349 protein-coding genes, 15 tRNA genes and 1 pseudogene (2 of these 365 cut by a window edge) are annotated in these 461,373 nt (G+C 41.9%); 213 read left to right on the plus strand and 152 right to left on the minus strand.

The window, feature by feature from the left end; genetic code table 11:
• The 4 genes from fusA to FRX45_RS04425 all read left to right on the plus strand — a co-directional run.
• Positions 1–262, plus strand: the 3' portion of a protein-coding gene (gene fusA, locus FRX45_RS04410; RefSeq protein ID WP_152267190.1) for an elongation factor G. Its footprint begins 1,883 nt before the window's first position; only the last 262 of its 2,145 coding nucleotides appear in the window; its start codon lies beyond the left edge, outside the window; it ends in the stop codon at positions 260–262.
• A gap of 132 nt (positions 263–394) precedes the next feature.
• Positions 395–835, plus strand: a complete 441-nt coding sequence (locus tag FRX45_RS04415; RefSeq protein WP_152267191.1) for a hypothetical protein — start codon at positions 395–397, stop codon at positions 833–835.
• Positions 836–894: 59 nt separating this feature from the next.
• Positions 895–1,986, plus strand: coding sequence for an amidohydrolase family protein (locus tag FRX45_RS04420; RefSeq protein ID WP_152267192.1), 1,092 nt, complete (start codon positions 895–897; stop codon positions 1,984–1,986).
• A gap of 11 nt (positions 1,987–1,997) precedes the next feature.
• Positions 1,998–4,115 (plus strand): outer membrane protein assembly factor BamB family protein, encoded by a 2,118-nt coding sequence (locus FRX45_RS04425; protein ID WP_152267193.1) that lies wholly within the window; start codon positions 1,998–2,000, stop codon positions 4,113–4,115.
• Positions 4,116–4,482: 367 nt separating this feature from the next.
• On the opposite strand, the gene FRX45_RS04430 is transcribed toward FRX45_RS04425, so the two are convergent.
• Positions 4,483–10,668 carry an alpha-2-macroglobulin family protein gene (locus tag FRX45_RS04430; RefSeq protein ID WP_152267194.1) on the minus strand — a complete coding sequence of 2,062 codons (6,186 nt, stop codon included), beginning with the start codon at positions 10,666–10,668 and terminating at the stop codon, positions 4,483–4,485.
• A gap of 355 nt (positions 10,669–11,023) precedes the next feature.
• Positions 11,024–12,196: a class I SAM-dependent rRNA methyltransferase gene (locus FRX45_RS04435; RefSeq protein ID WP_152267195.1), complete on the minus strand. Its 1,173-nt coding sequence runs from the start codon at positions 12,194–12,196 to the stop codon at positions 11,024–11,026.
• Between the two features lie 157 nt (positions 12,197–12,353).
• On the opposite strand from FRX45_RS04435, the gene FRX45_RS04440 reads away from it, so the two are divergent.
• Entirely contained in the window at positions 12,354–12,923 is a 570-nt protein-coding gene (locus FRX45_RS04440; RefSeq protein ID WP_152267196.1) for a nucleotide exchange factor GrpE, read from the plus strand.
• A 17-nt stretch (positions 12,924–12,940) separates the two neighbouring features.
• The gene (gene dnaJ, locus FRX45_RS04445; protein ID WP_152267197.1) at positions 12,941–14,089 is read left to right on the plus strand and encodes a molecular chaperone DnaJ; all 1,149 of its coding nucleotides are present in this window, start codon (positions 12,941–12,943) and stop codon (positions 14,087–14,089) included.
• 127 nt (positions 14,090–14,216) lie between these two features.
• On the opposite strand, the gene FRX45_RS04450 is transcribed toward dnaJ, so the two are convergent.
• Positions 14,217–15,374: a sensor histidine kinase gene (locus FRX45_RS04450; protein WP_152267198.1), complete on the minus strand. Its 1,158-nt coding sequence runs from the start codon at positions 15,372–15,374 to the stop codon at positions 14,217–14,219.
• A 62-nt stretch (positions 15,375–15,436) separates the two neighbouring features.
• Between FRX45_RS04450 and FRX45_RS04455 the strand changes: the two genes are divergently transcribed.
• The 6 genes from FRX45_RS04455 to FRX45_RS04480 all read left to right on the plus strand — a co-directional run bounded on the left by FRX45_RS04455 (position 15,437) and on the right by FRX45_RS04480 (position 20,372).
• Complete coding sequence (locus FRX45_RS04455) at positions 15,437–16,459, plus strand: glycosyltransferase family 2 protein (RefSeq protein ID WP_152267199.1); 1,023 nt, start codon at positions 15,437–15,439, stop codon at positions 16,457–16,459.
• Positions 16,460–16,512: 53 nt separating this feature from the next.
• On the plus strand, positions 16,513–16,716 hold the full coding sequence (locus FRX45_RS04460) for a hypothetical protein (protein WP_152267200.1): 204 nt from the start codon (positions 16,513–16,515) through the stop codon (positions 16,714–16,716).
• Positions 16,717–16,790: 74 nt separating this feature from the next.
• Positions 16,791–16,863 (plus strand) — tRNA-Gly (locus tag FRX45_RS04465).
• 157 nt (positions 16,864–17,020) lie between these two features.
• Positions 17,021–17,106, plus strand: a tRNA-Leu gene (locus tag FRX45_RS04470).
• Between the two features lie 213 nt (positions 17,107–17,319).
• A complete protein-coding gene (locus tag FRX45_RS04475; RefSeq protein WP_152267201.1) occupies positions 17,320–19,338 on the plus strand; it encodes a Piwi domain-containing protein in 2,019 nt (672 codons plus the stop codon).
• Positions 19,326–20,372, plus strand: coding sequence for a PD-(D/E)XK nuclease domain-containing protein (locus FRX45_RS04480; RefSeq protein WP_152267202.1), 1,047 nt, complete (start codon positions 19,326–19,328; stop codon positions 20,370–20,372). The genes FRX45_RS04475 and FRX45_RS04480 overlap by 13 nt, the downstream gene beginning before the upstream one ends.
• Before the next feature lie 674 nt (positions 20,373–21,046).
• Here the strand turns inward: FRX45_RS04480 and FRX45_RS04485 are convergent.
• From FRX45_RS04485 to FRX45_RS04505, 5 genes are all read right to left on the minus strand, one after another.
• Entirely contained in the window at positions 21,047–21,268 is a 222-nt protein-coding gene (locus tag FRX45_RS04485; RefSeq protein WP_152267203.1) for a hypothetical protein, read from the minus strand.
• Positions 21,269–21,314: 46 nt separating this feature from the next.
• Positions 21,315–22,364 (minus strand): Fic family protein, encoded by a 1,050-nt coding sequence (locus FRX45_RS04490; protein WP_152267204.1) that lies wholly within the window; start codon positions 22,362–22,364, stop codon positions 21,315–21,317.
• Positions 22,365–22,624: 260 nt separating this feature from the next.
• Positions 22,625–25,855, minus strand: a complete 3,231-nt coding sequence (locus tag FRX45_RS04495; protein WP_226804952.1) for an error-prone DNA polymerase — start codon at positions 25,853–25,855, stop codon at positions 22,625–22,627.
• The gene (locus tag FRX45_RS04500; protein WP_152267206.1) at positions 25,852–27,354 is read right to left on the minus strand and encodes a Y-family DNA polymerase; all 1,503 of its coding nucleotides are present in this window, start codon (positions 27,352–27,354) and stop codon (positions 25,852–25,854) included. Before FRX45_RS04500 ends, FRX45_RS04495 begins: the two co-directional genes overlap by 4 nt.
• Before the next feature lies 1 nt (position 27,355).
• Positions 27,356–28,087 carry an ImuA family protein gene (locus tag FRX45_RS04505; RefSeq protein WP_152267207.1) on the minus strand — a complete coding sequence of 244 codons (732 nt, stop codon included), beginning with the start codon at positions 28,085–28,087 and terminating at the stop codon, positions 27,356–27,358.
• A 982-nt stretch (positions 28,088–29,069) separates the two neighbouring features.
• On the opposite strand from FRX45_RS04505, the gene FRX45_RS04510 reads away from it, so the two are divergent.
• The 16 genes from FRX45_RS04510 (at position 29,070) to FRX45_RS04580 (ending at position 52,278) form a co-directional block, all read left to right on the plus strand.
• Positions 29,070–31,790 (plus strand): DUF6797 domain-containing protein, encoded by a 2,721-nt coding sequence (locus tag FRX45_RS04510; RefSeq protein WP_152267208.1) that lies wholly within the window; start codon positions 29,070–29,072, stop codon positions 31,788–31,790.
• A gap of 507 nt (positions 31,791–32,297) precedes the next feature.
• Positions 32,298–33,179 carry an AraC family transcriptional regulator gene (locus FRX45_RS04515; protein WP_152267209.1) on the plus strand — a complete coding sequence of 294 codons (882 nt, stop codon included), beginning with the start codon at positions 32,298–32,300 and terminating at the stop codon, positions 33,177–33,179.
• Between the two features lie 110 nt (positions 33,180–33,289).
• Positions 33,290–33,475 carry a hypothetical protein gene (locus FRX45_RS23180; protein WP_193311580.1) on the plus strand — a complete coding sequence of 62 codons (186 nt, stop codon included), beginning with the start codon at positions 33,290–33,292 and terminating at the stop codon, positions 33,473–33,475.
• Between the two features lie 158 nt (positions 33,476–33,633).
• Positions 33,634–33,789, plus strand: coding sequence for a sodium:solute symporter family transporter (locus FRX45_RS23185; protein WP_193311581.1), 156 nt, complete (start codon positions 33,634–33,636; stop codon positions 33,787–33,789).
• Positions 33,782–33,982: a hypothetical protein gene (locus FRX45_RS04525; protein ID WP_152267211.1), complete on the plus strand. Its 201-nt coding sequence runs from the start codon at positions 33,782–33,784 to the stop codon at positions 33,980–33,982. The genes FRX45_RS23185 and FRX45_RS04525 overlap by 8 nt, the downstream gene beginning before the upstream one ends.
• A 636-nt stretch (positions 33,983–34,618) precedes the next feature.
• A complete protein-coding gene (locus tag FRX45_RS04530) occupies positions 34,619–37,789 on the plus strand; it encodes a SusC/RagA family TonB-linked outer membrane protein (protein ID WP_152267212.1) in 3,171 nt (1,056 codons plus the stop codon).
• 36 nt (positions 37,790–37,825) lie between these two features.
• Positions 37,826–39,301 (plus strand): SusD/RagB family nutrient-binding outer membrane lipoprotein, encoded by a 1,476-nt coding sequence (locus FRX45_RS04535; RefSeq protein WP_152267213.1) that lies wholly within the window; start codon positions 37,826–37,828, stop codon positions 39,299–39,301.
• A 136-nt stretch (positions 39,302–39,437) separates the two neighbouring features.
• A complete protein-coding gene (locus FRX45_RS04540; RefSeq protein WP_152267214.1) occupies positions 39,438–41,897 on the plus strand; it encodes a glycoside hydrolase family 95 protein in 2,460 nt (819 codons plus the stop codon).
• Positions 41,898–41,903: 6 nt separating this feature from the next.
• The gene (locus FRX45_RS04545) at positions 41,904–43,547 is read left to right on the plus strand and encodes a hypothetical protein (protein ID WP_152267215.1); all 1,644 of its coding nucleotides are present in this window, start codon (positions 41,904–41,906) and stop codon (positions 43,545–43,547) included.
• Positions 43,548–43,598: 51 nt separating this feature from the next.
• Entirely contained in the window at positions 43,599–45,836 is a 2,238-nt protein-coding gene (locus FRX45_RS04550) for a S9 family peptidase (RefSeq protein WP_152267216.1), read from the plus strand.
• Positions 45,837–45,859: 23 nt separating this feature from the next.
• A complete protein-coding gene (locus FRX45_RS04555; RefSeq protein ID WP_152267217.1) occupies positions 45,860–47,449 on the plus strand; it encodes an L-serine ammonia-lyase, iron-sulfur-dependent, subunit alpha in 1,590 nt (529 codons plus the stop codon).
• Positions 47,450–47,455: 6 nt separating this feature from the next.
• Positions 47,456–48,844 carry an aminopeptidase P family protein gene (locus tag FRX45_RS04560; RefSeq protein WP_152267218.1) on the plus strand — a complete coding sequence of 463 codons (1,389 nt, stop codon included), beginning with the start codon at positions 47,456–47,458 and terminating at the stop codon, positions 48,842–48,844.
• Between the two features lie 83 nt (positions 48,845–48,927).
• Positions 48,928–49,191 (plus strand): alcohol dehydrogenase catalytic domain-containing protein, encoded by a 264-nt coding sequence (locus FRX45_RS23775; protein WP_317163087.1) that lies wholly within the window; start codon positions 48,928–48,930, stop codon positions 49,189–49,191.
• 14 nt (positions 49,192–49,205) lie between these two features.
• Entirely contained in the window at positions 49,206–50,156 is a 951-nt protein-coding gene (locus FRX45_RS04570; RefSeq protein WP_152267219.1) for an aldo/keto reductase, read from the plus strand.
• 83 nt (positions 50,157–50,239) lie between these two features.
• Positions 50,240–51,220: a sialate O-acetylesterase gene (locus tag FRX45_RS04575; protein WP_152267220.1), complete on the plus strand. Its 981-nt coding sequence runs from the start codon at positions 50,240–50,242 to the stop codon at positions 51,218–51,220.
• Between the two features lie 152 nt (positions 51,221–51,372).
• Entirely contained in the window at positions 51,373–52,278 is a 906-nt protein-coding gene (locus FRX45_RS04580; protein WP_152267221.1) for a dihydrodipicolinate synthase family protein, read from the plus strand.
• A 54-nt stretch (positions 52,279–52,332) separates the two neighbouring features.
• Here the strand turns inward: FRX45_RS04580 and FRX45_RS23190 are convergent, their stop codons facing one another.
• Positions 52,333–52,503, minus strand: a complete 171-nt coding sequence (locus FRX45_RS23190) for a hypothetical protein (RefSeq protein WP_193311582.1) — start codon at positions 52,501–52,503, stop codon at positions 52,333–52,335.
• Between the two features lie 168 nt (positions 52,504–52,671).
• Positions 52,672–53,547 carry an AraC family transcriptional regulator gene (locus tag FRX45_RS04585; RefSeq protein WP_152267222.1) on the minus strand — a complete coding sequence of 292 codons (876 nt, stop codon included), beginning with the start codon at positions 53,545–53,547 and terminating at the stop codon, positions 52,672–52,674.
• A gap of 212 nt (positions 53,548–53,759) precedes the next feature.
• Between FRX45_RS04585 and FRX45_RS04590 the strand changes: the two genes are divergently transcribed.
• From FRX45_RS04590 to FRX45_RS04645, 12 genes are all read left to right on the plus strand, one after another.
• Positions 53,760–55,145: a sugar porter family MFS transporter gene (locus FRX45_RS04590; protein ID WP_226805032.1), complete on the plus strand. Its 1,386-nt coding sequence runs from the start codon at positions 53,760–53,762 to the stop codon at positions 55,143–55,145.
• A gap of 42 nt (positions 55,146–55,187) precedes the next feature.
• Positions 55,188–56,531, plus strand: coding sequence for a hypothetical protein (locus FRX45_RS04595; RefSeq protein ID WP_152267224.1), 1,344 nt, complete (start codon positions 55,188–55,190; stop codon positions 56,529–56,531).
• A 9-nt stretch (positions 56,532–56,540) separates the two neighbouring features.
• Positions 56,541–57,713 carry a carbohydrate kinase family protein gene (locus FRX45_RS04600; RefSeq protein WP_152267225.1) on the plus strand — a complete coding sequence of 391 codons (1,173 nt, stop codon included), beginning with the start codon at positions 56,541–56,543 and terminating at the stop codon, positions 57,711–57,713.
• 32 nt (positions 57,714–57,745) lie between these two features.
• Positions 57,746–59,134, plus strand: a complete 1,389-nt coding sequence (locus FRX45_RS04605) for an aspartate aminotransferase family protein (RefSeq protein WP_152267226.1) — start codon at positions 57,746–57,748, stop codon at positions 59,132–59,134.
• 49 nt (positions 59,135–59,183) lie between these two features.
• On the plus strand, positions 59,184–60,629 hold the full coding sequence (locus tag FRX45_RS04610) for an F-BAR domain-containing protein (protein WP_152267227.1): 1,446 nt from the start codon (positions 59,184–59,186) through the stop codon (positions 60,627–60,629).
• A 59-nt stretch (positions 60,630–60,688) separates the two neighbouring features.
• Positions 60,689–61,519, plus strand: a complete 831-nt coding sequence (locus FRX45_RS04615) for a class I fructose-bisphosphate aldolase (protein ID WP_152267228.1) — start codon at positions 60,689–60,691, stop codon at positions 61,517–61,519.
• 36 nt (positions 61,520–61,555) lie between these two features.
• The gene (locus tag FRX45_RS04620) at positions 61,556–63,316 is read left to right on the plus strand and encodes a beta-N-acetylhexosaminidase family protein (RefSeq protein WP_152267229.1); all 1,761 of its coding nucleotides are present in this window, start codon (positions 61,556–61,558) and stop codon (positions 63,314–63,316) included.
• A 268-nt stretch (positions 63,317–63,584) separates the two neighbouring features.
• Complete coding sequence (locus FRX45_RS04625; protein ID WP_152267230.1) at positions 63,585–66,626, plus strand: SusC/RagA family TonB-linked outer membrane protein; 3,042 nt, start codon at positions 63,585–63,587, stop codon at positions 66,624–66,626.
• 33 nt (positions 66,627–66,659) lie between these two features.
• Positions 66,660–68,258: a RagB/SusD family nutrient uptake outer membrane protein gene (locus FRX45_RS04630; RefSeq protein WP_152267231.1), complete on the plus strand. Its 1,599-nt coding sequence runs from the start codon at positions 66,660–66,662 to the stop codon at positions 68,256–68,258.
• A gap of 20 nt (positions 68,259–68,278) precedes the next feature.
• Positions 68,279–69,109, plus strand: a complete 831-nt coding sequence (locus FRX45_RS04635; protein ID WP_152267232.1) for a phytanoyl-CoA dioxygenase family protein — start codon at positions 68,279–68,281, stop codon at positions 69,107–69,109.
• A gap of 71 nt (positions 69,110–69,180) precedes the next feature.
• Complete coding sequence (locus FRX45_RS04640) at positions 69,181–71,520, plus strand: hypothetical protein (protein WP_152267233.1); 2,340 nt, start codon at positions 69,181–69,183, stop codon at positions 71,518–71,520.
• Between the two features lie 598 nt (positions 71,521–72,118).
• Positions 72,119–73,789 (plus strand): hypothetical protein, encoded by a 1,671-nt coding sequence (locus tag FRX45_RS04645; protein WP_152267234.1) that lies wholly within the window; start codon positions 72,119–72,121, stop codon positions 73,787–73,789.
• Positions 73,790–74,175: 386 nt separating this feature from the next.
• On the opposite strand, the gene FRX45_RS04650 is transcribed toward FRX45_RS04645, so the two are convergent.
• Positions 74,176–75,999: a PAS domain-containing sensor histidine kinase gene (locus FRX45_RS04650; RefSeq protein WP_152267235.1), complete on the minus strand. Its 1,824-nt coding sequence runs from the start codon at positions 75,997–75,999 to the stop codon at positions 74,176–74,178.
• Between the two features lie 193 nt (positions 76,000–76,192).
• Positions 76,193–76,957 (minus strand): SDR family NAD(P)-dependent oxidoreductase, encoded by a 765-nt coding sequence (locus FRX45_RS04655; protein ID WP_152267236.1) that lies wholly within the window; start codon positions 76,955–76,957, stop codon positions 76,193–76,195.
• Between the two features lie 62 nt (positions 76,958–77,019).
• Here FRX45_RS04655 and FRX45_RS04660 point away from each other — a divergent pair, with 62 nt between their 5' ends.
• From FRX45_RS04660 to FRX45_RS04725, 14 genes are all read left to right on the plus strand, one after another.
• A complete protein-coding gene (locus FRX45_RS04660; RefSeq protein WP_226804954.1) occupies positions 77,020–77,982 on the plus strand; it encodes an AraC family transcriptional regulator in 963 nt (320 codons plus the stop codon).
• Between the two features lie 153 nt (positions 77,983–78,135).
• Positions 78,136–78,768 carry a LutC/YkgG family protein gene (locus tag FRX45_RS04665; RefSeq protein WP_152267237.1) on the plus strand — a complete coding sequence of 211 codons (633 nt, stop codon included), beginning with the start codon at positions 78,136–78,138 and terminating at the stop codon, positions 78,766–78,768.
• Between the two features lie 624 nt (positions 78,769–79,392).
• Entirely contained in the window at positions 79,393–82,608 is a 3,216-nt protein-coding gene (locus FRX45_RS04670; protein ID WP_152267238.1) for a SusC/RagA family TonB-linked outer membrane protein, read from the plus strand.
• A 20-nt stretch (positions 82,609–82,628) separates the two neighbouring features.
• On the plus strand, positions 82,629–84,134 hold the full coding sequence (locus FRX45_RS04675; RefSeq protein WP_152267239.1) for a RagB/SusD family nutrient uptake outer membrane protein: 1,506 nt from the start codon (positions 82,629–82,631) through the stop codon (positions 84,132–84,134).
• Between the two features lie 39 nt (positions 84,135–84,173).
• Positions 84,174–86,189 carry an alpha-L-rhamnosidase-related protein gene (locus FRX45_RS04680; RefSeq protein WP_152267240.1) on the plus strand — a complete coding sequence of 672 codons (2,016 nt, stop codon included), beginning with the start codon at positions 84,174–84,176 and terminating at the stop codon, positions 86,187–86,189.
• 31 nt (positions 86,190–86,220) lie between these two features.
• Entirely contained in the window at positions 86,221–87,174 is a 954-nt protein-coding gene (locus tag FRX45_RS04685; RefSeq protein WP_152267241.1) for a glycoside hydrolase family protein, read from the plus strand.
• Between the two features lie 23 nt (positions 87,175–87,197).
• On the plus strand, positions 87,198–89,891 hold the full coding sequence (locus tag FRX45_RS04690; RefSeq protein ID WP_152267242.1) for a glycosyl hydrolase family 95 catalytic domain-containing protein: 2,694 nt from the start codon (positions 87,198–87,200) through the stop codon (positions 89,889–89,891).
• Positions 89,892–89,897: 6 nt separating this feature from the next.
• Positions 89,898–92,000 carry a hypothetical protein gene (locus tag FRX45_RS04695; RefSeq protein WP_152267243.1) on the plus strand — a complete coding sequence of 701 codons (2,103 nt, stop codon included), beginning with the start codon at positions 89,898–89,900 and terminating at the stop codon, positions 91,998–92,000.
• A gap of 150 nt (positions 92,001–92,150) precedes the next feature.
• On the plus strand, positions 92,151–94,505 hold the full coding sequence (locus FRX45_RS04700; RefSeq protein ID WP_152267244.1) for an alpha-L-fucosidase: 2,355 nt from the start codon (positions 92,151–92,153) through the stop codon (positions 94,503–94,505).
• Between the two features lie 63 nt (positions 94,506–94,568).
• The gene (locus FRX45_RS04705; RefSeq protein WP_152267245.1) at positions 94,569–96,221 is read left to right on the plus strand and encodes a sodium:solute symporter; all 1,653 of its coding nucleotides are present in this window, start codon (positions 94,569–94,571) and stop codon (positions 96,219–96,221) included.
• 43 nt (positions 96,222–96,264) lie between these two features.
• The gene (locus FRX45_RS04710) at positions 96,265–96,720 is read left to right on the plus strand and encodes an L-rhamnose mutarotase (protein ID WP_152267246.1); all 456 of its coding nucleotides are present in this window, start codon (positions 96,265–96,267) and stop codon (positions 96,718–96,720) included.
• A 29-nt stretch (positions 96,721–96,749) separates the two neighbouring features.
• Positions 96,750–98,759: an alpha-L-fucosidase gene (locus tag FRX45_RS04715; RefSeq protein ID WP_152267247.1), complete on the plus strand. Its 2,010-nt coding sequence runs from the start codon at positions 96,750–96,752 to the stop codon at positions 98,757–98,759.
• 12 nt (positions 98,760–98,771) lie between these two features.
• On the plus strand, positions 98,772–100,148 hold the full coding sequence (locus tag FRX45_RS04720) for a LutB/LldF family L-lactate oxidation iron-sulfur protein (protein ID WP_152267248.1): 1,377 nt from the start codon (positions 98,772–98,774) through the stop codon (positions 100,146–100,148).
• 64 nt (positions 100,149–100,212) lie between these two features.
• Positions 100,213–100,929 (plus strand): (Fe-S)-binding protein, encoded by a 717-nt coding sequence (locus FRX45_RS04725; RefSeq protein WP_152267249.1) that lies wholly within the window; start codon positions 100,213–100,215, stop codon positions 100,927–100,929.
• A gap of 1,002 nt (positions 100,930–101,931) precedes the next feature.
• Here the strand turns inward: FRX45_RS04725 and FRX45_RS04730 are convergent.
• From FRX45_RS04730 to FRX45_RS04745, 4 genes are all read right to left on the minus strand, one after another.
• Positions 101,932–102,348, minus strand: coding sequence for a VOC family protein (locus FRX45_RS04730; protein WP_226804956.1), 417 nt, complete (start codon positions 102,346–102,348; stop codon positions 101,932–101,934).
• Between the two features lie 110 nt (positions 102,349–102,458).
• Positions 102,459–102,683, minus strand: coding sequence for a hypothetical protein (locus FRX45_RS04735; protein WP_152267251.1), 225 nt, complete (start codon positions 102,681–102,683; stop codon positions 102,459–102,461).
• A gap of 615 nt (positions 102,684–103,298) precedes the next feature.
• Positions 103,299–103,754 (minus strand): hypothetical protein, encoded by a 456-nt coding sequence (locus FRX45_RS04740; protein ID WP_152267252.1) that lies wholly within the window; start codon positions 103,752–103,754, stop codon positions 103,299–103,301.
• Between the two features lie 152 nt (positions 103,755–103,906).
• Complete coding sequence (locus tag FRX45_RS04745; RefSeq protein ID WP_152267253.1) at positions 103,907–104,773, minus strand: AraC family transcriptional regulator; 867 nt, start codon at positions 104,771–104,773, stop codon at positions 103,907–103,909.
• 259 nt (positions 104,774–105,032) lie between these two features.
• Here FRX45_RS04745 and FRX45_RS04750 point away from each other — a divergent pair, with 259 nt between their 5' ends.
• The 14 genes from FRX45_RS04750 (at position 105,033) to FRX45_RS04815 (ending at position 126,236) form a co-directional block, all read left to right on the plus strand.
• Positions 105,033–108,164, plus strand: coding sequence for a SusC/RagA family TonB-linked outer membrane protein (locus FRX45_RS04750; protein WP_152267254.1), 3,132 nt, complete (start codon positions 105,033–105,035; stop codon positions 108,162–108,164).
• Positions 108,165–108,182: 18 nt separating this feature from the next.
• Positions 108,183–109,712 (plus strand): RagB/SusD family nutrient uptake outer membrane protein, encoded by a 1,530-nt coding sequence (locus tag FRX45_RS04755; RefSeq protein ID WP_152267255.1) that lies wholly within the window; start codon positions 108,183–108,185, stop codon positions 109,710–109,712.
• Between the two features lie 144 nt (positions 109,713–109,856).
• Positions 109,857–112,340 carry a glycosyl hydrolase family 95 catalytic domain-containing protein gene (locus tag FRX45_RS04760; RefSeq protein ID WP_152267256.1) on the plus strand — a complete coding sequence of 828 codons (2,484 nt, stop codon included), beginning with the start codon at positions 109,857–109,859 and terminating at the stop codon, positions 112,338–112,340.
• Positions 112,341–112,391: 51 nt separating this feature from the next.
• Positions 112,392–113,537: a CaiB/BaiF CoA transferase family protein gene (locus tag FRX45_RS04765; protein ID WP_152267257.1), complete on the plus strand. Its 1,146-nt coding sequence runs from the start codon at positions 112,392–112,394 to the stop codon at positions 113,535–113,537.
• Positions 113,530–114,675 (plus strand): CaiB/BaiF CoA transferase family protein, encoded by a 1,146-nt coding sequence (locus tag FRX45_RS04770; RefSeq protein ID WP_152267258.1) that lies wholly within the window; start codon positions 113,530–113,532, stop codon positions 114,673–114,675. Before FRX45_RS04765 ends, FRX45_RS04770 begins: the two co-directional genes overlap by 8 nt.
• A gap of 48 nt (positions 114,676–114,723) precedes the next feature.
• Positions 114,724–116,958: a DUF5703 domain-containing protein gene (locus FRX45_RS04775; protein WP_152267259.1), complete on the plus strand. Its 2,235-nt coding sequence runs from the start codon at positions 114,724–114,726 to the stop codon at positions 116,956–116,958.
• Between the two features lie 18 nt (positions 116,959–116,976).
• A complete protein-coding gene (locus FRX45_RS04780; protein ID WP_152267260.1) occupies positions 116,977–117,483 on the plus strand; it encodes a MaoC family dehydratase in 507 nt (168 codons plus the stop codon).
• A gap of 9 nt (positions 117,484–117,492) precedes the next feature.
• Entirely contained in the window at positions 117,493–119,178 is a 1,686-nt protein-coding gene (locus FRX45_RS04785; RefSeq protein ID WP_152267261.1) for an alpha-L-fucosidase, read from the plus strand.
• A gap of 109 nt (positions 119,179–119,287) precedes the next feature.
• Positions 119,288–119,725 (plus strand): MaoC family dehydratase, encoded by a 438-nt coding sequence (locus FRX45_RS04790; protein ID WP_152267262.1) that lies wholly within the window; start codon positions 119,288–119,290, stop codon positions 119,723–119,725.
• A 3-nt stretch (positions 119,726–119,728) separates the two neighbouring features.
• The gene (locus FRX45_RS04795) at positions 119,729–120,907 is read left to right on the plus strand and encodes an extracellular solute-binding protein (RefSeq protein ID WP_152267263.1); all 1,179 of its coding nucleotides are present in this window, start codon (positions 119,729–119,731) and stop codon (positions 120,905–120,907) included.
• Between the two features lie 66 nt (positions 120,908–120,973).
• Positions 120,974–121,819 (plus strand): amidohydrolase family protein, encoded by an 846-nt coding sequence (locus FRX45_RS04800; protein ID WP_152267264.1) that lies wholly within the window; start codon positions 120,974–120,976, stop codon positions 121,817–121,819.
• A 48-nt stretch (positions 121,820–121,867) separates the two neighbouring features.
• On the plus strand, positions 121,868–122,920 hold the full coding sequence (locus tag FRX45_RS04805; protein ID WP_152267265.1) for an L-rhamnose/proton symporter RhaT: 1,053 nt from the start codon (positions 121,868–121,870) through the stop codon (positions 122,918–122,920).
• 15 nt (positions 122,921–122,935) lie between these two features.
• On the plus strand, positions 122,936–123,994 hold the full coding sequence (locus FRX45_RS04810) for a Gfo/Idh/MocA family protein (protein WP_152267266.1): 1,059 nt from the start codon (positions 122,936–122,938) through the stop codon (positions 123,992–123,994).
• Between the two features lie 70 nt (positions 123,995–124,064).
• Positions 124,065–126,236 carry an outer membrane protein assembly factor BamB family protein gene (locus FRX45_RS04815; RefSeq protein WP_152267267.1) on the plus strand — a complete coding sequence of 724 codons (2,172 nt, stop codon included), beginning with the start codon at positions 124,065–124,067 and terminating at the stop codon, positions 126,234–126,236.
• Between the two features lie 11 nt (positions 126,237–126,247).
• On the opposite strand, the gene FRX45_RS04820 is transcribed toward FRX45_RS04815, so the two are convergent.
• The 8 genes from FRX45_RS04820 to FRX45_RS04855 all read right to left on the minus strand — a co-directional run bounded on the left by FRX45_RS04820 (position 126,248) and on the right by FRX45_RS04855 (position 138,180).
• Positions 126,248–126,679: a VOC family protein gene (locus tag FRX45_RS04820; protein WP_152267268.1), complete on the minus strand. Its 432-nt coding sequence runs from the start codon at positions 126,677–126,679 to the stop codon at positions 126,248–126,250.
• A 76-nt stretch (positions 126,680–126,755) separates the two neighbouring features.
• Positions 126,756–127,523: a helix-turn-helix domain-containing protein gene (locus tag FRX45_RS04825; RefSeq protein WP_152267269.1), complete on the minus strand. Its 768-nt coding sequence runs from the start codon at positions 127,521–127,523 to the stop codon at positions 126,756–126,758.
• Positions 127,524–127,997: 474 nt separating this feature from the next.
• Complete coding sequence (locus FRX45_RS04830; RefSeq protein WP_152267270.1) at positions 127,998–129,335, minus strand: sugar MFS transporter; 1,338 nt, start codon at positions 129,333–129,335, stop codon at positions 127,998–128,000.
• 57 nt (positions 129,336–129,392) lie between these two features.
• Positions 129,393–130,421, minus strand: coding sequence for a Gfo/Idh/MocA family protein (locus tag FRX45_RS04835; protein WP_226804958.1), 1,029 nt, complete (start codon positions 130,419–130,421; stop codon positions 129,393–129,395).
• A 32-nt stretch (positions 130,422–130,453) separates the two neighbouring features.
• Positions 130,454–131,806: a Gfo/Idh/MocA family protein gene (locus FRX45_RS04840; RefSeq protein ID WP_152267271.1), complete on the minus strand. Its 1,353-nt coding sequence runs from the start codon at positions 131,804–131,806 to the stop codon at positions 130,454–130,456.
• 70 nt (positions 131,807–131,876) lie between these two features.
• On the minus strand, positions 131,877–133,202 hold the full coding sequence (locus FRX45_RS04845) for a DUF6807 family protein (protein WP_152267272.1): 1,326 nt from the start codon (positions 133,200–133,202) through the stop codon (positions 131,877–131,879).
• Between the two features lie 64 nt (positions 133,203–133,266).
• Positions 133,267–135,015, minus strand: a complete 1,749-nt coding sequence (locus tag FRX45_RS04850; RefSeq protein WP_152267273.1) for a RagB/SusD family nutrient uptake outer membrane protein — start codon at positions 135,013–135,015, stop codon at positions 133,267–133,269.
• A gap of 12 nt (positions 135,016–135,027) precedes the next feature.
• Positions 135,028–138,180, minus strand: coding sequence for a SusC/RagA family TonB-linked outer membrane protein (locus FRX45_RS04855; protein ID WP_394350019.1), 3,153 nt, complete (start codon positions 138,178–138,180; stop codon positions 135,028–135,030).
• A 323-nt stretch (positions 138,181–138,503) separates the two neighbouring features.
• On the opposite strand from FRX45_RS04855, the gene FRX45_RS04860 reads away from it, so the two are divergent.
• Positions 138,504–139,391 (plus strand): AraC family transcriptional regulator, encoded by an 888-nt coding sequence (locus FRX45_RS04860; RefSeq protein ID WP_152267275.1) that lies wholly within the window; start codon positions 138,504–138,506, stop codon positions 139,389–139,391.
• 52 nt (positions 139,392–139,443) lie between these two features.
• On the opposite strand, the gene FRX45_RS04865 is transcribed toward FRX45_RS04860, so the two are convergent.
• From FRX45_RS04865 to FRX45_RS04895, 7 genes are all read right to left on the minus strand, one after another.
• A complete protein-coding gene (locus tag FRX45_RS04865) occupies positions 139,444–140,208 on the minus strand; it encodes a creatininase family protein (protein ID WP_152267276.1) in 765 nt (254 codons plus the stop codon).
• 20 nt (positions 140,209–140,228) lie between these two features.
• On the minus strand, positions 140,229–141,110 hold the full coding sequence (locus FRX45_RS04870) for a RidA family protein (protein WP_152267277.1): 882 nt from the start codon (positions 141,108–141,110) through the stop codon (positions 140,229–140,231).
• Complete coding sequence (locus FRX45_RS04875) at positions 141,107–142,240, minus strand: mandelate racemase/muconate lactonizing enzyme family protein (RefSeq protein ID WP_152267278.1); 1,134 nt, start codon at positions 142,238–142,240, stop codon at positions 141,107–141,109. Before FRX45_RS04875 ends, FRX45_RS04870 begins: the two co-directional genes overlap by 4 nt.
• A 58-nt stretch (positions 142,241–142,298) precedes the next feature.
• Complete coding sequence (locus FRX45_RS04880; protein ID WP_152267279.1) at positions 142,299–143,072, minus strand: SDR family NAD(P)-dependent oxidoreductase; 774 nt, start codon at positions 143,070–143,072, stop codon at positions 142,299–142,301.
• Between the two features lie 18 nt (positions 143,073–143,090).
• Positions 143,091–143,771: an RraA family protein gene (locus FRX45_RS04885; RefSeq protein ID WP_152267280.1), complete on the minus strand. Its 681-nt coding sequence runs from the start codon at positions 143,769–143,771 to the stop codon at positions 143,091–143,093.
• Between the two features lie 565 nt (positions 143,772–144,336).
• Positions 144,337–147,042 carry a carboxypeptidase-like regulatory domain-containing protein gene (locus tag FRX45_RS04890; RefSeq protein ID WP_152267281.1) on the minus strand — a complete coding sequence of 902 codons (2,706 nt, stop codon included), beginning with the start codon at positions 147,040–147,042 and terminating at the stop codon, positions 144,337–144,339.
• A gap of 63 nt (positions 147,043–147,105) precedes the next feature.
• The gene (locus FRX45_RS04895; protein WP_152267282.1) at positions 147,106–149,757 is read right to left on the minus strand and encodes a DUF7133 domain-containing protein; all 2,652 of its coding nucleotides are present in this window, start codon (positions 149,755–149,757) and stop codon (positions 147,106–147,108) included.
• Between the two features lie 368 nt (positions 149,758–150,125).
• Between FRX45_RS04895 and FRX45_RS04900 the strand changes: the two genes are divergently transcribed.
• Positions 150,126–151,610 (plus strand): serine hydrolase, encoded by a 1,485-nt coding sequence (locus FRX45_RS04900; protein WP_226804964.1) that lies wholly within the window; start codon positions 150,126–150,128, stop codon positions 151,608–151,610.
• Positions 151,611–151,631: 21 nt separating this feature from the next.
• Here the strand turns inward: FRX45_RS04900 and FRX45_RS04905 are convergent, their stop codons facing one another.
• Entirely contained in the window at positions 151,632–151,892 is a 261-nt protein-coding gene (locus tag FRX45_RS04905) for a hypothetical protein (protein ID WP_152267283.1), read from the minus strand.
• Positions 151,893–152,198: 306 nt separating this feature from the next.
• Between FRX45_RS04905 and FRX45_RS04910 the strand changes: the two genes are divergently transcribed.
• Both FRX45_RS04910 and FRX45_RS04915 read left to right on the plus strand, forming a co-directional pair.
• A complete protein-coding gene (locus FRX45_RS04910; protein ID WP_152267284.1) occupies positions 152,199–152,576 on the plus strand; it encodes an SRPBCC domain-containing protein in 378 nt (125 codons plus the stop codon).
• An 8-nt stretch (positions 152,577–152,584) separates the two neighbouring features.
• Positions 152,585–153,076: a hypothetical protein gene (locus FRX45_RS04915; RefSeq protein ID WP_226804972.1), complete on the plus strand. Its 492-nt coding sequence runs from the start codon at positions 152,585–152,587 to the stop codon at positions 153,074–153,076.
• An 85-nt stretch (positions 153,077–153,161) separates the two neighbouring features.
• Here FRX45_RS04915 and FRX45_RS04920 read toward each other — a convergent pair.
• A tRNA-Gln gene (locus FRX45_RS04920) sits at positions 153,162–153,232 on the minus strand.
• 160 nt (positions 153,233–153,392) lie between these two features.
• On the opposite strand from FRX45_RS04920, the gene rbsK reads away from it, so the two are divergent.
• The 3 genes from rbsK to rimO all read left to right on the plus strand — a co-directional run bounded on the left by rbsK (position 153,393) and on the right by rimO (position 157,049).
• Complete coding sequence (gene rbsK, locus FRX45_RS04925) at positions 153,393–154,325, plus strand: ribokinase (protein ID WP_152267285.1); 933 nt, start codon at positions 153,393–153,395, stop codon at positions 154,323–154,325.
• Positions 154,326–154,505: 180 nt separating this feature from the next.
• Positions 154,506–155,330, plus strand: a complete 825-nt coding sequence (locus FRX45_RS04930; protein ID WP_152267286.1) for a formylglycine-generating enzyme family protein — start codon at positions 154,506–154,508, stop codon at positions 155,328–155,330.
• A gap of 405 nt (positions 155,331–155,735) precedes the next feature.
• Positions 155,736–157,049 (plus strand): 30S ribosomal protein S12 methylthiotransferase RimO, encoded by a 1,314-nt coding sequence (gene rimO / locus FRX45_RS04935; protein ID WP_152267287.1) that lies wholly within the window; start codon positions 155,736–155,738, stop codon positions 157,047–157,049.
• A 385-nt stretch (positions 157,050–157,434) separates the two neighbouring features.
• Here the strand turns inward: rimO and FRX45_RS04940 are convergent, their stop codons facing one another.
• The 13 genes from FRX45_RS04940 to FRX45_RS05000 all read right to left on the minus strand — a co-directional run bounded on the left by FRX45_RS04940 (position 157,435) and on the right by FRX45_RS05000 (position 171,451).
• Positions 157,435–157,887: a carboxymuconolactone decarboxylase family protein gene (locus FRX45_RS04940; RefSeq protein WP_152267288.1), complete on the minus strand. Its 453-nt coding sequence runs from the start codon at positions 157,885–157,887 to the stop codon at positions 157,435–157,437.
• A gap of 60 nt (positions 157,888–157,947) precedes the next feature.
• Positions 157,948–159,288 carry an NAD(P)/FAD-dependent oxidoreductase gene (locus tag FRX45_RS04945; RefSeq protein WP_152267289.1) on the minus strand — a complete coding sequence of 447 codons (1,341 nt, stop codon included), beginning with the start codon at positions 159,286–159,288 and terminating at the stop codon, positions 157,948–157,950.
• Between the two features lie 63 nt (positions 159,289–159,351).
• Entirely contained in the window at positions 159,352–159,891 is a 540-nt protein-coding gene (locus FRX45_RS04950; RefSeq protein ID WP_152267290.1) for a DsbA family protein, read from the minus strand.
• Between the two features lie 8 nt (positions 159,892–159,899).
• A complete protein-coding gene (locus tag FRX45_RS04955; protein WP_152267291.1) occupies positions 159,900–160,364 on the minus strand; it encodes a redoxin domain-containing protein in 465 nt (154 codons plus the stop codon).
• A 143-nt stretch (positions 160,365–160,507) separates the two neighbouring features.
• Positions 160,508–160,720 carry a hypothetical protein gene (locus FRX45_RS23465; RefSeq protein ID WP_226804974.1) on the minus strand — a complete coding sequence of 71 codons (213 nt, stop codon included), beginning with the start codon at positions 160,718–160,720 and terminating at the stop codon, positions 160,508–160,510.
• Between the two features lie 107 nt (positions 160,721–160,827).
• Complete coding sequence (locus tag FRX45_RS04965) at positions 160,828–161,604, minus strand: alpha/beta fold hydrolase (protein WP_152267292.1); 777 nt, start codon at positions 161,602–161,604, stop codon at positions 160,828–160,830.
• A 58-nt stretch (positions 161,605–161,662) separates the two neighbouring features.
• Entirely contained in the window at positions 161,663–161,848 is a 186-nt protein-coding gene (locus tag FRX45_RS04970; RefSeq protein WP_152267293.1) for a hypothetical protein, read from the minus strand.
• Positions 161,849–162,060: 212 nt separating this feature from the next.
• Complete coding sequence (locus FRX45_RS04975; protein WP_152267294.1) at positions 162,061–162,822, minus strand: SDR family oxidoreductase; 762 nt, start codon at positions 162,820–162,822, stop codon at positions 162,061–162,063.
• A 96-nt stretch (positions 162,823–162,918) separates the two neighbouring features.
• Positions 162,919–163,905, minus strand: a complete 987-nt coding sequence (locus FRX45_RS04980) for an alpha/beta hydrolase (RefSeq protein WP_152267295.1) — start codon at positions 163,903–163,905, stop codon at positions 162,919–162,921.
• 17 nt (positions 163,906–163,922) lie between these two features.
• Entirely contained in the window at positions 163,923–164,807 is an 885-nt protein-coding gene (locus tag FRX45_RS04985) for an alpha/beta fold hydrolase (protein WP_152267296.1), read from the minus strand.
• A gap of 394 nt (positions 164,808–165,201) precedes the next feature.
• Entirely contained in the window at positions 165,202–168,429 is a 3,228-nt protein-coding gene (locus tag FRX45_RS04990) for a sigma 54-interacting transcriptional regulator (protein WP_193311584.1), read from the minus strand.
• 207 nt (positions 168,430–168,636) lie between these two features.
• Complete coding sequence (locus FRX45_RS04995) at positions 168,637–169,710, minus strand: LacI family DNA-binding transcriptional regulator (RefSeq protein ID WP_152267298.1); 1,074 nt, start codon at positions 169,708–169,710, stop codon at positions 168,637–168,639.
• A gap of 154 nt (positions 169,711–169,864) precedes the next feature.
• Positions 169,865–171,451, minus strand: a complete 1,587-nt coding sequence (locus FRX45_RS05000; RefSeq protein ID WP_152267299.1) for an alpha-L-fucosidase — start codon at positions 171,449–171,451, stop codon at positions 169,865–169,867.
• Positions 171,452–171,784: 333 nt separating this feature from the next.
• On the opposite strand from FRX45_RS05000, the gene dgoD reads away from it, so the two are divergent.
• From dgoD to FRX45_RS05040, 8 genes are all read left to right on the plus strand, one after another.
• Complete coding sequence (gene dgoD / locus FRX45_RS05005; protein ID WP_152267300.1) at positions 171,785–172,939, plus strand: galactonate dehydratase; 1,155 nt, start codon at positions 171,785–171,787, stop codon at positions 172,937–172,939.
• Between the two features lie 106 nt (positions 172,940–173,045).
• Positions 173,046–174,026, plus strand: coding sequence for a Gfo/Idh/MocA family protein (locus FRX45_RS05010; protein WP_152267301.1), 981 nt, complete (start codon positions 173,046–173,048; stop codon positions 174,024–174,026).
• A gap of 572 nt (positions 174,027–174,598) precedes the next feature.
• Positions 174,599–175,372: a helix-turn-helix domain-containing protein gene (locus FRX45_RS05015; protein WP_193311585.1), complete on the plus strand. Its 774-nt coding sequence runs from the start codon at positions 174,599–174,601 to the stop codon at positions 175,370–175,372.
• Positions 175,373–175,565: 193 nt separating this feature from the next.
• Complete coding sequence (locus FRX45_RS05020; RefSeq protein WP_193311586.1) at positions 175,566–177,179, plus strand: isochorismatase family protein; 1,614 nt, start codon at positions 175,566–175,568, stop codon at positions 177,177–177,179.
• Positions 177,180–177,250: 71 nt separating this feature from the next.
• Positions 177,251–179,560, plus strand: coding sequence for an alpha/beta hydrolase family protein (locus FRX45_RS05025; protein ID WP_152267304.1), 2,310 nt, complete (start codon positions 177,251–177,253; stop codon positions 179,558–179,560).
• Positions 179,561–179,578: 18 nt separating this feature from the next.
• Positions 179,579–180,943, plus strand: a complete 1,365-nt coding sequence (locus FRX45_RS05030; protein WP_152267305.1) for a Gfo/Idh/MocA family protein — start codon at positions 179,579–179,581, stop codon at positions 180,941–180,943.
• A gap of 36 nt (positions 180,944–180,979) precedes the next feature.
• Positions 180,980–181,840, plus strand: a complete 861-nt coding sequence (locus tag FRX45_RS05035) for an SDR family NAD(P)-dependent oxidoreductase (protein WP_226804976.1) — start codon at positions 180,980–180,982, stop codon at positions 181,838–181,840.
• A 42-nt stretch (positions 181,841–181,882) separates the two neighbouring features.
• Positions 181,883–183,187, plus strand: a complete 1,305-nt coding sequence (locus FRX45_RS05040; protein WP_152267306.1) for an MFS transporter — start codon at positions 181,883–181,885, stop codon at positions 183,185–183,187.
• Positions 183,188–183,344: 157 nt separating this feature from the next.
• On the opposite strand, the gene FRX45_RS05045 is transcribed toward FRX45_RS05040, so the two are convergent.
• Positions 183,345–183,418, minus strand: a tRNA-Pro gene (locus FRX45_RS05045).
• Positions 183,419–183,472: 54 nt separating this feature from the next.
• Positions 183,473–186,544, minus strand: coding sequence for an AsmA-like C-terminal region-containing protein (locus FRX45_RS05050; RefSeq protein ID WP_152267307.1), 3,072 nt, complete (start codon positions 186,542–186,544; stop codon positions 183,473–183,475).
• Positions 186,545–186,615: 71 nt separating this feature from the next.
• Between FRX45_RS05050 and FRX45_RS05055 the strand changes: the two genes are divergently transcribed.
• Positions 186,616–187,206: a TrmH family RNA methyltransferase gene (locus FRX45_RS05055; RefSeq protein WP_152267308.1), complete on the plus strand. Its 591-nt coding sequence runs from the start codon at positions 186,616–186,618 to the stop codon at positions 187,204–187,206.
• A gap of 857 nt (positions 187,207–188,063) precedes the next feature.
• Here FRX45_RS05055 and FRX45_RS05060 read toward each other — a convergent pair.
• From FRX45_RS05060 to FRX45_RS05070, 3 genes are all read right to left on the minus strand, one after another.
• The gene (locus FRX45_RS05060) at positions 188,064–188,933 is read right to left on the minus strand and encodes a DUF4412 domain-containing protein (protein ID WP_152267309.1); all 870 of its coding nucleotides are present in this window, start codon (positions 188,931–188,933) and stop codon (positions 188,064–188,066) included.
• An 80-nt stretch (positions 188,934–189,013) separates the two neighbouring features.
• Positions 189,014–190,207, minus strand: coding sequence for a hypothetical protein (locus tag FRX45_RS05065; RefSeq protein ID WP_152267310.1), 1,194 nt, complete (start codon positions 190,205–190,207; stop codon positions 189,014–189,016).
• A 36-nt stretch (positions 190,208–190,243) separates the two neighbouring features.
• Positions 190,244–191,092, minus strand: a complete 849-nt coding sequence (locus FRX45_RS05070) for a type 1 glutamine amidotransferase (protein WP_226804978.1) — start codon at positions 191,090–191,092, stop codon at positions 190,244–190,246.
• A 245-nt stretch (positions 191,093–191,337) separates the two neighbouring features.
• Here FRX45_RS05070 and FRX45_RS05075 point away from each other — a divergent pair, with 245 nt between their 5' ends.
• The 5 genes from FRX45_RS05075 to FRX45_RS05095 all read left to right on the plus strand — a co-directional run bounded on the left by FRX45_RS05075 (position 191,338) and on the right by FRX45_RS05095 (position 198,824).
• A complete protein-coding gene (locus FRX45_RS05075; protein ID WP_152267311.1) occupies positions 191,338–194,343 on the plus strand; it encodes an RHS repeat domain-containing protein in 3,006 nt (1,001 codons plus the stop codon).
• A 12-nt stretch (positions 194,344–194,355) separates the two neighbouring features.
• The gene (locus FRX45_RS05080; RefSeq protein ID WP_152267312.1) at positions 194,356–195,552 is read left to right on the plus strand and encodes a hypothetical protein; all 1,197 of its coding nucleotides are present in this window, start codon (positions 194,356–194,358) and stop codon (positions 195,550–195,552) included.
• A 339-nt stretch (positions 195,553–195,891) separates the two neighbouring features.
• Positions 195,892–196,470 (plus strand): tail fiber domain-containing protein, encoded by a 579-nt coding sequence (locus FRX45_RS05085; protein ID WP_152267313.1) that lies wholly within the window; start codon positions 195,892–195,894, stop codon positions 196,468–196,470.
• Positions 196,471–196,487: 17 nt separating this feature from the next.
• Positions 196,488–197,051 carry a hypothetical protein gene (locus FRX45_RS05090; RefSeq protein ID WP_152267314.1) on the plus strand — a complete coding sequence of 188 codons (564 nt, stop codon included), beginning with the start codon at positions 196,488–196,490 and terminating at the stop codon, positions 197,049–197,051.
• A 309-nt stretch (positions 197,052–197,360) separates the two neighbouring features.
• Positions 197,361–198,824 carry a Fic family protein gene (locus FRX45_RS05095; protein ID WP_152267315.1) on the plus strand — a complete coding sequence of 488 codons (1,464 nt, stop codon included), beginning with the start codon at positions 197,361–197,363 and terminating at the stop codon, positions 198,822–198,824.
• A gap of 298 nt (positions 198,825–199,122) precedes the next feature.
• Here FRX45_RS05095 and FRX45_RS05100 read toward each other — a convergent pair whose 3' ends face one another.
• Positions 199,123–200,142, minus strand: a complete 1,020-nt coding sequence (locus tag FRX45_RS05100; RefSeq protein WP_152267316.1) for a beta propeller repeat protein — start codon at positions 200,140–200,142, stop codon at positions 199,123–199,125.
• Between the two features lie 107 nt (positions 200,143–200,249).
• On the opposite strand from FRX45_RS05100, the gene FRX45_RS05105 reads away from it, so the two are divergent.
• Complete coding sequence (locus FRX45_RS05105; protein ID WP_152267317.1) at positions 200,250–200,918, plus strand: protein-L-isoaspartate(D-aspartate) O-methyltransferase; 669 nt, start codon at positions 200,250–200,252, stop codon at positions 200,916–200,918.
• A gap of 70 nt (positions 200,919–200,988) precedes the next feature.
• On the opposite strand, the gene FRX45_RS05110 is transcribed toward FRX45_RS05105, so the two are convergent.
• A complete protein-coding gene (locus FRX45_RS05110; protein ID WP_152267318.1) occupies positions 200,989–203,571 on the minus strand; it encodes an outer membrane beta-barrel family protein in 2,583 nt (860 codons plus the stop codon).
• A gap of 343 nt (positions 203,572–203,914) precedes the next feature.
• Here FRX45_RS05110 and FRX45_RS05115 point away from each other — a divergent pair.
• Positions 203,915–203,992 (plus strand) — tRNA-His (locus FRX45_RS05115).
• Here FRX45_RS05115 and FRX45_RS23690 read toward each other — a convergent pair.
• Positions 203,981–204,112, minus strand: a complete 132-nt coding sequence (locus tag FRX45_RS23690) for a hypothetical protein (protein ID WP_262884196.1) — start codon at positions 204,110–204,112, stop codon at positions 203,981–203,983. The genes FRX45_RS05115 and FRX45_RS23690 overlap by 12 nt on opposite strands.
• A gap of 97 nt (positions 204,113–204,209) precedes the next feature.
• Between FRX45_RS23690 and FRX45_RS05120 the strand changes: the two genes are divergently transcribed.
• Positions 204,210–206,345: a carboxy terminal-processing peptidase gene (locus FRX45_RS05120; protein WP_152267319.1), complete on the plus strand. Its 2,136-nt coding sequence runs from the start codon at positions 204,210–204,212 to the stop codon at positions 206,343–206,345.
• A 103-nt stretch (positions 206,346–206,448) separates the two neighbouring features.
• Here the strand turns inward: FRX45_RS05120 and phnY are convergent, their stop codons facing one another.
• From phnY to FRX45_RS05135, 3 genes are all read right to left on the minus strand, one after another.
• Positions 206,449–207,861, minus strand: coding sequence for a phosphonoacetaldehyde dehydrogenase (gene phnY, locus FRX45_RS05125; protein WP_152267320.1), 1,413 nt, complete (start codon positions 207,859–207,861; stop codon positions 206,449–206,451).
• Between the two features lie 22 nt (positions 207,862–207,883).
• Positions 207,884–209,125 carry a phosphonoacetate hydrolase gene (gene phnA, locus FRX45_RS05130; RefSeq protein ID WP_152267321.1) on the minus strand — a complete coding sequence of 414 codons (1,242 nt, stop codon included), beginning with the start codon at positions 209,123–209,125 and terminating at the stop codon, positions 207,884–207,886.
• 125 nt (positions 209,126–209,250) lie between these two features.
• The gene (locus tag FRX45_RS05135) at positions 209,251–209,841 is read right to left on the minus strand and encodes a helix-turn-helix domain-containing protein (RefSeq protein ID WP_152267322.1); all 591 of its coding nucleotides are present in this window, start codon (positions 209,839–209,841) and stop codon (positions 209,251–209,253) included.
• Positions 209,842–210,185: 344 nt separating this feature from the next.
• Between FRX45_RS05135 and FRX45_RS05140 the strand changes: the two genes are divergently transcribed.
• On the plus strand, positions 210,186–210,791 hold the full coding sequence (locus FRX45_RS05140; RefSeq protein ID WP_152267323.1) for a 2,3-bisphosphoglycerate-dependent phosphoglycerate mutase: 606 nt from the start codon (positions 210,186–210,188) through the stop codon (positions 210,789–210,791).
• A gap of 109 nt (positions 210,792–210,900) precedes the next feature.
• On the opposite strand, the gene FRX45_RS05145 is transcribed toward FRX45_RS05140, so the two are convergent.
• The 6 genes from FRX45_RS05145 to FRX45_RS05170 form a co-directional block, all read right to left on the minus strand.
• Positions 210,901–211,533 (minus strand): response regulator transcription factor, encoded by a 633-nt coding sequence (locus tag FRX45_RS05145; protein ID WP_152267324.1) that lies wholly within the window; start codon positions 211,531–211,533, stop codon positions 210,901–210,903.
• A 67-nt stretch (positions 211,534–211,600) separates the two neighbouring features.
• Positions 211,601–212,371: a sensor histidine kinase gene (locus tag FRX45_RS05150; protein WP_152267325.1), complete on the minus strand. Its 771-nt coding sequence runs from the start codon at positions 212,369–212,371 to the stop codon at positions 211,601–211,603.
• Positions 212,372–212,462: 91 nt separating this feature from the next.
• Positions 212,463–214,319 carry a PAS domain-containing sensor histidine kinase gene (locus FRX45_RS05155; protein WP_152267326.1) on the minus strand — a complete coding sequence of 619 codons (1,857 nt, stop codon included), beginning with the start codon at positions 214,317–214,319 and terminating at the stop codon, positions 212,463–212,465.
• 60 nt (positions 214,320–214,379) lie between these two features.
• Complete coding sequence (locus FRX45_RS05160) at positions 214,380–214,739, minus strand: cupin domain-containing protein (protein WP_226804980.1); 360 nt, start codon at positions 214,737–214,739, stop codon at positions 214,380–214,382.
• A gap of 508 nt (positions 214,740–215,247) precedes the next feature.
• Positions 215,248–215,808 carry a helix-turn-helix domain-containing protein gene (locus tag FRX45_RS05165; protein WP_152267327.1) on the minus strand — a complete coding sequence of 187 codons (561 nt, stop codon included), beginning with the start codon at positions 215,806–215,808 and terminating at the stop codon, positions 215,248–215,250.
• 223 nt (positions 215,809–216,031) lie between these two features.
• Positions 216,032–217,696, minus strand: coding sequence for a glutamine--tRNA ligase/YqeY domain fusion protein (locus FRX45_RS05170; protein WP_152267328.1), 1,665 nt, complete (start codon positions 217,694–217,696; stop codon positions 216,032–216,034).
• 356 nt (positions 217,697–218,052) lie between these two features.
• Here FRX45_RS05170 and rpmB point away from each other — a divergent pair, with 356 nt between their 5' ends.
• From rpmB to FRX45_RS05200, 6 genes are all read left to right on the plus strand, one after another.
• Positions 218,053–218,289: a 50S ribosomal protein L28 gene (gene rpmB / locus FRX45_RS05175; protein WP_152267329.1), complete on the plus strand. Its 237-nt coding sequence runs from the start codon at positions 218,053–218,055 to the stop codon at positions 218,287–218,289.
• A gap of 23 nt (positions 218,290–218,312) precedes the next feature.
• Entirely contained in the window at positions 218,313–218,495 is a 183-nt protein-coding gene (rpmG, locus tag FRX45_RS05180) for a 50S ribosomal protein L33 (protein WP_152267330.1), read from the plus strand.
• Positions 218,496–218,570: 75 nt separating this feature from the next.
• Positions 218,571–218,744 (plus strand): DUF4295 domain-containing protein, encoded by a 174-nt coding sequence (locus FRX45_RS05185; RefSeq protein WP_152267331.1) that lies wholly within the window; start codon positions 218,571–218,573, stop codon positions 218,742–218,744.
• Positions 218,745–218,818: 74 nt separating this feature from the next.
• Positions 218,819–219,349 (plus strand): GNAT family N-acetyltransferase, encoded by a 531-nt coding sequence (locus tag FRX45_RS05190; protein ID WP_193311588.1) that lies wholly within the window; start codon positions 218,819–218,821, stop codon positions 219,347–219,349.
• Between the two features lie 297 nt (positions 219,350–219,646).
• On the plus strand, positions 219,647–220,621 hold the full coding sequence (ftsY, locus tag FRX45_RS05195) for a signal recognition particle-docking protein FtsY (RefSeq protein WP_152267333.1): 975 nt from the start codon (positions 219,647–219,649) through the stop codon (positions 220,619–220,621).
• 8 nt (positions 220,622–220,629) lie between these two features.
• Positions 220,630–221,931, plus strand: coding sequence for a radical SAM protein (locus tag FRX45_RS05200; protein WP_152267334.1), 1,302 nt, complete (start codon positions 220,630–220,632; stop codon positions 221,929–221,931).
• 10 nt (positions 221,932–221,941) lie between these two features.
• On the opposite strand, the gene FRX45_RS05205 is transcribed toward FRX45_RS05200, so the two are convergent.
• Positions 221,942–223,243: an O-antigen ligase family protein gene (locus FRX45_RS05205; protein ID WP_152267335.1), complete on the minus strand. Its 1,302-nt coding sequence runs from the start codon at positions 223,241–223,243 to the stop codon at positions 221,942–221,944.
• A gap of 200 nt (positions 223,244–223,443) precedes the next feature.
• On the opposite strand from FRX45_RS05205, the gene FRX45_RS05210 reads away from it, so the two are divergent.
• Complete coding sequence (locus FRX45_RS05210) at positions 223,444–224,244, plus strand: glycosyltransferase family 2 protein (RefSeq protein ID WP_152267336.1); 801 nt, start codon at positions 223,444–223,446, stop codon at positions 224,242–224,244.
• A gap of 20 nt (positions 224,245–224,264) precedes the next feature.
• Here FRX45_RS05210 and FRX45_RS05215 read toward each other — a convergent pair whose 3' ends face one another.
• From FRX45_RS05215 to FRX45_RS05225, 3 genes are read right to left on the minus strand one after another with little or no spacing between them, the layout of a single operon-like run.
• On the minus strand, positions 224,265–225,365 hold the full coding sequence (locus FRX45_RS05215) for a DUF1972 domain-containing protein (protein WP_152267337.1): 1,101 nt from the start codon (positions 225,363–225,365) through the stop codon (positions 224,265–224,267).
• A 1-nt stretch (position 225,366) separates the two neighbouring features.
• Positions 225,367–226,452, minus strand: coding sequence for a glycosyltransferase family 4 protein (locus tag FRX45_RS05220; RefSeq protein ID WP_152267338.1), 1,086 nt, complete (start codon positions 226,450–226,452; stop codon positions 225,367–225,369).
• A gap of 10 nt (positions 226,453–226,462) precedes the next feature.
• Positions 226,463–227,344, minus strand: coding sequence for a hypothetical protein (locus FRX45_RS05225; RefSeq protein ID WP_152267339.1), 882 nt, complete (start codon positions 227,342–227,344; stop codon positions 226,463–226,465).
• Between the two features lie 214 nt (positions 227,345–227,558).
• Here FRX45_RS05225 and FRX45_RS23195 point away from each other — a divergent pair, with 214 nt between their 5' ends.
• Positions 227,559–227,723 carry a hypothetical protein gene (locus tag FRX45_RS23195; protein WP_193311589.1) on the plus strand — a complete coding sequence of 55 codons (165 nt, stop codon included), beginning with the start codon at positions 227,559–227,561 and terminating at the stop codon, positions 227,721–227,723.
• Here FRX45_RS23195 and FRX45_RS05230 read toward each other — a convergent pair.
• The 9 genes from FRX45_RS05230 to FRX45_RS05270 all read right to left on the minus strand — a co-directional run bounded on the left by FRX45_RS05230 (position 227,716) and on the right by FRX45_RS05270 (position 235,828).
• Positions 227,716–228,309: an acyltransferase gene (locus FRX45_RS05230; RefSeq protein WP_226804982.1), complete on the minus strand. Its 594-nt coding sequence runs from the start codon at positions 228,307–228,309 to the stop codon at positions 227,716–227,718. The genes FRX45_RS23195 and FRX45_RS05230 overlap by 8 nt on opposite strands.
• Before the next feature lie 115 nt (positions 228,310–228,424).
• Positions 228,425–229,513: a DegT/DnrJ/EryC1/StrS family aminotransferase gene (locus FRX45_RS05235; RefSeq protein WP_226804984.1), complete on the minus strand. Its 1,089-nt coding sequence runs from the start codon at positions 229,511–229,513 to the stop codon at positions 228,425–228,427.
• The gene (locus FRX45_RS05240; RefSeq protein WP_152267341.1) at positions 229,510–229,878 is read right to left on the minus strand and encodes a sugar 3,4-ketoisomerase; all 369 of its coding nucleotides are present in this window, start codon (positions 229,876–229,878) and stop codon (positions 229,510–229,512) included. Before FRX45_RS05240 ends, FRX45_RS05235 begins: the two co-directional genes overlap by 4 nt.
• A 3-nt stretch (positions 229,879–229,881) precedes the next feature.
• On the minus strand, positions 229,882–230,928 hold the full coding sequence (locus FRX45_RS05245) for a glycosyl transferase (RefSeq protein WP_152267342.1): 1,047 nt from the start codon (positions 230,926–230,928) through the stop codon (positions 229,882–229,884).
• Complete coding sequence (locus tag FRX45_RS05250; RefSeq protein WP_152267343.1) at positions 230,921–231,865, minus strand: hypothetical protein; 945 nt, start codon at positions 231,863–231,865, stop codon at positions 230,921–230,923. The genes FRX45_RS05245 and FRX45_RS05250 overlap by 8 nt, the downstream gene beginning before the upstream one ends.
• Positions 231,866–231,908: 43 nt before the next feature.
• A complete protein-coding gene (locus tag FRX45_RS05255; RefSeq protein WP_152267344.1) occupies positions 231,909–232,835 on the minus strand; it encodes a glycosyltransferase family protein in 927 nt (308 codons plus the stop codon).
• Positions 232,832–233,557, minus strand: coding sequence for a hypothetical protein (locus tag FRX45_RS05260; protein WP_152267345.1), 726 nt, complete (start codon positions 233,555–233,557; stop codon positions 232,832–232,834). The genes FRX45_RS05255 and FRX45_RS05260 overlap by 4 nt, the downstream gene beginning before the upstream one ends.
• Positions 233,554–234,888, minus strand: coding sequence for a lipopolysaccharide biosynthesis protein (locus tag FRX45_RS05265; RefSeq protein ID WP_152267346.1), 1,335 nt, complete (start codon positions 234,886–234,888; stop codon positions 233,554–233,556). Before FRX45_RS05265 ends, FRX45_RS05260 begins: the two co-directional genes overlap by 4 nt.
• A 46-nt stretch (positions 234,889–234,934) precedes the next feature.
• A complete protein-coding gene (locus FRX45_RS05270; RefSeq protein WP_152267347.1) occupies positions 234,935–235,828 on the minus strand; it encodes a YveK family protein in 894 nt (297 codons plus the stop codon).
• Positions 235,829–236,266: 438 nt separating this feature from the next.
• On the opposite strand from FRX45_RS05270, the gene FRX45_RS05275 reads away from it, so the two are divergent.
• Positions 236,267–237,049 (plus strand): sugar transferase, encoded by a 783-nt coding sequence (locus FRX45_RS05275; RefSeq protein WP_152267348.1) that lies wholly within the window; start codon positions 236,267–236,269, stop codon positions 237,047–237,049.
• Between the two features lies 1 nt (position 237,050).
• Here FRX45_RS05275 and FRX45_RS05280 read toward each other — a convergent pair whose 3' ends face one another.
• From FRX45_RS05280 to FRX45_RS05290, 3 genes are all read right to left on the minus strand, one after another.
• The gene (locus FRX45_RS05280) at positions 237,051–238,592 is read right to left on the minus strand and encodes a YifB family Mg chelatase-like AAA ATPase (RefSeq protein ID WP_152267349.1); all 1,542 of its coding nucleotides are present in this window, start codon (positions 238,590–238,592) and stop codon (positions 237,051–237,053) included.
• A 151-nt stretch (positions 238,593–238,743) separates the two neighbouring features.
• Positions 238,744–240,633, minus strand: coding sequence for an Nramp family divalent metal transporter (locus tag FRX45_RS05285; protein ID WP_152267350.1), 1,890 nt, complete (start codon positions 240,631–240,633; stop codon positions 238,744–238,746).
• Positions 240,587–241,285, minus strand: coding sequence for a metal-dependent transcriptional regulator (locus FRX45_RS05290; protein WP_152267351.1), 699 nt, complete (start codon positions 241,283–241,285; stop codon positions 240,587–240,589). Before FRX45_RS05290 ends, FRX45_RS05285 begins: the two co-directional genes overlap by 47 nt.
• Before the next feature lie 217 nt (positions 241,286–241,502).
• Here FRX45_RS05290 and FRX45_RS05295 point away from each other — a divergent pair, with 217 nt between their 5' ends.
• From FRX45_RS05295 to FRX45_RS05315, 5 genes are all read left to right on the plus strand, one after another.
• A complete protein-coding gene (locus tag FRX45_RS05295; RefSeq protein WP_152267352.1) occupies positions 241,503–242,468 on the plus strand; it encodes a hypothetical protein in 966 nt (321 codons plus the stop codon).
• Positions 242,469–242,571: 103 nt separating this feature from the next.
• Positions 242,572–243,624 carry a hypothetical protein gene (locus tag FRX45_RS05300; RefSeq protein WP_152267353.1) on the plus strand — a complete coding sequence of 351 codons (1,053 nt, stop codon included), beginning with the start codon at positions 242,572–242,574 and terminating at the stop codon, positions 243,622–243,624.
• 44 nt (positions 243,625–243,668) lie between these two features.
• The gene (locus FRX45_RS05305; RefSeq protein WP_193311590.1) at positions 243,669–244,406 is read left to right on the plus strand and encodes an MlaE family ABC transporter permease; all 738 of its coding nucleotides are present in this window, start codon (positions 243,669–243,671) and stop codon (positions 244,404–244,406) included.
• 15 nt (positions 244,407–244,421) lie between these two features.
• Complete coding sequence (locus FRX45_RS05310; protein ID WP_152267354.1) at positions 244,422–245,222, plus strand: ABC transporter ATP-binding protein; 801 nt, start codon at positions 244,422–244,424, stop codon at positions 245,220–245,222.
• A 171-nt stretch (positions 245,223–245,393) separates the two neighbouring features.
• Positions 245,394–246,329 carry a sugar-transfer associated ATP-grasp domain-containing protein gene (locus FRX45_RS05315; protein WP_193311591.1) on the plus strand — a complete coding sequence of 312 codons (936 nt, stop codon included), beginning with the start codon at positions 245,394–245,396 and terminating at the stop codon, positions 246,327–246,329.
• A gap of 26 nt (positions 246,330–246,355) precedes the next feature.
• Here FRX45_RS05315 and sucD read toward each other — a convergent pair whose 3' ends face one another.
• The 6 genes from sucD to xth all read right to left on the minus strand — a co-directional run bounded on the left by sucD (position 246,356) and on the right by xth (position 253,963).
• On the minus strand, positions 246,356–247,255 hold the full coding sequence (gene sucD, locus FRX45_RS05320) for a succinate--CoA ligase subunit alpha (RefSeq protein WP_152267356.1): 900 nt from the start codon (positions 247,253–247,255) through the stop codon (positions 246,356–246,358).
• Between the two features lie 132 nt (positions 247,256–247,387).
• Entirely contained in the window at positions 247,388–248,896 is a 1,509-nt protein-coding gene (locus FRX45_RS05325) for an alpha-L-fucosidase (protein ID WP_152267357.1), read from the minus strand.
• Positions 248,897–248,951: 55 nt separating this feature from the next.
• Positions 248,952–250,475 carry a sulfatase family protein gene (locus FRX45_RS05330; protein ID WP_152267358.1) on the minus strand — a complete coding sequence of 508 codons (1,524 nt, stop codon included), beginning with the start codon at positions 250,473–250,475 and terminating at the stop codon, positions 248,952–248,954.
• Positions 250,476–250,486: 11 nt separating this feature from the next.
• Positions 250,487–251,887 (minus strand): arylsulfatase, encoded by a 1,401-nt coding sequence (locus FRX45_RS05335; RefSeq protein ID WP_152267359.1) that lies wholly within the window; start codon positions 251,885–251,887, stop codon positions 250,487–250,489.
• 273 nt (positions 251,888–252,160) lie between these two features.
• Positions 252,161–253,066, minus strand: coding sequence for a DUF6528 family protein (locus FRX45_RS05340; protein ID WP_152267360.1), 906 nt, complete (start codon positions 253,064–253,066; stop codon positions 252,161–252,163).
• Positions 253,067–253,186: 120 nt separating this feature from the next.
• On the minus strand, positions 253,187–253,963 hold the full coding sequence (gene xth / locus FRX45_RS05345; RefSeq protein ID WP_152267361.1) for an exodeoxyribonuclease III: 777 nt from the start codon (positions 253,961–253,963) through the stop codon (positions 253,187–253,189).
• Between the two features lie 362 nt (positions 253,964–254,325).
• Between xth and FRX45_RS05350 the strand changes: the two genes are divergently transcribed.
• The 14 genes from FRX45_RS05350 to FRX45_RS05410 all read left to right on the plus strand — a co-directional run bounded on the left by FRX45_RS05350 (position 254,326) and on the right by FRX45_RS05410 (position 279,903).
• Positions 254,326–257,313: a SusC/RagA family TonB-linked outer membrane protein gene (locus FRX45_RS05350; protein ID WP_152267362.1), complete on the plus strand. Its 2,988-nt coding sequence runs from the start codon at positions 254,326–254,328 to the stop codon at positions 257,311–257,313.
• Between the two features lie 21 nt (positions 257,314–257,334).
• On the plus strand, positions 257,335–259,209 hold the full coding sequence (locus tag FRX45_RS05355) for a RagB/SusD family nutrient uptake outer membrane protein (protein WP_152267363.1): 1,875 nt from the start codon (positions 257,335–257,337) through the stop codon (positions 259,207–259,209).
• 84 nt (positions 259,210–259,293) lie between these two features.
• The gene (locus FRX45_RS05360; RefSeq protein WP_226804986.1) at positions 259,294–261,681 is read left to right on the plus strand and encodes a GH92 family glycosyl hydrolase; all 2,388 of its coding nucleotides are present in this window, start codon (positions 259,294–259,296) and stop codon (positions 261,679–261,681) included.
• 19 nt (positions 261,682–261,700) lie between these two features.
• A complete protein-coding gene (locus FRX45_RS23200) occupies positions 261,701–263,083 on the plus strand; it encodes a TolB-like translocation protein (protein ID WP_193311592.1) in 1,383 nt (460 codons plus the stop codon).
• A gap of 1 nt (position 263,084) precedes the next feature.
• Complete coding sequence (locus FRX45_RS05365) at positions 263,085–264,143, plus strand: LacI family DNA-binding transcriptional regulator (RefSeq protein WP_193311593.1); 1,059 nt, start codon at positions 263,085–263,087, stop codon at positions 264,141–264,143.
• 65 nt (positions 264,144–264,208) lie between these two features.
• Positions 264,209–265,726: an alkaline phosphatase D family protein gene (locus FRX45_RS05370; RefSeq protein WP_193311594.1), complete on the plus strand. Its 1,518-nt coding sequence runs from the start codon at positions 264,209–264,211 to the stop codon at positions 265,724–265,726.
• 151 nt (positions 265,727–265,877) lie between these two features.
• A complete protein-coding gene (locus FRX45_RS05375; protein WP_152267366.1) occupies positions 265,878–268,379 on the plus strand; it encodes a DUF4962 domain-containing protein in 2,502 nt (833 codons plus the stop codon).
• A 34-nt stretch (positions 268,380–268,413) separates the two neighbouring features.
• On the plus strand, positions 268,414–270,009 hold the full coding sequence (locus FRX45_RS05380; RefSeq protein ID WP_193311595.1) for a sulfatase family protein: 1,596 nt from the start codon (positions 268,414–268,416) through the stop codon (positions 270,007–270,009).
• Between the two features lie 35 nt (positions 270,010–270,044).
• On the plus strand, positions 270,045–271,448 hold the full coding sequence (locus tag FRX45_RS05385; protein WP_152267368.1) for a sulfatase: 1,404 nt from the start codon (positions 270,045–270,047) through the stop codon (positions 271,446–271,448).
• 11 nt (positions 271,449–271,459) lie between these two features.
• Positions 271,460–272,992 (plus strand): sulfatase family protein, encoded by a 1,533-nt coding sequence (locus tag FRX45_RS05390; protein ID WP_152267369.1) that lies wholly within the window; start codon positions 271,460–271,462, stop codon positions 272,990–272,992.
• Positions 272,989–274,554 carry a sulfatase family protein gene (locus FRX45_RS05395; RefSeq protein WP_152267370.1) on the plus strand — a complete coding sequence of 522 codons (1,566 nt, stop codon included), beginning with the start codon at positions 272,989–272,991 and terminating at the stop codon, positions 274,552–274,554. Before FRX45_RS05390 ends, FRX45_RS05395 begins: the two co-directional genes overlap by 4 nt.
• A gap of 43 nt (positions 274,555–274,597) precedes the next feature.
• Positions 274,598–276,220: an arylsulfatase gene (locus tag FRX45_RS05400; RefSeq protein ID WP_152267371.1), complete on the plus strand. Its 1,623-nt coding sequence runs from the start codon at positions 274,598–274,600 to the stop codon at positions 276,218–276,220.
• 59 nt (positions 276,221–276,279) lie between these two features.
• Entirely contained in the window at positions 276,280–277,875 is a 1,596-nt protein-coding gene (locus FRX45_RS05405; RefSeq protein WP_152267372.1) for a glycoside hydrolase family 28 protein, read from the plus strand.
• A 15-nt stretch (positions 277,876–277,890) separates the two neighbouring features.
• Positions 277,891–279,903 (plus strand): NPCBM/NEW2 domain-containing protein, encoded by a 2,013-nt coding sequence (locus FRX45_RS05410; protein ID WP_152267373.1) that lies wholly within the window; start codon positions 277,891–277,893, stop codon positions 279,901–279,903.
• A 37-nt stretch (positions 279,904–279,940) separates the two neighbouring features.
• On the opposite strand, the gene FRX45_RS05415 is transcribed toward FRX45_RS05410, so the two are convergent.
• The 9 genes from FRX45_RS05415 to FRX45_RS05450 all read right to left on the minus strand — a co-directional run bounded on the left by FRX45_RS05415 (position 279,941) and on the right by FRX45_RS05450 (position 291,200).
• Positions 279,941–280,942 (minus strand): LacI family DNA-binding transcriptional regulator, encoded by a 1,002-nt coding sequence (locus tag FRX45_RS05415; RefSeq protein WP_152267374.1) that lies wholly within the window; start codon positions 280,940–280,942, stop codon positions 279,941–279,943.
• Positions 280,943–281,236: 294 nt separating this feature from the next.
• Entirely contained in the window at positions 281,237–282,295 is a 1,059-nt protein-coding gene (locus FRX45_RS05420; RefSeq protein WP_152267375.1) for an NAD(P)-dependent alcohol dehydrogenase, read from the minus strand.
• A gap of 512 nt (positions 282,296–282,807) precedes the next feature.
• Positions 282,808–282,960: a hypothetical protein gene (locus FRX45_RS23205; protein WP_193311596.1), complete on the minus strand. Its 153-nt coding sequence runs from the start codon at positions 282,958–282,960 to the stop codon at positions 282,808–282,810.
• Positions 282,961–283,091: 131 nt separating this feature from the next.
• Positions 283,092–283,667: a four helix bundle suffix domain-containing protein gene (locus tag FRX45_RS05425; RefSeq protein ID WP_152267376.1), complete on the minus strand. Its 576-nt coding sequence runs from the start codon at positions 283,665–283,667 to the stop codon at positions 283,092–283,094.
• Between the two features lie 638 nt (positions 283,668–284,305).
• Positions 284,306–285,073 (minus strand): 3'(2'),5'-bisphosphate nucleotidase CysQ, encoded by a 768-nt coding sequence (gene cysQ, locus FRX45_RS05430; RefSeq protein ID WP_152267377.1) that lies wholly within the window; start codon positions 285,071–285,073, stop codon positions 284,306–284,308.
• 4 nt (positions 285,074–285,077) lie between these two features.
• Entirely contained in the window at positions 285,078–286,082 is a 1,005-nt protein-coding gene (locus FRX45_RS05435) for a sulfotransferase family protein (RefSeq protein ID WP_152267378.1), read from the minus strand.
• Between the two features lie 6 nt (positions 286,083–286,088).
• Positions 286,089–287,324, minus strand: a complete 1,236-nt coding sequence (chrA, locus tag FRX45_RS05440; RefSeq protein ID WP_193311597.1) for a chromate efflux transporter — start codon at positions 287,322–287,324, stop codon at positions 286,089–286,091.
• A 197-nt stretch (positions 287,325–287,521) separates the two neighbouring features.
• A complete protein-coding gene (gene cysC, locus FRX45_RS05445) occupies positions 287,522–288,154 on the minus strand; it encodes an adenylyl-sulfate kinase (RefSeq protein ID WP_226804989.1) in 633 nt (210 codons plus the stop codon).
• A gap of 55 nt (positions 288,155–288,209) precedes the next feature.
• Positions 288,210–291,200 (minus strand): glycoside hydrolase domain-containing protein, encoded by a 2,991-nt coding sequence (locus FRX45_RS05450; RefSeq protein WP_152267380.1) that lies wholly within the window; start codon positions 291,198–291,200, stop codon positions 288,210–288,212.
• Positions 291,201–291,388: 188 nt separating this feature from the next.
• Here FRX45_RS05450 and FRX45_RS05455 point away from each other — a divergent pair, with 188 nt between their 5' ends.
• The 5 genes from FRX45_RS05455 to FRX45_RS05475 all read left to right on the plus strand — a co-directional run bounded on the left by FRX45_RS05455 (position 291,389) and on the right by FRX45_RS05475 (position 299,767).
• Positions 291,389–292,006, plus strand: coding sequence for an RNA polymerase sigma factor (locus FRX45_RS05455; protein WP_152267381.1), 618 nt, complete (start codon positions 291,389–291,391; stop codon positions 292,004–292,006).
• A 52-nt stretch (positions 292,007–292,058) separates the two neighbouring features.
• Positions 292,059–293,135 carry a FecR family protein gene (locus FRX45_RS05460; RefSeq protein WP_193311598.1) on the plus strand — a complete coding sequence of 359 codons (1,077 nt, stop codon included), beginning with the start codon at positions 292,059–292,061 and terminating at the stop codon, positions 293,133–293,135.
• A 100-nt stretch (positions 293,136–293,235) separates the two neighbouring features.
• Entirely contained in the window at positions 293,236–296,640 is a 3,405-nt protein-coding gene (locus tag FRX45_RS05465; RefSeq protein ID WP_226804991.1) for a TonB-dependent receptor, read from the plus strand.
• A gap of 36 nt (positions 296,641–296,676) precedes the next feature.
• Positions 296,677–298,206, plus strand: coding sequence for a RagB/SusD family nutrient uptake outer membrane protein (locus FRX45_RS05470; RefSeq protein WP_152267383.1), 1,530 nt, complete (start codon positions 296,677–296,679; stop codon positions 298,204–298,206).
• Positions 298,207–298,285: 79 nt separating this feature from the next.
• Positions 298,286–299,767: an arylsulfotransferase family protein gene (locus tag FRX45_RS05475; RefSeq protein WP_152267384.1), complete on the plus strand. Its 1,482-nt coding sequence runs from the start codon at positions 298,286–298,288 to the stop codon at positions 299,765–299,767.
• A 246-nt stretch (positions 299,768–300,013) separates the two neighbouring features.
• On the opposite strand, the gene FRX45_RS05480 is transcribed toward FRX45_RS05475, so the two are convergent.
• From FRX45_RS05480 to FRX45_RS05505, 6 genes are all read right to left on the minus strand, one after another.
• Positions 300,014–300,421, minus strand: coding sequence for a hypothetical protein (locus tag FRX45_RS05480; RefSeq protein WP_152267385.1), 408 nt, complete (start codon positions 300,419–300,421; stop codon positions 300,014–300,016).
• 557 nt (positions 300,422–300,978) lie between these two features.
• A complete protein-coding gene (locus tag FRX45_RS05485) occupies positions 300,979–301,548 on the minus strand; it encodes a four helix bundle suffix domain-containing protein (RefSeq protein WP_152267386.1) in 570 nt (189 codons plus the stop codon).
• 344 nt (positions 301,549–301,892) lie between these two features.
• The gene (locus FRX45_RS05490) at positions 301,893–302,201 is read right to left on the minus strand and encodes a hypothetical protein (RefSeq protein WP_152267387.1); all 309 of its coding nucleotides are present in this window, start codon (positions 302,199–302,201) and stop codon (positions 301,893–301,895) included.
• Positions 302,202–302,529: 328 nt separating this feature from the next.
• Positions 302,530–306,312, minus strand: a complete 3,783-nt coding sequence (locus FRX45_RS05495) for a hypothetical protein (RefSeq protein ID WP_152267388.1) — start codon at positions 306,310–306,312, stop codon at positions 302,530–302,532.
• Positions 306,313–306,350: 38 nt separating this feature from the next.
• Positions 306,351–307,925, minus strand: a complete 1,575-nt coding sequence (locus FRX45_RS05500) for an NPCBM/NEW2 domain-containing protein (protein WP_152267389.1) — start codon at positions 307,923–307,925, stop codon at positions 306,351–306,353.
• Between the two features lie 491 nt (positions 307,926–308,416).
• A tRNA-Ser gene (locus FRX45_RS05505) sits at positions 308,417–308,503 on the minus strand.
• 168 nt (positions 308,504–308,671) lie between these two features.
• On the opposite strand from FRX45_RS05505, the gene proB reads away from it, so the two are divergent.
• The 4 genes from proB to FRX45_RS05525 all read left to right on the plus strand — a co-directional run bounded on the left by proB (position 308,672) and on the right by FRX45_RS05525 (position 313,415).
• Entirely contained in the window at positions 308,672–309,706 is a 1,035-nt protein-coding gene (proB, locus tag FRX45_RS05510) for a glutamate 5-kinase (protein WP_152267390.1), read from the plus strand.
• A 9-nt stretch (positions 309,707–309,715) separates the two neighbouring features.
• Positions 309,716–310,957 carry a glutamate-5-semialdehyde dehydrogenase gene (locus FRX45_RS05515; RefSeq protein ID WP_152267391.1) on the plus strand — a complete coding sequence of 414 codons (1,242 nt, stop codon included), beginning with the start codon at positions 309,716–309,718 and terminating at the stop codon, positions 310,955–310,957.
• A gap of 183 nt (positions 310,958–311,140) precedes the next feature.
• The gene (locus tag FRX45_RS05520) at positions 311,141–312,643 is read left to right on the plus strand and encodes a tagaturonate reductase (protein ID WP_152267392.1); all 1,503 of its coding nucleotides are present in this window, start codon (positions 311,141–311,143) and stop codon (positions 312,641–312,643) included.
• A complete protein-coding gene (locus FRX45_RS05525; RefSeq protein WP_152267393.1) occupies positions 312,621–313,415 on the plus strand; it encodes an SDR family NAD(P)-dependent oxidoreductase in 795 nt (264 codons plus the stop codon). The genes FRX45_RS05520 and FRX45_RS05525 overlap by 23 nt, the downstream gene beginning before the upstream one ends.
• Positions 313,416–313,419: 4 nt before the next feature.
• On the opposite strand, the gene FRX45_RS05530 is transcribed toward FRX45_RS05525, so the two are convergent.
• Positions 313,420–314,427 (minus strand): Smr/MutS family protein, encoded by a 1,008-nt coding sequence (locus tag FRX45_RS05530; RefSeq protein ID WP_152267394.1) that lies wholly within the window; start codon positions 314,425–314,427, stop codon positions 313,420–313,422.
• 399 nt (positions 314,428–314,826) lie between these two features.
• On the opposite strand from FRX45_RS05530, the gene FRX45_RS23210 reads away from it, so the two are divergent.
• On the plus strand, positions 314,827–314,994 hold the full coding sequence (locus tag FRX45_RS23210) for a DUF6728 family protein (protein ID WP_193311599.1): 168 nt from the start codon (positions 314,827–314,829) through the stop codon (positions 314,992–314,994).
• Here the strand turns inward: FRX45_RS23210 and lpxB are convergent.
• The 3 genes from lpxB to surE are packed head-to-tail and all read right to left on the minus strand — an operon-like array spanning position 314,969 to position 317,198.
• Positions 314,969–316,072: a lipid-A-disaccharide synthase gene (gene lpxB / locus FRX45_RS05535; protein WP_152267395.1), complete on the minus strand. Its 1,104-nt coding sequence runs from the start codon at positions 316,070–316,072 to the stop codon at positions 314,969–314,971. The two genes, FRX45_RS23210 and lpxB, sit on opposite strands and share 26 nt — an antisense overlap.
• Before the next feature lie 41 nt (positions 316,073–316,113).
• Positions 316,114–316,413 carry a hypothetical protein gene (locus tag FRX45_RS05540; protein WP_152267396.1) on the minus strand — a complete coding sequence of 100 codons (300 nt, stop codon included), beginning with the start codon at positions 316,411–316,413 and terminating at the stop codon, positions 316,114–316,116.
• Positions 316,410–317,198 carry a 5'/3'-nucleotidase SurE gene (gene surE, locus FRX45_RS05545; RefSeq protein WP_152267397.1) on the minus strand — a complete coding sequence of 263 codons (789 nt, stop codon included), beginning with the start codon at positions 317,196–317,198 and terminating at the stop codon, positions 316,410–316,412. The genes FRX45_RS05540 and surE overlap by 4 nt, the downstream gene beginning before the upstream one ends.
• 364 nt (positions 317,199–317,562) lie before the next feature.
• Between surE and FRX45_RS05550 the strand changes: the two genes are divergently transcribed.
• Positions 317,563–318,318 carry an XRE family transcriptional regulator gene (locus tag FRX45_RS05550; protein WP_152267398.1) on the plus strand — a complete coding sequence of 252 codons (756 nt, stop codon included), beginning with the start codon at positions 317,563–317,565 and terminating at the stop codon, positions 318,316–318,318.
• Positions 318,319–318,556: 238 nt separating this feature from the next.
• Here FRX45_RS05550 and FRX45_RS05555 read toward each other — a convergent pair whose 3' ends face one another.
• From FRX45_RS05555 to FRX45_RS05565, 3 genes are all read right to left on the minus strand, one after another.
• Positions 318,557–319,282 (minus strand): DUF6088 family protein, encoded by a 726-nt coding sequence (locus FRX45_RS05555; protein WP_152267399.1) that lies wholly within the window; start codon positions 319,280–319,282, stop codon positions 318,557–318,559.
• Positions 319,283–319,384: 102 nt separating this feature from the next.
• On the minus strand, positions 319,385–319,747 hold the full coding sequence (locus FRX45_RS05560; protein ID WP_152267400.1) for an iron chaperone: 363 nt from the start codon (positions 319,745–319,747) through the stop codon (positions 319,385–319,387).
• 192 nt (positions 319,748–319,939) lie between these two features.
• The gene (locus FRX45_RS05565; protein WP_193311600.1) at positions 319,940–321,652 is read right to left on the minus strand and encodes a chloride channel protein; all 1,713 of its coding nucleotides are present in this window, start codon (positions 321,650–321,652) and stop codon (positions 319,940–319,942) included.
• 213 nt (positions 321,653–321,865) lie between these two features.
• Between FRX45_RS05565 and FRX45_RS05570 the strand changes: the two genes are divergently transcribed.
• Positions 321,866–324,211, plus strand: a complete 2,346-nt coding sequence (locus tag FRX45_RS05570; RefSeq protein ID WP_152267402.1) for an NADP-dependent malic enzyme — start codon at positions 321,866–321,868, stop codon at positions 324,209–324,211.
• 346 nt (positions 324,212–324,557) lie between these two features.
• Here FRX45_RS05570 and FRX45_RS05575 read toward each other — a convergent pair whose 3' ends face one another.
• Positions 324,558–327,053, minus strand: a complete 2,496-nt coding sequence (locus tag FRX45_RS05575; RefSeq protein ID WP_152267403.1) for a M1 family aminopeptidase — start codon at positions 327,051–327,053, stop codon at positions 324,558–324,560.
• Between the two features lie 302 nt (positions 327,054–327,355).
• On the opposite strand from FRX45_RS05575, the gene FRX45_RS05580 reads away from it, so the two are divergent.
• A complete protein-coding gene (locus tag FRX45_RS05580; protein ID WP_152267404.1) occupies positions 327,356–328,753 on the plus strand; it encodes a hypothetical protein in 1,398 nt (465 codons plus the stop codon).
• Positions 328,754–328,785: 32 nt separating this feature from the next.
• On the opposite strand, the gene FRX45_RS05585 is transcribed toward FRX45_RS05580, so the two are convergent.
• Positions 328,786–330,054, minus strand: a complete 1,269-nt coding sequence (locus tag FRX45_RS05585; protein ID WP_152267405.1) for a T9SS type A sorting domain-containing protein — start codon at positions 330,052–330,054, stop codon at positions 328,786–328,788.
• 310 nt (positions 330,055–330,364) lie between these two features.
• Here FRX45_RS05585 and FRX45_RS05590 point away from each other — a divergent pair, with 310 nt between their 5' ends.
• Positions 330,365–331,189, plus strand: a complete 825-nt coding sequence (locus FRX45_RS05590; RefSeq protein WP_152267406.1) for a glutaminyl-peptide cyclotransferase — start codon at positions 330,365–330,367, stop codon at positions 331,187–331,189.
• Between the two features lie 104 nt (positions 331,190–331,293).
• Here the strand turns inward: FRX45_RS05590 and FRX45_RS05595 are convergent, their stop codons facing one another.
• Together FRX45_RS05595 and FRX45_RS05600 are read right to left on the minus strand one after the other, a co-directional pair.
• Positions 331,294–332,595 carry a hypothetical protein gene (locus FRX45_RS05595; protein ID WP_226804993.1) on the minus strand — a complete coding sequence of 434 codons (1,302 nt, stop codon included), beginning with the start codon at positions 332,593–332,595 and terminating at the stop codon, positions 331,294–331,296.
• 214 nt (positions 332,596–332,809) lie between these two features.
• Entirely contained in the window at positions 332,810–333,250 is a 441-nt protein-coding gene (locus FRX45_RS05600; protein WP_152267407.1) for an Hsp20/alpha crystallin family protein, read from the minus strand.
• 234 nt (positions 333,251–333,484) lie between these two features.
• On the opposite strand from FRX45_RS05600, the gene FRX45_RS05605 reads away from it, so the two are divergent.
• The 4 genes from FRX45_RS05605 to FRX45_RS05620 all read left to right on the plus strand — a co-directional run bounded on the left by FRX45_RS05605 (position 333,485) and on the right by FRX45_RS05620 (position 340,039).
• A complete protein-coding gene (locus FRX45_RS05605; protein ID WP_152267408.1) occupies positions 333,485–333,901 on the plus strand; it encodes a BrxA/BrxB family bacilliredoxin in 417 nt (138 codons plus the stop codon).
• A gap of 116 nt (positions 333,902–334,017) precedes the next feature.
• A complete protein-coding gene (locus FRX45_RS05610) occupies positions 334,018–335,304 on the plus strand; it encodes a prolipoprotein diacylglyceryl transferase (protein ID WP_152267409.1) in 1,287 nt (428 codons plus the stop codon).
• A 176-nt stretch (positions 335,305–335,480) separates the two neighbouring features.
• On the plus strand, positions 335,481–337,952 hold the full coding sequence (locus FRX45_RS05615; RefSeq protein WP_152267410.1) for an outer membrane beta-barrel family protein: 2,472 nt from the start codon (positions 335,481–335,483) through the stop codon (positions 337,950–337,952).
• A 158-nt stretch (positions 337,953–338,110) separates the two neighbouring features.
• Positions 338,111–340,039 (plus strand): menaquinone biosynthesis decarboxylase, encoded by a 1,929-nt coding sequence (locus tag FRX45_RS05620; protein WP_152267411.1) that lies wholly within the window; start codon positions 338,111–338,113, stop codon positions 340,037–340,039.
• 198 nt (positions 340,040–340,237) lie between these two features.
• On the opposite strand, the gene FRX45_RS05625 is transcribed toward FRX45_RS05620, so the two are convergent.
• Positions 340,238–340,654, minus strand: coding sequence for a nucleoside-diphosphate kinase (locus FRX45_RS05625; RefSeq protein ID WP_152267412.1), 417 nt, complete (start codon positions 340,652–340,654; stop codon positions 340,238–340,240).
• 88 nt (positions 340,655–340,742) lie between these two features.
• Between FRX45_RS05625 and FRX45_RS05630 the strand changes: the two genes are divergently transcribed.
• The 3 genes from FRX45_RS05630 (at position 340,743) to FRX45_RS05640 (ending at position 343,195) form a co-directional block, all read left to right on the plus strand.
• Positions 340,743–341,750 (plus strand): DHH family phosphoesterase, encoded by a 1,008-nt coding sequence (locus FRX45_RS05630; RefSeq protein WP_152267413.1) that lies wholly within the window; start codon positions 340,743–340,745, stop codon positions 341,748–341,750.
• Between the two features lie 8 nt (positions 341,751–341,758).
• Positions 341,759–342,718, plus strand: a complete 960-nt coding sequence (locus FRX45_RS05635; RefSeq protein ID WP_193311601.1) for an FKBP-type peptidyl-prolyl cis-trans isomerase — start codon at positions 341,759–341,761, stop codon at positions 342,716–342,718.
• Between the two features lie 291 nt (positions 342,719–343,009).
• Positions 343,010–343,195 (plus strand): hypothetical protein, encoded by a 186-nt coding sequence (locus FRX45_RS05640; RefSeq protein WP_152267415.1) that lies wholly within the window; start codon positions 343,010–343,012, stop codon positions 343,193–343,195.
• A 433-nt stretch (positions 343,196–343,628) separates the two neighbouring features.
• Here the strand turns inward: FRX45_RS05640 and folP are convergent, their stop codons facing one another.
• Positions 343,629–344,459, minus strand: coding sequence for a dihydropteroate synthase (folP, locus tag FRX45_RS05655; RefSeq protein ID WP_152267417.1), 831 nt, complete (start codon positions 344,457–344,459; stop codon positions 343,629–343,631).
• Positions 344,460–344,523: 64 nt separating this feature from the next.
• Between folP and FRX45_RS05660 the strand changes: the two genes are divergently transcribed.
• Positions 344,524–345,081, plus strand: coding sequence for a DUF1599 domain-containing protein (locus FRX45_RS05660; RefSeq protein WP_226805001.1), 558 nt, complete (start codon positions 344,524–344,526; stop codon positions 345,079–345,081).
• Between the two features lie 100 nt (positions 345,082–345,181).
• Positions 345,182–346,168: a YpdA family putative bacillithiol disulfide reductase gene (locus FRX45_RS05665; protein WP_152267418.1), complete on the plus strand. Its 987-nt coding sequence runs from the start codon at positions 345,182–345,184 to the stop codon at positions 346,166–346,168.
• A 117-nt stretch (positions 346,169–346,285) separates the two neighbouring features.
• On the opposite strand, the gene FRX45_RS05670 is transcribed toward FRX45_RS05665, so the two are convergent.
• Both FRX45_RS05670 and FRX45_RS05675 read right to left on the minus strand, forming a co-directional pair.
• On the minus strand, positions 346,286–346,939 hold the full coding sequence (locus tag FRX45_RS05670) for a 7-carboxy-7-deazaguanine synthase QueE (RefSeq protein ID WP_226805003.1): 654 nt from the start codon (positions 346,937–346,939) through the stop codon (positions 346,286–346,288).
• Between the two features lie 88 nt (positions 346,940–347,027).
• A complete protein-coding gene (locus FRX45_RS05675; protein WP_152267419.1) occupies positions 347,028–347,897 on the minus strand; it encodes a bifunctional 5,10-methylenetetrahydrofolate dehydrogenase/5,10-methenyltetrahydrofolate cyclohydrolase in 870 nt (289 codons plus the stop codon).
• 133 nt (positions 347,898–348,030) lie between these two features.
• Here FRX45_RS05675 and FRX45_RS05680 point away from each other — a divergent pair, with 133 nt between their 5' ends.
• A complete protein-coding gene (locus FRX45_RS05680; RefSeq protein WP_152267420.1) occupies positions 348,031–349,224 on the plus strand; it encodes a pyridoxal phosphate-dependent aminotransferase in 1,194 nt (397 codons plus the stop codon).
• Between the two features lie 109 nt (positions 349,225–349,333).
• Here FRX45_RS05680 and FRX45_RS05685 read toward each other — a convergent pair whose 3' ends face one another.
• Entirely contained in the window at positions 349,334–349,642 is a 309-nt protein-coding gene (locus tag FRX45_RS05685) for a DUF3467 domain-containing protein (protein ID WP_152267421.1), read from the minus strand.
• 150 nt (positions 349,643–349,792) lie between these two features.
• Here FRX45_RS05685 and FRX45_RS05690 point away from each other — a divergent pair, with 150 nt between their 5' ends.
• Positions 349,793–351,451: a dipeptidyl-peptidase 3 family protein gene (locus FRX45_RS05690; protein WP_152267422.1), complete on the plus strand. Its 1,659-nt coding sequence runs from the start codon at positions 349,793–349,795 to the stop codon at positions 351,449–351,451.
• A 112-nt stretch (positions 351,452–351,563) separates the two neighbouring features.
• Here the strand turns inward: FRX45_RS05690 and FRX45_RS05695 are convergent, their stop codons facing one another.
• Both FRX45_RS05695 and FRX45_RS05700 read right to left on the minus strand, forming a co-directional pair.
• A complete protein-coding gene (locus FRX45_RS05695; RefSeq protein ID WP_152267423.1) occupies positions 351,564–352,319 on the minus strand; it encodes a zinc ribbon domain-containing protein in 756 nt (251 codons plus the stop codon).
• A 21-nt stretch (positions 352,320–352,340) separates the two neighbouring features.
• A complete protein-coding gene (locus FRX45_RS05700; protein ID WP_152267424.1) occupies positions 352,341–353,438 on the minus strand; it encodes a Nif3-like dinuclear metal center hexameric protein in 1,098 nt (365 codons plus the stop codon).
• 74 nt (positions 353,439–353,512) lie between these two features.
• Here FRX45_RS05700 and FRX45_RS05705 point away from each other — a divergent pair, with 74 nt between their 5' ends.
• From FRX45_RS05705 to FRX45_RS05735, 7 genes are all read left to right on the plus strand, one after another.
• Positions 353,513–354,328, plus strand: a complete 816-nt coding sequence (locus FRX45_RS05705; RefSeq protein WP_152267425.1) for a DUF695 domain-containing protein — start codon at positions 353,513–353,515, stop codon at positions 354,326–354,328.
• Between the two features lie 337 nt (positions 354,329–354,665).
• Entirely contained in the window at positions 354,666–356,165 is a 1,500-nt protein-coding gene (locus FRX45_RS05710) for a carboxypeptidase M32 (protein ID WP_152267426.1), read from the plus strand.
• An 11-nt stretch (positions 356,166–356,176) separates the two neighbouring features.
• A complete protein-coding gene (locus tag FRX45_RS05715; RefSeq protein WP_152267427.1) occupies positions 356,177–356,611 on the plus strand; it encodes a hypothetical protein in 435 nt (144 codons plus the stop codon).
• A gap of 202 nt (positions 356,612–356,813) precedes the next feature.
• Entirely contained in the window at positions 356,814–361,133 is a 4,320-nt protein-coding gene (locus tag FRX45_RS05720; protein ID WP_152267428.1) for a PKD domain-containing protein, read from the plus strand.
• Positions 361,134–361,137: 4 nt separating this feature from the next.
• On the plus strand, positions 361,138–362,193 hold the full coding sequence (locus FRX45_RS05725; RefSeq protein WP_152267429.1) for a PorP/SprF family type IX secretion system membrane protein: 1,056 nt from the start codon (positions 361,138–361,140) through the stop codon (positions 362,191–362,193).
• 195 nt (positions 362,194–362,388) lie between these two features.
• Positions 362,389–362,733, plus strand: coding sequence for a T9SS type A sorting domain-containing protein (locus FRX45_RS05730; protein WP_152267430.1), 345 nt, complete (start codon positions 362,389–362,391; stop codon positions 362,731–362,733).
• A 455-nt stretch (positions 362,734–363,188) separates the two neighbouring features.
• The gene (locus FRX45_RS05735; protein WP_152267431.1) at positions 363,189–364,016 is read left to right on the plus strand and encodes a hypothetical protein; all 828 of its coding nucleotides are present in this window, start codon (positions 363,189–363,191) and stop codon (positions 364,014–364,016) included.
• A 190-nt stretch (positions 364,017–364,206) separates the two neighbouring features.
• Here the strand turns inward: FRX45_RS05735 and FRX45_RS05740 are convergent.
• Positions 364,207–364,277, minus strand: a tRNA-Gln gene (locus tag FRX45_RS05740).
• Positions 364,278–364,354: 77 nt separating this feature from the next.
• Positions 364,355–365,632: a tyrosine--tRNA ligase gene (tyrS, locus tag FRX45_RS05745; protein WP_152267432.1), complete on the minus strand. Its 1,278-nt coding sequence runs from the start codon at positions 365,630–365,632 to the stop codon at positions 364,355–364,357.
• A 196-nt stretch (positions 365,633–365,828) separates the two neighbouring features.
• On the opposite strand from tyrS, the gene FRX45_RS05750 reads away from it, so the two are divergent.
• Positions 365,829–366,953 (plus strand): putative type IX sorting system protein PorV2, encoded by a 1,125-nt coding sequence (locus tag FRX45_RS05750; RefSeq protein WP_152267433.1) that lies wholly within the window; start codon positions 365,829–365,831, stop codon positions 366,951–366,953.
• 7 nt (positions 366,954–366,960) lie between these two features.
• Positions 366,961–372,006 carry a putative type IX secretion system sortase PorU2 gene (gene porU2, locus FRX45_RS05755; RefSeq protein WP_152267434.1) on the plus strand — a complete coding sequence of 1,682 codons (5,046 nt, stop codon included), beginning with the start codon at positions 366,961–366,963 and terminating at the stop codon, positions 372,004–372,006.
• A gap of 22 nt (positions 372,007–372,028) precedes the next feature.
• On the opposite strand, the gene FRX45_RS05760 is transcribed toward porU2, so the two are convergent.
• Genes FRX45_RS05760 through FRX45_RS05785 form a run of 6 tightly spaced genes read right to left on the minus strand, consistent with a single transcriptional unit; the run spans position 372,029 to position 379,368 of the window.
• Positions 372,029–373,723 carry an LIC_10190 family membrane protein gene (locus tag FRX45_RS05760; RefSeq protein ID WP_152267435.1) on the minus strand — a complete coding sequence of 565 codons (1,695 nt, stop codon included), beginning with the start codon at positions 373,721–373,723 and terminating at the stop codon, positions 372,029–372,031.
• A gap of 7 nt (positions 373,724–373,730) precedes the next feature.
• The gene (locus FRX45_RS05765; protein ID WP_152267436.1) at positions 373,731–374,468 is read right to left on the minus strand and encodes a class I SAM-dependent methyltransferase; all 738 of its coding nucleotides are present in this window, start codon (positions 374,466–374,468) and stop codon (positions 373,731–373,733) included.
• A complete protein-coding gene (locus FRX45_RS05770) occupies positions 374,465–375,178 on the minus strand; it encodes a glycosyltransferase family 2 protein (RefSeq protein WP_226805006.1) in 714 nt (237 codons plus the stop codon). Before FRX45_RS05770 ends, FRX45_RS05765 begins: the two co-directional genes overlap by 4 nt.
• 25 nt (positions 375,179–375,203) lie before the next feature.
• The gene (locus tag FRX45_RS05775) at positions 375,204–376,904 is read right to left on the minus strand and encodes an LIC_10190 family membrane protein (protein WP_152267438.1); all 1,701 of its coding nucleotides are present in this window, start codon (positions 376,902–376,904) and stop codon (positions 375,204–375,206) included.
• A gap of 6 nt (positions 376,905–376,910) precedes the next feature.
• On the minus strand, positions 376,911–378,011 hold the full coding sequence (locus tag FRX45_RS23815) for an acyltransferase family protein (RefSeq protein ID WP_152267439.1): 1,101 nt from the start codon (positions 378,009–378,011) through the stop codon (positions 376,911–376,913).
• A 52-nt stretch (positions 378,012–378,063) separates the two neighbouring features.
• A complete protein-coding gene (locus FRX45_RS05785) occupies positions 378,064–379,368 on the minus strand; it encodes a hypothetical protein (RefSeq protein WP_152267440.1) in 1,305 nt (434 codons plus the stop codon).
• A 220-nt stretch (positions 379,369–379,588) separates the two neighbouring features.
• Between FRX45_RS05785 and FRX45_RS05790 the strand changes: the two genes are divergently transcribed.
• Positions 379,589–381,046, plus strand: coding sequence for a hypothetical protein (locus FRX45_RS05790; protein ID WP_152267441.1), 1,458 nt, complete (start codon positions 379,589–379,591; stop codon positions 381,044–381,046).
• A 52-nt stretch (positions 381,047–381,098) separates the two neighbouring features.
• Here FRX45_RS05790 and FRX45_RS05795 read toward each other — a convergent pair whose 3' ends face one another.
• On the minus strand, positions 381,099–381,698 hold the full coding sequence (locus tag FRX45_RS05795) for a riboflavin synthase (protein WP_152267442.1): 600 nt from the start codon (positions 381,696–381,698) through the stop codon (positions 381,099–381,101).
• A gap of 107 nt (positions 381,699–381,805) precedes the next feature.
• Between FRX45_RS05795 and rpsU the strand changes: the two genes are divergently transcribed.
• The 19 genes and pseudogenes from rpsU (at position 381,806) to FRX45_RS05885 (ending at position 392,001) form a co-directional block, all read left to right on the plus strand.
• On the plus strand, positions 381,806–382,006 hold the full coding sequence (rpsU, locus tag FRX45_RS05800) for a 30S ribosomal protein S21 (RefSeq protein ID WP_152267443.1): 201 nt from the start codon (positions 381,806–381,808) through the stop codon (positions 382,004–382,006).
• Positions 382,007–382,073: 67 nt separating this feature from the next.
• Positions 382,074–382,334: pseudogene (locus tag FRX45_RS23470) on the plus strand (site-specific integrase); the annotation flags it as partial.
• A 39-nt stretch (positions 382,335–382,373) separates the two neighbouring features.
• Complete coding sequence (locus FRX45_RS05805) at positions 382,374–382,979, plus strand: tyrosine-type recombinase/integrase (RefSeq protein ID WP_226805034.1); 606 nt, start codon at positions 382,374–382,376, stop codon at positions 382,977–382,979.
• Positions 382,980–383,147: 168 nt separating this feature from the next.
• Entirely contained in the window at positions 383,148–383,453 is a 306-nt protein-coding gene (hpf, locus tag FRX45_RS05810) for a ribosome hibernation-promoting factor, HPF/YfiA family (protein ID WP_152267445.1), read from the plus strand.
• A 216-nt stretch (positions 383,454–383,669) separates the two neighbouring features.
• Positions 383,670–383,743: transfer RNA gene (locus FRX45_RS05815), tRNA-Thr, on the plus strand.
• 89 nt (positions 383,744–383,832) lie between these two features.
• A tRNA-Tyr gene (locus tag FRX45_RS05820) sits at positions 383,833–383,915 on the plus strand.
• Between the two features lie 47 nt (positions 383,916–383,962).
• Positions 383,963–384,035, plus strand: a tRNA-Gly gene (locus FRX45_RS05825).
• Positions 384,036–384,088: 53 nt separating this feature from the next.
• Positions 384,089–384,160 (plus strand) — tRNA-Thr (locus FRX45_RS05830).
• 22 nt (positions 384,161–384,182) lie between these two features.
• Positions 384,183–384,256 (plus strand) — tRNA-Asn (locus FRX45_RS05835).
• A 22-nt stretch (positions 384,257–384,278) separates the two neighbouring features.
• A tRNA-Asn gene (locus tag FRX45_RS05840) sits at positions 384,279–384,352 on the plus strand.
• Between the two features lie 22 nt (positions 384,353–384,374).
• Positions 384,375–384,460: transfer RNA gene (locus tag FRX45_RS05845), tRNA-Asn, on the plus strand.
• Between the two features lie 130 nt (positions 384,461–384,590).
• Complete coding sequence (gene tuf / locus FRX45_RS05850) at positions 384,591–385,778, plus strand: elongation factor Tu (protein WP_152267446.1); 1,188 nt, start codon at positions 384,591–384,593, stop codon at positions 385,776–385,778.
• A gap of 114 nt (positions 385,779–385,892) precedes the next feature.
• A tRNA-Trp gene (locus tag FRX45_RS05855) sits at positions 385,893–385,963 on the plus strand.
• A 123-nt stretch (positions 385,964–386,086) separates the two neighbouring features.
• Entirely contained in the window at positions 386,087–386,284 is a 198-nt protein-coding gene (gene secE, locus FRX45_RS05860; RefSeq protein ID WP_152267447.1) for a preprotein translocase subunit SecE, read from the plus strand.
• The gene (gene nusG, locus FRX45_RS05865; RefSeq protein WP_152267448.1) at positions 386,284–386,847 is read left to right on the plus strand and encodes a transcription termination/antitermination protein NusG; all 564 of its coding nucleotides are present in this window, start codon (positions 386,284–386,286) and stop codon (positions 386,845–386,847) included. The genes secE and nusG overlap by 1 nt, the downstream gene beginning before the upstream one ends.
• A gap of 166 nt (positions 386,848–387,013) precedes the next feature.
• Positions 387,014–387,376 (plus strand): hypothetical protein, encoded by a 363-nt coding sequence (locus FRX45_RS05870; RefSeq protein WP_152267449.1) that lies wholly within the window; start codon positions 387,014–387,016, stop codon positions 387,374–387,376.
• Between the two features lie 241 nt (positions 387,377–387,617).
• Positions 387,618–389,264, plus strand: a complete 1,647-nt coding sequence (locus tag FRX45_RS05875; RefSeq protein ID WP_152267450.1) for a CTP synthase — start codon at positions 387,618–387,620, stop codon at positions 389,262–389,264.
• Between the two features lie 95 nt (positions 389,265–389,359).
• On the plus strand, positions 389,360–391,204 hold the full coding sequence (gene yidC / locus FRX45_RS05880) for a membrane protein insertase YidC (RefSeq protein ID WP_152267451.1): 1,845 nt from the start codon (positions 389,360–389,362) through the stop codon (positions 391,202–391,204).
• 137 nt (positions 391,205–391,341) lie between these two features.
• Complete coding sequence (locus FRX45_RS05885) at positions 391,342–392,001, plus strand: hypothetical protein (RefSeq protein WP_152267452.1); 660 nt, start codon at positions 391,342–391,344, stop codon at positions 391,999–392,001.
• A gap of 63 nt (positions 392,002–392,064) precedes the next feature.
• Here the strand turns inward: FRX45_RS05885 and FRX45_RS05890 are convergent, their stop codons facing one another.
• On the minus strand, positions 392,065–392,481 hold the full coding sequence (locus FRX45_RS05890) for a DUF4293 domain-containing protein (RefSeq protein ID WP_152267453.1): 417 nt from the start codon (positions 392,479–392,481) through the stop codon (positions 392,065–392,067).
• A 40-nt stretch (positions 392,482–392,521) separates the two neighbouring features.
• On the minus strand, positions 392,522–393,802 hold the full coding sequence (locus FRX45_RS05895; RefSeq protein ID WP_152267454.1) for a serine hydroxymethyltransferase: 1,281 nt from the start codon (positions 393,800–393,802) through the stop codon (positions 392,522–392,524).
• A gap of 71 nt (positions 393,803–393,873) precedes the next feature.
• On the opposite strand from FRX45_RS05895, the gene FRX45_RS05900 reads away from it, so the two are divergent.
• From FRX45_RS05900 to FRX45_RS05910, 3 genes are all read left to right on the plus strand, one after another.
• Complete coding sequence (locus tag FRX45_RS05900) at positions 393,874–394,866, plus strand: sugar phosphate nucleotidyltransferase (RefSeq protein WP_152267455.1); 993 nt, start codon at positions 393,874–393,876, stop codon at positions 394,864–394,866.
• Between the two features lie 303 nt (positions 394,867–395,169).
• Positions 395,170–396,123, plus strand: a complete 954-nt coding sequence (locus tag FRX45_RS05905; RefSeq protein ID WP_152267456.1) for an NAD(P)H-dependent flavin oxidoreductase — start codon at positions 395,170–395,172, stop codon at positions 396,121–396,123.
• A 9-nt stretch (positions 396,124–396,132) separates the two neighbouring features.
• Positions 396,133–396,534 (plus strand): carboxypeptidase-like regulatory domain-containing protein, encoded by a 402-nt coding sequence (locus FRX45_RS05910; RefSeq protein WP_152267457.1) that lies wholly within the window; start codon positions 396,133–396,135, stop codon positions 396,532–396,534.
• A gap of 57 nt (positions 396,535–396,591) precedes the next feature.
• Here FRX45_RS05910 and FRX45_RS05915 read toward each other — a convergent pair whose 3' ends face one another.
• Positions 396,592–397,557, minus strand: a complete 966-nt coding sequence (locus FRX45_RS05915; RefSeq protein ID WP_193311602.1) for an ROK family protein — start codon at positions 397,555–397,557, stop codon at positions 396,592–396,594.
• A gap of 51 nt (positions 397,558–397,608) precedes the next feature.
• A complete protein-coding gene (locus FRX45_RS05920; RefSeq protein ID WP_152267459.1) occupies positions 397,609–399,264 on the minus strand; it encodes an MFS transporter in 1,656 nt (551 codons plus the stop codon).
• A 134-nt stretch (positions 399,265–399,398) separates the two neighbouring features.
• On the opposite strand from FRX45_RS05920, the gene FRX45_RS05925 reads away from it, so the two are divergent.
• From FRX45_RS05925 to FRX45_RS05940, 4 genes are all read left to right on the plus strand, one after another.
• Positions 399,399–400,763: a sugar MFS transporter gene (locus FRX45_RS05925; protein WP_152267460.1), complete on the plus strand. Its 1,365-nt coding sequence runs from the start codon at positions 399,399–399,401 to the stop codon at positions 400,761–400,763.
• Positions 400,764–400,965: 202 nt separating this feature from the next.
• Positions 400,966–402,426, plus strand: coding sequence for a glycogen synthase (locus FRX45_RS05930; protein ID WP_152267461.1), 1,461 nt, complete (start codon positions 400,966–400,968; stop codon positions 402,424–402,426).
• A gap of 37 nt (positions 402,427–402,463) precedes the next feature.
• Positions 402,464–403,738, plus strand: coding sequence for a glucose-1-phosphate adenylyltransferase (locus tag FRX45_RS05935; protein WP_152267462.1), 1,275 nt, complete (start codon positions 402,464–402,466; stop codon positions 403,736–403,738).
• A gap of 236 nt (positions 403,739–403,974) precedes the next feature.
• On the plus strand, positions 403,975–405,357 hold the full coding sequence (locus FRX45_RS05940; protein WP_226805008.1) for an MFS transporter: 1,383 nt from the start codon (positions 403,975–403,977) through the stop codon (positions 405,355–405,357).
• Positions 405,358–405,596: 239 nt separating this feature from the next.
• Here FRX45_RS05940 and proS read toward each other — a convergent pair whose 3' ends face one another.
• Positions 405,597–407,075 (minus strand): proline--tRNA ligase, encoded by a 1,479-nt coding sequence (gene proS / locus FRX45_RS05945; RefSeq protein ID WP_152267463.1) that lies wholly within the window; start codon positions 407,073–407,075, stop codon positions 405,597–405,599.
• Between the two features lie 144 nt (positions 407,076–407,219).
• Here proS and FRX45_RS05950 point away from each other — a divergent pair, with 144 nt between their 5' ends.
• The 3 genes from FRX45_RS05950 to FRX45_RS05960 all read left to right on the plus strand — a co-directional run bounded on the left by FRX45_RS05950 (position 407,220) and on the right by FRX45_RS05960 (position 411,340).
• Complete coding sequence (locus tag FRX45_RS05950) at positions 407,220–408,104, plus strand: hypothetical protein (RefSeq protein ID WP_152267464.1); 885 nt, start codon at positions 407,220–407,222, stop codon at positions 408,102–408,104.
• 105 nt (positions 408,105–408,209) lie between these two features.
• A complete protein-coding gene (locus tag FRX45_RS05955) occupies positions 408,210–409,772 on the plus strand; it encodes an OmpP1/FadL family transporter (RefSeq protein WP_152267465.1) in 1,563 nt (520 codons plus the stop codon).
• A gap of 50 nt (positions 409,773–409,822) precedes the next feature.
• The gene (locus FRX45_RS05960; protein ID WP_152267466.1) at positions 409,823–411,340 is read left to right on the plus strand and encodes a hypothetical protein; all 1,518 of its coding nucleotides are present in this window, start codon (positions 409,823–409,825) and stop codon (positions 411,338–411,340) included.
• A gap of 65 nt (positions 411,341–411,405) precedes the next feature.
• Here the strand turns inward: FRX45_RS05960 and FRX45_RS05965 are convergent, their stop codons facing one another.
• The 11 genes from FRX45_RS05965 to FRX45_RS06020 form a co-directional block, all read right to left on the minus strand.
• On the minus strand, positions 411,406–411,993 hold the full coding sequence (locus FRX45_RS05965; protein WP_226805010.1) for a hypothetical protein: 588 nt from the start codon (positions 411,991–411,993) through the stop codon (positions 411,406–411,408).
• A 151-nt stretch (positions 411,994–412,144) separates the two neighbouring features.
• A complete protein-coding gene (locus tag FRX45_RS05970; RefSeq protein WP_152267467.1) occupies positions 412,145–413,182 on the minus strand; it encodes a beta-ketoacyl synthase chain length factor in 1,038 nt (345 codons plus the stop codon).
• Between the two features lie 130 nt (positions 413,183–413,312).
• On the minus strand, positions 413,313–414,500 hold the full coding sequence (locus tag FRX45_RS05975) for a beta-ketoacyl-[acyl-carrier-protein] synthase family protein (RefSeq protein WP_152267468.1): 1,188 nt from the start codon (positions 414,498–414,500) through the stop codon (positions 413,313–413,315).
• 10 nt (positions 414,501–414,510) lie between these two features.
• The gene (locus FRX45_RS05980; RefSeq protein ID WP_152267469.1) at positions 414,511–414,774 is read right to left on the minus strand and encodes a phosphopantetheine-binding protein; all 264 of its coding nucleotides are present in this window, start codon (positions 414,772–414,774) and stop codon (positions 414,511–414,513) included.
• Between the two features lie 11 nt (positions 414,775–414,785).
• On the minus strand, positions 414,786–416,066 hold the full coding sequence (locus FRX45_RS05985) for an ABC transporter permease (RefSeq protein ID WP_152267470.1): 1,281 nt from the start codon (positions 416,064–416,066) through the stop codon (positions 414,786–414,788).
• Positions 416,067–416,323: 257 nt separating this feature from the next.
• Positions 416,324–417,070, minus strand: coding sequence for an ABC transporter ATP-binding protein (locus FRX45_RS05990; protein WP_152267471.1), 747 nt, complete (start codon positions 417,068–417,070; stop codon positions 416,324–416,326).
• A 228-nt stretch (positions 417,071–417,298) separates the two neighbouring features.
• A complete protein-coding gene (locus FRX45_RS06000; protein WP_152267472.1) occupies positions 417,299–418,318 on the minus strand; it encodes a BtrH N-terminal domain-containing protein in 1,020 nt (339 codons plus the stop codon).
• The gene (locus tag FRX45_RS06005) at positions 418,302–418,715 is read right to left on the minus strand and encodes a hypothetical protein (protein ID WP_152267473.1); all 414 of its coding nucleotides are present in this window, start codon (positions 418,713–418,715) and stop codon (positions 418,302–418,304) included. Before FRX45_RS06005 ends, FRX45_RS06000 begins: the two co-directional genes overlap by 17 nt.
• Positions 418,715–419,872, minus strand: coding sequence for a beta-ketoacyl-ACP synthase III (locus tag FRX45_RS06010; RefSeq protein ID WP_226805012.1), 1,158 nt, complete (start codon positions 419,870–419,872; stop codon positions 418,715–418,717). Before FRX45_RS06010 ends, FRX45_RS06005 begins: the two co-directional genes overlap by 1 nt.
• A 60-nt stretch (positions 419,873–419,932) precedes the next feature.
• Positions 419,933–420,841, minus strand: coding sequence for a hypothetical protein (locus tag FRX45_RS06015; protein WP_152267474.1), 909 nt, complete (start codon positions 420,839–420,841; stop codon positions 419,933–419,935).
• Positions 420,842–420,855: 14 nt separating this feature from the next.
• Positions 420,856–421,365, minus strand: a complete 510-nt coding sequence (locus FRX45_RS06020; RefSeq protein WP_152267475.1) for a hypothetical protein — start codon at positions 421,363–421,365, stop codon at positions 420,856–420,858.
• 186 nt (positions 421,366–421,551) lie between these two features.
• Here FRX45_RS06020 and FRX45_RS06025 point away from each other — a divergent pair, with 186 nt between their 5' ends.
• Positions 421,552–422,091: a hypothetical protein gene (locus FRX45_RS06025; RefSeq protein ID WP_226805014.1), complete on the plus strand. Its 540-nt coding sequence runs from the start codon at positions 421,552–421,554 to the stop codon at positions 422,089–422,091.
• A 221-nt stretch (positions 422,092–422,312) separates the two neighbouring features.
• Here the strand turns inward: FRX45_RS06025 and FRX45_RS06030 are convergent, their stop codons facing one another.
• On the minus strand, positions 422,313–423,065 hold the full coding sequence (locus tag FRX45_RS06030; RefSeq protein WP_152267476.1) for a glycerophosphodiester phosphodiesterase family protein: 753 nt from the start codon (positions 423,063–423,065) through the stop codon (positions 422,313–422,315).
• Positions 423,066–423,288: 223 nt separating this feature from the next.
• On the opposite strand from FRX45_RS06030, the gene FRX45_RS06035 reads away from it, so the two are divergent.
• The 11 genes from FRX45_RS06035 (at position 423,289) to FRX45_RS06085 (ending at position 434,201) form a co-directional block, all read left to right on the plus strand.
• Positions 423,289–424,110, plus strand: coding sequence for a thymidylate synthase (locus tag FRX45_RS06035; protein WP_152267477.1), 822 nt, complete (start codon positions 423,289–423,291; stop codon positions 424,108–424,110).
• Positions 424,111–424,265: 155 nt separating this feature from the next.
• Positions 424,266–424,769 carry a dihydrofolate reductase gene (locus tag FRX45_RS06040; protein WP_152267478.1) on the plus strand — a complete coding sequence of 168 codons (504 nt, stop codon included), beginning with the start codon at positions 424,266–424,268 and terminating at the stop codon, positions 424,767–424,769.
• Positions 424,770–424,841: 72 nt separating this feature from the next.
• On the plus strand, positions 424,842–425,606 hold the full coding sequence (locus tag FRX45_RS06045; RefSeq protein ID WP_226805016.1) for an O-methyltransferase: 765 nt from the start codon (positions 424,842–424,844) through the stop codon (positions 425,604–425,606).
• Positions 425,607–425,648: 42 nt separating this feature from the next.
• On the plus strand, positions 425,649–426,770 hold the full coding sequence (locus FRX45_RS06050; RefSeq protein WP_152267480.1) for a Re/Si-specific NAD(P)(+) transhydrogenase subunit alpha: 1,122 nt from the start codon (positions 425,649–425,651) through the stop codon (positions 426,768–426,770).
• A 4-nt stretch (positions 426,771–426,774) separates the two neighbouring features.
• Complete coding sequence (locus FRX45_RS06055) at positions 426,775–427,116, plus strand: NAD(P) transhydrogenase subunit alpha (RefSeq protein ID WP_152267481.1); 342 nt, start codon at positions 426,775–426,777, stop codon at positions 427,114–427,116.
• Between the two features lie 39 nt (positions 427,117–427,155).
• Complete coding sequence (locus tag FRX45_RS06060; RefSeq protein ID WP_193311603.1) at positions 427,156–427,500, plus strand: four helix bundle protein; 345 nt, start codon at positions 427,156–427,158, stop codon at positions 427,498–427,500.
• Between the two features lie 66 nt (positions 427,501–427,566).
• Positions 427,567–429,012 carry an NAD(P)(+) transhydrogenase (Re/Si-specific) subunit beta gene (locus FRX45_RS06065; RefSeq protein WP_152267483.1) on the plus strand — a complete coding sequence of 482 codons (1,446 nt, stop codon included), beginning with the start codon at positions 427,567–427,569 and terminating at the stop codon, positions 429,010–429,012.
• Between the two features lie 51 nt (positions 429,013–429,063).
• Positions 429,064–430,467, plus strand: a complete 1,404-nt coding sequence (locus FRX45_RS06070) for a methyltransferase RsmF C-terminal domain-like protein (RefSeq protein ID WP_226805018.1) — start codon at positions 429,064–429,066, stop codon at positions 430,465–430,467.
• Positions 430,468–430,537: 70 nt separating this feature from the next.
• Positions 430,538–431,521, plus strand: a complete 984-nt coding sequence (locus FRX45_RS06075) for a LysM peptidoglycan-binding domain-containing protein (protein ID WP_152267484.1) — start codon at positions 430,538–430,540, stop codon at positions 431,519–431,521.
• Positions 431,522–432,034: 513 nt separating this feature from the next.
• A complete protein-coding gene (locus FRX45_RS06080; RefSeq protein ID WP_152267485.1) occupies positions 432,035–433,480 on the plus strand; it encodes a Gfo/Idh/MocA family protein in 1,446 nt (481 codons plus the stop codon).
• Positions 433,481–433,544: 64 nt separating this feature from the next.
• Positions 433,545–434,201, plus strand: coding sequence for a family 16 glycoside hydrolase (locus FRX45_RS06085; protein WP_226805020.1), 657 nt, complete (start codon positions 433,545–433,547; stop codon positions 434,199–434,201).
• A 62-nt stretch (positions 434,202–434,263) separates the two neighbouring features.
• Here the strand turns inward: FRX45_RS06085 and FRX45_RS06090 are convergent, their stop codons facing one another.
• Positions 434,264–435,262 carry a Gfo/Idh/MocA family protein gene (locus FRX45_RS06090; protein WP_152267486.1) on the minus strand — a complete coding sequence of 333 codons (999 nt, stop codon included), beginning with the start codon at positions 435,260–435,262 and terminating at the stop codon, positions 434,264–434,266.
• 36 nt (positions 435,263–435,298) lie between these two features.
• Complete coding sequence (locus FRX45_RS06095) at positions 435,299–435,970, minus strand: NAD(P)H-binding protein (RefSeq protein WP_152267487.1); 672 nt, start codon at positions 435,968–435,970, stop codon at positions 435,299–435,301.
• A gap of 33 nt (positions 435,971–436,003) precedes the next feature.
• Here FRX45_RS06095 and murB point away from each other — a divergent pair, with 33 nt between their 5' ends.
• Positions 436,004–437,041, plus strand: a complete 1,038-nt coding sequence (gene murB / locus FRX45_RS06100; RefSeq protein ID WP_152267488.1) for a UDP-N-acetylmuramate dehydrogenase — start codon at positions 436,004–436,006, stop codon at positions 437,039–437,041.
• Between the two features lie 233 nt (positions 437,042–437,274).
• Here the strand turns inward: murB and FRX45_RS06105 are convergent, their stop codons facing one another.
• Positions 437,275–438,807 carry a sigma 54-interacting transcriptional regulator gene (locus FRX45_RS06105; protein ID WP_152267489.1) on the minus strand — a complete coding sequence of 511 codons (1,533 nt, stop codon included), beginning with the start codon at positions 438,805–438,807 and terminating at the stop codon, positions 437,275–437,277.
• Positions 438,808–438,873: 66 nt separating this feature from the next.
• On the minus strand, positions 438,874–439,971 hold the full coding sequence (locus tag FRX45_RS06110) for a vWA domain-containing protein (RefSeq protein WP_152267490.1): 1,098 nt from the start codon (positions 439,969–439,971) through the stop codon (positions 438,874–438,876).
• A 421-nt stretch (positions 439,972–440,392) separates the two neighbouring features.
• Here FRX45_RS06110 and FRX45_RS06115 point away from each other — a divergent pair, with 421 nt between their 5' ends.
• Positions 440,393–440,749, plus strand: coding sequence for a YciI family protein (locus FRX45_RS06115; protein WP_152267491.1), 357 nt, complete (start codon positions 440,393–440,395; stop codon positions 440,747–440,749).
• Positions 440,750–440,920: 171 nt separating this feature from the next.
• A complete protein-coding gene (locus tag FRX45_RS06120; RefSeq protein WP_152267492.1) occupies positions 440,921–442,147 on the plus strand; it encodes an RNA polymerase sigma factor in 1,227 nt (408 codons plus the stop codon).
• Between the two features lie 240 nt (positions 442,148–442,387).
• Here the strand turns inward: FRX45_RS06120 and FRX45_RS06125 are convergent, their stop codons facing one another.
• Positions 442,388–442,894 (minus strand): hemerythrin domain-containing protein, encoded by a 507-nt coding sequence (locus tag FRX45_RS06125; protein ID WP_152267493.1) that lies wholly within the window; start codon positions 442,892–442,894, stop codon positions 442,388–442,390.
• A gap of 165 nt (positions 442,895–443,059) precedes the next feature.
• On the opposite strand from FRX45_RS06125, the gene FRX45_RS06130 reads away from it, so the two are divergent.
• Both FRX45_RS06130 and FRX45_RS06135 read left to right on the plus strand, forming a co-directional pair.
• On the plus strand, positions 443,060–443,521 hold the full coding sequence (locus FRX45_RS06130; RefSeq protein WP_152267494.1) for a hypothetical protein: 462 nt from the start codon (positions 443,060–443,062) through the stop codon (positions 443,519–443,521).
• Positions 443,522–443,592: 71 nt separating this feature from the next.
• Positions 443,593–444,060 carry a hypothetical protein gene (locus FRX45_RS06135; protein ID WP_152267495.1) on the plus strand — a complete coding sequence of 156 codons (468 nt, stop codon included), beginning with the start codon at positions 443,593–443,595 and terminating at the stop codon, positions 444,058–444,060.
• A gap of 184 nt (positions 444,061–444,244) precedes the next feature.
• Here the strand turns inward: FRX45_RS06135 and FRX45_RS06140 are convergent, their stop codons facing one another.
• Together FRX45_RS06140 and FRX45_RS06145 are read right to left on the minus strand one after the other, a co-directional pair.
• On the minus strand, positions 444,245–447,028 hold the full coding sequence (locus FRX45_RS06140; RefSeq protein WP_152267496.1) for a family 78 glycoside hydrolase catalytic domain: 2,784 nt from the start codon (positions 447,026–447,028) through the stop codon (positions 444,245–444,247).
• A 266-nt stretch (positions 447,029–447,294) separates the two neighbouring features.
• Positions 447,295–447,867, minus strand: coding sequence for a fasciclin domain-containing protein (locus FRX45_RS06145; protein WP_152267497.1), 573 nt, complete (start codon positions 447,865–447,867; stop codon positions 447,295–447,297).
• A 195-nt stretch (positions 447,868–448,062) separates the two neighbouring features.
• Here FRX45_RS06145 and FRX45_RS06150 point away from each other — a divergent pair, with 195 nt between their 5' ends.
• Positions 448,063–449,238, plus strand: a complete 1,176-nt coding sequence (locus FRX45_RS06150) for a DUF1624 domain-containing protein (RefSeq protein ID WP_152267498.1) — start codon at positions 448,063–448,065, stop codon at positions 449,236–449,238.
• A 57-nt stretch (positions 449,239–449,295) separates the two neighbouring features.
• Here the strand turns inward: FRX45_RS06150 and FRX45_RS06155 are convergent, their stop codons facing one another.
• Positions 449,296–450,063, minus strand: a complete 768-nt coding sequence (locus tag FRX45_RS06155) for a DeoR/GlpR family DNA-binding transcription regulator (protein WP_152267499.1) — start codon at positions 450,061–450,063, stop codon at positions 449,296–449,298.
• Positions 450,064–450,310: 247 nt separating this feature from the next.
• Here FRX45_RS06155 and FRX45_RS06160 point away from each other — a divergent pair, with 247 nt between their 5' ends.
• The 10 genes from FRX45_RS06160 to FRX45_RS06205 form a co-directional block, all read left to right on the plus strand.
• Positions 450,311–451,600, plus strand: coding sequence for an MFS transporter (locus tag FRX45_RS06160; protein ID WP_152267500.1), 1,290 nt, complete (start codon positions 450,311–450,313; stop codon positions 451,598–451,600).
• Positions 451,601–451,625: 25 nt separating this feature from the next.
• Positions 451,626–452,636 carry a 2-hydroxyacid dehydrogenase gene (locus tag FRX45_RS06165; protein WP_152267501.1) on the plus strand — a complete coding sequence of 337 codons (1,011 nt, stop codon included), beginning with the start codon at positions 451,626–451,628 and terminating at the stop codon, positions 452,634–452,636.
• A 10-nt stretch (positions 452,637–452,646) separates the two neighbouring features.
• Positions 452,647–454,101, plus strand: coding sequence for an FGGY-family carbohydrate kinase (locus tag FRX45_RS06170; protein ID WP_152267502.1), 1,455 nt, complete (start codon positions 452,647–452,649; stop codon positions 454,099–454,101).
• A 5-nt stretch (positions 454,102–454,106) separates the two neighbouring features.
• Positions 454,107–455,567 carry an FGGY-family carbohydrate kinase gene (locus tag FRX45_RS06175; protein ID WP_226805022.1) on the plus strand — a complete coding sequence of 487 codons (1,461 nt, stop codon included), beginning with the start codon at positions 454,107–454,109 and terminating at the stop codon, positions 455,565–455,567.
• On the plus strand, positions 455,560–456,156 hold the full coding sequence (locus tag FRX45_RS06180; protein WP_152267503.1) for a histidine phosphatase family protein: 597 nt from the start codon (positions 455,560–455,562) through the stop codon (positions 456,154–456,156). Before FRX45_RS06175 ends, FRX45_RS06180 begins: the two co-directional genes overlap by 8 nt.
• A gap of 10 nt (positions 456,157–456,166) precedes the next feature.
• Entirely contained in the window at positions 456,167–457,108 is a 942-nt protein-coding gene (locus FRX45_RS06185; RefSeq protein WP_152267504.1) for a glycerophosphodiester phosphodiesterase family protein, read from the plus strand.
• Between the two features lie 223 nt (positions 457,109–457,331).
• Positions 457,332–459,605, plus strand: coding sequence for a cation:proton antiporter (locus FRX45_RS06190; RefSeq protein WP_152267505.1), 2,274 nt, complete (start codon positions 457,332–457,334; stop codon positions 459,603–459,605).
• Between the two features lie 96 nt (positions 459,606–459,701).
• Entirely contained in the window at positions 459,702–460,280 is a 579-nt protein-coding gene (locus FRX45_RS06195; protein ID WP_152267506.1) for a Crp/Fnr family transcriptional regulator, read from the plus strand.
• Between the two features lie 114 nt (positions 460,281–460,394).
• Entirely contained in the window at positions 460,395–461,057 is a 663-nt protein-coding gene (locus tag FRX45_RS06200) for an NADPH-dependent F420 reductase (RefSeq protein ID WP_152267507.1), read from the plus strand.
• Between the two features lie 15 nt (positions 461,058–461,072).
• A protein-coding gene (locus FRX45_RS06205; protein WP_152267508.1) for an NAD(P)-dependent oxidoreductase crosses the window boundary here: on the plus strand, positions 461,073–461,373 show its 5' end (the start). It continues 353 nt past the right edge of the window; 301 of the gene's 654 nt are visible here — the first part of the coding sequence; the start codon lies at positions 461,073–461,075; the stop codon falls past the right edge of the window.

The following is a 461,373-nucleotide window of genomic DNA, read 5'->3' on the forward strand; positions in this document are numbered from 1 at the left end:
AACACCAGATCAATATATGGGTGATGTAACAGGCGATATTAACCGCCGCCGTGGTATACTGGAAGGCATGGATACCCGTAATAACCTGCAGGTAATTAAAGCCAAAGTACCATTGAGCGAAATGTTTGGTTATGTAACCCAACTGCGTTCATTAACTTCCGGTCGTGCTACATCCACCATGGAATTCAGTCATTATAATCCTACACCTAATAATATTGCCGAAGAAGTAATTGCAAAGGTGAAAGGAAAGGTGACGGCGTAGTGAGTAGTCAGCCGTGAGTGGTTAGTGATAAGTAAAAAAGTGCATTTTAATAGATAACCCGTTCTGCGAAAGTAGAGCGGGTTTTTGTTTTATTGATGGTTTCCTGTTTCTTCGTATTATGAAAACTAAAAAATGAACCTGCTTTCAAAGCCATATCATATGCTTGCCCTGGCAGCCGTTTTGCTGATCATGTTGTCTTTTATCCCCGCCAATCGTCCAATGGATCTGCCGGTACAGGGGGCTTCTTATGTATTAAATTATTCCGACACGCTCAGGGCGATCGCTATGCTTTTATTGCTTTTCTGGATATTATATATGATTACCGTCCGGTTTTTATTTTCGGTCATTTTAATATGGGTGCATATTGTAATTACATTGTTGCTGCTTGTGCTTATTGTATTCCTCTTTTTTCGCTATGCCGGTCAAAATGCCTCCAATGAAATTATGGAGCTATCCTTTCAAACAGGGCTCAACCCTCAAATGATCGTTCCTGTTCTGATCATGCTGCTGTTATTAACGCAATTGAGTTATATTATTAACCTGATTCTGGGAGTTGTAAGAAGAATGAATTAATACCCTGGAACAAAGCGTTATATTTATGTAAACCTTGCTCAAAACCAACAGCTATACATATGTCTTTTTACACAAAATTATGCCTGCTACTTATTGGTTTGTCTGCCGCTATTGGCCATGTTTCCGTAGCCCAGCGCGCCGATAGCATTTTATTAAAGAGCTACCGGCCCAAATCCATCTATAAAATTCCTGTCACAAAAATTGAAAAAGCAAAGTTCCCGGTAATTGATATGCATTCGCACAGCTATGCGGAATCGGCAGCCGATATTGAAAGCTGGATAGCATTGATGGATAAATATGGAATTGAAAAAACGCTTATCCTCTCTTATACCACGGGTAAAAAGTTTGATTCTGTTTACCAGGTTTACTCCAAATACAAAGGCCGCTTTGATGTATGGTGCGGATTTGATTATTCGGCGATTAACGAGCCCGGTGGAGTGGAAAAAGCGGTAAAAGAATTGGAAAGATGTTTTCGAATGGGCGCCAAAGGTGTGGGTGAACTGGGCGACAAGGGTTTTGGGGAATATTATTCTTACCCGGCGCCTTCGGGTATGCATGTAGATGACCCGCGGCTGAAACCTTTGTTTCAAAAATGTGGCGAACTGAAAATGCCTGTTAATATTCATGTAGCGGAACCTATGTGGATGTATGAACCGATGGATTCTACCAACGACGGGTTGATGAATGCCTATGAGTGGAGAATAGAGCAATATAAATCAAAGAAAAATCTCATTGGGCATTCGGCTTTGGTACAAACACTTGAAAACGTTGTACGGGAAAATCCCAATACCACATTCATTGCCTGCCATTATGCCAATTGCGGTTATGACCTCAGCATTTTGGGCAATCTATTGGATAAATATCCCAATCTCTATGCTGATATTTCTGCGCGCTATGCCGAAACATCACCCATACCACGGTATATGTTCAACTTTTTTGAAAAATACCAGGACAAATTATTATACGGAACCGATATGGGGTTTTACAGCGAAATGTATGAAATGACATTTCGCATCCTTCAAACCAGTGATGAGCATTTTTATTATCATAATGTAACCGGCTATCACTGGCCGCTGCATGGATTTGGTTTGAGCGATGCCGTTTTAAAAAAGGTATACAAAACAAACGCGCTTAAAATATTGAAACGATAATCACTGCCTGCATGAAAATTATTTGTTGTACGGTTTGTATTGTCTTGCTTTTAATGGGTTGTCAGCAGCAACGGCAACAACCCTTTACCACTTGGGAAATTTACAGGGGCGATAAAGGCAGCACGGGTTATTCCGCACTGGATCAGATCAATAGCACCAACCTTCATCTTTTGGAAGTAGCATGGATATACCATACCGGTGATGCACGTGAAGGAAACCGCTCCACTATACAATGCAACCCGATTATCGTAAATGGTATGATGTACGTTACATCACCCCAATTAAAATTAATTGCATTAGATCCGCTAAAAGGAAAAGAGATCTGGCAGTTTAACCCGTTTGTTAATGAAGAAGCAACAGGTGTAAACCGCGGTGTAACGTATTGGGCGGAAGATAATGACAGAAGAATATTTTTTTCCGCGGGACATTATCTCTATGCTTTGAATGCAGATGATGGTTCCCTGCTTTTAAATTTTGGCGACAGCGGCAAAGTGGATTTGCGTGTGGGTTTGGGACGCGACCCGGCCAAGCTTGCCGTATGGGCTACTTCTCCCGGCATTATTTATAAGGATCTTTTAATACAGGGCACCGCATTGGGTGAGGGATATGATGCTGCTCCGGGTTTTGTAAGAGCCTATAATGTTCGAACCGGTAAAATAGCCTGGACTTTTAATACCATACCCCAGCCAGGTGAATTTGGTTATGATACATGGGATAAAGATTCGTACAAAGAAGCTGGCGGAACAAATGCCTGGGCGGGAATGAGTGTGGATGAAGAAAAAGGAATGGTGTTTGTTCCCCTCGGTTCCCCCGCATTTGATTTTTACGGCGGAAACCGTAAAGGAACAAATCTTTTTGGCAACTGCATTGTGGCGCTCGATGCCCAAACAGGTGAACGCAGGTGGCATTACCAGTTGGTGCATCACGACTTATGGGATTATGATTTGCCGGCGCCGCCCACATTGGTTACAGTAAACAACGGGCAAACAAAAACCGATGCTGTTGCCCAGGTAACTAAAATGGGTATGGTTTTTTTATTTAATCGCTTAACGGGCGAACCCATATTTTCAATAGAAGAGCGGGCAGTTCCCCGGTCGTTTTTACCGGGCGAAGCCACCTGGCCAACGCAGCCTTTTCCTGTAAAACCGGCTCCCTTTGCACGCCAGCATTTTTCTTACCATGATATCACCGATATTTCTGATTCGGCTCATGCTTTTGTTGAGCAAAAAGTAAAAAATGTAAGGATGGGTTCCATCTTTACACCACCCGATACCAATGGCGTTGTACAGTTTCCGGGAACAAGAGGGGGAGCGGAATGGGGAGGTGCATCCTTTGATCCGGAAACAGGTGTATTGTATGTAAATGCAAATGAAATTCCATTGCTGATTAAAATGAAAGCTGTATCGCTTTCGGATGATGCAGGCGCTTCACGCGGAGAAAAAATATATACGCTCAATAACTGTACAATGTGTCATGGTGCAAACCGGGCCGGCACTGCCGTGTTTCCTTCTCTTCAGCAACTCTCCAAAAAATTTTCAAAAGAGCAGGTAGCCGCCCTGTTAAAAACGGGGAAAGGACAAATGCCTGCCTATCCGAATATTAAGGAAGAAGATAAAAAAGCGCTGATAGATTTTTTGTTTGATGAGAAGCAAAAGGCAACGCATACACAAACAACCGCAACAAACCCCGTGCAACAGTACCGCTACGTGCATAACGGATGGACGGTACTAACCGATAAGGAAGGATATCCCGGTGTAAAGCCGCCCTGGGGAACACTTAATGCCATTGATTTGAATAAGGGTAAACTGCTTTGGAAAGTGCCATTGGGTGAATATCCCGAGTTAGCCAAAAGAGGAATTCCGGCTACAGGAACACAGAACCTGGGCGGGGCGGTAGTTACAGCCGGCGGGCTTGTTATTATTGCAGCCACCTTCGATGAAAAGATCAGGATATTTGATAAACACACCGGCAAATTGTTATGGGAGTATAAACTACCGGCGGGTGGTTATGCAACGCCGGCTACTTATATGCTTAATGGTAAGCAATATATAGTAATAGCGGCAGGAGGTGGCGGCAAAGTAGGATCACCGTCGGGAGATGCTTATGTTGCCTTAAGGTTAAAAGACTGAAAGAAGGTGAACAACCTATAAAACAAAAAAACCAGCCTTTACGGGCTGATTCTTTTATTCCAATAACGTTGTGGGTTAGTGAGTAAATATTTTTACTCCGTTCTGGCGGGTGGTGTATGCAACCTCTTTTTACTTTTTCTGTTCATGATCATCTATCCTAATGATTCGATAGTGTAAAGATGCTGCGGATTTGTGCGATATGGAACTATATTCGGCAAAGCGGTTTGTTCCGTCGTTTTTCGGCTGTTTTTGCCCGATAAGTATTTTTACTTAGCAGGAACTATATACAATTGTTTTGTTCATACATGAATTTTCCGTGATATTAGCCTGTAACAGTTGATATATGTTAAAGACATACAGATCCGTCCTATTTCACAGTAATCCTTATGCCTTCTGAATGAGACAGAAACTCGGGTGCATACATACACTGAATGGTAGCCACACCTGCCGAGAAATTGCCCTTATGCGTAACAAACAGCGGGTATTCAAATACGTAAGTACCTTTGCCCAACCAACTAAAAAAGAAATTGGTGGAAGCATCTTTCGTGCTTTCATAATAACCCAATCCTCCCTGCCATTTGTATTGGCTCAATACATTTACAGGCTCTGTTCCGGCGGCCAGTAAATCTTTCATATGTACATATTCCATATCCCTGTCGGCACGCAATTCAATTCTCACTTTTATTTTATCGCCCACTTTCAATACCGTGCTGGAGTCCACCGGTTGAAGTACCGGCCCTTTATCGCTGTTTTTTTCTATGAACAATTGCTTCTTTAGCTGCAGGGGCATTTTATTTTCTCCAGATGCTGTTATTTTATCCAGGTCTTCAAAATATTGCCAGTACACGGCGCCCCAGCTTCCTGCATTTTGCCGTGATGCGGCTGAGGAAGGAGTTACCGTTACCTGTATATTACCCATTGCCGGCTTTATTTCTTCTGCAGTAACCCTGTATTTGAAATAACCTGTACCTGCTTCATCATTTCCCGAAGAAGAGAAGTTTTTTGTACCCAGTTTGAGGTTTACCTGTGGCTGGTTGCTCAGCCAGTCTGTTCCCTGCAGCAATAATGCATAGCAGGCTTCGGCTGTTGATTTGGTATTGCCCCAGTGTTGTGTTTGTTTTTGTTTCAACAGCCACAGCTTCATATCATTCACCGCTTTTGTATCATGCGTTATTTCATTAAAGGCTTCAATAAGCAACGATTGTATTTCTACAGGCGCTTCATGCCAGTAGTATCCGCCACGGTTGTCTTTCCAGTACATGCCCAGTTCTTCGTGCGCAATAGCATTTTCTTTAAGCGAAGCGACAATGGCTTTGGGTGTGGCTTTGTCATTATCACGGTGCAGGCTCAGCGCAATCATGCCCTGGAAATATTTGCTTTCTTTTATCCAGAATTGTTTGGCCTGCTGCTTATAATAATTATATGCTTTCAGTGCTGCTTCATTTACTTTTTTCTCTTCAAAAAAACTGCGCATATACAGGTATTGTACCACTATACCGGTTAAATTATTTTTTTTGAGATCGGCTTTCTGTTTAACCAGATTGTCGTAATCTTCCTTTATCCTTGCATCAGCATATCGCAATGCAGCATCAGTCAGCTCATTCCATTCAGCATAACTTTTTTCCGGAAGGGCATTTAATTTTTGCAAATGTGCCACACTGGTTATAATATACTGGGTGATATATCGGTCGTCGCGGCCACCTTTAAACCATACAAAACCGCCATTGGAGGTCTGCATGTCTTTCAGTTTATTAAAATTTGTTTTTGCCTCACTGCTCATGCGCATCATATCAAACAATAAAGCGATGTGCTGTTTTTGCTCAGTTTCATTTTGTGCCTGCAATACCCAGGGGGTTTCCTGCAGCAAAATGCTTTTCAGCTCTTCGTTTTTTTCAAGACTGGAAACAAGGCTTTTGTTGCCGGAGGAATCGGTACGCCATTTTTCATATACCGCTTTTATACGCGGCGCACTGCTGGCAATAAGCGTGGCCAATGTATTGGCATAGTACCGGTTAAAAGTTTGCTCCGAACATTCATACGGGTATGCTGCAAGGTAAGGCAAGGCCTGAACGGCGTACCAGGCAGGGTTTGCGGTATATTCAACTGTTAACGCGTAATTTTTTTGTGATGATGCCTGTGTAGTATCTGACTTTAGCAATCTTTCAAACTTGAACTGTTTGGTGCCACTGCTACGCATATTCAGGGGCAGGGTTTCAGTAACCAGCATGCGGTTACTCAATACAGGCAATACATTTTCTTCACCATCCGACAATGTTTTTCCGTTAGCCTGCGGCGATGATCTTGCGGTAATGCGGTATAATAAAGGGGTATTAAAATTTTCAGGGATAGTAAGCTGAAACAGCAATACTTCACTTTGCCCGGGTGCAATGGAAAAGCTTTTTACCGGAACGGCATTATGAAACAGATCATCCACCGGTTTATTAGTGGTCGCATCAACCAGCTCTAACTTAGCAAATCCATTGATCAGGCTGTCGCCCATGTTTACTATTTTGGCATTGAAGGCCATCCTGTCTTTTTCCCTTACAAAGCGGGGCGCATTGGGTTGCACCATCAGTTCGTTTTGCGTAACGGCTAACTGTTGGGCATACCCTAAAGCCAGTGCCGGTGTATGGGCAAAGGTCATTAGTTTCCATTGGGTCAATGCTTCGGGCATGGTAAAACCGAACGATACATTGCCCGCACTGTCGGTTTTCAGGTCAGGAAAAAAGAAGGCGGTTTCGTTGAAGTTTTTGCGCGTGCCGGTATTATTATTCCCTGTTGTTACTTCCAATTCCTCTTCTTCATCCTTTGCCTGAACTGTGTCGGCAAGTTCGGAAGCATGCAGGTCACTTTCGTTCATTGCCATTTTGGACTCTGCCGCAGTTGCAATCCCTGCTGCTACTCCCCTGATGCGTTTTTGGGCCCCATAGCCAACCACAACAACATCATTCATCCATGAAAGCCTTACATCAATCAGCCGGTCGTAATTTTTGATGAATACTTCATGCTCTTTCCCGGATACATTTCCCAGGTCATTCCTTTGCCGGGATTGCACATCTATAAAATTCTGTCTTCCATTCCAATAACTGCCCAAATGATATTCCGGCCATATAGCGGGTATAGACCAACTGTGTTGTTTAAACTGATCCAATGATGCATCGTACATGGTAGCCAGCATTTCGGCCGCTACTTTTTCACCCTTTGTGCCGCTTATCTTTACTTCCCATTTTTCTTTGCTGCCAGGTTCCATCTTATCCCTGAAAGTAGTAAAACTGATATTGAGCTGTTTGTTGGTCCAGGGAACAGCAATAATATGGCTGTTCGTATAGAAGCGGTTGTCCTTCACAAAGAACTGCAGTATACCAAAACCGCCACGATCCTCCTCTGTGGCTGTAAAGCGGAAGTCTTTCTTTTCATTAGTCAATGTAAAGAACTGGTAAGTTCCTTCCATGTTGTTTTGTGCAGTAGTGCTCAGCGGTCGAACATCACCCTCAATTTCCCTGTCTGTTTGCTGAATCATAAACACATCCTTGGCCGAAGTGCCGGTGAGGATGGTAGCGGTTTCGGCTGGCTGTACAGGATCCGGTGTACCTGTACTCCAGGCATAAGCCGGCGTTGGCAATGCTTTGGATTTGCTGTCGTACAATTGCACATACTCCATCGCCTTTACTTCAGCCCCATATTTGTCTGTGGCTGTCACTTCAATGGTATACCAACCTTGAGAAGATTTGAAATTTGAGATTTGAAATTTAAAATTGGGCTGAGTAGTGAGCGAATCGGAATATGCTACCGCTCCTTTTTCCCAGTTGCGGTAATCCGATTCATCTTTATATTCATCGTGCGGAAAGAGATTAATGAATTCATCTTCTTTATAGATAAACTGGTCGGGGTTTTCCCAGTAACGGTTGCGAATAAGGCGGCCGGGAGATTGTAAGGGATATATTTTTACATTCGCCTGAACAGGTTCAAACACACCATTCATGTTTTTACTGCTGATGTTAAAAGTTTTAAAACTATCCAAAGCAAGCGGACCATTTTTCGGCAATGCAATATCCAGTTGAATGGCTTTATAGCCTACCTGCACAATTTCCGTACTGCTGCGGGTTTCACCGTTGATATCCGTTACATCCGCTTCAACGGTATAGTCAAAAACGGGTTCAAGCGTTTGGCTGATCGTAAGATCAGGAATCGCTTTAAAACGGATACTGAAATTTCCGGCAGTATCGGTGGTTGTAAGGCCATTAGCGATTTCCATCGGGGTTGTATTGGGCATCCCCTTCCGGTAGTATAGCCAGGGATAAATAAACCTTGCCCGGCGCGATACCCGGTATTTTACGTTAGCTCCGTCAATATTATTTCCGGCATAGGCCTTAGCCGTTCCGGTTATGGTAACGGTATCGTTCACCCTGTAACTGCTCTGAGGCTTGTTGATTTCTACTAAGAACTTAGGGCGTTTATATTCTTCTACCGAAAAATCTGCACTGCTTTGGTTGTATTCTTTTACCAGTATATTAAAATTACCGGTAAGCCCATTTTGCTGTAACTGAAATTGTCCATGTATGGAGCCATATTCATTGAGGGTTAAAGAAAGTGAATCCAGTACCTGCCTGTTCACATCCTGCAGGTATACTTTTACCGTTTTGCCGGTAATTGGTGTGGACTTGCGGGTAGCAGCATTTTTTGTAACGCCTATGCCTTTAAAATATACAGTTTGCCCGGGGCGGTAAATGCTCCTGTCGGTGAAAAAATATATCCTTGCATTTTTTTGTTCAAACTCATCTGTTGTTGTGTTTGCCTCATCTGCATTATAGCGTGTATACAGGTATTCATAATCATCCATGAAAAGATAGTCCTTTTCCCACCTGATCTCCAGCCGTGCATTCCGGTTCTCTTTGCCCGTTGTATTTAATGCAAAGAATCCGTTTTTATCTGCCATTAACGCTTCTGCTTTCTGTAATTTGTTTTTCCGGTCGGTATAATCATATTTGGAAGCCCATACCTGTACCGAGGCGCCGGCAAGGGGTTTGCCGGTGTTGCGGTGCAAAGCGAAGTATGAATTGTTGTTGCTGATATAACTGATATTGGACACATGAAAATATTGCGCCGCCAGCAGGTTTTTAGCGGTGCTGAAGTCATTGTTTACGCTTCCCAGCAAAATATATTCTCCTGCCGGCAGGGCGTCAACTTTTATTTCCACCGAATGATCACGGTAATCATCTGTTGCAGGAAGCTCCTGCTGCCATGTGCGTGCAGCAGGCAAAGCGATGAGTTTATTCCAGTACGCTAACTCGTAGCGGTTTTGCCATTGTTCTTTAAGTGCCTTATCAATTTTTATTATCCTGAAATGGCAGGTAAAGAAATTTTTATAGTTCACCAATGTTCTGAATGCTTCTCCCGGAATATTTACCTTTTCGGTTTGGAGCGTTAAAGATCTACCGAGAATATTATTGAGCAGGTGGCTACAATTGATTGCACCTTCTGTTCCGGGAAAATCTTTTATCGTTTGCTCACAAATTTCTTTTACGGTTTTGAATGCATATTTCAGCTCTTCATTGCCCTTTGTCTCATCATAGCTGCTGCCCTGCTGAAAATGATATTGCGCCAGTAACCACCATGCCTGTGCGGTTACGGATTGTTTTCCATATTGCGCTGTAAGATGTATCAACGCTATCCTGTACAATTCATCCTTACCGGGCATTACGGCATGGCGGTAAACAAATTGCAGCCTCCGCAAATCGGCATCCATCAACGCATCGGGCGCAGTATCATTGCTGTGAAAGGATAGTAGCTGCCTGAAAATGAGCAGTGCTTTATGATGCAGGGAAGAAGAATCATTTGTTTGAAAAGTATGATGAATAAAATCCGCTACCGGGTCAAATGCGGCATTTTCACTAAGGGTGAAAGCATAAGCGGGTTTTGTAATATCTCTTTCATCATTTTCAAAATAATCCAATGCCCTGTGGGCTAACAGATCGTACAGGGTAGGACGAAGTTTCCGGGTATTGCCCTTAATGATAATGGGCTCGTACGTTTCGAGACGGGTTTGCTGCAATAGTTTTTCATCTTCTATTGAAGCCAGGTATAGCGCACTTATTTTTTGATGCAGATCATCCAATGTCCAGGTAGCGATGTCTTCCTTATTTACATTAGCCGTATTGGTTCTGTTATAAAATTTCCAGCGGTTATTTTGAAGGTATTGCCAGTACATTTCGGCTGCTGCGGATTGCAGGATATAACGAACAGGCGGTTGCGCCGTTTGTATCTCCGCTTCCATTTTACGGATATTTTCTTCTGCTCCATTTTCTGTTAAGGGAACGTTGAGATTGATTTGATAGATGAGGGCTTTGGTTAATTGTGCATTGTTCTTTTCTTTCTTAGCCCGCTCATATATTTTTTTTACTTCTGCAATCGCCGATTTGGGCAGGCCTTTTTCATCAATCAGCAAGTCAACTTTTTTCCAGGCATCATCGTAGCTCATTTTGGTTTGACTTTTGGCTTGTATGAATAATAAGGAGGATAATGTACATAACAGCAGGTGTTTCAAAAATTTCATATTGTTATATTTGGATGATGCACGGATGAACCGGGCGATATGTAATGATTAATAATTACAGATGCTGAAGCAATGTGAATTACATAAAAATAAACAAATCAATCTGCAAATGCTAAAAGTATACCTGGGCAAACATTAAAGTAACATACCCAGTCAGGAAAGTTTTAATCTCTCATAACCAATTCTGCATTATCCCTGATCTTTGCGTTGTCCACTTTTACGCACTTAAATTTCAAATAAAACCGGAATGATTTTATGTTGGTTTAAATTCATTCTGATATTATTTCTGCAAGCTCAGCAATGGCGGAATTAGATGTTAAATCATGAGAGTGACGCTACTATTAAAACTCTATCCTCAGCTCACCTCCACAATCAAAAATTTGAGGTAATTGGTATTTTCCATGCCCGGAACGATGGGGTGGTCGGCCGACTGCGCCTGGAATGTTACCCTGCGTAATTTTTTACGGGCGTCTTTGGCTGCCATCGCAATAATATCAAGGAACAATTCCGGCTGTACTAAGTTGGTGCAACTGGAAGTAACAAGAAATCCGCCGGGTTTTATGAGCTTCATCCCCCGTAAATTAATTTCTTTATAACCCGCAACAGCTTTCTCAATATTTGCCCGGCTTTTGGTAAAAGACGGGGGATCGAGCATCACCACATCATATTGTTTTCCTTCCTTCGACCATTTTTTCAATACATCAAAAGCATTTACACAATCAAAGCGGCAAATGTTTTTGTATCCGTTCAATGCTGCATTCTTCCGGGCCTGTTCGCAGGCGTTCTCCGAAATGTCTAAACCTGTAACAGACACGGCACCATAATGCGCTGCATGAATTTCAAAAGTGCCGGTATAACAAAAAGCCCCCAGAACATCGGCCCCTTTTACTAAATGTTGTAAGGCACGGCGATTGTCCTGCTGGTCTAAAAAATAACCTGTTTTTTGTCCATTGGCGATATCAACATAAAATTGTAATCCATTTTCCTTAATAATGATATTGGTATCGAATGGGGCAGATAAAAATCCTTTTTGCTGTGGTAATCCTTCCAGTTCCCGCACAGCTACGTCATTGCGTTCGTAAATGCCTTTAGGATTAAAAATTTTTTGCAGTGCATTTACAATGACGGGCTTCCAAACATCAATGCCCAAAGCAAGTGTTTGTATAACAAAATAATTATTAAACTTATCAATAATAAGTTGGGGTAAATCATCCGCCTCTCCAAAAACCAGCCTGCAATTTTCTGTATATCCTAATCGTTGGCGGTATTGCCATGCTTTTAATAATTTGGCATAAAAAAAATCATCATTTATTTCCTGATTCCTGTTCCTGGTCAATAAACGTATAATGATCTGCGATTTGGGATTTATATAGCCTTTACCTATAAATTTATTATCGTGCGTAAATATTTCTGCTATTTCCCCGGCGGAATAGATTTGTTTGATTTCTTTAATCTCATTGGCAAATATCCAGGGATGACCGTTTTGAATTCTGTTTCCGGTTGTTTGCTTTAATTGTACTTTTATCATGGTTGCAAAGGTAGAGGGGATTTAAAATCTGAAGCTTAAAACTTGCCTGCCGGCAGTCAGGTTTGAAACATCCGGTATTTTCCGCCAATTTGACCTGTAACAAGGGTTGGCAAACTTGTTGCCTGATTTAAAAGCATTTATACAATACATAAGGACTATGGAAGATTTAAAGAATAAGAACGCTGAAAATCACGAAAATGCGTCATCCAATGAAACCGAAAGCTTTAATGAAAGCGCAAATATGACAGATCCAGCAGAATTACCTGAGGAACTGACAGACGAAGCACAAAAGATCCAGGCAGAATTGGCAGAGCAGAAGGAAAAATATTTGCGGTTATATGCCGAATTTGATAATTACAAGAGAAGAAATGCCCGGGAAAGAGTAGAATTGATGCAAACTGCCGGCAGGGAAGTAGTTGTTTCCTTATTAGATGTGTTAGACGACTGCGAAAGAGCCGAAAAGCAATTGCTGGAAAGCGGGCAAAAGGATGCGGTGCAGGAAGGCGTGCTATTGGTGTTTAATAAATTAAAATCTGTTTTATCTTCCAAAGGCGTTAAGCCCATGGATTGTAAGGGCAAAGAATTTAATCCTGATGAACACGAAGCCGTTAGCCAGGTACCTGTTGCTGATGAAAATTTGAAAGGGAAAATAATAGAAGAAATTGTAAAAGGATATTATCTCAATGATAAAATCATACGTTTTGCCAAAGTGGTAGTGGGATTATAATTAGCATATTCAGATATATGAAAAGAGATTATTACGAAATATTGGGTATTTCTAAATCTGCATCAACCGATGAGATTAAGAAAGCCTACCGGAAAGTGGCTATGCAGTATCATCCCGACCGGAATGCCGGAGACAAGACTGCTGAAGAAAAATTTAAAGAAGCCGCAGAAGCTTATGAAGTATTAAGTGATACTGAAAAAAAATCGCAGTACGACAGGTTTGGCCATGCGGGGTTAAAAAATAATGGCAGAGGCGGTTTTGGGAATATGAATACCGAAGATATCTTCAGCCAGTTTGGAGATATTTTTGGAGATGATATTTTCGGTAGTTTTTTTGGTGGAGGAAGCAGGGGTGGCGGACGAAGAAATCATGGGGTGAGAGGAAGTAACCTGAGGGTTAAAATAAAATTGAATTTTGAAGAGATCGCTAACGGTGCCACCAAAACGATTAAGGTAAAAAAATATGTTTCCTGCAATACTTGTAATGGCACAGGTGCAAAGGATAAAGGTGGTGTGCAAACCTGCACTACCTGTGGTGGGAGCGGGCAGGTTAGAAAAGTAACCAATACTTTTTTGGGACAGATGCAAACCGTTACTACCTGCCCGGCATGTAATGGCGAAGGAACCACGATCACCAACAAATGTACCAGTTGCCGTGGAGAAGGAAGAGTATATGGAGAAGAAACGGTAAATATTGATATCCCCGCGGGTGTGCAGGAAGGAATGCAGTTGAGCATGAGCGGCAAAGGCAATGCGGGGGAAAGAGGCGGCCCTTCGGGCGATTTAATAATACTGATTGAGGAAGAAAATCATCAATACCTGCAGAGAGACGGCTTGAATGTTGTGTTTGATCTTCATATTTCCTTTACCGATGTTGTTTTTGGTACACAGGTAGAAGTGCCTACTATAGATGGCAAGGCAAAAATAAAGATACCTGCGGGTACGCAAAGCGGCAAAATCTTCCGGTTAAAAGGCAAGGGTTTTCCTGCAATTAATTCGTATGAAAGAGGCGATCAGCTTATTCATGTAAATGTGTGGACTCCTCAAAATATCAATGCGGAAGAAAAAGCAGCGCTGGAAAAATTACAGGATGCTCCCAATTTTAAACCGCAGCCTGTAAAGGGCGAAAAGAGTTTTTTTGAGCGGGTGAAGGAAATGTTTGGATAGGGAGGTTTCGGGTTTCAGGTCACAGGTTTCAGAGGGGAATGCAACTTGAGCCTTATAACCCTGCCCTTTCTCACTTTTCACCTCTCATCCCATAACCTGCAACTTGCAACTTGTACCCTGCAACTTCTTAGATTGCGGACTTCTGTAAAATAATCCTGAAAGTAGTTCCTTTACCCAGTTCCGAATTTTTTACAAATAGTTGTCCTTTGTGGTATTGCTGAATAATGCGCCGGGAAAGCGTAAGCCCCAATCCCCATCCACGTCTTTTAGTAGTAAAACCCGGCTTAAATACTTTATTTATATTAGTGGAGGCTATTCCTTTGCCTGTATCGGTTATATCTATTTGCACCTGCTGATCTGTTTTGGTAATATCAATGGTAATTACTCCTTTTCCTCCCATTGCATCCAATGCGTTTTTTAAAAGATTTTCAATTACCCAGTCAAACAGCGATGCTGAAATTTTTACAGGAATGGTTTGTGCATTACCCGCATTTATAATAAACTGCACTTTTTCAGGAGATCTGCGACGGATATAATCTACCATATTGCCGATCTGTATCAGGAGGTCTTTTTCTTCTAATTTTGGCGTGCTTCCTATTTTGCTGAACCGGTCAGATACCAGTTGCAGCCTGTCAACATCTTTGGCTAATTCTTCGGCCATCTTTTCATTGTAAGGATCTTCTTTCAGCATCGCCACCCAGCCCTGCAGGGAGGTAACAGGTGTGCCCAACTGGTGGGCGGTTTCCTTTGCCATGCCTGCCCATAGCTGGTTTTGAACAGAACGGTTACGGGTAGCAATAGCATAAAAAGCAAAAATGATAAATAATGCTACGATCAGCAATTGCACCAGTGGATAATACCTCACTTCGCGCAGCAATGCAGAACTGCCGTAATAGTAAAGATCTTTCTTTCCATTAAGGGGATCTGTATATACAATAGGTTCATGCTGACTTTTGAATTGCCTTATTTTTTTTGGCAGGTAGCCGGTATCGTTATTTATTTTTGTGGAATCGAGATTGATGTATTCTACTACCCTGCCTTGTTCATTGACTCTTATAATTGGAATGTCATTGTTGTTGGTAAGAATGGCGGAAACCAGTTTGGTATCCACATCCGGCGGCGAACTGATCAGGAATTTGCCGGCTTCCACCCAGGTTTCTACTTTCTGCCTTTCGTCTGCCGCTATTTTATTGGCCAGGTATTGCGAATAGAAGATCGTGCCTGTTACAATAGCAATGGCAATTACAGACAAAGCCGTTCGCCAGTTAAAGAAACGCTGAAACATATTTAAAAATAGCGAAACGGTAACAATGCTTCCTTTATTTTTGAAAAAATAATTCTTTTACATTGACCCATTATCCATCGGTAGCAGTAGTTATTTTGAACTGGAACGGCAGGAAATACTTAGAGCAGTTCCTTCCTTCCCTTATGCTTACTACATACCCGGGGATACAATTTGTTGTGGCCGACAATGGTTCAACCGATGATTCGCTTGATTTTCTTACCCGGTATTATCCACAGGTTAAACAACTGCGCAGTGCTGTAAACGAAGGCTTTGCCAAAGGATACAACACGGCTTTACAGCAGGTGCAGGCTTCCTATTATGTATTGTTAAATTCCGATGTGGAAGTAACACCCGGATGGCTTGAACCTGTAATTGAATTAATGGAAAGCAATGCCAGCATCGCCGCCTGTCAGCCCAAAGTATTGTCGTGGCACGATAAAACGATGTTTGAATATGCCGGCGGCGCGGGGGGATGGATAGATGCTTATGGTTATGCTTTTTGCAGGGGCAGGGTATTTGACACATGTGAAAAGGATATAGGGCAATATGATGATGTGGCGCCTGTGTTCTGGGCTTCGGGTTGCGCTTTGTTTGTGCGGTCGCAGGTATATCACAGTTTAAACGGTTTCGATGAATTGTTTTTTGCCCACCAGGAAGAAATTGATCTGTGCTGGCGGATGCAACTGTCGGGCTGGCTTGTTTATGTGTGTCCGTATTCGGTAGTATATCATGTTGGCGGAGGCAGTTTACCCAAAGGCAATCCCCGTAAAGTATATTTAAATTACCGCAATAGCCTCATCATGCTTTACAAAAATTATTCATTTTCAGAAAAATTATGGAAAATTCCATTCCGTCTTGTGCTGGATGGAATAAGTGCCGTTCAGCAATTATTCGGGGGTGATAAAGCTTATGCCGGCATCGTATTAAGAGCACATTTCGCATTTTATAAATGGCTTTTATCGGCTAAAAATAAAAAATATTTTCCGGTGAAAAGGGTGGCTCATCCGAACGGGATATATAAAGGCAGTGTGGTATGGCAGTATTTTGTACAAAAGAAGCGCAGTTTTACAGAAATTATTGGGTGAAAAGGGCGAATGTTAGCCGTTAACCGCTATTTTTGCAAAGCAAATTGATAGATATGGAACATGAAATTACAGTAAACAGCAAAAAAGATTTCGCCTGGAGTTGGGTAAAATCATCCAGGTTTTTGTTTTACATGCAGTTGGTAGCCATTATTGCTTTTTTAATTGGCGGGAGCTATGGATTATACAAACACCGGTATAAAGGCAAACCGAAAGTAACAGTACCGGAAAATACCTTATACACGCCCAAGTATAAATAGCAGAACAGTACAGAAATATTTTGCTGTTTAAAAGCAATCCTTAATTTTGCACTCCCCAATCAGTTCTTTAATAAGCGAAAGTAGCTCATTTGGTAGAGCACGACCTTGCCAAGGTCGGGGTGGCCGGTTCGAGCCCGGTCTTTCGCTCAGAATGATTCCATTCGTACTATGCGGGTGGAATTTTTTGTTTATTGTAAAAGCCCTGGTGGTGGTCCCGAAGTATGGGGAGGTACACACGCCCCGATCTGAATCGGGGTGGCGAGCAATGTGGGATCAGCTTTTAAACAGTTCATTATAAAATATTGCCCTGGTGGTGGAATTGGTAGACACGCAGGACTTAAAATCCTGTGGCCAGCAATGGCCGTAACGGTTCAAGTCCGTTCCGGGGCACTCTTTCAGCCGATCAGAAATGATCGGCTTTTTTATTTCGACAACATTTCGACAACACTGCTATCTCTGCAGTTTATCCTTGTTGATTGCATCTTCTGAAATGCGCTCAATTATATTGTTTGGTATACAAGACTTCAAGAGTATTAGATATATACAAACATCAAATTAATGTGTTATATTAGGGGCTTATAGAAACCCATTCCTGGAAGTTAGATGGCTGGAACATTATTAAACTTTATTGAGATTTCTTTGTCCTCCAAGGAAATGACTATTTTTTGCCTTAGCGCTCAAGGTAAAGACATTCGCGAACTCCGAAAAGATTATGGGAATATATTTCATTTTTACTCCCGAGATGGAAATATATATTATTGGAATAAAACTAATACAGCTTCAGTAGATTTAGGTGGTATCTCACATGCAATCACAAAAAAAGATAGTCCACAGATTTTTTCAAAAGTAATTGAATGTGCAATTGTTGATTTTTTTGAATCCATTAAGGACAAGGAGCACAACAACTCTTACAAGGTATTCCGAAAAAATGTCCAACATACTTGGAACTTTATTTCTTCTCGGAATGAATTACAAGGTATCGTCAATGGCATTGCCGCTCACCGAAAGATATCTTATCATTCATTCTTTCTAAAGCCGAAAAATGACACGATTGTTCTAGGATTCACGATGGCTTGTTCGTTAGATATGCGCTTTGTTTGGAAGAAAGAAGAATTAATAACACAAAGAATCAACACGGATAGTATGCAATTTGATGAATTCAATAGTCCAATTCCTAACCTTCAAAATATATATCATTTTCTAGAAGCAACAGGTTCAAAAAACGCATATGATGTTGCCATTGAAAAACTTGAAAATAATGAAACAACCTGCACACTTCTAAAGAAAATTATTGTATGGCTAAATGCCAATAAAGATAAGTTAGTCCTACCCGCAGGTCTGCATATTGAGAAGTTTGCTCTCAATTACTTACCGACTAACGGTCTTGAGTTAGGGGAGATTTATTCACCAAAACGATATTTCTTTAATAATGCAACGAATACCCAACGTTTACAGTATTACAATGATCAGGTAAAAGCATATAAACCATTTTCCTTTGGATTATTTGAAGATAAAAACGTGAGAATTGCTGTGGTATTTCCAGCCCAATACGAGGGAAGTACCGAGATTTTTCTGAATACATTGAAAAAATCTTTGAACAATGACCTACATCTAAGTAAGGTTGAATTCGTTCCAATTAAAGTGGCAGACCTTTCTGTTGCGTCATATAAAAAAGGGTTATACGAAAACAATGAGGGGCTGAAAACATGCAGTTTGGCAATCATCATTGTTAATGAAGCTCATGAGGCTCTAAGCGCGAATGATTCACCTTATTTCGTTTGCAAGGCAAAACTAATTGGACAGGGGTTGCCAACCCAAGACATACAAATTGAAACAATACAAAATAGAGTTCATCCCCTCGCGCTTAGCAATATTTCATTGAATATCTATGCTAAACTTGGCGGCACGGCTTGGACAATCGAGAAAGAAGAGAAATTAAAGGATGAACTGGTAATCGGAGTTGGTTCTACAAAGTCTGCGAATGGTAATAATATCCTTGGCATCGCGCAAATATTTCACCCGGACGGAAGATATATTGTTGGCAACTGTTCGCCTTTGTCTACTTTCGAAAACTATTCAAAAAATCTCGAAGAATATCTTTATGAGACTTTGAGCCAAATTATCGAAGCGCATATCAACACGTCAAAAAGTTTTCGTTTAATATTCCACTTATACAAGTCTGCGAGCCAGCAGTATGAGATAACTGCGATTGAAAATGTAATAAAAAGGTTTGATAATTACACATTTGATTATGCTCTTCTTCATCTAGGCTATGGTCATAATTTCCGCATGTATTTCGATGATGGCAGAGGTAAGCTAAAGAAGGGCAGCTATGTTCAAATAACTCCTTACATGGCACTTCTTCATTTTGTGCCAATTAGTGTGTTGCCTCTTAAAATTGAAATTGATCCAAGGTCAAAAGGCTTTACCGATCTATTTTATTTATCAAAACAAGTATATTGGTTTTCGAATTTATCGCATCGTAGTTACAACCCATCGAAAAAGACCGTAACTATTATGTATCCATCATTAATGGCGGCATTAACTGAAAAATTAAGCCTTGTAGACGGATGGAACTATGACATGTTGGGTTATGTTAGAGACAAACAATGGTTTATCTAGAACAATATATAAAAAATATCAAGGATGCCATACAGCCAGACAATCTTGGCTCCATGGCTTATTATTATCACGCCGATAAAACCTCATTAAAGAACCTCGATTTATCAAGTTATCAAGGACAAGACTTAATAGCAGCCAAGGGCTATTGCGGAATCGATCTAGCCGAGGAAGAAAAGCAGAAGATACTTAGACCTGGATTTAAAGGTATTGATATTTCAAGTACAATATTCAAGTTGGTCGGCGCATATTTTGCTCATTCAACAGCAGTGTCGCCCAAATTTGCGGAAAAATTTCAAGATACATCTCTTAGGAATAAGTATTTTATTTCGGTTTTAGTTTCTGATTACAGAAGCAAATTGGTTGCTGAATTAACGCACTCTCAGACATCGGAAAATTGGCTATACAGATTTTTACTTGGACTAACTACATATGAAAATGATAATTTGGAAGAACTTCAAAAGTTCCTAATAACAACAAATGACGTTATTGATTTGATAATACTTGAAGAACTTCGTAGAAAATTTTTAAGCCAAGAATTTTCAGTTACAAGTTTTATCAACTTGTCAGCCAAGGAAATTATACTACAAGTTCTTGCCAACTTTCAGAACGCTACAAATAAGATTACACAAGTTAGAAGGGCAGGTCGTAGCTCTTTTGAGATTAAGGACGAATATGATGTTCAAGATCTTCTTTACTCTATTCTAAAAGGGATTTTCCCCCTTATGAAAGAGGAAGATCCTGTGCCAAGACAAGGAGCTAAATCATCGAGGATTGATCTGATTGTTAGAGAAGAGGGAATTTTGATTGAGGTCAAAATGATAAAGGAAGCAGATTCAAATGAAAAAGAATTTGTCGAGCAGCTTAAAACTGATATTCAATCATATCACAAAAGTGAATGGTTAAAGTATTTAATTTGTTTTGTTTATGATCCGCATCGTAAAACGAAAGACAAACAAAGTTTCTTTGATCTAAATGGAACGCAATCTGTGAACGGGAAACAGTTTACAATTGATATCATTTTGAATCCAATGTAAACAGTTAGCATAAAAATCTTTTTTGCAGATGTTGGTGTTCGATGCAGCAATGCCGTTGTTGGGTGTTTTCACCAACAACTGAAGCCAAGCATAGAGCCGCATAGTGTTATTGCAGCATTACCGATATAGTAGAAATGTGGCAAATATATTCATGAATATTGCTCCGTTGTCGGTGTTCGTGGATAGGCATAGTGAGTAGGCAGCAACGAATCGTAGCGATAGACAATCAATCTTGCTGCCATTGTTGGTGTTTGTGGAAGGGTAGTGAAGAAGGCATCACCAACAAGAAGCGTGCGGGCATTTACCCAGCCGGACCTGATTCAAAAAGGACAACTTGAAAAAGGGTCATCGGGACACCCGAACGCACTTTTTTCACCTCCGTATTATTGAGTACTAATAAAACTCAAATCAACGAAATGAAAAAAATGAAATAAAAAATGAATTGAATGAAACGCGTAAAATAAGACCAGCGTCAGGTCCTGCTAATAGAGTATTTGTATAAATTATTTGAGAACACACTTTTGCTGTCGAGCTTCTGTTTGCTGAAAACGGAGAACGTGTCGATATAGAATTGCAGGTAGGCATGGGTGATAATGTCATTAGTCCGGCTTTTTCATACTTCTCCCAGGCTAAAAGCAAGATTTTTTATATTTCCTTTTTTTACAAAGATGGGTTTATCGGGCTTTATATAAAGATTTATAATTGGCGCATTGGTAACAATAGGTTTCTCCTTCATGTATTCCCCAGATATCGCGTCCTTTATCTTTACCCGTTTGCCCTCTCCATTCTAAGGAGGACCAATTTTTTAATCTCGCCATATAGGCAAATACCAGCCTTTCAAACCCAAATCCGCCGAAATCTTCGAAGTGAATTTTTGAAACTGGTTTCTGTAGCATGCTATCTCGTTAAATGAAAATAAAACTAGGGATAAATAATCTCATTTTAGCTTTTCCCGGAGTACCAGGTGCCTTTTCCGGTTCCGTTTTGTTGCAGATAGTTATTGCTAACAAGATTTTCTAAATGCTTCTTAACTGTATTTCTATTTGCATTTGTTAGCGTCACGACATTGCTGATCGTAATTCTTCCGCGTGCTTTGAGCAGTTCAAGAATTTGCAATGACAGTTCAGGTAAAGCTGCCATTAAAAGTTTCTCTTTTTCCAGTTTAACTTCTAACCTTTTCTTTTGGTGTTGGAGCGCTTTTAAAAAGAAGACAATCCAGGGTTGCCAATCGGGTACGTCAGTTTGCAACGTGCCTTGTGTTTTTCTCAGGGCTGAATAATAGCCCTCTTTGCTTTGTTCTATAACAGCTTCCAGCGAACTATATGGGACGTATGTGTAACCGTGTTTTAATAAAAGACATGTCGTTAATACACGAGATAATCGTCCGTTCCCATCTTGAAAAGGATGAATTGCAAGAAACTCCACTATAAAAACAGCAATGATGAGAAGAGGGTGTAGTTTCTTTTCGGCAAATGCCTGATTAGACCATTCCACAAGTCTTTCCATCCGTAGAGGCGTTTCAAATGGAGTAGCCGTTTCGAAAACGATACCAAGGCTTTTTCCTTCGGGTGAAAATGCCTCGACAAGGTTAGGTGATTTTTTATACCTTCCATTATGCCAGGTATCCTTTTCACTATATTCCAGTAGTTCCTTGTGAAGTTGTTGGATATAGTTTTCGGTTAACGGGATATGCTCATAGTTCTCGAAGATAAGGTTCATGACATCCGAATAACCTGCAACCTCTTGCTCGTCCCTGGAAGAGAATTTATTTATCAATAGGTTGCCGAGCAGGATTTCAACCTCTTTGTTCGTCAGTTTGCTCCCTTCTATTCGCGTAGAAGAGCCGATACTCTCGATTGTAGCAACACGTTTCAACGAGCTAAGTTGTTCTGGCGCTAGTTGCCCCAAAGCCCGCCATGCGCCTTTGAACTCATCAATTTCCGCAATGAGACTTAAGATCTGTGGTGTTATGTGGAGGCTTTCTATTTTCATACCCATATTATTACCCAAAAATACCCAAAAAGCAACAAATACCCGTATTGTTAACCATAAATACCCATATTTTTGAAAAAAATGAATGGACAATTCAACGTGGAAGAAAAACTTATTAACCCGTCTTGAGATGTCTTTTCATACCTTTTAGCTTACCAATGCATTTATAGAAAGAATGCGGTTTTATGAATTTTTGAAATGCAAGCCAGTAAAGGTTTTTAATATATAAAAAGTCTCCATATGTAAAATGGTTCACAGTGCTACCTGAAATTTCGTCCGTCGGGGATCACTTTTTCCTGCGCCCTTTCACGCGGCTGTGATCTTTTATCAAGACCCGGCGGCAATGATTTTTCGTCAGGGTAGGCAAGGGTCAATACCGGCAGATTTTCATTGTTAGAGGGCGTGAGTTTTCGGAGCAACCGGGAGAAATTGTAACAGCTCCTTACGATCACGTGGATCACTTCACCTTCGATCTGCAATACACCCTCTACCATGATCAGGCGCGACTGCAAAATTTCCTTGCGGAACTTTTCAAAAAGATTTTGAAAAACAACTAAGTTAGCAACACCCGTCTCATCTTCAATGGTCATAAAACAAATTCCGCTGGCCGTTCCAGGTCGCTGTCGCACGAGCACCAACCCCGCAACCTTTACTGCATCTCCATCCTTCCCGTTTGCAAGCGCAGCAGTAGACAGGATATGCAACTGGTCCAGTTGTTCTCTCACAAAACGCACCGGGTGCGCTTTAAGTGAAAGCGATGTGCTCGCATAGTCATGGATCACATGTTCGGATATACTCATTTGTGGAAGCGCCACTTGTTCGGCCTGGGGCTCGGACGGCTGACCGGCAAAAAGCGCTACCGGCCGGTCTTTGGTGGAGACCTCCCACAATGCCTGCCGCCGATCCAGTCCAATGGACCGGAAAGCATCTGCATCGGCTAATTTTTCTATTGCTGCTTCCGGCAAACCGGTATTCCTGATCTCATTGATATGGCTATATCCATTTCCTCTTTTGGCTATTAATATAATAATATCATTCTCCCTCAATCCTTTTACCTGCCGCAATCCCAGCCGTAGCGCACAATACTTACCCGATTTTTCTTCCAGCAGGTTATCCCAGGTGGAGTAATTAACATCAACAGGTCTTACTTCAACCCCATGTTTCCTTGCATCAATGACGATTTGGGCAGGCTGGTAAAATCCCATGGGCATACTGTTGAGCAATGCACAGGCAAATACATCCGGGTAATACCATTTGAGCCAGGACGATACATATACCAGGAGTGCAAAGCTTGCCGCATGGCTTTCAGGGAACCCGTAACTGCCAAAGCCTTCCAGTTGTTTGAATACCCGTTGTGCATATTCAAGGGAATAGCCGTTTTTGGTCATACCTTCTGTGAGCTTTTTTTCAAAATGCGTCACCATGCCTTTGGCCTTGAATGTGGCCATACTGCGCCGCAACTCGTCTGCTTCCGCCGGTGTAAAGCCGGCAGCCACAATGGCGATCTTCATCGCCTGTTCCTGGAACAGGGGAACACCTAAGGTGCGGCCTAAAATCTCTTCCAGTTCCTTTGAAGGGTATTCCACCGGTTCTTCTCCATTGCGCCGCCGCAGGTAGGGATGCACCATGTCGCCCTGTATCGGCCCCGGACGCACAATCGCTACTTCTATCACCAAATCATAAAACGTGCGCGGCTTTAGTCTGGGCAGCATAGACATCTGTGCCCGGCTTTCGATCTGGAAAACGCCAATGGTATCTGCGTGACAGATCATCTCGTATACGGCAGGATCATCCTGTGGTATATTGGCAAGGGTAAGGTTTAACCCGTAATGCAGCTTTGCTTTATCAAATGCTTTGCGGATACAGGTCAGCATACCGAGGGCCAGCACATCAATTTTTAAAAACCCGAGCGCGTCAATATCATCCTTGTTCCATTCAATGCAGGTTCGGTCTTTCATCCTGGCATTGAGGATCGGGCAAAGGTCAGACAGTTTTCCATCTGTTATCACAAAGCCTCCGGTATGCTGTCCCAACTGGCGCGGGAATCCCATGAATTCCCGGGTAAATTGCAAAACCTTGCGCAGGTGTTTGTCCTGGGGATTCAAACCCTGCTCCTCAATCCGTTTGCCCTCGAACCATTCATCGGTAAATTCCCAGATGGAACCGGATATCCGGTTGATGGTATCTACCGATAACCCCATCGCCTTTCCTACGTCACGGATAGCGCCTTTCTGGTGCTGTTGGGTTACCGTAGCCACAATGGCTGCCCGGTCGCGCCCGTACTTTTGATAAATGTATTGCATCACCTCTTCGCGCCGTTCATGTTCAAAATCCACATCAATGTCCGGCGGTTCATTGCGGGCCGAAGAAATAAAACGTTCAAACAGCAGATCAAATTTAGTAGGATCCACCGAAGTAATACCCAGGCAATAACATACCGTGGAATTGGCGGCAGACCCGCGGCCCTGGCAAAGGATATTTTGTTCACGCGCAAAACGCAAAATGTCATAAACCGTCAAAAAATATTCGGCGTACTGCATCTCTTCCATAAATGTCAGTTCATAGTGAACAGCATTCGATATTTTCTCGGGGATACCTTCAGGATACATCTGCCTGGCGCCCTGCCAGGCTAACCAGGTGAGCTCCTCCTGTGGTGAGCGTCCTGCTGTCGTGATCTCTTTGGGATAGCGGTATTTTAATTCCGAGAGAGAGAACTGGCAGGCGGCTTCAATGTGTTTTGTTTGTTGGATAGCATCGGGGTACTGCCGGAACAACCGTTGCATCTCGCTGGTTGTTTTCAGGTACCGTTCTGCGTTAGGATGCAATCTAAAGCCCGCATTGTAAATGGTACATTTTTCCCGCACGCAGGTAACAATATCCTGCAGTTCCCGGCGCAAAGGATGATGATAGTGCACGTCATTGGTCGCCACCATCGGCACTTTATAACTAACGGAGAGTTGATATAAACGATAAAGCTGTTTGGCATCATCACCCCGGTAAGAGCGTGTGGCAGCGATGGACAAATCACCTTTAAATACTTCACTGCACGCTTGCAATTCTTGTTTGAATTTGGAATCAAAATCAAAGCGTTCGTTTAATTCAGTAGGAGGGAGCAGAATAAATTGTATACCACCGGCCACTTCGAAAACATCGTGCTTGTACAGATGACATTCACCTTTCTCGGCCCGGATATTTCCCCTGGTGAGTAAATTAGACAGCTTCGAATAGGCGGCATTGTTAGTAGGATATGCCAGCAGGCTCGGACCGTCTAAAAGGTCCAGTCTGCAGGCGGGGATCAATCTGATGTTTTTCTTTTTAGCGGCAGCATGTGCCCGGACGATCCCTGCAAAGCTATTGCGATCGGTAATTGCAATGGCGCTATACCCGTATGCGGCTGCCTGCTCCACCAGTTCTTCGGGATGGGAAGCACCACGCAGAAAACTAAAGTTCGATGTTACCTGTAATTCTGTATAGCTCATAACTTTCTTCACGCAAAAAATCCATGTATAAACCACTGGTATGTTTTTTCGCTGTCGTAATGCCCGAGGCGAAACAGCCAGTACCTTTTTCCTTCCTGATCCTCTGCGTAATAATAATCCCGGTGCTGTCCCTGCTCGAACCACCATTCCTGTTCGATACGCTCGGGGCCATCTGCCCTTTTAATAGTATGCAGCTTCCCTTTATACCTGAATAACATGGGCGGGTAATCCGGGATCGGCGCTGTAACTTCAATGCGTTCAGGCCTGGGCAGCAAGTGAATGGGCCGCGGGCGTTTCAGTTCCCATGAACTAGCGGGCGTTTCCTGTAAAGATGTTGCCGGTTTAATGGATCGCTCCGGCCAGTAATGCTCATCCGGTACATACCTGCGAATGGCATTCATGCCGATCCTGCCAGCCAGCCGGTCTATTAGTTCCGATAACCGCAGGTCTTCCAGCCCGCCTGCGCCCTCCCATAATTTTTCCTGGATGGCATAATGATCTTCCACTTTGGGTGCCTGGAGTATAAAAAGCTCAATGCCCAGGTCGGGTTCGATAGTAGAAAGCTTATCTTCAAATAGTTTGAGCAGGTGTCTGGCATTACACGAAGGCCTGTTGGTGCCAATATCAACCTGCTGGGTTTTCCCGTCAACGCGGTAGCCTTTGAAAACAGCCACCCGAAGTCCTTTTTGTTCACGCTGCAATCTGCTGCACAAAGTTTCGAGCAGGCGCTGCAGCGCCATTTCAATCCCTGTCGCTGTCACGATCGGTTCTATGCAGGGCAGCCGTTCGCTGTAGGGAACAATGGGCTGTACCGGTTGAATGATCTCTTCTTCCTGACCCAATGCCTGGTGCAGCCGTGTCATAAAATGCGCTCCGAACCTCCGTTTGAGGGTAGGGTAGGGCATGGTGATAAACTGGCTGATTTCCCGGAGTCCCAGTTTAGTTAATCTTTCAACAGTTTCTGTTTCCAGGCGAAGCGCAGCCGGTGGTAAGGCAAGCAACGCTTCTGTATGCATCCCGCTTTTGACAATGCACGAACCCCGTTCGTAACGGGCGATTGCCCAGGCGGCGCCAATGGTATCGGCGATGGCTAAGCGAACCGAGTAGCCGCGGTCATGAAGTCTTTTTTGTATTTCAGCAAGATAGCGTTCGTCGCCACCCCACAGATGAGCGCACCCGCTAACATCAAGGATAATACCATCAGGAGGATCAATGGCTGCTATCGGTGTAAAGCGGATGCACCACCCGGCAATTTTATAAAGCAACCTTTCAGCAAGTCCTGGCTGGTCATCACGAACCTTCAGACCGGGAAAGATGGCCCTTGCATCGGCAAGCGCCATACCTGCATCAATTCCTTTGGCTTCAGCTACTGCGTTTGCAGCAGTAATGATCATTCTGCCCTGAGATGATGCACTGAGTACAAAGGGCATTTCTTTTAGCCCAGGCTCCCGGAGGGTGAACCAGTCCGTTGTTAAATAGCGGAACCAGATGGAAATAAAACGTCTGCCCATATCACCCGGTTTTTTGTTGCAGTTCGCAAATAATAGATAGGGGCTTTTGCGTGTGGTGAAACTTTCCTTCTGCCCACATCATTTCCCAGGCTCCGGGTTTGCCATTGCGCACTTTAAGGAGTTCTACTTTCCAGCGTGGAAATCCCACACCCGGCAACCCTTCTTCGGGTTCACTGGTCAGAGAACTGATTTGCCAGCGGCAGACAGCGGCGGTGGTAGTGAGATGACGGGGATTGCTTCGAAGGATAAAACCCGTGACCCGGCTTTGTTCAACAGCCAGTTGCAACCGGCGGGAGTTGGTAAAGCTGATTTCGGGGATTTCCGCCACTACTGCGGAGAGCGCACTGCATTTGAGTGCTTCTTCCATCACCCAAAGTTTGTCTTTTTCTTTCGGAACGTCAATAAAAACAACCCGGTCCGCCGTGATACCAAAGCTTTTCAGTGCCGGTGGAAAAATGAAACGCCGGGGACTGATCCACAGCGCAGCACCGCTGTTGCGCATGAGCGACGATAACAGTCCTGCGATAAACCCGCTGGAAGCAGCGGCGTTTTCCGGTCCCCCGGTAAGAAACTCATGGATGGCTCCCAAAGGAAAGCAATTGTTGGGAAATGCATCGTTGATTGTCCCTAATCCCATGTTCGGACTCAATCCATCAGCGGCGGACCTCAGGCCTTGTAGCGGAAGGATATCCTTTTGCAGGCGGGCGATGATATCAGCTTTTGCATCTGTCATGAAAAAAGTCCGGTTGAGAATATTTAATTCTATTTAAACGCATAATTACTAAATTATTTAGTAATGTATTGCATATCTTTTTAGTTATTATACTATAGATTGATCACCAATTCTTTGTCCGTTATTTTGAAAAGTTGTGCGGTCTTGTTTTTTTGTTTTCCAGGCAGCATTTGTAGTACTTCACAGGACAAAATATAAATAGGCTGCACTATCCTGAGCATTGTTTGCAACAGCTATCTTCACACCGGTTTTTCATAGGATATTGGATTTAAAACGGGGAGCATTTCTATGCACCCTTTTTTATTTACGATCACTACTTTCATAAAAAGTGCCCCAATCATAGTACTTTAATTCCCTACGATTAATTCCATTTTTTTTAGCATTTTGGAAAAGTTAATGCCTTTAGCAATGACCGGTTTAAAAATATCACCTTCCCTTTTGATTCGCTCCGGCGCATTATTGATCGTAAAAATCTTTCATTTGTAATCCTTTTTTCCAGAATCCTTCAACAGGGATAGCGCTATGTGGACTCCCTTAAACTTCTGGAATTTAGAGGGATTGTGTCAACGAAAGACGCCACAATAAATATGGGCGCAAGCGCAATCAAATCGGCTCATTGGACTGTCGTTCAAAAAAGAAGAAAACAATCAGGACACAGATGGAGTAATACCGGGACTTAAAGTATGCTCAACCTTCGGATACTGCAATGGACGGTGAGCAAAGGTTGTTATGATCATAAAAAAGCAGCGGCAATTTTAGCTGCACTTAATCGGAAATCGGATGACCGATTAAATTTGCTTAAGTATTTTTGTTAATGTTGTCTATTTTTAGTTGTAAGACAGATCTCCATTTAAAGTGACCCCTTTACAGGGAGCCTATTTTTAAAGCTCTTGAGAATACCCGTTTGTTATTGGGTGAGAGCCGGAAACAACATCAACGTAAGAACAGGATCGGTAAAACACAAAATAAGGTCAACTCCAATATGCAAAAAACAGCATTCAATTTATTAATACTATCAACAGCATTTGCTATCAGTTCGTGTTCTTCTTCTGAAAGATACAAACAGCCCAATGTTAAGTTTACACTCCAGGAATCGCAACTTCCCACGTATGAAAAAAACATTGATCATAGACAACTGATCAGTGATATAGAAAAAGAAGAAGGTTCTATGCATCGGGGTGAACAGATATATGGAACTATCTGCTTTAACTGCCATGGAGATCCCGGTCAAAACGGATCCATTCCCACAGCATTCAAATTCTGGAAAGACACTTTCAAAGTTGGTAATGACCCCTATTCCATTTACCAAACTCTTACCAAAGGATATGGGTCGATGCCTCCTCAACCTATGCTCACCCCTCGCGAAAAATATGATGTCATCCATTTTATCAGGAACAAATTTGTTGCTGAACACAACAAAGGGCAATATTTCAAGATAGACAGTGCTTACCTCGACGGCCTTCCAAAAGGAGATTCAACAGGTCCTAAACCAAAGAAATACGAGCCATGGGCAGAAATGGATTATGGTAATTTCCTTATCAATACATATGAACTGGTTGGTTTGAACCCTCCGCCCCGTGAGCGGTCAGGTGGCGAGGCTCCGCTACCTGATGAGCATCTGGAAGGTAAAAATTTTGCCTATAAAGGCATTGCGATCAGACTGGACAAAGGTAATGGCGGAGTGGCCGCGGGAAAGGAATGGGTAATATTTGACCATGATGTGATGCGGGTTGCGGGCGCCTGGACCGGGAATGAGTTTATCGACTGGGAAGCCATTCTTTTTAATGGTTCGCATAATATTTCTCCGCGAACTGTTGGCGACCTTCAGTTCGAAAATCCTGTGGGACCAGGCTGGGCGGACCCCGAAACAGGTTCTTTTAAAGACGATCGCTTCCTGGCAAGGGACGGCAGGAGGTTCGGCCCCTTATCCCGCAAATGGACGCACTATACGGGACTTTACCAACACAACGACAGGGTGGTCATTTCTTATTCGGTCGGAAACGCAAATGTTCTTGAAACTTTTGGTTCGGAAAAACTGAATAGCCAGTTCGTATTGGTGCGGACACTCAATATTACTCCTTCATCCCGTAAATTAAAAATGAGAATCGCTCCTGACAGCACATCGGTTGCCCTTGTTGGAACAGGTGCAAAACTAAAAATATCCGAAGGATTCAATATTCTTGAAATACCACCATTAACCGCCGTGAAGATCAAATTATTGATATCAAGGGTTACCAAAGAAGAATTAAAAGCGTATGCCCGGAGATCCGCCCACCCTGAATCTCTCGATACTCTTACCAAAGGCGGAAAGGCACGATACCCCGAAAAATTAACTACAATAATCACAAGGGGCGATCAACCAGGCCCGTTCAAAGTTGATATTTTAACGCCTCCGTTCAACAGCGTCTGGAAGAACCAGTTGCGGTTAAGTGGAATTGATTTTACCGCCGATAGAAACAAAGGCGTGGTTTGTTCCACCGATGGAGATGTATGGCTCGTTTCCGGCCTAGCAAAAGATTCAGGAACCTTGTCGTGGCAACGTATCGCTTCCGGCCTGTTTCAACCGCTCGGCATTAAAGTGATCAACGAAGAAATTTTTGTAACCTGTCGCGATCAAATCGTAAAGCTCAGGGATTTTAATGGCGATGGCGAAACGGATTTTTACGAAAGCTTCAACAGCGATCATCAGGTAACGGATCATTTTCATGAGTTTGCAATGGGTTTGCAGGCCGATAAGGAAGGCAATTTATATTATGCCAAAAGTGCACGTCATGCCAGGGAAGCTCTGGTTCCCCAACACGGAACCCTGATCAAAGTAAGCAAAGATGGATTGAAAACAGATATCATAGCTACAGGATTTCGGGCCGCAAACGGAGTTTGTATTAATCCCGATGGGAGTTTTATTGTTACCGATCAGGAAGGTCATTGGAATCCGATGAACCGAATCAACTGGGTTCAGAAAGGCCGTTTCTATGGCAATATGTTTGGTTACAAACCGCCGGCAGATAGTTCCAACGAAGCAATGGAACAGCCGTTGGTGTGGGTTGAAAGGCATCTCGATCAATCACCTTCCGAACTGCTATGGGTTGATAGTAAAAGATGGGGAGCTCTTAACGGCAGTCTCCTGAATTTTTCTTATGGTTATGGCAAAGTGTTTATAGTTCCCCATGAAAAAGTGGGCAATCAAATGCAGGGTGGAATTTTTGAATTGCCTATACCTGCCTTTTCCACCGGTGTTATGCGGGGCCGGTTCAATCCGTATGACGGCCAATTGTATGCTTGCGGTTTGTCGGCCTGGGGATCTACACAAACCCTTCAGTTAGGAGGATTGTTCCGGATCAGATATAATGGAGTACCGGTAATGGTGCCGATTAGCCTGAAAGCTAAAAGGGATGGAATGCAAATAACTTTTGCCAAAAAACTTGATCCTGTAAGCGTAAAGGATATTGCCAATTACAGAATACAAACATGGGATCTGCTACGTTCGAGAAAATATGGTTCCGATCATTATAATGCTAAAGAACTGAAAGTTTCGAAGGCCGAGTTGAGCAAAGACAGAAAGACCCTAAATCTTTATATTTCCGAAATAAAACCTACATGGGTAATGGAGATCGGCTACCAGTTGAAGGACATTGACGGGGAGAAAGTTGAAGGGCTTATCCAGAATACAATATATGATTTAGGGCCCGACCCAATAAAATAAGCAGAAGCAAAAGTAAGAGATCGTTGTGGCGGGACAGGGGCGTAAAGTGATATAATATTCAATGCCTTCGAAAGTTCTGACAGTCGTACGATTTGTTTATAATTAATCAGGCAACTTGGAGATAGCGTGTTTCAAATCCCAGCTAACTAAAAGTTCCTTAGCTTCCGGAGTCCACCGTACTATCTGAATATTACATATAAAATGCAAATCATTCGAAAGGGTAGCTTCCTGCTAATGATTGGAATTGTTTTATTGCCTGAATTTTGAAACGTAAACTTAGCTGTTTAGCAGTTTGGAAGAACCGTATTTTTTATTCCCCATCCATTATTTCAGCCGCACAATATTGGTTTTAAATTATATTTACATTAACATTTTATCGTCCGATAAAAGGATGTTTTTGAATTACATTTAATTAGAAATAAGTAGGATTCGATTAAATAAATGTTTTTTTCATACACCAGACAAACACCGGAAAGCATTTTAGTCAACCCAATATAAAATACATAAATGAAGGTAATTGTATTTACAATCCCTGTAGGTGTTGGTAACTCCTTTCATCTGCAGGAGGATCGTTTACCCTACTTTTATCCTCATTTGCATCGCCACAATGAAATCCAGATCACGTGGGTCATAAACGGAGAAGGGACGTTGATCATTGGAAATACCATGACGCCTTTTACATCCGGGGATCTCTTTGTTATCGGCGCCAATCAGCCCCACTGGTTCAAAAATGATCCCAACTATTTTATCCCAACCAGCCCGCGAAAAATCCACTCGGTAAATATATTTTTTAATCCAACAGGATTCATATCGCATTTGCTTTCATTACCCGAAATGCTCGGTATTAAAAAATTTGTGAGCCAAACCGAACTTGGCCTGCAGGCATCAAAAAGAGATTCGGAAAAGTTGGCTGAACATTTCTTAAAAATCAGGAATAGTTCTGCAGGTTTTCGACTGGCGTATTTTATTGAATTACTGCAGGTAATGGCAAACTTAAAAAAGTGGAAATATCTGTCTGCCGAATCTTTTGAACATGCAATTACAGATAGTGAAGGATTGAGAATGAATGATATTTATCGTTATACGATGGACCACTTTACTGAAATGATTACCCTGGAGCAAATTGCATCTGTAGCGCATTTAACACCACAGTCATTTTGCCGCTATTTTAAGAAACATACTACTAAAACATATATCAATTTTTTAAATGAGGTAAGGATTAATGAGGCCTGCAAAAGATTTATTGAAATGAATTTCGATAATATAGGCAATATTGCTTACCAATGCGGATTTAATAATGTAGTGTCTTTCAATCGCGTCTTTAAAAGTATAATGGGTAAAACACCTAAAGAGTTTATTAAAATTTATCACAAAGAGAGTTCACTTTGAATTGCCCGTAATATCAAAAGCAGAAGAACTTAGTAAAGAATGTGAAATTACTACCGCCAAAAGCATATCACCAGGAGATCAAACTTAGCTAGTTTAGAAAAATTAATTACATGAAAGATTCCGGTATCGGTTCAATAGATTTAATTATAATACTGGCTTACATTATTGGCATTCTGGCAATTGGCCTGCTCAGCGTAAGGAAGAAGAAAATGACCAGCATCAACTATTTTTTGGCCGGACGAAGTTCCAAATGGCCAATTGTAGGCGCTGCTGGGTCTTGCAGCTTCTGGTTATAGCGAAGGATGGGCGTGGGGTAATTTTGAATGGATGGTGTTTTTACATTATTCTGCTGACACTTATATTCGCGCCGTTTTATTTCAAAACCCAAATTGCTACGCTTCCTCAATTCCTGGAAAAACGATATGGACCCGCATCAAGAACATTTGTTGCTTTTATGGGAACCGTTATAGGTGGACTAAAATCGGTTATGTTAACAGAAACGGTACAAACGATTATTCTTATTTCAGGCGCTGTATTACTTACCATTTTTCCCATTCTTGAATTGCCGCGACATGGAATAATCTCTTTTGCATTATTTAAGGATGCTTAAACGCTTCAGACCTAAAACTACCGGTAAAGCGCAGGTGTTTTTGGGTCGTATTGCGGCTGTTATTATAATGATTGCAGCCATGCTTTGGTCGATACAGGGTGGAAATTTTTCCGGCATTTTTGAAGCGATCAATAAAATTGCCGCGGCAATGGCCCCACCTATTACCAACGGTTTTTTTATTGGGGGTTTTTAGTAAACGGGGAACCAAAGAAGCTTCCATAGTAACACTTTGCCTCGGATTTGTGCTTGGCATAATTTCATTTTGTTTTGACTATGTGCCCATCAGTGGCAAAATGTATATAACCAATGATTGGGGTATTCCATTTATGATGCAGGCCTGGTGGCTGTTTTGTTTCAACTGCATTATTTATTACGTTGTTAGTTATTTAACGCCCAGGCCAGATCCCAAAGCAATTGCTGAGTGCACGTGAAAGAGTCCATTTTCTGTACTTACCCAGGGAAAGTTTAAAGGAGTAAAAGACATACGCTTTTTAGCCGGGTTGCTTTTGTTGTTCCTCGCTGTCATGTACAGCATTTTCAGATAATAATTATAAGGACAGGGTTCCGTATTTGATCTGCGTCTGCAAATATTGGCATTTGCAAAGATATATCTGTAGTTCAAATAAAAAGAATATGGATATGAAGTGCAGATAGAAAGGCGTTTTAAAAGATGGGAAATTTTGTTGCAGACTGGATAAAATTCGTATGCATGGTAGTGTTGGATCAATATATCTTTATTACCTGATTTAATTACAGGTTGAGTGATTAGCAAGTCAGCTAACGCGGCAATTCTTACACAGCATTTAATTTAAAGACCAAAATTCTGATTATGAAGAAAATCCTGACTGTTTTTGGAATATTCCTGTTGTTTACAGGAATAAGCGCTACGGTTTGTGCACAGCGGCGGCAAATAACCGGCACTGTGCTAAACAGCGAAGGGGTTCCCATTAAATTTGCCACCATAAAAGTAACGGGGACCAGCGTGGGCACCAGCGCAGATGAACAAGGTGTATTTAAAATTAATATTGACGGTCATGACGAGTTGGAGGTTACTGCTATTGGTTTCGAACCGAGTACTATTAAGTTGGGCAAAAACAATTCAATCGTTGTTACACTGATTTCAGCCAAAAATAATTTGGGTGAGGTAGTGGTTACAGCCCTTGGACTTTCGCGGGCTAAAAAAACACTTGGTTATTCGGTACAGGAACTTAACAACAGTGCGCTTACCGATGCTGCCGATAATAACATTATAAATACTGTTTCCGGAAAGATTGCCGGCGCCCAGGTAACAAGTGGTGGCAGCACAATCGGTTCTTCCTCAAGAATTGTGATCAGGGGTAATGCATCTTTTTCCGGCAATCAGCCTTTATTTGTTGTAGATGGAACGCCGATTGATAATACTACTACCAATCTTGATGGCGGTGGCGGAATAGATTGGGGTAATACCGCTTCGGATCTTGATCCCAATGATATAGAGTCTATGACCGTTCTTAAGGGTGCTAATGCAGCAGCATTGTATGGAAGCCGCGCTACCAATGGTGTTATACTTATTACCACAAAAAAAGGTTCTAAAAATAAGGGACTGGGCGTGGATATTAATTCATCGGTCGTGTTTAATGTACCGGGTTATTGGCCAAAATTTCAAAATGAATATGGTGGCGGTTGGGATGGAGAAGAATTTATCTATAAGAAATTCCTTGAGGATAATCCCGGTTCGACACTTACCTATAACGAGTATGCCAACCAGTATTCTTACAAATATGTAGATGGAAATGGAGGAGGCATCAACGATGCCTGGCCGATTAACTGGGGGCCGCGTCTTGATGCAGGCCTTAAACTTGATCAGTGGTCAACAGGGCCTGCCAGTCCATGGGTTTCTAGAAAAAATAACTATAAGGATTTTTATAACACGGAAATTACAACAGTAAACAGTGTTGCCGTTAGTGCAGGGGGAGAAAGGGCTTCCGGTCGCTTCGCATTCACCAACCAGAACACGCCAACCGGGATATTACCCAATACCGATCAAAAACAAAATACGATCAACACAAGCTTTACCTTAACTCCTACAGACCGGCTCTCTGTGATTGGCAATATTTCCTACCTGGTAAAAAGCAGTGACAACATTCCTGTTAACGGTTATACAGGGGTGGGGGTTGATTTTGCATGGACAGAACGGGATTTTGATACCAAATATTTACGCGAACAATTCGAAAAAAATGGTAATGTCAGTATGTTTCCCGGAGTCGATAATTATTACTACTACTATGAGAACCTCAATAGTCTTAACAGGGAAAGGGGCTTTGGAAACGTCACTGCCACCTATAAGATGACGAACTGGTTATCTGCCATGGCTCGCGGCGGTACAGATTTTTATACGGAGAAGAGGAAATCGATAACGCAGTCTGGTACTGCAAACAATGTCCGCAGAGGCCAGGGCGGGCAATTTAATCAAACCAATATTTTCACAAGGGAAACAAACCTCGATTTCATTTTAAATTTTGATAAAACTTTTGGCAATATCCGGGTTGACGGTCTTGCGGGTGCGAATTACCGTGATAATGTATACAACAGTACATACCTGGCTGCAAGCAACCTTACTGTTCCTGATCTGTACACCATTTCAAATGTTAAGGGAGCACCTACCACTTCCATGTTTGACAGTAAAAAAAGAACCAATAGCGTTTTCGGGTCAGTTAACGTTTCGTATAAAGACTTCCTGTTTGTTGGTGTAACGGGACGTAACGACTGGAGCTCTACTCTTCCACCAGACAACAGGTCATACTTTTATCCCTCAGCCAGTCTGGGTTTTGTGGTAACGGATGCATTTAATATTAAATCGGATGTTTTATCCTTTGCAAAAATAAGAGCCAGCGTGGCAAAGGTTGGTGGAGATACCGACCCCTATCAACTGAGCAGAACTTACTCAGCCAGTTCCTTTAATTCCATCTCCATGTTTGCGCCAACCGGTACTTTACCGCCAGCTAATTTAAAACCACAGGAAACAAACTCTTATGAAATTGGAGCTAACCTGCGGTTTATTAAAAACAGGTTATCACTTGATGTAACTTATTACGACCAGATAACGGTAAACCAAATCATAAGCGTTGCCACTTCCACTACTACCGGGTATACCGGTATGCGCTTGAATGCCGGTGAGATTGAGAACAAAGGCGTAGAAGTAATGCTCAACGCACGCATTCTCGAAAGTACTTCGGGCTTTAACTGGAACATTGCGGTTAACTGGGCAAAAAATACAAATGTGGTGAACGAATTATATGGAGGCTTACAATCGTACCAGATATCTGCCGGCTTCGGTGGCGCTTTAACGTTAGGAATTCCCGGACAGAAATGGGGAAGTATCTGGGGACTGCCATTTGTCAGAGATGACAAGTCGGGCAAAATGGTTGTGGGAGATGACGGTATTCCCTTAACAACAAATGTTGCCAAAAATTTTGGAACGGTTACTCCTGATTGGATCGGCGGTATCAACAATAGCTTCCGGTATAAAAATATCAGCCTGAGCTTTCTTATTGATATGAGGAAAGGCGGCAAATTCTTCAGCACTACCGCATGGCATGCTTATCCAACCGGAAGCTACGAGGTAACTACAGCGGATAATGTAAGAGAAACAGGATTGATACTGGATGCGGTGAAAGAAGATGGCACACCAAATGATGTGCGTGTATCTGCCCAGCAGTATTATGGAGGCGCCTGGGTATGGAATAATCATGAATATTCGATTCTTGACGGATCCTATATAAAGCTGAGAGAAGTGATCCTTGGATACAATTTCAATGTAAAAAATATTCAATGGCTGAAGAAACTGAACCTGTCTGTTTTCGGAAGAAATCTTGCCATACTGCAGAGGGATGAAAGCACTGCTAAGTATGGACTGGATCCTGAAGTAGGAATGGGCGGCGGTAATGCAGGTGTTGGCTTTGAAAATTTCCAGATACCTACTACCCGCAACTTCGGGTTCAAACTCTCTGTAACCTTCTGATTTTTTAATGAAGACTGAAACGTAAAGACATTCGACATGAAAAAAATATTAACGACGCAATTGTTTCTTATTACCGGCACATTGTTAATACTTGCAGGTAGTTGCACCAAAGATTTTGATTCCATCAACGAAAATCCAAACGCGGCTACTGTTGTTCCGGGCACCAACGTGCTGGGCCGCGGTATTATTTCCTCAACCAATACTTTGTTTGGAGAACGGTTAGCGATTTATTATACGGGATCCTATGCAGGGCATACTGCCGCCATAGGACTGGGAGATTACGAGTACCGTGTAGATATTAACAACAGTATGTGGCGTGGAATGTACATTGCCATGACCTACCTGCTGGACGCAGCAAAAATTGCGAAGGAAGAGGGAAACAACAATCTGTATGCGGCTGCAATGACGCTGAAAGCATACGATGCTCAAAAAACTACAGATATGTGGGGCGATGTTCCCTATACGGAAGCCTTTCGGTTAGATTCAAGCATACTATACCCGAAGTACGATGACCAGCAGACGGTATATCATGCCATTTTAAGTGAACTAAAAGAAGCTGCAGAAATTTTTAAATCTGGTGGTACAGATAATATTGGTGTGGGCGACTTTATTTTTAAAGGGGATGTTGCAAAATGGAGAAAATTCTGTAATTCGCTTCGGTTGAGAGTGGCCATCCGCATATCGCAGGTGGATGCTGCAACAGCAACCGCTGTTATATCAGAAATACTGGGCGATCCTGCTTCTTACCCCGTTATGACGGAGAATGAGGATAACGCGTATCTATGGTTTCCCGGTGTTTCTCCTGATACCGAACCCTGGTATAACCGGTTGGGCACAAACGGTGCATATACCGATCAATACCGCATGAATGATGTATTGGTAAGTGCGCTTAAAGATAACAGTGATCCTCGGTTATCCGTATATGCACGGCTCAATAATAATGGGGGTTACAACGGGTACAAATTTGGTCCCACACAGTTAAGCGATCCGGTAAACAATGGTAATAACGTATCGGGTATAGGCGAACGGTTTGCCAATAATCCGTCCGGCTTTTCTCCTTTTATGAATTGTTCAGAAGTAAGTTTCATCAAAGCTGAAGCATATGAAAGAAACCTGGTAACAGGAGACGCTGAGGCAGCATACGAAGAAGCGATTACATTATCCTGTACAGAAAATGGTATTGCCGGTGGTGATATTGCAACCTTCCTGGGCCAGCCGGAAGTAGCATGGGACGGTGGCAGCACCTCTAATTTGCACAAAATTTATTTGCAGAAATGGATCAGCCTTTTCAAACAATCAGAAGAAGCCTGGTCAGAAGCCAGGAGAACTGATATACCCCTGATGACAAATATTGCCAAGGATTATTCAGCTACCCATAACAGGCCACCATTCAGGCTGGCATATGCAGATGAAGAAAAAACATTAAATACAAGTTTTCCTACCGATGTTACAGAAGATGATATTTTCTGGGGTACACAGGTATGGTGGGATACAAGAACGGGTGTTCATTAACAGCATTTGGATTTTATTTAATGAAAACTAAATAAAGAAAACCTCTTAACAGGGATATTTCTTTTCCCGTGCGAATCTTAGCGGGCAATTTTTCACAGGGGTCAATAAACGGTTCCCGGTTTTATTAATTTTTGGTATGAAAAAAAATGTTTTTGCCTTCTTTTTATTGTTGTATTGTTCGCTACAATCAATATATGGCCAAAATACCGGTATCAGCATTGATAATAAAAGTTTTGATCCTTCAACATTACTATGGTACCGCTCTCCGGCTTCTGTTTGGGAAGAGGCATTGCCGGTAGGAAACGGCCGGTTGGGTGCAATGGTATTTGGAAAATATGGTGAAGAAAGAATACAGCTCAATGAAGATACTTACTGGTCTGGTGGCCCATATTCAACTGTAGTTAAAGGAGGACATGAAAAGCTGGCTGAAATTCAGAAGGATATTTTTGAAGGGAAACCGCTGGAGGCCCATAAATTATTTGGAAGACATTTGATGGGATACCCGGTAGAACAGCAAAAGTATCAATCGCTGGCGAATATTGTGCTCACCTTCAAAAACGAAAAAGAAGTAACTGGTTACAAACGGTGGCTCGACCTTGCAACAGGAACAACTGCTGTTGAGTACAAAGCACATGGCGTTACCTATACCAGGGAAGTGTTTTCATCGGTGCCCGATCAAACCATCGCTATCAGAATTACTGCTGATAAGCCAGGAAGCATTTCTTTTACAGCTGAGTTAAGGGGTGAGAGAAACAGCGCCCATTCAAACTATGCTACGGATTATTTCAGGATGGATGGTAAAGGAAATGATGAACTGGTGCTCACGGGCAAATCAGCCGATTATATGGGCATTGAAGGAAAACTTCGCTATGAGGTAAGATTAAAAGCAGTAGCAGATGGCGGTACTATGAAAGTGGATGATATTGACCTGGTAGTTGAAAATGCAAATGCAGTAACGTTGTATTTTGTAGCTGCTACTAATTTTATAAATTATAAAGATGTAAGCGGCGACCATCATGCAAAAGTTGAAAATTACCTGAAAAATATAGAAGGAAAATCTTATGACGGCATTAAAACGGCTGCCATAAAAGATTACCAGTCTTTATTCAACCGGGTGAGCTTAACACTTCCTTCAACAAAAAATTCATTTCTGCCAACCGATGAACGTATAAAAGCAGTTGCTACAGCATTAGATCCACAACTTGCTTCATTGGCTTACCAGTTTGGCAGGTATGTGCTGATCTCATCTTCGCGCCCGGGCACAGAACCGGCGAACCTGCAAGGAATATGGAATAATAATATGAACCCGTCGTGGGATTCAAAGTATACAACCAATATCAATGCTGAGATGAATTATTGGCCTGTTGAATCCAGCAATCTTTCGGAACTGGCGGAGCCTTTAATTCAATTGGTAAAAGATGTTACTGATCAGGGTAGCCAGGTGGCCAAGGAACATTATGGTGCAGGTGGTTGGGTATTACATCAAAATACAGATATATGGCGTGTTGCCGCGCCGATGGACGGACCAACCTGGGGCACATTTACTGTTGGAGGTGCCTGGTTAACAAATCAATTGTGGGAGCATTACCTCTTTACATTAGATAAAAATTATCTGAAAGATATTTATCCGGTGATGAAAGGTGCTGTGCAGTTTTTTATGGATTTCCTTGTACCCTATCCCAATAATGATAAGAACTGGTTGATTACATGTCCTTCCACTTCCCCGGAAAATCCACCTAAGGGTCCGGGTTACCGTTATTTTTTTGATGAATTAACCGCCATGTATTATTTCACTACTATTTGTGCAGGTGCTTCTATTGACATGCAGATCATCTCTGATCTTTTTGGTGGCTATATTGATGCATCCAAAGTACTGGGAGTAGACGAAGATTTGTCAACTGCCGTTACAAAGGCCAGGGCCCGGTTAGTACCACCACAGGTTGGATCAAACGGTATGTTGCAGGAATGGGCGGAAGATTTTGAACAAATGGAAGACAAGCACCGTCATATTTCGCTGTTATACGGGTTGTATCCCGGCAACGTGATCTCGGCAAAAAGAACGCCATCTTTAATTGAGCCAGTGAAAAAAGTACTTGAAGAACGGGGCGATGAAGGCACCGGCTTTTCAAGAGCCTGGAAAATGAGTTTATGGGCAAGACTGTATGATGGGGACAGGGCGTTGAAAATATTTAAAGGCTATCTTAAACAACAAAGTTATCCGCAACTGTTTGCAAAGTGTTATACGCCACTGCAGGTAGATGGCACATTGGGAGTTACTGCCGGTATTACAGAAATGCTGCTGCAATCCCACGAAGGCGTGATTGATCTGTTACCTGCGCTACCCACAGAATGGGCAGAAGGAAAACTGACCGGCGCCTGCGCACGTGGCGCTTTTGAAGTAAGTTTTGAATGGGAAAAAAGCAAAATCACCAAAGCGGTTATCCTTTCGAAGCAGGGAGGAGAATGCAGTGTAAATGCAAAGATCCCCGTGGTGATAAAATCAAACGGAAAAAAAATTACTTTCAAAAATGCAGGCAATGGCGTAATAAAATTTCTCACGAAAAAAGGAGAACAATATTATATCACCCCAAAATAAATTCAGGTGGGAACAAAGAATTTCATCAGCCTGTGCAGGGCTTGTATTTTCTTCCTGCTCATTTTTTTATCGCAGGTAACGGTTGCGCAGGTAAAGAAATTACAACAACCGTCGGGCGGACTGAAAGGTTATATTACGATGCGGATACAACCTCCACCTGATGGCTTTGGTTATGGCATCAGCTTTTATTCAGGGGTATGGCCTTTGCTTGATAAATCACTTTCTGATTTTCAGATAGGATTGCCTTCTACATGGATCATTCCTGATAACCGCGGATTTAATGAACCACTTTGTCCTCCGGGAACCATTGCCAGGGATAACTGGGATGAAAGGGGTCCTTCCTACAGGGATGTTTTTCAAACAATTGAGGGAGGACTGGGCTTTTGGGCAAGCACACAATTTAGTTCAACTACACCCAAGTTCCGCATCAATGGTACGCCTAACTGTTACAACAGCGAAATCTCCTCACCTGGCTGGGGATTTGGTAATCCCGATCCGCTTGACGCTAACGGAATGGGACTGGCGCAGCTCAGTAATCGCCTGGTTATACCGCCAGACGGACTCACTTTTGAACAAGGCGATGCAGGAGATCTGTTCGGCAATGCATGGATGGTGCTTCCCCTAATGGAAGCCAAAGCAAAAAAAGCTGCCGATGATGTGCCTACCGGTAACCAAAGCTGGACAGTATTTATTAATGCAGCTAATTTTAAAGGCCCCCTGGCTTTTTATGTACCCGCTGTTTGGAGTCGCATTGCAAAAGGCTATCCAACAGCAGAGGGTCGTAGTTTAGATGCCAAACCAGGAATTGCCGGAGGCGGCGCTATGGAAGTAAATACCGTTCCTTACTTTGAAAGTACAGATGCAAAAGGAACACGCTATTCAAAAGTGCCCCGGTTGCAATTTCCCGTAAATAAAGAAGGCAATACTGTATTGATGCAGGATGTAACCATGTATTCTGCGGATGCATTGTATCGTCAAATGGAATTAATGATCACTTCAGGAAACATTGTAAACGGGCAGTTCAATAACGCCGGGGCCTATACGGCAAAATGTAAAACCTTACCCATCGTATTGAAACAGGGTGATGAAAATATAAAACTAACGGACTTATCTCCGGCCGTTGAAACTACTATGTTCGGCGAATCCTCTTTCGGTCTTAACTGGAAGAGTGCTAAAAAAACAGGATATTTCCCAGAATATTTTAAAAAGCAGGGCGATAGTATGATTGCTATTACTGCAGCGCAGGTTCCTGCTGAAACGCATTTAAGAGAGCAAACATTTACTCCCGGCAAAACCGGGAAGGCTTACACTTCACCCAAAGAAAAAGGAACAGTCTGGACAACACCCGGTCCAAAAGCTGGCCCTTATACTGCCTCCTTAAAAGATGGTTCAGTTATTACTTATTATTGGTATCGTTTTACTGATCAGCCTTCCATCCAATCACTTGCATTAAGCACAGCAGAAAAGGAGCGGCTTCAAAAAATGGTTGAATTCATTCATACCCACTGGACAACAGATAAACAATATATGTCAGCTCCGTCGAGAGGGAAATTGGCCAGCTTAGATAAGGCAATTCTTGTTAATCCACCTAAAGGGTTGGAAATTGGATACGTACCTGTAGTTGTTCGTCAGTCAGGGAAAGATCAGTAATGCAGGCAAGGTATATTAAGAATATTCAGGAAAATCATAACCATCGAAGAGATGAACAGAACATTTAAATTAATCAGCAAACTATTGGTTTTTACAGTTGTTTTTTGGCACAACGTCTTACAGGCACAATCAACAAAAACTTCATTAAACCTCGAAGATATTTTCAGCAACGGCGTTTATCATCAAAAAGGATTTGGACCTGTTCGCTGGATGAAGGATAATAATGGTTATTCCACATTGGAGGCAAATAAAACCTATGGCGGAAATGATATTATCCGGTATGATGTACGTACCGGTGAAAGAATTGTGTTGGTTTCTGCACAAAAATTAATTCCCCAGGGAGAAACCAAACCGTTAGTGATCGCCAATTATAGCTGGTCTGATGATGATAGTAAATTATTAATTTTCACCAATACCAGGAGAGTGTGGCGTTACCATACCCGGGGCGATTACTGGGTGTTGAATGTAAAAACAGGACAGTTGCAACAACTCGGTAAGTCGGTGGAAAGAACAACGATGATGTTTGCGAAATTTTCTCCTGATGCTACCCGGGTTGCTTATGTAAGCAAATACAATATTTATGTAGAAGACATTACTACCGGTGGCATCACCCAGATTACATATGATGGCGGTGGCGGTATCATCAACGGCACTTTTGATTGGGTATACGAAGAAGAGCTCGATGGCAGGGATGGCTTCCGGTGGAGCCCGGATGGTAAGAATATTGCCTACTGGCAGTCTGACACCAAAGGTATCGGCACTTTTTTCCTGATAGATAATATTGATTCTATTTATTCAAAGCCCATTCCACTGCCTTATCCCAAAGTGGGCACTACTCTATCAGATGTAAAAATTGGCGTGGTTGCAGCAGAAGGTGGTTCAACAAAATGGTTTGATATTCCCGGCGATCCACGCAACAATTATCTTGCCCGCATGGATTTTGTGCCAAAGTCAAATGAGGTGATGATCCAGCAACTGAACCGGAAACAGGATACTAACTTTGTATGGATAGGAGATATCAGTTCCATGAAGCTGCAAAACATTATAACGGAAACGGATAAGGCTTTTTTGGATATCCATGACGATACCCGGTGGCTTGATTATGAACAATCTTTTACCTGGTCGAGTGAACGCGATGGTTGGTTACATTTATATAAAGTATCGCGTGATGGTAAAAAAATAAGCCTGATCACCAAAGGAGACTTTGATGTGGTGTCTATTTCCTGTATTGATCCTGCAGGAGGTTTTGTATATTATATTGCTTCTCCTGATAACTTTACACAACGTTACCTATACAGAAGTAAAATAGATGGTACGGGAAAAGCAGAAAGGATTACACCCGCTGAAATGGCAGGACAAAGCAATTACCAGGTGTCTGCCAATGCAGAATGGGCCATACAAACATTTCAGAATGCTATTACGCCGCCTGTTATATCACTCGTAAAACTGAAAGGGCATAAAACAGTAAAATTGCTTGAAGATAACAGTGAGTTAAAAGCGAAATTTGATAACCTGGGATTACAGCCGAAAGAATTTTTCAAGATAGATATTGGCGATGCGGTATTGGATGCGTGGATGATAAAACCCTCCGGTTTTGATGCTGCCAAACGATACCCGCTGCTTTTTTACGTGTATGGCGAACCGGCAGGGTCTACTGTACAGGACAACTGGGAGGGAGGTGATCTGTGGCATCAGTACCTGGCGCAACAGGGCAATATTGTTATCAGTGTTGATAACAGGGGCACCAGAACACCGCGGGGAAGAGACTGGAGAAAATCTATTTACCGTCAGATAGGGATATTGGCATCTGAAGACCAGAGTAAAGCAGCCCTTAAAATTTTTGAACGGTATCCTTTCATAGATCGTTCGCGGGTTGGTATCTGGGGATGGAGCGGCGGCGGACAAATGACGCTCAACTGTCTGTTCAGGTATCCAAATATCTACAAGTCAGGACTGGCTGTTTCGTTTGTTTCAGATCAACGATTGTACGATGCTACATACCAGGAACGGTACATGGGATTGCTGGATGATAATGCCAGAGGGTATCATGATGGATCCCCGATAAACTTTGCAAAAAATTTGCAGGGCAAACTGATGATCATTCATGGCACGGCAGATGATAATGTTCACTACCAGAGTTTTGAGATGCTGGTGAATGAACTCATCCGGTATAACAAGCTTTTTAACATGATGTCTTATCCAATGCGTTCCCACGGTATATATGAAAGAGAAAATACTTCTCTTCACCTGCGGCGAACCATGGAGAAATTCTGGAAGGACAATCTTTAATTGATCACCATAAATGAGGAATAATGGAAAACTTTCCGAGTATTTTTAATGATGTGATCGGACCAGTAATGCGGGGACCATCAAGCTCTCACTGTGCAGCCTCTTTAAGAATCGGAAGATTATGCAGGGATCTGATGGGAGGGCAGTTGAATCATATCCTGATTGAATTTGACCCCAACGGATCGCTTGCAACTACGCATAAAAGCCAGGGTTCGGATATGGGATTGTTTGGAGGATTTCTCGGTTGGGAGGCGTATGACGAAAGGCTGCCGCAATCTGAACATTTCCTTGAAATAGAAGGCATAAAAGTAGAAATTGAGATCCTTGACATCGGAGCTGATCACCCCAATACCTATAAACTTGCCCTGAGCAACAAGGTAGAGAGCCATACTTTAACGGCTATCTCAACCGGTGGCGGAATGATTGAAGTAATTGAAATTGACAGGAACAAGGTGTCGATGGCAGGAGACTTTTATGAAACACTTATTTATTGTAGCGCAGCAGATAAGGTTATTCCATTTATGCAACAGTCATTCAGTCACGATGAAATGATTTGGCATGAGGGAGCGGAAGCGGGTACTTCCTTTATTGAAATCAAAGCACAGCAATTCCCCGATGAGCATTTGTGCAGGGAACTGTTAGCCATAGACGAAGTTCAGTCTGTTAAAAGGCTTTCACCCGTTCTTCCTGTTTTATCAAGAAAAAATCTTCGTGTTCCGTTTATCACCTGTAACGACATGCTTTCGTATAACGAAAATAAAAATCTTTCGCTCTGGGAGTTGGCAATCGCATACGAAAGTGAAAGGGGAAATATTTCGAAAGAAGAAGTATTTGAGAAGATGCGGGCTATTGTCCGCATCATGCGCAATGCAATAGAAACAGGTTTGAAAGGAACTCATTATGAAGACAGGATTTTAGGAAGCCAGTCCGTTCAGTTAAAAACACAATTAGACAATAACCGTTTAATGGGAGGTGATGCGAACAATAAAATAATTATGTACGTGTCGGCTATGATGGAAGTGAAAAGTTCCATGGGAGTTATTGTTGCTGCTCCAACAGCAGGATCATGTGGTGCTTTGCCAGGCGCTGTTATCGGTATGGCAAGCTCCTTAAACCTGCCGGAAGATGAAGTGGTGAAAGCGATGTTGAGTGCCGGTCTCATCGGCGTTTTTGTGGCAGCGCATGCAACCTTTGCTGCAGAAGTGGGTGGCTGTATGGCCGAGTGCGGTTCAGGTTCAGGAATGGCAGCCGCCGCGTTGGTGGAAATGGCAAAAGGTTCTTTACCGCAGTCATTGGCTGCCGCGTCATTAGCGCTGCAGAATTCCCTGGGTTTGATTTGCGATCCTATAGGCAACAGGGTAGAAGCGCCTTGTCTCGGCAGAAATGTGATGGCAGCAACCAATGCGGTTTCCTGTGCTAATATGGCATTGTCTAATTACAATCACCTGATACCGCTGGACGAAGTAATTGAAACAATGAAGCAGGTGGGAGACCGGATCCATCACACCTTGCGTTGCACAAATTTGGGTGGACTCTCCATTACAAACACCGCTAAACAAATAGAAGAAAAGCTAGGTAACAACCAACCCCAATCTTTTTACAAAATCTGTTAAACGCCAATGTTCAGCAAACATATTTATTCGCAACGCAGGCAACAATTAAAAAAAACTGTAGACAAGGGAATAATACTGCTGTTAGGAAATGAAGAGAGCAGCATGAATTATAAAGACAATCTTTATCCATTCCGGCAAGACAGCACTTTCCTGTATTTTTTTGGAATAGACCGGCCTTCTCTAATGGCGATAATTGATATAGAAAACAATAGTGAAATACTTTTCGGAGACAATTTAACGACCGAGCAAATGGTGTGGACAGGATTCCAGGAGCCGCTCGAATTGCTGGCTGAAAAAACAGGTGTTGCGCAGGTAAAAAGACTGCATGAAATTGAAGGAGTAATAAAAAACGCACAGTCCCAAAACAGGCGCATTCATTTTTTGCCTCCTTACCGTCCGGAGCAAATCGACACATTGCATTCGCTGCTGGGTATTATGCCAGGCGCATTGCAAAACAGGATTTCTGTCAGTCTTATTAAGGCAATCGTAGCGCAGAGAGCAGTTAAAGCGCCGGAAGAAATTGAAGAAATCACCAAGGCCGTAAATACAACGGTTCGTATGCAGCTTGCCGCCATTACAATGGCAGAGAAAGGAATGACGGAAGCGCTAATTGCAGGAAGCATTCACAATATTGCCATTGCCGAAGGAGGTAATCTTTCTTTTCCTTCCATTCTTACTATTAACGGGCAAATTTTACATATTGGTTACAGCCAGGCAACGTTGCAAAATGGCCACCTTGTTTTGTGTGACTGCGGAGCAGAAACTGCAATGCATTATGCGGGTGACCTTACCCGTACTTTTCCCGTGAGTGGCAGATTCACCTCTATGCAAAAAGATATTTATGATATTGTTTTAGCAGCGCACCAATCTGCCGCAGACATGCTTAAGCCGGGCATATTGTATCGCGACGTTCATCTCTTTGCCTGTGAAAAACTAACGGAAGGCCTGAAGCAACTCGGATTGATGAAGGGAGATGTGAAGGAAGCTGTTGCACAAGGTGCGCATGCGTTGTTTTTTCCTTGTGGGTTGGGGCACATGTTGGGACTGGACACACATGATATGGAAAACCTTGGAGAAAAATATGTGGGATATAACGATGATATCATTCAAAGCACGCAATTCGGGTTAAAATCGTTGCGCCTGGGAAGAGCGCTGGAAGAAGGCTTTGTTATTACGGTAGAGCCAGGTCTTTATTTCAACCCGCAGTTGATAGATGAATGGGCAGCAGAAAAAAGATGCAATATTTTTATTCAATACGACAAATTAAATTCTTATAAGAACGCAGGAGGTATACGGATTGAAGAAGATTTCCTGATCACAAAAAACGGATCTCTATTATTAGGGGATCCATTGCCAAAAACGGCAAAAGAAATTGAAATAGTAAGAGCATCATAAAAGGATGGCGAAGCTGCTGGCAAACAGATGATACACTATTTAGCTTTTTAACGCCTAAGGGTAAACTCAAAATATGAAAACGATTGTTTTTGAATGAGCCGGGTCACCTGGCAGAAAAAGACGCGCCATTTCCTCCCGGACTGGGAGAAAATGAAGTGTTATTAAAAGTGAGATGTCCGGGCATCTGCGGAACAGACCTGCATGCTTATAAAGGGCGCCAACCGTTCTTCACTTATCCGCGCATCCTGGGGCATGAGATCGCTGTACAAAAATATTTTGACAGCTTTTCAAGGGAAGAGCAGGATAATTTTTTTAGACTGAATGCACAACGATTTTATCGCTTGTAAATAATGATATCAGCATGAAACTGACACCAACATATAAAGCGGCTGTTCATACCAGTGATTTTCCTGGTTATGGAAGCAGGCTGGTTTGTGGCACATCAGGCCTGGGAGGTGTTTGGGGTAAGGTGGATGAGCAGGAAAGTATTGATTGCATGCTGTATGCGCTTGAAAACGACATATCCTGTTTTGACACTTCACCGTCTTACGGAAATGCAGAAGCGTATCTTGGGAAAGCGCTGGCAAAATGGAAAAATGAAAAACCATATATAAGCACAAAAGTTGGTCGACTGAAGGCGGATACCGCCTTTGATGTAAAACTGGATTATTCTCCTGTGGCAATGCGTGACAGCCTGATGACGAGTCTTGATCTGTTAGGTCTTGAGCGGGTCGACCTCTTATTTTTACACGAACCTCAGTGGGTGCCACTGGACAAAATACACGAAATTCTTGATACGCTTCTTTTCTTCAAAGAAGAAGGGTATACAGCCATGTTAGGCATTGGTGGTAATCCCACCATCTCATTTCAACCTTATATAAATAGTAAATATTTCCAGGTTATTTCAAGCTTTACCAAGATGGACGCCTGTAATCTTTCCGCTTTTACAGAAATATTGCCTGTTACAACGCAGCAGCATATTGCTTTTTATGCAGCGTCATCATTGCATTTTGGGCTTTTGGGAAACCGGTTTGAACAATTTGTAGCTAACGGCAACAAAGGTTATGAAGACAATATATCGTTACAAGATATTGAAAATGCGGTGCTCGTTAATACGTATGCAGAAAAATCCGGAATGCCGTTGGCAGAAATGGCCCAACGATATCTTTTTTCCATTGCCGAAGCAAGCCGGGTAGTAATGGGAGCCGGGAAATGGGATCAGATGACCGATACAATAGCATACTGGAAAGCTGGAGCGCTTTCTGAAAAAATGTTTGATGAAATAACGGAGATCATTGTGAAGGATACATAAATTTTTTTTCGGCAGATCATAAGCGCGAACATATTGGGCAGTGAGCATGATATTAACAGACGATACTATAATAGTTATTATACATGAACAGGAAATCAGCTTATCATTATTGCCACATTGCTGAAGTGACCTGTGCAATCTTTTTCTCCACCGGTTTGTTTGCCCAACAACCCGTAAAAGTATTTATTCTCGCCGGTCAATCCAATATGGAGGGACATGGAGAAATATATGCGGGCGCGAACCAACGTCCTGTCGGTACATTGGCATATGAAGTAAAACATGATTCAACAGGAATATATAAAAACATCGTTGACAGTAAAGGAAACTGGAAAGTTCATAAAGATGTATGGGTGAGGTACAAGAGGGAGGAGAACAAACTGAAGAAAGGTGAACTGACTGTTGGATATGGAAGTTCTGATACGGAAATCGGTCCTGAATTTCAATTTGGAAATATCGTTCGCGATTATTTTTCCAATCAGGTGTTGCTTATTAAAACAGCGTGGGGAGGCAAGAGTTTGGGTGTGGATTTTCGCCCTCCCGGCTCAGGCGGAACAACAGGTTTTTTTTATAAAAAAATGATTGAAGAAATACAGACGGCATTAAATAACCTGCCGGCTGAATTCAGTTCTTATAAAGGCCGGGGGTATGAGATCGCAGGTTTTGTGTGGAACCAGGGCTGGAATGACGCCGGGGATTCTGCTTTGTATAAGCAATATAAGATCAATATGGTGCATTTTATAAAAGATGTTCGCCATGATCTTCATGTACCTTACCTGCCATTTGTTATCATCAACAGCGGTCAGGGTGGGTTGCAACCGGCAAAGGATAAATGGATGCGAAATGTTCAAACACATATCGCAGAAGCCCAGCGTGAGGCAGCCGGCAGCCCTGAGTTTTCCGGCAATGTACTGTTAGTCAATAGCCAGCCTTTCTGGAAAGACAGTTCCGAATCGCCGGCAACTGAAATACATCATTACAACCGCAATGCAGGAACTTATTTCAGGATGGGAAATGCTGCAGGACTTGCTATGATACAATTATTGAAGAGTAAGCTTAATGAATAAACGTCTGTTTAAGAAAACTTAATAAAAATAGCCATTAGCAGTTGACAATGGTATATGAAAAAAATAGGTTAATAATTGTAAAAAGGCGGGTATTTGCGGATTATCTTATTAGACAGTTGTAATTATTTTTGAACATAAATAAATTTTGGGTTATGAATACTGTAAAGTGGGAGGGTATTTATTCGGCATTGCTTACGCCATTTGATAACGCTGACGGGGTTGACTTTGAACTTTTTGAAAAAAACATGCATGCACAGGTGGAAGCAGGTATTGATGGACTGGTGTTAGGAGGATCCCTTGGTGAGGCAAGTACGCTGAGCTTTGAAGAAAAAAACGAGTTGGTGATCTGTGCCAAAAAGTTTGCAAAAAATAAACTGCCGGTTATTCTGAATATTGCAGAACAGTCAACTCGTGAAGCTATAAAAGCAGCACAAAATGCGGAGCGAAATGGTGCAGATGGTTTAATGGTGCTGCCTCCGATGCGCTATAAAGCAGATGAAGCGGAAACTCTTGAATACTTCAAAACCATTGCTACGAATACGTCCTTACCGATAATGCTTTATAATAATCCGCACGATTATAAAATTGAAATTACTCTGAACATGTTCGAACAACTGGGAAAAATTCCCACGGTTCAGGCAGTAAAAGAATCAACCCGGGATGTAAGCAATGTAACCAGGTTGAAGAATAGCTTTAACGACAGGTTTAAAATTCTTTGTGGTGTAGATACGCTTGCACTAGAGGAATTGGTACTTGGCGCTGATGGATGGGTTGGCGGGCTGGTAGATGCTTTTCCAGCAGAAACGGTAGCGATCTACAGATTATTAAAAGCTGGTAAATACCAGGAGGCATTGAAGATTTACCGGTGGTTCTTACCACTTCTTGAACTGGATATACATCCAAAATTCGCCCAGTATATAAAACTGGCAGCCTTGCAAACCGGCTTAGGCAGTGAATGTGTGAGAGCGCCACGCCTGAAGTTGGAAGGGGCTGAAAGAGAAAAAATTCTTGCTGTAATAAACGGTGCTATTGCAGCAAGACCGAAAATAACCTGGTAATATACGCTCTAATTCAGAATGGGCTAACCTGATCGGATTGTAGCAACAATAAACCTACTGCATAGTCATTAACGATGAAGTCTTGGCAGCGATGGCGTTGGCTGCTTCTGATACTTTTTTTAAATACTTTTCGGCTGCTATAGTATAAACTTTGCTTCCTCTTCCTCTTATCATCTTCCCGTAAGGCTGAGCAAAGGGTCTTACGGTTATTTCGGGTGCCATCATAGATTAGATTTAGTGATTTTAACTTTATTAAACATTTCAAATGAAACAATACCACTACGCTGGCCTGGTAGAATATAATAGAGTATGTTTTATTATAAGCATTATAAACCCGTTGAGCGATTGGTTATCTTTAATTAAGGAACCTTTCAATCTTCCCTTATTTCGGCGCTAATAGAGGTTTTTAATATACTTTTTAGCATATTCTTTTGCAGTTAAGCCTGTTATTAATTTGAATTGCCGGTTGAAATGAGATATATTGTTATAACCCGTTTCATAACATATTTCAGTAATGGTCATTTCATTTTTGACCAATAATTTGCATGCATTAAGGACTCTGACTTCGTTTAATAATTGAGAGAATGTTTTATTGGTTCTTGATTTAAAATAGCGACAGAAAGAAGATACGGTAAGATTGGAAAGACTGGCTATTTCTTCCACTTTAATATCATTGGCATAGTGCTGCATAATGTAATTCATGACCACATTAATTCGCTCTGTATCCGATGTATTAACGGAACTAATATAGCCACTGCTGGAAAGAAGCTCAACGTCTTCCGTTTGTGCTATGGCATCTAATGTTCTTAAAAACAGTATCAGGCGCTCAATCCCGGATGCCGCTACAACATCTTTTACCAGTCCTGAAATTTTACGATGGTCTTTTCCTTTTATTAAAACGCCCTGTTGCCCTTTGGTAAACAATTTTTTGATATGTGCGCATTCCGGCAGATCAAAAAAGCCATTGGCCAGAACGTCTTCCTTAAAATGAATCACATACACATCTACAAACAGATCCTTATTATCCTGGTAAAAGTCGCGGTCGTTTTTCCATACATGTGGTAAGTTGGATCCTATAAACATCAGGTCGCCGTTAGTGAAATTACCAATATGATTTCCCATAAAACGGATGCCATAGCTCTTCTCCACAAATATGATTTCATATTCCGGGTGATAATGCCACGGATAGTCCATGTAGGGCGTAATTTCCCGCTTCGCCGCTATGGAAGATGCGTAGTGCGCGGGGATTTTCTCCAGCTTGGGCTGCATATAATGCGTTTGTATTGTTAATAAAATTGCATAATAGTAATTTTTTATGATAAAATAGTGTTATAAACGGAAATGACTACATAGTGTTATAACTGGATAAGAGAGTAGTATGCCAGTCCAGGTAATGATAATAATTTCGGTCTGAAAAATGAACAGTTGGTGTCCTCTTATTTTAATAATGCGTATATAGAAAACGCGAAGGCAATTTGAAAATGGAATTACAGAACAGTTCTAAAAAAAGAAACCGGTATATATTCGGCGTTACCCTTGTAGCTTCTGTTGGCGGGTTCCTGTTTGGTTTTGACCTGGTAATTATTGCAGGCGCATTGCCCTTTCTGGAAACGGACTTTCAGCTTACCCCCGCTTTAAAGGGTTTTGCTGTAAGCAGCGCTATACTGGGCGCAATTGCCGGTCCTTTGTTTGGATTATGGTTTACCGACCGGATTGGCAGAAAGAAAACCATGCTGGTAGCTGCTATCTTCTTCATGATCTCCACTGTAGGCTGTGCATTTGCAGCGGGCATCTGGGATTTTGGATTGTGGCGCTTTATGGGCGGTGTGGGTATAGGGCTCGCTATGATGTCATCACCCATTTATATAGCAGAGCTATCGCCACCGCATAAGCGCGGTGTGCTGGTAAATGTTAACCAGCTTTCTAACGTAATTGGTATTAACCTGGCGGTTATTGCCAGCTATTTTTTTTCCTTTGATGGCTGGGGCTGGCGGTGGATGTTTGCTTCGCAGGCGGTACCCGTAATATTTTTAATGATTGGTTTATTGCTGATACCGGAAAGTCCCAGGTGGCTTGCTGCTAATAACCGGATGGCAGAAGCGCTCAAAATACTTACTAAAATCAATAGTCCTGAAACGGCAAAAACAGAGCTGGAAACGATACAACACTCGCTGGGCACTGAAACCGGGCAGTTTGGAGAACTGTTGAAACCGGGTATACGACGGGCGCTTCTTATTGGAATTATTATCATGATATTCTCACAGATCAATGGTGTGAATATGATGTTGCTGTATGCGCCCAGCATATTAGCGGAAGCCGGCGTTACAGTGGGTTCTCACGCCATACTGAGTTCCATACCCGTGTATGTATTTATTTTTGTTTGCACCATCGCGGCATTTGGCTTAATAAAGCGCTACAGCAGGCGGGCACTTTTAATTAGCAGTGTATGTTTGATGTCAGTTGCCCATTTGGTAATGGCGCTAAACCTGTTTCAGCAATGGCCACCGATATTTACCTTAATACCCATGCTTATGGGGACGGGTGCTTTTACATTAGGACTGGCTCCTTTAAGCTGGATTATTGTGGCGGAAATATTTCCCAATCGCGTCAGGGGTAAAGCCCTGGCAGTGGTATGTTTCTTCCTGTATGCATCATCATTCGTAACTGCACAGTTTTTCCCTGTATTAACGCACTGGTTCACCGGGCAGTTTAATAATGCTGCCGGGGTATATATCATTTTTGCAATAATCTGCGCTGCCTGTGCCATTTTTTCGTGGAAGGCAGTACCGGAAACCAAAGGAATTGGTTTGGAAAGCATAACAGCTTTCTGGAAAAGAAAGGAGAAGGATCATGGCATCAATCAGTAAGATTGAACAGGATTTATTTTTATATACTTAAACAGAATTGGAATGAAAGCAGGTTTTGTAGGATTTGGAGAGATTAATTCTCCACCTGAATTAATTAAAGAGAAATGCAGAATAGCCGCCGAGGAAATAGAATCGCTTGGCATTGAATTGGTAACCACGGCCCCCGTTACAGATGACGAAGCCGGCAAGGATGTAGCCCGCGCGCTGGAAGATTTGGACCGTGATAATTTTGATGTGCTCATTATTTGCCTGGCAGGATGGATTCCCTCTCATGCTGTAATTGCAATAACAAGCCGGTATAAACATAAACCTATGATATTATGGGGGCTTGCAGGCGATATCGAAAACGGGCGCATCGTTACTACCGCGGCGCAGGCAGGTACTACAGCGCTGAGAAAAGTATTGGCAGACCTGGGTTACAGGTTCAGGTATGTATATAATATCATTGGCAGGCCATCGCCGCTTTCTAAGATATTAAGCTTTGTATCTGCTGCTTCGGCCGAAAGATCAGTAGCGCATACCAAAGTAGGCATGATGGGATTCAGGGATATGAAACTTTATAATACCATTTACGAAGGAATATCGCTTAAAAGAGACTTTGGGATTGAGGTAGAATTTTTTGAGATGCTCGAAATGCTGCAGGAAAGTGAAAGAATTGAAGACGCGGCTATTGAACCCCTTCTCACGAAAATAAAAGCCGCATGGGATTTTGAAAAACCTGCTGACGATAGCTTTCTGCGCAAGGGCATACAATATTACCTGGCCATTTTAAAAATAGCGAAAAGTAATCGTTTTGATGCTGTTTCACTAAAGGATGTGGACGGCATGAAGAAAATATTACACTTTCCTCCCGCGCTTATATTTATGCTTTTATCTGATGAAGGAGGCTTGTGTACCATACCCGAAAATGATGTGATGGGAGCGGTTACCCAAATCATCGTTAAACATTTAACCGGCCAATGCGGAGCCTATTTTGAGTTTTATGAATTTTTCGAAAACAGCGTTTTAATGGGTGTGCCGGACTATGTGCCTGCGGAGGTGGTAGAAGGAAGCGTGAAGGTAACGCAGTCTGCTTTCGGGGGCATTAGCGGCGGTTTGCTGAATGTTTCTGAGGTAAAGGCAGGACGGGTTACCCTTGCAAGGTTGTCAAATACGGGAGATCGGTATAGCCTGCACATGGTTACCGGAACAGCTAAGCCCAGGGCATGGGAAGAAGCGGGCTGGGAGCAGCCGGCGCCACAACTACCCAGTTTTGAAATAACGCTGGATACGCCGGTAGAAGGATTTGCAGAAAATATTTCAGGGCAGCACTATATAATAGCCTATGGCGACCACCTACAGTTATTAAAAGATTTCTGCTATTTGAAAAATATAAATGTGATATAAAACACTGCTATGAAAAAATACGATGCAGTAATAGCGGGATATGTTTGTGTTGACCTTATTCCGGCGTTTAAAAAAAATATTTCAGTAACGGATGTATACGATGTATTGAAACCCGGCAAGCTGGTGGAAATAGACGGACTCGAATCAACGCTGGGCGGTGTGGTAGCCAATACAGGCATGGCTATGAAAAAATTCTCAAAAAAGGTTTTTTTGAATGGTCTCATCGGTACAGATTTTATCGGAAAAATTGCCAGGGAGTCGCTCGACAAGTATAAGCTTTCTGAAGGGATCCGTACCATAACGGAGAAAGGAACGGCTTTTGGATTGGTGATAGCCCCGCCGGGCGTAGACCGCATATTCCTGGAATCACCGGGATGCAGCGAACTTTTTGATGTGCAGCATATCAATTATGATGCCATCGCGGATAGCAGGCTGTTTCATTTCGGGTATCCGCCACTGTTACAAAAATTTTACCGGCAAAAAGGGAAGCAGTTAACCGAGTTGTTTCGCAAAGTAGATGCGATGAATGTGGTAACCTCTCTTGATTTTAGCCTGCCGGATGCGGAGAGCGAATCGGGAAACGTAAACTGGGCGGAAGTGCTCAGGCAAACCCTGCCTTACACAGACATATTTGTTCCCAGCCTGGAAGAGGCATTGAAAATGGTTTTTCCATATGAATATGCCCGGTTGGAAGCTTCAGATGATGCGGGTGATATGATTGATAAAGTTCCCCTGGATTTGATAAAAGAGCTGGGTGAAACCCTGGTAGCATACGGGGCAAATATCGTTTTAATAAAAGCGGCTCACCGCGGATTGTATTTATGGACGCGTGAAGTAAACTCTGTAAATAATAAAAAAACAGTGCACCTGCAGGAGCAGCAATGGAATCACCGCCAGCTTTGGTGCAACGCTTATCATGTGGAGGAAGAAAAAGTGAAAAATGCTTCCGGTGCAGGCGATACTTCTGCAGGCGCTTTCCTGGCGGCAATATTGGATGGCGAGTCCCCTGATACTGCCATGAAATTTGCGGCAATAGCAGGCAGAAACAATTTGTATTGCAATGACATTTATGCGGAGCTGAACGATTGGGAAACCATGATGGCGGAAATGAACGATGAACCGAATGCGGTATTGAACGTTTGCGATCTGGTTACCAGTTCTGAAACAGAGGATAACAGTTGAATATTGTTTTACTTAAAATAATGTAAGCGCACATGAATAATTTACAAGCTACAGGTAAAGATTGGTGGCGGGCGGCAGCGGCAGGCATTCCGCATTTGATTACAGAAACCCCGGGGCCGCGTTCAAAACAGATGCATGCCAATACCGCAAAATACATGAAGGGACTCAGCTCACAGGTGAAGCTGTTCCCGGTATGTTTTGAAGAAGGTTCGGGTATAACATTAACAGATGTGGATGGCAACAAGTATCTTGACTTTTCCTCAGGTATTTATGTTACTTCATTGGGTCATTGTCATCCCAAAATATCTGAAGCCATTGCTTACTGGGCAGGGAAATTAATGAACGCCCATGATTTTACTACGCCTGTAAAAGAAAAGCTGATGGAAAAAATGGCATCCATTTTACCGGGCAAATTAAACGCGGTTCAATTGTATTCAGACGGTACAACAGCAGTTGAGGCGGCTATTCGCGCAGCCAGGGCTATCAGCAATAAGCACGAATTTATTTCTGCCTATAGAGATTTTCATGGCAAAAGCATGAGCGCAGTAAGCTGTGCGCAGATGTACCGGAGCGAAACATTTAGTTACGGTCCTTCAAGAGCCCCCGGATTTTATATGGTGCCCCGTCCTGACCCCTATCGTCCGTTGTGGGAAAAGGCAGACGGCACTATTGATACCGATGCCTATATACGCTTTTATGAAAATTTTATTAAGGAAGGTACGGTGGGGAATGTGGCGGCATTTGTGCTGGAACCGGCACAGGGTTGGGCTGGCAGTATTTTTCCACCGGATGATTTTTTCCCTAAACTGAAAACTTTATGCGAAAAACACGATATACTCCTGTATGATGACGAAGTATTGGCGGGGATGGGACGTACAGGGGAATGGCTCACTTTAAATCATTGGGGGGTTATTCCGGATATTGTCACTTTCGGAAAATCATTTGGCAATGGTTTCCCTGTTACGGCTATGGTGGTGAGCGAAGAGAACGGGGAAGCGCTTGAAAAAATTTCTGCCTCTTCCAGCTATGGCGGAAATCCAATGGCCTGCGCAGCGGCTCTGGCGTCCATAGAAGTAATAGAAGAAGAAAACCTGCTGGAGCATGTTAAAACAGTGGGCGCCTTTTTTATGAAAAGAATGGAGCAAATGAAATCGGATCATCCCATTATTGGGGATGTGAAAGGAAAAGGATTTTTATTGGGAATAGAACTGGTAAAAGATAAAAAAACAAAGGAACCTTTTCCGGAAGCAGGAGTAGCTGTTTACCAGAAAGCATTCAGGAAAGGATTGGCATGGATACCTGCGGGACATATTCTGCGGATGTCTCCGCCATTAATAATGGATGAAAAATATGCAGCAATGGGAATGAACATTATTGAAGATGCCATTACTGAAACAGAAAAAGAATTTGGATACAGGTAAGAGAAAAAAAATTTCCATATTTCCCCGGATAAGTAATTAAACATTTTGTATGAACACACAAAATAACGTGGCGGATGCGAAATTACGCATAGGTTGGGCAACGGAAGATATAACCCCTTCCGGCCCGGTATCTCTGTACGGTCAGTATTATGAAAGAATATCGTTGCATGTGCAAAGCGCATTAACGGTTACGGCCTGCGCTATTGAAAAAAAAGATACAGCAGGCAATGCGGAGCAGGCTATTACGGTATCCATGGACGTTATTTACGCCTTAAAGGAAGTGCAGGATGCCGTAAGGGAACGTATTAAAGACGAACTTCCGGATTTTGATGTACGCAAACTTTTTTTAAATGCCACGCATACCCATTCTGCACCTTATCCTGAAGTGGCAGGCACATTTGGCCAATTGTTGCTGGATGGTATTTGCAAAGCAGCGATAACTGCCTGGCTGAATAAAAAGCCTGCTGCCGTTAGTACAGCATTCGGCTATGCTGTAATTGGCCATAATCGCCGTGTAATGTATACTGATGGCACTGCAGAGATGTATGGACGAACAGACCGGGAAGATTTTTTAGGGATAGAAGGGCCAACCGATCCCGGAATTGATTTGTTGTTTACCTGGGATATGGATAAACAATTAACCGGTGTTTTCATCAATGTTTCGTGTCCGGCGCAGGTTACGGAATCAAAGTACTATGTGTCTTCAGATTTTTGGAGCGAGGTGCGAAAGCAGGTGGCAGCAAGATTTGGAAAAAATGTCTTCATCTTACCGCAATGTGGTGCGGCAGGTGATATTGCTCCGCGCGATTTAACTACACGCTACAGGGCCGGCGAACCGGATATGTGGGATGTGCCTGGTATTATAGAAATAGGAAAAAGAATTGACCAGGTAATAGGCAACGCGTATGCTGCTGCGCTGGATAATAGCACTACGGATATTGTATTCCGGCATGAAGTGAAAAATATTCAGATTCCTACACGCATGATCAGTGAGGAGGAATATGCCCGGTCACTTAAGATCGTAAACACCATTAAAGCCAAAGAGCCTGCTGATCCCGCATCTACGCATACGGCATGGAACCGTTTTTTACAGGAGATGAAAGAAAATGAGCAAACACAGCCTTACGGACCATGGGATAGCAAGACCTCCGATTACGGCTGGTTGCGGCCCATGGAGATAGTAGTGCAGCAGTACGAAGACGGGAACAGACCTGCAACCTATGCCTATGAATTGCATGTGTTGCGCATACATGATGTAGTAATGGCAACCAACCCCTTTGAACTTTTTGTGGATTATGGATTTGCCATTACCGCAAGAAGTAAGGCAAAGCAAACATTTATTGTACAGTTTTCCGGCGATTCTGGTGGATACCTGCCCACGCAAAGGGCGCTGGATGGGGGAGGATATAGTGCCATGGCTAATAATGTGGGACCTGCCGGAGGCAAAGTACTGGTTGAAGAAACCATTGCCCTGATAAATTCAATGTGGCAATAAATCCATCTAATAAATAGTTTGACAGCATCTTAAAATAAATCATTACAATATCAGGAATAATGAAATCATTCAGGCTTAACAGGTTATTCAACCCGGTATCAAAAAAATGTTTTGATGTGGCGGTGGATCATGGTTTTTTTAATGAATACCAGTTCCTGGAAGGAATTGAAAATATCCGTTCGGCCATTGAAATGGTAGTGCAGGCATCGCCGGATGCCATACAACTCACCGCGGGACAGGCAAAGTATCTGCAGCAAATTCCGGGAAAACAAAAACCCGCGTTGGTACTAAGAACCGATGTGGCCAATGTATACGGCGCTTCCCTTACTACGGGTTCATTTAGTAAAATGATAGAACAGGCTGCCCTGCAGGCTGTTCGGCTGGATGCCGCATGTATGTGCATCAATCTCTTTTCTATTCCCGGTGCGCCGGAAGTAACCGGCCAGTGTATTGATAATATCATTCGCCTTAAGCTGGAATCAGAACATTACCAGGTGCCGCTCATGATTGAGCCGCTTGTGTTCAGACCCAATAGTGATAAAGGCGGGTATATGGTTGATGGAGACATTAAAAAAATTATTTCGCTGGTACGGCAGGCGGTAGAGCTGGGCGCTGATATTATTAAAGCTGATCCCTGCACTAATGTGGAAGCGTATCACCAGGTGATAGAAGTGGCGGGAGACATTCCTGTGCTGGTAAGGGGTGGTGGCAAAACCGCCGATGAAGAAATTATAAAAAGAACAGCCATGTTAATGCAGCAGGGCGCTTCAGGTATTGTATATGGCAGAAATATTATCCAGCATAAGCATCCTGCACATATTACGCGTTTGCTCATGGATATTGTACATGGTGAAGCCACGCTGGAAGACACCCTTGCTAAAATTCAATAAGAGCAGGGATTATTTGTAATGCAAAAAATGACAGACATGACATCTTTTTACAAAAACCAGTGGTTGATATGCTGTTTTTTGATTAGCATGCTAACAGCACTGTCTTGTACTAACACAAAAAACCGTACGCTCAATAAGCCCGTAAAGCATATATATGTGCAGTCGGTTGAATTTTCTTCACCGGCAGTGAATAAAATTGAGCAGGTATTTGTGGAAAGATTAGAAGATAGAGGAATTAAGCGGGTACCCAAAAGTAATGCGTCTGAAATTACAGTGGTTTTAGCCATAAATAATGATATCGGTAAAGAAGGTTTTACTATTGAGGATGGAAAAAATGGAAGTATAATAATTACAGGAAATGATGAAAGAGGCTTATTGTATGGTATAGGCAAATTTTTAAGAACTGCCGGTTATACCGATGAAGGTTTCACCGTAGGTACGTGGCGGGGAAAGAGCGTTCCTGATAAAGAGCTGAGAGGAATTTACTGGGCTACTCATTTTTACAATTACTATCAAACCGCGCCCGTTGCAGAACTTCAAAAATATGTAGAGGATCTGGGTTTGTGGGGATATAATAACATTAAGATTTGGTATGATATGCACCACTTCAAATCTTATGATGATCCTGTGGCTGTACGTTTCAGGGAAAGAATAGCCCATATTTTACAGGCAGCCAAAAATATAGGTATGGATGTTTCTTTTACCCTGGTTGCTAATGAGGCTTACGCGGAAAGCCCGAAACATTTAAGAGCTTTACCTGGGAGAGAAAGAGGAGCAGTTTACCCGGAAGACATTTGCCCCCATAAGCCCGGTGGGCTGGAATATATTTTAAAAGTTAGAGAAGCATTTTTTGATTGGTGCAAACCCTTCAATCCTTCATACATCACCATATGGCCATACGACCCGGGTGGTTGTGCTACTTCCGATTGTCAGCCCTGGGGCAGCAATGGTTTTATGAAAGCTTCAGAAGCAGTTGCCCAACTGGCTTCAACAATAATACCCCAAACTAAGGTAATATTATCTACCTGGATGATGGACAGCACAGAATGGAAAAATGTAATGCAGCAAATGCCTGCAGCAGGTAGCTGGGTAAACACCATAATGGCCGAAAAAATAAATGATACTTATAAGGGTTTTTTTACAAAAGTTCCCGGAAACATTCCGGCTATAGGATTTCCTGAAATAAGCATGGATGGTATGTTTCCATGGGGCGGTTTTGGTGCCAATCCAACGCCTGAGAAATTAGCGGAGCAGTGGAGCAAAGTGAGTAATTTTTCAGCAGGCGGATTTCCCTATTCCGAAGGTATTTTTGAAGATATTAACAAGGCAGTATATGCGCAGTTGTATTGGAATGATAAGGTGGGTGTTGATGATATATTAAAAGAATATACACGGTACGAGTTGGGGATAGCGCATACGGGCAGCATATTAAAAGTAATACATACATTGGAGCAAAACCATCATATGCGCTGGTGGCCGGGGAAGCTGGAAGGTGTAAAACTGCAATTAGACTGGTTTCCTTCAAAAAATGTAAAGCCCCAGCCTGATCCGGGAGCTGAAGATGCTTATGAAATAGTGAAAAAATCAAATGAAACCATGTCTGTTTGGGCAAAATCTTCATGGCGGTGGCGTATCCTTTTTATCAGAACAATGCTTGATGCTGAACTTAAAGCCAATGGAGGGTCTCCTAATGAAAAATGTTATGAAGGATTTTATGAGCTGTTGAAGTTATATCATTGCACGGAGCAAACAGACCCTGTAGTTAAACCTCCGCTTCCGGCAGCAGGAAATAAATAATCCATAATGTATTGATGATATTATTCCGGTTAAATGCAAATAATTTAACCGGTGATCTTCCTTTGTTATTTATAAACAACCACTATAAAAAATATAACCACAGATCATGCAAATTGAGTGTCGTTATTTGAAAATGCAGTTGTTTCTTTCCAATGTGGTATTAACTAATTTTAATTCGTAAACAACATCGAAAAATGTTAGTTAAAAAATAGATCCCCGATAAGTTTATCAACTCTGTTAATTTTTTAATCAGCTTAAATCAAATTAAATGCTAAACGATTATTTGCCATCCGGGTTTTTTCGCAAGCCTTTGCTGGTGCTTGGAGTTATTTTGAGTTTCTGTATAACAGCATTTGCTCAGCAACAACTTACTGTGAGCGGAAAAGTAACGAATAACAAAGGCGAAGCACTCCCCGGTGCCAGTGTAAACATCAAAGGGAGTAGTAGCACTGTTTTAACCAATAATAATGGCGAATTTGCTATTTCCTGTTACAGCAATAGCATTTTAATTTTCTCCTATAGTGGGTTTGAACCACAGGAAATTTCGGTGAACAATGCCACAAGTTTAGATGTGCAATTGCTCGAGGCACAGGGGGTATTAAGCGAGGTAGTCGTTACAGCGCTGGGAGTGGAGCGAAAGTCGAGCCAGGTAACCTATGCTACACAAAAAGTAACCGGATCAGAACTTACAAAGGTTGCGGAAACGAATTTTATCAATACAATCTCCGGAAAAGTATCGGGGGTAAGCATCTATCGGAATGCATCAGGAGTAGGAGGTTCTGCTAAAGTATTGATCCGGGGTAATAAATCTGCCCAGGGAAACAATCAGCCATTGTACGTAATCAATGGTGTACCTATGAGCAACTTTGCCAGCGAGAGCATCAACCAGTCTTTTTCGAGTTTTGATGGTGGCGATGGTATATCGAACTTAAACCCTAATGATATTGAAAGTATTAATGTGCTGAAAGGTGCATCGGCTGCAGCATTATATGGAAGCAGGGCTGCCAACGGTGTTATATTAATAACAACAAAAAAGGGCAAGAGTGGTATTTCCACTATTGATTTTTCTTCAAGTTTCAGTATGGACAGGGCTGCCTACCTACCGGAGTTTCAAAGCTCATTCGGTCAAACTGCCCCGGGATCGGAAGAAAGCTGGGGTGAAGCGATAACAAATGCGCCCGATAATATTTCCGGATTTTTTAAGACGGGTAAAACATGGATAAATTCCATTGCGCTTTCCTCCGGGAATGAAAATATGCGTACCTATCTTTCTTATTCACATACAAAGGGCAATGGTATCCTGGAAGATAATAAGCTTACCAGGCACAATCTCTCCATAAGAGAAACGGCAAAATTCTTAAAAGATAAATTAAGCATTGATGCCAATTTAAATATTATAAGCCAGCACATGCACAATCCACCCATGAGCGGATTTCAGGCAACGCAATTGTATGGACTATATAGCTTTCCCAGGGGATTAAATATGGAGCCCTATAAGAATTTTGAAATATTTGATTCTGTTAGAAATGTAGGCACTCAAAATTGGCCGTTTATTACGGCGTCAAACCAAAACCCCTACTGGGTGGCGAACAGGAACCTGTTCGATAATAAGCGCAACAGGACAATGGTAAACCTGGTGGCAAAATATGATATTACGGACTGGCTGAATCTGCAGCTCCGCGGAAATATGGACAAGACCAACGATGTAAACACCCGGAAGTATTACGTGGGAACGGCTGTAGCTTACGGTGGGCCGAATGGCGGGTATAACCTTTTAAACAGAACGCTTACTGAATATTATGGAGATGCAATTTTAAATGCGTCAAAATCTTTTGATAAAATAAGTTTAAATGTGCTGGTAGGTTCCAGTATCACAGATACCCGTACCAATGGAGAGTCTGCCGGATCTACCCTGCTTTATATACCGAATGTTTTTACCATTCAAAATATGAATCCGTTAAATGGCGGCTATGCAAGTTCTCTTTCTGATGGACGGCAACAATTGCAGGCAGTTTTCGGAAGCGCCAATATTACCTACAACAATTGGTTGTCGCTTGATGTGACAGGAAGGAATGACTGGTCATCCAATTTAAGTTTTACCCCGAACGGATCGTACTTCTATCCATCGGCAGGCTTAAGCGTTCTGTTGCAGGAAGCGTTGAAGCTACCTGAAGTAATTTCTTACGCGAAATTGAGAGGCTCTTATGCGATGGTGGGAAATACTGTTCCATTATACGTTACTAACCCACAGAATTACCTCGATGGCAGGGGTAATGTAAGTTTCAATAACAAAGCACCATTTACTGATTTAAAACCAGAGAAAACAAAGTCGTTGGAAGTAGGGGCGGAGATACAGTTGTTCCGGAATCAGTTTAGCGTTGATTTTACGTATTACAAAACAAACACTATTAACCAGTTCTTTTCCATTGCTGTTCCTCCGGGTACAGGGTATAGCCTGCGTTACATTAATGGCGGCGATATTCAAAACTCAGGTGTTGAGGTTACCCTTGGCTATACATCGTTGCCGGGAACATTGCTGAGGTGGAACAGCGCGGTAAATTTTTCAACCAATAAGAATGTTATAAAGCGTTTAGCCACGGAAGTAGAGCAGTTTGTACTTACCAGCGACATCAACAATTATTATTCTATTCTTAAAGTGGGTGGTTCTTATGGCGACCTGTTTGGACAGGTAGTTAAGAGAGATGAAAAAGGAAGAGTTGTTGTTGATGCAGACGGCAAACCCGTAATACAATCCGGAAGCCCGGCATTTGTGGGCAATTCTAATCCGAAATTTAAAATAGGCTTTAACAACAATTTCAGGTACAAAAATTTCCTTTTAAGCTTTTTGGTAGATGGAAGCTTTGGTGGAAAAGTGATGTCTCTTTCGGAACAGGTATTTGACGGATTGGGAATATCTAAAGCAAGTGGCGAAGCCCGGTTGAACGGAGGTGTAAAAGTGAATGGTGTTACCGAGGGTACGGAAACTTCCGTAACTACTGTAGATGCCCGGAAGTGGTATCAAACTGTAGGCGGCATTCAGCATGCAACAGGAGAATACATGTATGATGCTACCAATGCAAGGATGCGTGAAATTTCATTAGGATACGCTATTCCTGCTACAGTACTGAAAAGCGGTTTTTTCAAAAGCGTGAAATTTTCATTAGTAGGAAGGAACCTGGTATACCTGTATAAAAAAGCGCCATTTGATCCTGATATTATTTTTTCAAACGGGAACGGGTATTCAGGTGTAGAAATATTAAGCCTTCCCGCCACGCGCAGCTTTGGCTTCAACCTGAATGTTATATTTTAACTGTTTAACCAACTCATACTTAAATTAAGCATAATGAAAAATTATAAATATACTTTCATTAATATTAAAGCTTGTACCCTGGTGGCTTTATTGTTGATGATGAATGCATGTACAAAAGATTTTGAATCATTCAATACCGACACTAATAGTATTTCGGATGAACAGCTAAAAGTTGATTTTAATAACATAGGGGCATTTTTTCCTAGCATACAGAATGCCTTTACTACCAATAACATGATCCCCATGGATATAGGGGAGTTTTTAACGGGTGGCGCTTTCGCTGGTTACTTCATGTTTCCCAATCCCGGGGCTAATAATACGAATTATTCAATGCTGGAAGGATGGGCCGGGTACGGAATGTTCGGTGTTGGCTATAATGCAATCATGTCACCCGTGAATGAAATAAAGCGGCGGGGTGCGGAAGCTTCTGCTCCTGATTTCTGGGCGGTAGCGCTTATTCTTAAAGTATACGGGATGCATAAAGTAACAGATATTTATGGACCTGTGCCTTATACTAAATTTGGTCAGGGCGGTACTACGGTTCCTTATGATAGTCAGCAGGAGATTTACAATACCTTCTTTAGTGAGCTTGATGTAGCGTCAAAGGCATTACAAGACTATATAGTGAAATTTCCGGGTGCAAAGCCATTCAGTAAATTTGATAATATTTATGCGGGCGATTATTCGCAGTGGCTACGATTTGCAAATTCCTTAAGGCTGCGGTTGGCAATGCAGATCGTAAAAGTAGCGCCGGATATTGCAAAGGCGCAGGCTGAAAAGGCGGTTGATCCGTTAAATGGAGGCGTATTCACGGCTAACGAGCACAATGCTTTCGTAAAAGGCGGAAGCAATGCGCTATATATTGCCTCCCAGATCTGGGGAGATATAAGAGGAAATGCCGCGCTCATTTCCTGTATGAATGGTTATAGCGATCCCCGGTTGAGTAAGTACTATGATCCTTCAACAATAGTACCAGGTGAATATGTTGGAATACGAACCGGAAGTAACATACAGGCAAGAGGCGATATGCTCAAATTTTCAAACGTTGCAGCAGCCAGTTTTGTTCAGGCAACGCCTACGGAATTGATGACAGCGGCAGAAGTATATTTCCTCCGTGCTGAAGGTGCATTACGTGGCTGGAATATGGGAGGAACTTCAGTAAAAGAATTATATGAAGAAGGTATTAGTACTTCCTTAACACAATGGGGTGTAGGTGGGGATGCGCCTGGTTATATTAATAACGATATTCGCAAACCGGCAAATTACACTGATCCTTTGCTCCCTGCTCAAAATGCGCCTGCCGTATCTGATCTTTCTGTAAAATGGGATGAAGCGGCTACAAATGAGCAAAAACTCGAACGCATTATTATTCAAAAATGGATATCTGATTTTCCGGATGGAACCTGCGCCTGGTCAACTTTCCGGAGAACAGGATATCCCAGGCTTTTCCCGGTTGCTGTAAACAACAGTGGAGGAGAGATTTCCACTGCTATTCAGATTCGCAGGATGAATTATCCGGGGTCAGAATATGTAACCAATGCCGCCGAAGTAGCCAAAGGGGTAACGTTGCTGGGCGGCCCCGATAACGGAGGCACCAGGCTTTGGTGGGATATTGCAGGACCGAACTTTTGATAAACGATAAACCGTATATTATGAGTTACTTTAAATTAAGTGAGCAACAAATCAATGCATTTAATAAAGACGGGTATCTTATTGTTAGAGGGGGTCTTACAGGCGAAGAAACCATAAAGCTGTCTGGTATTGCACTGAATGATGATATTATCAAAAAAAATGCGCTTGATCTTAATGACAGTTCCGGAAGAAAAACACGCCTTACATCGTGGTATACACCTGGCAATGACGCCTATGGATTACTCACCAAAAGCAGGAGAATAATAGAATCAGTTGACAAGCTGCTGGACGGAGAAGCGCCCGTTTGTCACTTTCATAGTAAGCTGATGCAGAAAGAGCCAAAAGTGGGTGGAGCCTGGGAATGGCACCAGGACTACGGATATTGGTATAAGAACGAATTTTTATTTCCGGATCAGATGATATCGGTGATGATTGCCATTACTGACGCCAATAAACAAAACGGATGCCTGCAGGTAATAAAAGGATCGCATAAAATGGGACGTGTGGAGCACGGCTTTTCAGGTGAGCAGGTAGGCGCTGCTCAACATTATGTTGACCTGGCATTGAAAACAATGGAATTGGTGTATGTAGAATTAAAGGCAGGCGATGCGCTTTTTTTTCATAGCAATATCCTTCATCGCTCAGCGGCGAATTTGTCGGATACCGCCAGGTGGTCTTTGATTTCATGTTATAACCGCGCCTCTAACAGAGCCTATAACGAAGCCTCGTTATCTCACATCACTCCAATAGAAATGGTGCCGGATGAAGCGCTCCTGGAGTGGGATGGAGAGACAATTGGTAGCAATGTTGATTTTGTAGGAAAGGAGCATGTACATAAAGCAGAGATCTGAGAGGCGGGGAATGGGAGGAATTAAGTATAATGTATTAAACCGAAGATTGGATCCGTATAATAATTTAAGAAATGGATAATAAACAAAAAAACAACAGGATCGTTCGTATGAACATCTCCGTTGTGGTAATAGTAACGTTACTTACCATATTGGTAGGATGCCAAAATAGCAATCATGCTGCTGATCCAAATGCAATAGTAAGATCAACGCGGATAGAATTGCCGAACCAGGACAGCAATATTATCAAAACTTCATGGCCTTCTATTGGATGCTGGTTTTGGTTTCAGGAAGAATTTGAAGGGGAGGGGTATAAAAGATTTATAGACCTGCATGAAAAATATTCTCCTTTTGAATTGCTCTCCACCAGTTTGCGCTACCCCGGAGATTTAACAGATCCGAAAGTGCATGACCAGATAAAAGCCGCGTCATTGTATGCGCGCAGCAAAGGAATAGGGTTGGTGATGGATTTAGATATCCGTCTGGCCCGGGATAGCTTTAAGGAAAAATATCCCGACGAACTGCAGCAAATCATCCTGTTAAGAGAATTTCCCCTGAATAAAGCCAATACGGCTGCTCTTGGCGTTAAAGCGCAGGGATTTGATGACCATTACACGTATGGCAGAAACCCCTATGAGCCTGTGACTACAAAAGTACTGCGGGTATACAGTTATAGCAAAGAAGGCGGTTTGATTAAATCCGGAACGGTAAAAGATATAACGGCAGCCGCTACTTCTAATGCAACAAAAGACAGTGTAAATATTACTGTTGATTTTGATGAGGCGGACAGAGGTAAGACTGCTTGTGCGCTGGTTGCGGTTACTTTATATACACCGGATGTATTTGCCCCTCATATATTATCCTATCAGCGTGAGATACTACAGCAATATGCCGATGCTTCGCTGGCAGGCGCCTGTAAGGATGAATGGGGCTTCCCGGGCAGGTTTACCCCGCAAACCAATGATCTGTGGTACTCCTCTTTTATGGCGAAGGCGTATGAACAACAGCGGAGTGGGAGAGATTTATTGAGAGATATGTTGCTGATGACTTATGGTGAAACTGCTGCGAAAGCAGATAGGATAGCCGCTGTAAATCATTATATGGAAATGTACTGGAAGAGAAATGGTGAAATAGAAACGGATTATTATCATGCTATAAAAGAAATATTCGGTAAGGACGCTATGTCGGGCACACATCCTACGTGGTTCCCGTTCCCTGATAACAGGGAAATTTTTAAAAATGGTTTAAGCTGGTGGGTTTCGAAAAGAGATGTTGCTCAAACGGATGAAGCTACCCCCTTTAGTGTGAGAACGGCGCTTGCCAAAAAAATGTGGAGCCCGTTATGGTTCAATATGTATTACGACAAGGATGTGAATGTATATCATAAAGATATCTGGAGGGCTGCTTTGGCCGGTGGTCGGTTGAACTATCATCCGTTGTGGCCGCATCCGATTGATAAGCTTACTACCTCTTTGCTGGAAGACAGTGTGATGATGGCAGAAAGCAGGGTGAAATTGCTAAATTATATTTCTGCGGCGTCGCCTGATTGTCCTGTAGCAGTAGTATTCGGCCATCCGGCAGCGCTTAACTGGAACGATGACGCATCTTTTGCAGATGTAGGACTTAATATTGCCAACGCTTTGTGGAAAGAAGGATATTATACGGATTTAATTCCCAGCAGCGAAATCGTAAACGGTTCACTGAGAATAAATGCCGGTGGTAAAATTCAATACGGTCCGCAACAATATGAAGCCGTAATTTATTATCATCCCGAATATGGTCAGGAAACAGTTGCAGCATTTTTTAATAAGGCGGCTGCTGCAGGTAAAACCAGTTTATACAGGGTTGGTGAATGGACGGTCAATTATGACGGACAACCATTTGATGGTATAGCGGCAATGGGTAATGCCGTTAAAAAGACGGATACACTTTCCGCGGTTACATCTGTAATAGCAGCCTTGCAGGCTAAAAATATTCTTCCTCAAACCAAAGGCGATGTACACACAGTGGCCGGCTTCCCATCATCGGTAATGCCAAAGGCAAGCGGGCAGCTCCGGTTAATTGATGGAACACTCATTGTTGTTTCTGGTGAGCATAACCTGATGGGAGATTCAATCAATCAGTCGGTTCAGGCAGATGGTCATGCCATTTATTTTGACGCGATAGGCGTTGCAGCGGTAAGGTTAAACAAAAAAGGAGAAGTAGAGGCGCTGGCAGGAGGGGGGTTAAAATCGTTCAAATCAGAAAGTCTCAGTTTCGACCTGCCGGAACGTACTGATGTTGTGCTTTATAAAGAAAACGAAAAATGGCGGGGTATTGTTCAGGGCTATGAAGGACCCTTGCCGCAGGAACTGACCGAAATCACAAAAAACTGGGTAAAGTTAAAATGGCCGGAACAATATAAACCTCAGTAACACAGAAAAGTTCTCATAAGCAGTTAGTTTTGATAGAACCCCTATTTCTATAGGGGCTATTTTTTTACGAAAAGATGAATGTTGCTATAAAAGATTTGATAGCTGTTGTTCGTTATAGTATGTCAATTGAGGATAGCGTGAAGGTATTAATTGCATAGCAGGAAATTTATTCAACCTTCTATTTCATAAAATATCTCAACATTTCGGTAAATACACGGCAAGAATTTTGTAGTTTTTATGAATCGGGTTTATGAATGTGAAATAAAGAAATGATGCAAATGAAGTGTCATAAGTTAGAATTACAAAGATTTTTTAATTGTTTTATTTATAACAATTTTACTGCTCAAAAAATCATCAGGGTATTAATGGTTCAAACATTTATTTCTCATTTGCTCTTTGTTTTCATTTTCCCACAGGAACGGTTGTTGCAGAAGATAATGCTTCGTTAGCGGATGTATCGGTAAGTGTAGATGGCGGATCTGCCGGGACGATTACCGCTGCAGGAAATCACCTTAAATCCTTACCTCTCTCAAAATCCGGGTTGGAACTAACGTAGTTTATTGGACTTGTATTAATATGAATATTTTAAAGTAACGATATGAACGGACTTTCTTTAAAAATCCTGCATTCCTTTTTTTTACTTTTCATATCATTGTATGGACTGAGTCAGGTGCAAACAGTCAGGATTATAGTGCCTAAAGGAGCGGGCACGGTAATGGAGAACACAAAAAGAATCCTGGAATTGCAGATTACCAGCAGGGCTGATGTTACAATAGTAAAAGACATCAGTGCGCAACTTACAATAGAGCTCATTAAAGAGGCAGGGTACCATCCCGAATCCTACAGCATTTCAGATAAAGGAAAAAGTCACATTCAGATAGCGGGAGCCGATGGAGCAGCCTTATTGTATGGTGCAGGCAAATTGCTAAGAACCTCCTGCTATGACAGTAACGGTTTTACCCCCGGAACCTGGCGCGGCACTTCCACACCAAAAGGTAAAATAAGAGGTATATATTTCGCTACGCATTTTAATAATTTTTACGAGGCGGCACCTATTGAAGATGTACAGAAATACGTGGAGGAACTGGCGTTGTGGGGCGTCAATCATCTTGTGATTCATTTTGCGAACTGGCAGTACACTGCTTTCTACGATGCAGCGGCGCAAAAAACGCTCACCCGCTTCAGACAGATAATGGGCATGGCAAGAGCGTGTGGAATGAAAGTGGGATTACTACAGGTACCGAATCAGGGGTTTAAGTTTACAAAAAGTGAATTTTTGAATACGCCTGTGCCTGATCAGTTGGGCCGGAGAGGTCATTTTGGAATTAACCTGAACCCATCAAATGCGCAGGCAGACAAATTACTAAAGGAAAACTGGGCCTATTTATTAGATCAGTTTAAAGATATTGGTTTAGACCTTATGGTTTTCTGGCCTTATGATGAAGGAGGATGCGGTTGTGATCAATGCTGGCCATGGGGTGGGCGTGGCTATCCAAAATTATGCAAAGCACTTGCTGGTATTACCAAACAAAAATTTCCTGACATCAACGTGGTGTTGTCTACATGGATGTATGATACACCACCTGCAGGAGAGTGGGAAGGGTTGACAAGGTTTTTGAGCAAAGGAAATAACTGGCTCCACTATGTTATGGCCGATTCTCATGAAGACTTTCCAGGGTATCCGCTGCAGAAGGGTGTTCCGGGAAACCTTCCCCTGTTAAATTTTCCGGAAATCAGCATGTGGGGCCAGGGACCCTGGGGTGGTTACGGATCTAACCCGCTTGTCAACCGCTTACAGCGGTTATGGAATCAAACGGAGGGTAAAGTATCCGGTGGTTTTCCTTATTCAGAAGGAATTTACGAAGACCTGAATAAAATAATTTGTGCCCAGCTCTATTGGGATGGTGAACGTCAGACATCAGATATTGTGAAAGAGTACATTGCCTATGAATTCTCGCCGGATGTAGTGAATGATGTCAGCCGGGCAATTGAAATTCTTGAAGCCAATCATAACCGCAAACAAATTAAGGCCAATGCTGTTGAAGCTTTTAACCTTTTGCAACAGGCAGAGCGCAAATTAACCGCACAAACGCTGAAGTCATGGCGTTGGCGCATATTGTATCTGAGAGCTTTGATTGATCGTGAAATGTATGAACGTGGTGGAAAACTGGAAGGTGAACTGTTGAAGGCCGCTTTTAATGAACTAACAGAAATCTACCATGCGCAAAATGCACATTCAATGCCAATAAGGCCGCCGGTAATTAAATAACCGGAACGATACAATCCGAAGTGATGAGTGGTTTAAGAGGTTTCTATATGGCGAACTGAAGTAAAACCGTAACCTCGTTGTTAGCGTTTTAATAAACTATTAACAATAAAGTATGGTACCATTTTGCTTCCAATGCGTCTACTAATAAAGACAATATAGCATATAGTCAATTTTCTCATAAGCAGTTAGTTTTGGTTGCGGCCCCTGTTTTTACAGGGGCCAATTTTTTTCACGTAACGAAGAACGCTGTGATAATTGTAGCGATACGCATCTTAAAAAATCAATAGAAGATAGCTTTAGAAAATATAACCCGCGCAGCCGTAGATCATTCACAACCTGTGTATCAGGAATTTCACATACCAGGTTTATTATTGTTCAATATTCTTTTATAAGATGGCGTGTTGGCAACGTGGTGGAAGCGATATGTCAATACAGCACCCCTTTCCCGGAGAAGTAGTTATATTCAATGACCCACTAAGAGCTTCAACCCGGTTTCGAATATTGATAAGGCCAATTCCACTTTTAGCGGTTTCCTGGTCAAATCCTTTTCCATTATCTTTTATTGAAAGATGAAAGGAATTGTTTTTTATGCTTAAGGCAATAATTATTTCGCTCGCCTCTGCGTATTTAATAATATTGTTGGTTTGCTCCTGAACGATGCGAAATGCCATCAACTTTTGGTCGTGAGATAAAAATTTTTCCACCTCCGCGTCAAAATCGAATTGCACATTGAAATGAAGGCTCAATCTCAGGTTCGAAACAATTTCTTCTACAGGTCCTAGTAACTCCTCTTTAATCCGGGAGCTGTTCAATGATTTGGAGATCTCCCGGATTTCGTTTATTGCAAGTAATATGTATTCTTTGCTTTTTTTGATGTAACCTTCCTTGTCCTGGCAATCCAGTGGCTGGGCACAGTCGATCATAAGATGTGCAACAGAAAGTATTTGATTTACGTTGTCATGCAATTCTTTGGCTAGCTCGTTAGATACATGGTCCTGTGTCCTAATCACCGCCTGGGTGATTTCCTTCTCCTTTTGAATTTTCTCCCGCAGGACCTTCGCCTCCATTTTTTTTTGTTCCGTTACATCTTGCACAACACCGATAGCACGGATAGGTTTGCCCTCTTTGTAAATGATATATCCTTTGTCGGCAAAATTTCGGTACCTGCCGTCAGCACATTGAAAACGGTATTCGGCATCGCAATAGGTATGCCCCAGGTTAATAAAGTTTTTGAACTTATACATGGATATCTCCCGGTCTTCGGGATGTGTCTTATCCTCCCACCAATCCAGTGTACCCTCTATTTCCTCACGGGTATATCCTGTCAAAGTCATTAACGCTTCACTTCGGTAGACTTTACCGGTTTCCATGTCCCAGTCCCAAATACAATCGGAAACGACTTTAGCAACGTACGAAAAGCGTTCACTGCTTTTACGCATGGCTTCTTCAGCTTGTTTTTCAGCTGTGATATCAATAGCCTGACCTGCGATAAGCCGCTTGTTGCCATTAAGAGGTAATAAAAATTTATGCAACATAAAATAGCCGGGAGAGCCATCGTCACGGATGGATTCAATTACAAAGGCAAGAGACTGGTTGGTTCTTAAAACCGTTTTATCACTGGCAATAAATTCATCGGCTATGTGTTTTGGGAAGAGTTCATATACATTTTTAAGTCTGTAATTTTTATGAATTCTCCAAATCCGCCTTGCCTGCCTATTCATGAATAGTGTATAACCTTCCTCATCTGTTACCCAGGCAGGAGCCAGGCTGTTTTCGAGATAAGAAAAATAAATGGACTCGCAGTCGTTGGTATTGGAAAGGGTTCGCTTAATCTGTTTTTGCAGGCACTGGATGATAACAACAATGGCAGAAGGCCTGTTTGTGTCAGGAAGTTTATGAACGTAGCAGGCAAGTTGTAGCATTTTACCACTCGGGTGACTAAGAAGTATTTCTTCTTCCAAAACCCCGGTTTCTATTATATGGTGTATTTTTCTGTTAATGCCGCAATCGGCACAGCACAAATTGTGGAGCAGGTCAATCATATTTTTACCGGCAATTGTGTCTGTGTATTGCGGTAACAATTCCTCTAAAGCCGGATTCCACTTTACTATATGTAGTTCAGGATCTGCAATCATGATGGCATCAGACGTGTTGTCTACAATACTTTGCAGCCAGGATAGCAAAGCCAAACTGGGATTCTGACTATTCACAGGGTAAGTGGATTTTATTAAAAAGGCTAATAGTTATCAACTAAATTTCCGGAAATATCTTTGTAACAATAGGTTTGTTCAATTAACGATTTCCCGTCTGGTTTAGTATGTGGGATTTAAGTATCTGGTTTCATTGTTGTGCGGATAAAATCCGGGGATAAAAAAAATCTCCCGGGTGGCCTGTTTAATTCAATTACCTTCTGTAACCCAATTCCGCTCCACCGCTCACAGGAAGGGTGCAACCGGTTATGAACCGGGCTCTTTCTGATAATAAAAATACGCAGGCATCGGCTATAACATCCCCCTGGGGGCAATATCCCAAAGGATGAATGGTTTTAATGTATTCGCTTGTCTTTTCCTGGTCAGGTTGCTGACTTATCCAATCCTCAACGGCCGGTGTCCAAACCCATGCCGGGCATACTGCGTTTACCCGTATCTGATATTTAGCATAATCCAGGGCCATAGATTTGGTTAATGTGCTGATGCCTCCTTTGGTTGCTGAATATGCAGCATGGTTTTCCTGTCCAATATCTCCAACCAGACTACTGGTATTCAGTATGGATCCCTTACTGCTCTGCAAAGCTCCGATTCCATATTTTGTGGTCAGGTATATGCTCTTAAGATTGACATCCATCAGTTTGTTCCATTGTTCTGTTGTTGTTTCGTGAAGCATAACAGATGGTGTTACAATGCCGGCATTATTATGAATAGCATCAAGCTTGCCATAGTGTTTAAGCGTTCTGTCAATTGCGTCTTTTACTTCTTCTTCTACCGATACATCACAGGTAAGAATTATATGAACATGATTGCCTATCTCTGCTAATATTTTTTTGAGGTCAGGTTCATGATTACTGGCAATAGCGATACAGGCGCCTTCTTTTGCATATGCTTTTGCACATTCATAGCCAATACCACTGGACCCACCGGTGAGAAATAAAACCTTATCTTTTAACAGCATCTATTTAATTTAAATTATCTTCAACGATAGGGCAAAATACCAGTTTTGCCTGCTGAAAAAAAATGGAGTATATCAGTACTTTGATAGATAATCCTATTATAATTATGAAAGGTGAAAAAAACAGATACAAGGGATTAACCACAAGAAGGCGTGATGGCTTCATGGGTGAAAAACAAATTATATTACCGGGGAAACTTTTGAAGGAACGTATTGAAGACGATCCCCTGCTTAATAGCCTTTACATAACACTTATAGGTTATTTCCCGAAAGCATCTTTTCATTACCGGGAAAGGAGATGGGGATGCAGGGACAATATTCTGTTTTATTGTGTGGATGGAAAAGGCTGGTACGAGAATAAATCAGGTTATTGCGAAATTAAGGCAAATGAGTTTGTGATCCTGCCTGCTACCGATAAGTATCTTCGTTATGGGGCACATGCTGAAGACCCCTGGTCGCTGTACTGGGTTCATTTTTGCGGAACCAAAATTCCACATTTCAATCAAATCTATAATCTTGACCAGTTCCTGACACCAACTGTTCTCCGTCCGGACGAAAGAAGAATTGGTTTATGGGAAGAAATGTACAATACACTTGAAATGGGATATAGTCTGGATAACCTGAGCTACTCAAATTTTTGTTTGTATCATTTTGTGGCTTCTTTCATATTCAGGAACCACAACTTCTCCAGCTTTCAGAAAAAAGACGATAATATTATTACCCAGGCTATTCTGTTTATGCGCGAAAACCTGGCTAAAAAGCTTTGGATAGATGAAATAGCCGGTAAGTTTTCTTATTCAGCATCCCATTTTTCAAATCTTTTCCGCAAACAAACGGGGTTTGCCCCTTTGGATTATTTTATTCATCTTAAAATGCAGAAAGCCTGCCAGCTACTGGATCTTACCGAGATGAAGATAAAAGATGTTGCGGCATTTATTGGATATGAAGATCCCTATTTCTTTAACCGGATATTCAATAAAATCATTGGTATGTCGCCATCTGAATACCGGCGAACCAATAAGAGCTGATTGGTGATGTTAATAAATCAGGGATGAGATTTGGATGAAAGCGTTTATGACTTGGAATAATAATTGAATTATCCAGCATTTCGGGTGAATGTTCTATTTTTTAAGTCTGAAAAAATGAAGACTTTTAAAAGCCAATAAATATGCTATACTGTTATGGAGGATTCAACAGCACGAAAGAATATTCTGAATAAAATTAGCCAGGCTTTATCAAATTCCACTATGATGCCTTATCCTTCTGCTGATATTCCTGAATCCTTTTTTAAATCGGAACAGGAATCGTTGATAGCTTTATTTGGGAGGAAGTTTACAGGCTTGCTGGGAAAGTTTTTTTTATTCAGCAATGCGGCAGAGTTGAGAGCAAAATTAGATCAACTTATAATAGAGAATAAGTGGATGCATATTTGTTGTGATGAAAATTCCTTAAATCAGCTCCTGGGAGATACAACCGGTCCATTTATCCCCACTGGTAATTTATATAATACCGATGCAGCTATCACGGGTTGCATACACCTGGTAGCCCAAACAGGAACAATCGTGTTGAGTTCCGGTCAGTCTTCAGGCAGGTCCCTGCCGGTATATACGCCTGTGCATATTGTAATTGCATTTGCACACCAATTGGTATTTGATTTAAAAGAAAGTATTGAAAAGGTTATGTTAAGCGGGGCTCAGGATTTTCCTTCGTCACTGGTATTTGCTTCCGGGCCGAGCCGTACCGGAGATATTGAAAAAACGTTGGTAGTGGGTGTACATGGTCCGGGGGAAGTTTATGTGTTGATGTTATCATAGCCTTTCGAATCTATTGCTATAGGTTCTTCAATAAATAATTAAAGTTTTACTCCCGCCCCAATGCTGTACTCAGAAATCCAATCAGTAATGTAAGATAAATGGATGGTTTAGCCAGTTCTTAGATGCTGTCGGACGAGGTGCCTTTTTCATTAATGCATTCCCCTCCTTTATTTAATAAGACATTTAACGCTTTGCATCTGCCGTTCAGATGATGTAATTTTTAATGCTGTTTTTAGGATGATGGTTGAGGCTTTATCAGGTAATGCAGAGACTTTTTATTATATATGCAGTGAGTACTTTCTTTCCTTTGTAAATAATTGAATAATCCAGTAATATAAGCATATATTCTATTGATTGTGAATGGTAAGTTTAGCAACTTTACTTCTGTTAATACCGCGGTAGTTTACAATAGCAGGTACCCCTTTAAACGATTTGCACTCTTCAGGCCATATGAAGGAGCGCTATAGAAATCGGTTCAATGCTAAATGCTTTGATCCTTAGGGGAACTGTAATGCGCCATGAATTATCTTCCAAAAACTAAATCATTGTTGATCGTAATGGAATATCAGCAGATATTCTTAGTGTGTAACCATTTTATAAACTATAAAGAAAACCTAACTGCGTATGGAAAAGCTATCTATTTCCCCGCCCGTTAACAACTATGCCGGTCCGTTAGATGCAGGAGGCAGGAACAGTATTGCTCTTGCATATAGACGGAAATCAAAAATAGTGATTGCTTTTGTTTTAATTTCCCTGGCATCGTTATTATCATTACCAGTTCATGCTGAATGGTATAGTGATGATGATAACAATATATTGGCGTATTTCAGCGAAACGACAACTCTTCAGAGCAGGATTGTGAGGGGTACCGTTACTAATGATGCAGGTGAAGTCCTGGGCGGCGTTACTGTACAATTGAAAGGCAGTAATACTATTGTCACTACCACTCAAGACGGTTCTTTTTCCATTGATGTACCTGATGGTGCGGTTACGCTGATGTTTTCCTATATCGGAATGCAATCCCAGGAAGTAAACGTAAGGGATAACCGCCCCATTAGAATTGCATTGAAGGTTGAGAATAATACGCTTTCCGATGTGGTGGTAGTGGGATACGGTACACAAAAGAAGGTTAACCTTACCGGTTCTGTTGCTACCGTTTCTTCCAAAACATTATTGGAGCGTCCTGCCACTAATGCTGCCAATCTTTTGCAGGGACGCATTACAGGATTACAGGTTATTCAACCAACGGCTTCTCCGGGGCGTGATGATCCGCAGTTTCAGATAAGGGGACTGGGTTCTTTCGGAGCCTCATCCAATCCTTTGATACTGGTGGATGGTATTTTGGGTTCCATTACCAATCTTAATCCCAACGATATCGAAAGTGTATCGGTATTGAAAGATGCAGCATCGGCCGCCATATACGGATCAAGAGCGGCGAATGGTGTGATACTGGTAACTACCAAGCGTGGCAGGAAAGGAGAACCGCTGCTGGAATACAGGATAGATGTTGGCTCACATACTGCAACAAGACTTCCGGATTTTATTTACAATTCCGTAGAATATATGACCATGTACAATGCGGCAAAAGAAAGAGTTGGATTGCCTGCATTATATACACAGGAGCAGATTGATGCTTATAAAAATCCTACAGACAAAGCGCAGTATCCGGATTTCAATTGGTCTGATCATTATTTCAATCCAGCTACTGTTATCAATCATAACCTTCGTTTTTCCGGCGGTAATGAAAAAACCAATTACAGTATTTCACTTGGATATCTCGACCAGGATGGAGTTTTACCATCATTCAATTACAAAAGATACAATGCCATCATTAACCTGAATACGCAGGTAAACAAAAGGATCCGTGTGGGAACGATCATTAATATGGTAAAGAAGAATATAACTGAACCTCGGTTTACCAATAGTGATATTGTGTTGCTGGTATACCAGGGCGCACCCAACTATACACCTTTCTTACCAGACGGGAGCGGGCGAGTAGCAAGATACGCGTACGCCGGTGAAGGGCACAACCGCAGTCCTGAAACAGATCTTCATCCCGGTAATTACCAGTATTCCAATTCACATGCAATTAATGCACAGGGCTATATTGATGTAAATATTATAAAAGGTCTTGTATGGCAGGTAAAGGGTGGACTGAATTACAACGGCGATACGTATAAAAGTCATCAGCAGGTTGTTCAGCAGTATGCCTTCATCAAACCTGCCGGTGCGGATGATTTTCCCTATGTGGATGATGGAGGAAAAAGCGGAGGCGTAACTGACAGGTACTCCCAGAATTTGTTGCCATCACTTTATTCAACCCTTACTTACGATAAAACCTTTGGTAAATATCATACCCTTAAAGTATTGGGTGGCTATGAGCAGCAGTCATTCAAAACACAGTTCCTGCAAGGTGCCAGGCTTAATTTTCCAACACCCGGATTGGCGGAAATCAATGCAGGATCTCCTGTAGGCCAAAGTCTTTCAGGTACATCAACAGAATGGGCACTGCGTTCTTATTTTGGCCGTGTGAATTATGATTATATGGGCAAATACCTGCTGGAGGCCAATATCCGTTATGATGGAAGTTCACGTATAGCCGACGATAACCGATGGGGCGCTTTTCCTTCCCTATCTGCGGGATGGAGAATATCAAAAGAAAATTTTATTCAGAACAATGTAAGCTGGATAGATGATCTGAAGTTGAGGGCTTCATTAGGAACACTGGGTAACCAGGAAATAGGTTTGTATCCTTACCAGGATATCCTGAACCTTTCTGAATATCCTTATGGGTCTACATTACAGGCTTCTACCATACTTACCCGTTTAACAGACAAGAATATTAAATGGGAATCAACAAGGGTATTGAACTTTGGTGTTGATCTTGATATTTATAAAGGACTGTTCGGGGTTACATTCGACTGGTTTAAAAAGAATACATACGATATTCTTACTACACAACCTGTGCCTGGAAGCCTTGGATTAAGTGGCCCGGTTACCAACGATGGAAAATTGCAGAATATTGGATGGGAAGCGCAGCTCCGGCATGCCAATCAGGTTGGAGACTTTAGCTACAGTGCATATTTCCTCTTTTCCACCTTTAAAAATAAACTACTTAAAATACGCACACCTACCAAAGGGGTAAATGAGGTAGGATTGCCATATGGATCCTATTATATGTATGAATGGATAGGTATTTTTCAAAGCCAGGATGATATTGATAAATCTCCTGATCAGCCCTTTTTTCCCCCAAGACCAGGCGATCTTAAAATTAAGGACCAGAATGGCGATGCTGTTGTGAATGCAGAAGACAGGAAAACGGTAAAAGGTATTTTTCCGGACTTCACCTATTCCTTCGGTTTCACCGCTGCATGGAAAGGTTTTGCACTCTCTGCTTTTTTCCAGGGCACACAAGGTAACAAAATGCCATTGAACGGATGGGGTATTGATCCTTTTATCCAGGGTACTCCGCCAACAGCAAAATTCCGGGATGCCTGGAGCCCAACCAATCCGAGCAATACGGTTCCCGCGATCTATGAATCCTGGACTTATGGCGGTGTTTCTGCATATCCATCCACCTATTATTTACAGGATGCATCTTACCTGCGGCTGAAAAATGTAAACCTTTCTTATGCGCTTCCAAAAAGGATTGCAGATAAGATATGGTCAAAGGGATTGACTGTTTATGTTTCCGGGGATAACCTGCTCACCTTTACAAAATTTGAAGGTGCAGATCCGGAAACGCTTTCCAGAACGGGCAGTACAATTGGTGGATGGGGAAGATATGCGCAGTTTCCACAGGTGCGTATAATCAACTTCGGTATTGATGTTAAATTTTAAATTATTAAACATACTGGATTATGAAAACATTGTATGCAGTAAGGTCCGTAATAGTGATAGCGGTTATCCTATTTACGAGCGCCTGCGAGGAAAAATTGCTTGATAAAAATCCATTGGACCAGATATCAAGCCAAACTTTCTGGAAAACAGAGGATGATGTGAAAATGGCTTTGGGCGGATGTTACAGGCAGTTGCAATCAGACTTCATGGGGTACAGAAGGGTATGGTTGGATTGTCTTACCGACAATGCTTTTGCTGAATGGAATTATTTCAATATAGCGCCCATGACAATTGGCGTTACCAGCGCAAACTCAGGTGGTGCTGTAAATATGGCTTATTATGCTCCATACCGGGGTATAGCCAACTGCAATTATTTTTTGGCGAATATCGAGAATGTGCCGATTGACGACCAGAAGAAAACCGTATACATTGGGGAAGTGAAATTTTTGCGTGCGTTAATGTATTTTGACCTGGTTAATTTTTTTGGTGATGTTATTTTATATAAAGAATCGCCTGCAAGTGCAGATGCGGCTAAGGTTGCAAAAAGCCCCAAAGCCGATGTGCTGGCATTTATTCATGAAGACCTGGATGCTGCCATTGCCAGCCTGCCGGAAGCTGAATATAAGGGACATGCGGTAAAAGGAAGTGCAACTGCAATTAAAGCAAGGGTATTGTTATATGAAAAAAAGTGGGCTGAAGCGGCATCTTTCGCGCAGCAAACCATGCAATCAGGAAAGTTTTCTATTTACAATAATTATCTTGGCTTATTCCTTACTGCTACACAGGGAGGTAATCCGGAGATTATATTCTCCACGCAATATCTCAGTCCCACCAACCCCACCAATTTTGTGGAAAGTATGGATGTTGAAATAGGCTGGTATGGTTGTATTGATCCCTACCAGGACCTGGTGGATGAGTATGAATGCACAGATGGTAAAATGATTTCGGAATCTGCGCTGTATAATCCCGCTACACCTTTTGCCAATCGTGATCCCCGACTTGTGTTGACGATGCGCAGGGTAGCGGAAGAAAGCTGGGTTGAACCGCAGCATCCGGGGCAAACCGGTTATGTGATGAGAAAGTATGCTGATTTTTCTCATACACCATTTAGTTATGCCAACACCAATTCTGACCAGGACATGGTGTGGATCAGGTATGCAGATGTCTTACTGATGTATGCTGAAGCAAAAAATGAAGCAGACGGACCTGATGCAAGTGTATATGATGCGCTTGACGAAATAAGAAGCAGGACAGGTGTAAACATGCCGCCTGTTGACAGGATCAAATACAGTTCAAAAGATCTGCTAAGGGATTACATTCGTCATGAAAGGCGTGTGGAACTTGCGCTGGAAGGGCACCGTTATTTTGATATTAAACGTTGGGAAATTGCGGCTACCAAACTTCCAACACTTAAAAATCCGGGGGGTGTACCATTGGTCTTTGAACAAAAGCACTATCTGTTTCCTTTTCCGCAGGGTGAATTGGACAACAATCCTGAGCTGGAGCAAAATGATGGGTACCAGTAGTTGAATATATGGAAACAATAATTAAATTCAACTCCCTTTATGAAAAAGTTTATCCTGGTAATATGTACTGTAGTAACAGCCATGAATAGTGGCTTTTGCTCCGGTAGCATTGATCCATATACTGTTCCGGATCTTTGTTCACCCTCAGATACGGTGAGAACCGTAACGCTGAAGGGCGGTTCAGGAGACTGGCATTTTTTGATGGAAGCGGAGGAACAAAAGGCCGCTATAAAAAAACTGGGATGGGATACCGAAGGCACGGGGCGTGAAAAGATCAACCTCCTGAAAGCGCCGGTGTTTATACGCCTGGGCAAGGCAAAGGAATCGTTCACGCCTGTTGCCCGCTTTAGTAAACCCGATGGGTTCTCTGTGAGATATGATTTTGATCTGCCGCAGCAGCAATCGCTCAGTTGGGAAATAAACACACATGATGGAAAAATAAACATGCGTATAACAACCAGTGCAAAGATTGCTGCAGTGCTTGATACCATAAACATTGTTTTTCCTTTTGAGCCTGCTACTGCGGTTACCAGTATCATTAGTGGACATTGGAAAAAAGGAAAATTTTTTACGCCTGCTATTTTAAGCGCTCCCGATCTTGGGCAGGTGCTGGTTTCCTGTAAGGAGCTGCCCTCCCTGCAGGGAAGGATGGAGGGCAGCCGTAGTGAGAAATGGATCAACACGGTATTTGAATTAATACCAAAGCAGGGAACTACTGTATATAATATTGAATTTACGCCGGTAATATTGCCGATGCCAAAAGGGTTTACAAATCAGCAGCGGTGGAAGGCTGCAAGACGCGGATGGTTCAATCTTATTCAGCAAAGCTGCGGCGCGTCCGGTGGTAATACCAATGTGTCCGGCGTATGGGCAAATAACGCACTCAGTGATCCTGTCAGCAGCCTGGTATACTTGCTTGGCGATGCTACATTGCTGGTGCCGGAGCTGGCTCCGGGTATTGTAATGAAAGATATATTGAGACATACCCTTGATTACTGGATAACTGAAAAAACCAATGATGAGGGATTGGTTACCTATACGGCGAGAGGCACACCGGGGAGAGAACTGCAACCGGATCAGGCAACACTGGAAAAAATAAATCCTGGTAATAATCAGAATGTGATGGATGCTAATCCTTCGGTGTTGATTGGTGCGTGGTGCTATATGGCTGTGGCTAAAGATGCCGCATGGCTTCAGCAACACATCAGTGAACTGGAGTTTATTGCGCAGTATATGATCAGGCGGGATACAGATGACGATGGTATCATGGAGTCCAAACAAAGTGGCAACAGCGGATCAAGATTAAAATACAGAAACCCCGATTGCGCATTTGATTGTTATTCCAGCGGGCATAAAAATGCTTATGTGAATATACTGGCTTACCGTGCATGGAATGCAATGGCGGCTTTGGAAAAGCAATTGGGTCGTTATGAAAAAATGCGGCTATACCTTGGGAGGGCGGAGAAACTTAAAAAAGTATTTGTAAAAACTTTTTATAATCCTGCATCTGGCTGGTTGGGTTGGTGGAAAAGTGAGGATGCTGTATTGCATGATATCAATACGGATGTAGCAACCAGTATGGCAATTGTATATGGGTTGCTGGATAAAAATGCAGGCAAAAAGATGTTGCAACGATACTGGACCGCACTGGAAGCCACAGGATTTAAGCGCTTCGACCTGGGTGTTCCTTTAAATATAAAACCTGTTCCCAGGGAAGACATGGAACACTATTCGGCGTTTCAGCAATTTTTAAATGGCGGCTGTACGGTATTTAATACTGCCGTGTTGATTGATGCATTGTATATGGTTGATATGCCCCGCCGGGCTGATATGATTCTTGACAGTATGCTGCATCGGCAGCAATCGGGTGTATTTGCCAATGGCGGTGGATTTCAGAACGGCTTTGTTGATAAGATGGGTTATGGCGCTGAAGTATTTGACTGGAGCGGTAACCCCGCGGGTTATGAAGGACATCTGATATATAACTGGAGTTTTCTTCATTCTGTATTGTACAGGGAGCCTTCCTTCCGCAGGCTGAGAAACCTTTCCAGATAAGCATAGCATATAACTTTAACGATTAAACGATATGAAGATTTTTCCGTTTGTACTTGCCTGCCTGATGTTGAATTTTTTGACCGCCGATGCACAACGGCAGGCAAAGCCGGAGTTGATCAAACTTCCTTTTGCTTTTCCGCAGCAGAACAGAACGCCCATGGAAAATACACCTATTTGGTTTGATTCCAGTTTGCTGCTGGTATCTAATTATAGGCCAGGTGGTGCTTTTGCAAAAGGAAAAAATGCTTATTTATATATTGAAGACATGCAGAGTGGCAATGAGGTGAGCAGGTTTGGCACCGGACATTCTTTTGTAAGTGCGTTTGTGGATGATGAGCAACTGAATGTATTTGCACTGGAGTTTTCTGATTTTGGTAAAGTGATGAATTCAAAAGGAATCAACCGGTTTGTATCAGGCGACCTCAAAAACTGGAAGCAATCTTTAGCTATTTCGCCCGAAGGCAATGAACATCTTTTTAATTCTTCTGTCTGTAAGGATGATAAAGGTTACCTGATGGCCTATGAGTCAGATAAACCGGTTCAATTCTGTTTTAAGTTTGCGAGATCAACGGATTTAAACAACTGGAAAAAGTTAGACGGAATAGCCTATACGGGAGAGCACGCGGAATATTCAGCATGCCCGGTGATCCGCTATTTTGCGCCCTGGTATTATGTTATTTACCTGCATGCGCCACAGCCTGGCCATAAAGGATGGATTTCTTATATGTCGCGTTCAAAAGATCTGCTTAGCTGGGAGCTGAGTCCATTTAATCCTATTCTCGAAGCCAGTAAAGGTGAAGGGAAAAATAATTCGGATGTTGACTTATTGGAGCATGATGGTAAAACCTATATTTATTATGCTACCGGCGACCAGGAAACATGGGGCACTGTGAGAGTGGCAATGTATAACGGCATCATGAAAAATTTCTTTGAAGCCCATTTTCCCAGCGGCGCTTCGTTTAAAAAAGTTTCAGCCAAAAAATAATACCATTATTCAATATTTCCGGTATGAAAACCTCCCGAAGAGATACATTGAAATTACTTGGAATGGCTATGGCCGCGCATACTATACCGGAACCATTATTTTCGGCTGTTAATCATGTAAGCAATCAACTGCCCGCACGAGGCATCATCAGTTCCGCTTTTAACCCTGCTGATGCTACATGGAATATTGCATGGCCGGGCAAGGTAGCTCAATACGATCTCGTATACCAGAGCCCGCCCATAGATCCTTTCCAGGGTATGCCTTTAGGTAATGGAGACATAGGTGTGCTTATCTGGTGTGAAGAATCAAAAATGATTATTGCCGTAAACAAGTGCGATTTATGGGAGGATGCCCGTTTTGATAGATTTGGCAACTGGAGCAAGGAACAGGAAGACATCAGCACCACGTTAAGGCATGCCTGCAGGATGGTGATAGATTTTAAATTCCCGGTTTTCAGTACACTATATCTTTCCGGGTTTAAAGGACGACTGAATATTGCCGAAGCGGCTGTGTATATGGAAGCCGAAAGCCCGTTTGGAAAATTATCTTTTGAAGGATTTGTTGATTACGCATCCGGTACTTTTTTCTATGAGCTGAAAACTGCATTTGCAGAAGATGCGCCTGTTGATATAGCGGTGGAACGTTTTGGTTCCAGAACCTATTCGCATTGGTATTCACAAATTAACGGGGATGCTGCTATCGGAACAGGGGGCACAGATGCACAGGCAGGTACAAATAATATCTCTGTCACACAACAGCTTAATGATACCGTATTTACGGTGGCAGCAAGTATCATACATCAAAATGATATTGATGTGCATTATGAAAGAGAACATACAAGAAGGGCATTGATCTCAGTACAAAAAAATAGAAATAAAGAAGTTCAGGGCGTATTGGTGGTTACATCTCCGCAACCAAACAACGCTATTGTCACAGCCGAAAATATTTTAACAGGATTAAACAGCGAAAGCTTTGCTTCGCATCGCCAAACCCATAACGCGGCATGGAAAGCAGCCTGGAGTAAATCATTTATGGATTACGGGGATGTTTACATTAACCAGCTCTGGCATCTCACTATTTATTACGCGATTGCATCACAGGGGGGTAAATATCCCGGAAGATTTACCAATGGCTTATGGGGCTGGAACCGGGATGTACAGAACTGGAATTTTTATTTTCACTGGAACCAGCAGCAGTTGTATTGGCCGCTGAATGCGGCAGGCCACCACGAACTGGTGGCGCCTTATCTTGATTACAGGTTTAACGCACTTCCATATGCCAGGGAAGATGCGCAGCAGTTATTCCATACCAAAGGCGCATTTATAGCAGATGTAACAGAGCGCCGCGGATATAATTCTCTGAATGAATCCCACAATCATACGCCTGTTGCAGAGATTGCGCTCGATTTCTGGAGACAATACCTGTATACCTGTGACAAAAAATTTCTTATAGAAAAAGCCCTTCCCTTTATAACAGATGCTGCGCTTTTTTTTCAATCGCTTTTTGTAAAAGAGGCAGATGGATTGTATCATGCAAAAGAAGGCACCGGTTATGAAGGATGGATCAAACTCAAAGACGGACTCACCGAAATCGTTTATGCCAGGGTATTATTTACTACCGCATTAAAGGCACAAAAAGAAGCAGGTGCGCAACTGGCTGAAGCAGAAATCTGGAGGAATATACTTGAAAACCTGGCGCCCTTGCCGGTTGTTCAATTGCAGAAAGAGGCAATACAGCAGCAGGGTGCGTCCTATAAGCTTGAGAGGGGCTATTTTAAAGGATGGGAAGTGGAAACGGACTGGATTGCTGCCGCAGGATGGGGCATTAAAGAACAAAAAATGCTTACCGTATACTCAGCATCAACCGAAGAAAAATATTTCGGGAATGTTTTGCTTGACGGCATCTTTCCTTCCGTTCCTTCCTCTCCGGTATTTCCCTCGGGGATGGTATCTGTTGCTTCTAAAAATCAACAGGAGCGTCTTTTTAACATCATGAAAGCTACCACGCTTTTATATGGTCCCGGCATTACCGGCTGGGATCCTGTGCCAATAGTAATGGCAAGATTGGGTTTGAAGGATGCCCTGAAAAAAGTGCTGGATCATTTCCCTGAACGATGGCAGATTTACAGCAATGGCTGGGCGCATTGGGGCCCGGAAGGAGAGATCAACAAAGATGCGGAATGTTTTTTTCGTACAAACAAAGTACGCGATACCCGCTCACCGTCCGATAAGGAAAAATTTCCGCTGCCTATGTGGCCCTTCCGGCATATGTCAATGGAGTCCATGTCGGTTTTTACAACTGCCATGAACGAATCCCTATTACAGAGTGACGGGGATGCAATTATTATAGCGCCTGCTTTTCACGCCGAAAGAAACGGGCGGTTCACCTTACATGCCGCCGGTGGTTTTGAAGTATCATCGGAAATTGCTGCAGGAAAAGTACAATGGGTAGCTATTAAAAATCTGCACGGCAATCGCTGCAGGCTGCAACTGCCGTGGGTAGGTGCAGTTGCCTGGTCGGGGAATAAAAAAATAAAGCTGAGGGTAAAAGATGGCATCGCCGAAATATCATCACGTATTGCTGAAATAATAATGATTGTGCCTGCTGATATAAAAATACATCCCTGGAATATGGTGAGTGAACAGCCTGCCGTAAATAATGTGGTACGCTATCATAGTTCCGGCAAAGTTCAATTAGGTATTCCAAAACAATTCTGATCTCCTATGCGATTAATCAATCCAATATTATATAAATGCGCATACGCACTATTACTGACCTATTGTATACTTCTGCAAGCCTCTACACAGTTACATGCGCAAAAAATATTTAAGGAACCTGAAAAAGCTTCTGTAAGTTTTCGTATCAGCCCGGCGCTATGGCTTTCTGAAAGCCGGTTTAATGAACTGCTTGATTTGTTTGACAGGTATAAAGATGTTACAGATGAACTCACGTTTTTTACTTCTGCCACACATCCGCCGCTTCCGCTGGATGTGTTTCGTGAGCGGATGACTGTACTCAAACGACGGATGCAGGCGGCGCGTAAAAGAGGGTATGCAGCCGGCGTGAATATACTCAGTACGATAGGACATCACGAAGAAAACCTGGAAAATTCCCTGCAGGGTGCATATACCCATGTTACGGATGTTGAAGGGCGTATATCCAAAGGATCTTATTGTCCTAATGATACAAACTTTCAGCAATATATTAGTGAAGTATACCGGCTGATGGTGCGGGCAGAACCTGATTATATCTGGATAGATGATGACGTACGGTTAGCAGGGCATATGCCGGTTTCTCTTACCTGCTTCTGTAATAATTGTATGGATATTTTTGAAAAAGAAACCGGTAAAAAATATACAAGAACGGATCTCGCACTTTTATCATCACAGGGACTTGTATTGCAGAAACTCAGTGTACGGCTTGCCTGGTTACAGCATAACCGTAATACCATCCATCGTCTTTTCAGTATGATTGAGAAGGAAGTACATCAGTTAAAACCTTCTATGCCACTGGGTTTCATGACGGGAGACCGGTTTTTTGAAGGGTATGATTTCGATGAATGGGCAGAAACACTTTCAGGAAATGGTCACGCGGAAGTTCGCTGGCGACCGGGTGGTGGTTACTATGTAGATAACAATACTGCAGAGCTGGCAGGAAAATCGCATGATATCGGAAGACAGGTATCTGTTCTTCCCAAAGACGTTGTTTCCATTCAATCTGAAATAGAGAACTTTCCCTACCAGCGGTTAAAAAAAGCCGCCAATATTGTAGCGCTGGAAGCTGCTTCGCATATTGCCGCGGGCTGCACGGGTGCGGCATTTAATGTATTGTCTTTTTATGATGAGCCGCTGGATGAATATGAGCCGCTGGTGGCTAAACTGTATCAGTCCCGGGCTTTCTTTGACCGCATGGTTAAAAGTATGGGAAGAAAAGAATTATCCGGTGCATCTGTGTTGTGGGATAAAAACAGTTATGCTACCGTAAATATTAACGAAGGTAAATGGCTGAGCGGCGGCAATCCTGTTATCAGACCTGAAGTATATGAAGCAGGTATGCCTGCCAGTTATAATTATAAAGATGCTTCGGTAATTATGCTGGATAAAAACAGCGTGTACACATTATCGGATGTTGAAATAAAAAACCTATTGTCTAAAGGTGTGTATATGAGCGCTGAGGCTTTGCAACAGCTCAATGAAATGGGTTATGGAGCACTAACAGGTTTTAAAGTAGTTGATACCTCATCTGCAGACCGCATTGAACAATTTACCGGGCATACACTCAATGGTTTGTTTGCAGACCGGGAAAGAGATAACCGCCAATCCTTTTACAGGGAACCTGTATACAGTTTACAAAAAACAGATAATGCTACGGAGACATTGTCAAAGCTTATAGATTATTCCCGGCAGGACAAAGGAAATATAACCATGGGTGTATTTGAAAACAGGTTGGGCGGCCGTATCTGTGTAGCAGGTTATTATCCCTGGAGCTATATGGGCAACCTGTCAAAATCATCACAAATTAAAAATGTATTCCGTTGGCTCAGCAGGGAAACCTTGCCGGGTTATATTGCATCATTTCATAAAATAAATCTTTGGATAAGAACGCCTGAAAATGATGGCCTTGCACTGGCTTTCAGCAACTCTTCGTTTGACCCTTACCGTGATATAGTATTGATGTTAAGAACCTCCTTTAAATCTATAAAAATAGTTAACATGAATTGTAAAGAAACGAAGATCAGTTCTTCAGGAGAAGACGGACCTTACCAGAAGTTTGTTATTCCCTTTACGGCTCCCTGGGAAATGCAACTGGTAATTGCAGCGCCATAAGGGCCTTTCCGGGAGATAGACCAGGAATAGAATATAATGAGCGAAGATTAAATCGAATAATCCAGCCAAAAAGACCGATATTCTATTTACGAACGCTTCATTAAAGTTGATATTTACTTTTTATTAATCAGACAGCATAATATTAGAAAAATGATAAACGGAATCTTTACAAAACGGGCTTCTCTGTTGGGTATTTTGTTGTGGAGTATAGGTTGTGTATCGGCTCAATCAACATGGACAAATCCCATCGTTAAACAAGGACGCCTGGGATCACCGCTTGTGGAATCATCACCCTTTGTGTTTAATAATAAATTGTATCTCCTGGAAAATAATCAAAAATTTTGGGACGTAAAGGGCGCCAAACCGGGCGATTTCTTTCATGAGGACGAGGTGCGGATCAAAGATATTGCTACCGGAAAGACTGTATCCGTTGCTTTAACAAATCATGGATTTGGGACCGTACTAACGCACAACGGCAGGGTATATATTTTTGCAGGTAGTTATGGCAAAGGAAAACCATGGCGCCAGATGACTGAAATTACGATGACAAGTTCCGCTGATCTAAAAAAATGGACAAAGCCTGTTACTGTATTTAAAGCCAATCCCAGGGAGTTCTTTTACAATACTGCCGTAACCCGGGGGAAAGATAAATTCATTTTATTGTACGAAACCAATGATCCCACCTGGAAGCCCTTTACATTCAGGTATCTTGAATCAGACGACCTGGTGAACTGGAAAGAAATTCCCGGTGCTGTTTATGGAAAAGATAAATATGTTGGCGGGCCTGCCTTATACTATGAAGGTGGATGGTATTATACCTTATATCTTGAAAATATTAAAATGGGTTACGAAACCAGGATTACCCGGTCAAAGGACTTGGTGAATTGGGAAGACGCACCTGCCAGCCGGCCATTTATAACCTTCGATCCGTCTATTCGGAATATTCCATTGATTGATCCGGGAATACCCGAAAGCAATGCCTCTGATGTTGAATTGTGTTATTACAATGGTAAAACCATATTATATTTTACAGGAAGTGATCAAACAACTGCAGGCGATTTGCAATGGGCTACCTACGATGGAACCCCCGCACAGTTATTTGAGTATTTTTTTGAGGATACGCAAAAGCAAACCTTTGTATCCCCCGATCATAAAGGCGACTGGGCGCCGGTTCTGATAGCACCTTCGGGTGGGGCGCAACATCAAAATGTTCAAAACGAAATAAAAACCAAACCGTCTCCGCAACAATTAACGTATCAGCAGGAACAGCTCGGAGCCTTCATTCACTTTGGACCAGCTACCTATATCAAATCCGATATGCTTGCCGTTCCGGTGGCTGATTTATTTAATCCATCTAAGCTGGATGCAGATCAATGGGTAAAAACAGCTCAATCTTTTGGCGCCAAACATATCGTTTTAACAGCCAAACATCATAATGGATATTGCTTATGGCCTACTGAAACAACCGGTTATTCCGTTAAGCAATCGCCATGGAAAAACGGAAAGGGGGATGTAGTAGGTGAATTTGTGAAGGCCTGCAGGAAATATGGCGTTCGAGTGGGGCTTTATGTATCCGGGGGCGATAAGCATTTTGGCTGCACCAGCACACCGGATCCGCAGGGAGAAAGAAAGTTAGTTGGTGACATCAATAGGTATTTTCCGGTGTTTCTGGAACAGTTGAGAGAGTTGCTGACCAACTATGGTGAAATTTCATATCTCTGGTTTGATGGCGCCTATGATCCTTTTGGCTGGGATGTAATGGATCCTGAAACGATGAAACCATTGGGTACCGCATTTGGTGATGCCATCCACGCTATGGTAAAGCATTTACAACCCGGCGCTGTAATTATGGGTGGCACCCGGCCGGATATACGCTGGTCGGGAAGCGAGCAGGGATGGGCCGCATATCCATTATGGAATGTAGTAAAACCGGGAGAGGGATTTTCTCATTGGGTGGGCCCGCAGAATGCGGGATGGTTACCTGCAGAGGCCTGCCTTCATACGCGTGACACCTGGTTTTGGGTGCCGGATTCTGACAAAACATTACGAAATATGGACTTTATGACTAAAACTTATTTTGAGTCCATCGGTCGTGGCGCTAACCTTCTTATTAATATGACGCCTGATACCAGCGGAATAATTCCACCGAATGAAGTAAAAAGCCTCTATGAATTTGGGAAAAAAATAAGCAGCATGTTCTCTCATCCCTTGGCACAATCAAATCAAAACCTGGAGGGAGATACCATTAATTTACACATGTCTGAAAAAAACAGGGTAGGATTGATTGAAATAGAAGAAGACATCCACAACGGACAAAATATACAACAATATAAAACAGAAGCATATATTGCCGGTCAATGGAAAACGATAACTTCAGGACTAAGCATTGGAAGGAGGCGCCTGGAGGTTATTGAGCCCGTAGAAACGAATCAGGTGAGGCTGATAATAACAAAGCGCAGTGCGGAAAAGAAAATCAGGAAGTTTGCTGTATACGCAAAACGCTGATGAAATATTTCCCCTAATTTAATTACGAGTTGTAACGTTTAACGAACATTTGAATCTTGCCAGATGATTAAAACCCCTGATCTGATCATTAGTATTTTGTATATACTCATTATTGTTTGCGTAGGCCTGTGGGCTGGTTTACAAAAAAGAAAGAAGAGCAGAAGCAGTGCCTCTGATGAGTATTTTCTGGCTGGAAAAACGTTAAGATGGCCGGTAATTGGATTGGCTTTATTTGCTACGAATATATCCTGTATTCACCTTGTGAGCCTTGCTCAATCAGGGTTTGATACGGGGCTGCTGAATGGCAACTTTGAATGGATGGCTGCATTTACCCTTATTTTACTGGCATTGTTTTTTGTTCCTTTCTATATCAGGTCTAAAGTGCCCACCTTACCTGTTTTTTTGGAAAAAAGGTATAACACGGCCTGCCGCGACTGGCTTACTATTATTTCAATTGTATCGGCGGTTATTATCCATATTGCCTTTTCATTGCTTGCAGGGGGAATTGTGTTAGAGACGCTTTTCGGAATTAATATGTACGTAAGTGTTACGGTAATCTCCGTATTGGTTGCTGTGTATACCATAATTGGAGGCTTAAGGGCTGTTGTAATAACAGAATCTATTCAAACCATAGTATTGGTTGCAGGGGCTATCGTTATTACCGCTGCGTCGTGGTTAAAACTGGGCGGCTGGACCTCATTGGTTCAGGTACTGGAAGAGCACCAGGCTATGGAAAAGATTTCAATGCTCAGACCTCATGGCGATAGCAGTCAGATGCCCTGGTATGCTGTTTTTCTTGGATATCCGGTATTGGGGATATGGTACTGGTGTGCTGATCAAACCATTGTTCAAAGGGTTTTGGGAGCTAAAGATGAGAACCACGCGCGGGTCGGCTCCCTCTTTTGCGGATTTATTAAAATACTACCTGTGTTTATTTTTGTGGTGCCGGGTTTAATGGCCTATGGATTGGCGCAAAAAGGTTTGATAGATCTTAGCTCCATCACCACAGTTACTGCGTCTGGTGAAGCGGTAGTTAACAGTAAAGGAATATATACGCTCATGATCACCCAATTATTACCAACTGGTTTAATTGGAATAGTAGTGGCTGCATTGCTTTCCGGTTTAATGAGCCAGGTATCAGGAGCGCTGAACTCCATTTCAACACTTGTAAGTTATGACCTCGTTAAAAGGTTTAGACCTGGTGTAAAAGATAAGCAGTTGGTAAAGCTGGGGCGTATAGCAGTGGTGGTTGCTCTTATATTTTCTGTTGCATTGTTGCCTTTGCTGAATAGTTATGAGAGCTTGTTTAACGGGTTAAATGATATCATTGCACATATTGCACCTCCAATTACCTGTGTTTTCTTATTGGGAATATTCTGGAAAAAGGCATCGGCCAAATCAGCTCAATATACTTTATGGATGGGCTCTTTGCTGGGTGTAGTTGTATTTACTATTAATAAGCTGCTTCCATTAAGCATCATAGGTCAGATACCATTTATGATGATGGCTTTTTACCTGTTTTGCGCATGCCTGGTAATGCAGGTACTGTTGTCGTTTGCTTATCCTGTGCAACATACGGAAGACAGTAAAACTTTATTCTGGCGGTCTCCATGGGAGCCCTTACAAAGCAAAGGATGGAAAGGATTGGGAAATTATAAATTGCTATCGGTATTATTGGTTGCCTGTGTGGTTGTGCTGTATATGTTTTTTGGATAGTAGCGGAATAACGGCGTTTTTTAAACCTTTAAAATGAATTCAAATGCGATGCTATACATCTTGCATCCTGTTGTTTGCGGCGTTATCTTTTTACAGTTGCCGTGAAACGGGCCCTGCTGCAACAGATCGGGACAAACAAACTGAAGCAACAAAAAAAGAACCGCTTCGGATAGGAATGGTTACTGGTCTTAAACCAGAGAAGATAGCTTATTATAAAGAACTCCATGCCAATACATGGGAGGGCGTACTAAAAAAGATTAAGGAATGTAATATCCGTAACTATTCAATCTATTTAAAAAAAATAGAGGATAAATACTATTTGTTCAGCTATTATGAATACATAGGAGACAATTATGAACTGGACATGAAAAAAATTGCGTCAGATACTGTAACACAACGTTGGTGGAGAGAAACTGACCCCTGTCAGCAGCCATTGCCGGATGCTGCTGCGGCAGGAGAAATATGGGCACCGATGGATGAAGTATTTCATGCACAATAAGGTTTAATCACACAATTGAACCATTCCACATGTTTAAAATAAAATTATTACTTTTTTGCTGCAGCTCAATTATTATTCCGTTTTCGTCAAATTCGCAACAGCGTCTTAAACGTGCGGAAAGTTTTCTGGGCTTTCATTTTGATTTTCATGCCACGGCTGCAGACAAATCTTTAGGTAGTCGCTTTGATACAGCATTATTGGCTGAGTTTCTGAAGCGTACCCGACCCGATTATATACAGATTGACAGCAAAGGGCATCCCGGTTATTCAAGCTATCCTACATCTGTTGGGTATTCTGCTAACAGTTTTGTAAAGGACCCGATGCGGATTTGGAGAGATGTTACCAATAAATTTAATGTGCCACTTTATGTTCACTATTCCGGTTTGTGGGACGATAAAGGCATTCATGAGAATCCTCATTGGGGAAGGCGTAATGCAAAAGGAATAATTGATTCCACCAAGGCGGCCTATCTCGGTGGATATGCGGAAAAATTAATGATTCCGCAATTGAAGGAAATGATTGACACCTATAATATTGATGGGGCCTGGATAGATGGTGATTGCTGGTCAACCGCACCAGATTATTCTCCGGAAGTTGTAAAGGGTTTTCTTGATGAAACAGGACTTAAAAAAGTTCCTGCTGGTGCTGCAGACATTAATTATAAAAAGTGGATTGAGTACAATCGTGTCGTTTACCGCAGGTACTTAAAAAATTATGTTGACAAATTACATTCCTATAAACCAGACTTTCAAATAGCAAGCAATTGGGCCTATTCTTCCATGATGCCAGAAAAGGTAGACGTTAATGTAGACTTCCTTTCCGGCGATGTATCGGGACAAAATGGTTTGTATAGTGCTGCCTTCCAGGCAAGATGCCTGGCATTGCAGGGCAAACCCTGGGATTTGATGGCATGGGGTTTTGTACCGATTGATTTTATGGGTGGAATTCAAAGCCCTAAATCATTGGTTCAGTTAAAGCAGGAGGCCGCCGAAGTTATGGCGATGGGAGGCGGATTCCAGGTTTATTTCCAGCAAAACCGGGATGCTTCATTTAGAATGATTGATACAGATGCAATGGAAAAGTTGGCGGAATTCTGCAGGGAGCGGCAACCTTTTTGCCAGGGCAGTGAAGTTATTCCACAAATTGCTATGTGGTATTCCGTGGAAGGCTGGAAAATGGAAAATCCTGGAGTATATGGCTGGACATCACATATGGAAGGCATCAGCAATTTGCTTCTGGATAACCAATTTCCCATTGAGATTTTGATGGATCATCACCTGGCAGAACGCATGGATCAATACCCTCTTATTATCATACCTGAATGGAGTCATTTTAATTTGGAGCTTAAAAGACAGTTGCTGGCATATGTTGCTGCAGGAGGTAATGTTCTGATCATTGGTTCAAAAGCTTCCAAGGCATTTGAAGAACAATTAAATGTTTCATTCATCGGGAAAGACAGTACACTTCAATTCAATATGGGTGGAAAAACTACAGGAGGGATCGCCGGAATTAAAACCAACTGGCAAAAAGTGCTGCCCCAAAACGGCGTGCAGGTAGAAGGGCTGGTGTACACGCAATGCGATTATCGTTATCCCACAAATTATCCGGTTGCAACGATCAATAATTTCGGAAAAGGAAAGATAGCAGCATTTTTCATGGATATGTCGGTTGCATATAATCAATACAGAAACCCGGTATTCAATAATCTTATCCGTAATGTAATTTCCGCTCTTATTCCTGATCCACAGGTAAAAGTTACCGGTTCGGATAATGTTCACGTTGTGCTGGGTAAAAAAAACGGGAGAACCTACATTCATCTTATTAATTCATCCGGAGACCATTTTAATAAAAATGTAATGGCTTATAATGAATTGCTTTCCACCGGCAGCTTAAAAATAAGTTATAAAGCTGGCACAAAGCCGCTGTCAGTTAAGCTACAGCCCACCGGAGAGAAAATTAATTTCACCTATGCCGGTAATCGCATTGAATTTGTAGTTCCACCGGTAAGCGTACATTCCATTGTAGAAATAGCGCTATAAATATTGTTGAGTATGCATGAACAGGAAAAACTTTTTCAGGAGGAAAGCAGGGTAAAAGCAACGGATCTGGAACACAGGCGGAAAATTAACTATAGCCTGATGCAATCGGATCTTGCTTTTCAGAAGGGAAAAAATGCATTCCCGGATCTTGAATCAGCGCGCAAAAGAGCCAAAAATATAAAATGGGAGACAATTGAGCACTTAAATAAATACCTGCTGGAATTTGAAAAAAAATTTACAGAAAGGGGAGGCAAAGTAATATGGGCAGAAAACCCGCAGCAAGTGCTGGACGCGGTTTTGCAAATATGCAAACAGAAACAGGCTAAAAGTGTTGTCAAGAGTAAGTCCATGGTTACAGAAGAAATTCATTTGAATCCTTTTTTATCGCGGCATGGTATTGAAGTAGTGGAAACCGATCTTGGTGAGTATATACAGCAATTGTCCGGAGAGGCACCCTATCATATGGTAGCGCCTTCGATGCATAAAAGCAGGGAGGAAGTGGCCAGGTTATTTCATGATAAATTAAATGCACCACCCGGTTTGGCTCCTGAGGAGCTTACATTATTTACCAGGCAAATACTCCGGCAAAAGTACGTGGATGCAGATATAGGAATTACCGGGGTAAATTTTTTACTGGCTGATATCGGCGCTGTGGCTGTAACAGAAAATGAAGGGAATGCAAGATTATGTACCAGTTTTCCTAAAACGCATATTGCCATTACCGGTATTGAAAAGATATTGCCATCTGTAAATGACCTTGCCTTGTTCTGGCCTTTATTGGCAACGCATGGTTCAGGACAGCAGGTAACCGTTTACAATACCATTTTTTCCGGTGCAAGGAAAGAAAATGAAACAGATGGTCCCGAAGATATGTATGTGATATTGCTGGATAACGGAAGGACCAATATACTTGCCGATGTTACAGCAAGGGAAAGCCTGTTTTGTATCCGGTGCGGTGCTTGTTTAAATGTGTGCCCGGTATTCAAAAATATTGGTGGACATACGTATAATGCTACCTATGGCGGGCCCATTGGTTCGGTTATAACCCCTTATCTGAGTGGGCTGAAATCCTATAAACACCTCAGTTATGCTTCATCGCTTTGCGGGGTTTGTACCCAGGTGTGCCCGGTTCATATTAACCTTCATGAGCTTTTGTTGTATAACCGCAATAAGTCGGTAAAAGCCCATTGCGGTTCCCGTAGTGAAAAAATAGGATGGTTGCTATGGAAGAAGGCCTGCCTGAACCGTGCAATGATGAACATGACAAATGGAAGGATTAAAAATTTTATGATTAAACTCCTTTTTCGGAAAAGCTGGGGTGATAACAGGAGCCTTCCGGACTTTGCCCCAAAAACTTTTAATGAGCTGTGGAAAGCAACCGGGCAATAATTATTTCAAAAGTTACAGGGGATGATGATTTGTTTACATCCACCCTTTACTAATACTATTGTGTATGCATGTTAATCTTTTTATTCCCTGCTTTGTAGATCAGTTGTATCCACAAACTGCTTTTAATATGATAAAAGTATTGAAAAAGGCAGGCTGTACGGTGCATTACAATACGGAACAAACCTGCTGCGGGCAACCTGCATACAATGCCGGATACTGGGATGAATGCAGGAGCGTTGCAGAGAAATTTGTGCATGACTTTGAGGGAAATCAGTACATAGTCGCGCCAAGCGGATCCTGCATTGGATTTGTAAGAAATTATTATGGTAAGATACTCGAAAATGACGGGCATGAAAAAGAAATGCGTCATCAGCAATTGCCTGTATATGAATTCACGGAATTTTTGATTACTGTTTTGAATGTAGAAGATATTGGAGCTGCATTTAAAGCTTCGGCTGTATATCATGATGCCTGTGGCGCCCTGAGGGAGTGTGGCATAAAGGAGGCTCCAAGGAAACTGCTCCGCCATGTGAAAGGACTGCAATTGATTGAGGCGCCGGATTGTGAAGTGTGTTGTGGCTTTGGTGGCACTTTTGCGGTAAAGTTTGAACCCATCTCTATTGGAATGGGAGAACAAAAAGTATTAAACGCAATTGAAATGGGCGCTGAATATATTATTTCTACAGATTTATCCTGCCTCCTGCATTTGGATGGGTACATCCGAAAACATAAACTGGCTTTGAAAACAATTCATATAGCGGATGTGTTGTCAGCCACTTAGGCATGACGAGCAGCGGAACTTTGTCCGGCTATATCACGAAAGCTGAACCCTGTTACTACACCCTGTTATTCCTATGAAGCTTGCCTAAAGGGCAGGCAGGGAGGAATCCGTCTTCGCTTTAATCATTGCAGGTGCTTCGATCAGCATGATTGCGTGTTTCGTGCGGACACGAACCACGGCGAAAATCATCTGCCATTCGGCTTCTGTTGTTTCATGTAATAAGCGAAACCGTGGTCCTCACCAGGTTGAGCAATGGACGGAGGAAGCGTTCATCATTGGACATGATAAATACTTTGGCTCTCTCAAGTTTGTATTTTTTTGCGCATTGAGAACCTATTATGAATTCACAAATCAGCTCAGGTTACGGCATGTGTCAATGCTAACATTTTTTGGACGCTGAGGTATCTGATATATAGATCGTGATTTTTAAAATATTTATGAACGGAATGAAGGACAGGTTTCGTTTTTATCTTCTCTTCAAATTACGTATGCATAGCCCTGCAGGCCCATATTTCAGATCAGTTTGCTCCTCAGCATGTATTGTTTAGGAAAGCGCTTTTCCGACGGAAATCTTATATCGGGTTTACTGCCGGTCATACACGTACCTGAACAACACACTATAATATCCGTAGTATCGGGTATACTTTACCGGGATGTTATAAAAGCATAGAATTTGGATATATTATAGGGGGTTTTATCATCAGACGGATACTATTTTTACAAAACATAAGGCATTCGTATTAATCAAATTTGCATAGACATGCTCCCCGTTTTAAATCCAATATCCTATGAAAAAACCAATGCAAAGGTAACTGCTTGAAGTAGCGCCGCAATAGTTTTGCTTACTTATATTTTGTGCTATCCGGTGCTACAAGGTGCTATGAGCAAAACTGCATTTCTGCGGCACTTTTGCTTTTTTGTCGGACATTTTTAATACGGCTGCTTTTCCAATCGAAACTTGCTTGTATTCAATCAACATCGGATGCATCCACAGTAGGCATGTCAGAAACTTAAAGTGCCAAAATTTAGCTGCCACGAAAGTCCGTATTTGTCAGCAAGCCAGGCAAATTTCTTACTAAATCCATAATCGCCAATAGGCATCATTGCTTTTCCCCCGTCTAATAGCTCCGAATAAAGGTTATTAATCTCATCTTCATTATCGCAATGCACATAGATGGAGACTGAGGGTGTAAAGGTAAAGTCGTGTCCCAGGCTATCAATTGCCATATATTCCTGTTTGTCAATTGTGAAAGTAGCGTGTTTCACAGCTCCTTCTTTACCACCTGGTTCTCCTTCTTTGAAATAGTCAATCTTTTTTATTTCCGAGTTAGGAAAAAGTGAGGTGTAAAATTGTATTGCTTCTTCCGCTTTACCGAAGTTGTCTCCCACAAACATTAGAAAAGTAGTCGTCTTTTGCATATGATGCTTTATTTGTGTTGTTTTTGTATCGTCTTTTTATAATACCGCTACCGCATAAACTTCAATGCCTGCTGCATCTGCGGCTTGTCCCAAAAGTATAACAGGTAGCTTCAGAAACGAAGCGGAGTAAAAATCATTATCCTCAGATAGTCCCCTTTACGATGGTGTACCACCGTTTTCTTTGCAATATTACCGTATTCAAAGCAAAATATATATGCTTTCTGATCGCCCTGGTTTATCCGGTTATGGGTATGATAACGAAATACAAAACCGTTGTCCGGTAAGGCTTGTTCTTTCACACTTTTCACTTCTTTTCCTTCCAGTAACGCTTCCACCGTACAGCGATTGTTCTTTAAAATCGTAATGATCTTGCCGGTTTGTCCCGTCTCTTTCTTTCGCCTGGCATTGTGATAAGATTCTTATGGCCAGGCGAACCGCATCGCTTGTTCTCATTTCCGCTGATTGGGATGCCACACCACAGGCACTTTATCTTTTTTAATCAAATTTCGATGACATCGCCGAATGCTTAGATTAGCGGATAGTCTCCTAATTCATTGGTCAAAAATTAAGGATATTCTGAACAAACCATAATGCCTTACAACAATTATTTTTAGTATTTATTCTTATTGCCGGGATCAGTATACAGTCATAAATTTGGTTAGTTATAATCGAGGTTTTGGTCACAACTCACGGGCTCCATTTTTATGGAGCTTTTTTGTTGAGCAAAGAAGCAATCAATTGAATGGTTCTTGGCATTATAAACGCATTTAATTGCTGCCTCATTTGCTAACTCCACATAGATAAAAAATAACGAACCGAATATGGTAAAGAGGCTAAATGCTGGAATCTTATCTTAAAAAATAATTGAATCCAGCAAATGAAATTGCATTTGCTAAGAAAGGCTGCCCTTTTAAGACAGCCCTATTTTCATTTCCAGATTTACAGAATCATCATTTAACACGAAGAAATGCAAGCGTCTCACCTTTGGGAAGCTCCCGTGCGGTATATTGAAGACTGAGCTCATGATCAGCGTTATTCTTTTCCAATTGCAGCAGCTCTTTTACCGGGATTACCATACTTAAATCGGAGCCGCTGGCATTGGTAAACGCCCATTTCTTCAATGTATTTCCCTTTTCATCTTTTAATACAATGGTCCTGCCGGTACCGGCACCCTCTAAAGTGCAATGTTTGTAATTGATGCGCAGTTGATCGTTGTCATTTGCCTTGCCCAGTTGCAGTATTCTTAAACTCAAAGGCTGGTTCACCGACTGCTTCAGGATGAGCTTGTTGTTGAGATATATCTCGTAACTGTCTAATCCAAGCTTTGTTGTGAAACTGAATACAGTGAAGGATAGTGTAATCAGCGCGAACATCTTGATTATCGCTTCTTTGATTATAGGTTTCATAATATAAATTTTTAAATGAAAAATACCTGACTAATCTCTGGTAGCAATATTAAGAGAATAGGAAATGAAGCAGAAAAATAGTAGACCAGCACACAAAATAATAGACGAATGTCCGGAATGAGTGGCAGCATTAAAAAAAAATTATCAATATTTTATTTCATATTTTGCCGGAAGGCTTTGGGCGTTTGCCCGGTGATCTGCTTAAAAAAGGAGAAAAAATTTACGGGATTATTATAACCACACTCGTAACAAATATCTTTTATAGAATAATTTTCATTCTGCAATAATTTCCGGGCATGGCCGATTCTTATTTCATTTAAAAAGCGGGTAAACGTTTTTTGTGTTTTTTGTTTAAAATACCGGCAAAAAGCATTGGGAGTCATATTGCATATACGGGCAACTTCCTCCAGCATGATATCCCTGCTGAAATTCCTGAGCAAAAACTGGTAAACATCATTAAATCGTTCCATATCGTTTTCATTTGTTGAACTCTTGTAGCCAATGCTGGCTAATGCAATAGATTCTTTTGATTTGGATAACATATCAATGATCTGAAGAAACGTGCCCAGTTGAACCAACCCGCCGCATTGTGCTACTTCTTTTACCTTTTCAATTATTTTCAGCCTTGTTTGTCCATGAAATCTTAAACCTCTTTCTGCCCTGTGCATTAAATCATTGTATAAACTGACACTTGCTGTATCATCGGTAACCCTGTTTATAAATTCAAGTGGAAAATAAAGCCCGATTGCTTTTGTATACATTTTTTTTTTCTTTTTATAATATACCGGGTCGCATTGCCATATGTGTGGCAGTTCCGGGCTGGCAAGGATCAGTTCTCCTTCTGCAAAGTTCCCTACAAAATCGCCGATGATCAGTTTGCCATGCCCGTTTTCAATCCAGGTAAGCTCACATAATTTATGAAAATGAAAGGGGTGATCGAAATGAGGTTTATAAATTTTTTTCACCCAAATTTTTTTCTCACCAATAATAGGAGCATCTACAATGAGTTCAGGCTTCATAACAATCGTTGATGTTAAGTTATTGAATCTTATTTGTAAATAACGGCTATGTGGGTTTTATAAGAATAGCCTGCTTTTAAAGGGATACGAATGGGATGATTACATAAAGCAATATAAATATCCTTTTGATGGTTAATTTTAAAGGTATGGTAAAATACTTTACTAACTCAATAAGAATCGCAACTAAAAAAGAAGGTTTTATAGTTAGGTTTGATTGGTCATTTATAATTTCCGATTTTAAATCAAACAATCTAACTGTATGCTTGTAACCAGAACTACATGTACACATGGACATGCCATGCATTCCATCTTCACAAGAGCGGGTATGTATTCAGGAGCGCTCTTTTTAATACTTCTTTTTAATAGTTCCGTGCAGGGAACTGTTTTTCGCGGTGAAATGGCTCCGGAAGGAATCAGGCAAAGCAAAATCAGCGGTACAGTAAAGGACCAGGACGGGGTGCCTCTTGCAGGAGCCACTGTAAAGATTAAAGGTAAACCTGGCGGGGTGCAAACCGATCTTTCAGGCAAATTTGCTATTGAGGCGGGAGCCAATGATGTACTTGTAATCAGCGCGATAGGGTATGCGGAAAAAGAAATAACAGTAGGTGCCGGGCTGAATTACAATGTATCCCTGGATAAGGAATATTCGGAGCTGGACCAGGTGGTAGTAGTGGGCTATGGTACGCAGAAAAAAGTTAATTTAACAGGCGCCATCTCTACGGTAGGATCCGTGGAACTCAATAAACGGCCAGTATCGAACGTCTCGAACCTGTTACAGGGAAAAGTTGCCGGACTTCAGGTTTCCCAGGCCGAAGGAAAGCCGGGAATGGAGAATAACACTTTAAGAATTCGTGGTACCGGCACATTTAGTAGTGCTGGAAGCAGTCCGTTGGTGTTAATTGATGGAATTACGGGAGACATTAATAATTTAGATCCCAATGATGTAGAATCCGTTTCAGTATTGAAAGATGCAGCCTCCAGCTCCATTTATGGCGCCCGTGCAGCAAACGGCGTAATCCTGATTACCACAAAGAAAGGGAAGTCAGGACTCATTTCCGTTGAATATAGTGGTAATGTTCAGGCTCAAAAGGCGACCCGGTTGCCCAAATTATTGTCTAATTCTGCTGATTACATGATGTATTGGAATGAAGGCAGGATCAGGGCTGGATTCCTTCCCTATTTTACTGAGGCGGAAATTGAAGCATACAGGAGCCATCCAAATGATCCGGTTCATTACCCGAATTATAACTGGATTGACGAAAGTTTCCGCACTGCAACTGTTCAAAATCATTATTTAAGTGTTAGAGGAGGAAATGAAAAGACAACGTTTAATCTGTCTCTTGGATATTTGGATCAGGGTGGGATTATCAGCATCTATGATTATCAAAAATATAATTTACTCGTGTCGGTTGAAACCAAAGTGAAAGACTGGCTCACTTTGGGCGGTCAAATTCAGTTTGTGAAAAAGAACATAAGGACTTCCACCTGGGATAACACAGTAGGCTATTCAATTCTTGATATTTATGGATCTGCGCCAAACTATACCCCTACTATGACACTACCCGACGGCACAACCGGGTATGTGGCAAGATATAGTTCAGCTATAGGAGAATGGACAGTTAGAAATCCAGAGGCACAAGACGTAAGCGGAAGCTTTAAACAAAACCACTACAATGTTGTTCCGCAAATTTATACAAATATAAAACTGGCTAAGAATTTAACATGGTATACTAAAGGGGCAATTGCTTTTGATGATGACTTTAGTAAAAACCATGAAATTGCAGTAAATAACTACTATTTCAACGATGGTAGTTTTGCCCATAACAATTCTCCACAGCGGCTTGGGGTACAAGACAGCTACTACCAAAACATGTTGGCAACCTATTATTCAACATTAAATTATCATAATGTTTTTAGTGATATTCATAATGTGAATGTATTGGTAGGCTACAATCAGGAATACAATTTCTACAGGCAATTGGGAGGAACTAAAGTTACTTTTCCCACTGATGGTCTGGAAGAACTTAACGCAGGCTCATCCTTGGGACAAACTACTTCGGGCACAGCCAATGAGTGGGGTATTCAATCTTTTTTCGGTCGGGTTACCTATGATTTCAAAAGTAAGTATCTGTTTGAAGCAAATGCCAGGTACGATGGAACATCCAGGATTGCCTCTGCAAACCGATGGGGATTCTTCCCCTCTTTATCTGCCGGTTGGAGAGTTTCAGAGGAGTCATTTATGAAAAATGTCAGTTGGATTCAAAACCTAAAACTTAGAGGTTCATGGGGACAATTAGGTAATCAGAATGTGGGAAATTACCCGTATCAGGCAGTTTTAAATACAACCTCCTATCCATTTTCCAGTGCTTACCCGGGAGTAATTAATAGCCGAATGGTGGATCCATCCTTGAAATGGGAGACAACTACTATGACCGATTTTGGTATAGACCTCAGCGTAAAGGGAGGATTGTTTACTGCCACATTCGACTGGTTTAACAAAGTTACCGATGACATACTTTACCAGGTGCCTGTACCTGCCAGCATAGGATTATCTCCTCCAACAGTTAATTATGGCAAAATGAAAAATACAGGGTATGAGATTGAAGTGGGACATGGCAAACAAATAGGCGACTTTGGATATAATGTCTCTTTGAATTTTTCTTCGGTTAAGAATGAGGTACTTAGAATTTTAGCTCCCTCTTACGGGAATACTACAATTCAGGAGGGATTGCCCTTTAATTCTTTATATATGATTGAATGGATTGGAATATTTCAGAATCAGGATGAAATTGACAAATCACCAAAGCAACAATTTAATCCCAAACCGGGTGACTTGAAATACAAAGATCAGAATGGTGATAATATTATTGACTCCAAAGATCGTGTTGTTATTCCTGGTGCTTATCCTAAATTCATTTATGGAGGCAGCATCAACCTCACCTGGAAAAACTTCGATTTAAGCGCATTCTTTCAGGGTGTTCAGGGGCAAAAGATTTCTGCCCAGGGATTAACATGGGGGGCAGTGCCATTTATACAGGGTAGTCCTCCAACAACTGATTTTATTGAGAATATGTGGACAGGGGAAGGTTCAACCAATAAGAATCCGGCCATGTATATTTCCGGATATGGGCCGGTAACAGGTACTACCAACACTTATTGGTTGTACGATGCATCCTATCTGCGGTTAAAAAATCTATCCATTGGATATGATATTCCAAAAAGATATACTCAAAAAATCGGATTACAGGATCTCCGTGTTTATGTATCTGGTGACAACCTTTTAACTTTCACGAAGTATCCGGGAGCTGATCCCGAAAAGGCCAATAATGGTTGGTTTACCTCTTATCCGCAAATAACGATTTACACTTTTGGAATTAAGGTTAAACTTTAAATAATAAACTATAACTCCATGAATAGGTATATAAAAAATATTATAATTAACAGTTCCATCATTGGAATTCTGATATTGTGTTTTGGGTCGTGTAAAAAATTCCTGGATAAGAATCCCCTTGACCAGATTTCCAGCCCTACCTTTTGGAAGACACAGAACGATGCTGATCTGGCTTTAGCCGGATGCTATTCCCGCCTTAATGTTTCAAGTTTTATATTTGAAGGCAAGATAGCATTAGACATTTTAGCCGGAGATGCAAATGAAGGAAGCCAAAGTTTAGGTACCAGTTCCACAGGCGTACTTGCGCAGGGAACAATAGAATCAACTTCAGGCGGCTTGGTAAACAATATTTATAATCAGTCATATCAGGGTATTGCTTCATGTAATCTTTTCCTCGCAAATATTGACAATGTTCCTATAACTGATGCGATTAAGGCACAATACAAAGGGGAGGTTCTTTTTTTAAGGGCATTATTCTATTTTGAGCTTTCAGATTTTTATGGTGGAGTGCCACTTTATACCAATCCTGTTACTACAGAGGAAGCAAAAGTTAAGCAAAGTACAAAGGCAGAGGTTGTTGCGCAGGTACTCTCTGATTTGGATGGCGCCATTGCAAATCTGCCTAATACTGAATATAGCAGTAAAGGGCATGCCGTAAAAGGCTCCGCGTTAGCGCTTAAATCCAGAGTGTTGCTATACCAGGGGGATTGGGCCGGAGCGGCAGATGCCGCTAATCAGGTTATAGCTGATGGTAAGTTCAGTCTCTATAACGACTTCCAGAACTTGTTTCTGGCAGCAGGTCAAACAAACAATCCGGAAATCATGTTCTCGGTCAAGTTTCTAAATCCTGATAATTATTCTCAGCAGGATATTAGGTTAGAGTGGCATGGAATCCTAAATCCGCGTCAGGAATTAGTAGATGCATTTGAGTGTACAGACGGTTTGCCAATTACTACATCACCTTTATATCACCCTGATAATTTCAAATTGAATCGTGACCCCAGAATGTTATTAACAGTGAAATTGTTTTCCGATCCTGCAGTTCAGGCTTCCGGTAAAGTTGTACCATATGCTTATAATGGTGCTTCATCAACTGGTTATGAACCTTCTAAGCTATGTAATGTTGAAGCACTGCCAGTTGATTATTCAACCAAAAGCGAACAGGATTGGGTCTTATTAAGATATGCTGAAGTTTTATTGAATTATGCTGAAGCTAAAAATGAATTGAGTGGTCCTGATGCCTCTGTATATGATGCTATAAATGCTGTTCGCGCAAGACCAGGTATTGACATGCCGCCTATCCCTTCAGGATTAACTAAGGAACAAATGAGAACGCGCATTTGGAATGAGAGAAGAGTTGAATTTGGATTGGAAGGATTAAGATACGGAGATATCAAACGGTGGAAATTAGCTGAAACCTATATTCCTTCCCTGGTTGATCCGGGGGGTGTTCATCGTGCATTCAATCCTGCTAAACATTATGTGTTTCCCTTCCCACAAAGTGAAATAGATGTTAATGAAAACCTGGAGCAGAATCCCAATTATTAAGTTTTAAAATTCAATGTTATTATATTGATCGTGTGATTTATTTGATGTGGCAGTGGTTTTTACTATCTAATAAAAATATTAGTGACCAATAGTAAAAGCCACTGTACACTTTTCCTCAATGCCTCCTGTACCTAAATAATGATAATGAAAAAGCCTTTTTTACTTTTACCTGTACTGTGTTTTTTAGGATTTTTCTGCAACAATGACAAACCGCCAATCAACGACCTTTCTTCATTTAACCTTGCAAAAAAACATACGCTGCATTATGACAAGCCCGCAGTTGATTTTTTTGAGGGTGCTTTACTGGGCAACGGGGGAATGGGTGTGGTTGTAACTACAAGGCCTGATGGGGTTATGCTTTATTTTGGACATAATAATGTTTGGGATATACGCATTGCCGAAAAAAACAAAAAAGAGATAGGCACTTTTGATTATGTATTCGGCAAAGTGAGCAAAATATCCGACACCTTAAAAGTGCTTACAGACGACCCCTGGTATAAAAAGTACAGCGCCATGGCCCAGGAAAACTACCGGCAACCCTATCCACGACCTTTTCCCTGTGGTTCTGTATTGCTGGGATTTGACAGAAGAGACGCAGAATTGTTAGGTCATTCCCTCAATATTTCAAATGGTCTGTGCGAAGTATACTTGCTGGATGCCGACAAAAAGAAAATAAAGCTACAGTTGTTCACCGATATGCAGGAAGATAAATTGTGGATGCAACTGGTGGATGATGAAGGGAAAAAGGTTCCCAATATTTTTAAACGAATGAAGGTAATGCCGGACCCTTCCACCCCTTCGGAGTTTCCGAAATATGCCAGTGATGAATCGCTGAATGATGGTACGCTTTCCTTCAGGCAGGTGTTGCCCTATCAGGAACCGGACGTATACGATGTTCAAAAAGGGCATCCGAAAGATAAGGCATTCCGGCTAACGGCAACGAGTAATCTCCCTTTAACAAAAACAAGCAGGATAAACTGGGATGGTAATAATGAAGAAATGCAGAACCTGGAGGCCGCCCTGGAAGAAGGAAATGAGTTTATGGCAAGCGTATCTTTAACAGAAGGATTAAATACTGAGGTACCCGTTGAACTGCATTCGCAAAAACCGGATGCGGCATCATACAGTAAATCCAGGATAGCAGCCGATGAATCATGGAAAACGTACTGGGCAAAGTCTGGTGTAAGTTTGAGTGATGATTTCCTCGAAGAAATATGGTACCGGAATCTATATTTTTTTAACTGTGCGGCAAAAGATGGTGTAACAACGCCCGGGCTGTTTGCCAACTGGAGCTACAATAAAATTGGTACTGCATGGCATGGTGATTATCACATGAACTACAATACACAGCAGCCATTCTGGATGACTTTTTCAAGCAATCATCTCGAAAAAAATATTCCCTATGTAAATCTCATCGAATCATTAATGGATGTAAGCCGGATATGGGCCCGGGACTATTACAAACTTCCCGGCGCCTATTTCCCGCATTCTGCCTACCCGGTAGATATGACAATGAATCCCTATCCTGTTCCGCATTGGGGCTGGGAGATTTGTGAAACACCCTGGTCGGTTCAGGGACTCTGGTGGCATTATCTGTATTCTGCCGACACTGTTTTTTTAAAGACAAGAGCCTATACACCTATAAAAGAAGCGGTTGAATTTTTAGTAGCATATATGAAAAGACCTGAGGCACGGTGCGGCGCCCGCTGGAAGGACAACAAGTACCATATCTTTCCTACCATACCACCAGAATTATATGCCTTGCGGCCCGGCTTCAAATACAATTACGATTGTACAGTAGATTTAACCCTGACAAAATTTGTATTCAAAGCTTTTGAAGAAATGGTAGCTGTGCTTAAAACAGAAGCTACAGACCAGGCAATTTTAAATGATGTAAAAGATATACTCGCTAACTTCCCGGATTATCCTACCGCCATTTCAAAAAAATATGGTGAAGTGCTGGTATCTGTTCCCGAAGAGCACGACCAGGTTGTATACAATGTTCCATCGCCGCTGATGACGGTATTTCCCGGAGAGGATCACGGCCTGCATTCAGACGACACTACCAAGCAATTATTGAAAAATACATTTTATAATCAGCAAAATGAAGGGGGAAACGATTTGGTATTTATCAATTTGCAGGCTGCCCGTATTGGCTTGCTGGATGTAGAAAGGTTTAAAAGACAGGTAAAGTATTCTTTATTGCCCAATGGCACGGCAACAGATAAAGTAATGCAGGTACATGGCCGATATAAAGACCATACAAAATATGATTATATGGGGGCTATGGGAATATGGTTCGAAAACTTTGCGTTACCTGTAGTAATTAATGAATGTCTGATGCAGAGTTATAATGGAACGATCAGGCTTTTCCCAAACTGGGATAAAGCAAAAGACGCACAGTTCCAAAACTTACGCGCAGTAGGTGCTTTTCTCGTAAGCGCAACACTTAAAGGAGGAGAAATAAGACAGGTAAGCATTCACAGTGAAAAAGGCGGCACATTAAAGATCGTATCTCCATGGGGTAAAAAAGGAACGCTTAGCAATGAGGATGGCAGTAAGAAAATTGAGTCAGAAATAATTGAGATCAAAACATCACCGGGAGAAAACATTATACTGGAACCGTGAGAACGTTTCGCTCTGCGATGATTGATACGTATAATCTATTAAAACACAATTATGCATTTACCGTTAAAGGGCATTGTTGTATTGGAATTCAGTCAATATTTATCCGGACCCTGCGCAGGACTTCGCCTGGCGGACCTTGGAGCGCATGTAATTAAAATTGAACGTCCGCAAAAGGGAGAAGCTGGTAGAAAACTGGCGATCAAAAATTTATGGGCCGATGAAAGTTCACTGTTGTTTCATACCATTAACCGCAATAAAGAAAGTTTTACAGCCGATCTCGGTGATCCGCAGGATATGCAATGGATAAAACGGCTGATCGGCCAGGCAGATGTGATCACGCATAATTTCAGGCCCGGCGTTATGGAAAAAAAAGGATTGCATTACGAATCGGTAAAGGAAATAAATCCGGGTATTGTTTACACAGAAATTTCCGGTTATGGAAACCACGGCCCATGGAAAAATAAACCAGGGCAGGATCTGCTCATTCAATCATTGTCCGGCCTTACGCATTCCACCGGAAATTATCATGATAACCCGCTTCCATTCGGACTGGGGATTGGTGATTATTTGTGCGGTAACCAGGCCGTTCAGTTTATACTAGGTGCGCTCATTCGCAAAAAGAAAACAGGACAGGGGGCGTTGCTGCAGTTGAGCCTCATGGAAACGTTGATTGATTTTCAGTTTGAATTTTTTACTACCTATTTTCAGAGTAAGCGTCAGCACAAACGTTCTGCCATCAGTAATGGTCATTCATTGCTGAGTGCGCCTTATGGTATTTATAAAACACAGGACGGCTACATTGCAATAGCCATGATGCCGCTTCAAAAACTAAATGCCGCAATTGATTGTGAAGCATTGACTCAGTTTGAAGAAGAGGACACCTTTAAGAAAAGAGATGAGATAAAAGCCGTCATCAGCACTCATCTGCTTACAGGTACAACAACATCCTGGCTAAAAAAAACGCAACCGCTTGACTTGTGGGTGATGCCCGTTTTAAACTGGCAGGAATTAAAAGAAAAGCAGGGATATAAGATATTGGAGATGGAACAGCAGATACATTTAGACGATATAGAAATCACAACTACCCGCTGTCCCGTTCGTATAAATGGCCAGATATTTCTTTCTGGTAAACCGGCGCCGCAGGTTGGACAGCATACAGAACACATCAAAGCCGCATTGTCGTTAAAATATGAGTAAACTCTTAGAAGATATACTGGTATTGGATTTCAGCCAATTTTTATCCGGACCTTATGCAAGCTTACGCCTCTCCGATATGGGAGCGAGGGTAATTAAAATAGAACGACCTGTTATTGGAGATATCTGCCGCACCTTATATGTGTCGGATGTAAAGATAGATGGAGCTGAGTCTACGATATTTCATGCTATCAATCGCAATAAAGAAAGCTTTGTCGCGGATATCAAAGATGAAGATGAATTGGAAAAAATAAAGAAATTGATTAAGAAAGCAGATATTCTTATTCACAATTTTCGTCCCGGTGTTATGCAAAGAGTGGGATTGGGATACGAAGCAGTTAAGGAAATAAACCCGACCCTTATCTATGCAGAGATCAGCGGATATGGCGAAAAAGGAGAATGGAAAGGATTCCCCGGGCAGGATCTTTTATTGCAGTCGGTTTCGGGCATTGCCTATTTAAGCGGTAACGAGGCCGACCAGCCCACACCTATGGGCGTGGCTGCCGGCGATATACTGGCAGGCACACACCTGGTTCAGGGCATCCTTGCCGCGTTGTTTAGCCGCTTTAATTCAGGGGAAGGATCATTGGTGCAGGTAAGCATGCTGGAAAGTTTATTGGATTTTCAGTTTGAAGTGCTGACCTGCTTCCTGAATGATGGTTATGCATTGCCCGAACGCAGCGCCGTTAATAACGGTCACGCATACATTGCAGCACCCTATGGAATATATCAAACAGCAGATGGATATATTGCATTGGCAATGGGTTCTATTACTTTGTTGGGCCAGCTTTTGCAATGTGATTTGCTATACAAATACAATGAGCCCACTGAATGGTTTGATAAAAGAGATGAAATAAAATTGATATTGAAAGAGCATTTGCTTACAAAGAAAACAAAAGAATGGTTGCATATTCTTGAGCCTGCAGATATATGGTGTTCGGATGTTTTTGATTATGATACGTTATTAAAAAGCGATGGCTACAACGTGCTGGATATGGAACAAATGGTGTATTCAGGAAACAAAAATATAAAAACTACGAGGTGCCCTGTTCGTGTGGATGGAGAAGCTTTAAAATCGGACAAGGGAGCGCCTGCACTGGGACAGGATACATTGATGATCGGGAAAGAATTTGGTTTATGAAAAGATAGCCTGGCTTAAATAAAAAAATAATTCATTTATAAATTGGGAATGATGATAAGAAATATATGTTTAGTAGTTTTTTTAATGCATAGCGCATTTTGCGTTTCAGCACAACAGGTAAACGATTTTAATCTCCGGTTTTCTGAACGGGGAGAAGATTCCTGGAGCTCCATGCCCCTGGGAAATGGTGAAATATCTTCACAGGTATGGACTGATAAAGAAGGGAAGATACAGTTTTACCTGGGTACCACAGATAGCAGGGATGCAATGGATAACCTGATAAAGGTTGGAAAATTAACCATTCAGTTCGAGCCTGATATTATAGTAAACGGAAAGAACTACGCTGAAGAGTTGCTATTGAATGAAGGTGTTTTCCGTATTAAAAACAGTTTGGCCGACATACAGTTCCGTGTGGATGCCAACCGCCCGGAAATAGTAGTTTCAGGTTCATCAGCAGTTCCTGTTAAGATAAAAGTGACGAACAATATATGGCGCACCGAAACACGCGACTGGAATAAAGATGAATACCTGGCCGAATACGGCGACAATGAAATGCCCTTCAAACCTTTTATGGAAGCAGACGATGCCTTAAAAAGTTCCGGCGGGGGTATTATCTGGTTTCACAGAAATAAAAATGAAGTATTCTGGAACGAATTAATGAAAGCGAATGGTCTTTTAGATGAAGGAATAGTCAATCCGTTAAAAAACAGGACTTTTGGCGCACTTGTGAAAGGAGCTGGATTACAAGCTTTAAACGATACTGTTTTATATACTGCAAAACCACTGAAAAAATTTATTATCAAAACAACTGTACTGGTACAACAAACAGACACCAGGGAAGCATATATTAATACGCTTCAAAATCTTGCTGCAGACCTTGACAAGACCGGAGAGACTGTTGCGCTGGCTGCTCATAAAAAATGGTGGTCCGGTTTCTGGAACAGGAGTTATATTTATTTTAATGCGGCAGATAAAAAGCTGAACGACACACTTTTCCTTTTAAACAGGGGATATGTATTGCAGCGTTATGTAAATGCTATAGGAGGAAGAGGCAGCCTGCCCATAAAGTTCAATGGATCTACATTGGTGCTGGATACCTATAACCAGGCGATTGGCAGGGTATCGGGGAAGTCTGCGGACGCGAGATTATGGGGCGGCGCTTTCTGGTGGCAGAATACAAGGTTAATGTATTATCCTATGCTGGCCTCCGGCGACTTTGACCAGATACAACCGTTCATTAATTTTTATTTGAACCTGTTGCCGGTCGCTAAAAAAATGACTAAAAAATTCCATAAAAATGATGGCGCCCGTTTTTTGGAAACTACACATTTCTGGGGAGCATGGAGAGGCGGCGATATAGGATGGGACAGGACGAATTTGCAGCCGGGAATTTCAACCAATCCGTATATAAAAGACCTGATCATAACAGGACTTGAAATGTCGAACTATTTATTAGATTATTACAGGTACACAGGAGATGAGAAAATGCTGCATGCGCAAACGATTCCTTTTATCAAAGAAGTATTATTGTTCTATGATCAGCATTATCATCGCGATGCATCTGGAAAACTCTTAATTACTCCGGCGCAATCGCTCGAAACGTATATCAATGCTGTAAATCCTACACCGGATATTGCGGGACTTATTGTTGTAACCGCAAGAGTGATGGAACTTACAAAAGATGAGTCAACACTGTCATTATGCGGCAAGTTGCAAAAAGAACTTCCTGCCATACCAACCGCTGTGAAGGATGGTAAGAAAATCATCTTACCTGTACAATCCTATAAAAACAAAATAAATGTTGAGTACCCTGAACTGTATCCGGTATTTCCATTCCGGATATATGGCGCCGGGAAAAAAGATACAGAAGTTGCCATCAATACCTTCAAAGAAAAACAAAGAGCTTATTCAGGGTGGCAGCAAACGGCTATCCAGGCTGCCATGCTTGGCTTAACAGATAGCGCCGCTAAAATTATGAAGATTAACGGACTGGCCTACGACAAGCGGTTTCGTTTTCCTGGATTCTGGGGACCCAATTATGATTATACGCCGGATCAATGCCATGCAGGAAATTATATGAACACCATACAAACTATGCTGGTACAAGCTGAGAGCAACGATATATACCTGGTTCCTGCCTGGCCTGCGGAATGGAATGTTAAATTCAAACTTCATGTACCGGGTGATAAGCAGGTGGAAGGAGAGTGGAAGAACGGGAAAATGGTAAGTGTAAAAAAACACCCCGAATCAAGTAACACGAATATAATTATTGGTTTTCGTTAATGAAATATTACTGTTTGTATGAACCCGAATAAAGATGCGTCTAAACACAAAGACATCCCGGTATGGAACGCGGAAAACTGGTTTTACGAAGATATAGTTGCCGGAAAAAGTATTCGTTCTATTCGGAGAACCATAAGCGAAGGGGAAAGCATGCAGTTTAATGCTTTGATGCTTGACATGCATCCTTATGTGGCAGATGAAATTTTTGCTAAGGAAGAGGGTATATTTGGCCGGCGGCTGGTGGCAGGTGCATTTGTATTTAGTGCCGGGCTGGGTTTGGTGGCTACCAATTGTGTAAATGCATTTAGTTATGGGTACGATAAGCTAAGGTTTATAAAACCTGTATTTATAGGCGATACGATCTATACCATCAAAACCGATCTGGATAAGCAGCCGAAATATAAAGATATGGGGTTGTACAGGGCCTGCTATGAAATATTTAAAAACGAAGGTGAGTTAGTATTGTATTGCGAGCATTTGCAAACGGTAAAATATCGTAACCCGGAAGCCTTCTCCGAAAAATAGAACAACGGTATGCACATTATTTATTTTTTTGTTCTTTTCATGGTATTGCAGGGATTATCGTGTGTTTCGCCCGGGGAGAAGGCTCAATTGGCCAAGCCTTCATCACAGCAATACAGTTGGCACGAGCAGGAACGGATTATGTTTATTCATTTTGGTATGGCTACCTGGCAGGGCAGGGAGTATGATAATTTTAGCACTGATCTTAAAAAAGTGAATCCTTCAAAAATAAATACGGATGAATGGTGCAGGATCGCGCAATCGTGGGGGGCCAAGCAAATTGTTTTTGTGGCCAAACATGTGGGTGGCTTTTGCTGGTGGCCAACAGCAACCACGGATTATAATGTAAAAAATATAGCATGGAAAGGTGGCAACGGCGACCTTGTAGCTGAAATAGCCGCATCCTGCAAAAAATTTGGATTAAATCTTGGGTTATACCTGTATCCCGGCGATGATAAATGGGGCGCGGGGTTAGGAAGCGGCGGACGTACGAAAGACACAACAAAGCAGGAGGCTTACAATAAAATTTACCGGCAGCAACTAACGGAACTGCTTACCCGCTATGGTGAAATTAAAGAGGTATGGTTTGACGGCACCTGTGTTATAGATGTGGAAGATATCCTGGCCGAAAATGCCAGGGAAGCAGTTATTTTTCAAAGCCCCCAGGCAACCATTCGCTGGGTGGGTAACGAAGCTGGCTTTGCTCCCTATCCCGCATGGAATTCCTTATACAGTACAGATTTGAAATCCGGAGTGGCAACGGCGGTACAGGGTACACCTGATGGAGATGCCTGGGCGCCGTTAGAATGCGATGTGCCGCTATACAATCATAACTGGTTCTGGTCGAAGGCAAATGAAAATAAGCGTCGCAATGTAGATGACCTGATGGAGATATATTATAAGTCTGCCGGAAGAGGCGCATTGCTACTGTTAAATGCAACGCCAGATACAGCCGGAGTGATACCGGAGGGAGATGTAAAACAATACGCGGCCTTCGGCAAAGAAATAGCGCGCAGGTTTGGGCAGCCCTTAAAAATGGTGAGCGACAAACAAGGAAAGGAAGTAACGATAGGCTTTGACGAGCCTACGGTAATCAATCATGTGGTCATCATGGAAGATTACAGGGAAGGCGAACGTATAAGGGCTTATGATGTGGAAGGATATGCCGGGGATGAATGGAAAAGGCTATCCTCGGGATCATCTGTTGGAAGAAAAAAGATAGATTATTTTGAGGACATAGCTGTTACGAAAGTGAGGCTTACTATTACGCAGTCTGTAGCAGAACCCTTGATCCGTTCTTTCTCTTTGTATAAAATTGATAATACGCCTGAGTTGAAGTATAAAGAGGAAGCTGTTTCAAAAGACTGGCAATATCTTAATTCATGGATGCCGGAAATGTTTAGCAATGGAAAAGCAAGCATTAACCTCAATCTTACCTCATATATTCCCGTACCCGGACAATACGAGGTTTTATTTAAGGAAACAGGAGGGAAGAGAGTGACTGTGATAGATAAAGCTGAGCTATTTTACGATGGAGAAAAAACGCTCCCCGAATTTATAACCATAAAAGACAATAACATTTTTATTAACCGGACAGCTCAGGTTACCAACGAAACAAGCATTTTGCTGAAAGTAACATTCAGCGCAACAGGTGAAAATGATAGTAAAGGAAGTATAAGTTTCAGGGCTGTCCACTAACATCATTTTACGGAGCATGGATGCTGTGCCCTGGAACCTGGTATATAAGGAGTCCGTTTTGGCAATACGAGGTATTTTGCTTCAAACCATATAAACATAATTGAAGGGCATGTTCACCAAAATATATTTTGAAGACTATACAGAAGAAATGGTACGAGAAACCATCGGCCGTACCATTACGGAAACGGATATTGTATTACACGCCGGGCAAACCGGCGACTTTTTTCCTCACCACATGGATGCGGAGTGGTGCAAAACACAGCCATTCAAACAACGTATAGCCCATGGTACGCTCATATTCAGTATAGCGGTTGGAATGACGGCTTCGCAAATCAATGAAGTGGCGTTTACCTACGGGTACGAAAGACTCCGGTTTATAAAGCCTGTGCATATTGGCGATACCATAAAAGTAAAAGTTACTGTGAAAGGGAAAAAAGAATATAAAAATCCCGCTCAGGGTTTAATTACGGAACTGGTGGAAGTATATAATCAGCGCAATGAAATGGTAATGGTTTGCGAACATATATTGCTCGCTCAAAAAAAATAACTGATGCCTGAAAAGATTGAACTAAAAGGAATAACATGGGGGCATAGCAGGGGATATACGCCATTGGTTGCCGCCTCGCAGAGGTTTAATGAGCTTTATCCGGAAATTGATATTACCTGGAAAAAACGAACGCTCCAGGAGTTCGCCGATTTCCCTATAGAAAAACTGGTAGAATCGTATGATCTGCTGATCATAGATCATCCCTGGGTTGGATGTGCTGCTGCAACACAATGTGTGCTTCCGTTAGACCAATACCTATCCGGAACTTATTTACAGGATCAATTGAAATATTCAACAGGCTATTCGCATCAAAGTTATCAGTACGGAGGACATCAGTGGGCTTTGGCCATTGATGCTGCAACACCTGTTGCCAGTTACAGGAAAGATTTGTTGTTACGGCACGGCACACCAGTGCCTGATACCTGGGAGGAAGTAATTGCAATGGCAGATATGGGAAGGGTAGCGGTGCCGGCTATTCCTATTGATCTGCTGATGAATTTTTATATGTTATGCATTGCTTTTGGGCATGAACCTTTTTTAAATGAAGAAGAAGTAACAGATAAGCAAACAGGGCTAAAAGTATTGGATGCCATGCGATCACTATGGAGCCGGGTAAACCCCGAAATGTTTGATTGTAATCCTATAGCGGTGGCGGAACGGATGTCTTCAACGGATGATTACTGGTATTGTCCTTTTGCGTATGGGTATTCCAATTATTCAAGAAAAGGGTATGCAAAATATCTCCTTCATTATACAGATATCGTTAGATTTGAAACTGCAGGTAGTCGTTTACGTAGTACTTTGGGGGGGACGGGTTTGTCTGTGTCGGCATTTTGTAAGCATAAAGCCCAGGCATTGCAGTTTGCAGAATGGATCGTATCGGAAAATATTCAGACAACATTATATGTGGAACACGGCGGGCAGCCGGGATACGGTAAAGCTTGGGAAGATGAAAATGTAAACCGTAATACCAATAATTATTTTATGGAAACTTTACCCGCATTGGAACGGGCTTATGTAAGACCCCGGTATAACGGTTATTTGCACTTTCAGGACAATGCAGGTATCCCTCTGTGGGATTATCTGAAACATGGCGGAAACGCCGGACAGGTGCTGGATAAAATAAACCGCATGTACAGGCAAGCAAAGCCCGTAACTCCACAGGAGCAGGCAGGGGGTTGAGTGCTTTATGGTAATTATAAATGATGCGGTAAACTGCTCACGGGCTAAACAGTAAATACATAAACAATGATTATTGACACGCATATCCATATCTGGGATCTGAAAAGAGCAGCATACGATTGGTTGAAAGAGGATACCAGTATATTAAACCGCACTTATCAACTGGAGGAACTACTGCCTTCTTTTTCGCCCGCGAAGGTTACGCAGGGCGTGTTGGTGCAGGCAGCTAATAATATGGAGGATACCGGATTTATGCTGGAAACGGCGCGAAACCATGATCAGGTTGCAGGCGTGGTGGGCTGGCTGCCTTTGATGGATCCTGTTAAAACATTCGGTATACTGAATGAAAAGCTTTTGAAAGAAAAACATTTTAAAGGGGTAAGGCATTTAATTCATAATGAGCCGGATCCTGCATGGTTGTTGCAGCCTGAAGTGCTGGAAAGCCTGCAGATACTGGCAATACATAATATACCTTATGATGTGGTAGGCATAAACGATGATCATCTCCAAACCGCTATAAAGGTTTCAGAGAAAATACCTGATCTTAAAATCGTGCTTGATCATTTGAATCAACCACCCATTGCGGAAAAGAAAAGATTTGGAAGATGGGGGGATTTGATGAAGGCTATTGCTGGTAACAGTAACGTATATGCTAAGATTTCCGGACTGGGGACTGCATCCGGGAACCTTACTGGCTGGACAGCGGATGATGTTAGGCCATATATGGCATATACGCTGGAACTATTTGGCGCTAAGCGTTGTTTTTGCGGAGGCGACTGGCCGGTTAGCCTGCTTGCGGGCTCATATGAAAATCACTGGACGATTTACCGGAACATCCTGTCGGGCCTTTTACAGGAAGCTGATGCAGACCTGGTTTTACATAAAAACGCAAAACAGTTTTATAATCTCTGATCATCGCGATACACGCATACTTCATCATAATCCAATTCCCGTAATTACATGAATTTACTTTTTGGCATTCTTTTGCATGGCATAGGCGCTTTTTCCGCATCGGTTTGTTATACACCGCAAAAAAAAACCGTATCGTGGTCCTGGCAAACCTACTGGCTGATGCAGGCTGCGGTTTGCTGGCTGCTGTTACCCGTTATAGTGGCATGGATCACTATTCCTCATTTGGTTCAGGTATTAGCAGAAGCTCCCGGTAATGCGATGTGGAGGTCATTTATATTAGGAGCGCTGTATGGTATCGGAGGAACTGCTTTTGGCCTGGCTATCCGCTACGTTGGATTTTCGCTTACCTATGCTATCTCCGTTGGTATTTCCTGTGTGCTCGGAACATTACTGCCACCCCTTTACCGTGGAGAATTGGGCGCTATATTAAGTGACACAGGTGGCGGATGGATATTGAGTGGTATTACTATAGGTGCAGCGGGCATTGCATTATGCGGATTGGCAGGACATTCAAAAGAAAAAGATATTGCAAAGCGCAGCAATTCCCAAACTGTTTTTTCTTTATCAATAGGGTTACCGCTTTGCATTTTGGCCGGCGTGCTTTCAGCAGTATACGGATTTTCTTTAGACCAGGGACAGCCCATTGCTGATGTGGCAGCCCAATACGGGGCAGGCCATTTCCAGGGAAATGTAATTTATATATTTTCCAATACCGGAGCTTTTCTCAGTACCATGATATATTGTCTTTACCTTCATCTGAAACAAAAAACATTCAAAGAATACATTTCACTGCCTCCTGGTCCAAAAACAGGAAAAAGAGTATTATCCTTAAACTACATCTTAGCTGTTATAACAGGTGTATTATGGTATACGCAATTTTTCTTTTACGGGTTAGGGCATATGCGCATGGGCGCCTATAAATTTACGAGTTGGGCCATCCACATGATCATGCTTGTATTGATAAGCGCCTTAATTGGAATATTGCTAAAGGAATGGATGAACAGCAGTAAATCAACGCGGTTTTATTTGATTGCTGCGATTTTCACACTTATCGTGTCTGTATTGATTTTAACGTACGGAAATTATCTTGGACAATCTTAAATCATCATCACTGCGATGAATACATTCAGCGATATAGCCTATCATATTCCCGAACTTCCGGTAACATCGCCCATCGTTATCATCGGGGCTGGTGGTATTGTGCGAACGGCACATCTTCCTGCGTACCGGCTGGCAAAATTTGCAGTGGCTGGCATTTTTGATCCTGATCATGAAAAAGCAGTACAAGTTGCACATGACTTTCAAATACCGGTGGTTTACAACAGCATGGATGAGCTTGTTTCAAAAAAAGGAACCGGAGTTATATATGATGTGGCAGTGCCGGGTAGTGCCATGATTAGTGTACTCGGGCAATTGCCGGACAATGCTTTTGTATTATTGCAGAAGCCGATGGGAGAGAACGAACAGCAGGCTCAGCGCATACTTGAGCTATGTGCGCAAAAGAAAATAATGGCAGGTGTAAATTTCCAACTCCGGTATGCACCCTATATAATTATGGCTAAAAAGATGATCGCCGGGGGATGGCTTGGTGATATTTGTGATGTGGAAGTTTACGTAAATGTGTATACGCCATGGCAATTGTGGGATTTTCTTTTTGACGCCCCGAGGGTCGAAATTTTATACCACAGCATTCACTACATTGATCTCGTCAGGAACCTTCTTGGTAATCCTTCGGGCGTATATGCCAAAACAACAGGGCATCCCAAAATGAATGCATTGCATTCTGTTCGTTCCAATATCATCATGGATTATGGGGATATGATAAGGACGAATATTCTAACCAATCATACACACGGGTTTGGATTACAAAAACAGGACGCCTATATTAAAATTGAGGGAACAAAGGGGGCGATTAAAATAAAGCTGGGTTTACTGATGAATTATCCTGAAGGCGTTCCGGATCAGTTTGAATATGTTTTATCAGACGAAAGCCATTTTCCTCAATGGGAGGCTTTGCCTGTCAATGGCTCGTGGTTCCCCCATGCGTTTATAGGTTCCATGGCGGAGATCATGAAAGCAAAAGCGGATCACACCTATACGCCCGACAATTCAGTAGAAGATTGTATATTCACCATGCGTTGTGTGGAAGCGGCGTATACTTCTGGCAAGCTCTGAAAAAAAAGAAGCTGTACCTTTTAAGCAGTGCAATAGCATTTGATATTTCAATTTTAAACCTGATTTTTTTATGAATGCGCTCAAAAACAGCCTGCTGTTTTATACAATAATTTTAGTTTTTTTTTCAGCTTGCCATCAACCTAAAAAAAAATACACCGACTGGCACGTATACGGCGGCAGCAATGCCAATATCAAATACTCAGATCTGGATCAAATAGATACAACAAATGTATCTAAGCTGGAAACAGCATGGGTTTATCATTCAGAACACAACGATAAAACCATGTTTGGCCCAATGGAGTCCAATGCCATTATTATTGAGCATACTTTATATGCTGTATCCCCCAAAATGAAATTGTTTGCGGTAGATGCGGCGACAGGGAAAGAAAAATGGGTATTTAATCCTGCCGATTCTGTTGATAGCAAAACATGGCGCAGGCACAGTGTAAATATGAATCGTGGTGTAAGTTATTGGGAGGAGGGAGATGATAAACGCATTATTTATACCGTGGGTCCCATTGTTTTTGAAGTAAATGCTGTTACCGGTAAACTCGTTCCTTCGTTCGGGAAAGATGGAGGTATTGATTTGAGTATTGGTTTGGGCAGAGATGAAAAAACGGTTTCAGTTTCCCCTACTTCGCCTGTAGCGGTATATAAAAACCTGTTTATTGTAAGCGGGTTGGTTGGCGATGAAACGCCGGGACATATCCGTGCATTTGATGTAAAAACCGGTGAGCAAAAATGGATATTTCATACTATACCATGGCCGGGAGAGCCTGGATATGAAACATGGGAAGATACTACCGCTTATAAGCATATGGGTTCAACCAACAGTTGGTCTGGGTTTAGTATTGATGAAGAAAGAGGTATTGTGTTTGCCGGTACCGGCAATCCGACCCACGATTTTTATGGTGGGAACAGGTTAGGTGATGGATTGTATGCGAACTGCATTCTGGCCATAAACGCGCTTACCGGCAAATTGATATGGCATTTTCAAACTGTAAAACACGATGTGTGGGATATGGATATATCAAGCCCTCCCGTATGTGTAACGGTAGAGCGTGAGGGTAAAAAAATTGATGCGGTAGCGCAAACCACTAAAACAGGTTTTGTATTTTTGTTTGAAAGAGAAACCGGCAAACCGCTGTTTCCTATAGAGCATAAGCCCGTACTAACGAACACGCCTATCCGGGGAGAGAAGCTCTCCCCAACTCAACCGTTTCCGGTAATCCCGGAACCATTCGCAAGGCAGAAACTTACAGTTAATGATCTGAATACGATGGTAAGTGATTCTGCTGAAATCAGGGAACGCTTTTTACTGTACCGGTCAGAAGGCATATTTACACCTCCAACTAAAGACGGAACTATTATTTTACCTGGGTATGACGGCGGCGGCGAGTGGGGAGGCCCGGCGGTTGATCCCAACACCAATATTCTTTATGTAAACGCTAATGAAATGGCGTGGATACTTAACCTGGCAGAATTAAAACCAGAAAGCCTGCCATTTAATACCAACCTGGAGGCGGGAAAAAGTTTATATAGTATTCATTGTATGGGATGCCACGGGCCTGAGCGTTTAGGTTCGGGTGATTATCCATCTATAGTGGGCGTTGAAAAAAAATATACATTGGCAAAGTTTAATGAATTATTGTCTACCGGAAGGAGAATGATGCCTGGCTTTAATAATTTAACAAGGGATGAAAAAAATGCCATCGCTTCGTTTATTCTTGATCTGGATACAGAACAATCCAAAAAGTATACAGGAAGAATTACTGAGTTCCCTGGTAATGCAAAACCCGGTTATGGGTTTAAAGGATATGTTAAGTTTCTTTCTAAAGACGGGTATCCTGCCATCAGCCCACCCTGGGGAACCTTAAATGCTATTGATCTTAATACCGGTGAATATGTTTGGAAAATCCCTTTGGGGGAATATGAGGAATTGAAACAAAAAGGTATTCCTGCTACAGGACGTGAAAATTATGGCGGACCTGTAGTAACAGCCGGAGGTTTGTTATTCATTGCTGCTACTGCTGATGGAAAATTCAGGGCAATTAACAAAAAAAATGGAAAAATTTTATTCGAAACAGAACTACCTGCATCCGGAGTGGCTACTCCTTCAGTATATATGGTAAATGGCAAACAGTATGTAGTGATTGCATGCGGAGGCTCTAAATGGGGCGGCCCGCACAGCGATGCATATGTAGCTTTTGCTCTTCCTGATAAAGAATCAAAAACAAATTAATCAATATCTTTTTATGAAGCGTATATTTTTTTCAGAGTTTCAATATCAAATTTTGACATTTTCATAAATGCGTCAATTACTCCCGGCGCTTTAACAGGGTCAGCCATTAATTCATGCAAAATGGATGGTACAATTTGCCAGGACACCCCAAACTTGTCATCGAGCCATCCGCATTGGTCATATCTTCCGCCCTTTCCCAATTCTTCCCAATAATAATCAATGTCATTTTGTGTATCACATTCAATTACAAATGAGGTGGCAGGCGAAAACTTGTATTTCGGTCCGCCATTTAGCGCCATAAATTTGTTGCCCTTTAATTCAAATTGAACAACGATTGGGTTTTCAGAAAGGATTTTTGATTCTTTAAAAATGGAACAATAATACGATGCTGCCGCTTTAGCCTGTCCATCGAACCATAAGCAGGGATAGATTTGTTTTGTCATTTTGTTTTAATTTAATGATCACACAAAATTAGTTTTGTCCAGTTATTAAAATAGAACAATTCCGACAATCTTTGGCCTATGAGCCGTAATTGATAAATTCTTTGGGTGTAATATTTGTAAACTCTTTAAAGGTTCTGATATAATGACTTTGGTCGGCATATCCATTTTGGAAAGCTAAGTCTGATAATTTATAGTAATCCCCTTTGAGTAATTGCTGAAATGCGGAATTGAACTGACAGATTCGTCTGTATTGATTGGGAGCTACTCCAATTTTCGTTTCAAAATTTCGTTGAAAGGTTCTTTCAGACATGCCCAAATCTTTTTGTACTGAAAGTAGAATCTCTTTGGAGGGATTGGCTGCGATTTTAGTTGTAGCGTACTTTATTATTGTGGAATCCAATTTTGCATTTGTGATTAAGCGTAAAATAAAATTGTCCAATAAATCAATCATCTCCTGAATAGACCCCGAATGGAGTAATTGTTCCTGGAGTTCTATCGTTTTAGCTGATGACACCAGGTTTAAATCAATAGGGTTATCGGTTAGCTCTTGTGCCTTTACAGCGAAAAGTGGTAATAGTGAAAAAGGCTTTAAAAAATATGCAATGAGGGTAAAGTTTTCAGTTAAGGTTAAAGTTTCAGGAACAACCGTCTGCCCGAAAAGTGTAAGATAATTTGCGCCTTTGCCATTTATTTTCCCTTTTTGAGAAATAAATAGCAGGGTTGGAACGCCATTAGCATATAGCGGCAAATTGAAATCAGTAATAATCCGGTTGTGTTCAATAACCAATATACGCTCTGCGTAATCAGCAATTTTGGCACTTGGGATAAGATTCCTGACCTTCATTTCTAATCAGATGATGTTGAGGCGTCAATGACAGTTAACGTTTGGCATTGGCTTTTGTGGCGGAATTTAAAAAACGTCGGCAGGCAGCCAATGCCTGTTTAAAAGTACAAATGTTCATTGTTATAGCTAAACTAAATATCTAACGTCTCTCATGGTTACCCGCACAGCTTTTTACGAAGACCCCGGCGCGACTGAAGTTTGAATATGTTTTATCCGATGATAGCCTCTCTCCGAATGGGAAACCTTGCCTGTCAATGGCTCACGGTTCCCTCATACGTTTATAAATTCTATGGCGGTGATCATGAAAGAAAAAACGGATCACAGCTATACGCCCGACAATTCGCCAGAGGATTGCATATATACACCATGCGTTGTGTGGAAGCGGCGTATTTCAGCGGAAATTATGCATTTATACAAGGTATAATAATTATATCCCGGGGAAAACCTTTAATTGTTCTAAAATTCGCTGAATCGTTATGGAGTTTTATAAAGCGTTGCCCTTTTCAATAATGAATTTTTGTCGGTTTTGCTACTGATCATTTTACCTATCTTATGTCCTTTCATGGCAAAAAACAGAATAAATGCATAGCATGGTATCATCACCCAGTAGGCTTGCTGCGGATCTATTTTATCACTAATATAGCCATATAACAATGGTGTAACCGCTCCCCCAATTATACCCATTATCATTAGTGCTGACCCCTTCTCCGTGAATTTTCCCAGTCCGTTAATTGACAATGGCCATATTGAGGGCCAAAGTAATGCATTGGATAAACCCAACAAACAAATTAACCACACAGATGCTTTGCCAGAAATCAGAATAGCCAGCAAACAAAATAGAAAGCCGGTAATCGCAGACCATTGCAGCACACGTTTTTGTTCGATGAATTTAGGTATAGCTACTATACCAATTAAATAGCTGATGACCATGATCAATAAGGTATAAGAAGCAAAGAATTTTGCTTCCCTGAAACTAAACCCCATATATTGGCCATAATTTATGATGGAATCAACAACAAGCACTTCCACACTTGTTGAACAAAAGATAGTGATAGCCCCCAGTACCAGGTACGGGAACTGGAAAACAGTTGTTTTATTATTGTTAAACTTGTTACCGGAAAACTCATCCTCATCCGGCTTAACATCAGGCAGGCGGGTCATTCTTATCATTAATCCCAGGCCAACCAGCACCAATGCTATAATAATGTAGGGCACGATCAACCGGGAAGACAATTCATTGAGTATAACGGTTTGTTCCTGCAGCGACAGACCGGGTAGCTGCATTTGTAACTGGTCAATTTCATCCGGGTTTTTTGTAAGGCTGTGGATCAGTACAAGGGGGGCAATAGCACCGGCAATTTTGTTACAGATACCCATGATACTGATTCGCTTAGCCGCGCTTTCAATAGGCCCCATAATCGTAATGTAGGGATTAGATGCCGTTTGTAAAATGGTTAGTCCTGTGGCTTGTACAAACAAGCCCAAAAGGAACAACTCGTAAGTACGGGTTATCGCTGCCGGAATAAATAGCAATGCTCCCGCAGCAATTATCATTAAGCCGAGCACCATCCCGTTTTTGAAACCCGTTTTCTTAAGAAAGAAAGATGCAGGGATAGCCATGATGAAATAGGAAATATAAAAGGCAAAAGCCACCAGCATAGCCTGCTTTGTATTCAGATCGCAGGCCAGTTTAAAATAGGGGATCAGAACAGAATTGATCCAGGTTACAAAGCCGAAAATGAAAAATAAAATGCCGATGATAAAGATGGCCTTGTTCCGGGTTTTAACCGGAATTATTGTTTCTGTTTTCATGATACCAGGATTAATACAACTGCCGCTTATACAATTGCTACTATTTTATTATTGAAGTTATCTTTTACTTTTTGCTTTTTGTACAACTGAAGCAATGTCCACCGAAATACCTCCTTTTAACTTACTTTCCTCTGCTGCCTGCATGAAAGCAAATATCTCCAGTGTTTCTTCTATGCTAACAGGAACAATACCCGTGCTGAAAAATGTTGTAATTTTTTCGAGAAGCGGTATGTATCCCTGGTATTTGTCGAGAACCGTTATTCCCTTTTCTCCAAAAACAGTTGCGCCATAATTTCCCTGTCCTTCCCTTATGCCGCGAAAACTGCCAATTCTTTCGTTCTCCCAGAGGCCTACAACCATATCCGTACCTTTTGTAAAAGTTCTTTTTACGCTTTTACAACCCGTACCCATGATCGTAAAAAGAATTTCTACACCGTGCACGCCATACCAAAATAAATCCGGATGATGTGGCTCAAGATGGGCCGGACTATAAGCTTCCGCTCCCGTAACTTTCCCGATTTTCCCCTCCGCAATTTCCTTTGCTCCGTCAATATACCTTAAGGAAGATGCTGAAAACATGGGTGTATTATAACGCCGTGCCGCCTCTGCTATGGCGTAAGCATCCGATAATGAACCTGCGAAAGGCTTGTCAATAAACAGCCTTTTACCGGCTTTCAGTACCGGCAATGCCTGTTCAAGATGTTTGTTTCCATCTATGCAGGTTAGAATAACTACATCAACCTTTTTTAATAGCTGTTCAATAGAACCTACAATCTCAACCCCATGACTTTTTACTTCTTTGGTGAATTCAGGAATTCTATTTTTCCACTCTTCAATCTTATCTGTACCATTCGGATATGCGGCCACTACTTTAAACCCTCCAAACTTATTACCAGCCAATGGGTCATTAAGCGCTTGCGTAAATGCAAGGCAATGCCCTGTATCTAATCCGATCATTCCTATTTTTTTACCATTATCACCTGCCTCCGTTCTGTAAAGGCCGGAAGTGGTATTTATAAAACCTAAGCCCAGACCAGCTATTGCTGTTGTTTTAATAAAGCTTCTTCGATCTGTATTACGCATCATTATTAAAATTTATTGATCACACGTTTGCTCGATTATAAATATTTTGCAGGGAATTTCCATGGTGCGCGGTATTCGGGTATAGCCAGCCGGGCTGCTTCCGCGTCACCCACTATTTTTTCTGTTGCAGGGTCAAACTTTATTGATCTGCCGAGTTTCATGGATAATACACTTAACGCAATAGGAACATCAACTTTTATATGGTATTCAGGGTTACAGGAAGGCTGTTTCCGTGTTTTAATGCAGTCCAGCCATTCCAGTTCGTGTCCCGGCGACGAAGCAATAGATGGTGCAGGTGCTTGCATCCCTTTCATCCTGTCGCCTTCAGGCAGTACCTGGTGGGTATCGTAGTCGGTAAACAAGGTTCCTTTTGAGCCGTGAAAATATATACCCAGCCGCCGCCTGCTTTCCTGTCCCCGTAAAAAATCAAAACCGTAACTGTTGCTCGATGATTGCATCCAGGTCATGTTAAGATTCGGATAACGCCAGATCACTTCATGATTATCATATGCGTCTCCGTCATCCTTAATAATGAATCTTCCACCTGATGCGCTGATCTCCGTTGGATAATCCAGCTTAAGCGCCCATATTGGCAGGTCGGTGATGTGAGGGGCCATACCTGGCGTCCATCCACCGCTGTAATCCATCCAGGAACAATGATAAAACGCATCTTTTACCAAATTCGGATTAAAAGGCTTCATTGCTGCAGGACCCACCCACATATCCCAGTCCATTCCCTTAGGTATGTTCTTTGTATTGTTTCCCAGTCCAATACCGTTTGGCGCTTCATTCATTACAAAAAATGTACGAACAGTGCCTATATCTCCGAGGTTTCCGGATCGTACCAGCTCAACCATGCGGCGGTAATGATCACTGGAATGAATCTGTGTTCCTACCTGGCAGATGGTTTTGTGTTTTCTTATGGCATTGCGAACGGCCAAACTTTCACCCAGGTGCATTGTCATTGGCTTCTGCAGATATATAGCCAATCCTGCTTCTGCGGCTTCAATGGCCTGAATGGCATGCCAATGCGCTGGCGTGGCAATAATAACGGCATCCAGCCCCTTATGACGGAGCAGTGCTCTGTAATCAGTATATCCTGTGCATGTTTTTTTAAACCTTTCCACTACAGGATCTAATCTTTCATTCCACACATCGCAGGCCGCGGTAACCACTACATCAGGATGCGCCACACATGCGTTAAGATTTGCTTTACCCAATCCGCCACATCCAATGATTCCAAGATTTATTTTATCACTGGGCGCGGATACGCCTTTTGCTCTGAGCCCGGAGAAATTCATTGTGAGTGGCGCTGCAATTGCCGCAACAGACAAGCTTTTCACAAATTGCCGGCGTGTAAACGGAGATTTTTTTTTATTGCTTTTCATAACAAATCAATAGTTTATTAAATAATTATATCAGGATAGAACAATGATAACGGATATTCTTTCAGGTTTCCTATTTCGTTGTGCTGTTGAACAGATAAAGGGGTGTTAATGTATTATTATACGCATCCCAGATCATTTTCGAAAAGCTTTCAGCAGGCTTCCCCCCGGCGTGTACAATAAGCCTGTAATGCAACACCAGCGGTTTACCCCTGAGCAAGGGGAACCTGGTACCCCGGGTTGGAAATGTGGGCTGCACCCACGCTAAATTTGGATATTCAACCCAGGCTCCAGGATATTCCGGATTTTCATTGTGCTGCACTACCATTAAGCCGGAAGGTGACTGGTTGCCTTCAAATGTTCCGTTAAAATCGGACCATGCGCGTAAAGGCGCGGTGCCGGGCTGGTCGGTGAAATAAGATATCAACTGATTTTGCGGGGTCATCATCCGTAAATTTAGCCCGCCATAACTATTCGTATCGCGGGTGGCAATAGTGATGCTATCAGCCAAAGCATTCAATTTAATTGACAGGTCAATAATGCGGATACCTGACTTTGCAGGGTATACCCGGATAACCACATCTTCCCGTACAATGGAATCCCGGTCTTCCCACAGCCATAGATTTTCCGCGGCAACTTGTGCAAAAACAGTCCCGCTTGTTAATTCAATTTTACCGGTAGGCCGGGCAAAAATTTTCTGAAGGGCGTATATATCACCTTTTCGCGATGTTCCGATTTCCACCTCCGGCCAGGCCCAAAAGATTCCGCGATGATGTGGGTGTCCTCCATTGGGCCAATCCCGGGTTAGCATTTCACCTTCCAGTCCGTACAACGGGTGTATATAATTGCTCCGCGGAACGGCATATATGCTGGCTGTTTGAAAAGTGTCCTTTCCCGTTCTGGTATGAACTTCTACGGGTTCACTGGGGAGACGGATAACATCTTTATCATAAATGGTCTGGTAATTATATTGTAATACTTTTTTGCCGTCTTCTTCAAACAGCATCTGTCCGGTGTTTGGGTCCCGGCTTACCTTCATTATTGTTTTAAAGGGAACTTCGCTTTCCATCAGTACATATTTCTGATGATCCGATGAATCGCCCGGCGCCATTACCACAATTTTTGTATTAGTTCCCGCTTCGGTCTTTTCCAACTGAACGGGAATCAGGTTATTGTTTTCATTATGGACCGAAGGGTCCAAAAGCCCCAAACGACCCTGCTCTGCGGCAACTAAAAGATCATTACCCAAAGTCGTTTCAATGGACATAGGAGATCCTGTTTGAATGAACGCTTTCATATCCTGCTCCACGGTCAGTTCCTTTTTATTATCAGAACATGATACTATTGCCGACAGGAATAAACAAACGGTAATGCCTGGTATTAAAAATGTTCTTTTCATCTTATCTTTTTTAGACCGGAATCAAATTCCCAAATGAGTTTGTGTTTTTATTTTTTATTCCACCTTATTCCCAGCCCGGATTCTGGTTCAGGCCTGAATTTAGAGTTAATTCCTGTATTGAAATGGCATTAAGATAATCTCTGCCTATCTTAAATCCATAGCCATTAGGCATCCGGCTTTTCAACGGATCAAAATAGCCATTCGTTAAACTAAAGTCTCCGGCAGACAGATCGGGGTAATCAAGCGAATTAAATTTAGCGCCCAAAGGCCTTTTGCCTGCTATGAGTTCATCGGCAGCGGCCCACCTTGCTAAGTCATTCCATCTGAAACCTTCGCCGATGAATTCGATGCGTCTTTCCCGCCTTATCTCATTTATAACAGGCGATAAATCCGGGAACTGCCAGTTAGGATCTGTTTTTATATTAGCAATAACAAGGTTGGGCATACCAATACGATCCCTAAGCAATTTTATGGAAATATCAATGTCGGATTGTGTTAGCGTGCCTAACTCAGCCTTTGCTTCGGCATAGTTCAATAGAACTTCCGCAAACCTGAATAAAATCCATCCGGTAAAGCCATCAGCATGCGTATCCAGGCTTTTATGATGAACGGGGTCAAAGTTTAAAGTTTTATTGATCTGGTACCCTGTAGGATTGACGGTGTGTGCCGGCTGGTCTACAGATGGCCTCACGAAATAAGTGGTGTCGCCGCCAATAACCTGGAGTGGGAACCCTGGTGTAAAAATGGTTTGCTTTATTCTCAGGTCCCTGTTTTTGGTGGTGCTGATTAAGTCGCCATCACCCTGGTATAGCGCGTTAAAAGAACCATCACTGTTATAGATCGGATTACCATCGCTGCAGAGATAAGATTCAACAAATGATTTGGTTAAACCCATACCACCCGACTTACCTGTGGCAATCTGAAACTGGCGGGCATGACCAACGCCCAGGTTTAAATCATATTTTTTCCAGAAAAGCACTTCCGGGTTGTTGGCATATTCGGTTTGACCGAAGAAAAAGTAATCCCATTGAGGGTTCCCGGTTGTATAGATGCTGTATGAGCCGGATTGCATTACTGCTTCAGAAGCCTGAACTGCCATTTGAAGGTATTTTTGGGGATCTGCATTGGCAGCTTTGAATACATCACCGGCATGATATTTTTCCCAGGTACCTTCATAAAGGCAAACCCTGGATTTATACAACTGGGCAATCTCCATATTTAATCTGGTTCCACCTTCCTGTTTACCGGCCGGCAGGTACTCAATCGCTTTATCAAGATCAGCAATGATGGAATCAACTACCTGGTTACGCGGCGTACGTCCGTTAAATAATTCTTCTGAATCCGTATGTAAGGGTATGGAAACATAAGGAACATCGCCATAAGCCTTTACAAGTTCGAAGTAAAAGTGGGCCCGGAAAAATAAGGCTTCTCCCACATATCTTTTATATTCCTCGAAATCGCTTTGACATTTTTGATAATTGGCCATAAAATAATTAACTCCCCTGATCGGCACATAGTTCCAGCCACCGGTTGCAGGAACGACCCTTGAGCCCTGAAGTCTTGGCATTTCCTGAACATGCACCATATCATCACTTTCCAGGTCGGCGGCAAAAATTCCTTCATACCGGTCTGATCCGCTAACGTTGAAAGCTGTTGGATAGAACTGGTTAACAAATAGCTTCAGATCATTGGTTGTTTTCCAGTAAACTTCTGAAGAAATTTCATCTAACGGCAATTTCTCCAGGTTCTTTTCACATGCGGTAAATACAAGGAAGAAAATCGCGATACAATATTTCAGATTATATTTTCTCATAGTGTAAATGATTTAAAAGGTTACATTTATTCCTACTGCATATACTTTACGCAAAGGATGAATTTTTCCCACTCCCCAACCGGCGTTAGTAAGTGCTTCGGGGTCAATCAGGGAACTCAAAGAAGTAAGCGTTAGCAGATTTTCACCTGAAATAAATATCCTGGCTCTGCTAACCGCGATCTTTTCTGAAATTGTTTCGGGAATTGTATACCCAATACTTACATTTTTCAGCCTTACATAGGCAGCGCTTTGCATGTACCTTGTTTGTATTTGCTTATTCTTATAGTCTTGCTGGGATAAATAAGGCTTTGGATAGTAGGCGCCTGTATTAGCTCCGAGGAAATTACTTTCGTTAGCAGGCCGCCAATAGTCTTCGGTTTGTTTCCATACGTTCATGCCCCACCACTGGTGGCCATTGAACCCAAAGAAAGTCATGTCGGTTTCTCCGTTGAAGGCGTAATCTCTTTTTAAAACACCTTGCCAGAACATATTAAAATCAAGCCCTTTCCAATTTAATCCGGCAGACAGTCCAACCATGTAATGGGGGTTGTTATTACCTATTACGGTATAGTCGCCGGAGTTATCAGCCGTCCACGATCCCCTGGTAATCTTATTGTCGCCATCCATATCCCGGTATTGAATATCGCCTGCTCCCCAGGTGGGCCAAAAAAGACTTTGGTCAGGGCCATGCGTTGCTTCTTCGTCAGACTGGTATATGCCTGCTGTTTTTAATCCCCATATTTCTCCCAGCTCTGCACCCTCATACCATGTGCTTAGTGTTTTTGTAGGATTGTTGTATTCGGTTACAATGGATGTATTATCAGCCAGGCTTGCGCGTACATTATAAGATATGTTATTTCCGATGCGGTCATTCCAACTCACCGCAAATTCAAAACCACGTGTTTTAAGTGTCGCATTGTTGGTTTGTGGTACACCGGTTCCCAGCGTAAGCGGCAATGCTTCCGCCGGTCCAAACATTTTTGATGTAGTTCTTTTGTAAACATCAAAAGACGCGGTTAGCCTGTTGCTCAGGAAAGCTGCATCTATTCCTGCATTTACGGTTGTAGAGGTTTCCCATGTTAAATTAGCGCTTACCAGTCCCGGTGTGGTAGTGTAGTTAGGTCGTTCATTACCTGTGATCCAGGCCGAATTTGTTCCAATACCAATAGTAGACAGGTATAGGTAATTAGGCACATTCTGGTTACCAAGAGATCCCCAGGATCCCCTGATCTTCAGGTTGTTTACATATGGCTTTACCGCACTCCAAAAAGCCTCTTTAGAAATGTTGTAGCCGGCAGATAAAGATGGGAAAAACCCCCAGCGTGAACTCTTTTCAAATTTGGATGATCCATCATAGCGGGCATTTAATTCAAGCAAGTATTTTTCTTTATAATTATAATTAAACCTGCCAAAGAATCCCTGCGTTGCCCAATGCGATTTAACATCGTCGAGATAAAATGTGCCTGTAGCCGTGGAAATGGAAGGAACGCTTGACGTTAAAATATTATTCTTCTGACCCCAAAGGCTATTGTATTCATTGAGCTCATTTTCATATCCGCCCATGAGATAGAAGTAATGACCTTTGATTGTTTTATTATAGGATGAAACAATATTAAATAATGAATATACTTCGTTGTCGAAAGTTGTTGCATAGGAGCTTATAGGGTATGCGTGTACGTATTGATCTCCATTTGGGAAAGTGCCATACATCGTCTCTTTGTTATTATTGATCCTGGTTGCGCTGTTTTTGTAATTATATTGAAATTTAGTAACCCAATTTTTCACTGGCTCAATAGTAGTGGCTAATGACAATATATAATTGGAACCATAGTGATTTTCTTTCCCACCCTGTAGCATAGGAATATTCGAGATGTCTGAAAATTCACCATTAGGGAGGTACATCGGACGGAATACGTTGGTTCTGTAAAAATTATGATACATCGTCCCCCTGTCAAACCCCTCTGTGGTATTGAAATACTGGGTATTATCTTTAATATATTTGGTATTGAGATTAAAGGTTAACCAATCTGTAGCTTTTGACACAATGTTAGCGGTGACATTATATCTTTTATAATACTGGTCAGCATAATTGAGTTCTCCGGGTTGATCCCAGTAGCCCGCTGAAACAAAAAATGAATTCTTTTTACCTCCTCCGCTTATATTCACATCATGCTTTTGCCGCATAACCTTATCTTTATAATATATATACATCCAATCGTTATTTCCGTTGCCCGCTATGCTCCAGATGCCATTTCCAATCCAGTCGCTGCCATCAGGCATCAGCCATGTTTCTTCTTTAATTTCACCTGCCATGTACTGCTTGATGCGTTCATAGTTTTCGGGTGTAAAGTTGGGCGATAGCCCCGCGTTTATACTTGCCTGGTCGTAGGCTGTAACATAGGTTAACGCATCTGATATATGCGGAAGTCCCATAGGACTGGAAAAGGAAATATTATTTGAATACTCTACTTTAATCCTGTCATTCATTTTTCCACTCTTGGTCGTTATTAATATCACGCCATATGCGGCACGGGCCCCATAAATTGCAGAAGTTGCCGCGTCTTTCAGAATAGTAATGGATTCAATATCGCTTGTATTGATTGCGTTCATATCCATCTGAATGCCATCCACCAGAACATAAGGAGAATAATCGCCTGTTAATGAGCCAATGCCACGGATATTCAGGTTCATCTTTCCGCCGGGTTCCGAGGAAAAAGCGCCGGTTGCGATATTCAGGTTGGGAGAAACGCCCTGCAGTGCTTCCGTAACGCTTACGACAGGCCGCCCTTTAATTTGTTCTTCTGAAATTACATCAACAGCTCCTGTAAGATTAACTTTCTTCTGAACGCCATAGCCAACAACTACAATATCTTCCAGCGATGTGGATACAATCTCCAGTACTACTTCCAGCCGCTGTGCATTGGTTAGTTTAAGGGTTTTTGTGGCAAACCCTGTAAATGAGAACACCAGTGTATTGGATGAACCATTCAGGGTAATAGAGAACGAACCCTTTGCATCGGAAGCGGCAACATTTCCGGTGCCTTCTTCTGTAATGGTAACGCCGTGCAGGGGCTCTGCCAATTCATTGCTTATAGTACCGGAAATAACTACCCCCGGTCCCGGGCCTCCCTGCGCAAGGAGTTGATTGGTTATTAACGCATTCATTAATATGAATGCGAACAGGTAACGCACGTTCAAAACTTTTTTCATACAGCAATTTTTAATTAAACAATTAGACTGGTATTAATAAGTTACCGGTTTATTAATGGGAAAGAATCACCTGTCCGGATGCAGGGTATATCCTTTAAGGTATTTGTGCTGCAACGGCGTGGTGATTAACGGGTCTCCCAACAACAATTTGAATGTAAAAATCTTAACATGATAAATTTCGTACCTTTCGAATAAAATGATTCATACAATCATAGCATAGTACTTTTTTATAAGTTTTTAAAAAGCATAGTTTTAAAACCAGATATTTTACTGTCATTATGGAGCTTGATGTAAACTGTACGAAAACAAGGAAGATCATTGATTTCAGAAAAAACGGGTATGATGATCTGATCGTCCTTGGAAAGTATAACTATAACAGAACAGAGGGTAATCTTGCTGATCATGTGCACCATAACATGATTGAAATATGTTATTATGATAAGGGGAGCCAGTGGTTTTGTGTGAATGATAAAAGATATCTGGTGAAAGGAGGGGATGTGTTCATTCATTTCCCGGGAGAGCTGCATGGTTCCGGGGGATACCCCGAAGAAAAGGGGCTGTTATACTGGCTAATCATTTGCCTTCCTCCCGCGCTTTCTTTTTCAGATGGAAATGATGCGGGAGATCTGGCTTATTTGTGTCATAACCTTATACGCAAAAATAAGCGTCATTTTAAAGGGGAAACAAAATTAAAGCAGGTACTGGAAGATGTTTTTAATTGCTATCATGATAATAAGGAAGAAAGGATAAGGCGTATAAGGGTAAACCTGCTTATTCAAAATTTTTTGCTGTTGCTGCTCGACTGTATAGATAAAGAAGATAAGAACGGAAGCGATACGGACCAGGCAAGGATAAGTGAAACACTTGAATTTATAAATGATAATATTTACAGCAACATTTCAATCGCTTTGCTTGCCAAACAAACATTCCTTTCTGAATCCAGGTTTAAGAATCTTTTTAAAGAACTAACAGGATTTACCCCCGCGGATTATATACAACGAAAACGCATTGAAAAGGCTAAAGCGTTAATGCTGGAAAAACCATCCATGCCTTTATCACAGATCGCGTTTGAGCTTAACTTTTCCTCTCCCCAGCATTTTAGTTCCGTTATGAAAAAATATACCGGTTCTGCCCCCAGCCTATTTAAGGCGGAAAAGCACAGATGAGATAACCGTATCATTCAGGAGAAATAGGAGTAATGGTCCGCAGGACGGGTATTCATTTTTTACCCGCTGCCAGGAGATCAGTAACCACATCTTTCAGCGACGTTACCACAGATTCAGTAATGCGTTTTCCTTTTTCCGCGGATGCTTTTGTGGGATCGCCAAAAATGCCGTTTGAAGTAGCAGCTTTCATTGTTCTGTAACAGGTAGCATGCGAACCATGCAACATATCGCCTTCGGCCCATTTAAATGTGGGTTCATTGGCGCCTTTTTTGATTTGGGTTTTATCAACGAGATGATTTGCCGCAAATTCAATAACTGAGGTTTCCAGTTCGCAGGCATGCCCGGTACCGCCGGGCCCTGTTTCTGAGATATGCATCAACGCTTCCCTGACCAATACCCACCAGGTTACAGACACAAAGTGCGCATGGCGGTACTTATAGCCCAACTGCTCAAGTATTACCTGTGCGATGCCCTGGTTGCCGCCATGACTGTTGAACAATATTATTTTATAAAAGCCATGACGTAAAACCGACTCAATGATCTCTTTTGCTACCAATGAAAATGTGTCGTGGCTTAACGTTAAGGTTCCCGCAAAATCCATGTGATGGTCGGAGCAGCCTATACCTACAGAGGGAAGTATAAGCATATTGGGGTTGATGAGGTTATTAAGTGTATACAAAAAATGCTCACCTATGATCCTGTCTGTTGCCAGTGGCAAATGAGCGCCATGTTGTTCCGTTGCTGATACAGGTAATAACACCGGGATATCTTTATCAAGCTCCGCTATCTGATTTGAAGTAAGCTGGTCCCATATCATAATAAATGCAATTTATACATCTAATTTTTTATAGCCCACAATTCTATTTCCACCAGCAAGCCGGGTAACAGTCCTGTTTGAACAGCAGTCCTGACCGGCAGGGGTGGTAAAAAGTATTTCCGGTATATCTGGTTAAACCGCTCCCATTGAGCAAGGTCTTTCATATATACATTCACTTTAAAAACATCCTGCAATGTGCATCCGGCGCTTTCCAGCGCCTTGCTGCAATTCTGCAATGTGAATATTGTTTGTGCTTCAATGCTGTCACCCTTAATATTTCCATCAATGTCTATAGCGGCCTGGCCGGAAATAACCACCAGCTTTTTTCCTTCCACAATTAATACAGGGGAATAAGGCCCGGCCGTTTTATGTTGGCCCGCATGAGTGGGTACGTGCATCGTTATTTTACCCGGATGCGCTGCCGGCATAGCATCATAAGGAAGATAGCCTGTAAAACCGGCGATTTTCCACTGTCCGTTTTTTTTGCGGCAATAAAATAAACTTTGCCAGTTCAGTGTTGTTTTTTGACCATCTGATTTTGCAATGTCCCCGGAAAACTTTTTTCTTACCAATGCAGTATTGCCACTTAAACCTATATCACTGATGGTTGTTACGCGCCATAAGCAGGCTTCAGCATCTTCGGCCCATTCAGTTGCTTTAAAATATCTTGCCTGTTTCAACCACGCGGTCCTGTACAATTCCACATCAGGAAATTTAAATTCCCATTCGTCAGGGTTGTTGGAGAAACATGCATCTACGCCGGTAAATCCGTCTGTTATAAAATCATTGGCGATCATTGACCAGTCCTCCTGAAGGAAAGCATCTATATCTCTTTTCATCAGCATTTCCCAAATATGCCGCCGGTCTTTGTCTGTTTCAGGAAATGGATTTTGTATTATCATAAATGATATTCTTTTTTATCGGTTTGATAATGTGCTATGGCATCCGGGTCGGGTTCAACGCCTAATCCGGTTCCCTGTGGCAGATAAACATAAGGGGGTTCAAACAAGAGGGGCTTTTTAAGTAAATCATGCGCTCTTATTGACCGTCCAAAGATGTCGCTGGGCCAGGTGCAGGAAGCCGCGGCTGATGCGCAATGCACATACATGGATTCAAGTATGCCAAGGTCTATCTCCGAACCATGCCAGCAAGGTAACCCGGCAGCGGAAGCGATATGGTCAAGCCGCTGAAAATCGGCCAGTCCGCCGTTAAAGTTAAATCCATCTACTGCTTCAAGCTGAATCGCCTGTATGGCATCCTTTATACGTTGCCCATCCAGTAAATAAGGTAAAGAAACATGCAGCACAACAGGGATAGAACTATAAGCTCTCAATGAAGCATACTCCGTTAACTTCCAGCGGGGAACCGGGTCCTCCAGGCACAATACATTACCAATATTTTTTAACCCGTCAATTCTTTTACGGGCTTCAAAAGCATATTGCCATCTTTCATTGGGATCCAGTATTACCTGCATGGAAGGAACCGATGCTGCAATCGTTTCGCACCAGCCCTGTACATCATCCTGTAAATCGCACTTGAATTTAATACAGTCATATCCCAAAGCGTGGTAGTTTTTTACCAGGTCGTCCACCTCCTCAATGATTCTGTGGCTTGACCATGCGCTTACCTTCACTTTTTGTTTACATGGCCCTCCCAGCAAATCCACCACCCGCATGTTATGCAGTTTTGCATAGGCATCCCATACAGCACATTCAAATCCATCATATTCCCTGCAAAAGGTAAAAGGAAGTTTTTGCAGACTCAGGCTTTCTATGTCCACGCCCAAAAGGGTATGGATGATAGCGTCTACAGTGGCCCAGTTATGATTACGGTAGAGCTCTCCCCACCCGATAATCCCGCATTCCAGTTCCATCTTAATGAGCAGCTTTGGAAGTTTATCAAACTGCAAACTCCAGCCTCCCATGGCTCCCACGGGCAATTTGTGAAGGGGTTTGCTAACCTGCTTGCTGTCAATGGCGCCTTTAAGGGCGGGGACAACTACCTCGTAGCATGTAATTCTCGAAATCTTCACTTTGCAAAAGCTTTATGATTTTTAATTTTATTCCTTTTATAGCAGATGGTTACGCATGCTAAACGCCGGATAGTCTAATCGTGTCACCGTTATCAACACAGATGGTTTGCCCGGTAATGGATTTACCCAGGTCTGAAAGCAGGAATACAACAGTATAGCCGCAATCTTCCGGCTGTATCGCACGGGGTATCGCCTGCCCTTTTTGAATGTAATCCTGCACCCATCGTTCAGCATCGCTGGTCCAGGTTCTGATCAAATCATAATTTTGTTCGGCATGAACATAACCAGGCGCTATCGCGTTTACCCGTATGTCGTATTTTCCCAACTCTACGGCCATACCCCGAGTTAATCCCTCTACTGCCGATTTAGCGCTACCGTAAACGGCATATCTTGACATGGTAGAATGGGCGTGAACCGATGAAATATTTACGATATTACCTTCCGACTGATGCTTTAAAAGCTGTTTCACAAAAAACTTTGACATCATCCAAACGCCTTTTATATCTACCTGGTACAAATCGTCAAATTCCGTCTCGCTCGCTTCATGTGCAAATTGACTTAATCCTACACCGGCATTATTCACAAGCCCATGAATAATACCTACCTCTTTTTCCAAACGATGGAACATGGCTTCCACCTCTGTATACTTGCTCACATCGGCGATCACCGGTATGGCATCAGGATAGATTTTTAAGACCGCTTCAATTCTTTCCTCGCATATTTCGTTTATAATAAGCCGCGCGCCATATTCATGCAGCGCTTTACAAATTCCACCCCCTACGCCAAAGCCACCCCCTCCTGATATTATAATGTTTTTTCCGGTTAGATTCATTGTATAATGATTATAAGATTACATTACCCCGTAAGCAGAGAAAGCTGCGCAGGCGCTCATTCCTTCTTTAATTTTTAGTTTAACTATATTTTCTTTCAGCGATTTCTCAATGGCTTTGGTAATGATTTCTTCTTCCCTGTCCTGTGGTATTATGCATACGCCATCCACATCACCGAAAATAATATCACCGGGTTTAACCGTCACTTCCCCGAGCTTGATCTCTGTTCTGAAATCTATTACTTTGCCTCTGGGGCCCTGATCCTGGGAATACCCGCCATAAGAAAATGTGGGGAAATTCAAATGTATACCACCTTTCGTATCTCTTGAATAACCATTCACTACGGCGCCGGTACATCCTAGTTTTTCTGCACGGGTGCTCATGAGCTCACCCCATAATGCATAAGTGGGCGAAGCGCCTGTACAGATGTAAACCTCGTTCTGCTTCAAATCATCCAAAGCTTCCAGCATCAGCCCGAAAGGTTTTTCCAGGAGTTGCGTGCTCATATTGTCATCAATATCTGCTTCCAATACCGTCATTGCTCTTCCCACTACTATCATTGTATGATGCAATGGCCGGATCTGTGGAGGCAAAAACTGATTTACCAGGCCAGCCTGATCCATTACATCACCAACAACTGCCGGAAATAGCTCCTGTTTCATGGTAGCGAATAACGCGTCATCATTAATCCATTTTTTCATAAATATTTTTTTAATAGTAATGGCATATTAACCTGTCCTATCTCCTATTACCTTTTCACCATTCGTACGCAGTCATCCTATACTCACAAATGAAAGCGCTTTTCTCTGCATATTATTTGGCTAATATCTCATCTTTAGCATAAAGGGATTCATACAATTATATCATAGTACTTTTTTATAAGTAGAAGCATATAAAAGGGGATGAGTTAAATGGATTTTACATTTGCTTTTCGGATAACAGTCGGCTATTAAAAGTGCAGCAAATAATTTCGGAATTACCAGCTATGTTAAAACCAGGCTGGCAGGAAGGGAAACTAAAAGCACATCGAACCGCTAATGAACCGGTAAATATGTTCAGCCGAAGCGTTTCAGTAAATCTGCATAATCTTCTCTTCCGGTAATACAATTCCAATTATTAATAACTCAGGGTTAATGCTTATTGTTTCAACAGAACAATTAAGGTAAATTGCTTGCTTTCAGGGTTAAGGGTTTACAATACAGGCCCCATTTCTATGGGGCTTTTTATAAGTGCTGTATCATTTTGGGGCTGCGCAGTTAACGGGCATTAATTTTCTATGTTCAGGTATTGGTATAACACGCCAAACCTTCCGGTTAAATCTGTTCCCTGCAGGACAATCAAATAGCTGCTTTTACTTTCCGATGTGTAAAAAGAAACTTCGGCTTCTCCTTTTTTATCCGTGATGATATCGGGGTTCCAATAGATCGTTGAGCGCAGATCAGGAAAAACATTTTCCTGGCCGGGCGAAGTATATTTGGGACTGTAAAATTGTTTTGCAATAACCGGCACAAGTGGTTTATATAAATAAATACCCGGTGTTTTTTTCATAAATGGTCCCTCGCCGGTTTTAGTGGTTATTTCAATAAAAACAGGGGGATCCATGAAGTTGATTTTCATAGGTTCATAAAACTTAGACTGGTACGCTAAATTGTATTTTACACTTTTCATTACCTCTATTGCTTTCACATCCTCTGCAGAATAATACCGTAAAACATCAATAGGATCCATCTCGAACCAACCCAAATGCGTTCCGTCAATTACTATTTCTACCTTGCTTTTACCAATGGCGAACGGCGCGCCGCGAACCACGGGGAATCCCGGTATTTGCCTGCTTAAAACATGAAGCAGATCTTCTTTAGGCGTTGCCTCTAAAATTTTTTCGGTAATTACCTGGTCAGCACCTCCGTCTTCATTGAGATTTTTTGAACCCTGTATTTTGCGTTTTGCACTTATCACTACCTCTTCAAGAAAATTACCATCTCTTTTCATTTGTTGCCATAGCAACTGCTGGTTTGATATGTATTTTCTTGATGCCGTATCGAACAACAGGTTATCCTGCCAGTACCTGGATATTTCGTTGGTGTAAAGCGGGTAGGTTTTGAGATTGACTGCTATTCCTACATTGAAAGCCTTACTTCTTTTGTTCAGCGCCCTTAGCAGCATTCCTGCACTGTCTTTTAGAAAGTAGGGAAATTTTTTAAATGCAAAAACGCCGGCAGTATTGGTTATGGTATCCATAAAAAAAGAGCCCTCGCTACCTACCTTACCAAACAAGGATACATTTACATGAGCGAGCGGCTTATTGAAAGCATTGGTAACTTTTCCGGTAATGCTAAATTCCTGTTCCTTCTCAAAGGCGGGCTGTGGCACCTTCCAGTTGTAATTTACCCAGCCTTGTGTCAGCATCAATGCATCTGTGGCTTCGCTGTATGGATTTTTGATGTAAAACCAGGGATATTCTATGTCTCCCTTCAAATCAGCGCTCAGCAGCATATAACTGAGAATATTTTCACAGTCGGCAGTAAATTTTACCTGGGCTGTATCAATTACAGCCAGGGAGAAGCTGCCTGTAACGGGCGCTGCATTGGTGTTCTGTGATTTTATTTTTAATGAAACGCTGTCTTTTTGCCGGTATAGGGTTTTGTGAGGTTCTGCATATAGCCTGATTGTTTCATCGTGCCATACAAAGGTGATGCGTTCGTTTAGAGGGTTCATGTTGCTGTTGTACAAAGTAAACTTTATAATTCCCTGGGGAAACATGGCTTTCGCCAGCTTTACTTCGGCTTCTTTTTTTGTGAGATTAATTTTTGCGCCGGCATAAGTAATGCCTCTTGAACGGCCTGCCAAATAATAAACAGCAGGCGCCCGGCTTTGCGCGGCAATGATTTTAATAGTAATACTATCAGCGTCTTCTTTATTGATAACCTGGAGAACTATGCCTGATGCTTTTACCCCGGGCAGATCATACACCACCCCGTTGCTAAGTTCTGCGACATATGTTTCCCCGGTTTGGGGTGTAAAGCGCACTATTCCCATTCCTTTATGAACAGACGCGAATTGTGCTACTGTATTGCGTTTGCTGTCTTTAATAACCCCGCTCACATCCACACCTTTTCCGAAAATGCTGATAGCTTTAAAGCCGGTATTTTGCTTTATGCCCGCTACCAGGCTGCCTCCTTCCGGCATAAACTGGAGATCAATTTGCGGGGTGCCTGAATTTCTAACGGGAATGTTTAGCTGCAAATTATTTTTTGATGCAATTTCCAGGACAATATTCCTGTCTGTGCTGATGGCTTTAAGCGTTGTATCAATATAAATGTTACCGTCAGCATCTGTAGCGGTTCTAAGCTTTAAATAATTTCTAAGGCCCGAACGAAGTCTCACCGTCACATTTGTATACGCAAGCGGCTCTGCGTTCCCGCCTTTTAATACGGTATATAAAACAAACTGATTGTTGCTGAAATCAATTTTCCTGATATCCGCTTTCCATTGCTCTGAGCGGGCATCAATTACTTTAAAACGGCTTTCAAAAAACAGGGTGTCACCAAAGTTGCGCATCCAGTTGGTATAGGCCCTTAAAATGTAAGCGCCTTGTTTAAAATCATCCTGTGGCAAAGCAATACAACTGCTGAACAATCCAAAGAATACCGGTGCGCTGGTTCTTTTGAGCACTGCACTTTCTTCGTTAAGAATCTCAATGTAAGCAATACCGGTACTGTCGGAAGGCTTGTGTTCGGCTGCATCCAATGCATATCCTTTCAGCCAAATGCTGTCGTTGGGTTTATAATAAGGCTTGTCGTAATGAATAAATATTTTTTCGCGGGGAAATTTATCAGCCATGGTATCGGATGCAGACAATTTGCTGACAAATTCAGCATGTTGGGCATGGGCCGCACTTGAAATGACGAACAAAGCGATAAAAACCAGGAATGCTTCTATACCGGCCTGAATAGCCCTTTTCACTTCCTTCATGCCAGAAAGATATAAAAGAATACCAGAAGCAAACAAGCGAATGATCATCGTCTCCTGTCTTTCTTACCCTTTCTGTTGCGAGAGGTAGGTGATGAGCGAGGCAAATTCCTCATACGATAAAGCATTGGCCAAACCAGGAGGCATTATTGATGTTTCCTGCTCTTTGCGTTCCTTAATGTCTTTGGTATTGATGGTATGCGCTGTTCCGGTAATGTCCCGCAAAACAATTTTGTCTGCCGATTCCCCGGTAACAAAACCCATCATGCTTTTACCATCTTTTGTAGTAACAAGCACCGTTGCAAAGCCCTGGGAAATGGAGGCATTGGGTTTGAGAATAGACTCGGCAATTTGCTTACGGGTCATAATAGAACCTATCTGACCCATAAAAGGCCCCTTCATGGTTTCACCTTTGTTAATACTATGACAGGCAATACATCCCTGCTGAATAAAGAGCGTTTTCCCGGTAGCAGGATTGCCTTTAATTTTATCCATAGCAAGCATAATATCTTCTATGGATGATTTTCCAATCTGACCTTTCCTGTTCCTGATTTTATTTAAATCAATTTTGGTTTCATGCTCCGGTTCCATTTCTTCTTCGCCACCAAACTGGCTGATCCCCATCCGGAGTTTGCCATTGAGACCTGCGAAAAATTCTTTTCCGGCAGCATCCTGCTTATTCCATTCTGTTGTAAGCAGCGATTTAATTTTATCTGAAGATGCCCACGTAATGGGCTTGTAGTAGGGTCCGTGTGTATCAGGCCGGGTACTCCACCACCAGGAACCATCATAAGGAGCTTCAGTTTTATAGAGCCGGGCCAATGTGGCAAGAATTTTACTTTTCATCTCTTTGTCCCCGGTTTTGCCGTAAGCAGCGATCAGCCCGTCCACAGCCCGCGGATCATGCATATAACGCAACGCCCAAAGTGCCAGCTCAGCATTTTTAGAGTCAATGGCGGCTATGCAGGCTTCCACGGCATTCAACTCTACCAGCGCCTTTACAGCAAGATGAGCGGGAATGATGTCTGTGTTGGGCGTAGCATGAGGTCCTTCCTCACCTTTGGGTGGAGATACAAATGAGCCAGGAACGGGTATTTGCAGCAATGCCTCCGCAGCTTCTATTCGCCCCAGGCGTCCCAGCCCGATAATGGATGCTATTTGAACACGTGGTGAAGCATCTTTTAACCCGCTGATAAAAGGTTCAGTGGGCACTTCTTTTAAAAATGGTTTCCTGTCGGCAAGTGCACGTAATGCAAATTCCTTCACGGCTTCTTCGGAACTGAGCTGAACCAGGTTTTTAATGCCATCTTGGCCTGCTGCCTGCGCGTAGGTATAAATTGCGGCCACACGTGCATACAACGGTAAGCTATTATCGGTTGCCAGTTCCCATGCTGCTTTGGTAGATTCTTCTCTTTTCCTTGAAATCAGTTCCTGCTGTGCATTCAACCGTGCCACGGCACTGGCAGATTTTAATAAGGATTGCAGTTCCGGTACAGAAGCGGCTTTAAGATCGGGAAAAGGTTTGTATTCCCAGTTCTCAGGTATAGCACGAACAACAAATCCTTTACCGGAATCTCCCGAATAACCGGCGCCATCCCAGGCCGACAGGTAGAGCCTTCCGGAAGCATCAATATCTAAGTCGGTAACCTGTGGTAATTTAATGAAATCTTCCTGTTCCTGTGTGTAGCTTCCACCGGATGGAGTTACCCTGTGAATATATACCTGGTTTCTTCCCCAATCCGCCATCATGGGTACGTTGTTGTATTTATCCGGCCAGGTGCCATCATTCATAAAAAGAGAACCTGTACCGGAGCCGCCGCCCAGGTCTACCATGGCGGGAATGATTTCTTCCGTGAAATGTTTAAATAATACCGGGTACCCATACTCGCCCGATTGCAATTGATGACTGAAGCGAATGTTCCAGCCGCCTCCGTCATTCGTATTATCACGGGTGAAAATATTCATGTAAGGGTCTATGGCTACATCATAGATATTGCGTGTGCCGTGTGAGTAGATCTCCATCTCCGTACCGTCAGGACGTACCCTTACTATTCCTCCACCCAGCATAGTTAATTTTTTTCCATCGCGGTCTATGGCATCATGAAAACCAAAATCGCCTGTGGCAATATATATCCAGCCATCTATGCCCATCCGGATTCCATTGGTTGCATGGTCGGTGCCGCGGCTTTTAAGAAATGTTGGATTGCTTATATGTTCGATAAGTGGTTTAGAAGGTCCGTCGGCTACCCCATCATTGTTCTTATCTTCAAAAACCACAAGATCCATACCCGTTGCGAGGCTATCTTTTGAAAACATGGTGTGAAGAACAAAAAGCTTGTCGCCAAGCGATATAATTCCACGGGGGTTGTCTACTGCGGCATACTCCGTATGACTGTCCATTATCCCGTCATTATTACAATCCACCAACCTCATGATCATTCCTTTGCCGGGGTCTTTACCCAGTGAGCCAATCATATCCACCCCAACATATACTTCGCCTGTGGCTGCTACTGCAAGGCAGGCAGGACTGGGCGTAAGGTCAGGGCCTGCAAAGCCGGTTATCTGAAGTTCATTTGGCCAATTGAGGCTTGTGCGCAGCGAATCAATAGATGCTAATGCTTTATTTCTTTGCTGGGGTTCACAATTTTGTGGTTTGTTGTTGTTGCATCCTATAAAAAGCAGAAGCATACAACCGAAGACTACACTAATTTTTGTCATGTATGTAGATTAAAAAGGGGCTTAAAGTAATGAATTCTCCCTGATTTTAAAAAAACTATTCCTTTTTTATAAAACTGAAGCGCTGCATTTTTGTTGGGAGATTGGTGTTTCTCTTTGGGCCGGTTGTACTGAATTGATCACTGTAACATTACATTTTTGCAGTACAATTTTGAGTCATAAGCTATCATATCATGATGCAGTGTTTAAATAAAATGGCTTCTGCATCTTTTCTCTTTTTCAATGGGAACCGTATGGAAAGATGGCGCAAATACATGCATTCTCCATTTTGCCTTCATCTCATACCACATGTATATGTGTTATACCATTTACATAATTTCAGGTGTATTGCCATCGTAAAATAATAGTTTGTGTTTTCATTATTAATAAATTCAACAATGAAAAATAGGTTATCGATTATTTTTTTAACCACAGGAATATTAATTCAGTTATGCGCAAGCGGGCAAAACAATGATAGTATTGAAATTAAAAAAGTAGAGACAAATCTTATTCCCATACTGCAAATTACAGGCGAGCCTGCTATAACTATTGAAGAGCGAATGCAATATTATCATGTGCAAGGCTTAAGTATAGCTGTTATAAAAGATTTTAAGTTGCTTTGGGCGAAGGGTTTTGGTTGGGCAGACGATAGTTTAAAAATTCCTGTAACAACTAAAACACTTTTTCAGGCAGCTTCTATCAGTAAATCTTTTAATGCGGTTGGCGTGCTTAAGCTTGTTCAAGACAAAAAACTGGACTTAGATGGCGATATTAATAACTATTTGCGAACATGGAAATTTCCGTACGATAGTCTATCAAAAGGCAAAAAAATTACAATCAAAAATCTATTAAGCCATACCGGTGGCTTAACTGTTCATGGTTTTGATGGATACGGCAGAAATGATCCGCTTCCCGCTTTGCAGCAAATTTTGGATGGACAGAAACCTGCAAACTCCCCACCAGTGCGTTCTATGTATGAGCCGGGAATGAAACATGAATATTCAGGCGGCGGAACAACGATTTCGCAAATGATTGTTACGGATGTAACTCATGAATCTTATACAGATTATATGAAGAAACATGTATTGCTGCCAATGCAAATGACACAAAGCACTTTTGCACAACCACCTATTGGTATTGACACTGTTTTACTTTCAAGTGGCTATTATAGTGATGGTAAGCCAATACCTGGAAGGTATCATATATATCCTGAAGAAGCGCCGGCTGGTTTATGGACAAACCCAACAGAACTTGCAAAGTTTATTATTGAAATACAATTAGCGTATCAGGGAAAATCAGAAAAAGTGCTGAATCAAAAAACAACGCAACTGATGCTTACGCCCTATATAAATAATGGTGTTGGTTTAGGTGTTTTCATATCTGATAGCGCTAGCACACAATACTTTTCGCACAGCGGGTCTAATTTAGGATTTGTAAGTTTATATGATGGCAGCTTTACAGGTGGTAACGGAATAATAGTAATGGCAAATACTGACAATGGTGCTATTTTACAAGAAATTATAAATAGCATTGCCACTGTTTATGGATTTAAGGGCTTACTATTTACATCCGTAAAAACTATTGTAAAAGTTGATACTTCTGTTCTGAAAAAATACACTGGCATTTATAAATCATCACCCGATTTTACAGTTAATATTACATTGGACGGAAATCAATTGTATGTTGAACCAAAGGGTCAGGATAAGTTTGCAATTTTTCCGGAATCCACAAATAAATTTTTCAGAAAACAAAGCCCTCCTATAGACATAGCATTTATTTCAGATGATAAAGGACATGTAACCAGCGTAATTTTTAATATGCATTGGAGAAAGATAGAGATGAAAAGAACTGAATAAAAAAATAGCTGAACATCATTATTAGTCGTTGAACAACCTGTCGTGAATATCCCCCATATCCTGTTCAAGCATACGGGTGAATTTGCTGAAAGCAGCATCGTTACCTCTTATCCTTGCAAGTTCCTGCAGATCGGAAATCCTTTCATAATCAACGGAGGTATCAAAAAGAAGGGCACGCTGTTGCAGGTCTTCCATATATTTATTCTTATCCAATGCTTTATAAGTCATCTGCATGCCCGAAAGTTCATCAGGTGAGGGATCAAAATCGAATATGGTTTCCATGCTGCAAAATAATGTATTTTTTTAGTTGATAAGCAGTCATGTCTAGGTGCATTTCAAATTCTCGCTTGGGCTAAAGCCCAGGTGGAGTGTGTGCTTTTATTGCCCCGCCTGTAAAGGCGGGGCAATAATGAAGAAAGGCAGATGAGCTTTAGCCCAAAGAGTAGTGGAAAAGCATCCGCTGACCACAAAGTGGTCACATGTTTAAAGAATTGTAAATTAGTTTAGATATGACCCCAAAGGGGTCGCAGACAATCAGGATGAGCTTGCAATAAATATTGAGGTACTTTTGCACTAAACAATACACCATTGAAAGCGTTTAAAAAATATTATATCATTCCTGCTCCGCCCGAAGAAGTATACAACGCTTTAACCAATCCTTTGGCTATAAGGCTATGGACGGGCGAACCGGTTACCATGTCTACCGAGCCTGGTTCGGAATTTTCATTGTGGGGTGACAGTATTGAAGGAAAGAATCTTGAATTCATACCAGATAAAAAAATTGTACAGCAATGGTATTTTGGTGATATGGATGAGGCTTCCATCGTCACCATTATATTGCACCCTCATGCACACGGAACCTCGGCGGAATTAAAGCACAGTAATATTCCCGACAGTGAATTTGATGATATTACGGAGGGTTGGAATAACGTTTATTTCAAATCACTACATGAATTTTTTGAATAACCCTGCTCATGGAGTCTGTTATAAAAACGGCCACGGTCGGTGAACTTAAGGATGAGCTGCAATCTGTTCCACCGGCACAGGTATTGGCACTTTGCCTGCGGCTGGCAAAATTTAAAAAGGAAAACAAAGAATTACTCACTTACCTTCTTTTTGACGCCCACGATTTACCCAATTATATTGAAACAGTGAAGCGGGAAATGGACCGGCTTTTTAGTGAGATCAATTTTTCGAATATATATCTCGCTAAAAAAACCATTCGGAAAATACTAAGAATAACCAATAAGCATATTAAATTCACCGGATCTGCACTTGCCGAAACTGAACTGCTGTTACACTTCTGCATTTCTTTAAAAGCTTCCGGTATCCCCATTAAAAAAAGTACGGCGCTCACTAATCTTTTTGTAAATCAAATTAAAAAAATCGAAAAATCGCTGGCGTCTCTGCATGAAGACCTGCAATATGATTATACAAAGGCTTTTGAACAGTTGAAAGCAAATTGATAAAAGCAGAGAGAAAAAGCGATTGCCGGGATTTGAAACCAAAAAACCTTGCAAATGATTGATCTGCAAGGTTTAATTTTTAATGTTGCCCGACCTGGATTCGAACCAAGACAATCAGATCCAGAGACTGATGTACTACCATTATACTATCGGGCAATAGGAATAAAAGAACAAATTTGAGCCGGCAAAAGTACAACTTTCCATTTATTTTCAAGGTATTTTTTAAGTAAAAACAACGCCGTATTAAAACTGCGGTACGGTGGGCAAGTTATAATTTTCTATATTGTACAATAAACCCTGTTTAATTTACTGCTATATGAAGGAGGGGCAAAACGATTCCGCCGGCATACTTGTTATTGGAAGCTCAAATACCGATATGGTGGTTAAATCCAATCGTATTCCCCTCCCCGGTGAAACCATTCTGGGAGGCAATTTTTTCATGAACCCCGGCGATAAAGGTGCCAACCAGGCAGTAGCTGCTGCCAGGTTGGGCGGCAAAGTTACCTTTATTGCCAGGGTGGGCAGCGATATTTTTGGCGAACAGGCCATTGCCCATTTTAAGCAGGAAGGCATAGATACGTTTGGTGTGATTGTTGATCCTCATCATGCTTCAGGTGTAGCGCTTATAACTGTAGACGAGTTTGGGGAAAACTGCATTGTAGTAGCTTCCGGGGCCAATGGTTTCCTGTTGCCCGAGGATATATTGCAACACAAAAATAAAATTGCCGAAGCGGGTATCATTCTCCTGCAACTTGAAATTTCAATAGAAACGGTTAATGAAGTAGTGGCGATTGCCAGGACAAATCAAAAAAAAGTGATCCTTAATCCTGCCCCTGCCTGTTCGCTTCCAAAAGAAATTTTTACAGATCTTTTTTTACTAACGCCCAACAGGCTGGAGGCGGAAATGCTCACGGGAATAAAAATTGAATCTTTAAGTGATTGTGAAAATGCTGCCCAGATCTTTAAAGCCAAAGGTGTGTGCAACAGCATTATTACATTAGGTGAGAACGGGGCTTATGTGAATAGCAAAACATTTGCCGGTCATATACCATCCATTAAAGTTCAGGTGGCAGATACTACGGCTGCAGGCGATGTTTTTACCGCGGCGGTAGCGGTAGCCCTGGCAGAAGATCAGTCTATGGAAACAGCCGTACGATTTGCCACTAAGGCAGCAGCCATTTCCGTTAGCAGGCAGGGTGCGCAAGCTTCGGCGCCTTACCGGAAGGAGATGGGGGGAGATGAGAGGTGAATAGTGAGAGGTGAGCCAGCCATGAAAATGACCATTGCGTGTTAGAAATGATACTCATATAGCTGAGGTTTATCTTAACTCAAAAACCTTAAAATTTGAATTCAAATCCTTCCGCTATCATCTCAAATCTGAAATAACAAATTTCAAATTCCCTATATTTGAAGCGTATAATCTTTTTGTATGAAGTTACTGGTAAGATACACTTTATTGATAGCCGTAAGTTTTGCACTTATGAATGTGCTGGTAGGCCAGGATACCGGGGGTAAAAAAAAGAAGAAAAGAGGAAAGAAAGATGAACCCGAACTTCCTGTGGTGAGCCAGGGATTGTTAGACAGTATATCCGGCAATCTGGTATGGGTTACGGGCGGTAGTTTTATAATGGGCAACCGTTCAGGAGAAGCCGATGAAAAACCTGAATATGAAGTAGTAGTAGATGGCTTTGCCATCAGCAAATACCCCGTGACCCAGCGTCAGTGGACGGCGATTATGGGCAGTAACCCCAGCGAATTTTCGGGCTGCGACCAATGCCCGATAGACAGGGTAAGCTGGGATGACGCCAATCGTTTTATTGAAATTTTAAACAAACTTTCCGGTAAGAAATATGCTTTACCAACCGAAGCAGAATGGGAATACGCTGCTAAAGGAGGGCCGAAAACCCAGGGTTACCGCTATAGCGGCAGCGACAATATTGACGAGGTAGCATGGCATACCGGTAACAGCAACAGGCAGCCGCATCCCGTGGGAGAAAAAAAACCTAATGAGCTGGGTTTATACGATATGAGCGGAAATATGTGGGAATGGTGCCAGGATTGGTATAATAAAAACTATTATGAACTTCGGGAAAGGAATAATCCCACAGGACCCACCTCTGGATCTGGCCGTGTACGGCGCGGCGGATCATGGTTTACACAAGCCGCTAACTGCAAAACTTCAACACGCAATAGCGTAAAACAGGATTATAAAGATGATAGCGGCGGTTTCAGGCTGGTACAATATCCGAATTAGCACGATTACCGCCAGGTAAATTCGGACAATAAATTAAATTCTTGTCCTTGTTGGGTGTTGTGCCCAACCTCCGGGACATCCGGTTGGTGATATCAGCGCACTATATGCTGTACATGATATCAGCGAAAATAGATTCCTCTAAATTCGGAATGACAGGCCGTGGTGATACTGTGGTCTATAAGGAAAAGTTTCAACAGAATAAGATTCATGAACATTTCTGCACTAGCTCAATCATAGCTTATTAATGGGTTGACAATTAGCATAAAGTTGGTAGGGCATAGCGTTGATTGAGATGATCGGAATAATGTTTTCCATGTTAAAATAAATGTCCGCTCTGGCAGGAATTTGCGCGGGGAGGAGCGGCGAAGAACAGAACCGGATTTTATGTGTAATTTCGCCGCTTATATGAAGACAAGAACACTCCGGAAAGACAAAGTGAATATCATTACCCTTGGTTGCAGTAAAAATGTGGTAGACAGCGAAGTATTAAGCGGGCAGTTACAGGCCAATGATATTGACGTAGTGCATGAGAGCAAAAAAAGCGACCACAATATTGTGGTGATCAATACCTGCGGTTTTATTGATAAGGCCAAAGAAGAATCCATTAATACCATTCTTGATCATGTAGAGCTCAAAAAAAAGGGCAGATTGGATAAGGTGTACGTTACCGGCTGTTTAACCGAACGATACAGACAAAATCTTGAAGCAGAGATACCTGAAGTAGATGCCTGGTTCGGCACAATGGAGCTGCCGCTGATCTTAAAAAGATTTGAAGCAGATTATAAAGCAGAATTGGTGGGTGAAAGATTACTGAGCACCCCCAGTCATTATGCGTACATGAAAATATCTGAAGGCTGCAACCGCACCTGCTCTTTTTGCGCTATTCCCTTAATGCGGGGACAGCATGTAAGCAAGTCTGTGGAACAATTGGTGGCGGAAGCCGAAGGGTTGGTTCGCAAAGGAGTTAAAGAAGTTATGCTGATAGCCCAGGAGCTTACCTATTACGGGCTTGATATTTACAAAAAAAGAGAATTGCCGCGCTTATTGCATGCCCTCGCAGATGTAAAGGGGTTGGAATGGATTCGCCTGCATTATGCTTATCCCTCTAAATTTCCACTGGAGATTATTGACGCCATGAAGGAACGATCCAATATCTGTAATTACTTAGATATGCCTTTGCAGCACAGCAGCGATAATATGCTCAAAGCGATGCGCAGACAGATTACAAGAGCCGAAATGGATGATTTGATAGGGGATATCAGAAGCCGCATCCCGGATATTTGTGTGCGTACCACGCTCATTGCGGGTTTCCCGGGGGAGACGGAGGCCGATGTAGAAGATATGAAAGCCTTTTTGCAGGCACAGCGGTTTGACAGGGTAGGCATTTTTACCTATTCGCATGAAGAAGGCACTTCTGCTCATACATTAGAAGATAATATTCCTCATGAAGAAAAGGAACGCCGGGCGCAGGAAGTAATGGAAGTGCAGCAGGAGATCAGTTATGAAAAAAACCAGGAAAAAGTAGGAAAGATATTTAAAGTGCTGGTTGATAAAAAAGAAGCAGGGCGGTATCTGGGCCGCACCGAATTTGATTCGGTAGAAGTAGACAATGAAGTGATTATTACCACCGGCCATAAACTGACCATGGGAGAATTTGTAAATGTAAAGATTACCAAAGCATATGATTACGACCTGGAAGGCATTGTAGCAGAGGCATAAGCTGATTTTTTTATTTTTTGCTCCTCATTTTATCGCAATAGAAACAACTTATATAAATAATACCAGACAAAACAAATCCCAGTCTAACGGGTTTTTGCAACGACCTCAAAAGACGAATAAAAAACAGGCATATCAATAATGCCGCAACGGAGTAGGGGATAACCCAGGCAAATTTAAGATACCCGTTTCCTCCTATCCCAAATTGAGGTAGAATTTGCGTAAGGGACTCATGTATAGAAATGCTTTCATCCACAGATAAAAACAAGAATATAAGCGAAAGCAGCAACCAGTGATATTTTATGACAGAGCTCTTGTAATGCTTATACAGAAGAAAGGTAATAAGCAGCAAGATTTTATTATGCTGATTCTGCAACAATTAAAGCATTTAACTGTATTGACCTACCCGGTAGGTTCCCGGAACAGTGGGGAAAGCAAGATTGATCCGATTCCATGTGTTGATACTGGTAACCGCAAGTGTAAGATCAATCAGATCTGCATCGGAAAACTGCGCTTTTGCTATTTTATATACTTCATCGGGTACTTCACAATGGGTAACAGCTTCGGCCCAGGCCAATGCAGCTCTTTCACGTTCTGTGTAATAGGGTGTTTCACGCCAGGCGTTTAATCCGTAAAGACGTTGTTCGGTTTCACCCCTGCTTCTGGCTTCTTTAGAATGCATATCAAGACAATAAGCACAACCATTTATCTGCGACACTCGAAAGAATACCAGTTGCAGCAACGCATCTTCTAAAGCTGAATGCTTCAGATAATTAATAATGCCATAAAGTGTTTTTAAAGCGTTTTGTCCAATTAGCTGGACGTTAAGTCTCTGTTCCATTTAAATTAATTTTATTGGTCAAAAATTTTGCAGGAAAATTATATCTGGTGTATTTCGGCATTAAACCATATCTCCCACTTTTATCCGGCTTATCTCTCTTTGTTTTTTATGGAAACTTGCTTCCCTGTTCTCAGAATGAAAGATCATTCGCAATACCTGGTCATGTGTTAAATATGCAACCAGCCAATTATAGAACGTCTTAATTTTATTGTTGTAATTAACAAGGGAGATCAGGTGGATAAAGAGCCAGCCCAACAGTCCCCAAATGCCACCCAGGTGCAGGCGGTGCTTAAAAAGATCGGCTACTGCCCATCTCCGCCCGATGATGGCCATATCGCCCCTGTCAAAATATTTGAATGGTTTCATTTCTTTATCCCGGGCCAGCAGCAATAGATTTTTGGCCAGCCTTTTACCTTGCTGAATAGCGGGCTGCGCAAGCTGTGGATGGCCTTCGGGGTAATGCCTGTAATTATACTGAATACTGATGTCACCGATAGCATAAATATTTCCGTATCCCTTTACCCGGTTATAAAAATTGGTGATCATTCTGCCTCCTCTTCCAAGGCTGCTTTTATCAATTCCTTCAAAAGTATTTGCTGTTACACCTACGGCCCAGATCAATGTTTTTGCTTCAATAATTTCGCCGGTAGATAAATGAACCTGATCATGGTCATAATGGCTGACCTGCGTGTTCAATTTTATCGTTATACCTGATTGTTCCAGCATTTTGAAGGCTTCCTTGTGAGAAGAATCACTCATGGGCGCAAGCAGGTACGGTGATCCTTCGATCAAATAAACTTGCAGTATGTCGTTTTTCAGTTCAGGATAGTCCATGCCGAGTAAACATTGCTTAAATTCAGCAAGCATACCCGCCAGCTCTACGCCGGTAGGTCCTCCGCCGGCAATCACCATGGTCAGCAATTTTTTCCTGATAAAAGGATCCTTTTCAACGGAAGCTCTTTCCATGGTCCGGATCAATCCATTGCGCATATGCAGTGCGTCATCTATTGTTTTAATATAGAACGCATTTTGTTCGATAACAGCACTACCAAAGAAGTTCGTTTTGGAACCTGCTGCAAATACCAGCAGATCATAATTCAATTCCCCTCCATCATTTAAATACAATACATTTTCATCTGTATCTATTCTTAAAATCGTTGCCATCCTGAAAGCAATTCCCCTGCCTTTAAAAATTTTTCTGAATGGATAACTAATCGCGGAAGGCTCAAGAAAACCCGTGGCTACCTGGTACAGCAAAGGAGTGAAATAATTATAATTGTTTTTGTCAACCAGCGTTACATCGTAGAATGTATTATTAAATAAATGCCTTGCAAAACTGAGGCCCGCAAATCCACCACCGATCAGAATAATATGTTTTCTGTTTGCGTTTTTGATTTTCATTTTTTAAATATTTATTCCTGAATAATTCAGCATTCTGTAACAATGCATCCATAGGCATTTACTTTATGAAATGGAAATCTCCGCCAACTGGTCTTTCAGGTACTCAAGCAATTCATCTTCTTCCCAATCACTGTCATACTTTTTCCCATTGATAAAGAAAGACGGAGTTCTGTTTACCCCACTTCTGAGGCCACTTTCAAAATCGTGTTGAACCTTCTCCGCCAGGTCTTTTCTTTGAATGTCACTTTTAAATCGCTCCGGGTCAAGTCCGGTGGTTTCAGCAAATAGAAAAAAACTTTCTGCCTCCAGCGTTTGCTGTTTTTCAAAAATGATGTCGTGCATTTCCCAAAATTTATCCTGCAGGGCAGCGGCCTCCGTTGCAATGGCAGCAGGCAATGCAAGCGGATGAATTTTTGATAGGGGAAAATTTCTGAAGATAAATTTCAGATCAGCACCTGATTTTCGCAGTATATTTTTTATGATCGGATATGCGCGGCCACAATAAGGACATTGGTAATCTCCATATTCGACCAGCTCAAGCGCAGCATTTAAGTTGCCATAAATATGATCATTACTATTTACAGCAGGTATTAATTGTGTCATAGATTTGTTTATTTTAAATTATCCAATTGCTCCAATGCATTCAGTATACCGTCTGCCCCGGGATTGATACCAGCAGGCGACAGGTAACTCCATTGAATGGTTCCTTTTTCATCCATTACATACAATGCCCGCCGGCATTCGCCTGATTCTTCATTGTACGCCTCATATAGCTTAGCTACCGCACCTTTGGGCTCAAAATCTGCAAGCAAGGGAAAATGAAAATTATGATGCTGGCTGAACGCAGAATGACTCCACCTGCTGTCTACCGAAATACCCAGCAGTTGTGCATTGTGCCTGGCAAAATATTTTTCCATTTCATTATAAAGGTTCATCTGGTCGCCACATACCGGGCTCCAGTCTGCGGGGTAAAACGCCAGGATAACTTTCTTACCTTGCAGTTCATTCAATCTTATTTTTTGATAAGGTGAAGAATACAGCTCGAAATCCGGCGCGGTGATTCCTGTTGTTAACATGTAATTTATTTTTTGATTTATTATTTGTTTGATTTCTTTAGCAACCTTGTTAGCAAAATAAGAATGCCTTTGTTACGGCAAAGGCATTCAATAGCCCCAAATCCCATGCGGCAGGAATTATCATGCGTGCTTCAACAATGGCTTCATATTGAATGATCGGGCATTCCCTCGCAATCTCCACAGCTTCGTTGTAGTCTTGCTTTTATCAGGAATAAAGCGGCCATGGGCTCCTTTTTTTCCGTGTAAGGTCCCTGCTGTACTTTACTATCTCCCGAGATAACTCTTCCGTCAGCATCCCACCGCTTTTGCGGAGCAACCAGCTTGCCGCTGGACGCAATGCAATCCAGTCCTGGCATGGTTTTAATGCTTCTTTCATTTGCTCCGGCGAAGGGCCCGGATTTTTATTTGTAAGATATCTTAATATTGCAGATTACTGTCAGTGGAATGCTGGGCATATCTTACATTATAATTTCCCGGCTGCTGCAATCACGAAATCCGCTACTTTATTGGGCTGCGATACCATAGGAACATGGCTGGATGCAAGCTCAAGTGTTGTTGCTTTTATCAGACCGGCCTTAAATCGCTCCAGGTCAGGATTGATCATTCCATCTTTTGCCGCTACGATATACCACGATGGTTTCGTTTTCCAGGCGGGGCTATATACTTTCTCCTGCGTAGCCGATGCGGCCCATGCAACCTGGGTAGCAAATATTATTTTTCTTTCTTCGGGTGATACATCCTGTGCAAAAAACTCGTTGATCCCTTTCGGCGACAGGGATAAAAAACCGTCAGGACTAAGTTGAAATTCCGGCCCCACTGCTGTTGGTGGCATTGCAGCATTAACATCGTTTACGTTCTGTCCTTCTTCAGGAACCAATGCAGCAACGTAGAGCAACCCCGCTACTTTTGGATCTTTTCCTGCTTCGGAAATCACCATTCCACCATACGAGTGGCCGACGAGCAGTACCGGTCCGTCCATTTGAGCGATGACACGCTTAGTAGCGGCAACATCATCGGCGAACGAAGTGAGCGGATTTTGTACGGCAATTACATTTAGCCCTTTTGCCTGAAGTAAAGGAATAACCTTTGTCCAACTGGAACCATCGGCAAAAGCGCCGTGAACCAATACAATATTTTTTATTCCTTTTGAATGGGTTTGTGCGTTTGCATTTTGTGGCAGGGAAAAGACGTTGGCTGCCGCAATTATCGCAACTGAAGTGATTTGTTTAATAGTAAACATAAAAATTTGTTTTTTGATTATAATAATGTTGTTTGTTGCAGTCGTCTGCAAAGTGTCATCAGTTTTCCCTTTCCTTTGTTTCACCTAAGGGCTGATCTTTCATTCGTATGGCATCATCCAGGAATTCACTTCCATCGGTTATATTTGCTTCGTGGTAGTATGGGTATATGCTTTCCTGTATTCCTTCTGATAAGGTCCGTTCATTTCCGGGATCCTTTTTTTTAGCTGAAAAGATGGTATCCATGTTAAACCATTTTTATGATTAGAAAATAGGAGCACCTGCTGCCGGACGCTTCGTTGTGTAGCTGGTCGGTTTTCGCGGGGACACCGCGCCGATGTGGGTTTGTCCCGTGCACGAACGGGTGGAAAGTGCACGTCCCTTACAGCCGCCTCAACGAGCTGACACCCGTCATCTTCGTTACGAAAGGCAGTGATCAAATGCTATAGTGAAAATTATCAGGATTGTGTTGTAGCTAACTGAGCGGTGAACCAATCTTCATATTTTATTTTTCCAAGACGGGGATGCTCGCCCGGAACTAAGGATCCATCATTCAATTCGGCACCAAAATAAAGCGCATGCTCATTACTGATCAACCGGCGGGAATCTTCTGTTGCATTCAGATAATAGCGGATAAACTCAACCATCGGCATACGCACCGGGCCGGCTACTTCAACGGTGGCATTTAAAGGCGCTCCGAGTACGATCTCTGCCAGGGCCGATACCACTTCGTCTGATGCTATGGGTTGAAATTCGGCCGGCGAGATCTGTACTTCTTCACCGGTTGTGCCTGCCTGTGCTATCCTGCCAGCAAATTCGAAAAACTGAGTAGAACGCAAAATGCTGTAAGGAATGCCGGATTCTTTAATCAATTCTTCCTGCGCAATTTTTGCACGGAGGTAACCACTTTCCGGAAGACGGTCAGCGCCCACCACCGACATTGCAACATGATGTTTCACTCCGGCATAAGCTTCCGCAGTAAGCAGGTTCATGGTAGACCTTTGAAAAAAATCCAAGACCGCTTTGTCTTCAAATGAGGGAGAATTGGAAACATCAACAACAATATCTGCATTTTTTAACGCTTCATTCAGTCCTTCACCGGTAATGGTGTTAACACCTGAAGCAGGAGATGCGGCTATTACGGTGTGATCATGCCGGAGAAGCTTGTTTACAAGATTTGAACCAATAAGGCCGGTTCCGCCGATTACTACAATTTTCATGATTTTTGGTTTTTAGATTGTTATGCTTAGCATTTGTGTGATTGATAAATGTTTTATCGAAAGGAAAATTGACCTTGTTATTTGCTGCCGGGATTATTAATGCTTCAGTGCATTCCTGATCACAGCGGCTGCCTGTAACAGCGCTGTTTTAACAGCCGGGATCTCAGCCAATGGATTTAACAAACCATAATCGTGGATCAATCCTCCATACCTGGTTAAGGTTACTTTAACCCCGGCTTCATCTAATTTTCGGGCGTAGGCCTCACCCTCATCCCGCAGCACATCATTCTCTGCTGTTTGTATTAAGGCAGGAGGCAGACCTTTTAGCTGATCTAAAGTAGCGTTCAGCGGAGATGCGTATATTTCCTTACGCGCTTCTTTATCAGGTAAATAATTATCCCAAAACCAGATCATCATATTTCTTGTAAGAAATCTTCCTTCGCCCAATTCTTTGTATGAGCCGGTTTCAAAATTGGCATCGGTTACCGGCCATAGCAATACCTGGAGCTTTATAACCGGTCCTTTTTTTTCTTTAGCCATCAGTGCCACAGATCCCGTCATGTTGCCGCCCACACTGTTGCCAACAACTGCGAGGTTGTTACCGTCAACGCCTATTTCGCTGCCATGTTCCGCTAACCATTTAAGTGTAGCATAGATTTGATAAATAGCTACCGGATAATAGGCTTCCGGAGACGGAGTATAATCAGGAAAAACCGCTACAGCACCGCTTTCCACTACTAAATCTCTTACCAATCTTCTGTGGGTTTGATAATCTCCCAATACCCATCCTCCTCCATGAATATAGATGAAGGCCGGCGCGCCCGGTTTGGCGCTAATGGGTTTTACAATATGCACGCTCACTTGTTCACCGTCCTGCCTTATTGTTCTTTCAGATTCTTCAATACCTGAGTAATCTACTGTTACTGAATTTTGCGCATCAATTAATACTTTTCGTGCATCTCCGGGGCTAAGCTGTTCAATAGGCTTACCATTTCCCGAATTAAGCGCTTTCAGAAAATTTCGTACCTGTATAAGAATACGTGGATCATTTTCTGCTTTTACAATCTTGTAAGGTTGTGTCATAGTTAAAATGTTTATGTTTAATAATATTGTTGAGCAGGTTCACCCTGTTTAATGTTAGCGAACCGGATGAACTTTAGCAGGGTTGAATTGAATTTTTCCATTTCCTCGAGGACGAGGGTATGACCACTGTTTTCAAAAGGAACGAAGTAAGATCGCGGAAGCGCATCATGCAGCCGTTCTGCTAAAGTGAAGGGAAATATCCTGTCCTTTTTACCATGGAAGATTACCGTATATATATTTATCTTTTTAAGATCCCAGTACAAATCTGCATCGCGAAGCAGGAGGAAGCTTTGTTCTAAAGCATAGGAGGAGCTTCGCTCATTCATATTACTAAACCACTGTGCAATGTTTGCAGAGACAAATTGATTACTGCCTGCACACAGGCTGGTAAATGTTTTGAAGAATTCCGGGTAATCCGAATTAACCATTTTGATAAACCAATCTATATACTGCCTAAAGGAAATGGATATTGATTCATACCGTTCTGCTAAAAAGGGCGTAGCCGCACTGAACAAAGCCAGCTTATTGATATGAGCTCCGTTATATCTTACTGCATATCGTATAGCAGCGGTTGCTCCTGTTGAAAAGCCACCCAGTACGGCATTATTGATTTCAAGTGTTTCTAATATAATTTTAATATCATCGGCAAACACATCATAGTTGTATTTCCCGTAGGGCTTATCTGAAAGTCCAAAACCCCGAAGGCTTATGCCTATAACCCGGTAGCCGGCTTTAATGAAGTATTGAAATTGATATTCAAACATTGCATTGCTGAAGGGAAGTCCGTGTATTAACACGATGGGATCGCCTTCGCCAAGATCAGAGATATGCAGCCGTACATTTTTTTCTACTTCTATAAACGAGTAGCGACCCAGGGCAGCTCTTGTATATTTATCTTTCATATGATCATTGTTGTTTTTGTATCATTTACGGACTGATATTATTCTTGTACGTTCAGTATTTTAGTAATGCCCCAATCCCTGCTCCTTGCATTGCTTATTATCATTTGACCTGTTTAATTTTTCTTGAATTGGCGATGATAAAAACAACTGACGTGCCAATAAGACAAACGATTAGTTTTGAGATACTTACGTGAAGTGTTCGGTATTTAAATCCGCTTTATTTCGCCATTTGACGAACAGAGGCGCTATATATCGGGGAATTGCATTGAACGTTAGCAGGCGCATCCGCTGAACCAAAAGTGATAGGGTAAATGCAAACCAGGGGATAAACATAAATTGCAGTGCCGGCGGGGCTGCAGCAGGAGGAATATAGTAATAAGAAGAAACAGTATGCTTAATTCGCTTTTTGGTAATAATCACCTTTTGAAATGCCGAGTTTTTTCATCTTTGAATGCAATGTAGTAGAAGGCATTTCCAACGCTGCGGCGGCTCCGCCACTGCCTGCAATTTTACCACTGCACCTTTTCAATACTTCAATAATATAAGTGCGTTCAAGTTGCTGAAGGGTTTTGTTCGAAACATCTGATTTATCGGTTCCTTCCTCATTCAATCCTTTAGGCAACTGTATGTCTGTTAAAACATTTCCCTGCGCCAAAAGAATACTTCTCTCAATTAAATGTTCCAGTTCTCTCACATTACCCGGCCAGGTATAGCTCTTTAATTCCTGGATGCACTTTGCAGCTATGGATATTATTTTTTTCCCGGAATTTTTACTGTATCGTTCAAGAAAAAAATTAGCCAACGGGGTTATGTCTTCAGAACGTTCTCGCAACGGCGGAAGTATAATAGGAAATACATTAAGACGATAATAAAGATCGGATCTGAAGCGTCCGGACTTTACTTCATGCTCCAGGTTCCGGTTAGTAGCGGCAATGATTCTAACGTCAACCTTTATTGTCGTTTTTCCCCCCACACGCTCCAACTCGCGTTCCTGCAAAACGCGTAATAATTTAACCTGCGTTTCAAGCGGCATTTCGCCGATTTCATCTAAGAATAATGTACTGTTGTCAGCCAGTTCAAACTTACCGATCCGTCTTTCAATTGCACCCGTAAACGATCCCTTTTCATGTCCGAACAATTCACTTTCGATTAGGTTTGAAGGCAATGCTGCACAATTAACCTTAACCATCAGCTTTCCTTTTCTGGGGGATGCGTTGTGAATAGCACGGGCGATTAACTCTTTACCTGTGCCCGTTTCCCCCAACAGCAATACCGTAGCGTTAGACGCTGATACGAGAGACATTAAATGATATACTTTCTGCATTTCGGGGCCATCACCAATAATATCGGAAAAGTTATAGATGGTTTGGATCTGCTCTTTCAGGTAATCATTTTCTACTTCTAATTGCTTTTTATACGCCAGCAGTTTTTCATTGGCCTGTATATTGGCAACAGCAACAGATATCTGGGCGCAAATGCCTTTCAGTAATAAGTTGCTCAAACGGTTTGCCAGCAACCAGATCGTACCCAGGTTTTTATTACCTACCCTGAGTGGATAACCATACATTTTTTTTAAACCCGCAGCTTTCCATAACCTGGCATAAGTATTCCCGCTTTTTAATTCTTCCTCTACGTTAAATACTACTCCGTCTTTGCTCGCCAGAACAAGAGCCGTGTAAGGCTCATGGATGGTTATCCGCTGAGACAACAGTTCATCGAAACTCACTTTTGCCTTTTGAAACAATGAGCTATCGTACATGAAGGAGTACATGTTAAATCCATCATCTTCAATAACGCGGATCATTGCCAGTTGTGCATGCATGGTTTTATCAAGCACCTTAAAAATAGCCGCCTGTAGCTCAGGCTTTGTTCTCACCTGTGCTATATCGTTACTGAAATCCAGGAGAAATGTTTGTTCCTGGTGCTTTTTACTAATTTGCTCGTTAGCCAGGATATTTGAAACAGCTACTGCTATCTGAGCACAAACTGCTTTTAGCAAATTGATCTTTATAGTTTCTGTTTTATTAGCATCTATGTGCAGGAAAGCACAGCCGACATTTTTTCCGCCAACGCGCAGCGCCGATCCTAACACTCTTCGAAGTCCAAGCTTTTTCCAGAAAAAAACATATGCCGGCACGTCAGGTACTTCCACAAGTTTGTTTATTTCGAATAGCACCGGATCTTCTGAGTTCATCATCTCTTTGAATACGGGATCATTAGCAGGGTACCTCGCTGAACTCACTTCTGTATAACCTGCTTTGGCTTTTATATGATTTCTAAGGTCCAGCATGAATGTGCTGTAAGTATGATCTTCATTTATCTGTAAAAAGCCAAAATCCTCAATAGAGAACAAACGCTTGAATTGTTTGTTTACTACCTTTTGTAAGTCATCCCTGCTCATCAACGCCGCTATTTCTCTGGATAAAGAAAGTAAAATTGATTTTTCTTTCTCTCTTTCTGTAATTTCCTCGTTAGACCTGATATTGGAAATAGCTACTGCTATTTGATCGCTTATTCCTTTCAGCAGGTTCAGATTTATTTGATCCGTTATTACCCATAGAACTCCCAGGTCCATGTTGCCTGCACGCAGCGGAACGCCCACCATTTTTTGGAACGCTGCTTTTTGCGGTCCCAGGCCTTTCCAGAATGCTATATAATGATCTGTATTTCCCTGTTTGATCTCCTCTGCAAAATCTATCAGCACCGGCTCGTTTCCACTCAGCACTCTACCGGTAAGACCTTCGTTTTTTTTGATCCTGGTATTCAGCAATTTTTTAAACCCGGGATTATCTATATAATGAACATCCTGATCATGCATAAAAGGACTCAGGGTGGTGCCATCATCATTTATGGTACGTATAAAGTATGCCCTGATCTGGCCCAGTTTTTTCAGGGAATGATGAATTGCCCGGCTTAGGTCATCCCTGGTCCTGGCTGATGCTATATCATGACTAAACTCAATAAGAAATGTCTTGTCTTTATCTTTGTCCGCTATTTCTCCGTTGATTATAATATTAGCAACGGCATTGGATAAATGAGGCGCGATTCCCTCCAGAACATTTTTAAAGTCGTCCGGGAAACTATCGGTTTTGTCAGAATACATTAATACATGCCCGATGGTTTCCATTTTACTTTTTAATTTCACAATCATCGCTTTCTTTATTCCACATTCATAATTGACCTTTAAAAATGCAGGGATACCCGGCTCGTTTATTATATCGTCTAACAGAAAAGACGCCGATACTTCCGGCTCAGCAACCTGGCTAAGAAACGGGTCATTAATAACGAATTGCATTTTAAGTAACGAAGGAAGCTCGCTGCGGTGTTTAATCTGCATAGATTCCCTGTCGATCAGGAATGGAAAATAAGTTCCGTTTTGTTTGTCAACCAGCGAAATGACCGTGTGTGTAAAATAGAAATACGCTTTAAGCCTTGACGAAAAAACTTTTATAAGATCATCCTTTTCCCGAACCCTGGTAATGTCATTGCTTAAGGTTAGTAAAATATCTTTTTCTTTTTGATAGAGCGCCAACTGTTGCTGAAGCGGGTGGGTATGACTTTGTTCATTTTTCTCCGCGGGCTTTCGGCCCTTTATATCTTCTTTTATTGCTGAACTTTTCATTGAATGCATTTTGCAGTGGGTGATGCAACCCAGTTTAGACGGAATGGATATTTATAAGTAAATACCGGCAAGTTTAAAGGTAGATCAAATTCTGCAAAGGCTGCTAAAGCCGTCTCTTTTTTGTGCGTTGGAGAAGCATGAAAAAATGAAGTGATTGACTCCAAAGGTTTAACCGCTTTTGTAAAAGTTCAAAGCATCTCATAATGTTTAGCTGTCTTTCTTTGGCCCTTTCCTTTTGTTTTTTCTGGAGGATGACTCCCGAACGATAATAGAACTTTCAATAACCAGCTTCAATGAAGGGGAAACTTTGCCGTCTGTGTGCTGTTGATTCAAAACATGATTGAAATATACATTAGCTGTTTCCCTGCCCATTTTTTTACTTTGCTGGCTAACCGAAGAAAGTGTTGGCGATGTAACTTCGGTGAAAGCCTCGTTAGAAAAACCAATGATCCCAATATCTTCAGGTACTTTTTTGTTATACAGTCTTGCTGCTTTTAAAACGCCCAGGGCAGCATAATCGGAAACGGTAAAGAATGCATCAGGAGCGGTTTTAAGTTTTAATAATTCTATGGCAGCGGCTTCGGCGGGTTCTTTTTTTAAAATATTATCAATAATAAAATTATACGGAATCGTCAAACCCGATGCCCCGATAGCATCCAGGTAGCCTTGTTTCCTTTCTTTGTAAAGCGGAAGATAATCCGGTCCTCCAAAGAAGGCAATTTTTTTATAGCCCTGGCTGATTAAATGCTGAACGGCTTTGAAAGATGCTTCCTGGTTATCATTCACAAGAATATGACTGCCGAAAGCATGATCCACTCGGTCAAACTGCACCAGTTGAATATTGTGGTTAATGATCTCTTTCAGATGGTCGGTAGTCTTTGTTTCCTGCGAAAGGGAAATCAATACGCAATCCACGTTTTGCTGAATAAGTGTTTCAACAGCCTGCACCTCCCTCTCGAAAGATTCGTCTGACTGGCAAATAATAAGCCGGTGGTCGTTTTCGAAACAGGTTTGTTCAATACCGGCAATAATATCAGCAAAAAAAGCCACATTGATTTTAGGAACAATAACCCCAATTGTTCTGGATGTTCCCCGCCTGAGGTTAGCAGCATTGGAATTATGCTTGTAATTAAGTTCCCGCGCCTTAGCCCTTACCAGGGTTTTCATGTTCTCACTTATCGTAGGAAGATCGTTCAGTGCCTTGGAAACAGAAGATGGCGCAATACCTACAGCATCTGCAATATCACGGATTGTAGCTCTTTTTTTCTTTTCTTTGGGCATTTTATCACTAATGAATTTTAGTTTAATCACTTTGTTTTTTATTCACAAAAAAACGACTCCGGCTTTAATGTTTTATACCAATTCTTCTGCATTCAAAGTCTTTCCTCCGGTTAATGTGTAAAATTATATTAAGTTCCGCCGTTCTCATTGTTTTTTAAGCCATCTCAATTCTTAAACCATAAGTAAGGTTTGCAGCTCCCCGGAATTGATCCTTCCATTCAGAAGGAATAGAAATAATTAATCCTTTTGCACTATCGTATTTCCATCTCAATGCTTCACTGAACCCAAGAAAGCGGATTGTAGCACCCCTGGGCGGGCGGACCGTTGTAAGCATCAACTGTTCTCCGGGCCATTCATAGGAAAAGGCGTATACAACACGGTTATCTTTAGAACGGGTAAAGCGAATATGATCGCCTTCTTTCCATTGATCTGCTCTCCTTGCCCTGGTGGCATAAATGCCTTCACCATTTAGCTTTAACCATTTACCGGTTTCTTTTAGTTGTGCTATAGCAGCAGGATGAAACTGTCCATTACCATCAGGACCGATACCTGCCATAAAATTTCCGCCTTTTGCAACAGCATCTACGAGATTTTTTACTACCCATGATGTCCCTTTATATTTTTGCTTATCCGCTTCATAAGAAAAAGATCCTCCAAGCGAATGAATAACAAACCAGGGCGTATCAGAGTTTTCTTTGCTTCCCGGAACAAATCCTTCAGGCGTATAATAATCGCCGTAATTTCCAATTCCCCTTGCCCTGAACATGGTTTGGGGAGAGATTTTCCGGAGGTGAAGCATGGTATCTCTCAATACAGGCCAAACTTCAGGTCCAAGCCATTGGTCAAGACAGACCATATCTATATGACCATATTTAGTAAGCAATTCTTCGAGTTGCAGCCGGTGCCTGGCCATCATACGGGTTACTTCCTTTGAGGGATTGAGTTTTATTACCAGTCCTGCTTTGGCAAAATACTTTTTGGGATCTTCAATTTCCGGGGTTTTGTTTTTGCCTACAACAGCAATGGTAGCTGAGTCAGGTACCTGCAGCGGGTGATAATTGTAAGGGCGGAAGTCACTATCGTACCAGTCGGGGTGCGAAAAGTACAGATCTACTTTCATGCCTTTTCGGCGGGCTGCGGTAGTCAGCTCTTTGACAACATCTCTTTTAAAAGGCGTTTCCATTATACTATACGCAAGATCGCAATCTTCTATTGCCGGTCCACCCGTAGCAAGCCAATTTACCCTTTTCTTTACCCTGGCACTGGTATCAAACATAGAAAACCCGTCGTGGTGCTTAGCGGTAAATGCAAACATTTTTGCACCACTCTCTGCAAAAAAATTAACCCATTCATCAGCATCAAATCCGCCGGGATACCATGACTTATATAGCTCCTGGTAAGTCTGTTTTTCTTCAGGCAACATCTGAAGATAAGGCCAGGATTCACCGCGAAGCCGTAATAGAGAATATATCCCCCAGTGCAGACGGATACCAAACTTGATATCCTGGAAATCTTCATAAGCACTGTCGGGCGCCCAGTTATAAGCACTGACGGGCGTTTCCTCTACATAGCCGCATGTACGTTGATAATGATGATCACTTAAAGGCAGCCGGTGGGAATACGTTTTTGAATACTTTGCCTGAAGATCCTTACCGGCCGGCATCAGGGCTTGCAAATTTCCGGCAAGCAGCAACCCGGATGTAAGCCCGTAACCATTAACGATAAATTTACGTCTATTCATAACTGTTATTATTAATGCGGAATAAAAATGATATCTTTTTAAATAAGTCTGTGTAAGATGGCAAGGAACTCCTTTTCTTCCGGCTTTTACTACTGAATATTAACATGTATGTGGGCGAATTTATCCTTATCCCTTCAATAATTACAGTAAGCTATCAAATCTGCAATGGTAACATAACAGAATTACATGGTAATAATTAGCATTTGATCTGCATAGATTCTCAATTCATTTGCATTGATTTCTGCAAATCGTTATCTTGTTGCAAATGTCGTTTGCGGCAAACGTAAATGAAACACAGGAAATTCAAAACACCTATCCCGGAATAAGCATAAGATGAACACAAAAATCGAAAAAGTTGAGTTGTTTAAAGTACCGCCACGCTGGTTGTTTTTAAAAATAACCACCCAGTCGGGGATTGTTGGATGGGGAGAACCCTTAGTAGAAGGAAAAGCTGATACCGTATGTGCTGCTGTAAAAGAAATGACATCATTTCTAATTGGCAGAGACGCGCATAGCATTGAAGACATATGGCAAACACTTTACAGGGGCGGATTTTACAGAGGCGGGCCTATACTTATGAGCGCCATTTCAGGTATTGACCAGGCGCTTTGGGACATAAAAGGCAAAGTGCTCGGCGTACCCGTTTATGAATTATTGGGAGGAGCGGTAAGAGACAGGATGAAAATATATGGATGGATTGGTGGCGACAGGTCTGACGAACTTGTAAAAGGAGCTGCAGCCCGGATGGAACAGGGATTCCAGGCAGTTAAAATGAATGCTTGTGCCGAAATGGAATGGATAGATAGCCCCGGTAAGATCAGTAAAGCCGTAAAAGCTATTGAATCTGTAAGAAATGCTATAGGATATGACAGAGGGCTGGGAATAGATTTTCACGGTCGTGTGCATAAAGGACTTGCAAAGCAATTTATGCGTGAACTGGATTATCTCAAACCCATGTTCATTGAAGAGCCCGTTTTATCAGAAAACATAGAAGCATTTTCTGTACTTGCAAACTATACCTCTGCACCCATTGCAACCGGAGAACGGTTGTTTAGCCGCTGGGACTTCAAACGACTTTTTGAGCAGGGAGTTGTTGATATTATACAACCCGATCTCAGTCATGCCGGCGGTATTTCAGAAGTAAAAAAAATTGCTGCTATGGCCGAAGCGTATGATGTTGCTTTGGCACCCCACTGTCCTTTGGGCCCCATTTCCCTGGCAGCGGCACTCCAGGTAGATTTCAACTGCATCAATGCCATTATCCAGGAATCAAGTATAGGCATTCACTATAATGAAGGAGCCGATCTGCTGGATTACCTGGCTAACCCGGAAGTGTTTTCTATAAAAGAAGGCTATATTGAAAGACCTGTTTTGCCGGGATTGGGAATTGAAGTGGATGAAAATAAAGTAAGAAATATGGCATCGAAAGGGCATGACTGGAAAAACCCGGTATGGCGTAATGCTGATGGCAGTATTACAGAGTGGTAGATAAAGAACCAGGAGATATTATGCAGCAATACACAAAAGCCAATGCATTTCTTAGCTGTGACTGGGGCACTTCATCCTTTCGTTATTCACTCAGAAAAAGGTAGATATGAAAGTACGCGTTTGCATTATCGGAAATGGAAACTTTGCATGCAGCGTTCATTACCCGTCACTACGCTCTTTTAACGAGGTGGAAATTGTTGGAATAATGGCCTTCAATAAAGAACGCCTTGAAAAAACAGCTCAACGCTTTAGTATTCCGGAAAAATGTATTTTCCCCGTTTCGTCTGTTACCGGCTACCAGGCTGTTCTTCGCCAGCTAAAGCCGGATGCGGTATATGCTATCGGACCTCCCGAGCATATGTTTGATGTGTGGGTTTGGTGCCTTGAAAACCGCTTCCATCTTTTTATTGAAAAGCCTATGGGCTTAACATTGCACCAGGCAGAAATACTTGCCGGTTTGGCTGCCGTAAACAACTGCATCACGCAGGTTTCCCTTCAGCGGCGGAATATGCCGCTGCTGCAAAAGATGAAAGAAGAATGCCATAAAAAAGGGGCACTTACGCATGCGCTGGTAACATTCAATAAGTGTGCATTAACACCGATGAAAAGCGCACGGGACAGGATGCACGATGATTTTATTCATTGCATAGATACAGCGCGGTGGCTTATGGATGGTGAAGTGGTGAAAACAGAGTCTTATTGCCGGCGTATAGGCGTTGACGATATAAACTGGATAAGTGCGCATTTATACTTTGATAATGGTAATACCTGTCATACTATAGGCAACTGGAGTTCGGGCAGAAGGGTTTTCAGCGTGCAGATGCATGCACCGGGAATTTGTGCGGAAGTAGAACCAGAAGTGGAAGGCCGGGTGTATGCCGATGGTGATACAATTGGTGAGCATTATAAGCGTGTAGACGTAGCCGGTAGTGATGAACTATTTATATATCGAGGATTCAGGGAAAAAAACAGGGAATTTATACATTCCGTGCTAACAGGAAAAGATGGAACTTCATCGCCTTTTAGAGATACCCTTAAGACAATGAAAATTTGCGAAACCATATTGGCGCAGGCAATGCTAAGATAGATGCTCCACAGAAATGAAACTTTGAGAACTAAATTAAGATTAAAACGAAGGATGGGCAAAATGATTTTATAGAAGCCTTTTACACATATAGGGGGTGTTCTTTTTGATCAGCCTCAACTTTTTTATGGATGTTCGTCTCATAAGTGCCTGTAAAACGTTGTGCAGGGACATTGGGCAAATGTATAGCAGGCTTTCCTATGTACTTTAGCAATAGAACCGGTTTAAAAGAAAACGATTTTTAATTAAATCCTTACTTCACCTTTGTAATCTCAGTATATGAAATTTAGTTATAACTTATTGTAAATCATGTAATAATATTAAAATAAGTTGGTAATCAAAAAAAAGTATAAATGAAATGCTATAAATAGCACCTAAAATTTGTATTTTAGGAAATCGTTTTCCTAACTTTATAATAATATTTCTGCTGCTTCAATCTTTATGTCATGTTACAGGTATTGAAACCCTCCTTTAAGCAAATCTTTTTTAATACAAGTAGCTGCTTTCATTTAAAGGTTGACAGGGGGGATAAGCTGTACAGGGGGATGCATTACCATCCTGAAACTGAGCTTATCTTGATAAGACGATCAAAGGGAACAAGAATTATAGGCAATGCTGTAGAAGTATTTGGAGATAATGACCTGATGCTGATAGTATCTAATATTCCGCACGGTTTTTTACATGATGAAGAAACGTTGAATACAGATAACCCCGCTCCGGAGGCATTGGTAATGCAGTTCGGAGAGAACTTCTTAGGCAGGGAGTTTTTAAAACTTCCGGAATTGAAAGATGTACACGAGCTGTTTATTAAATCACAGAACGGTATATATATAACAGAAGAGGGAAAAGCAAATATTATTCCTCTGATGGAAAGAATGTTCGGCGCCTCATCATTGGATGCTATCATTATTTTACTTGAAATATTAAAACAGCTCACATCAAAAACCCATTCCCGGGAACTTATTCACAGCAACAGGCTTAACAACGATATCAACTGCACAAATGATCATCGTTTTAATGATGTTTTAAATTATACCTATTCCAATTTCGATGAACGTATCAGCATAGAAAAAGTAGCGCGGATAGCCCACCTCACAAGAGAATCATTCTGCCGCTACTTCAAAGCGCTGGCAAATAAAACATATATCGAATTTTTAACTGAATACAGGATTAACAAAGCCTGCCAGATGATCAGGAACGGAGACAGGTCTATGAAAGAAATTGGCTATGCCTGCGGCTTTGACAGCCTTTCTAATTTTTATTATCAATTCAAAAGGATCATAAAATTAAGCCCGCTTGAATTCAGCAGGCATTGCATGCAAACCATAGGCCGGAAAGAAATGGTGTAACTGTATTTGTTCAGGGGTCTGCAGCCGTATTTATCAAAGTACAATTGCATTAAATAAATGATTGTTTTTTGTAGGAAAACGAATGAAAATGATTTATTAATACAGAACCCGGGTTATGAATAATTCTTTAAAACCAATTTTGATTATGCGCTTATTTTATTTAAGACGATGTTTTCGAAGCGGAAAATTATGCATGGCTGCAATAATTTTCATTTTTGGATCAATCACGCCCCCTGCGATGTATGCACAGACTTCAGCCGGTACAGGCAACACGATCAACGTTTCCATGCAGAAAAGAGTTAAAGGCGATGCTGCCGTGGATAATTATGCTATTGTAAATGAAATTCAGCAATGGGATCCGAAGCAAACGGCGATCATCATTTGTGATATGTGGGATAAGCATTGGTGTAAAGGCGCTACAGCAAGAGTGGCCGAAATGGCGCCAAAGCTAAACGAAGTGCTGACCATAGCACGCAGCAAAGGCATGCTGATCGTGCACGCGCCCAGTGATTGCATTGGTTATTATAAAAATCACCCGGCAAGGAAAACAGTATTGAAATATTACGACAAAAAATACGATAAGCTGATTGACAACTCGAATGTACCTGGTGAAAAAGGTGCTACCTGGCCTATTGACCAGTCGGATGAAGGTTGCGATGACATGATACAATGCACCCAGGGAAAGGCATGGACAAAACAAATTGATGCCATTAAAATAGAAGACAGTGATGCCATCAGTGACTCAGGATCGGAAATTGCTTCCCTGTTTGAAAAAAAGGGAATTAAGAATGTGATCTTATCGGGCGTACACACCAATATGTGCGTAATCGGGCGTACGTTTGGGTTACGCAGCATGGTAAGGTTAGGTAAAAATGTTGTACTGATGCGCGATATGACCGATGCTATGTACAACTCACGGAGAGCTCCGTATGTAAATCACTTTACCGGTGTACGTTTAGTTGTGGATTATATTGAACAATATGTTTGCCCAACCATATTGTCTACTGATTTTACAGGTAAAAAACAATTGCGCTTTAAAGACGACAAGCGCCCTGTTGTTGCTTTCATAACAGCAGAAGGAGAGTATCATGCCAACCAGACGCTTCCCCGGTTTGCTCATGAGCTTATGCTGCATGAAGGAGTAAATTGCGAATTTGCTATAGGTAAACCCGCGATGGATGGACCGGGCAGGCACAACCTCGAAAATCTACAGGTACTCCAGGATGCAAGCCTTGCCGTGTTTTTTGTACGACGCGTTGCACTTGAACCGCAGAAGATGGATATGATAAAGAACTATATAAAGAGTGGAAAACCTGTACTGGGCATCCGCACGGCAAGTCATTCCTTTGATGCCAAAGGCAATGTTGCGCGTGAAGGCGGCGGCATCACTCAATCCAGTGAAAATGTATCAGGTTTTTTAGCACAGTGGCCGGAATTTGATGAAGAGATACTGGGCGGTAATTACAAGGGACATTATGGACATTTGGAAGAAAAAACAAAGATCGCCATAGTACCTGGCATGGAAAAACATCCTTTATTAAAAGGTGTAGGTTCTAATGGTTTTGGAAGCGTAAGCTGGTTGTACCAGAATCGCCCGCTGCGCTCTGCTGCTGTGCAGGTGCTGCTTACCGGCACTATACCCAATGAGCCGTCAGAACCTGTGCTTTGGGTAAATCGCACCAAATACAATAACAAAGTGGTATATACCTCGCTGGGACATTGGGAAGACTGGAATATTCCGGATTTTCAGCAGGTTCTCGTAAATAGTATTCATTATTTGCTGAATGATACCGGCAAAAATAAATAACTATTTTACCCCGGGAAAGCATAACGAATAATGAAAAGTGATTAACCCTTTTGGCAGTTACAAGATGTTTTATGAAAAGTTTTTTTCGATATATAGCATGCCTTGTCAGCACACTCGCTGTTCTGCTGCATGGTATGGCACAGCAAGCCATTCCTTTCGCCAGCACACCCTTAACAGGGAATGAAGATTTATCTGTAAAAATGGTAAATGGCATCAATGATTTCCTGATACAGGAAACAAAAAGAAGAACATTGCAACGGGCATCACGCTGGAAACGCGACTTTAGTTCTGCTGCCGCGTTCGATCGGTCTATATCTAAACAAAGAGCTGAATTGAAAACATTACTGGGTGTAACAGATGAAAGAATACAACCGGTACTGCAGATTGCTACACGTAATGACCTGGCTCCGTATACTATTGTTGAAAAAGAATATACCGTCTCCGCTGTGCGGTGGACAGTAATGAACAACCTGTCGGCAGAGGGTATATTGATCATTCCCGCAAAAAAAGTAAAGGCAAGGGCTATGATTATTCCTGATGCCGGCATCGAACCTGAAGCGCTTGCAGGGATGCTCAAAGGAGCAGATACTGGGAGTGCATCAGTGCTGGCATTGGCAAAAAGCGGAGTAGAAATACTGATACCGGTTCTCATAAACAGGGACTATACTTATTCAGGTAATCCTTCCCTGGATTTGTATACCCAACAACCACACCGGGAATGGATTTACCGTCAGGCGTACGAAATTGGGCGCCATATCATCGGTTATGAATTGCAAAAGATTTTCTCGGGTATTGACTGGCTGGAGAAGAGAAATAAAGAAGATGGCAATAATACGCTTGCTGTAGCAGGTTATGGAGAGGGAGGAATGCTTGCCTTGTATGCGGCTGCTCTGGATAGCCGTATCACTGTGTCGCTCGTAAGCGGCTATTTTAATGCGAGGGAACAATTGTGGGAGGAGCCTATTTACCGCAATGTATTTGGGCTGCTTAACACGTTTGGCGATGCGGAGCTGGCTGTAATGAATTGGCCGCGCAGGCTTATCATTGAACACACAACAGTTTCGCCTGTAAACCATCAAAATGCCGGAGCTGCACCTGGCAAAATAATATCTCCTTCTCTTTCAACGGCAGAAGCAGAATATCGCCGTGCTGCTACCATCATCCCTTCTCAAAACGGGTTGAATTTTATAACAGCGGGTCAACAATTTTTTTCTGCGCAGGCATTTGCTGCATTTGCAAAAGCGATGAATGTGCCGTTCCTGCCCGGAAAGATATATCATTCACCGGCAATTCAACGATCTGCGGATTGGATCAAAATTCCGCAACGGCAGGAAAGGCAGGTGAGGGAGATGACAGAATGTACACAACAGGAACTTTCTGTATGTGAGCGAACGCGCAACCGCAATTTTTGGCAAACGTTGAAGGGCTCTCCTGAAGAGCAGGCTGCTATTAAAGAGCAACAAAGAGAACGTTTCCGGAATGTACTTGGTAAAATGCCTGCGCCATCGGGTCCCTTCAATACCAAAGCACGTGTGTATCAGGAAACGGCAAAATGGATAAGTTATGAAATCACCCTGGACGTTTTTGGTCCGGAGGTATTTGCCTGGGGAATACTAACTGTTCCGAAAGATATCAGGCAGGGCGAAAAAAGGCCGGTTGTTGTTTGTCAGCATGGGCTCGAAGGATTACCTTTTGATGTTGTAAATACAGATTCGACCCAAAAGAATTACAGTGTTTATAAGGGTTTCGCTACCCGTCTGGCGGAAAGAGGGTACATTACTTTTGCGCCGCATAATCCATACCGGGGCCAAGATAAATTCAGAGTAATTCAACGCAAGGCTAATCCAATAGGACTCACCCTTTTCTCAGTCATCATCAGCCAGCACCGGCGGATTGTGGAATGGTTGCAGGAGCTTTCTTTTGCAGATGCTGAAAAAATAGCGTTTTACGGAATTTCATACGGAGGTAAAACAGCTATGCGTGTCCCGGCTGTTGTTAAAGGATATTGTTTATCCATTTGCTCGGCCGATTTTAATGAATGGGTTCGCAAAGTTGCTACTACGGAACATTCATTTGGTTATGTATATACCGGTGAATATGATATGCCTGAATGGGACCTGGGTCACACTTTCAATTATGCAGAAATGGCAGCATTAATAGCGCCGCGACCCTTTATGGTAGAGCGGGGATATTTTGATGGGGTGGGCGCAGATGAATGGGTGAGTTATGAATTCGGAAAAGTACAACGCTATTACGATTTGCAGGGGCTTGATACATTGGTTGCCATAGAACACTTTACAGGGCCACACAGTATCAATGGTAAAGCAACTTTTGAATTCCTGGATAAGCATTTAAAAAAACCGCCGGGTACAAATTTTTAATCTTTAAACAAATATAGTATGCATAGACGCAGTTTCATCCATCACATGTCGTTGGGAGCAGCAGGTATTGCGCTGCAACCATCTTTTGCAAACACCCCAAAAAATGCTGCGGCCAATAAGCTTGTGCTCTCGCTCATTGGTTGTGGCGGCCGGGGATTAAGCGTGCTTTCAGGAATAGTTGCTGTTAGCGATGATATAGAAGTAAAATATCTCTGCGACGTAAATGAAACACTGGAAGGCATTAAAACAGCCATTGACAAATACAGTAAAGCCCAGGGTTATGCGCCGAAGTTTACAGGCAATATGAAACAGGTGTTTGATGATAAAGACGTGGATGCTGTTGTAATAGCCACGCCGGAGCATTGGCATACACTGGCAACCATCTGGGCACTCCAGGCAGGCAAGCATGTGTTCGTGGAAAAGAATCCAACCCTTTCCATCTGGGAGGGAAGGAAGATGGTTGAAGCCGCAACAAAATACGGGAAGGTAGTGCAGGTTGGCTTTGAGAACAGGAGCGCTACATATGCATTTACCGCACGGGATTATATAAAAAGCGGGAAACTGGGCAATATTGTGCATGTAAAATGTTACAATATGCTGGGAGGGGGCAAGTGGATGCCTGAAGCTGATACATCAGTGCCCAAAGGTTTGAACTGGGATGCATGGCTGGGGCCGGCAAAAAAAGTGCCTTATAACCCTAACCGTCACAGCATGACCGGCCGTGGCGGATGGCTTGATTTCTGGGATTATGGCGGTGGCGCTTTATCTGATGATGCCAGCCACGTGATGGATCTTGCACGGCTTGCCCTTGGAGATCCCGGGCATCCAAAATCTGTATACTGCAGTGGAGGCAATATTGCGTTTCATTCTGAGAAAGAAACGCCCGAATTTCTGAATATCACTTACGACTGGGGAAATGGATTTGCGATGACCTGTGAGAGTGGCAATTTCACGCCTTACATGCAAAAAGTGCCGGGAGAGATACGGTTTTCCAAAACCGAATTCCCTTTTTGGCCGCAAACTTCCACCCGCATAGAGATATACGGAACAGAACGGCTGATGTACCTGGGACGCCACGGCGGCGGATGGCAGGTAATGGAAAAAGACGGCAAAGTAGTGGACTCGCATAAAGATATTTTCCCTGATGTATTTCACCATCAAAACTTCGTTGAGGCTATACGGTTAGGCAAACCCGCTAATGGGAATGTACTGCAGGGGCATCTGAGCGCTTCACTCGTGCACCTGGCAGATATCTGCTACCGTACGGGCAACAAACAGTTGTTCTTCGATCATCAAAGCGAACGTTTTACCAATAGTGAAGCGGCAAATAAATTATTAAAGGGCAATTACCGGGCGCCTTATGCGGTTCCCGAAAAGGTATAAAATTTACGTGGGATGTAGTGCTCATCCCCGGTGCTGATGAAAAAAGTACCGGACGATGAACGGAGCGACGCAACGAAAGATCAATCTGTGTTGCTGTTGCCGGTAACCCCAAAGCATTCAATTATCCAACAGAAAATAAATGATCAACAATTAATGGATATACAAAACAAGGTTGCCATTATAACCGGTGGCACACATGGCATAGGAGCAGCAACAGCGCTTGCATTGGCCGGACGCGGTGCGGCGGTGGCGCTCGTGGCAAGGAATACAGCAGATAATGATATTCAGCAAAAAATTGAAGCGCTGGGTGCTTCGTGTATGATGATTGCTGCCGACCTGGGCAGGGAAGACGAATGTATAAGGGTTGTGGAAGAAGTGGAAAAACAATGGGGGCGCATAGATATACTGGTGCATAGTGCCGGTGCGGCGGCGCCGGGCAGTTTGCTGGATGGGGCAAGAGCGGTATGGTACCAGGCCTTTGATGTGCATATACATGCTGCTTTCCATTTGTGCAGGGCGGCCGTTTCATATATGAAGCTGCAGAAAGAAGGAGCTATTGTATTAATATCCTCTGCTGCAGGTTTGCGCGGTGTAAAAAATGCATTGGCCTATGCTGTGGTTAAAGGAGCTATTCCGCAAATGACCAGGGCGCTGGCATTGGAACTGTGCGATGACAATATTAGTGTTAACTGTGTTTCGCCGGGCGTAATACGAACGCGTTTCCAGGATCACCTCAAGCCAGAGCAGGTAAAAAATAATATTGACAACAGGATACCGTTGCACAGGGAAGGCACTCCGGAAGATGTTGCGGATGTTATTTGCACATTGGTGCAAAACAAGTTTATTACAGGAGAAAATATAGTGGTAGACGGGGGGATGACGATGCGCATCGTATAATAAGGAACAGATTTTTTATAAAAGCGTATATTTTCAAAGCGCATGAACGACAATTCCCTCATACAACGAACTACCGCCCGGCCTTTGCGCATGCGCTGGCTCATGCTGAGCTTTGCATTTGTTGCAACCGTATTGAACTATGTAGACCGCCTTGCCTTTAATTATCTCAGTGCGGGCGAGCCGCTCAGATCAATGATACCGAATGATTATTTCGGCTATATCGCCACTGCATTTTTTGTAGCTTATATGGTTTCTAACCTCGTGTCGGGCTTTGTGATAGACAGGTTGGGAACACGGCTTGGCTATACGCTGTGTATGGCCTTTTGGACAACGGCTTCTTTGCTGCACGCTGTTGCAAGGGTGCCGTTTCATTTTGGGATATTCAGGTTCCTGTTGGGGATAGGTGAAGCCGGCAATTGGCCTGCCGCAATTAAATTAACAAGCGAATGGTTTACCCCGGAAGAACGCTCTACGGCTACCGGCATTTTTAACAGTGGCGCCGCTATCGGAGCGGTAGTGGCCCCGCCGCTGATTGCCTGGCTGGGCATGCATTACGGCTGGCAGCTTACTTTTGTTATTATCGGGTGCATTGGCTATATATGGGTGGCTGCTTTCTGGTTCACTTACTATACACCTGAAAGAGCGCTCAAAGCATCCAAAGCTCCCCGCATTCCGCCGCTAAAACTTATCAAAACACGTTTTGTGGGGTGGTTCACTTTCTCCAAGATCTTCATGGATCCGGTTTGGTATTTCATCACTTTCTGGATCGGCAGGTACCTGGTAGATGTGCATCACTGGGGATTAGAAAAGATTGGCTGGTTTGCCATGTTTCCTTTTATTGTTTCAGATATCGGTAATATTGCGGGTGGACTGTTTACCCACTTTATTATTCGCAGGGGAGTGCCGGTTCCAAGAGCAAGAAAAATAGCTGTAGGGCTTTTTGGCAGTATACTGGCTTTCACACTTATCCTCGGGCCATTGGTTATTTCAGGTCCTGCTACCGCATTAATCGTATTGAGCGTTGCAGGCTTTGGATATGCTGCTTATACAGCCAATACCATGGCTTTTCCTGCAGATGTGGTGCCGCTGAATGCCACCGCTTCTGTGTGGGGTGTGGCAAGCGTAGGAGCGGGATTGGGCGGCGCAATCTTCCAGACGCTCTCTGGTATTACCATTGAACATTTTTCCAAAACACATGGTTACACTTTTGCTTACAATAGTGTTTTTATCGGCTACGGCATAATGGCGCTGATTGCAGTGTTCGTTGTCATTTTTTTAATGGGACCACTGCAACAAAATAAAGCGCTGCAGCAAATAGCAGAACCCAAAGCGGATAAGCAGGAATGATTTCCACAACAAACTTCTTTTAGCGGCAACGCTATTTCTTCATAATCGCAGTGTCATTGATCTTCATTTCAATAAACCAATCTGGCTGTGATTCATTTATAAGAAAGGCTGTCACCAATAAAAAAGCCCGCCATCGCTAAAGCTATGGCGGGCGATGTCGGGATGACAGGATTCGAACCTGCGACCCCGTCGTCCCGAACGACGTACGCTACCGGGCTGCGCTACATCCCGAATGATTTTCCGGTGCCGCAAAAATATTGTGAAAATATTGTTCCGGCAAATTCATTATTCCTTCTTAGTTGTGTCCTTTGTGCTTTTCTTTTTGAGCAGGTCTTTCAGCGTATTTTTTACCGCCTGCTCCGCATTCTTTTTGGTACTCTCCAGCGGTTTTTCTGAATTGGCGCTGTCTTTCTTTCCACCCAGGATCTGTTTGGTAACTTCTTCCTTCAGGTCTTTTATCACCTCATTTTTTATGGCTTTGGCAGAATCCTGTAAGGTCTTTTTCGCGCTGTCTATTTTTTGCTGCGCGAAATCCACAGCCTGTTGCTTCATATCTGCAACCGCATCGCCTGCCGCTTCTTTCAGGTCTGTTTTGATCTGTGGATTGCTGATGGTACCACCCATTTTTATGTTCAGGTTAATGTAATCGCTGAGCTTAACCGGGATGCCTTTGCTGCTGGCCTGCTGCGCCAGGCTATTAATTAAAGCATTACCCTGTGTACCAATTATGCTGCGCGGCAGTTTCATGCCAATGGCATAATCGAGCGATTGATCCAACCCGTGCATTCCCCCAATTTCCATATCAATATCTTTCACCTTTACATGAAAAGGTTGTACCAGCACTTTACCATTGGCGAATTCAAAATGGGTTTTAATATCCTTTAATGTCAGTCCGTTCAAATCGGCCACATTTAATGTTTGGGCTATTTTTTCTAAAGGAGCGAATTTTTTCAGTACGCCTTCTAACAACAATAAATTACCCTTCCCTGTCAGTGAACTCATTACGGGGGTCATATCGGTTCCTAATTTGCCATTCAGGGTTAGCTGCGAATTGATGACACCTGATATGAATTTTCCTATCGGCATCAGTTGCTGAACCGTATTAAATGCGAAAAAAGTTTTTTCTACACTCAGCTCTTTCACATCGTATGATAAGGAAATAGCAGGATGTTTTTTATCGTTTTTGGTAGCGTAGGAACCATTCAAACCAATTTTCCCGTCTAATGCATCCATCTGCAGATTTTTTAACGTCACCGTTTCATCCTTAATGATTACTGTTCCTTTCAGATTGTTGTAGTCTGTTTTGTCGTAAGTCATTTTATCTACAGCGGCCTGCAAAGTAAAAGCCACATTTTTGGGTACCGCAAATGGTTCAGCGGCAGGACTACTGCTTGCAGCGCCACTATCGGCGGCTGGTGCAGAAGTCTCCGAACCCATAAAATCATTCAGGTTTACCTTGTCGGCGTGTACATTTAAAGTGCCTGCAACGGGCTCATCTTTCAGCGCATAACCAATGGCGTTATCAACAGATCCGCTGGCGGTAATATGCGATCCAAGGTATTCTGCTTTTAATGTATTGAGGGTAACGTTTTTGGGATTAAAGGTAAATGCAGCATCGCTTATCTTTATTCCGGATGGATAATCTTTATCGGCATATTTCATATCCGCTACATTCAATGTGCCGGCAAGATTGATCCTGTCATACGCTTCTTTATTAATATCAGTCTTGGTGCCTTTAAAAGCAATATTGGCGGAAAGCATTCCCGCTAATTGGGTGCCCGGCTCAAATGTGGTGAACTGGGCCGCATTGGCCAGGTTGAACTTGCCTTTTGCATTACCATCGAAATAAAGCGTGGTGGCAGGGTTTTTGATCAGCACATTAAAATCAACAGGATCATTGCCTACTTCTATATGTGCAGCGGGTATATGAATAACCGTATGATCGGCAACGCCGTCAGGGTTCTCAAATTTTATCTGGATATTGCTGTTGCGTACAGGCTGCGGAAAATCTTTGGAAGCATAGTTGAGGTTGCTGATATTGATAAATCCATTGGCAGTGAAGGGACCTGGTTTTTGTTGGGAAATTACTGCCACGTTTCCTTTGGCAGTGGCATCTGCATCTATAAGTCCGGATAATTTGGTATCATCGCTTAATTTAACAAACTGGGTTACCTGGGCAAGGTTTAATTTGCCCTTTACCGCTGCCTCAATATATTGATCAGTAACCGGTTTTTTGAGCAGTAGCCTGAAATCAAATGGATCATTGCCAAATTCTATATGTCCTTTGGATATGTCTATTACTGTGTTATCGATAACGCCATCAGGATTATCCACTTTTAGAGCTATCGCAATATTTTTTACCGGTTGCGGTAAATCGGGGTACTGGAAAAATCCATCCTCCACATTTAAGTTAATATTAAAGGCGGGCATCTTCACAGCATTGTATTCTCCCTTTACAAAACCGTTGAATATGGCTTTGCCGCTGGCTTTGATTTTGGCGAAATCATTTTTATAGATAGCCGGAATCAATGACAGTAAAGTTTTGAACTCGGTGGAGGGTGCATTGAATTTGATATCCATTCCATAAGTGGTATCATTTACAAATTGGAAATACCCTTCAGCAGCAAGTTTCAGGTCATTCAAAGCAATATCATCTGTTTTAAAAGTATATTTATCGTTCCTGTTATCTACCTGTATGTCTGCGTTTAATGTGGCTTTCGCATTTACCAGGTAAGGGATCTTTGTGTAGGTGAATGAAACCGATTCTGCTGATGTTTGTGTTTGAAGGGTAAATAGATCAGCCGTAAAATCGCCGCTGCCCGAATGATCCAGGTGAAAGATCTCGCTGCTCATATCACCGGGAATATCTGTATAGCTGATATAACCATCGTTGATCGTATATTTTTTAAGTTCAACATTGAAATTGCTTTCCGCTTCAGGCGCAGTGGTGGTTGTATCGGGTTTGGTAATATCCCAGTTCGCTTTGCCCTCCTTATTAACAATAGCGTGTATGCGTGGCTCATCAATGGTAACGGAATAAATCTTCATTTGGTCTCCGCCAAAAAGACTCATCAGGTTCAGCGCTATATCAATTTGTCTGGCGGCAATAAGCGTATCTTTTGAAAAATCGGCTGTGCCGATTACCTGCAGGTCTTCCAGCCCCACTGCCAAACGGGGAAAATGCCTGAACAGTGAAATATCTATATCCTTAAAATCAACCCGGGCATTTACATTATCATTGATCTGCGTTTTGGCTATTTTCATGATCTTTCCTTTGAAAATAAAAGGAAGTATAAAGGCGATGACCATCAGGACAAGGATAACAATACCTGTTATTTTTAAGACTTTTTTTAACATGATTTCCTTTTAAATAAGTTAAAGCCGAAAATAACCAATTATATTTCAGGCTATTTTTAAATTTTACAAATATGACGCCAGAAAGATATCAGCGACTGATGCAAGTGCTCAATAAACGTCAAAATAATCTTGCTGTTGTGCTGGAAAACGTTTTCGATCCGCATAATATATCTGCTGTAATGCGCAGTTGCGATGCAGTGGGTATACAGGATATATATGTATTGAACAGTAAAATACCCCGCCATAAAAAATGGGGTTCAAAAAGCTCTTCCAGCGCGGCCAAATGGCTAACGGTACACCAGTTTACAGATGCGGATGCCTGTATTACCGAAATAAGAAAAAAATATGGGAAAATATTGACCACACATTTAAGCAGTGATGCTACAGAGATATATGATATGGACCTTACCCGGTCTGTTGCCCTGGTTTTTGGCAATGAACATGCAGGCGTAAGTGACGAAATAAGAGCTTTAGCCGATGGTAATTTTATTATTCCGCAGGTAGGGATCATAAAATCCCTAAACATTTCAGTAGCCTGCGCTGTTACCATTTATGAAGCATACCGGCAAAAGAAAAAAGCCGGACATTATGATCAGCGAAACTTGCCGGAACCAAGGTTCAATGGCTTGTTAAATGAATGGGGAGTTACAGGTGAAGAATGAGAAAAAAGTAAAAACAACAGAAAATGGAAATAGATTAAGGTTTTGATGGGGATTGATTTAATCAGTAGCGCTAATATAGCGCTGCACCATTTTCTGTTGCTTTACCATTGCAATGATTTATACGGACGGTTAAAATACATTGCTGTTCTTCCTTAGGATGTTGGATCGGGTGTTGTTCTGGTTTAGGGTTTTTACAGGATTAAGGTTTTCATCAGGGATACTGGATCATTTGGATTATTGGATTCGGATATTGGATATGGATCATTGGATTTGTTACACAAAGAAACACCTGTTTGCATTGCTAAAAAATAGTGATTTATATAATTGACCGGTCATTCTTCTTCTACACTGCGGGAAATTTACGATGCAAATGGGGTAAGGCTTTCCCCTTAGGCTACTGTATGCCGCATAATTACATGCATAAATGTATATGATACAGTTATCTTCACATATACCGCAATTGAAGTCTGTGCGTATTTTCACCGCACGCTGGTAAATCTACGTGAAACGGCCCTGCACTCAATAACAGCAACCGTATACTAAAAATAACTGCATTTTACATTTAATTGATATAAGATAACCAGGAAAGCACCCCCTCACCCTCTTTCCCTCTCCGCACTGCGTAGAGGGACTTTGCTTAATGACAACACCGGGCATTGGTTCTACCTTTTCCATTCTTGAATAAAAGTGAACAATGTGTAGCTGCATCTGAAAAGAGAAAGGTTTGAAGGTGAGAAGTGAAAGAAGGTAGATTCAGCCCGTCGTTAGACGTACTCACCTGACCGCTATAACTCCTAAAAGCAAAAGACCTTCATTGCTGAAGGTCCTTACTGATTATAAATAGCCCCAAAACTTACTTAGTTATTCTCTTCCTGGGTTATCCTTACCCCGCGGAACTGTTCCTGCATTTCACTTAAAGGTTTGATGTCATATCCTTTGGGTATCTCAAAAATCTTATCATCTATTGCCGGATCAAGTTCTGCTTTGGTTACTTCCATGTGCATTTCAAAGCCATTGGAACGGCTTACATCGTAGCCCATAATAAAACCATCAATCTTGTCTAATCCGGCAATACCAAAACCGCCCCTCTGCCCGCGCATGCCTCTTCCAAAGCCGCCGCCTGTATTTCCTGCCACAGGATAGCCCTGCGCCATTTTGAAATCGGGAGTATACCAAACAATCGTTTCGTTTACTTCTCCCTGCCTGGATTTGGTTTTTATAATGGCTTTTTTACAATTGTACCCGGCGATTTTTTTCGTTTCGTTCGTAGCAACAATTTCCGCTTCCGGTATTGTGCCATTAGTGTTGCTCACTGATTGCCCGCGTGCCTGCCGGATTGAATCCCTGCGCGCCTGCATATTTTTTCTCATGGCTGCTTCATCTTCTTCCGTACTGTAAAAACCGGTTTTTCGTCCCATAGCTTCCCTGAGCGTAGTGGTTCTCTTATTCTTTTTATCAACAATTACGGTAGTATTCCCAAAATCGCTTTCATTATATGTTTTGATCAGGTCGCCTTTAAAATAAACCGTGCTTTTACTTTCCATGCCTCCTGCTCCGCCAAAAGTAGCATTGCCATCGTCATCGCCACCGGCATTGCGGTTTACATTTTGCGGAAAAGTAATTTCTGTTTTTGATTTTACTATAGCACGTTCAACCGTTTTTTGTTGGGCAAACCCTATAGTATAAGCGACCAGCAAAATTAATCCTATGAAAAGCCTTTTCAGCATTGGAAAAGATTTGTTGTTCAAAGCTAAACCCTAAATGATTCCGGTTTTGTTTTGGAAGGTTAAATAAGGTTAATAAGTTTCTAATGCGTTTCAAAAAAGCATACAGAGCCACCCACCCATTCCTTGTCTTTATTATAACGCACACCAATCATCTTTCCCTTGCTCAGGCGCGCCAGGTTGATGGCTGCATGCGGGCGTGCATCGCCATCGGGCCACACGTACATTAATCTTATCTCTGCTTTGGCTGGTACGTCAGGCGTTTCTATTACATCAGCATATTTTACTTTGCGCTGCAGTATCCAGTTTTCGGGGTCTTGTACTTTTTCAATATCCGCTGCTGTAATATCAATTACCACTCCCTGTCCTGCAAAAGAAAATAATGGCTTTAATACATAATGATCCAGATCATGCGGCAGTTGTTTCACCTCGTTCAAAAAAAAAGTTTTGGGTACATAAGGATGATGAATAAAAGGAAGCGTGAATTTGCTGATGCGGTAAAACCAGTTGGGGTGAGGTACCCATTCCACATCCCATTCCTTTGTAATGTCTATGCCATTAACCGGGCTGCACTGCGCTTTCAGATCGTCAAAAATTACCCGGTTGTATATTCTTTTGATTTCTGTTTTTCTCCCCTTATCCATGTAGAATAACTTTTTTCCTTCAGCCATCAGTTCTCTAATGCAAACGGGCCGAATGCCTGTATAATCCTGTGTACAGTAAAAATCAACTTTTGTTTTTTGCTCATGAGGGTTTATTTCAAGCAACACCACGTTTTCTGCGGCATGTTTACCCAGCAATAACTTCTTCAGCATGGCTAAATAACTGGTTTGATCATAACCATTGAGGTAATGACTGTAATTTGCAGGTATATCAAAATGTTTTTTTACTATTTCAGGATAGTATGCCTGGAACCCAAACAGGGTAGGGAAGCCCTGCATTTCTATGAGTTGAGGTTCCAGTTCATTGTCTTCATTGATGCAAACGCCAAAATCAAAAGCGATCATGTGGCTGTGGGGTGTCTCACCGGGTACATATTCGTCCCTGGGGATAGCCCTTTCCGTTATGGTTTTAAATTCAGGGTCTGTAATAATGTCTATTATGCTTTCGCAGGCATTAAGCATTTTTTGAGTAAACGGCTTATCTGCAAATACAGGGGTTTCCGCTACACGAAATTCAATAGCGCCCGGATGAAGGCTATCCAGATCTTTTAAAAATGTTTGATAACGGTTTGGAGTGAATGCTTCATTGAATGCTTTTCGCAAGTGGGGTACCATGGTTCATAAGTTTACAGGGAAGATAAATATTATATATTATACTTCCACTGTTTGCAAATGCTCCACTGCCTGGTTAAGGAAATTGGGCAGCACATGCGAATAGGTCCAGAGTATTTTATCCGGATCGTTTAGCTGCTCAATCATGGAAGCCCACTTGTCTGCTCCATACGCTGCTATAACGTCATTTTTTTTGTCCTCACGCTGCAGGTACATGCTCATGCCAATTGCATCGGCTTCGGGGTGAAACTGGGTGCCGATCATATATTCATTGAAACGAATACCCATGATGGCTCTTTCCAACGGCACATGTGGCCTTTCTTTTTCTATACAAAGCACAGAGGCGCCCATTTGTTTAAGCCGGTTGTGATTGGGGGTAGTTACCTGGTAATCGCGGCTGTCAACAGCATAGAAAGGGTCGTTCAATCCGTCAAATACAATTTCTTCTTTTCCTTCGTTCAGCAAATGAATGGGAAATACACCGAATGCCGTTGATCTTCTTTTGCTAACATTGGCAAGCCGGTAATGACGGCATACCAACTGGTATGAATGGCAGATGAAAAAGACGTATTTTTTTTGCTGGTTGCCAGGGTTATTGTTCCATGCTTCTACCTGGTTAAGCCAATGAAAATAGGCGTTTTCCCAGGGGCTGCCTTTGCTTTCTAAGGGGCTTCCGGGACCACCGCTTGAAATATAAATATCATAGGAGTTATCAGGAACTTCTGATTTTTGACGCACGTCAAATTCATCCCATTCCATATCAAGGAAATTGGCTTCGCCGTACTGATTCAATATTTCCCTGATGCATCGCATTCCCTGGTTAGCTGCGCCTTCATATAAATCGAGTATGGCTACCCTGACGGGTTTCTTTTCCACTAACTTCATCATGCAAATGTAATATTTTTTGAATTTTTGTGGAAAAACAGGGGAAGGCAGGTAGTTGTACTTAGCTGTTGTGCTGCTATTGGGCTGTTGTTGCCACGCCCGCCTGTACCATTCGGGCAGGCTCGCTTGTACACCTTTTGCGCTATGGAACCTATGCTTTTATGCTGACGGGGCATGCGTATACAAAATATTAGACCCGAAGCCGGATCCCGCACGTGCACATTGGCGTCGAGCTGCCTCTTCATCAAATGCCAACCAATTATTATTACAACAGCTTAAACCGGGTGGTAAAGCAAAACTCACCTGATGGCGGTACTTCCGAATTTTGGTACGACAGGTTGGGCAGGCTCGCGGTATCACAAAACGAAGAACAAAAATCGCCTGCGGTGGTTAATACTGAAAATCCCGCAGGCAGGTTCAGTTATACAAAATATGATGAATTGGGTCGTATAACAGAGGTGGGCGAGAAATTAAGCGCCGGTAATGTTACTGAGACCGATGCCCGAAATCAAACATGGCTGGATGCATGGCTGTCATCGGGCAATAACCGACAGGTAACCATTACACAGTATGATAAAGAACCTACGTGGGTTCCTTCATCGCTCGCAGGCTCATTGTTTAACTTACGCAAACGGGTAGCCGCCACCGCATTGCTGTCTGCCGGCTCCACCCCGGCAAGCAACCGGCAGGCAGCCAGCTATTACAGTTATGACATCAACGGTAATGTTAAAACGCTTACACAGGAAAATGCGGCCCTGGCTGCACGGGAAGCCACTTATGTAACCGGCAGTACGTGTCTGAAACAGATCAAATATGAATATGATTTAGTAAGCGGTAAAGTGAACAAGGTGTTGTACCAGGATGGGAAATGGGATCAGTTTTACTATCAATATAGATACGATGCCGACAACCGGTTAATAGAAGCCCTCAGCAGCCGCATCAATGAATCTAGCCACAGCTTATGGGTGAAGGAAGCCACCTATCATTACTACCTGCATGGGCCGCTGGCAAGAGTAGAACTTGGAAAAAACAAAGTACAGGGTATGGACTATGCCTACACGTTGCAGGGCTGGCTGAAGGGAGTGAATGGGCAGTTTTTAGACCCTGATCGGGATATGAGTAAAGATGGAAAGGCAGGTGAACCATTTGCTAACCTTGGCAGGGATGCCCTGGCATTTACATTGGGGTATTATGATAATGATTATAGTCCTATAAACGGCAACATAAACTCTCCTGCCTTGGCAGTGCAATTTCAGTCTCCCACATATGATGTAAAAGGAATTGTTCGCGATTTTACCTCCGGAAAACCGATATTTAACGGCAACATAAGTTATGCCACTTATGCCATATCGGAAGTTGAGAATGGCCAGACTTACGGAAAAACATACCGTTACGATCAATTAAACAGGTTGCATCAGGTTATGCAGCATTCTGCAATGCCCACAAATGCTGTAAGTTGGGACAAAAGCTCTGCGAAGGGTTTTTATTCACAACCAATCATTGGTTATGATGCTAATGGTAATATCATAACGCATTTGTGCAACGGCGGGCAAGATATAGCAGTTCCTTTTAGAATTGACTTTTTAACCTACTCATATAATAAAGATCCTCTTACGGGAGCGTTGATCAATAACCGGCTCAGGCATGTAAAAGACGCAATCGCCGTAGGTATTAGCTCCGTTGATATTGACAGCCAGGCAGATGATAATTATACATACGACAAGATCGGCAATCTTATCGGCGATGTTTCCGAAAACATAACCCACATAAACTGGACGGTATATGGAAAAATAGCCAGCATTACCAAAAGCGGCAATCCCATGCAGTATGGATATGATGCTACAGGCAACCGCATTACCAAAACGCTCAGTGCTACCAAAGAAGGCTATTATGTAAGGGATGCACAGGGGAATGTTTTAGCTTTGTATGCATACGACAACAGTTCTTTTACATGGGCAGAGCAGCATCTGTATGGCAGCAGTCGTTTGGGCATTGTAACACCGGGATTCACTATACAAAGCACCACACCATTAGCCAACGCCAATTACAATGCCACCGGCGACCCCGTCACCAATGGAACCGAAGGTAAAAGGATGTATGAGTTGACCAACCATTTGGGTAATGTGATGGTAACGATAAGCGACAGGAAGATAGGAGTAGACGATGACAGCGATACTGAGATTGATTATTATGAGGCAGAGGTATTGACAGCGCAGGACTATTACGCGTTTGGGATGTTGATGCCGGGAAGAACATACTCGAATGCAGGTGCGAAGTATAAGTATGGGTTCAATGGAAAGGAAAATGATAATGAGGTGAAAGGAGAAGGTAATCAGCAGGACTATGGCATGAGAATATATGATCCGAGGTTGGGTAGGTTTTTGAGTGTTGACCCGCTGACAAATAAATATCCCGAGTTGACACCATATCAATTTGCATCTAATCGTCCGATAGATGGAGTAGATTTAGATGGGTTAGAATATCTCAAAGGGCGAATCAGCGTATACGGGCTAAATAAATTTGAAGTCAGATCGGAAAATTACACAAGAGGTAATGTATGGGTAAAAAATAATGAAATCCATAAAATTGTTGAGGATCATGAAAATGCAGAAAAGGTTATTAGGGAAACCTCATTACCTAATCCCGGAGAACCATTAGATTTGAGCGTCACAAGATTAAAAACGAACAGCTCATGGAATAAAAAACAGGAAAATTATAGGCAAAAAATGGTATTTAAGCAAAATGTTAAAGGCGCTAGTGGAGATTTTGTCAGTGCAGCTATTGATGCTATAAAATTTGGCATCAGTTTATATTATACTAATTCGGATATACAGGAAATGGAAGAAGCTAGAACTAGTCTCGTGGCTTTAACTGATGCAGACAATTTGGTAAGAAAAGCAATAAGTAATAAAACGTTTCCAGATAAACTCGCGAACCCCGTTTTTAGGACTGATTTAGTAAACTTCATAACTGATGGGACGTTGCCAGAAGTTGATCTTACTAGTGCAGGGTATAGTGAAATAGTAAATGCTTGGGGACTCGTACTTTATGAAAACAGAGATGCAATCATTAAAGGAAAATTTAACTTTACATCAGAGTATTTAATTCCAGACCGAAAGAATCTTCAGACTGGTAGTGGTACAACTCATACGATAAATTATTGGAGAAAAGAAGGTAACAGTGATCCTCTTCTCAAAAAAGCCAGTGAATTAATAAAAGATAGAACACCATTTAAAAATGATACTATTAATTGATCAAACTGATTTATGCTGAACTCAAAAAACGGGTTATTAATAATATATGTGATTCTTTGCATTGGGTGTACTTCAAATAAGACTAAAACTACAAATGCAGAGAAGGTTAAAAATGGCTCAATTTTTCTCGACCACAATTTAGTTAACCTTTTTTTGGGTATTGAGATAACTGGAGATAGTTCGAACATTGTTAGCAAAATAATCGCTTCTTTAAATTGTTCACAGTATGAAGTGGCAGGCAAGTTGTTGGTGTCAAATTATTCTTGTGACACTGTGTATCATTCAGGATTTTGGGGATTGCAAAACACAAATCAATTGGATAATATTGGCTCGTATTTATTTTTCCGATACGAAAGTTTTTTGAATAACCTTCCCCAAGAACAGCAAGAGCTTATGATTGTTGGTTCACTTATTCATAAGCCTCAAATCTTAAATGCAATACAAGAATTAGAATATTCATATGTTAAGAATTCGAATAATCATGATTCTTTGAGCGCAACTCACATTATCCATCAAGCTAAGAAATTAATGAATGGATCACAAAAACGCATTAGGCGTATTGAGTTTATTTTAGCAAATTCACTTTTTGATGTTGGAGATATTAATGGAGGATTGATTGTTTTTAAGAAGCTAATCGAAGAGAACTATTATGCTTTACCTTCTTTTAAAAGAATCATTAACACTCTTAGGAACGCTGCCGATTCTGCCCAATTGGAACAATATATCGACCAATTTAAAAATAGATTTCCAGATGAATATTTAGTGCAACAAATAAACCACAATAATAGTTCAACTGCAGATATTGTGGCAGCTACTCACGAATTTGCAGTTAAAAATAATCAAAGAGATTTTATTCTGGCCAAAACAATTTTAGCAAGACACTACTTAAACAACAAAAATTATTTGGAAGCTGATTCAATAATTAACGAATATTTTAAAAATTTTAAAGAGTTTACAGCAAATGATTTTCTTGTAAAATATGAGAGAGGCGTTTTCTTTGACTTACAAATGAGAAGGTTTTATATGCAGAATAAATTCGATCGCTTATGTGAATATGCATTAATTTCTTTACGCGAGAATCCTGTAATAGAAATAAAAAATGAGAAGGATTTTAAAAACTATATAAAATTCCTTTATAAAAAGTATACAAACAAGAATTCAGATGGGTTCGATGACTTTTTTAACTCACATTTTGAAGACTGTCGATAATATCAATGAATTGGTTTACTGGCACACTTCAAGTCATTGGTTCTTATTACAAAACCTGCTGTGATACGGAAAATTAGGATAGACGAAAAACAGCGCAGGGCAATTGCGGGAGGCGTTTCAATTCGGTAGCCTTGCATGATGAACACGCGCGATAAAGATGGGATCTGCAACATACGCAAATAAGAAATTATGCTCATTGAAAATTAGTTTTTATTGAAAATGCTTTCTAAACCATAATCTTTATCAATTAAAAAAATAATTGTTTTCGCTTGAGCATTACTTGTTTAAAAAATATTAAGTAAAAAAAATTAATAAAACACACTATTAAACCCTGTCAAAATGAAAAAACAAACTTTATCCCTATCATTCTTGTTACTAACGTCAGTTGCTTTTGCACAAATTAATTTAACTCCAGGCTATATAACTATTGGTGGAGTGCCGGCCCAAACCAATTATGGTACAACTGTGCAAGGAAGCTTGTATGTAACACACAATACCAATGGTTCCAAATTCTTCCAGTTCGAAATATGGAATGGCAGAATAGCCACTACCGGCAACTGGTGTGTTTTTTACAACACGCAAAGAAACACTTTTAACGATCTTGCTGTGGGTGCCGTCTTTAATTACTCCGACAGTCGTGCCAAAACAAATATTACGCCTATAAAGTATGACTTTTCAACGCTTAGTAAGTTAAAGCCCGTAAACTACCAACTGCTTAAAAACCTGTCTGGTGAAACTGATCACCTCGAACTCGGCTTGATTGCCCAGGAAATGGAACAGGTAATGCCGGAACTGGTACGTACAGACAAAGACGGCAAAAAGTTATTAAACTATACGGCACTCATACCCGTTCTGATAAAATCAATACAGGAGTTGCAATTGGAAGTTGCCGAACTAAAAGCTGCCGCGGCAAAATAAAGTGCTGCCATAGTTAAATGAGTTCTCTTTATCCGTTCTGCAAGCCGCAGAAAAATCCGGCGCTGACGGCACGGGAAGCCACTTATTTAACCGGCAGCACGGGATTGAAACAGGTAAAATACGAGTACGACTTAGTGAGCGGCAAGGTGAACAAGGTGCTGTACTCGGATGGGAAATGGGATCAATTCTATTATCAATATCTCTACATTGCCGATAACCGGGTAACTGAAGCGCTCAGCAGCCGCACCAATGAGCGTGAGCCTGCCCTGTGGGTAACAGAGACCACCTATCATTATTACCTGCACGGGCCACTGGCAAGAGTAGAACTTGGTAAAAATAATGTAGAGGGTATGGATTATGCCTATACGTTGCAGGGAGTGAACGGGCATTTTTTAGATGTAAGGGACATGAGTGGTGATGGTCTTTCGGAATCACCGTTCCAGAACCATGCAAGGGATTCCCTGGCCTGTTCGAACGGCAAGGCCGGGCGGACAATAGAAGCGTGGGAAAAGCTGCGTAGAATTGTTACAGTACAAGTGTGCGACGCCCGTCCGAACGGATTTGTCCGGCCAGGCAAGTAAAGATCAAGAGCAGCACTACAGCTAAGTACATAAAATTCACAACCTTATACCTTACTCCTTACCTGAAGCTTCATTGGTAATAGCGTTTCTGAATCTTCATCTCAATGGACCGATCTGTGATTCCATTATAATAATAATTAGGGCGAAAATATGTCCAAAAACGAAATATTTGGATTAAAATATTTCCATGGAATTTATTTTAGTGAGAATAAGATTATATTTGGATTAAAATATTTCCATAAATTGCGTATTTGGGTTAAAATATTTCCTGCTGAATGCAGAAACTTAAATTAGGAGGAAAATATTACTATGGATAGACTCAAGGAAATTATAATTGGAACAAAAGAGCGGTCAAAAGAAATCGGAAAACTTGAAGATCAGGGTCGGGTGCGCAAAATAGCGCCCAGAATATACACCTCCAGTTTAGAAGAAGCTCCAGAAAAAATAATCCGACGAAATTGGTACAGGCTTGTTTCCGACCTGTTCCCGGACGCTCTTTTAAGTCATAGAAGCGCCATAGAAAGAATACCCACACCTGAAGGACATCTTTACCTTACCCGCAGTTATAAAGGAATGGTTGAATTGCCAGGGCTGATACTACATTTCATAAAAGGACCGGCTCCTTTAGAAGATGATATGGCATTTTTTGGGAATCTCAGGGCATCAGGGCTGGCCCGTGCCTGCCTGGAAAATTTGCAAAGAACTAAAGGTTCTGGTGAGGATTCCAAAACCCTCAGCCGGGAAAAACTAGAAGAAAAGATAGAGGCCTATTTAAGAGTAAAGGGGGAGGATGCACTCAACCAGGTTAGAGACAGGGCAAAAGCAATCGCACCGCAGCTAAATATGGAAAAGGAACTGGCAGTGCTAAACCAATTAATTACCGGCCTGCTTGGCACAGGCCTATCAAAGAATCTCGTAAGTTCTGTTGCGAGGGCAAGAGTGCTTGGTGAGCCGATAGACCTGGACAGAATTCAACTTTTTGAATCGTTGTATGAAGAACTGGTAAAAAGGGAATATCCTGACTATCCTGATAAAAACAGGAGTATTCAATCCTATCAAAATTTTGCTTTTTTCGAAGGATATTTTTCGAATTACATTGAGGGTACAGAATTTACCGTTGATGAAGCCAGGCAGATTATAACTACTGCCGCACCCTTGCCTGCAAGAGATGAAGATTCACATGACGTATTGGGAACTTACCAGGTTGTATCAAACAGGTCTGAAATGTCAATTCAACCAGCAAGCCCTGAAGATTTATTAAAGCTATTAAGAGAAAGGCATGCTGTATTATTAAGTGCCAGAAAATCTAAGAATCCCGGGGAGTTTAAGGATAAGAATAACCGCGCCGGAGCTACCGAATTCGTGGACATGAAACTTGTACCAGGAACATTGAAAAAAGGATATGAATGGTACAGCATGCTCCAGCATCCCTTCGCAAAAGCTGCGTATATGATGTTTCTGGTAAGCGAAGTTCATCCTTTCCTGGATGGGAATGGCAGAATTGCAAGAGTAATGATGAATGCTGAATTCAGCTCCAAAGCCTTATCAAAAATTATTATTCCAACAGTATATAGGGAAGATTACATGGGAGCTATTAAAAAGTTAACAAAGCAAAGAGAAAGTGATGCCTATATACGCATGCTTTTGCGCGCATGGGAGTTCAGCAGTTATGTTTACAATAACAATCCCGAAACTATGGAAGCATATTTAAAAGAGTGCAATGCTTTTTTAACCCCCAAAGAAGGTTATCTGAAAATCATTCCCGGGAAATAAACTCATTCTTATAGTAGGAATAAGCATACTTGGTAAAGGCGTAGGTGTTGTTGGTGAAGCTGATACACACGACCCTGCGCGCAACACCAACAGCGGCAATAATGGCGTACTAACCCGTCCGAACGGATTCGTCCGGGCGGGCAAGTAAAGATCAAGAGCAGCACTACAGCTGAGTACATAAAATTCACAATCTTATACCAAAACTGATAACTCATAGCCGAAAGCAGAATAGTACTGCATCGGCGTTGCATCTTGCAACCTTGACAAAAAACCATAAACTATAAACTTCTGTATCCCATCACCACACCAACCTCGCAACCCTTCCATCTTTGCCTGCAAGGAATACCATTTTTCCGTTCTTCGCTTTCCGGCATACATGAAAACCTTTGTTACTGATAAATTTCCAGTTCATCCCTCCATCGTCAGATACATCAACACCCGAAGTACCACAGGTTATTAATTTATTTTTAGTAATATATTCCACGCAACTTCTGTAGCCTTTCGGAGGTGTTTGCGGTATTGCCCAGGTATTGCCGCCATCTTTACTTACCGCGGAATTTTGTGCAGCAACGCTGTCTGCCGCAAAATCGCCTCCCACTACTACCATATATTTTGCAGGCTTTTGTTTTTTATTGTTGTATACGGCTATAGCATTTGCCCCGGTTGTTTCCCTGCCCTGTACTAACGGAAGATCAATTGTTTTGTTACGTACAAATAATCTTGATACAGTTCCGCCGGTTACAAAACAGGCTTCTTTTTTTGAAAGCGGTCTTATATTGGTACCACTGGCGGCAAACATGGCTTCCCCGGTTTTAGCCACCGGGTAATTTTGTTCGGGTAAATGCTGCCAGGTGTTTCCACCATCAAAAGTTCTTGCAATAAATATTTTTCCTTCCAGTGGGTCGCCAATTGCTATTCCACTTTGTTCATTCCAAAATTCCATGGCATCCAAAAACATGCCCTTGCGCTTATCTTCAAAAACTACTTTCCAGGTACTGCCACCATCGTTGGTTTTTAAAATATAGGCCGGTGCTGCAATGCCCATAATAACAGCGGTAGCGGCATCAAAAGCTTCTATATCCCTGAAGTCGTTTTTTTCAAATCCTTTTACCTGCATCCATTTCCATGTTTTGCCACTGTCTACCGATCTGCCAATGGTTCCACCGGTTCCGCTTACCCAGACCACTTTATCATCAACAACGCTTAATCCTCTTAAAGAAATTCCTGTTCCCGAATGGAGCATTTCAATATGTTGCGCAAAAACAACAACGGGCAGCAGACAAAAAATAAGTAAGGAAAAAGGTTTTACGATAGGCATGTTTGCTTGTTTTTCAATTCAAAATAAAACAGGAACAGGCAATTGTTTTGGAGCTATTGCAAAGATCAGCCATTTTGATCAGTCAATTTTTTATCTTGCAGCCGCACATGAAAAAGTATGAAGACGAATATCGTCATAAAGGCCTGCGCCGCAAACTAATTGCTTCTTTGCAAAAAAAAGGTATTTCCGATCAAAAAGTGCTGGATGCTATGAACAATATCCCCAGGCATTTTTTTATGGACCTGGCCTTTGACCAGATTGCTTATGAAGACAGGGCATTTCCTATTGGCGAACAGCAAACCATTTCACAGCCCTATACAGTGGCCTATCAAACCCAGTTGCTGGAAGTAAAGCCTTTTGACAAAGTATTGGAAATTGGTACCGGAAGCGCTTACCAGAGCGTGGTATTGGCCGAGCTGGGTGCCCAGGTATATACGATTGAACGACAGAAAAAACTATTCGACAGCAATAAAAATTTTAGTTACCTGAAAAAATATCCTGGTATAAAATTTTTTTACGGCGATGGTTTTGAGGGATTGCCCACCTATGCCCCCTTTGATAAAATAATAGTAACGGCTGCAGCACCGCAAATACCACCAAAGCTTGTGGAACAGTTACGAACAGGAGGTAAGATGGTCATTCCTGTTGATGAGAGCAATACACAACGCATGCTGAGATTAACCAAAAAGGCGGATGGAACGCTGGCTGAAGAAAAATTTGATTCCTTTTCATTTGTGCCTATGCTGGGTGGTAAAACAAATGGTAACGGGCAATAAGCAGCAAAGCCATTGACACTTTAATCAATGGCTTTACCGTATGATGGCTTTTCATAAAAATTCGTTGCTGCTATTGCATCATATCATCTCCGCCTTCAGTTCCTGTTCGGTTGTTTTTACGTTTGAAAAGGGATACATCAAACTTGCCGAAGCGGTAAGAGAAATTAAGCCTGAATATACGTCCGTCTCTTTTTCTCCACATATCCTGTATAAACACACTGTTTTCTGAATGTGAATCGTATATGCGGGTTTTAAAAATATCATTGGCGCTAAGGGTAATAGCCGCTTTTTTATCTTTCATGAACTCTTTGCGAATGGCTATGTCCACCCCGTAATTGGGATTGATATATCCCTGGGCTGCACCGTTGGAGCCGCCAAAAAAACCACCGCCTCTTCCGCCGCCGCCACCCTGTGGTACCAGTGTGCGGGACTGATAATCTCCTGATAGTTGTATGGTGAAATTAGCCGGGAGTTTAAAATTGAAATTCATTTTTCCAAAAAAAGCCCAGCGGTCATTTATTCCAATTGCCGAATCCAATCCACTATTATCAATACGCGCATTATAAAAATTAAGATTAGTGGTTACATCCGCCCATTTGGCAAGCGGGTTTTTTGAGGTGATCTCCAATCCGTATGACCGGCTTGAATTGGCATTGATATAAGAAATAACCATGGCCGAATCCAGTTTGCCATCCGGCAGGGGAACATTGTATTGCCTGCTTTGATAGCCGGTAATAAGGTTGTTGGTTTGTTTGAAATAGGCAGAGGTAAGAAGGCTATGCCCACTGCCCAGCGATTTGCTGTAGTTTAACTCAAAGGAATTGGTGAATTCCGGCTTCAATGCCGGGTTGCCCACGCGTATATTCAGCAGGTCCGATACATCATAATAAGGGATCTGCTGCCAGAAATTGGGACGGTTAATGCGGCGCGAATAATTCAACTGCAGATCCTGCCCGGGACTTAAGGTTTGCGTTACAAACACACTTGGGAAAAATTGTATTGGGTAATCATTTGAAAAAGTTTCACCGGTACTGAGCAGCGTGCCCTTATATCGCGAACTTTCTGCCCTTAGTCCCAACTGGTATGAAAAATTTTCTCCTAATTTATTGGAATAAGTAGAATACGCCGCATATACCTGGTCGTTGTATTTATAATTGGAGCTGGCAGATGGGATAACAATAAATTGATCCATGTCATAATTAAAAGCGGAATTTTCATTAATATTTTTGTTATCTCTTATCGCTGCACGTAAACCGCCTTCAAATTTTCCTTTTCCAACAGGGCTGGTATAATCAGACTGAACCGTCCAGAATGTGCTGCTTCCGGACGAAGTGAGTCGCTGCAAAGCGGGATCGCCCAAAAAGCTTCCATCGCTATTGTAGTATTGCGTGGTATAATCACCACTGCCCGAATTGGAACTGCTGTTGTAATTAAAATCGGCTGTAAGCTCACGTCCCTGTTTGGGAAAGAGGTGCTTATATCCCAGGGCCGGCCCGAAGTTTTTGAAGTTGCGTTTATTGATGGTTGTTCTTATGGCATCCTGTGTTTTTATCGGCGACGACATGGTGTCTATATGTATATTATCCACCTGGCTGCTGTTAAACTCTCCATTGGGTAACGACATGGAGAGCGTAAATGAATTCCGGTTGTCCATCAGGTAATCAAATCCTATTCTCCCAAATAAAAATTGACCCGTGTTGGTTGAATTGCTGGATTGGTCAAGAATAGTATTTTGCAATTTGTTGGCGTAAATATTTTCACGGTAAGTATGTCCTTCACTCAAACTTTTACGCTGGTGCAAATTCAATCCCAGGAAAAAGTTGAATTTGCCCTGCTTTACATTGATATCGCCACCGAGATTTATTTTTCCTCTCGAATCAATGCCGGCCCTGATGTTTCCGTTGTAACCGGCTTTGCGGTTTTTCTTGAGCACTACATTTAAAATGCCTGCAGTTCCGCCTGATGCGTCAAATTTAGCCGAAGGGTTGGTAATGATCTCCACGCTTTCTATTGCATCTGCCGGAATCTGGTCTAAAGTAAGTGTAGTTGGCCGCCCGTCTACAAATATAGTAGGCGCTGCGTTGCGCAAGGTAACATTGCCATCAATATCAACATTAACGCCAGGCACATTTTTCATGATCTCTGTAGCGGTTTGCCCGGTGGTGGTGATGTTTTTGTCTACATTAAATATTTTCCTGTCAACCCCCATCTGGAACATGGGTTTTGTAGCTACCACTGTTACTTCGCCCAATTGCTGTATGTCGGCTTCCAGCTTCAGATTACCCAGGTCCTTATCTAAGTTGCGGGCATCGAACTTAATGATTTGTTCCAAAGGGGTATAGCCAATGGCGGTTACAGCAAGCCGGAATTGCCCCATGGCAGGCAGGTTTTCGAGGCTGAACTCTCCTTTTGATGTGGTGAGTTGCCCGGCAATGGTAACATCCTTTTTTTGGCCCGATGCTGAATCTGTTTTGGATTGAATAAGCAGCACAGATGCTGCATCAATACCTTTATTGGTGGATTCGTCAACAATTTTTCCATAAAATCTCCCTGTTGTATTCATGCCTTGTCCTCCACGATTGGCGCCGCGGGGCGCCTGGGCAAACAAACCAACAGAAAGCATACAAAAAATAAAGAATAAAACTGATCTCATTGATTGTGTTTTTATCAGCAGGTATCATTTTATATAATGAAATTTCATTACATTAATGGTCTGCCGGTTTTTGAAATTCAAAATTCAGGGTATTAACCCGTTGCTTTATCGCATTGGTACCAATGGCAAAAATACACGTATAAAAGGGTGTTGGTAAAGGATTTAGGTTAATGAACGTTAAAGGTATTTTGCTTGTTGCCCGGGCAGGGTTCCTCATCCTTTTCTTTACTTTAGCGGGGGATGATAGAGTACAACTGTGCGTCCCTCACTAAAGTTTGAAATGGACCTATTGAAATTTTGCACGCATCTGTTTTTCTTCTATTTTTGCAGCCTCATTAAAACGGTGGTTATAGCTCAGTTTGGTTAGAGCATCAGATTGTGGTTCTGAGGGTCGTGGGTTCGAGTCCCATTAGCCACCCCATAATAATAAACTATAATATTTTGGTGAAAAGCGGTATACCTGTATGCCGCTTTTGTTTTTTGAACCATTTAACCTTTTAAAAGGCTGTATGGTTAATGAAACAATTTTTTTACCCTTCATGTATATTTTACAAATCCTTGGCTAATTCATTTACGCGACCGGCAACATAACTGTATTATTTCCGTTATTTTTGATTATGCAAAAAGTGTTGAAGCTTATGTTTAATAAAAAATCTTTGCCAGTAGTACTGGTTGTTTTTGCTGCGGGTATTTTCGCGGCATTTCAAACCATTGGTTTAGGCAACCCGCCAACCAAATATGAAAAAATTATAAGACAGGTAGGTGTAATGCTTGAACAGGGGCATTATAGTCCCAAAAAAATTGATGATAACTTTTCAAAAGAAGTTTTTTCAAAATACTTAGAAGCGATTGATCCTGAAAAACAGATCTTTTTAAAATCCGATGTGGAACAACTGAAGCAGTTTGAAAATAAAATTGACGATGAAATCCACGGTTCGCCATTGCAGTCTTTTCAGTCTGTCAGCGACATCTATGGTAAAAGACTACTGGAATATTTATCATCTTATAAAGAAATACTGAGTAAACCTTTTGACTTTAATGCAGATGAAACACTGGTTGACGATAAAGACAAAACAGATTTTCCTGCCAGTGAAAAGGAACGAAAGGAAACCTGGCGCAAACGTTTAAAATACCAGGCCCTTGTAAGGTATGCAGACCTTATTGCCACTAACGAAAAAAATAAAGGGCAGAAAGATTATAAAGCCAGAACCAATACAGATATGGAAAAAGAAGCAAGAGAAAAAGTGCTTCAATCCACCAACCGCATAGCAGAGCGACTTAAAAATAAATTTACCGAAGAAGACCGGTTTAATGAGTTTGTAAATACCATTACCTCCTGCATGGATCCGCACACCACTTTTTTCCCTCCCATTGAAAAAAGATCTTTCGATGAACAGATGAGCGGGAGGTTTTATGGTATCGGGGCTTCGCTGCGGCAGGAAGAAGGTAATATTAAAATTATGACTTTGGTAGCGGGCAGCCCTGCATGGAAATCGGGACAGATACAGGTTGGCGATATTATTATTAAGGTAGGGCAGGGCAATGCGGAGCCGCAGGATATGGCAGGATATGATACGGAAGATGCGGTTAAGATCATACGCGGAAAGAAAGGCACGGAAGTGCGGTTAACATTAAAAAAGACAGACGGCACTACAAAAGTGGTATCGCTGATACGGGATGAAATAGTATTAGATGAAACTTTTGCCAGGAGCGCTATTGTGAACGAAGGATCAAGAAAGATCGGGTATATATATCTTCCGGAATTTTATGCCGATTGGGAGCGTCCCAATGGTGCAAAGTCTGCCGAAGACGTAGCTAAAGAAATTCAAAAGCTGAAAGCGGAGAATATTGACGGAATTATTATGGATTTGCGTAATAATGGTGGTGGATCTTTGTTCGACGTGATACAGATGGTAGGGTTGTTTATTGATGAGGGACCTGTTGTGCAGGTAAAAGACAGGCAGGGAACTCCATCGGTTTTGCGCGATAAAGATAAAGGTGTTTTATATGATGGGCCTTTGGCTGTTATGGTAAATGAATTCAGTGCTTCCGCTTCTGAAATTTTTGCCGCGGCAATACAGGATTATAAACGCGGCGTTATTATTGGCAGCACTTCTACCTATGGTAAAGGCACCGTTCAAAGAAATATAGGGCTGGATGGGGGCCGCAGCGGGCTTTTGGCCTCCGCCGAAGATGCAGCCGCTAACCTGGGAACAGTAAAATTAACCTTACAAAAATTTTACAGGATCAATGGCGGCTCAACCCAGCTAAAAGGTGTAACACCCGATATTGTACTGCCCGACCAGTTTGAATATCTCCAGTTTCGTGAAAAAGACAATCCCGATGCATTACAATGGGATGAGATCGCTAAGGCAAAATACACACCATGGAGCAATGGCACTGATATTACCACCATAAAAAAGACGGGAGAGGAAAGGATAAAGAATGATACTGTTTTTGAACAAATTAAAGCAAATACGCAACTGCTTTCTGATCTGAATGACAAGGTGTATACGCTCAATCTTAAAAAATATCAGCAGGAACAAAAAGAAATAAGAGATATTGTTAAGCAAATTGATAAGCTTACAAAAACCGAAAAAGCAAATCCCGTTGAGTTATTGACTGCCGATGTTGCCCGGTTCTCAAATGATGAAGCTAAGCAGGAGAGGCAGCAGCAATGGCTCAAAAACCTGAAATCCGATATTTATCTTAACGAAACAGTAAGTATCGTAAATAACATCATCAGCAAAAATGCAATAGTAAGATCGAAGTGATTGTAGTGTAGTATTAAAAAAGCGGTCAAAGGCGTGTGTCTTTGACCGCTTTTCTTTTATGGCATAGCTGCATAAGAATATGCACGCTCTTCTTATTAATAAATTACCAGGGCAGTGAGAAGGTTTTTACATAAGTGAAGCATTTCATCGCTTCAATTACACCTTCTTTTATTCCCAGTCCCGAATCTTTTATGCCTCCGAAGGGTGAGCTTTCTATACGGTATCCGGGCACCTCATTAATATTTACTGTGCCTACCTTTAGTTCTTTTATAAAACGGAGTGCATAATCCATATTATGGGTTACAATGCCCGAAGACAGACCATAAGCAGTAGAATTTGACAAGGCAATGGCATCATCAATATCTTTAAAAGTTAAAACAGGCGCCAGCGGTCCGAAAGATTCATGCATCACCATATCCGCATCACGCGGCACATCGGTAATAACGGTAGGTTCTAATAAAGCGCCGGTGCGTTTTCCGCCGTATAACACTTTTGCGCCCTGTTGTACTGCTTTGTTCACTACGTTTTCCAGGTAAATGGCGGCGGCCTCGTCAATCACTGTTCCTACCCGTGTTTCGGGATCTGCAGGATCGCCGCAGGTATATTCTTTTGTTTTTTGCAGGAATTTTTCAAGGAATGCATCTTTTATTTTTTCGTGGACCAGTATCCGTTTTACAGCGGTACAACGCTGCCCGCTGTTGCGAAATGATCCTTCGGCGGCAAGGTGAACCGCAGTATCCAGATCGGCATCTTCCATAATAATAAGCGGATCATTTCCGCCTAATTCTAATATTACTTTTTTGTACCCTGCAGATGCTGCAATGCGTTTACCCACAGCCACACTTCCCGTAAACGAAACTATATCAATGCGCGGATCTTTTACAAGCGGTTCGGCTATTTCATTGGTTGGTCCAAGCAGGGTGCTCAGCATATAATGGGGTAGTCCCGCTTCGTACAATAATTCGGTAAGCAGTATAGCCGTGAGCGGCGTTTTTTCGGAAGGCTTTAATATCACCGGTGTGCCTACGGCCAAAGCCGGTGCCAGTTTATGCACCACCTGGTTGAGGGGGTGATTAAATGGTGTAATACATGCTGCAAGGGCCAGCGGCTCGCGGAGGGTGAATATTTTTCTTGCTTTTCCCTGCGGTGAAATATCGCAGGAAAATATTTGTCCATCGTCTTTTAAGCTTTCCATTGCTGCAAAGAGCAACACATCATGCGCCCGGCCTGTTTCATAATTTGCTTCGCGTATAGCCAGTCCCGATTCCGCGCTTATGGTTTGAGCAAACCGTTCCTTGCGTTCTAACAGCAAATGCCGCGCTTTATCCAATATGCTGAAACGATCGTAGCGTGTAAGTTTTTTACCTCCTTTCAAGGCTGCTGCTATTGCCTGCTCAACATGCGAAGCTGTAGCCAAAGTAACAGTGCCCACTACACGATTGTCATAAGGGCTTTTAACTTCAAGAACTGCATCGTTTTGTACAGGGGTGCCTGCAACATAACAGGTCATTGTCATATCATCTGGTTTTAATCGTTAATTATCGGGTGCCATTTATAGTAAAATCAAATACATTGAAATTCCTGGGATCGCCCCATGCCTTCATTTGGTAAGCCATATTAAGGGGATGTGAAATAATAAGCGGAACCATTTCTTCATATCTTCCACCGTGCGAACGTAATGTTCCGTCTAATGCCGACAGGTCGTGATATCGCGGACGGCGGCCTACTGCCACATCTCTTGCAGAAAGCACTACCAGGTCGCCGGTACGGTCTTCGGGTTGCTCCAGCAGGTGCGTGGCGGTGGCTTTATCGTGTACTTCGGTTATGCCTGGCTGTAAGGATAACCAGTTTTTTACCTCATTTATTTTTTGTTTATCATTAACGTGCACTACTACATACGATCCTAAAGCGCCGTGATGCTTAACATAGGGATCGGTTATAGGGCAGATTACTCTGAAGCCTTCACCGAACTGCGCTTCCAGCATATCTTCCACAAACAAAACATTAGGCTCCCCGTTTGCTTTTACCTTGGGGTTCATTCCATGATCAGCAGTTGCGCCAACAATAGCGCCAGCCTGCACCAGCTTCCCTATTTCAGCATCCATCTGTTCGTAAAATGCCAGTGATGCTTCGGTTTCAGGGGCGTAGGTGTGCTGCATATAATCGGTTAGCGATAAATAAAGGAAATCTGCGAGTCCCTTTTGTATAAGGGCAACGCCTGCACGCAATACAAACAGGCTGGCATCCGCACTGTAAATAGCCGGCGTAGCATAGCCCACTATTTTTTCGGCATCATCTAATCCGTGCGTTTCTTTTTTTGCCAGGTTTGCTTTTTCGGCCGAAAAAGCAATACCATTTAATTTATAGGAGAGAATATCGCGAAGCTTTTCTTTTGCCGTTACTACCGCTACTTTGCGCCCGGCATTGGCTGCAGCGGCCAGAATGGTTTCCGCACGCAGGTATTCCGATGAATTCATCATCACTTCCTGGTCTTTTTCCACATCGTAAAAAAAGTTACCGCTTATGCCATGCACTGCGGGAGAAACACCGGTTACAATTGACGAGTTATTTACATTGGTAAAGGAAGGCAGGGCGCCGCGAACCATTCCGCGAAACCCGGTTTTGCTCATTTGCTGAAGGTTGGGTAAACGACCATGGGCGGCAGTAATATCAAGATATTCATCTGCAGAACCATCAATACAAATAACAACAATAGGTTTGGGGGGAGGATTGTAGGTGATGCCATTAACGGAAAAGGAAGCTGTAGCAATAGAAGCCATACAAAATGTTTATAAATACTAAATAAAGATATAGCAAAATTAAACATTTTAACGTTATTGCCTCTATAAGTTTCTTACATCTGCAAAAAATAAAGGAAATAGCTCAAGGAAACTGCGTCTAAAAACTAATTTTTATTACCCGTTATAAAGAAATATATAACCAGCATTAATGCATCTGTATTGCCGATATTAGACGGTTTATGCGGTAGTCTTCCATCAAAAAAAAGGGAATCTCCTTCTTCCAGTACATATTTATCCTCTTCAATCTGGTACTCTACGCTTCCTTTAATAATATATTTATATTCGTAAGCGTCTGTTTTAATCATCTGCGTACGCCGGGCCCCCTTTTTAAGTTCAAGTAAAATAGTATCCACGGGTCCGCCATCCATATTACGGGTTAATATTCTTTTATATTTAAAACCTTTGGCGGGTTCTTTTTCAAATGGTTGGTAGTCTGCGGTAGTTTTGATAATAACTTTTTGTTGCCCTTCTTTGCTGTGGCTGATATCTTCAAAAAAATCCTTCAGATCAATATTCAACGCCAGAACAATATTCATTAATACCGGCAGGGAAGGCACCGTACGGTTATTTTCAATCTGGGAGATCAACCCCTTGCTCACCTGGGCTTTGGTAGCCAGTTCCTGCACTGTTTTTTTTTGTGTTTTCCTGGTTTCCTTAATTTTATTACTGATCTGGATTAGTACATCTTCCTGCATTAGACTTGTTTTACTGCAATTGAATAAATTGACAAAGATAATATTAAGCTTTTTTGGTGATATAATAATTGTATGCCGACTAAAACATGGCAGGGAATGTGGCAAGAACCGGGAATACTGTTACATGAATCAATAAAATATCAAATCCAAAGCGCTAAACCCGAAATCCGGGGGAAAAGCATTAAGAACCAAATCAAGAACCAAATAAAATCTGTCTATCTATGGCAGGACAAGACACACCTGATACCTGAATGCTGATACCTGATAGTTTAATAGTTTTTGTACCTTTCTGCTCCTGCTTCCCGGGAATAAAAATATTCTTCATTCAATTAATTGAATAGCTTATGCCCTTATTGGTAATTATACGACACGGACAATCGCAATGGAACCTGGAAAACAGATTTACGGGTAATAAAGATGTGCCGCTTACAGAACTGGGCAGGGAAGAAGCGCATGTGGCCGGAAAAAAGCTTAAAAACATTGTGTTCGATCAGGCGTTCACATCATTACTGGAGCGGGCAGATGAAACGCTTGCTATTGTACTTGAGGAAATTGACCAGGCGGAATTACCTGTAATAAAGAACAGTGCCTTAAATGAAAGGAATTATGGCGACTTGCAGGGGCTGAATAAAACCGAAATGGCAAAAAAGTATGGTTCGCAACAGGTGGATCTTTGGCGGCGTGGTTATGATGTACAACCTCCGGGCGGTGAAAGCTTAAAGGATACCGCCACAAGAGTTATTCCTTTTTACCAGCAGGAAATAGAACCTTTGTTAATAGCCGATAAAAATATACTGGTAGTAGCGCACGGCAATAGTTTAAGGGCACTGATGATGTATCTTGAAAAGATAAGCCCTGAAAATATTATCACGGTCAATATTCCAACAGGGGTGCCACGCGTGTATACTTTCAGCAGTCACCTGAAACTGGTTGATGCTTTGTATATATAATAGGAAGTTAACAGTAAGTAGTAAGCGAATGGGAGCGTTTGCCCGTCTAAAGTTTCTTATCTTAATTTATTATGTGATTTTTATGTTTATCAATATCACCCCCGTTATTTCATACAAGGTCATAATTACCCTTTAACTCCTTTAGCTCGAAAAAATTACTGATGTTTAATTTCTTAAACATTTTTGATTTTTGAGTAGCCGCTGTTGATTTTTTTATCTCAAGCTGAATACATATTTCAGGCATTGTTTTGCCTGCCAGTAATAAGTCAGCAATTTCTCTTTCCCGGGGGGAAAGCGTTTTGAAAGGATTATCAGTTTTTAAAAGAGAAGATTGGTCTATTAAAGTATATGATAAAGAATCGCTTATGTAATTTCTTTTATTTAGTACCTGGTCTATGGCTATTTTCAGTATATCAAGTGGGGCATCTTTTGAAAGAAAGCCCTGAGCTCCTGCTTTTAACATTATGGGCGCATAAATACTTTCCGCACTCATTGAAAAAACCAATATTGACAGTTCGGGATAATGTATCCGGATATATTTAACCAGGGCAGTTGTATCTGTGCCGGGCATCTGTATATCCAGCATGAGCAGATCATACGAAGCCGACTGAAGTTTAATTAGTACACTGTCTCCATCGAATGCTTCCTGAATTTCAGCTCCGGGATAGATGCTTTCCAGCAATATTTTTACACCTTTCCTGACAATTTTATGATCATCTGCCAACAGAAATATTTTTGCCATGCTCACTTAAAATTTAATTAAGACATCCATCCACAATATTTCCTTCAAAGAAGTGATGTATTGTGTTTCACTCTTGTGCCAAAGCAATCCTTATTCCATCTTCAGAGAATGGCACATCATTTATGCAACCATTTGTTCCCTTATGGGAGCTCTCAAATAAAAGTATGAAACGTGTTCCCTTGCCCTCCTCGGATTCTACATTAATTTTAATATTATTCGACTTAAGAATATCATAGGTTGTTGCCAGCCCAAGGCCCATACCGCCTGGTTTCATGGTGAAATAAGGTTTAAATATTCGCTTCAGATTTTCTTTACTGATCCCGCAACCATTATCTTCAATAAGAATAAGATAATTACCATTGGCTGATTTTGTACTCAGCCTGAGCTCTCCGTTTACCGGCGGTGCCGCCTCAATGGCATTAATCAAAATATTAGTTAGGGCAATTTTTATTTTTGGCCTGTCAAATATGGTCCGCCAGTCCTGCGGGCCAAAAGATTTCCTGAACACAATTTTTTTAAGGTTTATCCGGTCTGCAGACATGTTTATTACTTCATCAAGCAGTTCATGAATGGAATGACGCCCCGGGTTTGCTTTATCAGGTTTTTGATAATTGACCGCCTCATTTACCAGGTCATTAATCCGGTTAGAACTTCGGATGATAATATCCACGTATCGTTTCAGATATTCATCCTTAATGAGTGCTTTCAGCATATTAGCTGACAAATTGATACTGGCAAGGGGATTACGCATTTCGTGGGCAAGGATTAGAGCAAATTGCGGAGGAGTATAAATCGAAGCCTTGGATCTGGTACTGGGCGATATAATGACGGGGTTCATCTGGCGAAATTTAGGTTAAGAATGTTTAATTGAAGGTTGCAGGATATTATATCGGGCAACAGCTATATCTTTTGCGTAGAGTATTCATTGGTCAAATATTTTTACTAGCTGTGAGAGCCACCGGTTCGGGGTTAGGCAATGGAATTACCAGGCTTAGTTCAAACCCCTTACCGGCTGCTGAAGCGATATGCACTTTTCCATTAAATAACTCAGTTCTGGTCATAATATTTCTGATACCAATTCCCAGGCTGTGTTCAGCCATATCGAATCCTTTCCCATTATCTGAAATGACCATTTTTAATTCCATTTCATTCAGTCTGATACCAATTTTAGCACGGGTAGCCTTCGAATGTTTGAGAATATTGGTTATTTGTTCCTGTACGATTCTGAAAATATTCAGTTGTAGTTTTTCAGACAGCATCTCTGCTTCAACGCCATGCACATCGAATTCGATTTTTATGGGATGAATCCTGACCATGTCATTTATTAAGTTTCTGATATTGGCAAATAACATATGCTGGTCCGGGATGATTAACGTTTTTGCAAGTTGCCTGAGTTCCTCTATTGCAGACCCCAATAGACGGCAGGACTCTTCCAGGTATAGCTTACTGTTGTTTTCATCTTTTTGTGCCATTTGTGTATACAGTTTGGCCATAGCCAGTACCTGATTTACATTATCATGTAATTCTCTTCCAATCTCAGCCCGTTGCTTCTCCTGGGCAATAAGAACTGCCTCTGTGATCTCCCGATGCTTTGTAAGTTTTTCTTCCAAAAGGCTGTTTTCTAAAAGGATCCTTTCTGTGATATCTGTTTCAATAGAAAAATATCTTTCGCTATTCCCCCATTCATCCAATAAGGGTTGACCCTGCACATGCATCCAAAACTTGCGGCCCGATTTACTGTAATTGACGATGTCGCAATTAAAAGATTGCTTGTTTTTCATCTTCTGTTTAACATATTCAGCGGTTGTTGCGGATGTGTCCCTGCCCTGAAGGAAAGCCGCAGGTTTCTTGCCCAGGGCTTCCTCCGGCTCGTATTCGGTAATCCGGGTAAAAGCCTTGTTGACCCAGGTAATTTTATTTTCAGCATCGGTAATGATGATGGCATTGTTCGTTTGCCGGGCGATCATGGTTAATCTTCTTTCACTTTCCAATACTTGCATTTCAGCCAATTTCCTTGCGGTAACATCCTGGGTGGAACCGATCATCCGGCAAGCTTTGTTTTCCTCATAAATGATATGAGCCCGGTCATGAACATAAGCATATTCTCCGTTAGCCCTTTCAAACCGGTAATCCTCTTCCCATAAGCTGCCCGATTTGGCGATGATAATTTTATGCAGACCAGCCAGAACACGTTCTTTATCATCCGGGTGCAGCCGGCTCTCCCAGAAAGATTGGGGAACGAGCGTATTTTCGATCGGAAAACCAAAAACTCTTTTATGACCTCCATCAATCCAGAACAACTCCTTATCTTGCAAATCCCATTCCCATAAGCAATCGTTGGTAACCTCTGTCACAAATTTGTACAGTTCGTGGAGTGCCCTGAGCTGTTCCTCCATACGTACGGACACCGACTGGTTACAATTTTTGATGGAAACAGAAAGCACATCGCTGGCAGGATAGACGATGATGTCGAACCAACCACCCATTTCTGCCCAATATTCACGGAAATGAATAGGGATATTTTGGAGAAACGCCTTATCGTAGATCCTGTAAAAATCCATTGGAATAATTCCGGCAAATTTTTCCCATAGGTTTTTCCCAACAATATCTTTCGAAAGTACACCCAGTAATTTCTCGGCCGCCTTATTCCAGCTAATCACAGTCCATTTCTTATCCACTGTTAAAAAGCCATTCAGAATTGTTTCAGAAATTGGTATGCAGGAATAGTCACTGTTGCTTTTCTGACGTGTAAAAGAAATGTGGTTTAAAGGAACCTGAACAACCATAAATCGCTATAATTTGATGAAACAGAATTGGATTTTCCCCTTATTTTACTAAAAAAGCATTTACTCGTACCCGCTTTTGATAATTGTCAGAATCATTTTGAACCGTCCATTAGGTGTAATGAAATTCGGCGCATGTGCCGGTATGATTATTCCTTGTCCCGATTGAAGTAAATGTGATATCTTATCAATTACGATCTCTGCCTTGCCTTCAATGATCTGTGCAAAGGAGTCGAACGGGGATATCTTTTCCGTTAATCCCTCTCCACTGTCAAAAGACATCACACTGATACTTCCTGTCGATTTTTTTATGATCGTTTTAATCACTACTGAATTAGCCATATACTCAATGATTTCAACAATGATATGTGATTTAGCTTTTTCCAATTCAATGTTGTCCATTTCTTTCGTTTTGTTATTCATAATCCGGGAATTTAAAAGCTTAATTATTTTCAGCCTGTCATCTTTGTTGAATTGGCAGGCAGGAATTTAGAAAGTGCAAGTGTTCTGTGAATTGAACAAAACCTGTTTTTTTAACTACAGATAAAGGAGTAACTACCGGATGCCCGATACGGTAAATTTCTTATTCTTCCTGTTCATTCAGTTTGTGGTTGGTTCTATGATTTTGGCTTTGCGCCTGGTCATATCGGGAAGGATTAATTTCTTCCGATGAAGGTAGATTGATTGGCAATAAGTATTGTTACACAGTTTCTGAAAAAGCTTACATAATTCACACATTTAGCTAATGGTACGCCCTCTGTATAAAAGATCCATGGGGATTAAGCGTTATTCCCGGGTAGGATGAGCTATTCCGGGACGTTGAAACCCTCTGGTAATACTATGTTACTAACTTAGATATGTTTGACTGCGGATATTTGTAAATGAAATGTTTTTGCCTTTAGCGTTTTTGCCATGGGATAACAACCGGGGGTTACATATTTTCCAGCATATTGCGCCTTTTATCCTTGAGCTGTTTGAAGTAGGAAGGCGTTAAGCCTGTTACTTGCTTAAACTGTTTGGAAAGATGCGCTACGCTGCTGTAATGCAACAGGTAGGCAATTTTTGTAAGGTTAAGTTCATCATATATGAGCAATTCCTTTACCCTTTCAATTCTGTGGGTAATAAGGAATTTTTCAATCGTAATACCCTGAGCTTCTGAAAACAGGTTGGCCAAATACGTGTAATCGTGGTTTAACTTTTGACTCAGGAATTCGGAAAAATTAATATTCAATGGTTCCTCTGAATAATGGACAAGTTCAATGATCACATTTTTTATCTTCTCTATAAGAACGCTTTTTTTGTCATCCATTAATTCAAGACCTGATTTAAGCAAAGCGGTTTTAATTGCATTATGCTGCGCCGTTGTGATATTCCCTGAAATATCTGCTTCGCCCAATTCTACCGATGTGAACGGCAATCCCAATTTATGAAGTTCCTCTTTCACCACCATCTTACAGCGGATACAAACCATATTTTTTATATGTAATTTCAAATGATTTTTTTAGTAAGGTTTTTGCGTATGCAAAAAAGGTACTTCGCAGATTAAAACGGGTCGGCGGAACACACAAATATAAGAATTCTGACCACTAAGCACTCAAAAGGCGCGACCAGGGAAAAACATAAGGTTACCTCGTTTTGCAGTTGCAGAAGCCAGCAAAATAAAACCCCATTGAAATGCTGCTCACTTTAAAGCAGGATTTGCAGGAGGATGCCTGCTATTTTTTACTTTCTTTGGCCCAGGTATCTTTTAAAGTAACGGTTCTGTTAAATACCAGCTTTCCGGGCGATGAATGTTTGTCAATAGTAAAGTAGCCCTTGCGTATAAACTGAAATTTTTCTCCTTCAACGGCGGCTTTCAGCGAGGCTTCAATGTATGCTTTTTTAATAATCTGCAGAGAGCTGCGATGAATGTACGAAGTAAAATCTCCTTCCTCAACAGCAGGGTTTTCTACTGTAAAGAGCCTGTCGTATAACCTTACCTCTGCTTCTGCTGCATGCGCTACGCTTACCCAGTGAATGGTTCCTTTTGCACGTATGCCGGAGACATCATTGCCGCTTTTGCTTTCCGGAATATAGCTGCAATGGATGGCTGTAATATTGCCGGCATCATCTTTAATGCAATCTTCGCATTTTACGATATAAGCGCTTTTAAGGCGCACCATAGCGCCGGGCGCCAGCCTGAACCATTTTTTTGCAGGCGTTTCCATAAAATCTTCCCGCTCTATCCACAGTTCTCCCGAAAAAATAACCGGCCTTGTTCCTCCGTTATTTTCTGCCTCAGGGTTATTTTCACTGAATACTTCTTCCGTTTGATCTGCAGGATAATTGGTTATTATTAATTTTACCGGGTCCAGCACTGCCATGCGGCGAAGGGCAATTTTATTGAGATGTTCTCTTACACAATATTCCAGCAGGCTCATATCCACCAGGTTCTCTCTTTTAGCTACACCTATCCGGGTGCAAAAATCGCGAATGCTTTCAGGAGTAAATCCCCTGCGGCGCATACCGCTGATGGTTGTCATGCGGGGATCATCCCATCCGTCTACATGGTTTTCATTCACCAGTTGAAGCAATTTTCGTTTGCTTGTAATGGTATAGGTAAGGTTGCGGCGGGCGAATTCATATTGTTTGGAAGGAAAGATCTCTAATTTTTCAATCAGCCAGTCGTACAATTCCCGGTGGGGTACAAATTCAAGCGTACAGATAGAATGGGTAACTTCTTCAATGCTGTCGCTTTGACCATGGGCAAAATCATACATCGGGTAAATGCACCATTTGTCTCCTGTGCGATGGTGATGTGCATGTTTAATGCGGTATAATACCGGGTCGCGCATGAGCATATTGATATGCGCCATGTCAATTTTAGCCCTCAGCGTTTTACTGCCATCCGTAAATTCTCCCTTTTTCATGCGTTCAAACAGGTCCAGGTTTTCCTGAACAGTGCGGTCGCGGTAGGGGCTGTTTCTTCCAGGTTCAGTAGGTGTTCCTTTTAAAGCGGCGATTTGTTCGGAACTGCTGTCATCAACATATGCCAGTTCTTTTTTTATAAGGTCAATGGCAAACTGGTAAAGTACATCAAAGTAGTCGGAGGCATACAATTCATGCTTCCATTCAAAACCCAGCCATTTTACATCTTCCTTAATGCTATCTACATATTCTGTTTCTTCAGTTACCGGGTTGGTATCATCAAAACGAAGATTGGTATATCCCCCGTATTTCTTTGTTAATCCAAAATTCAGACAAATACTGGAAGCGTGCCCTATATGAAGGTACCCATTGGGTTCCGGGGGAAAGCGGGTAACGATCTGCTTGTATTTACCATTCTTAAGGCCTTCCTCTACGATTTCCTCGATAAAATTAAGTCCCTTTTCTTCAGTCATTGCTGCTGTGTTCGTTTAGGGCACAAATGTAAGCCTTAGTGAAGGAAACTAAGCAGGTTAGACGGCTTAAAACAATAGTTTTTATGCAGCCTTCATCATTACTCCCTACTCCTGGCATACCCCCGGTTCCCTGATCAGTGTTTATTTGTTCTTTTTATCATTCCTACTCTTTTTCCCCCTTAAAATTCCAGTCTCCCGGGCTATTAATCGGATTCATAGATACTGGTTTAAGCGGTGATTATTGTCCTAAACACCCTAAAAGCACTGCTTTCGGCGGAATAACACCAAAACAGGTAAAATCTTTTTTGATAGTAATGATATTTTACGGAACTTTGCCGTCCCAAAAAAATAGGATTATGGCCAGAGTATGTCAGGTTACAGGTAAAGTTCCCATAACAGGAAATCGTGTATCGCACTCGAATATCAAAACAAAGCGCAGGTTTTTACCTAATCTGCAAACCAAACGTTTTTTCCTGGCAGAAGAAGATAAGTGGATAACCCTTAAAACTTCTACTGAAGGGTTAAGAACCATCAATAAAAAAGGGTTGTATACTATAGTAAAGGAGCTGCGGGCCCAGGGAGAAAAAATCTGATAACAATTTAAAATTTATAAGCAATGGCTAAGAAAGGTAACAGGGTACAGGTGATTCTGGAGTGTACTGAACACAAAAACAGTGGTCAGGCAGGAACCAGCCGTTACATCACTACCAAAAATAAAAAAAACACCCCTGAACGCTTAGAGTTAAAAAAACTTAACCCTATTTTAAAGAAGGTTACCGTTCACAAAGAGATCAAGTAATACCACTGTGTTGCATGTGATGTTTGAAAACTTTTACAGGTTCACAGGTAATTTAAAAATGTTCAAAACAGAATTATGGCAAAAGCAGCTAAAACCGCTATAAAAGCAAAAGACCAAAAGTCTGCCGCTGACTCAAAGAACTGGACAAAAGTGGTACGTGCGGTACGTAGCCCCAAATCCGGAGCATACACTTTTAAAGAATCTATCGTGCATAAGGATAAAATTAAAGAGTTCCTGGCTCAGAAATAAACGGGTCCTGGTAAGAGCGAATAAAGAGCTGTCACGATACTGTCGCGATGGCTTTTGTTATTTTAAGTAATTGCATGGATAATATTATTCATATACGGAAAGCCACAAAAGAAGATTGCCCGGTTATTGTAGAACTGGGAAAAAAAACTTTCACCGAAACCTATTCTGAAATAAGCAGTAATGCTGCGGTACAGGAATATGTAGAAAAAAAGATTTCACCCGGAAATATCAGGGAGGAGTTGGATAACCCGCTTTCCTGCTTTTATATTGGCTTTATTGATGATGAGGCGGTGGCATTTACCAAACTGCGTTACGACAGGATGGCGAAAGGATTAACCGGCAAAAAGGGGATTGAAATAGAACGGATATATGTGCTTAAAGAATACCAGGGGGTTAAAGTGGGTAAAGAAATGATGGAAAAATGCAAGCAGGTCGCCCTCCGTGAAGAGTTTGATATGATATGGCTGCAGGTATGGCAGCATAATCATAAAGCCGTTCAGTTTTATCAAAAGGCAGGGTTTGTTGTATATGATACCGCAATATTCAGTTATGGAAAGGATATGGAACAGGATGACTTTTTAATGCGTTTGGATTTATATTATTAGCTATCAGCCGTCAGCCTTCAGGTATCAGATATGTTGGTGGGGTCGGCACGCGATGCAGACAGTACATCGGGAGATTTAAGACCTGACTGCCGGCAGGCAGGTTTAAGATTTGAGATTTGTTTGGAGCTTGTGATCCGCCACGGCGGACAGGTTCGTTTTTTGGTGCTTTCTCTTCGGATTTCAGGCTTAAGGCTTCGGATTTGAATCCGCCCCGGCGAAGGATTTATCTGGTTCTTGTGATTTGGTTCCTGGTGCTTTTTTTCAGCATCTTATTGTTGATGGCATTAAATTGATATTATGGGATTTTTTGGAAAACTATTTGGGAAAAAAGAAAAGGAAAGCTTGGATGAAGGCCTGCAAAAAACGAAGGAAAGCTTTCTGTCCAAAATAACAAAAGCTATTGCGGGCAAGAGCACCGTTGACGAAGAAGTGCTGGATGAACTGGAAGAAGCATTGATAACGGCTGATGTAGGGTTAGATACTACCGTTAAGATCATTGAACGTATTGAGAACCGTGTTGCAAAAGACAAATACCTTAATACTTCGGAACTGAATACCATTTTACAGCAGGAAATTGAAGCCATACTGGTTGCCGTGCCCGAAAAGAATGCGTATGGTTTTAATACTGAACTGCCCGCAAAGCCTTATGTAATACTGGTAGTAGGTGTAAATGGCGTTGGCAAAACCACCACTATTGGTAAGCTGGCGCATAACTTTAAAAAAGGCGGAAAATCGGTTTTACTGGGCGCCGCCGATACTTTCAGGGCTGCTGCAGTTGACCAGCTAACCATATGGAGTGAAAGGGCAGGAGTGCCCATTGTAAAAAAGGAAATGGGCAGCGATCCGGCATCTGTGGCTTTTGATGCGGTAACCAGCGGTGTTTCGAGAGGTAGTGATGTAATTTTAATTGATACGGCAGGACGTTTGCATAATAAGGTGCATTTAATGGAAGAATTGAGCAAAATAAAAAGGGTGATACAAAAAGTGATTCCCGAAGCGCCCCATGAAGTGATGCTGGTATTGGATGGGTCAACAGGACAAAATGCTTTGGAACAGGCAAAACATTTTACAGCGGCAACCGATGTTTCGGCGCTTACCATAACCAAGTTGGATGGCACAGCTAAAGGTGGAGTGGTTTTGTCAATTGCCCATCAGTTTCAGATACCGGTAAAATTTATAGGCGTAGGAGAAAAAATGGAAGACCTGCTGGTGTTTGATAAGCATGAATTTGTGGATAGTCTTTTCAGTCTTAACCATTCAAAAAACGATTGATAAAACCGATGGCAGTTTTACAGCAATCACCATATGTTTTATATTCCAATGGCAATGGAGATATTTTTGAAGATACCTCACTATATGCCGTAGGCAGAACCGGCTGGGATGCAGTGGCTGTGCCGGTGGAAGATTGGATAGCATTGCCCGATGGCGGTTCCTTATACGAACTGCCCGGCCGGAGGGGGATAGGTATTGATGTGCAATCGGGCGAAATGCGATTGTGCGAAAAAGGATGGGCTGTTGCCGCTTTTATTCCGCCTGCGCATACCGGTTTATACCTGGCCGCATACGAAACGCAGCCCGATGCACCGGTGTTGCCTTTATTTTGTTATACCGCCGCGGCATGGCTTAACGACCAGTTTTATGTTCCTGCTGTGCGTATTGAACAGGACATAAGGCAGGAGTGCAGCGGCTATGATGATACACTTATTCATAAAGGCGTTGATACTTTGCTGCAGGCTTACCCGCATAACCGTTTGGTAAAACATTTGGCCGAAAACTGTTGTCTCACCTATCATTGCCCTGCCGCCAGGAATTATTTTATTGGAAGATGGGAATGTCCGGTCCCCTCATCACCGGCATGTAACGCTAATTGTATTGGCTGTATCTCCTTTCAACCACAGGAAGAGAGCATACCCTCTACACAGGATCGCCTTACTTTTAAACCTACACCCGAAGAAATTGTGGAGTTTACCGTGCCGCATTTGCAAGCAGCGCCTTACCCTTTGGTGAGTTTTGGTCAGGGCTGCGAAGGCGAACCGTTGCTGATGTGGGAAACCATAAGCAAAGCCATTGCTGAAATGCGCAGGCATACACCCAATGGAAGCATCAATATCAATACCAATGGTTCCAAACCCGCTGCCGTAAAAGCATTATGTGAGGCGGGGCTGAACAGTATAAGAGTAAGTACCAATTCGGCCCGGAAGCATATTTATGAACCCTACTATCGGCCGAATAATTATGTTTTTGAAGACATTGTGGAAAGCCTGAAAGTAGTGCGCAGCTATGGTGGGTGGACGTCTATAAACTATTTTGTTTTTCCGGGTATGACCGACAGTGTGGAAGAATATGAAGCATTAAGGAAGCTGATAAAAGATACGGGTTTGAACATGATCCAGTGGCGTAATTTTAATATAGATCCCGATTGGTATATGGGCAAAATTGGCGCCTATGAAACGGGTGAATGCATAGGTGTAAAACAACTGATGTCGCTCATCCGTGAAGAGTTTCCCGATTTGAAATTCGGATATTTCAATCCTCCTATAGAAAGAATTAAGGGAAATTATGAGATGGATTTTGCGCATTGATGTCTTAGAACTAAGTTACTTTTTCTTTTAAAAGCGTTTCAGGGGGATTGGCTGCTGACAATGCGAGCAACGGTAAAAAAGTAAACAACACTATTCCAAATTGCCTGGATAGGTAAGATTCCGTAAAGCCAAAGACCAGCATGCATAGAAAGAAGATAAGTGTGGTTTTTCTTTTACTTTTGATTAGCTTGAAAAGAAAGCTGGCTATAATGAAAAGCAGGGAAATCAGTCCAATGATTCCGGACTCTAAAGTGGTTTGCAAATAAATATTGTGGCAATTATACAGCAGGTATCCTCCGCTGTTACTTCCGTCACCGGTGTACATATTTGTTTCTATATATTTTTTTCGGAGGAATGCTTGTCCATCGCCGGCACTTACACCTAGCAACCATGCCTCTTGTTCGTTTAAAATTTCGGAGGTAAAGCGCCATGTGAGCAACCTGAACTGCAGCCCGTTAAAATATACTCCGGCATTGAACTTCTGCTGTTGAAACAATGTTGTGGTCCCATTTGTAATATCGGAAAATCTTTTTTTAACCGGGTTATTCGTTGCCACAAGAATGGCCACAATTATACCTAAGCCTGCAACAACGGGCAAAAGTATTTTTTTGTTTTGTTTATGGATAAGGCGGGAAAGAATAAAGTAGAGTATATATACCGACAAGATTCCCAATACGATCTTCGATGACAGCAGGATGATAACCAGGAAAAAATAAACTAAAACGGATACGACAAATATTTTCTTTTGCAACCGTTTAAATGTTGCCATGCCTTCCTCCATCCAATATATAATACAAAACAACAGGTAAAATGAATAATATACCGCATGTTCATTAAAAGGGCTTAGAAGCGTATGATAAAAAAAAACTGAACTATCGCCATGCTGCCGGTATATTGTAAAAGCATGAAAGATGCAGTAAAGGGTAGTTGCAAGCAAACACAGTGTAAATGCTATCATTAAATGCCGCAGATTTGCTCCTATTCTGCAAGAATTGGCGCAAAAGAAAAAGGGAATGGCTACTATACCGGCTTTTATGGAAAATTCCTTCAGGTTTTGGTTACTGTCATTCGTGTACAGCAAACCGGCCATATTAATCAGTAAAAAGCAAAGGCAAGAAATGAAATACCTGTCTTTAAAAGCCTGTTTAAATAAAGACATTCTTTCGGCGTGCAAGAAAATAATAACCGCAAGCGTAATGGTAGAAATGCTGTTGACGATACGATTAGAGAAAGCCAGGCTTGCTAACGAGGCCATTAAAAGAATAAAAATACCCGTATTGTAGTAATCAAAGCGCTCTTTTACCGGCATCATTCTGGATTATAAGTTACAATTCAATATTCATTTTTGTCAAACCTACAGGAAAAAACTGATTTTTATATTTACTTCATTTTGCAATTTTATATTTTTTTATCCCTGCAATCGCTCCTGATTATCGCAATCTGATTTGTTTACGCGATGCAGGTATTGTTTAATATGCTTAGATTTGGAAAGGTTTTGAAAGTTAATAATTTATGCAGCAATTACCCCTCATTTCGATCATTACTATTGTATATAATGGAGATAAATTTATCGAAAAATGCATTCATAGTGTATTGCATCAGTCCTATTCCAACATCGAATATATTATTATTGATGGCGGTTCAACTGATCATACGGTGGATATCATAAAAAAATATGCAAATTCGGTTACCACCTGGATAAGCGAAAAGGATAAAGGGATCAGTGATGCTTTCAACAAAGGATTAAAACTTGCAAAAGGCGAGGTTATAGGTATTATTAATGCTGATGACTGGTATGAACCGTACACAGTTGAGAAGGTTGCCCAGATGATTGGAGATTTCGATATTGTATATGGCGACCTCAAACTCTGGAAAAATGATAAAGTGGATTTTGTGCTGAAGGGCAGCCATGAGTATTTAGCAAAAGAAATGACAGTTAACCATCCTACGGTTTTTGTGAAGCGGGAATGCTATGAAAAATATGGCTTGTTTAGTACGCAATATAAATGTGCTATGGATTATGATTTAATGCTGCGCTTTAAAGTCAATCATCGCCGGTTTTACTATATCCCGGCCGTGCTCGCTAATATGCGGTGGGAAGGATTGAGTGATACACAATGGTTGTTGGGTTGTAAGGAAACCCTTTTAATCAAGGATAAGTACCTGCCATCTCAAAAATTGAGGAATCGCCTGTATTTCTACAAACATATCCTGGCGAATGCTGTTCCCCGGGTGCTTGTAAAATTTAAAATGGGATTTATTATAAAAAAATACCGCAGTATGTTTTCCAGGGTGAAGAAGGTTTACGAATAACTCAGTGCATAACAGTTCGATTATCCTTGCCGTTTGTTTATTGCTTCAAGCAACATGTTTTCCAATAAGTTGGTGATATGCTGCCATGAATAATGCGTCTTAATTTTACTATCATTATTGCTGAGGAAGCTGTGAAAATCATTCTTCCGAATTTCTACGTTGAGCAAACTTATGATATCAGAAGGGGACGAGAAATAAAATGCATCTTCTCCCAACACGCTTTTGTTGAAAATATTTTCATGTGCAATTATTAAAGCCTGCGATGCCATAGCTTCCAAAAGTGAAGGGTTTGTGCCGCCAACGGAATGGCCGTGAAAATAAAAATGGGAAAAATAGCGCAGATTATTCAGCAGGTTTAAATCGTACAATGGACCCAAAAATAGTGTGTTTTCATTTTCATACTTATTTTTTAAGTAAGAGCCGAATGCATTGTTGCAGCTTCCGATTAAAATCAGCTTTCTTTTCGAATGGGATGCCTGGTGCCCTTTAAGTATGATTTCAATGTTATTTTCAGGTTCCATTCGGGCCAGTACCAAATTGTAGTCATATTTTGCAAGTTGGAAAGATGACAACATATTTTCATCAGGATTGTTAAACAGGCTTGCCCCGTAGGCGATAAAAGTAGCTTCCTTTTGGTAGGTCTGCATCAAATATTCTTGTATGCCCTTAGAATCTGCAATAAGATAATCGCTATGAACAGCGGCCCATTTTTCAGCTCTTTTCAGGAATTTTTTTACGGGGTTTGAATATTTGCTTCTTTTCCATTCCAGCCCGTCCATGTTGGTTACTATAATAGCTTTTTTGGGAAAAAGAAAAGACCATATGCTGCTGCTGGTATAGCCCAGTTGAAGAATAATATCATAATCTCTTTTGCGGCTGTCAAGTATACAGTTCAGGTCGTAAATAAATTGTCCAAATGCGCCTGTTCTATTTTCCGGATCCAATTTTTTAATAAGCTTTACACCTTTCCAGGAAGATTCTCCATAGGGATGCAATGAAGAGTTATATACAAATACATCATGTCCTCTGTCTGCAAGAGCCGGGCCCACATATTCTGCAAATTGCTCAAATCCCCCGTAATTATTGGGGATTCCTCTTGTGCCTATAATGCCTATTTTCATATCAGTTGGTATAACCTGTTACTTCCCCGTAAGCTTCCAGCGTTTTGCCTGCGGCCTGCTCCCAGGTATATTGTTTTAAAATCTTTGTACGTAGCTGCTCATTAAATCCGGAAGCGCCTGCTTCTTCTACGGCTGAAAGGATGGATACCGTTGAACTGGGATCGCAATACCAGGCATACGCTTCGAAATATTCTTTGGTATCGCCTTTGTCCGTTATTACAATGTTACAACCGAGTGCTGCTGCTTCTAATGTGCTTAATCCTGTTGTTTCAAACCAGCTTGCCAATATATGCACTTTAGCTTTTTTGTAATACTCCAGTAATTCGCTTTGAGGAATATTATTGATAAAGGAAATATTTGATGCCGCTTCCTTTTTGCAATCATCATAATATTCCAGTTGGTTTGCCGACGGGGATCCTATGAAAACAACACGATATTTTGTTCCGTTTAAAGCGCGGATAACATTCAATTGATTTTTTCTTCCTTCAATCCTTCCAACGCAAATAACAAGCAATGGATCCTTGTCTGGAATATCAGGTGCTTCAAATAATTCCGGGTCAATTCCGTTTGGGATAACCCTGTAGTTGTTGCCTGTTTTATAATGAGCCTCCAGCCTGGTATATTCACTATGCGAGTTGGGTAAAAGCATTGAAGCATTGCGAATGATTTGCTGAACAGATTTTCTATGGCCCATCAGTACATAAGACGGGCTCATTATCTTTTCGCTATTAATCAAGCTCCTTGCAATCGCTTTTATATATTCAATGGTATCGGCGGGGATTATTCTGAAAACAATTCCTGCCAGCCCCTTCCGCATTTTTCTTTCATACTCATTATAGTCTACATAAATGGTGGAAACCACATAGGGTAGTGCTGATCTTTTGATGTGAATCAAAATATCCGCCGGACGTATGATATTGAAGAAATGGATTAAGCGGTAACCGGTATAATCTATTTTTTCATCGCATAGCCTGATATCCACATGCACTCCTTTTTCCCTTAATTGCTCTGCTGTATTAACAATTTGAATGGTGTCTCCGCCTTTGTCTCTGAATAAAGTTGCTCTTGAGATAAAAAGAATTTTCACCCGAATAAATTTATTGAATTAATCCTTTAGTGTCTTTCCGGAGCTTATGGTTACGGATATTCACTTTATCAAATTCTTCAAAAATATCTTTATGAAAGGCTATTATCCAGATGCTGTACTCGGCAATATTCGTTATGAAGCTCCCCGTAAACTGGTAAATAAAAATAAAAACGAACAGGCTCAGCCGGTAATAATTGGAATAGACCTTTGTTTTAAAAAAAAAATATACTTCCAGGATAAGCCGCAAAAAAACGCCTACCATGCCCAATGTTGCCAGTGTATCACCTATAGCATTGGGAATACCAACATTATCTGCCGTATAAAAACTGGTATTGTAAAATGTATTAAATACATCAGTTCCAACTTCCTTTACCTGTCCGAAACCACAACCGAACCAAATGCTTTTTTGAGCTGCAATCTGCCATCCAAGGTAAAACGAATCGAAGGTTCTTCCTCTGAAAGAAATGTCTTTGCCGGAAAATACATTGACTATGCGAACAACAAAAACAGAATCTCCAAAAAAGAGCAGCATTATGAGTATAGCCAGAAAAATAAAAACGAATGCAATAAAAAAATATGCCGGAACATTTTTTCCGTTAAAAAAAATACCCGCACCCCACAGGAGCGTAATTCCAAGTGAAAGTATGATGCCTAATATTACCCCAAAAGAAAGAGACAGTAATAGTGGTATTGTTAATAGCAGAAATACAGTTGTGGGATTAGGTAACTTCAGTATGAGCAATTTAAGGTAGTAATACAATGCAATAGGAACAAGTAAAAGCGAATAATAGGAAGGCTCGTAGGTAAACATCTGGAGTCTTACGCTTTCGATACCTGGAGTAATTTCATTGGTATACCAAAATTCACTTTTCAGTGATGGTATAAAGAGCATGATAAGCGCAAAGCATACAAGCGGGACGTTGATGAGGAGTATATTCTTATATATAAGCCGCAATGTTTTGCATTCTGTTAAAAACTGATATAAACAAAGCGAAAATACAAACGCTGAAAAGAGCACGAGAAAGGATCGCAGGTAATAAAACAAATTTACTCCGTTTACAACATGCACAATAACAAAAGGAATAAATATGATAAAGAAGTGCTTTATGAATTTGAAAATCGGAAATTTATGCAGCCATAACAGAAGTAATGGTGTAAGTATTATGGTATACAATAATCCATGGGGCAGCAAAAGGCCGTTAAAAAAAAAGTACAATAATGCGATAGGCAGATATTTATTTATGCTGCTATTGGTTACCATGTTCATGTGAGGGGCTCATCTCTGTATTTGATTAATTTTGCCGGAACGCCGCCAAAAATACCATTTTGTTTATAGGTACCAGCAAGTACTACTGCTCCTGCTGCTATAATGCAGCCATCTTCTATTACTGCTCCATCCAGGATGGTGACTTTAGCTCCGATCCAGCAGTTTTTTCCTACTCTGATGCCCTGGTGCGAAACACCCTGCAATCTTATGGGTTTTTCTATTTTAGTAAAAATGTGGTTCTCCGAATGAAAACTTACAAAGTTTCCTATTATCGTATCGTCATCAATACTGATGCCTCCGGCACAACCATAAAAGTTGTCGGATCCCAATCCCACATTATTGCCTGCACGGAATCCCTTTCCTAAATGCTGGATGTTTCCGGTGCATTCAATTTTTGTATTATTCCCGATGGATACGTTAGAACCCAGTGTTATTCCTTCTACCGACAAAGCGTCTATATAGCAACGGTTGCCGATAGAAAGCGCTTTCCCTGCTTTTATCTTCGATCTGGCTTTTAAAGTAACTGATCTTCCTACAAAAGGTATATCGGGGCTTTGTATAAAGCTGAATATTCCTCTTATTTTCATCATTATCCTGCTTGCAATTAGACCCAATAAATAGGAATCAGGAATCCGATGGTCAATCAAATAAGATTGCCCTTTAAGTTTTGAAATATATTTTGATATGATCTTAGAGAACATAAGGTCAAAATTTATTCATTACTTCAATTACATTCATTATTTCCTCTTCGGTATGATAATAAGATATCGGCAGGCTTAAAGTTGTTTGGTGTATTTCGTCTGCTATTGGCGTTGCATACATATCAAGCACTCCCTGCATCGCTTTTTGTTTATTGGGTGGTATCGGGTAATGGATGTCAGTCTTAATATGCTGGGTATCCAGATAAGATTTTAGTTTATCCCGTTCAGGATGCCGGACATTGTAAATGTGGTACACATCATGATAATCAATATCCCTGACTGGTTTAATGAAGTCGCTTTTTAATCCTTCATGATATAAATGAGCTAATTTTCTTTTGTGGTTATTGATGTCGTCCAGTTTTTTTAGTTTTACAGATAGGAGTGCTGCCTGCAATTCATCCAGCCTGGAGTTGAAACCGACCAATTCGTTTTGATATTTTATTTTTGAGCCATAATTACGCAGCGTGTTTATTGTATCTTTCAATTGTTCATCATTGGTAGTAATTGCTCCTGCATCGCCTATTGCCCCGAGGTTTTTTGTAGGATAAAAGCTAAAAGCGCCGAAATCTCCAAGGTCACCTGCTTTTGTTCCTTTAAAAGAAGCGCCGTGTGCCTGCGCACAATCTTCAATAACTTTGAGATTGTATTTTTCAGCAATATTCAGGACCGTATCCATTTTACATACTTTTCCATATAAATGAACTACCAGTATAGCCCTGGTTCTTGTAGTTATTTTTTCTTCAATTTTATGTACATCTATATTATACGTTTGAATATCCGGTTCAACCAATACAGGCGTTAACTGGTTATGAACAATAGATAATATAGTGGCTATATATGTATTTGAAGGAACAATAACTTCATCGCCTTTATTAAAATTGAAAGCACGTAATGAAAGAATAAGGGCATCCAGCCCGTTCGCTAATCCACAACAGTGTGCTGTGCCGCAATAGTCTGCAAATTCTTTTTCAAATGCTTTAACCGAATTTCCTAGTATATACCATCCACTTTCTAATACTTTGTCGAAAGCCCTTTTGTAATCTTCAAAAAAGCCGGCGTTTGCTTTTCCCAGATTTTCGTATTCAATCATCATTTGTTATAGGGTTCAAAAATGTAATCATTCTGATCAAAAAATGCTGAAGCCAGTACCATTAGTATAGCGTCAGATGTAAAATTGTACATCGTATGCCAGTCCTTAGGTTCCAGTATCAGGCATTTATTGGGTTGATCAAGTATATAATTGTTTTCTGTTATTCCGTCCGAATTGTATATATGACATGATCCTTTTAAACAGATGGCGGCCTGAATGGTCTTTTTATGCCTGTGCCCGCCTCTTTTAGATTCATCCACTCCATAGATATAAAAAATTCTTTTTATTTCAAAAGGAATAATCTTTTCAATTACGGTTAAATTTCCTCTTTTATCCGTAAACGTTTTTAAATCCATCAAATGGGCCATAGATTATTCTTTAAATCGGTTTAAATTATAAAAGTGATAATGCTGTTTAAAGTTAAAGGATTTTACATCCAGCGAAGCGGCTTTACCGGATTTGATCAATAATAAAAGGCTTTTTACATACTGCAGGAAGGTTGCCGGTTTGGATGGCGCTTTGCTTCGCGCTCCATTTACATTCCATGTTACACCCTCTTTTTTAAGTTTTTTTTCTATTTGTACCAATTGCTTTATGTATGGAATATATATCTGCTCCTTAATATCTTCGGTAAATTCGTACAAAACGCCGCTGCAGGTAACCCAATCGTTGCTGTAAAATTTTAATCCATGAAAATGATAGAATATCAGCGGAAAAAGATTTTGGTTTCTTTTATTTAGTATATGAAGTTCATCTTCTTTATTGATTAAGGTATATTGTTGTATGTTCCAGGGTGCCACTCCACCTCCTTCATGCCGCAGAACATGCACACCCTCAAAGCGGGTTGTCCAGTCATCAAGGTATTTCTGATCTCCAAATTTTCCATCTTCAAGCCTGTCGTAACACCACTCAAGACAACGTTCCCGCCACCATTTTAGCGCGATCATCCCTTTCCCGTTATTTTTAAAGCACATAAATTGCACGCAATACATCCCGTGTGTTGCTGATACATCATATAGTTTGGTATAGTTGTGCTCAGTGATTAGCACAGATGCCTCACCCATTTCATCTAAAAGTATTTTTGGATCCTGATAAAACACAAGGTCGGCGTCAATATAAGTGCATGCCTGCAGATTAAATTGTTCTATACAATAGAGTAGGATGGATGGTGTGCAGGTCCAGCAGTATTCCGCGGCATTGCGTGTAGGTTTTATTGCAAGCAACTTTTCATCCTCAAATGCTGCAAGCGATATTACTGTAATATTTGGTATGCCGGCATTATGCAAGTACTCATAGCAAGCATCGTCAAACGCTATTATATACAGATGATAAGAAGCACAAGCACGTTGAAGCGATTCGTTTAACGCCATTCCCCTGGTTAAATAATTGGAATTAAAAAGAGTGCAAAAGTTAATCATGGATTTTGGATAGAAGTTTATTTATTTGTCTCTTTAGAATTACAAAGGGAATATTCATTCTGGATGACATCATCTTTTTTAAGACCGCCACTCTGCATTCTGCAAATAACGGAATGGAGTGCTGCTGTATAGCAAGATCAATGATCTCGAGGGCAAAGCCATATTGTTTTTCGATTAGCGCAAAAATGAACAACAGCAATATTTCGCGTGGCGGTAAAGATGAGGCGTTATTACGCAAATAGGTAACTTCAGCCCATCCCGGCGTTGTTCTGATAAGCCGTTTACTTATAAATGCTCCAAAATTTCCCGCATAATCACTGCTTAACCTTTGCGTTCCTTTTACGGTCATAGAGGATAACCAAAGCCCGGCTTGTTGCATTTCCTGCATAACAGAAAAAAGTTTATCTTCTTCCTTATACGCATCCAAAATGCCAGGTTCAAGTTCTGCAGCCATTATGCCGGCTTTAAGCTGATTTGGAAGACTCCTGAACAATCTTAAATCGGTGCCTTGCGTGTCTGTTTTAAACCAGTCAATATAAGTAATGTTAGCCTGTTGTAATGCTGATTCGATAGTGATAGCCGGTAACTTGGATGTTTTTTCAATTTTAAACAATTCGCTAAAAATCCAGGGCTTCAATTTTTCAGTATCCGGTTCCAGCAGGCTGGAGCAGAAAGGAGAATGCGTCAGGTAAAAATTTGCCTGATCTTCAGGGGTTGCTGTTACAATCCTGTTGAAAGTGATCAGTTTTTTATACGATTTATTGGTTTGTTCAGTTATATGAAACTCCCTGTCATCCGCATCAAATGCGATGCAAATAGAATAGGGCGCAATTTCTTTCCACCTGGCATTAATTTCGCCTGATGCTCCGATATCAATGAGCACAGGAGGTTGCTCTTTAAGAAAATCAGATTTTAATATCTTTTGTATAATTTTCATTGCAATGACATTCAATACTACTGAATAAATTTTTATTGTTGCATTAGCTGCGGTCTATTGATCGGTGCCGGTTATGGATATATTGTTTAAATTTTCGTTTTACCTTATACAGAAAAGGCGGATTTGCTAGTTTTTTATAGAACTCTGCAAAAGCATTATATGCGTCAGCATTTTGAGCAATATTTATTTTTTTTAATTGTACAGGTGTTTCAGCTAACCGAACATCGAGCAAACTATCCAAACCTGTATTGGTTCCGCTTCCATCGCCTCCTGTATGGTATATCAATGACTTTCCGGGATATAACGTATATTTTTCTTTTAAAAATGCGGAAGCGTACCACCTTACAGCCCAAGAGGTGTTTTTCCCATTAATCTGATCTTTTAGCATTTGAGTAAATGGATAATTACCCTTAAAGTCAAATTCGTATGTTAGATTAGATTCGTTTAGTTTTTTCAAGAGAATTGCACCATCTGGTTCAAAGTCTTTCCAACCCCTTTTCCATGTTGCCCAACCCAGGCAATCCGCACCCTTAATAAAAAATGTTTCCGGTAATTTTTGCTTAACAGGATAAGTATATCCGTGAATGCTGATCACTTGTTCATCATCCTGATAGGTATGCAGCCCATCGTTCATGAAATCTAAAAAATAGGGTGAGCTAATAAGGTCATCTTCAACCACTATTACGCGCCCTCTTGAATTAACTATTTCAGAAACCCCCTCAATTATATTATTTCCAAGTCCATAATTTTTTGTACGTTCTTTAATATATATATTTTTAAATCCTTTGATCGTTTTCAGATAATTTCTTACATGCTTTACGCTGTCGATCATAGCTGCATGGGCGGGGCCATCAGAAAAAATATAGATGTCGCTTTGAGCGGCGGCTTTGTTTTGCAGCAATGCATTTATGGTATTCCTGGTATGCGGCAACCTGTTATAAGTGAATAATAGGATAGGTGCGGGAATCATTCGCTGATTTTTTGAAGGATTGTTGTTTGTGAAAAAGAGTAGCTAGAGGGTACAGGTCCTGGGAAATCCCATTTTTTCCACCTGCTGTTATCAAATTTAAAAGAGGCTAAATAGTAGCTTCTTTCAGAATTATCAATGATTAAATACCCGTTTATTTTAATTTTATTTAACGAATGCTTAATGCAGGAAGGGCGGGCCCTTCCATCAACAATAACCATATCAAAATAATTGGGTGGAAACGCATCAATTTTTTTTACATAATTTTCGAAACTTTTATTGATATAAGCATCGTCATCAGATGCATAATCATCCGGATTATACGGGTCTTTCTTATCAAGCGGGTTGCCTGGTTCGGGTTCAATTAAAAAATATTGAACATTGCTAATGCTGCGTGTTTCAAGTATGCTCTTCATTCTGGCATACCATTCTTTGTCATGCTCAACCGAAATAACCTGTTTTATATTTTCTGACCAAAAAAGAGTTGAGCCTCCAGATCCGTATTCAAAAGCAATCATTTGACTATTGATCTTTTGTTTTAGAAAATGGAGCGAGGGAAAGGTAAGCCAGGGTATCCTTTCCGACATAAGGCTCTTCTCTTCAAGATGGGCTCTCCAGGCAGGAAAGGAGCCTATAGTTGTTTTTAATGTATAAAAACCGGGTTTTTTAATAAATAGCTTTACCGAGAATTTTATATAAATCCATATTTGCCGGTATATATTCATGCAACTGTTATTTTACTGTCTGGGTTGTGTATCAGGTATTTTTTCGCTAATGATTTTACAATAATATAATAAATTAACAAATAAGTAATATTAGCAACCAGAGATGCTACCGCTGCTCCGTAAATATTCCATCTCCTGATAAAAAAATAGCTGCTTAGCATACTAATAATACAAACAAATAAACCTGTTAGGGAAACGATATAGGTTTTTTGAAAATAGATCATATAATTACTCAAAATGGGTGTTAAAGCAGCAAAAATATTGGTAACAAGAAGTATAGGTAATATATATACCACCTCGGCGTATTTGGATGGGATTATCCCTGTTCGTAATAAAGTAAAAAACAGCAGCCATATAACAATGCCTATACCTGTAAATACTATAAATAATTTTTTGAACAGTTGATTGGTTTTAGAAAGATTTGTTTTTAAGTTTTTTTCTTTCATGAATAACGGAAGCCATGCGTTCTGAATAGAAGTAAAAATTACCGGTATTATTCCCGCAAAGGAAATGGCAAGATAATATTGCGACAGCGTCTTGAAGTCGCCATACCTTTCCAGGAAAAATTTATCACTAAAATTTATGACAATACCCATTATGGCGGAAAGCATAATAGGAAAGCCCATCTTTAATGATTTTACGGCAATGTCTCTATCAAAACGGGGAACAAATTTTTTTACCAGGAAGCGTAGAAAGAAGCAAAATAAAATAAACTCTATGGCATAGGTAAAAATCAGCCTGGTATTCGCTTTATCTCCGGGGATGAAATATAAAGCACCCACAACAAATATATTAATGGCAATGATCCTTGCGATATTATATTTCTTTATCAACCCGATCCTTTCTGCTGAATAAAAATAATTCGTCAGCATAAATGAAAAAATAGTGGCCAACAAAGAGAAAAAAATGACAAAACGATAGCTTTGATAGTCAATAGGGTTTTGAAAAAGAAGTTTAACGAACCAGTAATCAATCTTTAAAAGATATAAAGGAATAAGCGTAACGCACATGGTAATAACCAAGGTTACCGATAGCGTATACAGGAGTTTCCCCCTTTCCTGCGGGTTTTTCGAATCGTGATAAAACTTTGTTAGTGGAATATACAGCCCAAAATTCAGGACCAATGAAAAAGTATTTAATATAGATAATATATAGTTATACAAGCCAAATTCATCCTGGGTCATCAGCCGCAAGAAAACAGGTAAAAGAACGAAACCCGAAAGTTTTACAAAAATATCAATGAGGAGGACTGTTGAAAGTCTTTTTAAAAAAATATTTTCCTGATACCGTTTTATAAAACCCTTTACCTGTTGCTGAATTTTATTTATCATCCGTGTTAACGAGTTAAGTCATTATGCAGGATAGCTGATTTATATGTCATTTAGTTAGTTTTTTCAGGGATAAAATAAGTGCAACAAAAAAACCTGTTAAAAATCCACTGAGCAAGCCGATCAGCAGAATATCTCTAAGTTTTTCAGATTGGGGGGAGGAAGGGGTTTTGAAACCATCAATAACCGAAATGGCCTCACTTTCATGATTGAACCACTCCAAAATGGCTTCTTTTTGGTTTGAAAGTTTTATGGATTGTTTGTAAATGCCGGCCGGGTCGAAGTCATTATTGTAAAAAGTTGCCGAAATCTTTGATGTTAATAAATACCGGTTATATTTTTCTTTTAAGGTATCCAGCCTTTCCAGTTCCTTTTCAATATATGAAAGCTGCTCACTGTATATTTTTTTTTGACCTTCTTTGAGATTATGGAGGAACGGAGTGCTATTGATATATTTTACAAGAGCTAATTGAAGTGTATCAATAATTGTATTGTCGGAAAGCAGCACATTTATTTTAAAGGATTGAATTTTTTTGGTAGAGGTATCTTTTGCCAGCGGTTCATTATTTATACTTACTGCTTCAACTAAACCTATTTTTCGGGCAGAGTTTTCCGTTATTTTTAATTCTGTTGCCAGCTTTGAATAAGATTCTGAAGCAATGAGATTATTAAGACCTTCGATTATTCCGTGGTAGGTTTTTCGTGTTAATTCATTGTGCTGAACAATCATTTCCGTTTTATAGTATGAAGGAGAAAACGAGTAATATGCATATGCTGAGAGTAAGCCTGCTATCACAAATAAAATAATCAGCAGAAAATAGTGTTTGATTGATGAAAAAAGAAAGGAAATAAATGTGGCGAAAAGACTAAAAATGTTTAAAAATACTCCCTTTATTGTCTCAGGCGATATATAATCGCTTGAGGAATTATTAGATTCTGCCATGGGTAAAAAATTCAGCGAGTTAATGATATAAGTAAAAACTGTAAAGTTATAGATTTAGTAATTGTTAAAGATGACTTGCCGGGAGAATATCCTGCGATTCTTCTAAAATGACTTAAACGCAGATGCTAAAGTCTTATTTTCCTTATTAGGTTTAAGTATAAATACTTATGCCAATATTTTTTTTATAATTTATTTCTTCCCGTAAAATTTTTCTTAGCAAGCAACGTTATCCAAATGCAAAGTGTCAAAAAAATGAACTGCTAAAACATTGTGTTAGTTAGTTCAATATATTAAATGAAAATTTTTTGTGAAAGATATCAAAAAGGAAAAGATTGGCTTAATTTTTTTATATGCATAGGCGTTCCTATGTAAATAATTAGAAAACCAGGTAGCACCCGAAGAGTGGAGTTTTACAGGAATCTATAAAAGAAGACCATAATGTTTGTATCAAGTGTTAAACCATTATCCTACGACCGAACTTTAGAATTAAAGAATCGCGAATCATTCCGTACATATATACGGCAAAGAAAAAAATATCTTGTCGCTAAAAGGTCTTTTGATATTGTATTATCCGTAGCGGTTATCGTATTTATACTGAGTTGGTTATTGCCTGTTGTCGCCCTAATAATTAAGTTGAGTTCAAAAGGAAGCGTTTTCTTTGTGCAGAAGCGGGTAGGTTTCCTTGGCCGGTCTTTTAATTGCTATAAGTTCAGAACAATGGTAGTGAATAAAGAGGCTGATTCCAAACAGGCTGTTCAGAATGATCCGCGTATTACCCGATTGGGAAAATTTTTACGCAACTCTAATCTTGATGAATTACCACAGTTCTTTAACGTTTTGATAGGGGATATGACTATCGTGGGACCTCGTCCACACATGCACAGTGACTGTGAGAATTTTGCAGAGGTTGTTGACAATTATAGATTTCGCAGTATCGTAAAGCCTGGCATCACCGGTTTGGCCCAGGTTAAAGGTTTCCGTGGTCCGGCTAAAACCTACGAAAGCATTTTCAAACGTTACCAGTGGGATGCCTTTTACGTGAGAAATGCTAATTTTTGGATGGATTTACGTATTGTTAGAAAAACGGCATGGCAAACCGTCTATTTTATTTATAAGCTTATTATTCCAGGGGCTACCGTTGAAAATCCGAAGGAGAGCGGTCAGAAAGTGTATCGCAAACTTTTGCTGGATATGCGGCAGCGCATGAATAGTATTATATAAGTTAACCTGCCCAGCCTTCCCTGTCGAGGCTCCTGTATTGTATAGCTTCAGCAAGATGTTCTGTTTTAATACTGCTGTTACCTGCAAGGTCTGCAATAGTTCGTGAAACTTTAAGGATCCGGTCGTAAGCCCTTGCCGAAAGATTAAGCTTATCCATGGCAGTTTTTAACAGGGTTTGTCCTCCGGCATCTATAGCACATATTTCTTTTAGCATTTTGCTGCTGATCTGTGCATTGCAATAAATACCTTCATGACCAGTATATCTTGCAGCCTGTATTTCTCTTGCCTCAATAACTCTTTCTCTTATTGAGGCAGAATCTTCACCTCCTTTTTGGGCAGCCAGGGCTGAAAATGGAACTGGCGTAACTTCCACATGCAGATCAATTCTGTCTAAAAGTGGACCAGAAATTTTATTCAGGTATTTCTGAACCGTTCCCGACGGGCATGAACATTCTTTTTCGGGATGATTATAAAAGCCGCATGGGCATGGATTCATAGAAGCAATAAGCATGAAGCTGGCCGGGAAATCTACTGCCACTTTCGCCCTGGAAATGGTTACTTTTCTTTCTTCCATGGGTTGCCGCATTACTTCAAGTACTGTTCTTTTAAATTCAGGCAATTCGTCTAAAAACAATACCCCATTATGCGACAGGGATATTTCGCCGGGTTGAGGCATTCCACCTCCGCCTACCAGTGCCGCATCGCTGATGGTATGGTGTGGAGAACGAAAAGGCCGGCGGGAAATGAGCGTAGTATTGGCGGGAAGTTTGCCTGCCACACTATGAATTTTTGTGGTTTCCAAAGCCTCCTGTAAAGTAAGCGGGGGTAAAATAGAAGGCAGGCGTTTGGCTAACATGGTTTTTCCGGCGCCGGGTGGTCCTATTAATATGGCATTATGCCCGCCGGCAGCAGTAATTTCCAATGCGCGTTTGATGTTTTCCTGCCCTTTTACATCGCTAAAGTCAAACTCAAAATTACATTGCGACTGGTAAAATTCTTCTTTCGTATTAACTACCACAGGCTGAAGCGAAGTTTCATCTTTAAAAAAATCAATCACTTCTTTGATGTGGCTCACTCCATATACGTTCAGGTTATTTACCATGCCCGCTTCCCTGCAATTCTGTATGGGTAGTATCAACCCTTTAAACTTTTCTTTTCTTGCTGTAATGGCGATCGGTAACGCTCCTTTAATAGGTTGAATATTCCCATCCAGGCTTAATTCGCCCATAATTACATATTCTGCAAGTCGCTCAGCATTGGGTAATTGTTCGCTGGCGCCCATGATGGCCAGCGCGATGGGTAAGTCAAAAGCAGTTCCGGTTTTCTTAATGTCGGCAGGGGCAAGGTTTACAATCACTTTAATACGGGGCATATAATACCCGCTATTTTTTAAAGTGCTTTCAATGCGCCGTTCACTTTCCTTTACGGCATTGTCGGGTAGTCCAACCATGTAGAAAAATTTTCCGCCGGTAATGTTTACCTCCACCGTAATGGTAAGGGCCTCCACCCCATAAACAGCGCTTCCAAAGGTTTTGATCATCATAAAAAAGGTTAGCGTGATGAATAGAATGAAATTACTGAAATAGTTTGAGAAAGAAGGGTCAGGTTTCAGGGTACAGGTCGCAGGGCACCACTGTTGAAGGTACAGGAGAAGTATGTCGGCTAATCAACCAATCAACTAACCAACCACTCACTCACACATTCACCACCAGCACCGGTATCTTCAATTCATGCCTTACCGTGTTTATCGTTTGCCCATGTATAAAATCCTGTAAGCCACTATGCCCGTGAGCGCCTATTACCAGCATATCGGCATGCTGTTCGTTAGTAATGCGTACAATTTCACCGGCTCTTTTATCAAACCCAAGCCCGATGTCGGCTTTATATCCTTTTTCCTGCAATGTTTTTTTATATGCCAGCAATCTTCTCTCATCTTCTTTTGTTTCGTAGTCATCGCTTTCTCTTCCCAGCAATCTTGCAGAAACGCTTTCTACTACATGAATGAGCAGGTAGGTGGCATGAGTATTGCCCTGTGCAATGGCATACGATATCAGTTTGCTGTCGCTTTTACTGAAGTCCAGCGCTATGGCTATTTTGGCAAATTTCGGTATGTTCAAATCAAAGCTGTCTTTCATATCCGGATGTACTGTAAGGGAAGCGGGTTTGGCAATTTTGTAAAATAAAGGACGGAAGCTAATATATAGCAAAAGGCTGAAGAAGAAAACGCCGGCGGTGATAATAACAAATTTCCAGAATACATTGCCTGGGTTTTCAAAAATGGCGGTAAACTCGCCGCCTACCATTCTAATGTTAAGGTATACTAAGATGAGGGCGATGGACCATGCAAAGAATTTGGTAACGGGTTTTATAGCAAATTGGCCCATCGTTTTTTTATCGCTTACAAAATGAATAAGCGGTATAACGGCAAAGCCTAACTGTAAGCTCAGGATCACCTGGCTCAGGATCAGCAAAGCGTCTAATTCTTTATCACCATAAATACCAATGACGATCAATGCAGGCACAATGGCTATAAGGCGGGTGATCAGTCGTCTTAGTAATGGGTTAATACGTATCCGGAGATAGCCTTCCATTACAATTTGTCCGGCAAGGGTGCCGGTAACGGTTGAACTTTGCCCGGCGGCAATTAATGCTATGGCAAAAAGTGCGGAAGCTATACTGCTGCCCAGCAATGGCGATAAAAGCTGGTGTGCTTCTTCCAATTGGGCAACTTCAGTGCGGCCGGTTTTGAAAAAGGTGGCTGCAGCCAGCACCAATATAGCCGCATTTACAAGGAATGCAAGATTCAAAGCAATGGTGCTGTCTACTACACTCATCTTTAATGCGTAGCGGATGCTTTTTTCATCTCTTTTAATTTTGCGGGTTTGTACCAGGGAAGAATGGAGGTACAAATTGTGCGGCATTACGGTGGCACCGATAATACCGATAGCAATATACAATGCCTCATTATTGGGCAGGCTGGGTATTAATCCTGTAGCAACTTCGGCAATATCCGGTTTGGCAAGCAATATCTCAATTAAAAAAGATACGCCTATCACTGCCACCAGCCCTATTATAAATGCTTCCATTATACGCATTCCCATACGTTGGAGGAACAACAATAAAAAGGTATCTAATACAGTAATGCTCACCCCCCACAGCAGGGGAATGCCGGTGAGCAGGTGCAGCCCTATTGCCATACCCAGAACTTCCGCAAGATCGGTTGCCGCAATGGCTATTTCAGCTAATATGTACAGGACAAAGTTGATATACATCGGGTAGCTTTCCCTGTTAGCTTGTGCAAGATCCCGTCCGCGTACTATACCTAACCTGGCAGAAAGGCTTTGCAGCAATAAGGCCATCAGGTTGCTCATCAGCAGTACCCATATGAGCGTATAGCCAAACTTGCTGCCTCCGGCCAAATCCGTAGCCCAGTTGCCAGGGTCCATATACCCTACACTCACTAAGTAAGCGGGTCCCAGAAAAGCCATGGCGCGCTTCCACTTTGGTTTATTGTGCGATTGTGTAGTGTCTATGCTTTCATGCACTTCGCTTAGCGATACATCTGAATTCCTTCTCCAGTTCATAATGTACAAATATGTTTTGAGCGGCCTGTTTACTGATGCTAAAGAAGATTCCGGGACCTGTTTTAATTTCCAGCGACTGGTCAAAGTCAAATTTCTTTATTACTTCTATGTTTGTTCCGATAGCAATATGGCGGTGTTTGAGCAGTTCAAGCATGTCTGCAGACTGATCCGCCACACCGCTTACTCTTGCCGTAATGTTCAAAGGGAGTTCGGTTAGCTTTACCTGGTTTTTAACGTGCATCTTACCCGCATTATCCGGGATAGGATCACCGTGCGGATCAAAACGGGGAAAGCCTAAATATTCATCCAGCCGGTCAATCAGTTTCCTGCTGCCCACATGTTCCAGTTCTTCGGCTACATCGTGTACTTCGTTCCATCCAAATTTTAGCTTTTCGGCTAAAAAATATTCCCATAGCCTGTGCCGGCGTACAATGCCCAATGCTACTTTGCGCCCTTCGGGGTTGAGCTTAAAGCCCTGGTAAGGCCGGTAATGCAGCAGTTTTTTTGTTTTCAGCTTTTTCAGCATATCGGTTACAGAAGCCGGCCTTGTTTTTAGTTCGGCTGCCAGTGCGTTGGTACTCACCGTTTGCTGATCGCGCTGTAAATGGTAGATTGCCTTAATGTAGTCTTCTTCACTAACAGAATAATTCACTATGACTAAGTTAAATTTTAGGCTAATCTAAAAATAATTTTTCAGTTTTTTAAATCTTCTTGCCGATTTATTTTGTACCGGGCGGGAATCATCCATACAGGATGCCTTTAAAACTCCGTCAGATTTGAAACAGCATACAGCATCGGGCAATTGAATCCTGTTTTTTATGTGGTGGAAAATGCAAAAAGCCATATTTTACATGTTGAAATCCGGTATTATGCAGAAGTTTTTAACCATTTGTGTTGCTACGCTTATTTTGCTGGCCTGTAAAAGCAGGAAGAAAGATCTTTCGGGTGAGGAACCGGTAGATATCAATGACTTTATTGAGTTCTTCCAGGAGCTTCCCCTGCCTTATGCCATTGCCGACACACAAATCAACAGGAAGCTCCCTGATTCTTTACTGATCAGCACCAAAATATTGAGCCAGTTTGTGCCAGACAGTGTATATAGCAATGACTATGGAAAAAATACCCAGCCTAAATTTTATGCTTTAGGCAAAATTGAAGAGAAAGACAAGGAAACCTACCTCCTGATAAAGGCAGCAACGCTTGCCAGGCAAATGGCCTATATATTATGCTTTGATAAAGAAAAGAATTTTAAAGCAGCCATGCCTTTGGTGAGAAATAATCCTGACCACCGGAAATCAATAACAGGCAGCATTGATAAACGTTTAATCATTACTACAAGTCAAACGCAAAAAGCTTCAGACGGGCAGAATTATTATAAGCTGAATGCCTATGTATATAATAGTGCAGGCGTATTTACCCTTATTAAAATTGAATCAAATGAGCCTGTAGTTCCCAAAGAAGTATATAATCCGATTGATACTTTTTCAAAGAATAATAAGCTTTCCGGCGATTATGTGCAGAACAAAAAGAATTTTGTTTCCATACGGGATGGAAAAGATGCAAAAAGAATTTTATTCTTCGTACATTTTGAAAGACAAGATGATTGCTCCGGCGAACTGAAAGGCGAAGCTGCGCTGGTAAAACCCAATGTGGCCCAGTACCGGCAAACAGGTGACGCCTGTGTACTTCAACTGGCATTTTCTGCAAATAAGGTAACGGTCAGTGAGGTGCAGGGTTGTGGCAATTACCGGGGTATTAAATGTTTTTTTGAAGGAACTTATGCAAAAAAGAAAGAACCGGTCAAAGACAAAAAGAAAACCCAGGCTAAAAAGTGAATACAAAACAGTAATTTATGATTCCTGCCACGCCTGTGGTGCGATCCTGTAAGATGTAAAAGACGGAATATGTACATGGTTTTGATAATAAATTTGTAATGGAATGAGCGAGGAAAATCATAATCATATTTCCCGCAAGAAAAATGTATATGCTGTAAGCAAATCTTTTAAAAAGTATTTAAAACGCTATGGCAGGGAGATACAGTTGCCTATTTCTTACGAATCATTAAGGCATTTCCAGGGCGCTATGCCATGTTATAATAAAAATGGCGAAGATACTTTATGGGAAACGGTATTTTACCATCAATCACTTACCCGCGAAATTCATCATGCGCTCATTAGAATATATTCTTTTATCAAAGCAGCGGGAGCCAACCAGGCCGAAGATCATTTACATGTAGAAAGAATTGACTTTTGCGTATTCGGCAATTCACAGCCCTTTCGGGTTAAAGTAGTCAATAACTATAATGACGTATACAGCTACCTCTACATAAAAAAAGCAGATGCCTCGCGTATACTGGGACTTGAATTAGAGCACCTGCTGTCGCCATATTATATGAATTACCTGGTAGATAATGATACTTTAATTGAGGAACACATTGCCGGGGTGCCTGGCGATATGTTTATTAACGAGTTTCTCCACCGCCCGGATTTTAATCCTATACGTATTGCCAAGGAATTTGTGAAATTCAATGAACGTTGTTTTGCACGATTACTGGGCGACATGAGAAGCTATAATTTTGTATTTGATATTACCCAGGATTTTGATGATGTGCAATTTTGTATACGTGCCATTGATTTTGACCAGCAGTCTTATGAAGGGCGGAAAAACTTTTACTTACCACAATTTTTCAAGGAAAACAGGGTTTTTGTACAATTGGTACAGCAGCATCTTAATGCTGAGGTAATAGAGCAATACCGGCAGGAGGAGCGTGCCCAGCTTTTTAAACGAATCAAATCACAAAGGCATCGCCTCGGTGATCTGAAAGCATCGGTTGATACGGACGAACTGGCGCCTCCTGAAAAAATAAAGCAACTGTCGCAGGAACTGGCGCAATATTTCGGCAACGAAAAATTTCTTGAATGCCACAGCATGGCTGAGATTCTTCGTATCCACCTGAGAGAACTTGTGGTAACACATTTGTATAAAACATGATTGAGCTTTTTCAGGTATTTTTGTTGCAATTATAAATTAACCGCATGAATTTTTTTAATCATTTTGGCCGGTATTTATTGATGATAAAAGGAATGTTTACCAGGCCGGAAAACTGGAAAATGTATTGGAAAGAATTGATGCACCAATGTTCGGATATTGGCATCGGATCATTGGGAATTGTAGTGGTGGTAGCTTTATTTATTGGTGCGGTATCCACTTTGCAAACGGCCTACCAGTTGGTGAGTAATCTTATTCCCAAATCAACCATCGCGCAAATAGTACGTGATACGGTGATTCTTGAGTTTGCCCCCACCATTTCGTGCATTGTGCTGGCAGGTGTTGTGGGCAGCAAAATTGCCAGTGAACTGGGTAATATGCGGGTGAGTGAACAAATTGATGCATTGGAAATTATGGGCATTAACACCAAAGCCTACCTGATCATGCCCAAGATACTGGCATCTTTTATTATGATCCCTTTGCTGGTAATTGTTGCCGGCGTATTGGGTATTTGGGGTGGGCGCCTCGCCGGAACTATGGCTGTCATTCTTTCCCGCGAAGAATTCGACCAGGGATTGTTAAGCGGGTTTCAGCCGTTTAATGTAAGGTTTGCGTTGTATAAAGCGTATACATTTGCTTTTATTATTTCAAGTATACCCGCGTATTTTGGGTATTTTGTAAAAGGTGGTGCACTGGAAATCGGAAAGGCAAGTACTACCGCAGTGGTAACCAGTTGTATTATGATATTATTCGCCGATTATATACTGGCGGCCCTGCTCTTATAAAATCAATATATCCTTATGATCGAAATAAAAGATTTACATAAAAGTTTTGGAGATAAAGTAGTGATCAATGATGTAAGTGCAGTAATGGAAGCAGGCAAAGCCAACCTTATTATTGGGGCCAGCGGAAGCGGCAAAACCGTTTTTATGAAATGTTTGGTAGGGCTGTTTGAGCCTGATGGAGGGGAAATATTATATAGTGGTCAAAGTTTTACCGTTATGGAGGAAGAGCAAAGAAAAGAGCTTCGCCAGCAAATTGGTATGTTATTCCAGGGATCGGCCCTGTTCGACAGCCAGACTGTTGAGCAGAATGTAATGTTCCCGTTGGATATGTTTACCCGGTTAACGTATACAGAGAAATTAAAGAAGGTAAATGAAGTGTTAGACAGGGTTAATCTTAACGATGCTAATAAAAAATTCCCCGCAGAAATAAGCGGGGGCATGAAAAAGCGTGTGGGCATTGCGCGTGCCATCGTATTAAATCCGAAATATCTTTTTTGCGATGAGCCCAATTCGGGTCTCGACCCGCAAACCTCTCTGGTAATTGATAAATTAATTTACGAGGTAACCAAAGAATTTAATATGACTACGGTTATTAATACACACGACATGAACAGCGTGATGGAGATCGGGGATCATATCATTTATATGTATGAAGGTGAAAAGGAGTGGGAGGGAAGCAATAAACAGATCATATACAGCAAAAGTAAAAAGCTCAATGATTTTATTTTTGCTTCGGAGTTTTTGCAGGATGTAAAAGCCATGCGTATGTTAGATGCTGAAGGTAAAGTGCCCAATGGCAAAAATGACAATAATTAAGTGTATGGATACCCGTTATTGTGACCTTTACCAAATAAGATGTTGCTGAAATCGTTATCATTTTAAAATGCATTATCTGCTTAAACAACCTAAACTTTTGCTTTGATCCGCCACTTGATTTATATCCCGTACTATCTCCTGCACACGTCTCCGGCAGAAATGTCGAAACTGATGCGATATGTAAAAAATGAAAAAAATGTTTCTACCGTTTTTTTGCTGAAAGATATTTTGTTTTCATCCATAAAGTATAAAATTTCTTTTATGGACTATTTCTCTTTCAAGTTTTATAATCTTGGTATAAATGAACGGAACGAGTATATCGGATCAGGAGCGATGTATGAGTACCAGTTAAAAATGAATCCTAAAAAACACAGAACTGTACTTTCTGATAAAATAGCATTTTTAAAAAGGTTTGATGATTTTGCCGGCAGGAACTGGGCTACACTCAGCATGATTAAAGCGGACGCCGAACTTGCGAATGTTTTTTTGAATTGCGCTCCGGCTAAAATTGTTTTAAAGCATTCACGCGGGCAGGCCGGCAAAGCGGTCGAAGTTTGTGAAACAGCCTCCCTGAACAGGAACTGCTTAATTGAAAAAATGGAAAGGAATAATTTTAACCTCCTGGAAACATATGTTTTGCAGAACAATGTACTAATGAATTTATCACCGTCAGCGCTTAATACAGTACGCCTGGTTACTCAATTGTATAAAGGGGAAGTTATAATTATAGCAGCAAGATTGCGGATCAGCATTAATTCAAAAGTGGATAATGTGTCTGCGGGTAATATTATTGTGCCGGTGGATAAAGACTCAGGTAAGGTTGTGGGGCCGGGAATATATGCTGATATTACCAAACCTGATGAATATATACACCCGGTTACAGGAGTTCACTTTATCGGATTCGAAATTCCTTTCTGGAGTGAATGCCTTCGGTTGGTTACACAGGCAGCATTACGTATCCCGGAAAACCGTTCTGTAGGATGGGATGTTGCCATCACCAACACGGGACCGCTTCTAATTGAAGGAAACCATAACTGGCATTATCTTAGTTTGCAAATGCCTGACAAAAAAGGATATAAAAAAGAAATGCTGAAATATATGGATTAAGTGGTTTCTAATTGCTTCAGCAGCGCTTATATCTTTGCCGGGTTCTTTGCCGCCTTCATAGCTATTATTTCAGCCATTGTTTTACCAATATCCGCCGGGCTGTCGGCAACCGAAATGCCGCACTCCCTCAAAATCTTCATTTTGGCCGCTGCCGTATCATCTGCACCGCCAACAATAGCGCCTGCATGACCCATACGCCTTCCCGGAGGAGCCGTTTGACCTGCTATGAAACCAACTACCGGTTTGGTGCCATTTTCTTTCACCCACCTTGCTGCTTCCGCTTCCATGCTGCCGCCAATTTCGCCAATCATTACAATAGCATCTGTATCATCATCATTCATAAATAGTTCCACAGCTTCCTTGGTAGTAGTACCAATAATAGGATCACCACCTATTCCAATGGCAGTGGAAATGCCTAAGCCGGCTTTAGCCACCTGGTCTGCCGCTTCATAGGTAAGTGTTCCCGATTTGGAAACAATACCAATCCTTCCTTTTTTGAAGATGAATCCCGGCATGATACCTACTTTACATTCGTCTGCCGTAATAACACCAGGGCAATTGGGGCCAATAAGCCTTGATGAAGTGCCGGTAAGATAGTGTTTGACTTTGATCATATCCTGAACGGGTATGCCTTCTGTTATACAAATAATAAGGCCGATCCCCGCTTCAGCGGCTTCTATAATGGCATCGGAAGCAAATGCAGGAGGCACAAAAATAATGGACACATCAGCACCGGTTTGTTTTACAGCATCCGCAACGGTATTGAATACCGGGCGGTCAAGGTGCTGCTGTCCGCCTTTACCCGGCGTAACACCACCCACTACCTGCGTTCCGTATTCTATCATTTGAGTGGCATGAAAAGTACCTTCCGTTCCGGTAAAACCCTGAACAATTATTTTGGACTGCTTATTAACTAAGACCGACATGATGTTATATATTATTGCTGTTAAAATAGCTGCGCAAAAATAGGGGAATTTCAGGGAATATGAAACGGGACGTTTCAGGTTTCAGATCTGAGACCTCCCTGAAACCTCAAACCTGAAACCTTATACTGTCCTTCAGGGTTGAACCTGCTTATACAATCCAAATTCTGCGAGGGTGGGATTTAGTCTTGATGACAGGATACGAAGCCGTACTTTGCTTGCCGTTACGGGGTCAAAACGGATCAATCGTTTATACCCTACCGTTGTGCCTTCCGTAATTTTCTTCCATTTTTTTCCATCCTGGTATTCCAGAACAAACTGCTCAATACGCTGCCCGATAGTAATGTTTTCCTGTAACAGCAGCACGTCAAATGTTTTACTGCCATTCAGCTTCAGCTCAATAACAGCAGTAGTATCTTTTTTCCTGGTGGTCCAGTACGTATCGTAGTCGTGATCAAGAATGGACTTCCCCCTGTTCCCAATGTTCAGTCTTGCTCCACTGGCAACATTCACGGTAAAAGTTTCAGTAATTATTTTCTTCCATGCCATCAGGTTAGCCACATCATTTTCATGGATCACCCCCCTTTTATCGGGTGGAATATTCAGCAGTAGAACACCATTCCTTCCTACCGAGCTGTAGTAAATGTCAAGCAGCTTTTCAGGTGTCTTTACCCTGTCATCTTCTTTGGCATGATAAAACCATCCCGGACGTATAGATACATCCGTTTCTGCAGGATACCACACCAATCCTTTTGCATTCACAATTTTTTCCCGGCTGCCCAGATCATTCCCGGTCATATCGCCCTGTGGCTTAAAAGCAAGGTCATGCTGGGAACCCGAAGCAATTTCAGACGGATCTAAATTATTAGCCGGCACTACGCTCCATTCTGTTTCCCGCCCATAACCACTTTCTGTTCCTACCCATCTTACATCCGGTCCCATAATGGCGATGGTAGCAGCGGGCTGCAGCTCACGTATAAGCTTATACCATCTTTCAAAATCATATACCTGTTTTTTCCCGTTGGGCCCCTCACCATTGGCGCCGTCAAACCACACTTCGTCCACACGTCCATAGCGGGTGAGCAATTCCGTGAGTTGCTCAACAAAAAAATCATTGTATGCATCTGTTCCGTATACGGAAGCATTCCTGTCCCACGGCGATAAATAAATACCAAACCCGATGCCATATGCGCGGCAGGCATCGGCTACTTCTTTTACTACATCTCCTTTGCCCTCTTTCCAGGGGCTGCCTGCCACAGAATGGCTGGTGGTTTTTGTAGGCCATAAACAAAAACCGTCATGGTGTTTAGCTGTAATGATCACTTGTTTAATGCCGGCGTTCTTTGCAGTGATCACCCATTGCTTTGCATCCAATGCAGTGGGATTGAAAATTTGAGGGTCTTCCGTTCCATCCCCCCATTCCTTATTGGTAAAAGTATTGATGCCAAAATGAAAAAAGGCTGTCAGCTCCAGTTGTTGCCAGCGCAACTGTCGCGGAGAGGGCGTAACATTGGCCGCTTTGGCAATGATGTCTTTTTCCGTATCGCTTGGATGTATCAAAACATAGTTTTCTTTTGCCTCCTGGCCGAAAGCGATATTGCACAGTAATGTAAATGCTAAGGTTATCAGGTTGTTCTTATTCATTTTGCTGTGTATAAAAGGTTATTTTTTGTGATTACATATGGTATTATCGTGCAGGCTATTCACTGTTCAGTATTTGTTTCGCATATTCATCTTCATACTGTGCTATCAATGCATTGAGCTGTGATTTTAACTGTCTTGTAATTTTTTCGTATCCTTTTTTGCCATACAGATTATGCATGTCGTGCGGATCTTTTTGCAGATCATAGAGTTCCCAGCTATCCACTCTTTTGTAAAAACGGATCAGCTTATACTTTTTTGTTTGCACACCAAAATGAGGTGATACGGAATGTTCGCCATTTTCGTAATAGTGATAATACATTGCTTCACGGCCTTTTACTTTTTTACCGGTCAGCAAAGGCAACATGGATTTACCCTGCATGTATTCCGGTATAGTCACACCGGCGGCATCTAAGCAGGTGGGCGCTATATCAAGGTTCATTACATATTCGTTCAGCTTTGTGCCCGGCTTAATTACGCCCGGGTAACGCATCATCATGGGTGTTCTGAATGATTCTTCATACATGAAACGCTTATCAAACCAACCATGTTCACCCATATAAAATCCCTGGTCCGATAAATACATTACTATGGTATTATTGGCTAATTGATGCTGGTCCAAATAATCTAATGTGCGTCCTATATTCCTGTCTAATGAAGCTGCTGTGCTCAGGTAGTCTTTCATATAGCGTTGATATTTCCATTCTGTTAGTGCTTTGCCCGACAGGTTACGGGCTTTGAAATCTGCATAAATGGGTTGATAGTAGGCATCAAATTTGGCACGCTGCGCAGCATTCATCCGCGTAATCGCGGGTTCTTTGTTATCGGCAGGCAACATTTTCAGATCATAACCCAATATCATGGTTTTGGCAATGGTCATATCCTGCACTTTTGCCGCCGCCCTGTTATCGTAATCATCATAAAAATTTTCAGGTAGGGGAAAAGTTACATCATCAAACATACCCATGTCTGTTGTGTCGGGTAGCCATGTACGGTGGGTTGATTTGTGCCCGATCACCAGGCAAAAAGGTTTGCTGGTATCCCGCTGGTCTAACCAGTTTTCGGTTACATCCTCAACAATATTGGTGGCATATCCTTCTATTCTTTTCCTGCTGCCGTCCATCATCAGCATATCGGGGTTGTAATAACTGCCCTGCCCGGGGAATATTTGCCAGAAGTCGAAGCCCTGTGGTTGTGTTCCCAAATGATACTTGCCTATCCACGCGGTTTGATAACCATTGGCCTGCAATTGCTTTACAAAGAGGGCCTGCCCGGCATTGAAATTGGAGGTTTCATTATCTTTAAATCCGTTTTTGTGGCTATACTTACCCGTGAGCAAAACAGCCCTGCTTGGCCCGCAAATAGAGTTGGTAACATAGGCCTTGCTGAACAGCACACCTTCTTTTGCAATACGGTCTATATTGGGGGTTTGCATGAACTTACTGCCATACGCACTGATGGTTTGGTAAGCGTGATCATCTGAAAGAATGATGACGATATTGGGACGTTTTGCTTTTGGCTGGGCCGTGAGTGCAGTACAGGCGGCGAAGAGCATCAGTGCTGTTAGTGTAATTCTTTTCATCCGTATATTTTTCATTTTTTAATGAAAGGAAAATTTATATTCTCCGCATGCTCATTTTGCATGATGTTTTTTATGCGCTCTATTATGGCAGGATTTTCAGCAGCCGCATTTTTTGTTTCACCCGGATCAGCATCAAGGTTATACAATTGGATGGGGCTATCGGGGTCTTTCATAATGTTTAAGCGTACTCCTTTCCATTTGCCCGCACGAACAGCCTGGCGGCCACCATCTTCATGAAACTCCCAGTATAAAAATTCGTGTTCCTTTTGTTTGCCTTTCGACGAAATTTCGGGGAGTAGTGAAATGCCATCTGTATGTGGCGGTGCAGGCGCACCGGCTATTGCGGCAAAGGTTGGCATAAAATCCCAAAAGGCCCCGGCGAAACCGGATACCTTACTTTTCCTGATAACAGCAGGCCAATAAGCAATCATGGGAGTGCGTATGCCGCCTTCATACAGGTCTCTTTTTATCCCCCTGAAACCGCCGCTGCTGTTAAAGAATGCGGGATCGTTACCGCCTTCGCGGTGAGGGCCGTTATCGCTTGTGAAAATAATAAGGGTGTTTTTTTCAATCCCCAGTGTTTTTAATTTTTCCACTACCTGTCCTACATAATTATCCAGCTTAGTTACCATTGCCGCATAGGCTGCATGAGGGTAAGCCTGCGGCTGATAGCCGTTACCATCCCATGACGCGTTTACTTTTTTTGGCGCTTCATTAAATTTTCTTTTATAATACGCAAATACGCTGTCGTCTTTTGGCAATTGCAAAGCCGCATGGGGCAAAGTATAAGAAAGATATAGAAAAAAAGGTACTGATTTGTATTCATCAATAAATGCAAGGGCTTCCTTTTGGATGAGATCGGGTGCATAATGCTGCTGGTTAACGGAAGTGTTGGCGTAGTCTATCCTTCTATCATTGTTCCAAAGGTGATCGGGAAAATAGTTGTGCGACTGGCGCTGGCAGTTGTAGCCAAAAAAGCGGTCGAAGCCCTGTTGATTGGGAGCGCCTGCTGATCCCGGGTATCCTAATCCCCATTTGCCAAAATCACCTGTGGCATATCCTGCTTTCTTAAGCATTTCAGCCATGGTATAGGCAGTATCGGGTAATGGCAATTGTCCTTCAGGTTGAATTTCATAATTGCCACGAACAGGAGTATGTCCGGTATGCTGCCCCGTGAGTAAGGCGGAACGCGAAGGGGCACAAACCGACGTGCCGGCATAAAACTGTGTGAAGCGTATTCCCCCGGCAGCCAGTTGATCTATATGGGGTGTTTCAATATGTTTTTGACCGTAGCAGCCCAGGTCGCCATAGCCCATATCATCCGCCAGTATGAAAACGATATTGGGTTTGGTTTGCGCAAAAGCGGTAAAAGATAATAAGCAGCAAAAAAAAAGGAACGGAATTTTAATCATTTCTCCTTCATTTTGATCACAGATAAGTGCAAGATACAAAACATGCGATCAGAAATAATTGGATTGATATGCTGAAGTAGTCCGTGCTATGGTTATATTTAAGAGTTGAGTTTGCGTTTAGGTTTAAATTTTATATTTAAATATTATTTGGTTCTTATTTTTTGTTTTCTTGGTGCTTTTTTTGCATTACTCCGGATTTCGAATTCCCGGCTTCGGATTTAATTTTAATCTGTCATTGGCAGGTATCAGCGGATATTAATGAATGAGATGAGCTTACAGCAACCACCTCGCTTTATATATTTTTAATCCCTGCTGTTTGAAAATGCTGTTGCCCTCAATATCTAATACTTCGTCTGTCCACCACTTTTCTTTGGGCCGAATAATGATCGTGGGATATCCTTGAGGTCCGGATGATACGCTTTTTATATTTTCTCCGAACCGTGTGTTTACCTTCTCGGCTTTTTTGCTTTGCACATCAACTTTAAATATGGCCGAATGGGCGCTGAGCCACAATGCATCTTTATTATACGCCCTGTACAGATCATGAGCGCCGTTGTCGGGCATGGCTACAGAGTCAATCAGTATAAATGCGGGATTATTTTTGTTTGCATTATAATTATATGTTTTTAACTGGTCCCGGGACACGGTATACAATCGTTTTTTCTTTTTGTCCCATACCAGGTTATGTCCGTCGTGCAGGTAAAAATCTTTACGTACTGTTTGTTCGGGATCATCCTTACCGGTAGTAACAAAAATGCTCATGAAATTGCCCGTACTGGAAGCGCTCACAATATTTCCATCGGGCAGTTGTTCAACAGAATGTGTGTTGCCGCCGGCATAAGCATAGAGCATTGTTTTCTTGTCGGCTACGCGAATCAGCGCCACACCTCCGCCGGAAGCACAGGCGAGTATATATTTCCCATTTTCAAGCGGCTTTGCATCACTCATCGCTTCAAACCATTTGGCATGCTCCGGTTTAATATCGGGACGAACGGAAGGCCTCCATTCCCATACTATTCTCCGAGCTGCTATATCGGCAATGGCTACACGACTTTTTGATTGTTCGGAAAGTATGATATACTTTTTTCCTTTTTCAGGATGCCAGTTTGTTTGGGCATTTGAAGTATGCCAAAATGTTGTGATTAAAAGGCAGGTGAGCAGGCTGATTGAGTATTTCATATTTGCTGCTATGGATATACAAATGCAAAATATTTTGTTCATGCATTTGAAAGTTTTTCAATTTTTGTTCCTGGTTCTATCCACTTAAATAACCCTATGTTGGAGGGAAGCACGATCCGTTTACTCGTCAGCCAATTCGATCCACACAGGGGCGTGATCGCTTGTTTTTTCCCAACCCCTTACATGGCGGTCAACGTTGGCGCCGGTGAGGCGGCTGCTGAGGTTTGGACTAAGCAGGAAATGATCAATGCGCAAACCTGCATCACGGCCGTATGCATTACGGAAATAATCCCAAAACGTATAGATCTTCTCCTCCGGGTAAAGTTTTCGTATGGCATCAGTCCATCCTTGTGCTGCAAGGGTTTTAAAAGCGGCACGAACTTCGGGGCGGAACAGTGCGTCATCTACCCAGCGTTCCGGCTTATACACGTCAATCTCTGCTGGCATTACATTATAATCTCCTGTCAGTACCGTTGGCTTTCCGGATGCAAGGAGTTCGGCAGCATGAAGCGTTAAGCGTTCAAACCAACGCAACTTATAATCGAATTTTGGCCCGGGAGCGGGATTGCCATTAGGCAGGTAAAGACAACCAACAACAATGCCGTTGATGACTGCTTCAATATAGCGGCTATGCAAATCTTCGGGGTCACCCGGCAATACACGGCATACTTCGCTGATCCCGTGGTTACGCGCAAGGATGGCAACACCATTCCAGCTTTTTTGTCCATGCCAGATCGCAGCATAACCTGCATCTTGTATGGCTTGCTCCGGAAATTTTTCTTCCGGCGCTTTCAGCTCCTGCAGGCAAACAACATCAGGCTTTGTTTCACCCAGCCAGCGAAGCAGGACCGGCAGGCGCCCGTTTACGCCATTAACATTATAGGTGGCAATTTTCATTGTAAATTATTCGTGTGGGATAAAGATAATTGAAAAATAGTCTGATTGTATGCGCATTACTTAAAATGGATGCACTTCAAAATGACAGTAGATACATACGCCGGGGCGGGCAACGTGTTACGGCCCAGTTGAAAATACATACCAGCAATATGTGCATGTAAAAAGTTTTTTTTTAAAAAAGTTGTTATTGCCGGATAGTCGCTATAATAAAATATATCCTTACTCACGAAAACGTTGTAGTAATTATAGTTATTTAGATTAAACGTTTTAGTAAAAGGTTTACCTACATTTATTACGGATAGCGATGCCTCTTTTTAATGCTCGTTATTACTCCTAACGATTTCAAACCAAAATAACCCATTATGAAAAAGTTTCTTCTTCTATCCTCCCTGTGCTGCATTTTAGCAGGCACAGCCTGGGCGCAAACCCGTGAGCTTACAGGCCGGGTGCTAAACAATGAGAACAGTACCGCAATTTCAGGAGCCAGTATTACAGTTAAAGGCACAGGCAAAGGAGTCATTGCAGGTGATGATGGACAGTTTGCTATTGCGATCCCCGCAAATGGTACCGCCATCCTCGTTGTTACTGCTCTTGGGTATGTAAGCCAGGATATTACTGTTACCGGTCAAACCAATCTTGTTATTCGTATGATCACCGGATCCACGGCTTTGGACGAGGTAGTAGTGGTTGGATACGGAGAACAAAAAAAGCGTGATTTAACGGGAGCCATTTCGCTGGTGCAATCGAAAGACATTGTGCGGGCCAATCCTGTACTGGCGGCCAAGGCAATACAGGGGCAGGTTGCAGGAGCTACTGTAACCAAGGCCAGTAACCGGCCGGGAGCGCCTTACAGTATTACGATCAGGGGAGAAAACACCATCAATAATTCTACACAACCACTGATCGTAATTGATGGTTTAATGGGTGGCGATATTAATACCCTTAATCCTAATGATATACAATCAATGGATGTGCTCAAAGACGCTTCCTCTACTTCCATTTACGGCGCCCGCGGAGCAAATGGTGTTGTAATTATTACTACAAAAAAAGGCGTTGCAGGAAAACCGAAAGTGAGCTATGATGGCTATGTGGGCGTGAAGCAACTGGCCCATGTGCCTAAATTGCGCACCAGCACAGAGTTCTATAAATTAAATTATACCGACAGGATTGCTGCGGGACTTCCGGGTGTTGTATTTACCATTGCTGAACAGGAAAATATTGATGCCGGTAAAACCACTGATTGGGCCGATTTAATTACGGACCCCGGTATTCAAACCAGCCATAACATCAGTGTTTCCGGTGGAAATGACAAGACTGTTTATCGTTTTTCTACAGGATATCTGAATGAAGAAGGCAACGTGCGTTACACAGGGTACAAGCGTTATAACCTTAATGCGGGTTTAGACAGTAAACTGGGTGAGCGTATTAAAGTTGGGTTTACTTCTTACCTTACTTACAGCGACCAGAACTGGGGTTCCCTGGAATCATTAAGAGGCGCCTTCAGAGCAAGGCCGACAGGCACTGCTTATTTTTCAGATCTTACCAATCCAAGTCAAAATTCTGATTTTAGTATAAACGGATATGCGTACTGGATGGGTATAAATGACAAGCAGGTACCCAATCCGTTGAACGATATTGATAAAACAACCTCTAAGTTTCAAACGACCACTGCATCAATTATGGCCAATACCTACGTTGAAATAGCATTGTTTGAAGGATTGACTTTTCGCTCTTCGCTTTCGGGATCTTACAATACGCAAAGAATAGGTGACTGGAGAGGGCAATGGGGAAAATCACAGATCGGAAAACTTCCACGAACTCAACTCGATAACAGGATAACCGGCAATTATACCATTGATAATATCCTTAACTATAAAAAAGAATTTGGCAAACACAACATCGCGTTTACCGGACTGCAAAGCGCCTTTTATCAAAGAAATGAAACATCAACCATCGCTGTAAAGGACCTGCCTTATACATCTTACTGGTACGCTTTAAATACAGGAACAATTACCAACCAGGGAAGTTCTCTTACCGAGCGTTCGCTGCTTTCTTTTATGGGAAGAATTAATTATACATTCAACGATAAATATTTATTGACCGTAACAGGCCGTTCAGATGGCGCTTCACAACTTGCTGAAGGAAATAAATGGGCGTTTTTTCCTTCAGTAGCTGTAGCATGGAGATTAGATGAAGAAAAGTTTATTGAAAACCTCAATGCATTTTCTAACCTTAAATTACGGGTGAGCTATGGCGAAGTAGGCAATTCAGTTGTAGAACCTTACAGTACACAGGCCAACTTATTAAATACCGGGTATGATTTTGACGGCACTGCAGCCAATGGGTTTGCCCCGGAAAATTTGGCTAATAAGGACCTGAGATGGGAAAGAAGTAAGGAACTTAACCTTGGTTTAGACTTTGGAATACTAAATAACCGCATTTCAGCTTCTGTTGAATTGTACAAAAGAAAAACGGTTGATTTGATTCTCAATCAAAAAATACCTACGGTATCCGGCTTTAGCCAGGTAGTTGCCAACATAGGCGAAATTGAGAATAAAGGTGTTGAGATAACTTTAAATACAGTTAATATTGTAAAGAATGATTTTAGCTGGAATACCACTTTCGCCTTTACCAAAAACAATAACAAGCTGCTTGAACTGTATGGCGACGGACAGAGAGAAGATAAAGGAAACAAACTTTTTGCAGGTCATCCTATCAGGGCAAATTTCGATTACCAGTTCGATGGCATATGGCAGCTTCCTGATTCTAACGCCGCTAAAAGTTTTGGACAGGTTCCCGGCTCCGTAAAGGTGGTAGATCAAAACAAGGATGGCAAGATATCTTCATCCGATGAAATTGATGACAGGGTTGTGCTCGGCACAGAATTACCCAATTGGATTCTGGGTGTTACCAACCGGTTCAAATACCAAGATATTGATCTTTCTTTCTTCATTTATTACCGCAATGGCACAACATACAGGAATAGTACCCTGGCAGGAACTTTTGGCGAAAATGGTTCAAGGTACAATTCATTGGCCGGGTTGGATTACTGGACAAAAGATAATCCATCCAACACCTATTATTCACCTTTTGTTGCCAACCCGTACAGGAGTGCCATTTTTTACCAGGATGCCAGTTTTTTAAGAATTTCTGATATTACTTTAGGGTATACGTTACCCAAAAGGCAACTGGATCGTTTGGGGATTTCCCATGCCCGCTTCTATGTCCAGGTTTCTAATCCTTTTATATTTACTGACTATATCGGGTTTGATCCCGAGTTCAATTCGGCTATTTACCAGGACGATGTGCCGTCAGTAATTTATACCGCAGGATTAAATATCAGTTTATAAATTTTATTAAAACGATCCACAATGAAATCAATAATAAATATACGGTTCGCAACGCTGTCTATTGCTGTTATCGGCATGTTTGCGATTGGGTGTAAAAAATCTTTTTTGGAGGAAAACCCGGTTTCTAACCTCACTACCGATGTGTATTACAAAACAGAAGCAGGATTTGAAGACCTGGTGAAAGCATGTTATCCTTTGCTTAGAAATATCTACCAGTCGCGCCAGCTTGTTTTAAATGGTACCGACATTTTTGCTCCCGGTGGTTATGGCGATCCAAAATTTTCAACAGCGCCGGCAAATGCAGGTGCATTGCATCAGTACGATGCCGGAATGAATGCTTCTTTGGGCGATTTGCAGGCCCTTTGGACCTTGCTGTATGCCGAGCTTGGCAGGGTAAACACAGCCATCAGCCGTTCGGAAGACATTACTACCATGGATGAAGCCCTGAAAGCTGCAAGGGTTTCGGAAGCCAGGTTTTTAAGGGCTTTGGTTCTTTTTTACCTGGTGCAGCAATGGGGTGATGTTCCCATGCCATTAACAGAAACCCAAAGTGCAAGCAAGGAGGCCATAAGGGTTCCTTCAGCAGATGTGTATAGCCAAATCATTTCTGACCTGGTGGATGCTGAATCCAAACTTCCGGATGTTGCGTCCCACTATGGAAGAGTTACAAAAGGCGCTGCCCGGTTTTTATTGTCGCGTGTATATTTAACCCGTGGCTGGAACTTCAATAATGCTTTGGGCGGATCCAATGCCGATTTTACTCTGGCACTTCAATATGCTGATAAAATTATTGATGCTTATCCGTTGGCGGCAAATTACAAAGACCTCTTCCCTGTTCGTTCAGAAAATCCGCTGAACCAGTATACAGGCGCACAAAATGATAAAAACCCTGAAATCGTTTTTGCAGTACAGTATAACCCGGACATCATTACCAATAAAACAGATGCCGCGTTTGGCCAGGATGCCGCCGGGGGTAATAATTTACATTCTGTTTTTGGCGGTAACGGTGAAGGATTTCCCGGCACCAAAGGAAGAACCAGCGATTATAATCGCTCTCAGCCTATTTACCCTTTGGGCCCTGCTATATTCAGGATGTACGACCCGGCAATTGACTCCCGTTACGACCATAACTTCCTGGAAGTTGGCTATGCCTTACAGGACGTGAAGGATTTTAAACCACTGCCATTGGTAAATCCTAATCTGAAAATTGACATTAACGCAGGTGATACTGTGGTGTATTTCCGTCCGTGGAATGATCCTGCCACCGCGTTAGATGAAAGGGGCGTTGACATGGGGGGATCAAGGAAATATTCTGTTATTAATGGCGATGAATGGGGAGGAGGATATAATATTATTGATGGCGTTGGAGCAAGTGGGTTTCCTTCCGGGGAACCCAATATGTGGAAATTCTGGCAACCCAATATTCCCTATGGCGATGCGGGAGGTACATTTGACGAAGTGATCTTCCGGTCTGCCGAAGCATATTTAATCGCAGCCGAAGCCATTGTAAAAGGCGCTACCGGTGGAAAACTGGGCGGGGCAGAAGTATATTACAATAAGGTATTGGATCGTGCATTGGGTACTAATGCCGGACTAGATCCGCAATGTGCAGCATTCCCTGAAAATATTCAATCACTTGATGCGGTTTCGTACCGGGCAACCGCCGGCAATATTTCCATTGATATGATACTGGATGAAAGAGCAAGGGAACTGCTGGGGGAATATGTAAGATGGTACGATTTAAAAAGAACAGGCAAATTAATTGAAAGGGTTTTAAAATATAATCCCTGGGCAGCAAAAAGCAATTCCATTAAGGAGATACATTATTTGAGGCCAATTCCTCAAAATGAAATAGACCTGTCTTTTCCTGCCATGAGCCAGAACACCGGCTATTAAAAAATAAATAATGAAAAGAGTTTGGTCAGGTGGATCATACTATGCTGAACAAACTCTTTTATTTTTTTGTTTGTATTAAAGTGAATGATGATGTACTTTAATAAATGTATACTTTTTACCTTTTTTTTCCTGTTCACCATTGCTGAAGCTTTTTCCCAGGTAAATAATAACGTGCAAAAAACAGACCTGGTAGAACCCATGGTAGATGCAGCCCATTCACGTTTTTTTTATTTTAGCTCTGCGTCACGGCCCTTTGGAATGGTGAACCTGAGCCCTGATATGACGTTGGACGGTACCTGGAATACGGGTTACCGTTATAATGAAGACACGATAAAATGCTTTAGTCATATTCATTGCTGGGAGATGTCGGGCATTCCGGTGCTGCCCACCACCGGCATTCTTAAAGGACAATCAGGACCATCGGCATATGGTTCTTCCTATTCTCATGAACAGGAAATTGCCAGGCCCGGTTATCATAAAGTGGTATTGAAAGATTATGGCATTACAGCAGAATTAACATCCACTGCAAGAGTTGGATTTCACCGGTATACTTTTCCAAAAACCGATTCGGCCAATATTCTCTTCGACTTTACTACAGTACTGGGGTCCTCCGCCACACAAAGCGCCAGTGTAAAGAGAGTGAATGATCATGCAATAGAAGGTTCCGTAACAATGGCGGCTACCGTAAGAAGGCCTAAGCCAATAACCATTTATTTTATAGCTGAGCTCGATAAGCCCTTTGCCATTTTTGGCGGTTGGCAAAATGGTGAGATCATACCTGTACAGAACAGCGTTGAGGGAGCGCATACCGGCGTGTATCTCGGCTTTACAACAAGTACCAATGAAACGAGGAAAATGAAAATAGCCATTTCCTATGTGAGTATAGCGGAAGCAAAAAATAATTTGATGACCGAATTACCGCATTGGGATTTTGACCGCATTGTAAAAGAATCTGCCAATGAATGGAATGAATGGTTAGGCAGGATAGAAGTGGAAGGCGGCACCCTTACTGAACAACGGCGATTTTATACCGATCTGTGGCATGCATTACAGGGAAGACGTATTGTGAGCGATGTTAGCGGAACTTATATTGACAATACCGGTGCAAAACCAACAGTACGGAGGGTACCTCTTAATGCAAAGGGGAAACCTGCTTTTCATATGTACAATTCAGATTCATTCTGGGGTGCGCAATGGTCGCTCAACACACTCTGGCATCTTGTATATCCCGGGGTAACGGAATCTTTTATCAATTCATTTTTGCAAATGTACAGCGATGGAGGTTTAATTCCACGCGGTCCTTCAGGTGGCAATTATACTTATGTAATGACGGGCGCCGCGGTAACGCCTTTTATTGTAAGCGCTTACATGAAAGGCATCCGCGGGTTTAACATCGCCAAAGCATATGAAGGAATGCGCAAAGACCATTTTCCCGGTGGCATGATGAGTAAGGCAGGTTATGAACACCATACCTTTAAAGGCGGCGGTATTGAAGCGTATATACGGCAGGGTTATGTGCCCTACCCGCTGGATACAATAAAATACGGTTACCACCAGGACGGCGCTGCGCAAACATTGGAATATGCTTACCAGGATTATGCGCTGGCACAAATGGCAAATGCATTGGGAAAGAAGGAAGATTATCTTTTATTCAGCAAGCGGGCGAACAATTACAAAAATATCTTTAATAAGGAGATTGGCTGGATGTGGGTTAAAGACCAGACCGGCAAATGGGCAAGTCCTGTTGATATTCTTCAGTATGAACATGGATGGGTGGAAGGCAACGCCGCACAGTATACCTGGTTTGTGCCACACGATGTAAAAGGATTGATTGACCTGATGGGCGGCGCTGAACCATTTACAAAAAAGCTGAATGAATCATTTGCAAAAGCAAAGGCGCATGGATTTGTTTCTGGTAAATCAGAAAACCCTGCTGATCAGAAGATGCTGAGAAGGGTGTATCTCAATTACGGCAATCAGCCCTGTATGGAAACGCCTTTTTTATTCAATTATGCAGGGAAGCCCTGGCTCACCCAGTACTGGACACGGCAATTGATTGACAGTGTGTACAGCGGAATTTCGCCACAAAAAGGATATAGCGGCGATGAAGACCAGGGGCTCATGGGATCGCTTGCTGTTTTAATGAAAATAGGTTTGTTTTCAACAAATGGCGGCACATCGCAAAAACCATTTTACGAAATCAGCAGCCCCATTTTCGATAAGATCACCATTCACCTCGATCCGGCTTATTACCCCGGGAAAAAATTTGTAATAACAGCAAAAAACAATGGCGCTAAAAACTTTTATATACAATCGGCAATGCTGAATGGAAAAGCATTGAACCAGCCATGGTTTTTCCATGATACGCTGGTAAAAGGCGGGCAACTGATTTTACAAATGGGTGAACAACCCAAAAAATCGTGGGGAAGCAATTTGAATATGGCGCCGCCTTCCATGTCATCATCAAAATAAATAATAGCAGTAACCAGTAATGAACAGGCGGCGTTTCATATACAACACTTCAGCAGGTATTGCAGCCACATGCCTGTCGCCAGGGGTATGGGCAACTTCTTTTGATCCCGGTAACTGGAAGCACTATGATTTTAAATCTTTCCGCGAAGGCCAATCTGCCGTTCCGGTTACCCGGGTTACGCCAGGTGATGGCTTTTACCTGCATACCTTTTATGATGTATGTCCCTGGAGCCCTTCCGGTAATTTTTTAGCCGTTACCAAATTTCCATACCAGGGTAAAAAGCCGCAGTGGGGCGATATAGCCGAAGTGTGTGTTATTGATTTGAAACAGCAAAGAATTAAAACGGTTTACCAAACAAAAGCATGGGGATTTCAATTGGGGGCAAACGTTCAATGGGGCAACAGCAACGACCGGTTCCTTTATACAAACGATATAATTGACGGGCAACCTGTTTGCGTAAGAATAGACCTGGAGCAAAGTGTTGTGAAAGCCTATGCAGGTGCTAAATACGATATATCGCCGGATGAAAGATCCGTCATCAGCCCCAACCTGCTCAACATGAATATCCATCAGTACGGGTATGCCGTACCTGACGGTCCTGCCGGTGCACCGTTTCCTTTTACAAAAGATGACATGGGGCGGGAAGGCCTGTGGAAAACAGACCTCGTAAAAAATGAAAAAAAATTGCTTGTGCCTATGCAGCAGTTCTTTGAAGTGGCGCAGGACGAAGAAAAATATGCGGGTAGTACCGGGTATTTATTTCACTCAAAATTCAACAAACAAAATACGAGGATACTACAGGTTTTCAGGGCACAGGTAAACAATAAAGGAAGAAACGCTTCTTTGTTCAGCATGAATACGGATGGCAGCAGATTACGGCAATGCCTGACCGCAGAAAAATGGAACCAGGTGGCGCGATTGGGCGGGTCGGGCAATCATCCCAACTGGCATCCCGATGGCGAACATGTTATAATGAATTGTGTACCCTCATGGCTCGGGTTTAAAGATATGTTGTTCTGTAGTTTTCGTTTTGATGGAACCGATTTTAAGATATTGTCTGAAAAACATATGGGAAGCGGGCATCCCAGCGTGGCAGCAGGCGGAAAATATTTATTGGCAGATGCCTATCCAAAACAAACGTATGTAAAAGCGCCTGACGGTGAAATCGCCATTCGCCTGGTTGATCTCCGGAGCGACAGGGAGCTGATATTATGTACCATTCCTACTGATGTTGGCGGAGGTGTCAGACAGGCATTGCCGGGTGATAAACTTTCTGGCGGAAGCCAGCATAAGCTTGATCCCCACCCGGCCTGGAACAGAAATTACAGCCAGGTATGTTTTAATGGTGCACCCGACGGAAAGCGACAGGTATTTATTGCAGACCTTTTTAAAGTATTATAATATGAAAAACGGTAGTAAAAAAATTTCAATGAAGGATATTGCCAGGGAACTCAATATATCCATTACTACCGTTTCGTTTGTTGTTAACGGAAAAAGTGAGCAGAAGAACATCAGCGCAGCAACGGTCAAAAAAGTAAAAAACCTGATAGAAAAACGGGGATTTAAACCCAATAGTGTGGCCAGGATGCTCAGAACAGGTAAATCAAAAACCATTGGACTCATTGTGGAAGATATCAGTAATTATTTTTTTGGAAGCGTTGCAAAGATCATAGAACGGGAAGCCCATAAAAACGGGTACAACATATTCTTTAGCAGCACGGAAAACAATTTTAATACAGCCAGGGACCTGATCGCTAAAATGAAAAACAGCTCTGTTGATGGTTTTGTAATTACCGCTACGAAGGGATTGAGAAGTGAAATGATAAAATTAAAAAGGGAAAATATTCCATTTGTATTAATAGACAGGCTGGTGCCAGGAATTAAAGCCAGTTACGTGATACTGGATAATTACCACGGTGCTGTTGAATTAACGAAACATTTGCTGCGAAACGGGTATTCTAAAATTGGATTTATTTCAATTATCAGCGACATGTCGCAGATGGTGGACCGTAAAAAGGGCGTGGTGGATGCTTTGAAAGATGCTCATATAACTATGACCGAACAGGCAATGCTGGAAATTCCCTTCGGAGAAACAAATGAACATATCATAAATGCTATTAAGGATTTTATTACCGGTAATCCGGATCTTGACGCCTTGTTTTTTGCTACCAATTATCTGGGCGTATTTGGTATAGAAGCGCTGCAACGAAATAACTTAAAAATACCTTCAGATATCGCGGTTGTTTGTTTCGATGATAATGATATTTTCAGGCTGCTTACGCCTTCTATAACGGTAGCTGCACAACCCATTGATGAAATAGCAACGCATTCTATTGAGATCCTGTTGCATATGATCAATAATGACAGGGAGCAAAATAAACCCATTGGAACAATCATAAGCCCGACTATTATCGTAAGAGGATCCAGCCCTCCAAAGACAGATGTAAAAATGGTAGGTTAAAACGCGGGATAGAATGTTTTTTTGTATAGCGGCTTTGATCGGAATTATAACAAATGTTTTTTAAAATGAAACGAAGAAAATTTATTTATCAAACATCGGCAGGTTTGGGTGGTTTATTGCCTGTTATTAAACAGTTTAAAGAGATTGAAATCAGTGAAGGCCCATTCTTTTCAACGGGAATTAAAATAGGCGAGGTTACCGCTTCTTCAGCAATAATATGGCTTCGTTTAACCGGCAGCAGGCAGCCTGTCAGCAGGCAATCTCCCGTTCCGCACGTTACTTATTTTGATGAGACAACAGGCGACTGGCATCCCCAGAAATATTTTAAAGAGAAATATAAACAAGACAGGCCGGACAGGGAAGTAAAAGTAGTGTTTCCGGATGGTTACAATATTACAAACATTGGAGGAGCGGCGCCCGGATCAAATGGTGAAGTAAGATTACTGTATAAAAAAATGGGAGCTTCCAAATGGAATAACACGAATTGGGTTGCAGTAGAGGAACAGGCGGATTATTCAATACACATCAGTTTGATTGACCTCGAACCAGGTGCTGAATATGAAATTGAAGCAGAAGCAAAAGCCATTGGCAATAAAACCAAATCCGCATCCATAAAAGGTAGATTTAAAACATCCTGGAATGCTGAACAGCCGTATGATGTACAGTTTATGGTTACTACCTGCCACGAATACAATCACCAGGATGATCCTTCCGGCAGGGGTTTTAAGATTTATAAACACATGCAGGCGATGCATCCCGATTTTTTGGTGCATACCGGCGATGTACTTTATTATGATCATGTGGCCAAAAGCCTGCCATTGGCCAAATGGTCCTGGCAACGGATGTTCGGGTTGGCTAATGCCGTACATTTTTATAGAAACACGCCCTGCTACTTTATGAAAGACGACCATGATACCTGGATGAATGATTGCTACCCGGAGTCAAAAAATAAATTCATGGGCCAGTTTACCTTTCAGCAGGGCGTACAGCTTTTCAAACAACAGGTTCCTATGAGCGACAAGCCTTACCGCACATTCCGGTGGGGCAAAGCGCTGCAGGTGTGGCTCATGGAGGTTCGTGAGTACAGATCAGCAAATGCTATGCAGGATGGTCCCCAAAAATCAATATGGGGCAAAGCGCAGATGGAATGGTTTAAGCGAACCTTCAGTGAATCGGATGCTGACTGTAAAATTTTGATCAGTCCAACTCCCATTGTTGGGCCCGACCGGCCGCAAAAAAAAGATAACCATGCCAATATCGGGTTTGCATACGAAGGAAAGATGATCAGGGAATTTGTGACAACTCACCCCAACACTTTCATTATTTGTGGCGACAGGCACTGGCAATACGTTTCGCAGGATAAGACCACCGGGCTAATGGAGTTTAGTTGTGGCCCTGCCAGTAATGAGCACGCCAGCGGATGGAATAAAGAAGATGTACTGCCTGAACATCATTATTTAAATATTGTTGGCGGATTTCTAGGCGTGGAGGTTAAGCCGAATGAAGCCCGGCCGGAAATTGTTTTTACGCACTACGGAGTGGACGGAGAAAAATTGTATTCAAAGAGAATTAATATTCAGTAACAGATACCAATAATAATTATTACAGATGGTGTTAAGTTAAGCATAATTATAAATACTGCCACGAATGCCCGCCTGACCGGACGGGCAGGCACAAATACTCATTCGTGGCAAGAAATATTTCATTTTATAATAAACATGACTGGTAATCATTATGCATAGACGAAAACTTTTTTGTAGTTGCCTGTTTTTCCTGGTTACCATGCTATGCAGTGCACAGGAAAAGGCTGTATACACCAGGTTTCTTGAAATAACGGTACCGGCTAATGGCACAGAGACGGTGTTCAATCCTCCCATCCTGCGGTGGCCGTATCAAAAAGGAAAACAGGTAAAATACGATATTCAGCTTTCCCGGGATAGTGCTTTCCCGGCAACCTCAACTATTGCTGCATCAGGATTAAACGGTGCTATTTTCAACACTCATAAAGCATTGGAGCCGGGTAAATGGTTTTGGAAATACCGCTTGTCAGGTAAAACATGGTCTCCTGTGCAACATTTTACAGTTTCCGCAAATGCCCTGCCAATGGTTTCTCCGGAAGCCATCGGTTTTCTGGCAAAAATTCCGGAAGCACATCCCAGGATATTGCTTGATGATCCCCATGAAAACATAACTGCATTATCTAAAAAAGCAGATGCGCTGGTAATAATTGCAGATGCAGAAAAAGCAGTTACAGAGAAAATACTTACTGAAGCGGATGCAAGCCTGGGTGTAAAAGGGACCAATGAAAAGCAGGATAAAAAAATTAAACAAGACGGGATAGTGGCGTTAGGTCACAGGATGCATAAAATGGTGTTGTCGTTATGCCAGGCCTACCTGCTTACAGGGAACAGGCGATATGCAGCAAAGTCAATTGATATTGCGATGGAGGTTGCCCGTTGGGATCCAAAGGGAATTTCCGGTTTCAGTGATTTTACAGACGGGATATGCATGTACGATATGGCGCTTGTTTTTGATACCTTTTATGATCAGCTCAGTGCAGAACAAAAAAGCATCCTGCTGGCAGCCATCACAAAAAGGGCCGGAGGGTTTTATAAAAGCTGGGTGAACAATATTGAATCAAAAGTATTGAGCGGTCATGTTTGGCAATTGTTATTAAATGAATTTTTTAAAACATCTGTTGCGCTTTACAAACACGAACCGGAGGCTGCTGACTGGCTTTCCTATGCATATGAATTATTTCTGGCAAGATCGCCCGTATTAGGTGGATTAGACGGAGGCTGGGCCGAAGGCGCTTCCTATTTCACTATGAATATGGAAACCCTGATAGAAATTCCATCCAAAATAAAAGCGTATACCGGTTTTGATTTTATTAATGCACACCCCTGGTATACAAACGGGGCCGATAACTTAATTTACCAGTTCCCTGCGGGCTCCTCTGCCGATGGCTATGGCGATAATACTGAAGGATTGTTTGAACCACCTGCATCCTATGCAGCGTTCGCAACTGAAATGGCCAGGCTTACGCAAAATCCGAAATTTGAGTGGTATGCCCGTCAATTACAACAATACCATAAAACAGATCTCGCCAGGGAACCCATATTAAGATGGTTCAGGCTTATTAATGAAGATAAGTTGCCCGTTGCGGTTGAAAAAGCCACACCCGATTTTCCCATGATGCATGTAGCAAAAGAAACGGGCGTTGCATCTTTACATACAGATCCTGCCAATACTCAAAAAGATGTTATGATTGCCATGCGCTCAAGCCCCTTTGGAGCTTACGGGCATATACTCGCCGATCAAAATACTTTTAATATTTTATATGGAGGCAAAAGATTATTCTATCGCACCGGTTATAAAGTAGCGATGGATGATCCGCACCGGCTGGGATGGAGCAAACATACCAAAAGTCAAAACGGCGTATTGATCAACGGAGAAGGTCAGCCTTACAGTGCGGAAGCGCATGGTAATTTCAGCCGCTTTTTGCAGGGCAGGCAATTGGCATATATTAAAGGGGATGCTTCGCATGCGTACCAAAGTGCGGAAACAAAAGAAGATCATGGAGTGCAAAAATTCCTGAGGCATATTGTTTTGCTGAAACCCGGAATAATTATTATTTATGATGAGCTGGAAGCAGCGTCTGCTGCTTCATGGTCGTGGCTGATCCACAGCATAGAAGATATGAAACTCGATCCGGTGCAAAATACATTTACATCTGTTATCGAAAACGCGAAAGGTGTAGGTAAGCTATGGAGCTCCCAGCCATATACGTGGCAACTGACCAATAAGTTTGATGTTCCTGCTGTTAGCTTCAGGGATTATCCCGGCAGGAAACCGAAAAATTTTGCAGATACCCAATGGCATTTGAAAGCCATAAACAAAACCCAAGCCCGGAAGATCCGTTTTTTATCCGTTATACAGGTTTCCGCAGATGGCAAAATACTTCCGTTTAAAGAAACAGGTAAACTAACGGGAACGATCAAACTAACCATTGCGGGCTGGGAAATTGAGGCCGCTTTATCGTACGATTTGCCCCCGCAGTTACAGGTGCGATCGGTAGAAGATAATGTTGCTTTTGCAGCTTATGGCAATGCTATTCAATTTCAGGGGCAACAGTATAATGGAAAGCAACCGGGGAACTCAAAGCTGGTGGAGCTGGTGAATGGAAAAATAAGATATGCTGAAATGGGTGATGAACCCGTATCTCCAATCAGGTAAAGGGTTTTGCAGCGTGTTAAATAATTTATCGGACATGAAAAAAATATGGACGCTTTTTTATTTTTTTGCAACAATGCTTATTGTATGCCGGCAGCATACCCTTGTGGCGCAGGGTGGGAAAAAGCCTGTAAAGCCGTTCAATATTTTGTTTGCCATCTCCGATGATCAGTCTTACCCGCATGCGTCAGCTTACGGACAAAAAACCTTTCGTACACCCGTGTTTGATAGCATTGCGGCAAGCGGGATATTATTCAATAACGCATTTGTTGCCGCGCCTCAATGCAGCCCTTCCCGTGCGGCTATTCTTACCGGGAGGCATATATGGCAATTGGAAGAAGCCGGAACACATGCCAGTTTTTTTCCTAAGAAATTCCCGGTGTTTACTGATGTGCTTGAAAATGAAGGTTATTTTATCGGGTATACCGGCAAGGCATGGGCGCCGGGAAATTTTGCAAATGCAGGCTGGACCCGCAACCCCGTTGGACCGGCCTATAATGCAAAACTGCTCAGCAGTTTGCCCACGAAAGGAATCAGCAAAACGGATTATGCAGCCAACTTTAAAATATTTCTCTCTGAAAAACCATCGGATAAACCTTTCTTCTTTTGGTATGGCGCAAATGAACCGCACAGAAATTATGAAGAAGGTTCAGGCGCAGCGGCAGGACTTACGGATGAGGGGCTCATCGTGCCCCCATTCCTGCCCAATAATCAATTGGTGAAAAATGATATGCTCGATTATGCGCTTGAAATTGAATGGTTCGATAAGCAATTGGGCAAAATGTTACAACTGCTGGCAGAAGCAGGAGAACTGGAGCATACTATTATTGTTGTTACTGCCGATAATGGAATGCCTTTTCCTTATGCCAAAGCCAACCTGCAGGAATATGGTATTCATGTGCCATTGGCTATATGCGGCCCAATAGTAAAAGGAGAACAACGTACAGCAGATGACCTGGTGAGCCTCATTGACCTGGCGCCAACATTCTTAGACATCGCGGGTGCGAAGCAATTTGGGGGTATTACCGGAAAAACATTGATGCCCATATTAACGCTTTCAGATACCGGGAAAATTAGTCCCGCCGATCAATACATATTAGCCGGAAGGGAACGGCATTCACATGCGCGGCCAGATAATGTTGGTTATCCTGCAAGGGCTATCCGCACCCGCAAATATCTCTATATCGAAAATTTTAAACCAAACAGGTGGCCAATTGGAGATCCGGCGCCACTGCAACAAGTTTCAATTTCCGATAATGCAAATATGAAGCCCATTCTTTTGGGATATGAAGACATTGATGACTCGCCCACCAAAGCATTTATGGTAAACAGCCAATCTAAATTACCCGAACTTTTTAGTCTTGGATTTGAAAAAAGAGGCCACAGCGAATTGTATGATATTGAAACCGATCCTTATTGTTTGCACGATCTTTCTTCATCGGCAGATATGCAGGCTATACGCACCCAATTAAAAAATGAACTCGAAAAAAAATTGATAGAGCAGGGTGATCCGCGGATGACAGGTAATGGCGATATTTTTGACAGCTACCCGCGGTTTGGGCTGATGCGACCGTTTGAAGGATTTAAAGAAAGAGGAAAATACAATCCTGCATTTATGAATAGAAACAATTGATACCACATGCATGTATTGTATACAACAGAAAAAAAATGAAAAGAAAAAAAATGACAGAATGGATAACTAAGAGCCTGTTTTGCCGGGTTTTTATCGTTGTCGCTTTTATTCAATCATCGTTTGCTCAAAGCACTCAGCATCCCAATATTATTTTAATACTGACAGATGACCTGGGCTGGAGTTGTTTCTCTGCAAAAATGGATGATCGCATTTCCGCTTCAAAAAGTGATTATTATGAAACGCCCAATATTGACAGGCTGATGGCGCAAAGTATGCGTTTTACAAGGGGCTATGCGCCAGACCCCATTTGCTCGCCAAGCAGAAGAAGCATACAGTTTGGACAAACCTCCATTCGCCAGGGCGATGAATCGTTTCCCGGACTTGTTCGTGATATTGCTCACCAATCTATTCCCGCCGTATTAAAAGCATTTGACAGCCAATACAGAGCCGCTCATTTTGGCAAGTGGGATCTGCGTGCGAAAATAACACCGGCCCAACTGGGTTACGATGAAAGCGATGGCGACACGGGTAATAAAACCGGCGATCTTGTTAAAGACAAAAATGAAAAATGGACCAAACATTATATTACCGGCAACCCCAAACAAATGGATAGTATAACGGCCCGCTCTGTTCGGTTTATGCAGGAGCAGGTAAAAACAAAACATCCGTTTTACCTCCAGGTATCGCATTATGCCACGCATGTAAATTTTGAATCAAAACAATCCAGCTATGAAAAATTCAAATCAAAAAAACCTGGTTTAAAGCATAACAATCCCGCATGGGCTGCGATGATCTATGACCTGGATGCAAGTGTCGGTGAACTGTTGAACATGGTAGAACATTTGGGAATTGCCAACAATACCTACATCTTCCTGATGGCGGATAATGGCGCCGTTGAATTTATTCCACCGGTACGTAACCGCCTTGACCCGCCTTCTTCTTTCCAGTCGCCTATGACAAACTTTCCACTCAGGGGAGGCAAATGGACTTTGTATGAAGGCGGAATCCGTGTGCCTTTCATTGCAAAAGGACCTGGTATAAAAGCAGGTGTACAATCGGATATTCCGGTAGCAGGATGGGACCTGCTGCCCACATTTAATGAATTGGCCGGTAATACAAAAAAACCGGGGGGTACTATTGATGGGGCAAGCCTGGTGTCTGTATTAAAGCATGGAGGAAAAGGTACAATAACCCGCCTTTCCAATGATTTTTTCTTTCATCGTGACAACAACAGCTATCCGCATTCGGCAATCATTGCCGGCGATTACAAGCTGATAAAATTCTGGAAAACAAATAAAACAGAACTGTATAATATCAGCAAAGACCCCGGTGAAATCAACGATCTTTCAAGCCGGGAGGTTTCCAGGGTAAAAGAAATGGAACGCAGGCTATTGACTTATATAAACGAAGTAAACCCTGAACTGGCAAAGCGCTATTAATTGTATTCTATATGAAAAAGTATTTCATCTTTCTGCTGAGCATCTGTTGTGCGGCTTTTTCAGTTGCTCAGGAAAAAGAATTAACACCGGTTATCATTATCATGGCCGATCAGCTTCGCTCAGATGTATTAGGCGAATTAACGCCCAATATAAATGCTTTAAAAAAAGACGGCGTTAATTTTACCCGCGCTTATTGTGCCGTACCGCTTTGTGCGCCATCGCGTGCTTCCTTCTTTACCGGGTTGTATGCTAACCGCACCGGATCCCTGATCAATCCATGGGAGGAAGAAGATAAAAAGTTTGGCAACACAAAAGCCGGTATTCCCAATTTGTACAGCATTATGGAAAAGGATTGGGATAGTTACCATGTAGGAAAGCAGCATTTTTTTACCGAAGAAAAAATAGATAAGAATCCGAAAAGCAAAACCAAATGGATTACACAACAAACATATAGCGACTGGGTAAAGGCTAATAATAAAACCAAACCCGGCGGCAAACAATTTAAAGACAATGCACCTGAAATTGTTTCGGGTGCGCATACCCGGTTGCGATCTTATTCTACACCTGTTTTTGATATTTACAAAGATGGGATTGATTATTTTCTTGATCACTATATCGCTTCAGAAAGTATAGCGGCCATTAAAAACAGGGATAAGAAAAAACCCTTGCTGTTAAATGCCATGTTCCTGGCCCCTCACCCTCCATTTAGCATTCCTGAGCCATATTATTCCATGGTAACTGCCAAAGACTTTACATTACCGGAAAATGTTGGCCAATGGTATTTTGGTCAGTCGCCTCTGCAGATGTATAACCTTACAGGATTCATAGGCTCAAGATACAGCAGGCAACAATGGGCTGAGATTTGGACAAAGTACCTGGGACTTGTAAAATTATTAGATGATGAGGTGGGCCGTGTGATCAATGCGTTGAAAGAAGAAGGCCTGTATGATAAAGCCATTATCGTGTTCACTGCCGATCATGGTGAAATGCTGGGCAGTCATTCGCTCTGGCAAAAAATGTGTATGTATGAAGAATCGGCCAAAGTTCCGCTGGTTGTAAAGCTTCCCAAAAGTTTTAAAACCACCGCTAAGGAATACGGTGCCCTGGTAAGTCTTGTAGATGTACTGCCCACTTTACTGGAATACAATAACCTGCAGGCGCCGCAAAAATTAGATGGACATTCGCTCATGCCGATTCTTGAAGGAAAAGCATTTGACAGGAATTCAATTTTCATCCAGTACGATGGTAACGGATCATTGGGCGGTCCACAGCGTTGTGTAATAAGGAACAATTATAAGCTGATCGTGGATATGTTCAAAGATGAAGCTTTTGTAGAATTATACGATACCGTAAAAGATCCGCAGGAAAAAGTGAACCTGATGTTTGATGAAAATTTTACAGCAACAGCGGATGATTTAATTGCCGAATTATCGGGTTATATGCAAAGAACAGGCGACAGGGTGCGCTTACCTAAAGGGTTGCGTGAAAACTTTGTAATGCAGTATAAAAAAGGTATTGAGAAAAAAGATAAATCACAGCCATGAAAAAAGATAAGGTCTTTGGAAGATTTTGTTTCTTCTTTGTATGCATTTGCTTCCTGGCGTTAATGCAAACAGGCAGATTGTATGCACAGCAAAAAAGTGTTTTACCCAATATCGTTTATATCCTTGCAGATGATATGGGTTATGGTGATGTTTCTATTTATAATCCGAAATCAAAAATAGCCACGCCTCATATTGACGGGTTGGCAAAACAGGGCATGCGTTTTACCGATGCCCATACTACCTCTTCTGTATGTACCCCTTCCCGTTATTCGCTGCTTACAGGAAGGTATCCCTGGCGCAGCCGGCTTCCGGTGGGTGTTTTGCGGGGATATAGCAGAACCCTGATTGAAGCAGATCAACCTACCGTGGCTACACTCCTGAAAACGAAATCTTATCGTACGGCTGTAGTGGGTAAATGGCACCTGGGACTGGACTGGGTACCCAAAGAGGCATTCAGGGATTCGATCAATCCCGCATTCAACAAAAACAATTTATATGGCATAAAAAGTGAAATGAATCCTGATCATATAGATTTTAGCAAAGCTCCGGCGCAGGGCCCTGCAACCCAGGGATTTGATTATTCCTATATACTTCCTGCATCACTGGATATGCCGCCTTACTGCTACCTGGAAAACGACAGGTTAACAGCATCTCTTACAGGTTATACAAGAGGAAACAAGCTGGAATCCGGCTATACCGGTCCTTTCTGGAGAGAAGGCTTAATGTCCTCTTCGTTTGATTTTTATGATGTGCTTCCTGCTTTTACCAGGAAAGCCAATGATTTTATTAAACGACAGGCGGGATCAAAAGATCCTTTCTTTCTTTATTTCCCAATGCCGGCGCCACATACGCCCTGGGTGCCCGGAGAGGGTTACCGGGGTAAATCGCAGGCGGGAGAATATGGCGATTACGTGCAGCAAGTAGACGATGCAGTAGGCAAAGTATTACATACCCTTGACAGCATGGGACTTTCGGAAAATACTATTGTCATTTTTTCCAGTGATAACGGTCCGTACTGGCGCGATAATTTTGTTGAAATGTTTCATCATAAAGCGGCAGGTGAATTCAGGGGAATGAAAGGTGATGCTTTTGAAGGAGGACACAGGGTGCCTTTTATTGTACGTTATCCCGGTAAAGTAAAAGCCGGAACAGTAAGCACTGTTACCACCACACTTGCCAACCTCATGGCTACCTGTGCCGGTCTCATTGGTCAACACGCAACGGAATTTGAAACTGAAGACAGTTATTCTATTTTGCCGGTACTTACCGGAAAATCAGAAGCGATTGCAGAACAACCGGCAATTGTAAATATTTCTTCTAAGGGAACCTATAGTATCCGGCAGGGATCGTGGAAATTGATCACTAAACTGGGTTCAGGCGGGTTTACCGTTCCATCTGCTGTGGAGCCTGTGCCCGGCGGGCCTGTGGCACAATTGTACAACCTGGCTACAGATATTCATGAAGACAATAACCTGTATACCCAATATCCCGAAAAAGTAAAAGAGCTGAATGCGTTGCTGGAAAAAATACAGAAAGCAAAAAAAGGGAAACGATTTAAATGATCTGAATAATATGATCTCACAGCCCTTATTAATACAATAGATTATGATAGTTCAAAAAGACGGACAAGCAAGAAAAGCCTGTGCTGCTTATCCTGTATCCTTTATTTTGGCTTTGCCGGCAATTGTTTTTTGTACCATTTTATTAACAGGGGGATCAGCAGAGAAGGCGGATCAAAGACCCAATATCATTTACATTCTGGCAGATGATATGGGTTATTCTGATATTGGTTGTTATGGCGGAGAAGTGCATACGCCCAATATAGACCGGTTGGCAGCCAATGGAATTAAATTGCGCAACTTTTATAACAATGCCCGCTGTTGTCCAACAAGGGCTTCTTTGCTAACAGGGCAATACCCGCATACCGTTGGGATGGGGCATATGGTAACCAAGCCCAATGCCAAAGTTACACCGGGGGCCTACCAGGGCTACCTTAACGACCGGTATCCTACCATAGCAGAAGATTTGCAAAAAGCGGGCTACCGTACGTATATGTCTGGCAAATGGCATGTGGGTGAAAAGCCGGATTATTGGCCGCTAAAAAGAGGCTTTCAACGTTATTTCGGATTGATATCAGGCGCATCAAGTTATTATGAAATTATACCACAGGAAAAAGGTATCCGGCGCGTGGTGCTGGATGATAAAGACTATGCGATTCCCGATACAGGTTTTTATATGACGGATGCCTTTACGGATTATGCGATTCAATTTCTGGATGAAAATAAAAAAGAACATGGTGCTGATCCTTTCTTTTTGTACCTGGCGTATACAGCGCCGCATTTTCCCATACATGCTTATGAATCTGATATTGCCAAATATGAAAAAATGTATTTACAGGGTTGGGATGTGCTGCGGAAAAAGCGTTACGCACGTATGCAGAAGATGGGAGTGATTGATAACCGGTTCCCGTTAACGTCAAGACCCGGAGATATTCCCGAGTGGAGCACTGTTGCAGACAAAAAAACATGGGCACGCAAAATGGCTGTATATGCTGCCATGATTGACAGGATGGATCAGAATATCGGTAGATTGATACAGACGCTAAAAAATAATGGTCAGTACGACAATACACTGATACTTTTCATTTCTGATAATGGTGGTTGCGCTGAGAATGTAGACAAACGGAATTTTAATGACCCCACAAAAAAAATTGGAGAAAAAGGATCTTATCTCACTTACGATATGCCCTGGGCCAATGTATCGAATACACCATTTAAAAAATATAAAAGATTTATGCATGAAGGAGGAATGATTTCTCCCTGCATCATCCAGTGGCCGAAAAAAATACAACCAGGAGCGGGATATCTTAATGGGCCGGCGCATGTTATTGATTTGCTGCCCACCGCTTTGGAACTGGCTGGAACTGCGGCAAACGATCTTCCCGGTGAAAGTCTGTTAGGGTTATGGAGCGGTAAAAAAAATAATCCCAGAACCTTATACTGGGAGCACGAAGGCAATAAGGCAATCCGGAAAGGAAACCTGAAATTAGTGCGTGACCTGGAAGATCCTGCATGGGAGCTCTATGATCTGTCAAAAGATCCTGCTGAAACCAGTAACCTGGCGGCCGGTAAACCTGGATTGGTTAACGATATGATAGCCGAATACCAAACATGGGCAAAGAGAGTGGGCGTGAAAGGGGAGAGGGAAAAAGTGAGAAGTGAGAAGTGAGAAGTGAGAGGGAAGAGGGAGAGGGGAGAACCAGGATAACAACATTGAAAAAAAATATTATGCTGAAAAACAAGTACACTTTACTGTTGATGATCTGCTTAACGGGTGGATCTGTTCAGGCCATTGATAAGACCATTACTGCATATGGTGCAATAGCAGATGGAAGAACCATCAACACAAAGTTTATCCAGGAAGCGATTGACGATGTGGCTGCATCGGGTGGTGGAAGAGTTGTGGTTCCTCCGGGGAACTTTATGACGGGTACGCTTTTTTTAAAATCAGGAGTTGATCTGCATGTTAGTCTGGGCGCCGCTTTGCTGGGCGCGCATACTACGGATGATTACCAAAAATTATACGGACGTGCCGCTTTGATCCTGGCAAATGCACAACACCATATAGCTGTTTCAGGCGAAGGTATAATTGACGGACAAGGTCAGGAACTGATGGTAGATATCTTTAAAAAATTAAGAAGCGGGCAGATCAAACATGACTCCTCCTGGCTTTTTAAAAGGCCATCGGAAGGGGGAAGGGCCATGATACTCTATTTCAGGGGATGTAATGATGTTTCTGTTACAGGCATTACTTTAAAAAATGCATCCAACTGGGTACAGGATTACAGGGAATGTGATGGGGTGCTGATTCATAAAATAACGGTGCAGAGCACGGCTTACTGGAACAATGACGGGATAGATATTACCGATTCTAAAAATGTAAGGATAACCCATTGTTTTATCAACGCTTCTGATGACGCACTCTGTTTAAAATCGGAAAACCCCGAAAGCTTCTGCGAAAACATTTTTGTTGACAGTTGTACTTTACGATCCAGCGCCAGCGGGCTAAAACTTGGAACGGCCAGCAGGGGAGGGTTCCGGAATATAAAGATACGAAACCTTACTATTTACGATACTTATCGCTCCGCGATAGCATTAGAATCTGTTGATGGCGGTTTTCTTGAAAATATAGATATCCGGAATGTAATAGCTACAAATACGGGCAATGCCATTTTTATCCGCCGTGGTCGCCGCAATACAAATGGAGCAGTAGGTACACTGAAAGGAATTTATATTGCTAACGTAAAAGTACAGGTGCCCTTCTTAAAGCCCGACCAGGGCTACCCCTTAGAAGGTCCGCCAGATCATTTGCGTCCGGGCGTAGATAAAACGCCAAAAAGGCCATCCAGCTTTCACATCTACGGCCATCCTTTCTTACCCTATAATCTTATCCCATCTTCTATTGCAGGCCTCCCCGGTTACCCGGTGGAAGATATTACACTTGAAAATATTGAGATCAGTTATGGAGGAGGTGCAAGCAAAGACATTGCCCATATACCACTCCATGCCATTACTTCTGTTCCTGAAAATGAAGACGACTACCCGGAGTTCTCCATGTTTGGAGAATTGCCCTCATGGGGATTTTATATACGTCACGCAAAAGGAATAAAAATGAAAAATGTAAAACTGAGTTTTGTTGATGATGATTTCAGACCGGCTATTGTGATGGACGATGTAAACAATATTGATTTAACAGATGTTCATATCCCCACCGCAACGGAAATGCCAATGATGCTTTTAAATAACACTTCAGGTGTAACCATGAAAAACCTGGTCATTCCTGTAAGTAAAGAGAAAGCAATTATGAAAGCAAATTATAAATAGCGTTATATAAATAGTATGAGCGCATCAAAATTTTTAATACTTCTTTTTTTATCCATATCGATGACAGCCTCGTCCCAGCAAACCAATGATATTTGGCTGGATGATCTGACGATCCAAAGCTATTCAGAAGGGATAAGACCTGTTACTGGTAAAAAAAATTATGCGGGTAATCCCATGCGCATGAACGCCATCACTTATGACAGGGGCATTGGCGCTCAATCCGTTTGTGTACTATCTTTTTATCTGCAGGGCAATGCCAAACAATTTGCCGCTGAAATAGGCAGGGATGATGAAGGCAATAAAGACATTCCGGTTAAATTTTACGTTGTTGGCGACAAAAAAATATTGTATGAAAGTGGTGAAATGAAAGTTGGGGATGTTCCCCAAAAAATTGTAGTAAATCTTGAAGGCATCCAAAGGTTTGGGCTGCTGGTAACGGATAGTATAGGTAACGCCCGTAATAACAGGACTTATTCCAATTGGGCAAACGCAAAACTGGTAATGATCAACGATCAAATTCCTGAACATATTCCCAACAATGATGAAAAATATATTTTAACACCGACATCTCCGCAATTTCCCAAAATAAATTCTGCAAAAGTTTTTGGAGCAACGCCGGGTAATCCATTTCTCTATACCATAGCGGCAAGCGGCAGCCGGCCTATGCAATTCGCAGCAAACAATTTACCCCTGGGGCTTACCCTTGATTTAAAAACCGGCATCATTTCAGGATCAGTGGAACAAAGAGGTACTTATATTGCTACACTTAAAGCAAAAAATACTTTTGGTGAAGCAACAAAGCAATTACGAATAAAAATAGGAGATACCATTGCCCTTACTCCGCCTATTGGCTGGAATGGGTGGAACTCATGGGCACAGCACATTGACAGGGAAAAGGTGATCGCCTCTGCAGATGCCATGGTAAAGACAGGGCTGCGTGATCACGGATGGACTTATATCAATATTGATGATGCCTGGCAGGGAAAGCGGGGTGGAGAAAACAATGCCCTTCAGCCCAATGAAAAATTTCCGCGGTTCAAAGAAATGGTTGATTACATTCATTCACTGGGTTTGAAAGCAGGATTGTATTCTACACCCTACATTTCCAGCTATGGAGGTTATGCGGGCGCTTCGTCCGATTTTGAAAAAGGCGGAGAAACACATGAATCCATTATGGTCAACCGCCGTTCCTTTAACCGCATTGCCAAATACCGGTTTGAGATCAATGATGCTTTGCAAATGGCAGAATGGGGCTTTGATTTTTTGAAATACGACTGGCGAATTGATGTAAATTCCGCGGAAAGGATGTCTGCAGCATTAAAAAATTCGGGAAGGGATATCGTTTTGAGCTTATCCAATTCGGCGCCTTTTGAAAAGATAAATGACTGGATGCGGGTATCCAATATGTACCGCACGGGGCCTGATATCCGGGATAGCTGGACTTCTCTTTATTTAACTGTATTCTCTCTTGATAAATGGGCGCCTTACAGCGGACCGGGGCATTGGAGCGATGCGGATATGATGATCGTGGGCAATGTTTCTACTGGTCCGCATCTGCACCCCACCAGGTTAACACCCGATGAGCAATACAGTCATGTAAGCTTATTCAGTTTACTGGCGGCGCCTTTGTTGATTGGTTGCCCCATTGAGCAATTAGATGCCTTTACGCTGAACCTGCTTACCAATGACGAAGTAATTGAAATTAACCAGGATCCCCTGGGAAAAGCAGGGCGTTTATTGTATGAGGAAGACGGCGTGCAGGTTTGGCTTAAACCGTTAGAAGATGGTTCCTATGCAGCGGGATTGTTTAATACAGGCGGATATGGCACAGACCCTCAATCGTATTTCCGGTGGGGCGATGAAAAAGCTAAATCATTTGAATTGAATTTTGAGAAAATAGGGCTGAATGGTAAATGGAAACCACGGGATGTATGGCGGCAAAAAGATATAGGTGAATACAGTAGCTCATTTAAAACCAGTATTCCGTATCATGGCGTGGTTTTGCTCAGGTGCTTTCCGGATGAATAATCAATATCCCGCGGCATAAAAATTCAGTATCCGCTTTTTATTGAGTAGAATTTCTTACTATGAGTTCTGACTTGAAAATTGTTTTATCAAGCGTTAAGTGGATCGGTTTTTTCTCAATTATTTTAAATAGAATGGAAGTTGCCGCACTGCCTATTTCATAGGCTGGTTGCGTAATGGTTGTCATGGAAGGGTTCAGAAGCGCGGCCGTTCTTAAATTACTAAAGCTGATGATTTTAATTTCTTCGGGAATTTTTAATTTTAATTCTTCACATATTTTATAGGAGGAAATAGCGTCTTTTTCTACCGAAGCAAAAACGCCATCGGGCCGGTTGGTGCTGCTTAATAATTCCCGGATCAATTGGTTGTTATGCTCCTCATCATTGCTACACTGGATAATCATGCTGCTGTCTGTTTCTAATCCATTTTTTTTCATGGAATCCAGGTAACCGTTCATTCTCCTTTTGCTGATAGACAGCGAAGGGGAAATGGAAATGAATGCAATGCGTTTGCAGCCTCTCTCAATTAAATGCTCAGTAGCACAGAATCCGCCGCTGTAATCATCCGTTGTGATCTTGGGAGAATCAATATCATCGGCCACCCTGTCAAAAAACACGAGCGGTATATTCTTTTGCTTTAATTCTTCAAGATGAGTAGTGTTTACCGTTTGGTTGGATATAGAAATCAATATGCCGTCTACCCTTCCATTTTGTAAGAGATTGGTAATGGCAATTTCTTTTTTTATTTCCTCATGCGTCAGGTAAATTAAAACATGATATCCTTTTTCCTGTGCAATAGATTCGATGCCCTTAATAACCAGGCAGAAAAAATTATTATCAATTTCCGGTATTACTACGGCAATGGTTTTACTTTTTTGTTTTCTTAAGCTACTGGCAAACGGGTTGGCCTCATAATTTAATTCCCTGGCTTTTGCCAATACTTTTTTTTTGGTTGATGCGCTTATCTCATGGCTGTCTCTTAAGGCCTTGGATACGGTGGAAATGGATAAATTGAGTTCTTTGGCTAATTGTATAAGTTTCATACGCACAGTGTGGTTTTGGCAGATTAATGAATGCACAACTTATTTTTTTCAAAAAAGCCCATAAGAAAGGTCATACATTAAGGGATGAAAGCAGGATTAAACTTACAAAATTTCTTGTAGAACTGATACGTATATTTTATCGGTGATTTGACATTGCTGTGATCAGCGTTGCGGCTGCCCCGGTTGGTGTCCTCACCAACCGGTTACAATTTGAAATGAGCCCATCATTATTTGTATTATTTACACTTAAATTTTGAGGGGTATGTTTGACCGGTCTTAGCAATATAATTGATTTTATTTTTTCAGCGAGGCCATATCAATGACAAAGCGGTAACGCACATCGCTTTTTAGCATGCGTTCATAGGCTTCGTTGATATCCTGTATGTTGATCATTTCAATTTCTGATACGATATTATGCTCACCACAAAAATCCAGCATCTCCTGCGTTTCGGCAATGCCGCCTATTACGGAACCGGCAACGGATTTTCTTCCCATGATCATGGGCGTGGTTTCTAAAAAAGGATCCAGTCCGCCTAAATAGCCAACCAAAACCAATGTGCCACTGATATTTAAAGTAGAAATATAAGGGTTCATATCGTGAACATAAGGAACGGTATCAATGATCAGGTCAAATTTTCCTTTAACGGATTTCATTTGACTGTTGTCGGTTGAAATAACCACAGCATCTGCTCCCAGTTCCAAAGCATCTTTTTCTTTTGCCTGTGTCCTTGAAAAGAGTGTGACTTCCGCCCCTAAACCTTTTGCCAGTTTTATCGCCATATGTCCTAAACCGCCTAATCCTATCACGGCTACTTTACTTCCTTTTCCTGCTTTCCAGTGCTTTAGTGGCGACCAGGTAGTAATTCCTGCGCAAAGCAATGGGGCGGTTGCAGCCAGATTGAGGTTTCCGGGCACTTTTAGTACAAAGTGCTCATCCACAACAATTTTTTCAGAATAACCGCCGTAGGTCCGTCCACCTGAATATTTATCCGGGCTGTTGTATGTTCCGGTAAACCCCGGAATGCAATACTGTTCCAAATCTTTTTTACAGGACGCACATTCCCTGCATGAATCAACCATGCATCCTACCGCAGCAAAATCACCTGCTTTAAATTTTGTTACCTCACTTCCAACCTGGGTTACCCTGCCCACAATTTCATGCCCCGGAACTGTGGGATAAACAGTGCCGCCCCAATCGTTCCGGGCTGTATGTAAATCAGAATGACAGACGCCACAAAATAAAATATCAATTTCCACATCTTTTGGTGTTACTGCTCTCCGCCCGATACTTAGCTGTTTTAATGAAGCTTCGGCTGCTTCAGTGCCGTATGCTTTTACTTCAAATTGTTTCATAGCTACTTATTGTGTTTATTTTAATTTCTTAATGGTATCTGAACGGTCTAATCTGGCATTACTTCATTCAAACATCTTCCTGCATTTAATATTCTGGTTTTAGCATTTCAATTTCTATGGCTGATCATTTCTATAAAAGTAAAGCTACCGAATACTTCAACACACATAGTTTGTTGCTTGCTTTTGATGATGCGCATTGCATGATATAATGCAAAAAAATAAGCGTTAATTCGGATTTTTTCGAATCAGGTGCGATTATTTTACATAAGTAACTTTGCCTGAATTGCAATGCTTTGGCAATGTGAGGACCCATTGCCAAAGCCATATATCTGCTGTTCGTTATTTTGATTCGAGGAAACCAGGGTGTGTCCCGGAAGCGCAGGAGCCAGGCAGGCCATTTTGTCCCGAAAGGTTTCGCGATTGGCATTCGCCGGCTTGTGTGCCTTGTTACGCAAATGGCGGATGCCTGACATGGTGCGTTGGCGAGCTTTCTCTCATCTGCAAAGCATCTTTCACCCAATGAAATTCAGGAGGGATGGCGATTTGTATTTGCTGTCCATCAGCTTCATTTCCAGATCTTTGTCGGGAAATATTTTTAAGAAAAGCATCCAGCGCAATTGTGCAATGCGTTGTGCATTACCATTCAATCCTGTGTGCTGCCACATGATCTGGTGGCTGCTATTGTTCCTGAAATGTTATTCATACTGTTTTTCTTTTTCTCTTTTTCTTTCTAAAGACTTCAAGGACCAGCAGGACATTGGGTTGAGTCATGGTAGTCGTTTATGTCCTTTAAACATTATTGTTTTTTATTTCTCTGATTAATTCTTGCCTTTGTCATTCTTTCACGTAAGCCACCCTCTTTAATGAAGGCGGTTTCCAATTGTTTTATTTGCTGACTTAGGAGGTAATTTGCTACTTTAATAATCCCAATCATTGCATTGGCACATATTTCCGGGCTTTCATGTTCAATAGCTTTTTTAAAGGTTTCATAGTTGCCATTTGGTATTCTGTTGAGCTCCCTTAATCTTGCAACTAACCTATGCTCCTTATCCCACTTCGGTAATTTATTCGTTCTTAAAAAATCCTCGTAGTCAATGAGAAGTTCCTCAAGTGAAGCCCGGGCAACATTTGTCAGTTTTATTTCTGTTTCTTTTGAGGTTGCTGATGCCATGCTTGCTTCGGCAATGTTCTGCTTGCCACTCCTGGCGGCTTGTACCATTTGGTCTATGGTTCTGTCGTATTTCTGAAAGAATCTTTTGGTGAAATAAACCGTGCCATCATAAATGATCTCCGCTTTCTGATAAGTGATCAGTTTGCGGTAACCACCATGGGTGGGAATAAATCCTTCGGTATTTTTCTTCTTTTCTTCCATTTACTATCAGACAACTTTATACAATTCGTTTTATAGTTCTTTTAGTCGTCCGTTTAGTGTTACACTGTCGTCAAATACGCTTGCTGCGTTCGGGATTTGAGAAGGCAGGTAATTCATTAATTGCCCCGCCCGGTACAAATGTCCATTTGAAGATATATTGTTGAAGTTAAGAACTATAACTGAAAATTGAACGTCGGGCCCGAACCACTGCTGATGCCTGCACTTAACTGATGTCTTACCCATAGGCAATAATAGTTTCAAATTCTTCCATTTTACTCCGGCACAAGTATTTATAATTACGCCTGCCATTTCCCTGTAAAAACTTTTGAAAGTTTGAATATCACCTGGAATAGTAAATCGGAGATCAGTAAGCCTTTTTCTACAGTGTCAAAAAGTAGCTTTTGACTTTAAGTTGCGCTGGGGTCTCACGCTGCGCTTCTTATTCAAGCGGTGACGACCCCAGGGGGACGTATATTTTCTTAAGCAACTGGCAAACGGGTTGGACTCATAATTTAATTCCCTGGCTTTGGGTAATTGTATAAGTTTTAGCAATTTATTCAGGATATATGAATGCAGTTGTTCCTTAAGCAACTCAGTTGTTCGGGCTGCTTATTTTTTATGCAGCGGGGGTTCAAAATCTACCTCACCTTACAGATAAAACCTCCGTTCAGCAGCGAAGGTTTATTATACAGGAACGGGTTCCCGTCAATCGTTGTCATAACAGCCCCGCTGCTTTCGGCAATAGCCTGGCCGGCTGCCGTATCCCATTCCATTGTTGGCCCATGACGGTAATAGATATGCGCAGCGCCTTCAGCAATTCTGCAGAACTTCAGCGAGCTGCCGGCAGCTATATGGCTAACAACCGGGTAATCCCGCAAAGCTTCATCCTCTTCGGCGCTTGCATGCGACCGGCTTCCGATAGCAATCCATTCGGTAGCCTGTTTGTCTGCGCTAAGCTTTGCAGCAGCTTCACCATTCCCTTTTCTCCAGCTTCCCAAAGCAGCGCATCCGGTATACAATGTCTTATAAACCGGCGCATAGATAATGCCCAATACGGGCCTGTTAATGTGAATCAGCGCGATATTGACTGTAAACTCATCACGCCTGAAAATAAATTCCTTGGTTCCGTCAAGCGGATCTACGCACCAGAAATATTCATAATGCCGCCTTTCTTCATAGGGTATATCAGCGCCTTCTTCCGAAACAATGGGCACCGTGCTATCAATGTCAGCTAATGCTTGTATGATAATATCGTTCGCTTGTTTATCCGCAATAGTCAGGGGCGTATGATCGCTCTTTACAGACACTTTAATTTTTTCCCCGGAATGGTATATGTCAAGTATCGCTTCTCCCGCTTTAACCGCAATATCAGACACCTGCTTTATCAGTGTTTCAGTGATGTTCATTATACTATTTTTCCCTGCTTTTAATGGCGTTAATGATCTGCAGTTGGGGCTGCCTTTTTTCAATATCCGATTTTGGCGCCGTTTGCATAAACTGTTTTTTGAGCTGTGCGTTTTCTTTGTCGTACCGCTCTATTGCTGCTTTGCTAACCAGCGATTTATTGGAAACCGGGCTGTATAGCGGGTAGCCAAGTTCCGTGAGCGTATCCCTGGCAATCCATTCAAATAGTTCAATTTCTTCCGCTGTCAGCTCTTTCAAAAATTTTTGTGTATTGTTCTTCATAATGGGCTTCTGCAGGTTCTTCCACATATCACCGGATGCGGCAGCCCGTTTTGAAGTATCGGATTCATAAAATTTCAGCATCTTTTCATGAAATGGGATATCCAGGAAGCTGCACAACGACCTGATGGATTCTTCCGGTTTGCTCACCAATGCTTCATAGTTCAGCAGGTATACGCGCTCTTTTCCATAGCTATGGTAAAGATCAAGGCAGATATCCTGCTCTTCTTTCCATTGTTTGGCAAGGTGGTATATGTGCTTATCACCTACAATCGCTTTTTTAAAGGATAAGGCTACATCCCTGCCATCCCTGTATAGAAATATATACTTCAGGTTCAGTCCATACTGCTCCATCGCTTTTGAATAAAAAAGATTCTGCATGCTCTTACAGCACCAGTAACGGGCATGCTTGCTTTTGGCCGCCTGTTCATATATCAGCCTGAAGGCTTCGAAGAGGTGATATTGAGCAGACATTTCAAATAATGCCGCTTTATCAAAGGAAACATTTTCCCAGGGAACAGGATTCGCGGCTGCATAGTCAACCATATCGCTTATGAGTAAACGATAATGACCTGCATTTAGCGGCTCATACAATGGCATCAGCGGCATAAAGATCATAAGAAAATGCGGCGGATGTGGCGCTGCTATTTCGGGGCTTTGTTCCAGTATCACTCTCAGCAGGTTTGAGCCCGACCGTTGTGTGCCAATAAATTGAATTCCGGGTAACGACATAGTTTATTATTTTGAAAAATACCAGATGCCATATCCTGCTAACGCGGAGGAAAGGATAATATATACCGGGCTTACTTTATACCTGAACGAAGCGATAAAAGAAATAACGGTAATAACAGCAAGGGAAATACTCCAGGTTACCTGTTGTCCTATTTTTACTGCCGCGCCTATAATTAATCCTATCACAACAGCTTTCACTCCGGCCAATATTTTTTTTGTAAGGACATGATGCTTTAGCCCCCCATACAGCCTCGACACCAGGATCATTAGTATAGCCGAAGGCGCAAAAATAGCAATGGTAGCCAATACGGCGCCCATAAGGCCTGATAATTTATAACCGATAAATGTAGCGCTCACCAGGATGGGGCCGGGTGTTGCCTGGCTGAAGGCTATCGCATCAAGGAACTCCTGGTTGGTAAGCCAGTGCATTTCAGTAACAAAAAGATTTTGCATAATGGGTATCATCACATAGCCCCCGCCAAAAAGCGTGAGGCTGATGCCACCAAAAACCAGGATCATCTTAACAATGATATTATGGGTATACTGCTGCGCATTGCTTATAAAAAGCAGCATAATACTTCCGAGCCCCGTTAATGCCGCAAGCGAACTTTTGCTGAGCCCGAACACGGGTTTTTGAGCCGGTGCGCTTTCCGGAAGGGGTTTTTCTCCGTCCATATTAAGCCATGCGCCGAGAACTCCGCCGGCAATAATGAAGGCGATAGTGAGGAGGAAACTGTTGGTGAGTATAATGCCTGCTACACTCAGTATACAAATAATGATTTTGGCCTTGTTGTCTGTAAGCGATTTGGAAAACAACTGGAAACCGGTTGAGGCTATGATTGCGCTCACCGCGCCGGTTACATAATACATCACTTCTTTAAATTGCTGATGGTAGCCGAATTTGAAATACGCCGAGCTAAGCATAAGCATAGCAGTACAGGCTGGCAATATTACTCCGGTCATGCTCACCACTGCGCCCATTCGCTTTCTCAGGTCGTACCCGATATAGGCCACAACATTAACGGCCATAGGACCCGGCAATAAACTGGCAATACCCACCGCGTCAAGTATGGTTTCATTCTTAAGCCTTTTGTCCCTGTCTACCATTATATTTTTGATAACAGCTACCAATGCCATATTTCCTCCAAAAGAAACCATGCCTACTTTAAGAAAAGTGAAGAAGAGATAGGTAAGTGATGCAACACCTTCTTGTTGGTCGTTTTGGGATTGTTCGGTTATCATGATACATTTACGACTTGTTATTGTTTGTTGGCGACTTATAACCGGTACGAACGGATGCATTCCAAATTGTTGCATTGCTTTGCTTCATGTGGGCGGTGAGAAGCTGCCTGCCGGTCAGGCAGGCACCGCCCACGGCGGACGCCCCGGTTGGTGTCTCCAACAACCGGCGGCAATTTGGAATGCGCCCATATGAACATTCACAGCACATGCATATTCTGTGAGCCGGCTTGTATAAGCGGCAATATGTGGCTATATACTTTCTCCATACTCAGGTAAGCTGTTTCTTTGTCGGTATGAACGGTCAGTTGCGCATACACAGCAGGTTCGAACGCAGCACCAATGCCGGTAAAATCGCTTATCTCATTGTTGCGGGCTTTTTTGTACAGGCCTTTTACATCGCGTTCCTCGCATACCTGCAAAGGACAATCCACAAAAACTTCATAATAGGCATCACCTGTTATTGACGCTGCCAGTGCCCGCAGTTGCTGTAGTGGTGTTATAAAAGAACAAATCACAACAATATTTTTTTGAACAAGCAGGTTCGTGAGTTCCGCCGCGCGACGGATATTTTCTGTACGGTCGGCCTCACTATACCCGAGATCTTTATTCAGCGTTTTTCGCAATTCATCACCATCAAGCACAACAACGAAATAATTTTCCTCCGTTAACTTTTTCTCCAGCAAAAGAGCAATCGTGCTTTTACCGGAGCCTGAAAGTCCGGTGAGCCAGATTGCCATTCCCTTCTGTTGCAATAAGTTTTCATTTTCCTTCGGGAAAAAAGGATTGGAGGATGCTATATCTTCTATCAATTTCATCGCTGCAAATTCCAATGGTTCCGTTTTTTAATGTTTGAAATTTTTGTGATGCTTTATTCCTTATCACAGTTTATTGCTCCGATATTTCCAACAGCCACCCTTTTCCTTTTTCTACCGGTATTGTATCCGTTGCATTAAAAGTTCCCGCTTTTTGAAAGTTACTGATATCAGGCGCTATAATTCGCGCTTTTGCTGCATCTATTCCCAGTTTTTTCCAATCAATGTTCAGTGTGATCTTTGTATCAGTACTATCCCAGCTTGCAATGGAAACCAGCGCCGATCTCTCCTTTTGATATACGGTAGCCAGCACATTTATGTTGCTGGTGGTTACGGGGCAGTTGTCGCTCCAGTAACCGATCATCCTGGCGCCCGTCATCCCAAACGAATCCCATATTTTCCAAATTCCACCTGGGTTGTTACCATCATAAGGCATACGGTTGGTCATTCCATATACCATTCCCCGCCAGGGATTACCGCCTTTTTCGAGCATTTCACCCATCAACCCAAACGGTATGCCGCTAACCTCTGTAAGAAAGAAATCCGGGCCGTTGTTTTCATAATCGAAATACTCGCCAAACCATAGCCGGTTGATATAGGGGAAATGTTCAAGGTACAGGTTGGCGCTGTTATTATAGCCATCGCGTTTATTGAACTGGTTGGCAGAATGCAGGTCAATAATACCGGGATGACCGTTTTGGGTAAGCACACGTTTAATGCGTTTCATTGTAACGCGGTCGAACGCCACATCATCAAGATATATACCATCAATACCTACATTGTTCACCAGCCAGTTCATTCCCTCTACATAATAGTTGTGCCAGCGGCTCATGCCACTGTTGATGATGGCCGCGTCTTTTATTTTCGGTACAAACCATGCGTCTATATAGTCATCTCCCAGGTGCTCCTGCAGCCAGCTATAACCTCCGCCCTGGCCGGGTGAGTATATTTCATGCCCGAGACTCCGCATGGGGAATGTTTCATAAGCCCTGTTCGACAACTCCCTTACAGTATTGTAGATCTTTACTTTTAATCCTTTGTCATGCGCTTCATCAATATAGGCTTTCATCTTCTTCCATTCAATAAACGGGTAATTGATCCATGGGTTGATGGCATTGGCGTGATGGATATTGATGACCGAGGCGCCTGCCGCTTTAACTGTATCAATGGGATCATATTTATGGTAAAAACGGGTTTGCCACTGAAAATCGGTATTGACAGGATGAAAGGGTGTAATGAGCAACGTAAAGTTGAAGAAAAGTGAATCGCCTTTCTTCATGAATCGCTCACCGGAGTAATTCTTTACATTTACGCTATTGCCTTCTTCTGTTATATTGATGCCGCCTTTGTTGTCGTTACCCCACGATGCTGGCAGGAGCAAAGGCTTTTGTAAATAAAAATTAGTATTTAAAGGACGTGTATATTTTTCATCGCGTAAACTGTATTGAAGCCCCATATTTACATTGCCGATCCACGCGCCGTCCTGGTTTTTGTGGGCAACATCCCATTTCCATGAAAAGGAACCGGGCCGGTAGCCGCCTTTTTGCCCCAATCCCATCATATATTTTGATGCATCTTTGGTAAATGGCAGTACCATTGCTATATCTTTCAGGCTGATGTCGTTCACCGCGGTAAGCTTCACCGCGTACATTACAAAACCATCAAACTCCATTGTGGCGGTAACTTCTTTTTTTAGATCAGCATTATAACTTTCCGCCTGCCAGCTAACAGTGCCGGGCTCTTTTTTTACAAATTGTAATCCCTTGTCTTTCCATGCCATTGCATTTGAAGCGCCCTGTTTGGTAGCATTAAATTGTACAGGACCCGTGAAGATGCGGGAAGGCTTTGTAGTATACCCGGTCATTTCTTTTGTGAAAAAAGATAAAATCTGCAACGGGAACCCATTGTCTCCAATGTAGATCCTTCTTCCAAGCAGGTCTATGCTTCTTTTGTTCACCTTTAACGATATATAGGGCGCTATCACCGCATTTTCCTGTGCCATGGTTGAATTGAGCCAGTGCAGCCTTGTCTGCAATGCCGGGTTACTGATACCACCGTCTTCCAGGATATTGCCGGAAACTTCAATCTCCAATGAAACGGTTACCGGCGGATTGCCTTTACTGTTAATGATCGCCCTGCCTTTGTATTTACCTGCCGCAGCGGATGGCGGAATAGTCACCAGGCACCAGAGTGACTGAATATTGCCTTTAGCAACAGCAGGGTGCAGATTAAAGGACTTGCCATCATAGCGCATGCCTGAGGTATTGAGGCATGAAATATATTTTGCAGCAATGGTATTACCCTTGCTGTTTTTTAAGTCGGAAAAATTTACAGTAATATTTTCGATGTTTTTTATCGCGAAGAGCGCCAGTTGAAAACTATAATATTCTCCCCTGTCTGCTTTGCCTGAAAAACGATCAGCGGGTCCTTTTTGGATCCAGCGGTAGGGTAGGCTGGTATTCATTCTTACGGGCAGAGACCGGTCTTCCGGAAAGACGATAAATGCTTTGGATTTGTTTTTTTGAACCAGGTCATTGGTCTCTTTTTCTGTGGCAGTCACTTCCATCGGGTAGTTGCTGTTGAATGCATTGATGCTTTGCATTTCAGTTGCCACCGCATTTGCCTGCATATCATATTGAATAGCTGAACGCCAGTTTGCAGATGCCGTTTCTGCAGATGGTAAGTAAACGCCTTTCGGGTAGTTAGCCCGGCCTTCATTTTTGTAGGGCATATAATATACATAGTAGTCACCCTTGCCGGATACCGGTTCAAAATATACTTCACCTGATGCGGAAGAAATATTTTTAGTGGTTACGTTTAATATTGCTTTGTGTGATCGTACATCTTCCACTATCACTTTTTTATCTGCGGGGTCCTTATCTCTCCTGCGCCAGGGGATTACAACTTTTGCAATATTCCCTTCCCCGGTAAATGCTACCAGCACACGATGATTGCCTAAGGAATCCGGATCCCATGCATTATTTGAATGGGTATACTTTAATTCCTGGGCAGACAAGCCACACAGTAAGCAGCAAAATGAAATGCAGCATATCAATGTTTTCATCTGTTAAATACTTATTACGATTTTTGGTATTGAAGAATAAATATAACAGAATAAAATAACTCAGATGCGTCGCAAACGATTGTGTGATTTCTTCCTTGAAGGGATAAAAGTGACGGGAAGTATTGACTGATTGATTAACTTTATGCTAATTAATCATGATGTGATGTGCGGCTGAAAGCGATCTTTTAATGAGAAATGATGTTCCGATAAACTACTGCTGGCAGGCTTTCGTTCTCAACGAAAGCCGGGATGCTTATTATGAGCTATACCGGCATTATTATGCTTATCTCAGCTACATAGGACTAAAGAAAGGGTTCAGCACGGAGGTGGTGAAGGATACAATCAATGATGTGTTTTTATATTTATGGGAAAAGCGCAGGTCGCTTCAGCATATTCATCATCCCCACAATTACCTGCTCACTTTTTTTCACCGCAGTATCATTAATGGCATGCGCCCTGCCAACGTTCTGATAGAAGATATTAACGAAGAATGTAAAGATGAATACGAAGGATTTGCGGAACCATCTTTTGAGCAGGACCTGCTGGATAAGGAAAGCCAGGAAAGATTGTCTGCTCTCGTGAACCGGCATCTGAACTATCTTCCCCGGCAGCAGCGCGAAATCATGTACCAGAAATTCTATCTCGGGCTTTCGTATGCCGAGATAGCCAGCGCTAACAAGATTTCCATTAATACGGTTTATAATACCGTGTATGCTGCCATGCAAAAGCTCCGGACTTCTATTCCAACCAGTGCCGTTGCTTCACTTATTTCCCTTTTTGCAGTACTTCATTTATTTTTTTCTTAAAAAGACTAGTGAAAATTTCCGGTTCTTCGCTCTATTAAAAAAAGAAGCGATCATGCTGCATCAAAATGATGAAGAGCTGCTGGCGGATGAAAGTTTTATCAATTATTGCCTCAAACGCAATGAAGCGGATATGCACGCGTGGATGAAAATAGTTCGGGATAATCCCGGAGCTGCTGCCCATATAGAAGAATTGCGTACGCTGGTGATCCTAACCAGCAAGGGCGTACAAAATATTGAACTGAAAAGCCAGATTGCTAAACTGGGAAGAAGAATTGAGCTCGCAGAAGAAACCGTTGCTTCGGTAAGTCCTGTTTTGGGAACCCGCTCCATTAGCCGGAAACTGATGGTGGCAGCGGCCTGCTTTTTGCTTATTGCAGCAACCACAATCTATTATTTTGTAAGCAGCAGCAATTCCTCAACTTCTTACCGGTCTTCTTATATTACTCAACCTGCGGAAAAGAAATCTCTTGTTCTTTCAGATGGCACCAAAGTGATCCTGAATGCAGATAGCAAGCTTTCCATAGCTCCTGATTTTGGGAACGGGGAACGCAGCGTGCAGTTGGATGGTGAGGCGTTTTTTGATGTGGCGCATAATGCTTCAAAGCCGTTTGTTGTTCATACTACCCGCATGGATATAAAAGTACTGGGTACGGCTTTTAACGTGAAGGCTTATGAAACTGACGATTTGTTTGAAACGGCTCTGATCAGGGGTAGTGTTGAGCTTTCTCTGAAGAAAGAGCAAAAAACGATCATGCTTCACCCCAATGAAAAATATGTGCTTCGTGAAGTGCAGCCGCAGGTAGCATCATCGGTGGAAAGTACTACCAGCAGGGAAATACATGGTGAAGGATTACTGCCTGTTAAGATTGACAAGGTTGATACTTCTATCGTTGAAGTTTCATGGACGGAAAATAAGATTGCCTTTGTAGATGAACCATTTGCACAGGTAGTAAAAAAGCTGGAACGGTGGTATGGAGTGCCCATTATAGTGAATGATGGTGTGCTGCTGGAAAATCTCTACACAGGATCATTCAGAAATGAATCCATTGAAGATGTGCTGTCTGCCCTTCAGTTTTCCAAACCCTTTACGTACAAAAAAGAAAACGATGTGATTAGAATTTCCAAATAATAAGGAGGATGGTGACACATCCCCCTCGATAACGGCTGTAAGGACCAAGCCTCTCGCATGAAACAACTGGTCCCTTTTTTAACCGAAACATATCTAAGGTATGACAAAAAAGGCTATTGACCCCAAACACCCGCCGCGCCCGGTACTAAAGGCGTTGATGCTTATGAACGGTATCACATTATTTCTTCTGGCGCTTACCCTGCATGTGTCTGCAAAGGGGATTGCGCAGAATAAGATCAGTCTGGAAGCTAACAATATACCGCTTGCAGAAGCCTTAAAGCAAATTGAGAACAACACGTTCTTTCGATTTGTTTACAGCAGCGACCTGTTGCAGGACAAAACAGTAAAGACTGCAAAATTCAAAAGGGCAGGTTTGTCAAGGGTAATGGAATCACTGTTGAGCAATACCATGCTTACTTACAAGATGATAAATGACAGCCTGGTTACTATTGGCGAAAAAAAAGAAGGCATAGCGTACGAAAAAAGTGAAGAATTGGCCAATATAAAAGGGAGGGTTACAGATGAGAAAGGCAATGCGCTTCCCGGTGTTTCGGTTTCGGTAACGGGTAGCAACCGCGGAACCATAGCCGATGAAAATGGAAATTTTTCTATAGATGCAAACCCGGGAGAAACCCTTGAATTCAGTATTGTAGGATATAAGACCTACACTGTAAAGCTGGGTAACGAAACATCATTAAATATTAAACTGGAACCCGATGTTGCCGATTTAAACAGTGTGGTGGTAATAGGGTACGGCACTCAGAAAAAAGGTGATCTTACCGGCGCCATCACCAGCCTTAAAGCCAGCGATCTTACATCAGGCGGTACCGTTAGTAATGCCGCGCAGGCGTTGCAGGGCAGGGCCGCAGGCGTAATGGTAGTGCAGAACTCAAAAGCTCCGGGCGGAAGCATGTCGGTTCGCGTACGTGGGGCCAATTCTATCAGCAGTACCAACGAGCCTTTATATGTTGTGGATGGCTTTGCCACGCTGAACGGTGCAGACCTGAACCCCAATGATATTGAGTCTATGGAAATTCTGAAGGATGCCTCCGCCACGGCTATTTACGGAGCCCGTGGCGCCAACGGTGTTATTATGATCACCACCAAACGGGGCAAATCGGGCAAAGCTCAAATTACCTACAACGGTTATATCGGCTTGCAAAAAGTGAATAACCCGTTCGAAATGCTGAACGGCAGGCAGTATATGACACTGGCCAATGACTTATACAAGGAAATTGACGGGCAGGCAAACCAGGAATACGGCGCTTATACACAATCGCAACTGCAGTCCGAAATAAATACAGACTGGATTAAAGAAGCCTCACGCCAGGGTGTGGTACAAAGCCACAACCTGCAGGTGCAGGGCGGAAACGAGAATACAAAAATTCTTACCAGTCTTGGTTATTTTAAACAGTCGGGTGTTTTAAAAAATACAGATTATTCAAGAATTTCCGCAAGGGTAAATGTAGATCAGAAGGTCAACGATTTTATCAAATCCGGCGTAACAATTTATGGACAGAGAGCCAATTCAAACATCCAGGATTATGGTGGAAATATTTTGCAGTCGAATGTGCTGTTGGGCATTCTTACCTACGATCCAACCGTGCCGGTATATAACGCTGATGGCAGTTTTGGCAGACCTCCCGGAGGAAGAGGCGATAACCCGTTAGCCAACCTTGTAGGAAGGCAAAATGAAATGGTGCAGGACAGGTTCAACGGAAATGCATACCTCGAAATAAAACCCATACCCGAACTTACGGGCCGCGTTAACGCCGGCGCGGAGATCGCGCAATACCGTACCGGCAAGTATTTGCCCAAAAGCACTTACCAGGGAGGAATTGACGATGGGGTGGCCAGTTCTTCAGATTATACCTCTACACGACAGTTGTTCGATGCAACACTTACATATGCCAAAACGCTTAACGAAGTACATGCTTTCAGTGTGCTGGGAGGATATGCTTACGAAAAGACGGGCTTCGCTTTTAAATCCCTGGCTGTAAAAGGATTCTCAACCGATCTTTTCAGCTTTAACAATCTGGATGCCGCTTCTACGATCACAGGATCTAATTATTATAAACAGGAGAGTATTCTTATTTCCTTTTTTGGCAGGTTGAATTACAGCTTCAACGATAAATACCTTTTTACGTTTACCATGAGGCGCGATGGATCTTCGCGTTTTGGTGCCGATCACCGTTGGGGTAATTTTCCATCCGGCGCATTTGCCTGGAGAATGGATAAAGAGGAATTTGTCAGGAACCTCAACCTGTTCTCAACATTGAAATTCCGGCTGGGCTATGGAAAAACCGGGAACGATCAGATTGGTAACTACGCATCGTATGCTTTAATGGCAACTACGCGTTTAACATTTGATGGCAGCGCTAATACAGCGGGTACTCATTTAAACCAATCGTCTCCCGAAAACAGCTCCTTAAAATGGGAAACCACCACGCAATACAATGCAGGTATTGATATGGGTTTCTTTAATTCGCGCTTAATGGTGACAGTAGATGGATATTATAAAAAGACAACTGACCTGCTCATCAGCAAAAGCCTGCCCCTGTACTCAGGCTTTACATCGGGTCAAACCAATCTGGGCGCTGTTGAGAACAAGGGTATTGAATTTGAAATATCTTCCAAAAATATCACAAACCAAAATTTCACCTGGGATACCAAGCTAAACCTTGCAATAAACAGGAACAAAGTGCTTGATATTGGCGGGAAAGATATTTATTTGACATCTTCCAAACCCATGGGAACAGTATCTGAAGAACAGTTTGCAGTAATAAGGGAAGGACAACCCCTGGGTTCCTTGTTTGGTTACGTGTATTTAGGTGTGTTGCAGGCGGGAGAAACGTATGCGCCACAACCTGCTTCTGTAGCAGGGGATCCTAAATTCCAGGATATTTCAGGACCGGAAGGGAAACCCGATGGTAAAATAGACGCGAGTGACCGCGCCATCATCGGCTCCGCTAATCCTAAATTTATATATGGCGTTACCAATACTTTCAACTATAGAAACTTTGATCTTGGCATATTTGTACATGGCTCGGTTGGCAACGACCTGTTGAACATGACCCGCATGAACCTGGAGTGGAACCGAACTACAGATGCTTTGAACAGGTGGACGCCCGGCAATACCAATACCGATATACCGAGGAATGGTTTTTACTATATGAAGTCTGGCGGGTATATCAACTCTCATTTTATTGAGAATGCCTCTTTTTTAAGGTTGAGGAATATAACATTAGGCTATACGCTGAAAAATGTTTCAAAAGCGTTTAATTCTATACGCCTGTATGCAGCGGTGGAGAACCTGCTCACACTTACTCAATATTCAGGCTGGGATCCGGAAGTAGATACCAAAGGATATGAATCAGGTAATACGGGTACTACGGGTGCAGGGTCTGCAGGTGGCGGGCAAACGGCCAACGCCGGTGCTGGCATGGATTTTAATGCGTATCCTGCCATGCGCTCTTACACTTTTGGCCTGAGCATTAATTTTTAACCCGTATCATTTTCTCTTACATTAAAAATGTATTAAATGAAATATTTGTCAATTATAAGTTTGCTGGTATTGGTTACAGGTTGTTCCAAGCTGGAACCCAAACTGTACAGCGACCTTACTACAGCCAATGCTTATTCTACCGAAAGCGATATCAATGCGGCCTTAGTAGGCATCTATGCGGATCTCAATCCATATCCCGGCGATGCCTGGATGTATTATGCCGGTTACCTGGTGATGACTACCGATTACACAACCGATATGGGGTTTTCTACCGCCGCCGGCGACCCTACCAAACTGAGCAATTTTACTTATGATGCCAATAACAGGTACATCAGGTACAACTGGCAGTATATGTATAATATAGTAAGTAATGCCAATTTATTGCTATCAAAAATTGAAGGTGTGCAGATGGATGAAGTGAGGAAGAAAAGAATTATTGCCCAGGCTCGTTTTTTAAGGGCGCTGGCCTACAGGGACATTACAGATGCATGGGGTCCCGCTCCTTTATATACAACGGTGATTCCTCCCGACCAAACCGCCAATGCACCTTTGGCTTCTGTTGCGGAAATTGATGAATTGATTATTGAAGATTGCAAATATGGCTTAGACAACCTTCCTGAAGCGTGGGATGAAAGCGAAGGCTTGTCTCGGGCCACAAAGGGCGCATGTGCTACCCTGTTAGGCAATGTATACATCAGGGCACACGATTATCAGAATGCCAAAACCTACGTTGATATGGTATTGGCGATGAAAGATGCAGGCATTTATCAGTTGAATTCCGACTTTAAAAACGTTTGGTCGGAAAGCAATAAGTTCGATAAGGGATTTATTTTCTGCATTCTGCACGAGCCCGGCATGAACGGGGGTGAAATTGCCAACCACTTTGGTCCGGAGGATCATAAAGAGGTAACCAACAGGTGGCAATATTATGCTGTATCGCTTGAATTCTGGCGTAAGTATAACGACATGGATCCACGGAAACAATTTTTTTATTATAATTATGAGGGTGCATCTCCCCGTGATGAAAACACTACACATGGTTTTTACTATATGGTGCCGGCCCCAGGACAAACCACACCTCCCAGCGATACCGTTAAGCTGCTCAAAAATATAGCAACCAAAAAGTATTCGTATGAGATGGTCTCCAATTCTTACTATGATGGCCGAACAATAGCCATCTTCCGTATTGAAGATGTAATATTGTATAAAGCAGAAATTGAAAATGAACTCAACGGCCCCACCGCCGCCCTGCCTTATATAAACCAGATAAGAGCAAGAGCAGGTGCACCGGAATATGGCTCGGGTGGCGCGTTTCCTGCACCGGCATCTAAAGAAGAAATGGCGCAAAAGATATTAGATGAACGGGGTTATGAACTGGTGTTTGAATACAAAAGAAGACCCGATCTTATTCGCTTTGGTAAATACGAAGCAATCTGCAACGCCTATCTCACTTCGCGTGGATTAAACCCGGTGGTTACAGCAAACATGAAATATCTTCCATATCCTTTGCTGGACGCGCAGCTTAACAGCGATATGGCAGCGGAAAATTTAAACAGGGTACCATAACAATTGCGTTCTAACATTAAATTTACCTGCCACCTGGTTCATCATCATGCGCCAGGTGGCTTTTGCTTAAAGTTTTCAGATGAAAAAAATATTCGTGCTCATAACATGCCTGGTGCTGGTTATTGCCGCTGTGCTTATTTATCTTAATCATTCTGTTTCTATTACAAGCATTGAATTGTCATCGCCCGGCAACATTGCCATGAACGAAGCGGTAAAGATTGTTCTGGATAAAGAAGAGCAGGTGTTTGTGCGTTACTGGAAAGAGGGCGCGGCTGAAAAGCTGAGAACGCCCTTAACCGCAACAGCGAAAGAACATGACGTTCGGTTATTATTGCTTGACCCCAATACGGTATATCATTACCAGGTAATAATTGATAAGTTGATTGATGTGGCATCCAAAGAAATGACATTCCGCACCCGTGAACAATCACCGTGGTTAGTGCATAACTGGGTAAGAGGAAACGCGCCGCACGATGCTGCCGCACTGGATGGCGGTATGGTAATGTTATGCAATGCGAGACTGCCGGGGTATATTGCTATGGTAGACGGAAAAGGATCGGTAAAATGGTACTGGCAGATTGATGATATTGGCGTAAGGGCCGCTACATTAACGCCACGGGGTACCCTGCTCGCCATGTTACGTCCCCCTGTTAGAGATGTAATTGATGATACACCTAAAGCAGAAGCCGATAGTTTGCGTGAAGTGGCAAAACCCATCCGCCGCGGTGCAATGGGTTTTGCGGGAGGAACCGCCATTGCAGAGATAGACCTTACAGGGAAAATGTTGTGGCGTATCAACATGGACACGGTTGATGGCGGTAAACACAAAGTGATCCATCACGATGTAAGGATGGACAGGAATGGAAATATCGTTGTGTTGACACGCAATCAGAAGCCTTTTGATATGGCTAAACTTGGCGGCGCGGGAATTGACACATTAGGTGGCGATGGGATTCTGGTAATGGATAACAAGGGCAAAAAAATATGGGAATGGAATGTATGGAATGAGTGGGATACCGATCATGATCCATTGCTAAAGGAATTTGCATACGATCGTTTTCACATGAATTCACTAAATTTTGATAAGGATAATAATTACCTGGTATCTGTTGCTATTGAAGACCAGATTTGGAAAGTAAATAAGGAAACCGGTAAAATTATGTGGAAGCTGGGTAAGAACGGAAACTTTAAAATGGATACGGCTTATCATTTTTCATTTCAACACTCCGTACACATTAATCCTTACGGCGACCTCATGGTGTTTGATAACTCGCTGTGGAAAAAACAATCGGGTGCAGTATCGTTTCAGTTAGATACAGTAAAATGGACTGCTACGCCTAAAATTCATGCGATGCTTCCTGCATCAAAATATACCTCGCGTATGGGCAGTGCTTATGTGTTGCCCAATAACAACCTGTTGCAGTGCAGCTCTAAAACAGGCGCCGTAATGGTAACCGACCAGCAGGGCAAAATACGCTGGGAGCTGAACTGTTACTTTGTTCCTTACCGTGCAGAATATATTGCGCCTTCTGTATGGACGAAATATTTTGTGAAAGAATAGATAGCCGCAGGTTTTTTAGTAGCAATGCACCATAGTATTAACGGCTGCTTTTGTGCAGGCAACCATGATGATGCCACTTGCGCAACGGTTAATCGGTTTAAAAGACATAGAACTTCTCCAATTCCGCTGGGGTCTCACTCTGCGCTTCTTATTCAACCGGTGAAGACCCCAGCGGGATGAAAAAAACACCAACAATGGCAGCAATCTAATCTTACTTCTTTGGGCGGCACTATTTTATGCTTGGCTTCAGTTGTTGGTGAAAACACCCAACAACGGCATCGCTGCATCGAACACCAACACCTTCAAAAAATGTTTTTGCAAGCGTTGCCAGGCTATTTCCTTTGGGCGCATCTTAAGCCAGCTATTAATAGTTGTTGTTTCTAACTTTTGAAGCGCACTTTCATCAATACGGAAATCTTCAATAAGTAATTGCAGCGTTTGCTTTACACTCCGCAACAGTACACCGGCTGTGGCAATTATTTTATCGCACAATGCTTTTTCCGCTGATGCCATCAACATCGTTTGCTTTTTGGTAAGCTGTATCTGTTGTATACCAAAGCTGTAGTGGGGCAGGGGCATGTGCCTGTAGCTAAACCTACCCACTGCTGTTTTATAACGTTTTGGAATGATTGGTGGTGGCAGAGCTGATTTCATATACTCTTTCAGGAATAAGTCCCCAATGCGACAATGCAGTATCCAAAGAAATATAGCTTGGCCATAAAGATGATTGGCAATGAGCAGTGGCTCCGGTGGGCTATATTAAGTTTGGCGCCTGGTATATAAAGCCCTCTTTTTATTTGTACCAGTACCTGCTGTTTAACCAGTTCATCAATTTTATCATGCGGTCTTTTATATTCTTTCCGCAGGTACAGAAGGAGTTTCTTCTTTATAGGCTGCTCACTGTAAACTTGTATATCCTCCCGGAAACTTATCTATATAATTTTTTTAGCAGTAATTCGGATTTTTCCCGAATTACTGGCAATTACATAAATGACTTGCCTTAAGTTACAGTCGTGGAGCGATAAAGAACAGGCTGGTACAGTCATCAGTGATACTTTGTCCTTCAATTTTTGTGTCTTCTACAAGATTGTTCGTATTGCGGATAATGTACCTGAAATATTGCTCATATTATGGTTTCTGTTTCCAGGGACTAAAAAGACGATTAGGACAGTTTATCGTGTCGTTGAAGTCGTTGTTGTCCTTTGATATTATTACTTTTTATTTCTTTGATTAATTCTTGCTTTGGTCATTCTTTCCCTCAAACCTCCTTCATTAATAAATGCCTGCTCCAGTTGTTTTATCTGCTGATTCAGCAGGTAGGTGGCTACTTTAATTAAGCCTGTCATGGCATTGGCACAAATTTCCGGACTTTCATTTTCTATTGCCTTTTTAAAAGTTTCATAGTTGCCGTTTGGTATTTTATTTAGTTCTCTTAATCTGGCAACTAATTTATGTTCTTTATCCCACTTTGGTAATTTGTTTGTTCTTAAAAAATCTTCATAGTCTATCAGCAGTTCTTCCAGTGAAGCCCTTGCGACATTGGTTAGCTTTATTTCCGTCTCTTTAGTTGCAGATGCCATACTTGCTTCGGCAATGTTCTGCTTACCACTTCTGGCGGCTTGCACCATTTGGTCTATGGTTCTGTCGTATTTCTGAAAAAATCTTTTGGTGAAATAAACCGTGCCATCATAAATGATTTCCGCTTTCTGATAAGTGATCAGCTTCCGGTAACCGCCATGAGCGGGAATAAATCCTTCGGTATTTTTCTTCTTTTCTTCCATTTAATATCAGACAGCTTTGTAACATCGTTTTATTGTTCTTTTGCTGCGTCCAAATAATTTTGTTTGCTGCCAAACTCAATTATGATTTCTGTTGGCGAACCAAACCCGGCGGGTGGTTTTACCTTTAATACCTGCGTTCGGGCGGATTTCGGAGCACAAAACTATCAATAAGCTCAGAACTGGAATAAAAGCCCAACGCTCTGGGTTTTCACGCCGGTCGCCTGGCGCAAAAGCCGTGTTATAGTGGTTCGGCGGCATTCTGTTTTTCGTCTGCGGTCAGTCAGTTTTAATTTTAGCGTAAATGTCCAAACTTATAAATTTCCCGTTTTTAATTTCGCATGCTCTCATTGTTCCTTCGTACCGGAAGTCAAGTTTAGCCATTGCGTTTTTACAAATTCTGATGTTGAAAGTTCTGCTGTATTTACGACAATTTCTCTATTTGAAATTGACTTAAAGTAGTCCCAGTCTGTGACAATTAAAATCTCAGGATAAAGCTTTTGACCTTCCTCATGATAGTCTGCAATCAAATTTATTAACTCTACAATTCCTTCCTTTAATTGGGGCAGTGTCGGAAATCTCTCGTCGTACAAGAATGCACCAACTGCCGATAAAGTGTCGTCTTTTAGAGAGTTCTTTTTTACAGGTTTCGTCATCAGTCAGTTCTAAATGTTTTTAATATAGTGTGTCGCTTTGCAGTACCGCCAACTCATCGCTTTGGCCATTCTTTTTAAAATATTTATAAGTACTTATAAACGCTTTTAAGCGCGTATTAATGGATAAGCGTACGGGGTGATCATAGCAATATGGACTGCGCAGGTAATTCGAATGATTGAGTCAAAATCATGGGTTGTAAATGGCCGGGTTGAATATTGAGTTTTGTGCGGGTGCGGGCTTCGATGGATCCAAATTTAATGAAATTAAGGGTATTGTGTAAAAAAAAATGGCGGCTTGTTGTTTGATCAATGCGTTGCTCATATTCGGTTAATGAGCATTCAACGACCGAGTCCCCTGCAAAAGACTTACAGCAATCAAACCCATTGCTGTTTCAGAACTTACACACCTGAACCGTATTTCCCTGATCTTTCTTGTGGGATCGGTTACCAGGTCGGTAACGGAAAGTCCGGGTGCATCAAAATTCATGGTCTGCTTTTTTTTGATTTCCCCAAGCGGCACCGCGAAGGCGTTGGGACAAAACGCCTGCACCATGGATGGCATATTATAGGGCGGTATGAGTTGAACCACCTGGTTTTCTCCTTTTTCATATGCGATCTCTATTTCAGCAGCGGGATAATAACTTTTGCTGGTTTTGGTAAGGTTGGCGGTAAGCAGGTATATCTTTTCGGCAAAAGCCGGATTTTGTAAATGAACAATAGCCTGGGCGGGAATATGCTGGTTGTTCTCTGCATTTACCAAAGCGAGCACGTTGTTTTTGTTGGGCGCATGTTCAATGAAAGAAAAAGGCACGGGGTAGCTAAGGGTATCCGGGATAGAGGGCACCCACCACCACGAAGGGCTCATCTGCTCCGGCAATACCCCATAGCTGATGACGCTGGTGGGCGATGAAAAGAGCTTATACCCCAGTGAGTCTGTGAATAAACTGTCGCGCCAGTCAACCCCCACGGCAGCGCCTGTATAGTCTATGCGCCATTTGAAAGCATTGTTCCCGTACAATTCGGCAAGACTGGTATTGTAATGGCTGCTGATATTGAGCGGGATGATCTTTTTTGCCAACGCTTCCGTCTGCGGCAACTGCCAGTCAATGGCGTGCGCTGTTTTTTTATCGTTCATGAAGTCCACTGTAAAGGATAATGATCCGCGGCTCAGTTCGGCCCAAACTGCGTTCAAAGGAATTTCAAAATCATTCGTGGCGTGAGGCGCGAGGGTAATGCGATGAACAAAAGGACGGCCGTTGATCTCAACCCGCATATCGCCGGATTGTTGAACAATAGTATTATTGGTAAGACGGAACCGCAAAGTCTTTTTCTTATGATCAACGGCGGGCGACAATAATTTTGCCGGCTTTGATGAGCCGTTACCGGTTTCTTCCCATGCCTCGTATATTTCACTTATGGTCCAGGGATCCCGTATGCTGAGCTCCAGCGGCTGGAACCAGGATATATTGCCTTTCTTCAGTTCGGCGAATAAAGTGAATTTGCCGGTTTGGGGAAAACGCACCCATATCGTTCCATCTTTTACATGTATGGTGCCGGGATTGTCCTGCGGGCTGGTAACACCCACGATGGCTGCATTGCTGATGCGGAAACTGTCTTCGCGGTTAACAATGCCGTTGGTGTTGCCGGTAATGGAAAAATCATCGGGGTGTAATTTGATCTGTATTTCATGCACGGAAGCTGCTGCATCCGATCTTATGATCACCCGGCAGTAGTTTACTTCTTTGCGGATTTCAAAATTTGTATTCCGGCCATTGATGGTAACTTCTTTTACGGCCTGTCGCACCGGTATCTCCGCCCGGAGTATCCTGTCAACAGGAGTTTTGACGCGCAATGTTATTTGGTTGTTGCCCGTAAAATACGCGTAAGCCACATCCGGGATCTCAATGGAGGGATCCTTCCATTGCCCGGGGAAGGAGGGCCTGATCACGAGCAGGTTTTCATTAAAATAAGGTTTGATCCCAAATACATTGTCCAGCACCGCCATCATGAACATCTGGTCGCTCTCGAGGCTGAGCAATGACCTGCCGCCGGCAATGGCGGTGCATTCAGGAACGGTATATATTTTTTCTGCAGCCGTTTTCAGCAATGTCCAGTAATGGTCCATGTCATTTGCCATAGCCGCAGATGCGATGGAGCTCATGGCTTCGGCATAGCTGTCGTAATGGTTGCTCCAGCACACCGGCCAGTCTTTATTGCTGTATTCTATTACGCCATTGGTTGTGGGTTGGTGATAATGATCCCTGATAAAACGCATGGAAGTATAGTTTTTCAGGGGATCGCCTATGCCGCGCCATATGGCATAGTTGGATTCCTCATTGCCCGGCATGTTGCGGAGTTCGGCATTCCAGTCGCCCGAACTATAAGCGCCGATCTTTTTGTTGTAACGGGTTTCATAGGCCGCTTCGGTCTTTTGCAGGAGCCGCTTGTACCTTTCCCGGAAATCGCCATCCTTTGAAGGGTTATCCGTTACCTGGAAGGTTTCCCGCTGCCAGTCCACAACTTCCAAAATGGTGGCCATTTCATAGCCGGCCCTTAGCGCTTTAATGGCCATGGCGGTCCATAAGGCTCCTGATCCGCCCCGGCTTTTGCCGTCGCCATTCCAGTTTTCATAATAGCCGGTAAAAAAGCCATTGTGCAGAGGGTTGCTGGTGGCAATGAAATGCTCAAGCGCCCTGTGCACGGTGGGCCACATTTCTACCAGGAAATTTTTGTCGCCGGTCCACCGGTAATGGTACCACACCTGGTCAATGAAATACGGATTGATCTCTTCCGCCCATGTACTGATCGTAAACGCCGGCTCAAAATAGCGCTGGCGTCCTTTAACATCCTGTGTGCCGCTGATGAACCGGAGCGTGGAAGCCACTTCCTCATGAAAACCCGCGGCTTCATGCCCGTATAATCCGCAATTTATTTTTCCATACTTCATGTAGTTGCTTCCGTGCATATAAGCAGGATACTCATAATTGGAGATCAGGCGTGAGCCAAGACTTTGAACGGCGTTGTCGAAAGCTGCATCTCCCGTTTTCACCCGTACCCTGTTCTGCATGGACGCCCAGTATTGTTTGGATTGGGTAATGGGCAGGTTTGCATTGCTTACAACTGCCAAAAATTTTTTTTCCGGGTCCAGCCCCCTTTGAATCCAGTGATGAAACCATTTTTTTTGCATTTGGTCTGTCCATTCCTGTGAGGGAAAAGGCCGGTACCGCAGCCGCTTAACGGCATCATCAACTGCCTGGCGGTCATAATCTGTATAGCCCCACACACAGATCAATGTGTCTGCTGCCGGGGCTGTCTTGTTTGCCGTAAGACTGGTTTGGGTAACGCCTCCGCGATAAACGGCTTTATTGCTGGTGGAACCGGTGAAGATGCGCGTGTACCGGTCGTAGCTGAATTCGCTGTAAGCGCCGCCGTCTTTTACAAAACGCGCGTCTTCGTAATGCCAGTTCAACTGGATTTTTTTTCCCTCAGCGGCTTCTACATGCGCTGTTAAGGCACAGCCATAGTTTTCCAGGAAAGTATGGGCTGTGAGCGTAAGCTTCAGCTTCATCTGCCTGTCTTCGCATATCCATTGGGGTTCTCCAGCCGATAGAGTGGTGGTGATGCTGCTGAATGCATCCAGGTATTTTCTGGATTTCCCGGAGATGACTTCCAGGCGGATCTTCCCGTTTACGCCCAGGTGCGGCAATATAGCGGGTTTGGCATAGGCGCTGCCCGTGTCGCGCAATGACAGCCGCACAATGGGCTTATCGCCCACCGACAGCTTCCACACGCCTGTGGTGATAACATATTTGCCTTCCGAGCTGCCATTTTTCTTTATGAAGGATCCTTCGCCGTAGGGCTGGTAATCGCCCGGACCAGGGGCGTTTCCCATCAGTCCGCCGTCGAAATAGGGGGTGGCCCTGCTCAATGGATCCATAACGGGAACGCATAGCTGCTTTTGTGCCGCGTTGGAAAACCGGACGGATACGGGAATGGAATCGCTTTGATGTAAGTCCGCATGTTGCGGGGGAAGCATATTTGTACCAGTGCCGTTTCCATACAAGGTGGCAAACAATAAAAGTATAGCGGGGAAGAATTGGTAGTGAAACATCTTATCGTTTGAAAGGTATTGAAACAGTCATGTTAACCTTATTTTTTACAAAACCCGGCATTCACCCAATTGCCAAGATTATAAGGGCTTGTTTTACCGCCATCGTCGCAAACCAGCACGATCTGGCGGCTGCCTGCAGGGATGGACACATCAAAACGCCAGGGTTCCTGGGAGATGCGCATTACGGGGCTTTCGGCCACCAGGTTCCCGTCAATAAATATTTTAAAAACCATTTTGGGATACATGGCAATGTTTCGGCCATTCTCCACCGTTAGCATATTATCGTCAACACCGGCGAGTGCAACAAAACGTTTCCATTCGGGTTTCAGATCCAGCCTCGTGTACGCATTGGCACGCATGCCCAATCCTTCTTTAAACGTTCGCTCCCTGATCCGCAGTGGTTTGCCCTCATAAGAAGTATTGACAGCAGGTTTCCAGAGGCATGCTGCATAATCAGCCCGCATGGCTCCGTACAGATCTTCCACAGGCTCAACAGTTGAAACAACAATATCCGGCTGCGGGGGCACCGCCGGCATGTGTACAAAAAAGGCGTTGCCATCTAAGGAAACTTTTTTGTTGCTGTGGAAAGCAGCCGTTTTTAAGGTAGTGGTTTTGTTCAATACAAAAGGGCGATCGTACCGCGGCGACAATGCCGTTGGAGCTGAGCCATCTGTTGTATACCTGATCACGGCATCTTTTACATAAGGAATTTCCAGGGTAACTGTTTCCGTGTTTTCAAAAAAATACGGGCGGTTTATCGTACCGGCAGGAGTAATACGCACCGGCTCTGTAATCCATTCGTCTTTCCACTTACCCACTCTGCGCAATGCATCAGCAAAAACTGTGGTTGGGATGCCGGCGCGCTCCAGGTCGTCTGCAGCCTGTTCGTTTCCCTTACTGGGTGTATAAGCAGTAGCGGGGTTATAAACTGTCATGGCAAAAGCCATATCACGGGCGAATATCGTTTCCAGTCCTGCGCCGTACATATAGGTTAGCCCTTCGGGTTTCTCCGAGATACAGATATTGGTAGCGCCTCCAAAATAAATGAGATGTGTTATGCCTTTTGTTTTACATAGTGAATACAATTCTTTTGTACCAGCTACAATAAGATCCTGATCGGCTATTTTCATATCAGCACTCATAGCATCCCAACCGTAGTTAAGCTTGCAGTAAATGCCGGGACCGCACATACAATCATCATAAGGGGTAGTAAAGGTGCAGGAGTAACTCCGGTTGCTGGGAACCTCGCTGTAAGGAACAGCCATTGCCCGCTGCCGTTGCGACCAACCCGAATACATACTGGCTACATCCGTGGGCGCCCAGATCACCTGCATGCCCAAACTCCTTGCACCGGCAAGCGCACGGTTCATACGGGTTGCCATTCCTCCGGCCTGCTCAGTCCAGGTCATGCACCAGTGGTAGTTCCAGGGATCTATGATCACAATCGCTATGTGGGATGCATCCACGTTTTGGGTATTGGAGAGCAACTGTTTTGTTTGCGGATCGCGGGTATGCATGGTGATCGGGAAGGCTGTGGATTGTGCGGGAAGCAGCTTACAGGCAGCAAGGCAAACAAATACCATGCACATTGAAAAGATGATCTTTTTTGTCATATGGCAGTTTTACAGACAGGTAAAAATGATGCGTTTGAGATACTGTTTGTTGTGAAAAATAGGTCAGGGGTTGCAGCATTCATGGGTTCAGCAAACTGATGAACATTGGGTTAGCGCAATTGTGCTGATATACGGTAGCTGAAGATAGTGAAAAAAATTGCAGGTTTAGCGGCTTTTTACTGGTGGGTGTCTTCACCTGCGAGGGTATAAATAGTGAGTGTTTCGGTGTGTTAAGCCACACCGGTAGGCGAAACTTTCCGGTCGGTGAGACACAGACCGTTAGTGGAAGCTTCGGCGAACGAAGCCGTATGCTTCGACTAAAAGGGATGATTTTAAATGATCCCTGGCGCCTGCGGCGGGCGGGCTTAAGCCGGTAAATGACCGTTCGCTTCGCTCACTTCCATTTTTGTTTCCACTCACTTTGCAAAGCAAGCTTTGCACGCTCGTGAAAACAAAAATGCCCCGCGGTTGCGGGGTCATTTACCGGCTTGCGGAGAGACAGGGATTCGAACCCTGGGTACAGTTGCCCGTACAACGGTTTTCGAGACCGTCCCATTCAACCACTCTGGCATCTCTCCTTATCAATCATCCCGGCAAAAGTATCTAAAAAACCCCTTCCGTATTTCAATTTTTTAAAGCAGGTGGTATGCTTTTGCTGTGCCGGCTGCCTCACCCGAAAAGTTTGGATGGTTAAATCTTCCTTCTCCTCCGTATTTTTGCAACTATTCTAAAATGAGGGTTTATTCATGTTAAGAAAGGTATTGGTCATTAAGTTAGGCACGGCTGTTATTACCGATGGGGAAGGAAAGATTGATCAGTCTGTTATAAAAAAAATTGCGGCGCAAATAGCCACACTTAGCAAAGAATATAATATAGTGCTGGTATCCAGCGGGGCAGTAGGCAGCGGCAGATCATTTTTTAAGAGATATAAGGGCACGTTAACAGAAAGAAAAGCAGCAGCAGCGGTGGGCAATCCCATGCTCATTCAATTGTATCATAAATATTTTTCGGCGCATGGTATAACGGTGGCGCAGGCCTTATGCGAAAGACATCATTTCTCCAACCGGAAACAATTCCTGCAACTGAAGGAAACCTTTGGCGAATTTTGGCAGAACGATATTTTGCCGGTAGTAAATGAAAATGACCTGGTAAGCAATATCGAACTCAAGTTCTCAGATAACGACGAACTGGCAACATTGATCGCTATCGGCTTCGATGCCGACAGCCTGATCCTTTGCACTTCCGCCGGGGGATTAATGGACAATGAAAGAAATATCATACCAATTGTACAAAAAATTGATGCCACCATACTCGGCTATGTATCCAAAACAAAATCCAGCCTGGGACTGGGCGGCATGCTCTCCAAGCTCACCTCCACCAAATTGGCTGCTTCTCTTGGAATAAGAGTGATCATCTGTGGGTTAAGCGGAAAGGATACTTTAATTTCGGCCCTGCACGGTAAAAACGGCACCACCTTTGTTGCGCAGCCTTCCAACCTCAAAGCCCGCCAGAAATGGCTTGCCAGCGGGTCAATTACTATTGGCGGCGTATATATAGATAAAGGCGCATCAAAAGCCTTGCATGCACGAAAGAGCCTGCTTACCGTGGGGATCAAAAAAGTAAAAGGTAATTTTGTTGCCGGCGAGGTAATACAATTGATTGATGAAGATGAAACCATTGTAGGCGTGGCCAAAGCAAAGCTCAGCGGAACCGAGATCAGTAAACAAATTGCACATAAAAATATTGTTGCGGCGCACGCCGATGACATTGTTATTTTTTAATTGACAGTAATGAGCACTACAATTGCACAAATAAAAAAAGCATACCAGGCGGCTCCGCACTTAAGGGCGATGGATGATAAACAGTTGAAGAAGATATTACTGATGCTGGCGGATGAACTCGAGAAGCAGCAGGCTTCCATATTGAAAGCGAATCAAACTGACGTAGCAAAGCAGGAACCCGGCAATCCGCGTACCGATCGCCTAAGATTGGATGAAAAAAGGATTAAAAATATCGCGCAGAGCATCCGTAAAGTGAGCCGGCTGCCCAATCCTGCAGGAAAGATACTGGAGAAACGAAAACTAAAGAATGGCTTATTGCTTGAAAAAATAGCTGTTCCGCTGGGAGTGGTGGGCGCCATATACGAATCAAGACCCAATGTTACATTTGATATCGCCGCCTTATGCATTCGCAGTGCCAATGCCTGTGTGCTCAAAGGCAGCAGTGAAGCGGAGCATACGAATCTTGCAGCCATCCGCATTATACAGCAGGTACTAAAAAAGAACGGGCTTCCTGCCGCTGTGGTTACTTTGCTGCCTTCGGAAAGAGAAACCGTGCAGGAATTATTTACTGCTACTCAATATGTGGATGTGCTGATACCGCGCGGATCGGATGGGCTTATCCGTTATGTGCGGCAGAACAGCCTGGTTCCGGTTATTGAAACAGGAGCAGGCGTGTGTCATGTATATGTGGAAAAGAAAGCCGATATCAGTAAAGCGGTGAACATCACGGTTAATGCAAAGGTGTCCCGCCCTTCCGTGTGTAATGCTATGGACGCGTTGCTGGTAGATCAATCCATAGCTACGGCCTTTTTACAAAAATTGCAACCGGCGCTGGGCCAGTACCATGTTGAGATTTTCGCCGATCCGGCTGCGTATAAAATATTAAAAGGCTATCCCCATCTGCGCAGGGCAACCCTGGCTGATTTTGGAAGAGAGTTTCTTGATTTGAAATGCGCTGTTAAAGTGGTGAAGGATTCCACAGAAGCGATTGACCATATCCGTAAGTATTCTACCAAGCATTCGGAAGCGATTGTGACGGAGGATAAAAAACAGGCTGAATATTTTTTGCATGAAGTAGATGCCGCCGCCGTTTACCATAATGCCTCTACACGGTTTACCGATGGAGAAGAATTTGGTTTGGGTGCCGAAATTGGTATCTCCACTCAAAAGCTCCATGCCCGAGGACCTTTTGCGCTTGAAAAATTAGTTACCGAAAAATGGGTGATCAGGGGTAACGGGCAGGTGAGATAATATGGAACCTGTCAGGACTGCGGGGTGCTTTGGTGCTGAGCAGTCCTAACAGGTTTATCATATGGATTTCGGGTTTTAGATTTATTTGTTTTTTTTTTGATTCTTGTTATCCGGCACGGCGGACAGGTTTGATTTTTGGTTCTTTTCGGATTTAGAATTTTTTGACTTCGAATTTTTCACAATATGGTATTAAACAAAAGCAATCTTTCAGTCATCAAAAGCAACGCAGGACAAAAACCGGGAACCAACGTGTTTGATTTACCGGAGAAGGTTTTACAATTTGGTACTGGTGTTTTATTGCGGGGTCTGCCCGATTATTTTATTGATAAAGCCAATCAGCAGGGCCTGTTTAACGGCAGGATAGTAGTGGTAAAATCAACAGACACCGGTGGAACCGATGCTTTTGAAGAACAGGATGGATTATACACTTTGTGTGTGCGTGGTATAGATAAAGGAGAAAAGGTTGAAGAGAACCGTATTTGTTCGGCTATAAGCCGGGTATTATCGGCAAAGCAACAGTGGGATGAAATTTTAAAATGTGCGCATAATCCTCAACTGCAAATTATTATTTCCAATACCACAGAGGTTGGAATAACATTGGTGGAAGAGGATATCCGGCAGAGACCGCCGGCTTCATTTCCTGCAAAACTTTTGGCCTTTTTATATGAAAGGTATAATGCCTGTGGGGGTAAGGCAGATGGAGGTATGGTTATTATTCCTACTGAATTAATTGTAGGCAATGGCGACCAGCTTTTTTCTATTGTTTCCAAATTAGCTGCATACAATAAGCTGGAACCTGCTTTTATGGAATGGATGAAGGCAAACAATAGTTTTTGTAATTCGCTTGTAGACCGCATTGTGCCGGGAAAGCCGGCTGCTGAAGCAAAGCAAAAGATAGAAGATGATTTGGGCTACACCGATGAATTGCTGATCATGTGTGAAGTATACCGGTTATGGGCTATTGAGGGAGATGACAAAGTAAAAGATATATTGTCTTTCGCACCTGCCGATAGCGGCGTGATCATTGCGCCGGATATAGAAATGTATCGAGAGCTCAAACTCCGTTTACTCAATGGAACGCATACCCTCAGTTGCGGCTTCGCTTTTTTATCCGGGTTTAATACGGTAAAAGACGCGATGGAAGATAAGGCGTTCGGACAGTTCGTACATGATCTAATGCTCAACGAGATTGCTCCCGCCATTCCCGCTAAAGTTGATGCAACGGAAGCTGAACGTTTTGGTTTGCAGGTGTTAGACAGGTTTCGCAACCCCTATATCAATCACCAGTGGATCAGCATAACCATGCAGTATACTTCAAAAATGAAAATGCGGGTGGTGCCGGTGCTGCTGAAGTATTTTGCTGATCATAACAAGGCGCCCCAACATATAGCTTTGGGCTTTGCCGCTTATTTGCTTTTTATGAAAGCGGTAAAAAAGGAAAGCGATGGATATAGGGGAGAATTGAATGGAAAATTCTATCCCATCAACGATGACAAAGCAGTTTACTTTTTTGAACAATGGAAAAAATATGAGGCCGATGAACTGGTGCAGCAGGTATTAAGTGATACCAGCTTGTGGGGCAATGATCTTTCCGCGCTGCCCCTGTTTGTGCAAACTGTGCAAACCAATCTTAAGGCTTTAATGACACAAAATAAAATCCAATATGAACTTGCAGCTAAAAGATAAAACCGCATTTATCAGCGGGTCAACGGCAGGCATCGGTTTTGCAACCGCGAAAAAGCTGCTGGAAGAAGAGGCCATTGTTGTTATAAACGGGCGGTCGCAGGAAGGTGTGGATAAGGCTGTGCAGGAGTTAAAAGCATTAACAGGGAGCTCAAATGTTTCAGGTATTGCGGCCGATTTTTCAAAAGTGGAGGAGGTTAATCATATAATAGCACAGCTTCCGGAAATTGATATTTTAGTTAACAATGCCGGTATATTTGAACCAAAGCCTTTTGTTGAAATTCCGGATGAAGACTGGTTTCGTTTTTTTGAGATCAACGTTATGAGTGGTGTGCGGTTATCCCGCCATTACTTCCCCGCAATGCTAAAGCAGAACTGGGGTCGTATCATTTTTATTTCGAGCGAATCGGCTGTTCTTATTCCTGATGAAATGATCCATTATGGCGTTACCAAAACCGCCCAGGTTGCGGTGAGCAGGGGACTTGCGGAGTTAACAAAAGGAACCAATGTAACGGTTAACACCATTTTGCCAGGTCCCACAAAATCAAGGGGAATTGGCGACTTTATAAAGGATATGGCCAAAGCGGATGATATTTCTGTTGCTGAAGTGGAAAAGAATTTCTTTAAGGATCTGAGGCCAACCTCCCTCATTCAACGTTTTGCTTCCATTGATGAGATCGCCAGTCTTGTGGTATATATTGCTAGTCCGCTGGCGTCTGCCACCAATGGTGCGGCACTGCGTGCAGACGGAGGACTGATACGTTCCATTTTGTAGGGGGTTAAAAATAAATCTCCGTTGCACCATAGCCAAAAGAGGGGTGAAACTGGTTGACAAAAGATTTTACCTCTTTCTTATGGCGGAGAATATCATGAATTTCATCCCGCAGCTTTCCGGTGCCTACCCCATGTACAACGATCAGCATAGACTGGTGATGCTGCAGGGCAAGGTCATAATATTTTTCAAAGGTTTTTAACTGCAGGTCTAATTTCTCGGCCTTGCCCATTTTTTCCCAATGATCGGTGAGCTTTTCAATATGCAGGTCAATTACGGTTCGGGGAGGAGCGCCTGCCTTTGTTTTTGCAGACTCATATATTTTATATCCTGCTGCTGATAGCTTATCTAAGTCGGGTTTTTCTTCTATGATACGATCGGGATATTTTTCAAACAACGGGTATGAAAAACTGGCTTCCTGCTTCAGTTTCATTTCTTCAATTTTCTGGAACACCTGTTTAGCCCGAAGCTTTAAAAAGGTTTCATAATATTCCGCTTTGGCTTTATCGGGTTTTGTTAGTGAAAATTCGAACCAGAACTTAGGTGTATCGTTCAGGTTTTCAAAAGGCACATCGTGCAGGTAAAAATCGCTCAGCGGCAGTACTTCATTTTTCAATTCAAACTCGGCTTCTCCTGCAAGCGACAACTCATAGGTAAAGGAAAAAGCATTTTCTGTTTGATTAACAAGATAGAGTTTAAATTTCTCCACAATATCATCGTCAAATACATCTTTATCAAATACCGGCAAAAGAGCAAGCCATACGCCTTCACCTACCTTGTATTTCGCATTGTTCTTTTCCTTTTTTATATCGTCAACATATTGCTTCGGCTTTTTAAGATCTGTTTTCTTTTGAGAAAACCTTTTGAAATAAGGAAAATCAATCTGGTCTAAGTACGCTGGAAACTTAACGCCTTTCACATCTACCATTACCATTTTTTCATTGATAATATCAATGATCTGTCCTTCCTCATCCGAGAGAAGCAGTAAAACCGTGTCGCCTAACTGGTATTTCATAACAGGCAAAAATACGGATAATCAGGCATCCGTCGCAAATGCTCCCGCAGGGGGTATTCGGTCTACTACTTCTTATGGCAAAGCAGGAACAATCGTACACTTTTGTATTGTTATAATAAGGTACGATCATCTGTATTGTTCCTCCGCAGTTTATCGTTTGATTGTAGCGAAGACAGATGCTTCCCTGCCTGCCGGCAGGCAAGCTGCGTCAGCATGACAAGCTATAGTGTGTCGCTGAACTGTAGTGCAAGAGCCGAAACCCATCCTGCAGTTTGTCATGCTGAGGAACGAAGCATCTGTATATTATTTGTTTCCTGGTGCTTTGTATTACTCTGTATTCCATCGGATTCTTTCCGTTTTAGGCATTAGCTTTGTGGTTTATAAAATAAACGCAATGCTATGGGCATATGGCATCAAATAGCGCAGTATCTCTTTCTCAAAAAGAAAGATAAGGATGAAGAACCTGGTTCATTGATAAAATATATGCACGGCATTAACCGCATTTCCATTTTGCTTTTTCTTTTCGCCATCATTGTAATGATCATCCGTTTTGCAAAAAATTGCTGATGGCTTTTGCCGCATTGGCAGATGCATGTCCTCCTTTGCTCAACAATGTTTTTAATGCGCTGTAATCTTCCCGAAGTTGTTCAATGCGTTCTTTGCCGGTAAGCAGTTCATGTAATTCTTTTTTTACATTGCTTACTGTAAGTTCATGCTGTATCAGTTCTTTTACCACGGGCTTATCCATAATAAGATTTACCAGCGAAATGTATTTTATTTTAATTACCCGTTTGGCAATTTCATACGAGACAGCGCTGCCCTTATAGCAAACCACTTCGGGCACACCAAACAATGCGGTTTCTAATGTAGCCGTACCCGAAGTAACCAGCGCGGCTGTCGCCTGCATTAAAAGGTCATAGGTTTTTCCCGACACAGCCTTTACATTGCTGTAGCCGCTGAGCATGTTGTTGTAAAATTCCTTATCCATCCCCGGCGCCATCGCTACCACAAATTCGTGATCAGTAAAATGTCTGCTCACTTCAAGCATTACGGGTAGTTTTTTCAGTATCTCCTGTTTGCGGCTACCGGGCAGCAGGGCGATGATGTTTGTTTTTACCGTGTTTTTATGCTGATCCTGCCATTCATCAACTACTTCCACCAGCGGATGTCCTACATATTCCACTTCGTAGTTCCATTTTTTGTAAAATTCTTTTTCAAAAGGAAGGATCACCAGCATTCTATCTACGCAGTTCTTAATAATGTTCACCCTGTTTTCCTTCCAGGCCCACACCTGTGGAGATATATAGTAAATAACTTTTAACCCCTGGGTTTTGGCCCATTGGGCTATGCGGAGGTTAAAGCCGGGGTAATCAATGAGTATGATCGCATCGGGTTTAAAATCGGCAATATCTTTTTTACAGAAAGAAAGGTTCCGGAGAATGGTGCGGAGATTTTTAACGACCTCAATAAATCCCATGAAAGCCAGTTCACGGTAATGCTTCACTAAGTGAGCGCCGGCGGCCTGCATCATATCGCCACCCCAGCAGCGGATATCGGCTCCCGCATCTGTTTTTTTTAATTCCTTAATCAGGTTCGACCCGTGCAAATCGCCCGATGCCTCTCCTGCTATAATATAGTATTTCATTTTTTTCAGGACATAACATTCACTTACCACTTACCACTTTCCTATCCCCAAACCTTAAACAACAATGCTGTAATGGCATATACAAGAGTTACTGCAAAAACACCTTTTGCCGTTTGATCCTTACGGGAATTAATGTACAATGTAAAAATAACGATATTCAAAAAAAGGCAGGGAATACTAATAGCTGTAACCAGCCTCTTATTATCATGTAAAGCCCCAAACATGTCACCCATGCTGTACAGGGGATAAAATTTTATAAAGTAGTAAATAACGAGACTCAGCAGCGGAGCTATAAATCCCATGATCAATCCAAAGGGGAGGTTGTCTTTTTTAAAAATCACTGTTTAAAAGTTTTTTCGAGTTTGGTCTTTAAAACGTAATTGGTCAGATCAAATTGCACAGGCACCACGCTCACATAATTATTGGCCAAAGCCCAAACATCGGTATCTTTTCCCTTATCAAAATTTACAAAGGCGCCGGTAAGCCAATAGTATTTTTTGCCCGTTGGATCTTTTCTTTCATCAAAATCTTCTTCATATTTAGCATAAGCCTGCCTGCATACTTTGATGCCGTTTACCAGGCTTTCGTCAACGGCGGGGAAATTTACATTGAGGCAAAGATGCTTATCTGCTTTGCGCTTCATTATGGCTTCCACAATTATTCTGGCGTATTTACGCGCTGCCGTAAAATCGGCTTCCATGCTGTAATCGAGCAGTGAAAAGCCGATAGAAGGAATGCTTTCAATAGAAGCTTCAATAGCCGCACTCATGGTGCCGGAATAAATAACATTAATGGAATGATTGGGCCCGTGATTTATTCCGCTGATGCATATATCCGGTTTTTGACCTAATATTTTATCTACAGCCAGCTTTACACAGTCTACCGGTGTGCCGCTGCAACTCCATGCTTCTGTTCCTTCTGCCAACTGAACCTGCTGTAGCCGGAGCGGCGAACCAATGGTAATAGCATGCCCCATACCCGATTGCGGTTTATCGGGAGCCACTACTACTATTTTGCCGAGGCCTTTTACCGCTTCCACCAAATTGCGGATACCCGGCGCCATTACGCCATCATCATTGGTAACCAGTATAATGGGTTCTTTTTTCTTACGTTTAGCTTTCGCCATTCAGGTGCGTATATTTATTTTGTAAAAATCATGATTATTTGGTTGCCGCCCAAATTGCAGCAAAATAAAGAGAAGGGACAGGCAAAATCAATTTGTTATCGTGAAAAGTGAGAGGAAAGCAGTGAGGTGAAAGAATGGTGAAAGGTTAAATGTGCGCGCCTTACTTCCCACATTTGACGTTTCACGTCTCCCGTTCGGCATAGTTCCGGTTTTTTGGACAAAGGCATTTTTAATAAACATGTGCAGAAGCGCAGCATGGTCTGAAGGTATCCGTATAAAAAATTTAAGGGTATCTGTAAATTTTTAGCAAAAATATTTTGTTATAACTAATAGTATTAGTAGTTTGCATACTAAAATAATTAGTATGGCACAATCGCTTGCTGGTCAAAACCTGAAATACCTTCGCAAACTGCGTGGATGGACGCAGGAAGAGTTTGCCAATAAGTTGGGCATTAAGCGTTCCCTGGTGGGCGCTTATGAAGAGGAGCGTGCAGATCCCCGTATTGACGTGCTGGAAAAACTGGGAGATATGTTTAAGCTTAGTCTTGATGATTTATTGCGGAAAGATCTGAGTGAAGTAAAAGGCAATTATTTGGCCAAACGAAGGCAGCAAAAATTAATGTCGGAAAACAACCTCATCCATTTTGTACCGGTAAAAGCAGCCGCAGGCTACCTGGCGGGATATGCCGATACAGAATTCATTGATGAACTCAATACATTTACGCTGCCCATGCTGGCAGGAGGCAATTACCGGGCATTTGAAATTGTTGGTGACAGCATGTTGCCCACGCCCAGCGGCTCCATCATCGTGGGGGAAAAAATAAACAGCCTTGATGATGCCAAAAACAGTACCGCATTCATTGTAGTATCGCGCAATGAGGGCATCGTATACAAACGCGTTGAAAAAAGCAACCGCAATAAAAGTAAAATTACCCTGGTAAGCGACAATCCTTCCTACCAGCCCTACCAGGTAAATGCAGAAGATATTTTAGAACTCTGGCAGGCGCAAATGGTCATCACCAAGGTGGCCAGCCAGCAGCGCTGGGATGTAAACCAACTGGCTTCATTGGTAAGCAACCTGCAGGAACAGGTAACCGTGCTGAAGAAGAAGTACAATTAAGTTTATAGTTTGGGGTTTTGGAGTTTGTGGATTTGAGATTTGAAATTTTTGATTTGAGATGAGATCATCCCTTCGAATTAAAGATTTGGGGCTTCAGATTTAGGGATTATTACCAGTTGCTGTTTGGAATACAGCGACAATTTTTAGCGCCAGCAAGGTTGATGGAATAAACCCGCCTCAAGATGTTGTGATGCTGCTCTCAAGGTATCAGAAAATGGTTTTATGTCGTGGTGCAGCTTCATACTATATTCCATTTTTTACTGTTGAATATTGCTTTCGCTGCACCTGCCAGTTTATATTTGGTAATTGGGTTCAATGATTTTAAAAGCGGTCCTGTTAAACTAACTTGTTGCAATTGTTCTAATAAACCACCTAACAAAGCTCTTGTTGCAGGTGGATACTTTAAAGCCAGGCGAACCACTGAACTTATTTCTTTTTTGGAAAGCTTTTTGAGTATGGCTGAAAATCGCTTGCAAGACGACTCTATGGTTGCATCAGGTATTTTTTTGATATAGCGAATAGCATCAAGTATCTGCAACAAGGGAATATTTTCTTTGGTGATGGTATTTTTTTGCTTTACAAATGAAATGGTATGGCGTTCTCTTTTAAAATTTGGGCGAATTTGATTTTTGCCGATTTGTATGGTATTGCTTACCTGTGTGGTTAAACCCAATTGATTGTAAATGCTGTAACCTGTTAGGTAACCTATGATTTTTCCATTTTCTTCCAATAGGTCTTTTACTACCTGTGCCTGGCTGGGTTGAAGGTTGCCAAATGGCGTATTTTTGGGTTTATAGTATTTACCTTTGGATAGTTTGGCAATTTTGCCCGATTCTACCATCCTGTTGAGTGCCTTAATAACAGCTTCTTTCTTGTTCACCTCAGTGGTAAAGTCGTTATAGGTGAACACATAGCCCTTAGGAAGTCTATCTATGGCAAATGCTATGTATTCAGTTGTTTTCATTTTATGAGTAGTGATATAAAGATAGTAAAATGTCCAGTTTATTTACTAAAAAACTGGACAAATATTATAATGCAGCATAAAGCATTGCCTGTACCCTTTCCGCTACTTCGCTTTTGTAAGATTTTCTTTCACCCTGAATTTTACTATCCGTGCAATTAAATTGTATGGAACGGGCTTATCTAACGGAAACTGAACAGAGCCTTTACCCTGCTTGTACTTCGCCAGTTCGGCTGCAAATTGTTCATGACCTGTTGGGGTGGCATAAAATCCAATGTGTTTTTCATATCCCGCAAAATATACCAGCGGCTTTCCGTTTAACTTGTAGGCAGGCATCTGGTAACTGATGCTTTCAATGGCTTCCGGCGCGTTATGCTGTATGGTTTCACGCACCTTGTTTAAAAGCAATTGTGTGTCTTCGGGGAAAGAGTATATGTAGTCGTCAACATTTTTAAAATTTCCTTTCATTTTTAATCTGTTTCTTTTTACAATAAACACAAGGGATGAAGTATCATTGTTACTATGGCCGAGTGGAGACACAGACCATGGAATGACGCTGGTACAAATTACAAAAGTTCACTGTTATTCCGGTTATAAATAATACCTGGCTGATGTTCCCATCAATCGCCATACAATTTCAATCCCGTGATGAGTTATATTTTACTCATACAAATCTCCCTGGTTAGCCAGTATCTCCCGGTATTTGTTAAACAGTTTTGTTTTGGAAAGAAATCCTAAAAACTCCCTGTTTTTATTGAGTACGGGCAGGTACCAGCTCTGGCTGATATCAAACTTTTCCATTACCGAAAGCATAGGCTCATCGTCAAATAAAATTCCGGGTGGTTTTTTCATGACAGACTTTACTGAGGTTTTATTAAACTGTTCCGGCTGAAACAGCTTCTGCTTAATATCATTCAATTCAATGATCCCTGCAAATTTTCCTTTATTGTCCAGTACAGCATAAATATTTTTTTCGCTTTTCTTAATGATTTCTACCAGTTCAGTAAAACTTTTATCAATAGGAATACTGTCGTAAGTATCCTGCAGCATCTGCTCTAAACGGATAGACGTAAGAATGTTTTTTTCTTTCTGATGCGTAAATATCTGTCCTTCTTTTGCCAGTTGTTTGGTTTCCATATAAAAGGGCTCGTATTGCTTTACAATAAAATACGAAATAGAAGATACGATCATGAGTGGTATAAATAATTCATAGCCATTGGTGATTTCCGCAATTAAAAATACGCCGGTAAGCGGGCAATACATTACACCGCTTAAAACGCCTGCCATTCCTACCAATGAAAAATTTCCTACCGGCAGGTTCAGCCATCCCGTTGCATTACAAAATTTGGAGAAAAAAAAGCCAAGATAAGATCCTGCAAATACAGATGGAGCAAAATTCCCGCCATTGCCTCCGCCGCCTATCGTAATACCCGCCACCACTGGTTTTAATAATACGATCAACCCCGTAAAAACAATTACCGCCCATTCATCCGATAGGTACGAAAGTATAGTGGTATTATCATTTACCTGGCTCAAACCTTCGGTGGCTAAAACTTTAACGCTTTCATACCCTTCCCCAAATAAAGGAGGGAATAAAAAATATATGCCCATCAGTAGAATGCCGGCTATCAACGCCCTGGTATATTTATTTACTACACCTGAATGGATGGTATGTTCCGTTTTTGTAAACATTCTTGCATAGTATAATGAAACAAAGCCACACAGTATGCCCAGTGAAATATAAAAAGGCACATTATGATAATTGAAAGTTTGTTTAAGGGTAAAATTAAAAAGAATAGATTCATTTAAAATTACTCTTGAGCACAGTGCACCCACCACCGAAGCCGTGATCAAAGGAATAAAGTAACTGACAACAACCGTTTCCGTAAGCAATACTTCAATGGCGAAAATAACGCCTGCTATGGGTGCGTTAAAAACCGCTGCTATCCCGGCAGCAGCGCCGCAGGCTATAAGTAATGTGCGTTCCCTGTAATTGAGTTCGTGTATACGTGCAATGTTGGAGCCTACTGCTGAACCCGTTGCCACTATCGGTGCTTCAAGTCCTACAGACCCCCCCAACCCCACGGTTAATGAACTGGTAATAATGTGCGCATAGGTATGCCGGAGTGGTATGAAAGAAGATTTTTGGGCAATGGCCTTCAGCACCATAGCTATACCTTTTTCCAGGCTGCCGCCTAATACTTTCCATATTATAATAACAGTAAGCAGCAATCCTAACGCGGGAAACAGCAAATACGAAAATCTTGAAACCGGGATCCCTTCAATCCATAGCTGCACATTATGCACCAGAGTTTTTAATGCAACGGCAGCCAGACCTGATACCAGTCCAACAATAACGGAAACTACCATCATGTATTGAACTTTACTGAGCCTTACTCTCAGCAGGTGGGAGAAATATTGATATAGCTTTTTAATGAAGTGGTTCATTCTATGATTCATAGCAGCAACAAATATAGGAATGTATTTTTGCGGGCAGGAACAATGCGGTATGCTGATCATGATTCAGGATATTGTGAAAATATGAAATGGGCATGTTTTACTTACCTTGTGTGTAATTCTATCGTTATGTCAAAAGAACTGAGAAAACAGCAGGCGCTGGAATACCATGCTAAAGGAAGACCCGGGAAAATTGAAGTAGTGCCTACCAAGGATGCAAAAACACAGAGAGATCTTTCATTGGCCTACTCTCCGGGAGTAGCGGAGCCGTGTAAAGAAATTCAGCAGGATGTGGAAGCGGTTTATAAGTATACGGCCAAGGGTAACCTGGTGGCCGTGATCAGCAATGGAACAGCGGTACTGGGTTTGGGTGATATTGGCCCCGAAGCGGGGAAGCCGGTAATGGAAGGAAAGGGTGTATTGTTTAAAGTGTTTGCCGATATTGATGTATTTGACATAGAGATCAATGAAAAAGACCCGGAGAAATTTGTACAAATTGTAAAATCGCTTGAACCTACTTTTGGAGGTATTAACCTCGAAGACATTAAGGCGCCGGAATGTTTTTACATTGAAAAAGCATTGAAGGAAACAATGAAGATCCCGGTGATGCATGACGATCAGCACGGCACGGCTATTATCAGCTCCGCAGCATTGATCAACGCACTGGAATTGCAGAGCAAAAAAATTGACAAGGTAAAGTTTGTAGTAAATGGCGCCGGCGCTGCTGCTATGGCCTGTGTGCAGTTATATGAGGCGCTTGGCGCTAAAAGCAGCAATTTTATTATGTTCGATAAAGTGGGAGTGCTGTACCAGGGCAGGGAAGACCTGGATGAGGTAAAGCAACGTTTTGCCATAACCCGTAAAAAGCAACTCAGTTTGCTGGATGCAATGCAGGGAGCTGATGTTTTTATTGGTTTAAGTGCGGCAAATACCGTTACGCCCGAAATGATTAAGTCCATGGCAAAGAAGCCTGTGGTGTTTGCCCTGGCTAATCCTGATCCGGAAATTACATGGGAAGCGGCTACTGCTTCCCGTAAGGATATTATTATAGCAACGGGCCGCAGTGATTATCCTAACCAGGTAAATAATGTACTTGGCTTTCCTTATATTTTCCGCGGGGCGCTGGATGTAAGAGCAACACAGATCAATGAAGCCATGAAGATGGCGGCGGTAATGGCTCTGGCCAATCTGGCCAAAACACCTGTACCCGATATTGTAACCCTGGCATACGGTGAAAAGAACATGGTATTTGGCCCAAATTATATTATACCCAAACCGCTCGATCCGCGGCTTATCTCTACTATTTCGCCTGCGGTAGCCAAAGCAGCCATACAAAGCGGCGTAGCAAAACATCCTATAGAAGATTGGGAAAAATATAAAATTGAATTAGACGGACGTTTGGGAAATGATAACCAGTTATTCAGGGTAATAGGAAGCAAAGCAAGAAAGGATCCCCGCCGCGTGGTCTTTGCCGAGGCCGATAATGTGAAGATCCTTAAAGCAGCACAAATTGTACTGGATGAAAATATCGCATATCCTATACTGTTAGGTGAGGAAAAAAAGATACTTAAAATTGCCCGTGAAAATGGTATTGACCTGGAAGGTATACCTGTTATTGATCCGCGGAGCGAGGAATGGGATAAAACAAGGCATGAATATGCCGCCCTGTATTTCAAAAAAAGACAACGCCGGGGCATCAACCGTTATGAAGCATCCAAGATCATGAAAGACAGGATCCGTTTTGCCTGCATGATGCTCAATACGGGCGATGCCGATGCCGTAATTGGGGGGCTTACCCGGAATTATCCTGAAACAGTCAGGCCTGCCCTGGAAATTGTGGGAACTGAAAAAGGGGTGAATAAGATTGCAGGCATGTATATTATTGTTACCAAAAAAGGGCCGCTGTTCCTCGCCGATACCACGGTGAACTTTAATCCCACTGCAGAAGAACTTGCCGATATAACCCTTATGGTAGCCGGGGAAGTCAAAAATTTTGGTATTACGCCGCGGGTAGCCATGCTTAGCTATTCCAATTTTGGCAGCAGCAATACAAGTGAAGCAAAAACGGTGCGCAGGGCCCGTGAATTGCTGAAGCAAAGGAGTCCGGAACTCATTGTTGACGGAGAAATGCAGGGCATCCTTGCTTTTGATAAGGAAATACTTAAGGAAAATTATCCTTTCAGCGAGTTGGTGGATACGGATGTGAACATTCTTATATTTCCAAATTTGAGTGCCGGCAATATTGCCTATAACCTGTTACAGGAGCTAGGTGGTTTTGATACCATTGGGCCCGTGCTGCTGGGTTTGTCCAGGCCGGTACATGTACTGCAATTGGGCAGTTCGGTTAGAAGCATCGTAAATATGGTGTTGATTGCCGTAGTGGATGCGCAGCAAAAATGTCCCGAAAGACACCCCGATTCCGGCAAGGAGCAGCGTTGGTGGAAAAAGAGTAAAAAGGTAAATGAAACGGTATAAAATAAAATAAACCACTGTTTATCATAATTTACCCCGAATACTTTCGGGCTGACGAAGGAAGCATCTATCTCCGCAACGATCAAACGACAAACAACAGATGATTCATTCCTGCCATGACATTACAAGAGCGTATAATGGTTCATACCTCACCCCGACAATACAAGTAGTATAGAATTGTTTATGCTTCTCCATAACAGGGGGGCAAAAAGACTGAACTTTTATTCCTAAGTCCATCAAAGAACCGCTGCTTGTCATGCTGATACCGCCTCAAAGCGGGAGAAGCATCTATCTCCGCAACGATCAAACGACAAACAACAGATGGGTCGTGCCTCACCGGACCGCCCGGTTATTTTATTTTACTGTTGATATAATCAATCTGTTCCTGTATTTCTGTGGCATTGGAAGAAACATTCTTCATGGCAGATTTTTGGGTAGCTATGGTTTTGAGCAGTACATTGTTTACAAAAGGATAAATATCTTTTTGATAAGCGGAGGGTATCTGATCACGAAATGAAACCAATGCATCCGTAGCTTTTTTTACAGCTTCGGTGTTATTGAGCTGAATCGCATAATACGCCACGGTATTTGCATTTTCTACTTTGGCCTGTCCAAAAGGTAAGGCATTATACCAGTCAAGAACGTAATCCAGGTCTTCCACCTTACTGTTTTCGGCAAATACATTGCTTATCGCTTCAGCCATTTTATCTTTTGTCTTCGTTGCTGACAATCTTTTTGCTTCTGTATAAGCTGTGGCTTTATCTATTTGATTCAAAGACAGTATGGCCGCCCCCGCCACGCTGTAGGAAGAATCATTAACGCTTTTTTGTATCAGCTCCCTGTAAATAGGTTTATCATAGGTACTTAATGCCATTAGCGCTTCAGCCCTTACCGTAGGTTCCTGGTCGCCTTTGGCAACAGAAAAAATGGTTGACTCAAGGGTTTGTTTTACGTTTTCCTTTTTTAAATCTGCCGAATGGAGCGCGAAGATCCTCAATTCATGGTACCTGTCTTTTAAAGCGGTTTTTAACAGATCCACGGCAGCTGTGCTGTCCTGCAGTAAAGCACATGCGCTTATTGCTTCTCTTCTGTCAACATACAACCCGGCTGTATAATATTGATGTATATAGTTTGCAAGTGATTTACCTGTTTCCTTCTTTTCACAAAGCAATATTTTATCTCCGTCAAAATTTACAAGATCGGGTTCAGCCGCAACTGCAAATGTAAAAGTTTGATCTTTTTTATCAACCCAAACATCATGGCGGATCTTATTCTTTCCATTATATACATCTATGGCAACCGGTAAAATAAAGGCCGGTTCGGACTGGGTTTGTTTTACATTCACCGAAACTGTTTTGCTGCTGTCGTTATAGGCATAATGAATGTTGAGTTTGGGATGGCCACTGCTGAAATACCATTGATTAAAAAACCAGTTTAAATCCCTGCCACTTACTTCTTCAAGCGCCAGTCGCAACTGGTGTGCTTCGGCATTGTTAAATTTATTGGTAGTAAGATACAGGTGCAGCCCCTGGTAAAATGCATCTTCACCCAGGTAGTTTTTCAGCATGTTCAATATTCTGCCGCCCTTTTGGTAGCTCACCAGGTCAAACATGTCGTCTTTATCTTTGTAATGATAACGGACTAATATTTTCCTGGCATCTTCCGGGCTGCTGAGATACTGCTGCATATCTTTATAATTTTCAGCATCTCCTGCATCCTTGCCGTATTTGTATTCGTTCCACAACACCTGGCTGAAATTGGCGAAGGATTCATTTACAGTTAAATTACTCCAGCTTTTAGCGGTAACATAGTCGCCGAACCAGTGGTGAAAAAGTTCGTGAGCAATGGTGCTTTCCCAGCTATTGCCATCAAGCAATTGCCGGGAATCCTGTTGTGCACTTTCCTGGTGCATGGTAGCCGTAGTGTTTTCCATGGCCCCGCTTACATAATCCCTTCCTGTAATTTGTGAATATTTAGGCCAGGGATACGATACGCCGGTAATTTTTTCAAAAAAGGCAATCATTTCGGGTGTGTTACCAAAAATTTTCCTGGCAACACCTGCATATTCTTTTTCTACATAATAGCTTACTTCTTTTCCTTTATAAACATCCTTAACGATAGCGTAGTCGCCTACACCTATAAAAAAGAGATAAGGAGAGTGGGGCAGGTCCATCTTCCAGTAATCCGTTCTTGTGCCATCTGCATTTTTTTGTTGCTGCAAAAGTTTACCATTGCTGAGCGTTACATATTTAGAAGGTGCAACAAGAAAAAACTCCTGGGTACATTTTTGATTTGGCTTGTCTATAGTAGGGCACCATACAGAGGTGCTTTCTGTTTCGCCCTGTGTCCAGATTTGAGTAGGCTTGTTTTTATCTTCGCCGCGTGGATTAATGAAGTATAATCCTTTATCATCTCTTATTGCTTCGCTTCCGCCTTTGGCCAGTTCATCGGGCTTTGAAACGTATTTGATGTATACTTTATATTGTTCGCCTTTCTTATACAACTTGTCCAATTTAATATGTAGCTGCTTCCCGTTATATTGGTATTTTAAAGGTGTGGTAACAGTACGTTTTGCGATGGCAACCGCTTCTATTTCCATTCCTTTGGCATCTAATACAAGTGAATCGGTGCTGTAAAAATGGGGCTCAAGCGTAATCCATACCTTCCCGTACATATATGCCTTCTCATAATCAAAACGGGCCTCTAATTTGGTATGCACAAGGTCATTTATTTTCTCGGGTACCGCCCGGTAAATGCTTGTCAGCGAATCGGTGGTTGTTGTCGCAGTTTGCGCCTGGAACAATGCGGGTGCGGCAATGAATAATAGACCTAATAATTTTTTCACGTTATAATTGAATTTGATAAGAGAATGTTGTCAAAAAATATACCCTGTTCACCATCCTTAGCTGTAAAATGTACAGATTAACGATATTTAGCAGCAATATTATATTTAACAGTTTACATTGCATGCATCAGAACACAATAATACTAACATTTATTACGATTTATTAACGCTGTAAAATTCCGTGATAAATAAGCAGATAATGTTTTTTTTATATGAGTGGTGGCTGTTTCATCTTTTCAAGTAGTTTTGTTAGGGTTTAAGGACATGCAAACCGTGCTGAACTAAGAAAAATTTATAGATTAATGAAAGTACTGCGGAAACTGGTTTTTATCTTCCTTATATGTTTCCTGGTTAAAATTGTTTTTAGCCAGCAGCAATATTATATATACATCCAATCTGAGGATCAGCAGGAATTTTATGTACGTACAGGTTCACGAATCTTTAACTCTTCGGGAAACGGTTACTTAGTCATTCCCGGACTCGAAAAGAATACACACGAAATTATAATTGGTTTTCCGGGAAAAAAGGACCCGGAGTGGCGCTTTAATTGCACCATCAGCGAAGCAGACCTTGGCTTTGTGTTAAAAGCTAAGGGTAAGGATGGCGTACAATTGCTTAGCCTTAAGCAAAAAGAAGGAGTGACGGGAACTGTGGTTGAGCACTATCCCGAAATAAAAGAAAATAATGTTGTTCCACCTCCGGGAATGATCAGCAATGATCCGTTTTCATCCATGCTTGCCGATGTGGTAAATGATCCTACCATCCGCCAGCAACTTGTAATAGTTGAGAAAGAAACTGTTCCTGCTGTTGCCATAATTAATGATTCTGCAAAAGCTTTACATGCCAGTGCACCTCCGGCACAAACGCCTGTTAATAAGGGAGAGGATAAGGTTGCCCTTGTATCGCCACCACCTGTAACAGGAACGCCGGCAGAAGCAAAGCACGATACTGCAACAACTGGGGGTGAAAAGTCAGCGCCGTTTGTGGTAACGGAGATTGAGAAAACCAATAGTGTACCCTCGGGAAAGTCCTCCAAAGCAGGTGCAGCAGAAAAGGCAGAAAGTACTATGGTAGCAGGTACAGAAAAAAAGTATGAACCATTTGTGGTAAAAGAGATTCACCAGCCGGTGAATACAAAAACAGCAAAATCTTCAGGGTCCGGAACGGAAAAAAAAGAAGATAGCGTAGTAACTGCGCCATTAAAAGAACCCGAACCTTTTGTGGTGAAAGAAATTGGGAAGAATGATATTCCCAAAACAACATCCCTGAAAAAAACCGGAATAGAAAAAAGTACAGATAATAATGAAGAGGCAAAATACCTTCCTTTTGTTATAAAACCGGGTGATAAGAAAAATAATAATGAAGATAAAACGGCAAAATCTGAAACCGGGAAAAAAGTTGATACGGCTGAAATGGTTGCTGAAAAAAATGCAGTGCCATTGGTTATAAAAAAGGAAGACAAAGCCCTGACCACTGAAAAGGAAAAATCTGTCAGGTCCGGCTCAGGCAAAAAGGATAAGGACTCGTCAAGGGTTTCTCTGAAAGAAAAGCAATTGCCGGTTGAGAAAAAAGCAATATTATCTTCTGTAAGAAAAACATTGGAAAGAAAAAGCAGGGAAGGAACTGACCTGATTTATATTGATGAAAATGCCGGTGGCGCCAAAGACACTATTCGTATATTCATACCCGTTGTACAATAAAATATTTCATCAAAATCTGAGCTAAGCAATCGCTACTCCTTAATGAATTTTGCCATCAGCACCTGTTCACCGTGTTGCAGTTTTATAAAATATACGCCCTCCGATAAAGCATTAATAGAAACCGTTCCTCCTGTATTTTTTCCCGCCAGCACCAATCTCCCTGTTATATCATATATAGAATATGTTTTCGGGGTAAGCGGCTTTTCATTATTGAACCGCAGCGTAAGAAATGTTGATGCGGGGTTGGGAAAGACAGTCAGATGCGATTCGGCTCCGGTATTGATTTGCGGCTCCGGTGAAGCGCTGGAGTTCCATGGTTCGTGTAAAGCAGTGGAATAAAGGAGCGTTTCCCTGGGGGCAGATGTGGCAAACAAATCATGTATCCTTTGCCGTTGCCCGATGGTAAACATATGCAAACAGGCATCATCCGAAAAATCCATGAAGTTCATAAACATGTCGCCGCCGGGTTGCTGGTTGCACCCGTTTGGGGAAGTTTTGGGAAACGAAGAACAACCGCTGCTGTATGTTTTTTGAGGCGGTGTATCTTCAACATCATCGCTTCCGCAATCCGTATCGCCCCAAAGATGCTTGAGGTTCAGCCAATGTCCCACCTCGTGTGTGGTTGTTCTGCCTTTATTATAGGCCGAACTGCTGTTGCCCGTAGTGCCAAATACATCTGTACGTATTACAACGCCGTCTTTTTCGGGCGATGCACCCGGGAAAGTAGAATAGCCCAATAAGCTTTTGGTGAGATTACACACCCATATATTAAGATAATAGCGACTGTCCCAGGCATCATTGCCACCCGAGACCGAAAATTTCATTTTATCATCCTGCTGCCAGTATAAGCGATCTGTTTTTTTCCTGATAATTCCGGTCGTAGCGCGCCCTTCAGGATCAGACTTTGCCAGTTCAAACTGAACCCTGCAGTCGGCGGCTAAGGGGGCAAAAAAAGCGGGAATTTGGGCGGTATCATCATTCAGCTTTCTGAAGTCTTTGTTTAGTATATTGAGCTGTGATTGTATTTGCGCATTGCTGATATTCTGCTCTTCATTATTGTACAAAACATGTATTACAACCGGGATAGTAATGAGCGGTACATCCGCAACATCGCTGCCCTGCTCTTTTTTTGATATGGAGGAACGCGTTTTTGCACTGCTTTCAAGTTGGATATACCGCATGCGCAATGCCGCATCATTATTGAGCTGGCTTTGCCAATATTCGGTTGTTACGCAGTTGCGCTGTGCAGCAACCCAAAATGAACTGCAGCAAAGTATACAGATGAACAGAAAAGATTTCATTGGCTGATTTTATAATCAGCTTTTCAATGTGATATTAAATTTAAAGGCATTGGCCGGAGCAGTGATGGTAAGGCACCGCATTTTTCAGTTTTTGCAGAGGATAAACAGATACGTTGGAAATCAGGAAGAATTGGACCAGGTTTAACCTGTGTTTGGAACCGTATTACGGGGGCAAAGTAATCTAAAATTTGCGGCCGGGCTAACCCGCAGTTATAGTTTTCGATGACCGGCTGATAATTACCGGTTAAAATATAGTTTAACAAGCATACATTATGCCCAAAACTTTATTTTTGCAGCAACTGGTTATGATATGATAAAAAATGTATTCGTTTGCGGTTGTTGTATGTTTTTATTCTGGTCCTGCAATAACAATGATCATTCGCCTGATTCAGAAACTGATATTCCTGTAAATAACGTACCCGCCCCTTCCCCGGTTAGTTACTCCGTGCAGAATATTTATCCGCACGATACCGCGGCGTTTACCCAGGGACTTGTGTATTATAACAATCAAATGTACGAGGGTACGGGGCATAAAAAGGAATCCACCCTGCGAAAAGTGGATTACAAAACGGGAGTTATTCAAAAGAAGATTGATATAGATCCTGATTTGTTTGGCGAAGGCATTACTATTTTAAATGATACCCTTTACCAGTTAACATGGGAGGATCATCTTGTGCTGGTATATAGCCTTAAGGATTTGAAACAGGTTCGTACAATATACTGGAACAGGGAAGGCTGGGGAATTACACACGATAATGTCAATTTAATCATAAGCGATGGAACAGATAAGTTATATTTCGTTCACCCCGGTGATTTTAAATTGATGAAGATTGTATCCGTGCACAATCACCTGGGTCCCGTTAACAATCTCAATGAGCTGGAATATATTAACGGGTACGTATATGCGAATCAGTGGGAAACCAATTATATTCTGAAAATAGACCCTTCTTCGGGACTGGTATCAGGCATACTCGATTTTACGGATGCGCTTAAAAGGTTTGCGAACATTAATTACGATAAGAAATCTGTACAGGAAGGAGCTGTGCTGAATGGCATTGCATGGGATTCTGCGGCTAACCGTTTATTTGTAACCGGGAAATTATGGCCAAAGCTGCTTGAAGTAAGAATACACTGATGCCGGGAAAAGTTTAGAAATTTGGAAGTTTATTGTTTATAGTTAAGTTGCGGTCTCAAGGTGTGTAACTTGCAACCTGTAACTTGAAACACCCCGGCACCTGGCTATGATTTTTTCATGCGGTATTTCCTGGCAACTTTAGGATTGTTGAAATACTTATCCAGTTCTTCAGGAGAATCATCGAATTCAACCACAGGAACTTCTATTAATTGTAATTGGATTTGTTTTAATTCATCCCTCAGCTTTTGGCTTTTATTAATCAGTTCGGGATCCTTTTCACCTACCAGCACGTTATTTTGAAGCAGGTAGTCTAAGCGTTTGATGCTATTGCGCACGAGAGTTGCAGAATTTTGTTCCTCTTTTTTAACAGGTGATACTGATTCTTTTACTGGCACCATGGCTACACCAACGCTGGGTAATATTTTACCCGCAGTTTTTTGTCCGTCTGTTGGTAGGGATGAAAAAACGGTTCCTCCCAGTGAAGAAGCAGCTGAAGTAAGATCAAAGGTTGTGCGGGTTCCACGTGTTGATTTTATCTGTTTATCCAACTCCATAAAAGTGGCTTTCAGCCGGTTAGAATAGTTTTGGATACTTCTTACTACTTCATTGTATTCAAGTACTTTTTGCGGGTAATTTATGTTTTCTCTTACCACGATACGGATGGTTGCAGTATCGCGTACATTAAACTTATTGACACCCACAAAATTAACAATCACCTCCCTTAGCTTGTCCTTGTCGGATGGCTTAACAAAACCAAACGGTGGCGACCATTTAAAATCATCTCCGCATTTGGCTACCGTCCCAATGGTTTTAACCGGGTAATTACTGGTCATCGTAATGTTTTCAATAGGAAAGTTTCCATCTTCACACTGAACTTTAAAGCTAATACTGTCTCCCTCATCTACATACAATATATTATTAACGCTGGGCTTTATTTTTGAAGGAATGATCTCCGTATTAAAAAACAGCAAAGTAAAGGAAGTATCTATTTTGTCTTTAGGGTCGTCAAGGTTCTGAACACCCAGGTTTACTTTATATTCAAGATCGTACTTGAGTCTGCCGGAAAGAAAGAAAGCTTTTTCCGCCTTAAAAGTTAAAAGCCCGCTGTTTCTTTCAACCTTTAATCCAACGGGAGAATTTTTAAGAAACCAGTAATAGTGAGACTGATCTTTATTGATGTCCAGCTTATATTGCAGGGTGGAGTCCACATGAAGCGTAATATAAGGATTCAGATTCCTGATTCTCAGTACCGAATCTTCCTGGGGAATAGTCCGGAAAACAGTATCGGCTTTAGCTGTATCGATTTTAGCCGTATCGATTTTCAGTGAATCTATAACCTGAGAAAACGCCGGAAGAACGAAACCTAAAGACAACACCAGGATAAAAGCAAACTTATTATTGATCAATTTGCTGGTCTTTTAGTGGGTTAAAAAATTTAGTATGGCAAATTTAATGTTTTATTCCAAATTTCAGCCAAAGTATAACGCTTAATCCTGTAAACCTGTTATATGCAGCGGTTGAATGTTAATAATTTATGAAAAATAAGGCTGACTCCTTGCGGAGCCAGCCTGCGCCAAAAAACCATACACCTCGTCTTGTATGAAAAAGTTGAAACTTTGGTTATTGGATCTCTATTTGTTTGCTAACAGCCTGTGCTTCTGCTTTCTTCGGTATATGCACTTTTAATATACCATCTTCATATTTGCCCTGGATATTACCGGAATCAATTTTGTCGTTTAAAGTAAAACTGCGTTTAAAGCTGTTGTACTTAAATTCTCTGCGCACAGTTTTATAGTCTTCACTTTTGGTTTCTTCTTTTTGTTCATAGGAGATGGTTAATACATCATTCTCAACATTAATTTTAAGATCTTCTTTTTTTAATCCCGGTGAACTGAGCTCAAGATGATAAGCATCTTTCGTTTCATGGATATTTACGGGTACAGTCTTCCACTGAACTGTTTCATCATCTTTGCCAAAGTTTGTCCATTCATTGAACCAGTCATCCAAAAAACTGTTATAAGCTTTTTTTACCGGTGAGCCGTTTACTTTTACGAGTGTCATAATTTGTTATTTTAAATGTTAATGAATTTGTTTTACATGGGGGAATGATCAAACTGTGTTCCATCCATAAAAGAATGAATTTTTTGCAGAAGTAATCCATTAAAAGCGGTCGAAACAAGACAAGATGACACATTCCCTTTGTTTTAAGCGACAATACGGCGCAAGATTTAATAAGGAAGATTTGATTAACTTTGCAGCACAGAAAAAATTAAATCAAACTAAAATATTCAAGAAATGTATCCGGAAGAAATTGTAATACCAATGAAGGAGGAGTTAACCGATAACGGTTTCAATGAATTATTAACTCCGCAGGAAGTGGAAAATGCTTTACAGCAGAAAGGCACAACCTTAGTAATGATCAATTCAGTATGTGGCTGTTCGGCAGGGAGCGCCCGGCCAGGTGTATTGATGGCAGTGGCGAATGCTTCTAAAAAACCCGATCAGCTTGCTACAAGTTTTGCGGGGTTTGATATTGATGCTGTTAATACTTTAAGAGAGCATCTTCTGCCATATCCCCCATCGTCTCCTGCAATAGCACTTTTTAAAGACGGCCGGTTGGTGCATTTTATTGAACGCCATCAAATAGAAGGAAGACCGGCTCAGCTTATTGCCGGAAATCTTATTGCTGCATTTGAAGAGCACTGTAATTAAGTATTGATTTATTCTTTATAATCCCGTTCTTTTGAGAGCGGGATTTTTTATGGTGAATTTATGTGTAGCAATCCACAATTTTAAAGTAACATTGTACCTTATACCAATTGTGTAACATGTATCCCAACCTTTATTTTTTTCTTAAAGATACTTTTGGAATTGAGCCGTGGGCATGGACGAAATTTGTGAACGCTTTCGGTTTTTTTGTTGCCATTGCTTTTATTCTTTCTGCTATAGTGCTGGCCAAAGAGCTCAAACGAAAAGAAAGGGAAGGGCTTTTGTTCCCGGTAGAAGAAACGATTATAATTGGCAAGCCTGCTTCGTTATCCGAATTACTAATTAATGCATTATTGGGGTTTATAGTAGGGTATAAAGCATTGGGTATTTTTCTCAATAGCGATCAAATACCTCCGCAGGAATATATTTTTTCCGGCAAGGGAAGTTTCGCGGGGGGTATTATACTGGCATTGATTTTTGCGGGGTTGAAGTACCGTGAAAAAGGAAAGCAAAAACTTGCAAAGCCGGAAAAAAGAAAGATACGGATATGGCCACATGAAAGGGTAGGCGACATTACCATATATGCTGCTATATTTGGATTTATCGGCGCCAAAATTTTTGATAATCTTGAAAACTGGGACAGGTTTATACAAAATCCTATTGAAAATTTATTATCACCCAGCGGCCTTACATTTTACGGAGGTTTAATTTGCGCTACTGCGGCCATTTTGTGGTATGCACGCAAAAAGAAGATCAGCATCCGGCATCTTGTTGATGCCGCGGCTCCCACTTTAATGCTGGCCTATGCTTTGGGAAGAATTGGCTGCCAGGTGAGCGGGGATGGTGACTGGGGTATTTTAAACAGTGCGTATGTGACCAGCGCTTCCGGAAAGACGGTAGAAGCAGGACCCGGGGATTTTGACAAAGCACTTGAAACCCATAAAACAATTTATTTAAGCGAATTTGGAACCGATAGTATACCGCGCATAGCGGTAAAAGCTCCATCTTTTCTTCCCAGGTGGACGGTGGCATATGCCTATCCGCATAATGTAAACGAACAGGGATTTAAAATGGCCGATTGTTCGGGCGATCATTGTAATGCCCTGCCTGTTCCTGTTTTTCCTACCCCATTTTATGAGATAATTGCATGTTTAATTTTGTTCCTGGTATTGATGGGGTTGCGGGAAAAAATAACCGTTCCCGGTCAAATGTTTTCCATTTACTTAGTATTGAATGGATTAGAACGATTTTTTGTTGAAAAGATTCGTGTAAATACGAAATATGATATTTTCGGGTTTCATCCCACGCAGGCGGAAATTATTTCCACTTTATTAATAATAACCGGCATTGCGCTTTTCTTTTGGTCTAAAAGCTATGCACGTTCTCTGCCTCCCCAAAAAGCATAATGTACTTTTTGTCTTATCTGAATGTTTCTGTTTTCAGGTACTTCAACTTATCTTGATAGTACTATGCATTACCAAATATCATTGATTTGAACCGTTTATTGCAAAACTATGTACTATGCATTGCAAAGTACCATATGTTTGTCTTGTAATTATTAAGAGACAAAATATAAACTGCAATGAAAAAAATATTTATGCTATTGGTTGTTGTTAATTTCAGCATCCTCTTCCTACAGGCACAAACTCAAAATATATCAAAAATAACCGGTGTTGTAAAAAATGGCGAAAAAGCCATTGAAGCTGCTACGGTTACGCTTTTATCGGCTAAAGATTCAGGGGTTGTTAAAATTGAAATAACCGATAAAAATGGAAAGTTTGAAATTGTTTCTCCCGAAAATGGTTCGTTTTTGCTGCTGATCAGTTCCGTAGGATTTGAAAAAAAATATACTTCCTCTTTTAAGGTTTCTTCCGCAGGCGATGCCATTCAAACTGGTACTACTCACCTTACGCCGGCAAGCAAGGATATGAAGGCAGTGGTGGTTACTGTTAAAAAACCACTGATCGAACAAAAAATAGACAAACTGGTAGTAAATGTAGATGCTGCTCCTACCAATGCGGGGGCAACCGCAATGGAGGTGCTGGAAAAATCACCGGGCATCACTGTAAATAATGATGGTGTAATAAGTTTGAAAGGAAAAGCCGGCGTTGTTGTAATGATGGATGGCAAACCTACTTATCTTTCTGCAGAAGACCTGGCCAACCTGCTCAAAAATACACCTGCCTCTGCCATTGACCAGATAGAAATTATGAGCAACCCCTCTTCAAAATACGATGCCTCCGGCAATTCGGGTATCATCAATATTAAAACTAAAAAAAGCCTGAAGATGGGATTGAACGGAAGTATAATGATAGGTGCTACTACCGGTTTTTTTCCCAAAGGCGATGTTTTATACGTGCAGCCAAAATCGCAAAACAGCCTGAACTTCAACTACAGGAAAAATAAGATCAACATATTTGGCAGCTATAATCCCAATTTCAATAAACGCAGAAATGAGTTAACCATTATGCGCAACTTCTATAATGAGGATGGAAGTTTGAATGCTTCAGCAGCTTTGGGTACCACTTTTAACGGTAACGCCGACAATCACAGCGCCAAGCTCGGTGCCGATTATTACATTAACGATAAAAATGTATTGGGCGTAGTATTTACGGGTTTTGGTTTTTTTGGAGATTTTGCACCATCTACAATATCCAATATTTATAATCCTGATGGTAGCCTGCAATCGGGTCTGTATTCCACAACAGATAATAATATCAAGTTCAGGAACTACACCGGCAATATCAATTACAAACATAGTTTCGATAGTTCGGGAAGAGAGTTTACAGTTGATCTTGATTATGTGAAGTATGACAATGTTTCTGATATGTTGTTAACAACAAACGTATTGGATAAATGGGGCAGCACAATGGGCGATCCTATACTATTAAAGGGACATCTTCCTTCCAATATTAATATCTATTCTTTTAAAACAGATTATGTGCATCCGTTAAAAAATAATTTTAAGATTGAAACAGGTATAAAAGTCAACTATGTTAAAAACAACAACATTGTTGATTATACGCGTCACGATGGCGAAGAGTGGAAAAAGGATTATCGTTCCAATCACTTTATTTACGAGGAAAATATTAATGCGGCATATGTAAATGTAAATAAAAAGCTGAGTGAGAAATGGAGTGTCCAGGCAGGATTAAGGGCCGAAAATACCAATACAAAAGGCTACCAGGTAACCAATGATTCTACTTTTAAAAGGCATTACACCAACCTGTTTCCAACTGCATTTCTCAGCTATGCGGTGAACAAAGATAACCAGCTTACGCTTTCGTATAGCCGCAGGGTAAACCGGCCCAATTACCAGGATCTGAATCCATTCATTTATTTCCTCGATTCGTTAACCTATCAGCAGGGCAACCCCTACCTGCTGCCGCAGTTCAGTCATAATATTGAATTAAGCCATTCTTTTAAAGGGAAATTTATTACAACCCTTAATTACAGCAGAACTACGGATGTGATATCACAGATACTGAGACAGAATACAGACGAAAAAACCACTTTTCAAACTACTGAAAATGTATCCCAATTCAGAAATATAGGATTGTCGGTTACCGCTCCGTTTAAGTGGACATCATGGTTCAATTCAAATCTTTTTGTAAACCTCTACAACAATCATTACGAAGGCATATATAATGGAGATCCAATTGATGCTTCTAATACGGCGTATATGATAAACCTCACCAACAGCTTTACTTTAGCCGAAGGATTTTCCGCAGAGCTGAGTGGTTTTTACCGCTCGAAAGGATTAAATAGCTTACTGGTGATGAATGAAATGTACCAGATGACTATCGGGTTGCAAAAAACGCTCATGAAAGGAAAGTCAACAGTGCGCCTCAATTTCCGGGATCCCTTTGGCTGGCAGAAATTTGGGGGTTACATGAAGTATGGAGATGTGGACGTTACCATAAAAAATCGTTGGGACAGCCGCCAGGTTACAGCAAGCTTTACGTACCGTTTTGGCAAAAATACCATCGCGCCATCCCGCAAAAGAGCAACAGGTGTTTCTGAAGAATTAGACAGGGCGGGGCAGGCAAATTAAGATTGCTGAATCTCAAATTATCTAACAGGTTAGTTTCTCATGTTTTGGTTTTAGATCCCACTGTTCCCAGTGGGATATTTTTTTGATTTATTTGGGGTCTTTAATTAACCGGCCGATGCCTGCGCATGCTTTATCTTTGAATCAAAATACGTCGGTGTATGGCCTATAAGAATCAACAGGAATTTATAAATGCATTAGACAGGGCAGGGGAGTTGTTAAGAGTGAAAACCTATGTGGATCCACGTCTTGAAATGGCCGAGATAACGGATAGGATAAGCAAAAGCGGTGATGGAGGGAAGGCGATATTGTTTGAGAATACCGGTTACGGGTTTCCCGTGCTGATGAATGCCTATGGCAGTGAAAAAAGAATGGGGATGGCTTTGGGTGTGCAGCACCTGGATGATGTAGCTAAAGAAATTGAAAGCCTTTTTAAGCTGCTTACCAAGCCCAAAGAAAGCATTATAGATAAACTGAATCTATTGCCTAAGCTGGGCCGGTTTGCATCATGGATGCCTAAAGTAAAAAGCGGCAGAGGGGCCTGCCAGGAAGTGGTGATGTCCAATCCCGACCTGGGGAAATTGCCTGTAATTACCTGCTGGCCTAAGGATGGCGGGCCTTTTATTACATTGCCTATTATTCATACCAAAGATTTAAACACCGGCATCAGGAATGTTGGTATGTACAGGATGCAGGTTTTTGGTCCAACGCTTACCGGTATGCACTGGCATAAACATAAAGTATCGGCAAAGCATTACAATGGCTATAAGCAGGCTGAAAAGCGTATGCCCGTTGCCGTTGCCCTCGGCGGAGATCCTGTGTATGCTTATTCGGCCACGGCCCCGCTGCCCGAAAATGTGGATGAATATATGCTGGCGGGTTTTTTAAGGAAAAAGAAAGTAGAACTGGTTAAATGCATTACCCAGCCCGAACTGGAAGTGCCGGCCGATGCGGATTTTATTATTGAAGGATATGTTGATCCGGAGGATGAACTAATATGGGAAGGTCCCTTTGGCGATCATACAGGATATTATTCTCTTCCCGACTGGTACCCCCGCTTTCATGTTACCTGCATCACCCATAAAAAAAATCCTGTATACCCTGCCACCATTGTGGGTATTCCTCCGCAGGAAGATGCGTGGCTGGGTAAAGCCACCGAAAGAATTTTTCTGGCGCCTATCAAAATGACAATGGTGCCGGAGATCATTGATATGGAAATGCCGGTTGAAGGTGTTTTTCACAACCTGGTAATTGCCAAAATAAAGAAGGAGTTCGCGGGGCAGGGACAAAAAGTGATGTATGCCATGTGGGGCGCCGGGCAAATGATGTTCAATAAAATATTGGTTATAGCGGATGAACATGCCAATATCCGGAATTATGCTGACCTTGCGCAGCAGGTATTTAAGAACTTAGATGTATCTAAAGATGTTTTTTTTGCCACAGGTCCTATGGATGTACTGGATCATAGCTGCAGCAAAATGGGTTTTGGCGGAAAAATGTGTATTGACGGTACCCGGAAGTTCGAAGAAGAACTGGATGAACAATATCAACTGCAAACCATAAATCAAAAGGTGGAGCAGCATGACCTGTTATCCGCTTTTCCTGAAATAGCATTGGTTAATACTTCACTGCCTGGTATTGGCATACCCTGTTTACTTGTGGCTGTCAAAAAAGATAAAAAGGGCCATGTAAGGGAATTGCATGAACGCATCTGTAAACAGATTGCCGGGATCGAAAGCATTAAAATGATCCTATACGTAGAGTATAATGTAAATCCGGTCAATTTGCCTGTAGCGCTATGGCGGTTTTGCAATAACCTTGATCCTAAAAGGGATAATTTCCTGTTTGAACAGCCCTCTGCTACACACCCCGGCAAAACATTTTGCTGTTTGGGATTAGACGGTACGCGCAAAACCAAAGAATGGGATGATTTTCAGCGGGATTGGCCCAATATTATTGTTGCAGATGATGCTACTATTGAAGCGGTAGATAAAAAATGGGATGCGCTTAATATAGGCCGGTTTATTCCTTCTCCGTCATTGGAATATAAGAGCCAGATGTATGGAAGTGAAGCTGTGGTAGAGGATTAGACAACATAAAATGCTGAAGCTTAATTGTTGGGGTATGTACAAAAAAATTGAGGCCCATGGAAATGAGCCCCCTTTAGTTTCAACCCTAAACCCTTGAGAAAGATGTAATTGATATAACTAAGATTATGCCAAACTTTGTATAATGATATTAATTTTTAAATTTTTTATCAGAAAAGATCTTTCACTAAGTAGTTGCATTTAGTATTTTTCCAGGTTACTAAAGAAAAAGCTGCCTTCGATCAAGGCATTTTCATTGCTGTCACTTCCATGGATAGCATTTCTGCCTACATTTTCGGCAAAAAGCTGGCGGATGGTACCGGCATCTGCTTTTGCCGGGTCGGTAGCTCCTATCAGTTTACGAAAATCTTCTACAGCATTGTCTTTTTCAAGAATAGCGGCAACAAGCGGTGCGCTGCTCATAAATTCAACCAGTTCACCATAAAAAGGGCGCTCTTTATGAATGGCGTAAAATTCACCTGCTTTTTCACCTGAGAGCGATGTAAGCTTTAAAGCCACAATTCGAAAACCAGCTTTAATGATTTTATCCAAAATAGCTCCGGTATGACCATTTGCAAAAGCATCCGGCTTGATCATGGTAAAAGTAATATTACTCATATTTTTTTCTTTAGGGCAGCAAAGGTAACGGTTTAGTCTAAAAAAGATTTGACTGAATGCATATTATAATTGATTTTTGCGGCTTTGTATGAAACCCATCCAGGAGATTTATCCATTATTGAATACGCCGCGCAATGTAGTTGTTACCATGCATCAGAAGCCTGACCCGGATGCTATGGGTTCCGCTTTAGCGCTTGCAGGGGTATTGGCTCAGTTGGGGCATGAGGTTACGGTTATTTCGCCTACCAATTGGCCCGACTTTTTGAAATGGATGCCCGGTTCAAAAGCGGTTATAGATTTTGAGGCTACCAGGGAAAAAGCCAATATTGCTTTAGAAAAAGCAGAATGGTTATTTTGTCTGGATTTTAATGCTTTGTATCGTACAAAGCATATGGCGGCGAAGCTTGCTGAATTAAATTGCATTAAAATTTTAATAGACCATCATGAACAGCCGGAAACAGAGGCTTTTGATTATGGGATCAGCCTCACCGCTAAAAGCTCTACTTCGGAGATGGTATATGATTTTATTAAAGCGTCCGGCAATGAACATCTCATTAACGAAGAGGTAGCTGCCTGCCTGTATGCCGGTATAATAGGTGATACGGGTTCTTTCCGGTTTCCGGCTACCTCACCCGATGTGCATGAAATGGTGGCAGTTCTGAAAAGAAAAGGACTGAAGCATGCCATCATCCACGAAAATTTGTATGATAATTTCTTAGAAGACAGGTTAAGATTCATTGGGCATGTATTGTTGCACCGGATGGAAATATTTTACGAGTACAATGCGGCACTCATATCTATACCCAAAAGCGACCTGCTTAAATTTAATATCAGAACAGGCGATACGGAAGGACTGGTGAATTATCCGCTAACGATTCAGGGCATAAAATTAGCAGGGTTGGTTATAGACAGGGATGAAGAACGCAAATGGTCGTTCAGGAGCAAGGGAAATGTGGATGTAAATACTTTTGCCAGGAAATATTTTAATGGTGGCGGTCACTTCAATGCTTCCGGTGGAAGAAGCTCAGATTCGCTCCAGACTACTATGCAACTATTTAAAAAAGCAATAAAAGAAAACGCATCACAATTACAATGATCACAAGTATGAAAAAAATAACATGGTTAGGATCCGCAGTGGCTTTGGCTTTCGGATTGAGTTCCTGCAGCGGCGGTAGTGGGCCGTATAAAAAATTAGCGAACGGGATGGAGTACAAAATTATCGGCAGCGGTAAAGGAAGCCCCATTGCGTATGGCGAGGTAATGAAATTTCATTTTGCGCAGAAATACAAAGATTCTGCAATGAAAGATACCTATAGCCAGCCACCGCAGTACCAGCCTATTGACAGTACCGGTATGCAATTGCCTAAAGAATATTATGAAGTATTTAAAAATGTAAGGATAGGAGACAGTGTGATTACCCGCATTCTTACCGATAGTGTGTTTAAAGGTGGAATGGCCATGATGCCAAAAGAATTTAAAAAAGGGGAATATCTGATTACCACGTTTAAAATACTGGGTATTCTGAAAGCCGATAGCGCACAGGCGGATTTTGCCAAAGAAGTACAGAAGTTTCAGGAGCAGGATTCTATTCACGCTATTGCGCAGAAAGTAAAAGACGATAAAATTTTGCAGGATTATATTGCTAAAAATAATATCAAAGCTACCAAAACGGAAGAAGGTACTTATGTAGAAATTCAGCAGGCTGGCGGAGAACCGGGTAAAGATGGTCAGTCTGTATCCGTTAAGTATACCGGCAAATTCCTCGATGGCGAAGCGTTCGACAGCAATGTGGATACTTCTTTTCATCACACCGAGCCTTACACATTTACATTGGGCACCGGTGGCTCTATAAAAGGATTTGATGATGGGCTGAAGCTGCTTGGTAAAGGAGCTAAGGGCAGGTTATTTATTCCTTCAGTATTGGGTTATGGTTCACAAGGTTCTGGCAAAATAAAGCCCAACACCAACCTCATGTTCGAGATAGAGGTGTTGGATGTAAAAGATGCACCGGCTCCGCCCCAGCAGTTACCTGCACGTCCCCAGATTGCTCCAAAAAAGCAATAAAGGGAAAGGCGAAAGAAAAAATGGGATGGTGTTTTAATGAACAGAAAGGTAGGAGCTGGTTTTAAATGAAAGATATTCACCACTGACTACTCACCAAATAGTATTCAAACGGACAGGTTACTCCGGTAGCCTGTCCGTTTTGCGTTTAAAATAAATTGGCAGCAAAAAAACAGGAAATAAAAAATAATACGTAAGCTGTAAAACAAAGTACATAATAGGGCTGTTAAAATTACAATAAGCATAGATGCGTTTACGGAACAATCTATTAAAGCATTAGCCCGGAAAAGAAAAATGACCGCTTCAGGTCTTATAAGGGAATTTGTACGTACGGCTTCGAAGAAAGAAAAAATTGATATTGCTGAACAAGGTTTGGGTACCTCGCTCAGACCTTCTTTTCCCATTGAGGAATTGCCCGTATTGGATTATAAAGCCATATTGGGAATGATCAGGGAAGAAAAATTTAAAGCTGGCAAATGATTGTTTTCGTTGACACTAATATTTTTTTGGATGCTCTGTTAAACCGGGAAGGATTAGCAACCGATTCAGAAAGAGGTTTAAACAAATGCTCAAAGCCAGGATATAGTATGTATACATCTTCTGTGTCTTTTGCTGACATTACTTATTTTCTAACTAAATACAGGCCCGCGAAAGCTGAAATTTTATCAGAAGTGTTATTGAAAAAAAGTAAATATAGCTCAGACGCGGACAAAAGATTTTCAGAAGGCTCTGCAAAGTAATTTTAACGACCCTGAAGAGGCCTATCAATATTATACGGCTTTACAAATTCGGGGAACTATATATTTTATTACACGCAATATTAAGCGTTATAAGCATTCGGTTATTAGTGTGGTTACCCCAGGAGTATTTCTTTCGGCCACACAGGAGAAGTGAAAATGAATTGTCGTATTCCTTAAGCCTTTTTATAAACCATAAAAAGCGCTATTGCTTCCTTAGTCTCCTTTACATCGTGCACCCGCAATATATTGGCGCCATTCATAAGGGCAATGGTGTGTAAAACCGTAGTGCCGTTTAAAGCACCTTCTGCTGTGGTGTGTAATGTTTTATAGATCGTTGATTTGCGTGAAAGTCCAACCATCACCGGGCGTTGAATGATCTGCAGGGCAGGCAGCGATTTAAGCAACGTAAAATTATGCGCGATGGTTTTTCCAAAACCAAACCCGGGGTCAATAATAAGATCATGAATGCCTGTTTTTGTGCATTGGTCTACCTTGCGGATCAGGTAATCCAGTACGGTAGTAGATACATCTTCATACTGTGGATCTTTTTGCATAGTACCCGGTGTTCCCTGCATATGCATGCAAATATAAGGTACATGTAAAGTTGCTGCAGTAGAAAGCATGGCCTCGTCCATATCGCCGCTGCTAATGTCATTTATGATAGAAGCGCCAGCCTGCACAGCGGATTTTGCTACTTCGGAAGAATATGTATCTATTGAAATGATGGCATCCGGAAAACCCTGCATTATGCGCTCAATAGCCGGCACCGTTCTGTCTGTTTCTTCCTGCACACTAATCCTTTCACTGCCAGGCCGGGTACTTTGTCCGCCAATATCTACAATGTTTGCACCCTCCGTTATCATCTTTTCCGCAAGCTGGACTATTTCATCAACATGCTGCTTCCTGCTTTCTTTGTAAAATGAATCAGGTGTGGCGTTAATGATACCCATCACCCATGGTTTATCCATCGCCAGCAAACGGCCTTTACAGTTTAAAGTGTACATTATTTGTTTTCGGCTTATTTTTGAAACTTCAGCTAAAGAACAAAAATAGTTCATCCCATATTAAATGAGCAGTTCAATAATGACAACCATTCAGCAATATGATACCGCGGTAAAATCGTGCAGGGATATTTTTTTAAAGAAAACAATAGATTATGGCACATCCTGGAGGGTATTAAGAACCATTTCTGTTGTTGACCAGATATATATAAAAGCCAAACGCATCCGTACCATCCAGGAAAACAGATTGCAGAAAATTGATGATGATATTGCATCGGAATTCAAGGGCATTTTGAATTATGGCGTAGTAGGCCTTATGCAAATGGAGCTGAAAGCAGATGAGGTGGAGGAATTAGATGTGCATACAGTACAACAATTATACGATAAAGTAGTTGCCGGCGCAAGGGCGCTAATGGAAAATAAAAATCACGATTACGGGGAAGCGTGGCGGGAAATGAGCCAGGAAAGTTTTACTGATCTTATTTTATCAAAATTATTGCGGATCAAACAAATATTGGCCAACAAAGGGCAAACGCTGATAAGCGAAGGGATTGATGCCAATTATTACGATATTATCAATTATGCGGTTTTTGCATTGATTCTCATCGGTGAGGGAAAGCATTGATATCGTAATAAACGTTTGGAAAAAATCAATCTCAAAATCAGTACATACCTTTGCTTATCGTTTGCCTGCCTTTACGTATTTATTAAATCTTTTCATATCCATGTTAGATATCATTATAGTTGGTGGGGGTCCTATAGGACTTGCCTGTGCATTGGAAGCCCAAAAAGCCGGGTTAAAATATTGCATCCTGGAAAAAGGCTGTTTGGTTAATTCCCTGTATAACTATCCGTATAATATGACTTTCTTTTCCACGTCCGAACGGCTGGAAATAGGCGGAATTCCATTTGTATCTATATCGGTAAAGCCTACCCGAAATGAAGCGCTGGAATATTATCGCCGCGCCACACTATCCAATCACCTGGATGTACACCTGCAGGAAGAGGTGAAGTCCATTAACAGCAGGGATAATGCGTATGAGGTAATTACTACAAAAACAACCTACCATACAAAATACATTGTACTGGCTACCGGCTTTTATGATAAGCCGGTGTTAATGAACATACCGGGTGAAGATTTGCCCAAAGTAACCCATTACTATAAAGAGCCGCACTTTTATGCCATGCAAAAAGTAGTGGTCGTCGGCGCCAACAACTCCGCTGTTGATGCGGCACTGGAAACTTTTCGCAAAGGAGCCGAAGTAACCATGGTGATCAGGGGCAGCGAAATAGGCAAGCGGGTAAAATATTGGGTGAAGCCGGATATGGAAAACCGTATTGCTGAAGGAAGTGTCAAAGCTTTTTTCAATTCCACCTTATCAGCTGTTTATGACGACAGGGTAGATATACAAACACCCGGTGGAATAGTTACGATACCCAATGATTATGTAATCGCCACTACGGGTTACCAGCCACAGTTTGATTTTTTGCGAAAAACGGGTATTCATTTGTCGGATGATGAAAAGCTACACCCCGACTACAACCCCGAAACAATGGAAACCAATAAAAAAAATATTTACTTAGCCGGTGTGGTATGTGGTGGCATGGATACGCATAGCTGGTTCATCGAAAATTCAAGAGTACATGCTTCGATGATTATGAAAGATATTTTGAAAAAGGAAATGGAAGGAAATAACAGGAATTCCAAATGACAAGAACCAAATAAAATTCAAATATTAAATCCGAACCTGGAAACCCGAAATTCGAAGGGAAATGCAACTATAAACTACAAACGATAAACTCCAAATCCCTCCTGTTTCAAATCTTTTCTACGGAACATTAATATACTTATGCACCTGCAGGCTCATCTGCCATTGCGGGTTTGCTTTTATATAATCAATGATCATGGGAGTAACCACAGCCGCTTTGCTCCATTCCGGTTGCAGGTACAACTTGCAATCCGCATTCGCCAAAGCCGCAAATTTTTCACCCCACGCAAAGTCCGATTTATTGTAAATGATTATTTTCAATTCATCGGCAAGCGAAACCACTTCGGGTAATGGTGCTTTAAATTTTTTAGGTGAAAGACATACCCAGTCCCACACACCGCTCATGTTGCTGCTGCCCGAAGTTTCAATATGTGTGCGAAAGCCGGCAACTTGTAAGGCCTTTGTAAGTAATTCAAGATCGTAGAGTAGTGGTTCCCCGCCTGTTATTACAGCAATAACTTTACTGTTATCGTTTGGTTTATACCCGGCAGGAATAGCCTGCAATGCAGTGTTTACAATAGTGTCAATTGATTTTTGCGGATGCGCATCAGCGTCCCAGCTTTCCTTTACATCGCACCAAACACAGCCTACATCGCATCCGCCGAGGCGAATAAAATACGCAGCTTTTCCCTGGTGCGCACCTTCCCCCTGGAGCGTATAAAATGACTCCATAACAGGAAGCGTTGTTGCTGGAATATGTATTGCTTTTTTCAAATCAAATTAATATTTACAAAGCAGCCATCTCTTTAAAAAACTTAACTCCCAAACCATAAACCACAAACCATAAACCATAAACTTTCCACTATTGCGTAGCGGCAAGGTAAGTATTCTGCATAAGTGCCGCTATGGTCATTGCGCCGACTCCACCGGGCACGGGGGTGATATAGCTGCATTTGGGAGCTACTGTTTCAAAGTGTACATCTCCCTTAATGGCATAGCCCTTCTTTTTGGTTTTATCTTCTACCCGGGTAATGCCCACATCAATTACTATAGCTCCTTCCTTCACCATATCTGCGGTAAGAAATTCCGGCTTGCCCAGTGCCGCTACAATAATATCTGCCTGCAGACAAATGGCTTCCAGGTTACGGGTATGGGAATGGCAGAGGGTTACTGTGCAATTTCCGGTAGGTGTATTTTGGCTGAGGAGAATGCTTATGGGGCGGCCTACAATATTGCTTCGTCCTATTACCACCGCATGTTTACCTTTCGTTTCAATTTTATAATGTTCCAGCAACAGCAAAATGCCATAAGGCGTAGCGGGAATATAAGCAGGTTGGCCCTGGATCATTTTACCAATGTTGGCAGGGTGAAAACCATCTACATCCTTTTCCGCCGCAATGGTGGTGATCACTTTTTCTTCCGCAACTTGTTTGGGCAGCGGTAGCTGAACCAAAATTCCGTCAATATTGTCATCTGCATTCAGTTCCTGTATTTTTTGAAGCAGAACATGTTCCTCAACATCTGCGTCAAAACGGATAAGAGTGGATTGATACCCTATTTCCACGCAGGTTTTTACTTTTGAGGCAACATAAGTTTCACTGGCGCCATTATTACCCACTAAAACGGCTGCCAGGTGAGGTGTTTTTTTGCCCTTTTCTTTGAGGGCATCCACTTTTATTTTTAAATCGTTTTTTACAGCCTGTGCTACCAGCTTGCCATCTAATATTTGCATGGCGCAAAGGTAGATGTGAAAATTGAAAAGGCAAAAGCGAAATCAGGAGGATATTACTATTTAATGATCCTTTCTGATTAAAAACCTGCCTTCTTATTTTTATTTGCTCTAATGTGTTCTCTATCTTTGCCATATGTTATCCATCAGCACCCGTGGGCAGTTAATGCCGGCATCGCCCATCCGGAAATTGGTTCCATATGCCGAAGCTGCCAAACAAAGAGGCATAATGGTATACCATCTCAATATCGGGCAGCCCGATATTGAAACGCCCAAACCTATGCTGGATGCAGTTCGTCATTCGGATTTTAAAATATTGGAATATAGCCACAGCGCGGGCAATGAAACGTACCGGCGCAAGCTGGTAAAGTATTACAAAGCTGCCGGGATAGCTATTGATCATACTCATATCCTCATTACTACCGGTGGATCGGAGGCTATTTTATTTGCCATGATGAGCTGCCTTGATGCAGGAGATGAGGTAATCATTCCTGAACCATTTTATGCCAACTATAATGGGTTTGCTGTTGCTGCAGGAGTAAAAGTAGTGCCGGTAACTTCCTATATTAAAGATGGGTTTGCGCTGCCACCTATTGCTGCCCTTGAGCAAAAAATAACCAGCCGCACAAAAGCCATTCTTATTTGTACTCCTAATAATCCCACAGGATACCTGTATAGCCGGGAAGAGCTGGAAACCCTAAAAACCATTGTTCAGAAGCATGGGTTGTATCTTTTTTCTGATGAGGCATACAGGGAATTTTGTTATACTGGCACGCATTTCAGCGCCATGCAAATGAAAGGCGTGGATGAAAATGTAATATTGCTGGATACCATTTCCAAACGCTATAGTTCATGCGGGGCAAGAATTGGGGCATTGATTACGAAGAACAAACAGGTGCTGGAAACGGCTATCAAGTTTGCGCAGGCCAGACTTAGTCCGCCTTCTTTCGGGCAAATTGCCGGGGAAGCCGCATTGGATCTGCCGGCTGATTATTTTGACGCTACTAAAGCCGAATATCAATTAAGAAGAGATACATTGGTAGCGCGTTTAAATAATATTCAGGGTGTATTTTGCCCCAATCCCGGAGGTGCTTTTTATGCTATGGCCCAGCTTCCTATAGATGATTCCGACCGGTTCTGTCAATGGATATTAGAATCCTTTTCTTATGAAGGACAAACGGTAATGATGGCGCCGGCAACAGGATTTTATGAAACACCCGGACTTGGAAAACAGGAAGTACGCCTCGCCTATGTGCTCAATACAGGCGCTATTCATAAAGCAATGGATTGCCTCGAAAAAGCGCTTGAGGTATATAAGAATCTGGTGTAGAGATTGGTTGAGTAGTTGGTGTTTGGTTGACTGGTTTACCCCACTATGTTCGCCACTTACCACTTATATCAAGACAAGACACTGACAATTCACTACTTACCACTCACTCCTAAGCCTGTGCAGTAGGTCCTCCAAAATTGAGTGGGATTTGTATTTCTTCAATATCCTGTATAGGTCCGTTGGCTGCTTCAAAGCGTTTTACATTATCTACAAGGGCTTTCATAAAACGTTTGGCATGCTGTGGTGTAAGAATAATTCTTGATTTTACTTTGCTTTTGGGTGTGCCCGGCATCACATTTACAAAGTCTACCACAAATTCGGCATGGCTGTGCGTAATAATAGCAAGATTGGCATAAACGCCTTCCGCGATTTCTTCAGAAATTTCTATATTGAGCTGATTGGGTTGCTGATCTGCCATGATGGTTGTTTGTGCAAATGTAATTAAGATTTGATATTTGGTATTGATATTTGAAATGGAGAAACTTTACTGACCACTGACTACTCACTACTGACAACTTCTGTCCAATCTTAATTATTACATTTGATCTCTCTTAAATCAAACAGTTATATGAAAAAATATTCCTGCTTAACCATAGGTGCTGCAATGTGGATATTGTTCTCATGCAATGGTAACAATAATGCAACTGCAACAAATGAACAAACAAAAGATTCATCCATGACCTATATACAGCAAAGGTTGGCCTCCTATGAAAAGGTAAAACTAACAACCGATGTAAATCAGCTTACCCAAAAAGAAAAACAGATGTTGCCCCTGCTCATTGAAGCTGCCCGTGTTATGGACGACTTGTTCTGGCTTCAGGCTTACGGCAACAAGGACAGTTTGCTGAATGCCACTGCTGATGAAGCAACCAGGCAATTTATCAGCATCAATTATGGTCCGTGGGACAGGCTGAAGAATGATACAGCTTTTGTTGCAGGTGCAGGTGTTAAACCGCCGGGTGCTAATTTTTATCCGAAGGATATGACCAAAGAAGAATTTGAAAAGGCCGATATAAAAGATAAGCAGGGATTGTATTCCATTGTTGAACGTGATGCTGCCGGTAAACTGTATTCAGTTCCTTATCACCAGGAATATAAGGCGCAACTTGAAAAGGCGGCTTCGCTGCTGAAAGCGGCGGCAGAGCTTGCAGAAGATACAGGATTGAAAAAATATTTGCAACTGCGTGCTGAAGGGCTTGTTACCAGTAAATATACCGCCAGCGATATGGCCTGGATGGATATGAAAACAAATGGTATTGATTTTATTATAGGCCCTATTGAAAATTATGAAGATAAATTGTTCAATTACCGTGCATCCTTTGAAGCTTACCTGCTGGTAAAAGATAAGGAGTGGAGCAGGCGCCTGGCCAAATATGTTGCCATGTTGCCCGAACTGCAGGAAGGACTTCCGGTGGAAGAGAAATACAAGTCGGAAAAGCCCGGTACCGACTCGGAACTGAATGCCTACGACGTTATTTATTATGCAGGCGATTGCAATGCGGGCTCCAAAACCATTGCCGTTAATTTGCCCAACGATGAAACCATACAAAAAACAAAAGGCACCCGTCGTTCACAACTTAAAAATGCCATGCGGGCCAAATTCGACAAAATACTGATGCCCATAGCCGGTGAGCTCATTGATGCTTCGCAATTATTCAAAATAACATTCGATGCTTTTTTCTCCAATGTTATGTTTCATGAAGTAGCGCATGGCTTAGGTATTAAAACAACAGTAAATGGTAAAGGAACTGTTAGGGCGGCTTTGCAGGAACAGCAGTCATGGCTTGAGGAAGCGAAAGCAGATATACTGGGTTTATACATGGTAACAAAACTGGTAGAAAAGGGAGAGCTGCAAGGGGATATTGAAGGGTATTATACCACGTATATGGCAGGTATATTGCGTTCTGTTCGTTTTGGCGCCGCCAGCGCTCACGGTAAGGCCAATATGCTCAATTTTAATTTCTTCCAGGAAAAAGGCGCCTTTGAAAAAACAGGTGAAGGCCGGTATAAAGTGAACTATGAAAAATTCCGTACGGCAATGAATGACCTGGGGGCGCTTATTCTAACATTACAGGGCAATGGCGATAAAGCAGGTGTGGAAGCGCTGCAAAAAGAGAAAAGCGTTATTAAGGCCGATCTGCAATCTGACCTGGATGCATTACAGCAAAAAGGAATACCCGTAGATGTTGTTTTTGAGCAGGGGCTAAGTGCGCTTGGGCTAAAATAGGGTAGAATACCCGGTTTGAAAAGCCACAAAACTTACAAACCATACACTCCCGGGTCATAGGCATAAAAAAGCACCGGATTTCCAGTGCTTTTTTATAAAATTAATCTATTGTTTACTGCACTTCCGTACTATGGTAAAGCTCTTCATCAATGAGAATGCGACCACAGTTCTCGCAAACGATAATCTTTTTATGCTGGCGTATTTCACTTTGTCTTTGAGGCGGAATGGCATTAAAACAACCGCCACATGCATCTCTTTGTACAGGCACAATAGCCAGTCCGTTACGGTAACTGTTACGGATCCTTTCATAAGATGCCAGCAGGCGGGGTTCTACTTTTTCGCGGGCTTCGGAAGATATTTTGTGAAACTCGTTCTCCTCTTTTTCTGTATCGCCTATTATTTTTTCAAGCTCTCCTTTTTTATGTTTTAGAACACCTTCTTTAGCACCCACCGCTTTTTTAGCGCTCTCTAACAGGCGGGCTTTATCGCCAATTTCTTCATTTGCGTCTTTAATATGCTTTTCGGCCAGTTTTATCTCGAGATTTTGCAATTCCATTTCCTTGGTAATCGCTTCAAATTCCCGGTTGTTCTTTACGTTTTCACTTTGCTTTTCATATTTCTTCACCAGTGCCTGGGCATCCTTGATGATGTTTTTCTTTTGCTCAATAAATTCCTGGATGCCATTAATCTCTTCTTCCACACGGGTTTGCCTGGCATGAAGTCCGTGTATTTCATCTTCCAGGTCACGCACTTCCATGGGAAGCTCTCCTTTCAGTATTTTAATCTCATCTAACTTGGAATCTATTTTTTGCAAAGCAACGAGTGAAGAAAGTTTTTCTTCTACGGAGAATTCTTTTACGTTGGCCATATGATCTATACGATTTATGAATTAAGCGTAATAAAATACCGGGTTGGTATTTACCGCTGTTTTTAGGACGGCAAAGGTAGGAAATTTTTCCAGCAAAATATCATGCAATAAGTCAATCGTGTATCGCTCGCTCTCAAAATGCCCTATGTCTGCTATTACCATCCGGTTATCAGCGTCAAAAAATTCATGATATTTAATATCAGCACTTATAAAAATGTCTGTTTTTGCATGTAATGCCTTGGAAATCAAAAAACTACCTGCACCACCGCAAAGCGCTACCTGTTGTATGGGCCTGCCAGTGAGTTGTGTATGACGGATAACCGGAAGTTGAAAACTTTCTTTTAAAAAAGCTAAAAATGCCCTTTCTTCCATAGGTTCGGGTAGTGAACCTGTAAGACCAGACCCAATATACTGGTGTGTATTCTCAAGCTGAACCACATCATAGGCCGGCTCCTCATAAGGATGAATGGCTGTAAGAGCCTGTATGATCCTTTGTTCCAGCCATGCAGGAAATATGACCTCAACTTTTATTTCTTTTTCATAATGAAGTTCGCCGGGAAGGCCGGTAAAGGGGTTTGTGCCTTCTTCTCCTTTAAAAGTTCCGGAACCCTCAACATTAAAACTGCATTGACTGTAATTGCCAATGTGCCCTGCTCCTGTATTAAACAAGGCGGTTCTCAGGTTTTGTGCATGTTCAACGGGTACAAAAGTGTATAGTTTTTTAAGGGTTCCTGTTTTGGGCAGCAATATGCCCCGGTTGACCAATCCCAGCCGGTCTGCCATTCGTCCGTTTACGCCGCTGATAATATTGTCAAGATTGGTGTGGATGGCATAAATAGCGATATCATTTTTGATGGCTTTTATGACAGTACGCTCCACGTAGTTTTTGCCGGTAATGCGTTTCAGTCCTTTAAAAATAAGAGGATGGTGGGACACTATCAAATTACACTTCCGCTCAATCGCTTCATCAACAACTGCTTCTGTAGCATCTAACGAACAAAGTACGCCTGCACATTCCTGTTGCTCATTGCCTGCAAGTAAACCGGCATTATCATAAGATTCCTGCAGCGATGGGGAAGCCGTGTTTTCCAAAACGTTAATGATGTCCTTAATTTTCATAAATCTTCAAAAAGTAATATAAAAATAGCCATTACTTTGCTGCGAAATTATTTTTCCGTGTTCACAGGCATATTATGATGAAGAAAATTGTTCTCCTTTTCTTGAGTTGCATCCTGCTATTGCAAATGAATGCCCAGCAGTATAAGGGAAACTGGGATGCCTACGTGATACAAATGAATCGTAAACCTATATCGGTTGTAGTTGACCTCGATTTTGGCACATCTCCGCAAGCAAAGGAAAATCAAAATGTAATTATTGTGCAGTTAAATGTTAACCATGTGCAGGCTGATGGTATGCCTGTACGAAATGAAATAAAAACATTAGACAGTATAGAAAACGGGCTGGTGAGCAATTTAAAAAACGCTTTAAATGCATTGTATACCGGTCGTTATACACAGGATGGGAAGAGAGATTTTTATTTTTATACTAACGACACTTCTCATTATGAACAGCATATAAAATCTGTTTTACAAAATTTCCCTTCCTACACCTGGACTGTTTCGGCAAGCCGTGATGCTGAGCTGAGCAATTATCTTAATGTATTGTATCCTACTCAAAAAGAAATGGAGCATATACAGAACAGGCGTGTGGTAGATGACCTGCGACAAAAAGGAGACGCGCTGACTGCTGCCCGCAAAGTGGATCATTTTATTTTTTTTAAAACGGAGACCGACAGGAAAAAGTTTGCAAGAGCTGTGCAGGACAGTGGTTTTGTTGTAGAAAATGCGGGTAAAGAAATGGGAGTAAAAGAGCGTCCTTACAGTTTGCAGATTTCAAGAACGGATAAAGTAGATTATAACAGCATAGATAAGGTAAGTATATACCTGTGGGAACTGGCGATGCATCATTTTGGAAAATACGACGGATGGGAGACCTTTGTGGTGAAGTAATAAATGTGGAAATGTGGAAATTTGAAAATTTGAAAACGGGTGTATCCTAAAGATTAGCTACAAACGGTAAATTCTAATGAATTTAGGATTAAGTTGGATCAAATAGTCCAGATATATTTTAACTCGGCAATGGAAGAATGAATGTTTGGGATTGCACCGAAGTGCCGCTCTTCTCCGCAAGGAGAGGAGAAGGAGGTGAGGCTGCTTCGGTGTATAGCCACCCCAACGGGTTTATCCTGGCAGAATTTGAAAGTGAAAGCGGTCGGTACGTGAAAAAAAAGCGTCAGACCGCGGGAGTGCCGATAGCTGTTCGCTGAAAGCCGTTCTTAACGATAGTATGACATCTCAACAACTATATGAACAGTACACCGCTCAAATGCGTAAAATAGCCGATGTAAAATATACGCTTGCGGTTTTACAATGGGACCAGGAAACTTATCTGCCTGCCAAAGGAGCAACACTTCGTGGGCAGCAAATGGCTACGCTCAGCGAAATAGCGCACCAGCTTTTTGCGGATGAGCAATTGGGTGTATTACTGAACGATCTGTCGGGAGCAAATGAACTTACATTTACACAGCAACGCAATGTAGCGTTAACGCTTGAAGACTATAAAAAGAATAAAAAATATACCTCTTCCTTTGTGCGGGAGCTTTCTGAATCAACCAGCAGGAGCTATCATGCCTGGATAGAGGCGCGGAAGCAAAATGATTTTCGTGTTTTTGAAAAAAGCCTTGACGATCTTGTACACCTTAAAAAGGAAGAAGCGCATATATTGGGGTTTAAACAACATCCTTATGATGCATTATTGAATGAATTTGAAAAGGGCGCAACGGTTGCCTGGCTGGATACAGTATTTGATGAGTTGCAGCAGCCTTTAAAAGCATTGCTTTCAACCGTTATGCAGCGGCCTCAGCCCGATGATGATTTTTTGCACCAGCATTTTGAAAAGGATGCGCAGTGGCAATTTGGGCTGGATATGCTCAAAAGAATGGGCTATGATTTTGAAGCAGGAAGGCAGGATATTTCCGAACATCCTTTTACCACCAGTTTTAATGCCATGGATGTACGGGTTACTACCCGAATTGATGAAAATGATTTTACTTCCATGACCTGGAGTTGCCTGCACGAAGGCGGCCATGCCCTGTATGAACAGGGGTTACCTGCAGAACAATATGGATTGCCACTTGGTGAATATTGTTCGCTGGGCATACATGAATCGCAAAGCCGCCTGTGGGAAAACTGTATTGGAAGAAGCAAGGCTTTTATAGAATATAATATTCCGCTCATCCGGCAATACTTTCCGCAATTAAAACAAGCCGGTCCCCAACAGTTATTTGCTGCGGTAAATAAGGTAAAACCTTCACTTATCCGTACAGAAGCAGATGAGTTGACCTATCATTTTCACGTAATGATACGCTATACGCTGGAGAAAAAACTGATAGAAGGGAGTTTATCAACAAAAGACATTCCGCAGTTCTGGAACGAATCATACAAACGATTACTGGGCGTTGATGTACCCGATGATAAAAATGGCTGCCTGCAGGATATTCACTGGAGTCATGGAAGTTTTGGCTATTTTCCCACCTATAGTTTGGGAAGTCTTTATGCGGCACAGTTTTTTGCCACTATACAAAGTGCATACCCCGGTTTGTTAAACCAGGTAGCCGATGGAGATTATTCAAAGATTCACCAATGGTTACAAACGCATGTATATCAATACGCAAGAGCGTATACAAGCAGTGAATTGTGCAATAAAATAACAGGCGAACCGTTACAATTGAAGTATTTTATGCAGTATCTTAACGATAAATATTCAGCCGTTTATCATTTGTCTTAAATAAGGGGTTTATGGAAAAATTTCGTGCCTGTTACGGCCTGCTGTTTTTGCTTGTTTTTTCGGTAAGTGGCATCCAATGTAAAAAGATAAAAGAGGATCTCGGTAAAAAGTTTATCATAGATGCTATGACAAGCGGACTGTGGGTCGTGCAGGTGTTCACAGATGACAATGTTGACATTACTGCAGATTTCGGTGGCTATGAATTTCAATTCAGGGAAGATGGGAAAGTATTTGCTATAAAAACAGGAACAGCAGAACAGGTATCGGGTACCTGGGAAGGCAATGTAAATGACCTGACCATATTTTCAAATTTTCCCGGTGCAGGTGAGCCCCTGGTGAGGCTTAATGATACCTGGAAAATTACCAATAATACACCAAAACTTGTAGAAGCCAAACCTTTTAATGCTGTCCGTACCGCCTATCTTAAGCTGGTAAAAAAAGTTTAAATAACAGGGTATTAAAATCCCAACTTTTCCCTGTAAATCAACGTATACACACAGAACGTTTAATCCTTTTATATCTGCTCCCTGGAAAGTATCTTACACAGTGGCTGAACTATATAAAAAAATACGATAGTTTTGGCCTCAGTTGGCATGCAAATGGTATATAGTGATCACAAATCTGACCCTGTAATAAATTTATTGCGGCTTGAAAAAAGGAATATTTAATAGCATATTACTATTGTTGCTTGCTCTAACCGTGAATGCACAAACCCCTGTGGCAGACTTTTCAGGGTCTGTATTATCGGGTTGTGCGCCCCTTCGTGTAAATTTCAAAGATTTATCTTCAGGCGATCCTAAATACTGGGATTGGGACCTGGGCAATACCCAGCTATCCAATACTCAAAATCCGGCTACTACTTATTCACAACCAGGAACCTATACTGTTACTTTGGTCGTTCGCAATGCAAGCGGTGCAAATGCGGTAACCAAAACGGGATACATTACGGTCTATCCTTCGCCTACTGCTTCATTATCGGCCGACATTACTACAGCCTGCTTACCGGCCACCATCCAGTTTACCGGCACGGCTTCCACAACGGTGGGAACGATCAGCGATTGGTCGTGGGATTTCGGCGACGGAGGGACTTCCAACCAGCAAAACCCGCAGCATACCTATACCGAAACGGGCTATTACAATGTGGCGCTTACGGTAACCAGCAGCAACGGTTGTACCCGCCGCGTAAGCAGGGCAAGGTATATACGTATGGTTTCGGGCATTGTGGCAGATTTCGTAAACACGCCTTCGGCAGAATGTAAGCCGCCATTTGGTGTGGCTTTTACCAATGAATCCAGCGGACCGGGCAGGCTCACCTATACCTGGGATTTCGGGAATGGCAGCACTGCCGATTCAGCCAATCCGGTTGCCAGCTTTGCCACCGATGGCGACTACCCGGTAAAACTGATCACCCAAAGCAATTACGGCTGTAAGGATACGGTTGAAAAAACGGTTACGGTTACCACCTATGCGGCCAGCTTCAACAGCCCCGACAACAGTTGTTTGGTTGAAGCAGTGAATTTTGAAAACACTTCCGCTGCCGGCGCTTCGTCTTTGGTATGGGATTTCGGCGATGGTACACAATCTACAGAACCCAGTCCTGTTAAAACCTATGATGCAGCGGGGAGCTACACGGTAAAGCTCATCCACAATTACCCGAATTGCAGCGACTCTGTTAGTAAAACAATCAATATAACGCCTAAAGCGAATGTTGATTTTACGGCTACCAATAACTTAGGTTGTGGCGTTCCGCTTGAAGTACAGTTTCAAAACAATACGGCAGGCGCTGTAAGCTGGCTATGGGATTTTGGCGACGGAGACACTTCCACAGACCAAAATCCAACCCACATTTATACCAATGCTGCATCTTACGATGTTACACTTACGGTAACAACTGCCAGCGGTTGTGGCAATACCATCACAAAACGCAGGTTTGTTCGGGTTATACCTACAACCGTTAAAATTATTGCTGAAGAAGATGGAGGCTGCGTAGGTTTAACCATTCATCCTGTTACTGAAATCAGAACAGTTGATGATATCGCTTCCTGGTCCTGGAATTTTGGTGATGGAACTCCGGCCAACAATAGTGAAACGCCCGTACATACATATAACAGTACAGGCGTATTCCCTATGAAAGTTACGGTTACTACTGTTGACGGCTGCACGGTTACTGCCACTCATCCGGTGAGGGTTGGAACACCACCTTCGGGCGCAGATTTTACGGTTGACCCCACCGGCAATTGCGTATCGGATAGTGTAAGATTTTATGGAACTGCAACAGACGCCAATGAATGGTTATGGGATTTTGATGATGGCGAGACCTCTACAGACCAAAACCCGGTTCATTTATATCGTGATACAGGTACCTTTGCAGTAAAATTAATTCCGCTTAATAATGGTTGTCCCGGCCCGGCGAGAACCAAGACAGATCTGTTCCGCAAAGATCCCCCGGTGGCCAATTTTGGTTTTGAAGTAGATTGTTCCAACCGCTTATTGGTAACTTTTACCGACAGGTCTATTGTTGATCCTTTGCTTGGTGAACCTGTATATGCCTGGGATTTTGGAGATGGATCTACATCGGCGGAGAAAAATCCTCCGGTGCATGCTTATTCCGGCAACGGAAAATACAAAGTAACACTTAAGGTTACCAATGGTGATTGTTTCGGGGTTTATGTACAGCAAATAGACATCTCTGCCTTAAATACAGATTTTACATTACCCGCCGATCCTTTTTGTAAGAACGGGCAGCTACTTTTTACTGCATTAGAAGATACTGCGTTGGTGAAGGATTTTGCCTGGTTGATGGATGGGGAAATGGTTGGAAACGAACAGGCTTTCGATACACTGTTTGGGGCTGCGGGTGATCATACCCTTACACTAAGGTTAACAGATAAAAACGATTGTGTACTTACTGAAGTATCAAAACCACTTTCGGTTAAGGGTCCCACAGCACAATTCACATCTTCTGCCACGACAAACTGCGGAAGCGATGCCGTTAGTTTTACCGATCAATCCACTTCCGGCACATCCATTGCCGAATGGTTATGGGATTTCGGCGACAGCACAACACAGGCTTTTTCGGCGCCACCTTTTGCACACCAGTATGCCGATACCGGAACGTATAGGGTACAGCTTACCGTAAAAGATATAGATGGTTGCACGGATACATACGCTCTTGCAGATCCTATAAAGGTATCGGCCCCCAAAGCTTATTTTGGCGCTGCGCAAACACTGTTTTGTCCGGGTATGCCCTTAGTCTTTAACGATTCATCCCAGGGTACGGGGCTTACTTATCTATGGGATTTTGGCGATGGGCAAACGGCAACAGGGCAAAACCCGTCAAATATATACGCTGATGGGAAGTATACAGTAAAATTAGTGATAACCGATAGTTTGGGCTGTAGTGATTCTTTAATAAGAACAGACTATATAGATGTAAAAACACCTGTGGCAGCTTTTGAAGCAGCCGATACTTCATCTACCTGCCAGTTGCTGGAAGCCAAATTCTTTAACAGATCAGAGAATTACGAATCCTTTTATTGGGATTTCGGTGACACTACCAACTCCACACTGGCAGACCCCAGGCATTTTTATGATGTGTATGGAAATTATGTGGTAAAGCTTTACGTAAAGGGCTATGGTGGCTGCCTTGATTCCGCGGTAGGCCAGGTGGTTGTATATGATCCTTTTGCCTATACTAAAATCAACTATACGGTTCCGTCTTCGGCCTGCAATGAAATGGCGGTTAATTTTGATGTGGTTACGCCCCCTGGCACCCGGTTCCAGTTTGCTTTTGGTGATGGCAATATGGATACTTCCGGTCAAACGGCGTTGAGCCATCTCTATGATTACCCGAACACCTACCGGCCCAGTGTGTTGCTGGTTGATTCGCAGGACTGCAGGGTAACTGTAAACGGCCCAACACCCATCAATGTAAAAGGCGCTGTGCCCGTTTTTAATATTGACAAAAAACAATTTTGCGATTCGGGAACCGTATTTGTTACCAATTATTCCATCAGCAATGAACCTATTGTTTCGCATGTGTGGGACTTTGGTGATGGTCAGACAACCCCCGATGAAGATCCGCCCGCTCATGCCTTTTCACAGCCGGGCTTATACCCCGTTTCGCTTACCGCTACCACGCAGAGTGGCTGCGAAAAAACATTTACTGACACGGTGAGGGTTTACCGGACACCAAACCCGGTAATTGCGGTGGAGGACATTACCTGTATAAACCGGGCGATCGCATTTAATGGCACACTTACCCAACCGCCGGATACCGCCATACAATGGAACTGGAATTTTGGCGATGGAAGAACATCTGCTGAGCGGAACAATGACATCAGTTATGAAAACCCCGGCAGCTATACTGTAACCTTAACAGCAGCCAACAGTTTGGGATGCGGGAACACTGCTACCCTTCCTTTAACCGTTGCGCCGCTGCCTGTTATTACAGCGCAAAATGTAGTTATACCGGTTGGGGGTGAGATAGTGTTGCCCGTAAGCTATAGCAGTGGCATCGCCAATTATACATGGACACCGCCGGAGGGATTAAGTTGCACCACCTGCCCAACTCCAATAGCCAAACCATCCCTGACCACTACCTACAATGTGCAGGTAACAGACAGCAATACCTGTGTAAGCAATGCTGATATAATGGTGGAAGTAGTTTGCAAGTCGGAGAATTATTTTGTGCCCAATACGTTTTCGCCCAATGGTGATGGCATGAACGAAGTATTTTACCCCCGTGGCAAAGGACTGGCAAGCGTACAATCTATGAAAATTTATAACCGCTGGGGACAACTGGTTTTCGACCGGCGAAACTTTTCAGCAAATGATCCTACAAAAGGGTGGAACGGAAAAATGGGGAACCAGGCTGTGCCACCCGATGTATATGTATATATGATAGAATTTGTGTGCGAAAATGCGCAGATTGTACCCATGAAGGGGAATGTAACACTAATAAGATAAGCGTATGTTCATTAAAAGAAATACATATTATCTGCTTTTTTGTAAGCTGCCAAGGCAAAGCTTTCTAGCTTTTTTTGTACTGTTTTCAGTTGTTGCAAAAACACAGGATCTTCACTTCTCGCAATTCTACGAAGCGCCATTGGTAAGAAATCCTGCACTTGCGGGGCTTTTTGAAGGCGATGTAAGAGCACAATTGGTATACCGCAACCAGTGGGGAAGCGTAACCACGCCTTATCAAACGGGTTCACTTAACGGAGAATATAAGTTTGCCATTGGCAAAGGCGATGATTTTATGACTGCAGGCTTGCAGATATTATGGGATAAGGCCGGTTCGGTGGCGCTCAACACCACGCACCTTTTGCCTGCAGTGAATTATCACAAATCCATGAACGCCGATAAGAACAGGTACCTTTCTATTGGATTCATGGGCGGATTGGTGTCGCGGCGGCTTGACCGTTCTAAAGTAACCACCAATAACCAGTATGTAGACGGCTTTGGATACAATGGCTCCCTGCCCGACGGGGAAACTTTTGCATCCAATTATTCTTATTTTGACGCCGGAGTGGGTATGAGTTACAATTCATCATTGGGAGATAGAAAAGAGAATAATTTTTTTGTAGGATTTGCCTATCATCATTTTAATAAGCCCGCTAATTCCTTTTATCAAAAATTACAGCATTTGCCCAAATGGGTGGTTTCGGGGGGATTGAGAACGACTATGGGCGATTTATCATACATCACTTTTAATGCCGATGTAAGTGTACAGGGTCCTTTTAAGGAACTGATAGGAGGAGCAATGTATTCAAGAAAAATAGGAGACGAAGAAGCGCCTGATTATATTATACACATGGGTGGGTATTTAAGATGGGAAGATGCAATCATACCTGTAGTAAAATTAGACTATCATCCTTTTTCAGTAGCATTCAGCTATGATATGAACATATCGCAATTGCGCACATCGAGCCAGGGCAGGGGAGGATTTGAAATTGCGCTTAGCTACATTGGCTTTTTGAACAGCAATGGCAGTACTAAAGACATATTACGCTGCCCGCGGTTCTGATTATCAGGGATTTTTATTTTCACATAGGGGAAACTGTAAAGCCTGTCGCCTTGGCGCTCATAACAATTTCATTTTCAAATTTTCAAATTTCCACATTTTCACATTACATCAAATTACCATTTTTCAATTTTTCTGCTATACTTTGAAAGCCAAAATTTGCGTTATCTTTTGCAGATAAAATCCTAATTTTATAAAGTGAAGAATTTTACGCTGATATTTTTGGCAGGAGTGATGTTGCATTTTTCCGGCTTTAGCCAGGAAAAATATCTCCTTGCTGCCAAAGAACCCGTGGTAAAAATCTTAAAATTCTATCCCAATCCTGCTACTACTTTCATCAATTTCGACTTTCAGAAAAGTTACGACAAGTCTTATAGTTTACGGATATATAATTTTTTGGGCAAAAAGGTTTTTGAGCTTGCCAATATAAGCCTCACCAACCAGGTAAATCTTTCCGATTTTACACGGGGAGTATACATTTTTCAACTGCGCGACAGGAACGGAAAGATCATCGAATCGGGAAAGTTTCAGGTGTCCAAATAAGCATATTGTTTGCATATGGTTTTATGCAGCATACCGGTGAAGTTTACTGTATTCAAATCGCAGGGATTTCAATCTTCTCAATTATACTTTATTTCCTTATTAATTACTAATAATAATACGCGATTACGTCATCCATAAAAGATGATTGAAAGTTGATGTTATTATATAGCCTTACTATTAATTTAATAGCCCGACACTCATGCGCTGGCTATTAAAGACCCAGGATGTAAGATAAGTAGCTTACTATTTTTCAAAGCACAGCCCTGACCCTCAATTTTCAAATTACCAGTAGTGCCGGATAGGTGTTTATGCTAACTCACTGTGTAGCATACACGAAAAAAAGATCGCGTTACAATTCTTTGGAAAATGTTTCGTTTGAGCAGTGAATTTTCATTTTAAATCTTCTTTTTAACTAAACCCTTAATTCGATGAGAAACCAATTTAATTTTTGGTATTTGGCTACATTTTTATCCCTGGCTTTATTTTTTTCCTGTAAAAAGGATGACAATCCTGCAACCACTCCTCCTGTTGAGTCTACTCCTCCGCCGCCGGAGCCAACGTTGTTTGAGATGGTGCAGGGCAGATGGGATGTTGACGTACCTTTTGCCGGGAAGAAGGCCAATCCATCATCCCCTTCTTTTAAAAACCAGGAAAAGCAGGATATAGGTACGGTCACATCTGCAGAGTTTTTCGGCGATAGCACATGCATCATAACGTTTGATCACTATTATGCTATTGTTCACACCATCTCCGTTTCGGACAGCATCACTTTTAACATAGATGGACTTGGACCGCTTACAGATATCAGGGTGTTTGGTGATTCTTTAAGTTTTTCGTTCACGTATTATGATATTCCAATGACCGTGAATGCAGCAAAGAGGAAAAATGTACAGGTGGATGAAAATAAGAAAGCGCTGTTGAATAACTGGAAGTTAACTACTGAAGAAGATGGTGCTGCCTTTTACGAAAATAATCAGATAAATGGCGACTTTTATATGATTATTTCGGCGGCGGGAAGTTTTGTGCAGCAATATCCAGATTACGCTGAGTCAATTAACTGGAAGTGGCATCCCGAAGAGCCCGATGCTATTGTGACTTATGCTGCAGGGCAGGATGAGGCAAATAATAATCATTATTTCAAGATACTGGAGTTAAGCGCTACCAGGTTAAAGGTGCAGGAAATCTCTTTGGACCCGGTATATGAGGACGATGGAACAGGTAATGAAGTGATCACGGGATACGAAAAAGTAATAGTTAACACCTTTGTTCTTACCGCCAAATAAAAAATTGCACAGGTAAAAACAATATAAAAGCCGCCGGACATCCACACCGGCGGCTTTTTGATCTTATATCCACTTTAAAGGTCAAATTATAACCCGCCTTCTTTCCAAAACAGGCAATTCGAGGCCTGACAAATCCTGCAAAGAAGGAGAAAAGAAAAAGCCGGTCATGAAACCGGCTCGTTCAATTTTGTTGCCCGACCTGGATTCGAACCAAGACAAACAGTACCAAAAACTGTCGTACTACCATTATACTATCGGGCAATCCTTCCTTAAAGCAAGTTTAAGGGCTGCAAAAGTAAATACTCGCAGCATGTAAACCAAATTTCATCCAGGGATAATTAATGGGCTTTAACTAAGTAGTAATTTTTTCTGCCTTTTTGGATCAATACATATTTGTTGTGTAAAAGATCGGCAACAGTAATTTCCTTTGAAATATTATCTATTTTATTACGGTTAATGCTTACACCCCCATTCTGGATCATCTTTCGTGCCTCTCCCTTGCTGGAAAAACTACCCGTTTCAGCTAAAAAGGAAACAATATCAATCCCGCTGCTGATTTTTTGTTTCGGATAATCAAATTTTATCACACCTTCCATATTTTCGAGATCCTCTGCGCTTAATGATTCTACTGGCGCCGTTTGACGGGAAAATAATTTTTCTGTTGTTTCAATGGCTTTATTGTATTCCTCTTCTCCGTGAATGAAAATAGTTACTTCTTTGGCCAATGTTTTTTGTAGCAGGCGATTGGCCGGATTTTGGCGATGCTGTTCAAGCAGAGTATTGATCTCTGCCGGAGCTAAAAAAGTGAAAATTTTAATCCATTTTTCAGCGTCTTCGTCTGAAGCATTAAGCCAGAACTGATAGAACTGGTAAGGAGAAGTTCTTTCTGCGTTTAACCAGATATTGCCTTTTTCAGTCTTGCCGAATTTCCCACCGTCGGCTTTTGTAATAAGCGGGCAGGTAAAAGCAAAAGCTTCACCGCCTGCCTTACGCCGTATAAGTTCCGACCCGGTAGTAATATTGCCCCACTGATCGCTGCCGCCCATCTGAAGCTTGCAGTTTTTATTTTTGTAGAGCCAGTAATAGTCGTATCCCTGCATGAGCTGGTAGGCAAATTCGGTGTAGCTGATGCCTGTATCGCCTTCAATGCGCTTTTTTACACTGTCTTTAGCCATCATGTAATTCACCGTAATGTGTTTTCCTGCATCGCGCAGGAACTCAATAAAGCTGATATTTTTGAACCAGTCGTAGTTGTTTACCAGTTCTGCGCCATTGGGAAGCACAGGATCAAAATCCAAGTGTTTCTCCAATTGTTTCCTGATCCCGGCTATATTAACGTCTAATTGTTCGGAGCTCAGCAGGTTTCTTTCTTCGCTTTTACCGCTGGGATCGCCGATCATACCTGTTGCACCGCCGATAAGGGCAATAGGTTTATGTCCTTTTTTTTGCAGGTGTACAAGCAATAAAATGGGTACCAAACTACCGATATGCAGGCTGTCTGCCGTAGGATCAAAACCAATATAAGCCGTTGTCATTTCTTTATCCAATTGTTCTGCTGTTCCGGGCATTATATCCTGAAGCATGCCCCGCCATTTCAATTCTTCTATAAGCGTCATTTTCAAATGGTTTTGGGCAAAAATAATGTTAGTTTATGAAGGCTGTTTAAAAAGGCAATATTTTGAGCACAAATCCGTTATAAAAGCTTGTATTTTAATGTCCACCGCTGCTAAGTGTTCCTGTGTATATTTGTAATGCCAAACGGTCCGGAAGGATCGGCTACAAGATGAAATTACTTATCAGAAAATAAGTTGAATGAAAAAAGTGCTTCTGAGAACAGTTTTGATTGTCCTGTTAAGTAGTAGCAAGAATTCCTATGCCCAGTTCCGTAAATATTCAAATGAGTTTCTGAATATAGGAGCCGGGGCAAGAGGGCTCGGAATGGGTGGCGCGCAAATAGCTTCGGTTAGCGATGGCAATGCGGGTTACTGGAATCCTGCAGGGCTCGTGCATATAAAAGATAACCCGGTTGTAAATTTTATGCATGCTGAATATTTTTCCGGGATCGGTAAATACGATTATGGCAGTGTAGCCATTCCGCTAAGCGACAAAAAAAGAACCATTGCATTATCCCTGCTGCGATTTGGTGTGGATGACATTCCCAATACATTATACCTTGTTGAGCCCGATGGTTCCATCAACTATAATAATATCCGTTCTTTTTCTTCGGCCGATTATGCTTTTCTTTTTTCTTATGCCCAGAGTGTAAAGCAAACAGGCAACAAATTGTTCAGTTTTGGCGTCAATGCCAAAGTCATTCATCGCAATGTAGGCACATTTGCAAAGGCATGGGGTTTTGGTTTGGATGCGGGTGTGCAGATGCATGCCGGGCGATGGAAATTAGGTATCGCGGCCAGAGATGTTACTACAACGTTCAATGCCTGGAGCTTTAGTTTTACAGAAGAGGAAAAGGAAGTACTCTATCTTACCGATAATGAAATACCGGTAAAGTCAACAGAGCTTACGGCCCCCCGGTTGGTACTGGGCGGAGCGTATGATTTTGCGATAGGCAAAAAATTCAATCTCCTTGCTGAAGCCAATTTAGACCTCACTTTTGATGGCAAAAGAAATGTGATCATCAGTGCAGACCCGGTAAGTGTTGATCCGCGGTTGGGTATTGAACTGGGTTATAAAGACCTGATTTTTGTAAGAGGCGGTGTTTATAATTTTCAGCGTGCCCTGGCAGACGGAGATACCCTCAATCAAAAAAAAGTATGGATATATCAGCCCAGCCTCGGTGCAGGCTTTAAATTAAAGCATATTGCCATTGATTATGCTTTTACGAATCTTGCCAATCAATCCAATCCCTTATATACGCATATCTTTTCTATACGGTTAGATTTAGTGAAAAAGGAAAAGAATAAAAGCGTTAAAAACTAATTAGCGTATGATGAAACGGATTTTATTTATACTATTCGTGTTAAGCTCTTTTGCTGCCCACGCGCAGTATAACAACGAGTGGATAGACTATAATAAAACCTATTACAAATTCCCCGTTGGCAAAGATGGATTATACCGGATTACTCAATCTGCTTTACAGTCCATTGGGATTGATAATACACCGGCAGAATATTTCCAGTTGTGGCGCAATGGTATACAGGTGCCTTTATATACTTCTGTTGTTTCGGGAGCTTTGGGCGCAGGGGGTTATATGGAGTTTTGGGGGGAAATGAATGATGGCAAAACCGATACAAAATTATACAGGAATATCAATGATCAGTTATCCGATAAATGGAGTCTTGAAACCGATACGGCTTCTTTCTTTTTAACAGTCAATCCTTCAGGTGGTAACCTCAGAATGGTTAATGAAGCCAATAATGTTTCAGGCAACACGCTGGCTCCAGAACCTTATTTCATGTATACCTATGGTAAATATTTTAAAAATAAAATCAATCCGGGTAATGCAGGGCTGGTAGGAGAGTATGTTTATTCTTCTTCCTACGATAAGGGCGAGGGATATACCAGCGGTGATATTCGTCCTGCCACTTCGTTAACTGAACCTGTTATTAATAATTTATTTCCGTATTCGGGAGGGCCCAACGGTACATTCTACATTGCCGCATCGGGCAACGCGTTATATAACCGCAACCTCCGGGCAGAGGTAAATAACACCCAGCTTGTAGATGTAGTGATGAATGTTTTTAATGACACACGCCAGCAGGTAACCCTGCCAGTGAGTTTAATCAGTTCGGGCAGTGCAACTGTAAAGATCACCAATACTTCCACAAACCCCAATGACAGGATGGTGGTATCGAAATATGAGATCACTTACCCCCGGCAATTCAACTTTGGTAACAGTACCAATTTTATATTTGAGCTGCCCGCCACGGGCACGGGAAACTTTCTTAGGATCACCAACTTTAACAGGGGAAACGTTGCACCTGTACTCTATGATCTTTCCAATCGTAAAAGATATACCGGTGATATTGCTGAAGCGGGCGTTATAAAATTCGCCCTGCCCCCCTCGGTGCAAAAAAGAAAACTGGTTTTGATGAGTGCAATGGCAGCCAATGTAAATATGATCAATGCATTGACTCCCCGTAATTTTGTTGATTATGGCCAGCCAGACAATCATGGCAACTATCTTATCATCAGCAATCCGCTGCTGTATAATGGCGCAAATGGTGATCCCGTGGAAATGTACCGTCAATACCGCAGTTCAACTACGGGTGGTAGTTATGTTGCAAAAGTATATGACATAGGACAGCTAACCGATCAGTTTGCATTTGGCATTAAGCGACATCCTGCAGCCATTAAAAATTTTATAAAATACGCGGAAGATATTTTTCAAACAGCGCCCAGGGCTGTTTTTCTTATTGGCAAAGGTGTGAATTATATTGATGCAAGAACCAACCAAAGCAACCCGCTTCTGGAGCGGTTGAATCTTGTGCCTTCCTTCGGTCATCCCGATTCAGATAATTTACTTGTTGCAAGGGATAATGAAACAATCTCCCATATTCCCATTGGAAGATTGTCTGTAGTTAGTCCTGCTGAAGTCGAGATATATCTGAATAAGGTAAAAGAGTATGAATCTATTGCAGTGAATGCTCCTCATACAGTTGCAGGCAGGGGCTGGATGAAGAATGCCGTTCATGCCATTGGGGGTGGCAATGCAGCTTTAACTGCGGAGATTGGTGGTTATATGAATCAACTCAAGCATATATTGTCAGATACTTTATATGGAGGTAATGTTAAAACCTTCAGCAAAACATCTGCTGTTGCTTCTCAACTGACCAATGAAGGCTTGCGAAATTTGTTTAAAGAAGGTATAGGAATAGTTAATTACTTTGGTCATTCATCTTCCACAAACATTGATTTTAATATTGAAGATCCCGGCGCGTATGAAAATCAGGGTAAATACCCTATGTTTTTCGTAAATGGTTGTCTGGCAGGAGATATTTTTAGCTTTGATCAGAACAGGTTAAATGCGGCCAATACACTTTCAGAAAAATTTGTGTTGGCAAATGAACGGGGTGCAATAGGATTTGTAGCAAGTTCTCATTATGGTATCGTAAGTTACCTTAATACTTATTTAACGGGTTTATACGGCGCTCTTTCCAAAAAAGAATACGGACATTCAATTGGCGAGTCCCTGGAGGAATCATTTCGTTATTTATTGGGTGTTTGGGGAACCGATTTTTTTGCCAGACTGCATGCTGAAGAAATTACGTTGCATGGTGATCCTGTTATAAAATTATATGCGCAATCTCAGCCGGATTATGTGGTAGAAGATCAGTTTATTCAAATTCCACCGCTTGTTTCGGTTGCTGACCGGAGTTTTACTTTAGCTGTCAAGTTCTTTAATATTGGAAAAGCTGCTCCTGATTCTCTGACATTGGAAATAAAGCGCCAATTGCCCGATGGATCTGTAACGGTATTAACCCGCAAAAGAATTCCGGGCATGCTTTTTAATGACAGCATGCGGTTAGTCATACCCGTTAACCCTGCCCTGGAAAAGGGAGAGAATAAGCTTATTGTAACAGCCGATGCGGACAATGAAATTGGTGAGGTTTCTGAATCCAATAATTCGGTTTCTAAAATATTTTACATTGTGGAAGATGAAGCTACTCCGGTATATCCGTATAAGTTTTCAATTGTTAGCAATGGTAATATTTCATTTTATGCTTCAACAGCTAACCCGCTGTCTGCAATGAAGAATTACGTAATGGAGATAGATACAACGGCATCTTTTAATTCTCCGGTAAAAAAATCAGAATCAAAAAGCAGCACAGGGGGAATACTGGAGTTTAAACCCGCCATAACTTTTTCTGACAGTACCGTATATTATTGGAGAGTTGCGGCAGTACCATCTTCAGGTCAGGAATATAGCTGGACTAAATCTTCATTCATATATCTGAATGGCAGTACAGAAGGGTTTAACCAGTCTCATTATTATCAATATCTTGAAAATGAAGACGAAGGGATGGCGTTGAAAGATGACCGGCAATGGAAGTTTGATATGATCTCCAATTCTTTAATTATAAGAAACGGGATATACCCCACAGCATCGGGATTCCAGTCATCATATGTTAATTCCCTTAATGGCGAGGATATACTTGGAGCCGGATGTAATTATGATGAATTGATTTTTCAAATCATTGATCCTTTAACTTTTAAGCCGTGGAATAATGACTTCTCCGGAACAACAGGTTTATATAACAGTCTTTTAGCCACTTGTGGTGGCGGGCGTATTCATAATTTCCAATACCTCCTTTCAAGCAGTAATTCCCGTAAAAAGGCAATGGACTTTTTAGACACTATTCCTGACGGAAGCTATGTGATAGTGCGGTCAAATGCGAATGCCTCAGTAGCCAGCAATACCTATGCAAGCCAATGGAAGGCAGATACAACTTTATTTGGGAGCGGAAATTCTTTATACCATAAGCTCTTTAACCAGGGATTTACCAATCTCGACTCATTTAATCGTCCAAGGGCATTCAGTTTTGTATTTAAAAAGAATAACCAGGCTGAATTCGCTCCCAAAACACAGTTCAGCCAGAATCAGTTTGATTTAATATCAATGGGTGTAGAATGCCCCTCTCCGGATTCGGTTGGGTATATTGTTTCTCCAAAACTTGGACCAGCGAAAGAATGGAAAGTACTGCACTGGAACGGCATAAAGCTGGAGAACCCTTCATCTGATAAAGTTACTGTTGAGATCGTGGCTATAAAGCCGGATCAATCGGAGCATGTAGTTTATAGTATTAATGAAACGGATAAAGATTTTGATATATCTGCTATTGATGCTTCGCAATACCCATACCTGCAACTCAGGATGAAAAATGTGGACACAGCAAAATCAACTCCGTACCAGTTAAAATACTGGAGATTAAATTATGTACCGGTGCCCGAAGGAGCCGTAGCTCCTAATATCTTTTTTGAATCAAAAGATACGATAGAAGCGGGTGAAAAATTAAAATTTGGAATAGCGTTTAAAAATATCAGCCCGGTAGCTTTCGACAGTTTAAAAGTTAAACTCAGTTTACTTGATAAAAATAATCTTCAGCACATACTTGATACCGCAAGAAGAAAAATCATTATCAGCGGAGATACTTTGAAGGTGGAATATATAATTGACAATACGAAAGATTATCCGGGATTAAACACATTAGTAATGAATTTTAATCCTGATAATGATCAGGCCGAACAATATTTACTTAATAATTTTTTATATAAAAGCGTTTATATCCGGCCCGATAACCTTAATCCTTTACTTGACGTTACATTTGACGGCGTGCATATTCTTAATAATGATATTGTCTCTGCTAAGCCGCATATTCTTATGAAGTTAAAGGATGATAGTCGTTTCCTGGCTTTAGATGACACCTCACTGTTAAAAGTACATGTAAGTTATCCGGATGGAACAGTAAGGGCTTTTTCATTTAATAATGATACCCTCCGTTTTACGCCTTCATCGCTTACATCGGGTGGCACAGATAATACGGCTACAATTGATTTTAACCCCAGTTTTCTTGAGGATGGAAATTATGAGCTGATTGTTTCGGGCAGAGATAAGAGCGGTAATACAGCCGGGCAAACGGAATATACGGTTAGCTTTAAGATCATTAATAAACCAATGATCTCAAATATGTTTAACTATCCCAATCCTTTTACCAGTTCCACAGCTTTTGTATTTACATTAACAGGCAGTGATATTCCGCAAAATATACGTATTCAGGTTTTAACCATAACCGGAAAAATTGTTCGGGAAATTACTAAAGAGGAATTGGGCCCAATAAGAATTGGAAGAAATATCACGGATTTCAAATGGGACGGGACAGATCAATATGGTCAAAAACTGGCCAATGGAGTATATCTATACCGGGTGATTACCAATTTGAATGGAAAATCTTTGGATAGGTATAAATCTGAAGGAGACAATACAGACCAATATTTCAATAAAGGGTATGGAAAAATGTATTTGATGCGGTAGTAAAAAGCGCTGTTTATTTTTCTTAAGGAACAGACCTAAATCCATCAGTAATTGCTGAACCTCTTAAAATAAAATATCGGGAAGGATTTTCAGCACAGCAGGGTACAGAAATATCGCCGCATCCTGTGCCCACTTCAGGGATGTTTAATGTTATTCCGGAATAAGAAATTTGGTGATAAGGTAATTTTTTTGTTCCAAGCGGTTGTACAATTTGCTTTACAGAGAAATAATTTGTATACCTGTATCCAATATAAAAGGTAAGAATAATACATCCTGTAATCAGGCTTCCAGTTATTCTGTTATCCCGATTATTGTTAAAAAATGCCACTGCATTGTTTTTTAATAAAAACAGGTAAGCAAGTCCCATAAAAGGAATAAGGAAGCCAAATCCAAACCGTGGATCAGGAGCCTGTACAAACCAGAAGAAGATTCCAGCAATATTTGTTATCAGCAATATTTTTATTTCTTCAGTGGTGGTGCGTTTTATATTTTTTAGTTGCGTAAGCAAAATGGCTATTGCACCCAGAAAGAACAGCATAATGGTTTTATCGGCTGTTGATCGGTTGTCCCACCATACAGGTAACCATTGCGAAGGTGTCAATTGCATAGCCTCTTTTACTGCATCTTTTGAAAAGCTGGATTCAGTTCTGGCATAAGTTGTTATATAATTTTTTATGAGAACTACTTCTGTCTTTTTCAATTTCCAGTCCCGATTTGCTATGTCCGGAAAAGAGGAAGGAAACAGAGGGTAGCCTGTAGTGATTATATTCCTGGCAAGAAGTGAACAAAATATTAAAATAACGATGCTGCCCGTAAAATATAATGCACGGACCTTTTTAGTTATTATTAGTTTCCATGCTGCATATAGTGCAACAATTATTACCGGCAGCGCAGATAATTTTATGCATATTACAAAACAGGTAAGTATGATAAGAAGAACGAATTTGACTGAATGCTGCAGCAGAACAGTATTTTGCAGCAAATAAAATATGAGCCACAAATAGAGCGCAACTATAAAATCAGGGCTGGCAGAAGTAACCGTGAGCCTCGTTTGTGTATAGCTCCATATACTTAAAGCCAACAAAGCCAACCAGGGCAGGCTTCGGGCAAAATTACGTTCATACAGACAGGTGTTTATTTGCATGAGCACGAAATAAAAGTACCAGATAACAACTACAGCATTTAAAAAGAAATAATGTCCCATAGTAGTGAAATGGAAGCTCAGTAGGGCACACACCGGGAACCACAAGTTCTGAAGGCCTAAATGTATATTTAGATGCGCCAATCCGGGGATAGCTTTATATTTTTCAATCCATTGTATAGCCTGGATATGATATTCCATACTGTCTGGGTGGCTAATGGTCCAGGTGCTCATTATCAAAACCATTATAAAGCTGCTTATTAAAAGTATTATAATGAGCGGATGCAATGAAAGGAATGGATTGAATGATGGACTGTTTTTTACGATTGTGTAAAAAACAGGTATACATGGCAGTATAAAAAATAGCTGTAGCTGCCATAATCCTAATGGTGAAAATAATGAAACTACGCCGGCAATACCCGCTATGCCGGCAAGTCCTGTAAAGCAAACAATACTAAAAGGGATTTTTTCATGGATATAGCCCGAAGTAATCTTCTCTGCTGATCTAAAAATGAGATGACCCCAGCCGTAACAAATGCCGGTAATGTATATCCAGGCAACTATGGTTATTATCATGGCGGGCTTATTGTTTTATGCTTCTTGTAATTACAGATAATCCGGCTTTTTTAACTGTTAACGTATCTATTATCCTGGCAATTGGCACAAAACGGTTAAAGGCCGACATCTCATCATTGCCAATCATCTTTTTGTTCATAATCTTTCCAAAAAGTAGCCAGCCTATTATTCCTGCTCCGTTAAAATAGTTTCCTTTGTGAATATACAATCCATTGCATCTGAGGATTTGTTTCATTGAATGGAGTGTATACCTGCGGTAATGCCCCAGCTCCCTGTCGAATCTGCAGTAGAGCCATTTATAGGCTGGGGCTAATAAAATCAGATGCCCATTTTGTTTCAGTAAAAATTTGCAGTTTTTTACTGCCGTAATATCATCTTCAATGTGCTCTATAACATTTAACAGGAAAACTGAATCAAATTTTTCATGCAGTAATGAATATTCTTTTTGAAAATCATGATGCAGCAGGTCTATTTGCATGATATTTTGCACGGCCGGAAAATTCGAAAACCTTTCTTTCAACCATTGATAATATCCGGCATTAAAATCAGAAAGAGTGATGTTAAATCCATCTGCAATTGCATATTGTGAAATATTTCCGATTCCACTGCCGATTTCCAGTATTTCCCCCTTTAAAAAGGGTTTGATTTCCGAATACATCCATTCGTTGAAATTTGAGGCTTTGGCAATAGTCTCTAATGTTTTTAACCCCAGCGGGTCTGTGTCAGGTATAAATTTTATACTCATTTCCGCCGCAATAAATTATACTTTAATATACACCATATGGCGATGAAGCCATCCTGCCAACTTATTTTTTTCCCTTCATTATATTTACGGCCATAATAAGCAACGCCCACTTCATATATTCGAATATCTTTTATCCTGCATATTTTGGCGGTGATCTCCGGTTCAATTCCGAACCTTTGTTCCTTTATCTGAATGCTTTTTATTATTTCGGTCTTAAACATTTTATAACCGGTTTCCATGTCACTGAGGTTCACTCCTGTAAAAACATTGGAAAGAAAAGTGAGCAGTTTGTTACCAATAGTATGCCAGAAAAAGAGTACCCGGTGTGGCCCGCTACCCATGAATCTTGAACCATATACCACATCTGCGCGTCCTGAAAATATGGGAGATAGCATTTTGTTATAGTCGGCGGGATCGTATTCAAGATCCGCATCCTGAATGATTACTATATCTCCTGTTATTTCCATTAAAGCACTTTGCACCGATGCGCCTTTGCCTTTGTTTTTAGTATGGAGGATTAATTTAACTGACTCATGCTTTTGTATGTATGCTTTCACAATCTGAACCGTTCCATCTGTTGAAGCATCATCAACCACAATGATCTCTTTTTCCATAGAAAAGTCCAATGAAACGTGCCTTACTTTATCAATAATTTGTTCAATAAAGGATTGCTCATTAAAGCAGGGAATTATGATGCTTAATTTTTTCAAAATGCACTATTGAAATGTAATATAGTCATTGCTTTAATTTATTAATCCGGAATCCCTCACGAATTGTTTTGCCTCTGGCCTCCAATCCCGGGTATATGGAATACAGGCATGGAAGCGGCGTGCCATAGCAGCGGGGATTCCAGTTCCCATTTATTTTTTCAGGTATTCTAACGATTATTTCTCCTATTTGTTTCTCTTTTACGGCGGGTTGGGGTAAGGAGGCAGGTATTACACAGTTTTTAAAAGAATAGTTTTCCACATGTTTATATACAATATAGGGTGCTATACAGAGCATAAGTATAATCGTTACCGTATAAATCATTTTATTAATTATATGCGCATTCAATAACCGGTTAATGGAATTGAACAGGAAAAAAATGCCGGCAATCAAAAATCCGTAAATAAATCTTGGATCTGGTGCTATACAAAACCATGAGGTCAGGAAAAGGATTAAAGACATGGTTAATATCCGGTAATGAGAAAATTCCTTTTTACCGTTTCTCCAGATGGATATGCCATATATTATAATACCAGCGATTCCCGGTAAAAAAATCAATTGGTCGTATACTGTCATGTATTTAAACCAAAGGGGTATCCAATTCATCCCATTTAGCGAAGCCGTAGTTTCAATATCTAAGATACCGGTGCTAACACGGTTATAGTATTTAATGAATCGCAGCAAATGCTCCAATACTTCCGGGGGTGTTTTCCAGTCAACATTAAAATAGTCAAGGAAAGGCGAAGGATAAAACGGGTATCCCGAAACAATTATATTTCTGGTTAAAAATGGAAGCATTAACAGGAGTGCGATAATCGTAAAAGAACTTAAGTGATACCATTTTTTATTTTTCAACAGGTAAATTATTGCAAAAATACTTAGCAGCAGCAAAGGATAATTAATGATGCGAACCGTAAAAAGATAAACAGGCCAAATCAGCCATTCGGGCAGTAAATCGAAATCCTTTTGGCCGGCTTTACATAAATAAGTTTCTATGCATAATACCAGAATAACAAGCATTGTGATATAATCATAATTGACGGTTGCTGCATTTCCTCTTATAACAGGCCATGAGGCAAAAGAAAAGAGGAGTGTCACTAAAGCCGCAAAACAAAGTGAAACATTCTCCTTTTTATAGCGATGAAACCCAATCTCTGCAAAATACAGGCAAAACCATAATGACAATGCACCATTTAAGGCAGTGAAAGTATTCAGATTCCTGAAAGAAAAATGAAAAACAGCAACGCTGCTAAACCATGAGGAGTTAAAGCCGTATCTTTCATGCAGATTGGCAATGCCCGGCACTGATCCATACGCTTCTATCCATTGCACCATTTGAATATGATAACTTTCAGTATCATCCATTATCAGGGGACCTGTATTAAGCATGAGCACTATCAGCCATAGGCATACCAGGCAAATCTTACCTGCGACAGACAAACGGGTAATATTTGAAAATATATTCTTTAATAAGCCTGTAAATGTTTTTCGCATATAAACTGCCGACAGGATCAGCAGCAGAAATAGCAATAAGGAAAAGACGTTACCGATAGGAATGAAAAGTGCGCTTAACTGTGTTAAAAGGGTTAAGATGATCAGTCCATTAATGGCATGTATTATAAAGTGTTTGCCTGATTTGGTGTTTCCGTTAATTAGCCGGTAATATAAATATCCCGCCCAAAGGCAGGAAATGGTAATAAAAACATGAAGAAAAAGCATTAGCAGCATGAAGAATCAGGAAAATTTTTTCTTTAACCTCAGAAAATGAATTTCGAAACAATAATAGCTAAAAATACTTAATATTATCCCTATGATAGTGGTTATAACAGACGTTATTGCCAGTATTAAATGATTAGGCATCCCGCTTAGCCTTGCCCATTCTTGTAAATGGTAGCCCATTAGTATATAAACAGGATAGTGGATGATATATAGTCCGAATGATACTTTTCCAATGAGTTTTATTATTCTGTTCTCTAAAACAATATTAATAAAATAGCTGTTTTTATTTAATAACAGATAGATTATTATAGAAAAAAGCAATGAAAAACTCGTATACCCAATGCAAGAAAAATAAATCAAATTCAGCATGTAATGGGGGTAGATAATGTAAAATAGAAAATTCAGAGATAGAATGATTGAACCTATTATTATAAAATGCTTGATTTTTATTTTAAGTTTGAGATATAAAATGAGTGCAAGTAAACTACCTGAGCAAATGCCATCAATCCTGGTAAAAGGAAAAATTGTCCCAAATGGGATAGTATTAAGATGTAAAAGCAGCAATGAGGCCCTGAGTATATTTACCCCTAACAATAGAGTTATAATAAGCAGGCATAAGGTTTTGGGGTTTTTGATCCAAAATATTAACAATGGCCATATCAGGTAAAATTGTTCTTCTACTGCTAAAGACCAGAAATGTTGAATTATGGGGGATGTATTTTCATTCGGAAAGTTGAGTCCTAATAGCCAATTTTGAAGAAAGGTCCAAAACCACAATTGGTAGTGCTTATAGTAGAAAATTTTATCGGAATATTCGCTCAATAAAAGAGGCAACAGGTAAAGAATTAAAATTAGACTTACATAGAAAAGCGGGAAGATTCTTAATATCCGTTTTATATAAAAATTCCTGAAATAATACCTATTGTTGATCGTTTGCAGAAGAATGGTGGTTATCAAAAAACCAGAGATAACAAAAAAAAGATCTACCCCTAACCATCCGAGAGAAAATGCATTTGTGTATTCAAAATTGTGAAATAAAATTACCGATAGGATTGCTATGCCCCTAAGTCCATCTAACGCCGGATAATAAAGTTTCTTTGTTATGCTTTCTTTCATTAAACGATTTTTTATCTAAACTCCTCTAAGAATGTAAAAATGAAAAGTCATTTTAATTTAGAAAAAGACGATTTGAAAAATGTGGGGCTTCAAAAAAGACAATCCATAAGAATGAAATACTAATGATTAAAATAAGTGCAAATTCCAGTTTTTTATCTGCTTTTTGCTGATTGATCAAAAGGATAAAATAGTACAAAATAAACGGTACAAGAGAAAAAGTAAGTCTGTCCGCATAATATCCCAGCGACCAGAAGAAAAGAACATGGGCTATACAGATTAACAAGGGGATAATTGCAATGCTTTGGGTCAAAACTGATAATGAGATATTATTTTTGATAAAATACGGGATAGTTATTGCCGGTAATAACAATGGGAGAAGAATACTTCCGAATGTTTGCAGGAAATACCAGGTATTAACAGAGCCACAGTAAAGAAGATGTTGCGGTGATATTTTTACGGCATCTGCTATCCATATAAATTGCCTGTATACATTAAGTTCTGAACTTGTAAAATTAATTTCTTTAAATTTTAGTAGTAATATCCAGGACACGGTTGGTATGGAAAAAAGCAATATCATTGTTGTAAGGCGTATTATTATTGCTCGGTAATTTAACTGATTGCTTTTTGAATAAATATACAGGCCGGATGCTAAAATAGTTATAAAGAGAAGCAAAAAATTTCCATAGATCAGAAGTGCACATCCTGATAAAAATGAATACAAAAATAGTTTTGCAGGAAGTATGTTATTTTGTATGATTTTTATACCTGCATATAGGGAAAGTAGAGGAGTAAGAATATTAAACAGTTGCTGATGCGGAGTCCAGAAAAAATACTTTGTTTCATGATTGCCTGCTATCATTAAAAGTGTGAGGATATAAAGCAATTTTCCGTTTTTCCAATAGCCTGATGTTAAGTGGATCAACCTGTCAAACACCAAAAGTGAGCATAATAAAATTGAAAGATTCAGGAGTATATAGCCCAGATAAAAGCAAAAATACAGCACACCTTTGTCTTTTTCAGATTTCGTTCCGTGTAAGTCCAGGCTTTTTTTCATTTGCCTTTTGAAAACTGCATGCAGAGGATATGTAGCATAATATATAGAATAACCAACCACTGACCCTATTAGCGCATATGCCGGTCTGGACTGACGGAGATAGTCAGGTTGAAATAAATAGCCGGGATTAATAGCAACTCCTATAAATGTGAAAGCATCGGCGTTTACCCGGATTCCCATATATTTATTTATCTTTATATAGTTGTAATCAAATTCAATGGACCCTTTATTTTCATTATTGGAAAAGAGTAGAAAAATATTAGCAGTCAAAATAATAATTAAGAATAATCCAATTTTTTTCATATTTAGTTGAGATATTTTGTTAAGATAACCAATATTGAAATAAAACTGCCTGAAGATCAAAATGAGTAATAAGGAGATATGGTTTTATACTGGAACCGGAATTGTTTTATTGCTGTTCATATCCATTTATTTATGCTTCTCGCCGCACGTTATAAGTATTGACAGCATTTATGGTTTTTTAGCATACAAGGGTACTATACAAACCGGAACTTTCAACGTATTGCAGGATGTTTCTACAATCAATGTTGCTGTTATACAAAAGTATTTTGTAGCGTGGTGGTCTCCGGGGCAATGGATGTTTCCGGGAGCATTGAATTATCTGTTTGGGTGGAGATTGGGGATTGGAAGCATTTTAATTACATTTATTTTTTCATTATCAGGACTTTTTGGCTTTTATAAAGTATATAAGTATTTTAAGTTTTCTTCAGCTATTGTTGTTTTTTCTCTTTTGATGATAATTATAAGTGATACCTTCTACACTTCTTTTATTATATATCAGGGAGGGGAAATTTTATCCTTTGGCATATTTCCGTGGTTCTTATATTACCTTCTTAAGCTTCAGAAATATACCTTCAATAATTTATTGGTTGTATTGCTTTTATTTTTGTTGTGCTTCGTTGCCAAAACCACTCTTATTATATACTGTGCTATAGCTATCGCTTATAAAATTTTTAAAAACCCTTTACAACGCCCTTTGTTTGGAATTTTTAAAGCGGGAAAATCTGACAGGAATAATAAGGTCTTTAAGTTATTTATACCATTGATTACAGGAGCAGGATGTATTTATATTTTTTATTTAGATAAAGGGGTAAGGCCATCTTTACTGAATACTTTTCACATGGAGCTTTCAGATTTACTGATCCCTCTATCGGCGCCTTTTTCGGGTATCCTATCTGTTCAGACCAATATTATCAGAGCTCAGAAAATAATTTTTGGAACAGGGGCTTCATCATATTCCGCATTGATCTTCATTTCAGCAATATATGCAATACTGAGTTTTTTGGTTCTCAAGTGTATTTATAAATTTTATAATAGCGAATCATTTACAATTGCTTATAAGCTTGTATCGATTTTTCTCTACGCTGGTCTCGCCTTTTTTTTTATTATTGCATACAGTTTTGATACAAATATTGATAGTAACGTAAGGCATTTTAAACTTCTTGCATTTTTGTTTTTGCCTGGTCTTATATCCATAGTTTTTAATTTGCTGAATGCAAGCGTCTTTAGACTGATCATTTCCCTTTTTGTGATTCATTTTGTGGCTGATTTTATATATCTAAAGGACAAGTGGACGAATGATCGTTATAAAAGCGTAAATTATTTCTATAGAAATTATGATAATCTGGAAAGACAGGATCAAATGGATGAGGATTCTTATCATAAATTGATAGAGCTTGACAGAACAATTCCTTTAATGAGTAATAATAAGCCTGTTCTATTTTTCTTTGAAGGCAATGCAGATATTGCTATGGATATAAAGCATCCTGCTGTTTTTAATACCGAAAAACAGAAATTCAATACTATGCGATATTGGGGCAACAGAGCGCAGGTTTTTCTTTTTTTATCAAAAAACACTTTACATAAAAACCCTGACTTTTGTAAATCTTCATTTCCAGATTACAATGATTTTGTAATAATTGATCAAAATAGCCGGTACGTTATCATGAAGGTAGAATGAACATGTAATTGTTAGAGTATTTGCAAATGTTGCTGTAAGTCAGGAAGCTCCTTTATTTGAATAAGTTTCCCAACTCCATCCCCCTCACCACATATTTCCCTACCATATCAAATTCAATATTCACTTTATCTCCTTTTTTTATTTGCTGCATATTGGTATGCTCAAAAGTATAAGGTATAATAGCTACGGCAAAACTGTTTTCGGTTACATCAAAAGCGGTAAGACTAATACCATTTACGCAAACAGAACCCTTTTCAATGATCAGGGGGGCAAATTTTTCAGGGAAATGAAAACTGCATTTCCAGCTCCCGTTCAGCTCTTCTTTTGCTGTGCAGATGGCAGTAGTATCCACATGACCCTGTACTATATGACCGTCTAAACGGCTATCCGGCCGCAGGCATCGTTCCAGGTTTACTGAGTCGCCCACCTGCAGGTCATTCATATTGGTTTTTTGTAAGGTCTCCTGCACAGCGGTAACCCGGTGGGTTTTATCGCTTATTTCTTCAACCGTAAGGCATACCCCATTGTGCGCAACACTCTGATCGGGCTTAAGTTCGGGACTAAGGGCCGATGCCACCCAAAATATCTTATTTGTGCCTTTGGACGCTATAGAAATAATGCTGCCCGGGGATTCTATAATACCTGTAAACATGACTGCAAATTAGCGTTCCCTTCGGAATTTTTGAATTTGGTTTGGATTTTAGCTTTCTTGTATTATCTTTGCGCTCCTTAAAACTGATAAAGGAGGTATACTACATTATGCTTATTATTGATTCCAAAGATTGCGAAAATATAGACAAGGCGCTTAAAAAGTACAAGAAGAAGTTTGAAAAAGCTAAGATATTGTTGCAATTAAGAGGCCGCCAGTCTTTCACCAAGCCTTCTATCAGGCGCAGGGGAGAGGTACTGAAAGCAATCTACAAGCAGAATATTGCTATTGGTAAGATTGAGATCAAATAGTCCGGGTCTTTATAAATAATTTGAACAGGTAGCTGTAGAGTATATAACTTTATGGCTACCTTTTTTTATGTTTGATCAGCCTCACATTTCACAGGTACAATCCTTTATTGACTACCTCTGTTTTGAAAAGAGATATTCCCAACACACTATTATTGCTTACAGGGATGACCTGGAGCAGTTCTTCACTTATCTTAATAAAGAGTACCCATGTGATAAATTAAATGAAATTTCGTCCTCTTACGTTCGGTCATGGTTGGCCGGGTTAATGAAGCAAGGGCTTACAGGTAAAACAGTAAACCGGAAAATATCAACGCTTAAAGCTTTTTTTAAATATCATTTAAAAACAGGCTTGCTTCAAACTACGCCAATGACCACAATTGTAGCACCTAAGATTTCAAAAAAACTTCCGGTGTTTGTGGAACAAAAGCATACGGAAACACTTTTTAATCATGTAACATTCCCGGAAGGATGGGACGGACGTACAGAAAGGATGATCCTGGAATTGTTATATGCCACCGGTATGCGTTTAAATGAATTGATCAATATTAAAGAAAACCAGGTAGATGTTAACCAACTAAATCTTAAAGTACTTGGTAAAGGGAATAAGGAAAGGATCATTCCTCTTAACGCGGCAATAACGGGTAGCATCACCGGGTATATGCGGGAGAAACGAATTGAACATAAAACATCTGATACAGTTTATCTCTTAGTTAACAGTAAAGGGAAAAAATTATATCCTAAATATGTTTACCTGGTTGTAAAAAAATACCTTTCACTTGTTACCACTGTTCAAAAGAAAAGTCCGCATATTCTGCGCCATACTTTTGCCACCCATCTTACCAATCATGGTGCAGACCTTAATGCAGTAAAAGAGCTCCTCGGTCATTCCAGTCTTGCAGCCACCCAGGTGTATACGCACAACACTATAGAAAAGTTAAAAGAAGTGTATAAAAAGGCGCATCCCAAAGCCTGATGCATTAAGGTATTGGGAATAAAAAAAATGCGTTCGTTTGCAATAAAGTTTTATTTGAAATCTTATATATAAAGGCCTAACTTGAGGTTGTTGCAGCTTTGCAGTTACAGCATAAGTTCTTTCTTTTATTTATATTTTAATTGTTCACAGAAATTAAACTGGATTATCATGAATGTAAACATTCAAACGGTGCATTTTGATGCCGCATCAAATTTGCTTGAGCATGTTAACAAAAAGATCAAAAAACTGAACAATTTCCATGACAGGATCACCACCATTGACGTGTACCTGAAACTGGATAATGTGTCGCACCAGATCAAAGACAAAATAGCAGAAATTAAAGTGAAGGTGCCGCGTTATGCTTTTTTCTCCAAGGAATCCTCCAAGTCTTTCGAAGAATCGTTTGACGCTGCTTTAGATTCCATTATTGAACAAATCAAACGAAAAAAAGATAAACAGATGCAAGCTGCGTAAATAAAAAAGGCCTCTTAACGGGGCCTTTTTTATTTCAATTAACCGCTGTTTCCTACACTCCGGTGTCTGTATTTTCATTACCCGGATGCTCTTCTTAAAAAATTATCTTCATAAATTTTTGCATTTAAAGATTTCCGTTACCTTTGCCTTCCCAAAAAATGAGGTGGTAAGCCTGTTGGGTGTAAAGTTCTTTACAGGATTGAATTTCAATAAAATGCCAGTGTAGCTCAGTTGGCCAGAGCAGCTGATTTGTAATCAGCTGGTCGGGGGTTCGAATCCCTCCACTGGCTCAGGTGTTTAGTATTGTATATAAGACTTAAAAAATAAGCTGTATCAATACTATCCTGTTTGTTTCATATTAGTTGCGTATACGTATTTTGGGCAGATGGCCGAGTGGTTAAAGGCGACAGACTGTAAATCTGTTCTCTCACGAGTACGCAGGTTCGAACCCTGCTCTGCCCACAGTTCTTTAATTTCAAATTTGGAATTTCCAATTTCAAATTATGATTGCGGGAGTAGCTCATTTGGTAGAGCGATAGCCTTCCAAGCTATAGGTGGCCGGTTCGAGCCCGGTCTCCCGCTCAGTAAAATTAGATGACAGTAGTTAACAACGGAAGCTGTCAGCATATAGACAAGCCGTTGTAGCTCAGTGGTAGAGCACTTCCTTGGTAAGGAAGAGGTCAAGGGTTCAATTCCCTTTAACGGCTCTGAAAGGAATTGAAAAGTGATGCAGTTATAGTTCAGTGGTAGAGCATCCCGCTGTTAGGGCGGGAAGGTCAAGGGTTCAATTCCCTTTAACGGCTCTGAAAGGAATTGAAAAGTGATGCAGTTATAGTTCAGTGGTAGAGCATCCCGCTGTTAGGGCGGGAAGGTCAGGGGTTCAATTCCCTTTAACGGCTCTGAAAGGAATTGAAAAGTGATGCAGTTATAGTTCAGTGGTAGAGCATCCCGCTGTTAGGGCGGGAAGGTCAGGGGTTCTCCCGAAGATTCGGGACCCTTTAACGGCTCTGGATTTTAAATGTATAATACCCTTAACCGGGTTTATAATAATATAAAGCAAATCAGTTTGCAGCCTGTAATATAATGTTTGCGGGATGCAGCTACAATTTTAAACCGCAACTTTAAAACAGATAACAGATGTCAAAAGAGACCTTCAAGAGGGACAAACCCCACGTTAACGTTGGAACTATCGGTCACGTTGACCATGGTAAAACTACGCTTACTGCTGCCATTACAGAAGTTCTTTCTAAAAAAGGACTGGCAACGGCAAGAAAGTATGATGACATTGATGGCGCTCCTGAAGAAAAAGAAAGGGGTATCACCATTAATACCGCTCACGTTGAGTATCAAACAGCTAACCGGCACTACGCTCACGTAGATTGTCCTGGTCACGCTGACTATGTAAAGAATATGATTACGGGTGCTGCCCAAATGGACGGGGCTATCCTGGTTGTAGCTGCTACTGATGGTCCTATGCCCCAAACAAGAGAACACATTCTGTTGGCCCGCCAGGTAGGGGTTCCCCGCATGGTGGTGTTTATGAATAAAGTTGATCTCGTAGATGATCCTGAATTACTGGAACTGGTAGAAATGGAAATCCGCGAACTGTTAACTAAAAATGGTTTCGATGGCGATAATACACCCATCATTAAGGGTTCCGCTACAGGTGCTTTGGCAGGTGATGCCAAATGGGTTGGCGCTATTGATGAATTAATGGATGCGGTTGATTCTTATATTCCGTTGCCTCCCCGCCCTGTTGATTTACCATTCCTGATGAGTGTTGAAGACGTGTTTTCAATTACCGGTCGTGGTACAGTTGCTACAGGTCGTATTGAAAGAGGTCGCGTTAAAATACAGGAAGGCGTGGAAATCGTTGGTTTAATGGAAAAACCTTTAACATCTACCGTTACAGGCGTGGAAATGTTCCGTAAACTGTTAGATGAAGGTGAAGCAGGTGATAATGCCGGTTTACTACTGCGTGGTATTGAAAAAAGCCAGATCCGTCGTGGTATGGTTATCTGTAAGCCAGGATCTATTACTCCTCACACCGAATTTAAAGGGGAAGTATATGTGCTGAGCAAGGAAGAAGGTGGGCGTCATACTCCATTTTTCAATAAATACCGTCCTCAGTTCTACTTCCGTACTACCGATGTTACCGGTGAAGTAGAATTGCCTGCAGGAACTGAAATGGTTATGCCTGGCGATAATACATCACTTTCCGTTAAGCTGATTCAGCCCATTGCAATGGAAAAAGGGCTGAAATTCGCTATTCGTGAAGGTGGACGTACCGTGGGCGCAGGCCAGGTAACGGAAATTATAAAATAACCACCTGTCCGTTAATAAACGAAAAAACAGGGAAGGTTTGTATATTTGCAAAGTATCTGGATAGTATCCAGGTACTTTGTTTCTAAATAAGAGGTTCTTTAAATAAAATGCTCTACGGGCATAGTTCAATGGTAGAATAGAGGTCTCCAAAACCTTTGATCAGGGTTCGAATCCTTGTGCCCGTGCTTGAAAAAATAATTTATGAAACGCCCATGTAATTTTTTTCATTACAAAGTAATGTATAAAAGGGCGTTCTCCCGCTGTGCGGGACAGGCGTCTGACAAAAATGTAAAAAATAAACTATACGGATGAATAAAATAAGTGCTTACCTTAAAGATTCATATCATGAATTGATGGAGAAGGTGACCTGGCCCACCTGGCAGCAATTGCAACAGTCTACCACCATTGTTTTAATTGCTACTCTTATAATAACCGCGTTGGTGTGGGTAATGGACTATGCCAGCAATTCGATATTAAAATTTGTTTACTCCTTATTTAAATACTAATGGAAGAAGTAGTTAATGAACAGGAAACCAAATGGTACGTGTTACGTGTAGTGAGTGGTAAGGAAAGAAAGGTAAAAGAATACCTTGACAAAGAAATTGCGCGCAGCGATTGGGGGAAAGTTGTAAAGCAGGTTTTTCTTCCCGTGGAAAAAGTATATAAAGTTCAGAATGGCAAAAAAGTGATGCGGGAACGAAACTTTTATCCCGGCTATGTGATGATTGAGGTAGAACCGGGTAAACTGAACGATGATATCATTTCCACCATTAAAAACACCAATAGTGTTATTCATTTCCTGGGTAAAGAAAACCCCATTGCCCTGCGTAAGGTTGAAGTAAATAAAATGCTGGGTAAGGTTGATGAAATGAGCGATGGCGGTGTAACAATGAGTGAGCCCTTTATTGTAGGTGAAACGATTAAGATTATTGATGGACCTTTTAATGATTTTAACGGTGTTATTGAAGAGGTAAACGATGAAAAGAAGAAATTAAAAGTAAATGTAAAAATATTCGGCAGGGCTACGCCCGTGGAGTTGAATTACATGCAGGTAGAAAAATTAGCCTGATCCATACTTTAGCTTTTTTGAAAATATCAGACCCGCTTTCATGGCGGGTTTTTTTATATGCTGCTACAATCACAATTTCATTACCATACCGCAATATTTCATATATCTTATCGTTTTTTTATATTGGTCACTGGTGCTTGCACCGGTATTTCCAAATTCCAATATTATGAAAAGGGTAACCATTCTGCTACTTACCTCCTGTTGCATTTTTTTTTCCTGCAACAAGGAAGATCATTTTGCTGGTGTTGAAGTTCGCATACATAATGCTACCCCTGTTCAAATAGAAAAATTGGTTATCCTTAGTGCGGGGGGTGAAGTTGTATTTGATATGCTTGCTCCCCGGTTTACTACGGGTTACCGGGCTGTTGCAGCTACGCCTGAAAACCTTGCCTGCATAATGGAAGCAGGAGGTGGCCGGCAACAAATGCTGACCGGAGAAGGGGTAAATATGACTTATAAGGGGTATTACACTTGCAAACTAATATATGATGCTGACGCACAATTGTCTATGCAACTGATTAAAGATTAAACCCATTAAATTCTCTTAATCTTTATTACACCTCCCTAACAAGGAGGTTTTTTAATTATACACCAGAATATCATTTTTTCCACATTCCGGGATACCCGGTTCCATATGTCGGAATAAAAAGCTGTAACTTTGCATGACCTTCAATATATTTCTTCCATTTGCGGGTCACTGTAAGACTGGCGATTCATTAAGAATAATCATATTTTAAAGAAGATCTAAACATTATTAATCTATTTAAGTCATGGCCAAGTACATTTTTGTTACCGGTGGCGTAACATCTTCATTGGGTAAGGGTATTATTTCTGCTTCATTAGCCAAGTTACTACAGGCACGTGGCTTAAAAGTAACCATACAAAAGTTCGACCCTTATATTAATGTAGACCCCGGCACCTTAAATCCTTACGAGCATGGCGAATGCTATGTTACAGAAGACGGAGCCGAAACAGATCTTGACCTGGGCCATTACGAACGGTTTTTGAATATTTTTACTTCACAGGCCAATAATGTTACTACCGGACGCATTTATCAAACGGTTATCAATAAAGAAAGAGAGGGCGCTTACTTAGGTAAAACCGTTCAGGTAATTCCACATATTACCGATGAAATAAAAAGACGGATGTTGTTATTGGGAAATGGTGGATTTGATATTGTAATAACAGAATTGGGTGGAACCGTGGGCGATATTGAGAGCCTGCCGTTTATTGAAGCGGTTCGGCAGCTACAATGGGAATTACCGGATGAAGACTGCCTGGTTGTGCATCTTACGCTTGTACCTTACCTAAAGGCCGCTAAAGAATTAAAAACAAAGCCCACACAACATAGTGTAAAGTTATTGAGTTCGGAAGGTGTTAACCCGGATATTATAGTGTGCCGCACTGAACGTCCGCTAACCCCCGAAATACGCAGGAAGATCGCATTGTTTTGTAATGTAAAGCCTGATGCCGTAATTGAGTCGGCTGATGCACCCACTATTTATGAAGTGCCTTTAACGATGATGCGGGAAAAACTTGACCAGATATGCCTGAAAAAATTAGCTATTCAGCATTATAAAGAGCCGGAACTGGGAAAATGGAAAGAATTTTTGGATAAACTCAAATATCCCAAGAGTAAGGTAAATATTGGTTTAATAGGTAAATACATCGAACTGCAGGACGCTTATAAATCCATACTGGAAGCCTTTGTACATGCAGGCGCCCTGAATGAATGCAGTGTAAATGTGGTTAATATACACAGCGAGTTCATCAGCGATGAAAATGTTACTGAAAAGCTTGGCAACTTAGATGGACTGCTGGTTGCCCCGGGTTTTGGGTTGCGTGGCATAGAAGGTAAAATATTGGCCGTAAAATACGCAAGGGAAAATGGGTTACCCTTTTTTGGTATATGCCTTGGTATGCAAATGTCTGTTATTGAATTTGCCAGGAATGTTTTAAATCTTAAAGATGCACATTCTACTGAAATGAACTCCAATACCACCCATGCGGTCATTGATTTAATGGACGAACAGAAAAAGGTTACTGCAAAAGGGGGCACCATGCGTTTGGGAGCATACCCGTGCGAGTTAAAAGCAGGAAGTCTTGCACAGCAAATATATGGCACAACTTTAATCAGTGAGAGGCACCGCCATCGCTGGGAGTTTAATGATGCCTACCTGCAGGCTTTTGAAGAAAACGGCATGATAGCCAGTGGAAGAAATCCGGAGAGTGGGTTGGTTGAAATAGTGGAACTGGTTAACCATCCATATTTTATCGGCGTGCAGTATCATCCCGAATTAAAAAGCACAGTGGAAAACCCACACCCTTTATTTGTAAGTTTTATTAAAGCTGCCAAAGATTTTGTGGAAGAGAAAAACACCCTGAAAAAGCCCTCCTTACAAAGCGAAATGATTTAACAGGCTTGTTTTTGCCTCTTACCGAAACAATTTGGTTTACACCCTTAAAGTTTATTCAAAGATGTTACCTTTGCCCACTCAAATTTTAAGGTAATATGCAGTTTGATAAAAATGCGATTCTGGGTTTTGTATTGCTCGCTTTAATGTTTCTGGGTTTTTTTTACTTTACACGCCAGGGTCAGCTTGATGTAGAAAAGCAAAAAAAGCATATACAGGATTCACTGGCTGTTCTTCAACCCAAGGTAGACAGTAGCGTAGCACGTGCAGATTCTGTGCAGTTAGCAACCCAGAGCAAAGTGGCTGCAGCAGGGCAGTTTGTAACGGCTGTAAGTGGTGCAGAAAAAGAAACTATACTTGAAAATGATGTGCTTAAAGTTACTTTTACCAATAAGGGAGCGCAACCTAAATTGGTAGAATTAAAGAACTACAAATCCATAGATAGTCAGTCTGTTAAACTTGTACAGGAAGGCTTCGATAAATTAAGCTATCCTGTAAATACGGCTGCCAACCGTTCTATACAGATCAGCGATCTTTATTTTGGCGGAGGGGAAATTACCAAAAACGCAGATGGAAGTCAAACCATAACCTACCAGTTAAAAGATTCTTCGGGGCAGGGCATTCTTCACCGTTTTACACTGCACCAGGAACAATATATGATTGACTGGAGTATTGAAATTGACGGGGTCAATAGTTTGCTTACGCAAAATAGCATCAATCTTTTATGGCAAAATGAAGTAAAGCAGCATGAAAAAGATATTATAACAGAAAAGAGGGAAACACAGGTGGGCTTCTGGACAAAAGATGAGTATGATTATTTTACCCTGGGACGCTCCTCCGAAAAGCAATTTGAAAGTCCCGTTCACTGGCTCAGTGTAAAGCAAAAGTTCTTTAATACAACGCTTATAGCAAAAAATAATTTTAGTTCGGGAAATATTCATTGTACCGAAAGTCACGACTCTACCGGTGTGATCACTGCCGCGTCTGCAAATCTTAAAATAACGCTTCCGGCAGAAAATAAAGCCACTGTTCCGCTCCGGATATATTATGGACCCAACGATTACAAAATTTTAAAAAGTTATGATATCGGGCTTCAGGATGTAATTAACCTGGGGCAGGGGATTTACGCTTTTGTGAAGTATATCAACAAATGGCTGGTGATGCCGGTTTTTGATTTCTTTAAGGGATTTGTGGGAAGCTATGGAATTGTAATTGCACTGCTCACCATATTTATCCGCCTGCTTACTTCACCGTTGGTATATACCAGTTATCTCAGTGGGGCTAAAATGAAAGCCCTGCGTCCTGAGTTGGACATCCTGAAAGCAAAACTGAAAGACGATCAGCAGGCTTATGCTATGGAACAAATGAAAGTATACAGGAGTGCGGGGGTTAATCCTTTGGGGGGCTGTATACCGGCGCTGCTGCAGATCCCGATATTCTTTTCACTATATAGCTTTTTTAATGCTACAATTGAACTAAGGGGACAGAATTTTTTATGGGCCAATGATCTCTCATCGTATGATTCCATTCTTACATTTGGTTTCAATATTCCATTTTATGGCAGTCATATCAGTTTATTCACTATCCTTGCTACTGTAACCAGTCTTTTGATATCTGTATACAGCATGGCTCAAACGCCCAACATGGACAATCCCATGATGAAATACATGCCCTATATTTTCCCTGTAATGCTGCTGGGCATTTTTAACGGATTACCTTCTGCGCTTACCTGGTATTATACGGTATCCAACCTCATCACACTTACCCTTCAGTATGTGATCCAGAATTTTATTATTGACCATGATAAAATTTTAGCCAAACTTGAGTTGAACAAGAAAAAGCCCAAAACAAAAAGCAAGTGGCAGGAGCGGCTTGAGCAGATGCAGGAAACGCAAAAACAATTGCAGGTAAAAAACAAGCAACAGGGTGGGGGAAAGCGGTAAATGAGATGTGAATAGTTGGAACTTAGTGTTTATTATACATAGCATTCTTTTTTTAACATATCTGTTTTTTAACAGGGCAATACAACCTTGCCCTGTATTTTACTATCTTTATCCATATAACCCTTAATAAACAGAATATGTTCAGATACTTGCTTTTTACAGCAACGGCATTGATAACCAGCAATATAACAGAGGCGCAAAAAATACTTTCGGAAGGAACGATTGTATATGATATAACGGTACAAACCGGGAGCAAAGAGCCTCAACTGGCTGATATGTTTGACGGCGTTACTACTACCATATATTTAAAAGGCAGCCAAAGCCGTACAGAAATGATCAGCCCTCTTGGCTCTACAATTACACTTCAGGATGCTAAGAATAATACAGGAGTAGTACTCAAAGAATATGGTAATCAGAAATTGCTGATCCACATGACCAGGCAGGACTGGACCGACCTGAATAAAAAATATGCAGGCATTACTTTTACGCCCCAAAATGAAACCAAAACTATTGCAGGATATACATGTCAGAAAGCAGTGGCCAAATTAAAAGATGGAACCAGTTTTACTGTTTTTTATACAAAGGAACTGATGACAGAAAACAAGGATTATGATTACCAGTTCAAAAATTTACCCGGTCTTCCGCTTGAATATGAATCTGCTGTTGGCAACCTGAAGGTAAAATATACTGCATCAAAAATTGCGTTTGACCCCGTACCTGTTCAAAAATTCAGTATCCCGGTTAGCGGTTACCGTGAACTTACTTACCAGGAAAGTACTAAATTGAAAGGGAATTAGTGCTGCGCAATAACAATAATTGCTAGGAGGGAAATGTTTTAAAAAGTCTCACGAAGCTTTTCATTAACGCAAACGGTCAATACTTTTTACCAATTTCTGATCTTTATATATACCTCTCATAGCGAGTATAAAACATAAGGGGGTCAGGAAATAAAAAGCAGACCACAGGTTGAATGCTCCCTGAACAAATGTTTCAATCTGCATATAATACAACCAGCCCGAAATAATACAAAGCGCCAAACCCGTAAAGCACAGCTTTTGCTGCATCCCCCTGCTCTTATATAAAAATACGGCTACGAAGGCTACCAGCCCTGTTGCAACAGCAGCGATAATCAAAAATAAACTGCTTGTTGCACTAAGCATATTGTATTCATTTATACCGTTTGCTATCTTGTTACCATTATAAATGGGAAAGCGAAGGGTAAGAAAGGAAAAAACAGCGGCAAGTAGCAGCCAGATGGTTTGCATACGTTGTAACATACGGGGTGTGTATTTATTAAAAGAATGGCAGTGTCCTTATTTAGCCTAATCCGGGATATAATGGAAACTGCTGCATAAACCGGTGAACCTGTTCCTGCACCGCTTCTATCTGCTTTACATTTTCCGTATTTGTCAGCACAGTGTCAATCATTTCTACAATCGGTTCCATATGTTCCTCCTGCATCCCCCGGGTAGTAACTGCAGGTACACCTACCCGTATGCCTGAAGTTACAAACGGACTTTTATCATCAAAAGGCACGGCATTTTTATTTAAGGTAATATGAGCCTTATCCAGTGTTTCCTGTGCTTTTTTGCCGGTCAAATTTTTATTCCTTAAATCTATCAGCATTAAGTGATTATCTGTACCATTGCTGATAAGATCATACCCGCGTTTCACAAAAGCTGTAGCCATTGCCTGTGCGTTGCTGATCACCTTTTTTGCATATGCAGTGTAATCATCGGTTAGTATTTCACCAAAAGAAACCGCTTTAGCGGCTATTATATGTTCTAATGGTCCGCCCTGCACGCCCGGAAAAACAGCCAGGTCGAGCAGTGCACTCATTGGGCGTATATTTCCTTTGGGATCCTTTACCCCAAATGGGTTATCAAAGTCGTGGCGCAGCATAATAATACCTCCCCTGGGACCCCGTAACGTTTTATGAGTGGTGGAACTAACAATATGGCAATGTTCAAAAGGGTCGTTTAATAATCCTTTGGCGATCAGTCCGGCCGGGTGGGCGATATCTGCCAGCACCAATGCGCCGATTTTATCGGCCACTTCACGAATGCGCTTGTAATCCCAGTCGCGGCTGTAAGCCGAAGCGCCGCAAATAATCAGTTTAGGCTTTTCTGCCAGGGCAGTAGCTTCCAGTTGGTCGTAATCTACCGTTCCTGTATCTTTTTTTACGCCATAAAACAGGGCCTGGTAGTTCTTGCCACTAAAATTGGCGGGACTGCCGTGGGTAAGATGACCGCCCATGCTAAGGTTCAGTCCTAAGATTTTATCACCCGGTTTTAAGCAGGCCAGAAAAACGGCGGTATTGGCCTGGGCGCCGCTATGGGGCTGCACATTTGCCCAACTGGCGTTAAAAATCTGCTTTAAGCGGTTTATAGCGATGGTTTCAATTTCATCTATTACTTCGCATCCGCCATAAAAGCGTTTGCCGGGGTAGCCTTCAGCATATTTATTGGTAGGAACAGTGCCCATGGCCTCCATTACCTGCAGGGAAGTAAAGTTCTCCGATGCGATCAATTCAATACCGTTGCGCTGGCGTTGCAGCTCTTTATTGATAAGATCAAATATTTGTGTATCCTTTTGCATGGCGCAAAAATAGGGTAACAATCTTGAATTTTACTATTTTCACGTTTTCAAAGCATCAATGTTTTGTATACATGAAAGCAATTATACCCGTAGCAGGGGCAGGCACCAGGCTGCGTCCGCATACATATACCCAACCCAAAGCACTTATTCCCCTTGCAGGAAAAACATTGCTAAGCATTATTGTTGATCAGTTGGCTGAAGCCGGTATTAAAGAGTTTGTTTTTATTATTGGCTACCTCGGGGATAAGATACAGGATTATGTGAAACAGCATTATCCACACCTGCAGTGTCATTTTATTTTGCAAAATGAAAGACAGGGTTTGGGGCATGCCATTTATCTTACCAGAGATATTGTTGCTAAAGATGAAATATTCATAGTGTTGGGGGATACGATTTGCGAGTATGATGTGAAAGCTGTTTTATACAGCGGTGATTCCATGCTTGGCGTAAAAAAAGTGGATGATCCCCGAAATTTTGGCGTTGCCGAAATTGATGAAAATGGTGTTATTACCAAAGTGGTGGAAAAACCGCAAATACCTAAATCCAATATGGCGCTTGTGGGCATCTATAAAATAAAAGATACAGGTTTCCTTTTTTCCTGTCTCGAAACCAATATCAGCAGAGGGATAAAAAGCAGGAATGAATACAGCCTTACCGATGCCCTTGAATGTATGATAACGAGCGGGGCGGACTTTAAATCGTTTAAAGTGCAAAACTGGTTCGATTGCGGGCGAATAGATACCCTGCTGGAAAGCAATGCTACCCTAATGAAAAAGCTGGGAGGTAAAATAGCTCCGGATCATATTTTCGAAAATGTAATTATTGTACCTCCTGTCAGCATTGGCAGCGGGTGCGAGATCAGCAATGCGATCATAGGACCTAACGTGGCAATTGGCGAGCAGGCAAAAATTGCTTATTCCATTATAAAGGATTCTATTATTGGAGATTTCGCCAGTTTATTTGATGTTGTATTGCATAAGTCGCTCATTGGAAGTGATACCGAAATTAAGGGTGAAACCCGCACTTTGAACATTGGTGACAACACACAAATTGATTTGGGATAAATAGCAAAGAACCAAATCACAAATAGCAAGAACCGAACCTTCCTGCCGGCAGGCAAGCCTGCCCGTTGTGGCGGATACATATCTTAAATCCGAAGCCGGAAATCCGAAATTCGAGGGAATACAAAGCACCAAGAACCAAATAAAATTCAAATTTCAAATCCGAAGCGAAAATCCGAAATCCAAACGGATTCAATCTCAAATCTAAGATCTCAAATTTCAAATTATTAAGTCCGAATTCGGAAATCCGACAGGAATTGCAACGATAAACTATCAATCACTAACTATAAACTTAATCCATCCATTATGCCTCCCTTTTCCAACCGCATCACCCGTCTTTTCAATATTAGCTATCCCATTATACAGGCAGGCATGGTTTGGGCAAGCGGGTGGAGGCTGGCATCGGCGGTAAGCAATGCCGGGGGGTTGGGTTTAATTGGCAGCGGCAGCATGTACCCCGATGTGCTGAGGACCCATATTCAAAAATGCAAAGCAGCTACCACAAATACGTTTGGCGTAAACATTCCCTTGTTATATCCCGGTATTGAAAAGCACATACAAATTGTAATAGAAGAAAAAGTGCCTGTAGTTTTTACATCCGCCGGCAATCCTGCAACATGGGCGGGCACATTAAAAGATAAAGGTATTATTGTGGTGCACGTGGTAAGCAGCAGCAAATTTGCCCTGAAAGCGGAATCCGCAGGATGCGATGCAGTGGTTGCCGAGGGTTTTGAAGCTGGTGGACATAATGGGAGAGAGGAAACTACCAGTATGGTATTGATACCTGCTGTTTGCAATGCTGTAGCTATTCCGGTAATAGCCGCAGGCGGCATTGCTACCGGGAGACAAATGCTGGCAGCAATGGTGCTGGGCGCTGAAGCTGTACAGATAGGCAGCCGGTTTGTGGCCAGCGTGGAAGCATCTTCGCACATTAATTTTAAAAATGCAATTGTACATGCAACAGAAGGAGATACCATGTTGTCATTAAAAAAGGTAGTACCGGTAAGATTGCTGAAAAACAAATTTTTTGAGGAGGTTCAGGATGCGGAAAACCAAGGAGCAGAAAGCGACATATTAAGGGAAATATTGGGTAAAGGCAGGGCAAAAAAGGGAATGTTTGAAGGCGATCTGGAAGAGGGGGAACTGGAGATTGGTCAGGCAAGTGCACTCATCAGTGATATTCTTCCCGCCGCCAGCATTGTGAAGAATATTTACCGCGAATTTGGTTTGGCTATTGCAAATCCTGTAAAAAAAATATAATTTAATGGTATGAAACCGAAATCCGTTTTTCTTTCAACTTTGCTGGTCTTTTCTTTTTCGGCTGCAATAGCCGATCCGGGAGTTCCGGAGAAAGGAGTTGAAGAAGAGATGGTAAGCGGGATGGTGATGGACATGGATAGCAAGAAGCCTTTAAGGGATGTGAATATTACCGCTATTCTTAACTCCAAACGGGAGAAAATTGCTTTAACAGATATGAACGGGGGGTATAGTTTTATTATGCTTAAGCCCGGAACGTATAAATTGGTTTTTGAAAAAGAAGGGTATAAAAAAGTAATCAAAGAAAGGGTACTGGTGAAAAATAAAACTTCATTGCAGCTTAATATAGAAATGCCCGAATTCGTTCCTTTTTCCGAACGTGGACCATCCGCCTGGCATTTTTTTGATTATTAATAATGCTTTCTTATCAGCATGCTTTTTGTGTTTCTTTCATTTTACTTTCGCATCAGTTTATGGCTTCATATCCCACACCAATGCACTGGCGCCTAAAATAGCGGCATCAGCTTCCTTGAGTTCACTGAAAATAAGTTTTACTTTATTTTGAAATATAGGAAGGAGGTTTTTCTCCATATGCTCTTTGGTGGGCTTAAGAATCAGATCGCCGGCTTTGGTCATTCCACCGAATAATATAATTGCTTCGGGCGAAGAAAACATTACGAAGTTAGCAAGCGCCATGCCTAATATCATGCCGGTATATTCATACACTTCCCTTGCTATAAGATCGCCCTGTATGGCACAATCATATACTATCCTTGAATCAATTTCATCGGTGGGATAATTTCTTAGCAAGCTATCCTGTCCATGTCGTTGTTCAAGGAATTCTCTTGCCGTATTGGCTACACCCGTGGCGGATGCATAACTTTCCAATGAACCATGCATGCCGGTACCCGGGTGCAGTCGTCCGTTAGGTATGATCATGGTGTGCCCTAATTCTCCGGCAAAGCCATCATGCCCGTACATTAAATGCCCGTTTGCTACAATACCGCTTCCAACGCCGGTGCCTAATGTAATCATAATAAAGTCTTTCATCCCCTTGGCGGCGCCATACATCATTTCTCCTACTGCTGCGGCATTGGCATCGTTGGTTAATGCAGCCGGTACTCCAAATGTTTCAGTCACCATACTGGCAAGCGGGATAATGCCTTTCCATATCAGGTTAGGAGCATACTCTATTGTACCACTGTAAAAATTTCCGTTGGGAGCGCCTATGCCTATGCCTTTAATACTATCTATGCCGCCTACCTGCTCTATTGCAGGTTGCAGCGCCTCGTGCAGTTCGATAATATAGTCTTCTATTCTCGTATGTTTCCTGCTCGAAATAGCGCCACGGTATAATGTATCTCCCCTGTGATCAACAATGCCAAAAACGGTATTCGTTCCACCTATATCAATGCCAATTGCGTATTCCTGTTTCATGTGTAATAAAGTAATAAATATTTATTCCTGCTGTTAATACCGATGTGTTTATTAATGTCCGCCACCGCTGTCAAGCGCACTGTAATCAATACCCTGCGATTTTAAAACGGATTTTACACGGAAAGCATAAAAAGTAAGATAAACAAAACATAAAACTGCTACCCAGTAAGACTGGTGAATACCAACCACCGGAATATCAGCAAGTTTTCCCTGCAATGGCGGAATAATAGCGCCACCCAATATCATCATTATTAAAAAAGCAGAACCCTGTGCGGTGTATTTGCCCAGACCCGCAGTGGCCAAAGAAAAAATACTGGGCCACATAATAGAACAAAATAAACCGCCGCTTAAAAAAGCATAGGTTGCCGGTTTGCCTGTAGTAAATAAGCCTATAAGCATAGCAATTACGCCTAATCCTCCAAATATCATGAGGGTTTCGGTAGGTTTTTCCTTGCCCAGGAAAAAGCCCCCTATCTGGAAAACTATAATACCCGCGTATGCATACAGGGGAGTGAAATCATTACCTGCAATAAGGTTTGCCGCAATCACAACGCCAAAGGCTAAATAGGGAACAATAATCCATAAAATAGTACGTGTTGAGCGCGTGGGATTAAATACCGTAATAGCCCCCGTCCATCTTCCAATCATCAAGCTGCCCCAGTATAACGATATAAAAGGAGCAAGCTGTTTTTCATGGTATCCTCCAAAATCGGGATGTTTTAAAAGTTCGCCTAAATTGCTCTGAATGGTTACTTCAACGCCCACATATAAAAAAATAGCCAGCATGCCCAATACGAGCTGGGGATATTTCATAGCGCCCCAACCCGATGGTTTTTTTTGTGCACTGGCATTAGCAGTAAAAAAGCTAACCACCATAAAAATCAATCCAGCTACAAGCAGCCACATATTGCGGACACTTACTTCAGGGCTTAATTTTTCATTGACAGGCAAACCACGGTAACTGGCAAAAATAATTCCGAATATCACCATCATCACCAGGGTAATAACAATTAAAAGCCACATGGCTTTTGGAGCGTGCTCAAAACTGTCTTCTTCTTTTACATTGGGCAGTTTTTTACTGGTTGCAAACAATAATGCCGAAAGCAGAAATAGCGCCCCAACCGCTATGTATAACCAGTTCATAGAGCTGATAGATGCATTTTCAATATCCGTTTCACTTATGGAAGCATGTCCGAATAAAGCCAGCGCTACAGCTATTGGGCCTATTGTTGTGCCAAAAGAATTAACGCCACCCGCAAGGTTCAAACGGTGCGATCCTGTTGTAGGGTCGCCTAAAGCAATGGCAAAAGGATTAGCGGAAGTTTGCTGAAGTGAAAATCCCAGGCCGATAATAAAAAGAGAGATCAGCACACCCGAAAAACCACCAAAGTTAAAAGATAGCAACATCAGCACAGCTCCTACAACACTGGTAAGCAAACCGTAGATTATACCGGTTTTCATGCCCCAGTGATTCATGATGTCTTTATTTTTTACTGCCGATGCTACAAACAAACCCAATGCCCCGATATAATAAGCGCCATAAAAAGCAAAGTCAATCAACTGGCTTTGAAACTGGTCGAGTTGAAAATAATGCTTGCAGAAAGGAATAAAAATACCATTACCGGCAGCAATAAATCCCCAAAAAAAGAATACGATCACCAGTATACTCAATGCGCTGGTATTGGTAGGTTGCTTGGTTTGAGCCATTTTTTAGCGTTAAGGTGGTAAATATAAGAACAGGGAGTGAAATTAAATCATAACAACCGTTTGCAGCAAAAAAAATCGCAAATGGGGTTGCTATTCCCAATATGTTTGTTAAGTTCGGGAAATTTTATACAAACATGTCTACAGCCATTGGTCTTCAACCCGCCGCTGCCCGTAAAAGCTACATTTCATCTATCATTATTATTGGGGCTTTATTCTTTATTTTTGGATTCGTTACCTGGATCAATGGAATATTAATTCCTTACCTCAAAATTGCCTGTGAACTGGAATCCACTACCCAGTCTTTCCTGGTTGCTACCGCTTTTTTTATCGCATACTTTGTAATGTCTATTCCTTCATCGTATGTACTAAGGAAAACCGGGTATAAAAAAGGGATGTCTCTGGGGCTTCTCATTATGGCTGTAGGGGCATTGGTTTTTATACCTGCAGCACAGTCGCGCAATTATAATCTTTTTTTATTCGGACTGTTTGTGATCGGAACAGGGCTTGCCTTATTGCAAACCGCGTCAAATCCCTATATATCCATTATTGGGCCTATCGAAAGCGCTGCTTCCCGGATAAGCATAATGGGGATATGTAATAAATTGGCCGGCATTATTGCAAGTTTAATATTCGGCTTTATTGCATTGAAGGATGCAGATGCACTTACCGAAAAATTAAAATCAATGGATGTTGCTGCTAAGGCGGCGGAACTTGATCAACTGGCTGCCAGGGTTATCAATCCATACATCATTATAACCATTGTATTGGTAGTACTTGCAATCGCTGTGTATTTTTCTTCGTTACCCGATATTAAGGATGACGGAGATGCAGATGAAAATACTGCTTCGGTTGCAAACGGAGGAAAAAAGAATATTTTCCAGTTCCCACATTTATTTTTGGGCGCCTTAGCCATGTTTTTATATGTAGGAGTGGAAGTAATGTCAGGAGATACTATAATCAGCTACGGGCACGCTCTTGGAATTGAAATGGCAAAAGCGAAATTCTTTACATCGGCAACACTGGTTTGTATGCTGATCGGTTATATACTTGGAATTTTTGCTATTCCGAAGTTGCTATCCCAGCAAACCAGCCTGAAGATTTTTTCAGTTATAGGCGTAGTATTTACCGCTGTTGCCTTACTAACCACTGGTTTTACATCTGTATTGTTCATTGCTTTACTGGGCTTTGCCAATTCTTTATTATTCCCCGCAATATTTCCACTTGCCATAAGCGGACTGGGCAGATTTACCAAATTGGGTTCAGGCATTGTTGTAATGTCGTTTGTGGGAGGAGCCATTTTACCATTGGTATATGGCGCAATGGTAGATAGCGGCACGCAGCAGGCTGTGGCTAACGGTGTGGCTGAAGGAACCGCACATGCTTTTGCTGCCCGCAGCTCTTACTGGTTTATGATACCATGCTATCTTTATATATTGTATTATGGTATCAGTGGTCATAAAGTGGGCTTAAAAAAAGTTAGTAAAACGACCATTGCGTAACCTGTTTTACCGTCAATTGTAACAAAACAGTAAGCAGCAAAGTTTGAAATGTATTTATCATAAATTATAGAAAGGACACGGATAAAATATATTTTATCCGCGTCCCTGAATGTGGGAGCAATATTTTTTTCTTTTCCCGCTTGTATAAATCAAAAACCTTCCTATATTCAATCAAAGAACCCGCTCACCGAATTTAAACAGGATGGAAATAATACATGTTAGTGCCGAGTGTTACCCGGTTGCTAAGGCAGGTGGCTTAGGAGATGTTGTTGGGGCACTGCCTAAATACCAGAACGAACTGGGGCATATCGCCAAAGTGGTAATGCCCATGTACAAAACAAAGTTTTTAATAGATAATGTATGGGATGTTGTACATAAGGGAAGAACGAATATCGGCGACTACTGGTTTGATTATACTGTTATTAAAGAACAAACCAACAAGCTGGGTTTTGATTTGTACCTGGTAGATATTAATGGTTTATTAGACAGGGAAAAAGTATATGGATATAATGATGATACCGAAAGATTCACTGCTTTCCAGGTAGCGGTTGTAGACTGGATTGCGGTATGGGCGCACCGTCCGGATGTAATACATGTACATGATCATCACACCGGGTTAATTCCGTTTATCATTAAGCATTGTTATAAGTATCAGCATTTACACGAAATTCCTACAGTGCTTACCATACACAATGCACAGTACCAGGGAACAATGGGCTGGGACAAAAGTTATTTGCTGCCGCCATGGGATAGCTGGAAGTGGGGAATGCTGGACTGGAAAAACAACATTAATCCGTTGGCATCAGGTATAAAATGTGCCTGGAAAGTAACTACAGTAAGTATGAGTTACTTGGATGAGCTGCGGCAATCTGCTAACGGGCTGGAAGCCCTTTTTGAATATGAAAGAGGAAAATGTACGGGTATTTTAAACGGTATTGATACAACGGTGTGGGACCCGCGAAATGATAGCTATCTTGAAGATCACTTTAGTATTGAGTCTGTAGCCGAAGGCAAAGCAAAAAGCAAACGCCGCCTTTGTGAAACCTTTGACCTGGATTTCGATAAGCCGCTGATCGTTTTTATTGGCAGGCTGGTAGGCGAAAAAGGAGCCGATATACTCCCTTCGGCTATTAGTGACAGTTATTATTATATCGGCCGGAAAATGAATTTCCTGATACTGGGCAGCGGTTTCCCGGAAGTGGAAGCGCAACTCAGCCTGTTACAGAAACTGGCGCAAAAGGATTATAACGTTTATATCGGGTATAATGAATCACTGAGTCATCTCATGTATGCCGGAGCGGATTATTTACTGATGCCGTCAAGAGTGGAGCCCTGCGGGCTCAACCAGATGTATGCTATGCGTTATGGAACGATACCTATGGTACGCCGTACAGGCGGATTAAAGGATACGGTAATAGATCATGGTGAAAAAGACGGCTATGGTATTGTATACAACTGGGCTTCTGTTGGAGATATTACACACAGCATCTGGCGGGCGATAGATTTGTTTGAGGACCAGGAAAAAATAAATGAAGTAAGAGAAAGGATGATGCGACTGGATTTTAGCTGGCAGCATAGCGTTCAGCAGTATCTCAGCCTGTACGAAGAACTATTGCAGGAGGAAAATGAAGCGCCCGTAAAAGAGGATGCGGTTAAAGAATGATTTTAAAATTTATTCTTCATAATTAATTATTTGGGCTATGAAAAAGAGTGTGATCGCTGTTATATTGGGAGGCGGTGCAGGTACCCGTCTTTCCCCGCTTACCGCTACCCGCAGCAAGCCTGCTGTGCCTATTGCCGGTAAATATCGACTGGTAGATATTCCCATCTCTAATTGTCTTAATTCTGATATCGGCAGAATGTATGTGCTTACCCAATTCAATTCCGCATCTCTTAACAAGCACATCAAAAACACGTATCATTTCAGTATTTTCAGTAAAGCATTTGTAGACATATTGGCCGCTGAACAAACGCCCGACAACCCGGGCTGGTTCCAGGGAACGGCAGACGCAGTGCGCCAGTCCTTACGTCATTTGCAGCAACAGGAATTTGATCATGTGCTTATTCTGTCCGGCGATCAGTTGTACCAGATGGATTTCAGTGAAATGCTGCAAAGCCATATAGACAAAGAAGCAGACATCTCCATAGCCACCATACCTGTTGCGGCAAGGGAGGCGCCGGAATTTGGTATTCTTAAAGCAGATGAGGATCATTATATAACCTCATTTATAGAAAAGCCAAAGAAAGATTTATTGCCGGATTGGACGAGCGATACCGGTGATGAAATGCAAAAGTCCGGCAGAATATACCTGGCTTCTATGGGTATATATATATTCAACCGTAAACTGCTGTTTGATATGCTGCTGGATGTACATAAAGATGCCACAGATTTCGGCAAAGAAATTATTCCGGATTCCATCAGTACCCATAAAGTAGTAAGCTACCAGTACGACGGGTATTGGACCGATATTGGAAATATCTATTCTTTTTTTGAAGCCAACCTGGCGCTTACGGACGATATACCTCCTTTCAACCTCTTTGACAATTCAAAATCGGTATACACACGGCCGCGGATGCTGCCGCCAGCCAAAATAAGTGGTACTACATTAGAGAGAACCATTATTGCCGAGGGTTGCATTATTAATGCTTCACGTATTGAAAACAGTGTAACGGGTATCCGTACCCGCATTGGATACGGATCAACCATTGTAAGCACTTATATTATGGGGAGCGATTATTATGAAACCTTAGAGGAAATGAAAAATGCTGCACTGCGCGGCCTGCCCAAAATGGGTATTGGTGAAAGATGCTATATCCGGAACGCCATTATTGACAAGAACTGCAGAATTGGAAATGATGTGCGGATCAATGGAGGAACACACATGCCCGATTCTGATCATCCTTTGTATACGGTAAAGGATGGCATTGTGGTCGTGAAGAAGGGTGCTATATTGCCTGACGGGTTTGTGATTTGATAGGTTTGTTACAGGTTACAGGTCTCAGGTTTCAGGGCAAGATACGTGTGCTTGACCTGCAACTTGCTACCCTGCGACTTGTAACCTGGAACCTGAAACTTGTAACCGTACTCTGCAACCTGCAACTTGCCACCCTGTAACCTGCACCCTGTAACTTGTAACCGTACTCTGCAACCTGCAACTTGCCACCCTGTAACCTGCACCCTGTAACTTGTAACATCCATTAAACTACTGCTATGCAAGCTGCTGCTTCGCAGGATTCTTTTGCCGGGCTTTTGCGTAAGCCGAAACTTAACTTTTGGCAGATATTCAATATGAGCTTCGGCTTTTTTGGTATCCAGTTTGGATTTGCACTGCAAAACGGAAATGCTTCCCGAATCCTCCGCACTTTTGGCGCCGATGTTGAACACCTCTCCTGGTTCTGGCTGGCAGCTCCACTGGTGGGGATGATCGTACAACCTGTTGTTGGTCATTACAGCGACCGCACATGGAATCGTTTGGGACGCCGCAAGCCTTATTTTCTTTCGGGCGCCATTTTATCCGCCGCAGCATTGTGTTTAATGCCCAATGCTTCCCTCTTTACGGCCATAGCACCCGCTTTATTTGTGGGCGCCGGAATGTTAATGATCATGGATGCCTGCTTTAACCTGGCAATGGAACCCTTTCGGGCACTTGTTGCCGATAACCTTCCCGATTCCCAAAGAACAATGGGCTTTTCGATGCAAACTTTTTTAATAGGCGCGGGAGCCGTCATCGGGTCTGCCTTTCCTTTTATCCTTACCAATTGGTTTGGCGTTTCCAACAGTGCGGCAGAAGGCATTATAGCCGCTAATGTAAAATGGGCCTTTTATATTGGGGCCATCGTTTTCATTATCGCCATACTGGTTACGGTACTCAAAACAAAGGAATATCCGCCAAAAGAATACGAACAATATCATGGCAAAGCCGAAAACGAAAAACAGGGTTTAGGACAGATATTCAAAGATTTTGCACGCATGCCCAAAACCATGAAGCAGTTAGGGCTGGTTCAGTTCTTTAGCTGGTTTGCATTGTTCGGCATGTGGGTATTTACCAATGATGCGGTTGCCACGCATACCTATGGGCTATCTGTTGAAGATAAGAGTTCGGATGCCTACCGTACCGCAGGAGATTGGGTGGGAATATTGTTCAGTGTGTACAACGGCGTATCTGCAGTGTATGCATTACTGCTACCCTTTATCGCCTTTAAAATTGGCCGTAAAAAAACACATGCTTTTTCACTGGCATGCGGAGGGCTCGGACTTATATCCATTTACTTTATTCACAATCCCAACTGGCTTATTCTTTCCATGACAGGAGTCGGCATAGCATGGGCCAGTATACTGGCTATGCCTTACGTTATTTTATCCGGTTCTATTCCCGCCGGCAAAATGGGTATCTACATGGGTATATTTAATTTCTTTATTACCCTGCCCCAACTGGTAAATGGCATAATAGGCGGACCCATTGTAAAATACATTTACAACAACCAGCCCATATACGCAATTGTTATGGCCGGATTTTTTATGCTTTGCGCAGCTATAAGCGTAATATATGTTTACGATCCGGGGGAAAGGAATGTAAAAAATTTGAAAATTTGAAAATGGAAGCAGGGATACAAGTTGCAGGTTTCAGGTTATAAGGCGCGTAAACCTGAGCCTCATCACTCACTATACGCCCTGAGCAGTCAGCCTTCAGCCAAAATATACTAACAGCGAGGTGATAATTCCTTCTTTTACTGTTCAAGGTGAAAAGTGAAAAGGTTAATGGGTGCAAGTTGCAGGAAACCTTGTAACCTGCAACTTGTAACCGTCATTCAACGCTGACACCTGATACCTCCTCAATACGCCTGTGCAAATAAAACCCTTTTCTTACTCGGTTTGCCGGTTAGTATGCACCTGCCATCTTCCTCCTCCGTGTTTAAAGGAATACAACGGATCGTTGCCTTGGTTTGTTCCTTAATTTTTTCTTCTGTTTCCGCGGTGCCATCCCAGTGCGCAGATATAAACCCTCCTTTTTCGTTTAGCAATTGTACAAATTCATCCCATGAATCGGCGGGAGTGATGTGTTCATCGCGATAGGCTTTGGCTTTATCATACATATCCTGTTGTATTTGCTGGAGTAAATTAATGATGCGTACCGACAAGCCGTCTATCGCTACACTAATTTTTTCTTTGGTATCCCTGCGGGCAATTTCAACCGTATTGTTTTCAATATCCCTGGCCCCGATGGCAATCCGAACAGGTACACCTTTTTTCTCGTATTCAGCAAATTTCCAGCCCGGGCGGGTATTATCATTGTCGTCATACTTTACGCGGATGCCGGCTAACTTCAACTCCTGTAAAAGTGCTTTCACTTTTGCGTCAATCACAGCTTTCTGTTCTTCACCCTTGTGGATAGGCACTATAACTACCTGGAAGGGTGCAATCCTGGGTGGTATAATCAAACCATCATCATCGCTGTGCGCCATTACCAGCGCTCCTATTAAACGGGTGGAAACGCCCCAGGATGTGGCCCACACATATTCCTGCTTATTTTCCTTATTTAAGAATTGTACATCAAAAGCTTTTGCAAAATTCTGTCCCAAAAAATGGGATGTGCCCGCCTGCAATGCTTTACCATCCTGCATAAGCGCTTCAATGCAATAGGTATCCAAAGCTCCCGCGAACCTTTCATTAGGCGTTTTTACACCTTTTATTACCGGCAAAGCCATCCAGTTTTCCACAAAATCTGCATACACATCCAGCATGCGTTCTGTTTCTTTAATTGCTTCCTGCGCTGTAGCATGGGCGGTATGACCTTCCTGCCATAAAAATTCCGTAGTGCGCAAAAAAAGACGTGTGCGCATTTCCCAACGCACAACGTTTGCCCATTGGTTCACCAATATGGGCAGATCGCGGTAAGACTGGATCCAGGTTTTATAAGTGCTCCATATAATGGCTTCACTTGTTGGGCGTACCACCAGTTCTTCTTCTAATTTAGCTTCGGGGTCAACTATTAATTTGCCTTTATTTTGGGGATCGGCCTTGAGCCGGTAATGCGTTACTATTGCACATTCTTTTGCAAAACCTTCAGCATTTTTTTCTTCTGCTTCAAACAGGCTTTTAGGAACAAATAGCGGAAAGTAAGCATTCACATGCCCGGTGTCTTTAAACATTCTGTCTAACTGATCACGCATATTTTCCCATAATGCGAAACCGTAAGGTTTAATTACCATACAGCCCCTAACTGCAGAATAATCTGCGAGCCCACCTTTAATAACAAGATCGTTATACCATTGTGCATAATCCTGCGACCGGGAAGTAATTTCTTTACTCATAATTTTTTTAAATATGCTTCTTTATAATGGACTGTATTACACATAGGATATCTTTTAATATATACCCAACTATTTTAAATAGATTAACAGTGCGAATTGTCGCAAATGTAGTAACTTCATAGTGTAAATTTAAAACCCTCTATTATGAATACGAGAATTTTACTTTTGGCAGCAGTTGCGGTTGGATTAAGTAGCTGTTCGACAATGTATAAATCGGGACAAACACCCGATGATGTGTATTATTCTCCTGCACCACAGCAACGGGTGGCATCTTCCTACAATAACAATAATAATGACGATGAGTATTATGAGGATAATGGCCGGGATGAATACGTAGATGTGCAAACTGAGCAGGATCGTTCCGCATATAGCAGTGAAGATAACTATTTACGTATGAAAGTAAGGAACCCTTCTTTGTGGTCTTCCTTAGATGATTATTCATATTATGGTGGTGGTATGTATTCACCTTTTTCTTATGGTAATGGATTCGGAATGGGTTTAGGTTATTATAATCCTTACTCATTTTATTCGCCTTATTCTAATTACGGTATTGGTATGGGTATGGGCTATGGCTGGGGTGGTTTATACAATGGTTTTTATAATCCATATTCATTTTATAATCCTTATTATTCTTACGGATATGGATCCGGACATTATTATCCCGGTTTAATTTCTACCAAGCCCGGTAATGTAAGACCTGCGGGAACCTACACACCCAGGAGAGCAAACCTTGGCAGTTATGGCAACCGGAACAGTAATCCGGAATTGAATAATAACAGAAATGCACCTGTAAGGGTATTCAAGAATAGTGACAATAATTATGTAAACCCGCGCAGATCTTCGGGCAATACCAGTCCGCGCCGTTCTGTAGAAAGAAGTAACGATAGCAGACCCACAAGAACTTTTGAACGCAGCAATAATAATACACCATCAGCCCCGAGAGTTAGCCCCAGTTCAAATTCGGGCAGCAGAAGCAGTGGAGGCGGCGGCAGTGCACCTTCCCGTTCACCCGGAAGAGGAGGCAGATAGTTAAAATAGAGGAGTACAATTTTAAATTTTTTACCAAAGAGCGGAAGGCCGCTCTTTTTGGTATAATTAACCTACCTATCCTTTTTGATTTTAAACCATTCAAATATGAGGAAAGCATTTATAACGACAGGATTAATTTTTTCAGTTTCAGTTTTATTTGCCCAGGAGCCTTTAGATGCAATAAGATACTCCTGGCTTACACCCCAGGGAACGGCCCGCGCCCAGGCAATAGGCGGGGCCGTTAGTGCATTGGGGGGAGATATTACGGCATTGTATACCAATCCGGCAGGGCTTGGATTATACAAAACGAGTGAACTGGTATTAACGCCCGGCTTTACCTTCAGTAATGATAAAGCATCATACAGGGGATCAACTGCAACGGATAATAAAAGTAGTTTCAACTATGGTCCAATGGGCGTGGTATGGGGCATTCCTTCTTATAAGGCGGGCAGCAAATGGAAGAATGTAAGCATTGGGCTGGCGATCAGCAAGACCGCTAATTTCAATAACAATACATATGTCAGTGGTGAAAATAATCAGAGTTCATATTCCGAGAAATACCTCGACCAGCTCATTAGTGGGAATGCAACCAATCCGGATGATGCTGCACTGGATTATCCTTATGGCGCCAGTCTGGGTTTAAATACCTACCTGCTTGATCCAACCTATGACAGCGATAACAATCTTACCGGGTATGCCAGCAATGCCAGTGTTGCTACTGGATTAAAGCAACAGCAGATCATCAACACGAAAGGCGGAGTTTCAGAATTCAGCATAGGTGTTGGAGCAAACTATAATGATGTATTTTACTTTGGGGGTTCCATCAATATCAACACATTAAAGTACATACGCAACAGCAGTTTCAGGGAAACGGATGCTACCAATAATGCCGATAATGACTTCAATTATTTTGTGGCAGACGATTATTTAAGAACGGATGGAACAGGGGCAAGCATTAATATCGGTATTATAATTAAGCCTGTGGACGCATTGCGCGTAGGGCTTAACTTTCATAGCCCTTCGTGGTATTCTTTTAAAGACACTTATTATTCTTCACTTACTACCGATACCGAAAACTATGAAGGTGAAAAATCACAGAGTTCTCTGGATTTGAATGATGGTTATTCGGGTGAATACACCTACAGGTATAAAACGCCCATGCGGCTGGGTGCGGGCCTGGCTTATGTTTTTGGAAGCCAGGCGGATGTAAGCTCACAAAAAGGGTTTATTACTGCCGATGTGGAATATGTAAGTTATAAGAACAACGCATTTAATACGCAGGATAATACCAACCAGGCAGATAAAGATTATTTTACCGATTTGAACAATACGATAGATGATGTATTCAAATCTGCGGTCAATTTCCGTTTAGGCGGCGAGCTAAAATTCGAAACAGTAATGGTGAGAGCCGGGTTTGGATATTATGGCAATCCATACAGCAATAATTATTTTGGTAATGAACCCGGAGATATAACCAATGCAAGCAGAATGAACATCAGCGGCGGACTTGGCTGGCGCAATAAAGGAATGTTTGTTGACCTGGCTTATATTCACCAGATCATTAAAGATGCGTATTATCCCTACCGTTTGGATGAAGGTGTATTTAATGCCGCGAAGCTTAGCAATACCGTGGGCAATATATTGCTAACGGTTGGGTTTAAGTTTTAAAAGTATATTTGATTCTGCTTTCTTTCTTTTTTGTTTATTTTATAAAAATTATGGCAAAAAATTTATTCTTTGTCTTTATACTCCTATGTTCATCTGTTGCTTATGCTCAGGAATTGCAATCGGAATTGCAGGACCAGGACTGGCGTATTATACCCGGTAGTTATGAAAAAAATAAACCTGGGTGGGATGTATATGTTTATCCTGTGTTTAAGCATTCAGACGGAGATTTTAATATGAGCCGGGTAATGCTTTCTCCCACAGAGGCTGTCGTTTTGGTTAGTTTTGATGGCAGGGACTACGGCGCATTGAAAATTAACGATAAGATGAAAGTGGGGTGGAAGCTTCCACTTAAAGGTGTTCCATATGCAATTTTTAAGTTTAGAAAAAACCTGCTGGTTTGTACTGAATCGGATATAAGCAAAATAGGAAGGAAAAGGGAATCGGGAATATATTTAATTGACCCTCAAACTGGCAAGATTGTTAAGCAACAGGACCATTTAGACCCTATGGTAAAAGACGGGGAATCCGATTTTGAAGTAAGGCTCCTGCAAAACGAAACACAGCATGAAGTGAAACTGGGAATACGGTATTACGAAAAGAAGTTACCTGCTATTACCAGAGGTATGAATATTGTTGCCCTGGATGATGATCTGAAAGCTGTTTCAAACGAAAAGATTCCACTTAGCAATAATGGCATATATCTGAACAGCGCATTAAACAGCCGGGGCGATTTTGTTTTTCTCTCTGCAGAAGAAAATAATCAATTGAAGGTGCAGACTTTTGAAGCAAAGACCTGGATCCCGCAAAAAAGAATATTGATCCCCTTTCACCCACGGAAGAAATCTAAATTCTTCGGTGAACTGTATCTGAGTTCCTTTAACCCGGATTATGCTTTTGTATATGTTGACTATTTGAATGATGAAAAAGAAGAGATTCGGGCAATTCATAAGATAGATTTCAGTACCGAAACCTTTTTTTCATATGAAAGAGTACTGGGTAAAGATTTCATCAGGAATATTAAGTCTGGATATGAAACCGTTAATAAGAAGCTTGATAAACCTGATTTCGATGATTGGGATAAAATGAAAGTGATTCGTATTATTGATAATGAAGAAAGAGTGATTGTATTCGAAGAAGTAAGATATAGCTATCAGTCGCCGCAAGTTAATTCTGATAGAATTTACTGGACTACAGGAGACGGGTTGATCAATTTTTTGAATAGTAGCATGAAGCCCTTAATCTATGCTGTTATTCCCAAAAGATTTCGTTTGAACGGGCCTGTGGGACTTTCCTCTTCCCTGCATGTAAAAGACAATAAAATTGTGATGGTCAGCGGTTATGATAAAGGGAAAGGCAGAACAGCCATATATGCACAAATTGATGCAAGTTCAGGAAACGTTGAGAAGATAGAAGAGCTAAAAAAGGATGAGATTAAAGATAATTATCCGGTAGATCCCCAGGCAACATTATGGTTTGATGACAGCTTTGTTTTAAGCTATCTTGATGCTGATGGGGCAATGCTCCGGATAAAAAAAATTCAGGCAAATTTGCAAAAATTCAGCTATTAGAAAACCCTTAATAGCTGAATTTTATTATGTCAGTAATATATTGTTTGGTGCCATTTGCAGGGCACTTACTTCTTAATAAACTTCCCCAGCGATTTGCCTGCAGTAGCGTAGGTTTCTGAAAGTCTTTCGCCTGTATCATAATCATTTCCCCAGAAAGAATTACCGGGCGCTTTGTCAAGAGACAGTTTAGCAATAACATTATTTTTATTGGCAGTTTCCACGATCAGCACTTCCCCGTTGATGAAAGCGTTTTTACGGGTTATGCCTATATTAAAACCGGGCTCCATAAAAGTAGTATGAAAAATGATCGTGTATTTAGCATTATTGTCTATGGTCAGATCGCTGTATTTGGTAAACAGCTCATCAAATTTGGGTTCATACCTTAACTCCCGGTCTTCAACCCATTTTTTTGCCCAACTGTCTCCTCTTCCTGCTTCTTTTTTATTGTATTCTTCTGTTTTGTTTTTAATATAGTCGGCTTCTTTATCAAATTTACCTACACTTATATTATCATAAGTAAATTCTGTATTCACAGATTTTTCATTTTTAAGGTCGGGAACTTTACCTTCCACTACACGGATGCGCTGGGCATACATTTGCAGAGAAATAAAGGTTACGGCGAAAAGGAGGATGGCTTTTTTCAGAGACTTCATATAAATGGCTATTTATTGGTTAGAGATGCAATTGCGATAATAAACGAAAGTACAAGGTTTTTATTTTTTCTTCATTTTCAACCTTAAAGGACCTAAATATCTTTATAGACTTTCCCATGCTTAAATGTACGATTTTTTGATTGTTGACGCATTAGCATTTATATTTTACAATATGCATAAATGCATGCTGTAACCCCCTGTAATTATTATAGATAATGATATTTCGCACAGTGGAGTTTTTACATTGTTTTTTGATCATATGCGCAGGCCATTGATGTCTGTTACAAACCAGCCAAAGGGCTACCGATGAGGCGGTGGGGTATTCGCCGCACATATGTTTGAATCGGGCAATTGTGGTGTATTCATCAAACAAAGATTCAACTTCCGTATAATATTTCAATAAACGGGCATCACCATTTTCGCCGGTTAGCAGCATATCTACTTTTTCGTTATCAGGAAGGGTTTGCTGTATGAATTGCTGCAGTACCCTGCTGACTTCCATTTCATCTTTTGTATGAATGGTTTGTATTGCTTTAATTGTTGCCACGGCATTTTCAGCATTATCGTTCACTACAAACATGGCTGCACCTTCGCCGGCGATGGTGCCTGCAGATACTGTATCGTACAGGTTTTTATTAACGATGATCTCTTTTTTAAAGCATCCGTCTAAAAGATCAATATTGTAGTTATAAGCAGAGATCTCATCTACTGCTCCCAGTAAATAATTATTGCCGGGGTTTTCCTTAATCATCATCATGGCATCGAGCAAAGCATTTTCAAATGCCAGCCCCCTGTGCACATGTGTAATATTGTAGCCCTTGTTTTTATTCAGTAAGCCCATTTGCGCGGCAATGGCATTGGGCGTACTTTGTACGAAATTGCCCGGGGTAAGCATGCCTTCTTCATAATCTATGATCTGGTTGAGGAATTTAATGCAATCTTCCATGCCCCCGTTAGCGGTTCCTATAATTATTCCATCTATTAAAGACTGTTGTTTTATTACAGGCAGCGCAGCACCGATCCCCATTCTTACAGCTTTACCCATTCGCCGTAAAATACCGGGTGGGATGCCTTTATATACCGGTTCTTTCGCCTTTAATTTATTATCAGCGCTTTCATGCAATGTTTCCACATCAGCATGTTCAAATGTTTGTTGCGGCGATATGCAGGTATGATGGTGGATATACATGGAATACAAAGAACCAAAAAACAAATCACAAAAAACAAATAAATTTCAAATCCGAAACCGGAAAATCCGAAATCCAAACGAATTCAACCATAAACGACAAATAATAAACTATAAATCACAAATCCGTCTTCTATATTTTCGAAAAGATCAACGAGGTACAATTACCTCCGAAACCAAATGAATTAGACATCACATGTTGTAATGATCCTTGCCTGTAAATGGTTTCAGGTTTTAAGCCGGTGGCTTCTATTGCATTGCTGAAATGCAGCCCCGGATATATTTCCTGATAATAAAGATTTAGAACACCAAATACTGCTTCTACAGCACCTGCGGCTCCAAGTGTATGGCCGGTATTGGCTTTGGTGGAAGCAAAAGGCGGCGGTGTTCCAAATAGCCGGATCATAGCCTGGCTTTCTACAGCGTCATTATTTTCTGTAGCTGTGCCATGCGCATTGATAAAACTGATTGCTGAAGCCGGAAGTTGTGCTTTTTGTAAAGCTTTTTGCATACACAAAAAAGGACCGTCTCCTTTATCTGATAAAGAGGAAGGATGAAATGCATCGTTGCTGTTGCCATAACCCGTTAACTCAGCGTATATTTTTTTGCCGGCGATATCTTCTTCCTTCTCCAATACCAGAAATGCAGCGGCTTCACCCAGGTTCAATCCCTTTCTGTCTCTGTCGAATGGCGTACATTTTTCAGGAGAAAGGATATGCAGCGCATTAAATCCATTGATCGTAAATTTCGCGAGGCTGTCGGTTCCCCCGGCAATTACACGTTTAGCCAAACCATTTTTTAATAATCTTGCACCATACATAATGGCATTTGAAGAAGAGGAACAGGCCGTATTAATGGTATTGATAACCCCACTCATGCTATATCTCGACTGGAGGTACAGGTCAACAGAAGCGCAATCGTAGGAAGAAAGGTATTCGGATCCGTTTTCGCTTTTGTTGGCATCGTTATATAATTCATCAGTAAGACACATGCCGCCAACCGTGGAAGCCCCGATAAGGGCGGTATGGCGCGATGATAACTGGTTAGCTGAAAGTGTTGCATCAGCTATAGCTTCTTTAAATGCATGTAATGCCAGCAGGGAACTTCGGGTAATGCCCTTTTCATGGGCACGCAGTTTATTTTTCAGTTCATGCGTTTCCACTTTTATTTCGCCGCATGGCCGCAGCCCGGTATATTTTGTGTGAAAGAGTGTTAAGCCTGCAATGCCACACTGCTTATTGATCAGCGCTTCACGGTTTTTTGCAACAGTATCACCAATAGCACTGATTATCCCCATTCCTGTAACAAAAACCCGGCTCAATAGAAAAAATTTATTTGGTTTTGTGTTCTGCAATATAATCTGCCATGGTATTAATATCCACCAGTATTTTTCGGCCTTCTTTGGGATCCTGTATGGTAATGCCGTATTCGCGTGAAAGCAATACGATCAGCTCAATAGAATCAATGGAGTCAAGCCCAAGTCCTTCACCAAATAAAGGTTCATCATCTTTGATGTCCTCTGGTTTTACGCTTGTAAGATTTAGAAACTGAACTATTTGTTGTTTAAGTTGTTGCTTTAATTGTTCTTTTTCCATTTGTGAAATTTTCAGATCAAACTTTTGCGGCGTAAGCCATAAAACGCAATTATTTGCAATAATAATGTAATAACCAATAAAGGTATAATATTCATCCAAATATCCTGTAGGTTCCCGCCTTCCAGGAACAGTCCATAATAGGCTTCCAGGCACCAGTGCAATGGAGACAGCCGCATGATGAACTGAAAAGATGCGGGCATTACAAAGGAAGGCACCAGCAATCCTCCAACGGCTGCCAGCAACACAACAGACACGGCGCCAAAACCGTTAGCCTGCTCCTGGGTGTTGGAAAACACACCTACACAAATAGCGAAGCTGGCGGCACACAGTCCGCAAATAAAGGTTACCAAAAATAAAGCGGCTTTATCGGATGGCAGGTTTAACGCGGGCAGGCCCATTTGAGGGAACAGCCACATGCCGATAGAAAAAATTACTGCCGCCTGCAGCATGGTTACCAGCACGTAAGTAATTTGTTTTGAAACAATGGCTAATCCAAAATGCGTAGGTAAGGTGCGAAGCCGGATGATACTTCCATTTAATTTCTCTCTTACTACACTGCTGCCCAGCGATATTACTATAAAAAACATGGCAAAGATAGTCCAGGCCGGAATATTGTGCTGTGTGGCATTGGGTATTTGCCGGCTATCGCTTTTGGAAACAGGGATTTCTGTTACGGGGGTTTGATTGGTAACGATCTGCTTTTCTAACGCATCCGGTATATTTTCTTCATTTACGGCATAGTATACATTTTTTACAATGTATTTGCTTTGTATAAATTGCAATGCACTTTGCAGCATACCATCAATGCTTTTACGAAAAGATTGCTGCAATACCGGATGGTAATACAGCTTAACAGGAATGATGGTATCAGCGGTATGCTGAATGCTATCTTCCTGTATGGCTATATTTTTCAATGCCTCGCCTGCTACGCTTTTTGCCTTTTTTAGTACCTCCTCCGAATAATTATCCGGGATAACGATAGCCACCAATGCATCTTTGGTATTGATACGGCTTTTAAGGTCTGCTTCATTTTGAATATCGTGTATCTTTTTAATATCAAACATACCCACTTTGCCTAATGCCATCTCCAGTTCCATAGCGGGTTCGCTGGTATCCTTGTTTAAAAGCAGAACGGGTATTTTGTTTTCGTTTACCAGCTCAAAAGTGCTGTTTTGTACAGATGCAATTACAATAGCCAGTATAATGGGCATTACAAACATAAGTGTAAGCCCCATTTTATCGCGGGTTAAAATTCTATAATCCTTTATTATGGTTGACCAGAGCTTAAACAAAAGAATTTGAAATTTAAATCACAAAGTACGAAGTCCGAATTTCGAAATCCGAATAAAAGCACCAAATCACAAAAAACAAGTAACAAATAAAATTAAAAATTCTAATATCAAATCCGAAGCCTGAAATCAGGACTCCGAATGGAGTACAACGATAAAACACATACTACAAACGACAGGGATTGCAATTCGAACGCCATAAACTAAAAACTATAAACAACAAACTGTATTTCCATCTCAAATCAAAAATCAGAAATTCTCTAATCCCTGTATTCCCTGCCTGTAAGGTTCAGGAATAGTCCTTCCAGCCCGTCCTGTTTATGTTCTTTCAATAATTCGCTTAATGTATTATTGGCAATTATTCTTCCTTCATCTATCATGGCTATTTTATTACAAAGGTCTTCTGCCTCTTTTAACTGGTGCGATGTATATACGAGTGTGGTGCCTTTCGCATTCAATGCTTTCAGGTAACCTATGATGGCATAGCGTGTTTGTACATCCACACCCACTGTAGGCTCATCCAAAAATAAGATCTGAGGCTCATGCATTACGGCAATAGCAAGATTTACTCTGCGTTTCATGCCACCCGAAAATGTGTTTACCGGCTTATTGCGCACACCCTGTAACGACATGATGTTCAGTAAATCATCTGTTTTATGCTGTATCTCCATCTTATGAAGCCCCGCCCATGCACCAAAAAATTCCATATTTTCCACAGGACTCAGCTCATGGTAAAAAGAAAAATCCTGTGGCACAAAACCAAATAAGGTATTAATGAATCTTCTATTGTTTTTTACTTCATGTCCTATCAGTTGAACAGATCCTGTTGTATATGGCAGCAGGCCCGTCATCAGGTTCATTAAAGTGGTTTTGCCTGCACCGTTGGGTCCAAAAATACCAAAGCGGTCGCCTTGTTCCACCTGCAAATTGAATTGCTTTACGGCTTTCCGGGTATTGCCCTTGTATTCAAAGTTCAGGTTTTCTATATGGATAGCGGGGGGAGTCATGGGGTTAGGTATGGGGTATGGGGTGTAAGGTGTGAGGTGAAAGGTGAGAAGTGAGAGGAAGTTGTTGCTGAGTTATAGTAGTATGGGATATGAGGCAACCTGCAACTTTTACCCTGCAACTTGCAACCTGTAACCTGCACCCTGAAACTTGTAACTTGTAACTTGTAACTTGCAACCTGCACCCTGCACCCTGTAACTTGTAACTTCCTGTATTCTTCATCAACTCCATTAACGTAATTTTTTAACCGTTTCTGCCAGTTGTTTGAACGCTTTCTTTTCAAGTTCTGCAATATCCAAAAGATAATCACCCATTACATTATAATCCTGCTGTTCGGTAAGGCGGCCCTTATAAATGCCTGATGCCTGTATGGCAGCATCTCTCCAAAGATCACCGGCTTTGGTAAACTGGTTTGATATATCCATCAGTTCATCAACAGGATGATAGGTATAAGCCTGCTGTAAAAACGCTGCATAAATAAAACGAAATCCGCCGCCGCCGGTACCAATTTCTTCCTGCATGCGCACCAATTGCGCCAGGTAGCTGCGTGATCTTTCCAGCCCCAGTGTATCGCGCCATTTTTTTATTTTTTTTGCGGTATACCGTATCCCGCTTATGCCGGCAATATTACCCGGTGCATATAACATATGGCGCACATTTCTTTTAATGCCTGTAATGATCGCCTGTTTCATTTGTTCATTGGTCACTACTCTTTCTTCTTTAGGGAAATACAATTGTCCGCGTGGAGCAAGCGGTCCCCTGGCAAACCTAACCCGATCCAGTTCATAACTGGTCATGGTGGTTATGGTTTCCATAATGGGATCGCTAATGAGATAGTTGTCTGCTTCTTTACCCACCACAATTAAATTATGTGCGTTAAAATGGAAGCGATATTCTTTTGGAAAATAAGGAAGATAGAAAACACCCACCTGGCAGGCAGCGGGGTGCCCAGACTCCAACCTGTTGTCCAAAGCCTGTCGTGCATTTTCTTTGGATGAGAATTTTTTGCGTAGTATGGGAATAGCAAGCGACCTGCAGGTACGTTTAAAGATCATACCGGGCATGGTGCGAAAGGAAATGGCTGGTCCGTCATTTACTTTCATAAAAGGAATGTAAATGAAAAACAGCCCCGAACCGATACCAAAAGCCAATGGCTCCGTTATTTGATGTACTCCGTAATGCTGCAGCAGGCTCGTTGTTACCCCATTTTCGCAATGCGCTGCCTGCAGATGCTTATACTCCGGTTTCATTCAGATTCACATTTTTTAATGCTTCAACAGTTACATCAAAAGCAGTTGCGTATCTCTGTAATTTTTTAGCTGATAATTTTTCAAAAACGCGGGGTTTTAAATGACGCTTTACCTGCCATTTCCAGAAACGGGTATAGGCCGATAAGATTTGTATATCCATCAGCTTTAGTTCCATGAAATACAACAACGGGCTCGCTTCATTATTTAAAACCTTTTGTTTGGCATCGGCTAGTTTTTTTTCAATATCACTCCAGGCAACATCTAATGCTTTTATTTTTACATCCCAGCCGGTACTCAGTTCCGTTACATAATTCCCATTCTCATCTACCGCATAAGAAACCTCTTTTGTTACATTGTGCAAAGCGCTGGGGTCCTGAGGTATGTCTTCTTTTTTCATCAGCACACGGTTAATAGTCCATACATGTATGAAAAGCGGGAACTCTCCGGAACCAGTAAAAGGATCTTATTGCCCCTTTGAAGTTTACCGCTATGGAATAATTCATCAATCATCATATAAACAGAAGCGGCGCCTACATTGCCTACGGTACTAAGGTTAACAAACCATTTTTCATAGGGGATGGCAATACCATTGTATTCTAATCTTTCATATATTTTGCTCTTGAAAAAATTACTGGACATGTGTGGCAAAAAATAATCTATATCGACGGGTGTCAATCCTTTTTTCTCAAATAACTCTTTGAGCTTAATTCCACCTAAGGGAACAATGTGCTCGCTCAGCAGTTTTACATCCTGCTTAATGCTCATTACCGATTGTTCATTTATTTCTTCGGGCGTATATTCAAGAAAGCTTTTCAGGGTACCATCTTCCAGCTTTTCGCTGCCCATATACATGCAGGCTTCCATTTCCTGGGCATAGGATACGCCTTCCAGCCATTCTATTCGAAGATTTAACCCGGTTTCATTTTTTTTGCCGGATAATAAAAATGCCGATGCGCCATCCGATAGCATCCATCTTAAAAACTCTTTCTCAAAACTGATGTAAGGATTTTCTTCCAGTTCGATCAGCTTCTGTACCTCATCTTCAAATTTAGATGCACGCAGGGAAGCAGACATCCTTTCCGATCCCGTGGCAACGGCTGTTGACACATCACCTGTTTTTATAGCCATGTACGCATATTTGAGTGCATGCATACCGGCACAGCAAACGCCTGAAGGCGAAACCACTTCTATAGCGCCGCTTTCGGGAAGCCACCCATGCACCATCACGCCATGAGACGGCATCATTTGGTCGGGCGAGGAAGTGCCGCAGGACAACAGTTCAACGGATTTTAAATCACCAGGGCTACCATTAAATAGGGCTTTTACAGCAAGTGCCGTCATTTCGGCGTTGGTATGGGTTACTTTTCCTCCTTTTTCCAATGCATAGTATCTGTTTACAATACCATTGTTGCGCAGCACAATGCGTTTGGACTTGGAAGGTTTATTATTGATATAACCCAGGTACTCCTCCATCTCATCGTTCGACACGGGGTTATTGGGAAAAAAACTGGCTGTTTTTGTAATATAAACTTCGTTCAATGCCATTTGCTTCATGTATAGAATTCAAAAATAGAATATTATCAAATACAATTGGCTGCTACCGTTGCCGGCCAATTACTTCAGCGTAACACCTGCATAATATTCTTTTTGTTTTTTTATGCGTTTACCCAGAAAGGGCTTAAAAAATATAGCATCAACCAGTAAAATGATTGGCGCTGCAATACAAAGAGCAATTAAAAGATAATATTTGAATGCAACAAGCAGGGCGCTCCTTTTTTTACTTTTATTGATAATTTTCGACCAGATAGTAAATATGCGTCCTGCCTTTCGCTCAATAAACATCAGGCTGTATCTTACGTTTACCGCATGCTGTTCCTGCAGGCGGGTTTGCAATCCGCTCCATTCGTTTTTTTGCAGATGCATCTTCACCGTTTCACCAAATATAGCGGAATTCACAATATCCTCATCCGACACGCCCGGTTTGGGAAATAGTCCCCATTTCCTGTCTTTTTTTCCCGTAAGCATCCAGTAAAGTATCGTTACCAGGCTGGTATAATTATTATGACGGTCTACCAGTGCGATGTTACCTACCAGGTTTGCACCGGCTTCTTTAAGCAGGTTTTTTACTTTCTCCTGGGCATTGATCCACATATTCCTGCATCCGCTGATTGTAACCACCGGCGTATTGTTCAGTACTGCTTTAAATGACAGATGCCGTAGTAATGAGCCGGCAGGGATGCTGGGTGATAAAAACCAGGGCTGATAACCTAATATGATTAAATCGTATTGTGCTTCTTTAAAAGTAAAAGGTTCCAGTGCTGTGGGAACGCCATCTACACTCTCCGGCATAGCGTTAAAAAAAAGCGGGGAGGTCCACGGAAAAGGAAATGGTTTGGCAGGGTAAATGCGCACTTTCTCAACAACGGTATCCGGAAAAGATTCTAAGGGTTTTGTAAAATGATCAATGATGTCTCCCAATTGTCCGGACTGCGTAAAATAAACAGCTAAAATTTTCTTGCTCATGCTTTCCCAGGGGGTTAGAAGTCTGCGGGTGATAAAACTTTGGATGATTTACTATAATTAAGAATGGCTTTTTGAGCGGCTTCAGGAATGGTTTTAAAATGTTCAATAACATATTTATGATCCTCCTCTATTTGTTTGTCGTACCCCAGTATCCTGGGAGCTTTTTCCTGTATCATCAGGCGAAGGAACCTATACTCTGCATTATCAGCATATTTATTAAGCATGTTTTCCAATTTTTCTCTTCCGGCCTTAAACATTGTAAGCTTATGTGATGCGCCTTTGATCAGTCCTGCTTTTTTCATCATTAATGCACCTTCAAAGGCCTCTTTCTCATCCTGCAAACTTTTACTAATGATATCCAGTTGCTTCTGAATGGTACTGATGTTATCGCTGGCAAATGCGGTATAAAAAGCAGCACGGTTAAACGCAGTTGTACCCGTTTGAGCATACAGTAATCGTGCTGTGCATAACAACAATACCGTAAATATTAGTGAAATAAATGCTGACTTTTTTAAACTGAACATACAGGGGTCAAATATAGTAAGAATAATATTTTAGCTAAATGCAATTTTGGTGCGGTTTTAGATTTACCCGGTATATAAGTTAAAATAATTATGTTAAGAACTGTTTAAAAACGATGCTACAGGTATGGTTGCGATATGATATCCTCGTTTCGGTCTTATCTTTGGCGCATCAAATTAAAAATTGTTATGATGAAAAAATTATTATGCATGACCTTGATTGCAACGGGCATTTGTTTGGCTGGTTATTCACAGTCTGGCTATAAAAATGCCATTGGTATTCGTTTGGCGCCAGGATCCTATTATGACGCTTTCGCCTTTTCATTTAAAACATTTGTAAGCAATTCAGGAGCTATTGAATTAAATGCTGGTGGCGGATCGAGAGGACGTAGCTATTATTTGAATAATAGTTACTACAATAGTCGCCCCTTTAGCTTTTCTGTATCCGGCACATATCAGCATCATTTTAAAATCCCTGTTGAAGGGTTAAGGTGGTTTGTAGGCGGCGGTCTAATCGCATATAATGTATTTTCAAAAGATAATAAGTTTGAAGGCTTCGGCTCTGGCTTTTATCCAACAGGGGGGATTGATTATAAATTTCCAGCAATTCCTTTAAATTTAACAGCGGATTTTCGCCCCACTATATTTTTTTCAAAGCCTGATTATTATGATTCTTTTAATGGGGCTAATTTTGGAATATCAGCGAGATACGTCATTGGTGGCAGATAGTATTGCATCATAAAATATAAAACGCTCCGGATAAGTCATTATCGGGGGCGTTTATTTTGAGATTATAGCGTTATGCTTTCTATTGTGTTGCTGTCTTGTTTCTACTGTGTCTATGTGTTTAATGTATTTTTTCAACACATAGCCACATAGGTACACATAGTTTTAATCTTCTTCCACTCATACTGTCTCCAAGCAATGCTCCCGAAAAAATGTTTAAGCTGTCATCTTCCTTTTTTATGAATAATGTCAAATAATAACTCCGGCTCATTGGTGGTAATATAATCAAATTTATTATTGATAAACCACTGCATGTCTTCCGCATTGTTTACCGTCCAGGCATTCAGACTCACCCCAATTTTTTTAGCATCTGCGATCCAAGTGCTGTTCTTTTTAAATACGGCGAGGTGATAATCTGCACCCGAAATCTTATCTGCGGCTAATTGCCCGGGTGTTTTCTCGCCGTTGAGATAGGCGGTTTCCGCACCGGGCTGCAATTCGAGTACCTTTTTAAGGATATCATAGTCGAAACTGATATACATAACCCAGGGTTCGGCTTTTAGTTGCTTTACCAGGGCTACTACTTTTTCAGCCAAATATTGGCCCCGTTCCTTGCTTATAGTGGAAGGCTTGATCTCCAGTACGAGCCTGGTTTTTGTTTGCTGCATACCTGCCTGCAGGTAATTGTACACCGTAGGCAACATTTCACCATTAGACAGCTTTGTCGCCGACAGTTCGGCATAAGTGCTTTTTTCAATGGTTAACCCGGCATAATGCGGGTCGTGGTTAACCACCAGGCTGTCATCTGCGGTAAGATGTACATCAAACTCAGATCCCGTACAACCTATCCGCACCGCTTCTTTTAATGAGGCAATAGAATTTTCGGGCAGCTTGTTTTTCTTCCAGGCGCCACGATGGGCAACAACTATATTGGGGGCAAACGACAGAGCAGAAGCCTTTGTTTTTTTAGTGGACATACAACCGTTTGATAATAACAAAAAAAACACAGCAGGGAGTAAAAAAATCTTTTTCATTTTACGAACGTTTCAGTGATAATAGTAAAAGTTGATGCTGATCCTTAATTTTCAGCAGTTGTAAAGATCAATGAATATTTCACTAAATATCCACAATTCCGGCTTTTATTCTTTATCCTGTTCTTTTCAAATTATCTCCTTGCAGCTTTTGTCTTAACTTGCACACATGCAACAATACCTGCAATTGCTTCAGCATATTATGGACAACGGCGTGCAAAAACACGACCGTACGGGCACGGGTACCATTAGCTGCTTCGGCTACCAGGCGCGGTTCGATTTGAGCAAAGGCTTTCCTCTGGTTACTACCAAAAAATTACACCTGAAAAGTATAATATACGAATTGCTATGGTTTTTGAAAGGAGATACCAATATTAAATACCTTAATGATCATAATGTAAATATCTGGAATGAATGGGCGGATAGTAATGGTGAATTAGGACCTGTATATGGAAAACAATGGCGCAGTTGGGAAGGCGCCGGGGGACAAACCATTGACCAGGTCACGGGGGTAATTGACCAGATCAAAAAAAATCCCGACAGCCGCAGGTTAATTGTAAGTGCATGGAATGTGGCCGATCTTTCCAAAATGGCTTTGATGCCCTGTCATAACATGTTCCAGTTTTATGTGGCGCCCCCTAACGCCCTAAAGGGAGAATTAAGAAGCCGTCTTTCCTGCCAGTTGTACCAGCGGTCTGCTGATGTTTTCCTGGGTGTTCCTTTTAATATTGCTTCCTATGCTTTGCTTACGCTGATGATAGCACAGGTTTGCGGGCTGGAGCCTGGTGAATTTATACATACCTTCGGCGATGTGCATTTGTATAACAATCATATAGAACAGGCGAAGCTGCAATTGTCGCGTACACCTTATGCGTTGCCGGTAATCCGGCTGAACCCGGAAGTGAACAATATTTTTGATTTTACATTCGAAGACTTTACATTCGAAAATTACCAGCATCATCCGGCTATAAAAGCGCCTGTGGCGGTGTAGGGGAATTTGTGGTTTGAGATTTGTAGTTTATGATTTGAATTTTCAAGTATTGCTCATGGCCGACTGCTGACCGCTGACAGCCATTCCTGTCTTTTTGCTCCGGATTTTGAATTTTGGTTCTTGTGATTTGGTTCTTTGTATTGAATCTTTCAGATATGATTATATCCCTTATCGTTGCCGCTTCCGAAAACAATGCCATTGGTTATAATAACCAACTGTTATGGCATTTACCAAACGATCTTAAGTTTTTTAAAAACACCACATGGGGTATGCCGGTTATTATGGGGCGTAAAACATATTTGTCTATGGCAGGCGAACCTTTGCCGGGGAGGTATAATATTGTTATTACCCGCCAGAAAGATCATGGTATTTACCGTGATGATGTTTGGGTAGTGGGTTCAGTGGAAGAAGCACTGGCAAAAGCGGAGGAAACAGATTGCAAAGAAGTTTTTGTAGCCGGTGGCGGACAGATATACAATGTTTTTTTACCGCTTGCCGATAAAATTTATATCACCCGCGTGCATGCCGTATTGGAGGGCGATGTTTTTTTTCCTGCTATACAGGAGCAAAACTGGTACAAAGTGTATGAACTGGATTTTCCTTCGGATGCCAAACATGCATTCGCATATTCCTTCCAGACCTGGGTAAGAAAAAGATAAGATTTCGCTATTCCTGACCGTGTCCATAGCTTTGGCCCGATGTACGGTACATTTCAGTTGGCTTTAAAATACATGCATTACTATCTCACTGCCGCTAATGGTAATGGGCATGGAGTACATTCGCCCCTGGTTTTTAATTTTATTACGCATGTACTAAACGATAAGCGTTTTTTTTACGCGTATGACCAGGTAGAGCGTTTGCGTGAGCATTTGCTCATCAACAATACGCAAATTGAAGTGCAGGATTATGGAGCAGGATCTTCGGTTATGACATCCCGTAAAAGGACTATAAAAGATATTGCAAGGTGGTCATTAAAATCATCCAAATATGCCCGGTTGCTGTTCAGGATGGTTCATTATTATCAGCCCCATACTATCGTAGAATTAGGAACCTCATTTGGCATCACTACAGCTTATCTTGCTGCAGCAAATCCGGCATCGGAAGTGCTTACATTTGAAGGCGCCGAAACCATTGCAGCGTTAGCAAAACAACAATTCGCACATCTTAATCTTCGCAATATTCACCTGGTAACAGGAAATTTTGACAACACACTGCAACCGGCTTTACAAAAAATGCAGCAGGTTGATTTTGCTTTTGTGGATGGCAATCACCGGAAAGAACCCACACTCAATTATTTTAGCTGGCTATTGCCTTATGTGCAACCAGCTTCCATATTTGTTTTTGATGATATACACTGGAGCGCAGAAATGGAAGAAGCATGGCGGGTCATACAATCGCATCCTTCTGTTACCTGCAGTATTGACCTGTTTTTTATTGGTATTGTTTTTTTTACACCAGATATTAAGATAAAGCAAAATTTTAGCATCCGGTTTTAGATTATAAGTTCTTTATTCCCTGAAAATCTTTAAATTCATTTCATGATCGCAGGCATATTAAAAGAACCTATCGGAGAAAACAGGGTTTCCCTTTTGCCCGAGCAGGCCGAGGCTTTGATAAAAAAGAAAGTGGAGGTGTGGGTGGAGAATGAAGCAGGTGCAGCGGCTTTTGCCGATACTACTGCTTACCATGCCAAAGGAGCTTCATCGTTTTCAAGAGAGGAACTGCTTTCTCAATGCGATATTCTTCTTTCCATGCATGGTATTGAAATGCAGGAAATAAATAAGTTAAAAAAAGGAACCGTAGTATTGGGTGTTTTGCAACCCCTGTATAACCGTGCGTTAATGCAGCAGTATGCAAATGCAGGTGTTACTGTTTTTAGTATGGATATGCTGCCACGCACCTCCCGTGCGCAAAGCATGGATGTATTAAGCAGCCAGGCCAATATTGCAGGATACAAAGCGGTATTAAGCGCCGCTAACCATTATGGAAGATACTTCCCCATGTTTATGACGGCTGCCGGAAGCATTCCGCCCGCAAAGGTATTAATATTAGGTGCAGGCGTGGCGGGTTTGCAGGCCATTGCTACGGCAAAAAGACTGGGCGCTGTTGTAGAAGTATTCGATACCCGTGCGGCTGTAAAGGAAGAAGTGATGAGTCTTGGCGCTAAATTTATTGAAGTGGAAGGCGTTGCCGATGCCAGTAAAGCCGGGGGATACGCGGTAGATCAGTCGGATGAATACAAGCTAAAGCAGCAGCAAAAAATTGCTGAGCATATTGCCAAAGCGGATATTGTGATCACTACGGCCCAGATACCGGGCAAACAGGCGCCACTGCTCATTACGGAGGATATGCTGAAAGCGATGCGCACCGGTTCGGTGATTATTGATATAGCTGCAGCAACCGGCGGCAATACACCCTTTACAAAAAACATGGAAAAGATCAGATACAATGGGGTAAGCATTATTGGTGATTCGGGGTTGCCCTCATCCATGCCTTTTGACGCCAGTAAAATGTACGGTAAAAATATCCTGAACTTTCTTTCTCTTCTTATTGATACAGAAGGGAAATTAACATTTAATTTCGATGATGATCTTGTGAAAGGAACCTGCATTGTATACAATGGGGAAATTGTGAATGAAAGGATCAAAAACCTAACTTAAAACCATGGAAGCCATACTCTCTTTTATCTCACAGCATCAGCAAATGATCTATATCGTTACCCTGATGGTATTTGTAGGTATTGAAGTTATCGGTCATGTGCCTGCCGTATTGCATACACCGCTGATGAGTGGCGCCAATGCCATTCATGGTGTGGTGATCATTGGAGCCATTATTGTAATGGGCCAGGCGGCGAAAGATAATTATCCCGCACTGGCGCTGGGTTTTCTTGCAGTAATATTGGGCACATTGAATGTGGTAGGCGGGTTTGTGGTAACAGACCGGATGCTGGAAATGTTTGGTGGAAAGAGAAAAAGCCCGAAAAAAGAAATTCGAAATCCGAAATAAAGAAAACATATTTTGCCTGGGACCAGAAAATATGACCTATTGGAACGCACCGAAAGCTTCTCATTAAATATCCGGGATTTTTGTTTAAAACAGAAGCTGGATATTATTAACAGGGAGTATATCGTTCAATTAATTCGTTCGGGCGGTTCTGTTGCCGCCAATTATATTGAGGCAAATGAGAACCTGGGAGAAAAGGATTTAAAATTCAGAATTAAAGTCTGCAGGAAGGAATCAAAAGAATCGCAGCTTTGGTTGAAGCATATCTTAACCTATGGGAATAACGAATACGAAAGTATAAGGGTATCATTGTTGCAGGAATCATTTGAATTGGAAAAAATTTTTTGGCGCGATATTAAAAAAGTTAGCGGCGAAAACCGAGAGTAACACAACTTGAAATAGCTGGGCTGTATTTTTCGATTTTCGGATTTAACAATTTCGGATTTAAACATTATGGGATCAAACTTGCTTATACTGATCTATCTCCTCGCCTCCATAACCTTCATTATTGGTTTAAAGATGCTGTCTCATCCTGCAAGGGCGCGGCGGGGGAACCTGATCGCTGCTGCCGGGATGGCTGCCGCTATTGCCGGAACCGTTTTTTTGTATAAAGATGAAGATGGAAATGCGCTGCATAATTATGCCTGGATATTTGGAGGGTTGTTAATTGGAGCCATAGCAGGCACGGTTGCCGCAAGGAAAGTAAAAATGACTGCCATGCCTGAAATGGTCAGTCTTTTTAATGGCATGGGAGGCGCCTGCGCAGCTTTAATAGCTATCGTTGAATTTGGTCACCTTGTTCATAACCTGCAGTCTGTTTCGGGATTAACAGCTATTGATACTACTTTCCGGGATGGGCTAAAACAGCACCTGCTCATCATTGTGGCAGGACTTGTTATTGGCAGCATATCCTTTGCCGGTAGTATGGTAGCATGGGCCAAGCTCAACGGAAAAATCAGGGATTTTGTTTTTAAAGGACAGCACCTTTTTAATATCGCTTTGCTCTTAATCATTTTTTTGCTGGCGGTATATCTTACCGGCTGGCTTCCTGCGGGCGGGGTGTCGTTGTTTTATATCATACTTGGGCTATCCCTGCTGTACGGCGTTTTTTTTGTGATGCCTATTGGCGGGGCGGATATGCCTGTTGTTATTTCTTTGCTCAATTCTTTTACCGGGGTGGCCGCTGCCTGCGGGGGCTTTTTATACAACAATAAAGCAATGCTTACGGGTGGAATATTAGTTGGCGCAGCAGGTACATTGCTTACCATTTTAATGTGCAAAGCCATGAATCGTTCCCTCATGAATGTGCTGATCGGTTCGTTTGGGGCCACTGATAAAAGCACAGGAGGAGGAAAAAAAGAACAGGGAAACTACAAAGAGATCTCACTAAGTGATGCGGCAATGATAATGAATTATGCCCATAAAATAATTATTGTTCCCGGGTATGGACTGGCTGTAGCCCAGGCACAGCACACCTGTCATGAGCTGGAAAAGATACTCGAAGCGAAAGGCGTGGAAGTTACCTATGCCATACATCCTGTTGCGGGTCGTATGCCCGGGCATATGAATGTGCTGCTGGCAGAAGCAGATGTGAGTTATGATAAGCTGCAGGAAATGGAACAGGCGAATGAAGCATTTCCTGCTACTGATGTAGTATTGGTGTTGGGCGCCAATGATGTGGTAAACCCGGCTGCTAAAACAGATCCCACTTCTCCCATCTATGGTATGCCTATATTGGACGTAGAATTAGCCAAAGCTGTTATCGTAAACAAGCGAAGCATGAAACCCGGGTATGCAGGTATTGAGAATAATCTTTTCTTTCGGCCAAAAACTTCCATGTTATTTGGTGATGCAAAGAAAGTATTACAGGATTTAATCGGGGAGTTAAAAGCATTATAACAGTGTTAAACATTTTCGGCAAAGAAATCCAATACCTGAACCGCAATATATTTGCAACCTAAACTCAATTATTATTTGTCTCTTCCTGCAGCATTGATACACAGTTTGCAAAATGTTAAGGGCTTTTCGCAGGAAGCTTTTGAACAGGTGCATGCATTAACCGGGCAGCTTACTTCTGTGCGCCTTAACCCGTATAAATGGGGGCAAGCATCCTCACCACTTACTACTTACCACTTACCACTGTCTTCTCCCGTTCCCTGGTGTTCTACTGGTTTTTACCTTTCAGAGCGACCTTCCTTTACCCTTGATCCTCTCTTTCATGCAGGGTGTTATTATGTGCAGGAAGCTTCCTCCATGTTCCTTGAGCAAATGATTAAAACGGTATATCCCGGCCATGCTGCAGCCCATTACAAAGTGCTTGATTTGTGCGCCGCCCCCGGGGGTAAAACAACGCATCTTTCGGCATTATTTCCAGAAGGTTTAATAGTATCCAATGAAGTGATCAAAACACGATCGGGTATTTTAACAGAAAATGCTGTTAAATGGGGTAAAGAAAATATAGTGGTAACGAGCAATGATGCAGCGGATTTTAAACCTTTGCAGGGGTGTTTCGATATGATTGTAATTGATGCACCTTGCAGTGGAAGTGGTATGTTCAGAAAAGATCCCGATGCAATAAGAGAGTGGTCCTTACAAAATGTAAACCATTGCAGCAAACGGCAGCAACGTATTATTGAAGATGTATGGCCGGCATTAAAAGAAGATGGCATTCTCATATACGCTACCTGTTCGTACTCTGTTGAAGAAAACGAAAATATTTTAGACTGGATAGGCGAAAAGTACAATGTAGGATCTATACGCGTGAAACCGGAAGACAGTTTTGGTATTGTAGAAACCGAATCAGCGGCGCGGGGTATGTATGGGTATCGTTTTTATCCTGATAAAATAAAAGGAGAAGGTTTTTTTATCGCTGGTATCCGGAAGAAAGAGATTGCTGATGCAGGTATGCCGAAGCCTAAAAAATTTGCAATGGCCTCAGACCAGGAACGGAAGACAATCGTTCCCTTTTTAACTGAGCCGGAGCAATTTGAATATGTGCATGCTAACGAAGAAGTCACTATTCTGAAAAAGAATGATATGGAAGGTCTTGCTATGCTTTTTGCAGTATTATATGTAAAAAAAATGGGTATTAAAGCAGGTAAGGTAATAAGAGGTGAACTGATTCCCGCCCATGATCTGGCGCTCAGCACCATTATTACTTCGAACCTGGAAGCAATAGACGTACAGAAAGAAATAGCGTTGGATTATTTGCGGAAAAAAGATATTCCGGCTGACAACGCTGAGAGGGGCTGGAACATCGTAAGATTTATGAATTATAATCTGGGCTGGGCTAAAGTATTGGTTAACCGGGTGAATAATTATTATCCTCAGCATTTTCGCATATTAAAGCATTGATTTTCACGTTATATTATACAGTATGCATTTTTTACTTATTTTCGTATGTGCTGAAAATAAATAATATCTGATGAAAAAACTGGTTATCATATTGTTCTCATTTGGTATTACACTTGCTCTTGCTGCGCAGTCCTCTGATCTTATTATCCAATCAGAAGGCGGTAAATTATTCCTCAGCCACACCGTTGCGCCTAAAGAAAATCTTTATAGCATTGGTCGCTTATATAATATCAGCCCAAAGGAAATTGCCCCATTTAATAATATGTCCCTGAACAGTGGACTGGAGATTAACCAGGAGCTTAAAATACCATTAGAGACCAGCAATTTTGCACAGCATGGCACTGCGGCAGGTGATGAGGTCTTTGTTCCTTTATACCACCTGGTTTCGCAGAAGGAAGGACTATACCGCATAGGACAGAATTTTAATAAGGCCAGTGTAAGCGATCTCAAAACATGGAATAATCTTACCTCCGAAACCATCAGCAACGGACAAAAATTAGTTGTTGGTTTTCTCAGGGTTAAAACCAGTCAATCGGCCCTGGCAGCGAATGGCATGAAAAAAATTGGGAGCATAGCGCATGCGCCTGCTTCAACTGCGCCAGTGGTTACTAAAACAGAAAACAATCCTGTGGTTACCACAAAGCCGGTTGAAGAACCAGCAGTAAAAACGGTTGAAACAGCTCAAAATACAGTACTTGACAGCAATGCAGAAGGAACGGGTTTTTTTAAAGGCAGTTATCGTGAGCAGGCGGGAAGTTTTAATGCTTTTAAAAGTGAGATGGGTGTAGCGGCCGTTTTTAAGAGTACGAGCGGCTGGCAGGACGCCAAATATTATGCTTTAATGAATAACATTACGCCGGGCACCATTGTGCGTATCACCAATACCAACAACAGCCGTATCATATTTGCTAAGGTGTTGGGAGAGCTTCCTCCGGGCCGTGAAAACGAAGGGTTGCTTGTACGTATCAGCAATGCCGCGGCTGCAGAGCTTAAGCTCAGCGATAAAGAGCCCAAATTTGCTGCTGAAGTAGCTTATGCAAAAGGAGGACGTTGATGCAACCTTAATGGTCCATGACCATATTTACAGCAAAAAATATTTGAACTTAATTGTGGAATTTTCCGGAACGGTAATGCCGGCAGCAGTAGTAACCGTATTCGTTTTAGCAGGGACCTTTCTGTATTCTTCAAAAAAAACCAGCATGTTCAGGTATGCGGGTAACCATTATCTCTCTCTTCACGTATTCAGTGACCGGTACGGCAACTTAACGCCGCTTCAAAGCAGGCTAAAGTAAGAAACCGGGCTGTTCAGAAAAACATGGCAGTGATATTTATTGAAAAACCTTGATGGCTGAAGAAACTGTATAGGGTATTTCTGAAAATCTGGCTTAAGAAAGAACATCTCACCTTATACACGATATTAAGCAACAATGCCAAAAAATATAAAAAGGGAAGCTTTCATAAAATGGCGAACAAATGTAATTATGGAAGTTAAGCAGACCATCACCTGGAAAATTTATTGAAATATATAAGGATAATATAATAATTTGATTGCTTAAAAATCGTATGTATGACAGAAAAGAAAAACAGATCCCGCCGGAGCTTTATTAAAAATACAGCTTTGGGCGCTGCAGGTTTTATGATCGTCCCACGCAATGTTCTGGGTAAAGGTGTTACGGCGCCGAGTGATAAATTAATTGTTGCCGGCGTGGGAGCAGGAGGCAAGGGCCGCTCCGATCTCGCTAATTTTTATAAAAGCGGGAAAGCTGAAATAGGTTTTTTATGCGATGTGGATGATCGTATGGCTGAAGAATCAAGGAAAAGGTTTCCTAAGGCTAAGTATTATAAAGACTGGAGGGAAATGCTTGATAAAGAAGCCAAATCATTTGATGCCGTTTCGGTGTCTACACCCGATCACACCCACGCTGTAGTAGCAATGGCCGCCATGCGCAGAAAAAAGCACGTGTATGTGCAAAAGCCACTCACACATGATATTTATGAGGCGCGAATGCTTACTGAAGCTGCCGATAAATTTAAAGTGGTAACCCAGATGGGTAACCAGGGATCTTCGGGTGATGGTGTACGTCAGATGCAGGAATGGTTTGATGCGGGAATAATCGGCGATGTGCATACTGTATACATATTCACTAACAGGCCAATATGGCCGCAAGGTATTCCCTGGCCTTCGGAAAAACCGCCCGTTCCTAAGGAACTGGACTGGAATTTGTGGCTGGGTACCGCACCGCAAAAGGATTATGTAGACGGACTGATACCGGGCAGTTGGCGTGGCTGGTGGGATTATGGCACCGGCGCGCTGGGAGATCTTGGCTGCCACCTGATGGAAGCGCCGTTCAGGATACTTGGCCTGCAATATGCGCTGGATGTTCAGGCATCCGTAACCAGTGTATTTACCGCTTTTGGCAAACGTGGTTATTTCCCCGACAGTTTTCCGCCATCAAGCCATGCAACACTCACCTTCCCCAAAACAAATAAAACAAAAGGAGAGGTGATAATGCACTGGATGGATGGAGGCATAAAGCCTGAACGTCCGGAAGAGCTGGGCGCCAATGAAGTGTTTGGTGATGGCAACAGCGGTATTCTGTTTATAGGCACCAAAGGTAAAATGATGGCGAGCGAGTATGCAGCCAATCCGCGATTGTTACCCCTTACAAGGAATAACGAAGTAAAAGTACCGCAAACAATAAAACGTGTTCCGGGGAGCGCAGACGGGCATTATGCGCAATGGGTAGAAGGTTGTATAGCCGGCTATGGCAATATGGAGCTAAGCTCTCCATTTAAAAAGGCAGGACCGCTTACAGAAGCTATATTAATGGCAAATCTCGGTATAAGGGCGGCTGATGCTCCCAAGCCAAGAGCTAATGGAAGAGGCAATGATTATCCCGGTGCCAGTATGAAATTGCTGTGGGATTATAAAAACATGCGTGTCACCAATCTGGAAGAAGTGAACCGTTTCGTGAAACGCGAATACCGCCAGGGATGGACACTGGATTTTTAATATGTGAGAGACCGCAAAAACCTTTTTTGCGGTCTTTTCATTACCATTCATTTAAAGTTAGATCGTGAAAAAAAATATTTTCTTTCTTGCGGCAGTGCTGATGCTTGCCGCCTGCAGCAGCCAGAATAAAATAAAAGACAGTAGCAAGGGTAGCCATAGCGGGCAATGGATCAGTCTCTTTGATGGTAAATCAATGGACGGCTGGAAAGAAAGCGAAGGACCTTCGTTCAGTATTGAAAATGGAGCTATAAAGGTTGCAGGAAAACGTTCGCATCTGTATTACGACGGACCGGTGAACAATCATGACTTCAAAAATTTTGAGATCAGAATGCAGGTAATGACGACTCCCAATTCGAATTCGGGTGTTTATTTTCATACCAGATTCCAGCAGAAAGGCTTCCCTGATGATGGTTTTGAAGTACAGGTAAACAATTCGCACAGAGACTGGAAAAGAACTGCGGGACTGTACGATATTAAAGATACGGCGGCAACATTTGTGAAAGACAATGAATGGTTTGAACTGTCCATTACGGTAGAAGGCAAGCATGTAATTACTCAAATCAATGGGCAAACTGTTATTGACTGGACAGAACCCGAAAATGCTGTTGCTCCCGAAGGACATCCCGGCCGTCTTATATCAAATGGTACATTTGCATTTCAGGCGCATGACCCTAACAGTGTGGTATATTATAAAGATATAATGGTGAAGCCGTTGCCTTAGTTGAGGCACTATAGAAAGATGCCTCCCTTTACTGCAGGATTGCAAAGGTTGGAAACCCTGCGCTAGATCTCATCAGCCGGGTACCTGATTCCCGCTTTTTCCCTTATCTCATCCATGGTTTCCATCAGCAGCAGGGTATCGGCGTGCGTCATTACCGGGCTTTCGGTTAGGCCTTTGCGTAAGCATTCACCCACATGCCTTGCTTCATAATGATAGCCAAATCCTTCTGTCGGCTGCACGGGAACAACGGTTTTGGCATCCGCTCTTCCGGGGTAAAATTCAATAGTAGTATCCGGCGTATAAAAGCGATGCGTAAGCCTTACCCGGCCTTTACTGCCGCTAATATCGGCTTCTGTGGCCAGGTGCGTGGAATAAGAAGAAAAAAGCTGCGCCATAGCGCCGTTGTTATAACGAAATAAAATAGCGCACTGCTCATCCACGCCCGTATAAGCAGGCGTCATACGCGCTTCAATATGATCGGGTTTGCCCAAAACTGATAATGCATAGAAAACGTTGTATATGCCAATATCCAGCAGGGTGCCACCACCCAGCGCAGGGTTAAATAGCCGGTCTGCAACAGGCTCCAGGGGAATAAAACCAAAGTTAATGAGCACGTTTTTTATTTCTCCCAATTTCCCCGCCCCGGTCATCTCCATCATTTTTTGCCACGAAGGAATAAATTTCGACCATAATGCTTCCATTAAAAATACTTGTTGTGTTTGGGCCGCAGCTATCATTTCTTTTGCCTGGCGCGCATTTAAAGCAAATGCTTTTTCGCACAGCACTGCTTTGCCATGCTGCACACACAGCATTGTATGTTCATAATGCAGCCCGTGTGGTGTGGCTATATATATTACATCTACCTCAGGATTTTGTACCAAAGCCTTATAATTATCATATTGCAGCGCTGCAGGATATAAGCCGGCAAATATTTCAGTGCTGGCTTTGCCACGGGAGGCAATGGCAAAAAGTTCAGCGTCTTCAACAAGCTTCAGATCGGATGCAAATTTTTGCGCTATACGTCCGGCGCCTAATATGCCCCATCGGATTTTTTTATTCATACCAATACAATATTTTTAAAGATTTTGCAGGCATTGTTACTGCGCAGAAAGCATTTTAATTTGTGTATACTCGTATATATTAACTCCTGCTTTGCCCGATTGAGCGGCGGCAAGCATGGCTTTGGCTACTTCAGCGGCATCAATGGCCCTGTATTTTTTAAGAGATCCTGCAAGTAAAAAGGATAAGGCAGGCATTACAGACTGTGTTATTCTTTCTCCTTTTCTCACTTCTTCCCTGTTTCCCAGCAAAAGAGAAGGCCGGAAAATGTGTATAGCGGGATAGGGAAGTGCATGAATGGAATCTTCCATGTTCCCTTTTAGCCGGAGATAGAAATTAGAAGCTTTCGCATTTGCCCCGATAGCAGATACCACAAGGTATTGCGAAAAACCTTTGTCAATTCCAAACTGCGCTGCATGCACGGGTATATCCACATCTATCTGATGGTATAATGCTTTATCTCCGTTTACCTTTTTTATGGTAGTGCCTATACAACAAAAAATATCATCTCCTGAGCCCATAGCTGCGTTAAAATCATGCAGATCGTTAAAGTCAGTAAGCTGCACTTCAAGCTTTGGGTGTATAACAGGCAAAGGCTTTCTAACCAGTGTTCTTATTATACTGTAATGATCATCCTGCAACAGCAATTGCAACAAATGATTGCCAATTAAACCTGTTGCGCCAAGAAGTACTGCTGTTTTTGCTTGCATGTTTTTTGTTATTTTGCAGTGAACAGATATTGTATGCAAATTCAGGAAAACATTTCGCTCAGGCAATATAACACTTTTGGAATAGATGTGCGGGCACGTTATTTCTCCCGGTTTACAAATGTTGATGAGCTGGCGGCATTGATTGAAGAAAACCACAAATTGAAAAAATACATTCTCGGGGGAGGCAGTAATATTCTTTTTACAAAGGATGTAAAAGGATTGGTATTAAAGAACGATATCGTGGGCGTTGAGGAAATTAAGGAAGATGATAATTATGTGTATGTACGCGCAGGCGCGGGAGAAAACTGGCACAGGTTTGTACAGTACTGTATACAGCGCCAATGGGCAGGGCTGGAGAATTTATCTTTAATCCCCGGCAATGCAGGTGCCGCTCCTATGCAAAATATAGGAGCATACGGGGTGGAATTGCAGGAAGTGTTTAATAGTCTTACTGCGTTTCACATTCACGAAAGAAAAGTGTACAATTTTACGGCCGGCGATTGTGCATTTGGCTACAGGGAAAGCATATTCAAGAGGAAATATAAAGACCAGTTTGTTATTCTAAACGTTTCTTTCCGTTTACGCAAACATCCTGTATTTCATACTTCGTACGGCGCAATTCAGCAGGAACTGGAAAAGATGGGTGTAAAGAAACTAAGCATACAATCTATCTCGCAGGCGGTGATCAATATCCGCTCTTCCAAATTGCCCGATCCTTCGGTAATTGGTAATGCAGGTAGCTTTTTTAAAAATCCCGAAATACCCAAAAAGCAATTGGATGCTTTACTGAAAACATATCCCGGTATTCCGCATTATCCTGCCAAACAATATGTCACATCGGCCGTTCCGGGTAAGGATTTGGTAAAACTGGCGGCAGGCTGGCTGATAGAACAATGTGGCTGGAAAGGCTTTCGCCGGGGAGATGCAGGCGTGCACGCCAACCAGGCGCTGGTATTGGTGAATTACGGCAGCGCTACAGGTAAAGAAATATATGATCTGAGTGAAGATATTTTGCACAGCGTTCACAAAAAATTTGGGGTGTTGCTGGAAAGGGAAGTGAATATAGTGTGAAGGTATCAGGTATGAGGTTTCAGGTCTCAGGTTGCAAGTTTCAGGTTACAGGTTTCAGGTTGCAGGTTTCAGGTTGCAGGTTTCAGGTTGCAGGTTTCAGGTTGCAAGTTTTAGGTTATAGGGAAGAGATTGCAGCGGCACACCTTGTAACTTGTACCTTGCAACTCGTACTGCGCGCTTTACCCTATAGCTTATGCCCTTCACCTTGAAACTTGTACCCTGCAACTTGTATCTCAATACCCTTCCTGCTCAAACCCGTCTTCATCTTCAAAAGACGAAGCTTCCTTGCCCATATTGAGCATGGAACCCATCAGGTCTTTAAATTCAATTTTACCATCTAATACTTTTTTACTGATCAGCGAGTACGATGATAAGCCATGCAGGATCAGCTCCATAAGCAGCGCCGTTTCTTTTTCATTGGCATGCGGAAAAGTTTTTTTCACTAATCCATACAATCCATCTACTTTATATAAAAGTTGAATTTTTTCTTTATCCTTCACATTGAATAATATATCCAATGTATTCCCCTTGTCGAACCAGTTGATAATGGGACGGTAAGGATTGTCCGTTTCCTTTTGCTGCCCCTTTCTTTTCTTTAATGCATCAGGATTAGGAAAATACTGTACAAATTGTGTGCGGATGGCTTTGCCCAATAAATTAAATGCTACCTGGTAAGGACCTTCCTGTTCTCCTTCATACACCAGTTCTACTTTTCCTGTAACAGAAGGTATAATGCCTGTTAGATCGGAAATCCATACCTGTGTTTCTTTTTCTTTGTTAATGATCGCTCTTCTTTCGGCTGCACTTACCGCGTTTTCGTAAGCGGCAATGGGCAAACGTGCAGATACGCCACTTTTCTGGTCTACCATTTCACTTGCCCTTGCTTCAAAGGCTACCTGTTCAATAAGCCGCTTTACCAGGTCGCTGATCTTTACTTTTTCTGTTTGGGCTTCTAATATATCCGCTTCCTGCTCGGTAATGGTAAGCGAGTCTTCGATATTTTTTGGATAATGCGTTAATATCTGACTTTCAATACGGTCTTTTAATGGTGTAACAATTGAGCCACGGTTCGTGTAGTCCTCGGGGTTAGCTGTAAATACAAATAGTATATCGAGGGGAAGCCGCAGTTTAAATCCGCGTATCTGGATATCGCCTTCCTGCAGGATATTAAATAAAGCAACCTGTATTCTTGCCTGCAGATCGGGCAGTTCATTAATAACAAAAATACCCCTGTTGCTTCTTGGAATAATGCCGTAATGAATCACTCTTTCATCGGCGAAAGCCAGTTTCAGGTTGGCGGCTTTTATCGGGTCTATATCGCCTATCAGGTCGGCAACGCTTACATCAGGGGTGGCCAGTTTTTCACCATAACGCTCGCTACGATGTAACCATGCAACAGGGGTAGCATCTCCTTTTTCGGCGATCAGTTCCTGTGCATGCCGCGAAAGCGGATGCAGCGGGTCATCATTGGTTTCACTGCCTGCAATAACCGGAATGTATTCATCTAACAGTTCAATCATCTGGCGTGCCATGCGTGTTTTTGCCTGCCCGCGAAGGCCGAGGAATAAAATATTGTGGCGCGACAAGATGGCTCTTTCTGTATCGGGTATTACACTTTCTTCATATCCAACAATACCAGGGAAGGTGGGATCTCCCTGCTGTAATTTCAGGATAAGATTATTTCTCATCTCATCTTTGATTCCTTTGCTTTTATACCCCGATTTTCTTAATTCGCCTACTGTTGCCGGTAATATGGTTTTACTCATCTTTTTAATACTGTTTAAATAGAACTGGTTGAATTGTCTGCTGGGAGCAATGGCCGTTCCACTGGTTTAATACACGGTTTTTTGTTTCCCGTTTTCAAAATCCCTGAATACAAATGCGCCCAGGTTATCCAATGCCGCAAAAAATGCTTTGCCATTATTGGTTTCTGTGAATTCCGTTACAAAGCGCTGCAGGTGTGGATCGGTGGCGATCATAAAAGTAGTAATGGGTATTTTTATTTTTTTGCATTGCGCTGCAAGATTAATACAGCGGTTAATGATTTTGCGGTCTAATCCGAAACTGTTTTTATAATACCGTTTGCCCGATTTAAGACAGGTTGGTTTCCCGTCGGTGATCATGAATATCTGCTTATTGGGATTTTTCCGCCGCCGTAAAATATCCATTGCCAGTTCCAGTCCTGCTACCGTATTGGTATGATACGGCCCTACCTGCAGGTAAGGAATATCCTTAATTTCAATGGGCCAGGCATCATTGCCAAATACTACAATATCCAATGTGTCTTTCGGATATTTGGTAGTGATGAGCTCGCTGAGCGCCATGGCCACTTTTTTGGCAGGCGTAATGCGGTCCTCCCCGTACAGGATCATGGAATGCGAAATATCTATCATCAGTACCGTGGAGGTCTGCGATTTAAAATCCGTTTCCCTGATCTCCAGGTCGTCTTCCCCCAGTTGCAACTGGTCTATGCCGTGATTGATCTGCGCATTGCGGATAGAGCTCACAAAATCAATCTGCTCCAGCATATCGCCAAACTGGAAGGGCCGGGTTTCGGGATTGATCTCATCGCCCTGGCCGGGTTTAAAGGTTTGATGATTGCCTTTTTTTGTTTTTTTGAGCTTGCCAAAAATCTCTTCTAAGCTTTTTTTGCGTATGCCTTTTTCGGTTTTGGGTGTAATGCTGAAAGACCCGTTCTCCCTGTTCTCGTCAATATACCCTTTATCTCTTAAGTCGTCAATAAAATCACCCATACCGTATTCGTCATCGGTCAACTGGTATTGCTTGTCCAATTGCGTAAGCCAGTTCAGCGCTTCGCCCGCGTCGCCGCTGGTATAGGTAAGCAACTGCATGAACAGGTCGAGCAATTGCTCAAACCGGCTTTTGCCGTTTTGCCGCGGATCATATAATGAAAAATGAAACCCTAACATATCAACTCCTTCTTTTTTTAAACAAGCGCATTGCATGAGGTAAAACCGGAAGCAGGAAGCGGGTTGCGTAGTAACATTGTTTTGAAGCGGTACAAACTTATTTCACCCCATGCATTTGCCTGCAATTTAAGACATTCGCGGGACAAAAGTATTTCCGGCTATATGAAGGCTGGCGTTGGCGGAACGGGTTGCATTCATTATTTCAAAATATGAATATGCGCCGTGAATGAAGTCTTGTTGATATATATGTATATTTATTATGAACGATGATGGGTTTATCATCCCAACTTACCGGCTGTAATAATTACCCCTGTGCAGATGATGGGCAACAGAATTTTTTCCGGCAATGTCCTGTTTACTGCAGTTCATTTGTTATTGAATTGTAGTGCAAATATTCAGTAACAATTAAAACACAAACAAAATGGAAGAATTCATTTTAATTTTCAGACACGAAGACGGTAAAAAGCTCGCTTCACCCGAACAAATACAGGTTTGGATGAAACAAACGATGGATTGGATGGGCGGCATTGCGGCTCAAAACAAATTGGTGAGCCAGGGAAATGGTTTGTCTTTTGAAGACAGCCGGGTGGTACGGCACAATAATATCGTTACCAACGGTCCATTTGGCGATATCAAGGAAACGATTGGAGGATATATTATTGTAAAGGCCGATTCTGTTGAAGAAGCTGTGGAATTTGCAAAGGGAAGCCCGGTACTGCAGGGGGAAGGAAATACGGTAGAAGTACGCAAAATTGCAAAAGCCGATGGTATTCATTAGTACCCTCGTAAAACTATTTTTCAAATACTGTATTTGATTTTTTGCCGCAGATTCGAAGGTTTCATCTGCGAATCTGCGGCATCGTTTATTTGAAAATAAGTGATAGCAATCGTTTTTAAACAGCTTTTAGGCTTGTAAAGCCCGTGTAATATAACCGGGCTATTTTTATGTATGAATCATGGCGCATTGATACCGCATTTATTCAGAACGGAGTTTAGCAAAATAACGGCTGTACTCACCAAAGTGTTTGGCTTTGAGCACATAGCGGTTGCGGAAGACATTGCAGGCGATACGTTTATAGCCGCGCTGAAAACCTGGCCTTATAAAGGTGTACCCAAAAACCCCCAGGCATGGCTGTATAATGTAGCCAAAAATAAAGCTAAGAATTACATGAAGCGCAACCATATTTTTTCAGAAAAGGTTCTTCCGGAAGTAAGCAATGCTACAGCAGGGTTTGAAGAAATGAAAATTGATCTGTCGGATCAGAATATTAAAGACAGCCTGCTGCAAATGTTATTCGCTGTTTGCCACCCATCCATTGCTGCCGAAGCGCAAATTGGTTTATCACTGCGCATTCTTTGCGGTTTTGGCATTGAGGAAATTGCCAATGCATTCCTGGTAAATAAAGAAACGATCAGCAAGCGTTTATTCAGGGCTAAAGAAAAACTGCGTTTGGAAAATGTGCAGATTGAATACCCCGGGGAGCCGGAAATTGGCAAAAGGCTGGAAACGGTGCTAACTACCCTGTACCTGTTGTTTAATGAAGGATATTATTCAGAAAGTCATGACAGTGTTTTGCGGGAAGATCTGTGTTTGGAAGCCATGCGGTTAATGTACCTGCTTGTTGAAAATGAATCCACCGATCTGCCACATGTAAATGCATTGCTTTCCTTAATGTGCTTTCATGCTTCGCGGTTTGCCGCAAGAAAAAATAACAATGGTGAGATCGTTTTATATCACGACCAGGATGAAACGCTCTGGAATAATGAATTGATAGCAAAAGGCGCATATTATCTTCACCGGGCTTCCACCGGAAATACCGTTTCGAAATATCATATGGAAGCAGGCATTGCGTGGTGGCAGACCCGCAAAGCAGACACAAAGGAAAAATGGGAAAATATTTTGCAATTATACAACCGGTTATTGCAAATGGAATATTCGCCTGTTGCAGCGCTTAACAGGACTTTCGCATTTTCAAAAGTCTATGGAAAGCAGGAAGCCATTGCGGAAGCTGAAAAACTGCAATTGACAAACAACCATTTTTACTATACATTGCTGGGTGAATTGTATAAGGATACGGATAAGGGCAAAGCAAAAATAAATTTTCAAAAAGCTTGTGCATTAGCCCGAACGGAAACGGACAGGCAAACTATTGAAAAGAAAATGAATGATCTTTGACGTTTAAAAAGTTTGTCCCGGCAGGAGGCTTCGCGCAGCAGAGAACTTCACACAGCAGCACAGGGTACAGCGGAGCGCGATTTCCGGATGCGGTCGGTACGCGACAAGGGAGCGCGAGACCGCATGTTCAATATTTTGCGGGACAGAGTCCCGGGAGAACATAGTGCATACAAAGTCCGGAGACCTTGTATAGCGGGCGGGGTCTGAGACATCGTATAGCAGCGTTTGCACAGCTTTAATTTATTGAGCTACGGTGTCAAAATCGTAGCCGGCCCGTGTAAGCGCCCGTTTGGCTGCTTCCAGCGCAAAAGCTGCCGGATGATGAGGGTGCACAGGCACTTCTGAAACATGGGCAAGCTGTTCTAGAAGTTCCGTGGTTTGATTTTGGGTGAGTGCTGAACATACATCGTACATGCCGCCAGGCTCTTCTTCTGCAATATCATGCTTGTCTAAAACATGCCGCAGCACTTTGATCAGCGACGGAGTGGGCGGAGGTACCATTAAAGCGGTTAATGCGCCATGCTCCAGACGCAGTTTCGCAGCAATGGGTAACGGAACGCCTCCATTTGCTTTCTGCGCCGCCGGAAAAAGAATTTTCTCTTCCATTTTGATATGTGTGAGCAACCCCGCGCGGAACCCCTGATAATATTCCATTTGAATTTCATCGGGGTTTTTGGTTGCCAGTTCTAATAATTCCTCGATCCGGCGATGGTCTTTTGTGAAAAAACGATATAGCTGCCTGTTCATGGATTTTCAATAATACGATATTTTTAAAGGTACAAAAAACCATTTTCATTAGGGGCTGTCTATGCATCAGTTCGGCGATACAAGCAATCTGGTTTAAGAAAAAATAAATTATCCCAATCCTTTTCCGTTTATATGACTTTGAGTTTATTTGTAAAATTCTTTATCATGAGTAATAAATATTTCATTGATAAAATACTTATCTTCTTCTTTTTTATTATTTCTATCCAGGGTTGTACGATTTATTCTATCCAAAATGATGGTTCTAAATTGCAACAAGTGAGAATTATTTATAACCAGAACAATGATCACACGAAAAAAAATGAATCAAGATTAATAGCAGCGGAAAACGCGGGAAGAATTGTAGAACTTCATAAATATAATAAAGGAATGGACCAGGTGTATTTTGATTTCAAGTTACCTCCAAAAAATAAACTACCGCTAAATAGATTATTATCTTCCACTTATTTCGATACATCATCGTATGCATCAATATGTTATCCTTCAAAAAGTAGATATGGACCTGATACGATATCTTGTCTCAGATTTGATCAATTAGCATCAAATACCAATTTCGATCGGGCTCCGTTTTCGTTAGTACGTGGTGAAAAAAAAATATTTATCAGGTAATTGTATGACCATGGTGTAACACCTGGCTTTTTCCTGCAAAACGGTTTTAAATTTTTATTTTGAACTTTTCTATGAATAGAAATAATTTTTACTTCTTGCTTTGGCTTATTCTTCCGGAATTGGTTTTAACTGGCTGTGGGCGCTACTTTATTCAAAATAGTACTTTAAGACCCCAACGCGTAAACCTGACATGCAATTCTGAAGACAAACGAATAAAAAAATTTGAGAATAGATTGATACGACTTGAAAAGAAGGAAACAATTGCTTCACTCAACAAACATATCACTCAAAAGAAGGAAGTTGTTTTTGATTTTGAAATAGTTTCCGGCAAGAAGATACAACTAAATCAGTTGTTGGTTCCCGCTACTCCTGATACCCCTGCACATCCGGTTATTTGTTATCCTCAAAACAGAGAAAGCAATATAGGAGTTGATACGATATATTGTCTCAGGTACGATCAATTACGATCCAATTCAAAACTGGTGTATGATATCCCAACATTTCTTTTTCTCCCGACCATGAAAATTTTTATTAGGTGACTTTCTATGACCGCAGAGCAACGACAAATGTTTTGCGTTATTAATCAATCTCGTTTTCTGACCCCCTGGCAGTTATGGTTTATTATTGTTTATGTTTTGAGGGACGGAGTCCGCGGAGAACATAGGGCATACAAAGTCCGGAGACTTTGTATAGCGGTATACAAAAAAGCATTTTCGCTCAGTCTTAATTCTCAAACCGGTAAGTTCCTGCCGGCGCTTCAAATACAACATACCCGTCGCTGATCCCTGTTTTTTTTGCGTAAGATGAATTTACCTGAACCGTTTTTCCATCCTCATCAGGAAAATAAATGGTTGCCGAACAATTCGGGGGGATCGTAACCTCGTATACCAGCTTATTGTTTTCGCGCTTCCAGTGGGCTTTGATATTCCCGGAAGGGGAATCAAACTCCGCTTTTGCCCATGTTAACTGCTCCCCGGTGAGCTGAGGAACACGCAGGCTGAATTTCCTGAAGCCCGGGAAAGCATCATCCTTCCTGATCCCGGCTACTCCGTCAATATACCATGCTCCGGGATAAAGATAAGAGCTATGCAGCAGGGAGTGGCCGGGAAGATCTTTTTCCCACATCTCCCACATGGTAGTAGCGCCATTTTCACGCATAAAGCCCCAACCGGGGTACGTTGTTTGGGAAGTCATGGAATAGAGGAGATCATCGCGTCCTTCTTCCCGAAGCACTTTAAACAACATAGTTCCCCCGGTTATTCCTGCGTCAATGTGCCCTTTCTGGTTGACCAGGATTTCTTTTTCTAATCGTTTCATGACCAAAGGACGCAATCCGGCAGGCATAATATCTCCATACAATGCGGCAGCAAGGCTTCTCATGCTATTGTCAGCATAGTTGTGATCGTTAGCATGGTACCAGGTATGGTGGACAGCTTCGCTTGCCAGTTTTGCCTGTTTCTCCCATTGTGCAGCCTCTTCATTCCTGCCTATGACCCGGGCAAGCTTTGCGCCTGTTTTCAGGTTGTAAATCCAATAACAGTTATTGAAAAAAAGGTTTTCATCAGAATAATTGTTCATACCCTGTGTGGTAGCGTGCGGCCAAAGCCAGTCACCTAAAAAATCCCATCTTCCTCCGTAACGCTTTAGCATATTGTTTTTTACATGGGTATCTAAGAAACCCAGCCAGCCTTTGATCATATCAAAGTTTTCTTCTACGGCCCGTTTGTCGCCAAGGTATTCATAAAGGAACCAGGGCAGTGTAACCACAATTCCACCCCATGCCGGGCCGCCTCCGCCATGATAGGTGGGTGCGGTTTGGGGTAAGATCCCGCCGCCCAGGCGCCGTCCGCTTCCAGCCTGTTTATGTGCCCATGTTGTATCGTTCATGTTTCCAACCATTGGTTCTGTGCCCTGCACATCCCGCCAGTCCTGTAACCATTTGGTATAAAATGCACCCAGCCTGTAATTGAGCAATCCTGTTTCAGAAGTAGCATGTGCATCACCCCCGTAGCCAAATCGTTCACGTTGCGGACAATCCACTATATAACCGCCGAGAGATAAATTTTCGAATGTCCATTTTACCGTATTGTAAATCCAGTTTTGCAAAGGATCTGAGCATTCAAAAGAGGTTGTGGATTTGAAATCCGTGCGCACCATCCATCCTTTAATATCGGCTTTCTGCGGAGCCTGCTTTACACCCTGTATCGTCATCCATCTTCCGGAGTTATAGTTAAACCTGTTTTTAAAAGTGCCCTCACCGGTTGGTCCGATAATATACAGGTTATGCAGTCCGTAGGTCATATCATCCTGTTGCCGTTCGGAAAAAAGCAGCCGGACAGTATCTCCCGGATTGCCTTTCACATGAACCTGTATCCATCCGGCAAAGTTTACACCCATATCTGCCCGGTACGTTCCGTTGCTACGGTGTTCAATAGAAACCGGCTGTATCTCATCAAACAATGCATTGGTTTCAACCTGCTGGGCCGAAAGTTCCAGCTTCGGAGCATATACATTCACATTTTTCCATGCCTCGTCATTATAGTCTGTCGTATTCCAGCCAGGGATATCTTTATTGGCGTCCCAGATCTCACCTCCATATCCGCCCACACCAAAGCCCCAGTTCCCGATGAGCTGGCCTGGGCTTGAATGTGTTTTCCATGTTTCGTTGGTAATAATTCTGGCTATTCGCTGATTATGCTTTCCAATAATATCAGTCTGGGCTATAACTATAGGGGTCCTGGGCTTATCGGGTGTAGCATAAGGTGCATATATAGACCAGGAAGTGCCCAGCCATAAGCCAATAACATTTTTTCCAGGTTGCAGGGCACCGGTTATATCATAAGCGATATACCGGGCGCGTTGGGTGTGGTCTGTTACGGCAGGCGCCAAAACATGGGCGTCTATTTTTTTACCGTTGATGTACACTTCATGGTATCCTACGGATGCCACATACAGCACGGCTCTTTCGGGCTTTGTTTTCAAATCAAATGATTTCCTCATCCACGGATCGGGTATTTTATTGCTGCCCTTATATGGATCATACACTTCATTTGTGCCGATCCATTTTGCTGTCCATTCTTTTTGATCAAACAAACCGGTGCTGAAATGCGCGGTTTCGCCCAATGACGATACCATTCCCTTTTCGTCTTTTACGCTTACTGTCCAGTAATAATCTTTATCAGACAGAAGTGTTTTGCCTTTGTAAGGAATAAGTTGTGATTCGCCGGACAGTACCCAGCCGCTATTCCATATAACTGCTTTGTTTTTGTTAAGCTGATCTTTTGCGGACCTGACCAGTATACGATAAGCCGTTTGTTTTTGAGCAAAAGCCGAAGCGTCTGCCGGAGCGAGCTTCCAACTGAAACGGGGTTGTTTTATATCCAGTCCGCCGGGATGATCAAGATATTCACAGGTAAGCGCTACAGGATAAATGCTGGATTTGTTTTGTGCGGAAACAGCAGAAAAAGCGCTGAAAAGAAAAGACAGGAGAATAAGTTTTATAGACATATCCAATACGATGGTTGAGGCTAAGGTAATACTTATACCGTTGTACTTTACCTACGATATCATTTGGGGTGCATTCCAAATTGTCGCACTGCTTTGCTTCATGCGGGCAGTGGGAACACCGCCCACTACGGACGCCCCGGTTGGTGTCTCCACCAACCGGTGACAGTTTGGAATACACCCTGTAATTTTGTTGCCCTATGCATTTCCATCAAAAGGGCGCCTTCCGTGCAGGAACGGTCACCCTTTGCATAAGTATAGTGCGTCTTTTATTTCGCCGGCGGAAGCAATACCGCGTCTATAACATGTATAATGCCGTTCGACGCGGGAATGGAGGTTATGATATTTGCTCCGTTCACCATGGTTTTTCCGTCTTTCACCGTAATGCTGATATTATTTCCGTTGGCTTGCCCAAAACTTTGCGCGTCGGTAAGCATTTCGGGTCTCAGCACGCCGATATATACATGATATTCCAGGATGTTGCGGAGATCATCTTTTTTTTCAGGTTTCAGTAAATCGGTTAAAGTGCCCGCAGGTAATTTGTCGAAAGCAGCATTGGTTGGGGCAAACACGGTAAAAGGTCCTGCATTGGAAAGCGCATCTACGTATTCCGCCGTTTGCAGCGCTTTTACAAGAGTGGTGTGATCGGCACTGCCTGCCGCTATTTTTACCACGTCTTTTTGGGATTCATCGTCCTGTACGCCGGACTGACCACTTAGCGGGGCGGCAGAACCTGTAGTTGCACTGGTAGCTTCAGTTGTACTGTTAGCCGTTTCGTTGCATGCCAGCCATAAAATTGCACCCAGAAGCAAGATTGACAGAGACAAGTAATTTCTTTTCATAATCGTTTTATTGTTGTGTAGGTGAGGGGGTTCGCATATCTGATGCTTACTAAAACCTGTTGCAAAATAAAACAGGAAAACGGCGGCTGTTATGACGTTTGTCATACTTCTGCAAGATATCGGTCATTTGCAGCCGATCAGTGGGATTAATGGATATGCTTTTGAATTTAATATACAAACACCTTATCTTTCGGTATGCAACCAAACCGTTACCGAATTGCATCGGTAGACATCCTTCGCGGTATCATTATGATCATCATGGCATTGGATCATACGCGGGAATTTTTTCATATTACCGCTATAACTGCCGATCCGCTCGATCCCGCAACTACTACCATTCCATTGTATTTTACCCGGTGGATCACCCATTATTGTGCGCCGGTATTTGTGCTGTTATCCGGCTTATCCGCTTACCTTTCCTCCCGTAATAAAACCCGCAGTGAGGCAAGTGTATTTCTGATCAAAAGAGGGATATGGCTCGTTTTTGTTGAAATTGTTGTTGTAACATTCGGAATTACATTCAACCCGTTTTACAACTTTATTATTTTACAGGTTATCTGGGCCATCGGTTGTAGTATGATATTACTCGGACTGCTGTCAGCCTTTTCTTATAAAGCCGTGCTGGTAGCAGGCGTTGCCATAGTGGGCGGGCATAATATACTGGATTATGCTACGCTTCCTGACGGAGGTGTTGCCGGTAATTTATGGACTATATTATTTACTTCCCCCGGAGCGGTTATTCCGCTGAGCAGTACACATTTTATAGGCGCTTTCTATACTATCCTTCCCTGGACGGGTGTAATGTGCCTGGGCTTTAGTATGGGAAAATGGTTTCAAAAAGATTTTACTGCAGCAAGGAGAAAACGCCTGCTCATTATTACCGGTATATCATTGACCGGACTGTTTATTATACTGCGATTGGTAAATGGGTATGGCGATCCCCGTTCATGGAGTGCTGCGGAAAATGGCTGGCTTTCTTTTTTGAATACTACCAAATATCCGCCTTCCTTACAGTTTATTGCCATGACGATCGGCCCTTCAATATTGCTATTGGCGCTATTGGAAAATGTAAAAAGGCAGTGGGTTCATTCACTTTCTGCTTATGGCAGGGTGCCTTTCTTTTATTATGTACTGCATTTTTATATGCTGCATATTTTATTGGTGATTGCTTTTTTTATTTCAGGACATACTACAGCAGAAATTATTGATGTGCAGGGATCTCCTTTTTGGTTCCGGCCTTCAAATTTCGGCTATGGTTTACCGGTAGTATACCTGGTGTGGATAGCTGTGGTGGTGGCTTTATACCTGCCCTGCCGGTGGTTTAGCAATTATAAAATGGCGCACAGGCAATGGTGGTTGAGTTATATATAAAGTAAATGAAGCGTGGCCGGCTATTGTTCGTTGCCCGGCGGAAGCAATAACAGAAGGTTATGCTGCAATAATAACATGTACTCCTGCTTTTTCTATTTTGGAAACCATTTCAGGGCTTACTTCTTTATCTGTGATAATATAGTCCACCTGGTCGAGATTGCAGATCTTACCCAATCCCCTGCGGTTAAATTTAGTACTGTCGGCCAGCACTGCAACGGTGTGTGCAAGTCCTATCATTTTCTGGTTCAGGCTGGCTTCCGTTAAATTGGTAATGGAGAGTCCATGTTCAAGATGAATACCATCCACGCCAAGAAATAAAACGCCACAGGATAGTTCTTCCAGAATTTTTTCGGCGAATGAACCGGCACTGGAAGAGGAGCTCTGGTGGATGATTCCGCCGAGCTGCAGTATTTCCACATTGGGGCGGTTGCACAATTCCAGCGATACTTTTAATGCGGGTGTAATAACGGTAATTCTTTTTTCGGGATGCAGGCAACGGGCCACTTCAAATACAGTAGTGCCGGAACCAATGATGATGGAATCATTATGGCCAATCAACGACAAAGCAGTACGTGCGATTTTTTTCTTTTCTTCCGACCTGATAAATTCTTTTTCGTTAATGGGCCGTTCAATGGCATAAGGATTGTTCATTGATCCTCCTCCGCGGGTGCGGAATAAAAGGTTTTTTTCTTCCAGCAGCTTAAGGTCTTTTCGCACGGTAACGCCGCTCACCTTCATCTGGGCAATAAGCTGGGGGATACTCACTTTTCCTTTTTCCTGCAATTTTTTCAGGATGAACTGGTGCCTGTCGGTCATCGTCTTCATGTAAACAATTTTTTAAAAATATGTAGTGTCCTTTCTGTCAGCCAAAATTCATGATAATTTTTTGTAATTTCAAAAACTTTCAAATGGTTTCATGTTGTTCTCACGGCATAAGAATAACATCCACGTAAGATAGGTTGTTTTAGAATTGTAAACTTTCAAATACTTTTATTTTGTTTTAAATTGTTTAATTTACTTACTTATATTTGGATTGGATAAGATAACGATTGTTTTACATTAACCTGTTTTTATGCAGCCAAATGACCATTCGCTTTTTGCCAAAGCCGGTATACCCCGCCAGTTAACATGGGGTTACCTCGGTATCCTGATATTTATGATGGGTGATGGAATGGAACAGGGCTGGCTGAGTCCATACCTTATTGAACAGGGAATGAATATTACCCAAACCGCTTCTTTATTTACCGCCTACGGTGTTACGATTGCGATTTCTTCCTGGTTTTCGGGAGTGCTGGCAGAAAGTTATGGGCCTAAAAAAACGATGGCAATGGGTTTGCTGCTGTACCTTGCCGGAACCATTGGTTTCGTAGGATATGGAATGGCAAATCTCGATTTTCCCGTGATGCTGCTTACCTACGCTCTCCGCGGATTTGGTTATCCTTTATTCGCCTATTCTTTTTTAGTATGGATATCGTACGCTACACCCAAAGAAATGCTGGGACGTGCAGTGGGTTGGTTTTGGTTTGTATTTACCGGCGGGCTGAATGTGTTAGGCGCTTTTTATTCCAGTTGGGCCATTAAAGAGCTGGGGCATATTAACGCATTATGGAGTTCCGTATTCTGGGTGCTTATCGGCGCTTTATTTGCCCTGGTGTTCAATAAAACAAAATTTGAATCCGGATACACTACTCCCGAAAGTAAGATGAAGGAATTGCTGAAGGGCTTTACCATTATGAAAGAAGAGCCAAAAGTGTTGCTTGGCGGCATCGTTCGTATTATCAATACAACCGCTCAATTTGCATTCCCGGTTTTTTTGCCCACTTATATGGCATTGCATGGCTTTTCCACTACGGAATGGTTATATATATGGGGAACGATCTTTACCAGTAATATTATTTTCAACCTCATTTTTGGTTTTGTGGGCGACAGGCTGGGCTGGCGCAAAACAATCATGTGGTTTGGCGGTGTAGGCTGTGCGCTAACAACCTTGTTCTTGTATTATATACCGCAGTTTTCGGCAGGCAATTACTGGCTGATCATGTTTGCCGGGATTTTATGGGGCGCCTGCCTGGCAGGGTATGTTCCCTTATCGGCTCTTGTACCTTCCTTGGTGAATAAAGACAAAGGCGCGGCAATGGCTGTGCTGAACCTCGGGGCAGGACTTGCAGTTTTTGTTGGTCCCGCTATTGTGGGCTTATTCATAGGCATAGCCGGTAATGAGGGCGTAATCTGGATTCTGGCAAGCCTTTACCTGCTCAGTGCTGTATTAACCAAATTCATAACGCTTCCGGATAACCGTAAATCTGCCCGGCACGCTGCCTATGAAGGTTTGCCTGTTGTATCAGAAAAGCCTGTTCTCTGATTATTGAGCCAAATGTAATAACCATATGAAAATATTAGTAACTGCACCTTATCATGAGGAAGGATTATTTGAACTGAAAAAGAATTTCGGCGAAGTAATTTATAAGCCCTGGAAAGGGAATAACCGGGCTTATAATGAAACGGAATTGCTGGGTTTGCTGGATGAAACAAAAGCAGATGCGCTGATCACGGAACACGACCACGTAACAGAGAAAGTTATTAACGCCAATGCACACCTGCAGTTTATTGGTGTTTGCCGTGGTACCCCTTCCAATGTAGCTGTGCATGTGGCTACGGGTTATGGTATTCCTGTATTTTATACGCCTGCACGCAACGCCCAGGCAGTGGCGGAAATGTTTATCGCCAACACAATTACCTTTATGCGGCATACGCTTCCGGCTATGGATTGGCTTCTGAAAAGAAAATGGGATGCGGGGGCGCATACTTCTTATCTTCAGTTTAAAGGAAATGAGCTGGCGGGTAAAACAGTGGGTATGGTGGGTTTCGGCGCTATTGGCCAACTGATAGCCCGGATGATTGAAAATTATCCCTGTTCCGTGCAATTCTATGATCCCTATGTAATGGAAGCTGCTTTTCCTTCCTTTAAAAAAACATCGCTTGAGGATGTTTTTGCTTCAAGTGATATTGTTTCTGTTCATTTGCCGGTAACCGAAGATACCAGGGGAATGATCAATAAAAACCTTTTCGGGCTGATGAAAAAAGACGCCATCTTCGTTAACACAGCCCGGGCAGCAGTAGTAAATCGTAACGACTTGTATGAAGTTTTGCAGCAAAAAAAAATCAAAGGCGCCATACTGGATGTGTTTGATCATGAACCTCCGGATGAATTGGATTATAAGATCATTGACATGCCCAATGTAATGGCTACGCCACATATTGCCGGCGCCAGCTTTGAAGTTGAGGATCATCATGTGCGCATTATGAATGAAGCCCTGATGGCGTGGTTTATACAGGGCAACAAATCAACCGGAAGGCTTTATAATAAACAGGTATTATCAGCAAATATTCAACGATAAATTTGTACAGATGCAATCCAAAGATGCTTACCTGGTTATTGATATTGGAACAGGAAATGTGAGGGTAGTGGTTGTGCAACCGGATGGAGAAGTATTGGGAGCGGCCCGTGATGATATTCATTATTTCAGGGATACACTTTATCCTGATGCCATTTTTTTTGAACCCAACCAGTTGTGGCAACAGTTGGTGTTACTGGGCAAAACGGCGCTGGAACAGGCTGGTGATATTGTAATAAAGGCAGCAACGGCAACCAGCCAGCGCGAAGGGATTGTAATGGTAAGCAAGGAAGGGGAGTCGTTGATCGGGTTACCCAATATTGATCATCGTGGCAGGGAATGGGAAGCAATAATAAAAGATAAAAGCAGGGTATATCAATTAACCGGTCGCTACCCCACTTCATTGTTTTCGGCATTAAAACTGGTAGCCATTAAGGAGCGGCGGAAAGATATATGGGATAAGTGCTCCTTTTTTCTGAGTATCAGCGATTGGGTGGAATACAAGCTGAGCGGCGTTGCCACCTGTGAACATTCACATGCGTCTGAAACATTACTTTACGATATAGCCGGGCAACAATGGAATGATGAACTGTCGGGCATTTTTTCGATTCAGAAAAAATATTTACCGCCATTGCAATCTTCTGCTACAGTAATTGGTCAGGTATTGCAGCACAGGGCAGATGAGTTTTGTATTTCCGGCACTGCTTTAATCGTAAAGGGTGGGGGAGATACCCAGCTTGCTATCAAAAGCACACAACCTTCTGTAGAAGATATTGTGATTGTTTCGGGCACTACCACTCCGGTTGTAAAGTTGACAGACAGGTATATAACGGATACGGAGGAACGAACCTGGACAAGCCGCGACATAGAGAAAGGAAGATTTGTGCTTGAGGCGAATGCGGGAGTTACCGGGCTCAATTACCAGCGGTTAAAGGAAGTTTTTTATCCCAATGAAGGATATGATGTAATTGAAAAAGAATTAAACGCCAGTGTTCAAAATCATTGCACAGCATCTTTGGGTTCACTGATCGCTACTGAAAAATCGCCGGTTACAACTGGCGGATTTATTTTCTCCGTACCGGTGTCGCATGAGCTCACACGCAGTAGTTTTGTTTGGGCTACCTTACTGGATATCGCATTTTCTATTGCAGAAAATCATAAGGTGCTGCGGGATGTAGCAGGACATGCCCCGGATTATGTATGGGCATGTGGCGGTGGCTTACAAAGTAAAGCATTGCGCCAGCTAATAGCGGATATTACAGGAAAGAAAGTGCAGGTGAGGCATGGCTTTGAACAATCATCAGCAGTAGGCGGAGCGCTCATTTGCAACGAAGCTTTGCATACAGCAGATGTTTTATTGCATGCAGGTATTGAAATCATATCTCCCCGGCAGAACGAACAGGAAGCGTTTGCAGCTTTGTATAAAAAATGGAGTGATACCAGAAAATATTTCAGGCAAATTTGCTGAGCAAAATGATGGAATCATATTTTATAGGTATTGATATTGGAACGCAGGGCGCAAGAGTAGTATTGCTGGATCAAAAAGGCAAACAGCTTGCTGCAAAAGAGGAAGTGTTTACATTAACCGCCCGGCAGGCTCAGGCGCAATCGCCGCAACAATGGTGGCAATCCTGCTATAGCTTACTGCAATCGGTATGCATGGCGTTAGTAACCGAAATTGATCTTTCCTGCGTTAAAGCCATCACGGTTACTTCTACATCGGGTACCATCATTCCGCTCAATAAAAACAATGAACCCCTGCACGAAGCCATTATGTATAGCGATACCCGGTCGGCAGAGCAGGCTTTACGATGCAGGGAAGCGGCTTTAGCTTCGGGGTATGGAGGGTATACCGGTTTTAACAGTTCCGCGGGACTGCCAAAGATGCTGTGGTTTATGGAAAGATATCCCGAAAAAATGGGGGAGCTGAGCAGGTTCATTCACGCGGCAGATTTTATCACTGGAAAATTATCCGGCAACTTTTCAGTTACCGATTATACCAATGCATTAAAATCGGGCTTTGATGCCAGGGCTCTGGAATGGCCCGCTTATCTCTTTGATACGTTGCCCCTGCAGCGTAAATGGTTACAGGACGTAGTGCCCTCGGGCAAGCCGGTTGGTGTCATCAAAAAAGAACTCTCAGGGGAACTCAACTTATCTCCACAGGTAATTGTTACAGCAGGTATAACCGATGGTTGCGCTTCGCAGGTAGCTTCGGGAGCGGTAAATGCAGGCGACTGGAATACAACGATCGGAACCACACTGGTAATAAAGGGCGTAACAAAAAAGGAGATCATTGATCCTTCCGGAGCATTATATTGCCACCGGCATCCCCAAGGATACTGGATGCCGGGTGGCGCCAGCAATACAGGGGCCGGCTGGGTGAACCGGTTGTTTGATCCTGCACGCACAGAGGAGCTTAATGTTGCTGCCGCTCAACTGATACCTACAGGAAAACTGGCATGGCCGCTGATGCAGGACGGCGAACGTTTTCCTTTTGTAGCGCCACAGGCAAGAGGTTTTGCCCCGGGGGAGATAAAGGAAACTGAACTGTTTGCTGCTTATCTTGAAGCTGTGGCATATATAGAAAGATATGCTTATGAAAAAATAATGGGATTATCCGGCGAAAAAATAGAACAAGTATTTGCAGCGGGAGGAGGAAGCCATAGTGATACCTGGCTCATTATCCGCAGCAGTGTATTGGGTTTGCCCATCCGCAAAATGAAAAATGTTTCCGGTGCTGCCGGGGCTGCGATTGTTGCGGCATCTCAAACGCATTATAATTCCTTAACAGAGGCAGCGCAGACAATGACAGGGCCTGAAAAATTAATACAACCGCACAGCACCCTGGTGGTTGCTTATGAAAAACATTACCATCGTTTTATAAATACCTTAAAAGAAAAGGGATATATTTCCCAACAGCAATATGTATAATATTTTTTTACTGCGGCATGGAGAAACAGCCCGGAATGCGGATAATAACCGTTATTGCGGCCGAACGGATGTGCCGCTTACAGCAAAAGGTATACAACAGGCCGAAGCAGTAAGGGATCAATTGAAGCATATCCACTTTGATGAGATCTGTTCATCGCCACTCGAAAGAGCTTATACCACTGCGGAAATCGCTTCCCGCAGACCTGTAAAAAAAGATGAGCGATTGATTGAAGCCGATTTCGGCAAATGGGAAAACAAAACAAAGGAAGAATTTATTGCAGAGAATGAAAAGTTGTGGACGAACTGGATGACCGATCCTGCCACAAACAGGGCCGGTGGAACCGGGGAAACGGGGATGGAAGTAGTGCGCAGGGTAGATAACTTTTTTACAGAACTATGCAACAATCATGAGCCGGGTAATTTTTTGGTAGTGGCCCATAATGGCGTAAACAGGTTGTATATGGCATATAAGCTGGGCATGCCTTTAAAGAACTACCGGCAACTGGTGCAGCTCAATTCCGCCGTTACCCTGTTCACCCTTGATGCGCAGGGCATTTTTACGCTTCAATATCTCAATTCAAAATTATAAATCCATTTTTATGAACAGGGGGGAACTATTTTTTTTCTTATGCATCGCTGTTTCTTGTTCGGTTCATGCCAGTGCACAACAATTGCACGTGCTGAATATTAACAGTGAAAAACAACTGCAACAATTTTTTAAATATACCGCCAGGGATATGCCGCTTATCAGTGGTCACAGGGGATGCCATATTAAAGATTATCCTGAAAACTCCATCGAGGCTTTTGAATACACACTAAAACATACGCCGGCATTTTTTGAAATAGATCCACGGCTTACAAAAGACAGTGTAATTGTGCTGCTGCACGATGCTACATTAGACCGTACTACTACCGGTAAAGGCAAGCTCTCTGATTACACCTGGGAGGAAGTAAAGCAACTGAAGCTGAAAGACAGTGAAGGGAAGGTGACCGATTTTCACATACCTACGCTGGCAGCGGGTATTGAATGGGCAAGAGGAAAAACCATTCTGAATTTAGATAAAAAAGATGTTCCCCTTGCCCTAACGGCAAAGGTTATCCGCGAACACAATGCTGGTTCTTTTGTAATGGTAACCGTGCACGATGCGCAGCAGGCTAAGTTCTACTACGATGATGATCACAACAGGATGATGTCAGCTTTTGTTAAAACAGAAGCCGACATGAAAGCCTATGAAGCCGCTGGTGTGCCCTGGTCGAATATGATCGCGTATATAGGCCCCGAAAACAAACCGGAGAACAAAAAGATGTACGATTTGCTGCATAAACGTGGGGTTATGTGTATGATATCTGCCGCGCCTGTATACGACAAGTTGCCCGCTGCTGTGGCAAGGGCGGAGGCTTATAGAGAAACATTCCGCCAGGGAGCCGATATCCTGGAATCGGATCTCCCCGTGGAGGTTGCTGACGCAATTAAAAGCAGGCTACCCAAAAAAAGTAAGAAACAACAGTTTTTCCGGTTGGCTTCACCAATGTCACTATAATTTGCCGCGCTGCGCATTACCATTAGCCATCGGAATACAACCTACGGGTTGTAATTTCCTGTTGCCGATCTGTTTCCTGCGGAAACGCGCTCAGGCGATTGATATAGCTTTCAGTTGATAGCTATATTATCATTCCTGCAACTTTACAGAATTATATTCAAGCTGAAAGTTTTTAAATATTTTTACGTATTTTAAGAATTCATAAGCTTGTAAATAATTACTGATGGGGCATTTACCAAAATTAATTGAGGATTTAGCGCTAATACTAATGGCCGGGGCCATTATTACTTTACTATTCAAAAGAATTAAACAGCCATTGGTGCTGGGCTATATCATAGCCGGATTCCTGGTAGGTCCCCACTTTCATCTTATACCAACCGTTGTAGACATTGAAAACGTAAAAACACTTGCGGATATCGGCGTTATCTTCCTGCTGTTCAGCCTGGGTTTGGAATTTAGTTTTAAAAAATTAATGCGGGTAGGCGGGTCTGCTTCCATAACTGCTTTCGTTGAAATTATTTTTATTACCATAGCGGGTTATTTTTTGGGTAAAATATTGGGTTGGTCTACTATGGACAGTCTTTTCCTGGGGGGCATGCTGGCCAGTTCTTCCACCACCATTATAATTAAGGCATTTGATGAGCTGGGTATAAAAACAAAACAGTTTGCCCGTATTGTTTTTGGAGTGCTGGTGGTAGAAGACATTGTTGTTATATTACTAATGGTATTGCTTTCAACGGTGGCCGTTACCCAGCAGTTTGAAGGAACGGAGATATTGTTAACTGTTCTAAAGCTGTTATTCTTCCTGGCGTTGTGGTTTATTACCGGGATTTTTCTTTTGCCAACCTTTTTAAAAAGAGCAAAAAAATTAATGGATGAAGAAACCCTGCTCATTCTTTCTATTGGTTTGTGCCTGGGGATGGTGGTTTTGGCTACGCAGGTTGGTTTTTCGGCAGAATTGGGCGCTTTTGTTATGGGGTCTATCATAGCGGAAACCACTTTCGCGGAAAGAGTAGAGCATCTTACCAAGCCGGTAAAAGATCTGTTTGGCTCCGTATTTTTTGTATCGGTGGGCATGATGATTGACCCGGCAGCTATGGTAGAGTATGCATGGCCCATTTTATGCGTAACCCTGCTCACACTGTTCGGGAAGCTGTTTAGTACTACACTGGGCGCTCTCCTTTCCGGGCAACCGCTAAAGCAATCGGTGCAGGTGGGCATGAGCATGGCGCAAATAGGAGAATTTGCATTCATTGTGGCTACGCTGGGGCTTTCATTGGGTGTTATCTCCGATTTCCTTTTCCCTGTAGCAGTTGGGGCTTCTGCCATCACTACCTTTACAACACCTTATCTTATTAAATATTCGGAGCCCTTTTATACTTTTATTGCAAAGCTGCTACCGGATAAATGGGTGAACAGGCTAAACAGGTATTCTTCCAGTACACAAAATATCCAGGCCGAAAGTGACTGGAAGATCGTATTGAAAAGTTATGGGAGGATCGCGCTTATCAATGGTATCGTTTTGCTGGCACTTATATTGGTTTCATCCAATTTTCTTCTTCCCTTTGTTCATGAAAAAGTGGAAGATGAAACCTTAAGAATAATAATTGTACTGGTTATATCGCTCGGGGCTGCTGCGCCTTTTATGTGGGCGCTTATGGCAAAAAGGCCCAATAACCAGGCCTACAAGGAACTTTGGATAGACAAGAAGTACAACCGCGGTCCATTGTTAATTGTTGAAATAGCCAGGAATATTTTGGGTGTTCTGGTTATCGCGTTTTGGGTTGACAGGCTGGCTTCTACACAGGTAGCACTTTTGGTGGCCATACCCATAACCATACTGGTATTAATTATCTTCTCTAAAAGAATCCAGAAGTTTTATCAGCGTATTGAGAGTCGGTTTATCACTAACCTCAATGCCAGGGAGACTGCTGCTGCAAATGGCGGTTCTGCTGAAGCCAATATTTTACGAAAAAATGTTGACTTTCAGTCGGACCTTGTACCCTGGGATGCGCACATAATAGAAATGGAAGTAAATCCGCATGCCGAATATGTGGGAAAAACATTGCTGGAACTGGCCTGGCGCGAACAATACGGGATCAATATTGTTTACATTAAGCGGGGTGATAAGTTAATGCATGTTCCGGGACGCCACAACAGGCTTTTGCCTTTTGACCAGGTGGGCGTTATTGCTACCGATGATCAAATTCAGGTTTTTAAACCTGTTTTTGATACAACAGAGAGCATAATACCTGATGAGGCGGACGTAAACGATATCTCCCTTCAAAAAATACTGGTTGACGAGCACACGAAACTGAAGGGTTCAGATATCCGCAACTCCGGGTTACGGGAACGTACAAACGGGCTTGTTGTAGGCATACAGCGTGAGAAAGAAAGAATATTAAATCCTGATTCTTCCACCGTTTTTGAATGGGGTGATATTGTATGGATAGTGGGCGACAGGAAAAAAATATTACAATTTAACCAGGAGAAATAACAAAGTTGCTTATTCTTTTTCCAGGGTAATTTTAAATGAAAGGAAATAGATAACGGAGATACTGCCTTTTTAGCACCGGAACCAATTGACCTAATTATGTATGAACTGTTTTTTAAAAAAATGGCCGAGAAAATAACGCTTACCTCAGCGCAGCAGGATATCATAAAGCAATATCTCATCCCCAAAAAGATTCGTAAGAATCAATATCTCCTGCAGGAGGGCGATGTGGCAAAGCATGCCGCTTTTGTAGAAAAAGGAGCGCTGAGGGCCTATTCGGTTGATGACAGGGGAACAGAGCATATTATCCAGTTTGCTTTTGAGGGCTGGACGATTTCAGATCTGTATAGTTTTTTAACGGGCGAGGCGGCTACTTACAATGTTGATGCGCTGGAAGATTCGGAACTGGTACTGATCAGCAAAGCGGCGCAGGATGAAATTCTGAAACAGATCCCCGAATATGAAGTATACACCCGTTTACAGATAACAGGCGCCTACCTGGCAATGCAAAAAAGACTCACATCCATTTTAAGCCTGTCTCTTGAAGAGCGGTATATTAACTTAACCAAACTTTACCCCAATCTTATACAACGTGTTCCCCAGCGCATGATCGCTTCTTACATGGGGCTTACTCCCGAAACGCTGAGCCGGGTTCGCAGAAAGATAAAAGACAAATGATATTGATTTTTATCAAGTCATTGCGTTGACGCTTATCAATGCGCTTTCTTATCCGAACGCAATGGACAGAGGCTCATTGTTGCTGTAGTTTTGCAGTATCAAATTTTATATGATATGCGAACAAAGCAAACTATAGCTATCATCGGAGCAACGGGTAACATGGGCGCTGCCATTTCAAAAAGCCTTTCCAAAGGCAATTACCGGTTATTGTTGTTTACCAATGATAAAAACAAATTAAAAAATCTTGAAAAGGAAATAACAACTGCTCATCCCGGGGCCGATGTTGAATCCATTAATTGCAGTTATACGGCAAGTTGGGAAGCTGATGTTATTATCGTTGCGGCTCCTTTTGCCGCGGAAAAGGAAATAGCAGAGAAAATAAGAGAAGTGGCAAATCAGAAGATCGTTATCAGTATTGCCAATCCTTTAAATGAAACGTACGATGGGCTCGTTACCGCACCGGATACAAGCGCGGCGGAAGAATTACAGAAACTGCTGCCCAATTCTAAAGTAATCAAAGCTTTCAACACCACTTTCGCGGCAGATTTTGCACAGCCTGTAATTGATGGAAAAAAAGTAGATGCATTTATTGCAGGGAATGACAGTGATGCACTGGAAACAGTATCGGAACTGGTGCAAACCGCGGGATTTAATCCTGTGGTAGCGGGCGACCTATCAGTGAGCAGGATATTGGAGAATATGCAGTTATTGCTTATCCGCATGGGCATAAAATACAATTATAACTGGCTGGCAGGCTGGAAAATATTACATCAATAAAATAAAAATAAACAAATGAAACTAGCAGTGATTGGAGCATCTGGTTTTGTGGGCTCCGCAGTTTTAAAAGAGGCACTGAACAGGGGACACCAGGTTATCGCTATTGTACGGCATCCCGAAAAAATAACTGAACAAAATGATCATCTTTCGGTGGTTCGCGGCGATGTGACGGATACCGTGGCTTTAGCAGGACTGCTTAAAGGAAACGATGTTATTATAAGCGCGTACAATGCCGGCTGGACGAACCCCGATCTGTATAATGAGTTTTTAAAAGGATCGCAATCCATCCGGGAAGCAACAAAGCAATCGGGCGTAA

The organism is Agriterribacter humi (assembly GCF_009192765.1).
GTDB classification, from domain to species: Bacteria; Bacteroidota; Bacteroidia; order Chitinophagales; family Chitinophagaceae; genus Agriterribacter; species Agriterribacter humi.

Excerpts from the sequence above, each read along its gene's own strand:
- FRX45_RS04415 (WP_152267191.1), top strand. The coding sequence starts at position 395 with ATGAACCTGCTTTCAAAGCCATATCATATGCTTGCCCTGGCAGCCGTT.
- FRX45_RS04420 (WP_152267192.1), top strand. The coding sequence starts at position 895 with ATGTCTTTTTACACAAAATTATGCCTGCTACTTATTGGTTTGTCTGCC.
- FRX45_RS04425 (WP_152267193.1), top strand. The coding sequence starts at position 1,998 with ATGAAAATTATTTGTTGTACGGTTTGTATTGTCTTGCTTTTAATGGGT.
- FRX45_RS04430 (WP_152267194.1), bottom strand. The coding sequence starts at position 10,668 with ATGAAATTTTTGAAACACCTGCTGTTATGTACATTATCCTCCTTATTA.
- FRX45_RS04435 (WP_152267195.1), bottom strand. The coding sequence starts at position 12,196 with ATGATAAAAGTACAATTAAAGCAAACAACCGGAAACAGAATTCAAAAC.
- FRX45_RS04440 (WP_152267196.1), top strand. The coding sequence starts at position 12,354 with ATGGAAGATTTAAAGAATAAGAACGCTGAAAATCACGAAAATGCGTCA.
- dnaJ (WP_152267197.1), top strand. The coding sequence starts at position 12,941 with ATGAAAAGAGATTATTACGAAATATTGGGTATTTCTAAATCTGCATCA.
- FRX45_RS04450 (WP_152267198.1), bottom strand. The coding sequence starts at position 15,374 with ATGTTTCAGCGTTTCTTTAACTGGCGAACGGCTTTGTCTGTAATTGCC.
- FRX45_RS04460 (WP_152267200.1), top strand. The coding sequence starts at position 16,513 with ATGGAACATGAAATTACAGTAAACAGCAAAAAAGATTTCGCCTGGAGT.
- FRX45_RS04475 (WP_152267201.1), top strand. The coding sequence starts at position 17,320 with ATGGCTGGAACATTATTAAACTTTATTGAGATTTCTTTGTCCTCCAAG.
- FRX45_RS04480 (WP_152267202.1), top strand. The coding sequence starts at position 19,326 with ATGGTTTATCTAGAACAATATATAAAAAATATCAAGGATGCCATACAG.
- FRX45_RS04485 (WP_152267203.1), bottom strand. The coding sequence starts at position 21,268 with ATGCTACAGAAACCAGTTTCAAAAATTCACTTCGAAGATTTCGGCGGA.
- FRX45_RS04490 (WP_152267204.1), bottom strand. The coding sequence starts at position 22,364 with ATGAAAATAGAAAGCCTCCACATAACACCACAGATCTTAAGTCTCATT.
- FRX45_RS04500 (WP_152267206.1), bottom strand. The coding sequence starts at position 27,354 with ATGGGCAGACGTTTTATTTCCATCTGGTTCCGCTATTTAACAACGGAC.
- FRX45_RS04505 (WP_152267207.1), bottom strand. The coding sequence starts at position 28,087 with ATGACAGATGCAAAAGCTGATATCATCGCCCGCCTGCAAAAGGATATC.
- FRX45_RS04510 (WP_152267208.1), top strand. The coding sequence starts at position 29,070 with ATGCAAAAAACAGCATTCAATTTATTAATACTATCAACAGCATTTGCT.
- FRX45_RS04515 (WP_152267209.1), top strand. The coding sequence starts at position 32,298 with ATGAAGGTAATTGTATTTACAATCCCTGTAGGTGTTGGTAACTCCTTT.
- FRX45_RS23180 (WP_193311580.1), top strand. The coding sequence starts at position 33,290 with ATGAAAGATTCCGGTATCGGTTCAATAGATTTAATTATAATACTGGCT.
- FRX45_RS23185 (WP_193311581.1), top strand. The coding sequence starts at position 33,634 with ATGGGAACCGTTATAGGTGGACTAAAATCGGTTATGTTAACAGAAACG.
- FRX45_RS04525 (WP_152267211.1), top strand. The coding sequence starts at position 33,782 with ATGCTTAAACGCTTCAGACCTAAAACTACCGGTAAAGCGCAGGTGTTT.
- FRX45_RS04530 (WP_152267212.1), top strand. The coding sequence starts at position 34,619 with ATGAAGAAAATCCTGACTGTTTTTGGAATATTCCTGTTGTTTACAGGA.
- FRX45_RS04535 (WP_152267213.1), top strand. The coding sequence starts at position 37,826 with ATGAAAAAAATATTAACGACGCAATTGTTTCTTATTACCGGCACATTG.
- FRX45_RS04540 (WP_152267214.1), top strand. The coding sequence starts at position 39,438 with ATGAAAAAAAATGTTTTTGCCTTCTTTTTATTGTTGTATTGTTCGCTA.
- FRX45_RS04550 (WP_152267216.1), top strand. The coding sequence starts at position 43,599 with ATGAACAGAACATTTAAATTAATCAGCAAACTATTGGTTTTTACAGTT.
- FRX45_RS04555 (WP_152267217.1), top strand. The coding sequence starts at position 45,860 with ATGGAAAACTTTCCGAGTATTTTTAATGATGTGATCGGACCAGTAATG.
- FRX45_RS04560 (WP_152267218.1), top strand. The coding sequence starts at position 47,456 with ATGTTCAGCAAACATATTTATTCGCAACGCAGGCAACAATTAAAAAAA.
- FRX45_RS04570 (WP_152267219.1), top strand. The coding sequence starts at position 49,206 with ATGAAACTGACACCAACATATAAAGCGGCTGTTCATACCAGTGATTTT.
- FRX45_RS04575 (WP_152267220.1), top strand. The coding sequence starts at position 50,240 with ATGAACAGGAAATCAGCTTATCATTATTGCCACATTGCTGAAGTGACC.
- FRX45_RS04580 (WP_152267221.1), top strand. The coding sequence starts at position 51,373 with ATGAATACTGTAAAGTGGGAGGGTATTTATTCGGCATTGCTTACGCCA.
- FRX45_RS23190 (WP_193311582.1), bottom strand. The coding sequence starts at position 52,503 with ATGATGGCACCCGAAATAACCGTAAGACCCTTTGCTCAGCCTTACGGG.
- FRX45_RS04585 (WP_152267222.1), bottom strand. The coding sequence starts at position 53,547 with ATGCAGCCCAAGCTGGAGAAAATCCCCGCGCACTACGCATCTTCCATA.
- FRX45_RS04590 (WP_226805032.1), top strand. The coding sequence starts at position 53,760 with ATGGAATTACAGAACAGTTCTAAAAAAAGAAACCGGTATATATTCGGC.
- FRX45_RS04595 (WP_152267224.1), top strand. The coding sequence starts at position 55,188 with ATGAAAGCAGGTTTTGTAGGATTTGGAGAGATTAATTCTCCACCTGAA.
- FRX45_RS04600 (WP_152267225.1), top strand. The coding sequence starts at position 56,541 with ATGAAAAAATACGATGCAGTAATAGCGGGATATGTTTGTGTTGACCTT.
- FRX45_RS04605 (WP_152267226.1), top strand. The coding sequence starts at position 57,746 with ATGAATAATTTACAAGCTACAGGTAAAGATTGGTGGCGGGCGGCAGCG.
- FRX45_RS04610 (WP_152267227.1), top strand. The coding sequence starts at position 59,184 with ATGAACACACAAAATAACGTGGCGGATGCGAAATTACGCATAGGTTGG.
- FRX45_RS04615 (WP_152267228.1), top strand. The coding sequence starts at position 60,689 with ATGAAATCATTCAGGCTTAACAGGTTATTCAACCCGGTATCAAAAAAA.
- FRX45_RS04620 (WP_152267229.1), top strand. The coding sequence starts at position 61,556 with ATGACATCTTTTTACAAAAACCAGTGGTTGATATGCTGTTTTTTGATT.
- FRX45_RS04625 (WP_152267230.1), top strand. The coding sequence starts at position 63,585 with ATGCTAAACGATTATTTGCCATCCGGGTTTTTTCGCAAGCCTTTGCTG.
- FRX45_RS04630 (WP_152267231.1), top strand. The coding sequence starts at position 66,660 with ATGAAAAATTATAAATATACTTTCATTAATATTAAAGCTTGTACCCTG.
- FRX45_RS04635 (WP_152267232.1), top strand. The coding sequence starts at position 68,279 with ATGAGTTACTTTAAATTAAGTGAGCAACAAATCAATGCATTTAATAAA.
- FRX45_RS04640 (WP_152267233.1), top strand. The coding sequence starts at position 69,181 with ATGGATAATAAACAAAAAAACAACAGGATCGTTCGTATGAACATCTCC.
- FRX45_RS04645 (WP_152267234.1), top strand. The coding sequence starts at position 72,119 with ATGAACGGACTTTCTTTAAAAATCCTGCATTCCTTTTTTTTACTTTTC.
- FRX45_RS04655 (WP_152267236.1), bottom strand. The coding sequence starts at position 76,957 with ATGCTGTTAAAAGATAAGGTTTTATTTCTCACCGGTGGGTCCAGTGGT.
- FRX45_RS04660 (WP_226804954.1), top strand. The coding sequence starts at position 77,020 with ATGGAGTATATCAGTACTTTGATAGATAATCCTATTATAATTATGAAA.
- FRX45_RS04665 (WP_152267237.1), top strand. The coding sequence starts at position 78,136 with ATGGAGGATTCAACAGCACGAAAGAATATTCTGAATAAAATTAGCCAG.
- FRX45_RS04670 (WP_152267238.1), top strand. The coding sequence starts at position 79,393 with ATGGAAAAGCTATCTATTTCCCCGCCCGTTAACAACTATGCCGGTCCG.
- FRX45_RS04675 (WP_152267239.1), top strand. The coding sequence starts at position 82,629 with ATGAAAACATTGTATGCAGTAAGGTCCGTAATAGTGATAGCGGTTATC.
- FRX45_RS04680 (WP_152267240.1), top strand. The coding sequence starts at position 84,174 with ATGAAAAAGTTTATCCTGGTAATATGTACTGTAGTAACAGCCATGAAT.
- FRX45_RS04685 (WP_152267241.1), top strand. The coding sequence starts at position 86,221 with ATGAAGATTTTTCCGTTTGTACTTGCCTGCCTGATGTTGAATTTTTTG.
- FRX45_RS04690 (WP_152267242.1), top strand. The coding sequence starts at position 87,198 with ATGAAAACCTCCCGAAGAGATACATTGAAATTACTTGGAATGGCTATG.
- FRX45_RS04695 (WP_152267243.1), top strand. The coding sequence starts at position 89,898 with ATGCGATTAATCAATCCAATATTATATAAATGCGCATACGCACTATTA.
- FRX45_RS04700 (WP_152267244.1), top strand. The coding sequence starts at position 92,151 with ATGATAAACGGAATCTTTACAAAACGGGCTTCTCTGTTGGGTATTTTG.
- FRX45_RS04705 (WP_152267245.1), top strand. The coding sequence starts at position 94,569 with ATGATTAAAACCCCTGATCTGATCATTAGTATTTTGTATATACTCATT.
- FRX45_RS04710 (WP_152267246.1), top strand. The coding sequence starts at position 96,265 with ATGCGATGCTATACATCTTGCATCCTGTTGTTTGCGGCGTTATCTTTT.
- FRX45_RS04715 (WP_152267247.1), top strand. The coding sequence starts at position 96,750 with ATGTTTAAAATAAAATTATTACTTTTTTGCTGCAGCTCAATTATTATT.
- FRX45_RS04720 (WP_152267248.1), top strand. The coding sequence starts at position 98,772 with ATGCATGAACAGGAAAAACTTTTTCAGGAGGAAAGCAGGGTAAAAGCA.
- FRX45_RS04725 (WP_152267249.1), top strand. The coding sequence starts at position 100,213 with ATGCATGTTAATCTTTTTATTCCCTGCTTTGTAGATCAGTTGTATCCA.
- FRX45_RS04730 (WP_226804956.1), bottom strand. The coding sequence starts at position 102,348 with ATGCAAAAGACGACTACTTTTCTAATGTTTGTGGGAGACAACTTCGGT.
- FRX45_RS04740 (WP_152267252.1), bottom strand. The coding sequence starts at position 103,754 with ATGAAACCTATAATCAAAGAAGCGATAATCAAGATGTTCGCGCTGATT.
- FRX45_RS04745 (WP_152267253.1), bottom strand. The coding sequence starts at position 104,773 with ATGAAGCCTGAACTCATTGTAGATGCTCCTATTATTGGTGAGAAAAAA.
- FRX45_RS04750 (WP_152267254.1), top strand. The coding sequence starts at position 105,033 with ATGCTTGTAACCAGAACTACATGTACACATGGACATGCCATGCATTCC.
- FRX45_RS04755 (WP_152267255.1), top strand. The coding sequence starts at position 108,183 with ATGAATAGGTATATAAAAAATATTATAATTAACAGTTCCATCATTGGA.
- FRX45_RS04760 (WP_152267256.1), top strand. The coding sequence starts at position 109,857 with ATGAAAAAGCCTTTTTTACTTTTACCTGTACTGTGTTTTTTAGGATTT.
- FRX45_RS04765 (WP_152267257.1), top strand. The coding sequence starts at position 112,392 with ATGCATTTACCGTTAAAGGGCATTGTTGTATTGGAATTCAGTCAATAT.
- FRX45_RS04770 (WP_152267258.1), top strand. The coding sequence starts at position 113,530 with ATGAGTAAACTCTTAGAAGATATACTGGTATTGGATTTCAGCCAATTT.
- FRX45_RS04775 (WP_152267259.1), top strand. The coding sequence starts at position 114,724 with ATGATGATAAGAAATATATGTTTAGTAGTTTTTTTAATGCATAGCGCA.
- FRX45_RS04780 (WP_152267260.1), top strand. The coding sequence starts at position 116,977 with ATGAACCCGAATAAAGATGCGTCTAAACACAAAGACATCCCGGTATGG.
- FRX45_RS04785 (WP_152267261.1), top strand. The coding sequence starts at position 117,493 with ATGCACATTATTTATTTTTTTGTTCTTTTCATGGTATTGCAGGGATTA.
- FRX45_RS04790 (WP_152267262.1), top strand. The coding sequence starts at position 119,288 with ATGTTCACCAAAATATATTTTGAAGACTATACAGAAGAAATGGTACGA.
- FRX45_RS04795 (WP_152267263.1), top strand. The coding sequence starts at position 119,729 with ATGCCTGAAAAGATTGAACTAAAAGGAATAACATGGGGGCATAGCAGG.
- FRX45_RS04800 (WP_152267264.1), top strand. The coding sequence starts at position 120,974 with ATGATTATTGACACGCATATCCATATCTGGGATCTGAAAAGAGCAGCA.
- FRX45_RS04805 (WP_152267265.1), top strand. The coding sequence starts at position 121,868 with ATGAATTTACTTTTTGGCATTCTTTTGCATGGCATAGGCGCTTTTTCC.
- FRX45_RS04810 (WP_152267266.1), top strand. The coding sequence starts at position 122,936 with ATGAATACATTCAGCGATATAGCCTATCATATTCCCGAACTTCCGGTA.
- FRX45_RS04815 (WP_152267267.1), top strand. The coding sequence starts at position 124,065 with ATGAATGCGCTCAAAAACAGCCTGCTGTTTTATACAATAATTTTAGTT.
- FRX45_RS04820 (WP_152267268.1), bottom strand. The coding sequence starts at position 126,679 with ATGACAAAACAAATCTATCCCTGCTTATGGTTCGATGGACAGGCTAAA.
- FRX45_RS04825 (WP_152267269.1), bottom strand. The coding sequence starts at position 127,523 with ATGAAGGTCAGGAATCTTATCCCAAGTGCCAAAATTGCTGATTACGCA.
- FRX45_RS04830 (WP_152267270.1), bottom strand. The coding sequence starts at position 129,335 with ATGAAAACAGAAACAATAATTCCGGTTAAAACCCGGAACAAGGCCATC.
- FRX45_RS04835 (WP_226804958.1), bottom strand. The coding sequence starts at position 130,421 with ATGATGCGTAATACAGATCGAAGAAGCTTTATTAAAACAACAGCAATA.
- FRX45_RS04840 (WP_152267271.1), bottom strand. The coding sequence starts at position 131,806 with ATGAAAAGCAATAAAAAAAAATCTCCGTTTACACGCCGGCAATTTGTG.
- FRX45_RS04845 (WP_152267272.1), bottom strand. The coding sequence starts at position 133,202 with ATGAAAAGAACATTTTTAATACCAGGCATTACCGTTTGTTTATTCCTG.
- FRX45_RS04850 (WP_152267273.1), bottom strand. The coding sequence starts at position 135,015 with ATGAGAAAATATAATCTGAAATATTGTATCGCGATTTTCTTCCTTGTA.
- FRX45_RS04855 (WP_394350019.1), bottom strand. The coding sequence starts at position 138,180 with ATGAATGCGTTAATAACCAATCAACTCCTTGCGCAGGGAGGCCCGGGA.
- FRX45_RS04860 (WP_152267275.1), top strand. The coding sequence starts at position 138,504 with ATGGAGCTTGATGTAAACTGTACGAAAACAAGGAAGATCATTGATTTC.
- FRX45_RS04865 (WP_152267276.1), bottom strand. The coding sequence starts at position 140,208 with ATGATATGGGACCAGCTTACTTCAAATCAGATAGCGGAGCTTGATAAA.
- FRX45_RS04870 (WP_152267277.1), bottom strand. The coding sequence starts at position 141,110 with ATGATAATACAAAATCCATTTCCTGAAACAGACAAAGACCGGCGGCAT.
- FRX45_RS04880 (WP_152267279.1), bottom strand. The coding sequence starts at position 143,072 with ATGAATCTAACCGGAAAAAACATTATAATATCAGGAGGGGGTGGCTTT.
- FRX45_RS04885 (WP_152267280.1), bottom strand. The coding sequence starts at position 143,771 with ATGAAAAAATGGATTAATGATGACGCGTTATTCGCTACCATGAAACAG.
- FRX45_RS04890 (WP_152267281.1), bottom strand. The coding sequence starts at position 147,042 with ATGAAGGAAGTGAAAAGGGCTATTCAGGCCGGTATAGAAGCATTCCTG.
- FRX45_RS04895 (WP_152267282.1), bottom strand. The coding sequence starts at position 149,757 with ATGACAAAAATTAGTGTAGTCTTCGGTTGTATGCTTCTGCTTTTTATA.
- FRX45_RS04905 (WP_152267283.1), bottom strand. The coding sequence starts at position 151,892 with ATGGAAACCATATTCGATTTTGATCCCTCACCTGATGAACTTTCGGGC.
- FRX45_RS04915 (WP_226804972.1), top strand. The coding sequence starts at position 152,585 with ATGGAGTCTGTTATAAAAACGGCCACGGTCGGTGAACTTAAGGATGAG.
- rbsK (WP_152267285.1), top strand. The coding sequence starts at position 153,393 with ATGAAGGAGGGGCAAAACGATTCCGCCGGCATACTTGTTATTGGAAGC.
- FRX45_RS04930 (WP_152267286.1), top strand. The coding sequence starts at position 154,506 with ATGAAGTTACTGGTAAGATACACTTTATTGATAGCCGTAAGTTTTGCA.
- rimO (WP_152267287.1), top strand. The coding sequence starts at position 155,736 with ATGAAGACAAGAACACTCCGGAAAGACAAAGTGAATATCATTACCCTT.
- FRX45_RS04940 (WP_152267288.1), bottom strand. The coding sequence starts at position 157,887 with ATGGAACAGAGACTTAACGTCCAGCTAATTGGACAAAACGCTTTAAAA.
- FRX45_RS04945 (WP_152267289.1), bottom strand. The coding sequence starts at position 159,288 with ATGAAAATCAAAAACGCAAACAGAAAACATATTATTCTGATCGGTGGT.
- FRX45_RS04950 (WP_152267290.1), bottom strand. The coding sequence starts at position 159,891 with ATGACACAATTAATACCTGCTGTAAATAGTAATGATCATATTTATGGC.
- FRX45_RS04955 (WP_152267291.1), bottom strand. The coding sequence starts at position 160,364 with ATGTTAACAACAGGAATCACCGCGCCGGATTTCGAGCTGTATTCTTCA.
- FRX45_RS23465 (WP_226804974.1), bottom strand. The coding sequence starts at position 160,720 with ATGCCAGGACTGGATTGCATTGCGTCCAGCGGCAAGCTGGTTGCTCCG.
- FRX45_RS04965 (WP_152267292.1), bottom strand. The coding sequence starts at position 161,604 with ATGTTTACTATTAAACAAATCACTTCAGTTGCGATAATTGCGGCAGCC.
- FRX45_RS04970 (WP_152267293.1), bottom strand. The coding sequence starts at position 161,848 with ATGGATACCATCTTTTCAGCTAAAAAAAAGGATCCCGGAAATGAACGG.
- FRX45_RS04975 (WP_152267294.1), bottom strand. The coding sequence starts at position 162,822 with ATGAAAATTGTAGTAATCGGCGGAACCGGCCTTATTGGTTCAAATCTT.
- FRX45_RS04980 (WP_152267295.1), bottom strand. The coding sequence starts at position 163,905 with ATGACACAACCTTACAAGATTGTAAAAGCAGAAAATGATCCACGTATT.
- FRX45_RS04985 (WP_152267296.1), bottom strand. The coding sequence starts at position 164,807 with ATGAAAGATAAATATACAAGAGCTGCCCTGGGTCGCTACTCGTTTATA.
- FRX45_RS04990 (WP_193311584.1), bottom strand. The coding sequence starts at position 168,429 with ATGAAAAGTTCAGCAATAAAAGAAGATATAAAGGGCCGAAAGCCCGCG.
- FRX45_RS04995 (WP_152267298.1), bottom strand. The coding sequence starts at position 169,710 with ATGCCCAAAGAAAAGAAAAAAAGAGCTACAATCCGTGATATTGCAGAT.
- FRX45_RS05000 (WP_152267299.1), bottom strand. The coding sequence starts at position 171,451 with ATGAATAGACGTAAATTTATCGTTAATGGTTACGGGCTTACATCCGGG.
- dgoD (WP_152267300.1), top strand. The coding sequence starts at position 171,785 with ATGAACACAAAAATCGAAAAAGTTGAGTTGTTTAAAGTACCGCCACGC.
- FRX45_RS05010 (WP_152267301.1), top strand. The coding sequence starts at position 173,046 with ATGAAAGTACGCGTTTGCATTATCGGAAATGGAAACTTTGCATGCAGC.
- FRX45_RS05020 (WP_193311586.1), top strand. The coding sequence starts at position 175,566 with ATGGCTGCAATAATTTTCATTTTTGGATCAATCACGCCCCCTGCGATG.
- FRX45_RS05025 (WP_152267304.1), top strand. The coding sequence starts at position 177,251 with ATGAAAAGTTTTTTTCGATATATAGCATGCCTTGTCAGCACACTCGCT.
- FRX45_RS05030 (WP_152267305.1), top strand. The coding sequence starts at position 179,579 with ATGCATAGACGCAGTTTCATCCATCACATGTCGTTGGGAGCAGCAGGT.
- FRX45_RS05035 (WP_226804976.1), top strand. The coding sequence starts at position 180,980 with ATGAAAAAAGTACCGGACGATGAACGGAGCGACGCAACGAAAGATCAA.
- FRX45_RS05040 (WP_152267306.1), top strand. The coding sequence starts at position 181,883 with ATGAACGACAATTCCCTCATACAACGAACTACCGCCCGGCCTTTGCGC.
- FRX45_RS05050 (WP_152267307.1), bottom strand. The coding sequence starts at position 186,544 with ATGTTAAAAAAAGTCTTAAAAATAACAGGTATTGTTATCCTTGTCCTG.
- FRX45_RS05055 (WP_152267308.1), top strand. The coding sequence starts at position 186,616 with ATGACGCCAGAAAGATATCAGCGACTGATGCAAGTGCTCAATAAACGT.
- FRX45_RS05060 (WP_152267309.1), bottom strand. The coding sequence starts at position 188,933 with ATGCTGAAAAGGCTTTTCATAGGATTAATTTTGCTGGTCGCTTATACT.
- FRX45_RS05065 (WP_152267310.1), bottom strand. The coding sequence starts at position 190,207 with ATGGTACCCCACTTGCGAAAAGCATTCAATGAAGCATTCACTCCAAAC.
- FRX45_RS05070 (WP_226804978.1), bottom strand. The coding sequence starts at position 191,092 with ATGATGAAGTTAGTGGAAAAGAAACCCGTCAGGGTAGCCATACTCGAT.
- FRX45_RS05075 (WP_152267311.1), top strand. The coding sequence starts at position 191,338 with ATGCCAACCAATTATTATTACAACAGCTTAAACCGGGTGGTAAAGCAA.
- FRX45_RS05080 (WP_152267312.1), top strand. The coding sequence starts at position 194,356 with ATGCTGAACTCAAAAAACGGGTTATTAATAATATATGTGATTCTTTGC.
- FRX45_RS05085 (WP_152267313.1), top strand. The coding sequence starts at position 195,892 with ATGAAAAAACAAACTTTATCCCTATCATTCTTGTTACTAACGTCAGTT.
- FRX45_RS05090 (WP_152267314.1), top strand. The coding sequence starts at position 196,488 with ATGAGTTCTCTTTATCCGTTCTGCAAGCCGCAGAAAAATCCGGCGCTG.
- FRX45_RS05095 (WP_152267315.1), top strand. The coding sequence starts at position 197,361 with ATGGATAGACTCAAGGAAATTATAATTGGAACAAAAGAGCGGTCAAAA.
- FRX45_RS05100 (WP_152267316.1), bottom strand. The coding sequence starts at position 200,142 with ATGCCTATCGTAAAACCTTTTTCCTTACTTATTTTTTGTCTGCTGCCC.
- FRX45_RS05105 (WP_152267317.1), top strand. The coding sequence starts at position 200,250 with ATGAAAAAGTATGAAGACGAATATCGTCATAAAGGCCTGCGCCGCAAA.
- FRX45_RS05110 (WP_152267318.1), bottom strand. The coding sequence starts at position 203,571 with ATGAGATCAGTTTTATTCTTTATTTTTTGTATGCTTTCTGTTGGTTTG.
- FRX45_RS23690 (WP_262884196.1), bottom strand. The coding sequence starts at position 204,112 with ATGAAGGGTAAAAAAATTGTTTCATTAACCATACAGCCTTTTAAAAGG.
- FRX45_RS05120 (WP_152267319.1), top strand. The coding sequence starts at position 204,210 with ATGTTTAATAAAAAATCTTTGCCAGTAGTACTGGTTGTTTTTGCTGCG.
- phnY (WP_152267320.1), bottom strand. The coding sequence starts at position 207,861 with ATGACAATGACCTGTTATGTTGCAGGCACCCCTGTACAAAACGATGCA.
- phnA (WP_152267321.1), bottom strand. The coding sequence starts at position 209,125 with ATGGCTTCTATTGCTACAGCTTCCTTTTCCGTTAATGGCATCACCTAC.
- FRX45_RS05135 (WP_152267322.1), bottom strand. The coding sequence starts at position 209,841 with ATGCAGGAAGATGTACTAATCCAGATCAGTAATAAAATTAAGGAAACC.
- FRX45_RS05140 (WP_152267323.1), top strand. The coding sequence starts at position 210,186 with ATGCCCTTATTGGTAATTATACGACACGGACAATCGCAATGGAACCTG.
- FRX45_RS05145 (WP_152267324.1), bottom strand. The coding sequence starts at position 211,533 with ATGGCAAAAATATTTCTGTTGGCAGATGATCATAAAATTGTCAGGAAA.
- FRX45_RS05150 (WP_152267325.1), bottom strand. The coding sequence starts at position 212,371 with ATGAACCCCGTCATTATATCGCCCAGTACCAGATCCAAGGCTTCGATT.
- FRX45_RS05155 (WP_152267326.1), bottom strand. The coding sequence starts at position 214,319 with ATGGTTGTTCAGGTTCCTTTAAACCACATTTCTTTTACACGTCAGAAA.
- FRX45_RS05160 (WP_226804980.1), bottom strand. The coding sequence starts at position 214,739 with ATGAATAACAAAACGAAAGAAATGGACAACATTGAATTGGAAAAAGCT.
- FRX45_RS05170 (WP_152267328.1), bottom strand. The coding sequence starts at position 217,696 with ATGACTGAAGAAAAGGGACTTAATTTTATCGAGGAAATCGTAGAGGAA.
- rpmB (WP_152267329.1), top strand. The coding sequence starts at position 218,053 with ATGGCCAGAGTATGTCAGGTTACAGGTAAAGTTCCCATAACAGGAAAT.
- rpmG (WP_152267330.1), top strand. The coding sequence starts at position 218,313 with ATGGCTAAGAAAGGTAACAGGGTACAGGTGATTCTGGAGTGTACTGAA.
- FRX45_RS05185 (WP_152267331.1), top strand. The coding sequence starts at position 218,571 with ATGGCAAAAGCAGCTAAAACCGCTATAAAAGCAAAAGACCAAAAGTCT.
- FRX45_RS05190 (WP_193311588.1), top strand. The coding sequence starts at position 218,819 with ATGGATAATATTATTCATATACGGAAAGCCACAAAAGAAGATTGCCCG.
- ftsY (WP_152267333.1), top strand. The coding sequence starts at position 219,647 with ATGGGATTTTTTGGAAAACTATTTGGGAAAAAAGAAAAGGAAAGCTTG.
- FRX45_RS05200 (WP_152267334.1), top strand. The coding sequence starts at position 220,630 with ATGGCAGTTTTACAGCAATCACCATATGTTTTATATTCCAATGGCAAT.
- FRX45_RS05205 (WP_152267335.1), bottom strand. The coding sequence starts at position 223,243 with ATGATGCCGGTAAAAGAGCGCTTTGATTACTACAATACGGGTATTTTT.
- FRX45_RS05210 (WP_152267336.1), top strand. The coding sequence starts at position 223,444 with ATGCAGCAATTACCCCTCATTTCGATCATTACTATTGTATATAATGGA.
- FRX45_RS05215 (WP_152267337.1), bottom strand. The coding sequence starts at position 225,365 with ATGAAAATAGGCATTATAGGCACAAGAGGAATCCCCAATAATTACGGG.
- FRX45_RS05225 (WP_152267339.1), bottom strand. The coding sequence starts at position 227,344 with ATGCTCTTTATACCATCACTGAAAAGTGAATTTTGGTATACCAATGAA.
- FRX45_RS23195 (WP_193311589.1), top strand. The coding sequence starts at position 227,559 with ATGAATTTGAAAATCGGAAATTTATGCAGCCATAACAGAAGTAATGGT.
- FRX45_RS05230 (WP_226804982.1), bottom strand. The coding sequence starts at position 228,309 with ATGATGAAAATAAGAGGAATATTCAGCTTTATACAAAGCCCCGATATA.
- FRX45_RS05235 (WP_226804984.1), bottom strand. The coding sequence starts at position 229,513 with ATGATGATTGAATACGAAAATCTGGGAAAAGCAAACGCCGGCTTTTTT.
- FRX45_RS05240 (WP_152267341.1), bottom strand. The coding sequence starts at position 229,878 with ATGGCCCATTTGATGGATTTAAAAACGTTTACGGATAAAAGAGGAAAT.
- FRX45_RS05245 (WP_152267342.1), bottom strand. The coding sequence starts at position 230,928 with ATGATTAACTTTTGCACTCTTTTTAATTCCAATTATTTAACCAGGGGA.
- FRX45_RS05250 (WP_152267343.1), bottom strand. The coding sequence starts at position 231,865 with ATGAAAATTATACAAAAGATATTAAAATCTGATTTTCTTAAAGAGCAA.
- FRX45_RS05255 (WP_152267344.1), bottom strand. The coding sequence starts at position 232,835 with ATGATTCCCGCACCTATCCTATTATTCACTTATAACAGGTTGCCGCAT.
- FRX45_RS05260 (WP_152267345.1), bottom strand. The coding sequence starts at position 233,557 with ATGAATATATACCGGCAAATATGGATTTATATAAAATTCTCGGTAAAG.
- FRX45_RS05265 (WP_152267346.1), bottom strand. The coding sequence starts at position 234,888 with ATGATAAATAAAATTCAGCAACAGGTAAAGGGTTTTATAAAACGGTAT.
- FRX45_RS05270 (WP_152267347.1), bottom strand. The coding sequence starts at position 235,828 with ATGGCAGAATCTAATAATTCCTCAAGCGATTATATATCGCCTGAGACA.
- FRX45_RS05275 (WP_152267348.1), top strand. The coding sequence starts at position 236,267 with ATGTTTGTATCAAGTGTTAAACCATTATCCTACGACCGAACTTTAGAA.
- FRX45_RS05280 (WP_152267349.1), bottom strand. The coding sequence starts at position 238,592 with ATGATGATCAAAACCTTTGGAAGCGCTGTTTATGGGGTGGAGGCCCTT.
- FRX45_RS05285 (WP_152267350.1), bottom strand. The coding sequence starts at position 240,633 with ATGAACTGGAGAAGGAATTCAGATGTATCGCTAAGCGAAGTGCATGAA.
- FRX45_RS05295 (WP_152267352.1), top strand. The coding sequence starts at position 241,503 with ATGCAGAAGTTTTTAACCATTTGTGTTGCTACGCTTATTTTGCTGGCC.
- FRX45_RS05300 (WP_152267353.1), top strand. The coding sequence starts at position 242,572 with ATGAGCGAGGAAAATCATAATCATATTTCCCGCAAGAAAAATGTATAT.
- FRX45_RS05305 (WP_193311590.1), top strand. The coding sequence starts at position 243,669 with ATGAATTTTTTTAATCATTTTGGCCGGTATTTATTGATGATAAAAGGA.
- FRX45_RS05310 (WP_152267354.1), top strand. The coding sequence starts at position 244,422 with ATGATCGAAATAAAAGATTTACATAAAAGTTTTGGAGATAAAGTAGTG.
- FRX45_RS05315 (WP_193311591.1), top strand. The coding sequence starts at position 245,394 with ATGCGATATGTAAAAAATGAAAAAAATGTTTCTACCGTTTTTTTGCTG.
- sucD (WP_152267356.1), bottom strand. The coding sequence starts at position 247,255 with ATGTCGGTCTTAGTTAATAAGCAGTCCAAAATAATTGTTCAGGGTTTT.
- FRX45_RS05325 (WP_152267357.1), bottom strand. The coding sequence starts at position 248,896 with ATGAATAAGAACAACCTGATAACCTTAGCATTTACATTACTGTGCAAT.
- FRX45_RS05330 (WP_152267358.1), bottom strand. The coding sequence starts at position 250,475 with ATGAAAAGAATTACACTAACAGCACTGATGCTCTTCGCCGCCTGTACT.
- FRX45_RS05335 (WP_152267359.1), bottom strand. The coding sequence starts at position 251,887 with ATGATTAAAATTCCGTTCCTTTTTTTTTGCTGCTTATTATCTTTTACC.
- FRX45_RS05340 (WP_152267360.1), bottom strand. The coding sequence starts at position 253,066 with ATGAAATACTCAATCAGCCTGCTCACCTGCCTTTTAATCACAACATTT.
- xth (WP_152267361.1), bottom strand. The coding sequence starts at position 253,963 with ATGAAAATTGCCACCTATAATGTTAATGGCGTAAACGGGCGCCTGCCG.
- FRX45_RS05350 (WP_152267362.1), top strand. The coding sequence starts at position 254,326 with ATGAAAAAGTTTCTTCTTCTATCCTCCCTGTGCTGCATTTTAGCAGGC.
- FRX45_RS05355 (WP_152267363.1), top strand. The coding sequence starts at position 257,335 with ATGAAATCAATAATAAATATACGGTTCGCAACGCTGTCTATTGCTGTT.
- FRX45_RS05360 (WP_226804986.1), top strand. The coding sequence starts at position 259,294 with ATGATGATGTACTTTAATAAATGTATACTTTTTACCTTTTTTTTCCTG.
- FRX45_RS23200 (WP_193311592.1), top strand. The coding sequence starts at position 261,701 with ATGAACAGGCGGCGTTTCATATACAACACTTCAGCAGGTATTGCAGCC.
- FRX45_RS05365 (WP_193311593.1), top strand. The coding sequence starts at position 263,085 with ATGAAAAACGGTAGTAAAAAAATTTCAATGAAGGATATTGCCAGGGAA.
- FRX45_RS05370 (WP_193311594.1), top strand. The coding sequence starts at position 264,209 with ATGAAACGAAGAAAATTTATTTATCAAACATCGGCAGGTTTGGGTGGT.
- FRX45_RS05375 (WP_152267366.1), top strand. The coding sequence starts at position 265,878 with ATGCATAGACGAAAACTTTTTTGTAGTTGCCTGTTTTTCCTGGTTACC.
- FRX45_RS05380 (WP_193311595.1), top strand. The coding sequence starts at position 268,414 with ATGAAAAAAATATGGACGCTTTTTTATTTTTTTGCAACAATGCTTATT.
- FRX45_RS05385 (WP_152267368.1), top strand. The coding sequence starts at position 270,045 with ATGAAAAGAAAAAAAATGACAGAATGGATAACTAAGAGCCTGTTTTGC.
- FRX45_RS05390 (WP_152267369.1), top strand. The coding sequence starts at position 271,460 with ATGAAAAAGTATTTCATCTTTCTGCTGAGCATCTGTTGTGCGGCTTTT.
- FRX45_RS05395 (WP_152267370.1), top strand. The coding sequence starts at position 272,989 with ATGAAAAAAGATAAGGTCTTTGGAAGATTTTGTTTCTTCTTTGTATGC.
- FRX45_RS05400 (WP_152267371.1), top strand. The coding sequence starts at position 274,598 with ATGATAGTTCAAAAAGACGGACAAGCAAGAAAAGCCTGTGCTGCTTAT.
- FRX45_RS05405 (WP_152267372.1), top strand. The coding sequence starts at position 276,280 with ATGCTGAAAAACAAGTACACTTTACTGTTGATGATCTGCTTAACGGGT.
- FRX45_RS05410 (WP_152267373.1), top strand. The coding sequence starts at position 277,891 with ATGAGCGCATCAAAATTTTTAATACTTCTTTTTTTATCCATATCGATG.
- FRX45_RS05415 (WP_152267374.1), bottom strand. The coding sequence starts at position 280,942 with ATGAAACTTATACAATTAGCCAAAGAACTCAATTTATCCATTTCCACC.
- FRX45_RS05420 (WP_152267375.1), bottom strand. The coding sequence starts at position 282,295 with ATGAAACAATTTGAAGTAAAAGCATACGGCACTGAAGCAGCCGAAGCT.
- FRX45_RS23205 (WP_193311596.1), bottom strand. The coding sequence starts at position 282,960 with ATGTGGCAGCACACAGGATTGAATGGTAATGCACAACGCATTGCACAA.
- FRX45_RS05425 (WP_152267376.1), bottom strand. The coding sequence starts at position 283,667 with ATGGAAGAAAAGAAGAAAAATACCGAAGGATTTATTCCCACCCATGGT.
- cysQ (WP_152267377.1), bottom strand. The coding sequence starts at position 285,073 with ATGAACATCACTGAAACACTGATAAAGCAGGTGTCTGATATTGCGGTT.
- FRX45_RS05435 (WP_152267378.1), bottom strand. The coding sequence starts at position 286,082 with ATGTCGTTACCCGGAATTCAATTTATTGGCACACAACGGTCGGGCTCA.
- chrA (WP_193311597.1), bottom strand. The coding sequence starts at position 287,324 with ATGATAACCGAACAATCCCAAAACGACCAACAAGAAGGTGTTGCATCA.
- FRX45_RS05450 (WP_152267380.1), bottom strand. The coding sequence starts at position 291,200 with ATGAAAACATTGATATGCTGCATTTCATTTTGCTGCTTACTGTGTGGC.
- FRX45_RS05455 (WP_152267381.1), top strand. The coding sequence starts at position 291,389 with ATGAGAAATGATGTTCCGATAAACTACTGCTGGCAGGCTTTCGTTCTC.
- FRX45_RS05460 (WP_193311598.1), top strand. The coding sequence starts at position 292,059 with ATGCTGCATCAAAATGATGAAGAGCTGCTGGCGGATGAAAGTTTTATC.
- FRX45_RS05465 (WP_226804991.1), top strand. The coding sequence starts at position 293,236 with ATGACAAAAAAGGCTATTGACCCCAAACACCCGCCGCGCCCGGTACTA.
- FRX45_RS05470 (WP_152267383.1), top strand. The coding sequence starts at position 296,677 with ATGAAATATTTGTCAATTATAAGTTTGCTGGTATTGGTTACAGGTTGT.
- FRX45_RS05475 (WP_152267384.1), top strand. The coding sequence starts at position 298,286 with ATGAAAAAAATATTCGTGCTCATAACATGCCTGGTGCTGGTTATTGCC.
- FRX45_RS05480 (WP_152267385.1), bottom strand. The coding sequence starts at position 300,421 with ATGAAATCAGCTCTGCCACCACCAATCATTCCAAAACGTTATAAAACA.
- FRX45_RS05485 (WP_152267386.1), bottom strand. The coding sequence starts at position 301,548 with ATGGAAGAAAAGAAGAAAAATACCGAAGGATTTATTCCCGCTCATGGC.
- FRX45_RS05490 (WP_152267387.1), bottom strand. The coding sequence starts at position 302,201 with ATGACGAAACCTGTAAAAAAGAACTCTCTAAAAGACGACACTTTATCG.
- FRX45_RS05495 (WP_152267388.1), bottom strand. The coding sequence starts at position 306,312 with ATGTTTCACTACCAATTCTTCCCCGCTATACTTTTATTGTTTGCCACC.
- FRX45_RS05500 (WP_152267389.1), bottom strand. The coding sequence starts at position 307,925 with ATGACAAAAAAGATCATCTTTTCAATGTGCATGGTATTTGTTTGCCTT.
- proB (WP_152267390.1), top strand. The coding sequence starts at position 308,672 with ATGTTAAGAAAGGTATTGGTCATTAAGTTAGGCACGGCTGTTATTACC.
- FRX45_RS05515 (WP_152267391.1), top strand. The coding sequence starts at position 309,716 with ATGAGCACTACAATTGCACAAATAAAAAAAGCATACCAGGCGGCTCCG.
- FRX45_RS05520 (WP_152267392.1), top strand. The coding sequence starts at position 311,141 with ATGGTATTAAACAAAAGCAATCTTTCAGTCATCAAAAGCAACGCAGGA.
- FRX45_RS05525 (WP_152267393.1), top strand. The coding sequence starts at position 312,621 with ATGAACTTGCAGCTAAAAGATAAAACCGCATTTATCAGCGGGTCAACG.
- FRX45_RS05530 (WP_152267394.1), bottom strand. The coding sequence starts at position 314,427 with ATGAAATACCAGTTAGGCGACACGGTTTTACTGCTTCTCTCGGATGAG.
- FRX45_RS23210 (WP_193311599.1), top strand. The coding sequence starts at position 314,827 with ATGGGCATATGGCATCAAATAGCGCAGTATCTCTTTCTCAAAAAGAAA.
- lpxB (WP_152267395.1), bottom strand. The coding sequence starts at position 316,072 with ATGAAATACTATATTATAGCAGGAGAGGCATCGGGCGATTTGCACGGG.
- surE (WP_152267397.1), bottom strand. The coding sequence starts at position 317,198 with ATGGCGAAAGCTAAACGTAAGAAAAAAGAACCCATTATACTGGTTACC.
- FRX45_RS05550 (WP_152267398.1), top strand. The coding sequence starts at position 317,563 with ATGGCACAATCGCTTGCTGGTCAAAACCTGAAATACCTTCGCAAACTG.
- FRX45_RS05555 (WP_152267399.1), bottom strand. The coding sequence starts at position 319,282 with ATGAAAACAACTGAATACATAGCATTTGCCATAGATAGACTTCCTAAG.
- FRX45_RS05560 (WP_152267400.1), bottom strand. The coding sequence starts at position 319,747 with ATGAAAGGAAATTTTAAAAATGTTGACGACTACATATACTCTTTCCCC.
- FRX45_RS05565 (WP_193311600.1), bottom strand. The coding sequence starts at position 321,652 with ATGATGGTAGTTTCCGTTATTGTTGGACTGGTATCAGGTCTGGCTGCC.
- FRX45_RS05570 (WP_152267402.1), top strand. The coding sequence starts at position 321,866 with ATGTCAAAAGAACTGAGAAAACAGCAGGCGCTGGAATACCATGCTAAA.
- FRX45_RS05580 (WP_152267404.1), top strand. The coding sequence starts at position 327,356 with ATGAAAGTACTGCGGAAACTGGTTTTTATCTTCCTTATATGTTTCCTG.
- FRX45_RS05585 (WP_152267405.1), bottom strand. The coding sequence starts at position 330,054 with ATGAAATCTTTTCTGTTCATCTGTATACTTTGCTGCAGTTCATTTTGG.
- FRX45_RS05590 (WP_152267406.1), top strand. The coding sequence starts at position 330,365 with ATGATAAAAAATGTATTCGTTTGCGGTTGTTGTATGTTTTTATTCTGG.
- FRX45_RS05600 (WP_152267407.1), bottom strand. The coding sequence starts at position 333,250 with ATGACACTCGTAAAAGTAAACGGCTCACCGGTAAAAAAAGCTTATAAC.
- FRX45_RS05605 (WP_152267408.1), top strand. The coding sequence starts at position 333,485 with ATGTATCCGGAAGAAATTGTAATACCAATGAAGGAGGAGTTAACCGAT.
- FRX45_RS05610 (WP_152267409.1), top strand. The coding sequence starts at position 334,018 with ATGTATCCCAACCTTTATTTTTTTCTTAAAGATACTTTTGGAATTGAG.
- FRX45_RS05615 (WP_152267410.1), top strand. The coding sequence starts at position 335,481 with ATGAAAAAAATATTTATGCTATTGGTTGTTGTTAATTTCAGCATCCTC.
- FRX45_RS05620 (WP_152267411.1), top strand. The coding sequence starts at position 338,111 with ATGGCCTATAAGAATCAACAGGAATTTATAAATGCATTAGACAGGGCA.
- FRX45_RS05625 (WP_152267412.1), bottom strand. The coding sequence starts at position 340,654 with ATGAGTAATATTACTTTTACCATGATCAAGCCGGATGCTTTTGCAAAT.
- FRX45_RS05630 (WP_152267413.1), top strand. The coding sequence starts at position 340,743 with ATGAAACCCATCCAGGAGATTTATCCATTATTGAATACGCCGCGCAAT.
- FRX45_RS05635 (WP_193311601.1), top strand. The coding sequence starts at position 341,759 with ATGAAAAAAATAACATGGTTAGGATCCGCAGTGGCTTTGGCTTTCGGA.
- FRX45_RS05640 (WP_152267415.1), top strand. The coding sequence starts at position 343,010 with ATGACCGCTTCAGGTCTTATAAGGGAATTTGTACGTACGGCTTCGAAG.
- folP (WP_152267417.1), bottom strand. The coding sequence starts at position 344,459 with ATGTACACTTTAAACTGTAAAGGCCGTTTGCTGGCGATGGATAAACCA.
- FRX45_RS05660 (WP_226805001.1), top strand. The coding sequence starts at position 344,524 with ATGAGCAGTTCAATAATGACAACCATTCAGCAATATGATACCGCGGTA.
- FRX45_RS05665 (WP_152267418.1), top strand. The coding sequence starts at position 345,182 with ATGTTAGATATCATTATAGTTGGTGGGGGTCCTATAGGACTTGCCTGT.
- FRX45_RS05675 (WP_152267419.1), bottom strand. The coding sequence starts at position 347,897 with ATGCAAATATTAGATGGCAAGCTGGTAGCACAGGCTGTAAAAAACGAT.
- FRX45_RS05680 (WP_152267420.1), top strand. The coding sequence starts at position 348,031 with ATGTTATCCATCAGCACCCGTGGGCAGTTAATGCCGGCATCGCCCATC.
- FRX45_RS05685 (WP_152267421.1), bottom strand. The coding sequence starts at position 349,642 with ATGGCAGATCAGCAACCCAATCAGCTCAATATAGAAATTTCTGAAGAA.
- FRX45_RS05690 (WP_152267422.1), top strand. The coding sequence starts at position 349,793 with ATGAAAAAATATTCCTGCTTAACCATAGGTGCTGCAATGTGGATATTG.
- FRX45_RS05695 (WP_152267423.1), bottom strand. The coding sequence starts at position 352,319 with ATGGCCAACGTAAAAGAATTCTCCGTAGAAGAAAAACTTTCTTCACTC.
- FRX45_RS05700 (WP_152267424.1), bottom strand. The coding sequence starts at position 353,438 with ATGAAAATTAAGGACATCATTAACGTTTTGGAAAACACGGCTTCCCCA.
- FRX45_RS05705 (WP_152267425.1), top strand. The coding sequence starts at position 353,513 with ATGATGAAGAAAATTGTTCTCCTTTTCTTGAGTTGCATCCTGCTATTG.
- FRX45_RS05710 (WP_152267426.1), top strand. The coding sequence starts at position 354,666 with ATGACATCTCAACAACTATATGAACAGTACACCGCTCAAATGCGTAAA.
- FRX45_RS05715 (WP_152267427.1), top strand. The coding sequence starts at position 356,177 with ATGGAAAAATTTCGTGCCTGTTACGGCCTGCTGTTTTTGCTTGTTTTT.
- FRX45_RS05725 (WP_152267429.1), top strand. The coding sequence starts at position 361,138 with ATGTTCATTAAAAGAAATACATATTATCTGCTTTTTTGTAAGCTGCCA.
- tyrS (WP_152267432.1), bottom strand. The coding sequence starts at position 365,632 with ATGACGCTTATAGAAGAATTGAAATGGCGGGGCATGCTTCAGGATATA.
- FRX45_RS05750 (WP_152267433.1), top strand. The coding sequence starts at position 365,829 with ATGAAAAAAGTGCTTCTGAGAACAGTTTTGATTGTCCTGTTAAGTAGT.
- porU2 (WP_152267434.1), top strand. The coding sequence starts at position 366,961 with ATGATGAAACGGATTTTATTTATACTATTCGTGTTAAGCTCTTTTGCT.
- FRX45_RS05760 (WP_152267435.1), bottom strand. The coding sequence starts at position 373,723 with ATGATAATAACCATAGTTGCCTGGATATACATTACCGGCATTTGTTAC.
- FRX45_RS05765 (WP_152267436.1), bottom strand. The coding sequence starts at position 374,468 with ATGAGTATAAAATTTATACCTGACACAGACCCGCTGGGGTTAAAAACA.
- FRX45_RS05775 (WP_152267438.1), bottom strand. The coding sequence starts at position 376,904 with ATGCTGCTAATGCTTTTTCTTCATGTTTTTATTACCATTTCCTGCCTT.
- FRX45_RS23815 (WP_152267439.1), bottom strand. The coding sequence starts at position 378,011 with ATGAAAGAAAGCATAACAAAGAAACTTTATTATCCGGCGTTAGATGGA.
- FRX45_RS05785 (WP_152267440.1), bottom strand. The coding sequence starts at position 379,368 with ATGAAAAAAATTGGATTATTCTTAATTATTATTTTGACTGCTAATATT.
- FRX45_RS05795 (WP_152267442.1), bottom strand. The coding sequence starts at position 381,698 with ATGTTTACAGGTATTATAGAATCCCCGGGCAGCATTATTTCTATAGCG.
- rpsU (WP_152267443.1), top strand. The coding sequence starts at position 381,806 with ATGCTTATTATTGATTCCAAAGATTGCGAAAATATAGACAAGGCGCTT.
- FRX45_RS05805 (WP_226805034.1), top strand. The coding sequence starts at position 382,374 with ATGACCACAATTGTAGCACCTAAGATTTCAAAAAAACTTCCGGTGTTT.
- hpf (WP_152267445.1), top strand. The coding sequence starts at position 383,148 with ATGAATGTAAACATTCAAACGGTGCATTTTGATGCCGCATCAAATTTG.
- tuf (WP_152267446.1), top strand. The coding sequence starts at position 384,591 with ATGTCAAAAGAGACCTTCAAGAGGGACAAACCCCACGTTAACGTTGGA.
- secE (WP_152267447.1), top strand. The coding sequence starts at position 386,087 with ATGAATAAAATAAGTGCTTACCTTAAAGATTCATATCATGAATTGATG.
- nusG (WP_152267448.1), top strand. The coding sequence starts at position 386,284 with ATGGAAGAAGTAGTTAATGAACAGGAAACCAAATGGTACGTGTTACGT.
- FRX45_RS05870 (WP_152267449.1), top strand. The coding sequence starts at position 387,014 with ATGAAAAGGGTAACCATTCTGCTACTTACCTCCTGTTGCATTTTTTTT.
- FRX45_RS05875 (WP_152267450.1), top strand. The coding sequence starts at position 387,618 with ATGGCCAAGTACATTTTTGTTACCGGTGGCGTAACATCTTCATTGGGT.
- yidC (WP_152267451.1), top strand. The coding sequence starts at position 389,360 with ATGCAGTTTGATAAAAATGCGATTCTGGGTTTTGTATTGCTCGCTTTA.
- FRX45_RS05885 (WP_152267452.1), top strand. The coding sequence starts at position 391,342 with ATGTTCAGATACTTGCTTTTTACAGCAACGGCATTGATAACCAGCAAT.
- FRX45_RS05890 (WP_152267453.1), bottom strand. The coding sequence starts at position 392,481 with ATGTTACAACGTATGCAAACCATCTGGCTGCTACTTGCCGCTGTTTTT.
- FRX45_RS05895 (WP_152267454.1), bottom strand. The coding sequence starts at position 393,802 with ATGCAAAAGGATACACAAATATTTGATCTTATCAATAAAGAGCTGCAA.
- FRX45_RS05900 (WP_152267455.1), top strand. The coding sequence starts at position 393,874 with ATGAAAGCAATTATACCCGTAGCAGGGGCAGGCACCAGGCTGCGTCCG.
- FRX45_RS05905 (WP_152267456.1), top strand. The coding sequence starts at position 395,170 with ATGCCTCCCTTTTCCAACCGCATCACCCGTCTTTTCAATATTAGCTAT.
- FRX45_RS05910 (WP_152267457.1), top strand. The coding sequence starts at position 396,133 with ATGAAACCGAAATCCGTTTTTCTTTCAACTTTGCTGGTCTTTTCTTTT.
- FRX45_RS05915 (WP_193311602.1), bottom strand. The coding sequence starts at position 397,557 with ATGAAACAGGAATACGCAATTGGCATTGATATAGGTGGAACGAATACC.
- FRX45_RS05920 (WP_152267459.1), bottom strand. The coding sequence starts at position 399,264 with ATGGCTCAAACCAAGCAACCTACCAATACCAGCGCATTGAGTATACTG.
- FRX45_RS05925 (WP_152267460.1), top strand. The coding sequence starts at position 399,399 with ATGTCTACAGCCATTGGTCTTCAACCCGCCGCTGCCCGTAAAAGCTAC.
- FRX45_RS05930 (WP_152267461.1), top strand. The coding sequence starts at position 400,966 with ATGGAAATAATACATGTTAGTGCCGAGTGTTACCCGGTTGCTAAGGCA.
- FRX45_RS05935 (WP_152267462.1), top strand. The coding sequence starts at position 402,464 with ATGAAAAAGAGTGTGATCGCTGTTATATTGGGAGGCGGTGCAGGTACC.
- FRX45_RS05940 (WP_226805008.1), top strand. The coding sequence starts at position 403,975 with ATGCAAGCTGCTGCTTCGCAGGATTCTTTTGCCGGGCTTTTGCGTAAG.
- proS (WP_152267463.1), bottom strand. The coding sequence starts at position 407,075 with ATGAGTAAAGAAATTACTTCCCGGTCGCAGGATTATGCACAATGGTAT.
- FRX45_RS05950 (WP_152267464.1), top strand. The coding sequence starts at position 407,220 with ATGAATACGAGAATTTTACTTTTGGCAGCAGTTGCGGTTGGATTAAGT.
- FRX45_RS05955 (WP_152267465.1), top strand. The coding sequence starts at position 408,210 with ATGAGGAAAGCATTTATAACGACAGGATTAATTTTTTCAGTTTCAGTT.
- FRX45_RS05960 (WP_152267466.1), top strand. The coding sequence starts at position 409,823 with ATGGCAAAAAATTTATTCTTTGTCTTTATACTCCTATGTTCATCTGTT.
- FRX45_RS05965 (WP_226805010.1), bottom strand. The coding sequence starts at position 411,993 with ATGAAGTCTCTGAAAAAAGCCATCCTCCTTTTCGCCGTAACCTTTATT.
- FRX45_RS05970 (WP_152267467.1), bottom strand. The coding sequence starts at position 413,182 with ATGTATATCCACCATCATACCTGCATATCGCCGCAACAAACATTTGAA.
- FRX45_RS05980 (WP_152267469.1), bottom strand. The coding sequence starts at position 414,774 with ATGGAAAAAGAACAATTAAAGCAACAACTTAAACAACAAATAGTTCAG.
- FRX45_RS05990 (WP_152267471.1), bottom strand. The coding sequence starts at position 417,070 with ATGACTCCCCCCGCTATCCATATAGAAAACCTGAACTTTGAATACAAG.
- FRX45_RS06000 (WP_152267472.1), bottom strand. The coding sequence starts at position 418,318 with ATGAAACCGGAGTATAAGCATCTGCAGGCAGCGCATTGCGAAAATGGG.
- FRX45_RS06005 (WP_152267473.1), bottom strand. The coding sequence starts at position 418,715 with ATGAAAAAAGAAGACATACCTCAGGACCCCAGCGCTTTGCACAATGTA.
- FRX45_RS06010 (WP_226805012.1), bottom strand. The coding sequence starts at position 419,872 with ATGAAGCAAATGGCATTGAACGAAGTTTATATTACAAAAACAGCCAGT.
- FRX45_RS06015 (WP_152267474.1), bottom strand. The coding sequence starts at position 420,841 with ATGAGCAAGAAAATTTTAGCTGTTTATTTTACGCAGTCCGGACAATTG.
- FRX45_RS06020 (WP_152267475.1), bottom strand. The coding sequence starts at position 421,365 with ATGTTCAGTTTAAAAAAGTCAGCATTTATTTCACTAATATTTACGGTA.
- FRX45_RS06025 (WP_226805014.1), top strand. The coding sequence starts at position 421,552 with ATGATGAAAAAATTATTATGCATGACCTTGATTGCAACGGGCATTTGT.
- FRX45_RS06030 (WP_152267476.1), bottom strand. The coding sequence starts at position 423,065 with ATGTCCACTAAAAAAACAAAGGCTTCTGCTCTGTCGTTTGCCCCCAAT.
- FRX45_RS06035 (WP_152267477.1), top strand. The coding sequence starts at position 423,289 with ATGCAACAATACCTGCAATTGCTTCAGCATATTATGGACAACGGCGTG.
- FRX45_RS06040 (WP_152267478.1), top strand. The coding sequence starts at position 424,266 with ATGATTATATCCCTTATCGTTGCCGCTTCCGAAAACAATGCCATTGGT.
- FRX45_RS06045 (WP_226805016.1), top strand. The coding sequence starts at position 424,842 with ATGCATTACTATCTCACTGCCGCTAATGGTAATGGGCATGGAGTACAT.
- FRX45_RS06050 (WP_152267480.1), top strand. The coding sequence starts at position 425,649 with ATGATCGCAGGCATATTAAAAGAACCTATCGGAGAAAACAGGGTTTCC.
- FRX45_RS06055 (WP_152267481.1), top strand. The coding sequence starts at position 426,775 with ATGGAAGCCATACTCTCTTTTATCTCACAGCATCAGCAAATGATCTAT.
- FRX45_RS06065 (WP_152267483.1), top strand. The coding sequence starts at position 427,567 with ATGGGATCAAACTTGCTTATACTGATCTATCTCCTCGCCTCCATAACC.
- FRX45_RS06075 (WP_152267484.1), top strand. The coding sequence starts at position 430,538 with ATGAAAAAACTGGTTATCATATTGTTCTCATTTGGTATTACACTTGCT.
- FRX45_RS06080 (WP_152267485.1), top strand. The coding sequence starts at position 432,035 with ATGACAGAAAAGAAAAACAGATCCCGCCGGAGCTTTATTAAAAATACA.
- FRX45_RS06090 (WP_152267486.1), bottom strand. The coding sequence starts at position 435,262 with ATGAATAAAAAAATCCGATGGGGCATATTAGGCGCCGGACGTATAGCG.
- FRX45_RS06095 (WP_152267487.1), bottom strand. The coding sequence starts at position 435,970 with ATGCAAGCAAAAACAGCAGTACTTCTTGGCGCAACAGGTTTAATTGGC.
- murB (WP_152267488.1), top strand. The coding sequence starts at position 436,004 with ATGCAAATTCAGGAAAACATTTCGCTCAGGCAATATAACACTTTTGGA.
- FRX45_RS06105 (WP_152267489.1), bottom strand. The coding sequence starts at position 438,807 with ATGAGTAAAACCATATTACCGGCAACAGTAGGCGAATTAAGAAAATCG.
- FRX45_RS06110 (WP_152267490.1), bottom strand. The coding sequence starts at position 439,971 with ATGTTAGGGTTTCATTTTTCATTATATGATCCGCGGCAAAACGGCAAA.
- FRX45_RS06115 (WP_152267491.1), top strand. The coding sequence starts at position 440,393 with ATGGAAGAATTCATTTTAATTTTCAGACACGAAGACGGTAAAAAGCTC.
- FRX45_RS06120 (WP_152267492.1), top strand. The coding sequence starts at position 440,921 with ATGAATCATGGCGCATTGATACCGCATTTATTCAGAACGGAGTTTAGC.
- FRX45_RS06125 (WP_152267493.1), bottom strand. The coding sequence starts at position 442,894 with ATGAACAGGCAGCTATATCGTTTTTTCACAAAAGACCATCGCCGGATC.
- FRX45_RS06130 (WP_152267494.1), top strand. The coding sequence starts at position 443,060 with ATGAGTAATAAATATTTCATTGATAAAATACTTATCTTCTTCTTTTTT.
- FRX45_RS06135 (WP_152267495.1), top strand. The coding sequence starts at position 443,593 with ATGAATAGAAATAATTTTTACTTCTTGCTTTGGCTTATTCTTCCGGAA.
- FRX45_RS06140 (WP_152267496.1), bottom strand. The coding sequence starts at position 447,028 with ATGTCTATAAAACTTATTCTCCTGTCTTTTCTTTTCAGCGCTTTTTCT.
- FRX45_RS06145 (WP_152267497.1), bottom strand. The coding sequence starts at position 447,867 with ATGAAAAGAAATTACTTGTCTCTGTCAATCTTGCTTCTGGGTGCAATT.
- FRX45_RS06150 (WP_152267498.1), top strand. The coding sequence starts at position 448,063 with ATGCAACCAAACCGTTACCGAATTGCATCGGTAGACATCCTTCGCGGT.
- FRX45_RS06155 (WP_152267499.1), bottom strand. The coding sequence starts at position 450,063 with ATGAAGACGATGACCGACAGGCACCAGTTCATCCTGAAAAAATTGCAG.
- FRX45_RS06160 (WP_152267500.1), top strand. The coding sequence starts at position 450,311 with ATGCAGCCAAATGACCATTCGCTTTTTGCCAAAGCCGGTATACCCCGC.
- FRX45_RS06165 (WP_152267501.1), top strand. The coding sequence starts at position 451,626 with ATGAAAATATTAGTAACTGCACCTTATCATGAGGAAGGATTATTTGAA.
- FRX45_RS06170 (WP_152267502.1), top strand. The coding sequence starts at position 452,647 with ATGCAATCCAAAGATGCTTACCTGGTTATTGATATTGGAACAGGAAAT.
- FRX45_RS06175 (WP_226805022.1), top strand. The coding sequence starts at position 454,107 with ATGATGGAATCATATTTTATAGGTATTGATATTGGAACGCAGGGCGCA.
- FRX45_RS06180 (WP_152267503.1), top strand. The coding sequence starts at position 455,560 with ATGTATAATATTTTTTTACTGCGGCATGGAGAAACAGCCCGGAATGCG.
- FRX45_RS06185 (WP_152267504.1), top strand. The coding sequence starts at position 456,167 with ATGAACAGGGGGGAACTATTTTTTTTCTTATGCATCGCTGTTTCTTGT.
- FRX45_RS06190 (WP_152267505.1), top strand. The coding sequence starts at position 457,332 with ATGGGGCATTTACCAAAATTAATTGAGGATTTAGCGCTAATACTAATG.
- FRX45_RS06195 (WP_152267506.1), top strand. The coding sequence starts at position 459,702 with ATGTATGAACTGTTTTTTAAAAAAATGGCCGAGAAAATAACGCTTACC.
- FRX45_RS06200 (WP_152267507.1), top strand. The coding sequence starts at position 460,395 with ATGCGAACAAAGCAAACTATAGCTATCATCGGAGCAACGGGTAACATG.